The sequence below is a fragment of the Corynebacterium auriscanis genome (genome assembly GCF_030408435.1).
GTDB lineage: Bacteria > Actinomycetota > Actinomycetes > Mycobacteriales > Mycobacteriaceae > Corynebacterium > Corynebacterium auriscanis.
Window position 1 is genome coordinate 1,267,568 of sequence record NZ_CP047046.1, and the last position, 461,373, is coordinate 1,728,940.

374 protein-coding genes, 11 tRNA genes and 6 pseudogenes (2 of these 391 only partly in view) are annotated in these 461,373 nt (G+C 58.8%); 112 read left to right on the forward strand and 279 right to left on the reverse strand.

Going from position 1 to position 461,373, the window contains the following annotated elements:
- The 41 genes and pseudogenes from CAURIC_RS05280 to CAURIC_RS05480 form a co-directional block, all read right to left on the reverse strand.
- Positions 1–245 carry the 5' portion of a gluconeogenesis factor YvcK family protein gene (locus CAURIC_RS05280; RefSeq protein WP_035113152.1) on the reverse strand. It extends 742 nt beyond the left edge of the window, so only the first 245 of its 987 coding nucleotides appear in the window; its start codon is at positions 243–245; its stop codon lies beyond the left edge, outside the window.
- 103 nt (positions 246–348) lie between these two features.
- Positions 349–1,257, reverse strand: coding sequence for an RNase adapter RapZ (gene rapZ / locus CAURIC_RS05285; RefSeq protein ID WP_052094731.1), 909 nt, complete (start codon positions 1,255–1,257; stop codon positions 349–351).
- A 39-nt stretch (positions 1,258–1,296) separates the two neighbouring features.
- Entirely contained in the window at positions 1,297–3,357 is a 2,061-nt protein-coding gene (uvrC, locus tag CAURIC_RS05290) for an excinuclease ABC subunit UvrC (protein ID WP_035113151.1), read from the reverse strand.
- Between the two features lie 3 nt (positions 3,358–3,360).
- Positions 3,361–3,876: a PH domain-containing protein gene (locus CAURIC_RS05295; protein ID WP_084588067.1), complete on the reverse strand. Its 516-nt coding sequence runs from the start codon at positions 3,874–3,876 to the stop codon at positions 3,361–3,363.
- A gap of 122 nt (positions 3,877–3,998) precedes the next feature.
- Positions 3,999–4,478 carry a 6,7-dimethyl-8-ribityllumazine synthase gene (gene ribH / locus CAURIC_RS05300; protein WP_035113148.1) on the reverse strand — a complete coding sequence of 160 codons (480 nt, stop codon included), beginning with the start codon at positions 4,476–4,478 and terminating at the stop codon, positions 3,999–4,001.
- Positions 4,479–4,530: 52 nt separating this feature from the next.
- Positions 4,531–5,766: a bifunctional 3,4-dihydroxy-2-butanone-4-phosphate synthase/GTP cyclohydrolase II gene (locus CAURIC_RS05305; protein ID WP_052094746.1), complete on the reverse strand. Its 1,236-nt coding sequence runs from the start codon at positions 5,764–5,766 to the stop codon at positions 4,531–4,533.
- Between the two features lie 111 nt (positions 5,767–5,877).
- Positions 5,878–6,507 carry a riboflavin synthase gene (locus tag CAURIC_RS05310; protein WP_035113146.1) on the reverse strand — a complete coding sequence of 210 codons (630 nt, stop codon included), beginning with the start codon at positions 6,505–6,507 and terminating at the stop codon, positions 5,878–5,880.
- 169 nt (positions 6,508–6,676) lie between these two features.
- Entirely contained in the window at positions 6,677–7,729 is a 1,053-nt protein-coding gene (gene ribD, locus CAURIC_RS05315; protein ID WP_035113144.1) for a bifunctional diaminohydroxyphosphoribosylaminopyrimidine deaminase/5-amino-6-(5-phosphoribosylamino)uracil reductase RibD, read from the reverse strand.
- Positions 7,730–7,731: 2 nt separating this feature from the next.
- Positions 7,732–8,403, reverse strand: a complete 672-nt coding sequence (gene rpe / locus CAURIC_RS05320; RefSeq protein WP_035113143.1) for a ribulose-phosphate 3-epimerase — start codon at positions 8,401–8,403, stop codon at positions 7,732–7,734.
- Positions 8,404–8,522: 119 nt separating this feature from the next.
- Complete coding sequence (locus CAURIC_RS05325; RefSeq protein WP_035113142.1) at positions 8,523–10,187, reverse strand: RsmB/NOP family class I SAM-dependent RNA methyltransferase; 1,665 nt, start codon at positions 10,185–10,187, stop codon at positions 8,523–8,525.
- 237 nt (positions 10,188–10,424) lie between these two features.
- Positions 10,425–11,402 (reverse strand): annotated as a pseudogene (locus CAURIC_RS05330) (methionyl-tRNA formyltransferase); the annotation flags it as partial.
- A complete protein-coding gene (def, locus tag CAURIC_RS05335; RefSeq protein ID WP_035113140.1) occupies positions 11,399–11,905 on the reverse strand; it encodes a peptide deformylase in 507 nt (168 codons plus the stop codon). The pseudogene CAURIC_RS05330 and the gene def, both read right to left, overlap by 4 nt.
- 56 nt (positions 11,906–11,961) lie before the next feature.
- A complete protein-coding gene (locus tag CAURIC_RS05340; RefSeq protein ID WP_290183404.1) occupies positions 11,962–14,019 on the reverse strand; it encodes a primosomal protein N' in 2,058 nt (685 codons plus the stop codon).
- 19 nt (positions 14,020–14,038) lie between these two features.
- Positions 14,039–15,271, reverse strand: coding sequence for a methionine adenosyltransferase (gene metK, locus CAURIC_RS05345; RefSeq protein WP_290183405.1), 1,233 nt, complete (start codon positions 15,269–15,271; stop codon positions 14,039–14,041).
- Positions 15,272–15,479: 208 nt separating this feature from the next.
- Complete coding sequence (gene coaBC / locus CAURIC_RS05350) at positions 15,480–16,751, reverse strand: bifunctional phosphopantothenoylcysteine decarboxylase/phosphopantothenate--cysteine ligase CoaBC (RefSeq protein WP_035113139.1); 1,272 nt, start codon at positions 16,749–16,751, stop codon at positions 15,480–15,482.
- Between the two features lie 19 nt (positions 16,752–16,770).
- Positions 16,771–17,052, reverse strand: coding sequence for a DNA-directed RNA polymerase subunit omega (rpoZ, locus tag CAURIC_RS05355; protein ID WP_035113138.1), 282 nt, complete (start codon positions 17,050–17,052; stop codon positions 16,771–16,773).
- 79 nt (positions 17,053–17,131) lie between these two features.
- Positions 17,132–17,701: a guanylate kinase gene (gene gmk, locus CAURIC_RS05360; protein ID WP_035113137.1), complete on the reverse strand. Its 570-nt coding sequence runs from the start codon at positions 17,699–17,701 to the stop codon at positions 17,132–17,134.
- A 3-nt stretch (positions 17,702–17,704) separates the two neighbouring features.
- Entirely contained in the window at positions 17,705–18,025 is a 321-nt protein-coding gene (gene mihF / locus CAURIC_RS05365) for an integration host factor, actinobacterial type (RefSeq protein WP_035113136.1), read from the reverse strand.
- A gap of 395 nt (positions 18,026–18,420) precedes the next feature.
- Positions 18,421–19,326 (reverse strand): orotidine-5'-phosphate decarboxylase, encoded by a 906-nt coding sequence (pyrF, locus tag CAURIC_RS05370; protein WP_035113135.1) that lies wholly within the window; start codon positions 19,324–19,326, stop codon positions 18,421–18,423.
- Entirely contained in the window at positions 19,323–22,727 is a 3,405-nt protein-coding gene (gene carB / locus CAURIC_RS05375; protein ID WP_290183406.1) for a carbamoyl-phosphate synthase large subunit, read from the reverse strand. The genes pyrF and carB overlap by 4 nt, the downstream gene beginning before the upstream one ends.
- A gap of 98 nt (positions 22,728–22,825) precedes the next feature.
- Positions 22,826–23,962 (reverse strand): glutamine-hydrolyzing carbamoyl-phosphate synthase small subunit, encoded by a 1,137-nt coding sequence (gene carA, locus CAURIC_RS05380; RefSeq protein ID WP_035113134.1) that lies wholly within the window; start codon positions 23,960–23,962, stop codon positions 22,826–22,828.
- A 95-nt stretch (positions 23,963–24,057) separates the two neighbouring features.
- Positions 24,058–25,455, reverse strand: a complete 1,398-nt coding sequence (locus CAURIC_RS05385; RefSeq protein ID WP_035113192.1) for a dihydroorotase — start codon at positions 25,453–25,455, stop codon at positions 24,058–24,060.
- A 40-nt stretch (positions 25,456–25,495) separates the two neighbouring features.
- On the reverse strand, positions 25,496–26,473 hold the full coding sequence (locus tag CAURIC_RS05390; protein ID WP_052094730.1) for an aspartate carbamoyltransferase catalytic subunit: 978 nt from the start codon (positions 26,471–26,473) through the stop codon (positions 25,496–25,498).
- Positions 26,474–26,479: 6 nt separating this feature from the next.
- A complete protein-coding gene (pyrR, locus tag CAURIC_RS05395; protein ID WP_035113132.1) occupies positions 26,480–27,073 on the reverse strand; it encodes a bifunctional pyr operon transcriptional regulator/uracil phosphoribosyltransferase PyrR in 594 nt (197 codons plus the stop codon).
- A 282-nt stretch (positions 27,074–27,355) separates the two neighbouring features.
- Positions 27,356–27,883 (reverse strand): annotated as a pseudogene (gene nusB / locus CAURIC_RS05400) (transcription antitermination factor NusB); the annotation flags it as partial.
- Between the two features lie 108 nt (positions 27,884–27,991).
- Positions 27,992–28,555, reverse strand: a complete 564-nt coding sequence (efp, locus tag CAURIC_RS05405) for an elongation factor P (protein WP_035113131.1) — start codon at positions 28,553–28,555, stop codon at positions 27,992–27,994.
- Positions 28,556–28,678: 123 nt separating this feature from the next.
- Positions 28,679–29,770 carry a M24 family metallopeptidase gene (locus CAURIC_RS05410; protein WP_052094728.1) on the reverse strand — a complete coding sequence of 364 codons (1,092 nt, stop codon included), beginning with the start codon at positions 29,768–29,770 and terminating at the stop codon, positions 28,679–28,681.
- A gap of 33 nt (positions 29,771–29,803) precedes the next feature.
- Positions 29,804–30,241, reverse strand: coding sequence for a type II 3-dehydroquinate dehydratase (gene aroQ / locus CAURIC_RS05415; protein WP_035113130.1), 438 nt, complete (start codon positions 30,239–30,241; stop codon positions 29,804–29,806).
- 22 nt (positions 30,242–30,263) lie between these two features.
- Positions 30,264–31,337, reverse strand: a complete 1,074-nt coding sequence (gene aroB, locus CAURIC_RS05420; protein ID WP_290183408.1) for a 3-dehydroquinate synthase — start codon at positions 31,335–31,337, stop codon at positions 30,264–30,266.
- 24 nt (positions 31,338–31,361) lie between these two features.
- A complete protein-coding gene (locus CAURIC_RS05425; protein WP_035113129.1) occupies positions 31,362–31,898 on the reverse strand; it encodes a shikimate kinase in 537 nt (178 codons plus the stop codon).
- The gene (gene aroC, locus CAURIC_RS05430; RefSeq protein WP_084588072.1) at positions 31,895–33,121 is read right to left on the reverse strand and encodes a chorismate synthase; all 1,227 of its coding nucleotides are present in this window, start codon (positions 33,119–33,121) and stop codon (positions 31,895–31,897) included. Before aroC ends, CAURIC_RS05425 begins: the two co-directional genes overlap by 4 nt.
- A gap of 13 nt (positions 33,122–33,134) precedes the next feature.
- A complete protein-coding gene (locus CAURIC_RS05435) occupies positions 33,135–33,602 on the reverse strand; it encodes a prepilin peptidase (protein ID WP_172644027.1) in 468 nt (155 codons plus the stop codon).
- A 145-nt stretch (positions 33,603–33,747) separates the two neighbouring features.
- Entirely contained in the window at positions 33,748–34,815 is a 1,068-nt protein-coding gene (locus CAURIC_RS05440) for a shikimate dehydrogenase family protein (protein ID WP_035113125.1), read from the reverse strand.
- Positions 34,816–35,952 carry an endolytic transglycosylase MltG gene (gene mltG, locus CAURIC_RS05445; protein ID WP_290181983.1) on the reverse strand — a complete coding sequence of 379 codons (1,137 nt, stop codon included), beginning with the start codon at positions 35,950–35,952 and terminating at the stop codon, positions 34,816–34,818. It abuts the gene before it with no gap.
- Positions 35,953–36,044: 92 nt separating this feature from the next.
- Positions 36,045–36,590 carry a Holliday junction resolvase RuvX gene (gene ruvX, locus CAURIC_RS05450; protein WP_052094726.1) on the reverse strand — a complete coding sequence of 182 codons (546 nt, stop codon included), beginning with the start codon at positions 36,588–36,590 and terminating at the stop codon, positions 36,045–36,047.
- The gene (gene alaS, locus CAURIC_RS05455) at positions 36,583–39,246 is read right to left on the reverse strand and encodes an alanine--tRNA ligase (RefSeq protein WP_290181987.1); all 2,664 of its coding nucleotides are present in this window, start codon (positions 39,244–39,246) and stop codon (positions 36,583–36,585) included. Before alaS ends, ruvX begins: the two co-directional genes overlap by 8 nt.
- Before the next feature lie 90 nt (positions 39,247–39,336).
- Positions 39,337–40,791, reverse strand: coding sequence for a replication-associated recombination protein A (locus CAURIC_RS05460; protein ID WP_035113188.1), 1,455 nt, complete (start codon positions 40,789–40,791; stop codon positions 39,337–39,339).
- Positions 40,792–40,923: 132 nt separating this feature from the next.
- Entirely contained in the window at positions 40,924–42,186 is a 1,263-nt protein-coding gene (locus CAURIC_RS05465) for a phosphotransferase family protein (RefSeq protein ID WP_035113124.1), read from the reverse strand.
- A gap of 29 nt (positions 42,187–42,215) precedes the next feature.
- Complete coding sequence (gene aspS / locus CAURIC_RS05470; RefSeq protein ID WP_290181991.1) at positions 42,216–44,003, reverse strand: aspartate--tRNA ligase; 1,788 nt, start codon at positions 44,001–44,003, stop codon at positions 42,216–42,218.
- A 525-nt stretch (positions 44,004–44,528) separates the two neighbouring features.
- Positions 44,529–44,987: pseudogene (locus CAURIC_RS05475) on the reverse strand (IS30 family transposase); the annotation flags it as partial.
- 294 nt (positions 44,988–45,281) lie between these two features.
- Entirely contained in the window at positions 45,282–45,983 is a 702-nt protein-coding gene (locus CAURIC_RS05480) for a helix-turn-helix domain-containing protein (protein ID WP_235700636.1), read from the reverse strand.
- Positions 45,984–46,113: 130 nt separating this feature from the next.
- Between CAURIC_RS05480 and CAURIC_RS05485 the strand changes: the two genes are divergently transcribed.
- Entirely contained in the window at positions 46,114–46,473 is a 360-nt protein-coding gene (locus CAURIC_RS05485) for a hypothetical protein (RefSeq protein ID WP_156963330.1), read from the forward strand.
- Positions 46,463–47,389, forward strand: a complete 927-nt coding sequence (gene ypfJ, locus CAURIC_RS05490) for a KPN_02809 family neutral zinc metallopeptidase (RefSeq protein ID WP_035112987.1) — start codon at positions 46,463–46,465, stop codon at positions 47,387–47,389. The genes CAURIC_RS05485 and ypfJ overlap by 11 nt, the downstream gene beginning before the upstream one ends.
- A gap of 449 nt (positions 47,390–47,838) precedes the next feature.
- On the opposite strand, the gene CAURIC_RS05495 is transcribed toward ypfJ, so the two are convergent.
- The 4 genes from CAURIC_RS05495 to CAURIC_RS05510 form a co-directional block, all read right to left on the reverse strand.
- Positions 47,839–50,676 (reverse strand): ExeM/NucH family extracellular endonuclease, encoded by a 2,838-nt coding sequence (locus CAURIC_RS05495; protein WP_290181996.1) that lies wholly within the window; start codon positions 50,674–50,676, stop codon positions 47,839–47,841.
- Between the two features lie 96 nt (positions 50,677–50,772).
- Positions 50,773–52,917, reverse strand: coding sequence for a bifunctional metallophosphatase/5'-nucleotidase (locus CAURIC_RS05500; protein WP_052094692.1), 2,145 nt, complete (start codon positions 52,915–52,917; stop codon positions 50,773–50,775).
- A gap of 166 nt (positions 52,918–53,083) precedes the next feature.
- Positions 53,084–54,370 carry a histidine--tRNA ligase gene (hisS, locus tag CAURIC_RS05505; protein WP_035112983.1) on the reverse strand — a complete coding sequence of 429 codons (1,287 nt, stop codon included), beginning with the start codon at positions 54,368–54,370 and terminating at the stop codon, positions 53,084–53,086.
- Between the two features lie 49 nt (positions 54,371–54,419).
- On the reverse strand, positions 54,420–55,208 hold the full coding sequence (locus CAURIC_RS05510) for an MBL fold metallo-hydrolase (RefSeq protein WP_290181999.1): 789 nt from the start codon (positions 55,206–55,208) through the stop codon (positions 54,420–54,422).
- Between the two features lie 147 nt (positions 55,209–55,355).
- Between CAURIC_RS05510 and CAURIC_RS05515 the strand changes: the two genes are divergently transcribed.
- Complete coding sequence (locus tag CAURIC_RS05515; RefSeq protein ID WP_235700633.1) at positions 55,356–56,261, forward strand: peptidylprolyl isomerase; 906 nt, start codon at positions 55,356–55,358, stop codon at positions 56,259–56,261.
- Between the two features lie 36 nt (positions 56,262–56,297).
- Here CAURIC_RS05515 and CAURIC_RS05520 read toward each other — a convergent pair whose 3' ends face one another.
- From CAURIC_RS05520 to ruvC, 9 genes and pseudogenes are all read right to left on the reverse strand, one after another.
- Positions 56,298–58,568 carry a RelA/SpoT family protein gene (locus CAURIC_RS05520; RefSeq protein WP_035112981.1) on the reverse strand — a complete coding sequence of 757 codons (2,271 nt, stop codon included), beginning with the start codon at positions 58,566–58,568 and terminating at the stop codon, positions 56,298–56,300.
- Complete coding sequence (locus CAURIC_RS05525) at positions 58,561–59,199, reverse strand: adenine phosphoribosyltransferase (RefSeq protein WP_035112978.1); 639 nt, start codon at positions 59,197–59,199, stop codon at positions 58,561–58,563. Before CAURIC_RS05525 ends, CAURIC_RS05520 begins: the two co-directional genes overlap by 8 nt.
- 100 nt (positions 59,200–59,299) lie before the next feature.
- Positions 59,300–60,970, reverse strand: a complete 1,671-nt coding sequence (locus CAURIC_RS05530) for an ABC transporter substrate-binding protein (protein ID WP_290182003.1) — start codon at positions 60,968–60,970, stop codon at positions 59,300–59,302.
- A gap of 68 nt (positions 60,971–61,038) precedes the next feature.
- Complete coding sequence (gene secF, locus CAURIC_RS05535) at positions 61,039–62,520, reverse strand: protein translocase subunit SecF (protein WP_353959097.1); 1,482 nt, start codon at positions 62,518–62,520, stop codon at positions 61,039–61,041.
- Between the two features lie 18 nt (positions 62,521–62,538).
- Positions 62,539–64,308: pseudogene (gene secD / locus CAURIC_RS05540) on the reverse strand (protein translocase subunit SecD); the annotation flags it as partial.
- Between the two features lie 206 nt (positions 64,309–64,514).
- Positions 64,515–64,904 (reverse strand): preprotein translocase subunit YajC, encoded by a 390-nt coding sequence (gene yajC, locus CAURIC_RS05545; RefSeq protein ID WP_035112975.1) that lies wholly within the window; start codon positions 64,902–64,904, stop codon positions 64,515–64,517.
- A 128-nt stretch (positions 64,905–65,032) separates the two neighbouring features.
- On the reverse strand, positions 65,033–66,121 hold the full coding sequence (ruvB, locus tag CAURIC_RS05550; RefSeq protein WP_035112972.1) for a Holliday junction branch migration DNA helicase RuvB: 1,089 nt from the start codon (positions 66,119–66,121) through the stop codon (positions 65,033–65,035).
- A gap of 117 nt (positions 66,122–66,238) precedes the next feature.
- Positions 66,239–66,865: a Holliday junction branch migration protein RuvA gene (gene ruvA / locus CAURIC_RS05555; RefSeq protein ID WP_035112970.1), complete on the reverse strand. Its 627-nt coding sequence runs from the start codon at positions 66,863–66,865 to the stop codon at positions 66,239–66,241.
- Between the two features lie 82 nt (positions 66,866–66,947).
- A complete protein-coding gene (ruvC, locus tag CAURIC_RS05560) occupies positions 66,948–67,505 on the reverse strand; it encodes a crossover junction endodeoxyribonuclease RuvC (protein WP_052094687.1) in 558 nt (185 codons plus the stop codon).
- Positions 67,506–67,818: 313 nt separating this feature from the next.
- Here ruvC and CAURIC_RS05565 point away from each other — a divergent pair, with 313 nt between their 5' ends.
- Positions 67,819–68,292: a DUF3817 domain-containing protein gene (locus tag CAURIC_RS05565; protein ID WP_035112968.1), complete on the forward strand. Its 474-nt coding sequence runs from the start codon at positions 67,819–67,821 to the stop codon at positions 68,290–68,292.
- A gap of 27 nt (positions 68,293–68,319) precedes the next feature.
- Here the strand turns inward: CAURIC_RS05565 and CAURIC_RS05570 are convergent, their stop codons facing one another.
- The 16 genes from CAURIC_RS05570 to CAURIC_RS05645 all read right to left on the reverse strand — a co-directional run bounded on the left by CAURIC_RS05570 (position 68,320) and on the right by CAURIC_RS05645 (position 82,097).
- A complete protein-coding gene (locus CAURIC_RS05570; protein ID WP_035112966.1) occupies positions 68,320–69,072 on the reverse strand; it encodes a YebC/PmpR family DNA-binding transcriptional regulator in 753 nt (250 codons plus the stop codon).
- A gap of 142 nt (positions 69,073–69,214) precedes the next feature.
- Positions 69,215–69,838, reverse strand: coding sequence for a pyridoxal 5'-phosphate synthase glutaminase subunit PdxT (gene pdxT / locus CAURIC_RS05575; RefSeq protein WP_246815854.1), 624 nt, complete (start codon positions 69,836–69,838; stop codon positions 69,215–69,217).
- A gap of 2 nt (positions 69,839–69,840) precedes the next feature.
- Positions 69,841–70,725, reverse strand: coding sequence for an acyl-CoA thioesterase (locus tag CAURIC_RS05580; protein ID WP_035112963.1), 885 nt, complete (start codon positions 70,723–70,725; stop codon positions 69,841–69,843).
- Between the two features lie 12 nt (positions 70,726–70,737).
- Positions 70,738–71,634, reverse strand: a complete 897-nt coding sequence (gene pdxS / locus CAURIC_RS05585) for a pyridoxal 5'-phosphate synthase lyase subunit PdxS (RefSeq protein ID WP_035112961.1) — start codon at positions 71,632–71,634, stop codon at positions 70,738–70,740.
- A gap of 133 nt (positions 71,635–71,767) precedes the next feature.
- Complete coding sequence (locus CAURIC_RS05590) at positions 71,768–72,238, reverse strand: hypothetical protein (RefSeq protein WP_035113087.1); 471 nt, start codon at positions 72,236–72,238, stop codon at positions 71,768–71,770.
- Positions 72,239–72,243: 5 nt separating this feature from the next.
- Positions 72,244–73,398 (reverse strand): glycosyltransferase family 4 protein, encoded by a 1,155-nt coding sequence (locus tag CAURIC_RS05595; protein ID WP_035112959.1) that lies wholly within the window; start codon positions 73,396–73,398, stop codon positions 72,244–72,246.
- 6 nt (positions 73,399–73,404) lie between these two features.
- Entirely contained in the window at positions 73,405–74,415 is a 1,011-nt protein-coding gene (locus CAURIC_RS05600; protein WP_035113086.1) for a phosphatidylinositol mannoside acyltransferase, read from the reverse strand.
- A 48-nt stretch (positions 74,416–74,463) separates the two neighbouring features.
- Positions 74,464–75,129 carry a phosphatidylinositol phosphate synthase gene (gene pgsA / locus CAURIC_RS05605; RefSeq protein ID WP_035112956.1) on the reverse strand — a complete coding sequence of 222 codons (666 nt, stop codon included), beginning with the start codon at positions 75,127–75,129 and terminating at the stop codon, positions 74,464–74,466.
- Complete coding sequence (locus CAURIC_RS05610; protein ID WP_035112954.1) at positions 75,122–75,682, reverse strand: HIT family protein; 561 nt, start codon at positions 75,680–75,682, stop codon at positions 75,122–75,124. Before CAURIC_RS05610 ends, pgsA (CAURIC_RS05605) begins: the two co-directional genes overlap by 8 nt.
- Positions 75,683–75,837: 155 nt before the next feature.
- Positions 75,838–77,826, reverse strand: coding sequence for a threonine--tRNA ligase (gene thrS / locus CAURIC_RS05615; RefSeq protein WP_035113083.1), 1,989 nt, complete (start codon positions 77,824–77,826; stop codon positions 75,838–75,840).
- 201 nt (positions 77,827–78,027) lie between these two features.
- Entirely contained in the window at positions 78,028–79,323 is a 1,296-nt protein-coding gene (locus CAURIC_RS05620) for a Dyp-type peroxidase (protein WP_235700632.1), read from the reverse strand.
- A gap of 9 nt (positions 79,324–79,332) precedes the next feature.
- Positions 79,333–79,974, reverse strand: a complete 642-nt coding sequence (locus CAURIC_RS05625) for a copper chaperone PCu(A)C (RefSeq protein ID WP_035112950.1) — start codon at positions 79,972–79,974, stop codon at positions 79,333–79,335.
- A gap of 110 nt (positions 79,975–80,084) precedes the next feature.
- The gene (locus tag CAURIC_RS05630; RefSeq protein WP_070434267.1) at positions 80,085–80,426 is read right to left on the reverse strand and encodes a hypothetical protein; all 342 of its coding nucleotides are present in this window, start codon (positions 80,424–80,426) and stop codon (positions 80,085–80,087) included.
- 5 nt (positions 80,427–80,431) lie between these two features.
- Positions 80,432–80,977, reverse strand: a complete 546-nt coding sequence (locus CAURIC_RS05635; RefSeq protein ID WP_052094682.1) for a copper resistance CopC family protein — start codon at positions 80,975–80,977, stop codon at positions 80,432–80,434.
- A gap of 556 nt (positions 80,978–81,533) precedes the next feature.
- Complete coding sequence (locus tag CAURIC_RS05640; RefSeq protein WP_035112946.1) at positions 81,534–81,998, reverse strand: aminoacyl-tRNA deacylase; 465 nt, start codon at positions 81,996–81,998, stop codon at positions 81,534–81,536.
- 24 nt (positions 81,999–82,022) lie between these two features.
- Positions 82,023–82,097 (reverse strand) — tRNA-Val (locus CAURIC_RS05645).
- Positions 82,098–82,569: 472 nt separating this feature from the next.
- Here CAURIC_RS05645 and CAURIC_RS05650 point away from each other — a divergent pair.
- The 8 genes from CAURIC_RS05650 to msrB all read left to right on the forward strand — a co-directional run bounded on the left by CAURIC_RS05650 (position 82,570) and on the right by msrB (position 85,206).
- Positions 82,570–82,645 (forward strand) — tRNA-Gly (locus tag CAURIC_RS05650).
- 38 nt (positions 82,646–82,683) lie between these two features.
- Positions 82,684–82,758 (forward strand) — tRNA-Val (locus CAURIC_RS05655).
- A 26-nt stretch (positions 82,759–82,784) separates the two neighbouring features.
- Positions 82,785–82,860, forward strand: a tRNA-Gly gene (locus CAURIC_RS05660).
- A gap of 60 nt (positions 82,861–82,920) precedes the next feature.
- A tRNA-Cys gene (locus CAURIC_RS05665) sits at positions 82,921–82,992 on the forward strand.
- A 19-nt stretch (positions 82,993–83,011) separates the two neighbouring features.
- Positions 83,012–83,086 (forward strand) — tRNA-Val (locus CAURIC_RS05670).
- Between the two features lie 26 nt (positions 83,087–83,112).
- Positions 83,113–83,185: transfer RNA gene (locus tag CAURIC_RS05675), tRNA-Gly, on the forward strand.
- Positions 83,186–83,335: 150 nt separating this feature from the next.
- Positions 83,336–84,769: a glycosyltransferase family 87 protein gene (locus CAURIC_RS05680; RefSeq protein ID WP_084588059.1), complete on the forward strand. Its 1,434-nt coding sequence runs from the start codon at positions 83,336–83,338 to the stop codon at positions 84,767–84,769.
- Entirely contained in the window at positions 84,769–85,206 is a 438-nt protein-coding gene (msrB, locus tag CAURIC_RS05685; RefSeq protein ID WP_052094680.1) for a peptide-methionine (R)-S-oxide reductase MsrB, read from the forward strand. Before CAURIC_RS05680 ends, msrB begins: the two co-directional genes overlap by 1 nt.
- 46 nt (positions 85,207–85,252) lie before the next feature.
- Here msrB and hemG read toward each other — a convergent pair whose 3' ends face one another.
- Together hemG and hemE are read right to left on the reverse strand one after the other, a co-directional pair.
- Positions 85,253–86,734 (reverse strand): protoporphyrinogen oxidase, encoded by a 1,482-nt coding sequence (gene hemG / locus CAURIC_RS05690; RefSeq protein ID WP_084588058.1) that lies wholly within the window; start codon positions 86,732–86,734, stop codon positions 85,253–85,255.
- A complete protein-coding gene (gene hemE / locus CAURIC_RS05695) occupies positions 86,731–87,876 on the reverse strand; it encodes a uroporphyrinogen decarboxylase (protein WP_035112943.1) in 1,146 nt (381 codons plus the stop codon). Before hemE ends, hemG begins: the two co-directional genes overlap by 4 nt.
- Positions 87,877–87,975: 99 nt before the next feature.
- Between hemE and CAURIC_RS05700 the strand changes: the two genes are divergently transcribed.
- Together CAURIC_RS05700 and CAURIC_RS05705 are read left to right on the forward strand one after the other, a co-directional pair.
- The gene (locus CAURIC_RS05700; protein ID WP_035112941.1) at positions 87,976–88,623 is read left to right on the forward strand and encodes a DUF3000 domain-containing protein; all 648 of its coding nucleotides are present in this window, start codon (positions 87,976–87,978) and stop codon (positions 88,621–88,623) included.
- A 34-nt stretch (positions 88,624–88,657) separates the two neighbouring features.
- Entirely contained in the window at positions 88,658–89,965 is a 1,308-nt protein-coding gene (locus tag CAURIC_RS05705) for a ribonuclease D (RefSeq protein ID WP_265914298.1), read from the forward strand.
- 103 nt (positions 89,966–90,068) lie between these two features.
- Here CAURIC_RS05705 and dxs read toward each other — a convergent pair whose 3' ends face one another.
- From dxs to dut, 5 genes are all read right to left on the reverse strand, one after another.
- Positions 90,069–92,000 (reverse strand): 1-deoxy-D-xylulose-5-phosphate synthase, encoded by a 1,932-nt coding sequence (gene dxs, locus CAURIC_RS05710; protein ID WP_035112937.1) that lies wholly within the window; start codon positions 91,998–92,000, stop codon positions 90,069–90,071.
- A gap of 234 nt (positions 92,001–92,234) precedes the next feature.
- On the reverse strand, positions 92,235–93,551 hold the full coding sequence (locus CAURIC_RS05715) for a class I SAM-dependent RNA methyltransferase (RefSeq protein ID WP_035112935.1): 1,317 nt from the start codon (positions 93,549–93,551) through the stop codon (positions 92,235–92,237).
- Positions 93,548–94,120: a DUF3159 domain-containing protein gene (locus CAURIC_RS05720; protein WP_052094718.1), complete on the reverse strand. Its 573-nt coding sequence runs from the start codon at positions 94,118–94,120 to the stop codon at positions 93,548–93,550. The genes CAURIC_RS05715 and CAURIC_RS05720 overlap by 4 nt, the downstream gene beginning before the upstream one ends.
- Before the next feature lie 202 nt (positions 94,121–94,322).
- Positions 94,323–95,099, reverse strand: a complete 777-nt coding sequence (locus CAURIC_RS05725) for a DUF3710 domain-containing protein (RefSeq protein WP_035112933.1) — start codon at positions 95,097–95,099, stop codon at positions 94,323–94,325.
- Between the two features lie 80 nt (positions 95,100–95,179).
- Positions 95,180–95,641, reverse strand: coding sequence for a dUTP diphosphatase (dut, locus tag CAURIC_RS05730; protein ID WP_035112931.1), 462 nt, complete (start codon positions 95,639–95,641; stop codon positions 95,180–95,182).
- Positions 95,642–95,748: 107 nt separating this feature from the next.
- Between dut and CAURIC_RS05735 the strand changes: the two genes are divergently transcribed.
- Positions 95,749–96,243: a DUF3093 domain-containing protein gene (locus CAURIC_RS05735; RefSeq protein ID WP_083284140.1), complete on the forward strand. Its 495-nt coding sequence runs from the start codon at positions 95,749–95,751 to the stop codon at positions 96,241–96,243.
- A gap of 92 nt (positions 96,244–96,335) precedes the next feature.
- Here CAURIC_RS05735 and CAURIC_RS05740 read toward each other — a convergent pair whose 3' ends face one another.
- Together CAURIC_RS05740 and CAURIC_RS05745 are read right to left on the reverse strand one after the other, a co-directional pair.
- Positions 96,336–96,635, reverse strand: coding sequence for a DUF4193 domain-containing protein (locus CAURIC_RS05740; RefSeq protein WP_035112928.1), 300 nt, complete (start codon positions 96,633–96,635; stop codon positions 96,336–96,338).
- 110 nt (positions 96,636–96,745) lie between these two features.
- Entirely contained in the window at positions 96,746–97,723 is a 978-nt protein-coding gene (locus CAURIC_RS05745) for an inositol monophosphatase family protein (protein WP_265914301.1), read from the reverse strand.
- 195 nt (positions 97,724–97,918) lie between these two features.
- Between CAURIC_RS05745 and ppgK the strand changes: the two genes are divergently transcribed.
- Positions 97,919–98,683: a polyphosphate--glucose phosphotransferase gene (ppgK, locus tag CAURIC_RS05750; protein WP_035112926.1), complete on the forward strand. Its 765-nt coding sequence runs from the start codon at positions 97,919–97,921 to the stop codon at positions 98,681–98,683.
- Positions 98,684–98,923: 240 nt separating this feature from the next.
- Positions 98,924–100,651 (forward strand): RNA polymerase sigma factor, encoded by a 1,728-nt coding sequence (locus CAURIC_RS05755; RefSeq protein ID WP_035112924.1) that lies wholly within the window; start codon positions 98,924–98,926, stop codon positions 100,649–100,651.
- A gap of 339 nt (positions 100,652–100,990) precedes the next feature.
- Here the strand turns inward: CAURIC_RS05755 and CAURIC_RS05760 are convergent, their stop codons facing one another.
- The 3 genes from CAURIC_RS05760 to CAURIC_RS05770 all read right to left on the reverse strand — a co-directional run bounded on the left by CAURIC_RS05760 (position 100,991) and on the right by CAURIC_RS05770 (position 103,456).
- Entirely contained in the window at positions 100,991–101,362 is a 372-nt protein-coding gene (locus CAURIC_RS05760) for a hypothetical protein (RefSeq protein WP_070434257.1), read from the reverse strand.
- Between the two features lie 60 nt (positions 101,363–101,422).
- The gene (locus tag CAURIC_RS05765; RefSeq protein ID WP_265914303.1) at positions 101,423–103,147 is read right to left on the reverse strand and encodes a DEAD/DEAH box helicase; all 1,725 of its coding nucleotides are present in this window, start codon (positions 103,145–103,147) and stop codon (positions 101,423–101,425) included.
- Between the two features lie 66 nt (positions 103,148–103,213).
- A complete protein-coding gene (locus tag CAURIC_RS05770) occupies positions 103,214–103,456 on the reverse strand; it encodes a DUF3039 domain-containing protein (RefSeq protein ID WP_035113068.1) in 243 nt (80 codons plus the stop codon).
- A 171-nt stretch (positions 103,457–103,627) separates the two neighbouring features.
- On the opposite strand from CAURIC_RS05770, the gene CAURIC_RS05775 reads away from it, so the two are divergent.
- The 5 genes from CAURIC_RS05775 (at position 103,628) to CAURIC_RS05795 (ending at position 108,302) form a co-directional block, all read left to right on the forward strand.
- Complete coding sequence (locus tag CAURIC_RS05775; protein ID WP_052094668.1) at positions 103,628–104,083, forward strand: DUF3099 domain-containing protein; 456 nt, start codon at positions 103,628–103,630, stop codon at positions 104,081–104,083.
- Complete coding sequence (locus tag CAURIC_RS05780; protein ID WP_052094665.1) at positions 104,080–105,711, forward strand: N5-glutamine methyltransferase family protein; 1,632 nt, start codon at positions 104,080–104,082, stop codon at positions 105,709–105,711. Before CAURIC_RS05775 ends, CAURIC_RS05780 begins: the two co-directional genes overlap by 4 nt.
- A 135-nt stretch (positions 105,712–105,846) precedes the next feature.
- Positions 105,847–106,314, forward strand: coding sequence for a D-aminoacyl-tRNA deacylase (dtd, locus tag CAURIC_RS05785; RefSeq protein WP_035112923.1), 468 nt, complete (start codon positions 105,847–105,849; stop codon positions 106,312–106,314).
- 204 nt (positions 106,315–106,518) lie between these two features.
- Complete coding sequence (locus CAURIC_RS05790; protein WP_141739678.1) at positions 106,519–107,502, forward strand: sigma-70 family RNA polymerase sigma factor; 984 nt, start codon at positions 106,519–106,521, stop codon at positions 107,500–107,502.
- Positions 107,503–107,576: 74 nt separating this feature from the next.
- Complete coding sequence (locus tag CAURIC_RS05795) at positions 107,577–108,302, forward strand: metal-dependent transcriptional regulator (protein ID WP_265914305.1); 726 nt, start codon at positions 107,577–107,579, stop codon at positions 108,300–108,302.
- A 29-nt stretch (positions 108,303–108,331) separates the two neighbouring features.
- Here CAURIC_RS05795 and CAURIC_RS05800 read toward each other — a convergent pair whose 3' ends face one another.
- Positions 108,332–109,708, reverse strand: a complete 1,377-nt coding sequence (locus CAURIC_RS05800) for a DUF4192 family protein (protein ID WP_052094662.1) — start codon at positions 109,706–109,708, stop codon at positions 108,332–108,334.
- Positions 109,709–109,907: 199 nt separating this feature from the next.
- Here CAURIC_RS05800 and CAURIC_RS05805 point away from each other — a divergent pair, with 199 nt between their 5' ends.
- On the forward strand, positions 109,908–111,056 hold the full coding sequence (locus tag CAURIC_RS05805) for a PAC2 family protein (RefSeq protein ID WP_084588054.1): 1,149 nt from the start codon (positions 109,908–109,910) through the stop codon (positions 111,054–111,056).
- A gap of 56 nt (positions 111,057–111,112) precedes the next feature.
- Entirely contained in the window at positions 111,113–113,671 is a 2,559-nt protein-coding gene (locus CAURIC_RS05810; RefSeq protein WP_265914306.1) for a DEAD/DEAH box helicase, read from the forward strand.
- Between the two features lie 30 nt (positions 113,672–113,701).
- On the opposite strand, the gene CAURIC_RS05815 is transcribed toward CAURIC_RS05810, so the two are convergent.
- Positions 113,702–114,670, reverse strand: coding sequence for a hydrogen peroxide-inducible genes activator (locus tag CAURIC_RS05815; RefSeq protein ID WP_035112911.1), 969 nt, complete (start codon positions 114,668–114,670; stop codon positions 113,702–113,704).
- A 225-nt stretch (positions 114,671–114,895) separates the two neighbouring features.
- The gene (locus CAURIC_RS05820; RefSeq protein WP_322972976.1) at positions 114,896–116,947 is read right to left on the reverse strand and encodes a neutral/alkaline non-lysosomal ceramidase N-terminal domain-containing protein; all 2,052 of its coding nucleotides are present in this window, start codon (positions 116,945–116,947) and stop codon (positions 114,896–114,898) included.
- A 190-nt stretch (positions 116,948–117,137) separates the two neighbouring features.
- Here CAURIC_RS05820 and hrpA point away from each other — a divergent pair, with 190 nt between their 5' ends.
- Complete coding sequence (hrpA, locus tag CAURIC_RS05825; protein WP_035112909.1) at positions 117,138–121,220, forward strand: ATP-dependent RNA helicase HrpA; 4,083 nt, start codon at positions 117,138–117,140, stop codon at positions 121,218–121,220.
- A 47-nt stretch (positions 121,221–121,267) separates the two neighbouring features.
- Here hrpA and nrdR read toward each other — a convergent pair whose 3' ends face one another.
- Both nrdR and CAURIC_RS05835 read right to left on the reverse strand, forming a co-directional pair.
- Positions 121,268–121,729 carry a transcriptional regulator NrdR gene (nrdR, locus tag CAURIC_RS05830; protein ID WP_035112906.1) on the reverse strand — a complete coding sequence of 154 codons (462 nt, stop codon included), beginning with the start codon at positions 121,727–121,729 and terminating at the stop codon, positions 121,268–121,270.
- A 119-nt stretch (positions 121,730–121,848) separates the two neighbouring features.
- Positions 121,849–122,286, reverse strand: a complete 438-nt coding sequence (locus CAURIC_RS05835) for a hypothetical protein (RefSeq protein WP_035112904.1) — start codon at positions 122,284–122,286, stop codon at positions 121,849–121,851.
- A gap of 315 nt (positions 122,287–122,601) precedes the next feature.
- On the opposite strand from CAURIC_RS05835, the gene lexA reads away from it, so the two are divergent.
- Positions 122,602–123,426: a transcriptional repressor LexA gene (lexA, locus tag CAURIC_RS05840; RefSeq protein WP_084588053.1), complete on the forward strand. Its 825-nt coding sequence runs from the start codon at positions 122,602–122,604 to the stop codon at positions 123,424–123,426.
- A 110-nt stretch (positions 123,427–123,536) separates the two neighbouring features.
- Positions 123,537–124,439 carry a DeoR/GlpR family DNA-binding transcription regulator gene (locus tag CAURIC_RS05845; protein ID WP_035112902.1) on the forward strand — a complete coding sequence of 301 codons (903 nt, stop codon included), beginning with the start codon at positions 123,537–123,539 and terminating at the stop codon, positions 124,437–124,439.
- Here CAURIC_RS05845 and CAURIC_RS05850 read toward each other — a convergent pair.
- Positions 124,436–125,752 carry a uracil-xanthine permease family protein gene (locus tag CAURIC_RS05850; protein ID WP_035112900.1) on the reverse strand — a complete coding sequence of 439 codons (1,317 nt, stop codon included), beginning with the start codon at positions 125,750–125,752 and terminating at the stop codon, positions 124,436–124,438. The genes CAURIC_RS05845 and CAURIC_RS05850 overlap by 4 nt on opposite strands.
- 21 nt (positions 125,753–125,773) lie before the next feature.
- A complete protein-coding gene (hflX, locus tag CAURIC_RS05855) occupies positions 125,774–127,246 on the reverse strand; it encodes a GTPase HflX (protein WP_035112898.1) in 1,473 nt (490 codons plus the stop codon).
- A gap of 81 nt (positions 127,247–127,327) precedes the next feature.
- On the opposite strand from hflX, the gene CAURIC_RS05860 reads away from it, so the two are divergent.
- Complete coding sequence (locus tag CAURIC_RS05860; RefSeq protein ID WP_035113055.1) at positions 127,328–128,131, forward strand: hypothetical protein; 804 nt, start codon at positions 127,328–127,330, stop codon at positions 128,129–128,131.
- A gap of 91 nt (positions 128,132–128,222) precedes the next feature.
- On the opposite strand, the gene dapF is transcribed toward CAURIC_RS05860, so the two are convergent.
- Positions 128,223–129,173 carry a diaminopimelate epimerase gene (gene dapF / locus CAURIC_RS05865; RefSeq protein WP_084588052.1) on the reverse strand — a complete coding sequence of 317 codons (951 nt, stop codon included), beginning with the start codon at positions 129,171–129,173 and terminating at the stop codon, positions 128,223–128,225.
- 11 nt (positions 129,174–129,184) lie between these two features.
- Positions 129,185–130,117 (reverse strand): tRNA (adenosine(37)-N6)-dimethylallyltransferase MiaA, encoded by a 933-nt coding sequence (miaA, locus tag CAURIC_RS05870; protein WP_410170324.1) that lies wholly within the window; start codon positions 130,115–130,117, stop codon positions 129,185–129,187.
- Between the two features lie 253 nt (positions 130,118–130,370).
- On the opposite strand from miaA, the gene CAURIC_RS05875 reads away from it, so the two are divergent.
- Positions 130,371–131,756, forward strand: a complete 1,386-nt coding sequence (locus CAURIC_RS05875; protein WP_035112896.1) for a DUF349 domain-containing protein — start codon at positions 130,371–130,373, stop codon at positions 131,754–131,756.
- Here CAURIC_RS05875 and CAURIC_RS05880 read toward each other — a convergent pair.
- The gene (locus CAURIC_RS05880) at positions 131,753–132,511 is read right to left on the reverse strand and encodes an Rv2732c family membrane protein (RefSeq protein WP_035112894.1); all 759 of its coding nucleotides are present in this window, start codon (positions 132,509–132,511) and stop codon (positions 131,753–131,755) included. The two genes, CAURIC_RS05875 and CAURIC_RS05880, sit on opposite strands and share 4 nt — an antisense overlap.
- On the reverse strand, positions 132,504–134,027 hold the full coding sequence (gene miaB / locus CAURIC_RS05885; protein WP_035112892.1) for a tRNA (N6-isopentenyl adenosine(37)-C2)-methylthiotransferase MiaB: 1,524 nt from the start codon (positions 134,025–134,027) through the stop codon (positions 132,504–132,506). The genes CAURIC_RS05880 and miaB overlap by 8 nt, the downstream gene beginning before the upstream one ends.
- A 239-nt stretch (positions 134,028–134,266) precedes the next feature.
- On the opposite strand from miaB, the gene gluA reads away from it, so the two are divergent.
- Genes gluA through CAURIC_RS05905 form a run of 4 tightly spaced genes read left to right on the forward strand, consistent with a single transcriptional unit; the run spans position 134,267 to position 137,556 of the window.
- Complete coding sequence (gene gluA / locus CAURIC_RS05890; RefSeq protein WP_035112890.1) at positions 134,267–135,019, forward strand: glutamate ABC transporter ATP-binding protein GluA; 753 nt, start codon at positions 134,267–134,269, stop codon at positions 135,017–135,019.
- A gap of 15 nt (positions 135,020–135,034) precedes the next feature.
- The gene (locus CAURIC_RS05895; protein ID WP_035112888.1) at positions 135,035–135,916 is read left to right on the forward strand and encodes a glutamate ABC transporter substrate-binding protein; all 882 of its coding nucleotides are present in this window, start codon (positions 135,035–135,037) and stop codon (positions 135,914–135,916) included.
- 17 nt (positions 135,917–135,933) lie between these two features.
- A complete protein-coding gene (locus tag CAURIC_RS05900) occupies positions 135,934–136,620 on the forward strand; it encodes an amino acid ABC transporter permease (protein WP_035112885.1) in 687 nt (228 codons plus the stop codon).
- Positions 136,621–137,556: an amino acid ABC transporter permease gene (locus CAURIC_RS05905; protein WP_035112883.1), complete on the forward strand. Its 936-nt coding sequence runs from the start codon at positions 136,621–136,623 to the stop codon at positions 137,554–137,556.
- 58 nt (positions 137,557–137,614) lie between these two features.
- Here CAURIC_RS05905 and CAURIC_RS05910 read toward each other — a convergent pair whose 3' ends face one another.
- From CAURIC_RS05910 to CAURIC_RS05920, 3 genes are all read right to left on the reverse strand, one after another.
- Entirely contained in the window at positions 137,615–138,220 is a 606-nt protein-coding gene (locus tag CAURIC_RS05910; protein WP_035112880.1) for a regulatory protein RecX, read from the reverse strand.
- 32 nt (positions 138,221–138,252) lie between these two features.
- Positions 138,253–139,371 carry a recombinase RecA gene (gene recA, locus CAURIC_RS05915; RefSeq protein ID WP_035112878.1) on the reverse strand — a complete coding sequence of 373 codons (1,119 nt, stop codon included), beginning with the start codon at positions 139,369–139,371 and terminating at the stop codon, positions 138,253–138,255.
- 196 nt (positions 139,372–139,567) lie between these two features.
- Positions 139,568–139,774, reverse strand: coding sequence for a DUF3046 domain-containing protein (locus tag CAURIC_RS05920; protein WP_035112876.1), 207 nt, complete (start codon positions 139,772–139,774; stop codon positions 139,568–139,570).
- 63 nt (positions 139,775–139,837) lie between these two features.
- Between CAURIC_RS05920 and CAURIC_RS05925 the strand changes: the two genes are divergently transcribed.
- Genes CAURIC_RS05925 through CAURIC_RS05935 form a run of 3 tightly spaced genes read left to right on the forward strand, consistent with a single transcriptional unit; the run spans position 139,838 to position 141,842 of the window.
- Positions 139,838–140,473, forward strand: coding sequence for a biotin transporter BioY (locus CAURIC_RS05925; RefSeq protein ID WP_265914312.1), 636 nt, complete (start codon positions 139,838–139,840; stop codon positions 140,471–140,473).
- Between the two features lie 6 nt (positions 140,474–140,479).
- Entirely contained in the window at positions 140,480–141,229 is a 750-nt protein-coding gene (locus CAURIC_RS05930; RefSeq protein ID WP_035112874.1) for an energy-coupling factor ABC transporter ATP-binding protein, read from the forward strand.
- Positions 141,222–141,842, forward strand: a complete 621-nt coding sequence (locus CAURIC_RS05935) for an energy-coupling factor transporter transmembrane component T family protein (protein WP_052094660.1) — start codon at positions 141,222–141,224, stop codon at positions 141,840–141,842. Before CAURIC_RS05930 ends, CAURIC_RS05935 begins: the two co-directional genes overlap by 8 nt.
- Positions 141,843–141,871: 29 nt before the next feature.
- Here CAURIC_RS05935 and CAURIC_RS05940 read toward each other — a convergent pair whose 3' ends face one another.
- The 12 genes from CAURIC_RS05940 to CAURIC_RS05995 form a co-directional block, all read right to left on the reverse strand.
- Positions 141,872–142,714: a PspA/IM30 family protein gene (locus tag CAURIC_RS05940; protein ID WP_035112872.1), complete on the reverse strand. Its 843-nt coding sequence runs from the start codon at positions 142,712–142,714 to the stop codon at positions 141,872–141,874.
- A gap of 49 nt (positions 142,715–142,763) precedes the next feature.
- Positions 142,764–143,156 carry a helix-turn-helix domain-containing protein gene (locus CAURIC_RS05945; RefSeq protein ID WP_035112869.1) on the reverse strand — a complete coding sequence of 131 codons (393 nt, stop codon included), beginning with the start codon at positions 143,154–143,156 and terminating at the stop codon, positions 142,764–142,766.
- Between the two features lie 64 nt (positions 143,157–143,220).
- Positions 143,221–143,775 (reverse strand): CinA family protein, encoded by a 555-nt coding sequence (locus CAURIC_RS05950; RefSeq protein WP_084588050.1) that lies wholly within the window; start codon positions 143,773–143,775, stop codon positions 143,221–143,223.
- 12 nt (positions 143,776–143,787) lie between these two features.
- Positions 143,788–144,435: a CDP-diacylglycerol--glycerol-3-phosphate 3-phosphatidyltransferase gene (gene pgsA, locus CAURIC_RS05955; RefSeq protein ID WP_052094658.1), complete on the reverse strand. Its 648-nt coding sequence runs from the start codon at positions 144,433–144,435 to the stop codon at positions 143,788–143,790.
- Positions 144,436–144,439: 4 nt separating this feature from the next.
- Positions 144,440–145,477, reverse strand: coding sequence for a TerC family protein (locus CAURIC_RS05960; protein ID WP_035112863.1), 1,038 nt, complete (start codon positions 145,475–145,477; stop codon positions 144,440–144,442).
- A 239-nt stretch (positions 145,478–145,716) separates the two neighbouring features.
- The gene (locus CAURIC_RS05965) at positions 145,717–148,920 is read right to left on the reverse strand and encodes an FtsK/SpoIIIE family DNA translocase (RefSeq protein ID WP_084588049.1); all 3,204 of its coding nucleotides are present in this window, start codon (positions 148,918–148,920) and stop codon (positions 145,717–145,719) included.
- A 90-nt stretch (positions 148,921–149,010) separates the two neighbouring features.
- Complete coding sequence (locus CAURIC_RS05970) at positions 149,011–149,739, reverse strand: TIGR03085 family metal-binding protein (protein WP_084588048.1); 729 nt, start codon at positions 149,737–149,739, stop codon at positions 149,011–149,013.
- A 102-nt stretch (positions 149,740–149,841) separates the two neighbouring features.
- A complete protein-coding gene (locus CAURIC_RS05975) occupies positions 149,842–152,070 on the reverse strand; it encodes a ribonuclease J (RefSeq protein WP_282938408.1) in 2,229 nt (742 codons plus the stop codon).
- An 8-nt stretch (positions 152,071–152,078) separates the two neighbouring features.
- Positions 152,079–152,981 (reverse strand): 4-hydroxy-tetrahydrodipicolinate synthase, encoded by a 903-nt coding sequence (dapA, locus tag CAURIC_RS05980; protein WP_035112861.1) that lies wholly within the window; start codon positions 152,979–152,981, stop codon positions 152,079–152,081.
- A 127-nt stretch (positions 152,982–153,108) separates the two neighbouring features.
- Positions 153,109–153,894, reverse strand: a complete 786-nt coding sequence (gene thyX, locus CAURIC_RS05985; RefSeq protein WP_035112859.1) for an FAD-dependent thymidylate synthase — start codon at positions 153,892–153,894, stop codon at positions 153,109–153,111.
- 3 nt (positions 153,895–153,897) lie between these two features.
- Positions 153,898–154,647, reverse strand: coding sequence for a 4-hydroxy-tetrahydrodipicolinate reductase (gene dapB, locus CAURIC_RS05990; protein ID WP_035112857.1), 750 nt, complete (start codon positions 154,645–154,647; stop codon positions 153,898–153,900).
- A 74-nt stretch (positions 154,648–154,721) separates the two neighbouring features.
- Positions 154,722–157,085, reverse strand: coding sequence for a polyribonucleotide nucleotidyltransferase (locus CAURIC_RS05995; protein ID WP_235700631.1), 2,364 nt, complete (start codon positions 157,083–157,085; stop codon positions 154,722–154,724).
- A 194-nt stretch (positions 157,086–157,279) separates the two neighbouring features.
- Between CAURIC_RS05995 and CAURIC_RS06000 the strand changes: the two genes are divergently transcribed.
- Positions 157,280–157,813 (forward strand): GNAT family N-acetyltransferase, encoded by a 534-nt coding sequence (locus CAURIC_RS06000; RefSeq protein WP_290182083.1) that lies wholly within the window; start codon positions 157,280–157,282, stop codon positions 157,811–157,813.
- 83 nt (positions 157,814–157,896) lie between these two features.
- Here the strand turns inward: CAURIC_RS06000 and rpsO are convergent, their stop codons facing one another.
- Together rpsO and CAURIC_RS06010 are read right to left on the reverse strand one after the other, a co-directional pair.
- Positions 157,897–158,166, reverse strand: a complete 270-nt coding sequence (rpsO, locus tag CAURIC_RS06005; RefSeq protein WP_035112852.1) for a 30S ribosomal protein S15 — start codon at positions 158,164–158,166, stop codon at positions 157,897–157,899.
- Between the two features lie 152 nt (positions 158,167–158,318).
- The gene (locus tag CAURIC_RS06010) at positions 158,319–159,380 is read right to left on the reverse strand and encodes a bifunctional riboflavin kinase/FAD synthetase (RefSeq protein ID WP_083284117.1); all 1,062 of its coding nucleotides are present in this window, start codon (positions 159,378–159,380) and stop codon (positions 158,319–158,321) included.
- A 30-nt stretch (positions 159,381–159,410) separates the two neighbouring features.
- Between CAURIC_RS06010 and truB the strand changes: the two genes are divergently transcribed.
- Entirely contained in the window at positions 159,411–160,415 is a 1,005-nt protein-coding gene (gene truB / locus CAURIC_RS06015) for a tRNA pseudouridine(55) synthase TruB (RefSeq protein WP_052094656.1), read from the forward strand.
- A 9-nt stretch (positions 160,416–160,424) separates the two neighbouring features.
- Here the strand turns inward: truB and CAURIC_RS06020 are convergent, their stop codons facing one another.
- From CAURIC_RS06020 to rimP, 8 genes are all read right to left on the reverse strand, one after another.
- On the reverse strand, positions 160,425–161,060 hold the full coding sequence (locus CAURIC_RS06020; protein ID WP_172644025.1) for a 4'-phosphopantetheinyl transferase family protein: 636 nt from the start codon (positions 161,058–161,060) through the stop codon (positions 160,425–160,427).
- Between the two features lie 77 nt (positions 161,061–161,137).
- Complete coding sequence (locus CAURIC_RS06025; RefSeq protein ID WP_035112847.1) at positions 161,138–161,956, reverse strand: metallophosphoesterase family protein; 819 nt, start codon at positions 161,954–161,956, stop codon at positions 161,138–161,140.
- 204 nt (positions 161,957–162,160) lie between these two features.
- A complete protein-coding gene (locus CAURIC_RS06030) occupies positions 162,161–163,492 on the reverse strand; it encodes an MATE family efflux transporter (protein WP_235700630.1) in 1,332 nt (443 codons plus the stop codon).
- Positions 163,486–163,950 (reverse strand): 30S ribosome-binding factor RbfA, encoded by a 465-nt coding sequence (rbfA, locus tag CAURIC_RS06035; RefSeq protein WP_035112846.1) that lies wholly within the window; start codon positions 163,948–163,950, stop codon positions 163,486–163,488. Before rbfA ends, CAURIC_RS06030 begins: the two co-directional genes overlap by 7 nt.
- Positions 163,951–164,073: 123 nt before the next feature.
- Positions 164,074–166,938, reverse strand: a complete 2,865-nt coding sequence (gene infB / locus CAURIC_RS06040; RefSeq protein WP_070434223.1) for a translation initiation factor IF-2 — start codon at positions 166,936–166,938, stop codon at positions 164,074–164,076.
- Between the two features lie 160 nt (positions 166,939–167,098).
- Positions 167,099–167,407 carry a YlxR family protein gene (locus tag CAURIC_RS06045; protein ID WP_035112843.1) on the reverse strand — a complete coding sequence of 103 codons (309 nt, stop codon included), beginning with the start codon at positions 167,405–167,407 and terminating at the stop codon, positions 167,099–167,101.
- Positions 167,408–167,628: 221 nt separating this feature from the next.
- Positions 167,629–168,624, reverse strand: a complete 996-nt coding sequence (gene nusA / locus CAURIC_RS06050) for a transcription termination factor NusA (RefSeq protein ID WP_035112840.1) — start codon at positions 168,622–168,624, stop codon at positions 167,629–167,631.
- Positions 168,625–168,657: 33 nt separating this feature from the next.
- The gene (gene rimP / locus CAURIC_RS06055; protein WP_035112837.1) at positions 168,658–169,248 is read right to left on the reverse strand and encodes a ribosome maturation factor RimP; all 591 of its coding nucleotides are present in this window, start codon (positions 169,246–169,248) and stop codon (positions 168,658–168,660) included.
- Positions 169,249–169,366: 118 nt separating this feature from the next.
- Here rimP and CAURIC_RS06060 point away from each other — a divergent pair, with 118 nt between their 5' ends.
- A complete protein-coding gene (locus CAURIC_RS06060) occupies positions 169,367–170,263 on the forward strand; it encodes a DUF4439 domain-containing protein (RefSeq protein WP_035112835.1) in 897 nt (298 codons plus the stop codon).
- On the opposite strand, the gene CAURIC_RS06065 is transcribed toward CAURIC_RS06060, so the two are convergent.
- Positions 170,260–172,038, reverse strand: a complete 1,779-nt coding sequence (locus CAURIC_RS06065) for a proline--tRNA ligase (RefSeq protein WP_290182093.1) — start codon at positions 172,036–172,038, stop codon at positions 170,260–170,262. The genes CAURIC_RS06060 and CAURIC_RS06065 overlap by 4 nt on opposite strands.
- A gap of 65 nt (positions 172,039–172,103) precedes the next feature.
- On the opposite strand from CAURIC_RS06065, the gene yaaA reads away from it, so the two are divergent.
- Entirely contained in the window at positions 172,104–172,856 is a 753-nt protein-coding gene (gene yaaA / locus CAURIC_RS06070; RefSeq protein WP_035112833.1) for a peroxide stress protein YaaA, read from the forward strand.
- On the opposite strand, the gene cobA is transcribed toward yaaA, so the two are convergent.
- Both cobA and mqo read right to left on the reverse strand, forming a co-directional pair.
- The gene (cobA, locus tag CAURIC_RS06075; protein ID WP_052094652.1) at positions 172,853–173,611 is read right to left on the reverse strand and encodes a uroporphyrinogen-III C-methyltransferase; all 759 of its coding nucleotides are present in this window, start codon (positions 173,609–173,611) and stop codon (positions 172,853–172,855) included. The two genes, yaaA and cobA, sit on opposite strands and share 4 nt — an antisense overlap.
- A gap of 35 nt (positions 173,612–173,646) precedes the next feature.
- Positions 173,647–175,134 (reverse strand): malate dehydrogenase (quinone), encoded by a 1,488-nt coding sequence (mqo, locus tag CAURIC_RS06080; protein ID WP_035112832.1) that lies wholly within the window; start codon positions 175,132–175,134, stop codon positions 173,647–173,649.
- Positions 175,135–175,253: 119 nt separating this feature from the next.
- Here mqo and CAURIC_RS06085 point away from each other — a divergent pair, with 119 nt between their 5' ends.
- From CAURIC_RS06085 to CAURIC_RS06095, 3 genes are all read left to right on the forward strand, one after another.
- Entirely contained in the window at positions 175,254–176,354 is a 1,101-nt protein-coding gene (locus tag CAURIC_RS06085) for an alpha/beta hydrolase (RefSeq protein WP_235700629.1), read from the forward strand.
- A gap of 115 nt (positions 176,355–176,469) precedes the next feature.
- Complete coding sequence (gene mtr, locus CAURIC_RS06090; RefSeq protein ID WP_052094706.1) at positions 176,470–177,843, forward strand: mycothione reductase; 1,374 nt, start codon at positions 176,470–176,472, stop codon at positions 177,841–177,843.
- A gap of 68 nt (positions 177,844–177,911) precedes the next feature.
- A complete protein-coding gene (locus CAURIC_RS06095; protein WP_035112826.1) occupies positions 177,912–178,760 on the forward strand; it encodes an SDR family oxidoreductase in 849 nt (282 codons plus the stop codon).
- Positions 178,761–178,765: 5 nt separating this feature from the next.
- Here CAURIC_RS06095 and CAURIC_RS06100 read toward each other — a convergent pair whose 3' ends face one another.
- A complete protein-coding gene (locus CAURIC_RS06100; protein WP_290182098.1) occupies positions 178,766–179,593 on the reverse strand; it encodes a DUF5808 domain-containing protein in 828 nt (275 codons plus the stop codon).
- A gap of 304 nt (positions 179,594–179,897) precedes the next feature.
- Here CAURIC_RS06100 and CAURIC_RS06105 point away from each other — a divergent pair, with 304 nt between their 5' ends.
- Positions 179,898–181,160 (forward strand): HNH endonuclease signature motif containing protein, encoded by a 1,263-nt coding sequence (locus CAURIC_RS06105; protein WP_035112825.1) that lies wholly within the window; start codon positions 179,898–179,900, stop codon positions 181,158–181,160.
- On the opposite strand, the gene CAURIC_RS06110 is transcribed toward CAURIC_RS06105, so the two are convergent.
- Genes CAURIC_RS06110 through CAURIC_RS06130 form a run of 5 tightly spaced genes read right to left on the reverse strand, consistent with a single transcriptional unit; the run spans position 181,157 to position 186,383 of the window.
- Positions 181,157–181,711, reverse strand: a complete 555-nt coding sequence (locus CAURIC_RS06110) for a carboxymuconolactone decarboxylase family protein (RefSeq protein ID WP_035112823.1) — start codon at positions 181,709–181,711, stop codon at positions 181,157–181,159. The two genes, CAURIC_RS06105 and CAURIC_RS06110, sit on opposite strands and share 4 nt — an antisense overlap.
- A 26-nt stretch (positions 181,712–181,737) precedes the next feature.
- Positions 181,738–182,604, reverse strand: coding sequence for a type I methionyl aminopeptidase (gene map / locus CAURIC_RS06115; protein ID WP_035112822.1), 867 nt, complete (start codon positions 182,602–182,604; stop codon positions 181,738–181,740).
- 24 nt (positions 182,605–182,628) lie between these two features.
- Positions 182,629–184,464 (reverse strand): penicillin-binding transpeptidase domain-containing protein, encoded by a 1,836-nt coding sequence (locus CAURIC_RS06120; protein WP_290182103.1) that lies wholly within the window; start codon positions 184,462–184,464, stop codon positions 182,629–182,631.
- Positions 184,465–184,485: 21 nt separating this feature from the next.
- The gene (locus CAURIC_RS06125; RefSeq protein ID WP_035112820.1) at positions 184,486–185,154 is read right to left on the reverse strand and encodes a LuxR C-terminal-related transcriptional regulator; all 669 of its coding nucleotides are present in this window, start codon (positions 185,152–185,154) and stop codon (positions 184,486–184,488) included.
- 11 nt (positions 185,155–185,165) lie between these two features.
- The gene (locus tag CAURIC_RS06130) at positions 185,166–186,383 is read right to left on the reverse strand and encodes a sensor histidine kinase (RefSeq protein ID WP_035112818.1); all 1,218 of its coding nucleotides are present in this window, start codon (positions 186,381–186,383) and stop codon (positions 185,166–185,168) included.
- Positions 186,384–186,460: 77 nt separating this feature from the next.
- Here CAURIC_RS06130 and CAURIC_RS06135 point away from each other — a divergent pair, with 77 nt between their 5' ends.
- Positions 186,461–187,432 (forward strand): FtsX-like permease family protein, encoded by a 972-nt coding sequence (locus CAURIC_RS06135; RefSeq protein ID WP_035112816.1) that lies wholly within the window; start codon positions 186,461–186,463, stop codon positions 187,430–187,432.
- Between the two features lie 36 nt (positions 187,433–187,468).
- Complete coding sequence (locus CAURIC_RS06140; RefSeq protein WP_035112814.1) at positions 187,469–188,188, forward strand: ABC transporter ATP-binding protein; 720 nt, start codon at positions 187,469–187,471, stop codon at positions 188,186–188,188.
- Here the strand turns inward: CAURIC_RS06140 and ispG are convergent.
- The 3 genes from ispG to dxr form a co-directional block, all read right to left on the reverse strand.
- Complete coding sequence (ispG, locus tag CAURIC_RS06145) at positions 188,181–189,341, reverse strand: flavodoxin-dependent (E)-4-hydroxy-3-methylbut-2-enyl-diphosphate synthase (RefSeq protein WP_290182108.1); 1,161 nt, start codon at positions 189,339–189,341, stop codon at positions 188,181–188,183. The genes CAURIC_RS06140 and ispG overlap by 8 nt on opposite strands.
- A 64-nt stretch (positions 189,342–189,405) precedes the next feature.
- On the reverse strand, positions 189,406–190,668 hold the full coding sequence (locus tag CAURIC_RS06150; protein WP_035112812.1) for a M50 family metallopeptidase: 1,263 nt from the start codon (positions 190,666–190,668) through the stop codon (positions 189,406–189,408).
- The gene (gene dxr / locus CAURIC_RS06155; protein ID WP_035112809.1) at positions 190,653–191,843 is read right to left on the reverse strand and encodes a 1-deoxy-D-xylulose-5-phosphate reductoisomerase; all 1,191 of its coding nucleotides are present in this window, start codon (positions 191,841–191,843) and stop codon (positions 190,653–190,655) included. The genes CAURIC_RS06150 and dxr overlap by 16 nt, the downstream gene beginning before the upstream one ends.
- Positions 191,844–192,053: 210 nt before the next feature.
- Between dxr and CAURIC_RS06160 the strand changes: the two genes are divergently transcribed.
- A complete protein-coding gene (locus CAURIC_RS06160; RefSeq protein ID WP_035112807.1) occupies positions 192,054–192,557 on the forward strand; it encodes a DUF2631 domain-containing protein in 504 nt (167 codons plus the stop codon).
- A 70-nt stretch (positions 192,558–192,627) separates the two neighbouring features.
- On the opposite strand, the gene CAURIC_RS06165 is transcribed toward CAURIC_RS06160, so the two are convergent.
- From CAURIC_RS06165 to rlmN, 3 genes are all read right to left on the reverse strand, one after another.
- Positions 192,628–193,347: a VIT1/CCC1 transporter family protein gene (locus CAURIC_RS06165; protein ID WP_035112805.1), complete on the reverse strand. Its 720-nt coding sequence runs from the start codon at positions 193,345–193,347 to the stop codon at positions 192,628–192,630.
- 4 nt (positions 193,348–193,351) lie between these two features.
- Positions 193,352–193,516 (reverse strand): hypothetical protein, encoded by a 165-nt coding sequence (locus tag CAURIC_RS06170; protein WP_156963324.1) that lies wholly within the window; start codon positions 193,514–193,516, stop codon positions 193,352–193,354.
- 83 nt (positions 193,517–193,599) lie between these two features.
- Positions 193,600–194,712, reverse strand: coding sequence for a dual-specificity RNA methyltransferase RlmN (rlmN, locus tag CAURIC_RS06175; RefSeq protein WP_265914367.1), 1,113 nt, complete (start codon positions 194,710–194,712; stop codon positions 193,600–193,602).
- 61 nt (positions 194,713–194,773) lie between these two features.
- On the opposite strand from rlmN, the gene CAURIC_RS06180 reads away from it, so the two are divergent.
- Positions 194,774–195,118, forward strand: a complete 345-nt coding sequence (locus tag CAURIC_RS06180; protein ID WP_290182115.1) for a LapA family protein — start codon at positions 194,774–194,776, stop codon at positions 195,116–195,118.
- A 6-nt stretch (positions 195,119–195,124) separates the two neighbouring features.
- Here the strand turns inward: CAURIC_RS06180 and CAURIC_RS06185 are convergent, their stop codons facing one another.
- The 5 genes from CAURIC_RS06185 to rpsB all read right to left on the reverse strand — a co-directional run bounded on the left by CAURIC_RS06185 (position 195,125) and on the right by rpsB (position 199,305).
- Positions 195,125–195,988 (reverse strand): phosphatidate cytidylyltransferase, encoded by an 864-nt coding sequence (locus CAURIC_RS06185; protein WP_035112803.1) that lies wholly within the window; start codon positions 195,986–195,988, stop codon positions 195,125–195,127.
- A 51-nt stretch (positions 195,989–196,039) separates the two neighbouring features.
- Positions 196,040–196,597 carry a ribosome recycling factor gene (gene frr, locus CAURIC_RS06190; RefSeq protein ID WP_035112801.1) on the reverse strand — a complete coding sequence of 186 codons (558 nt, stop codon included), beginning with the start codon at positions 196,595–196,597 and terminating at the stop codon, positions 196,040–196,042.
- Positions 196,598–196,649: 52 nt separating this feature from the next.
- Positions 196,650–197,351, reverse strand: coding sequence for a UMP kinase (pyrH, locus tag CAURIC_RS06195; RefSeq protein WP_290183422.1), 702 nt, complete (start codon positions 197,349–197,351; stop codon positions 196,650–196,652).
- A 234-nt stretch (positions 197,352–197,585) separates the two neighbouring features.
- A complete protein-coding gene (tsf, locus tag CAURIC_RS06200) occupies positions 197,586–198,404 on the reverse strand; it encodes a translation elongation factor Ts (protein ID WP_035112799.1) in 819 nt (272 codons plus the stop codon).
- A gap of 94 nt (positions 198,405–198,498) precedes the next feature.
- Positions 198,499–199,305: a 30S ribosomal protein S2 gene (gene rpsB / locus CAURIC_RS06205; RefSeq protein WP_035112798.1), complete on the reverse strand. Its 807-nt coding sequence runs from the start codon at positions 199,303–199,305 to the stop codon at positions 198,499–198,501.
- A gap of 486 nt (positions 199,306–199,791) precedes the next feature.
- Here rpsB and CAURIC_RS06210 point away from each other — a divergent pair, with 486 nt between their 5' ends.
- Positions 199,792–200,373 carry a M23 family metallopeptidase gene (locus tag CAURIC_RS06210; protein ID WP_035112796.1) on the forward strand — a complete coding sequence of 194 codons (582 nt, stop codon included), beginning with the start codon at positions 199,792–199,794 and terminating at the stop codon, positions 200,371–200,373.
- Here CAURIC_RS06210 and CAURIC_RS06215 read toward each other — a convergent pair.
- The 11 genes from CAURIC_RS06215 to betT all read right to left on the reverse strand — a co-directional run bounded on the left by CAURIC_RS06215 (position 200,333) and on the right by betT (position 212,797).
- Positions 200,333–201,262, reverse strand: coding sequence for a tyrosine recombinase XerC (locus CAURIC_RS06215; RefSeq protein WP_035112794.1), 930 nt, complete (start codon positions 201,260–201,262; stop codon positions 200,333–200,335). The two genes, CAURIC_RS06210 and CAURIC_RS06215, sit on opposite strands and share 41 nt — an antisense overlap.
- A 19-nt stretch (positions 201,263–201,281) precedes the next feature.
- The gene (gene dprA / locus CAURIC_RS06220; protein WP_035112792.1) at positions 201,282–202,430 is read right to left on the reverse strand and encodes a DNA-processing protein DprA; all 1,149 of its coding nucleotides are present in this window, start codon (positions 202,428–202,430) and stop codon (positions 201,282–201,284) included.
- Positions 202,427–203,962, reverse strand: coding sequence for a YifB family Mg chelatase-like AAA ATPase (locus tag CAURIC_RS06225; protein WP_035112789.1), 1,536 nt, complete (start codon positions 203,960–203,962; stop codon positions 202,427–202,429). The genes dprA and CAURIC_RS06225 overlap by 4 nt, the downstream gene beginning before the upstream one ends.
- 1 nt (position 203,963) lies before the next feature.
- Positions 203,964–204,320 carry a YraN family protein gene (locus CAURIC_RS06230; RefSeq protein ID WP_035112787.1) on the reverse strand — a complete coding sequence of 119 codons (357 nt, stop codon included), beginning with the start codon at positions 204,318–204,320 and terminating at the stop codon, positions 203,964–203,966.
- A gap of 150 nt (positions 204,321–204,470) precedes the next feature.
- On the reverse strand, positions 204,471–204,776 hold the full coding sequence (locus CAURIC_RS06235) for a DUF2469 domain-containing protein (protein ID WP_013888641.1): 306 nt from the start codon (positions 204,774–204,776) through the stop codon (positions 204,471–204,473).
- Between the two features lie 44 nt (positions 204,777–204,820).
- Positions 204,821–205,438, reverse strand: a complete 618-nt coding sequence (locus CAURIC_RS06240) for a ribonuclease HII (RefSeq protein WP_035112786.1) — start codon at positions 205,436–205,438, stop codon at positions 204,821–204,823.
- A 29-nt stretch (positions 205,439–205,467) separates the two neighbouring features.
- The gene (lepB, locus tag CAURIC_RS06245) at positions 205,468–206,235 is read right to left on the reverse strand and encodes a signal peptidase I (protein WP_035112785.1); all 768 of its coding nucleotides are present in this window, start codon (positions 206,233–206,235) and stop codon (positions 205,468–205,470) included.
- Positions 206,236–206,322: 87 nt separating this feature from the next.
- On the reverse strand, positions 206,323–206,664 hold the full coding sequence (gene rplS / locus CAURIC_RS06250; RefSeq protein ID WP_035112784.1) for a 50S ribosomal protein L19: 342 nt from the start codon (positions 206,662–206,664) through the stop codon (positions 206,323–206,325).
- A gap of 117 nt (positions 206,665–206,781) precedes the next feature.
- Entirely contained in the window at positions 206,782–209,040 is a 2,259-nt protein-coding gene (locus CAURIC_RS06255) for a Tex family protein (RefSeq protein ID WP_035112783.1), read from the reverse strand.
- A 26-nt stretch (positions 209,041–209,066) separates the two neighbouring features.
- Positions 209,067–210,641 carry an aldehyde dehydrogenase family protein gene (locus CAURIC_RS06260; RefSeq protein ID WP_290182127.1) on the reverse strand — a complete coding sequence of 525 codons (1,575 nt, stop codon included), beginning with the start codon at positions 210,639–210,641 and terminating at the stop codon, positions 209,067–209,069.
- An 11-nt stretch (positions 210,642–210,652) separates the two neighbouring features.
- The gene (gene betT, locus CAURIC_RS06265) at positions 210,653–212,797 is read right to left on the reverse strand and encodes a choline BCCT transporter BetT (protein WP_052094644.1); all 2,145 of its coding nucleotides are present in this window, start codon (positions 212,795–212,797) and stop codon (positions 210,653–210,655) included.
- Positions 212,798–212,981: 184 nt separating this feature from the next.
- Between betT and betA the strand changes: the two genes are divergently transcribed.
- The gene (betA, locus tag CAURIC_RS06270) at positions 212,982–214,772 is read left to right on the forward strand and encodes a choline dehydrogenase (RefSeq protein ID WP_035112781.1); all 1,791 of its coding nucleotides are present in this window, start codon (positions 212,982–212,984) and stop codon (positions 214,770–214,772) included.
- Positions 214,773–214,781: 9 nt separating this feature from the next.
- Here the strand turns inward: betA and trmD are convergent, their stop codons facing one another.
- The 5 genes from trmD to rpsP form a co-directional block, all read right to left on the reverse strand.
- On the reverse strand, positions 214,782–215,612 hold the full coding sequence (trmD, locus tag CAURIC_RS06275) for a tRNA (guanosine(37)-N1)-methyltransferase TrmD (RefSeq protein ID WP_035112780.1): 831 nt from the start codon (positions 215,610–215,612) through the stop codon (positions 214,782–214,784).
- A gap of 32 nt (positions 215,613–215,644) precedes the next feature.
- Positions 215,645–216,232: a ribosome maturation factor RimM gene (gene rimM, locus CAURIC_RS06280; RefSeq protein WP_035112779.1), complete on the reverse strand. Its 588-nt coding sequence runs from the start codon at positions 216,230–216,232 to the stop codon at positions 215,645–215,647.
- A gap of 1 nt (position 216,233) precedes the next feature.
- Positions 216,234–217,577, reverse strand: coding sequence for an NADP-specific glutamate dehydrogenase (gdhA, locus tag CAURIC_RS06285; RefSeq protein ID WP_035112778.1), 1,344 nt, complete (start codon positions 217,575–217,577; stop codon positions 216,234–216,236).
- Between the two features lie 84 nt (positions 217,578–217,661).
- Positions 217,662–219,155 (reverse strand): HNH endonuclease signature motif containing protein, encoded by a 1,494-nt coding sequence (locus CAURIC_RS06290; RefSeq protein WP_290182131.1) that lies wholly within the window; start codon positions 219,153–219,155, stop codon positions 217,662–217,664.
- A 373-nt stretch (positions 219,156–219,528) separates the two neighbouring features.
- Positions 219,529–220,056, reverse strand: a complete 528-nt coding sequence (rpsP, locus tag CAURIC_RS06295; protein ID WP_035115047.1) for a 30S ribosomal protein S16 — start codon at positions 220,054–220,056, stop codon at positions 219,529–219,531.
- A 201-nt stretch (positions 220,057–220,257) separates the two neighbouring features.
- Here rpsP and CAURIC_RS06300 point away from each other — a divergent pair, with 201 nt between their 5' ends.
- Positions 220,258–221,487 (forward strand): protein adenylyltransferase SelO family protein, encoded by a 1,230-nt coding sequence (locus CAURIC_RS06300; RefSeq protein WP_035115045.1) that lies wholly within the window; start codon positions 220,258–220,260, stop codon positions 221,485–221,487.
- A gap of 21 nt (positions 221,488–221,508) precedes the next feature.
- Here the strand turns inward: CAURIC_RS06300 and ffh are convergent, their stop codons facing one another.
- From ffh to CAURIC_RS06335, 7 genes are all read right to left on the reverse strand, one after another.
- Positions 221,509–223,095 carry a signal recognition particle protein gene (gene ffh / locus CAURIC_RS06305; protein WP_290182133.1) on the reverse strand — a complete coding sequence of 529 codons (1,587 nt, stop codon included), beginning with the start codon at positions 223,093–223,095 and terminating at the stop codon, positions 221,509–221,511.
- 140 nt (positions 223,096–223,235) lie between these two features.
- On the reverse strand, positions 223,236–224,600 hold the full coding sequence (locus tag CAURIC_RS06310) for an ammonium transporter (protein WP_035115043.1): 1,365 nt from the start codon (positions 224,598–224,600) through the stop codon (positions 223,236–223,238).
- A 153-nt stretch (positions 224,601–224,753) separates the two neighbouring features.
- Positions 224,754–226,226, reverse strand: coding sequence for a signal recognition particle-docking protein FtsY (gene ftsY / locus CAURIC_RS06315; RefSeq protein WP_290182135.1), 1,473 nt, complete (start codon positions 226,224–226,226; stop codon positions 224,754–224,756).
- A gap of 60 nt (positions 226,227–226,286) precedes the next feature.
- Positions 226,287–229,799, reverse strand: coding sequence for a hypothetical protein (locus tag CAURIC_RS06320; protein WP_035115038.1), 3,513 nt, complete (start codon positions 229,797–229,799; stop codon positions 226,287–226,289).
- A gap of 53 nt (positions 229,800–229,852) precedes the next feature.
- A complete protein-coding gene (gene smc / locus CAURIC_RS06325; protein ID WP_290182138.1) occupies positions 229,853–233,341 on the reverse strand; it encodes a chromosome segregation protein SMC in 3,489 nt (1,162 codons plus the stop codon).
- A 92-nt stretch (positions 233,342–233,433) separates the two neighbouring features.
- Positions 233,434–234,900 (reverse strand): alanine/glycine:cation symporter family protein, encoded by a 1,467-nt coding sequence (locus CAURIC_RS06330; RefSeq protein ID WP_035115036.1) that lies wholly within the window; start codon positions 234,898–234,900, stop codon positions 233,434–233,436.
- A 60-nt stretch (positions 234,901–234,960) separates the two neighbouring features.
- A complete protein-coding gene (locus tag CAURIC_RS06335) occupies positions 234,961–235,986 on the reverse strand; it encodes an NAD(P)-binding domain-containing protein (protein WP_290182143.1) in 1,026 nt (341 codons plus the stop codon).
- A 51-nt stretch (positions 235,987–236,037) separates the two neighbouring features.
- Between CAURIC_RS06335 and arsB the strand changes: the two genes are divergently transcribed.
- A complete protein-coding gene (gene arsB, locus CAURIC_RS06340) occupies positions 236,038–237,090 on the forward strand; it encodes an ACR3 family arsenite efflux transporter (RefSeq protein WP_035115034.1) in 1,053 nt (350 codons plus the stop codon).
- 8 nt (positions 237,091–237,098) lie between these two features.
- Complete coding sequence (locus CAURIC_RS06345) at positions 237,099–237,521, forward strand: arsenate-mycothiol transferase ArsC (RefSeq protein ID WP_035115032.1); 423 nt, start codon at positions 237,099–237,101, stop codon at positions 237,519–237,521.
- Positions 237,522–237,572: 51 nt separating this feature from the next.
- Here the strand turns inward: CAURIC_RS06345 and mutM are convergent, their stop codons facing one another.
- The 11 genes from mutM to CAURIC_RS06400 form a co-directional block, all read right to left on the reverse strand.
- A complete protein-coding gene (gene mutM, locus CAURIC_RS06350; protein WP_035115030.1) occupies positions 237,573–238,469 on the reverse strand; it encodes a bifunctional DNA-formamidopyrimidine glycosylase/DNA-(apurinic or apyrimidinic site) lyase in 897 nt (298 codons plus the stop codon).
- A gap of 31 nt (positions 238,470–238,500) precedes the next feature.
- Entirely contained in the window at positions 238,501–239,295 is a 795-nt protein-coding gene (rnc, locus tag CAURIC_RS06355) for a ribonuclease III (protein ID WP_035115028.1), read from the reverse strand.
- Positions 239,295–239,834: a YceD family protein gene (locus CAURIC_RS06360; protein WP_035115026.1), complete on the reverse strand. Its 540-nt coding sequence runs from the start codon at positions 239,832–239,834 to the stop codon at positions 239,295–239,297. Before CAURIC_RS06360 ends, rnc begins: the two co-directional genes overlap by 1 nt.
- A 4-nt stretch (positions 239,835–239,838) precedes the next feature.
- Positions 239,839–240,561: a DivIVA domain-containing protein gene (locus tag CAURIC_RS06365; RefSeq protein ID WP_035115080.1), complete on the reverse strand. Its 723-nt coding sequence runs from the start codon at positions 240,559–240,561 to the stop codon at positions 239,839–239,841.
- A 75-nt stretch (positions 240,562–240,636) separates the two neighbouring features.
- Positions 240,637–241,119, reverse strand: a complete 483-nt coding sequence (gene coaD / locus CAURIC_RS06370; protein WP_035115024.1) for a pantetheine-phosphate adenylyltransferase — start codon at positions 241,117–241,119, stop codon at positions 240,637–240,639.
- A gap of 10 nt (positions 241,120–241,129) precedes the next feature.
- Positions 241,130–241,702 (reverse strand): 16S rRNA (guanine(966)-N(2))-methyltransferase RsmD, encoded by a 573-nt coding sequence (rsmD, locus tag CAURIC_RS06375; protein WP_035115022.1) that lies wholly within the window; start codon positions 241,700–241,702, stop codon positions 241,130–241,132.
- Positions 241,699–241,926: a biotin/lipoyl-containing protein gene (locus CAURIC_RS06380; RefSeq protein ID WP_035115020.1), complete on the reverse strand. Its 228-nt coding sequence runs from the start codon at positions 241,924–241,926 to the stop codon at positions 241,699–241,701. Before CAURIC_RS06380 ends, rsmD begins: the two co-directional genes overlap by 4 nt.
- A 24-nt stretch (positions 241,927–241,950) precedes the next feature.
- Positions 241,951–244,155 carry an ATP-dependent DNA helicase RecG gene (locus CAURIC_RS06385; RefSeq protein ID WP_035115018.1) on the reverse strand — a complete coding sequence of 735 codons (2,205 nt, stop codon included), beginning with the start codon at positions 244,153–244,155 and terminating at the stop codon, positions 241,951–241,953.
- Positions 244,156–245,673 carry a DAK2 domain-containing protein gene (locus CAURIC_RS06390; RefSeq protein WP_290182151.1) on the reverse strand — a complete coding sequence of 506 codons (1,518 nt, stop codon included), beginning with the start codon at positions 245,671–245,673 and terminating at the stop codon, positions 244,156–244,158.
- A 3-nt stretch (positions 245,674–245,676) separates the two neighbouring features.
- Positions 245,677–246,390: a uracil-DNA glycosylase gene (locus CAURIC_RS06395; RefSeq protein ID WP_052095089.1), complete on the reverse strand. Its 714-nt coding sequence runs from the start codon at positions 246,388–246,390 to the stop codon at positions 245,677–245,679.
- Positions 246,387–247,394: a thiamine-phosphate kinase gene (locus CAURIC_RS06400; protein WP_052095096.1), complete on the reverse strand. Its 1,008-nt coding sequence runs from the start codon at positions 247,392–247,394 to the stop codon at positions 246,387–246,389. Before CAURIC_RS06400 ends, CAURIC_RS06395 begins: the two co-directional genes overlap by 4 nt.
- 75 nt (positions 247,395–247,469) lie before the next feature.
- Between CAURIC_RS06400 and CAURIC_RS06405 the strand changes: the two genes are divergently transcribed.
- Entirely contained in the window at positions 247,470–248,483 is a 1,014-nt protein-coding gene (locus CAURIC_RS06405; RefSeq protein WP_052095088.1) for a DUF3515 domain-containing protein, read from the forward strand.
- Between the two features lie 171 nt (positions 248,484–248,654).
- Here the strand turns inward: CAURIC_RS06405 and CAURIC_RS06410 are convergent, their stop codons facing one another.
- Both CAURIC_RS06410 and CAURIC_RS06415 read right to left on the reverse strand, forming a co-directional pair.
- Positions 248,655–249,830 carry a D-alanine--D-alanine ligase family protein gene (locus tag CAURIC_RS06410; protein ID WP_290182152.1) on the reverse strand — a complete coding sequence of 392 codons (1,176 nt, stop codon included), beginning with the start codon at positions 249,828–249,830 and terminating at the stop codon, positions 248,655–248,657.
- Positions 249,831–249,857: 27 nt separating this feature from the next.
- Complete coding sequence (locus CAURIC_RS06415; RefSeq protein ID WP_035115014.1) at positions 249,858–250,856, reverse strand: NAD(P)H-dependent glycerol-3-phosphate dehydrogenase; 999 nt, start codon at positions 250,854–250,856, stop codon at positions 249,858–249,860.
- Between the two features lie 78 nt (positions 250,857–250,934).
- On the opposite strand from CAURIC_RS06415, the gene CAURIC_RS06420 reads away from it, so the two are divergent.
- Positions 250,935–251,960 carry an NUDIX hydrolase gene (locus CAURIC_RS06420; protein WP_035115012.1) on the forward strand — a complete coding sequence of 342 codons (1,026 nt, stop codon included), beginning with the start codon at positions 250,935–250,937 and terminating at the stop codon, positions 251,958–251,960.
- 411 nt (positions 251,961–252,371) lie between these two features.
- On the opposite strand, the gene CAURIC_RS06425 is transcribed toward CAURIC_RS06420, so the two are convergent.
- From CAURIC_RS06425 to leuC, 4 genes are all read right to left on the reverse strand, one after another.
- A complete protein-coding gene (locus CAURIC_RS06425) occupies positions 252,372–252,929 on the reverse strand; it encodes an IS30 family transposase (protein ID WP_290182153.1) in 558 nt (185 codons plus the stop codon).
- Positions 252,930–253,124: 195 nt separating this feature from the next.
- Positions 253,125–253,829 carry a helix-turn-helix domain-containing protein gene (locus CAURIC_RS06430; protein ID WP_290182154.1) on the reverse strand — a complete coding sequence of 235 codons (705 nt, stop codon included), beginning with the start codon at positions 253,827–253,829 and terminating at the stop codon, positions 253,125–253,127.
- 505 nt (positions 253,830–254,334) lie between these two features.
- A complete protein-coding gene (gene leuD / locus CAURIC_RS06435; RefSeq protein ID WP_070435098.1) occupies positions 254,335–254,925 on the reverse strand; it encodes a 3-isopropylmalate dehydratase small subunit in 591 nt (196 codons plus the stop codon).
- An 81-nt stretch (positions 254,926–255,006) separates the two neighbouring features.
- Complete coding sequence (gene leuC, locus CAURIC_RS06440; RefSeq protein ID WP_035115166.1) at positions 255,007–256,449, reverse strand: 3-isopropylmalate dehydratase large subunit; 1,443 nt, start codon at positions 256,447–256,449, stop codon at positions 255,007–255,009.
- 64 nt (positions 256,450–256,513) lie between these two features.
- Between leuC and CAURIC_RS06445 the strand changes: the two genes are divergently transcribed.
- Positions 256,514–257,233, forward strand: a complete 720-nt coding sequence (locus tag CAURIC_RS06445; protein ID WP_035115168.1) for an IclR family transcriptional regulator — start codon at positions 256,514–256,516, stop codon at positions 257,231–257,233.
- A gap of 103 nt (positions 257,234–257,336) precedes the next feature.
- Here CAURIC_RS06445 and CAURIC_RS06450 read toward each other — a convergent pair whose 3' ends face one another.
- Together CAURIC_RS06450 and CAURIC_RS06455 are read right to left on the reverse strand one after the other, a co-directional pair.
- Complete coding sequence (locus CAURIC_RS06450; RefSeq protein ID WP_035115170.1) at positions 257,337–258,554, reverse strand: multidrug effflux MFS transporter; 1,218 nt, start codon at positions 258,552–258,554, stop codon at positions 257,337–257,339.
- A gap of 230 nt (positions 258,555–258,784) precedes the next feature.
- Complete coding sequence (locus CAURIC_RS06455) at positions 258,785–259,171, reverse strand: carboxymuconolactone decarboxylase family protein (protein WP_035114157.1); 387 nt, start codon at positions 259,169–259,171, stop codon at positions 258,785–258,787.
- 487 nt (positions 259,172–259,658) lie between these two features.
- Here CAURIC_RS06455 and CAURIC_RS06460 point away from each other — a divergent pair, with 487 nt between their 5' ends.
- The 6 genes from CAURIC_RS06460 to CAURIC_RS06485 all read left to right on the forward strand — a co-directional run bounded on the left by CAURIC_RS06460 (position 259,659) and on the right by CAURIC_RS06485 (position 267,983).
- Positions 259,659–259,751, forward strand: a complete 93-nt coding sequence (locus tag CAURIC_RS06460) for a potassium-transporting ATPase subunit F (RefSeq protein WP_035114004.1) — start codon at positions 259,659–259,661, stop codon at positions 259,749–259,751.
- A complete protein-coding gene (gene kdpA, locus CAURIC_RS06465; protein WP_290182160.1) occupies positions 259,748–261,430 on the forward strand; it encodes a potassium-transporting ATPase subunit KdpA in 1,683 nt (560 codons plus the stop codon). The genes CAURIC_RS06460 and kdpA overlap by 4 nt, the downstream gene beginning before the upstream one ends.
- Positions 261,427–263,667, forward strand: a complete 2,241-nt coding sequence (kdpB, locus tag CAURIC_RS06470; RefSeq protein ID WP_035114006.1) for a potassium-transporting ATPase subunit KdpB — start codon at positions 261,427–261,429, stop codon at positions 263,665–263,667. Before kdpA ends, kdpB begins: the two co-directional genes overlap by 4 nt.
- Positions 263,668–263,794: 127 nt before the next feature.
- Positions 263,795–264,391, forward strand: a complete 597-nt coding sequence (kdpC, locus tag CAURIC_RS06475) for a K(+)-transporting ATPase subunit C (protein ID WP_290182161.1) — start codon at positions 263,795–263,797, stop codon at positions 264,389–264,391.
- Between the two features lie 119 nt (positions 264,392–264,510).
- Complete coding sequence (locus CAURIC_RS06480) at positions 264,511–267,297, forward strand: DUF4118 domain-containing protein (protein WP_084588148.1); 2,787 nt, start codon at positions 264,511–264,513, stop codon at positions 267,295–267,297.
- The gene (locus CAURIC_RS06485; protein WP_070435107.1) at positions 267,294–267,983 is read left to right on the forward strand and encodes a winged helix-turn-helix domain-containing protein; all 690 of its coding nucleotides are present in this window, start codon (positions 267,294–267,296) and stop codon (positions 267,981–267,983) included. The genes CAURIC_RS06480 and CAURIC_RS06485 overlap by 4 nt, the downstream gene beginning before the upstream one ends.
- A 302-nt stretch (positions 267,984–268,285) precedes the next feature.
- Here CAURIC_RS06485 and CAURIC_RS06490 read toward each other — a convergent pair whose 3' ends face one another.
- Together CAURIC_RS06490 and CAURIC_RS06495 are read right to left on the reverse strand one after the other, a co-directional pair.
- A complete protein-coding gene (locus CAURIC_RS06490; protein ID WP_052094984.1) occupies positions 268,286–268,726 on the reverse strand; it encodes a DoxX family protein in 441 nt (146 codons plus the stop codon).
- Positions 268,727–269,540: 814 nt separating this feature from the next.
- A tRNA-Glu gene (locus CAURIC_RS06495) sits at positions 269,541–269,616 on the reverse strand.
- A 380-nt stretch (positions 269,617–269,996) separates the two neighbouring features.
- On the opposite strand from CAURIC_RS06495, the gene CAURIC_RS06500 reads away from it, so the two are divergent.
- The 4 genes from CAURIC_RS06500 to CAURIC_RS06515 all read left to right on the forward strand — a co-directional run bounded on the left by CAURIC_RS06500 (position 269,997) and on the right by CAURIC_RS06515 (position 276,031).
- Positions 269,997–272,225 carry an OPT family oligopeptide transporter gene (locus CAURIC_RS06500; protein WP_084588149.1) on the forward strand — a complete coding sequence of 743 codons (2,229 nt, stop codon included), beginning with the start codon at positions 269,997–269,999 and terminating at the stop codon, positions 272,223–272,225.
- 46 nt (positions 272,226–272,271) lie between these two features.
- A complete protein-coding gene (locus CAURIC_RS06505) occupies positions 272,272–273,723 on the forward strand; it encodes a glycosyltransferase 87 family protein (RefSeq protein WP_290182167.1) in 1,452 nt (483 codons plus the stop codon).
- Positions 273,724–273,845: 122 nt separating this feature from the next.
- Positions 273,846–274,997, forward strand: a complete 1,152-nt coding sequence (locus tag CAURIC_RS06510) for a YihY/virulence factor BrkB family protein (protein ID WP_052094986.1) — start codon at positions 273,846–273,848, stop codon at positions 274,995–274,997.
- A gap of 74 nt (positions 274,998–275,071) precedes the next feature.
- Positions 275,072–276,031, forward strand: coding sequence for a restriction endonuclease (locus CAURIC_RS06515; protein WP_035114007.1), 960 nt, complete (start codon positions 275,072–275,074; stop codon positions 276,029–276,031).
- Between the two features lie 218 nt (positions 276,032–276,249).
- Here CAURIC_RS06515 and CAURIC_RS06520 read toward each other — a convergent pair whose 3' ends face one another.
- From CAURIC_RS06520 to CAURIC_RS06540, 6 genes are all read right to left on the reverse strand, one after another.
- On the reverse strand, positions 276,250–279,183 hold the full coding sequence (locus tag CAURIC_RS06520) for a restriction endonuclease (RefSeq protein WP_035114009.1): 2,934 nt from the start codon (positions 279,181–279,183) through the stop codon (positions 276,250–276,252).
- Positions 279,184–279,191: 8 nt separating this feature from the next.
- Complete coding sequence (locus CAURIC_RS06525) at positions 279,192–281,225, reverse strand: site-specific DNA-methyltransferase (RefSeq protein ID WP_216593965.1); 2,034 nt, start codon at positions 281,223–281,225, stop codon at positions 279,192–279,194.
- A gap of 12 nt (positions 281,226–281,237) precedes the next feature.
- Positions 281,238–284,174: an SNF2-related protein gene (locus CAURIC_RS06530; protein ID WP_052094988.1), complete on the reverse strand. Its 2,937-nt coding sequence runs from the start codon at positions 284,172–284,174 to the stop codon at positions 281,238–281,240.
- 319 nt (positions 284,175–284,493) lie between these two features.
- Positions 284,494–284,649: a hypothetical protein gene (locus CAURIC_RS06535; protein ID WP_156963435.1), complete on the reverse strand. Its 156-nt coding sequence runs from the start codon at positions 284,647–284,649 to the stop codon at positions 284,494–284,496.
- A 285-nt stretch (positions 284,650–284,934) separates the two neighbouring features.
- Positions 284,935–285,201, reverse strand: coding sequence for a Txe/YoeB family addiction module toxin (locus CAURIC_RS11045; protein WP_035114011.1), 267 nt, complete (start codon positions 285,199–285,201; stop codon positions 284,935–284,937).
- A gap of 14 nt (positions 285,202–285,215) precedes the next feature.
- Complete coding sequence (locus CAURIC_RS06540; protein WP_035114013.1) at positions 285,216–285,458, reverse strand: type II toxin-antitoxin system Phd/YefM family antitoxin; 243 nt, start codon at positions 285,456–285,458, stop codon at positions 285,216–285,218.
- A 288-nt stretch (positions 285,459–285,746) separates the two neighbouring features.
- On the opposite strand from CAURIC_RS06540, the gene CAURIC_RS06545 reads away from it, so the two are divergent.
- Positions 285,747–286,157: a DUF2220 domain-containing protein gene (locus CAURIC_RS06545; RefSeq protein ID WP_052094989.1), complete on the forward strand. Its 411-nt coding sequence runs from the start codon at positions 285,747–285,749 to the stop codon at positions 286,155–286,157.
- On the opposite strand, the gene CAURIC_RS06550 is transcribed toward CAURIC_RS06545, so the two are convergent.
- The 5 genes from CAURIC_RS06550 to CAURIC_RS06570 all read right to left on the reverse strand — a co-directional run bounded on the left by CAURIC_RS06550 (position 286,154) and on the right by CAURIC_RS06570 (position 288,049).
- Positions 286,154–286,456, reverse strand: coding sequence for a hypothetical protein (locus CAURIC_RS06550; protein ID WP_035114023.1), 303 nt, complete (start codon positions 286,454–286,456; stop codon positions 286,154–286,156). The genes CAURIC_RS06545 and CAURIC_RS06550 overlap by 4 nt on opposite strands.
- A 21-nt stretch (positions 286,457–286,477) precedes the next feature.
- Positions 286,478–286,678, reverse strand: a complete 201-nt coding sequence (locus tag CAURIC_RS06555) for a hypothetical protein (protein ID WP_035114026.1) — start codon at positions 286,676–286,678, stop codon at positions 286,478–286,480.
- Positions 286,678–286,995 (reverse strand): antitoxin VbhA family protein, encoded by a 318-nt coding sequence (locus CAURIC_RS06560; RefSeq protein WP_235700711.1) that lies wholly within the window; start codon positions 286,993–286,995, stop codon positions 286,678–286,680. The genes CAURIC_RS06555 and CAURIC_RS06560 overlap by 1 nt, the downstream gene beginning before the upstream one ends.
- A gap of 96 nt (positions 286,996–287,091) precedes the next feature.
- Positions 287,092–287,748: a Fic/DOC family protein gene (locus CAURIC_RS06565; protein ID WP_290182175.1), complete on the reverse strand. Its 657-nt coding sequence runs from the start codon at positions 287,746–287,748 to the stop codon at positions 287,092–287,094.
- Positions 287,749–287,821: 73 nt separating this feature from the next.
- Positions 287,822–288,049 carry an antitoxin VbhA family protein gene (locus CAURIC_RS06570; protein WP_035114028.1) on the reverse strand — a complete coding sequence of 76 codons (228 nt, stop codon included), beginning with the start codon at positions 288,047–288,049 and terminating at the stop codon, positions 287,822–287,824.
- Between the two features lie 586 nt (positions 288,050–288,635).
- Here CAURIC_RS06570 and CAURIC_RS06575 point away from each other — a divergent pair.
- From CAURIC_RS06575 to CAURIC_RS06595, 4 genes are all read left to right on the forward strand, one after another.
- On the forward strand, positions 288,636–288,869 hold the full coding sequence (locus CAURIC_RS06575) for a hypothetical protein (RefSeq protein WP_216593966.1): 234 nt from the start codon (positions 288,636–288,638) through the stop codon (positions 288,867–288,869).
- Between the two features lie 514 nt (positions 288,870–289,383).
- Positions 289,384–290,640 carry an MBL fold metallo-hydrolase gene (locus tag CAURIC_RS06585; RefSeq protein WP_235700712.1) on the forward strand — a complete coding sequence of 419 codons (1,257 nt, stop codon included), beginning with the start codon at positions 289,384–289,386 and terminating at the stop codon, positions 290,638–290,640.
- A 520-nt stretch (positions 290,641–291,160) separates the two neighbouring features.
- Positions 291,161–292,210 (forward strand): flavin reductase family protein, encoded by a 1,050-nt coding sequence (locus CAURIC_RS06590; protein WP_235700713.1) that lies wholly within the window; start codon positions 291,161–291,163, stop codon positions 292,208–292,210.
- Positions 292,211–292,445: 235 nt separating this feature from the next.
- The gene (locus CAURIC_RS06595) at positions 292,446–293,747 is read left to right on the forward strand and encodes a fatty acid desaturase family protein (protein WP_290182178.1); all 1,302 of its coding nucleotides are present in this window, start codon (positions 292,446–292,448) and stop codon (positions 293,745–293,747) included.
- Between the two features lie 372 nt (positions 293,748–294,119).
- Here CAURIC_RS06595 and CAURIC_RS06600 read toward each other — a convergent pair.
- From CAURIC_RS06600 to CAURIC_RS06625, 6 genes are all read right to left on the reverse strand, one after another.
- Positions 294,120–294,192 (reverse strand) — tRNA-Glu (locus CAURIC_RS06600).
- Between the two features lie 85 nt (positions 294,193–294,277).
- Positions 294,278–294,349: transfer RNA gene (locus CAURIC_RS06605), tRNA-Gln, on the reverse strand.
- Positions 294,350–294,640: 291 nt separating this feature from the next.
- Entirely contained in the window at positions 294,641–296,131 is a 1,491-nt protein-coding gene (gltX, locus tag CAURIC_RS06610; RefSeq protein WP_035114036.1) for a glutamate--tRNA ligase, read from the reverse strand.
- A gap of 222 nt (positions 296,132–296,353) precedes the next feature.
- Positions 296,354–297,529 (reverse strand): CE1 family esterase, encoded by a 1,176-nt coding sequence (locus CAURIC_RS06615; RefSeq protein ID WP_235700714.1) that lies wholly within the window; start codon positions 297,527–297,529, stop codon positions 296,354–296,356.
- Between the two features lie 79 nt (positions 297,530–297,608).
- Positions 297,609–298,922, reverse strand: coding sequence for a CE1 family esterase (locus CAURIC_RS06620; protein ID WP_290182183.1), 1,314 nt, complete (start codon positions 298,920–298,922; stop codon positions 297,609–297,611).
- 128 nt (positions 298,923–299,050) lie between these two features.
- A complete protein-coding gene (locus CAURIC_RS06625) occupies positions 299,051–300,445 on the reverse strand; it encodes a hypothetical protein (RefSeq protein ID WP_052094993.1) in 1,395 nt (464 codons plus the stop codon).
- Positions 300,446–300,599: 154 nt separating this feature from the next.
- Here CAURIC_RS06625 and CAURIC_RS06630 point away from each other — a divergent pair, with 154 nt between their 5' ends.
- The 4 genes from CAURIC_RS06630 (at position 300,600) to CAURIC_RS06645 (ending at position 307,113) form a co-directional block, all read left to right on the forward strand.
- Positions 300,600–301,952, forward strand: coding sequence for an IS256 family transposase (locus CAURIC_RS06630; protein ID WP_035114042.1), 1,353 nt, complete (start codon positions 300,600–300,602; stop codon positions 301,950–301,952).
- Positions 301,953–302,720: 768 nt separating this feature from the next.
- A complete protein-coding gene (locus CAURIC_RS06635) occupies positions 302,721–303,785 on the forward strand; it encodes an endonuclease domain-containing protein (protein WP_156963522.1) in 1,065 nt (354 codons plus the stop codon).
- 708 nt (positions 303,786–304,493) lie between these two features.
- Positions 304,494–305,531 carry an SDR family oxidoreductase gene (locus tag CAURIC_RS06640; protein WP_290182188.1) on the forward strand — a complete coding sequence of 346 codons (1,038 nt, stop codon included), beginning with the start codon at positions 304,494–304,496 and terminating at the stop codon, positions 305,529–305,531.
- A gap of 430 nt (positions 305,532–305,961) precedes the next feature.
- On the forward strand, positions 305,962–307,113 hold the full coding sequence (locus CAURIC_RS06645) for an isochorismate synthase (protein WP_035115366.1): 1,152 nt from the start codon (positions 305,962–305,964) through the stop codon (positions 307,111–307,113).
- 376 nt (positions 307,114–307,489) lie between these two features.
- Here the strand turns inward: CAURIC_RS06645 and CAURIC_RS06650 are convergent, their stop codons facing one another.
- The 5 genes from CAURIC_RS06650 to CAURIC_RS06670 form a co-directional block, all read right to left on the reverse strand.
- Positions 307,490–308,302 (reverse strand): fumarylacetoacetate hydrolase family protein, encoded by an 813-nt coding sequence (locus CAURIC_RS06650; RefSeq protein ID WP_035115336.1) that lies wholly within the window; start codon positions 308,300–308,302, stop codon positions 307,490–307,492.
- Positions 308,303–308,916: 614 nt separating this feature from the next.
- Positions 308,917–309,594, reverse strand: a complete 678-nt coding sequence (locus CAURIC_RS06655; RefSeq protein ID WP_035115333.1) for an exonuclease domain-containing protein — start codon at positions 309,592–309,594, stop codon at positions 308,917–308,919.
- 15 nt (positions 309,595–309,609) lie between these two features.
- Complete coding sequence (locus CAURIC_RS06660; RefSeq protein WP_035115364.1) at positions 309,610–311,466, reverse strand: DUF294 nucleotidyltransferase-like domain-containing protein; 1,857 nt, start codon at positions 311,464–311,466, stop codon at positions 309,610–309,612.
- 1,632 nt (positions 311,467–313,098) lie between these two features.
- Entirely contained in the window at positions 313,099–314,118 is a 1,020-nt protein-coding gene (locus tag CAURIC_RS06665; protein ID WP_035115327.1) for a 3-isopropylmalate dehydrogenase, read from the reverse strand.
- Positions 314,119–314,367: 249 nt separating this feature from the next.
- Positions 314,368–314,625 (reverse strand): hypothetical protein, encoded by a 258-nt coding sequence (locus CAURIC_RS06670; RefSeq protein ID WP_156963519.1) that lies wholly within the window; start codon positions 314,623–314,625, stop codon positions 314,368–314,370.
- 89 nt (positions 314,626–314,714) lie between these two features.
- On the opposite strand from CAURIC_RS06670, the gene CAURIC_RS06675 reads away from it, so the two are divergent.
- Positions 314,715–316,301 (forward strand): ABC-2 transporter permease, encoded by a 1,587-nt coding sequence (locus CAURIC_RS06675; protein WP_290182194.1) that lies wholly within the window; start codon positions 314,715–314,717, stop codon positions 316,299–316,301.
- Positions 316,302–316,420: 119 nt separating this feature from the next.
- Entirely contained in the window at positions 316,421–317,341 is a 921-nt protein-coding gene (locus CAURIC_RS06680) for an ABC transporter ATP-binding protein (protein ID WP_035115317.1), read from the forward strand.
- Between the two features lie 827 nt (positions 317,342–318,168).
- Here the strand turns inward: CAURIC_RS06680 and serA are convergent.
- The 3 genes from serA to CAURIC_RS06695 form a co-directional block, all read right to left on the reverse strand.
- Positions 318,169–319,761, reverse strand: a complete 1,593-nt coding sequence (gene serA / locus CAURIC_RS06685; RefSeq protein WP_290182197.1) for a phosphoglycerate dehydrogenase — start codon at positions 319,759–319,761, stop codon at positions 318,169–318,171.
- 309 nt (positions 319,762–320,070) lie between these two features.
- Positions 320,071–321,225 (reverse strand): GTP-binding protein, encoded by a 1,155-nt coding sequence (locus tag CAURIC_RS06690; RefSeq protein WP_052095123.1) that lies wholly within the window; start codon positions 321,223–321,225, stop codon positions 320,071–320,073.
- 243 nt (positions 321,226–321,468) lie between these two features.
- Entirely contained in the window at positions 321,469–321,612 is a 144-nt protein-coding gene (locus CAURIC_RS06695; RefSeq protein WP_156963517.1) for a hypothetical protein, read from the reverse strand.
- A 391-nt stretch (positions 321,613–322,003) separates the two neighbouring features.
- On the opposite strand from CAURIC_RS06695, the gene CAURIC_RS06700 reads away from it, so the two are divergent.
- Positions 322,004–323,206 carry an alpha/beta hydrolase gene (locus tag CAURIC_RS06700; RefSeq protein WP_052095120.1) on the forward strand — a complete coding sequence of 401 codons (1,203 nt, stop codon included), beginning with the start codon at positions 322,004–322,006 and terminating at the stop codon, positions 323,204–323,206.
- A gap of 352 nt (positions 323,207–323,558) precedes the next feature.
- Here the strand turns inward: CAURIC_RS06700 and CAURIC_RS06705 are convergent, their stop codons facing one another.
- Positions 323,559–325,118, reverse strand: a complete 1,560-nt coding sequence (locus CAURIC_RS06705) for an MFS transporter (protein WP_052095119.1) — start codon at positions 325,116–325,118, stop codon at positions 323,559–323,561.
- A gap of 324 nt (positions 325,119–325,442) precedes the next feature.
- On the opposite strand from CAURIC_RS06705, the gene CAURIC_RS06710 reads away from it, so the two are divergent.
- Positions 325,443–326,075 carry a hypothetical protein gene (locus CAURIC_RS06710; RefSeq protein ID WP_156963515.1) on the forward strand — a complete coding sequence of 211 codons (633 nt, stop codon included), beginning with the start codon at positions 325,443–325,445 and terminating at the stop codon, positions 326,073–326,075.
- A 268-nt stretch (positions 326,076–326,343) separates the two neighbouring features.
- On the opposite strand, the gene ilvC is transcribed toward CAURIC_RS06710, so the two are convergent.
- The 3 genes from ilvC to CAURIC_RS06725 form a co-directional block, all read right to left on the reverse strand.
- Positions 326,344–327,360, reverse strand: a complete 1,017-nt coding sequence (gene ilvC, locus CAURIC_RS06715; protein ID WP_290182202.1) for a ketol-acid reductoisomerase — start codon at positions 327,358–327,360, stop codon at positions 326,344–326,346.
- A gap of 211 nt (positions 327,361–327,571) precedes the next feature.
- Complete coding sequence (ilvN, locus tag CAURIC_RS06720; protein WP_035115313.1) at positions 327,572–328,078, reverse strand: acetolactate synthase small subunit; 507 nt, start codon at positions 328,076–328,078, stop codon at positions 327,572–327,574.
- Positions 328,078–329,952: an acetolactate synthase large subunit gene (locus CAURIC_RS06725; protein WP_035115312.1), complete on the reverse strand. Its 1,875-nt coding sequence runs from the start codon at positions 329,950–329,952 to the stop codon at positions 328,078–328,080. Before CAURIC_RS06725 ends, ilvN begins: the two co-directional genes overlap by 1 nt.
- Positions 329,953–330,580: 628 nt before the next feature.
- Between CAURIC_RS06725 and CAURIC_RS06730 the strand changes: the two genes are divergently transcribed.
- The 4 genes from CAURIC_RS06730 to CAURIC_RS06745 all read left to right on the forward strand — a co-directional run bounded on the left by CAURIC_RS06730 (position 330,581) and on the right by CAURIC_RS06745 (position 336,067).
- On the forward strand, positions 330,581–332,491 hold the full coding sequence (locus CAURIC_RS06730; RefSeq protein ID WP_035115353.1) for a mechanosensitive ion channel domain-containing protein: 1,911 nt from the start codon (positions 330,581–330,583) through the stop codon (positions 332,489–332,491).
- A gap of 80 nt (positions 332,492–332,571) precedes the next feature.
- Positions 332,572–333,120, forward strand: a complete 549-nt coding sequence (locus CAURIC_RS06735) for a PH domain-containing protein (protein ID WP_156963512.1) — start codon at positions 332,572–332,574, stop codon at positions 333,118–333,120.
- Between the two features lie 2 nt (positions 333,121–333,122).
- The gene (gene ilvD, locus CAURIC_RS06740) at positions 333,123–334,970 is read left to right on the forward strand and encodes a dihydroxy-acid dehydratase (RefSeq protein ID WP_035115310.1); all 1,848 of its coding nucleotides are present in this window, start codon (positions 333,123–333,125) and stop codon (positions 334,968–334,970) included.
- 53 nt (positions 334,971–335,023) lie between these two features.
- Positions 335,024–336,067, forward strand: coding sequence for a glutathione S-transferase C-terminal domain-containing protein (locus tag CAURIC_RS06745; protein WP_035115307.1), 1,044 nt, complete (start codon positions 335,024–335,026; stop codon positions 336,065–336,067).
- Here CAURIC_RS06745 and CAURIC_RS06750 read toward each other — a convergent pair.
- Positions 336,064–336,948, reverse strand: a complete 885-nt coding sequence (locus tag CAURIC_RS06750; RefSeq protein ID WP_412766420.1) for an ArgP/LysG family DNA-binding transcriptional regulator — start codon at positions 336,946–336,948, stop codon at positions 336,064–336,066. The genes CAURIC_RS06745 and CAURIC_RS06750 overlap by 4 nt on opposite strands.
- A gap of 121 nt (positions 336,949–337,069) precedes the next feature.
- Between CAURIC_RS06750 and CAURIC_RS06755 the strand changes: the two genes are divergently transcribed.
- Complete coding sequence (locus CAURIC_RS06755; protein ID WP_035115306.1) at positions 337,070–337,894, forward strand: LysE/ArgO family amino acid transporter; 825 nt, start codon at positions 337,070–337,072, stop codon at positions 337,892–337,894.
- A 162-nt stretch (positions 337,895–338,056) separates the two neighbouring features.
- On the opposite strand, the gene CAURIC_RS06760 is transcribed toward CAURIC_RS06755, so the two are convergent.
- The 4 genes from CAURIC_RS06760 to CAURIC_RS06775 all read right to left on the reverse strand — a co-directional run bounded on the left by CAURIC_RS06760 (position 338,057) and on the right by CAURIC_RS06775 (position 343,326).
- The gene (locus CAURIC_RS06760; protein WP_172644084.1) at positions 338,057–339,274 is read right to left on the reverse strand and encodes a DoxX family protein; all 1,218 of its coding nucleotides are present in this window, start codon (positions 339,272–339,274) and stop codon (positions 338,057–338,059) included.
- Between the two features lie 79 nt (positions 339,275–339,353).
- The gene (locus CAURIC_RS06765; RefSeq protein WP_290182210.1) at positions 339,354–341,195 is read right to left on the reverse strand and encodes a glycosyltransferase; all 1,842 of its coding nucleotides are present in this window, start codon (positions 341,193–341,195) and stop codon (positions 339,354–339,356) included.
- The gene (locus CAURIC_RS06770; RefSeq protein WP_052095116.1) at positions 341,192–342,295 is read right to left on the reverse strand and encodes a glycosyltransferase; all 1,104 of its coding nucleotides are present in this window, start codon (positions 342,293–342,295) and stop codon (positions 341,192–341,194) included. Before CAURIC_RS06770 ends, CAURIC_RS06765 begins: the two co-directional genes overlap by 4 nt.
- Entirely contained in the window at positions 342,292–343,326 is a 1,035-nt protein-coding gene (locus CAURIC_RS06775) for a glycosyltransferase (RefSeq protein ID WP_035115303.1), read from the reverse strand. The genes CAURIC_RS06770 and CAURIC_RS06775 overlap by 4 nt, the downstream gene beginning before the upstream one ends.
- A 197-nt stretch (positions 343,327–343,523) precedes the next feature.
- Here CAURIC_RS06775 and CAURIC_RS06780 point away from each other — a divergent pair, with 197 nt between their 5' ends.
- The 3 genes from CAURIC_RS06780 to CAURIC_RS06790 are packed head-to-tail and all read left to right on the forward strand — an operon-like array spanning position 343,524 to position 346,719.
- The gene (locus tag CAURIC_RS06780) at positions 343,524–344,510 is read left to right on the forward strand and encodes a WcbI family polysaccharide biosynthesis putative acetyltransferase (protein WP_035115300.1); all 987 of its coding nucleotides are present in this window, start codon (positions 343,524–343,526) and stop codon (positions 344,508–344,510) included.
- Positions 344,507–345,430 (forward strand): glycosyltransferase family protein, encoded by a 924-nt coding sequence (locus CAURIC_RS06785; RefSeq protein ID WP_035115297.1) that lies wholly within the window; start codon positions 344,507–344,509, stop codon positions 345,428–345,430. The genes CAURIC_RS06780 and CAURIC_RS06785 overlap by 4 nt, the downstream gene beginning before the upstream one ends.
- A complete protein-coding gene (locus CAURIC_RS06790) occupies positions 345,430–346,719 on the forward strand; it encodes a glycosyltransferase family 2 protein (protein WP_290182214.1) in 1,290 nt (429 codons plus the stop codon). The genes CAURIC_RS06785 and CAURIC_RS06790 overlap by 1 nt, the downstream gene beginning before the upstream one ends.
- 229 nt (positions 346,720–346,948) lie before the next feature.
- Here CAURIC_RS06790 and gatB read toward each other — a convergent pair whose 3' ends face one another.
- Positions 346,949–348,466, reverse strand: coding sequence for an Asp-tRNA(Asn)/Glu-tRNA(Gln) amidotransferase subunit GatB (gene gatB, locus CAURIC_RS06795; protein WP_172644083.1), 1,518 nt, complete (start codon positions 348,464–348,466; stop codon positions 346,949–346,951).
- Positions 348,467–348,544: 78 nt separating this feature from the next.
- Between gatB and CAURIC_RS06800 the strand changes: the two genes are divergently transcribed.
- A complete protein-coding gene (locus tag CAURIC_RS06800) occupies positions 348,545–349,468 on the forward strand; it encodes a DUF4261 domain-containing protein (protein ID WP_084588221.1) in 924 nt (307 codons plus the stop codon).
- Positions 349,469–349,553: 85 nt separating this feature from the next.
- On the opposite strand, the gene CAURIC_RS06805 is transcribed toward CAURIC_RS06800, so the two are convergent.
- From CAURIC_RS06805 to gatC, 4 genes are all read right to left on the reverse strand, one after another.
- Positions 349,554–350,582: an ATP-dependent 6-phosphofructokinase gene (locus tag CAURIC_RS06805; RefSeq protein ID WP_265913951.1), complete on the reverse strand. Its 1,029-nt coding sequence runs from the start codon at positions 350,580–350,582 to the stop codon at positions 349,554–349,556.
- Positions 350,583–350,734: 152 nt separating this feature from the next.
- Positions 350,735–351,409 (reverse strand): NUDIX domain-containing protein, encoded by a 675-nt coding sequence (locus CAURIC_RS06810; RefSeq protein WP_035115290.1) that lies wholly within the window; start codon positions 351,407–351,409, stop codon positions 350,735–350,737.
- An 89-nt stretch (positions 351,410–351,498) separates the two neighbouring features.
- Positions 351,499–353,016: an Asp-tRNA(Asn)/Glu-tRNA(Gln) amidotransferase subunit GatA gene (gatA, locus tag CAURIC_RS06815; protein ID WP_035115288.1), complete on the reverse strand. Its 1,518-nt coding sequence runs from the start codon at positions 353,014–353,016 to the stop codon at positions 351,499–351,501.
- A 64-nt stretch (positions 353,017–353,080) separates the two neighbouring features.
- Complete coding sequence (gene gatC, locus CAURIC_RS06820; RefSeq protein ID WP_035115286.1) at positions 353,081–353,386, reverse strand: Asp-tRNA(Asn)/Glu-tRNA(Gln) amidotransferase subunit GatC; 306 nt, start codon at positions 353,384–353,386, stop codon at positions 353,081–353,083.
- 62 nt (positions 353,387–353,448) lie between these two features.
- Between gatC and CAURIC_RS06825 the strand changes: the two genes are divergently transcribed.
- Positions 353,449–354,123 carry an ACT domain-containing protein gene (locus CAURIC_RS06825; protein WP_290182221.1) on the forward strand — a complete coding sequence of 225 codons (675 nt, stop codon included), beginning with the start codon at positions 353,449–353,451 and terminating at the stop codon, positions 354,121–354,123.
- Here the strand turns inward: CAURIC_RS06825 and ilvA are convergent.
- The 8 genes from ilvA to CAURIC_RS06865 form a co-directional block, all read right to left on the reverse strand.
- A complete protein-coding gene (gene ilvA, locus CAURIC_RS06830; protein ID WP_035115284.1) occupies positions 354,116–355,666 on the reverse strand; it encodes a threonine ammonia-lyase, biosynthetic in 1,551 nt (516 codons plus the stop codon). The genes CAURIC_RS06825 and ilvA overlap by 8 nt on opposite strands.
- Positions 355,667–355,795: 129 nt before the next feature.
- Complete coding sequence (locus CAURIC_RS06835; protein WP_035115283.1) at positions 355,796–357,319, reverse strand: cation:dicarboxylate symporter family transporter; 1,524 nt, start codon at positions 357,317–357,319, stop codon at positions 355,796–355,798.
- Between the two features lie 97 nt (positions 357,320–357,416).
- Positions 357,417–358,097, reverse strand: coding sequence for a 3'-5' exonuclease (locus CAURIC_RS06840; protein WP_172644082.1), 681 nt, complete (start codon positions 358,095–358,097; stop codon positions 357,417–357,419).
- Positions 358,098–358,369: 272 nt separating this feature from the next.
- The gene (locus CAURIC_RS06845; protein WP_256364842.1) at positions 358,370–358,504 is read right to left on the reverse strand and encodes a hypothetical protein; all 135 of its coding nucleotides are present in this window, start codon (positions 358,502–358,504) and stop codon (positions 358,370–358,372) included.
- A gap of 294 nt (positions 358,505–358,798) precedes the next feature.
- Positions 358,799–359,212: a holo-ACP synthase AcpS gene (gene acpS / locus CAURIC_RS06850; RefSeq protein WP_035115343.1), complete on the reverse strand. Its 414-nt coding sequence runs from the start codon at positions 359,210–359,212 to the stop codon at positions 358,799–358,801.
- Positions 359,213–359,282: 70 nt separating this feature from the next.
- Entirely contained in the window at positions 359,283–368,291 is a 9,009-nt protein-coding gene (locus tag CAURIC_RS06855) for a type I polyketide synthase (protein WP_035115278.1), read from the reverse strand.
- Positions 368,292–368,440: 149 nt separating this feature from the next.
- A complete protein-coding gene (locus CAURIC_RS06860; RefSeq protein WP_235700807.1) occupies positions 368,441–370,105 on the reverse strand; it encodes an acyl-CoA carboxylase subunit beta in 1,665 nt (554 codons plus the stop codon).
- Positions 370,106–371,869, reverse strand: coding sequence for an acetyl/propionyl/methylcrotonyl-CoA carboxylase subunit alpha (locus CAURIC_RS06865; RefSeq protein ID WP_035115277.1), 1,764 nt, complete (start codon positions 371,867–371,869; stop codon positions 370,106–370,108).
- Positions 371,870–372,409: 540 nt separating this feature from the next.
- On the opposite strand from CAURIC_RS06865, the gene ligA reads away from it, so the two are divergent.
- The gene (gene ligA / locus CAURIC_RS06870) at positions 372,410–374,455 is read left to right on the forward strand and encodes an NAD-dependent DNA ligase LigA (protein ID WP_290182229.1); all 2,046 of its coding nucleotides are present in this window, start codon (positions 372,410–372,412) and stop codon (positions 374,453–374,455) included.
- 225 nt (positions 374,456–374,680) lie between these two features.
- Here ligA and CAURIC_RS06875 read toward each other — a convergent pair whose 3' ends face one another.
- The 5 genes from CAURIC_RS06875 to CAURIC_RS06895 form a co-directional block, all read right to left on the reverse strand.
- Positions 374,681–374,899, reverse strand: a complete 219-nt coding sequence (locus tag CAURIC_RS06875; RefSeq protein ID WP_035115275.1) for a hypothetical protein — start codon at positions 374,897–374,899, stop codon at positions 374,681–374,683.
- A 179-nt stretch (positions 374,900–375,078) separates the two neighbouring features.
- Positions 375,079–376,074 carry a uroporphyrinogen decarboxylase/cobalamine-independent methonine synthase family protein gene (locus CAURIC_RS06880; protein ID WP_035115273.1) on the reverse strand — a complete coding sequence of 332 codons (996 nt, stop codon included), beginning with the start codon at positions 376,072–376,074 and terminating at the stop codon, positions 375,079–375,081.
- A 70-nt stretch (positions 376,075–376,144) separates the two neighbouring features.
- Complete coding sequence (gene mnmA, locus CAURIC_RS06885) at positions 376,145–377,287, reverse strand: tRNA 2-thiouridine(34) synthase MnmA (protein ID WP_035115271.1); 1,143 nt, start codon at positions 377,285–377,287, stop codon at positions 376,145–376,147.
- A gap of 18 nt (positions 377,288–377,305) precedes the next feature.
- Complete coding sequence (locus CAURIC_RS06890) at positions 377,306–377,728, reverse strand: DCC1-like thiol-disulfide oxidoreductase family protein (RefSeq protein ID WP_052095115.1); 423 nt, start codon at positions 377,726–377,728, stop codon at positions 377,306–377,308.
- 10 nt (positions 377,729–377,738) lie between these two features.
- The gene (locus CAURIC_RS06895; RefSeq protein ID WP_035115269.1) at positions 377,739–378,917 is read right to left on the reverse strand and encodes a cysteine desulfurase family protein; all 1,179 of its coding nucleotides are present in this window, start codon (positions 378,915–378,917) and stop codon (positions 377,739–377,741) included.
- A 302-nt stretch (positions 378,918–379,219) separates the two neighbouring features.
- Between CAURIC_RS06895 and CAURIC_RS06900 the strand changes: the two genes are divergently transcribed.
- Positions 379,220–380,377 (forward strand): ATP-binding protein, encoded by a 1,158-nt coding sequence (locus tag CAURIC_RS06900; protein WP_290182235.1) that lies wholly within the window; start codon positions 379,220–379,222, stop codon positions 380,375–380,377.
- A gap of 191 nt (positions 380,378–380,568) precedes the next feature.
- Here CAURIC_RS06900 and CAURIC_RS06905 read toward each other — a convergent pair whose 3' ends face one another.
- From CAURIC_RS06905 to CAURIC_RS06925, 5 genes are all read right to left on the reverse strand, one after another.
- A complete protein-coding gene (locus tag CAURIC_RS06905) occupies positions 380,569–381,519 on the reverse strand; it encodes an electron transfer flavoprotein subunit alpha/FixB family protein (protein ID WP_282939777.1) in 951 nt (316 codons plus the stop codon).
- 69 nt (positions 381,520–381,588) lie between these two features.
- Entirely contained in the window at positions 381,589–382,377 is a 789-nt protein-coding gene (locus CAURIC_RS06910) for an electron transfer flavoprotein subunit beta/FixA family protein (protein WP_035115265.1), read from the reverse strand.
- 101 nt (positions 382,378–382,478) lie between these two features.
- Positions 382,479–383,744 carry a THUMP-like domain-containing protein gene (locus CAURIC_RS06915; RefSeq protein ID WP_035115262.1) on the reverse strand — a complete coding sequence of 422 codons (1,266 nt, stop codon included), beginning with the start codon at positions 383,742–383,744 and terminating at the stop codon, positions 382,479–382,481.
- Positions 383,745–383,835: 91 nt separating this feature from the next.
- Positions 383,836–384,747: an NUDIX hydrolase gene (locus tag CAURIC_RS06920; protein WP_035115260.1), complete on the reverse strand. Its 912-nt coding sequence runs from the start codon at positions 384,745–384,747 to the stop codon at positions 383,836–383,838.
- Positions 384,748–384,915: 168 nt separating this feature from the next.
- Positions 384,916–385,809: an ABC transporter ATP-binding protein gene (locus CAURIC_RS06925; RefSeq protein WP_035115337.1), complete on the reverse strand. Its 894-nt coding sequence runs from the start codon at positions 385,807–385,809 to the stop codon at positions 384,916–384,918.
- 152 nt (positions 385,810–385,961) lie between these two features.
- Between CAURIC_RS06925 and CAURIC_RS06930 the strand changes: the two genes are divergently transcribed.
- The 3 genes from CAURIC_RS06930 (at position 385,962) to CAURIC_RS06940 (ending at position 391,668) form a co-directional block, all read left to right on the forward strand.
- A complete protein-coding gene (locus CAURIC_RS06930) occupies positions 385,962–387,986 on the forward strand; it encodes an alpha-1,4-glucan--maltose-1-phosphate maltosyltransferase (protein ID WP_070433842.1) in 2,025 nt (674 codons plus the stop codon).
- Between the two features lie 11 nt (positions 387,987–387,997).
- Complete coding sequence (gene glgB, locus CAURIC_RS06935) at positions 387,998–390,202, forward strand: 1,4-alpha-glucan branching protein GlgB (protein ID WP_070433843.1); 2,205 nt, start codon at positions 387,998–388,000, stop codon at positions 390,200–390,202.
- A 113-nt stretch (positions 390,203–390,315) separates the two neighbouring features.
- Positions 390,316–391,668: an IS256 family transposase gene (locus tag CAURIC_RS06940; protein ID WP_035114042.1), complete on the forward strand. Its 1,353-nt coding sequence runs from the start codon at positions 390,316–390,318 to the stop codon at positions 391,666–391,668.
- A gap of 1,184 nt (positions 391,669–392,852) precedes the next feature.
- On the opposite strand, the gene CAURIC_RS06945 is transcribed toward CAURIC_RS06940, so the two are convergent.
- The 12 genes from CAURIC_RS06945 to atpB all read right to left on the reverse strand — a co-directional run bounded on the left by CAURIC_RS06945 (position 392,853) and on the right by atpB (position 403,017).
- Complete coding sequence (locus tag CAURIC_RS06945; RefSeq protein ID WP_235700715.1) at positions 392,853–393,431, reverse strand: hypothetical protein; 579 nt, start codon at positions 393,429–393,431, stop codon at positions 392,853–392,855.
- Between the two features lie 5 nt (positions 393,432–393,436).
- Positions 393,437–394,219, reverse strand: a complete 783-nt coding sequence (locus CAURIC_RS06950; protein ID WP_035114045.1) for a tetratricopeptide repeat protein — start codon at positions 394,217–394,219, stop codon at positions 393,437–393,439.
- 268 nt (positions 394,220–394,487) lie between these two features.
- Positions 394,488–395,192 carry an endonuclease NucS gene (gene nucS, locus CAURIC_RS06955; protein WP_035114048.1) on the reverse strand — a complete coding sequence of 235 codons (705 nt, stop codon included), beginning with the start codon at positions 395,190–395,192 and terminating at the stop codon, positions 394,488–394,490.
- Between the two features lie 53 nt (positions 395,193–395,245).
- Positions 395,246–395,692: a DUF2550 domain-containing protein gene (locus CAURIC_RS06960; protein WP_035114051.1), complete on the reverse strand. Its 447-nt coding sequence runs from the start codon at positions 395,690–395,692 to the stop codon at positions 395,246–395,248.
- 150 nt (positions 395,693–395,842) lie between these two features.
- A complete protein-coding gene (locus CAURIC_RS06965) occupies positions 395,843–396,217 on the reverse strand; it encodes a F0F1 ATP synthase subunit epsilon (RefSeq protein ID WP_035114054.1) in 375 nt (124 codons plus the stop codon).
- A 12-nt stretch (positions 396,218–396,229) separates the two neighbouring features.
- A complete protein-coding gene (gene atpD / locus CAURIC_RS06970; RefSeq protein WP_035114056.1) occupies positions 396,230–397,678 on the reverse strand; it encodes a F0F1 ATP synthase subunit beta in 1,449 nt (482 codons plus the stop codon).
- A gap of 2 nt (positions 397,679–397,680) precedes the next feature.
- Positions 397,681–398,661: a F0F1 ATP synthase subunit gamma gene (locus CAURIC_RS06975; RefSeq protein WP_035114059.1), complete on the reverse strand. Its 981-nt coding sequence runs from the start codon at positions 398,659–398,661 to the stop codon at positions 397,681–397,683.
- A 61-nt stretch (positions 398,662–398,722) separates the two neighbouring features.
- Positions 398,723–400,363 (reverse strand): F0F1 ATP synthase subunit alpha, encoded by a 1,641-nt coding sequence (gene atpA / locus CAURIC_RS06980; RefSeq protein WP_035114208.1) that lies wholly within the window; start codon positions 400,361–400,363, stop codon positions 398,723–398,725.
- A 55-nt stretch (positions 400,364–400,418) separates the two neighbouring features.
- Positions 400,419–401,237 carry a F0F1 ATP synthase subunit delta gene (locus tag CAURIC_RS06985; RefSeq protein ID WP_035114062.1) on the reverse strand — a complete coding sequence of 273 codons (819 nt, stop codon included), beginning with the start codon at positions 401,235–401,237 and terminating at the stop codon, positions 400,419–400,421.
- Between the two features lie 5 nt (positions 401,238–401,242).
- Positions 401,243–401,803 carry a F0F1 ATP synthase subunit B gene (locus CAURIC_RS06990; protein WP_035114064.1) on the reverse strand — a complete coding sequence of 187 codons (561 nt, stop codon included), beginning with the start codon at positions 401,801–401,803 and terminating at the stop codon, positions 401,243–401,245.
- Positions 401,804–401,862: 59 nt separating this feature from the next.
- Complete coding sequence (locus tag CAURIC_RS06995) at positions 401,863–402,117, reverse strand: ATP synthase F0 subunit C (RefSeq protein WP_035114211.1); 255 nt, start codon at positions 402,115–402,117, stop codon at positions 401,863–401,865.
- Between the two features lie 99 nt (positions 402,118–402,216).
- Positions 402,217–403,017, reverse strand: a complete 801-nt coding sequence (gene atpB / locus CAURIC_RS07000; protein WP_035114068.1) for a F0F1 ATP synthase subunit A — start codon at positions 403,015–403,017, stop codon at positions 402,217–402,219.
- A 522-nt stretch (positions 403,018–403,539) separates the two neighbouring features.
- Here atpB and CAURIC_RS07005 point away from each other — a divergent pair.
- The gene (locus tag CAURIC_RS07005) at positions 403,540–404,181 is read left to right on the forward strand and encodes a DUF421 domain-containing protein (RefSeq protein WP_235700716.1); all 642 of its coding nucleotides are present in this window, start codon (positions 403,540–403,542) and stop codon (positions 404,179–404,181) included.
- Here CAURIC_RS07005 and CAURIC_RS07010 read toward each other — a convergent pair.
- The 6 genes from CAURIC_RS07010 to rho all read right to left on the reverse strand — a co-directional run bounded on the left by CAURIC_RS07010 (position 404,178) and on the right by rho (position 411,001).
- On the reverse strand, positions 404,178–404,624 hold the full coding sequence (locus CAURIC_RS07010) for a Cg1360 family ATP-synthase-associated protein (RefSeq protein WP_035114071.1): 447 nt from the start codon (positions 404,622–404,624) through the stop codon (positions 404,178–404,180). The two genes, CAURIC_RS07005 and CAURIC_RS07010, sit on opposite strands and share 4 nt — an antisense overlap.
- Positions 404,617–405,789: an MraY family glycosyltransferase gene (locus CAURIC_RS07015; protein ID WP_035114074.1), complete on the reverse strand. Its 1,173-nt coding sequence runs from the start codon at positions 405,787–405,789 to the stop codon at positions 404,617–404,619. Before CAURIC_RS07015 ends, CAURIC_RS07010 begins: the two co-directional genes overlap by 8 nt.
- Before the next feature lie 36 nt (positions 405,790–405,825).
- Positions 405,826–406,485 (reverse strand): L-threonylcarbamoyladenylate synthase, encoded by a 660-nt coding sequence (locus CAURIC_RS07020; RefSeq protein WP_035114077.1) that lies wholly within the window; start codon positions 406,483–406,485, stop codon positions 405,826–405,828.
- Between the two features lie 94 nt (positions 406,486–406,579).
- Positions 406,580–407,644 (reverse strand): N5-glutamine methyltransferase family protein, encoded by a 1,065-nt coding sequence (locus tag CAURIC_RS07025; protein WP_052094994.1) that lies wholly within the window; start codon positions 407,642–407,644, stop codon positions 406,580–406,582.
- A gap of 94 nt (positions 407,645–407,738) precedes the next feature.
- The gene (gene prfA / locus CAURIC_RS07030) at positions 407,739–408,818 is read right to left on the reverse strand and encodes a peptide chain release factor 1 (protein ID WP_035114079.1); all 1,080 of its coding nucleotides are present in this window, start codon (positions 408,816–408,818) and stop codon (positions 407,739–407,741) included.
- A gap of 50 nt (positions 408,819–408,868) precedes the next feature.
- Complete coding sequence (rho, locus tag CAURIC_RS07035; RefSeq protein ID WP_035114081.1) at positions 408,869–411,001, reverse strand: transcription termination factor Rho; 2,133 nt, start codon at positions 410,999–411,001, stop codon at positions 408,869–408,871.
- Between the two features lie 379 nt (positions 411,002–411,380).
- Here rho and CAURIC_RS07040 point away from each other — a divergent pair, with 379 nt between their 5' ends.
- Both CAURIC_RS07040 and CAURIC_RS07045 read left to right on the forward strand, forming a co-directional pair.
- Positions 411,381–413,351, forward strand: a complete 1,971-nt coding sequence (locus CAURIC_RS07040) for an AMP-binding protein (protein WP_052094995.1) — start codon at positions 411,381–411,383, stop codon at positions 413,349–413,351.
- A gap of 11 nt (positions 413,352–413,362) precedes the next feature.
- Entirely contained in the window at positions 413,363–414,019 is a 657-nt protein-coding gene (locus CAURIC_RS07045) for a VTT domain-containing protein (protein WP_035114084.1), read from the forward strand.
- Between the two features lie 228 nt (positions 414,020–414,247).
- Here CAURIC_RS07045 and thrB read toward each other — a convergent pair whose 3' ends face one another.
- The 5 genes from thrB to argS all read right to left on the reverse strand — a co-directional run bounded on the left by thrB (position 414,248) and on the right by argS (position 421,075).
- A complete protein-coding gene (gene thrB / locus CAURIC_RS07050) occupies positions 414,248–415,174 on the reverse strand; it encodes a homoserine kinase (RefSeq protein WP_035114087.1) in 927 nt (308 codons plus the stop codon).
- A gap of 3 nt (positions 415,175–415,177) precedes the next feature.
- Positions 415,178–416,515 (reverse strand): homoserine dehydrogenase, encoded by a 1,338-nt coding sequence (locus CAURIC_RS07055; protein WP_035114090.1) that lies wholly within the window; start codon positions 416,513–416,515, stop codon positions 415,178–415,180.
- Positions 416,516–416,775: 260 nt separating this feature from the next.
- Positions 416,776–417,774 carry an ABC-2 transporter permease gene (locus tag CAURIC_RS07060; protein WP_290182260.1) on the reverse strand — a complete coding sequence of 333 codons (999 nt, stop codon included), beginning with the start codon at positions 417,772–417,774 and terminating at the stop codon, positions 416,776–416,778.
- Between the two features lie 211 nt (positions 417,775–417,985).
- Positions 417,986–419,401, reverse strand: coding sequence for a diaminopimelate decarboxylase (gene lysA / locus CAURIC_RS07065; protein WP_035114092.1), 1,416 nt, complete (start codon positions 419,399–419,401; stop codon positions 417,986–417,988).
- Positions 419,402–419,410: 9 nt separating this feature from the next.
- Positions 419,411–421,075 carry an arginine--tRNA ligase gene (argS, locus tag CAURIC_RS07070; RefSeq protein WP_035114095.1) on the reverse strand — a complete coding sequence of 555 codons (1,665 nt, stop codon included), beginning with the start codon at positions 421,073–421,075 and terminating at the stop codon, positions 419,411–419,413.
- Between the two features lie 150 nt (positions 421,076–421,225).
- Between argS and CAURIC_RS07075 the strand changes: the two genes are divergently transcribed.
- A tRNA-Arg gene (locus tag CAURIC_RS07075) sits at positions 421,226–421,298 on the forward strand.
- 85 nt (positions 421,299–421,383) lie between these two features.
- Here the strand turns inward: CAURIC_RS07075 and CAURIC_RS07080 are convergent.
- The 4 genes from CAURIC_RS07080 to CAURIC_RS07095 all read right to left on the reverse strand — a co-directional run bounded on the left by CAURIC_RS07080 (position 421,384) and on the right by CAURIC_RS07095 (position 430,036).
- A complete protein-coding gene (locus tag CAURIC_RS07080) occupies positions 421,384–424,398 on the reverse strand; it encodes an AAA family ATPase (protein WP_084588154.1) in 3,015 nt (1,004 codons plus the stop codon).
- Positions 424,399–424,400: 2 nt separating this feature from the next.
- The gene (locus CAURIC_RS07085; RefSeq protein ID WP_052094997.1) at positions 424,401–425,699 is read right to left on the reverse strand and encodes a metallophosphoesterase family protein; all 1,299 of its coding nucleotides are present in this window, start codon (positions 425,697–425,699) and stop codon (positions 424,401–424,403) included.
- Positions 425,700–425,837: 138 nt separating this feature from the next.
- A complete protein-coding gene (locus CAURIC_RS07090) occupies positions 425,838–426,890 on the reverse strand; it encodes a hypothetical protein (RefSeq protein WP_035114100.1) in 1,053 nt (350 codons plus the stop codon).
- Positions 426,890–430,036 carry a DEAD/DEAH box helicase gene (locus CAURIC_RS07095; RefSeq protein WP_290182266.1) on the reverse strand — a complete coding sequence of 1,049 codons (3,147 nt, stop codon included), beginning with the start codon at positions 430,034–430,036 and terminating at the stop codon, positions 426,890–426,892. Before CAURIC_RS07095 ends, CAURIC_RS07090 begins: the two co-directional genes overlap by 1 nt.
- Positions 430,037–430,214: 178 nt before the next feature.
- On the opposite strand from CAURIC_RS07095, the gene putP reads away from it, so the two are divergent.
- The 3 genes from putP to CAURIC_RS07110 all read left to right on the forward strand — a co-directional run bounded on the left by putP (position 430,215) and on the right by CAURIC_RS07110 (position 433,183).
- Positions 430,215–431,801 (forward strand): sodium/proline symporter PutP, encoded by a 1,587-nt coding sequence (gene putP / locus CAURIC_RS07100; RefSeq protein WP_035114103.1) that lies wholly within the window; start codon positions 430,215–430,217, stop codon positions 431,799–431,801.
- A 193-nt stretch (positions 431,802–431,994) separates the two neighbouring features.
- Positions 431,995–432,636: an HNH endonuclease family protein gene (locus CAURIC_RS07105; protein ID WP_035114106.1), complete on the forward strand. Its 642-nt coding sequence runs from the start codon at positions 431,995–431,997 to the stop codon at positions 432,634–432,636.
- Positions 432,637–432,697: 61 nt separating this feature from the next.
- Positions 432,698–433,183 carry a hypothetical protein gene (locus tag CAURIC_RS07110; RefSeq protein ID WP_035114109.1) on the forward strand — a complete coding sequence of 162 codons (486 nt, stop codon included), beginning with the start codon at positions 432,698–432,700 and terminating at the stop codon, positions 433,181–433,183.
- Between the two features lie 195 nt (positions 433,184–433,378).
- Here CAURIC_RS07110 and CAURIC_RS07115 read toward each other — a convergent pair whose 3' ends face one another.
- Together CAURIC_RS07115 and CAURIC_RS07120 are read right to left on the reverse strand one after the other, a co-directional pair.
- On the reverse strand, positions 433,379–435,670 hold the full coding sequence (locus tag CAURIC_RS07115) for a DEAD/DEAH box helicase (protein WP_035114112.1): 2,292 nt from the start codon (positions 435,668–435,670) through the stop codon (positions 433,379–433,381).
- Positions 435,671–435,806: 136 nt separating this feature from the next.
- Entirely contained in the window at positions 435,807–437,114 is a 1,308-nt protein-coding gene (locus CAURIC_RS07120; RefSeq protein ID WP_035114116.1) for an FAD-dependent oxidoreductase, read from the reverse strand.
- Positions 437,115–437,402: 288 nt separating this feature from the next.
- Here CAURIC_RS07120 and CAURIC_RS07125 point away from each other — a divergent pair, with 288 nt between their 5' ends.
- A complete protein-coding gene (locus CAURIC_RS07125) occupies positions 437,403–437,942 on the forward strand; it encodes a hypothetical protein (protein WP_035114120.1) in 540 nt (179 codons plus the stop codon).
- A gap of 270 nt (positions 437,943–438,212) precedes the next feature.
- Here the strand turns inward: CAURIC_RS07125 and CAURIC_RS07130 are convergent, their stop codons facing one another.
- A complete protein-coding gene (locus CAURIC_RS07130) occupies positions 438,213–439,109 on the reverse strand; it encodes a hypothetical protein (protein ID WP_235700719.1) in 897 nt (298 codons plus the stop codon).
- Between the two features lie 148 nt (positions 439,110–439,257).
- On the reverse strand, positions 439,258–440,772 hold the full coding sequence (locus CAURIC_RS07135) for a carboxylesterase/lipase family protein (protein WP_035114122.1): 1,515 nt from the start codon (positions 440,770–440,772) through the stop codon (positions 439,258–439,260).
- Between the two features lie 58 nt (positions 440,773–440,830).
- Here CAURIC_RS07135 and CAURIC_RS07140 point away from each other — a divergent pair, with 58 nt between their 5' ends.
- The 3 genes from CAURIC_RS07140 to CAURIC_RS07150 all read left to right on the forward strand — a co-directional run bounded on the left by CAURIC_RS07140 (position 440,831) and on the right by CAURIC_RS07150 (position 447,389).
- A complete protein-coding gene (locus CAURIC_RS07140; RefSeq protein ID WP_035114125.1) occupies positions 440,831–441,604 on the forward strand; it encodes a hypothetical protein in 774 nt (257 codons plus the stop codon).
- A 228-nt stretch (positions 441,605–441,832) separates the two neighbouring features.
- Positions 441,833–445,531, forward strand: a complete 3,699-nt coding sequence (locus tag CAURIC_RS07145; RefSeq protein WP_035114126.1) for a multifunctional oxoglutarate decarboxylase/oxoglutarate dehydrogenase thiamine pyrophosphate-binding subunit/dihydrolipoyllysine-residue succinyltransferase subunit — start codon at positions 441,833–441,835, stop codon at positions 445,529–445,531.
- Positions 445,532–445,805: 274 nt separating this feature from the next.
- A complete protein-coding gene (locus CAURIC_RS07150) occupies positions 445,806–447,389 on the forward strand; it encodes an amino acid permease (RefSeq protein ID WP_290182275.1) in 1,584 nt (527 codons plus the stop codon).
- 127 nt (positions 447,390–447,516) lie between these two features.
- On the opposite strand, the gene CAURIC_RS07155 is transcribed toward CAURIC_RS07150, so the two are convergent.
- On the reverse strand, positions 447,517–448,227 hold the full coding sequence (locus CAURIC_RS07155) for a hypothetical protein (RefSeq protein ID WP_052095000.1): 711 nt from the start codon (positions 448,225–448,227) through the stop codon (positions 447,517–447,519).
- Between the two features lie 31 nt (positions 448,228–448,258).
- Complete coding sequence (locus CAURIC_RS07160; RefSeq protein ID WP_035114128.1) at positions 448,259–448,492, reverse strand: hypothetical protein; 234 nt, start codon at positions 448,490–448,492, stop codon at positions 448,259–448,261.
- A gap of 145 nt (positions 448,493–448,637) precedes the next feature.
- Here CAURIC_RS07160 and CAURIC_RS07165 point away from each other — a divergent pair, with 145 nt between their 5' ends.
- Entirely contained in the window at positions 448,638–449,768 is a 1,131-nt protein-coding gene (locus CAURIC_RS07165) for an Mrp/NBP35 family ATP-binding protein (protein WP_035114131.1), read from the forward strand.
- Between the two features lie 364 nt (positions 449,769–450,132).
- Here the strand turns inward: CAURIC_RS07165 and CAURIC_RS07170 are convergent.
- From CAURIC_RS07170 to sigE, 3 genes and pseudogenes are all read right to left on the reverse strand, one after another.
- Positions 450,133–450,684 (reverse strand): annotated as a pseudogene (locus CAURIC_RS07170) (twin-arginine translocase TatA/TatE family subunit); the annotation flags it as partial.
- An 84-nt stretch (positions 450,685–450,768) separates the two neighbouring features.
- Positions 450,769–451,152, reverse strand: a complete 384-nt coding sequence (locus CAURIC_RS07175) for a zf-HC2 domain-containing protein (protein WP_084588156.1) — start codon at positions 451,150–451,152, stop codon at positions 450,769–450,771.
- Positions 451,153–451,183: 31 nt separating this feature from the next.
- Positions 451,184–451,777: an RNA polymerase sigma factor SigE gene (sigE, locus tag CAURIC_RS07180; RefSeq protein ID WP_035114139.1), complete on the reverse strand. Its 594-nt coding sequence runs from the start codon at positions 451,775–451,777 to the stop codon at positions 451,184–451,186.
- Between the two features lie 187 nt (positions 451,778–451,964).
- Between sigE and CAURIC_RS07185 the strand changes: the two genes are divergently transcribed.
- Positions 451,965–452,645 (forward strand): O-methyltransferase, encoded by a 681-nt coding sequence (locus CAURIC_RS07185; protein ID WP_035114142.1) that lies wholly within the window; start codon positions 451,965–451,967, stop codon positions 452,643–452,645.
- 158 nt (positions 452,646–452,803) lie between these two features.
- Here the strand turns inward: CAURIC_RS07185 and glgC are convergent, their stop codons facing one another.
- Positions 452,804–454,021, reverse strand: coding sequence for a glucose-1-phosphate adenylyltransferase (gene glgC / locus CAURIC_RS07190; protein WP_035114231.1), 1,218 nt, complete (start codon positions 454,019–454,021; stop codon positions 452,804–452,806).
- Between the two features lie 146 nt (positions 454,022–454,167).
- On the opposite strand from glgC, the gene glgA reads away from it, so the two are divergent.
- Positions 454,168–455,361, forward strand: coding sequence for a glycogen synthase (gene glgA, locus CAURIC_RS07195; RefSeq protein ID WP_035114146.1), 1,194 nt, complete (start codon positions 454,168–454,170; stop codon positions 455,359–455,361).
- A gap of 99 nt (positions 455,362–455,460) precedes the next feature.
- The gene (locus tag CAURIC_RS07200) at positions 455,461–456,969 is read left to right on the forward strand and encodes a GH32 C-terminal domain-containing protein (RefSeq protein WP_035114149.1); all 1,509 of its coding nucleotides are present in this window, start codon (positions 455,461–455,463) and stop codon (positions 456,967–456,969) included.
- A 3-nt stretch (positions 456,970–456,972) separates the two neighbouring features.
- On the opposite strand, the gene CAURIC_RS07205 is transcribed toward CAURIC_RS07200, so the two are convergent.
- Entirely contained in the window at positions 456,973–457,362 is a 390-nt protein-coding gene (locus CAURIC_RS07205; protein WP_290182283.1) for a hypothetical protein, read from the reverse strand.
- A gap of 200 nt (positions 457,363–457,562) precedes the next feature.
- On the opposite strand from CAURIC_RS07205, the gene CAURIC_RS07210 reads away from it, so the two are divergent.
- The 3 genes and pseudogenes from CAURIC_RS07210 (at position 457,563) to CAURIC_RS07220 (ending at position 459,387) form a co-directional block, all read left to right on the forward strand.
- On the forward strand, positions 457,563–458,264 hold the full coding sequence (locus CAURIC_RS07210) for a helix-turn-helix domain-containing protein (protein WP_290182285.1): 702 nt from the start codon (positions 457,563–457,565) through the stop codon (positions 458,262–458,264).
- Between the two features lie 297 nt (positions 458,265–458,561).
- Positions 458,562–459,017: pseudogene (locus CAURIC_RS07215) on the forward strand (IS30 family transposase); the annotation flags it as partial.
- A gap of 244 nt (positions 459,018–459,261) precedes the next feature.
- Positions 459,262–459,387, forward strand: a complete 126-nt coding sequence (locus CAURIC_RS07220) for a hypothetical protein (protein WP_268871062.1) — start codon at positions 459,262–459,264, stop codon at positions 459,385–459,387.
- A gap of 188 nt (positions 459,388–459,575) precedes the next feature.
- Here CAURIC_RS07220 and CAURIC_RS07225 read toward each other — a convergent pair whose 3' ends face one another.
- Together CAURIC_RS07225 and CAURIC_RS07230 are read right to left on the reverse strand one after the other, a co-directional pair.
- Entirely contained in the window at positions 459,576–460,445 is an 870-nt protein-coding gene (locus tag CAURIC_RS07225) for a methyltransferase domain-containing protein (protein WP_035115096.1), read from the reverse strand.
- Between the two features lie 283 nt (positions 460,446–460,728).
- Positions 460,729–461,373: the 3' end of a leucyl aminopeptidase family protein gene (locus tag CAURIC_RS07230; protein ID WP_290182290.1), read on the reverse strand. Its footprint extends 834 nt past the window's final position; the window shows 645 of its 1,479 coding nt (coding positions 835–1,479); its start codon lies beyond the right edge, outside the window; the stop codon is at positions 460,729–460,731.

Consider the following 461,373-nt stretch of genomic DNA (forward strand, 5'->3'; position numbering starts at 1 on the left):
ACACCCCGGTCGGTGTTATCCATCAACGCGGCCAGAGCCATCCGCAGGTCCCCAGGCGGCAGGCAGTTGAATTCGCGGCGCATGCGCCCAGACGATCCACCATCGTCGGCAACGGTCACGATGGCGGAAACATAAGTTGCCTGTTGGCGCGCAGCGCGCAGAGTATTAAACAGGCCGTGGCCTCCCCCGAGACACGCGATTTTGTCGAATGCCGGCGGAAAAGAACTGTCTTGTGAGCGGGTCATAGAACTACTTAGTTTAGTGGGTAATATGCTGGCCGCTTAAGCGGTAAACACATTGGGGGTTGATAGATAGGTGACGTCGGTGCGGTTGTTGGCTGCCGTCAAATCAGCGATTGATATCGCGGTGGCTAGTTCGCACATCCATTCCGTCGCGGCGTAATCGTCTAGCGAGCTCCTCCACGACAGCCACGCTGCGGTGATGACCGCCGGTACACCCGACGGCCACTGCTACAAAGGCCTTACCTTCTTCACGGTATCCCTCGACCATGGCATGCAACAGTGCTTCGGCAGACCGTACGAACTCTTGGGCGTTTGGACCTTCCAGAACAAAGTCCCGAACGGGCGCATCGGTGCCACGGAACCCACGCAAGTCCTGTTCCCAATATGGATTCGGCAAAAAACGGGTATCCAGCATCACATCCACATCCTTAGGCTGGCCGTGCTTGAATCCAAAGGACTGGATATTCACCCGCACGCGGTTGCTTTCAACACCATCGAAGTAGTGTTCCAAGTCTCGGCGCAGATCGTGGACACTTCTATTGGACGTGTCCAAGATGATGTCCGCCCGCTGTTTAATATCGGCCAGCATCGCCCGCTCTTGATCGATGCCCGATTGCAACGTGCCGTCACCCTGTAGGGGGTGCGTTCGCCGCACAGTATCGTATCGGGTGATGAGTGCGCTGTCAGTGGCGTCGAGATAAAGAAGAATAGGGCGGCGACCGCGAGTGGCCAAGGTATCCAACACGTCCTTCAAGCTTCCGGCGAACGCGCGCGAACGAACATCGGTCACGACCGCAAGCTTTTCGATCGGCGAGGAATTGTCGAAGGACATCTCCACCATCCGCAAAATAAGCTCCGGAGGGAGGTTTTCAGCAACGTACCATCCGAGCTCCTCTAAAGCGGCTGCCGTAGCGCGTCGACCAGCCCCGGACATGCCTGTAATCAATACGAGCGATGGATCTTGCAGAGCCGCCGAGTGCGAAGAGTGCGGAGAGTGCGAGCGTGAAACTTCCATAGTTAAAAACTCTACTACCCCTTTACCTTGGGCAATAGATCAATTCTGCAACGCCTGGTGAATTGCCGTTGCCAATTGCGGACCGAACCCCGGTAGCTCGGCGATGTCCTCCACCGTCGCGGCCTTGACCTTGGCCACCGAACCGAACGCTTTCACTAACTGTGCCCTGCGTTTGGGGCCCAAACCTGGAATATCGTCCAGCACTGACCTGCGCATACGTGCACTACGTTGCTGGCGGTGGAAGGTGATCGCAAACCGGTGGGCTTCATCGCGCAGATATTGGACCAAGTACAGGGCATCCGAACCGCGCGGGATGATCACGGGGTAATCGTCTCCAGGCACCCACAGTTCCTCCAAACGCTTGGCAATGCCAACCACGGTCACATCGGTGATCCCCAGCTCGTCCAGCACCGCCTGCGCTGCATTAACCTGTGGCTGGCCACCGTCAACCACAAACAGTTGCGGTGGGTAGGCAAACCTCTTTTTTGACGCCCCGCTCTCCCCCTCCGGCGCAGTTAATTGATCCTCGCCTTCCAACAGTTCGCCGCCATCGTCCCCCATGGGCATGGCCGTTTTATCTTCCAAGTGGCGGCGGAAACGCCTGCGCACGACCTCCGCGATCGAGCCCACGTCGTCCGAACGGCCATCCCCGGCGGCTTCCTTGATCTTGTAGCGGCGGTAGTCCGATTTCTTGGGGATACCGTCTTCGAATACCACCAGGCTGGCTACCACATCGGTGCCTTGAATATGGGAAATATCCACACACTCGATGCGCAGTGGGCTGGTGTCCATGAACAGCGCTTCCTGCAGTTCTTGCAGGGCTGCCGATCGCGTGGTGAGGTCTCCGGAACGCTTCAGCTTGTGTTGTGCAAGGGCCTGCTTGGCATTCTGGTTCGCGGTTTCCAACAGCTGCTTTTTGTCACCGCGTTGCGGAACGCGGATGCCCACGTGGGAGCCCCGCAGTTCGCTGAGCCACGTGGTCAGTTGCTCCACGTCTTCCGGAATCGTGTGGACAAGGACTTCCTTTGGGACGGGCGTAATCTGCACATCACCAACCAGATCGCCAAGTTCGCTGACGGCGGCGGGGTTGATTGCCTTGGCCAATTCTAGGTCCACCTGGGAGCTAGAAGAGCCACCCACGGCGGTTTCGGTAGCTCGGGCCAGTTCAGCTTCCTCCCCGTAGAACTGGGTTATGAACTCCCGCAGGAGCGATTCGTCCGTGTTATCGCCCCGTTCCACTACCCAGCCGCGCTGGCCGTGAATGCGCCCGCCCCGGACGTGGAAGATCTGCACGGCAGATTCTAGTTCGTCGGATACGAAGGTGATCAGATCGGCATCCGTGGTATCGGAGAACACCACCGCCTGGCGCTCCACTACCTTGTTCATTGCCTGCAATTGATCCCGCAACGAAGCCGCGCGTTCGAAATCCAGATCTTCGCTGGCCGCCTCCATTTCCTGACGGACCCGTCGCATTACGTCATCCGTATTACCGGCGAGAAATCTAGAAAACTGGTCCACTAGCTCCCTGTGAGCTCCTGGAGTGATGTTGCCTACGCACGGCGCGCTGCATCGGTCGATGTAGCCCAGTAGGCACGGTCGATCCAGTGCCGCGTGACGCTTATACACTCCGGTCGTGCACGTGCGAATGGGGAAAACGCGAGTGAGCGATTCCAGGGTTTCGCGAATAGCCCATGCTTTGGGATAAGGACCGAAATAGCGCACCCCTTTGCGGCGGGGCCCGCGATACAGGAACGCTCGCGGGATCTGCTCCTTAATACTGATCGCTAGCATCGGGTAGGTCTTATCATCCCGATACATCACGTTGAATCGCGGGTTGAATCGCTTGATCCAGGTGTACTCCAGGTTGAGTGCCTCTAGCTCGCTGCTGACCACCGTCCACTGCACACGATTGGCGGTTTGCACCATCGCGCGGGTGCGCGGATGCAATTGGGAAAGGTCTTGGAAATAATTGGACAGGCGCGACCGCAGGCTTTTTGCCTTACCCACGTAGATCACGCGGTCATTCGCATCCCTAAACGTGTACACGCCCGGCTTATCCGGGATAGTTCCTGGGGCCGGGCGGTAAGAAACCGAATTCAATGATTAATCCTCATCGGGCATGTATTTGTCCTCGCGGCGCCGGAATTCCTCCACGCGCTGCGCGATAAGCTGCTTGTCGTAGACGTTGAGCGCCATCATGGGCACGAACTCGAAATCGGGCAATTCCAACCGTGCCCACTTCGAGCTGGCTGGGAAGGACAGACCGTAGATGATCTGCCAAGGGTAGAACTGTGCGTTGACTATGTTCCGTACTTCCACGCCGGCGCTATTAACGCGAACACGGGGGCGCAGCAGACCCAAAGCGGGGACGCAGAAGATTATTCCGATGCCGACAAAACCCAGCTGGTCGGCCAGAGTGACAGCCACACCTGTATCGCCCACAGAGACGATGAAGGCCATGAACACGTGGACTGCTAAGACAGCAACGACCAGAATCCACGCGAGGCGTCGCAAAAAAGGAGAGGTGTACGTTAACTCCCAGTGCCCAAAAACGCCCGAGTGACGATCCGCGGTGTTTGCGGCACCCTGGTCCGTCGGGAGGCCGGCAGAAGTGTTCATTTTATTCCCCTGAGCAGCTCGCTGTCCTGACTTCGCCTTATTCACGGTTTCAACCCTACCCCGCTGGTCGCGCAGAGCCGAAAACGACCCAGAAGCTGCGCGTGCTTCTCGATCGTAGGCGACTAGTGCTCGCCAATCTCTCGGATGACGAGAGCAGAATGGATTGCGGCGGTGGCTGCATCGGCCCCCTTATCCTCTTTGGCACCCTCACCACCTGCGCGGTCGATGGCCTGCTGGTAGTTCGAGACCGTTAGCACACCGTTTCCCACGGGCGTGCGCTGGTCGAGGGCAACCCGCGTTAAACCGTAGGTCACGGAGTCGCACACCACGCGGAAGTGATCGGTCTCCCCCTCGATGACGCAGCCGTTGGCAACCACGGCATCGAAGCTCTCGCACGCTTCTGCGACGGCCACCGGAAGCTCTAACGCGCCTGCCACGCGCCAGCTGGCGACCTGGGCTCCGGCTTCTTTAGCTACCGTGATGGAGCGCTCGTGCAGCTGGTCGGTAATCTCTGCATTCCACAGAGCACTAATAACGGCTACACGCATTCCCTCTGCGTCACCGGGTTCAAGCCTCAATTGGGCGACGCCATGTTGCGCCATGTCGGTAGTTCTCCTTCGTTCACGAGTGGTCAGTTGTGCTGGCTGCGGCGGGCTAAGTCAGCGAGTCCAGTTGATGGCCCATCCGGTCGCGCTTGGTGCGCAGATAGACGATGTTTTCTGGATTTGGCGGTAATTCTACGGGGATACGCCGGGAGACGGAGATTCCGTAGTCCGATAACTTGTCGGCCTTGTGCGGATTGTTAGACATCAGAGCGACGGACTTGACTTGGAGGTTGCTCAGGATTTGAGCTGCCGAACTGTATTCGCGCACGTCTACGGGCAAGCCCTGCTCGGTGTTTGCGTCTACGGTATCTAGGCCTTCATCCTGCAACACGTAGGCGCGTAGCTTGGGCATGAGGCCGATTCCGCGGCCTTCTTGCCCCCGCAGATAGATCAGAACACCTTTTCCTGCACGCGCGATCTCGCGCATTGCCAGGTGCAATTGCTCGCCGCAATCGCAACGCTTGGATCCGAATACGTCCCCGGTGAGGCACTCTGAATGAACACGGACGGGCACGTCATCGGCACCAGTGACATCGCCTGCAACGAGGGCCACGTGCTCCGTCCCGTCGACGATGTTGGTGTATCCAATGGCGCGGAATTCCCCATAGCTGGTGGGCATTCGGGTTTCTACTTGGCGCTCAACTACTGACGTGTTCTTACGCTTCCACTCCACCAGCTGCTCGATGCTGATGAGTTTCAAATCGTGCTTGTCGGCGAACCGGCGTAGCTCCGGCAAGCGGGCCATCGTGGTGGGATCTTCTTCACTCACGATTTCGCATAGGGCGCCCGCAGGGCGAAGATCCGCTGCCACTGCCAAATCAACACTGGCTTCGGTGTGCCCTTGACGCACCAAGACCCCGCCGTCGCGTGCCCGCAGCGGGACCACGTGGCCAGGGCGGTTGAATGTGCCGATGGTGGACTGTGGATCGGCCAAGAGCTTGATAGTCCGGGCTCGATCGGTGGCACTAATTCCCGTATCCACGCCCTCGGCAGCATCTACCGTGATGGTGTAAGCCGTGCCACGCACGTCTTCGTTGCGCGCCACCATGGGTGGTAACCCTAGGCGGTCACAGTCATTGTGTGGCATGCCCACACAGATGTAACCGGAGCTGTAGCGCACCATGAAGCTCACGAGCTCCGGCGTGGCTAGTTCTGCGGCGAAGATGAGGTCGCCTTCGTTTTCTCTGTCCTCATCATCTACAACAACAACGGCTTTGCCCGCTTTAATGTCAGCAATGGCTGCGCTGACATCGTCCAGAACAATGGGCTCTTCCGAAGTGTGCATGTCCATGCAGTGTCACCTTTACACTTTCCATTCTTGTGACAGTTGATTGTGGCCTGTCGTGGGGTGCGGATTATTCGTCGCCGTGAGTAATGCTGGGTTGAGCAGTGTTAACTAGTCGCCGGAGTTGCCAAAGCCCCTCTGTCGCTCGAGGTACTTGGCCAACACATCACATTCCACGTTGACTTTATCCCCTGGGCTCACGTCTCCCAGCATCGTGTCTGCCAAAGTGGTGGGAATGAGGGAAACTTCAAACCACTGGGCCGCGGATTCTAGGGCCACCGAGTCGGTGATTTCAGCCACGGTCAATGATGTGCCATTGATTGCGATGGATCCCTTTTTCGCTACGTAGCGGCCCAAATGCGGGTCATCGAGGGTAAAGCGAAAGACTTCCCAGTGCTCTGAGGGGGTTCGCGAGACCAACTGGGCCGTTCCATCGACATGCCCTTGAACAATGTGGCCACCTAAGCGCTGCCCGGTGGCGGTAGCGCGTTCCATATTCACCCGCTGTCCTACCTGAATCGAGCCCAAGGTTGTGTAGTCGAGCGTGACCTGCATGACGTCCGCGGTGAAGCTATCCTCGTCGAAGGCACAGACCGTCAAGCACACACCGTTGACGGCGATGGAATCTCCGTGTTTAGTGCCTTCTAACACGCGAGTGGCTGCGATACGGATCCGGATGGCATCGCCCTGCCTTTCGATCGCCTGGACCGTACCCGTTTCTTCGATAATTCCCGTGAACATTCTCCACCTTTTGTATTCATTGTCGTGTTTAGTTCTCGTGCTGTGTTTGTGCGATGCGCCCTGTCTTCGTCCAGCATTCCGCTAAGCTCAAGCGGCCTGTCCAACCCAAGCCCGTGTTTAACCCAGGCGTTCGTGATTGCCTCCCGCACGACTGCAGCGCGTTACCTACTCACGTTGTGTGGGAGGGTTTGGCGGTGAGGATCCACCCAATATCGTTGCCAAGACGGTGAACCTCTCGTGGCGTGAACCGCTGAATATGGGCGATGGTGTCACCCAAACCCATGCCGTGGCCATGGACAGCGTTAACCCCGGCGCCCAACAGCGCTGGCGCTCCGTAGAAGTTGATCTCGTCAACCATCCCAGCATCGAGGAACGCCGCCGCGAGGGTCGGCCCTCCCTCCACTAGAACGGTGACCACTTCTCTGTCGTGGAGATGCCGCAGCACCTCGCGGACGTCGCGGGTGGGCATTACTACTGTTTCGCCAGGTTGAGCCCAGAGTGTGGCGGTCTCGGGAATGGGTGTTTCTCCCACGACGACACGCAGGGGCTGGATGGCTGGTGGCAACGTATCTCCAGTGGCATTCCGCGCGGTTAACTTGGGGTCGTCTGACAACACCGTTCCGGTTCCCACCACAATGGCATCCACCTGTGCGCGCCTCGTGTGGGCGTGTTGGCGCGCCACATCACCGGTAATCCACTGGCTGGTACGATCGGCCGCGGCTACTCTCCCGTCTAGCGTCGCGGCCATCTTGAGGATCACGTACGGGCGCTTATTCTTGACGCCCCGCAGCCAGGCTTCCACAGCCTGCACCGGGGTCCAGCTATCCAGCTGGTCCGGGTGGGGTAAATATGGTCCGTGTACTTCGATCCCTGCTGCTCGCAGAGCATCTGCTCCGCCAGAAGCTGGCTCGAACGGGTCTGCGAACAGATAATCTACCCGAGCAATGCCTGCCGTGATAAGGGCGTGGGAGCACGGGCCGGTTCGACCGAAGTGGTTACAGGGCTCGAGCGTTACGATGGCTCTTCCACCACGGGCCCGTTCTCCCGCCTCAGCCAATGCTACGATCTCTGCGTGCCGGCCACCAGCAGGTTCGGTTGCTCCGCGTCCAACTACGTTGCCGGATGTGTCCTCTATGACCGCCCCGACTGGGGGATTTGGCGAGGTGCTACCAAAGGCGGACCAGCTGAGGCGCGTGGCGTCGGCAAAAAAATCAGGGAGCAAGGCTAGAGCCTCGAAGAAATGGCCGAGCGGATAGCGTTGATGCGTTCAATCGGGTCGGGCTTGCCGAATACGCTAGAGCCCGCGACGTAGGCATCCACCCCAGCGGCAGCGCTTTCTGCCGCGGTCTCAGGGCCGATGCCACCGTCGATCTCAATGATGGTGTGCAGGCCTTTGCGGTCGATGCGCTCCCGTAGTTCACGCACCTTATCCAGCACTTCGGGCATGAACTTTTGTCCACCGAATCCTGGTTCCACACTCATGATGAGGACGATGTCGAATGCCGCGAGGTGGTCAAGCAGTGGCCCCAGGTTAGTTCCCGGCTTGATGGCCACACCTGCCAGCGTGCCTTCAGCGCGCAGCGTCGCGGCGAGCTGCTTGGCGGCATCGACGGATTCCACGGCTTCCAGGTGGAAGGTTACGGAATCGAAATCGTGGGCGTAACCGGGGGCCCACCGAGCGGGGTCCTCGATCATGAGGTGCACATCGAGGTGCTTATCGGTTAACCCAACGATAGATTGTGCAACGGGCAGGCCGAAGGAGAGGTTGGGGACAAAGTGGCCATCCATCACATCGATGTGGATCCAGTCCGCGTTGGAGACCGTGCGAACTTCGTGGCCGAGACGCGAGAAATCAGCTGCCAAAATCGATGGCGCGATGATGGTTTTTTGAGGCATGCACCACATTCTAGTGGTTGGGAGTGGGTGAGTCTCAAGCAGCTGCGGCTAGGCCAGCGTTTCCGCCTGAGCCTGGCCTCGCCTACGAACGGTGACGGGTCAGCGGGAGGCGGCGCTAGTTAGGTGGAGCTAGGCCGCAGCGCCGCAATAAACATCGCGTCCGTACCGTGGCGGTGGGGCCACAACTGCACGAACCGCGGGTCGATCGTGCGCTCTGCATCGCTCAACCGCGCCGCAGCGTCGGTCCCCTCCAGTTCGGGCAGCAACGGGCGCACATCCATTATCTCCGCCCCGGTTTTCGCGGCGACAGCTCGCACAACATCCGTGGTCTCGGCCTGATGCGGGGAGCATGTGGAGTAGATCACCACTCCGCCCGGTGCGGTGACGCTCAAAGCGCTGGTCAGCAGTTCTTTCTGTAGGGCTACCAAGGTGGGCACGTCATCGGGTTGCTTGAACCAGCGAGCCTCCGGCCGACGGCGCAACGCTCCCAAACCAGTGCACGGTGCGTCCACAAGCACCCGGTCGAAGCCGGCTTCTGGCATGTCCAGTCCGGAAATCTCGCGTACCTTGCGACCATCACCCACGTGCACGGAAACAGGAAGGTTCTCCGTCGTGGTCTCCACAAGCTTTGCACGGTGCGGAGCAACCTCAATGGCATCTACCCGTGCATCGTCCGCCACAGCCCAGGATGCGATGAACGCGGTCTTGCCGCCAGGCCCAGAGCACAAATCTAACCAGCGGCCGTTATCCGCACGATCTGTGCCGAGGGTGCTACCTGTCTCCTCTGCTGCGCCCAGCTGGGCACGCACCAGCGCCAAAGCAATTAACTGTGAACCCTCGTCTTGCACGCTCGCCAGTCGGTCGCGCACTGGTTCAATTCCGCTGGGTGAGCCCTCGGACAGGTACACCGCGTACGGGCTGAACCTTCCTTCTTCGCCCCCGGTCACCAGCGCCAGCTCTTCGGCGGACATTTGACCTGGGCGCGCTGCGAGATGTACCTGGGGCCGTTCATCATCGGCAGCCAAAGCCTGGGCGAGGTCGTCGGCCTGTGTGGAGTCGGTTCCTCCGAGTGCAGCGTTGAATGCAGAAGCAATCCACCCTGGGTGGGCATGCCGCAGCCCCAAGTCCGCGATGGAATTCCCGTCGGTCACTTTGCGTAACCATTCGTCGGCGGGTGTGCGGGTAATCGTGCGTAGCACTCCATTGACGAAACCGCTGGCCTTGCCCTCGCCGTTGGCCTTTGCCAGCTCAACGGATGTATCAACCGCTGCATGATCATCCACCCGGGTGCGCAGAATCTGGTAGGCGCCCAACCGCAAAATGTCCAACACCACTGCGTCGATCTTGGACACTGGTCGACCCGCAGCCTTAGCAATCACCGCATCGAGCAGTCCCAGCGCGCGTAGGGTGCCGTAGGTCAATTCGGTGGCGAAGGCAGCATCTCGCCCTTGCAAGCCGTGGCGCTTTAGTGCTTTCGGCAGCACCAAGTTGGCAAAAGCCCCATCCTGGGTTACTTCCCGAATCACTTCCAGCACCACGTCGCGCACTGGCTCGCCACTTCCGCGTTGGTGGTGTGGCCGCTGCTTATGTTCCGGGCGGCGCTGGTGGTAGCCGCGGCTCACCGTTCCGCGGTGGTCGCCGTCTTTCTGGTCCCGACGCCCACGTTGGCCCTTACTCCCAGATCCCGTGGCACTCCTGCTGCCGGCGCCTCCCCGCACTGCGTGGGGGTTTTCCCGGGGAGCGTCTCCACGACGAGCAGATTCGGACCGCGAACGAAAACCCATGAGTTATTCCTTACCTTCGGTAGTGGAGCTAGATTGCGTTTGGCCGTTTTCCGCGGTGCCATTTATGGCGGACTCTTTCACGGCTGGCTCATTCGCTGCGGGCTTATGCGCCTCGGACTTGGCCTCCGCAGCTCTAATACCTGCGTGCCCAGAATCCGGGTATTGGGCGTAGGGAACCGTGGGCTCGGTGTCCACTGGGGAGGCGAATACCGGTTGCGTATCGAGTAATTGTTCTTGTCCGCGCGCCCAATCAACTGCGGCCATCATCTTTTTGCCCGGAGGCTGGATGGACATGATGCGCAACGCCTCAGTGGCCGTTCCCACCCAGATTTCCTTTCTCGTGGCGAGCAACTGCCCGGGCTGCAGTTGCTGTAGATCGGGAATAGTCACAGAGCTCGGGGAGCTACCGCCTACCTGGCTGGCTCCGGCTGCGGAGTCCGCCGGAAGCATGAGACCGATCTTGTAGCGCTGATCCTGCAACACGGTCCATGCTCCAGGGGCTGGCGTGTGGGCACGCGCAACCCGTTGAATGACCGCGCTGGGAAGGCGCCAGTCGATTTGGGCGTCTGCCGACGAAATCTTTGCGGCGTGGGTCGCGTGGGCGTCGTCCTGAGAAGCAAGCGATGCCGAACCTTCGCCCAAAGCCACCAATGCATCGGCTAGCAACTCTCGTCCAGAATAAGTCAGGCGCGTGAGCAAGTCGTCTGCCGTGTCCCCCACACCAATGGTCTCCTCGTTGGTTGCCATGACCGGCCCTGTATCTAGACCGCGCTCAATGCGGAAGATGGACGCGCCCGTGTGGGTATCGCCGGCAGCGATGGCTGCTTGAACCGGGGCAGCACCGCGCCACCGTGGCAGCAACGAGAAGTGGAGGTTAACCCAACCGTGTTGCACCACGTCCAGCAAATCCGCGGGAATGAGGTTGCCGTAGGCGACCACGGCGATCGCTTGCACCCCAGAATCGGCCAAATCGGCCAACTGGGTCCTCGCTTCTTGACCGTCTTTGGTTCCGTCCTTGAGGGTCGACCACTTGTATATCGGCAGATCGTGCTTAGCTGCGACCTCGGCCACGGCGCTGGGCCGGAGCATTCGCCCTCGCCCCTTTTTTGCATCGGGCTGGGTGATCACCGCAGTCACTTCCAAGCGCTCATCGGCCAGCAAGTGCTCTAGTGTGACCGCGGCTGGTTCAGGCGTTCCGGCAAAAATGATCTTCATGAATTGAACCACTCCGACTGACGGATCTCTTTCATCGCTTCCTTGCGCTCTTCCGAAGACAGGTGCTTCAGAAACATAACACCGTCCAGGTGATCGGTTTCGTGCTGCACACAGCGGGCGAGAAGCTCTGTAACCTCCCGATCCACAGGCTCCCCGTCCACGGTTACGCCTGTGACACGAACCCGCATAGCACGGGTGACCGTGCCCCCGATTCCGGGAACGGATAGGCAGCCCTCGGGACCGGTCTGGTCTTCCTCACCTACGCGCTCCCACATGGGGTTGATGATGTGACCGCGGTCCCCGTCGCAGTCGTAGACGAATACGCGTTTAGTTACTCCCACCTGGTTGGCCGCCAGCCCCACCCCACCATAGTGATCCATGGTCTCCAACATGTCGGTGACCAGGGTTCTCACGGCGGGATCGCCCACGTCTTCACTCCGAATTGGGTCAGCAACGGTGCGCAACACTGGGTCGCCAAAATAGCGCATGGGTAGGACTGTCATGTGCTCTAGCCTAACTGATGGGCACGACAGCTCCGCGGCTAGCGTGGCACCTAGATTTAGCCCACGCGCACCGGGTTCATCACGATCCTTAAAGGGCCATTGTTGCGCTGTGCCCCGCGAATCGATTGGGCAACTTTGAGGCTTCGGCCCAGCAACATGCCATCGCTCGCGGGGATGCGCACGATCAACCGGCGGCCTTCATCTGCATGGCTTGCCGTCAGGCCCGCGGGCAAGCGGATTCCGGGCGGCAGCTCTACCGGCCCCAGTAGTTCGGCACTCGCTGGTTGCTCCCAAGCAGCCTGTAGCTGATCGATGGTGTCCCGCGTCCCGTCGATCGCAGCCATCGTGACGGCCGGTGGAAAACCCGCTTCTTGCCGGGAGGCCAATTCCCTTCTGGCCGCCCCCGGAGCGTCCCACTTGATGAGGTCTTGGACGGGGCGCAGCCACGCTTCTGCGACGATGACAACCACGCCTCCATCGGCATGGGGCGCTACTAGAGCAGCCGCTTCCAGCCAGTGGCGTAGCGCCTTTTCTGTAGCTCGCAAATCCGCGCGGCCCAGCTGCATCCACGGGTCCATAATCACGGCCGCTCCGTATAAACCACCTGTGACATGTGGTTCCGCACCTGGAGTGGCTACGACAATGGCGGGGGAATTCGGGACCTCGGAGAGCACGTGGTCCCCCGCCGAAGAAATGATCCGGATTCCGGGGAATGCCCTTCCCAGCTCTTGGGCCGTGCGATCCTGGCCCACGATGTTCAGGCGTAAGCCTCGGTGACCGCACTCCGGGCAACTAAATACTCCCGCCGACGCCCCGCACCACCGGCACCTCGGTGTTTGTGGGGTACCGTCCTCCCCAGCCCCGGGCAACTCCAGGGGCCCATTGCACTTGCGGCACCTAGCCGGGGTACGGCAGTTTGAGCAGGAAATAGACGGTGCGTATCCACGGCGCGGAACGTGCACAAGTGCAGGTTTCCCCCCATCCAGGGCCGTGCGAATGGCCTCAAACCCCATCGTGGGCAAACGAGATCCGGGGGCATGGAGTTCGCGCTCAATCGTGTTGTCGGAATCCGCAAGAGCCCGGATCCACGGCCGGTGGGAGCGCATCTGTTCGGCCTCTGGCAAGACTGGGTGCATGAAACCTTCGTCAATCCACTGCTGAATCTCTGCACTGCGATGCACACCGATGACCATCATGGAGGCACCGGCCTGTTCCGCCTGCAAGCGTAAAACATCTCGTGCGTGCAGATACGGTGCCCGCGGATCCACGAGGTTATCGTCGGACTCTCCAAAAAGGACAATGAGTCCAAGATTGGTCACCGGGGCCAACATGGCCGACCGGGTGCCCACCACCACGCGCGCCTGTCCTGCCAGAATCGACAGATACCGGCGGTAGCGCGCACTGGGGCCAAGATCTGCGGTTAATTCCGTGATCTGGCTGCTGGACAGCCACGCGGACAGAGCCTTGGTGATGCGCCCAATTTCACGCGCATTCGGAGCGATGAGCAACACGCCCTGGCCGTGCATGGCCACGGCGGTTGCCACATCCGCGGCCAACTGATGGAGGTTGTGCCCAGGGATCCCCAGCACATGGGCATGGGCACAGCGCGAATCCAGCGCGGCGTCGAGAAAATTAGTGCCAAAGTGGTAGCGAGATAGAGCCTCCTGCGCGGCCTGAAGGGAATCGGCGCGAAGCTCCTCCCACGAGACCGATGCGTTACCCAATTGATCCCAGGGTTTGCCGCCACTGAACAGTCCGGCTTTTTCTGCACTGGCGTGTCGCGCTGGTAGAACCGAACGCAGTATGTCCGAGCGGGTGCCCGCGTAGCGCTCCGCGAGGGTGTTGACGGCATCCCACAGCTGGGGGGTAAGCAAACGCAGCGGTGAAATTACGCGCTCGATAGGGCGAAGGGTGCCTTCGTGGTCCGTGTGCGAACGCCGCTCGATCAGGAGCGCATCGACGAGCCGACCAGCAAAACGAACGCGCACCCGAACCCCCGGCTGCGCTTCTACTGCATACTTGGCGGGCACGGAATAGTCGAAGAGCCGGTCCAAATGTGGCATGCCCAGCAAAGGCAGTACTCGTGCAATCGGTTGATCCAGCTTTTCCTTCACAGTGCCGAGGATAAACCCTTTACCTCGCCTGCAGGGCGGCGACGACCGACTTCAGCTCGTCAATGCGGTTCAAACGCTCCCAAGGCACGTCTAAGTCCGTGCGACCAAAGTGACCATACGCACTGGTCTGGGCGTAAATCGGACGCTTCAGGTCGAGGTCGCGCAGGATGGCTGCGGGGCGCAGATCGAAGACCTCGCTGACTGCGGCCTGAATCAGTTCCACCGGAGCTTTTTCCGTACCGAACGTTTCCACGTACAGTCCCACCGGGCGGGCCTGACCGATGGCGTACGCGATCTGCACCTCGGCACGATCGGCAAGGCCAGCGCCCACGATGTTTTTGGCAACCCAGCGCATAGCGTACGCGCCGGAGCGGTCCACTTTCGAGGGGTCCTTGCCGGAAAACGCGCCGCCGCCGTGGCGTGCCATTCCTCCGTAGGTATCCACGATGATCTTGCGACCAGTTAGGCCCGCATCCCCAGCGGGACCGCCCAGAATGAAAGAGCCGGACGGGTTGACCAGCAGGTTCAGGTCATCGGAGACGAAGTGACCCAGGCCAGCTTCGCCAATGCAGTGATCGACAACGTGAGTCTTCAAGCTCGCACGCAGGCTGGCCTGTTGCGCCTCACCCTCCCAGCTGGGGTCATGTTGCGTGGAGATCACGATGGTTTCGATGGAGATGGGCTTGCCGGCATCGTCGTATTCGAACGTCACTTGAGTTTTGCCGTCTGGACGCAATCCCGGGATGATGTTGTTTTTGCGAACCTCCGTCAGGCGACGGGCCAGCCGGTGTGCCAGAGAGATCGGCAGTGGCATAAATTCCGGGGTCTCGTTTGTGGCGTAGCCGAACATCAGGCCCTGATCTCCTGCGCCCAGCTTGTCTTCTTCTTCCAACGAGGTGGGTTCGCCATTGCGGTGTTCGATTGCGGTATCCACGCCACGGGCGATTTCCTGGGACTGCTCGCCAACGGAGACGCTCACACCGCACGTGTGGCCATCAAAGCCCATCTCGGAACTAGTAAATCCGATCTCCAAGAGCTTGTTGCGCACAATCTGCGGAATTTCTACGTATGTGTTGGTACGAATCTCGCCAACGACGTGCACAAGACCAGTGGTCACGACCGTCTCTACTGCGACTCGGGCCTCCGGATCGCGTTCCAAAAGTGCGTCAAGGATGGAATCCGAGATCGCGTCGCAGATCTTGTCCGGGTGGCCTTCAGTCACGGATTCGCTGGTGAACAGTCGCAATGCCACGGTGTTTCCTATCGTGAGAATATTTTTAGCTTCATCTGTGCTCGGCGGGCGGGTAACCACCGGGCGGGTTCTTCGGTTATCACGCCATAGTAGACCAAGCTGTCTAGCGTTGGCCAATTACGCGGTCACAGGCGGGAACAACCCCCGCCTGTTGAAAAGCCTGTCCAATTTCTACGGACGGCGTATGAGTCTACCTACCCTCATCGCATCATTCGTCAAGGGACTCGATCTCATCCCACATCGTGGCGGCCACGCGCAGTTTAGAACTGTGGGGAACATCCGTCACCACAACGTCGTCACCTGCGGGATGTAATAGCCACCCTTGGCTGTCCCGCTGGCCGAAAACCTTCCCGTTTCCCACCTCGTTGCACATGAGCAAATCGCAGCCTTTGCGCAGCAACTTCGCTTTGCCATGGTCTAACGGGCTGTGGCTGGCATCTCCTGTTTCGGCAGCGAAGCCTACTATTTTCATTTCCGACGCCAGTTCGCCCGCACGACGTGCTTCCACCAGGCCAGCCAAAATATCCGGGTTTTCGGTAAGCGCGAGAGAGCTCAGGTCATCACCCCCACCCTTCTTCAGCTTGGCAGCCGCCACGTTGGCCGGGCGATAATCTGCCACCGCTGCAGCCATGATCACCACATCTGCATCGCGGGCCGCAGCGGTGACAGCCTGCTGCATGTCACGTGCCGAGGCCACTCGAATAACGTTTGCCCCCGAGGGCACGGGCAAATCTTCGGTAACACCAGCAATCAGGGTGACCTGTGCGCCACGCTGCACGGCCACATCTGCCAGCGCAAAGCCCTGTCGCCCTGAAGAGGCGTTCCCCAAATACCGCACCGGATCCAAAGCTTCATGCGTACCACCCGCGCTGATCACGACTTTCCGCGCAGTCAGCGATTGGCGGTACATGTCACGGTCGGCAACTACAGCCTCAGCCAATTGCCCGATGTGATCGGGCTCAGGCAACCGACCAGGGCCCGTGTCCTTGCCAGTCAACCGGCCGTGGGCTGGTTCCAACACGACGGTGCCGCGAGATCGCAGCAAAGCCACGTTGTCGCGGGTGGCGGGGTGTTGCCACATTTCGGTATGCATCGCTGGGGCCAGAACCACGGGGCAGGTTGCCACCAAACAGCTGGCAGTGAGCAGGTCATCTGCACGGCCTTGTGCTAACCGTGCCATGAGGTCGGCAGTGGCTGGGGCAATGACGATGAGGTCTGCTTCCTGTCCCAGACGCACGTGTTGCACCTCATCGACATTGTCGAAGACGTCGGTGGATACCGGATTCCCGGACAGTGCTTCGAACGTGGCAGCGCCCACAAATCGCAGCGCGGTGGACGTTGGAATCACGTTGACATGGTGACCCTTTTCCGTGAAGTACCGAACTAAGTGGGCGGCCTTAAACGCGGCAATGCCGCCCCCTACGCCGATAACGACGCGGAGCGGCATGTTGTCAGATTTCCCGGTTGAAGAATCATTCACACCGGATAGCCTAGTCTGTTTAACCTTCGGTGTGTTCCAGCAGATCCTTATTGATCTCGCGCAAGGCAATCGACAGTGGCTTTTCCTGAGCTTCTGGGGTTACCAATGGCCCCACGAACTCGAATACACCTTCGTCGACTGTCTGGAAGTAATCGTTGATCTGACGCGCGCGCTTGGCGGCGAAAATAACCAACGCATACTTGGAGGAGACCTTAGTCAGGAGCTCATCGATCGGCGGATTAGTGATGCCAACTGGCGGATCGAACACCGTCTCGTTCGAATTCACGTCCTGGTTTGCCACGGTATGCACCTTCTTTTAGTAGTTACTGCTGGAAAAATTGCGGGGAGCTACCACCCGCACTTGAGCCCTTATTAAGAGCTTAGCGGTTCAGAATCTCGCTGATCTCAGCGACTGCCTCGTTGACATCCTCGTTGATTACAACGTGATCGAATTCCGTCTGCGCTGCCATCTCGGTCTTCGCCGTGGACAGCCGGCGGTTGATTACGTCTTCAGTTTCGGTACCACGGTTCGTGAGGCGTTGAACCAAAACTTCCCACGATGGTGGTGCGAGGAATACTGTCCGTGATTCCGGAAGGAGCTTCTTGACGTTGCGGGCCCCCTCAAGATCCACCTCCACAAGCACCGGGCGGCCTTCTTCGAGGGCGCTCTCCACGGGCTGTCGTGGTGTTCCGGACAGCTGCAAACCACCGTGAATCTCGGCCCATTCGAGCATTTTCCCAGAATCAATATGATCTTGGAATTGCTCGCGGGTGACGTAGATATAATCCCTGCCGTCAACCTCTCCCGGGCGCGGATCGCGGGTGGTCATTGACACGCTGAAAAACAGGCCAGGTACTTCTTGGATCAACCGGGCCACCACGGTGGATTTGCCCACCGCAGAAGGCCCAGCGAGTACGACTATGCGTCGATTATTCAGGCCTGCGTTCAAGACCTACACCTCGTAGCCGAAGTGCTCCAGCAGGGCACGGCGCTGGCGGTCACCCAAGCCACGCAGGCGACGGGTCGGAGCGATCTCCAGCTGGTTCATGATCTCTTCTGCCTTGACCTTGCCAACCTTTGGCAGGGAAACCAGCAGGGAGTGGACCTTCATCTTGCCCAGGATTGGGTCGGTCTCGGCGTCCTTGAGCACCTGCTTCAGGTCGGTTGCGCCACGCTTGAGCTTCTCGCGAAGTTCTGCACGAACCTTGCGGGCCTCAGCGGCCTTCTTCAGTGCTTCTGCGCGCTGCTCCGGGGTCAACTGGGGAAGTGCCACGGGATCCTCCGTCTTTCTTGGTTTTCTCGTAATTGAACGGGTTGTTAAAGCTTCTTGTTGTGTGTGACTCCACGGCCGGAGCCACCAGTGCCGAACAGAGTACGACCGCACCCTCCGGCTTCTTCCGCACCACAGTCAGAACCGGCTTGCCCAAGCGGGCGATCAGCCTGCGCGGTCGAAGTTACCGTGTTCGAACCATCTCCGACGGTGAATTATCGGAAGCAGAGTTGGATACTAGGGTATCCCACTCGCCACTGCCAACCGACACACCTTAAATGACTGTAAATCACTCGCGGGCATTCGGGGGCCAGTTGCGTGCAACTAACCCGCCGATTCGCGAAAAATCAGAGCTGTATGCGAAACGACGAAGGTCAGTCTAGCACGGGTTTACCCAGCTAAACCAACATCTCGCTAGTGAGCTTAGCCACCGCTTCGCCAAGTTCGCCTACGTCTGGGCCATGTTTGAGAATTCCTCGGGAAACATTTGGGCTCACCAACGAGCCCGCTTGCCCCGCAATTCGCTTCACGTCGGCCATCGTGCCACCCTGCGCACCCACGCCAGGCATTAACACCATGCCACCCACCTCGTCTAGTCGTGGTGGATCGTTCACAGTCGCACCCACCACAACACCCACGTTGCCAGCCGCCGCGCCGTACTCCCGGTTGGCTGCCGCCACCCGGTTGACGATGTCTTGGGCCAGTGTCGCTGGGGCCTTCTCCCCCGCCACTAGCGGGTCTTTTTCCTTCGACGCCACGCTGGGCCCACCCTCGAATGGGCTGGTAACTACGGCGCTTTGAACTGAGGGGGCCTCGGGGTTGCTGGTGGCGGCGAGCACAATGACGCCAGCACCGTTGTCATCTGCGACCTCTTTCACAGGCTGGATCGAATCAAAACCCAACCACGGCGAAACCGTCATGGCATCCGAGCACAGCGGTGAATCAGGATGCACCCATGCCCTGGCGTACCCAGCCATGGTGCTGCCGATATCACCGCGCTTGGCATCGGCAATCACCAGTACCCCGTGTCGCCGCAACTCGAAGATTGCTTCTTCGAGCACCGCGAATCCTGTGGAGCCAAAGGCCTCGTAGAACGCCACTTGGGGCTTCACAACGCATGCGGTAGGTGCGAATGCCTCCACACAGATGCGGGTGAACTCACGAAGCCCCTCTGCGTTCACCCCAAGGCCCCAATCTTTCAGCAACTGTTCGTGGGGATCAATACCTACGCAAAGCTTTCCGTGGGACTGGGCACGTTCTAGAAATCGCTCGCCAAAGGTGGGGCGGGCGGGTGACTGGGTCATGAGTGCTTCACATCCTGAATGGCGTACACACCAGGCTCGGCGCGCAACAAAGCCTCAATGCCCTGGACAGCGGCCACGATGCCCTGCACGGTGGTCACACACGGCACGCTGTAATTAACGGTCGCAGAGCGGATCTCGTAACCATCGGTGCGGGAGTGATCGGAACCGGCCGGAGTGTTGATGACCAAATCGATTTCTCCATCGCGGATGTAATCGACCACGGTCCTTACATTGCTGGCGCCTTCGGCATTGACCGCGTGCTCTCCGCTAGAGGAGACGGCTGTCCCAGCAGCAGCGTTGACCCCCTTGCTTCCATCCACCTCGGTGACCTTGGCAATGGTCGTGCATTCCACACCATTTCGGCGCAGCATTTCTGCCGTGCCAGTAGTGGCCAAGATGTTGAAGCCCAGGGAGGACAAACGCAGGATTGGCAGCAACAGGGCTCGCTTGTCTCGGTTAGCGACAGAAACGAACACCGTGCCGGACGTTGGGAGTTCGCCAAACGCCGCTAATTGGCCCTTGGCGAAGGCAATGCCGAACTCGCGGTCCAAGCCCATGACCTCACCGGTGGACTTCATCTCGGGGCTCAGCAACGAATCCATGACTTGCCCGTTCGGGCTACGGAAACGGTTGAACGGCAACACCGCTTCCTTCACCGCAACGAGATGATCCATTGGCAGGGAGCCACCGTCGCGGTCGGACGGCAACATGCCCTCTTCCAATAGCTCGGGAATCGTGGCACCAAGCATGATGCGGGAGGCAGCTTTTGCCAGATATACACCGGTGGCCTTGGAAACGAATGGCACCGTACGAGAGGCTCGTGGGTTCGCCTCGATGACATACAAAATGTCATCTTTCAGGGCAAACTGCACGTTCATCAGGCCCTTCACACCAATCCCGTGGGCGAGAGCCTCCGTGGAGGCACGAACTTGGTCAATATCCTGCTTGCTCAAGGTCACCGGCGGCAGAGCACAGGAGGAGTCACCGGAGTGGATACCGGCTTCCTCGATGTGCTCCATAACACCTGCGAGGTAAACGTTTTCCCCATCGCAAAGGGCATCTACGTCAATCTCGATCGCGGAATCCAAGAAGCGGTCCACCAGCACGGGGTGATCGGCCGTGATCTCCGTGGCGCGGGAAATGTAGTCCTCCAGGTGCGCCTCGTCGTAGACGATCTCCATGCCACGGCCACCCAGCACATAGGAAGGGCGAACCAGAACGGGGTAACCGATGCGTGCTGCCACTTCGCGGGCTTCTTCGAAGCTGGTAGCTGTGCCGTATGCAGGCGCTGGCAGGCCAGCGCGCTCCAGCACCTTCCCGAATTCGCCACGGTCCTCGGCGAGGTTAATGGCCTCGGGGCTAGTACCCACAATCGGCACACCTGCATCTGCGAGCCGCTGTGCCAAGCCCAACGGGGTTTGACCACCCAATTGCACGATCACGCCGGCAATTTCTCCGGACTGAGCCTCGGCGTGGTAAACCTCCATAACATCCTCGAACGTCAGCGGCTCGAAGTACAGGCGGTCTGCAGTGTCGTAGTCGGTGGAAACGGTCTCTGGGTTGCAGTTGACCATGACGGTCTCGTATCCCACGCGGGACAGTTCCAACGCAGCGTGCACACAGGAGTAATCAAACTCGATTCCCTGACCAATGCGGTTCGGGCCGGAGCCCAGAATCAGAACCTTTTTCTTGTCCTTTTGCTCCACGACCTCGGATTCCGCAGCGGGATCCAGTTCGTAGGAAGAGTAGTGGTAAGGGGTCTTTGCCTCGAACTCCGCTGCACACGTATCCACCGTTTTGAATACTGGGCGGATTCCCAGGGACCAGCGCAGGGAACGCACCCCGTCTTCTCCGGCCAGCTCGGGGCGCAGTGCGGCGATCTGACGATCGGACAGGCCATAGTATTTGGCCTCGCGCAGCAGTTCTTCAGTGAGCACGGGGGCGTCGATAAGCTCCTGCCGGAAGTCCACCAAAGCCTTGACCTCGTGCAAGAACCAGGGGTCGATTCCGGAGGCCTGGTACACCTCGTCAATGGTGGCGCCCAATCGCAGTGCCAGCTCCACGTCGTACATACGCCCCTCGGTCGGGCGCTTCAGATCTTCCAGAACCGCAGCCTTATCGGTGGCGCGCTCGCCAGCGTAGTACTCGTCGGAGGTAGTCCAGAAACCGCTTTGCTTGGTCTCCAGGGAACGCATGACCTTGTTCAGGCCCGTGATGTAGTTGCGGCCCACGGCCATTGCTTCACCCACGGACTTCATGGTGGTCGTCAGCGTGTCGTCCGCACCGGGGAACTTCTCAAACGCAAAGCGTGGAGCCTTGACGATGACGTAGTCCAGGGTGGGCTCGAACGCAGCTGGGGTGACCTCGGTGATGTCGTTTCGTACCTCGTCCAGGGAGTATCCGATGGCCAGTTTGGCGGCCAGCTTCGCGATGGGGAAACCGGTCGCCTTGGAAGCCAGTGCGGAGGACCGGGATACACGCGGATTCATCTCGATAGTGATGATGCGGCCGTCCTTGGGATTGATGGCGAACTGAATGTTACAACCGCCGGTGTCCACACCAACTTCGCGCAGAATCGCGATGCCCTGATCCCGCATCGTCTGGAACTCGCGGTCCGTCAATGTCATGGATGGGGCGACGGTGACCGAGTCACCGGTGTGCACGCCCAGTGCATCGACGTTTTCAATGGAGCAGACAACCACCACGTTGTCCTTACCATCGCGCATAAGCTCCAGCTCGAATTCCTTCCAGCCCAAGATCGATTCTTCGATGAGCACATTGGCCTCGGGTGATGCAGCCAAACCGCCGCCGGCGATCCGCTCTAGGTCCTCAGTGGTGTACGCCAGGCCGGAACCCAGGCCACCCATGGTGAACGACGGACGAACGACGACGGGCAGGCCCAGCTCCGCCACGGTCGCGTGGACTTCCTCCATGTTGTGGCACACCCGGGAGCGAGCCGAAGACCCGCCGATCTTCTCCACAATGTCTTTGAACTTCTGCCGGTCCTCGCCGCGCTCAATGGCTTCGATATCCGCACCGATGAGTTCTACACCGTACTTTTCCAGGATGCCCAGGCGGTCCAGCTGGATGGCGGCGTTCAGTGCGGTCTGACCACCCAAGGTCGCCAGAACCGCGTCCACCTTGTGACCGGCTTCTTGCTCTGCTTTAAAGATCTTCTCGATGTACTCGGGCTGAATCGGCTCGATGTACGTGTGGTCGGCGAACTCCGGGTCGGTCATGATGGTGGCCGGATTAGAGTTGATCAAGGTGACCCGAAGGCCCTCCTCCTTCAACACACGGCAAGCCTGCGTTCCGGAGTAGTCAAACTCACAGGCTTGGCCGATCACGATAGGACCGGAACCGATAACGAGGACGTGGTTGATGTCTTCACGACGTGGCATGGGGTTTCCTCAGAAGCTTTCTCTGTTAACTGGGTTTATATGGTTATGGCTGGAAATATGAAAAGCAGTCAGCACAAAAAGGGGGCTGGCGCAATTCTTTAGGCCTTATCCAACATCTCGAAGAACTGGTCGAACAGTGGGTTTGCATCGTGGGGACCGGCAGCCGATTCGGGGTGGTACTGCACCGAAAACGCGGAGCCGTCCAGGAGGGCCACGCCCTCCACAACATCATCATTGAGGCACGTATGGGTGACTTGGGCTTCACCGAAGGGGGTGGAGAACTTCTCCCCTGGCTTACCCTTCAACGCGAATCCGTGGTTCTGGGCGGTGATGTCAATGCGTCCGGTCACGTGATTGATGACGGGTACGTTCACACCGCGGTGGCCGAACTTCAGCTTGTATGTCTCCATGCCCAGCGCACGCCCTAGGATCTGGTTACCGAAGCAGATGCCGAAGAACGGAATCTTTGCCTCCAAAACTTTCTTCACTTCTGCGATTGTGGCATCAGCTGTCGCGGGGTCACCAGGACCGTTGGAGACGAATACGCCCGTTGCGCCGTGCTCTTTCATCAGTTCCTGTACGCGCTCAAAGCTGGTGTTGTGTGGCACCACCACGGTCCGCACTCCGCGCTTGGAAAACTCGCGAGGTGTGTTCGTCTTGATACCCATGTCGTAGGCGATGACCGTGTACCGAGTTTCGCCCTCCGGCTCCACGATGTAAACCTCATCGGTGGATACGTCCCCGGCCAGATCTGCGCCCTCCATTGACGGCTGGCTTTTAACCTTCGCGATCATCTCATCGTCGCTGACCAGGGCGGCGTCGCCAGAAAAAATGCCGGCAGCAACCGAGCCTTTGTCGCGCAGGTGGCGCACGATAGCGCGAGTGTCCACGCCCTGAATGCCCACGATGTTCTGGGCGGTCATCTCGTCTTCTAGGCTGCGGTTGGCGCGCCAGTTACTCACTGTCCGAGACAAGTCGCGGATAACCAAACCGGCCACCCAGATCTTGTCGTTGCGGGATTCGCCGTCCTCGTCATTCCATCCGGTGTTGCCGATCTGGGGTGCGGTCGCCACAACGATCTGACGGTGGTAGCTGGGGTCCGTCATGGTCTCCTGGTAACCGGTCATGGCTGTGGTGAAGACCGCTTCGCCGAGAGTAGTGCCCTGTGCGCCGAAGGCACGGCCACGGAAGATACGGCCGTCGGCCAAAACCAGGGCTGCTGGGGTACGGGTCATTAGTGTCCTCTTTTCATTGTGCTTATCATGAAGCGTGTGTGGTGTGTACGCGGTTGGCGCCTTTTCTTTTTACCGACGCCGCCACGGAAATCCCTTTACTCGGTTACCGCTAGGCCCTCGCGACAAGTGACCTTGCCTCGCAGGATGGTGGTGCTAATTTTCACGGGCATGTCCATTCCCTCGTAGGGAGTGTTGCGGGATTTGGATGCCATTTTCTCGCCCTCGGCAACCCACGATGTGGTTGTATCGACCACACAGAGGTTGGCGGGCTCGCCCACTGCGATGGGGCGACCGTGACCTGGCAGCTTGGTGATCTGCGCTGGGCGCTCGGACATCACGCGGGCGACGAATCGCCAGTCCTGATCGCCGTTGAGTACGAAGATCTGTGCGATCAGCGCCAGTGAGGTCTCCAGACCCAACATGCCTGGTCGGGCCTTGTCGAACTCGCAGCACTTTTCTTCGGATCCGTGTGGTGCATGATCGGTAGCCACGCAGTCGATGATGCCATCGACGAGGGCTTGCCGCAGTGCGCGCGTGTCGCGCTCTTCGCGAAGTGGCGGGTTCACGCGGTTTACGCCATCGAAGGTTTCCAGTCGCTCATCCGTAAGAATCAGGTGGTGCGGGGTGACCTCAGCGGTCAGTGGGATGTTTTGGGCCTTCGCCCATTTCAGCAACTCCACGGTGCCCTCGGTGGATGCGTGGCAGATATGCACGCGCCCACCGTAATCGCGGGCCATGATGGCATCGCGCGCCACGATGGATTCCTCCGCCACGCGGGGCCAACCGCGCAAACCCAAGCGCGCTGCATGATCGCCCTCGTGCGCGACTGCGCCTTCGGTGAGGCGCGGTTCTTCGCAGTGCTGAGCCAGCAGCACATCTACACCGCGGGAGTACTCGATGGCACGGCGCATGAGGCGCGGATCATCTACACACTTTCCATCATCGGAGAACATGCGCACCTTGGCATCGGAATCGGCCATCATGCCGAACTCGGTTAGTTCCTTACCCTGCAAGCCCTTGGAGATGGAACCCACGGGGTGGACGTCGCACAGGTTGGTCTTCTGGCCCTTGTACCATACGGTTTCGGCGATCGTAGGGTTGTCCATCACCGGTGCGGTGTTGGCCATTGTGAAAACGGCCGTGAAACCGCCCTGAGCGGCCGCTGCCGAACCAGTCGCCACGGTCTCGGTATCCTCGCGGCCTGGTTCGCGAAGATGAACATGCATATCCACTAACCCCGGAAGTAGGATTTGGCCGTTGAGGTCCAGTACCTCAGCATTCGTCGCAGCAGTTTTACCGGCGGCCTGGCCGATTTCTGCGATCACGCCGTCGCGCAGGAGGACATCGGTGGGCTCTCCTTCACCGTAGATCAGCACCCCTTGCAGCAGGACCTCGGCCTCGGCCCCCGTCGGCACCGGGGCGAGGTCGCCGGTGGCGGGGTACGCACGATCATCGGGGTAGGTAGCCGAAGGTGATTTGTCGTTGTTGGTCATGGCAATAATCTCCTCGTTCATTGAAAGATTCCTACCCCACTCACGGGCGTGGTTCGCGGGACTGGGGGGCGTCGATAACCTGTGAAGAATCCGTGCCGACCAGCAAGGTAAACAGCACGGCCATGCGTACCTGCACACCCGCTGTTACCTGGTCGAGGACTACGGTGCGTGGGTCATCGGCCACGTCGTCGTTGATCTCCATGCCGCGCAGCATGGGGCCGGGGTGCATGACGATGGCATCGTCCTGCAGTTTCGCCAAGCGGGCCTTGCTCATGCCGTAACGGGTCGCATACTCCCGATGCGATGGGAAGAACCCGCCGTTCATGCGCTCAGCTTGTACGCGCAGCATCATGACGGCATCGGCGGTAGACAGTTGGGTATCCATATCGTGCGCCACGCGCACTTCACTGCCGTCCATCCCCCACTTTTCAACTCCAAAGGGAAGCAAGGTGGGAGGGGCCACGAACGTCACATCGGCGCCCAGGCGGGTCAGCAACTGTGCGTTGGAGCGCGCCACTCGCGAGTGCAAAATATCGCCCACGATCACCACGTGCTTGCCTTCGATTTCCCCCAGGTGGCGGCGCATCGTCACCGCGTCCAACAGGGCTTGTGTGGGGTGTTGGTTGGAGCCGTCACCGGCGTTGATGATCGCCGTTTCCCCCAACCAATTGGCCACTTGACGTGCCGCGCCAGATGACGGGTGCCGCATGACGATGGCATCGGCACCGACTGCTTTCAGCGTCAGTGCCGTGTCCTTGAGGGACTCGCCCTTTTTCACGCTGGATCCGGAAGCTGAGACGTTGATGACGTCCGCGCTCATCCACTTGCCTGCGGTCTCGAAAGAGGAACGGGTGCGGGTGGAGTTCTCGTAAAACATGGTGAAGATCGTGCGCCCCCGCAACGTCGGCAGCTTCTTCAGTTCACGCCCATCCAACACCTCGGCAAATCGATCCGCCTCATCCAACAGTCCCACAATCTCGTTGCGGCTCAGGTCCGCGATACTCAACAGGTGCTGCATTGGCTTCTACTCCCCTGCTTTCTCTTCATCCGACGCCCACGGCTTGTGCAGCTCCACCAAATCTTGGCCGTCGAGCTCCGTGAGGCTAACAGTGATGTCCTCCGTGGTGGAGGTGGGAATGTTCTTGCCCACGTAGTCCGCCCGGATGGGTAATTGGCGATGCCCGCGGTCTACCAGCACTGCAACCTGGACCATGTGAGCGCGACCAAGATCTCGCAGCGCGTCCAGGGCGGCCCGGATGGAACGCCCGGAGTACAACACATCGTCAACCAGTACTACAGTGGTGCCGTCGATTCCCTCACGGGGAATATGGGTGGGTTTCAGCGCGCGATGGGCTTTGGTACGCAAGTCATCCCGGTACAAGGTGATGTCTAATGAGCCGTGGAATACCTCTACCCCGGAAAAGGCGGTGATGCGCTCCGCGAGGCGCTCGGCCAGCGGAACACCCCCCGATGGAATTCCCAAAAGCACAACGCGGTTGCTGCCCTGGCTGTCGAGGGCAGTCTTCTCGATGATTTGGTGCGCGATTCTCGCGACAGTACGTGCCACGTCTGCCTCATTGAGTAGGACAGTCGTGTTCGATGCATCTGCCGTGTTCATCGTGACCTCCTTTCCCGCCTCTCTGTGCGGTCTGTTAAAGGATGTCTCTTTACGGTTGTAAACCTTAGCACGGCTGCGCTGAATAGAAACTGAGGTTACCCCTTAGGGCTGGGGTTGCTCCCCAGGCGAGTCAGTTCCGGGGCCGCTGGTAGTGCCAGCGGCCTCAGTGCCCTCTGTGGACGCTGTTTCCGCACCGGAGTCGGTAACGCCAGCCACCAAGTCGGAGCGCGCGGCCGCAGTGCCTTGGAGACCGTCGCCGGAGATAACGTTGCCGATGAGCGCATCCAGCTCCGCGTCCTCGGCTTCCTCCGGCCCGCGATCAGATTCGGTTGCTTTGGCCTCGGCGGCGTCGGCCAACTTCAAATCAGCCGCGCGTGCCACCCCGTCCAGTACCGCATTGACGTAGGAAGGTGCCTTGTCGTGGGAGTACTGCGCCGCCAACTCGATGCCCTCGGTCATGGCCACCTGGTTGGGAACATCACTGTTGAACAGCAATTCCCAAGTGGCCACGCGTAACACAGCCCTATCGACGGCAGGCAGGCGATCCAAGCGCCACTCGCTAGCCAGGTTCAAGGCGATCGCATCGTCGATGGCATCCAGGTGCGTAGCGGTTCCCTCCACGATGGTGGCGGTGTACTCCGGGACCGGCTTAACCGCATTGGCGGGATCGCGCGATAGGTCGCGGCGCTCTTCGACGATCTTTACGGGATCGAGATCACGGAACTCGGCTTCAAAGATGATGTCTACTGCACGACGGCGGGCCTTGAACCTGCTGCCGTGTCGCCTGTAGTTGTTCTTATTTCCGCTCACAGTGGGGATTAACCGCTTTCCGCTGATCGAAATGGAGGGGTGGAAAAATCGACCGCAACCGACCGTGAATATCGCGGCGGCTGCGGGTTGGGGATTAAAGTGCGCGACTTAGTTGCTGACGCGCGACAGGTAGGAGCCGTCACGGGTATCCACGCGGACCACGTTGCCGGTCTCCAAGAACAATGGCACCTGGATCTCCGCACCAGTTTCCAAAGTAGCGGGCTTGGTGCCACCGGTGGAACGGTCGCCCTGCAGGCCTGGATCAGTGTGTTCGATGCGCAGGTCAACAGAGACGGGCAGTTCGGCGAACAGTGCCTCGCCCTCGTGGAAGGAAACCTGCACGGTGGTGTTTTCCAGCAGGAAACGTGCGCCCTCACCCATGAGGTGCGGGGATAGTTCGATTTGCTCGTAGTCCTTCTCGTCCATGAGAACGAAATTGGTGCCGTCGTTGTAAAGGTAGGTCATATCGCGACGGTCCACGTTAGCGGTTTCTACCTTGACACCGGCGTTAAAAGTCTTGTCGATGGTTTTACCCGACAGGATTTCCTTCAGCTTCGTGCGAACGAATGCTGGGCCCTTGCCTGGCTTAACGTGCTGGAACTCGATGATCTGGACCAGTTTGTTGTCCAGCTTCAAAACCAGACCGTTCTTGAAATCCGCGGTAGTTGCCACGTGTCTATCTCCTCAATGGTTGCTATCTGGGTTTTATATCTGCGGTTGTTGCAGGCGATCGCGCTATCCTGGCGGCTCGCTTTAGTTGACCGGTGACGTATTCTATCACCTCGACGCCACGCTCTAGACGACCACCAATTCCGTGGGCGAGGCGTTGCAGCTGATGTGACCGTCCTTGGTCACCACGTAGGTGTTTTCAATCCGGAGCCCCGTTTTACCGGGAAGGTAAATCCCGGGCTCCACGGTAATGGTCATGCCCGGCTCCAAAATGGAAGTCTCGTCCACGCCCGCTGCGGCACGCGGGGATTCGTGAACGTCAAGTCCCACGCCGTGCCCGGTGGAGTGCACGAAGTACTCCCCGTAGCCGGCATCCGTGATCAGGTCACGGCAGGCTTCATCAACCGTGCGCAACCTGGTGCCGGGCTGCACTACTGCTTCTCCAGCCTTCTGGGCACGGTATACGGTGTCGTAAATCTCATAGGCCAATTCGTCGGGCTCTCCAACGCAAACGGCGCGCGTTTGATCGGAGGCGTATCCGTCTAAGTAAACACCGAAGTCAACCGTCACCAATCCTGGCACGATCTTGTCCTTAGACACACCAGCATGTGGTTTAGCACCGTTCGCCCCGCTGGCCAGGATGGTGTCGAAACTCAATGCTTGCGCCCCAGCCAGGCGAAGGCGGTTCTCCAAGTCCGCAGCAGCTTCAATTTCCGTGAGCCCTTCGCGGATACCACCTTCGGCGAGGAATTGGGTCCACACGGAATCGGCAAGCTCACCGGCGGCGAGCAGGGCGCGTACTTCCGCCTCGTCCTTCACCAAACGCTCAGATTCCACAGCTTGGGAAAGAACCGCTGGGTCGCCCAATTCGCGGGCACTACCGATGGGCATGCTAGGTTCCACCGCGAAACCCCGATCGCCGGCCACCTCCTTCATCATTGGCAGCAGGCGGTTTTCAATGCGAATGTCGATGTCTTCCGGCGCACCAGTCTCCAGGCGAATCTGCGTGTCGTACCGACCATCGGTACCGAGCACGGCAGTCCCGTCCGCGCGCAAGAGTAGGACGGCATTGGACCCTGCAAATCCTGTGAGGTATTGAATATTCTTCAAATCGGTGACGAGGAGCGCGTTTTCCCCTGCATCGTGAATCCTGCTGGCGACGCGGTGGCGTCGGGATTGGAAATTGGCAACGACGTCTTGTGAAATAGTCAGTGACATTTTGTTTCCTTCCATGAAAAAAGCAATATCTGCTTAAGCGAAATAGCGTAGTGCGGCTACGTAGCCATAGGTGCCCAAACCGGCAATAACCCCGGCAGCAATAGGGCTAAGGTAACTATGGTGCCGGAATTCCTCGCGGGCATGGACATTAGAAATGTGCACCTCAATAAAGCCTTGCGCGTCGGCAATTTCCGCCAGTGAGTCGCGTAAAGCTACCGAGGTATGCGTAAAACCGCCCGGGTTAATGATGACTGCGTGTCCGTCATCAGCGGCTCGGTGAATGCGCTCGATCAACTCACCTTCGATATTTGACTGGAAAAAGTCCACCGCAATGCCCAGCCGCTCGGCTTCCTTGGCCACCATGTTCTCAATATCCACGAGGGTCGTGGAACCATACACCTCCGGTTGGCGTTTGCCCAACCGGTTGAGGTTGGGACCATTGATGATGACGACACCGGGCGCGTGTGGCATGGGGTTTCTCCTCAATTTTTGACTAGCGGCTAGTACGTTCGTAGGCGGTTTCCAACAGCTCGTTACTGGGCCCTTCCAGCCTGGTTGGGCTGCCAATGCCATCCAGCACCACAAAACGGGTCACACCGGCTTTGTTCTTCTTATCGCGAGACATTGCTTCATTCAACGTCGGCAGATCCGCCCCGTCGTAACGAATGGGAAGACCCACCGACTGCAAGATTTGTCGGTGCAGTTTCACAGCCTCGCCGTCGAGGAGCCCTGCCGCGTGTGCGAGCTCGGCTTCGAACACCATTCCTACAGCCACTGCGTGACCGTGGGGCCACGTGTAGTTTTCGTGGTGTTCCACAGCATGACCGTATGTGTGCCCGTAATTCAGTATTTCGCGCAAGTGGCTTTCTTTAAGATCCTTGCCCACCACATCCGCTTTTACCTTAATAGCTTTTTCGATGAGCTCAGGCAAGGTTCCCCGGGGAGCAAGCGCCGCATCGGGATCATTGAGGTAGATATCCAAAATAGAGGTATCACGAATAAATCCGGCCTTGATGATCTCCGCGCTTCCCGCCACGATTTCCGCCAACGGCAAAGTTTCCAGCACGTCCAAATCCACTATAACGGTGGCTGGCTCATGGAACGCACCCACGAGGTTTTTCCCCGCTTCCGTGTTGATGCCGGTTTTTCCGCCCACCGCGGCGTCAACCATGGCCAGCAAAGTAGTTGGGCACTGGATAACGGCTACCCCACGCATCCAAGTGGCAGCGATGAAGCCCGCCACGTCCGTGGCAGCGCCTCCCCCCAAGCCGATAACGGCATCGTGCCGGGTGAGACCCGCATCAGCGCACGCGGCCCACAGTCGTGTGGCTTCGTCGATAGTCTTACCGCGCTCCGCATCGGCTAGCTCTACGAGGTGAACCGACCGGTCACTATCGCGAAGGATCTGCGCCAGAGCCGCAGCGCGCCCAGCCAGCGCCGGCTGATGAACGAGCAAATACGTCTGCGCGTTCTGCGTAGCCCGCATCGCCTGCTCAGCAACGAACTCTAGTCCGCGGTCAATATGAACCACGTAGGGGTTGACGGAATGTACGGGAATTTGGGTCATTGCTTTACTTCCAATAGTGGGCGGTTACGGGCGTTCTGGCCGCATCTGATCTGGGTAAATATCCTCCATAAAGGTGAGGATCTCGGTCACCACGCGCTGGGAGGATTTGTTACCACCAGTGATGGTGTAATCGGACACTTCCTCATACAACGGCCCACGCTGGGCAAGCAGCCTCTCATAGGCCGCCCGGGGATCGGCAACATTCAACAGCGGACGGCTACGATTACCTTCCAGCCGTTGCATGGCATCGTCAATGGGGATCTCTAGGCGCACGACCACCTGATCGTCCAATAGTTCCCGGGTACCGGGATGGACCACAGCTCCCCCGCCCAAGGCCAGAACTCCGTTTCCACCGAGCGCTTCAGCAACGACTTCATGCTCGATGCGCCGAAACTCCTCCTCACCAAAGGTCTCTAAAACCTTTCCACACGGCATGTCGTACTTTTCGGCGATGAGTTGATCACTATCGGTAAAGCTGGTTCCAAGTGCATGGGCCACGCGTTGGCCGATGGTGGTTTTCCCGCTGCCGGGCATGCCGACTAGCACAACGCGGGGACTCATGATTCCTGCCCTTCCCCCCAAGCCAGCCGCTGACGTACATAGGCCTGGTAATTATCGAAGTTGCGTCTCATTTCAGCCACGCTATCACCACCGAATTTCTCCACCACGGCCCGCGCTAATACAAGGGCGACCATGGTTTCGGCTACCACTCCCGCTGCGGGAACCGCGCACACATCGGAGCGCTGGTGGATGCCCGTCGCGGCTTCACCGTTATCCATGTCAACCGTTTTCAATGCGCGGGGCACGGTGCTGATGGGCTTCATGGCAGCGCGAACAATGAGGGTTTCCCCATTAGTCATTCCACCTTCGATGCCTCCCGCCCGGTTGGACAAGCGAGAAACACCCTCACCATTTTCTGCCCGCACAATTTCATCGTGGGCTTCCGATCCACGGCGACGGGCTTCCTCGAAGCCATCGCCGATTTCCACGCCCTTGATAGCTTGAATACCCATGAGCGCAGACGCGAGTTGTGCGTCCAGCCGAGCCTCACCGGAAGTGTGTGACCCTAATCCAATGGGCAAGCCCTTAACGACAACCTCGACGATGCCTCCTAGCGTGTCACCGGACTTCTTCGCGGCCTTGATCTCGTCAATCATTTCCTCGGCCGAGTCGGCATTGCACGCGCGGACCGGGGAGGCGTCGATGTCCTCCAATTGGTCGAAGTCCGGCACCGGGCCGGTGTAAGGGGTGGATCTACCGATTGACACAACGTGGCTGAACACTTCCACACCCAGCACCTCGCGCAGTAGCGCCCGCGCAAACGTGCCCGCAGCCACTCGAGCCGCGGTTTCGCGGGCACTGGAGCGCTCTAGGATCGGCCGAGCTTCCGTGTGGCCATATTTGATCATGCCGGAGAAATCCGCATGACCTGGGCGTGGGCGGGTCAAGCGGGCACCACGGCCACTGTCCATCTCCTTAACGATGCCCGGATCGGAGGTATCAATGGGATCGGCAGACATAATCGTGGTCCACTTGGGCCATTCGGTATTGCCAATCATCACCGCAACCGGACTGCCCAGTGTGAGACCATGGCGCACACCGGAAAGGAATGTCACCTCATCGGCTTCGAACTTCATGCGGGCACCGCGACCATAACCAAGACGGCGGCGGGCGAGCTGACGAGATACCTCTTCGCGGGTCACACTCAAACCTGCAGGGAGGTTTTCAATGAGAGAAATCAGGGCTTGGCCGTGCGATTCACCGGCAGTGGTCCATCTGAGCATGCCGTACATATTACTACGACCCGATCAGAACCATCCCCACTACCACAGCACTAGTCCCAAGGATCATCGCGGGACCGTGTGGTGTGTACGGATCCTTTCGGTTGGCTGTAACCACCATGCTTATTCCGACGCCCACCGCGCCCGTCACTGCCATTGCGATCCATAGGCCCCAAAACCCAAGGCTCATAGCCAATGTGCCCAAAGTAAAGGCGAGCTTCGCATCCCCTCCACCGACCGTCATCCGGCTGTTGAGGATCGGCGCGACCACGATAAATCCCGCCCATATCACTCCCCCGATGAGTTGCCAAGGATGCCAACCGGGCAAAACACACGTCAACACCGCGGTGACGACCGCCGGCGGCCCGGTGAGGTTGTTGGGTATCCGACGCGTGGTGGCGTCGAACCAAAAGATCCACCCAGCCCAGATTGCGTAAGCCACCCACACAACAGATTCCGTCCACGACGGCACGGTGCTGACCACAGCGTTTCCCCCAAAAAATTGACGCAACTTCCCCGGTCCGGAATCAAAAATCCACTAGCGTGCTGCAACGGCCCCACCATCATCGAGCGCACGGACAGACCCCCAAGCCGCGAATGTGCTAGCGCGCTGCAGAGCAAACCGACGGTTACTGCACTCTGAGGTGCAGCACGGTTTCTAGCATAAGACCGGCGGGGCTAGTGTGCCCGGTGAAAAGGCGAAACTGCTCCTCGGCTTGACCCGCCAGCATACGTAAGCCATCCGCGTGGGGCAGACCGGCATCGCGGGCGGCGCTGAGTAATGGTGTGGGATAGGGATCATAGATCACGTCCACGATGGCATGCGCCGTCAGCAGGGCGGGAACAAGGGGCTCGGCAGCCTCGGCGGGCACTGTGGAGATCACCACGCTGGAGCCGCGGACCGTGGCCTCTAGGGCTACATCATCAAAGCGTGCCCAAGTGAATTCCATCCCCAGGCCCTCGACGAGAGATTGCAAGTTCAGAGCACGCTCAGAACGCGCCAGGACGGTGATGCTGCGCACGCCCGCCGCCGCCAGGGCTGCTACTGCCGGGCGCGCGGTGCCACCATTGCCAATGACCACCGCAGAAGTTCCGGGCAGATCCGGGGCCCCGGTGGCGGTTACGTGTTCCAGACAGCGTGACACACCATCGACATCGGTGTTGTCCGCCAACCACTGCACGCGGGGTTCCGCGGAAGACGTCGTGGCGGATACAAGAGCCTGGGCCGGGGTCTGGTCGAACGGCTGGTCCGCGAACCCAATTGCCCCTTGGTCTAATACCTGGTCCCCCGCTAGGTTCGGCGGCTGGCCTGGTGCCTGCATTGCTGGCTGAACTGGCGCGCCATCAATTAAACGTGGAACCAGGGTGTTAGCGGAACCAATTCTCAAGGCCCGCTCGGTCGCCATATCGGCAAGTTCAAGCGCGGCTTGTTTGCCCGGCATAGTGACCGAAAACCCCCTAATCCCCGGCACATTCTGCGCTGCCTTCATCACACGGCGGATTTCCTTGGCTTCACCCGCTTCCACGCGGTAATAGGACATATCGTCCAACCCCACCGCACGGTAACCGGCGGTGTGCAACTGCGGGGACAGCGAATGGGCAATGGGGCGGCCCAGTACCGCGCACCGCGGGTTTGCCAACCCCAAGAATTCATCAACTGTGAGGAAGCCGCTATCCGGAAGCTCGTTCGTACTCATTTACCGTCCAGAGTCCAGAACACCGTTGGAGCGAGATTGTTCGATAGCCTTTTCGTGCTCACTGAATTCGCGGTTAAAGACGGTGGTGCCGTCCTTGTCGATCGTCACGAAATACAGCCAGTCGCCCATGGCTGGGTTCTCGATCGCATGCAGTGCCTTGAGACCCGGGGATGCGATCGGAGTATCGGGCAGGCCTTGCTTCGCGTAGGTATTCCATGGGGTAACGCGCTTACGGTCGCTGTCAGTCGTGGCGACCTCCTGCTCGGAAAGAGAGTAGTTAACCGTAGAGTCGAACTCCAGCTTCTGATCGATCTTCAGGCGGTTGAGGATGACACGCCCCACCTTGTCGAAGTCGTTAGCTGGGGCCTCGCGCTCAATCAAGGACGCGGCCGTGACCATCTCGTAGGGGGTCAGCCCAATCTTGCCCGCAGCAGAAACCAACCCGGTGTTCTCGTATTGCTCCGCTGAGGAATCCAACAGCGTGCGCATGATGGTAATTGGATCACTGGTGGGATTGAACAAGTGAATTCCCGGAGCAACGAGGCCTTCAATTCGTTTAGGATCATCACCTCGGCGGCTCACGGGCTCACGCGCCCACTCCGGAACCCCGAGGTCTGCGGGGGACGTCTGGGACACCGCCTCGCGCAGCTTTTCCTTACTAATGCAGGTGTTTTCATCCTGGCACGTCTGCTTAGAGACCAAGGTGTAGATGCCTTCGCGGGTTTTGCCACCGACGACGGTGACATCCTCGAGGGTCAAACCGGTTGGGATATCTACCACACCGCGTCGATTCTTGTCATCGGACAGCTTCTCCAAAGCGGACTTCGCCGACATTTCCTCTTGAAGAGGGTAGTAACCAGCTTGTAGTGTTGGAGCTTCCTTGGAGACTTCGGCCATCAAAGCGCGGCGGGAGCCAACGACGTTCTTTTCAACAAGCTCGGGAACCAATGACGCGACCGAGTCGCCTTCGTCCACGCGGACCATCACGATTCGCCCGTTTCCCGTACCCGCGTAGTCTCGGGTACCGACAACCTCACGCTGGTACCAGATGTATCCCAGTGTGCCGACAAGCAAGAGCACAAGCGCTATCGATAAGGCACCGGCCCATTGCCGACGGCGCCTGTACTTCGGTTGCATCCGTTGCTTCCCTTTCCTCGCAGTCAGGTCCTCTACCACGTCATAAGAATGGTAGAGCCTATTGTTACATGACAAACAGTCAAATTCGGCAATTACTCGCCCGAATACGGCGTGTTGAGTACACGCTTACGTCCATCCAGCCACCCCTGCAGAATGTGGACGGCCGCCGCTTGGTCGATGCGTTTGCGCCCCTTCTTTGTATTGACGCCAGAGGCATGCATGGCTGCTGTGGCTGCCACAGTAGACATTCTTTCATCGACCATTCGGATAGGTACGCGCTGGCCAAGACGCGAATCGAGTTCTTCGGCGAGGGCCGCCGCAAAGGCGGATGCCTTGTCTGTGCTTGCGGTGGAATTACCCCGCAGGGCTACGGGCAGGCCGATGATGACTTCGACTACGAAGTTCTCTTCGACTTCCGTTGCTACCTGGCGCACATCACCCCCGTCGTCGGTAGCACGAACGGTGCGTAGCGGGGATGCCAAGATGCCATCGGGATCGCTGAGAGCTAAACCGATTCTCACTGTGCCCACGTCGATGCCCAGCCGACGGCCCCGGCCGGGGTCGTCATCTGCTGCTGGGCGCTGCGGTTCATAGAAAGCGACGACCCGGTCCGAGCCGTCCAAAGACGGGTTAGCCATTGGACTGAACCAGCGCCTTCACTGCCTCTAGGCCAGAGGCAATGCCCGCTTGATCGGATCCGGAGCCTTGGGCCAAAGCAGGCTTTCCGCCGCCACGCCCGGCTACCTTGTCCCCGAAGGTCTTTACGAGGTCGCCGGCTTTCACGCCGCGATCCACTGCTGCATCGGTAACAGCGGCGACGAATGGGACCTTCCCCCCATCGGTGGATGCGAAGAATATGACGGCGGCTTCAGTACCGAATCGCGCTTTCGCATCGGTCACCATAGTGCGCACATCGCCTGCGCTCACACCATCCGGCAGCTGAGAGGCCACCACCTTGATGCCTGAGATCGTTTCTGCCTTCGCCACGATCTCGCCCACACCTGCTAGCAATTGCTGGTTGCGTAACTGTTGGATCTGCTTTTCCGCTGCCTTGAGCTTGGCAGTCAACGCGTCCACGCGCTCTGGCAGTTCCTCGGTAGGCGCCTTGAGGTTGGCGGATAGATCGGCCACGACGTTTTTTCCACCGGAGAGGAAGCGGAACGAGTCCATACCGGTGTAAGCCTCAATGCGGCGTACCCCAGAGCCAACGGAGGATTCACCAAGCACGGCAATGGGGCCAATCTGCGACGAGTGATCCACGTGGATACCGCCACACAACTCCATGGAGAAAGGTCCACCAATTTCCACGACTCGAACGTGGTCACCGTAGTTCTCACCGAATAGAGCCATTGCGCCCATGGCCTTGGCTTCTTCCAACGAGGTTTCAATGGTGTTGACCTTGTAGTCACTATCCACGGCGCCGTTGGCGATGTTTTCAATGCGGGTCATCTGATCAGCCGTCAACTGCTCGCCGTACTGGAAATCAAAACGCAGGTAGCCAGGGCGGTTCATGGAACCGGCCTGCACGGCTGTTGGCCCCAGCACGTCACGCAATGCAGCGTGAATCAGGTGAGTGCCGGAGTGTGCCTGGCGCGCCTGGTGCCGCCACGCATTGTCTACCGATGCGGTGAGCTTCTGGCCCACAGCAAGCTCGCCACCGGTAACGGTCGCGAAGTGTACCCAGACCTTCTTGCCCACCTTTTGTACGTCGTGAACGTCCGCCGCGCCGGACTGCCCGCGGAATTCACCGCGATCAGCCATCTGACCACCGGCCTCGGCGTAGAACGGGGTGCGATCCACAATCACTTGGGCTTGTTCGTTTTGCCCCACGCGGTCAACAAGTTGCCCATCCTTGATGATTGCTAGCACCGCCGACTCGTCTTCCAGCTGGGTGTATCCCGTGAACACGGTCGGGTGGTTGTCCACGAAAGGACGGTAAACAGATTCGTCCGCATGCCCCATCTTCTTGGCGTTGTTATCAGCCTTGGCACGGGCCTTTTGCTCGGCCATGAGGGAGTGGAAACCCTCCTCGTCCACGGAGAGGCCGGCTTCATTCGCCATTTCGAGGGTCAAATCGAAGGGGAAGCCGTGCGTATCGTGTAGCGAGAACGCGGTGGCGCCGTCCACGACGGTCTTGCCTTCGGCCTTAGCTTGGGCCGCCGCATTCTCGAACAACTGGGAGCCCGATTCCAACGTCTTGAGGAATGCCTTCTCCTCACCCACAGCCACGGAACGGATGCGCTCCCAGTTATTGGCGATCTCTGGATAGGAGGGGGTCATGGTCTGGCGCACAGTATCCATCAACCGCTCCATGGTCTCACCGGTCGCACCGAGCAAACGCGCAGAACGAATGATGCGGCGCAGCAATCGGCGCAGAATGTATCCACGCCCCTCGTTACCCGGGGTCACACCGTCCAGCATCAGCATCAATCCGGTGCGGCAGTGATCAGCGATCACGCGGAAACGAATATTGTCGACGTCGTTCACTCCATAGCCCGCACCCGTTAGCTTTTCTGCCTCATCAATCACTGGGCGCAGAAGGTCAGTTTCGTAGACGTTCTCCACATCTTGGAGAATGCAAGCCACTCGTTCGACGCCCATGCCGGTGTCGATGTTCTTCTTGGGCAGGGGCCCAATGATCTCGAAGTTGTCTTTGCCGATGCCCTCACCGCGCTCGTTTTCCATAAACACGAGATTCCAGATTTCGATGTATCGGGTATCGTCCACGACCGGTCCGCCCTCTTGGCCGTGCTCTGGACCGCGGTCATAGTAGATTTCCGAACAAGGCCCACAGGGACCAGGGATACCCATCGACCAGTAGTTATCAGCCATTCCCAAGCGCTGAATGCGTTCGGCGGGAACACCGACCTTCTTCTCCCAGATGTGTGCTGCTTCATCATCATCGGTGAATACAGTGACCCACAGGCGGTCTGGATCGAGACCAAATCCACCGTCTTCTAGAGAGTTCGTCAACAGGGCCCATGCGTGCTTAATGGCGCCTTCCTTGAAGTAGTCGCCAAAAGAAAAGTTGCCCGCCATCTGGAAGAACGTGTTGTGACGGGTAGTCACGCCAACTTCTTCAATGTCGAGAGTGCGAACGCATTTCTGAATGCTGGTGGCCGTGTTGAATGGTGGGTTTTGCTGGCCCAGGAAGTAGGGCTTGAAGGGAACCATGCCGGCGTTGACGAACAGCAGGTTTGGATCGTCGAGAATCAGCGAGGCGCTGGGGACCTCGGTGTGCCCAGCGTTGGTGAAGTGCTTGATAAAGCGCTCGCGAATTTCATGCGTTTGCACGTGACTAATCCCTCAAATCTCGGCGACGGGTAACTACAACGTTCCTATTCTAGACCGAGGATGAAACGTTGGGGTATTGAGGTGCAATGACTACTCGCCACGCACGATGCGGCGCACCTTTTCCATCCTCTGGTTTATCGTGCGTTCATTGCCGTGCATAGTGGGCTCGTAATAACGCGCGTCCTGCAAATCATCGGGCAAGTACTGCTGTTGCACCACTCCCCGTGGGTCATCATGGGGATAGTCATAACCCACGGCGTTGCCCATCTCACGCGCACCCTGATAGTGACCGTCGCGCAGATGCGGCGGCACGGTGGTCCCCTTGCCCGCGTCCACGTCCGCCAGAGCCTTGCCGATAGAGTTGATTACCGAGTTGGACTTGGGAGCGGTCGCCAAGTGCAATGTGGCCTGCGCCAGGGACAGGCGCCCCTCCGGCATACCAATGAAGCTAACTGCTTGGTGGGCAGCTACCGCCACCTGTATCGCAGTGGGATCGGCCATACCAATGTCCTCACTGGCATGGATGACCAGTCGTCGCGCAATGAACCGCGGATCCTCCCCTGCCGCGATCATGCGCGCTAAGTAGTGAAGCGCAGCATCGGGGTCCGAGCCACGGATGGACTTGATAAAAGCACTCGTAACGTCATAGTGCTGATCGCCATCGCGATCGTAACGAACCACGGCTTTATTGATGGATCGCTTAATATCGTCCAGTGTGATTTCCACTGGGGCATCTGGTACGCCGCTGCGTGCCCGTTCGTTCGCTGCAGCATCCGGTGCGCCGCTGCGTGCCCGTTCGTTCGCTGCAGCATCTGATGCGCCACTGTGTGCCCGTTCCGCCAGCACGGATTCGGAGGCGGCCTCCAGATACGTCAAGCTTCGGCGCGCATCCCCAGCTGACAGTGCAACCAGTTGGCCCAGGGCAGCGTCGGAAAGAGTCACTGCCCCAGCCAATCCACGCGGATCCGAGATGGCACGGGTGAGTACCTCGGCGATATTGGCATCCGACAGTGGCTGGAGCTGGACCAGCAAGGAACGGCTCAGTAGCGGGGAAACCACGGAAAAACTGGGGTTTTCCGTTGTCGCGGCGACGAGCAACACCGTGCGATTTTCAACGGCAGAAAGCAGTGCATCCTGCTGCGTTTTGGAAAAACGATGGACCTCGTCAATGAACAACACAGTGGAACGGCCGTGGACGAGACGCTGACGGGCAGACTCGATAACCGCGCGTACCTCTTTCACCCCGGAGTTGAGAGCACTGAGCGCTTCGAAGTGACGATCGGAGGCGGCCGAAATCAAGCTAGCGATCGTAGTTTTACCTGTGCCGGGTGGGCCGTAGAGAATCACCGAACTATCCCCGCGCCCCTCGATGAGCCGACGCAAGGGGGATCCCTCGCCTAGAACACTCTCCTGCCCTACGACCTCATCTAGACTACGCGGACGCATGCGCACCGCTAAGGGGGCATGCGAACCGGGGTGGAAATAGCGACGGGCAGCACTACTTGCACCACCGTAGGGAGACTGCTGGTGGTTAGAATGGTGCACGTCCGCGTCCGCTGGGGAGCTTTCGCTGAATCGGCCTGCGGTGAACTGGTTCGAATTGGGGTAGTCAGAACCGAACTGGCCGGCATCGGAAGCGGAATCCCAGCCTTGATTGAACAAGTCGTCCCCCAACAGTTACACCACCCGCGATTGCGGATGCGCCCCAAGGCGCGCAAGAATCCGCAGTAACTCTACGGTCCAATCCCGAACAGCAGAGAAATCCACCACGGTATAAATGCCGGCGACCCGTTTGATCGCATCGACAGTTGTGGCGAGGTCCTGCAGCTGAGCATCTGACAACTGGGCGAGATCCCGGCTGAGATCGGCGGCCTCAGCTGGATAGAATCCACGGCTGCGCTCCAGATTGAGCCGACCATAGTGCAGCATCATCAGGGACATAAAAGCCCAGCCAATGAGCGCGGTCATCAAACCTCGGGCAACGACCTCATCGTCTTTAGCTGCGGGCCACACCGACCATACTTCAGCGCGCCACGCGGAAATGAAGTCCCGAATTTCGCGGTCTTCCAACGCCGGCGTGGAGTTATCCTGAGGGAATCCCGCGATCACGCACGCCACGTCGAACGCTATGTCACGGAAACTCGCCCATTCGTAATCGAGGAAAACCACCTGGTTTGCCAACATAATGTTGTCTGGAGTGAGGTCGAAAGGCGTGAATGCTAGCAGGTCAGTACGCGACTGACGATCCGCGGACTCTTCAGCAAAGGCAACCACCTCATCAGGTATCACCACCTGATTTTCCCGAAGCAGCCCTAATCCTTGCCGGATTAGCTTGGCAATATCCACATCAGATTCAGCGATGAAACCGGAATCCATCCCGTGTTTTATACACTGGCGCTTCATCAAAGTTTCATAAGACGAATGCCCCCCAAACGTATTGGCGTGCATTTTGCCCAACCGTCGTCCCAGTTTACGCACCGCCACCAACCGTTCCTCGGGCTCATGAAGCGTGAGGATATCGGTGTAGTTCGGCCCGTCGCCGGCGTCAGAAAGAATAAGAATGCGTTGCTCGATGTCGTAAGCCAACAGCAAGGGGCCCGGGCGGCAAGCCTCAGGAAGGGTATTCGTGTATTGGTAGGCTACCACTTCCCTGATGAGGCTGAGGTTGTTCATCGCGACGGAGTCGATGCCACCGGCGTTCGTGCTTTCAGGCTCAGGTTGCCCGTCGACGACCGGCGCCGTGCCAGCATTGGCCGGGGGCAACTGTTTGATGACAACCGTGCGTTCGTGGAGGAAAGGGTTGGGCGTCACACGGCAACGGAGAACTAAAGCCGGGCCATCCCCTCCCAAATCCTCGGGCATAGAAAGCTCCGGGGTGCCACCAAAACGGGCCGCCAGCAGGTGGCGGGCCGCATCCATGGTGGCTTCTACCGATTGCACGTGGGTTGTACCTTTCCTCGCGGGACCTGCTACTGAGGCTTGCTCTTTGGCTTGAAATCGATGCCGGATTCCTTCCGCTGAGCTGCAGAAATCTCGCCTGGGGCATCGGTAAGCGGATCCACACCACCACCGGACTTAGGGAAGGCAATCACATCGCGGATGGAGGAGAACCCACCCAGCAGGCTCACGATACGGTCCCATCCGAATGCGATACCGCCGTGTGGTGGAGCACCGAACGCGAAGGCATCCAGCAGGAAGCCGAACTTCTCCTGCGCCTCCTCCTCAGAGATACCCATGACCTTGAATACACGCTCCTGGATATCGTGACGGTGAATACGAATAGAACCGCCCCCGATCTCATTGCCGTTACACACGATATCGTAAGCGTAAGCTAGTGCGGAGCCGGGATCCGTATCGAATGTGTCCAGAAATTCCGGCTTTGGGGAAGTAAATGCGTGGTGCACTGCCGTCCACGCGCTATTGCCCAGCGCCACGTCACCGGATGCAGTGGCATCAGCTGCGGGCTCGAACAGAGGAGCATCCACAACCCACGTGAAGGCCCAGTCCCCTTCCTTGATCAAGCCCAACTTGTTTGCGATCTCACCGCGAGCTGCACCGAGCAGAGCGCGAGAAGACTTGGTCTCGCCGGCGGCGAAGAAGATGCAGTCGCCTGGCTTTGCGCCCACGTGATCAGCGATGCCCGCGCGCTCTTCTTCGGTGATGTTCTTGGCCACAGGGCCGGACAGCTCACCGTCCTCGCCCACTAGGATGTATGCCAAGCCCTTGGCGCCACGCTGCTTAGCCCACTCCTGCCAAGCATCCAGCTGACGGCGAGGCTGTCCAGCGCCACCTTCCATGACTACTGCGCCCACGTATTCATTCTGGAACACGCGGAACGTCGTGTCCTTGAAAAAGTCGGTGCACTCGGTGATCTGAATGTCGAAGCGCAGGTCTGGCTTATCGGAACCGTACAGGCGCATCGCATCGGCGTACGTCATGCGTGGGATCGGCGTGGAGATTTCGTAACCGATTTCTTTCCAAATGGCCACCAAGATTTCCTCGGCCAGGGCGATGACATCTTCCTGATCCACGAAGCTCATCTCAACGTCCAGCTGAGTAAACTCCGGCTGGCGGTCGGCACGGAAATCCTCGTCGCGGTAGCAGCGGGCGATCTGGTAATAACGCTCCATACCCGCGACCATCAGTAGCTGCTTGAACAGCTGTGGAGACTGTGGCAATGCATAAAACGTGCCCGGCTTTAGACGCGCGGGAACTAGGAAGTCACGGGCGCCCTCAGGGGTGGAGCGGGTCAGCGTAGGGGTTTCGATCTCCGTGAAATCGTGACGTGCTAGCACACTACGGGCTGCCGCATTGACCTTGGAGCGCAAGCGCAGCGCATCACCCTGGGTCTTGCGGCGCAGATCCAGGTAGCGGTACTTCAGGCGGGTTTCCTCTCCCACTTCACCAGCAGAAGAAGGATCGTCAATCTGGAATGGTAGAGCGGCCGAAGCGTTGAGAACCTCAAGAGCCGAAACGTTAACCTCGACGCCGCCCGATGGAAGATTGGGGTTTTCTGACCCCTCAGGACGGGCCTCAACGATTCCGGTGACCTTGATGCAGTATTCGCTGCGGAGATCATGCGCGCGCTCGGCAACTTCCGACTCGCGGAAGACTACCTGTGCGATGCCGGAGCGATCGCGCATGTCGATAAAGATCACGCCACCGTGATCACGACGGCGCCCCACCCAACCGGTAAGGGTAACTTCTTGGCCAATGTTTTCTGGACGAAGTTCGCCCGCAAGATGCGTCCGCAACACGTTTACAACGTTCCTTTTCCTCTAAGTGTGCAATCGACCCCTCAGCTTACCGCATTTGCTCTGTAGCCCTCTCTCCGGCCCAGCCTCATCCCCTCAACCCGGTGGCTGGGATTCTCTCTCACAGCTGACAACCTTCCTGGCATTTTGCGGGCCAACCATTTGCCCCTTTTGTTCCTTGGGGCAGCGCTCGCTAATCCGCCGGCACGTTGTGAAGGCTCACGACTTTTTTCCGACGCCCCCCTCTCTCCCCAGCAACGAATAGCGTTGGCGGCTGGGTACCCACCACCCCACGCCCTAGCCCTAGTTCGAACCCGAGCTCGCACCCTAGCTCGCACCCCTCGGGTAGCAAACGAGGTTGGGGGGCTGGGTACCCACCACCCCACGCCCTAGCCCTAGTTCGAACCCTAGTTCGCACCCCTCGGGTAGCGAACGGGGTTGGGGGCTGAGTACCCACCACCCCACGCCCTACCCCACGCCCTCATTCCCACAATGTGCAGCAGAACTCTGACAAAATCACGGGAAGGGTCAGGCGGTGAATGCAACATCTTCGGATGGATCGAGGTTAAAGAATACTTCCCTCGGGGTCAGTCCATCTAGCACCACCCGTGGAGTGTCGTTGATGAGGTCTTCATATTCCTGGAGTTGCTCATGGGTCACCGTGGCAAGATCGGTGCCTTTCGGAATGAATCGGCGTAGCTCGGCATTAATATTCTCGTTACTCGGCCGCTGCCATGGGGAGTGCGGATCGCAGAAGTAGAGCTTCAACCCCTCAAAATGTTCGGCCAGCTGACCACTGGCAGCCATTTCCGCTCCCTGATCCCAGGTCAGGGTCTGGACACGACGGTCTGGGGCGATAGCCATCTGGTTGATCTGCCCGAGCATGTCTTTCAACGCGGTGACCACGGTCTGGGACGTGTGATCGGTGGTTAACAACCTGGCCATGAACAACCGGCTATGCCGTTCTATCAAGGTGATGATCGCGTGCTTTCCACCCTGAGCGCCTCACACGAGATCACCTTCCCAATGCCCTGGCACCGCCCGGTCAGCAGCGTGTGGTGGGCGGGTGGAGTATTGTCGCGCCATGAACCCATGGTTTCGCCCCGCGCCCGCGAGTCGGTAGCTTCGAGCGGGGTCGTCGTCCTGTGCGACCTGACCGAAAGGGCGTAGTCGACGGTTAACTCATGGCGTAGCCCACCAGCTGCTTGGACGTAGAGGGCTTGGTAAATCGTTTCGTGTGACAAGGTCAACTCCTGATGAATGCCGGATAAACGTTTCAGCCTAGCTACAATACGTTTCGGTGAGACCTGCCGGTTCAAGCAGTCGAATGACGATACGTCGTAACGTGGTATGAGCATCAAGTTTTCGCGGTTTCGGGCGTTTGGCTGCATCGATGCTGCGTTGCTGGGCTATCAGTGGGTGATACACCCCGTCGATACTGTTGCGGGTTACCTCGCGGCTGATCACGCTGGGATGCCTGCCGAGTTGTCGGGCGGTGCGGCGGATGGAATAACTCTGATCTAGGCAAAACTTGATGTAGACCCTGTCGAACGCGGTTAAGCGCATACCCCGGCCGACTTTGACTGTCGCTGGCTGATAATTCACCACCACGGGGTCTACTGACAACACAATGGGTTGATCACGGTTACTTGTCGACGATACCGACGGGCGGGACACAGGCATGACAGAATTATGTACCCACCGGTACACGGTAACTGGGTGGACACCAGTTCTGGCGGCAATATCGTGATCACTTCGCCCAGCACATGCTAAGAACATGACCATCATCTGGGTGGTTGTCTTGTGGGTGGCAAGACCACCACCACGTCCCCGCGCAAGGCGCGCACCTTGGCTTGTGATGTAGTCCCGCAACGCACGGTCGGTACAGCCAGTGGCTTGGGCTGCGTGCAGTGCGCTGTAGCGGTGGTTCGCGATCAGGTCGAAAGCAGCAACAACAGCAGGATCGGGAGTGTAGGACATCATCAACACCTCATGAACAAATCAGGGTGTTGCATTCACCACTAGACCCCACCCTCATTTTTGTTGGACTTCTGCTGCACATTCGTGGTTCAGCGCGAGATCATTGGTACCTGAGCATTCAGAAGAGGCCCCTATGCCCTCCACCCTGCACATCCTGTCGTTCCTCCTTAATCCCTTCCGCCTTGTCAAGCCCCCACTCTTTTACAAGCAGCCTCGGGCGCGTCAATTCCAATCGACCCTTCGCAATGCTAAAAACCACATCACCTATGCAAAGCAGCAGGACTCCTACACCCTTAACAACCTCGCCCGCAGAGTTGAAAACCCTTATCGAAATACCCATTTCACCTCCGCAGCGACCTCCCCTAGGGTGCAAGTAAAAGATGATCGCAACGTCCCGCGCCGTATCGGTTTGCAAGCACTTCCCTATAGGTTGCGCCTAGAAGATGACGCGGGAAATGCGGAAATGTGGCACGATTTAACGTGTGACTTTTAACAACAACCTTGGCGACTACAGCGACCGCGGAAGTTCTGCAGGTGGCGCTGGTTTTGGTGGCGGCATGCGTGGTGGCGGCGGTGGTGGTCCACTGATGTGGATCCTCGGCAGCGTCATCGGCCGAAAGTTCGGCATCCCCGGCATTCTGATCTTCGGCGCCATCCTTTTCTTTATGAACGGCGGCTTGGGCATGTTCGGTGGAGGTAGCAGCCAACAAGCTAGTCAACAGGGTGGCTCGGGTTCCTTCGCTCACTGCAAAACCGCCGAAGATGCCAACAACGACGATGATTGTCGCATGTTGGCCACGGCAAAGTCCCTGGATAAATTCTGGAGCAAGGCCGCTCCAGCTGAAATCGGCCAAGACTACTCTCAGCCGGGTTTGAAGCTGGGCAATGGCCAGGTCAACTCCGGTTGTGGCTCCGCGAATATGGCCCAAACGGGTCCGTTCTACTGCCCCTCCGATCAAACTGTGTACATCTCCACAAAGTTCTTCAGTGAGTTGAAGAAGCTCGGTGGTTCGGACGCACCGTTTTCCCAGGAGTACGTTGTAGCCCACGAGTTTGGCCACCACATTCAAAACATCGAGGGCAATTTGGGTCTTTCGGATTACAACCAGCCTGGTCCAGATTCCAACGCAGTAAAGATGGAACTGCAAGCCGATTGCTACGCGGGTGTTTGGGCACAGAACGCGGACAAGGGGCCAGATGCGGTGCTGGATCCGATCACCCAAAACCAGGTTGATGAGGCCGTTCGTTCCGCACAATCCATCGGAGACGATCATATCCAGGAAAGCTCCGGTGGCGGCGTTCAACCCGATAAGTGGACCCACGGATCTTCTAAGCAGCGCGTGGAATGGTTCATGCGGGGCTACCAAGGCGGCACGGTTGATAGCTGTCGCCAAAATTTCAGGCGCTAAACCGGAAAGAGGGCCGGCGGGTGATTTCTCACCGCCGCGCCCTTTTTCTATGCTTCTGGTGTTGCGCAGGACCTCGTCTTCCAGGTGCGCACAGCAGATGACGGGCGCCGCAGCACCCATGCAATGGACGCTGGTTCTAACTGTCGCAAACCCTCTCAGGTGCGCACAGCAGATAACGGGCGCCACAGCACCCATGCAATGGACGCTGGTTCTAACTGTCGCAAACCCTCTCAGGTGCGCACAGCAGATAACGGGCGCCACAGCACCCATGCAATGGACGCTGGTTCTAACTGTCGCAAACCCTGCCGGGTGCACTCCGTAAAACGGAATCCGCAATGGGAGTACATCAAGCACAAGTCACACAAGCACAAATCCAGCAAGCACAAGTCACGCAAGCATAAATCCATCAAGGACAAATCCAGCAAGCGCAAGCTTCTCTTGCAGGACCACTAACGCATAAGCCTCATGGGCTTGACCCAGCCCAGCAGCGCACCGATCCCATACAGAGCAGCAAACAGCGCACCTGCGCCAGCCACGCCGGCCAGCAACTTTAGGAACCATCCCTTGGATGATGAAGGAGCTGCATCGGAGCCACTGGTCCCGTCAGAGCCTGGCTTGTCTGGGTTACCAGGCTCGACCGGTGGTTGTGGGTCCCCAGTCTCAGGCTTTCCGCCTGGAGCTTTGAAACCGACCTTGATTGGGTCGTGATCGCTCGCGCGAAAGACGTCCGGGCTGTAGAAATCTACCGCGTTGTAGTTGCGCCGGGAGTATTCAAAGCTCGTGGCTTCGTCACTGTTGATATCCCAAACGTCGGCTCCAGTGACGAGCTTCAGCGCTGCGGCATTGGCCATCACGTGGTCCAGGGAACCCAGCCGACCACTGAATTGGTAAGACAAGCCCGCATCGAAGTGAGTATCGAGGTTGGTAAACCCGCTCTCCTCCAGAACGCGAATGGCATCCTCCTTCGCGTAGGCATTGAAGTCGCCCATCACGAATTGCGCCTTGTCCTGCCAATCCTCCTGCGTTCCCAACCACTCGTTGAGTTGCTTGGACATCTCTGTACGCAACCGGGCATTATTGCCTTGGCCATCGCCAGTATCAGCATCGCCACGGGCCACCGAACCCTTGGACTTGTAGTGGTTCACTACTGCCACAAAGCTCTGACCTTCCTCGTCCGTCCGAAACTCTTGGGCCAGAGGCTGGCGCGCAATTCCGTTGAAGGCTTCGTGGTCCAGAATGCGGGATTCCCCTACCGGGGTCACCTTGTCGGGGTTGTAGATGAATGCGGTACGGATTACGTCCTCATCGTCTGGCAAGGTCTTGGGGCTGGGTACGAACTTCCAATTGCCACCAGCAGCATTCAGCGCGTCGACCAGTCGCTTCAACGATTCATCCCGATCGTGACCGAACTTCGCGGAGTTCTCGATCTCTTCCAAACCGAGTACGCTCACGTCCAGCTGGTTGATCGCCGCGACGATCTTCGCCTGCTGATCGTTGAATGCCTCCTGGCTGTAAGCTCCACGCACCTTGCACCCATTCGCCGTCACCGCCTTGCCATCACGGTCCTTGTACGCGCCACAACCTGCTTCATCCGCACCCAGATCGGTGAAGTAGTTCAACACATTGAAGCTCGCGATGGACAGCTGGCCGCCAACTTCGCGGGGACCGTTCGCTTCTGCTGCCCGGGAGTCGTCCCACGCAATCGGCAGCTCTGCCCGCTTGGTATCACCAGTGACTTCGCCAGTGGGCTGCAAGCCCCACTTCTTGAAGTTGTAGCTCAGCACCACTGGGTTCTGGAAGGTCACCTTGTCACCGGTACGCAAGGAACGAATGCCCTCTTGCGTGGATAAGTATGGCAAAGGCACGTCCTTGGCCGCATCGTTGAGGAAGTAATTGCGTGTCGCAGCATCGTCGAGGGTGATCACCTGCTTGAGGTTGTTATCCTCATATTTCTGCGCATCTGCCCCGGGGGCCACCATCTGCGTTGCTTGGTACAGCGGCTTGTCTCCAGCCACTAAGTCCACACTGCCGAAGCTAGAGACCTCGTAGTTGTTGGTAACGGTGTATCCGCCTGTGGGCTTGAACAGCATGTGCTCGTTAGCTTCCCGCTGCGCCGGATCGGTTGGCACGTTATCGCCGATGGGCTTCGGCTTTTCACCGCAGTCTGCCGCTGGGTCGGTGGATTGTTTGGTCGACGCCGCCGTGATCTGCGTGGACGTGTTGAACTCGGACACGCTACCCGTGACAATGACACACTTATCGAGCTCACTGGGAGCGGTATTACCGGTGTATACGAACACGGCCTGAGAGGCCTCCCCTGCCTGGCGTGCCTTGCCTCCGGTGCCACCCATTTGAATCACGAAACCCTTGAGGCCTCCCGTTGGGTAGGACGCTGTAACCCAACCCACTGTGGTGACGGACTTGTCAACCAGGGGAGATTTTTCACCCGTGGACTGAATATCCGATATGGGGGTGGTCTTTTGCTGAGTGGACTCTGAATCGTTGCCGGGATCCGTGCCAGGGTTCGTATTGGGATCCGTACCGGGGTTCGTATCTGGATCCGTGCCAGGGTTCGTATTGGGATCCGTGCCAGGGTTCGTATTGGGATCCGTGCCAGGGTTCGACGAGTCGCCCGTCAGGGCATCCCCACCAGTGAACTGCGGGGTGGGATCGCCAGCCAGGAAGTCCTGCGCATTGTCGTCGGTATCCGCGCCGGCTTGCTTGCGCGAAGCCGAGGTGGTGTTGGACAGCGTGCTGGCCGGAGTTCCTTCCGCCACAGTGGTGGCACCAAATCCGACGATGTCTACTGCGCTATCCCCCTGAGACCACTGTGCGGAGGTTTTGGTGAGGACCACGGTGCCCCTGGATCCGGACATGGCGAGTTGATTGCTTTGGGCGTCAGAAGAAAAGGAAGTAGTGCCACCTGTTCCCTGAGCACCTTGGATGAGGTAGTACCCTCCGGGAGCGATCTCACCGGCCAGAGTCACGGTAGTGCTGGCGGTGGTCCCCTTGGAAGACAGATAGTGCACGGCCCAACCGTCAAGAGAAATGGGTTTAGAGGTGGGGTTGTACAGTTCGATGAAGTCGTGCGTGAGAGTGGCACCAGTGTTACCACCGCCACCGTAGACCTCGTTGATGATAACGTTGTCACCGCTGGTTGCAGCGCTTGCAACACCTGTTGATACTGACGCGCCGAATGCCCCAGGAACGACCAGCGTGCATAACGTCAAACCGGATACAGTGAGGGCCGAAGACAGCTTTCGCTGAGCAGAAAACAAGGAAATCAAGCCTTTCTTCAAGGTAAACCCCCGGAGCCGACTATCGAGGATGTCATTGGCGCTCCAGGGTGGGAACTAATGAAAGATTGAGTGAACGAGCCCCGGCTAGCGAGCTTGTGGCAGAATTCGCTTCGGCAGCTTCACCCAGTTAGGGATCATCCACTGTGGGATCATGCCGGTGTCATAAGCCCATGCCAGCAGACCTGCGCCAGCTAGGACGGACAACAGACCACCGAAGAGGAACGCCCAGAAGCCACGTTGCTGCTCCTTGGAGGATCCAGCGGAATCGGAAGAGCCGGGCTGGTCGGAGGAGCCGGGTACGTTATCGCCTGGGGTTGGCCCGGCCGGGAGTGTGGCGCCGTTGACCGGCATCATCTGGTCGGTGCCATTGTCGGTTTTCACTCGCAGTGCCACCGCGTTGGCCGGAACCATAACCTCGAGGGAGGTCTTACCGGTTTCGTTGTTGTCATTGGTGATGGTGTTGTCCAAATCCCCACTCACGGCCGGGGCCCACTTAATCTGCTCGCCCTCCTCATACGCGAAGGAAACCTCAACGGTCTTGGCCATTGGCTCACCCTTGGTGGTGTAGCTCAGAGACGATAGCTCAATCTTTACCTTCTGATCCGCCGTCAGCTCGGCTGGGTTTGCATCCACAAAGTGCACGCCCACGCTGGTCTGATCGGTACGTGCTGCCAAGTCCTTGCTTGATGCGAGGTACTTGTTGAAGGCATCCACGTCGACTAGGCCCGTGTCCTTAATCTTGTTCGAGCCACCCTCATGGGTATCGAAGCCGGTGAAGCCATCGCCTTCGGCGAGCAGGAAATTATTACCTGCAATGCGGTAAGTCTTGTTCTCGTCCAGAACCTTGCCATCAACCTTCACCGAGGTGATGCGAGAACCGATTGGAGCCGTAGGATCGTAGGTGTACTCCACATTCTTGGACAAGCCCAGTACCAAAACGGGGCGCTCGTCAGCTGCAGCGTTGCGCCACTGCTGCTCGAGAACCTTCTTGAACTGGGCACCCGTAACGTCCACGACACCCAGGGTGTTGTTGAAAGGCTGAACAGCGTATGCATCCGAGAAAGTGACCTCTCCAGACATCAAATCCTCGCGAACACCACCGGCATTCATGATGCCGATATCGGCCTTGAAATCGGTGGACTTGTTCACCGATTCCAAGGTGGCATCGGCGATCATGGAGTTCAACGTGGATTCGGTACCACGGTTGCTGCCGGAGTCCGCCCCAGAGTTCGACCCACGAAAGAAGTTGGTAGCCGTGGTCGCGACGACCTTCTGCCCCTCTTCCTTAGCAGCGGTGGCCGCGGCCTGCACGATCTTTTCGACTTCCGCATCCTTCTCACCGTTACAGGCCTTCACAACCTCATCGGAGGTGCGGTTGGTGGTCTTTACGCTGACCACGCGCTTTTCCTTCTTGTCGAAAACAACATCGATGTCACCAATCAGCATGCCGTAGTTCGCAGGCTGCACTACAGGAGGCTGGCCATCGAGATTACGGTTCTGGTGGGTATGGCCAGCGATGACGGCATCGACATCCTTGCTGAATCCCGCGGAGGTCACACCTTCGTGAACCAGTCCGATGACCACGTCGGCCTGTCCTTGCTGCTTCAAACGAGTGGCCTCAGCGTTCACAGCCTCGATAGGCTTAGAGAAGGTGATTCCGGGGATACCGGCAGGGCTTACCAGCTGATTCGTCGTATCGGTAATGGCGCCAATATAGGCGATTTTCACACCGCCTTTATTAACGATCGTGCTAGGTGCAACCTGAGCGCCCTTCATATTTGCCGCCAAGTATGGGAACTTGGCCAGCTTGCTGCCGTCAACACCCACGCGGCCGTTGAGGTCATCCCAACCCTTGTCCAGCTCGTGGTTACCAACTGCCGAAGCTTCCAGTTCCATGGCATTGAGAACCTCCACGGTCGGCTTGTCTTTCAGAATGGAGGACTCAAAAGGAGAACCACCGATGTTGTCACCAGCCGAAACAAAGCTAGTGTTCGGGTTGGTCTCGCGCTCCTTATCCAGGAAGCACGCCAGCGCGCCAGCGCCGATCTCGGTCACTGTGCCGCTTTTGGATGTCTTCTGCTGGATGTGACCGTGGAAGTCGGTCACGCCCAGGATGTTCAGGCTTACTTGGTCGGCCTCCGCTGCATATGCGGGAACAGACAGCGAAGTAAAGGCGACACTTGGGGTAACAACAAGCGCCAGCGCGGCACGCGAGAGCTTTCGCGACATAGGTAGGGCTCCTCTTCAGAGTATTGAAACGACAAGAGGAGCTAACCACCCGTTAGCTCCTCTTCGCTCGGCAACAATTCACGCGGTCTTGCGCCTTTGCCCTCGTGTCAGAAAGATTTAGCCCTGAGTTTACTTGGCTCGCCCCCGTTTTGGGGACGAACTTAACCTAATTCAAGACGGTCGCGAGTTCGGCGACCACCGAATCGACCGCCACGTCGCGCTGCTCGTGTGCAGCTAGGTCCTTCAGTGCTACCGTTCCTGCTTCCAGCTCTGCATCACCCATCACGAGGGCGAATGTGGCGCCTGCGCGATCGGCGCCCTTCATCGCACCCTTGAGCCCTCGATCTCCATAGGACATATCGGCGCTGAGCCCCGCAGCCCGCAGCTCGTCAATCAACCGAGCCATCTTGGCCTTGGCAGCACTTCCCAGGGCCACGCCGTAAACATCCACCCGTCGCCCCTCGGATGCCTGCGTGCCCTCTGCCCGCAACGCCAGCAAGGTGCGGTCTACACCCAACCCAAAACCGATGCCCGAGAGATCTTGTCCGCCCAGCTGAGCCATCAAACCGTCATAACGGCCACCGCCACCGATACCGGACTGCGCGCCCAATCCATCGTGGACGAACTCGAAACAGGTTTTGGTGTAGTAGTCCAACCCGCGCACCATACGGGGGTTGATAGCGTACTGCACGCCAAGATCGTCCAACATTCCAGTCACGGTCTCAAAGTGCTCGCGAGAACTATCACTCAGGTGGTCGAGCATCAGTGGAGCATCGGCCAGCATCTCCTGCATTTCCGGGCGCTTGTCGTCCAATACGCGCAGTGGATTGAGTTCGGCGCGCCGAGTCGTTTCCTCGTCCAAGGGCAGCTTGCGCAGGAATTCTTGCAACTTGGCACGGTATGCGGGGCGATCGGAATTATCGCCCAAGGAGGTCAGTTCCAAGCGCTGGCCGGTGAGCCCGACGCTGCGGTAGCAACGATCGGCCAGGGCAATCACCTCGGCATCGAGGTAAGGATCATCAACCCCCACGGCCTCCACGCCGACTTGCTGCAACTGGCGATAGCGGCCTGCTTGAGGCCGTTCATAACGGAAAAAGGGGCCCGCGTAGACCAGCTTGACGGGCAATTGTCCGCGATCCAAGTTGTTTTCAATGACTGAACGTATAACCCCAGCGGTACCCTCCGGGCGCAAGGTCACACTGCGGCCGCCGCGGTCTGCGAACGTATACATTTCCTTGCTCACCACGTCGGTTGATTCACCGACGCCCCGGGCAAACAGATTCGTGTCTTCAAAGATTGGCAGCTCGATGTGTTCGTAACCGGCTTGGCGGGCGGCATTCGTAAACGCCTCGCGGATCGCTAGGAACTCATGCGAGTTCGGCGGGAAGTACTCTTGCACGCCCTTGGGCGCGCTTAATGCCTGTAACTTTTTCTTCGCTGCGCTGTCATTCACAAGTACAAAGTTTAACCATTACCTTTTGACGCGCAGGGTGCAGGTAGTACTAACGAACCGCCTGCAGGTACCCGTTGGTGCGCTTTTCTTCACCAATGGTCGTAGCTTGGCCATGGCCGGTAACAACGACATCGTTGTCGTCGAACTCATGGGTGAGTTTTTTGAGGGACAACACCATATCCTCCGGTGAGCTACCCGGCAGATCAGTTCGGCCTACCCCGCCACGGAAGAGGACGTCACCGCCGATGATGAATCCCGGCACGCGGAACATCACATGGCCTGGAGAGTGCCCCGGCATGTGGTGGATATCGAATTGCACTCCCGCGATGTCGATGCTGTCTTCCGTCAACTCGCGCAGGTCGGCAACCGGTTTCATGGTGGCGACATCAAAAATTTGGGCAAAAGGGGAAGCTGATTGATCCATTTCCAAAAATGGACGGTCTAACGGGTGAACATAAACGGGTACGTTAAAGTCCGCAGCATCGCGGATGTGATCAATGTGACCGTGCGTGAGGACAACTTTTTCCACGTGGAAGTTCAGGTCACGGCCCAAGCTGGTGACCGTATCGAAAGCGCCCAGGCCAGGATCAATGACCACGGCCGGTGCGGGAGCGGATGTGTCGTGCCCCGATGTAGAGGCGGAGGAGCTGGATCCCGTGGCGGCGTCGGTAATAGAAGAACCCGCAGGGGTGCCGGCAGCAACAGAGCGATTGATGAGAACATAGCAATTGGTCTGGAAAGGACCGGCCGAAAACGTGAGGATCTCCACCGATGGTGAAACGGCATCCACAGTGACGGGCGCGCTGGGGCTGGTCGAGGGATTAAACAAGTCAGTCATGTATCCAACCTTAGCGAGCTGAGTGTTTTGGGTGCGTTACCTTAGGAACATTGGGAGCTCTAAGGCATAATGGCCTATTGATAGTTGCAAGCTGGATGGCGCGGAAACTATGCCGTCGTAACCGTTGTAGAAAGGTCGCTAATTAGCGTGTCCCAGAAGAACCTCGACCGCGATATGCCCAATAAGGGACGGCGCGATGAAGCTCTCAACGAGCTGGAAAAAACCCTTCGATCCCGCGAACGGCGCGCGAAGGCCGCGCCACTAGGCGTAATTTTCGCCACCCTCGCTGTATTGGTTTTGCTGGTCGGCGGTATTTACATGGCTGTTACGTGGAACAGCGACGAAAAATCGACTGAAGCGGCTGACCAAACTTCCTCCGAACAGCAAACGCCCGAAGCTGCGGCAATGCCGGACAAGCCACTGGAGCCTTACGGCCAGACCGTGAAATGTGAGTACAAGAAGGACGGGAAGGCTGCAAAGCCCGTGTCCGCGCCAAACGGTGATGGAATTGCAACCACCGGTACGCAGAAAGTCATCATCAAGACCAACGAGGGCGACATACCCCTCGAGGTTGATGCGGCGCAGTCCCCTTGTACCGTGAATTCCTTCGTTCACCTAGTGGAAGCGAAGTTCTTCGACAACACCGTATGCCACCGTTCGGTGAAATCCGATGGACTGACAATCTTGCAGTGTGGTGACCCCACCGCAAAGGGCAACGGTGGCCCTGGCTACCGATTTGCCAACGAGTTCCCGGAGAACGCCTTCGTGAAGAAGGGTGAAAAGGTAGATCCGATGAACCCACCAGAGGGCCTGCAAAAGCCAGTGAAGTACCCACGCGGCTCCCTAGCTATGGCCAACACCGGTCAGCCAGAGACCAATGGTTCCCAGTTCTTCCTGGTGGATCAGGATTCCACCCTGCCTCCGACCTACAACATGTTCGGCAAGATCACCGACGAGGGCCTAAAAACCCTGGACAAGATCTTGGAGAAGGCACCGCAAGACGATGGCAAGCCCAAGGACGAGGTGCGCATCACCTCGGCCACGAAAGCTTAATTAAAGGAGCAGCCCGCCCGGGCTGCTCCTCTTTCCTTAGCCACCCGTGGTCACGCGATAGACGTCAAAGACACCCTCAACGTTGCGCAACTGGTTCATGGTGTAGCCCAGCTGCTTGGTATCCGAAACCTCAAAGGTGAAGCGGATATTCGCCACCCGATCGTCCGCGGTGTGCGAACTGGTCGCCACGATGGGCACTTTCTGATCAGAGATCACACGGGTGACCTCCGAGAGTAAACCGTTGCGGTCCAACCCCTCAATTTGAATTGTCACCAAGAACACCGCGTTGTTAAACGAGCTGGCCCACTGCACCTCCACCAAACGGGCGGGTTCCGCGTGCAGCTTCGGAGCATTCGTACAGTCCGTACGGTGAACAGATACTCCCCCGCCTTTGGTGATGAAGCCGAACACTTCGTCCCCCGGCACCGGAGTGCAGCATTTCGCCAACTTCGCCGAAAAATCTGCCTGGCCCTGCACAAGGATTCCCGATCCATCGCCGCGGCCCTCTTGCGGAGTATTCGCGATTCTGGAAACTGCTGGGGTTCGCCGAACCAGTTCGTCCTCGGCCTCTTCGGGGCTGCCGAAAGTCTCGATGAGTAGCTTGACCACGTGGTCGGCGCCCACTTCAGAACGCCCGATCGCGGCGTATAGCGCATCAACATCGCTGTAACCCAACTGCGAGGCAATGGCCCGCATGGAATCTGCAGTGAACAACCGATGCAGTGGCAGGCCGCCGCGCTGAACTTCGGCCGCCAGCATATCGCGACCTTTCTCCGTAGCTTCCTCACGGCGCTCCTTGGCAAACCAAGCGCGGATTTTGTTCTTGGCCCGTGGGGATACAACGATGTCCAGCCAATCTCGATTGGGGCCGGCGGATTGGTCCTTCGAGGTGAAAATCTCGACCTTATCGCCGGTCTTGAGCTTAGATTCCAGCGCGACCAGCTTGCCGTTGACCTTGGCACCGATGCACCGGTGCCCCACTTCGGTGTGCACCGCGTAGGCAAAGTCCAGCGGGGTAGCCTCCGCCGGCAGAGTCACGGCATCACCCTTCGGCGTGAACACGAAGATCTGATTAGTCGATAGATCGTAACGTAGGTTGTCAAGGAACTCGTTCGGATCAGCGGCTTCTTTTTGCCAATCCAGGAGCTGGCGCATCCAGGCCATCTGGTCGACTTCACCACTATCGCCCTTGTGGCTACCCTTGGTTTCCTTGTAGCGCCAGTGCGCCGCGATACCGAACTCGGCCTTGTGATGCATTTCGTGCGTACGGATCTGCACTTCCAGTGGCTTGGCCTTGGGCCCGACCACGGTGGTGTGCAGCGATTGGTACACCCCAAAGCGTGGCGCGGAGATGTAGTCCTTAAACCGGCCTGGCATCGGATGGTATAAGGTGTGGATCGCGCCCACGGCGCCATAGCAATCGCGCACGGAATCAACCAAGATACGGATGCCTACGAGGTCGAAAATCTCATCAAAATCTCGCCCTCGCACGATCATCTTCTGATAGATCGACCAGTAGTGTTTAGGCCGTCCAACCACGGTGGCCTGAATGCCGGAACGTCGCAACGCTTCCTCGATCTCGCGCTTCACATCCGCGATGTACGAGTTTCGCTTGGGCGCGCGATCTGCGACCATCCGCACGATCTCGTCGTATTTCTTCGGATACAAAATGGCGAAGGATAGATCCTCCAGCTCCCACTTCACGGTCGCCATTCCCAGTCGGTGTGCCAGCGGGGCGATCACTTCGAGGGTTTGCCGGGCTTTCTTGGCCTGCTTTTCCGGTGGCAAAAAGCGCATGGTTCGCATGTTGTGCAACCGGTCGGCGACCTTAATTACCAGCACTCGGGGATCGTTGGCGATTGCTACAATCATCTTGCGAATGGTTTCGGCTTCCGCTGCGGACCCCAGCACCATCTTGTCTAACTTGGTTACTCCGTCGACTAGTCGCGCAACTTCCGCGCCAAAATCGGCCGTCAATTCATCGAGGGTATAGTCCGTGTCCTCGACAGTATCGTGCAACAGGGCGGCCACCAGCGTGGTCGTATCCATGCCGATCTCCGCAGCAATCGTGGCTACTGCCAGCGGATGGGTAATGTATGGTTCCCCCGATTTACGCGTCACGCCTCGGTGTAAACGTTCGGCGACCTCATAGGCCCGCCCCAGCGCGTCCACGTCGGCTTTCGGATGATACTTTCGGTGAATCGCCACAAGTGGTCCCAGCACGGGGTTCACGCGGGTGCGGCCACCGCCGGTCAGGCTGCGCGCTATTCGCGCTGCCATCCATAACGATCCCTTTTCGTTACTCATGACTGCTCACCGTTACACCACTGGCTGTTTCTTTTGGTTCGACGCCCAGCTGCGCCAGCGACCGCGAATCTCCTTTGGCGACGACGTATAGAGGCAGATCGCGCAGCTTGTCGCGACCGTGCAAGCCTTCAACCTCAAGGACAACGGCTAGGCCCACGACGTGAGCACCGGCCTTCTCGAGGAGTTCTTGGGAAGCTCGTAGTGTGCCACCGGTGGCCAACACATCGTCGATGAGGATGATGCGTTTGCCGTCGAGGGGAATGCCGCTAGCTGGGATCTCCAACGTGGCACTGCCATATTCCAAGTCGTAGTGCACTTGGTGGACCGGAGGCGGAAGCTTTCCCCCCTTGCGCACGGCCAGCACTCCCACACCTAATTCGTGGGCAACAGCGCTACCGAGCAGGAAGCCACGGGCATCTAGTCCACCTATCAGGTCCGCGCCTGCATCTCGGCACGCATCGGCCAAATCGTGCACCAGCACGCGGTAGCAATCGGGGTCGGCCAAAACGGGTGTGAGGTCCTCGAACACAATGCCGGGCTTGGGGAAATCTGGGACTATGCGCGTGAATTTCTCCAGCGCCTCCTTTGCCGTCTTGGGCTGCACGGTGGGTGGAGTAACGGGATTATGCACGGACTAAAACCTCTTGCGCGTCGGTCGTCAAAGATTCGATGGTGTTGCCTCGTACACGAGGCAACACTACGTGTCGCTTACTTTAGCGAACACGTGAGGATTAACTACCTTTTCCGGGGTTAGAGGTACCGCTCGCACCCGATTGGTTGGGATTGTTCGAGGGGGTTTTGGCATCCGGATCTGCAGCAGCGGGCGCATCATCAGGTACCGGCGTAGTACGGGTGATCCACCGATCCATGTTCCAGCTGACTCCCCCATCTGCCCCATTGTCCATGACGTTGTGCACGTGGCCCTCAAACGCAATCGTGCGGGCTTCGGTCACCAATGGAATCGAGTAGCTGGCGGCCTGCAGCTTCTTTTCCTCTCGCTGGATTTCCGTCAGGCGCCCGGAAACACCGTGGGCCACCGCCGCATTGCGCCCAAAAGTGGTGCGGGTATCCAACAACACGTCGTAATCAACTCCCAATACCCCGTAATCACTTATACCGCGGGGCACTGGCTCCACATTCACACCGGCAGCGCCACACGTCTGTTTAATCTTGTCCACGATGACTTTGTACCGGGACGTGGTTTCTAGGTATCCGATGCGGATCGTTTGGCCTGTCAACGCTGCCGCTTTATCCGGCGCGAAAACGGTATTCTCTTGGGATGTGCGGGTCAGTTGGCTGGAAAGTGGGTGTGATGGCCCAATCACGCGCAAACCAGTTGGTTTCACGCGTGCACCAGAGTGTTTAGTCACGGCATCGGCTAAGCCACGCTGATCGATGCAGTAGTTGAGAGCGCTTCGGGCTTCGGGGGTGCCCAGTGGGCCCAGATCGGAAATACGCAAGGTGTCTACCCGGGAAGACTGCACGCGCGTGACGCGCCAGTCCGGCTCCTTCAATCCCAGCTCTTCTAGGTTCTTACCCGCGTCAATATCCGCAACCTTTAGTTGGTTGTGCTCGCGGAGCGTGGCTAGGTCTGCCCGCCGTGGCCACACATGGATCGGCTCCTCGACGGGTTTCACACCCGACCACCCAGGGTTGGCAGTCAATTCGAGGTGCCCATCTTCCCCACGGGATGCGATCTTGTACGGACCCGACGTGGGCACGCTTGTCGGATCGGTTTTGCTAAGCAAAAAGGTCTCTTGCCACTGCTTCCCCATTTCGGTAAGCATGGCGTCGTCGCCCGATCGCAATGCCTGGGCTGCATCGGGCAGTTTCGCGCGCTCGGCAACCGTATGCATGGGCAGCACGCTGCCCGCGCTAAACAGCTCCCTGTACCGCTCGCCGAATCCCGCCTTGAAATTCACTACGAACCGTTTGGATCCGGGCTGGCAGTCCAGGCTCTGAACCTGCGAGAATAACGGCATATCTGAGCCGAATAAGTCCGGACGCTTGGAGGCCTCATACGTCAACAGGAAGTCGTCGCACACCACCGGTTTCCCGTCGGAATACTCGGCCTGGCTGTTGATCTGGTAATTGATGACCGCTTGGTTGCGTTTGCTGGGAAAGGCCTTCACAATGTCCGGATTTGGCAACAATTGCTCATCGGGACCTTCGATGAAAGCGCCTGGATACAGTCGCGCGCTGATTTTGCCGGCGTCCGTGGCTACACCCAACGAGGTGCCGGCGTTCGTCGTAACCAGTTCTTGTGGCAACGCGTACCCGAATTGCTCTTCGGGAGCAGCGCTGTCGCCGGGGCCTCGATCACCGGCGCAGGAAGCCACCGCAGCCGTGATCGCCACCGCCCCCGCGGTCGCCGCGAGTTTCTTGCCAACCGAGCCTTTCACAAACACCTTCCTACCTTGTCGCCCACCGCGAGCGGCGAACCAGATCCATGATCACTGAGTTCCCCGAGCTACATTCCCGGGCGCCACGTTTGCCCGGCTGCACCGGTCTCTGGCCCGTCATGGCGGGCTGAATCTTGCGTTGCTTCCCTACCTGTGCCTTCGGCCTGGTCATTTTTTGCTGGCTTAGTCACCCGGCTGGCATTACTGGGGAACTGAACCTTGCGGCCGCCATTTTTACTCGACGCCCCGCTGGAACCCACCGCCGAATTCAATGGGTTGCCATTATCAGCACCGACTTCGGTTGATGCACCGTGCCCGGTGGAGTCCGCTGCACGCGCACGGTTGATCGCGTCCTCACCTGCAGAGTCAAAGTCCCGCCCGCGATCCGCATCGGTATCGGGACTTGCGCTGTGCTGGATGTTGGCACTGTGCTGGGTGTCGGCGCTTCGCTGCGCCGCTGCCCCGCCGGCGTTGCGATCCAGGCCGGCCACATCGGAAGCGCTCGTAGCGCCAACTGCGGCGACACCTGCCATCTCATCAGCATGGCCGTTGTTGCCTTCACCACCTTCGCGTGCCTTGCGAACGCGCTCGTTGTGCTCCCGGTACTTGCGCTGACGGGACTTAATCGTGGCCAACAGTGGAGCCGCGAAGAATATGGAGTTAAACGTACCGACAATCACACCAATAAACTGCACCAGCGCCAAGTCCTTGAGCGTTCCTACGCCCATCAAACCTACCGCCACCACCAGCAACGACACGATAGGCACTGCCGAGAAGATGGAGGTGTTGATCGAGCGCATGATGGTCTGGTTCAACGCTAGGTTGGCTTGTTCATCGAAGGTAGAGCGGGTGGACCCAAACAGGCCCGAAGTGTTCTCGCGAATCTTGTCGAACACGACCACCACGTCGTAGAGGGAGAATGCCAAGATCGTGAGCAAACCAATCACCGTTGCTGGCGAGACCTCGAAACCAATGAGGGCATACAGGCCGGCCACCACGGCGAGATCCAGCAAAATTGTGACGATGGCAGCCAGGGCCATGTCCCGTTCCAAGCGGATGGTGATGTAGGTAAAGACGATCAGCAAGAATACGCCCAGCGACAGCAGCATGCGCTGCGTGATGGATTTACCCCACGATTCGGAGACCGTGGAATCCGTCACTGCGTTCTCGCTGACCTCGCCCGCGGCATTCTTTGGATGGAACTTCTCAAATAGAGCGGAACGAACCTGACGAATCTGATCTTCACTCAGGCGCTCAGAGGTCACCTCGATGACGCGCGAATCGCCACTACCCACAGTCTGGGCGGACTGAGGGGCAATGCCAATGGCATCCTCAAACGTCTCTTCCACCTGTGACTGCGTGACGTTTTGCGCCGGTGGCATGGCAATCCTTGTGCCTCCCTGGAAGTCAATGCCCAGTGTGAACCCACGAATCAGGATCGCACCGATGGCTACAACCAGCATCGCGGCCATGAGGGAGTACAACTTGCGGCGGTTCGGAATAATCCGGAACCCGCCCATGCCGTTATACATCTTGCCGAAGAATCCCATGGAAGAATCCTTGTCGCCCTCATCGTCGCGCTGAGACTTATTGGCCTCTGCCGCACGGAATGCCGATCCCAGGCCATTGAGCCGCGGTGCTGCAAACGCGGGGCGTCGAGATGCCAAAATAACCAGTGGAGCAGAGACCAAGAAAGCAATCAGAAGGTCGAAGATAGTGGTCAGGCCAAGGGTGAAGGCGAAGCCCTTGACCTCGCCAATGGCCAGGAAGTACAACACGAGCGCTCCGAACAAGCTCACGGCCTTACCCGTGACGATCGTGCGACGGGCGCGCTGCCATGCGCGTGGAACGGACGAGCGGAACGTAGACCCATCGCGGATTTCGTCCTTGATGCGTTCGAAATAGATAACGAACGAATCTGCCGTGGTGCCCAAACCAATGATTAGACCAGCGATACCTGCGAGGTCCAAGCTGTAGCCAATCCAGCGACCCAGCAACACGATCAGGCCATAGACCAGAGCGAACGCGGCCAACAGGGAGACAATCGCAATGACGCCCAAACCGCGGTAGTAGACCAAGGCGTAGATTGCGATGAGCGCCAAACCGACAGCGCCGGCGATCAGACCGGCCTTCAGGGAGGCCTCACCCAGAGTTGGGGAAATCGTGGTGGTTGTACCGCCGGGCTCACCATTTTCACCCACAAAGCTGATGGGCAAAGCGCCGTAGCGCAGGTTGTTGGCGATGTCCTGAGCTTCCTTCTCGCTGAACTCACCAGTAATCTGCGAGGTATTGCCCGGAGGGGTTGGCTCTTGGATCACCGGAGCGGAAATCACCTTCGAGTCCAGGGTGATGGCGACTTGCTGCTGCAGCATCTGTTGCCCAAATTTGTACCACGTCTCGCCACCGGGGGTCTGCTTACCGGTCTTGAACTTAAAGGAGATGGACATCTGGGCGGTCTGTGGGTTGAGACCACCTGTGATGGGTGCGTTCCCGTCGATCATTGCGCCAGTGAGGAACTTGGCATCGGGGCCCGGCTTCGAGCCCTCCAGTAGCGGCGCAGGGCCCAGCACTTGAACCTGGCCTTCGTTATCGCAGGTCACAAAGGGCTTCGATGGGTCATCAGCACCGGCCAACTTATCGCTGCCCTCACACGTCAAGAGGGCACGAGCAGCCTCCTGCTTATTAGCTTTGTCTGACTGGCGGTCTTCCAGCAAAACCTTAACCATCTTGTCACGGTTCTTCTGCTGCTCCACACTGGTTTTGCCTTCAGCGGGGGCCTTGGCGGTGACCTTTAGGTCCTTCGGCGCATCTGGCACTTTTTGTTGCTTGAGGAACTTCATGAGGTCGTCCAGCTTTTGCTGGCCGACCTCGGGCGTGATCGCCCCGACCTCTACCCAGCGGTTCGCCATTGCCTCGACTTCTTTAAACACGCCCTTGTCTGGCTGTGCGGGCTGCTGCACCACCGGGCGGAAAACAAGCTGTGACGTCTTGCCCAACGCACGGGCTTCCTCCACGTTTTCACCAGGAACGGTGATCACGAGGTTACTGCCGTCCGCACGTACTTCCGCGCCGGAAACACCCATGCCGTTGACGCGGTCGCTGAGGATGCGGCGCGCTTGGTCCAGCTGCTCCGAACTGGGCTTGGCACCCTGCGGGACAAGGGTGATGCGGGTGCCACCCTGCAAGTCGATGCCCAGTTTGGGCGAGAGCGACTTGCTGCCGGTGAAGAAAATCAAGCCAAAAACAATGACGAGGATAAGGGCGAAGAGCGCTAGTGCTCGCTTCGGCCATGCAAACGAGTTGTTTTTGGCAGCTCGTGTGGAGCGTTTCGTGGCCACAGTAAAAACTCCTGGGCGTATATCGGGAACTACTGACGTGAAATGAATACGGACTGCCTGTGCCGGATGCGAGAAGCGTGCGTTAACCGCACTCCACAAGCAGACCGAATCGTAACCTGATGATTCTAACCCTTAAGGGGCGATTACGTAAGAACCGCGCGGTGGGGAGTCTAGGAAACTCTCCATAAACCGCGCGGTCAGACACTTTAGCGACGATCCTCGGGCGAACCCTCCGGGTTGTCGTCCGTGGACGGGCCGTCGACCTCGTGCTGATCAACCGGGCTGGAAGCGCTGGGGTTGCTCTGCTGTAACGCATCCCCTTGCACCGAACCGGTATCGACGGAATCAACTGGGTTGAGCACCGCGGTGCGGTCCCAGGTGGTTACCACGCTAGGAGCGATTTCTAGGTCGATCGTCTTTTCACCCACGTTGTGAATGCGCCCCTGTAGTCCGGAGGTCATACGCACCACCATGCCGGGGCGCAGTTGTTCTTGGAAGGCGCGAATCTCCTTGAGCCTTTGGTTCTGCTTCCGCATTTGGAATAACGGGAGGGCAATGAAAACCAGTAGGACAAGAATAAGAATAAGAGGATCCATACCTGCCAGTGTGCCATATCCTTGCGGTCACCTAATTACCGAACCCCACCGTTCTTAACCACCGCTTTCGCTAAAGCTAACGCTTGTCCGGGTAGTCATGCGGGCGCCGCTACCGGCACAGCGAACAATTACAGACCAATGGTTCCCTCTGGAGGTTCCAGCCCCACGTGTCTCCATGCCATGGCCGTAGCCACTCTTCCGCGTGGCGTACGCGCTAACATGCCGGCTCGCACTAGGTAGGGCTCGCACACTTCTTCTACGGTGGAGGGTTCTTCACCCACGGCTATCGCTAGTGTATTGACGCCCACAGGCCCTCCGCCATGGCCTCTCACGAGGGCATCGAGCACTGCGCGGTCGAGGCGGTCCAAACCGGATTCGTCCACGTCAAACACCAGTAGCGCTGCTTTAGCCACTTCCAAGTTGACCTTGCCGTCCGCATTCACATCAGCGAAATCACGGACTCGACGCAGCAAACGGTTCGCAATACGCGGGGTGCCACGCGAACGCGAAGCGATTTCCCAGGCAGCATCGTGACTGATGTGTACACCCAGGATTCCCGCAGCGCGAGTGACCACGCGTGTGAGATCCTCTACGTCGTAAAACTCCATTTGGGCGGTGAAACCAAAGCGATCCCGCAATGGACCTGTCAGCATACCGGCGCGCGTAGTAGCACCGACCAACGTGAACGGGGCAACTTCAATGGGAATGGAAGTGGCTCCCGGCCCCTTTCCGACGATCACATCAATGCGAAAGTCCTCCATCGCCATGTACAGCATTTCTTCCGCCGGCCTGGCAATACGGTGGATCTCGTCAATGAACAGGACATCGCCTTCCATCAGGTTGGATAGCATAGCGGCGAGATCACCCGCCCGTTCCAGCGCCGGGCCACTAGTCATACGCAGTGACGTTCCCAGCTCCTGGGCAATAATCATGGCCATAGTGGTTTTACCCAAGCCCGGCGGCCCGGCCAACAAAACGTGATCCGGAACTACTCCACGCGCACGAGCGCCGCCCAAAACCAGATCAAGCTGAGTGCGGACCTTCGGCTGGCCGATAAACTCACCCAGAGATTTGGGGCGCAGCGAGCTTTCTACATCGGAATCCCCCGGCACCTGTCCACCGCTGAGGTCCGGGTTGATTCCGCCACCTGCGTCTGTGCCACTGAACTCGAGAGCACCCGAGGGTAACTCGAATTCAGTTTTTTCCACGTCACTCATGTTTGCCTACCTTACCTCTGCCCGCAGACACTCTTCGTCACTACGCATAGCCACTCCCATAAGACTGTGTCGAAGTGACTGAGCCTCGCGGCCATCTCCCGTCGGACTGCCACGCGCCTATTTACTACCACCGAGGTGCGACAGCGCCGCTCGCAGTAGGCTCGAAGCTTCCAAGAGTCCCGCACCCTCAGTCCGAGATGCGACCTGCGAGACAGTAGATGCCGCCTTTGCTTCCGTGAAGCCGAGGCCCACCAGGGCTTCTTCCACCTGTGCACGCACGGAATCACTTAACTCCTGTGGAGAACCGTTCGTGGCAGCGCTAGGCGTCGATAGCTCAGAAGACAACGCACCCAGCTTGCCCTTGAGGTCAACGACCATGCGTTCGGCCAGCCGTTTTCCCACACCTGGGGCGCGTTGCAGTGTCTTAGCATCGCCATCGGCCACCGCAGCGGCCAATTCAGCGGGGGTGAGCACACTCATAATCGCCAAAGCAACTCGGGCGCCCACCCCGGAAACCTTTTGTAGAGCCACGAAGGTTTGGCGCTGGTCGGAATCGGTGAACGCATACAACATCTGTGCGTCCTCGCGAACCACCAAGGTGGTGAGGACGAAGGCTTCGGAGCCACGCTCCAGCGATCCGACAATCGCCGGGGTGGTGTGGCAGTGATACCCAACGCCACCACATTCCACGACGACGTAATCGAGACCTTTATCAATAACGATTCCACGCAACGAGGCAATCATGACTGTCCTTTCTCAAGGGATTTTAACGAGGAGTACCGACTACCCATATCGGGTCCACACAACGAGATAAACATGGAACCAATCATGACTGTCCTTTCACAACATGGTTCAACGGTGCGCGCCAACAATGGCAGACGGCGAGGGCAAGCGCATCGGCGGCATCGGCGGGCTTAGGCGGCTCACCAAGACCAAGAATGCGAGTTACCATCGTGGTCATTTGCGGTTTATCGGCCCGCCCGTTGCCTGTGATCGCCTTCTTCACTTCACTGGGGGTGTACATGTGCACATCCAGCCCACGTTTGGCTGCCGCGAGCATCAATACACCGGAGGCGTGAGCAGTATTCATCACCGTCGACACATTCGATCGTTCGAAAACCCGCTCCAGAGCCACGACGTCCGGGCGATATTCGTCCATCCATTCTTCCACCGCATTCGACAAGCGCAACAAGCGAGAGGTGAGGCTATCACTGGCGGGCGTGCGGACTACCCCCACGGCTATTGGCAGTACAGAACGCCCGCGACCTGCTTGGACGACAGACAGCCCGCACCGCGTCAAACCCGGGTCAATCCCCATCACTCGCAGGCCGGCCAGGTTGCGGGTTCGTTGGCCGACGCCACGCGCCACCCCTCCCTCACCCATCCCTGCAAGCGCGCGGGAACCGGCTCCTGGGCGCGCATGGGGGGCAGGATGTGATGGCGATTTATTCATAGCGCTCACTAATTTAGCACACGTGTTCCAAAAATGGAGTGTGTTGTGCGCGGTCAGCGAAAACCTATCCACCTCGGGGGCGCACCTTCTCATCACCCCCACCCGACCTCCGGCCACCAGCTACAGTTGTCAACACTGGCCACCAGCTACGGTTGCCAACTCCAGCCCCCGGCTACGGTTGCCGACATCCTGCTACCGCGCCGTTACTTCGGACTTCAACCGAACCTACGGTATGTTTTCATACATGACACCAAAGAAGCTCTACTCCACCCTAGCGGTAGCCGAAACCATCACTTGGGCGCTGCTTATCGGGGGAATGATCCTGAAATACACGGACGTTACCCCACTTGGAGTGCGCATAGCCGGGGGAATCCACGGCTTTGTGTTCCTCACCTACTGCGTTGCCACTGTGCTGATTTGGATCAATAATCGCTGGAGCTTCGGCCGAGGAATTCTAGGCTTACTGTCCTCCGTGATCCCCTTTGCCACCATTCCATTCGAAAAGCAGGCAGATAAAGCAGGTGTGCTCAACGGCGCGTGGCGATTCACCGCTGATGCGCTCGATCCCCACGAACGCCCCAGTAACGTGGCTGAACGCGGACTGGCCTTTGCGGTAAGCAAACCAATTGTGACCTTAATCGTCGTACTGATCGCCGTGGCTCTGTTGTTCAGCGGCCTGCTGGCGCTGGGATCTCCACTGGAGTGGTTTAAAAACTAATCCGGGTTCACTTGAACCCGGATTCCTCTAACCTTCCAGTTCGGCCATAACGTCGGCTGGGATATCCATATTCGTGAAGATGTTCTGTACATCGTCACAGTCCTCTAGCACGTCAATGAGCTTGAGGTTCTTCCTAGCGGTTGTCGCGTCTACTGGTACTTCGGTAGACGCGCGGAAGTCCGGCTCCACGGAGTCGTATTCGATCCCGGCTTCCTGCAGCGCATCACGCACAGCGGAAAGATCCGTAGGTTCACTGACAACTTCGAACTTTTCGCCCAGGTCATTAACTTCCTCCGCACCGGCATCTAACACAGCCATGAGGATGTCATCTTCGGTGTGCTCGCCCTTATCGAGAATCACCACCCCCTTGCGGGTGAATTGGTAGGACACAGAACCGGCATCTGCCATGTTGCCGCCGTTCTTGCTCATAGCGGTGCGAACATCGGTAGCCGCGCGATTTCGGTTATCGGTAAGGCATTCAATGAGCATCGCCACGCCACCGGAGCCGTAGCCTTCGTACATGATGGTTTCCCAGTCAGCGCCACCGGCTTCTTCGCCTGAACCGCGCTTAACGGCACGATCGATGTTGTCGTTCGGGACAGAGGACTTCTTCGCTTTCGTAATGGCGTCCTGCAGCGTCGGGTTTGCGCTGGGATCGCCACCACCGGTACGAGCGGCTACTTCGATGTTTTTGATCAGCTTGGCAAATTCCTTGCCGCGCTTGGCATCGTTAGCTGCTTTCTTGTGCTTTGTGGTTGCCCATTTTGAGTGGCCTGCCATCGTCCTCTTCCATCATCTAACTAACTGGTACTTGTTCTACTTTACGCCGTGGGCTGCCCAAGCCCAATGAACCCACCCTAAAAACTTTGGTGAGTTGACGAGCCTTTGAGTTGGGACAGCGAGCGATACGTGTTGCCTCTTTCTACGCGGCCGGGACAACCAGCTCCCGTAAAAAGTACTCGTGTACCCCATCATCACTAGTGAGCTCTGGGTGAAAACTGCAGCCCATCACATGACCGCTGCGCACAGCTACGACGGTTCCGTCAGCCAGGGTGCTCAGGACAACTACGTCATCTCCCACGCGCTCGACCTGTGGTGCGCGGATAAACACGGCTTCTACTTGTCTGCCGCGATGTCCGAATTGCAAGGTGGTTTCAAAACTATCTTTTTGACGCCCGAAAGCATTCCGACGAACACTGATGTCTAGGCTATGAAGACTGTGCGCGTCCGCACGGGTGTCGAGAACCTCATCGGCTAGGAGAATCAACCCTGCACAGGTGCCGAACGCGGGCAGTCCGGCAGCGATGGCCTCTTGCAGTGGTTGCAACAATCCCCCGAGCTCCAGCAGTTTGCTCATCGTGGTGGATTCGCCGCCGGGCAGGATGATCCCGTCGAGCCCTTCTAGGTGGGCCGGTCGGCGCACTGCGACCACTTTCACCCCGAGTCGCTCCAGCGCGCGAGTGTGCTCCGCGAAGCCTCCCTGTAGCGAGAGTACTCCTACGGTGAATCCAGAGAATTCGTTGTTCATGGTGTTCGTTTGAACCATCCTTAGCCGCGATCCTGTTCCTGCTTGAAAGGCACGGCGATCTTTCCCTCGTGGAGCGTTCGGGTTAGCCCTTCCTGGGTCACCACAGCCACTAAGTCCCCCTGTTGGTTAAACAACCTCCCGTGGGTAAGTGCACGTCCTGCATGCGCCGATGGAGATATCTGGTCATACAATAGCCATTCGTCTGCGCGGAACGGACGGAGGAACCACATCGCGTGATCCAACGAGGCTTCCTGGACCTGCTCAGACTGGTGCGGAACCAACGCTGACGACAAAAGGGTCATATCCGACATATACGCCAATGTGCAGATGTGGAATGTTTCGTCATCGGGTAGCTGCTGCTTTGAACGGAACCACACTAGCTGCTGGCTAGCGGTGTACTTGTTGTGCTCAAAGTGCTCTGGGTTCACGTATCGGATATCCCAGTCACTCCACTCCTCCATGAGTTTGCGGCGCGTATCCGTCATCCGGTCGTGGTCCACCACGATGGAATCTGGGTCGGGAACCGCACGCATCGTGTCCGAGTGCTCTGGCCCCTCATCATCGCGCACGTGAAAACTCGCTTGCATGATGAAGATCGCCCGCCCGTTTTGCACGGCTTTTACACTGCGCGAGGCAAACGATCGCCCATCCCGTACGCGATCGACCAAATAGGTGGTGGGGGCGTCGGGATTACCCGGCGCCAAGAAGTAGGCGTGCAATGAGTGCACACCCTTCGTATCTTCGACTGTGTTGGTGGCCGCCACTAGAGCCTGTGCGGCCACCTGTCCTCCGAAGGTGCGCGCCAGCTTGGAGGGAATGACCTGGCCTCGATAAATGTCACGATCCACACGTTCTAGGTCGAGGACCTCGAGAATGCGCGGTGGTTGTGGTGTTGTCGAACTCATCGGTCCTAGTTTTTACCAGCCGCGTTCAGCCAAGCGGTGAGGCTGAGGAATCTCGTCCACGTTGATACCGACCATGGCCTCGCCCAAACCGCGGGAAACATTTGCAATGGTCTCGGGATCATCGTAGTTCTGGGTGGCCTGCACAATGGCGCGAGCACGCTTCTCAGGATCGCCAGACTTGAAGATGCCGGAACCGACGAACACGCCTTCGGCACCCAACTGCATCATCATCGCAGCATCGGCTGGGGTGGCGATACCGCCAGCGGTGAACAAGACGACCGGCAGCTTGCCCTTTTCGGCAACCTCGCGCACCAATTCGTACGGGGCCTGCAGCTCCTTGGCTGCAACGTACAGCTCGTCTTCAGCCATAGACTTCAAACGATTAATCTCTGCGCGGATGGTGCGCATGTGCGTCACAGCGTTGGATACATCACCCGTGCCGGCCTCGCCTTTAGAACGAATCATGGCAGCACCTTCATTGATGCGACGCAGGGCCTCACCAAGGTTGGTTGCACCACACACGAATGGAACAGTGAAATCGAACTTGTCGATGTGGTTCTTGTAGTCGGCCGGGGTCAGGACCTCGGACTCATCAATGAAGTCCACGCCGAGGGACTGCAGAACCTGAGCCTCAACGAAGTGGCCAATACGCGCCTTCGCCATGACTGGAATGGAAACGGACTCGATAATGCCCTGAATCATATCCGGATCGGACATCCGGGAAACGCCGCCCTCGGCACGAATGTCAGCAGGCACGCGCTCCAGCGCCATAACTGCCGTAGCGCCAGCATCTTCAGCGATCTTTGCTTGTTCCGGGGTAACAACGTCCATGATGACACCCCCCTTGAGCATGTCAGCCAAGCCACGCTTCACACGTGCTGTGCCGGTAGTTTCCTGTTGATTACTCACGTTCGCTCTTCCCGTCTCTAGCCATCTGAGCACGTCGCCCATCAGAAACGACCTGCCCCACATGATGGGTGGTTTAATGCTTCACTAGTCTAACCTGTCTAGTTTTGTGCTAGAGAAGCCGGGGGTGAAATTCTTACTCGTGGTGATTCGTTGTCGAGGCCTCGTAGAACTCCGGCATCGGTGCTCGTCCCGCCAACTTCAAAACCCGCACAATGGGACGAGCCCGCACGTTCCGAGTATCCGCCACGGCATCGTTATAGAACCGCGCCGCTAGGTCCACACGGGTTGACGCAGCGACGAAACTGCTATTGCCTAACACGCTTGGGCTGAGCTGGCGTGTAAGGGAGTTTTCCGCGTCGGAGCGCCTGCCCATGTTCGTCGCGCGCAATACTGTGCCGGATAGTCGATTGATCTCCTCCGCCATCTGCGGCTGCAGCGCTTCCACCACTGCAGCGCGAGCGTCCAGAGCCCCCTGCAAATTGAGCCTGGCGGCGTCGGTACGAATATGCAAACGGTTGAGCCGTTGCGCCAGACCAAAAGCCCAAATCCCCACTGCAATGGCAATGAAAAGGGCAATGAGAGCCAACAACGCCCAGACTGACATGGTGATCAACGCACGATCACCTTCCGCCCTGCTGCAGCGACGGCAGAATAAACTTCTTCGACTTTATCGGTGACCGTCTGCCAATCGAATTCTCTGCTCCGCTGCGATCCACGGGCCGCCAGCGCGCACCGCTTCTCAGGGTTGGCGAGAAGATCACTCACAGCAGCGGCCAATCCCGCAGAATCCCCGTTGGGAAAAAGCCTGGCCGAGTGGCCGTCTTGCCCCACTGCGGCGAAGGCAGGGATATCGCTGGCGACCACGGCAGCACCCGCGGCCATGGCCTCCACGAGGACAATGCCGAAACTTTCCCCGCCCGTATTCGGGGCAATGTAGATGTCACTGGCGGTGAGGGCACGGGCCTTATCCTCGTCCGACACCCGCCCCAAAACCCGTACATTGGCCTCCGAAGGGCCAAGCCCGACAGAGTGTGACAACCCAACCTTGTTTAACCGGGCGACCAGATTATCCACTGATCCTCCGCCGGCAATCACCAACTCCACTTCGGGCAACTGCCGCACGATGGCGGGCATGGCGTCCAGCAGAATGCTCAAGCCCTTGCGTGACTCCTCGAATCGGCCCAGAAACATAATTCGCGGCCGGGTGGGATCCACACCACTAATGGGTTCGGCGCGTCGATACATGCCCGTGGCAACCCCGTTGGGAATCAACACTGGATCCCCCGCCAAATTCTCCACCTGCCACCGTCGGGCTTCTTCCGAGACCGCAATGCCACCTTGAATCCGCTCCAAAAGCGGACGAAGGAAAGGTAGAGCTAGTTGCAACAAATGCGAAGAACTCGCCGACGCGTGATAGGTAGCCACGATCGGCCCCTCCGCACGACGCAGCGCCAACATGGAATACGACGGAGAGTTCGGCTCATGGATATGCAACACGTCAAAATTGTTATCGGCAATCCACCGATCGACATGGCGCGCGGTCTTTGGTCCAAAACTCAACCGGGCGACGGAACCGTTGTACCGAATGGGTATTGCCTTGCCGCCCAGTTCCACAAAATTCGGCACCCGTGAACGATCGCTGCCCGGACCTATAAGGCTGACCTCGTGGCCTCGCTTGATCAGCTCCGTGCACAGGTCAATCGCATGGATCTGCACCCCGCCTGGCTCGTCAAAGGAGTAGGGACAGATCATTCCAATACGCACTGGTCGCTACCCCTCCTGCTCTACTGAACCATCAAGGGCCGGCCGATTAACCCGCTGCTCCATCCCCATGGCCCGCAGCCGCCGCAGGGAAAGATCCGCCAACCAGACCGGTTGCAAGATGTGCCAATCAGCTGGATCACGCGCGATATTTGCGGCGAATTCATCGGCTTGTTGCTGAACGATGTCCTCCAACGGCCGATCGGTATCAATCGGTTCCCCAACGTGAATACGCCAACCTTCCTCCACGCGTGGCAACCCCCACCGACCGCGCGTCCGGTGTTCGGTGAAGCTCATTCCCGCGGTCATCAATACAGCACCAGTGCGCTGAGCTAACAGTGCGGGGCCCGGCGGCAAAGTAGCCTCTTCGCCGAAAAATCTAGTCAATACGCCTCGGCCAGTGAGATCACGTTCACCCATCAGGCACACCACACCCCCTTCGCGCAGCACCTCTTCCATTAACTCCATCGGAGGCCGCGCTGCCCCGGTCAAGGCAATAACCTTGAATCCCAGGCTCTCACGGTAGTCTACGAAAGCATCGAAAAGGCTCTCCGGCTTCAACCTTTCTGCCACGGTCGTAAACTCGCCATTCTTGGCCACCAGCCACACCCCGGCCATGTCCCAGTTCGCAGAGTGTGGCAACGTAACTACTACCCCCTTGCCACGGGCGATGGCCGCAAATACCCGCTCCACACTTCCCTGGGTAAATCCCGCGTCGATGCGGGCGACAAGCGAATCGCCCACCATTGTGGGCAGGCGGAAGGCTTCCCTCCAATACCGCATGTAACTTCGCATGGCATCCCGCACCAGCTGCTTGGTCACGTTCTCGGGCCCCACTACACGAGCGAGGTTGCGGCGCAGCTGTTCTGGGCCTTTTCCTTTTTTCGACGCCACATCGGCCATCGCCGTGAATAGCCATCGAGCGACTGGCTCGGGTGCGATAGCCGTGAGTTTCCAGCCAGCTTTGTACGCGAAAGCTGTCAAGGATTCGCGAAGTTCCTGTGCCGTGTTTGAACTCATAGTTCGTGCCAGTTTTTCTTCGTTGGTAGGAATAGGTGCCAAGAGACGTTATCCCTTGTTCTCGGGCGTGGAGAATTCACGCGCCCCTGTGGGCGCGGCAATTTTACCGGCAGCATTCTCGGCGGTCGCAGTGATCCACAGGCGTTCGATGACCGTGTACACGCTACCCGCTGCCAAAGCCCACAGGCCGATAGCCAAAATATAGGGCAGCCCAAGGCCGTGCAGACCGATTGAAACCAGCCCAATGATGAGGCGCTCCGGGCGCTCGATTAAGCCACCAATCACCTTAATACCGCTGGCCTCTGCCCGGGCTTTGACGTAGCTAGTGACTTGGCTGCAGACCAGGATCAACAAGACCGCGCACAACAAACCAACTTCGTGCGGTTCATGAAGAACAAAGTACACCGTCAGCGCTGCGAAAATCGCGCCATCGGAAAGGCGATCGCAGGTGGCGTCCAAAACAGCGCCAAAGTTCGTGCCGCCGCCTCGCATTCGGGCCATAGTTCCGTCCACCATGTCGGTGGCGACCGTCAGACCTATAAGTGCGGCGGCGATGAATAGGTGGCCAGCGGGGATCAGCCAGAGGGCGAAAACTACGGCTAGCACGGTCCCCGCGATCGTCACCATGTTGGGGGTTACTCCCCACGAGCTCAGCCGCCGCGCAATGGGTTCGATGACCACGGCAGCTGGCTTCCTGCCATGCACACTAAGCATTGCTCTCTCCTGGCTCGACCTCTGCCCATGCCCGCGCAAGCAAGTCACGGGTTTCACGCAATGTCTGTGGTAGGACTTTCGTGCCGGTCATAACGGTCATGAAGTTAGCATCTCCGGTCCATCGCGGCACGATGTGCTGATGTAGATGGGTGGGCACGCTGCCACCGGACGCTTTACCCAAATTCAATCCCACGTTGACTGCATCAGGGTTGGAACTGTGCCGGAGGGCCCTCAGCGCCGTTTTGGTAAAATGCGCGAGCTCAGCGGTTTCCTCATCCGTTAACTCCGTGTAGTCGGCTACCGCACGGTACGGGACAACCATCATGTGCCCAGGGTTGTATGGGAAAAGATTCAATACGCAGTACACCGTCTCGCCGCGGGCGATGATCAACGCGTCTTCATCCGGTTGCTTCGGCAATTCCACAAAAGGATCAGCCGATCGTGGGGACTTCGTTAGGTAGGTGGAGCGATATGGCGCCCACAGGCGCAGCAACCCGTCTGGGTTATTCGGGGTGTCTCCCACCCCAGAATCCACGTACGGGGTATCAGTCATCCCTCTCCAACTCCTTTCGATCGATATTCCGACTCTCCACGTCCGGCTATTAGATTACTCAGGCCCTGCTCACTGTTTTACCGAATAAACAGCCACTTCCACTGTCCATACACGGGGTACGCACAGGGAAACGGCTGTCTGTCACTGTCGGCGCGCTAACCGAGCAGCGCCTCTACCTCGGCCTTTGTCGGCTGAGTGTTCCGGCGCTCGCCAATCCAGTTCGTGATTAAATCGACTGCCTTTTCACGCGGAACACCATTGACCTGGGATCCATCGAGGAAGCGGAAGCTAATGGCGTCAGCCTCAACATCCCGGCCACCTACCAACAACATGAAAGGAACTTTGCCGGTAGTGTGCGTACGAATCTTCTTCTGCATACGATCGTCAGACGTATCGACCTCTGCGCGGATACCGCGGTTGCGCAGACTGGACGCCACACCGTCCAGGTATTCGTTGAATTCATCAGCAACCGGAATACCCACCACTTGGTGAGGCGCCAGCCACGCGGGGAACGCGCCGGCGTAGTGCTCTAGCAACACGCCAAAGAAGCGCTCGATGGACCCGAACAGCGCACGGTGGATCATGATAGGGCGCTGCTTAGAACCATCGGGGGCGGTGTATTCCAAGTTGAAGCGCTCGGGCAGGTTGAAGTCCAACTGTACCGTGGACATTTGCCACGTACGGCCAATGGCATCCCGTGCCTGAACGGAAATCTTTGGACCATAGAACGCCGCACCTGCTGGATCCGGAACCAGTTCCAGGCCGGATTTGGTAGCTACGCGCTGCAGGATCTCCGTAGAGCGCTCCCAGATTTCGTCCGAACCCACGAACTTCTTCGGGTCCTTGGTAGACAGCTCTAGGTAGAAATCATCCAAGCCATAATCACGCAGCAGCGAGATGATGAATTCCAAAACCGTGGTGAGCTCTTCTTCCAGCTGATCCTCGGTGCAGTAGATGTGGGCATCGTCCTGCGTGAAGCCACGCGCGCGGGTCAAACCGTGAACCACGCCCGACTTCTCATAACGATAGACCGTGCCGAACTCAAACAGGCGCAGGGGCAATTCGCGGTAAGAACGTCCACGAGAGGCGAAAATCAGGTTGTGCATCGGGCAATTCATCGGCTTGGCGTAATAATCCTGCGCCTGCTTGGTGACGTTGCCATCCGCATCGGTTTCGCCGTCCAACTGCATGGGAGGGAACATACCCTCAGCGTAGAAATCAAGGTGGCCCGACTTCTGGAACAGGTCGCCCTTCGTGATATGCGGGGTGTTGACGAAGGAGTAACCACTTTCGATGTGGCGACGGCGAGAGTGTTCCTCCATCTCCAAACGCACGATACCGCCGTTGGGGTGGAAAACGGGGAAGCCAGAACCAATCTCGTCGGGGAAGCTGAAAAGGTCCAGTTCTGCGCCTAGGCGGCGGTGATCGCGCTTTTCGGCCTCGGCCAGCATCTTTTGGTAAGTCTCTAACGCCTCCTTAGATTCCCACGCGGTGCCGTACACGCGCTGCAATCCCGCCTTAGACTGATCGCCGCGCCAGTACGCTGCAGAGGATCGGGTGATCGCGAAGGCGGGGATGTAACGGGTGGTGGGCACGTGCGGGCCGCGGCACAGGTCGTACCATTCCACGTCACCAGTGCGGGGGTTGACGTTGGAGTACGCGGTCAATTCGCCCGCGCCGACCTCGGTGGCCTCATCGGAATCGGGGTCCACATTGCCCTTGTCATCAATCAACTCAGTCTTGAAAGGCTCATGGGTGTATTCCGCACGTGCATCGTCCACTGAGGCATAGGCCTTGCGCTCGAACTTCTGGCCAGACTTGATGATCTTCTTCATCGTCTTTTCGATCTTGTTCAGATCTTCCGGCGTGAATGGCTCGGCCACATCAAAGTCGTAGTAGAAGCCGTTTTCGATGGCCGGACCAATACCCAGCTTGGTGCCGGGGAATTCCTTCTGCACAGCTTGGGCCAGCACGTGTGCTGCCGAGTGTCGGATGACGCCGCGACCTTCTTCCGTATCGGCAGCGATAGCCGCGACCTGTTGCTCCTGCTCAGGAGCCCAAGAAAGATCCCGAAGGTTGCCATCCGAATCCTTCACACACACGATTGCCTGCGGGCCCTTGTTCGGCAGTTCCAGGGGACGCATTGCTGCGCCCGCAGCCTCACCCGCGGAAACAGTGAAGGTGACCGGCTGGGTAGCCACTGTAGTTGCCTGTCCAGTGGGAGCACCGTGAGAGTGCTGGGTCTGGGGCGAGTTGTGTGGGCTGAGGTCACTCACAGCAGGGATGTCCTTTCGGGATAGCGGTGATCGCCACATACCTGGTGACGATCTTCAACTCACAAGATATTACCCCTCTAAGACCTTCTGACCCCAGTAGGCACCCGATTGTGTACCCGGTGGGCACCAGAATAGTGCGGATCCCACGTGTGTGATCCAGCGATTCAGGCGATCCTTGGCCGCCAACCGGCGTTGCAGTTCGCTAAACCCCTGTTCGGGATCATCTTGGAAGGAGATAAAAATCAACCCCGTGCTCCCGAGCGGGGAAATCTCGCCATCCCAGTTGTAGGCACGTCGGCGCATGCGTTTTCCGTTACCGGCAGCGATCCCCACGTGGCTGCGCGGATCGATGTAGGGCAGACCGGTCTGATCCACCTTGTTCAAGTCCACGGGATCGGTTTCTGCTACCCCGCCCAATGGAGCGCCTTCTTTAATCGTGCGACCGAAAACGACTTCACGGGAAGGACGATCGAGAGCTTCCCAATCGGGCATGTCGTACACGATACGGCGGACCACCATCGAAGTGCCGCCCTGGTCGTCCCAGATTGTATCGTCGTATTCGGCGTCGTTAGCGGGGTTGGCCGTACCGTCTTTAAAACCCAGCAAATTGCGAGGGGTTTGCCCCTGGGGCGAGTCTACAAATCCGCGCTGGATCCACCGCGGACGGCAATAGTCCTGCCCCCCGCGAGTCAGCACGCGAACAGCATGGCTCACCGCCGTGAGGTCATCCCCGCACACCTGCAACACCACATCGCCGTGACTGAAGTCTTCATTGAGCCGGTCGCCTTTAAATGGAGGTAATCCCTGCTGATGATTCTTAACCCAGGAAGGCGTTTTCGAATCCAGCTTGGCGTCGGCAATAAGTTTTGGGCTCCAACCCACGGTAACGGTGAGGTTTAGCGGCGCTGCAGTGAGCTCGCTTTCCAAGTCAGCGAGAGCGGTTTCACCTTGGGTCATGGAGCGGGCGTCGCCTGTCCAGATCACCATGAGACGCCGCAGGTTACGGCGTAATTCACGGGGACTCAGACCCTCGCGGTTCAGATCGAAAGCAACAACGACCGCATTGGCCTGACTGGGTGTTTGGATGCCTGCCTGGTGTGCCCCATCAAACGGAATCGTCGTGCGGTCGGTGGAGCGGGCCGAAAGAATTGGTGGCTGCTCACCCCCAGCGGTCGTAGCATCAGTGCTGTTGGTGGATGTGTCGGTATTGCAGGCTGCTAGGACACCTGCGGTGCCCACGAGCCCCAGACCGGCAAAAAATCCGCGACGGGATACATTGCCAGTGGACATTGCTAGTTCTACCTTCTTTTCGAAGATCTCGTTCGATGCGCAGAGCACGCTGCGAATGCGCGCTGCGCTTGACATGTCTAAAAACTAGTGGCCGTAGTGCTCGTGCTGGGAGTTCTGCACGCGCACCGGAATGTCCTTGAGCTCATAGCTGTTGCCCTCGGAATCTTTGAGGTTCAGCGTGAGGGTATCACCGGCTGCAATCTCGTCGGTGTTGTCCATGATCATCAAGTGGTTTCCACCCGGCTTGAGTTCGCTAGTCTGACCGGCGGCGATCTTCAGGCCACCCTTCATCTGGGACATCACACCGTTATTAGTCTCGTGGATTTCATAGCGACCCTTGAGAGAACCGCTGACCTCGGTGATGTTGATTTCTTTATCGGAGGTGTTCTTGAACGTGCCGAACACACCCGTCATCTTTTTCGATGCGGGCTTTGCAGTGATGTACGCATCCTCGAATGCAAGATCGCCAGACGTGATGGTCTTAGCGCCAGACATGTGGTCGTGGCCCTCGTGGTTCATACCGGATTCTTGCGCTGGGGTGCTGGACTGATCATTTGATGGAGCTTTGGCTGCATCGGATCCTTCGGTAACGGAGGAGTGTGCGGCCTCGGTGTTACCATCCTTTTCACCAGGTGCGGAGCAGCTGGCCAAGGCCAAGCTAGCGGAAGCGACGGTGGCTAGGGAGAGGGCGGCCAGGCGATTACGGCCAAAGGTGGAGGTACGCATTGCGATCCTGCTTTCTGTTTCTATGTTGTTGTTTTTTTGCTCGACGCCACAAGCGGCAGCGCCACTCGCAGCGACACAGGAAGTACATTCCTGCTGGAGCGTGGGACACCCTACTGGGCAGGCGCCTGAGCTGCACCATCGGCAGCAGTGCCCTGGGCTGGAGCCTGGGCGTTTTCAGTGAAAGGGTTGTTCGCCTCGGAAGAACGAGCCGGCTCGGTTGCAGCTGGCTCAGTGGTCTCCTGGGCGGATGGGTCTACGGAAGAGGTAGATGCGGTGGAGGGTTCGGAGGTGGGTTTGGTGACCTCAGCCAGGCTTGGCTGGGTTGGGCCTTGGGTTACTTCCCCGAATCCGCGATTGGAAGAATCATTCTCGTGCGGCGGGGAGCACGCGGCCATAGCCACGCCCGCGCAGAGAGCAACTGCTCCAACTGTCACCTTTTTAAAAACGCTCATTGTCGTCAACTCCTCTTATCGTCGTTGAGGTTTCGCCAGCGCGCGATCGCCATGACCAGCGCACCTCCGATAACGACGATACCGGCTAGAGGTAGTAACCACCCAAGTCCTCGCATGGGGTCATCCCCCTGTGAGGAGGACTCATTGGTTTCCCGGTCGTTCGAGGGGCTGTTGTCGCCCGCTTCAGATGAACCCTTGTTTCCACCAGCCAGCGTGAATTTCACGGAACCCCGGGTCGCGTGACCGTCGGAGCTAGTGATTTGGTAGCCAATTGTGTATTCACCCGGCTCGGCGTCCTTCTGCTCCGGCACGTCGATGGACAGGGTCTTGCCATCCTGTGTGGGTTTGCCCCGCGTGATGAGGTTGCCGTCCTTAGTCAAGGCGATGTTGTTGAATCCGTCCTGGGGAACACCAGAAAAGGTGAGCGAAATTTTTCCTGGAAGTTGTTCAACCGTACTACTGGCAGCCGGATTGGATTCCACAACGCCGTCGTGGGCTACTGCGGGAGCGGCGAAAATCGTGGCTGCCGTCAGCGCAGTTGCGCCTGTCATCGCGACGGGCCTACCCCACCTCGATAGCGAACCGGTAAGCCCTAAAGCCAACTTCTTCATCAATGTCCCTTCTGCTTCCTGGCATCCACTTCGAAAAGATCGCTGCAACCCCGCAAGCGGGATCGCTAACCTAACAACCTTCTCCAAAGAGGGGTCCAGCGTTCATTCTGTATGCGTCTCCATCTAACGCTAGTGCAGGCTCGGCACGCTTAAAACAGCGCAGAACCCACCAAGAACGACGCCCTAGGGTTGCTACTGGGAATTATTCTGGACCCGTCGAAGTAGTCGGTTATGCCACGCACAAAGTTCCCAAGTTGAAAACGATGTGCTGTTTATCACATATTCCCGATGGCGTGCGGAACGGGCGATGATGGCTGACAGCGGCAGGCCATGGTGGCGGACGGTGGCAAGCCATGATGGCGGACAGTGGCAAGCCATGATGGCTGACGGCGGTACGCAAGGGCGGTGGATTATCAGGCCGATGGGCCGTGCCCGGCAACACCGATCGATTACGACATCGCTTGTGGCGCTGGATCACCTATCCTGCGAGAAGCCGTCACCGAGTTGCTATAGGTGCAAGCCTTGCGCCGGAAAGATCTACGAGGTCCCGAGGAGCCATCCGCAAAGATAGTCCCCTCTGCCCGGCGGAAATAATAATCTGGGGCAGATCAGCCGCGCTCGCATCGATGAGTGTAGGTAGTGGATTCCGCGTTCCCAGCGGAGAGATTCCACCCACGACGTACCCCGTAATACGTTGTGCGTGTGCCGGACGTGCCATCTCGGCCCTCTTCCAGCCAAGGGCTTTGGCCGTGGCCTTCAGGGAAAGATGTCCCGCGACAGGCACACAGCACATAGCGAAATCCACACCAGAAACGACGACCAAGGTTTTGAAAACTTCTGCAGGATCCGCCCCGAGTTCCTGTACCGAGTGCTCCCCAAAATGATCCTTGCTTGGAACGTAGCTCAACACTTCGTGAGGCACACCGGCCACAGCGGCGATCGCGCGGGTTCTACTAGCCATGAAACCATGCTAACCGGCGCGGAATGGTGGTCCTAACTGGGATTGAACCAGTGACCTTTCCGGTGTGAACGGAACGCTCTCCCACTGAGCTATAGGACCGCAACGAATCTTGCGTGTGTCAACACGCGGTTTTCATCCGTGCTGTGGAGAAAATGTACCACCTGGGCGTTGCATACCCGCAAACGGCGTGCTCACGACCGATAAAAGTGAACGGCAGCGCAACACACTCAGCGTACTGTCACACCACTTGGCCATGACCGTTTCCCTGTTCCACCCTGGACGGTGTGGGGGCGGGTCTGTTTTATTTGGGCTGACACCACTTGGCCATGACCGTTTCCCTGTTCCACTGCCCACCACTTAACTGTCGTATCCCCCTCAAGGGACCAGCTTTAAAGCAACCGCGGTAGCCCCCGGCGTTAACTCGGCCACTGAATGTCACCGTTGTAATTCGAACTCCGCCTTGATCACATCTTCTCCCCTCATCGCAGCTAGCTATGACCTGCTGATTTGTGAAATAAACAACAATCGGGCTAATGTTCTGAGTCGCAACGATTCATTGCAGTGTTGCAACGCGGATGTAGCGCAGTTGGTAGCGCATCACCTTGCCAAGGTGAGGGTCGCGAGTTCGAGTCTCGTCATCCGCTCCACTTTTCTCCAGGGTCACCGGGTAGAAAAGAGAAGATAAGCGCGTTTAGCTCAGCGGGAGAGCGCTTCCCTGACACGGAAGAGGTCACTGGTTCGATCCCAGTATCGCGCACCAACCAACGAAGCAATCGTTGGGTGAATGCGGATGTAGCGCAGTTGGTAGCGCATCACCTTGCCAAGGTGAGGGTCGCGAGTTCGAGTCTCGTCATCCGCTCCAAGGTTCACCTTGTTGAACCGAGGTTCACTAAGGTGGGCCACATACGGCAAACACTGCCTTGGTGGAATGGCTGAGTGGCTTAGGCAACGGTCTGCAAAACCGTGTACACGGGTTCGATTCCCGTTTCCACCTCAAGAACAACTGAATTAAAGCGCGTTTAGCTCAGCGGGAGAGCGCTTCCCTGACACGGAAGAGGTCACTGGTTCGATCCCAGTATCGCGCACCAACCAACGAAGCAATCGTTGGGTGAATGCGGATGTAGCGCAGTTGGTAGCGCATCACCTTGCCAAGGTGAGGGTCGCGAGTTCGAGTCTCGTCATCCGCTCAACTAAAGCCCCAAGGCGTAAAGCCTCGGGGCTTTGCTGCGCGCCACCCACCCCGACGGTTTACTGCATCCACGCAGCCAGCGCATCTCACCCCTAGCTCGGAGCGCCTTGCCCCAAATCCCCCAGCTGCCGTCTAATCTCAATTGACGATGAAGCAGCATAATTCCCCATCCTCGGCACCTTCTGCCCCCTCGCAGTCCGTTTCGGCGTCTCCTGCCTCTACGCAACCTGACTCGATCAGACACACCCAGCACTCATCGGCCGAAAGCCCACATACCGAGATCCTCGCCGACCGATTCCAACGATCGCGCGTGGCCCTCGTTCTCACGTTCGTGATGTGGCCGCTGGCCATCATGACGTTCATTCACAAGACCTTCCTCTACCCCTACAACGACCACCCCACTGATGACTTCACCACGGTTATCAGCGCCCTGCGCCGTTTCCGGGAACACGTGCCGGTGTATTCCGAGGATTACAGCACTGTCGATCCCCACTACCTATACTCCCCCGGCGGCACGTTGCTGCTTAGCCCCTTGGCCTACCTCCCAGAGAATCTGGGTCGGCCAGCCTATATCGTGCTAAACGCGGTCGCGGTTGTACTCGCGGTAGCCGTGCTCACCAAGCTCTTCAAGTATTCCCTTCGCGGCCCCGTGGTCCCAGCTGCCACCTTCATCATTTTTTCCACCGAGGCCGTACAGAACACCCTGCTATTCTCCAACATCAATGGCATTTTGCTACTAGCCGAGGCCCTCTTTCTCTACCTGCTCCTCCACCGGCGAAATATACTCGCCGGCCTGGTCATCGGCTTGGCCATCGTGGTTAAGCCCCAGTTTGCGCCACTTTTGTTCCTACCTTTGGTCCGACGCCAACTTTCCACGATCACAGTCGGAATCGCGGTACCTGTCGTTTTGAATCTCGCCGCTATTCCTCTGATGGTTAGCCCCGGCGATTACCTCGATAAGCTCGTGCCGTATCTGGGCCAAGTCAGGGATTACGCCAATTCGTCAATTTCGGGCATTTTGACGTACTTTGGATTCTCCGATGCCAGCATCCTATTCTGGCGAACCGTGGCCGCACTATGCGTTGCTATCAGTGTTCTTCTGCTGCTGCGCTGGCGCGATCGCGACGAAATCATGTGGGCAACCACGACCTCAGGGGTTGTGCTGACCGGGGTTTTCCTGATCTCTTCACTGGGTCAGATGTACTACTCAATGTTGTTATTACCCATGTTCTTCACGGTTCTTCGCGCCCGTAGCGTCATGCATTCCCCAATCGCTTGGCTGGGCGTGTACTTCTGTATGAGTTTGGATGAGTGGATGTCCGATCGCTGGGTTTGGCCAGGGCGGGTGTTCGAATTCAGCCGGGGCACCATCGGTTGGTCCTTGCTGCTGGTCAGCATCGTTACCACCGTGGTGGTGTGGACTATGATGGAGCGGAGACTGGGCCACCATATTCTCGGGGATTTGCACGAGAACGGCTGGTGGCCAAAGAAGGGATCCGCGTGGGGGCGTCGGAATAATAAAATGGCCCGCACGTTGCAACAGGAAGACAACCCGACCAGCCCGAACCGAGAGGGACATTGATGAGCAACAGTAGCGACAACAAGCTGCAGCCAATCCAAGACTTCCGCAACCTGAGCGACGATGATTGGAAGCAGCGCTTGAGCCCCGAGGAGTACCACGTCCTACGCCAGGCAGGTACCGAAGCGCCATTTAAGGGCGAATACACCGATACCGAGACCGAGGGTGTGTACCGCTGTCGCGCCTGTGGGGCGGAGCTGTTCCGTTCGACTGAGAAGTTCCACTCCCACTGCGGTTGGCCCAGCTTCTTTGATCCGAAGGATTCCAGCGCAGTCATTACGCGCGAAGATAATTCGTTGGGCATGCGCCGCGTAGAGGTGTTGTGCGCGAATTGTGAAAGCCACTTGGGGCATGTTTTCGAAGGTGAGGGCTACGATACCCCGACCGATCTACGGTACTGCATCAACAGCATTTCGCTGACGCTGGACGCGGCGGAGTAAAACAGGCTGGGCTCGTCCTGCCTGATCAACGGGCAGAAGACCCCGTTTAGAGCATCTCCTGCAGAATTTCGTCAGCAGCACGGATGCCTGTCGCCGCTGCGGCCGGCACACCCACTCCATCCAGCATGGACCCGGCCAGCGCGATGCCACGGGTACGTTGAACCTCCTTGTATGCCACGGCCATGGACTCACGGTAGCCCACGCCGTACCGTGGGATGCCACCCCACCAGCGTTGGACGAAGAACTCCTCGGGGCGCTTGCGCTCGCCCGTCACCTTAGCTAGATCGTCGATAGCATACGTGAGCAGGGCGCGATCATCGGTCTCCAAGTACCACGGCTGGCTGAATGTGCCGAAGCTGGCACGAACGAATGCCCCGCCGCGCTCACCCAAGTGGGGCCATTTGCGGGAAGAGAAAGTAAACGCTTTGGCATCTGTGGGGGCATCGGCACCCAGCAGCACGCCAGAGCGCTCCGGGATGCCGTGTGCAGATGCCATACGCATGCCCACAACCACGGAGCTCGCTAACTCCACACTGTGCAAGACCTCCGCGGCTGTTGGTACCATATGCTCCAGCAAAACCGCTGCCGTTGGGGCCGGTGTGGCGATAACCAGCGCATCGAATTCACCCAGGGGTTCGACGTACCACCCATTGCGGGTGCGTCCGATGGATTCCACACCCGTATTGAGGAACACCTCGGGATTCGCCTGCTTCACCATTGCGTCGACGAGCCCGCGATAGCCACAGTTGAAGCTCTTGAAAACTGCCCCGGATCCATTTGAACGTTTGCGGCGTCCGTCCAAGATTTGCCCGACGGCGTCGGAAAGAAAGAAAGCCCGGCCGCCTTCGCCCAGTTCGTCCAGCTTGGCAGCCAAGTCTGGCATGGTCGCCCGCACACCCAAATCATAAGCAGTACAGGAGTAGACCCCGCCCAGCAAGGGGGAAACCAAGCGATCCACGACGGTGCGACCGAACCGTGCTTCCACAAGCTGGCCCACCGTAGTGTCCTGTTCCGGGGACCATGTCATGGGTTGGCCGGATTTTTCCTCGTCCACGCGACGGGCCTGGTCCTCCCCCACGATGTGGGCAATGGATGCGCCCTCGTGTGGGATACCCATGAGGGTGGTCCGTGGAATGTCGACCAACGCGCCTTCTGCGAACAATCCACTGGGCAGTCCTGACGGTTCCTCGAGGGCGTGCTCCAATCCCACGTCGCGCACTAAGTCGGTGAAATCCGATCGCAGGGACAGGTAGGCCTCCGCCCCCATGTCCACCGGACCACCAACGAAATCGACGGTCTTCAGCTTGCCGCCCAGCCGATCGTAGGCTTCGCAAATGAAGATACGAGCACTTTCTCCCAGTTGTCGGCGCAATCGCCACGCTGCACTTACACCAGCGATGCCACCACCAATGACCGCAATGCGGAGCCCCCGCAGCTTGGTCAGATCGTCCTGCCTCAGCTGAAGACCGGAGTGAATATCTACTGGCGCACCAGGTGCGTATCCGTTGGGGATGTGTGGGGAATTCATAGGTTATGAACCTCCTCGAAGGCTCGAGTGACAGCATCGGGTTCGGTGGATGGCAAAACTCCGTGACCAAGGTTGAAGATATGACCGCGCGCCAAGCCACGCTTGACGGCTCGGTCGGCCTCGGCGCAAATCCGGGTGACATGGGCGCGGATGGCATCGGGACCGGCGAACAGGACAGCTGGATCAAGATTTCCCTGCAGTGCCTTAGCACGCTCCGACGGGGCTAGACCTGGGTTCGCATCCGCCAGCGCCGCGGTTACACGCTCAGCGGCTAAGTCCATAGGCACGCGCCAGTCCACACCCACCACGTCTGGGCCAGCAATCGCCATGTCGCCCAACAGCTCACCGGTACCCACACCGAAGTGGATCATCGGCACGCCGTACGGGCGAACGGCATCGAAAATCTGCTTGGAGTATGGCCCGACGAACTCGCGGTAATCACGGGCCGTGAGGTAACCCGCCCAGGAATCGAACAACTGAATCGCATCCACGCCCGCTTCCAGCTGCATTTGTAAGAAGCGGGTAATGGTGGGGGTCAATTCGCGCATGAGAGCATGCCACATATCAGGCTGGGAGTACATCAAGGCCTTGGTAGTTTCATGGTTCTTCGATGGGCCTCCCTCTACGAGGTAGGAAGCCAACGTGAACGGCGCACCAGCGAAACCAATCAGGACCTGATCATCGCGCAATTCCTCCAGTACGTGCGAGATCCCTTGCGCGATCGGCTCCAGTTGCTCGCGCTGCACTTCCGGAAGCGCAGCAATCTGCTGCGGCGTGCGCACGGCCTCGGCCATAACTGGTCCACGACCGGGAACAATGTCGATATCCACACCAGCGGCCTTGAGAGGAACAACGATGTCCGAGAACAAGATGGCGGCATCTGCATCGTGGCGTCGAACCGGCTGCATAGTGATTTCGGCCAAAAGCTCGGGCATGAAGCAGGAGTCCAGCATGGGGATGCCCTCGCGCACCTTACGATACTCAGGCAGCGAACGACCGGCTTGGCGCATCATCCACACGGGTCGACGCGATGGCTTTTCACCCCTAGCGGCGGCCAAAAACGGGGCGTCATGGTTGGCGCGACGACGGGAGGCTGCGACGTCAATCTGGGGTTCAAAAGCCTTATTAGTCATAACCGCCATTATGCCAGCCGATGATGGGGGAAACGAAAGGCTAACAACACCAACCACTCCGGCGCGCCTAACCAACGATAAAAACCTTAAAGGCTAGGTTTAGACATCGTGAGCCAAGACACTGAGATCCCCCAGTACTTCCACGAAGCCGTCCGCTCCATGACGGAAGCGGAGGTACGAAGTGGCATTCAGATCACCGATATTCGCCCTCCCCGCAACTTGGCGCCGCTGAGCCACGCGGTTGGGTTGGAAGTTGTGCACACTATTGACAGCACCGGTGAGACCGCTATCGCTGCCGATTCCAGCGGGCACGATGCGTTCGGCCGCCTCATCCTGCTTCATGATCCTGCCTCCGAGGAACACTGGCGGGATCCCTCCACCACGGCCACATCGCCTAAGATGCGCATGGTCGCCTACATTCAGGCCGATATGGATGCCTCTGTTGCCGCGGATCCACTTTTGCCCGACGTGGCGTGGGATTGGCTGACCGAGCAGCTCGACGGCCCCGGCTGCACCTACACCGATCTGGGTGGCACTGTGACATCCACCGCTTCGGTTCGCTACGGCGAAATTGGTGGCCCGCCACGTGCGTTCCAGTTGGAAATGCGGGCGTCGTGGACCGCCGTGGGGGCTGACCTGTCGGCACATGTCACCGCATTTTCGCACGTGCTGGCGAATGTGGCTGGCTTGCCACCCGAAGGCGTGGCAGCCCCTCGCTTTGGTGTGGACCACGCGCGCGAAGCTGCGCACCGCTAACCTCCCCCTATCCCCCTTCCTCGGTATTCAGTGCATGAAAAAAATCACCCGCCCCTCCGGTGGCGTGCCTTCCGTACGTCGTACGCCCGCACAACTCGAGAGCACTCTGCGCGCCTTAAGCAACGGTACGGGGCCGATCGCCATTGATACCGAACGCGCCGCAATGTACCGCTTTGATGACCGCGCGTACCTGATTCAGTTGCGTCGGGACGGGGCGGGCAGTTTCATCATTGACCCCACGGAGCATCCCGAACAGCTTCGCGGGTGGCAGGACGAACTGATGGGCGAAGTGCCGTGGCTATTGCACGCCGCTCATACAGATCTACCCGCGCTGATGGCCTTGGGGTGGCGCCCTACACAGCTGCTAGACACGCAGATTGCCGCCAAATTGTTGGGCTGCCACAGGCTGGGCCTCTCGCCGCTCTTAGAAGAATTCCTATCCATCTCCATTCCTAAAGATAAGGGCAATGCCGATTGGTCTCGGCGACCACTGGCGAATTCATTGCTAGCCTATGCTGCCCTCGATGTGGAGTTCTTACTGGAAATGCACCAGCTGATGGTAGATGAGCTTTCCGACCTCGACCGGATGGATTGGTACGTCCAGGAATGCGAGCATGACCTAGTTCACGCCTCGCCGCTCAAGGATCCTGAATGGTTTGACATGAAGGGCGCCCGCTTCCTGCACCCACACAGTCGAGCTGCGTTCGTTGCCCGCCACCTTTTCGAGACACGCCAACAGATCGCACGGTCGGAAGACATCCCACCGGAAAGATTACTGTCCTCGAAACTCATCGTGGCGGTAGCCACTTTGCCTAAACGCGATGCCACTCGCGAGCTCCTGCAGGACTTTCGCCACGCTATTCACGGCCCCGGGGCCGATCGCGTGAACCCTCATCGCCACTCTGGCACTATGAATTCTTTCCTCGACGCCATGTCGCGCGCCTACGCCGAACACCGGGAAGCTAAGGCAACAGCTGGCTGGGGATCACGCGATGAACGCCACGATGATCCAGAATTGCAACGCCGTCGCCCCGACCCTAAAACGTGGAAAACGGATCACCCCATGGCGTGGGATGCGTTGGAGATCTTGCGTGAATCAAACGAGGAATTGTGCGAGGAGCTGGGTTTGGGCACAGACACCATAGTGGTCAGTCGCCAGTTGAAGTTCGTTGCGTGGGAGTTTGCCCAGAGAGTGGCAGATCAATCAGTAAACCTCACCGATGTGGACAGCACTGAAGATTGTCTTGGTCAGTTGCTCACACGGGCAGGATGCCGCCCGTGGCAGGTAGAGCTCATACTCAATGACGCCACGGCTTACCTCATGGATGAAGTTACACAATAGCTAGCGCGCGTCCTTCCTCAGCGCTACCCTCCCACGTAGCCACGGAGGCTTCACCGGGCACGGGCACAGCACTTTTGCACCGCAGACAGCGCACGCGTTAACGCTAAACCTCACCCAGCTGCTGGGCCCACTCCGCTACCGTCTTGGTGACGGATTCAACATCCAAACCGAGTTCTGAAAGCACCTGGCCACGGGAGGCATGAGCCAGGAATTTTTGCGGAATGCCGAGGTTGCGCACCGGGGTATCCACGTTCGCTTCATTCAACCGCATTTGCAGCGTGGAACCGGCGCCACCGTGCAGTCCACTGTCTTCGATGGTGACTACCAGATCCGCAGCCCTAGCCAGTTCCACTACAGAATCGGCAGTGGGCACTACCCAGTGCGGATCCACAACGGTGGTTTGGAATCCGGCGTTGTCGAGCGCTTCCGCCGCGGCCAGCGCCTGTGTGGCCAATGCGCCGAAGTTGACGATGAGCACCTTCGTGGGCGAAGAGTCACCGGGCGGCGCAGTCTTCTCAGCTCCAGCATGTGTGGATTCAAACAGCACGTCGTAATCGGTTTCTTCCCGAATCGCGCCAATCGGATCGGGCGCATTGCCCTTGGGGAAACGCACAACGGTCGGCCCATCCTCAAGATCCACGGAGCGCTGCAAAGCCAGCTTCAATCGCTCACCATCACGTGGGGCCGAGACATGAATCCCCGGCACAATGCCGGTGATGGATAGGTCCCACATGCCGTTGTGGCTGGGTCCATCGGATCCGGTGACGCCCGCGCGGTCCAACACCAATGTCACCGGTAGTTTCAATAAGGCAACATCCATCAGCAGCTGGTCAAAAGCACGGTTGAGGAACGTGGAGTATACGGCAACCACTGGGTGCATCCCGCCCAGAGCCAAACCGGCTGCACTGGTCACCGCGTGTTGTTCCGCAATACCGACGTCATAGGTACGGTCTGGGAAAACCTCCGCAAATTCAGCCAAGCCTGTAGGTCCGGCCATCGCCGCAGTGATCGCGACAATATCGTCTCGCTCCTTGGCCAAGTCGATCAACGTGGTGGAGAACACATTGGTCCACGTGGTCACACCCACGGCCTTCTTCTCCACTGGCTCGCCCGTGATGGGATCGATAACTCCCGTTGCGTGCATGAGGTCGGCCTCGTTGTTTTCCGCAGGCTCAAACCCCTTGCCCTTGGCGGTCACGGCGTGGACAATGACCGGCCCTCCGTAATCTTTAGCGTAGCGCAGCGCATTTTCCATCTGGCGGATATCATGCCCGTCAACTGGACCGATGTACTTCAGGCGCAAGTCGGTGAACATCTCCGTTGGCAACACCGTGTGTTTCACCCCGGCTTTGAGCCCGTGGATAACCTGGAACGCACGATCGCCGACCCAGCCCATGCGTCCCAAGGCGTTCTTCCCAGAGTCCATCACCTTGTCGTAGAAAGGCTGCAACCGCAGGGCCGCCAGATTCTCGGCCATGCCACCGATGGTTGGAGAATAAGAACGGCCGTTATCGTTGACCACGATCACCACACTGCGGTTTTTCGCAGCGGCGATGTTGTTCAGCGCCTCCCAACACATTCCACCGGTCAGGGCCCCATCGCCCACGAGGGCCACAACATGACGATGAATCTGACCGGACAACTCGAAGGCCTTGGCTAATCCGTCGGCGTAGGACAACGCAGCGGAAGCGTGCGAGGACTCAGTCCAGTCGTGTGGTGATTCTGCCCGTTCGGGGTACCCCGACAGCCCGTCTTTTTGCCGCAATGTCCCAAACAGATCCCGTCGCCCCGTCAGCATCTTGTGCACGTAAGACTGGTGCCCAGTATCGAAAATCAATGGGTCAGTCGGCGAGTCGAACACGCGATGCAGCGCCATCGTCAACTCAACCACTCCCAAGTTAGGTCCCAAGTGCCCACCAGTTGCCGAGACCTTTTGGATGAGAAACTCACGGATCTCAGCCGCGAGTGCTTCCAATTGATCTTCAGGCAGGCCTTTGAGTTCCGCTGGCGAAGAAATGTTGTCCAGAATACCCATTGAAGTTTGTCTCTTCTCCTCGGTCATTCTCGTGCGGTAGCGCTATACCGGCGTGGCCATTTTTAGGGAACCATCCCCGACAGTTTCCCGAATGGCGATGACCTAGGTTAACTATCGTGGCGAAAATTTATTGTTCAGCCTATCTTAGTCGCGTCCACGGACAGGTGTTGAAGCGCTCGCGGTTAACGGCCCGTATCCCGCGAAGCCGCCTGTTTTTCAGCCATAGTCTTACCGCTACGCCGTGGCCACGGGTTGCAAGTGCACAAGCACTTCAACGTGGTGGGTCAGCCCAAAGGCGTCGACAATCGCTACCTGTGAGATAGCGTAACCGGCGTCGATCCACCGTCGAACATCGCGCGCCGCCGCAGCCGGATCGCAACCCACGTGCACCACATGTTTTGGCTGGCGACTGGCCACGGCCGGGATCGTGTGCTTTCCCGCGCCCGTTCGTGGTGGATCAAGCACCACAGCATGCAAGTATTCCTGCGCGTGCCGATCGCTCCACCACGCGGGGACTCGGCGGTTGGTTTTCTTATCCGACGCCACCACGCGCTCCGCAACCCGGTCCACATTGGAGTCCCAAAACTCCACGGAATGGACCTTCGCCTGGGAAAACGCGCGTGACCCAGCCGAAGTTGCATCGCCAGCGATATCCACGCTGACCACCCGGTCGGCTTTATCGACCAGTGCGGAACTCAGCGATCCAGCGCCACCGTACAGATCCCAGGCCGTGGAACATTTTCCCAGCGCGGAGGGCACTGTGCGCTCAATCCACTGAGCGTAAAACTCAGTCGCGGCGTGGTGACCTTGCCAGAAAGCCTGTGCAGGAAGATCCCACGTGAGACCCCCTAACTGCTGGGTGATCGACCCATCGCCCACCAAAGCGGTCGTCTTCCGATGCCGCCGGTTTCCCGACAGCTCCACAATGCTTCGTACGCCGTCACTGCCGACAGCGATGATGAGTTCTGTGCGCGGACGAATACGCCCTTCGGCGGCTAGGTCACTGATCTGTTCGCACAGCCCGTCTTTCATTTCGGAAACCCATTGCGCACATAGGGTGTCTGGACTGAGGGGAACAACTTCGTGTGAATTCTTCTTCCGAATCCCCACTGTTCCTTGCGCATCAATCGCGACTCGGGCGCGGGTGCGCCACCCCACATAGGGTTCCAGCGAGTGCGTAGAAACCACATCGTCGGTGAGCTTGATCTTTCCAATTCGTTCGAACTGATCGACTACCACGGCTTTTTTGAATTCGAGAGAACCAGGGGCGTCGATAAAATCTAAATCGCAACAACCCGCCCCGGCCGCTGCAGCACCGCACTGCCCCCGTACGCGGTGCACAGATGGCGACCCCACGCGTACCACCTGACCAGTGCGAAAGGAACGCTTGGAAGATGACTTCGCAGCGGGGTCCAAGGCGACTTCAACATCGCGATCCCCCATCGCAGCTCCGGTGACAAAGGCAATCCGGCCGTCCTCGAGACGAGTAATGCAAGCTCCACCGTGCGCAGGTTTATCGAAGCTGGAAACAGTCACTACTTCGGGATTCATTTAATGCCCTCCGCTGCATTAGCTTTTTTCACGGCCACGACGGTGATGAGGACGACGATTGCCGTCAGTGGCCAGCCCATAGCAATGGAAACGTATCCCAGGGCATCGGTGGCATCTTTCACGTAGAAGAACCGCTTGACGAAGAACCGTGCCAGGAACACCACAGCCCACGCCGCGGTAGCCCAACTAAAGGCCCGAACAGCCCCACGGTTGGTACGCCACCTCTGGTCCTCGCCGTTGATGCCGCGCCAAATCACGCCAACGAGTGGCCACCGCACCGCAATCGAGATGATGAACGCGATTCCCGCGACCAGCGAATACCACATGCCGTAGGCAAAATAACCCTTGGCATCGCCCATGAACCAGGCAATCGCGGCACAGATGACCACACCCAGCAAGCCGGAGATGGCCGGCTGCAGGTTCTCCTTTCGGGCCAAGCGCCACACGAAGATACCCGCCGCCACAGCCAGTGCGGAAAGCAAAGCGGGCACCAACCCGTACTTGCTGTTGACGGGAACCAGTACCAACACTGGCAGAGTGGAGCTCACCAAGCCGGTGAGACCGCCCATTTGCTCCAGCAAGGTGGCGGGCTTTTCCTCGGTGGCCCGCCCACCGGAGGGCGCTAGCTTTTCAGAGTGGGTGGCCGACTGGTGGGTATCGCCAGTGATATGCGCGGGCCCGGTGCCCGATGTGGTGGGGTCAAAAGGCTCGTTGTTAGAGGACGGGTGTGTCACGGGGTCCTACGTTCTGGATCTATGAGGGGGCTGGAGACTACTGGTTTTGGTTATTATCGCGACCCAAGATGGGTTCGTTAAGGGGTTCGATTCCAGCTGCCTCTGCCTGCTCGCGCGCCATTTGCTCCGCCTGCGCCTGCATTTGCTTCTGCAGCTCCTCGGCCATGGCCTGTGGCATATGCACTGGCAATGGGTTACCCGCCGGAATTGGATCTTGGCCACGCATAACAAAAGTACGGGCCATTATCTGGTGGGCTAGCTCGGCCAATTCCTCGCCGTATTCCTTCGGCCCAGCCAACGTGAAACGCAGCATCCAACGGTGGCCGGTCACACCCATGATGCGCAGCATTCCGTCGCCGGCTTCTGCGAACACTTCTGGCCCCCATGGGCCTTGTGTCACGGTTGCTTCCAAACCGTCGCCGGACATGCCCTTAACGATCTCGGTCACCGATTCTTCCCAGAGGTCACCTTTTTTTGGAGCGGCGAACGCCACTGGGGTCACGCGCCCAAACTGTGTTCCGATATGGATCATCTGCGGACCTTCCGGGCCCACATCCACCTGCACGTCACCTTCCAGTGGCACGGGCACCATCATCGAACCTAGATCCAGCCCGCCCTTGGCGAAATCCGAGAAGTCGAAATTCCGGTAGTCCACCTGGTCTCCATCAAACGGCCCAAAGTCACCGTTTATTGGGTCGTAGACTCCCCCGGCTTGATTATCGGTGTCCGTTGTCGCCGCTACATTGTCTACGCGGGATTGCTCTGCTGCAGAGGTATTGGGATCCGCTGCGCTGTCTTTCTTACGTCCAAACATGGTGCGTCATCTCTCTTTCGGTAAGTTGTCGCGTAGTTGGTGTGCACTCCTGCGCGTTCGCGCTGGCGGGCTGGTGCAAATTATTGGCCCGTGGAACCGTATCCACCTGCACCGCGAACCGTTTCACCCAAGTGGGAAATATCGTCAACCTCATTGACCTCGCACAAACTCACCTGTTGAACAACTAGCTGTGCGATGCGGTCCCCGCGACGGATGGTCACCGACTGTTGCGGGTCTAGGTTAATGAGGCAGACTTTCACCTCACCGCGGTAATCCGCATCGATGGTGCCTGGGGTGTTCACGATGGATAATCCGTGTCGCAGTGCCAAACCGCTACGAGGGTGAATGAGGCCAACCATGCCTACAGGCAATCCTAGGGCGATTCCCGTCCCAACTAGTTGGCGCTGGCCCGGATCAATCTGCACATCCTCCGCGCTATAAAGGTCAATCCCCGCATCCGAGGGATGCGCTCGGGTAGGCAACGGCAGGTCCTTATCAAGCCTCACTAGGTTAAGTTTCGGCTCGTTGTGTGGGTTGGTCATGGTCTACCACTTTACAGTGGGACACCCTCGAATATCTGGTCGGGATACTCGGTGGCTACAATGAATTCACGCAAGCATTGTGCAGATGGACATTAAGGAGAACGTCAGTGGCTTCCACAGAGGTGCCAGCCCACGGGGATAATGTCCTCTATTCTGAGCGGCAGCGCGTACCACTGACGTGGTGGTTTTTTGCCGCGGGCGTGGTCTTTATCATCGCCTGGCAGGCGCAAATGGGGCGATCCGTTTGGTATGCCGTAGGGGCGGGAGTTTTCGCTGGTCTTTTCGCAGCGTGGATGCTGCTAAAGTTTTCCGCCACCGAGATTGCGGTGGTGCAACGCGCCGATGGTCAGCGCTGGTTGCACGCGGGTGAGGCGAAATTGCCAGCCGAACTCATCAGCCGCTCGCTAGTCATCCCACCCACGGCCAAGCAAGCAGCCATGGGGCGCCAGCTGGATCCCGCGGCCTTCGTAATTCACAAGGGTTGGATCCCTACGATGGCAATGATGGTGTTGGACGATCCGGAAGATCCCACCCCGTACTGGTTGATTTCGTCCAAGGAACCACAGGCGCTGTTGGAGGCGCTGGATCGCCCGATCTATTAACGATCGATCTATTAACAAACGCTTTGGGGGTTAGTACCCACGGTAGCTCCCCCCCCTTACACGAACCTCAGCCTAGAGCCGAGGACGACCGGTTAGGCACAGTCCACGCAGACGAATTCATCATCGCCGACCTTCTCGGCCATCCGACTGCGGTGCTGCACGAGGAAGCACACGCTGCACGTGAATTCATCGCTCTGGCGGGGGATGACCGTGCCGGACAGCTCTTCACCGGATAGGTCAGCTAGTGGAACATCAAATGGCTCCACGATCTCTCCATCATCGGTATCTGCAACCGCAGGCTCGGCCTTTTCAGCGGCCTTCAATCCCTCAAGGGAATCGGTTTCAATTTCATCCTCAGGACGGCGGCGAGGTGCATCATAGTCAGTAGCCACGGCGTTTCTCCTTGTTAGCACTTCCGACTTTTCGGGTGACAGTTCATGTGCGTCGACGCGCATAGTAAAGCAAATACCGCTGACCTGTCACCTTAGGGCCACCTTGCCTCTTATTTTGACGCCAACGCCACCCCCGCACCCACCTTTGCTAATGCTCCTATTAACTCCGGCAGGAGGTGTGCCGAACTACCAGCGACCAGTAGTTTTTGTTCTTTATCGCTGTCCAATGCGGGAAAAATCACATCCACCCCCGCCCGCGCGGCGATCAACGCGCCAGCCACGTAATCCCACGGTCCCAGCCCGTGTTCGTAATAAGCATCCACAGTGCCCTCAGCCAAGTGGCACAAATCCAATGCCGCCGAGCCTGCCCGTCGAATGTCTCGTACCTGGGGTAACAGTTCAGAGAGCACCCGTGCCTGCGCACGACGTTGTTCGGCAACATAGCCAAAGCCTGTAGCCACCAATGTCATCGCCAAACTGCCAGCCCCTGGGGCTTCGAGAGTGCGAGGTTGGTGGGAAGCATGCGCTTGCGAGGCGATAGTCGAATTGGCGTTCAGCGTCGCCGGACCGCCGACGTGCGCACAGTACTCTTTGCCAGAAGGTATTTGCACGACTGCCGCGGCAATGGGCACTCCACTAACGGTCGCAGCCACGCTGACGGCACAATCCGGTTGGCCGTACATAAAGTTCACGGTGCCGTCGATGGGGTCTACGACCCACACGACATCCGTAGTCCGCACGGATTCAACCCCAGCATTAGCCCCACCCAGATTCGACACCACGGCCCGCGACACCGACAGGGCCGGGTGCCCGGTATCCCACGTGCCCGAGTTCGCCAATTCCCGCTCGCTCACGATGTGCCCTTCTTCCTCCCCCAAGATGGTCGATCCGGGCAGAGCGGATAGTAAGAAATGTTGCAAGAACTTTTCGGACGCTACGTCCACCGCCGTGACGGGATCCACTTCTGAACTCTTATGGGCGCGGGCTGCCACTCGCCCTGAACTGTCGGCCAGCTCACCGCGCATGTGGCGTACTAAGTCAGCCGCTGCCGCGGCAGCGGCTCGGGAAATCTCACGGAGGTCAATCATGGACACATACCCATCCCCTCCCCCACGCTGCGACTTGACCCCAAGGGAATCGAGTGAGCGGGTAGCGCGGGGCGTCAAGTAGATATGGGTTGAAGGAACCGAAGGCACCGAATTCTGTGAAACCATGCCACCAGCAAACCACGGGGAGCATCCGCGCGCGGACGACGGGGGTTAAACCCGCTATCATCTGTACCCATGACTGAGCAGAACCCAGATTTGAGCTTTGGCGTAGACATCGGAGGCTCGGGCGTAAAGGCCGCAATCGTTGACCTCAAGACCGGTGAATTCGTTACCGAGAGGTTAAAGATCGCCACGCCCCAGCCTGCAGAACCAGATGCGGTGGCCGAGGTTGTTCTCCAGCTCATGCAGGAAGCTGCTTGGGATGGCCCAGTGGGAATTACTGTGCCAGCTGTAGTTAAAAATCAATTCACGCGCAGCGCAGCGAATATTGGCGGTGATTGGATTGGGACGGATTGCCAGGAACTCTTCCATCGGCACTTGGGTGATCGCGAGATTGCGGTGCTTAATGACGCCGATGCCGCGGGCCTGGCCGAAGTTGCCTACGGCGATGAAGCCGCTCGCAGTGGTGCCGTCATGTTGCTGACCTTTGGTACGGGTATCGGCTCTGCCCTGTTGATGGATGGCAACCTCTACCCAAACTCGGAACTTGGGCACCTACCTTTTGAGAACACGACCTGCGAGAAGTGGGCCAGCTCTGCAGTGAAGGAAAAAGAAGACCTCCCCTTCAAGGAGTGGGCTAAGCGCGTTGATCAGGTTATGCACCTGTACGGCAAACTGTTCAGCCCGCAGACTTTCGTGGTTGGCGGCGGAATTTCCCGTAAGGCCGATAAATGGGTTCCGCGCCTGACCGTTGAGCAAAAGGTTGTTCCCGCACAGTTACGAAACCAAGCTGGCATTGTGGGTGCGGCGATGGCTGTGCGAGACGGCTTCCGCCCCTAGCCGTGCACGCGAGGCAGATGAAATCTATTTGCTGGTAGAAACTACCACCGCCCAAACAACAGCGGGGGTAACACCCCTACCCCCTTGACAATCGCGGTTTCAGTTATAATTGGGGGTCGATTGTCGGGAACTACGACCCGAGGAATGCGATACACACGCATTTCATTAACGCGAGCAGCACTTTTGTCGCGGTACAGTGGCGACGAATGAAAACAGTAGCTGCAGTAATAATGCACGCAAATGAAAGGGCTTTTTGTGGTAGCGAATAACTCGGCCGAATCCAACGAAGGATCCGAGAACGCAGCAGTGCGCAAGGTAGCCAAAAAGTCCGCTGCTGCAAAAAGCACTCGCAAGGTAGCCAAGAAGTCCGCTACCGCCAAGAAGGCAGCAACCGCAAAGAAGGCCACCGCAGCGCGCAAGACTACAGCGGCCACTGTGGCAGCCGAGGCCAGCGCCAGCACTGCAGCCGCCGTGGCTACGGATACGACCACGCCTGACACAACCGCAAAGCAAACCGTTGCAAAAAAGACGGCGGTCAAGAAGGCCACGGCGAAAAAAACGGCTCCGAAGAAAACGGCCAAGAAGACCACCGCGAAGAAAACGGCAAAGAAGACAACCGCCCGCACGGCTGCAAAGAAGGCAGCTACCAAGAAGACCGCAGCGAAGGCCACTTCCAAGGCAGCTCAGGCACAAGACAGCGCGCAGCAGCTGGATGCAGGAGATCTGGATGCCACGTTGACCGCTGCCGGCACCGCTGGCACCCCGGGTGTGGATACCGCAGACATCAAACCGGATGATGTAGATCCCGACTTGGATCGTGAACTTGACGACGAGTTCGACGAGGATCTGGACGACGACTTAGAAGATGACCTCGAGGATGACCTCGTCGACGATCTCGACGAGGATCTTGAGGAAGGCGAAGAGGACGAAGAAGGCGAAGATTCCGCCAAGGACGGCAGCGCCGACGACGAAAAAGACGGTAGCTTCGTCTGGGACGAGGATGAATCCGCGGCGCTGCGCCAGGCCCGCAAGGATGCCGAGCTCACAGCTTCGGCGGACTCCGTGCGTGCGTACCTCAAGCAAATCGGCAAGGTTGCCTTGTTGAATGCAGAACAAGAGGTCAGCCTAGCCAAACGCATCGAGGCGGGCCTCTACGCCGGGTACCGCCTGCAGGAGATTAAGGAATCGGGCGAGAAGCTCTCCCCCATGCACCGTCGCGACCTGCGCGAGATTGAGCGCGACGGCCGCCGAGCCAAGAACCACTTGCTGGAGGCGAACCTTCGCCTGGTGGTTTCCTTGGCCAAGCGTTATACCGGCCGTGGCATGGCCTTCCTAGACCTCATCCAGGAAGGCAACTTGGGCCTAATCCGTGCGGTGGAGAAGTTCGACTATGTCAAGGGCTACAAGTTCTCCACTTACGCCACGTGGTGGATTCGCCAGGCGATTACCCGCGCAATGGCCGACCAAGCCCGTACCATTCGCATTCCGGTCCACATGGTGGAGGTCATCAACAAGCTCGGCCGTATTCAGCGTGAGCTGCTGCAGGACCTCGGTCGCGAACCTTCCCCCGAGGAACTCGCTCGCGAGATGGACATCACCGTCGATAAGGTGCTGGAGATCCAGCAGTACGCCCGCGAGCCGATTTCCCTCGACCAAACCATCGGCGACGAGGGCGATAGCCAGCTAGGCGATTTTATCGAGGATTCCGAGGCCGTGGTGGCAGTGGATGCTGTCTCCTTCACCCTGCTGCAGGATCAACTGCAGGATGTGCTGCACACGCTGTCGGAGCGCGAAGCTGGGGTGGTCAAACTACGGTTCGGCCTCACCGACGGCATGCCGCGCACTTTAGACGAAATCGGCCAAGTTTACGGCGTGACCCGCGAGCGCATCCGCCAGATCGAATCGAAGACGATGTCCAAGCTGCGCCACCCATCCCGGTCCCAGGTCCTCCGCGATTACTTGGACTAGCAGAGTGGCCCTCCTAGCGCCGTTTCGCCAGCTCTTCGGCTGCCGCAGGACGGCGCTCTCGCCTAGGTACACCCCATTTTCGGCTGCGTCTCGCCGGGATCTGACTTACCCTTCTTTTTTGGTCGACGCCACCCGCCATCTCGAGCGCGTTCCTACTGGGCCGAGATTGAACCCATTCCGCCGTTTTCACACGTTTTCCGTGTCCCTCAAGGCCCCCGGAACCCCGGAGGATTTCTACCATCTGGCCGAACGTTTACTTACCGGACAGGTCCACGACGCGGCAGGAGCGCCGCTGATCACGCGCGAGGGTTGCGGCACACCCCACGGCAAGAACCTTCCCTAGCTGTTCAGCCTCTGGCACAACTCGTGGGATGCGTGACCTTCTTCCTCACACTTCCGGGCGGCCTCGCTAGAAAAATTGGTGATGACGATGCTGGTGCACACAGCAATGATGGCCAGTAACACCCCGATGGCGGCATAGACTTTCTGCTGGTTACCACGAATGGCCACGAACAGGGCGATCAGAGCCACCGCCAAGGCGACAACGGCCGCGACGATACCAATAACCGGCATCATGGCCGCGGGAATCGACAGGATGCCGACGACCAATGCAGCGATGGAAAGACCGGTGACCTTCTGCTGCTGCACCTTGCGGCGCTTAATCTCCTTGGCATTGTTTTCGCTGAGGTCGGAATAGTCACGCGCTGCCATTGTGCCTTCGCTTCTCCTTGACGCATTAAAGATGCTCTAAATAAGGTGCGGTGGGATTCCTCACCAGTCCCGCAAATATGCAATTCTATCTCGCAGTTGCTGCGCTGTACACAGCGCGGTAGGTGGTCCCCCGCAATTTTTGCGGGCATCGTTGTGTATTTGCCCGTGCGGTTTGCCCGTGCGGGCGGACTTCATCGCCACCAGGGCGTTGAGTTCCTTACGCAGGGCCGGCAGTTCCTCGCTGGCTACGCGCTGGCTGTGCAGGTTGGCTCCCGACCCTTCGGGGGCATTGGCTATCGCTTCTTTGCGGCGCCGTTCTTCCTCTTCTCGCTGCTTGGCCCGTGCCTCCACTTGGTCGGCCTGGCGCTGTTTGAGCAACGTGCGCATCTGATCGGCGTCCAACAGACCGGGAAGGCCCAGGTAGGCCTGTTCTTCCTCGGAACCCGCCACGGTGGAGGTGCCGTAGGTGGAGCCGTCGTAAATCAAGCTGTCCAACTCGGCTTCGGCGCCGACAGATTCGTACCCGCGCTCATCGCCAGGTTCATTCTTTTCCTGGTTTGCATCCTGTAAGGCCTGGTCATCCCATCCCTCGTCGGGGCGGTCTGGCTTACCCAGCACGTGGTTACGCTGCCGTTCCATTTTCGACGCCAAGTCCAGCAGCACCGGGACACTCGGGAGGAAAACGGAGGCGGACTCGCCGGGGCGGCGGCTACGCACGAAACGACCGATGGCCTGTGCGAAGAACAATGGGGTGGATGAACTTGTGGCGTACACGCCCACCGCCAGGCGGGGCACGTCCACGCCCTCGGAAACCATGCGGACCGCGACCATCCACTCGTCCATGGAGTCCGAAAACTCTTTAATACGATCCGAGGCCCCCGCTTCGTCGGAGAGCACCACGGTCACGGGGGTAGAGCTAATGGTCCCGAGGATCTTGGCGTACGCGCGCGCCGTGGTTTTATCCGTGGCGATCACCAGGCCGCCGGCATCGGGGGTGTGTTGGCGCAACTGCAATAAACGTGTGTGTGCAGCTTGCAGGACGGCCGGGATCCAATCACCGCGGGGATCCAGGGCCGTTTTCCATGCCCGCGCGGTTTGTTCCTGATTGAGGATCTCGCCCAGTCGGGCCTCGAACTCCTCGCCCGCACTATTGCGCCAGCGGGCTTGGCCGGAGTACGCCAGGAACACAACGGGGCGCACGACCTTGTCTTTGAGGGCCTCCGCATACCCGTAGGTGTAATCGGCGCTGGACTGCAGCGCACCTTCTGCTCCATCCACGGATTCGTAGCGCACAAAAGGAATCTGCGCGTCGTCCGAACGGAATGGGGTACCGGTCAAAGCCAAGCGCCGTTCCGCATGGGCGTACGCCAAGCGCACCCCATCGCCCCAGCTTTTAGCATCACCTGCATGGTGGATCTCATCCAAGATCACCAGCGTCTTTTGGGCGGTTGCGACTTGGTAGTGCTTGGTGGGTTTCATTCCCACCTGGGCGTACGTGACGGCAACTCCCTGGTAGGACCTATTGAATGGTGAAGAATTCGTGAAATTAGCGTCGATCGCGATTCCCTGTGCCGCGGCAGAGTGAGACCACTGGACCTTGAGGTGTTCGGTCGGCACCACGATTACAAGTCGCTGAACCACACGGGTTTCCAGCAATAGCCGAGCCAAGGTCAACGCGAAGGTTGTCTTTCCCGCCCCTGGGGTAGCTACTGCTAGAAAATCTTTAGGTTGTTCAGCGATGTATTTATCGAGTGCCTCCTGCTGCCAGGCGCGGAGGTGTTTCATCGCTTCTTTCTCGTCGTTTGTGGTCGTTAATCGTGCAGCACTCGGGTACCGCCGGCGCTCAGGCCTCTAGCGCTTGCGCAGAGATTGATAAATCTGCTCACAATCCGGGCACACTGGGCTGCCGGGCTTCGCCTGTTTGCGTACCGGAAAGGTTTCCCCGCACAGTGCCACAACGACCTTTCCAGCCACGGCAGACTCAATAATCTCGTTCTTCTTCACGTAGTGGAAAAACTTCGGGGTATCGTCGTCTGTCGTTTGCTCGGTGCGCACATCGGGGCGCTCAATGGTGGTTGTACTTGGGTTACTCACAATGACCCATTGTGCCCCTGAACGCACCCATTTTCCAACTAGGGATGAAGAGCGCACGCGGCTGTGTTGGATCTCCCTCCCTGCCCCAGTAGCAGCCCGAGGTTGGGACCAGTCGCACCCGCTCTGCCCCTCAACGCATGCACTGGCCACTGAAGGACTAGCGTTGTTTGCATGGCAGCTCAGAACAAACGCAGTGCAGCTTCGGTGCCTCGCTTTACTCGGCGCGGCAAGTCTACTGCCACCCTTATTACCGACGCCAAACGCTCCCGCTTGGAAGGGTGGCACCATAGGCGCCGGGTATATGCGACTTTGCAGCTGCTGCGCTTGCCGGTTTTGGCAGGCGCAGGCATTGCCATGTGGCTTACCAACAATGTGGCTCTAGCGGTGGCCATCGCCTTAATTTCGCTGCCTCTCCCCTGGGCAGCTGTCTTGCTGGCCAATGAAACTGGCGAAGTAGATAAGCAAGAACGGAAAATCTACAAGCCCGCCGTTGTGCGTGCCAACCGCCAAGCACTGGAGGCCAACCGAGGGGTGCGCTCAGCAGCGGATCCCCAGCATGTCCTGGAGTCTTCTGAGAGCGCATCCAATCCCGGCAAGGAAATCATCACTGTGGAGGATGACGAGTGACCCACTCCATGTCCAACGACAACCACTTCTTCGAAACCCTCAACCGAGTTGTCGATCACGTCCAGCAATTGGGTTATGACTCGCAGCTTGTCTCCCAAGTCCTCGGGGAGCGAGGCCTGGCCGCCGCCCACGGCCATAATTACGCTGCCGCCAAATGGTATGCACAGCGCATGGAAAACGGGGAACGAAACAGCGAACGAAACCTCATTTTGGGCTGTTACCTGCGCGAACCACTGGACCGTTCCCAATGGGAATTGGTGCTGGGCCCAGGTATAACCGCAGATGCATTGGCCGCCGGCGTGATTGCCCACGGCCGTCTGCAGGTGGATATCCGGCCGGTCGTTGTCGCGTCCCACGGCACAACCGAGGTTCTCGTGGTCAGCGACCCCGATGCTGCCGCCGAGGTACAGACGGGAACCAGTGACCATGTTCCAGGGGCGGGAAACGCCAGCATGTCCCTGCTGAACGTCATACCGCCACAGACTCCAGATCCCGATTCAGAATCTCACGGGTCAGTGACGGATGTCCTTGACCTAGGGTGTGGATCAGGTGTGTTATCTACAGTCCTCGCAGCCAACTATCCGCACCTTCGGGTGACCGGCACGGATATTTCCAGCAGAGCGCTCGCCTTTGCCAGAGCGGGGCGAGAGGTGGCAGAGCGGGGCGTCGAGAATAAAAGTGGCGACAGCGCAACTACCGATCCGCAGGTGGAATGGCTGTGTGGCAATTGGTTTGAACCGGTACATGGGCGCGAATTCGACGTGATTGTCAGCAATCCGCCGTTCGTCATGGCCCCGCCGCACCGCGATCAGGCGAAGACGTACCGCGAGTCCGGTTTGGAATTAGACGGCGCCAGTGCGCTGGTGGTTGGTCAGGCGCCCGAATACTTGCGGGTCGGAGGCCGGGCGCACCTGTTGACGGGATGGGCGCTAGCGGACGGGGAATCTGCTGCCCAGCGAGTATCCGCGTGGTTACCCACCCACGGTGTGCGCGCATGGGTAGTGCAACGGGAACTGGTGAGCGTAGCAGACTATGTGACCACGTGGCTGGCCGATGAGGAAGTCGATACCCGAAGCAGCGAAGGTCGCGCGCGTGTGAATGAATGGCTGGACTACCTGGGCGCCCACAAAGTGGAACGCATCGGAATGGGTTACGTACACCTAGAACGGATTGCAGATTCCGAGCCGTCGGATATGACCTTTGAGGTCCTGGACCAACCTCTGCCGCCGGGCACGTTTTTAGGCTACGAGGTCCACGAGTGGTTTGCCCGTATGCAGTGGCTGGCCGCAACGGATCGCGAGGATTTGCTGGATTCCACGTTCGCCATACGCCCCGGGGTCGCTGTGGAGCACATCGAAGTGGCTGATGTGGAACAAGGCCAAGGCTTTACCCCATACGCGTTGCGACTGAGCCGGACAGAGGGGCCTGCGTGGTCGCACGAGATCGATGAGCACGTCCGCGCCGTGATCAGCGGATTAAACCCCCAAGGCCTGAAGTTGCGAGATGTTGCCGGACTATACTGCGCCGTGCACGGGTTGGACGAAGCAGCATTTACCGACGCCCTCATGCCCATCATCACCGACCTGATCAGGCACGGGTTCTTGCTGCCGGCGACGGAGAGTGCATAGCGCACCGGCGTGCGTGGCTAAGGGACGGGGACCCAGAATTTATGTGGAACCAGCGTGACTAGTGCTGATCAGGAACCAGCGTAGCTAGAGCTGATCAGGAACCAGCGTGACTAGAGCGAAAAGGAAAAAGGACAGATGAAGGCAATAATCTCAACGGTGAGCGAAGCGAGTGTCACAGTGGACGGCCAAACAATCGCGGAGGTCACAGGTCCCGCGCTGTTGGCGCTGATCGGTGCGGGTCGAGACGATGCTCCGGACAGCTGGGAGACGATGGCGCGGAAGATAGCGGAATTGCGCTTGTTTCCCGGCGATCCCGCGCAGACAGCAACCGATCACTGGGAGGGATCCCGGGACACCTCGGTGGAAGAAATCGGCGGCACCGTGTTGGTCGTCAGCCAGTTCACTCTTATGGGGCGAACCGCCAAAGGGCGACGACCGTCATGGTCCGATGCCGCCCCGGGCCCGGAGGCCGAACCCATTATCGAGAAGATAGTGGCCGAACTCCGCCGGCGAGGCATCTGCGTAGCCACGGGTCAGTTTGGGGCGAATATGGCGGTGCAATCCGTGAACCAGGGCCCGTTTACCGTTCTCGTAGAGACTTAAAAATTGCTGGTCACGGCCGACATACCCCATAAGGGGGTGCATCTGGGCGCAAGGTTTAACCTAAATCGGAACAATTCGCACCGCTTGTCCGTTGACGATGTAGAAACTAACGAAATATTAGAGACTTAACGAAGTCAATGTCTTCTTTTCACCGAGCTTCTCCAGGAGGAGATCAGCGTAATGAGCAACTCCATGTATGACGACATGGCGGGCGAAGCCGACGATCGCGACAACGAACGATCCGAGGATAAGGGTCGCCGTCGGGGAAATAACGAAAACCCCTCTGCCGATTTAGTGCGCGTCTACCTCAACGGCATCGGCAAGACTGCTCTGCTGACTGCAGAAGACGAGGTGGAGCTGTCTCAGCGCATTGAGGTCGGACTGTATGCAGAGCACCTTTTAAAGAACACGAAGGACCTCACCCGTGCCCGCAAGCGTGACCTGAAGATCCTGGCCCGTGAGGGTAAGGCTGCCCGCAGCCACCTCCTAGAAGCCAACCTACGCCTCGTTGTGTCCTTAGCGAAGCGCTACACGGGCCGTGGAATGCCACTGCTGGATCTCATCCAGGAAGGCAACCTCGGACTGATCCGCGCGATGGAGAAGTTCGATTACACCAAGGGCTTTAAGTTCTCTACCTACGCCACGTGGTGGATCCGTCAGGCCATTACCCGCGGTATGGCAGATCAGTCCCGTACGATCCGCCTGCCGGTACACCTGGTGGAGCAGGTCAACAAACTCTCTCGCATTAAGCGGGAGATGTACCAGCACCTAGGTCGCGAAGCCACCAATGAGGAGCTATCGGAGGAATCGGGCATTGAGGAATCCAAGATTGAGCTGCTGTTGAAACAATCCCGCGACCCAGTGAGCTTGGACATGCCGGTGGGTTCCGATGAAGAGGCGCCGCTGGGTGACTTCATCGAGGATTCCGATGCCACAGATGCCGAGGCGGCGGTTGTTGCATCGCTCCGCCACTCGGACGTCCGCGCCGTGCTTGGCACGTTGGAGGAACGCGAGCAGGACGTCATTAAACTGCGCTACGGCTTGGATGACGGCATGCCTCGCACCTTGGATCAGATTGGCCGTCGCTTCGGTCTTTCCCGCGAGCGTGTGCGCCAGATCGAGCGCGAGGTTATGGCCAAGCTGCGCGAGGGGCATCGCGCTGCCAAGCTCCGCGAGTACGCTATCTAGAGCAAGTGTTTGTGTATCTTAAATAGGTAGGTTAACTCCCCCTCTCTTCGAAGACTCGGAAAGGTATATCGCTAGTGCGAGATTTGGTTGATACCACTGAGATGTATCTGCGCACGATTTATGAATTGGAGGAAGAAGGCATTCCCCCACTGCGCGCGCGCATCGCAGAGCGTCTGGCCCAGTCTGGGCCAACAGTGAGCCAAACTGTTGCGCGTATGGAGCGCGACGGTCTGCTCAGCATCGCACGGGATCGCAGTTTGAAGCTCTCCGCTGAGGGTCGCGAGCTTGCCACTGCCGTCATGCGTAAACACCGTCTGGCAGAACGCCTGCTCACGGACGTAATCGGGCTACCGTGGGAGAAGGTCCACGATGAAGCCTGCCGCTGGGAACACGTCATGGGTGACGAGGTGGAACAGCGCCTCGTAGAGGTTCTGACCGAATACACCACCTCTCCTTTCGGTAACCCCATTCCAGGACTTCAAGCTCTCGTCCCCGATACCGAAGATGATCGCCTGGACCAACTCAACAACAGTGTGAAAGCACTACGGGAGCGAGAATCCGTTCGAGCTTCTGATATCGATACCGGCAAAGAAATCCGCGTGATCATCTTGGCCGTCAACGAAATCGTCCAAGTCGAGCACAAAATCATGGCCAAGATGGCAGCACTCAACATGTCGTTAGGCAGCGAAGTGACCTTGCAGTCCGCAGAGGACGGCAACCTTACGGTCACCAACGCCCAAGGCAGCCTCACGATTCCGGAAGATATTAGCCACGCTTTGCGGGTGCAGCCACTGGATTGATCGGCCGCTTTCCGCCGATCTCGGCTAGCTCAACTACCCGGTTGCTCATATCCTGCGCCCCGACGTTGTTCGGGGCGCAGGTCGTTGTTGTTCCCACCATGTCCGTCGAACGCCCCGGCTCCCTTCAGGAATTCGATGTCGAGGATATCTAGGCAGGCGTCGAAATCAGATAGGAATTCATCCACACTGGCGCCCAGATCCACCGCTAGGGTCAGCTCATCGTGACACGCGGCGAGCACGTGAGTTCCGCGTTCCAAAGCTAGGCGGAGCAGGTCACGGGTTTTTCCCCGATGGTGAGCACCAATCGCGCTGATGGTAAGGCCCACCGTGACGGCATCGTCCTCGCACACCGTGTCCAGTTCGTTCATCGTGCGCAATAACGTGGAAAAAGCAACGGTGCCCTCGTCATTTCCGCCCAAAACCACGGCCAGAAGCGCCATCAAACGCCAGCGCGGTGTGGCCTCCGTGCGCCGCGCAGCGGCGGCGAGTATTTCCCGCACGATGGGTGCGTTAACACCTGCGCCCGCCACAATGATGGTGGTGTGTAGGACTTCGCTAAGCGCCAGATATGTCACGCGGGTAAGCACATCAACGTCGTCGCACGCATCCTCCACAGAGCGCTTTCCTTCTTTCACTGCCGCAATCGTCTCGTAGAGCCTCACCACGTCGCCCACATCGCCAGGGCCCTGCGAACACAACCCGTGGCTTTCCGCTCTGCACTCCTCAGCCTCTTCTAATTGACACCCGAGCACGCATCGCTGCGCCAAGAGGTCCAGGGGATCTTCTCGCTGATCCAACCAATGTTCCATTTCATCGCGATTGTTCAAACGCAAGGCTCCAGCCAGGGTGGCGATGTTCTGCAGCGGATTATCATCAATGCTGCCCACATGGCCACTGGTGTTTGTGTTGCTCTCGCGCCAAATCGCCCCGGTCGCAAGTTGTTTCACAAGGAAATGGCCGTTGATCGTGAGGTAGTGTTCCTCCAGGATTCCGCGTGCCTGTGCCATCGCTCGACTGCGCTTCTTCCCAGGAGAGCCAATGCCGATCAAGATGGCTTCGCACGCTTCCAGCTCAATACCATCGTCAGATTGCATGGCCTCGATCAGCGTCTGCACGCCTTCGCGAACCGCCCCTTTATCAAAATCCACGCGGACCACGGGCCCCACTGTCATCCGCGCCGGCTCACCTGCCATTGTGGGTACCAAACCCACCACCACCAGAGACTGGGTTGGAACGAAGCCTAAGAGCGCCGGGAGAGATGCCAACAAAGCACCCGGATCCGAACCCAAGTTGACCGTCCGCGAGTGTGCGGACGACCCGGAAGAGTCATCTAATTGGCCAGCGGGAATACCTTCACGCTCCAGTCGGTTGTTGAGTATGTCTGCAAAATCTTTGAATGAAGTCATGCCAGCATTGTCGGTGAGGTCGTGGACCTAACTCCGGCACACAACAGAAGAATCACGGCATCCACCCTGCACCCTGTGGATAACAGCGGGGATGTGGATAAGAATTTTTCTTCTGCCATTGTGCAGGTCATGAATCCGCAGCTCTAACCACCTTGGTAGGCTGTAGCAAAGGTATCGCGTGTGAAGGGAGTGCTGCACGATGCCCGAGAATTTTCCGCAATCTGATGGCCAGCGGCGAGAGCTCTACGATTTGGCGTACCCAAATCCTTTAGGGGGTCCCACTCCTCAGCTCGAATCGCAGCTCAACACCTCGCTTTCCAACCCCACAGAACGTCCTCAGGTTGATCACGAGGCCACCGACACCACGGCCACTTTGCCGCTGATGATCGCCCTGCAGGGATATGCGGACGCCGGCCAGGCGGTGCATAATGCAGGCACCCACCTGCTGCAGGCACTAGATAGCCAGCCGCTGGCAAAGTTCCGCGTGGATGACCTAGTGGATTACCGCTCTCGTCGCCCAGGGGTGACCATGGATCACTCCCGGGTCGTTGACCGTGAGGAACTAGCGCTGACACTCGACGTGGTGACAGACACCGAGGGGCAGAAGTTCTTGCTTCTCAGCGGTCCGGAACCGGATCTGAAGTGGGGTGCATTTTCTGATGCGGTGCTGGAACTGGCGCGCAAATTCAACGTTGACAGGGTGGTTACGCTGTACGCGGCACCCATGACCGTTCCACACACCCGTCCTCTCGTGATCTCCGCCCACTCCACTAATTACCAGTTAACTGCGGATTACCACACCTGGGATTCCCGCATGATCTTGCCTGGGGCCGCGGCTCTCGACACGGAGCTCAAGCTGTCCCGCCACGGCTTTGAAACCATTGGATTCACCGCGCATGTGCCCCACTACATCGCTGCCAGTGACTACCCCGAAGCCACGCACAACCTGCTAGAAGCAGTAAGTAAAGTCACGGGGCGCAAGCTCCCGCTGACAGCGTTGGAAAGTGACATTGCGCGCGTGCAATCCCAGCTGACCGAACAAGTGGAGGAATCCGCCGAGATCGGGACCGTAGTACAGGCTCTTGAGCAGCAGTACGACGCAAACGCGGAGCGGATTCGTCGACGCAAGGAAAATACCCTGCTGCAACCTGGCCAAACAATGCCTACCGGTGACGAAATCGGCGCTGAGCTGGAGGCCTTCTTGGCCAATGTCGCACGCGGCGAGACGGATGGTTCATCCGACGCCCCTGAACAGCGTGGCGTCGACCCCCACAAGGGCGCTGGGGAACAACCGGAAGAAGGCCGCGATAGCCGTGAAGAAGACGACGGTGAGGACGGCAACGCCTAGCCGGATGGCCCGTGGCGTGCCGTGAACACCCAAACCAAAGGAAGCTTGAAGCCCCTGTGTCCATTGCATCTGATCTCGCTAGGCTTTTGCCCGACCTCGATGAAGTTCCCGAAAGCCTGGTCGATGATGCGATTCTCGCGTCCTTTCTGGGGTGGACAAGGGACCGCGGGATCACGCTGTACCCCGCGCAGGAAGAGGCCGCGACGGCGCTGGTCGCGGAGGACAACGTCATCCTCGCTACCCCCACGGGTTCCGGCAAATCGATGGTGGCTATCGCCGCGCACTTCATCGCAATGGCTCGGGGCCAGCGGAGTTTCTACACGGCTCCGATCAAAGCTCTCGTAAGCGAAAAGTTCTTCGACCTCTGCCAAACCTTCGGACCCGAAAACGTGGGCATGATGACCGGTGATGCTACAGTCAACGGCAAAGCGCCGATCATCTGCGCCACCGCCGAAATCGTGGCCAATATCGCGCTGCGCGAAGGTAAGAATGCGCACATCGATCAAGTAGTGATGGATGAGTTCCACTACTACAGCGAGCCCGACCGCGGTTGGGCGTGGCAAGTTCCCCTGTTGGAACTGCCCCAAGCCCAGTTTTTATTGATGAGCGCGACGTTGGGTGATACCGCGCCACTACAAGAGGACCTAACTGAGCGCACTGGACGCACCAGTACCCTCGTAACGGGCTCTACCCGCCCGGTCCCCTTGGACTTCCATTACGTCTACACCCCCGTGCACGAGACGATCGCCGAACTGGTCGCAGAAGGTAAAGCACCGATTTACGTGGTGCACTTCACGCAGCGTGAAGCGATTGAGCGCGCCCAAGCCCTCACCAGTATGTCCCTGCTGGATGATGCGGGGAAGAATGCTGTCGCCAACGGCATTGGTAACTTCCGGTTTACTACGACGTTTGGCAAAACCCTGTCCAAACTGCTTCGTAAAGGCATTGGTGTGCACCATGCTGGAATGCTGCCGAAGTACCGTCGCCTCGTTGAAAAGCTGTCCCAGGAAGGGTTGCTCAAAGTCATCTGTGGAACGGACACGCTGGGCGTGGGCATCAACGTGCCTATTCGCACGGTGCTGATGACGGAGTTGACGAAATACGACGGGATTCGCCACCGCGTCCTGAAATCCCGCGAATTTCACCAGATTGCCGGGCGCGCCGGGCGCGCGGGTTTCGACACTGAGGGCACGGTAGTCGTGCAAGCTCCGGAACACGAGATCGAGAACTTCCGTGCCCGGGAGCGCGCCGGTTCAGATCCGAAGAAAATCAAAAAGATCCGGAAGAAAGCCGCGCCTGAGGGGCGGGCGACGTGGAGCGAGAAAACGTTTGATCGCCTCAAGGTGGCGGAACCAGAGCAGCTAGTTAGCCAGTTCCGCATGTCTAACTCCATGCTGCTCAACCTTGTGGCTCGCCCAGAATGGACCTACGGTTCCCTGCGCCACATCCTGCGCGGCAATCATGACACGCGCGCGAAGCAAAATGCATCAATCATGCGGACGATTGAGCTATACCGCGGGCTAGTGAACGCAGGCATTGTGGAGGAGTTCAAAGCCAAAACACCCTCGGGTAAGGACGCACGGCTCACCCAGGATCTGCAACGCGACTTTGCCCTCAACCAGCCGCTGTCCCCCTTCGCGTTGGCGGCGTTGGAACTGCTGGATCCCGAGTCTTCCACGTTCACCTTGGATGTGATCAGCACTTTTGAGGCAGTGCTAGATGATCCGCGGGCCATCTTACTTGCTCAGCAAAAGCAGGCCCGTGGTGAAGAGATCGCCGCCTTGAAGTCCGAAGGTGTGGACTACACCGACCGGATGGCCATCGTGGAAGACATCACGTGGCCACAGCCACTGGTGGAAGAATTGGAAGCAGCCTTCGACACCTTCTGCGAGGGCAATCCGTGGGCCAAAGACTTCGAGCTCAGCCCCAAATCGGTTCTGCGCGACATGATTGAGAAGGCCATGACCTTCAGTGACATCGTGGCAACCTACGGCCTCGCCCGCGCCGAAGGGGTTGTGTTGCGTTACCTCACGGATGCGTGGCGGACCCTCGAGCATTCGGTTCCACAGCAGTACCGCACTGATGAACTCGCGGATATTTTGAATTGGCTCGGTGAGTTAATTCGTCAAATCGACTCTTCCCTCATCGACGAGTGGGCCCAGATGGGTGATGAGAACGCGGCACTGACCGAGGAACAGGTCCAAGAGCACGCATTTGGTGTGACGGATCCCAACCTCCTGTCCGCCAATCCCCGCGCCCTACGCCGCATGGTGCGCAACCACTTCTTCCGTCACGTGGAACTGTTCGCGTTCGAGCGGGAGGAGGCTCTCGAGCAGATGGATTCCTACTTAGACAACCCACCAGACTGGCCTGCTGCGATGGACGATTACTTTGATGAGTATGCCGATCTGGGGGTGGACGCCAATGCCCGCTCCGGCGATTTGATTTCCATCCGGCCGGGAACGGGCGAAGAATCGGGGCTGTGGTTCGTAAGGCAAATCTTTGACGATCCTGAGGGTGACCACGGTTGGTCGCTGCGTGGAACAGTGGATCTCAATGCGACCGACGAGGCCGGTGAAGTGCGTCTACGCGAGTTGGAGATCATCGCGGGTTAGGCACCGCCGAGGCGCCTAGATGGGCCAGCCCTACCGGCCCTGCATCGTGGATTCCAGCAACTCTCGCGATGCTTTCTCGGCCCTATCGAATGCGACGGTAATGATCTTGCCCAGCTCTGCATAATCACTGCCCCGCGCGCTACTCGTACGGAACACATAGCCCATTTGTCGACCAGCCACAGAGGCCCCACCCGCGAACGTGGCGAAATCCACTCCGGGGCGTCGATGTTCAGATGTGATTGAACTCAGCGGAATGAGGGTGATACCTTGCCCCGCGGCCACCAACTGGATCAGCGTATTCAAGCTAGTTGCCCGAGCTAGGTTTCGAACTTCGCCGCTGTTTTTCACAGTGCGGCATAGGTCTAGTACCTGGTCGCGCAAGCAGTGTCCGTCGTCCAGCAGCAACAGTTCGTCCTGGGGGATGTCAGAGACCTTCAAATTTCGCCGTCCGGCCAGCTGGTGACCCTGTGGAACCACAAGCACGAATTCTTCTAGGAAGAGACGCTCGAACTTCAGCCCCGTGGTGGTATCGGGGCTGGCAATAATCGCCAGGTCGAACTTCCCAAAACGCAGATTATCCAGCAGGGCTTCGGTTTTATCCTCCGTGACCACCGGTTGCAACGTAGGTAATTTAGCGCTGGCCTCGGATAAGAACTCGGGAAGGATATAGGGCGCCAAGGTTGGGATCATGCCGATAGAGATCCCTCCCTCCAAGCCGCCTTGTGCGCCATGCGCTTTGGTCACAAAGTCGTCGAGACTAGCCAACGTCGCCTTGGCCAAAGGCAGCAGCTCTTCACCGGTGGAGGTGACGATAACCTTACGAGTAGATCTTTCGATGAGCTGAACATCCAGACCGGTCTCCAAAGCTGCCAGTGCCTGCGACAACGACGGCTGGGAAATCCCTAGGTTGGATGCGGCCGTTCCGAAATGGCCGTACTCTGCAATGCTGACGAAAGTACGGAGCTGCGTGATTGTAGGGCGATATTCTCTGGTAGACACATGCTTTAGCTTACAATACAAATCCCCCTATTTGCTTAATCTGGGGAAACGATAGATTTGCAGCAGGGGAATTCAAAAGCATTCGTTATGCTTGGGCTAATTCTGTTCACCATTTTCGCATTTTGCGGGGCCACCGAGGCCACCATTGCACGGATCGCAACCTGCTGTGGCCACAGGAAACTGTGGGAACCAGTGCAATAGCCTGCCCCGGCACTCTCACCAGTACTAGGAAACAGTTACCTGAGCCACCCCCTCAAATGGCGTGACCTTGCCGAGGAACGCCCGCGAATCTCCTCGGTAGCGAATAGTGTACTCCCCTGGTTTCACCTCCGCGGTGTTCCATTCTACGGTCGCGGTTGTGGTGGAGAAGTTGTTGGCGAACGTGAGCAACGTGGATTCAGAAGAATCGTTGGCAATTACCTTTCCAGATGGATCTTCAATGGTGAGATAGCCTTCGCCGTGGCGTAGATTATTGTTTGGATTCGCGCCAACGAACTCCACTGAAAGGATTTCACCCGCCTTAACCACATCAGGTTTTTTCAACACCTCGCCAAATTTCTTGCCTGCAGGCGGGGTATCCAACCACGGATTCCCCTTCAAGGACTTAGGGATCAATCCAGTGAGGTCACCGGCTGGTCGACCTGCCTCCACGTCTTTTCCATTCTTCATCGCGACCGCCAGATCGTGGAAAACTTGCTGGAATGCGGGCAACTGGTTCACGCCGAAGATTGTCGCGCCACCTTCGTAGTTCTGGGTTTGATATTCCTCTGGTGTGGTGAGGTAGTGACCATAGGAGTTGGTGTACCCCTGCACGACCACTGCAGATGTATCGACGCCCAGAGCATCCGCCACCGTCCGGCGTAGGCGCAGGCCGGATGTGATGGTGGGTTCAAAGCCCAATGCGACCAGAACCAACCCGCCGATCCGGTGGATATAGAACGGGTGGGTCTGCTGAATCATTCCGGGCACGTAGCCCAGTGGAAGCAAAATCTCCTTGTTCCCGTGAATCTTGGCAACCCCCGGTGGGACGGTGACTTCATTCAGGGCTTTCACCCATGGGGTTCCGCCCCGCTCGCCCTCATTCAGACCCAACGCAGGTTCACCCCCGCCATCTTCCTGGGAAGAAGCCGCGAATGCCGCACCCAGAATCGCTGGACCTAATTCACCTGGCTCGCCATCGGGAGTCCATTTCCCATCCACAGTCAACGTGGTGCAATCGACCCAGCGATACCGGACATCGATGCCGCCCTTGCCCATCGCCGAACCCATTCCACCCTTGGCGACACCTTCCATCATTCGCTCACCGAGAATCTTCGCGGATTCACGTTCGTCCTTGCCAGGTCCCGATTTTGGCACCAGTCCGTGGTTTGGTGTGATGTCACCGGGTGTTGCGTTGGCAAAAGCAGCCACGAATTCGGCTTTGTCTGGATAGCGATGGTCAACGCCCACAGCCTCTTCCGTGGCCCATGCGGCATATCCCTTATTGTCCGAGGCGATGTGCTGATACTCACTAGAGAAGCTAGTGGGGTGAATGGAATACCAGTTGATCAAGCCCACCGGGCGATTGTTTTTGGAAACGTGCACGGTGACGCTGCGAGTATCCACCCCGGTCGGGTTCACCAGTTTGTCTTCAGCTGGATTCTTTTCCCACGCCGGACGTGAACGGTTGCGGCCTGCATCTTCGACGGTGGACTCGGCGATGGTGACATCCGCTGGTGAGACATCTTCGTGGGCTCGCTCGATGGCATCCACTACACCCTTGACGGTAGCTTCAAACGTGACTGGCCGGAATCCCGCGGTGGTGAGATCCACCATGAGGTGCTGTGACGTACCACCCGGCGCAACGTGGGTGTGCGTAGCGGTAATGAGCACATTGTGCTCCCCGTACAAGCTTCCGAAACGACCACGCAGACGGCGCAGCACTTCCAACTGGATCGATTGGAACATCAAACCGATGTCCGCAGTGACATGTACGACCCGGTTGTCCGGATTGGCTTCGTCGGCAAAAATGAACGCTCGAGCGTACTGACGGCGCTGAATACCCACTGCCGTTTGTTCCAATACGGCATAGCCGTTAAAACCCGCACCCCAAGGTTCGCCGGTGATATCAGCCATAGCCCGGCCCACGTGCAGGCCGGGAGCGGACGGGTTGGTTGCCCGCGGTTCGGCATTGGCAACACCCTGTTGACCTTCTGAAGAGCCAGCCCACAGGACCGTTCCGGAAACCGCTGCTAGCCCTCCGAAAAACTTACGGCGACTCAACTCGGATTCGAACACAGGGAAAACTGAGGGCGCTGAATCGGAAGAACAACGGTGGCTCACAGCAAGCTCCTTGGGGACTCGTAGAGAAGACATAGCTTCCCAAAAATACTTATGGATTGGAACACATATTAGAAAGTCAAAACCAGCCACGTGGTTAAATTGCCTAAGTTTTATTGACTTCACCCCAATTGATAGTGTTAAGCAGGTGAATCCCGCCAACCCTCAGGACCAAAACACCACTACAACCGGCCCTCGCTCTCGCAAAAAGGGTCATTCGCGGAGCCGGCGGAACAAACCCCTACGCCCCACCCCCGCCCTCACTTATCCTGCCGCTCTACCGGTTAGTGAACGGCACGACGATATCGTTGAGGCAATTCGCGACAACCAGGTAGTCATCATTGCGGGTGAAACTGGTTCCGGTAAGACCACACAGATCCCGAAGATGTGCTTGGAGCTCGGCCGTGGCCGACGCAAGTTGATCGGCCATACCCAACCTCGTCGTATCGCAGCCCGAAGTGTGGCAGAGCGCATCGCAGAAGAACTGGGCCACGATGTAGGAGACCCAGAATCGCCCGTGGGCTACAAAATCCGCTTTGATGATAGGACCGCGCCTGCGACCAGCGTGAAGCTAATGACCGATGGTGTGCTGCTCAATGAGATCCAGCACGATGCCATGTTGCGCCAATACGATACGATCATTGTGGATGAGGCCCATGAGCGCAGCCTGAACATCGATTTCCTGCTGGGTTTTCTCAAGCAACTATTGCCCCAGCGCCCCGATCTCAAGCTCATCATCACGTCGGCCACCATTGACCCTGAGAGTTTCGCAGAGCATTTCAGCTCGCCCGATGGATCCCCGGCCCCGATCATCGAAGTCAGTGGACGTACCTACCCAGTGGAAATCCGCTACCGACCTTTACGCACAGAGCACCTGGACGAACAGTCGGGTGAGCTTATCGCGCAGGAAACCGATCCGCTGGAAGGTCTAGTGGCAGCATGTAGAGAGCTTGTCAAGGAAGGTCCAGGAGACATCCTGTGCTTCTTTTCGGGCGAGCGAGAGATCCGCGATGCAGCTGACGCTCTGGAAACGGAATTCAACTCCAACGGTCCACGTCGCGTAGATATCCTTCCGCTTTTCGGGCGCCTATCCAATGCCGAACAACACCGTGTTTTTAATCCCGGCGGCCGCCGTCGCATTGTATTAGCCACAAATATAGCGGAAACCTCCCTCACCGTACCCGGAATACATTATGTCGTCGATACCGGATACGCACGTATTTCACGATATTCGCATCGAACGAAGGTACAGCGCCTGCCGGTTGAAGAAATTAGCCAAGCCAGCGCCAAACAGCGCTCTGGCCGTTGCGGCCGTACAGCTGATGGTATAGCAATACGGCTGTATTCTGAGGAGGATTTTCAAGCCCGTTCCGAATTCACTGACCCCGAAATTTTGCGCACCCACTTGGCTAGTGTCATTCTAGCCATGGCCGCGCTAGGGCTTGGCGATATTCAAGAATTTCCGTTTTTACAATCCCCCGATAGAAAATCGATCCGGGATGGTGTGAGCCTACTGCAGGAACTGGGCGCGCTAGAGCAAGGCGTCGATCTAAAATTAACGAACATTGGCCGGGACCTCGCGCGAATCCCTACTGACCCACGACTAGCCCGCATGCTAGAGGCAGCGCATCGAAACGATGTGCTTGAGCCTGTGGCGGTAATCGTTGCAGCCTTGAGTATTCAAGATGTCCGCGAGCGCCCATTGGAACAGCAAGCCAAAGCTGATCAAAGCCATGCCCGGTTTGCCGCGGATTCAGATTTTATCAGCATTCTAAAACTGTGGTCTCACCTGCAGGAGCAACGCCGAGAGCTATCTGGAAATCAATTCCGGAAGCTATGCCAAAATGAATTCATACACTACATGCGCGTGCGTGAATGGATGGATTTAGTGAGGCAATTACTCACGGTTATCCAGGACCTTTCCTGGAAGGTTCCAAATCTTCGTCATATGAGAGACCTAGCAATCGATCCCGCGACGCTCAATGAGGAATCTGTTCATCGCAGTGTGCTTGCTGGGTTGATCACACATATTGGAATGCGAGAAGGATCTAGTCGACAGTTTACGGGTGCGCGTAATTCGCATTTCGTAGTACATCCTTCTTCGCACGTAGCGAAGAAACCGCCGCAGTGGGTCATGGCTGCGGAACTGGTGGAAACATCGCAACTATTTGCCCGCACGGTGGGACCCGTTACACCAGAATGGATTGAAGACATCGCTCCACATATGGTGAAGTACAACCACAGCGAACCCTATTGGTCCAGTTCGCGGGGGGCCGCAATGGCCCACGAAAAGGTGTTGCTATTGGGCCTTCCCCTCGTTGCCGATAGACGCATCAATTTGGGGCGCATCGACCGTCCGCTGGCACGCGAATTGTTTATTCGCCACGCACTAGTGGAGGGTGATTGGTCCACACGCCACCACTTCTTCAAGCGTAATCAGAAGCTGTTGGAGGAAGCAGGCACGCTAGAGGACAAAGCTCGCCGCCGCGATATTATCGTCGACGATCAAACGCTTTTTGATTTTTACGACACTAAGCTTCCAGCCAACATCATTTCCGCGCGACATTTCGATTCTTGGTGGAAAAAGGCGCGGCATACCAATCCTGAGCTGTTGGATTTCACCTATGACAATCTGATTGATTCAGAGGAAGCTGCCGCTGCCGCCGATGCTTTCCCCGATACGTGGCGGCAGGGTTCACTGGAGTTCGAACTCCGCTATGTATTCCAGCCTGGCGATCCAGACGACGGTATAACAATGGTGGTCCCGTTACCCCTGTTGGTGAACGTCAGCCAGGAGGAAACGCAGTGGTTGGTAGCTGGATTGCGCCAGGAATTGTGCGTCGCGCTAATCAAGACCTTACCGAAGGCGCTGCGCAAGTCCGTGGTTCCGGCAACCAACTTTGCTGAACGGGCATTGGAGCGGATGATTCCTTTTGACGGACCCATCGATATTGCCCTTGCAGATGCCTTACGTAGCTTAGGCGGGAGTGGTATCAACGCGGATGATTTCGATTGGTCGCGTGTGCCCGATCACCTAAGGATGCAGTTCGCTGCAGTTGATCGGCGTGGGAAGGTCGTAGCCAAGGGTCGTCACCTGGAAGCGCTGCAACAGCGCCTGACCGGGCAGATTAACCAGGCTATTGCCCAAGCCACCGCTAGGGCGACCGGCCAGCGCAGTGGAAGCGCGCCCTCCCCGGTCGATGCATCCGCGCATAGCGTGCACTCGGGAAAGAAGCCCTCAAAAACTGGTGGCGGAAAGAGCAATTCTGGCGCCGACCGTGGCAGCAAGAATCTGGGAACCACCCGCTTCGGCGGTCAGAAGACCGGTCGCTCTGAGGGAACTGGTTCTGGAGGAACTGGCACCGGAGGGGTACTTGCCCGCGAAGATACCTGGACAATCGATGGTATTGGAACCATTCCGGAGACTATTGAAGCCATTATCGACGGGCACACGGTACACACTTATCCGGCACTGAAGCTGGAAAGCGACGGTACCGTCGTGCTAACGGCTCTACCCAGTGCAAATGGAGCGGCCGCCCAGCAGTTTTCTACGGTTCTGCACATGATGGTTGAAAAATGTAAGGTGGCACCAGCCGCCATGATTAAGGGATTGCCGTTGCGCCAGCGTGTAGCACTGGAATCGTCTCCCGGCGGATTGGAACCTCTGCTTGATTCGTTAGTTGCACTGGCCTGCAAGGAAATTCTCACGAAGGCTGGGTCCGTTATCCGTGATCCGGATAAGTGCGCGGAAGTACTAGCCGTCGCCAGTAAACAGGGCCCCTCTTTAGTACGGCAATATGTAGTGGCCGTGGCCCCTGCCCTTTTAGCTGTTGCCGATATGCGTACCGAGTTGGACGGTTGGAGCGGCGAAGCAATTGACGATATGAAGAAGCAACTGGATTTCTATGCTGGCCCGGGGGCTATCGCACGCGCCGGAATTAGTCAGATGAAACATGTCCCACGCTACGTCGCCGCAATGAGGGCGCGACTGGAGATGATGAATTCAGATCCTGATCGCGAGATGGACTTGGATGACGAGGTCCGCGCGGTCTTGGCGGATTACGAAGAAACAGTAAAGCGCCTGCCCTCAACCCGCGCGGCTTCCCCCCAGCTTAAAGACGTACGGTGGTTGATCGAGGAATTACGTGTCAGCCTGTTTGCCCAGCAGTTGGGGACTACGAAGAGCGTTTCGGCACAACGCATCAGAAAAGCCCTAGCCAAGATACGCTAGTGCTGTGCCGCGCTGCCCCTAGAGCTTAGGCGGGCCAAGCCTTGGCCTTACTGGCAGCCGTCGGTACGGTGCGCGCGGAGGGATTCAATTTCCCGTTCGAAGTCGTCTGCACTGGAAAACGACTTGTAGACGGAGGCGAAGCGCAGATAAGCAACCTCGTCCAGGGTTCGTAGCGGGTCCAGAATCGCCAAACCGATATCGTTAGCTTGAACTTGGGATCCGTGCTGGGCACGTATGGATTGTTCCACCTGTTGTGCCAACACCTTAAGGGCATCGTCGGACACTTCCCGACCTTGACAGGCCCGCCGGACGCCTTTGATGAGCTTGTCGCGGCTGAATTCCTCCGTCACCCCGTTGCGCTTGGTGACCAACAAGATGCTGCGTTCTAGTGTGGTGAAGCGGGTGGCACACTTGTTGCACTCACGGCGCCGGCGGATCGCCACGCCGTGATCGACGGTGCGGGAGTCGACCACTTTCGAGGATTGGGAACTACAAGACGGACACAACACGGCCTTAATGCTAGTCCCACACCCAAATCCCAGAACAGTGGGCCGGAAAAACGCGGAACCTTTGGCTGCTGAAAGCCCCCGCCCCGCGGTTTTCCTACTCTCTATGACTCGCCCCTGAATTACTTCATCTGTGCTATTTGCGCTGGAGCTGTTCCCGACAATTGCACGGGCTCTTCGGCTACCACCGGCGCCAAGGTAATGGAAAGGAAAATAGCCGAGGTGGAAATGATAACTCCGCCCGGAGATGACACTATAGCCAAGGTGCGGCGACGAATACGTTCGAGCAAACCCAATCGCTTCGAATGCGTTCGACAATGAGAGGTGGCTAAGATATGACCGCTCGCCACGCTACGGGGTGCCCGTTCCAATACTGGACCGGCGAAACGCGTGTTCGAACCTCCACGAGAATCCTCTTGCTCCCACTGGGGTTTAACGGTGTGAGGTCGCCGCACTCCTGCGGTGCGCGGTACGCGGCGACCTTCCACGATCGCATACCCCCGTTGCTGATTGTTCAGGTCTGCTAGGGGACGACGGGAAAAAATAACCGGAGTGGACATGTCATAACCTCTTTCTTAGTGTTCTTACTAGCCAAATAAACGGAAGCGCTCCGAAGAGTGCTCCGGTTGCCCATAGCCCGCCGGGTAACCCGGCTGAAAGCTTGCGATCGTCACATTACGAACCAGGGACGACAACCCAGCCTCGAACAACCACATTTTCGCTCTTCTGTTCTATTATGACGACAATTCACACGCTAGCACGGTTGTTCGATTGTTGTCGAGTGTTTTTTCGAACATTTTTCGAACACCTATGCCAAAACTGTCCGCAACTGCGGTAGTGTAAGAATCGATGAGTCATCAAAGTTAGGAGCCCCCATGTCGCCCGCCGGCAGCCAGAAACCCCGATCTGCGAACCCAAAGTCCACCGATAATTCACCCATTACGCCCCCCACCCCATTGCCCAACTCCAGCACGCCACCGCGTCGCGGACGGCCCAAAAAATCCGATGCCGATCGTAGGGCCGAAAAGGCTCAGGGGCGGAAGCAACCCACGGAGCGCCAGCGTCGCATTCTAGAGGTCATTCAAAATTCAAAGAGCTTGCGCGGATATCCCCCAAGTATTCGTGAAATCGCCGATGCAGTCGGCCTGCAGTCAACCTCGTCGGTCTCCTACCACCTCAATTTGCTTGAGGAAGCCGGTTACCTGCGACGTGAGGATAAGAAACCGCGCGCCGTAGACGTTCGTGAATATGAAAAGCGTGGCAAGAAGACCCCAGGGCGCAAACCCGGCCGTCAACCTCGCTCTGAAGGTGATGAAAACCTGCCTGAGGCGACCTACGTCCCCGTTGTCGGGCAGATTGCTGCTGGCAACCCCATCCTCGCGGAGCAAAACGTGGAAGCTCACTTTCCACTTCCGGGTGAGTTGGTGGGGGGCGGAGAACTCTTCCTGCTCCAGGTTGTCGGCGATTCCATGCGGGATGCGGGCATTCTCAACGGTGACTGGGTCGCTGTACGTTCCCAGTCCACCGCTGACTTTGGTGACTTCGTTGCAGCGATGATTGATGGCGAAGCGACCGTGAAGGAATTCCACAAAGATTCTGAGGGACTGTGGCTGCTCCCCCACAACGATCTGTTCGAGCCAATCCCAGCCGAGCACTCCCAAATACTTGGCAAAGTTGTCGCCGTGCTCCGCAAAATCTAACACTCGCCACCCCCGTTCCCCGGCACTCACGCCCGGGGTTCAACTACCTCGCTAGAATTTGTTCGACAGGCCAAAAGTAGTCGGCATATTCCCAGCAAGGAGCGACAGGAGTGCAATCCACCGAACGCAGACGACAGATTGTCTCCCTCGCCGCGGTGCAAGGTCGAGTCACAGTCAACGAACTTGCCGATCGTTTTCGCGTAACGGCCGAAACTATTCGTCGCGACCTCGCCGCCCTCAATGACAGCGGGCTGCTTTATCGCGTACACGGCGGGGCCGTACCCGTGCCTAAGTACCACACTGAATACACCAGTGTGGAAACCCGCTCGAAAGCTAGTATTCAGGCCAAACTGGCCATCGGCCGAGAAGCCGCACAGCATCTGCCTAAACCCGGTTCGACTATTTTTCTCGATGCCGGCACAACCACGGGCGTGCTGGCCGACTACCTAGCCGAACAGTCTGTCAGGGGCAACGCCCCCCATCTGATCGACGCAGACGGTGACGGAATCTCTCCCGGCCAGGCAGAGTCCCGCCGGGATCACTCATCGCCCACCCCCAACAGCGGGGCTACCACGCACTTTCCCCCACTGCGGGTGATCACCAACTCCCTCCACATTGCCTACCGATTGGCAAACACGCCCTCCATTGACATTTTGCTTATCGGCGGTGACGTGCGCCCTCAATCCCGTGCCGTCGTTGGTCCCATCGCCACCCGACAACTGGGTGTGCTTCACGCGGATGTCGCTTTCATCGGTACAAACGCACTCACCATGGCACATGGGCTTTCTACTCCCGACGCCGCGGAGGGAGCAATCAAGCGCTGCATGGTCACCAATGCCGACCGTGTCGTCGCCCTATGCGATTCCTCAAAGTTCGGCTTGGACTACCTGGTCAGTTTTGCCTCCATTGACGATTTATCAATGCTCGTGACTGATCCCGGGGCGCCCGATACTTACGTACAGGCGCTCAAAGATTCGGGAATCGACGTGGTCTTTGCCCAGCCTGGCACCTAGTCAAGCTGTCTACTTTGTTGCCCCTCACCCACATGGTCGTAGAGCCAACGCATCGCTGGGTAGGCCACGATGATCCCCACCGAACCCCATGCAATTCCCTCCAGCGCGATAGAGCCCACATTGAGGGTAAGGTTGCCGATGCCTGCAACGAGCGCTACAGCCGCTGCCGTCAGGTTCACGGGGTCAGTCAGCTTCACCTTGTTATCCTGCCAAATACGCACTCCCAGCAGACCGATCATGCCGTAGAGCACGATCGTTGCCCCGCCAAGAACTCCGGCTGGAATCGTCAGGATCACGGCGCCGAATTTAGGAATGAAGGCCAAGATGATTGCGAAGGTCGCCGCCACCCAATAGGCAGCAGAAGAATAAACACGGGTAGCGGCCATCACCCCGATGTTCTCCGCATACGTCGTAGTGCCACTTCCACCACACCCACCCGCGAGGACAGTGGCGGCACCATCAGCCATCAACGCGGGCCCCGCCAGGTCATCCAGGTTGCGCTGAGTCATGGTTGCTACGGCCTTCACATGCCCGACGTTTTCCGCAATGAGCACCACCACTACTGGCAAGGTCACTGCCACTGCTGCCAGGTGAAATTCGGGCTGGTGAAACTGTGGCAGTCCAACCCATCGGGCGGCGGCGATCGCTTCCCGGGACTCGCTACTAATGCCACCGGTGGTCCATGCGAACACCCAGCCAATAGTCACCCCCAGCAAAATCGCGAGGCGCCCCAGCATTCCCCGCCCCGCCACGGTGATCAATACGATCGCCAACAATGTGACCCCAGCAATAAGAGGCTGCTTCTCCACGTTGGCGGTGGCAGTTGGCGCCAAGTTCAATCCGATGAGCGCAACAATTGCGCCAGTCACGGCAGGCGGCATCACGGCGTCGATAACGCCTCGGCCCAAAGCAGTAACCACAATGCCTACAGCGATGAGGACCGCGCCCGCAGCAATGACACCGCCCAGCTGGGCGCCGATTCCCTGCGCTTGCGTCGCGGTCAATGGAGCGATAAATGCAAAAGAGCTACCCAAGTACGACGGCAGTCGATTTCGGGTGGCCAGCAGAAACAGGATGGTTCCCACACCAGAAAACAGCAAAGTGGTGTTCACAGGAAAACCGGTGAGGGTCGGCACCAACAACGTGGCACCAAACATTGCAATGACGTGCTGCATTCCGATTCCGATGGTGCGACCCCACGATAGGCGCTCTTCGGGCGCGACTACCTCGCCAAAACCGATAGTCTTGCCGTCACCGTGTAGGGCCCACCCAAACCAGGAGCCGTGTTCCGGGGATTTTAAATGGTTACTCACAGCCTCAAACTCTAAAGGCTGTTATTGCCGGATAGTGAATTGATCCAATTCCGCGGCAACCTGGGCGGGGAGACGGACCTCTAGTCGCGTTCCGTTTTCGTCATAGCTCTCAGACAAAACGGTGCCTAGTTCATGCACCCGGGCCACCACGTCCCCGCGGTCGAACGGCACATGCAGCACTACCTGGCAATCGAGCGAATTGAGGAACAGTTCCAATCGCGTTTCGAGCTCAGCCACACCTTCACCCGTGTGCGCGGAGACAAATACCACATCGCTCAAACGGTGACGTAATTCCGCGAGAACCAAGGGATCAGCTTTGTCGATTTTGTTGACCACCAAAATTTCGGGTGGAGCCTGCTCGCCGCTTTCTTCCACGATTTCACCGATGACTTTGTTTACAGCGGCGATCTGCTCCAGTGGGAATGGATCCGAACCGTCCACCACGTGCAGCACCACATCCGCGGCCATGACCTCTTCCAAGGTGGAACGGAAAGCCTCTACCAATTGCGTGGGCAGATGGCGCACGAATCCAACGGTATCGGTGAAGATGACTGCGCGGCCATCGGCCAATTCGGCACGACGCGTCGTGGGATCCAAGGTCGCGAACAACGCATCTTCGACTAGTACGCCGGCGCCGGTCAAGGCATTAATCAACGACGACTTACCGGCGTTGGTGTACCCTGCGATAGCGACCTGCGCAATCGCAGCAGAATCACGGCGTTCGCGCTTAATATCGCGCGACTTTTTCATTCCCGCAATCTCTTTTCGCAACCGTGCCATTTCGGCACGCAACCTGCGACGATCCGCCTCGATCTTCGTTTCACCCGGGCCACGCAGCCCCACACCGCCATTGGCTCCGGCACGTCCACCGGCCTGACGAGACAGCGCACCGCCCCACCCGCGCACGCGCGTAATGAGGTATTCCATCTGAGCCAAAGCAACCTGGGCTTTACCTTCCTTGGATTTCGCATGCTGGGCGAAGATATCCAAGATGAGCATGGTGCGGTCGATTACTTTTACGTCCAGAGCCTTCTCCAGAGCGATCATTTGTCCCGGGCTCAATTCGCCGTCGCAAATCACGGTATCCGAACCGGTTTCCACGACAACCTGCCGTAGCTCGTCCACCTTGCCTCTCCCGATGTACGTTCCAGCATCGGGCTTATCTCGCTTTTGATAGGTAATATCTGCGATTTCCGATCCAGCGGTTTCTGCCAGCGCGGCCAGTTCCTCGAGCCGCGCCTCAATTTGCTCCACGGTCCCTTCGGTCCACACACCTACCAGCACCACCTTTTCGAGGCGGAGTTTGCGGTACTCAACGTCATAACCGTCGGCTTGCTCATCGGTGTAAGTGCTGGTTCCGCGTGTGAGCCTGCGCAAGGAGGAACGTGCTTCCAAATCCAGCTCACCAATGGTTGGCGTGGTGGCGTCGATAAAAAAGTTTTCCCCTTCGGTAGCGCGCTCAGCGCCGGGGTAAAGCTTGCTTTCTTCAGTCATTAGCTACTATTTTTGCACGTTTACCTGCACGAAACCAATCCGATGCGGGTCATTCACACTGTGGGGTCTACAGTGGGATTCATGATTGCTGAGCTGACGAGTGTTGGTCTTCAATTCCCACAGTGGCAGGACGCGCTAGAGGCCGCTTATGCTTCTGGGCGTTTAGCCGTATCGGGCGAGGTCGAGGGTGGACAGGTCCTCCAATACGATGATCCCAGCGGAGCCCGGCTGGTGATTCTTACCGCCCCACCATATGGTTCTTTCGCTAGCTTTTCCGGCGGGGTGGGCACCAGCGCGCACATTTCCATGATCAACGAGGTTGTTGGCGTGCTGGACATCGTCGACGATAGCCCAGCGCTGCAAACAAGCAACCAAGATGCGCCGGTCGTTTCCTCCGTCACCGCGACCATTGCACAGGGCCCCATGCTGGCCGATATCACTAGCATGCAGTACCAACCGGTGGAAGTGACCGCTTTGGCCGTCGATGTTTCACTTTTTACCGACGCCACGTTCTTCGCCGCCGCCGGTGGCACCTCTGTGGGAACTGTGGAATCGATCGGGCTTTCCGAGATGAATTCGGGAGCTGCAGCGCCACACTCCAAAGCACACATCGCGGTGGAGACTACGGAGGTTGTGAAACGCACGTCGGACCTGACTGGACAGTCGTTCTGGGTGTGCACCGTACACTCGCCGTTCGAGTTTACGGTGGTACTGCCGGAAAGCGCCGGGGATCTTGCCGCATTAGCGACGAGCATTAACGGCCAGCCCCGTCCGCTCATTCTGTCAGGAGATGTCGCCTTCACCGCCACCGCCATCGAAGCCGCCAGCTGCGCCACCAGTGGAGGTTGCGGGTCCGGCAACTGTGGCTGCGGCGGGGCCCACTAGTACGGCATGGCCCCAGCAAGAGCTGAGGGCTCTAGCGTTGCCGGCGTCCAGTGAGACTGCAGCGCCCACCAGAGTTTCAACAGCTTAGTGGCTACACAACCATCTCGCCTCGAGCGACGATCTCCGCGGGTCCAGTGAGGATCGCGGCGTCTTCAGTAATGTCTACCATCACTTGGCCACCGGGGATGTTCACGGTGACCGTGCCGAATTCCTGTTCGGCGTCGGCCAACGCGGCCACCGCGGCTGCTACCGTTCCCGTGCCACAGCTGCGGGTTTCCCCCACACCTCGCTCATGTACGCGCATGTGAATAGCACCGTTCTCTAAGGGCGTGAGAATTTCCACATTCACCCCATTGGGGAAGAACGCATTATCCCACTCCACGGGCTGACCCACGGGCAAGGTTGCCAAGTCAGTCGCCGTGAGGTTGGGAATAACCGCAGCCAGGTGGGGATTCCCCATGTCCACGCCCAGCCCGGCCAGCTTGAACCCTCCCACCGTGGCAGTGGACATCCCCGTAACCTCCGGTTGGCCCATGTTCACGCTGACGTATGCGTGCACCTCATCAGCACTGTGAATGGTGACGAGCTTACGACCCGCACGCGTTCCTACTCCCACCTGCAGTGGGAATTCTGGTTTATCCCCGCCCACCAGATGTTCTGCGACCAGCACGTGAGCGAACGCGCGCACACCATTGCCGCACATCTCCGCGATTGAACCATCCGCATTGCGGTAATCCATAAACCACTCCTCCCCCTGGATGGCGGACGATGGGTCATCAGGGGCCGGGGCGAGAATGGATTCGTCGACGACGCGGGCGTCGATAAGAGAAGCAGCAGTCGCCACACGAATCACACCATCCCCGCCGATACCCGCACGGCGATCGGCAATTCGGCGCACCCGTTCGTCGGTCAGATCAACCGCGACGGATGGGTCGACGAGGAAGACGAAATCGTTCTCCGTGCCATGCGCCTTGATGAAGCGCGTGGCCGCCCCCTCCGGGAAGCTCACACCGGGCTCGTGGGCAGATTGTGTGTCAGTCATGGTGCCCCAGCCTACCGTGAGCGGACCAGTTGTAACGCACGTCCGATTGCATCGGGCTGATTGGCCGGTATCCATTGCACGCGAGGATCACGGCGGAACCAACTACGCTGCCTGCGGGCATAACGGCGAGTGCCAATCACCGTGGCCTCCCGCGCCTGTGCTTCCGTCATGTGCTCGTCTAAGTAGTCCAACACCTGGGCGTAACCAATCGCCTGACCAGCCGTGGAATCGCGGCGCAGTCCTGCAGCTTTCAACCGCTCGACTTCCGCTACGAGGCCACGCTCAAACATGATGTCCACGCGCTGTTCCAGTCGTGGATTCAACCATTCCGCATCCGCCTGCAAACCCAAGATGTCCATGTTCCACCGCGCCGGGCGGTCTTTGGGTGGCTGAGAGGCGGCAAACGGTTTGCCTGTGAGCTCAATGACCTCCAGAGCACGAACTGTGCGACGTGGATCCCGGGCTTCAATAATCGAGGCCGCCTGGGGATCAACCGTTGCTAAATGCGCGTGTAGTGCTTCCACCCCGATCTCTGCCAGTGTGCTTTCCCACTTCCCACGGACCGCAGGGTCGGTGGGAGGAAAGTCCCATTCATCGACCAAGGCCTGCACGTACATCATGGAGCCACCCACAAATATGGGTGTTTTACCGCGGGCCATTATTGCTTCGGCATCGGCAATCGCGCCCACGCGGTATTCGGCTACGGAAGCCGGTTTGGTCACCGGCCAGATATCCAGCTGGTGGTGCGGGATGCCCTCGCGTTCGGCCACGGTGAGCTTAGCGGTGCCAATATCCATGCCTTGATAAAGCTGCATGGAATCGATGTTGATAATTTCACCACCGAGTTCGTGCGCGAGCGCGAGAGACATTGCTGATTTCCCCGCGCCCGTCGGCCCCACCACCGCCACTGGGTTAATCCCATTGGTGGCGCTAATTCCATTCATGACTTGCCAGTCTAGCCCTCCACCCCCCAGGAGGCCTCACACAGTGGCGAGGAATAAGTGGGGAGTAATTCCACCCAAGAATGTAAGAATCTGCCATACTCGGCAGAAGAAGGAATCGCACCCGTTAGCTATTCCATAGCTGTTCTATAGCTATTCCACGGCAGCCGTGACGCGCGGCAAGAATGAAAGTCCCGCTCTGGAGAGCATTCACTCAGTTTCTAGCCCTCCAGGCGCGGGAGCAAGGAGTACCACGATGACCAACCGACCGCATGATCGGGCGAATGCTAACCAGCAGGACCCACAGTCCCAGCCAAAGCCTCAGCCAAGGCCTCAGCCAAAGCCTAGCCCTGCTGCTCTGGCCAACAACCGCACTGCAGTGAAAGGCGCGCAAGCACTGACGGGCAGCGTGCACATCCCGCACAACGATCCAGCCAAGTGGGGTCGCGTGGAGGACGACGGCACTGCATATGTCGTGACTTCTCACGGTGAAAGACACATCGGTGACTTTAAAGCCGGAACCCCCGAGGAGGGCCTAGCGCACTTCGGCGCCCGTTACGACGACGTCTCCACGGAGATTGCGTTGCTTGAAATGCGCCTGACCACCCACCCGGAAGAAGCGCGTCGCATCCGTTCAGATGCCGCGAAAATCCGCGAGGACCTCGATACCGCCGCCATCATCGGAGACATCGAAAGCCTGCAGACCCGTTTGGCTTCTATTGCCACGCAGTCAGTGGGGGTCGAGCAGCAGGTCGAGTCCTTGAAGGAGCGCCGTCGGTCAGAGGCCACCGAGCGCAAGGAAGCACTCGCAACCGAGGCTGAAAAACTGGCTGCGGATTCCACGGACTGGAAGGCAACGGGAGATCGCCTGCGCGCCATCGTCGACGAATGGAAATCTATCAAGGGCGTGGATCGCAAGACCGACGATCAATTGTGGAAACGCTACGCAGCGGCCCGCGATAATTTCCGCAAGCGGCGGGGAGCACACTTCGCCGAGCTAGATCGCAACCGTATGGCCGTGAAAAACGTCAAGGAAAACCTAGTTGAGCGCGCCGAAGCACTGCAGGATTCCACCGATTGGGCAGAGACCTCCCGCGCTTACCGCGAGCTTATGAAGGAATGGAAAGCCGCCGGCCGAGCACACCGCGACGTTGATGACAAGCTATGGCAACGCTTCCGCGCAGCGCAGGATAAGTTCTTCGATGCCCGCAAAGCCAACGATGCGAAGCGCGACGAGGAATTCTTAGCGAACGCCCAAGCCAAGCAGAAGCTCTTAGATGACTATGATGCCAAGGTCGACCCCTCCACCCACGGTGTGGAGAAGTCCCGCGAGGCTCTTCACGAGCTGCAGGAAAAGTGGGAAGACATCGGGTATGTCCCCCGTGGACAAGTGCGTGAATTTGAAGACAAAATCGCAGCTGTAGAGCGGCGTGTGTCCGAGGCCGCCGATGCTGAATGGCGCCGCACCGACCCAGAAGCGCAATCCAGAATTGCACAGTTTCAGGCCAAAGCCGACCAGTACAGCCAAGAAGCTGAGGCCGCCGAAGCTAAGGGCAATAGCAAAAAAGCCGCCACGCTCCGGGAGCAGGCGGCTCAGTGGCAGCAGTGGGCAGATACCGCTGCAGCAGCTATCGAGAGTTAGTCCTCTTTAGGCTGGTCCGCGGGTGCATCCTGCAGGGCGCGGCGCTGCCGGCGGCGCTCCGCGACAATCGCGCGACGGTCATCCACGAAATCATTGACCTGCTCGCGCTCCTGCAGCCCTGTGCGCAATCGCTGCTGCTTGAGACGGGATTTCTCGTCCCGGTGGGCCTCCTCGCGCCGAGCCTTAGCAAGGGCCCTTTGCAGCGGAGTTTTGCGGAACAAGAGGATCGACAACGTGACAAACAGGATCGTCAGGCATACGGCCGCGAAAATCAGGCCGTAAGCAGGTCCCTCACCGGGATCCGTCACCGGACGCGATTGGCGAATCCAGATCGCGAAAGCAGAATACCACCACGCCACTCCGACGAAGAACCAGTTCACCCACGCGACCAGCCACGACCGCGACACAATTGTTCCCGCGGTCAGTAGAACGCCGCCGGTTAGCGCCAGCCAGCTGAAAGCGCGCTCGGGTAACTTAGTATTGAACTGTTGGGCTACCGGGGAATTAAACAGCACATCGTAGCCCTTGACCTGCCCCGCGTGTGGCAGAAAGATCGCGAGCAGCACGCCGAAGATTCCAATCGCCAGGAAAGGCAGGAACGGCTGATAATTTACATCGCGCGCCGCCTTCTTTTCGGCAGATTCCAGATCACCGCGGTACTGTGCTAGGGCATCCGCCCGCTTCGGGTTAGCTGTCGCAGTTCGCTGCGCACTAGCTTCCTGCGGGTTTGTCTCTTGCGTGTCTCGATTACTCACAGCCGCATCCTCCTGTTGCACATCCCGTTTCTACCGGTTGCTGTTTTACACTTGCCGTGTGTCGGCTGAATCCTGGCATTCCAAGCCCGACGCCGACGGGCGCCGTGGTTGGAGTTTGTCCTGCCGCAGTCATGTCCCCTGCCTTGGTCCTGCGGTGGCTGAGCACGCCGGCGTCGGCGAAAAGAAAATAGGCCGCAGCACCGGTGACCTCAACCTCCACAATGTCGCCAGCGCGAATGCCCTCCACCGTGGGGTCAAAGTGGATGAGCCGGCCGTCCCGGGACCGCCCACTCATGCGCCGGGTTTCGTCGTTCTTGCGACCATCTGCCTGAACGAGCAGCTCTTGAGTAGTGCCGATAAGCTTTTCGTTCTCCTCGCGACTGATGCGTTCCTGCAGATCCAGCAGGCGCTCATAACGCTCCTGGACGATATGCTTAGGGATCTGGTTGTCCATTTCGGCCGCGGGAGTGCCCGGACGAGGAGAGTACTGGAAGGTATACGCGCTGGTAAACCGGGATTTCTCTACCACGTCCAGGGTGGCCTGGAAGTCTTCTTCCGTTTCACCGGGAAAGCCCACAATGATGTCCGTCGTAATGGACGCCTTCGGAATCCGCTGGCGCACCTTCTCCAAAATCTCCAAGAACTTCTTGGAACGGTAGGACCGGCGCATATCCTTAAGAACCTTGTCGCTACCCGATTGCAGCGGCATGTGCAGCTGCGGACACACAACGGGGGTTTCCGCCATAGCCTCAATCACATCGTCGGTGAATTCTGCCGGGTGCGGACTGGTAAAGCGCAACCGTTCCAAACCCTCGATCTCGCCACATGCACGCAACAACTTCGCGAACGCGCCGCGGTCACGCTCTAGGTGGGGATCGGAGAAGTTCACACCGTAGGCGTTGACGTTTTGCCCCAGCAACGTCACTTCGCTCACCCCCTGGTCCACGAGCGCTTTGACCTCTGCCAGGATCTCCCCCGGTCGGCGGTCTTGCTCCTTGCCACGCAACGAGGGCACGATGCAGAACGTACAAGTGTTGTTGCAGCCCACGGACACGGATACCCAGCCCGCGTAGGCCGATTCGCGCTTGGCCGGAAGAACCGAAGGAAACTCTTCCAAGCTGTCCACAATCTCCACTTCCGCGCGATCGTTATGGGCGGAACGGGCCAGCAGCGTGGGCAGACTACCCAGATTGTGCGTGCCAAAGACTACGTCGACCCACGGAGCCTTCTGTACAACCGTCTGCTTATCCTTCTGCGCCATGCATCCACCTACCGCGATTTGCATGCCCGGATGGTTTTCCTTGACCGCCTTCATCTGGCCAAGGGTTCCATACAGTCGATTATCGGCATTTTCACGCACAGCACAGGTGTTGAAAACCACGACATCCGGAGTCTGACCGTCACCAACAGGTATATATCCATTGTCTTCTAGGAGGCCGGAGAGCCGCTCGGAATCGTGAACATTCATCTGGCAGCCGAACGTGCGCACCTCATACGTGCGGGCCTGGGGGTTCATCGTCACTATTCACCTCGTGGGCGTCGGAATAAAAAAGAGCGTGCCGAGCCGGTCTACACTGCTTGCAAAAGTGAGAAAACACCACGTCAACGAACTATGAGCAGCGGGGGCACGCGGGGGTTATTACAGCCAGCCATCCTATCGCAGAGAGCACCAATAGCAGAAACTACCGTCAAATACCTGTAATTGGTGGCGCAAAGTTTCTTAAAAGTGAGCCCTCGTGCACTAACCTATCGCCTATGGCAGAAAACACATCTACTTCCGCAATCACGTTGCGGAATGTAAACAAGCATTTCGGCGACTACCACGCTCTGCGCGACATCAACCTGGAGATACCTTCTGGGCAAGTTGTCGTGCTTCTGGGCCCCTCGGGTTCAGGCAAATCCACGTTGTGCCGCACCATCAACCGGCTGGAAACGATTGACTCCGGCGAGATTCGGATCTACGGTGACCTACTTCCCGAAGAGGGCAAGAAGCTTGCAAAGCTACGCGCCGAAGTGGGCATGGTTTTCCAGTCCTTCAACCTGTTTAGCCACATGACGATTCTGGATAACGTCACACTGGCCCCGATGAAGGTTCGCGGTCTAGGCAAAGAAGAGGCCAAGAAGCTGGCGATGCAGCTGCTCGATCGAGTAGGCATTGCCGCGCAGGCCGAGAAATACCCTGCCCAACTATCGGGTGGTCAACAGCAGCGCGTGGCCATTGCCCGCGCTCTCGCAATGGAGCCCCGCGTCATGCTGTTCGACGAACCGACATCCGCGCTCGACCCTGAAATGATCAACGAGGTGCTGGACGTCATGGCTGGCCTAGCCGCCGATGGCATGACCATGGTTTGTGTGACCCACGAGATGGGATTCGCACGCAAAGCCGCCGATCGCGTGTTATTCATGGCCGATGGCAGCATCGTAGAGGACGCAGATCCCGAGAGCTTTTTCACCAATCCAACGTCTGATCGCGCCAAGGACTTCCTCGGCAAAATCCTGGGCCACTAGAGGAAGCGGGCGAATATGCGAACTCAATTGCTACCCAAACGGATCCTCGCGGCGATCGTTGCTCTATGTAGCGCAGCAGCTCTCGCGGCCTGCGGATCCAATGAAGCCCGCACGCTGTTGGAATCCATCAAGTCCGGTCACGTAATCCTGGGAACAAAGTTCGACCAGCCGGGACTGGGCGTGCGCACACCGTCCAAGGATTACGAGGGCGTGGATACCGATGTCTCTCGGTATGTCATCAAGCACATCGCGGAGAAGAACGGCTGGGCGCAGCCACAGATCACCTGGCGAGAGACCCCATCGGCCCAGCGCGAAACGCTGATCAAAAACGGTGAGGTGGACATGATCGCCGCCACCTATTCGATCAACAAGGGCCGGTATAAGTCCGTGGACTTCGGTGGTCCGTACCTGCTTACTCACCAGGCAATTCTGGTACGTAAGGACGACCCGATCCAGGGTCTTAGTGACATGGGCGCGCGCACCAAGGTGTGCTCGGTGACGGGATCCACTCCAGCGCAGAAGATCAAGAATGCGCTGCCAGAGGTTCAACTACAAGAATTCGACACCTATTCCGCCTGCGTGGAAGCGCTAGCGCGCGGCAAGGTGGATGCTCTTTCTACCGACGCCACGATCTTGGCTGGGTTCGCTGAGCAGTACCCCGGCAGGATGCGCGTGGTCGAGTTGAAAAAGGAAGACGGCTCTTATTGGACCAACGAGAATTACGGAATCGGTATGGCCAAGGGGCAACCGGACGCGGTAAAGGCTGTCAACGATGCCCTTAACGAAATGCATGATTCTGGCGAATACGAACGCATCATCAAGGACAACCTCGGTGATGCCATCCAACCTGGAGACAAGCCCAAGATCGGCGACCTCTCCTTCATCGATAAGAAGTAGGAAGGAGGGTAACACCGATGAATGCCGAACTATGGTCTGAAATGGGGCCGGAGCTTCTTCCGGCGTTTTGGACGACCGTGAAACTCACGTTCTGGTCGGCCCTGGGATCCATGATCCTAGGCACAATTTTGACGGCGATGCGTGTTTCCCCCATCGGGATTCTGCGTAGCCTCGCGACGTTCTATATCAACACCGTTCGTAATACACCCTTGACGTTGATTGTCCTGTTCGCCTCGCTGGGTCTCTATGTGAATCTGGACATTGCCCTGGCAGGACAGGGTGCTACTTTTACGACGACCAACAACTTCCGCCTCGCTGTGTTGGCGTTTGTGCTGTACACCTCATCTTTCGTGGCCGAGTCGCTGCGCTCTGGCATCAACACAGTGCCGTTTGGCCAGGCAGAGGCTGCCCGTTCATTGGGCCTGAGCTTCATGCAGAATTTCCGCCACATCATTTTCCCGCAGGCATTGCGCGGTGCGATTGTGCCCTTGGGTAACACCCTGATTGCATTGACGAAAAACACCACGATCGCGTCCGTGATCGGTGTGGCAGAGGCATCCCTACTGATGAAGTCCACCGTGGAGAATCACGCTAACCAGGTGTTTGTGATCTTCGGTGTTATCGCCCTCGGCTTCATCATCCTCACGCTGCCAATGGGCTTGATCTTCGGCGCAGCGGGTAAGCGATTGGCGGTGAAGCGATAAATGTCTACTCGTGCAACTGTTTTGTACGACGCCCCGGGTCCTCGGGGTCAACAAATCAACCGGCTGCTGACTGCAGCCACGATTATCATCACCGCGGCCGTGTTGCTGTGGGTCGGAATCCGGTTGAACAACAACGGCCAATTTGCAGCCGAGAATTGGCAGCCGTTCCTCACCGGCGACATGTGGACAACCTACATCCTGCCCGGGTTGTGGGGCACCCTGAAGGCAGCGGTGGCTTCCATCATCCTGGCTATCATCGTGGGCACGATCCTAGGTTTGGGCCGTCTGTCAGAGATCGCACCAGTTCGCTGGGTATGCACGGTCATCGTGGAGTTCTTCCGCTCCATCCCCGTGCTGCTGCTGATGATCTTTGCCTACCAGGTATTCGCTATCTATGGTCTGGTGCCAACGAAACACTTGGCATTTGCCGCGGTGATTTTCGGCCTGACCATGTACAACGGTTCGGTGATCGCCGAAATCCTGCGCTCTGGCATTCGGTCACTGCCGGCCGGTCAGGAAGAAGCCGCGATTGCCCTTGGATTGTCTCGACGCCAAACTATGTTCAAGATCCTTCTCCCCCAGGCTGTCGCTTCGATGCTGCCAGCGTTGGTGTCGCAGATGGTCATCGCCTTGAAGGATTCCGCGCTGGGTTACCTAATTGGCTACGTAGAGGTTGTGCGTTCCAGCCTGCAGGCCGCATCGTGGTACAAGAACTACCTGGCGGCGATGGTCGTGGTCGCGATCGTCATGATCCTGGTCAACTATCTGCTCTCCCGCCTGGCCGAACGTATGGAAACCCAGCTACGGGCCGGTCGTGCTCGCCGCAATATTGTGGCGAAGGTTCCACACCAAAAGGACGTGGGCGTGGTCACCAAGGACGAAACCAACGTGGACTGGCACAACCCTGACTATCGCGATTTGAAGCAAGATTACTAATCGCCAGTAGTTGCGCGACTGGGGGACGCGTGGCAAGGGGGGAACGCGCTGGTGGCGGCTACAGCTCCTCAATTCGCCTATTTAGCGCGATCTCGGCATATTCCTTCGCTTCGACTTCGGGGAAACCACGCCGGGCTGCTACGCCCATTAAACGACGTAGCTCACTGCGATACTGTTTCCAATCCGTCGGACGCCGCTTGACACTCCGGGCGCGCTTATCGATGAGCTGTCGCATAATCTCTTTTTGCTGATCCTCATCGATTGTTTCCAAGGCCTGTTCGATAAGACCGGCCTGCACACCCTTGCGCTGCAATTCCTGGCGCAGTACGGATGTTGATTTCTTGCAGTGCTGCGAACGCTGTCGCACCCACTCCGAAGCGAACTGCTCATCATCTAGCATCCCGTTATTTTGGCACCTAGAAATGGCTTCCTCGACCAACTCGGCAGCAAAATCCTCTTCTAGTAGGCGCGTCCGCAGCTCATGCTCCGACCTCGCGCGATGATTGATCAACCGAGTTGCTTTTGCCGCCACGGGGGCAAGCGCTTGCTCAAACTCCCGATCAACTATCTGGGAATCACGGTGTGCTTCCCCGCGGGCAATCTTTTCAATTGCATCCCGCAACCGCGCGATTCTGTCGTCGTGACTATGTCTTGTTTCATTCATGGCTGCGGGACCCCTGTCCTAGCGGGCACGGCCTATTCGTCGTCGTTGTCGTCATCGAAATTCGGCGCCAAGTCAATGGGTCGGTCTTCCGGTGCGATCTCCTCTTCTTGCTCCGGCTTCACGTTGGCGTACGGGCCTACCTTGAGCTCACGCATGATGCGGTCTTCCAATTCACTGGCCATCTCTGGATTGGCTTTCAGGAATTCACGCGCCTTTTCTTTACCCTGTCCCAGTTGATCACCATCGTAGGTGTACCACGCGCCGGATTTTTTGATGATTCCGGCTTCCACACCCAAATCGATGATGGAGCCCTCGCGCGAAATGCCCTCACCGTACAGAATGTCGAACTCTGCAATCTTGAACGGCGGCGAAACCTTGTTCTTTACAACCTTGAGTCGTGTGCGGTTACCAACTACATCCTGACCGTCCTTCAGCGCCTGGATACGGCGAATATCGCATCGCACGGAAGCGTAGAACTTTAACGCTTTACCACCTGTGGTGGTCTCGGGAGAACCGAACATCACTCCGATCTTTTCGCGCAGCTGATTAATGAAGATGGCGGTCGTGCCGGTCTGATACAGCGCACCAGTCAACTTACGCAACGCCTGACTCATCAAACGTGCCTGCAGACCCACGTGGGAATCACCCATATCACCATCGATTTCCGCCTTGGGTGTCAACGCAGCTACCGAGTCCACCACAATGATGTCGATAGCACCGGAGCGAATCAGCATATCCGTGATCTCCAGTGCCTGTTCCCCCGTATCCGGCTGGGATACCAGCAGTGCATCCGTATCCACACCCAACTTACGGGCGTAATCGGGATCCAGCGCGTGCTCCGCATCGATAAACGCCGCGATACCGCCCGCCCGCTGGGCCTCAGCAATGGCATGGAGCGCCACGGTGGTCTTACCCGAGGATTCCGGACCGTACACCTCAACCACGCGACCGCGCGGGAAGCCACCAATACCGAGCGCTACGTTAATGGCAATGTTGCCAGTAGAAATAGCTTGGATCGGAGGACGATTGTCATCACCCAGGCGCATCACGGCGCCCTTACCGAAGTCCTTCTCGATCTGTGCCATGGCCAAGTCCAGCGCCTTGGCACGATCGTTGCTCATCGCAGCCGTGGCCTTCTTCTTCGTCGCCATCTTCAATCTCCTCGCTTAATCTGTTCAGCTATCTGCAGCCAGCGCCACATGTCATCGCAGGCTCCGGCCTTGCGGGGGGCTAACCGTTTAGACACGGCAACTCCCCGAAAAAGTTCACTCGGAATCCTACGCTGCTACTTTCACACCACCACAGCGTACACGAACGGGTGTTCGAAATTCTACTATCGACACGACACTACAAATCTTCCCCTAAGCGTCGATCTTCAGGCACGTCAAAGTCATCACACAACGCTAGCCACACGTCCCGTAAATCGGCCCCGCGTTCGATAATCTCTTTTGGATACCCACCGAATCGCGATAGATAATGGGTATCCAGCACCCACGATGATCGGTCTGCACCGAACTCGCCTTCCATCAATCGATCGAATTCCGCCATTCTCATGTCGTCTAACCTAACACCTCCACGAATTTGAACGGCGTTCAATCCGTGCTCTAAAATGCTGTTGTGAAGGAAAACAATTCATCCCATTCCACCGGCTTCGGCGCGACGGATCTTGCCCTCATCGCCGTCTTCGCAGCGCTCATCATCGTGCTCGGCGCCGTATCCATCCCAGTGGGAACCGCGGGCGTTCCTATCGTTTTGCAAAACATGGGTATCCTCTTGGCCGCATTCATCCTAGGAGGCACCCGCGGTGGCCTAGCTGTCGCCCTCTTTCTCGGAGTTGGCCTGGTCGGTGTGCCGAACCTCGCCGGATGGCGCCCTACATTGGCGGCTTTGCCTGGGCCCACCGTTGGATACTTGGTCGGATACCTAGTCACGGCATTCCTGATCGGTTATGCAGCCGATCGCATTATCCGCTCCCACCGTCGCTCAGCCCGCTCTCCCATCGCGCTGCTGGTCACGCTGATCATCCTGGGTCTGGCGGGCATTGCCATTCAATACCTGTGTGGCACTATCGGGCTCATGGCGCGTACACCACTGGATTTCACCGCAGCCCTTGCCACAAACGCACCGTTCATCCCTGGCGACCTAGCCAAAGCAGTCGTTGCCGCCATCGTCGCGGCCGGAGCTATTCGCGCGGTTCCTGATCTAATTCCCACTGCAAAATTGCCAATCCGTCATACCGCCGCCAACGATTAAACAGCCATGGCACCCGCTGAAATCTCCCATGCCCCGATAACGTTCGACAACATCAACCTCGACGTCACCCAGTCCTCTCCCACCGGTGTCACAACCCGTCGGATCCTATCCAATATCTCTACTACTCTCACCGAGCACCGGGTGGCCATTATCGGCGCCAACGGCTCCGGCAAGTCCTCCTTGGTTCGCCTCATCAACGGCCTGAACTCCCCCACGACTGGCCACGTCCGTGTGGGCGAGCTGGATGTCGCCCGCCAAGCCAAACAGATCCGCCAGCGCGTGGGCTTCATTTTCTCGGACGCTGACAACCAAATCCTTATGCCCACCGTGGTAGAAGATGTTGCCTTTTCCCTCCGACGCCACAAGCTGCCCCGCGCCCAGCGCCATCAGCGTGCGCTGGCGCAGTTGGATGCGATGGGTATTGCCCACCTCGCAAACAACTCCCCCCACACCCTATCGGGAGGAGAAAAGCAGCTGCTTGCCCTTGCCAGCGTGTTGATTCTGAGCCCAGACATTATCATCGCTGATGAACCCACTACCTTGCTGGACTTACACAACCGCCGCCGGGTTGCCAGCGAGCTCGCAGCTCTGTCGCAACAAGTGATCGTAGTAACTCACGATCTAGATCTGATCCGCGATTTCGATCGCGTGCTGTGGATCGACAACGGAGGAATTGCCGGAGATTCCACTCGAAGTGGAAGCGGCGGGGCGCGGGGCGTCGTCCAACAATATGAGGAGGCCTACGGCGGTGTTTAATCCCCACGTGGTGCCGATGGGTGTCTATGTCCCAGGGCGGTCGGTAGTGCACACCGCACCCACGGGGCTGAAACTGTCGGTAGTTATTGTCACTGTGATCCTGACGGCGGTCTTGGGACGGTGGTGGCCGGTCGCACTCGGGGGATTGTTGCTGGTCGTGGTCTTGTATGTGCTGGCCCATATCCCCGCAGCGATAGCTGGGCGCCAAATGCTAGCGCCTGTGCCAGTCGTAGCGTTCATCGGAGTGGTGACATGGTGGCGCGAGAGCTGGGAGATCGCGCTATGCACTACCGCCACCTTGTTCACGGCTATTGCCATCGCTATCCTCCTCACGCTCACCACCACCGTGGAACAGCTGATGGATGCGTTGGAGCGACTGCTCCAACCCCTAGCCAGACGCGGGTTTCCGACAGAAAAAATCCTCATCGCCATGTCTTTGACGATGAGGTTAATCCCGCTGACTGCTGTGACCGCAGCCGAGATTTTGGAAGCGCGACGTGCGCGTGGGCTAGGGTTTTCCCCCACCGCATTCGGTGTGCCCCTGCTTGTTCGCAGCCTGCTGCGCGCACGAGCCTTTGGCGAAGCCCTGATCAGCCGCGGCGCCGGGGATTAAGTCATCGCCGGTGCGCGCTGCGGAATCAATTAGGAATCGTTGCGCAGCTGGCGCATCCGCTCCGCTACTGCGTCATCAGTGTAGTTCGAAGCCTGTGGCTGGGCCTGCTCGATAGATCGCTGCTGTGTACTAGCTCCCCCGGCAATGCCTTTATCGTGATTCATCTCCGCACGCAGCTGCTCCAAGCGGGAATGCCCCGCCATCTGGATCCCCGCCTGCTGAACTTCCATCATGCGGCCTTGGACAGAGTTCTGGGCTAGCTCAGATTGACCCAGCGCATTGGCATAGCGGCGCTCAATCTTTTCACGCACCTGATCCAAGTTCGGGGTGGATCCGGCGGCGACCTGGTTCATAGACTGCAGGGACTCCGCAACCTTTTCTTGCATCTTGGCCTGCTCCAGCTGGCTCAACAGTTTGGTGCGCTCTGCAGCCTTCTGCTGCAACTGCATTGCATTGCGCTCCACAGCCTGCTTGGCCTGAGCAGCTTGCTGCAGGGACTGGTCATGCAGTCCCTTGAGATCCTCTACCGACTGTTCGGCCGTAACCAACTGGGCAGCAAAAGCCTCAGCCGCATTTTCGTACTCCATTGCCTTCTGCTGGTCGCCATCAGCGCGTGCCTTATCAGCCAAGCCCAAGGCCTGCTTGGTATTGGCGTGCAGCTTTTCAACCTCGGCGAGTTGGCGGTTGAGCTTCATCTCCAGCTGACGCTGGTTGCCAATAACTGCAGCTGCCTGCTGGGATAGTGATTGGTGCTGGCGTTGCGCTTCGGCGATAGCCTGCTCAATCTGGATCTTAGGATCAGCGTTTTCCTCAATTTTGCTGTCGAACAGCGCCATCAAGTACTTCCAAGCCTTAACAAATGGGTTCGCCACCGCGAAACTCCTCTAAATTTATCTGACGTAAATGATCCGCTTCAGTGTATCAACGCTCGCGCGCGACGGCACCGGCATTGGGGCGTTTGTGCGACATGCTCGCAGCCAGTTCGGCAGCCGCGGCATCAAGGGCCATCATTGAAGCAGCTTCCACAATCACGCTAGCTACGCTGATACCCATTCCATGGCACACACTTGCCAAAAGCTCGCTAGAGACTTCCTTCCGGCCACGTTCGATCTCCGAGAGATACCCGGGACTCACACTGGCCAAGCTGGCTAACTCACGCAAACTAAAACCGGATTGGGAACGGTATTCGCGCAACGTTGCCCCCAACGCTTCACGCAACAGAGGTTCCTGATCGGGAGCCACCGGGCGCGTCGCGGTTTTCAGCGCCTCCGCCACGTTGTGGCGGGATTCCATAACAATAGTGTTTTGAGTCATCACTTGCTCTAACGAACGACGTCGGGAATTTGTTCCCTCCACCATAACGCGGTCACAGACAGCTTTATGAAAGCTCGGAATCTACGATCGACAATAGCGTCAGTGCCACACTCACCGCAGCCTGTCGGATGCTGGCTCTCACGTCGTCGGCCTGTGGATCCCACCAGCTGGCGGGCAGTTCCGCCACCACGGTGCCATTTCCTTCTTTTGTCCCGACGCCCACGTACACCTCACCCACTGGATGGCCTTCTTGGGGGTCGGGCCCCGCTACCCCGGTTAGCCCGATGCCGAGATCGGCATCGCATGCCGTTGCCGCGCCCCTCGCCAATGCGGCGGCCACACCGGGATCGATTGGCCCGTGGCGTCGAAGATAGCGCTGGTCCACCCCCGCCAACCTGGCCTTAAGATCGGTGGCATAAACGATCAACCCCCCGCGCAGGATAATAGAGGCCCCTGGAACCGTGGCAATGGTGGCAGACACCAGCCCCGCGGTAAGGGATTCCGCGGTGGCAATCGTACGGCCGGACGCGCGTAGCTGGGCGACCACCTGCTGCGGTTGTTGGGGTGGGCGGTTAATAGTGATCGGTGTGTAACCACAAGGGTTTTGCTGGGCGGGCATCGGAACGGTGTCCTAGTTGGCCGAAGCCCCACCGGAGCCAGCCGGGGCTTGTTCTCGAGAATCCAGCAAGTACTGCACACCGGTGACAACAGTGACCACGACAGCTAGACCCATCACGATGTGCGCGAGCCACGTCAGCGCACCGGCCACAGGCAGGATGTACAGAGCCATCGCCAGAGTTTGCAGGACGGTCTTGAGTTTGCCCCCCTTTGATGCGGGCACAACGCGACCACGGCGGGCCAGAACCACGCGCCACACCGTAATGCCAAGCTCGCGGAACACGATGACAGCGGTGACCCACCACCACAGTTCCCCGAGGATATTCAGGCTAACCAGCGCAGAAATCATCAGCGCCTTGTCAGCGATCGGATCAGCCAGCTTCCCGAAATCAGTGATGACCTGGTATTTGCGAGCCAAAAACCCGTCGAGCTGATCGGTGAACATCAGCAACACGAACACGATGAGAGCCCACCAGCGTGTGACCTTATCCGCGTGGCCAGCCTGGGCCCAATGGTCCGAGCTGAGGATTAGCCACAGGAAGAGCGGGATCAGCACAATGCGCACCGTCGTGAGGACATTGGGCAAGCTGAGCCGGTGCACAACCCGTCCAAACGACGACTGATTGGTGCGATTCATCGATGTCGTAGCCACATTTTTCATACTACTAGGAGCTCACCGAGGTATCAGTAGCTTCGTGGCCTTCTTCGTTGGCTGCGTTATGCCTCTTCCCCAGGGTGAGGCTGAGGACAGTGGTGATAACTAAGACGCTCACAATAACGATGAGCGACATTTCCACCGACACCTCAGGGGCGTGCACGTTTTGTCCACCGTTGATAAATGGCAGGTTGTTTTCGTGCAGAGCGTGTAGCACTAGCTTCACACCAATGAAGGCCAAGATCACACCTAAGCCGTAGGACAGGTACACCAGCTTGTCGAGCAAACCATCTAGCAGGAAATACAGCTGACGCAATCCCATCAGCGCCAGTGCGTTGGTCGTGAAGACGATGTACGGCTCGCTAGTAATGCCGTAAATGGCGGGAATCGAATCCAGCGCAAACAAAAGGTCGATGAAACCGATGGCTAGAAGCCCCACGAACAGTGGTGTGATGATCCACTTACCCTTGTCCTTGAAGGCCAATTTATCGCCGTTGTAATCGGGCGAAACGGGGATTACCTTGCGGATGGTGCGAACAATCCACATGTTTTCCGGGTCAGTTTCTTCCTTGTCGGAAACTTCATCAATGATCAGCTTGACGGCGGTCCACAACAGGAAGATACCGAAAAGGTAGAACACGTCCGACCAAGCGGAAATCACCGCTGCGCCCAGGGCAATGAAGATGCCGCGGAACACCAGAGCCATGGCGATACCCCACAACAGCACCTTTTGCTGGTACTTACGGGGGATCTGGAAAGAAGCCATGATGAGCGCAAAAATGAACAGGTTGTCCACACTGAGCGCCTTTTCGGTGACATAGCCAGCGAAGAACTCCACACCGTGTTGATGGGGATTACCGGGCTCCCCCCATGTCAGCCATAAAAAGCCACCGAAGAGGCAAGCCAGGCCAATGTAGAACAGCGACCACAGTGCGGATTCCTTCACGGTGGGCTCGTGTGGCGTGCGCACGTGGGCAAAAAAATCGAAGACGAAGAACGCAGCGACCACCGCAATGGTAATCCCCCACGTCAATGCATTAACTTCCATGATTAGATAAAACCTCCGGCTTTCAGTATGAGAGCGTGGTGAATGAGCCGGAGGTCTCCCCCGTCGGGTCCACGCAATGTGGTTAACCCGACCGGCACGACCGGGAGGTCAGTCTTCGACCGGGATATAGAATCTCGTATCTCACGACCTACCGTGTTGACGATCTGTGCCGTTGTTCACAGGCGGATTGGGGTACTCCCCTCCATGGTGTGCAAGCTTACACATAATCTCACGTGTGCTTAAAACGCACCCTTTGTCGGATCCGCCTGCACCACTCGTGGAATCTCCGCGGTGCTGTCCGCGCTGGGTCCTGCGCCTGGACCACTCGCAGCGTTATCACCCGTGCTGGGGATACTTTCCGCATCCGATGGTTCCTCGCGCAGTTCGTCTGGTGCATCCGCGGGGTTGGCACCTTTAATCATCCACAGAATCGTTTCTAGTTCTTCGGGTTTGACCAATACCTCGCGGGCCTTGGACCCCTCGGACGGGCCAACCACGCCGCGGGTTTCCATCAGGTCCATCAAGCGACCTGCCTTGGCAAACCCAATGCGCAACTTGCGTTGCAACATGGAGGTGGAACCGAACTGGCTAGTCACAACCAACTCGACTGCCTGCAGCAGATCCTCCAGGTCATTGCCGATATCGGGATCGATGTCCTTCTTGGCTTCAGCCGCCTTATCCTCGGTTACGCCTTCGGTGTAATCGGGCTCGGCCTGGTTCTTTGCCGAATCCACAACGGCCTGGATTTCCTCGTCCGTCACAAACGCGCCTTGGATACGCTGTGGCTTACCGGCACCCTGCGGAATGAACAAACCATCGCCCATTCCGATGAGCTTTTCCGCGCCACCCTGATCCAAAATCACTCGGGAGTCGGTTGACGACGACGTGGCGAAAGCCAAACGCGACGGCACGTTGGTTTTGATCAGACCGGTCACCACGTCCACCGATGGGCGCTGCGTAGCCAGCACTAGGTGAATACCGGCAGCGCGGGCCTTCTGTGTGATGCGGACAATCGAATCCTCGATTTCGCGTGGTGCGGTCATCATCAGATCCGCCAACTCGTCGACTACACACACGATGTATGGGTAGGGCCGGTACTCGCGTTCGCTACCCAGCGGCGTGGTGATCTCGCCGGACTTCACCTTTTTGTTGAAGTCCTTGATGTGACGCACGCGGGACGACTTCATGTCCATGTACCGCTGCTCCATCTCCTCCACCAGCCACGTCAATGCAGCCGCAGCCTTCTTTGGCTGGGTAATGATCGGCGTGATGAGGTGCGGGATTCCCTCGTATGGAGTGAGCTCCACCATTTTTGGATCAACCAAGATCATCCGCACGTCCTCGGGCGTCGCGCGCGTGAGCAGAGAAACCAGCAGCGAGTTGATGAAGGCCGACTTACCAGAACCTGTAGAACCAGCCACCAACAAGTGTGGCATCTTCTGGATGGAGTGGGCCACAAACTCACCCTCAATATCCTTGCCCAATCCCACCAGCATCGGATCCAGATCTGCCGAAACCTTCGGCGCGGTCAACACATCGCCCAAGCGGACCATCTCTCGATCGCTGTTGGGCACCTCGATACCCACGGCTGACTTACCTGGAATAGGTGTAAGCAGGCGGACGTTGTCTGTCGCTGCAGCGTAGGCCAGGTTGGACTGCAGGTTAGTGATCTTGGAAACCTTCACGCCCGGGCCCAGCTCAATCTCGTAGCGGGTGACTGTGGGGCCACGAGAGAATCCCGTCACCTGTGCATCTACGTTGAACTCATCAAATACATCGGTGATGGCCTCGATCATGCGATCGTTGGTTTCGCTCCTGGTTTTCGGTGCGTCGCCTTCAATCAACAGGTCCGCACTGGGCAACTGGTAGTCGCTTTCTGCGGCCGCCTTCTCCACTGCGGGCTTTTGTTGGTCGACGCCCCCTGCCTCAACCGTCTCCAACTCTGACTTGGGGACGGTGGCGGGGATAGCTGCGGCGTCAATACCAGACCGCGCCACGATGGCCTGACGGATGGACTCACGGGAAGCCGCCACAGCATCCTGCCGGCCATCCTCGGCACGAGAAGACTGCGTTGAATCTAGGCTCCTCTGCTGTGACTGACGTGCCGCTGACTTCCTCACCGGCTTGACTTCGGGTTCTACTGTGATGGGCTCGTCATCATCCAGTAGTTCGGCCACGTCATCCAACTGAGCGGCACCCACCCTCTTGCGCTGGGAACGACGGCGCGGCTTGTCCACGGGCTCGTCCCCGAGAATTGCAGTCTCTTCGCGCGCGGGAGCCTCTTCCGGCCCCGTGTGGTCCTCATCCCGGTAGTTATAGTTGGGTGCAGGGTGGCGCTCGCGAGAAGTTTTGCGCGCTGCCCTGGGTGCTCGTCCACCGGATACTGCGGCATCGAGTTCACGATCGACACCGCCATATAGATCGTCTTCGTCTCGATCGTCATAGACCGCGTCGTCGTCATCGGCATTATGTAAGGACCGTAGGCGATCCATCCCGAGGCCGAAGTAGTGCGCGACCTCGGATCCTACCTGGGAGAACGTCATCCCCGTCAGTTGCAGGGCACCATAGACAATTGCCAGCAACAGCAGCGGTACTGCTAAGTATTCGCTAAATCCCACGGCCATGGGGCTGCCGATCACCCGCCCCACCATGCCTCCCGCCGAGGCCCGTCCTTCACCGTCTGCGGGCAATCCTGCAAAAATGTGGATGCAAGCCAATGCACCCACCACGATCAGCATCACACCGGAGACTAAACGCAGCGGCGAGCGCTGTGTAGTCCGGGCACCAACCGCCAGCACCCACGCTGCATAACCCAAGGCGATGGGCACGACGAAAGCACCGGCTCCCACAACCCACTTCATGAGTGACGCCACGCCGTTACCCACTGCGCCGCCGACACCGAACCACATGGTTCCGGCGAGAATCACTGCCAAGGCCAACACACCCAGTGCGGCGCCATCGTGTCCACCGCCCACGCAGCGAGCCGAATGGGGATCGTAGTAGCCCTCGACGTAACCGTCCTCTCGCAGTTCCGCATCGCTTTCCCGCGTGAGATCCAACTTGGTAGTTGGCGCCTCAGCGTCATCGTAGCCGGTAGGTTTGGGGCGCTTCCGGCTGTGAGCGCGTGAGTTTCCTTGCGTACGCTGCGAACGCCGTGCGGATGCCATGTGTTGTGTATCTTCCTCCCACATCAAATCCTGCTCTTCGCTGTCCGACTTGTTAGAACCAGCGATTTTTCTCCCCACTCCACCAACTCCACGGGCAACCGTGGACAGGGCTGAACCCAGTCCGTGGCCGACTGCGCCGAAAGCACTCCCAGTACGTTCGAAATCGCTGTAATCGTACTCGTCGCCAGAGCTACGTTCGACCTCACCCAGTGCAGGGGCCGTGGAGCGTGAACGGGCAGAGCGGGATCCGTTGCGAGGGCGACTAGTGACAGACATGGGATTCACTTTAGCCCTTTAAGTCACATCAGTCACACACGAAACACCGAACATGCGCAAAAGCCAAGAAAGCGCCCTCAGAAACCTATTTTATAGCGACTGCAAACCCACGCGGTCCCTCGCGCCTGGCTCGGATTCCGTCACGGTCAAGTGTGTATACTTGCCTCGGCCGAAAACCCACAACAGGATCTCTGATGGTTTCCCTTCGATCTTCACTTCAGCAGCCGACGTGTTGCCTATCCGAAACACCTCCGGTGTAGCCGCAGGAGCGATGTCGGTAGAAGAAAACACGGGATGCAAGATGACATGAACATTCTTCGGGCGCACCATAAGGCGGGACACCTGGGTTGCAATCTTCCACAGTTCCCGCTCTACCGCAGCGGGGAGCTCACGCGGAGTAGTATCCCCTCCCCCGCGTCGAACGTCCTCATGATGAATGAAGTTCTCCGCAGCATTGAGGTACTTATCGCCCAAGCGCATGGGATTCCAGTGTGGCGGCCCCTGACGGAATTTTTCTACCAATTCCTCGTAAGGCAATTTCGCGGTTTCAGCCGAGACCTTCTCCAGGTGGTTGCCTAGGAAAGGAACAAACATACCCGCAGCGGCATCCGGCCGGTGCTCACGCACCACCAAGTGCACCGCTAAATCGCGGGTAGTCCAACCTTCGCACAGCGTTGGTGCGTCGGGCCCCTTCGCTAGCAGGAGATCTGCCAGTTGCCTGCGCTCCGTTTGCGAAACACTAGCGGATCCACCGGAAGCGAGGCTGGGTTCATTGACATCGTCGGGATTGCCATAGGGATTGTGGTGATGCTGTGTCATGCTTTACAAGTGTAGCTACGATGCAGACACGACCGCGCAAAAAACCCGCCGCCCCACGCTCCCACGGGCGGGAGGTGCAGCGACGGATTAAGCCTCAGAGCTTTACAGGGAAGGCAGGGATTCTCCTTCTTCCAGCTCCTCGACAATCTCGCTTGTCATCGGGACCACCGTTGGTACGATCAGTGGGCTGCGCTTCCACTTGTCGGAGATCAGCTTGCTTACTTTCCGACGGATGGACTGCGCCATACGGTAAGGATCGTTTTCACCGGCACCAGCCATGTCCATCATCGCGTTATCGACGGCCTCGCGAATTTCACCAACCATGTCACGCGCATCGTCGGAGAATCCCTTGGTCTGCACGCTCGGTGCCTCCAACGGGCGGCCAGTGCGGTTGTCGATGACGACGGTAATGGAAACCATGCCGCCCTCGGCCATTGCGGTTCGGTCTTCAAGAACCTCGCTGTCGATATCGCCCATACGTACACCGTCGACATAGAGGTTGCCCACATTCATCTGGCCCGTCACCTTTGCGTGTCCGTTAACCAAGTCCACGAACACACCGTTTTGGGCGATCGGGATGTTGTTGGCATTCACACCAGTAGAGATCGCTAGGTCGCGGTTAGCGCGCAGGTGGCGCCACTCGCCGTGCACGGGCATCGCGTTGCGTGGGCGGGCTGCGTTGTAGAGGAACAACAGCTCACCGGCATAACCGTGACCGGAGGTGTGCACCTTCGCATCGCGGCCGGTAACGACGGTCGCGCCTATCTGGCTCAGCATGTTGATGACGCCGAAGACGGCTTCCTCGTTACCCGGAACCAAGGAGGACGACAGGATAATCAAGTCACCATCGCGGACCGTAATCTGGCGGTGCTCACGGCGGGCCATACGCGATAGCGCTGCCATGGGTTCGCCCTGGGTACCGGTGGTCACCAGCACGACCTTATGGGGCGCCATCTTGGAAGCCTCGTCCATAGTGACGAAGGTTCCACGTGGGGCGGTCAAGTAACCCATCCGCTCGGCGATCTCCATGTTGCGAATCATGGAGCGCCCGTTGAACGCCACCTTACGGCCGGCAGCCACCGCGGCATCCACGGCGGACTGCACACGGGATACGTTGGATGCGAACGAAGCGATGATCACACGCTGCTTGGCATCGCGTACTAGGCGCTTCAGCGTCGGCGCAATGTCAGCCTCAGACCCGGATACCCCCGGGGTGGTGGCATTGGTGGAGTCGCACAGGAACAGATCAATGCCTTCATCGCCGAAACGAGATAGCGCGGGAAGATCGGTTGGGCGGCCGTCCAATGGGGTCTGGTCCAACTTGATGTCACCGGTGTGAACGACCAAGCCAGCGCCGGTCTTGAGGGCAATGCCCAAGCACTCCGGAATGGAGTGGTTGACGGCGAAGAAGCGTAGGTCAAACGGACCACGAGACTCGTGGGAATCCTCGTTAACCTCGATGAGCTTGGGGCGCTGCCGGTGCTCCTGGCACTTCGCGGAGATCAGTGCGCAGGTGAAGCGCGAAGCGATGATAGGGATATCTGCGCGCTGCTTCAGCAGCCATGGGATAGCACCAATGTGATCCTCGTGGCCGTGGGTGACAACCAGAGCCTCTACGCGATCCCACTTGTCTTCTAGGTAGGTGAAGTCCGGCAGAATCAAATCCACACCGGGCTCGCCGGAAGATGGGAACAGGACACCACAGTCGATGAGAAGCAGGCGGTTGTTGTATTCGAACACGGTCATATTGCGACCAATCTCCGAAATACCGCCCAGCGCAACGATGCGAAGACCGTTTTTCGGTGCCTTTGGAGGGCTAGGCAGGCGCTTGGTGAGGTCCGCTCCCTGCATGGCCTTGAGCGACCCTTTACGACGGTCATCCCCACGACGGTTGTTCCCGCCTCGGCTCCCTCGAGAGCCACGGTTGTTTGCACCGCGACCGCCCCGGTTGTTGTCCCCACCCTTGTTGGAGCTACCACCGTTGCCGCTGTTGTTGCCGCTGTTGTTGCCACTGTTATTCGAGCTGCCGCCGTTTCCACCGCGACGACGTGGCCGGCGGGAACGGTTACCACCGCGGGAGTTTCCTCCCTGGTCATTTCCGTCGTTGCCCAACTGGGCATCGGACGCGGGTGCTTGCCCACCGTCATTAAAGGTGGTCGCCACATCCGTGTGGGAATTATTATTCATATTTTGGTCCTTGTTTGAGGCATTCTTGGCATGCGCCTGTTCAGCTGCGCTGGTGTTGCCAGCCTCTGAAGTGGCGGCTGTTTCCGCGCTTGGGGGAGCCGCCTTACGTGTTACCTTGCGGCTCTGCGAACGCTGTTCAGTCATATCTTCCTTTAAACGCCTGCTTCCTGCAGGTCTTTTTCGAGCTGCTCCAGCTCTTCTTGATTAGGTTCCACAATGGGTAGACGCGGGCTTCCCACGTCCAATCCACGAAGTTTGAGTGCTGCCTTCGAAAACGCCACTCCCCCGAGCCGGTTCTGAGCGCGCTGCAAGGGCGCCAAAGAAACGGCAATCTGCCGAGCGCGTGCGAGGTCGCCGGCGTCGTAGCTATCCCTTAGCTCCTTGAGCTTGTCGGCCGCGACATGGCCGATAACCGAAATGAAACCGGTAGCGCCACTGGCCAACCACGGCAGGTTCAACGGATCATCGCCGGAGTACCACGCCAAGTCAGTGTTCTGCATCAGCTCCATCGCCGCGTACAAATCGCCCTTGGCATCTTTCACGGCTTGGATGTTCTGATGCTTAGCCAAACGCGCGATCGTCTCTGACTCGATGGGGATAACGGAACGGGAAGGAATATCGTAAAGGCAAATGGGCACATCCACCGCGTCGGCAACCGCGGTGAAGTGTTGATACACACCCTCCTGGCTCGGGCGCGAGTAGTACGGCGTAACAACCAATAGGCTGTCTGCCCCCGCAGCGGCCGAAGCCTTCGAAAACTCGATGGTGGCGGCGGTATCGTACGAGCCGGTTCCGGCGATCAGCTTCACCGCATCGCCAAGTTCGGAACGTACTGCTCTGAGCAGGTCCAACTTCTCCTCACCACGCACGGTTGGCGATTCGCCAGTCGTGCCGGCAAGGACGAGAGAGTCGCAGCCCTTAGAGGCCAAGTGTGTGGCAACTTCCACACCCCTGTTCACGTCGATGGAGCCGTCTGCATTAAACGGGGTAACCATCGCAACTGAAATCGTGCCGAAGACGTCAGCACCCTTGTTCGCTGCAATACCTGTACTCATGACTTCCCAGACTACCTTCTCTCTTGTGTTCTCGAAACATTGAGGTCACGCAAGTTGTGAACCCTATCACTTCCGTGATTTGTTATTGCCCTTGGTCGACCGACGCACGCTCTGTGCCGATGTACTTCTAGGTTTCGCTGACGTACGGACTTGTCGCCATGTTCCCACCGTCACGCAGCGTTGTAATGGAGAAATCGTCAAAAACCTCTGGCGCTATCTCTTTCAGTTGCCGTAGGCACGTGACCGCGATGCGGCGAATCTCCGGATCGGCATGCTCGGCCGCCCGCATGGCGATGAAGTGTCGCCAGCTGCGGAGATTACCTGTCATAACGAAGCGTGTTTCCGCACAATTGGGCAATACCGCCCGAGCCGCCTGCCTGGCCTGCTTGGCGCGCAACACGGCATTGGCACCGCTGGATCGGGTTTTTGTTGTTTCTTTATCGACGCCGACCTGCTCCCCGTCCATGCCTTCCAGTAGTTCCTCGTACACCTGGTGGGCGAGATCCGCCGAGCGTAGAAACAGGTCGGTGAGGTGACTGTCTTTCTTGATGTGCTCGGGCACAACCACGCGGGCTTCGTGGGTGGGCACGTATCGCTGTGAAAGTTGGGAAAACGAAAAGTGCCGGTGTCGCATGATTTCCGCAGCACAGGAACGAGAGACCCCGCGCAGGTACATGGTCGCGCTGGCGTGTTCCAACACTGTCAGGTGCCCCACGTCCAGAATATGGCGCACGTAGGCCGCGTTGGTCGCCGTGTGCGGATTTGGTTTATCCCACGTTTCGTAACACGCGCGACCGGCAAATTCCACCAGCTGGCTGGCTGGTGCGCCGTCCGTTTTCCACGGCACGTCTTCCGGGGAGGAAAACGCCGTGTGCCCAACGAGCTGCACGTGCAGCTCAGCAATCGTGGCCATGGACTAGTTCTCCAACCCCAGGAACTTCTCCAACCCGACGGTCAACCCTGGGAAGGTGGCGATCTTTTCCACACCCACCATCACTCCGGGAACAAAGGAATCCCGGTCATAAGAATCCTGCTTGATTGTGAGCGACTGCCCCTGGGTGCCGAAGATAACCTGCTCGTGTGCAACCATTCCGGTCATGCGTACTGCATGCACCGGCACGCCTTGCACGTCCGCCCCGCGGGCGCCGTCGAGGCTCTGCTCGGTGGCGTCGGGTTGAGTTCCCATCCCCGCAGCCCGTCGAGCCTTTGCGATGCCCTCCGCAGTGTGAACAGCGGTCCCGGAGGGAGCATCTTTCTTATTGGGGTGGTGCAGTTCGATGACTTCCGCGGACTCGAAAAATGGCGCGGCGATCTCCGCGAACCTCATGGTCAACACAGCTGAGATGGCGAAGTTGGGAGCGACCAGCGCACCGGTTTCTGGGGAGTTCTGCAACCACTCGCGAACCTGGTTGTAACGGTCCTCGGTCCAGCCAGTGGTGCCAACGACAACATGGATGCCGTGGCGTACGCAAAATTCAACGTTCTCCATCACGGCATCGGGCACGGTGAAGTCCACCACAACCTCTACCCCGGCATCCACCAACTGCTGCAGCTCATCGTCGTGATCTAAAGCGGCGGCCAGCTCGTGCTTCGAATCGGCCTCGACGGCAGCCACAATGGCACTACCTACACGACCTTTGGCTCCTAGAACACCAATCTTCGTCATCGTTTTCACTCCTAGCTTTTTCAATGGGAAAACCCCCAGTGGGCCGGCAGGGCACACAGGGGGTGAACGTCTACCTAGTTCTCATCCACCGGCACGAGGGAAATCTTTCCGCGGTTATCCACGTCAGCAATTTCCACTTCGATCTTATCGCCAACAGACACTTCGTCCTCGACACGCTCGATGCGGCGATCTCCACCCAAGTTCGAGATGTGAATCAAACCGTCACGGCCTGGGACTAGGGAGACGAATGCACCGAATGCGGTCGTCTTCACAACCGTGCCCAAGAAGCGGTCTCCGATCTTCGGCAGCTGTGGGTTCGCTATCGCATTGATCTTTTCCTCGGCCGCTGCGGCAGCCTGGCCACCGGTGGCAGAAATAAACACGGTGCCATCTTCCTCGATGGAGATATCTGCGCCCGTTTCCTCGGTGATCTGATTGATGGTCTTGCCCTTCGGGCCGATGACCTCACCGATCTTCGATGATGGAATGGAGATGGTCGTGATGCGGGGAGCGAACTCGCTCATATCATCGGGGGAATCGATTGCATCTTCCATGAGCTGCAGAATCTCCAAGCGAGCAGTGCGTGCTTGCCCCAAGGCCTCAGCCAGTACGTCGGAAGGAATGCCGTCCAACTTGGTATCCAGTTGCAGGGCAGTCACGAAGGATTCGGTACCGGCGACCTTGAAATCCATGTCGCCGAAGGCATCTTCGGCGCCCAAGATATCAGTCAAGGTCACGTACTTGTCCTTGTTGCCAACCTTGCCGGTCACCAAGCCCATGGCGATACCAGCCACCGGTGCCCTCAGTGGCACGCCGGCGTTGTAGAGGCTCAAGGTGGAAGCACACACAGAACCCATGGAGGTCGATCCGTTGGATCCCATGGCCTCGGAGACTTGGCGGATCGCGTACGGGAACTCATCGCGAGATGGGATCACAGGAACCAGCGCGCGCTCTGCCAAGGCACCGTGGCCTATCTCACGACGCTTCGGGCTACCCACCCGGCCGGTTTCACCAGTAGAGAACGGTGGGAAGTTGTAGTGGTGGATGTAGCGCTTGGAGCTCTCTGGGCCCAGCGAATCAATCTGCTGTTCCATCTTCAGTGTGTCGAGGGTGGTCACGCCCAGGATCTGGGTCTCACCGCGCTCGAACAACGCGGAACCGTGTGCACGTGGTACCAGCTGCACAACGATGCCCAGGTCACGAATCGTGGTGGAATCGCGGCCGTCGATGCGGAAGCCTTCTTCCAGAATCCGCTGGCGCACCAGCTGCTTGGTGACTTCGTTGTGGGCCGCGCGGATTTCGCTTTCGCGCTCGGGGAATTCCTCCGCCAGTTCGTCCACTGTTGCCTGCATGTTCTCAGCCAATGCCTCATCGCGTTCCTGCTTGTCGGCGATTGACATGATTTCACCCAGAGCCTCGGCGGTCTCCGCTTCGACCGAGGTGTACACGTCCTGATCGTATGGAGGGAACAGTTCGAACTCACGCGCCTCGCTGCCAATAGCGCGGGACAGCGCGTCCTGTGCATCGCACAGGGTGGCAATGAACGGCTTTGCCGCTTCGATACCCTCGGCAACGACCGCCTCAGTTGGGGCGGGCGCACCGTCGGCGATTCGCTCCACGGCGTTGGCGGTCGCGCCTGCTTCCACCATCATTACTGCCACGTTGGTCTCGTCAGTTTTGGGTCGACGCCCACGTCCACCCTTCACCGGCTCAGTCACTCGGCCCGCGACAACCAGCTCGAACACGGATGCCTCGATCTGCTCGCGCGTCGGGAATGCAACCCACTGGCCCTGGGGGTGATCCTCATCTACGACCAGTGCCATACGCACGCCACCCACGGCACTCGAGACCGGCAGCCCGGACAACTGCGTAGATGCCGAAGCTGCGTTGATCGCGAGCACGTCGTACATCTCTGCCGGATCAATCGACAAAACGGTAATGATGACTTGGACTTCGTTTCGCAACCCCTTGACGAAAGTGGGGCGCAACGGCCGGTCGATGAGGCGCGCCGCCAAAATGGCCTCGGTGCCTGGGCGTCCTTCGCGACGGAAGAAGCTTCCGGGAATGCGACCTGCGGCGTACATACGCTCTTCCACATCCACCGTCAGCGGGAAGAAGTCAATGCCCTCTCGGGGGTTGCGGGACGCGGTGGTCGTGGACAACAACATCGTGTCGTCATCGAGGTAGGCCGTGACTGCGCCATCGGCCTGCCGCGCCAGAAGTCCGCTTTCAAACCGAACGGTGCGTTTACCGAAATCTCCGTTGTCGATGGTGGCGGTGGCTTCCCACACTCCCGCCTCTGGATCAATAAGCTCGGCCTGAATTTGTGGCCGTGCCGGCTTGGTGCTGCGGGAACGGGAGTTCGTGGATTTTCCGCGGGACCCGGAACGGGTGGAATTACGACCGGACTTTGGTTGTTGAGTGCTACGTGGACTCATTGTGAATGCAATCGCCTTTCTGCTGCGTTTGCCTTTGATGCTCTACCGCTTGCAACGCTGATCGTCGGTGCCGCGCGCATAGGTGAGCTTGCAATCGTTTACAAATGTTCTAATTACCAGCAACAACGCTACCAGATTCTGACTTAACGGGAGAACTGATGAACGAAGTGGACACACCCACAACAAACACCCCAGTGAGTATCCGCCGTGCCACACCTGCGGACGCTCCTCAGATCGGCGCCCTGCTGCGCGCTGCGAAGAACGAAGACTTGTCAGCCGAAAAGCGCGCTGAAAAGGGATTCGTCCAGGGCAATATGAGTGATGACAATCTCCACACCTGGTTGGAAAGCCCCCAGCGTGGCGGCATGGTCGCCGTGCAGGCAAACGAAATTGTGGGTGTGTGCATGTTTTCCCCCGCCGGCCCCGCGCCGGCGGATCATCCCTCGGGTGGGCTGTATACAACCATCCAGCAGTCAGACCTCGATGCAGAACGGACGATGGTCTTCGGCCCTTTGGCCGTCACCCCCTCCGCAGCCGGTCAACGCCTCAGTGGCCGCCTCATCCACGCGGTCCAAGAAGAAAGCCGAAGACTGGGCACATCGGCAATTGTGTCCTTCGTTGACGATGCCAACCGGAAGAGCACACGCTTGCACCACAATCTCGGCTTCGACGTCCTCGGTACCTTTGAACACAAGGGCCGCCCCTTCACGGCTTTCGTGTTGCAATAACCCTTAATTCACACAGCAAAAACCCGCTGCGACCACTTCCCTTGTCTTCGGGAAAGGCGCAGCGGGTGCGTTGGGTTGCGGTCTTAGCGGCGCAGGCCCAGTCGTTCGATCAGGGAGCGGTAACGGGTGACGTCGTTTTCTGCCAGGTACTTCAGCAGACCCTTACGACGACCAACCATCAACAGCAGACCACGACGGGAGTGGTGATCGTGCTTGTGGAACTTCAGGTGCTCAGTCAGCTGACGGATACGAACGGTCAGCAGTGCGACCTGGGCTTCGGTGGAACCGGTGTCGGTCTCGTGAAGGCCGAACTCCTTGAGGGTCTCCGCCTTCTGCTCTTTAGTGAGAGCCATGGATTATCTCCTTTAAATCGTTATTTCAGTCTGCGCGAAAATATGGCCCGACCGCTCGGACCTTGTGTGACTACCGCAGACCACAGTCACAGACCGCCCAAGGTTACCACCAATGGCGCTAGCCACCAATTCGCCGTAGTTAGCGCAACCAATTAACGCAGGGCAGCCCTCGTTGACTCCACGTCCCGATTAATCGCGTTGATCAATTCGTCAAGATCCGAATAAGTCTCTTGACCTCGAATGCGTTCGACAAACTCCACGTCCACATTGAGACCGTATAGATCCGCCTCGCCATCTAGGATGAAGCTCTCCACACTGCGCGGTTCGTGCCCAAACGTAGGGTTTGTGCCCACGGAAATAGCGGCGGGCAGCTTTTGCCCCACCGGCATTGTCCCAACCTTCTGCCCGGCTTTCACAACGATCGGCGGTTCACCTGGCTGCTGCGCTTGCGCCTCCCTGTCTACCTGATCCGGCAGGATCGTCACATATCCGGCGTACACACCATCGGCCGGCAGCGCGTACTTATCGTGGAAATACAAGTTGGCGGTGGGAAACCCCAAGGCTCGTCCTCCCCTCCCCGCACCGTGTGTGACCTCGCCACGAACGCTGAAATTGCGCCCCAATGCACGGGCTGCAGCTGTAACCTCGCCCGCGGCCAGCTGCTCACGGATATACGTCGAACACACCACCCAGTCCCCAGGGGTACCGTCTACGGATTCCAGGGGGGCGTCGGAATCAGAAAGAAGGGACAGGACCTCCACGTCAATGCCGCGTTCGGCGCCCAACCGCTTCAGCATCGGCGCTGTACCCGCAGCCTTGTGGCCAAAGGTGAAGTTGTCGCCCACCACCACTGCTTTGGCGTGCAACAGCTCAACTAAGGCATGGTCAACGTATTCTGCGGGGCTCCACGAGGCAATCTCTGCGGTGAACCCCACCACCACGACGTGATCGATACCCATGTTGTGGGCCAGCTCCACGCGCTGTTCGAGGGTTCCCAACTGCGCAGGCACGCGCTCGGGGCTGAAAACAACTGTGGGGTGCGGGTCAAAAGTGAACATCACGCTGGGCACGTCCAGTTCGCGCGCCTTCTCGATGACCCGCTTCACCAGTTGCTGGTGCCCGCGGTGTACTCCGTCAAATACGCCGATAGTCACCGCGCTGCCTTCGCTCACCACGGAGGCTGGAATTCTGTCCAATCCGTACCAAATACTCACGATTGAAATGCTAGCCCATAGACTTGTGCCATGAATGCATCGCAGTCTCGTTCCGCCTCACGTTTGCCCGCCCCAACCGCCAGCGTGCTCACACGGTCCGGGCTGGTTGTCATCGACAAGCCGGCAGGAATGACCAGTCACGATGTGGTGTCCAAACTACGCCGAGTGATGCGCACCAAGCGCGTGGGCCATGCCGGCACGTTGGACCCGATGGCCACGGGAGTGTTGGTGGTCGGCGTGGAGCGAGGCACCAAGTTTTTGGCGCACGTGGTCACTCACGACAAACGTTACGAGGCCACGGTGCGTTTGGGGGCTGCGACCGTCACCGATGACATGGAAGGCGACGTGCTCAACAGTACTGCACCTGTTGCCGTGACCGAAGAGGGCATTCGCCGCGAGCTGGCCCGGCTAACTGGGGAGATCATGCAGCGACCAAGTTCCGTCTCCTCCATCAAAATCAATGGTCGCCGCGCCCACGAGCTAGTTCGCGAGGGTCACGACGTTGTCCTACCGGAGCGCCCCGTGACTATCTTTTCTTTGCACGTGGGTGCTATTCGCCCGCTGGACGCGGCGGGGCACGTTGTTTCTTTTGGTGACGCCGCCGTGGACCACATCGACGTGGATATCGCGGTCCACTGCTCCTCCGGTACGTATATCCGCTCGATTGCCCGCGACCTCGGCGAGGCGCTAAAGGTGGGCGGTCACCTCACGGCGTTGCGGCGGACATCCGTGGGTCCGTTTACCATTGCACAAGCGACGACGTTGGAGCGGCTCGCGAACGCTGCCGAGTCGGGGCAGCAACCAGAGGAACTACTGGCGCTGGATCTAGATGTCGCCATGACGACGTGCTTCCCCACCAGGGAAATCTCCACCCAGGAGGGCGAGGAGCTGGCACTCGGCAAATGGCTCGAGCCCGTGGGGAATTCCGGTATCCGCGCGGCGGTCACCCCGGAGGGGCGCGCCATTGCCCTAGTCAAGGAAAAGGGCAAACGGGCGGCTAGCGTGTTCGTGGCGCGACCGCAGGGTTTGGATTAGGGAGTGGGGTTAACGAGCAACCGCCGCGATTGTCACCACGACACCGTCACGCACCAGCCAGCGCCCCTGGATGAACGGCACCGGAACCGGACGAACCAGCAGGTAGGAGGTGAAAGTGCCATCCGCTCGCAAGTCGATATCGGCCTGGTCGAAGTCTAAGAACCGATGTGTCAGTGGGAACCACGCTTTGTATGTGGCCTCTTTAGCGGAAAACAGCACCGTATCGGCATAATCCACACCATAGTGAACTGCCAGTCCGCGCAGCCGGCGCCGCTCCCGCTGTGATGCGATGGCGTGCAGCACGCCCTCAGGGAGATCACGGGCGGGCTCGGCATCGATCCCCAGCGAACGCCACCGCTGGCTGCGGCCGACAATCGCTGCACGAAAACCTTCGGTGTGGGTTAGCGACCCAGAGACTCCCTCAGGGAACAGGGGCATACCGCGCACCCCCCGCATGATGGGCTGGTCTTCCACGATGGGGCGCATAGCCTCGTGCGCACACCACCGCGAATCACCAAAGTCCGCCTTCCGGCGGTCCACTGCATTCTCCACCAGCTGTTGCTCTTCGGAGGAAAGGGTGTGGAATCGCGACAAATCGTGCGACGAAGAATGCAACTCTACACAGCGGGTACCGGAGGGAAGCATCAGGTCTGGAATAATGGGGGCGACGTCTACACCTTTAAAGTCCACGGCACTAACACCGTTGGCGTAATCGACCTTCATCACTTCACCTCCTCGTCAACGAGCACTGGATAGGGCCAGGCTTTCTTACTTAATCGCAACGGCAAAGTCGCTTGCCACTCTCTGGGATAACCGAGTGAAACCTCTGTATGCGTTACACCTTCCACAGATATTTGTGTGGGGATGTGCAAGTGACCGTAGATTACGGTCTCGGCTTTGTACCTTTCGGGCCACGTTTGTGTATGTCGGGTTCCAGACCATAATCCAATGTCTGGGTACTTTAGTTGATCAATGGCTTGGCGCACTAGGGGCCAGTGGTTGACCAGTATCGTGGGCTCGTCGACAACGGCCAGCCGTTTAAGTGTATAGGCCAAGCGGTCGCGGCACCATAACCCCACGTCCTCATATGGTTCAATGGCCACGGAATCCGTGAGCACTATGCCACGTTCTTGCGCCCCAGCCAAGGCTTCATCCCGCGTTAACTCGGGATCCCGCCACGTGTGATCGTACAGCGTGAACATAGGTACGATAGTTCGTCCCGCGAAGGACTGGTACGTGTCCTCGGGCGTTACCACCCCCAATTCGCGGCAGAGTGCAATGAGAACGTCGTACTTGTCTCGGCCTTTAAGTTCATCTGCCTCCCGCGAATACATTTCGTGGTTACCTGGGGTGAAAATGACGGTATCGAAGCGCCGAGTGCATTCCTGCAAAACCTCAATGACCGTATCCAGATCCTCAGCTACATCTCCCGCTACGATCAACCAATCCGCTGGATTCTGGGTCCGTACATGTTTATCAAACAACTCCCAGTTGCCGGGGGCACGCACGTGAAGATCGCTAACGGCCCAGAGGGTTCGCATGACGATTCCTTTCTCGTGCGTAAACCTGACCAACAGCGGCGCACGGCAACATCCCCGATCACTTTAACACCAAAACTACTGTGACTGCCGGTATTAATGTTAATTACTGTGACACGCCGTCAATTACTGTGACAAGGCCAAAATTTTTTTGAGGGCGCTCACTTGCTGTTGGCTTCCCCACACTTGCCCAGTACGCAGGCAAACTCACGCCACCATCCACGCATTCCCGCGGAAGCGCACAGTCACCGCGACCATCCGAATAGAAATCATCGCCAGCAGGCCTAACCACACGCCAGTCAACCCCCAGCCGAAGGCGTAACTCAACCACACTAGCGGGAGGTATCCCAACAGAACAGAGGCGATTGACCAGGTACGCAGGAATGCCGCATCGCCCGCGCCCAGCAACACACCATCAAAGGCGAAGACCACACCTCCTAAGACGACCAGGGCTACCAAAATCCACCACGGCCACCGCATCTGTTCCAACACTCCCGGGTCCGACGTGAAGATACGAGGAATGAAGCCCGCGCCAAGAGTTAGTCCAATGGCCAACAACACAGCGGAGGCAATGGAAAAGCGCAACACGGTCACACCCACTGCACGGGCGCTTTCGAAGGCTTTCGCGCCCAGCGCCTTACCCACCAGCGCCTGCGCGGCAATCGCGACGGAATCCAACACCAAGGTGAGGAAGTTCCATAGCTGCAGCATTACCTGATGGCCAGCCAGTTGGTTGGCACCCATATGACCGGCCACCGCGGCTGCCGAAATAAAGGCGATCTGGAACGACAGTGACCGGGCCACCAAGTCGCGTCCCATCACCAATTGCTTCACAATCACGTCCCACCGTGGCCCCACTGGTCGGTCATCCCCTTCTGCACGCCAGTGCACGATGAGAGCACCGATGAAACAGAGCGCCACAATCGTCTCACCCAGCACGTTCGCGTAGGCTGAACCCACCAAGCCCCACCGGCCCACGGCAAAGGGCACGGTCACGGCCATGGGTAGTACTCCGGCCAAAGTGAAATACAACGGCAAGCGGGTATTGGAAATACCACGCAACCACCCGTTGCCGGCCATCACGACAAGGGCCGGAATCACGGACAAGCACGTCACGCGCATCCAACCGGTCGCGTGGGCAGCCACCGTTGGATCCGAACTCAACCATGACATGATCGACGGAGCGCTCACAAACACCGTGGTGGCCAAGATAGCCCCCACCACAATGGCCACCCACGTGGCCTGCAATCCTTCATAAATCGCCGCGCGCGTCTCCCCGGCCCCGAAATGCCGGGCAGCTCGCGCGGTAGTGCCGTAAGACAGGAATGTCAGCTGTGTGGTGATGGTACCCAACACAGTCGCTCCGGCTGCCAACGCAGCTAAGTCCGTAGCGCCCAGCCGCCCCACCACTGCGGTGTCGAAAAGAAGATACAGCGGTGTAGCTGCCAGCACCACGAGCGCGGGCCATGCCAGCCCAATAATCGCGCCAGGGGATGCGTCGATCTGCGGATCCCCCGCGCTTCTTTGGGTCTCTACCACTGCGAATCGATGTCGTCGGCAGTGGCCTCGGCCGGGTCGCGATAAGGGTTGGCCTCACCGGCGGGCTGTGCGCCCTCGGCTGCTTTACGAATGGCCTCATCTCGCGCGCGGGCCTTCGCCAACACCTCCTCCAAGTGTGCACTGGCCTCCGGCACCGTATCCACCTCAAAGGACAGCGTGGGGGTAAACCGCACGCCCAATTGTTCACCGACGATCTTGCGCAGCTGCCCCCGGGCCTTAGTCAGTGCCCGCTCGGCGGAATCCCAATCCGGTTCATCCTCTAGCCGCTGGCCACGCACGGTGTAAAACACGGTGGCATCGTGCAAATCACCGGTCATCCGAGCATCTGTCACCGTGACAAACTCTAAGCGCGGGTCCTTAATTTCCCGCTCGATAGCGGTAGCCACAATCTGCTGGATTCGCTTTGCCATACGAGCTGCGCGGGCGTGATCAACCATGAATCGGACTCCTCAAATCTCTTTCAATAACAACTTCAGTCCCAGATGCGGGTTGTAAACGGGCAAAGCTGGGCGTCGGTAATCAAAGTACCGACTGCCCAGCTTAGCGGAATGGGTCAGCGATTAGTCGCGGGGAACCTCAACCATTTCGTAGACCTCAATGCGGTCACCCACCTCAATATTCGGGTAGGACAAGACCATACCGCACTCGTAACCGTGTGCGACCTCGGTAACATCGTCCTTCTCGCGACGCAGGGACTCGATGGTGGTTTCTTCGGCTACAACCGAGCCATCCCGCACTAGGCGAGCCTTGGCATTGCGGCGCACCTTGCCGGTCTCCACCATGCAACCTGCGATGAGACCGACGGCGGAAGCCTTGAAGATTGCGCGGATCTCGGCGGTACCAATTTCACGCTCTTCGTAGATCGGCTTGAGCATGCCCTTCAGCGCCGCCTCGATCTCCTCGATCGCCTTGTAGATGATCGAGTAGTAACGAATGTCCACACCCTCGGTGTTAGCCACCTCGGTTGCCTTACCTTCGGCGCGCACGTTAAAGCCGATGATGACGGCATCAGATGCGGCAGCCAGGTTGACGTTCGTCTCGGTCACTGCGCCCACACCGCGGTCGATAATGTTGAGTTCAACCTCATCGTCGATCTCAATCTTCAGCAGTGCATCCTCAAGCGCCTCAACCGTACCGGCGTTATCACCCTTCAAGATCAAGTTGAGCGTGCTGGTCTCCTTCAGCACCTCATCCAGATCCTCCAGGCTCACCCGCTTGCGGTTCTTCGCTTGCATAGCATTTCGACGCCGTGCGTTGCGACGGTCAGCGATCTGACGAGCTGTGCGGTCTTCGTCGACCACGAGCAGGTTGTCGCCAGCACCACAGACACTGGTCAGACCCAGCACCTGGACTGGGCGGGACGGACCCGCCTCCTGGACGTCATTACCGTGCTCATCGATCATGCGACGCACACGACCGTGCGCATCGCCAACGACGATCGAATCACCCACGCGGAGGGTACCGCGCTGTACGAGAATCGTTGCCACTGGTCCACGACCGCGGTCCAGGTGTGCCTCAATTGCAACACCCTGCGCGTCCATCTCCGGATTAGCACGCAGATCCAACGAAGCGTCGGCGGTGAGCAATACGGCCTCGAGCAGAGCATCGATGTTAGTGTTCTGCTTTGCGGAGATGTCCACGAACATCGTGTCGCCACCGTACTCCTCTGGAATGAGGTCGTACTCGGTGAGCTGGCCACGGATCTTGTCAGGCTGAGCGCCTTCCTTATCGATCTTGTTGACAGCAACCACAACCGGCACGTCGGCAGCCTTGGCGTGGTTAATCGCTTCCACGGTCTGGGGCATCACGCCGTCATCGGCCGCAACAACGAGAATCGCGATATCCGTCGACTTGGCACCGCGAGCACGCATAGCCGTGAAAGCCTCGTGACCCGGAGTATCCAGGAACGTCACTAGTCGCTCGGAGCCCTCCATGTCCACGGAGACCTGGTAGGCGCCGATGTGCTGAGTAATGCCACCGGCCTCGCCACCACCGACGTTGGCCTGGCGGATGGTATCCAGCAATCGAGTCTTACCGTGGTCAACGTGACCCATGACGGTAACCACAGGAGGACGCTGGGCCAGATCCTCATCGTCACCTTCATCCTCACCGAACTGCAGATCGAAGCTTTCGAGCAGCTCGCGATCCTCATCCTCTGGAGAAACAACCTCGACCTTGTAGTCCATCTCCTCACCCAGCAGCTGCAGGGTTTCATCGGATACGGACTGGGTAGCAGTCACCATCTCGCCGAGGTTGAACAATGCCTGGACCAGCGCGGCAGCGTCGGCATTGATTTTCTCAGCGAAATCAGCCAGAGAAGCACCACGGGCAAGGCGAATCTTTTGGCCCTTGCCGTTTGGCAGCTTAACGCCACCGACCACGCTTGGCGCCTGCATTGCCTCGTACTCATTGCGCTTCTGTCGCTTCGACTTGCGCCCCTTACGAGGTGCGCCACCTGGACGACCGAAAGCACCAGCGGTGCCGCCACGGCGACCGCCACGACCACCGCGTGGGCCTCCTGGACCACCTGGACCTCCCGGTCCACCTGGGCCACCGGAGCCACCACGGCCTCCGCGCCCACCAAACCCGCCGGACTTGGCTGGCATCTGGCCCGGGCTCGGATGGCTCGGCATCATGGCTGGCGATGGACGACGGCCCCCGCCCTGACGCTCGGAACCTGCAGCACCGCCACTGCGTGGCGCGCCTGCACCTGGCTTCGCTCCCGGACGTCCGGCCCCCGGCTTACCGCCGGAACGTTGACCTGGACGTGGACCGCCCTGCCCGCCACGGGAACCACCGGGGCGCGGCATGTCGTTCGGACCTGCTTGCCCACCACGTGGGCGTGGTGCGGGTCGATCCGATCCGGAGGAAAATGGGTTGTTGGCAACGCGAGGTGCGCGACCACCGGGCTTCGGCCCCGGTTTTGGCCCACCTGGTTTTGGTGTACCCGGCTTCGGGGTACCGGGCTTCGGGGTGCCTGGCTTCGCACTCGTCGGCTTGGCACTGGTTGGCTTGGGTCCACCAGGCTTTGCGCTGGTTGGCTTCGGCGCGACTGCGCCAGGCTTAACACTGCTGCTTGGAGTTGTGGCCGCTTTCGCCACGGCTGGGCTTACTCCTGGCTTGGGTCCGGGCTTAGCAGCTCCAGCGCCGGGTTTAGGCCCAGGCTTTGCGGCTGGCTTCGGCGCGGTCCCCGCAGGGGTGCTAGCAGGTGCGCTTGTCTTGGTAGACGGGGTGGCGTCGCCCTCAGTCTTGGATCCAGAACCGTCCACACCGTAGTGTTTGCGCATTTTACGCACCACAGGTGCCTCGACGGTGGATGATGCCGTTTTAACGAACTCGCCCTGTTCTTTGAGCGTGGCGAGCAATTCCTTGCTGGTCACCCCAAGTTGTTTCGCTAGTTCGTGTACACGTAGCTTTCCGGCCACTACTCTCCTTCGTGTTTGTGGAGCCGCAGGCCGGAGTCAATCGTTATCGATCTCTGGCTACGTACGGCTCCCGTACTGTGTGGTACTCATCGCTGATGCAACTTCATTGGACGCTGCTTCATCGTGTGCTCATCAGTATTTGGGTACTTTCTCTGTTCTCTTAAGGGTTGGCTTCATTGCGAGGCAAACCCTCAATGTAGGTACGGACTGGGTCCACGTCGATCGCTTGCGCGGCCGACACCTTCAGAGCGCGAGCGAATGCCCGCCTCGTGTGCGCCGTATTCACGGCATCCAACGTTGGTTGGATCCATGCTCCCCTGCCACCCAACCGGCGGCGCGGGTCAGGCACAATCGCCACTGTCCCGGAGCTCTGTACGTGCGCCACTACCCTCAACAACTGAGGTACGGGAAGTATTTCCCGCGTGGCGATGCATGTCCGCTGCGGGACGTGGGCCTTGCTCGCGTTCATAGCTCGCCTTCCGCCTTCACGTCTCAACTTCATCGGGCATGCGTGCAGTCGTACTGAAAACCGCAGCAACATTCGCGATATGCACCTGTGCAGAGGGCGCACTTAACCAGCCAATGGCCACGGTTGTGGCCAAGACCATTGTTAAGTCTAACGCGAAACTCCCGTTGGACGGTAACCGCCACCCCTCGACCGTGGGAATGACGGTGGGAATGACCGTGGGTTTACTCCCCTGCCTCCGTCTCGGAGCGGATATCGATCTTCCATCCCGTCAAGCGAGCCGCCAAGCGCGCGTTCTGGCCCTCTTTACCGATGGCCAAACTCAGTTGATAATCCGGCACAATCGCGCGGGCGATCTGCTCGTCCGGATCGGTGACGTCCACGCGCACCACCTTCGACGGCGACAACGCATTGCCCACGTACACGGCAGGGTTCTCGGAGTAATCAATGATGTCAATCTTTTCTCCACCCAGTTCGCGCTGGATAGCAGCCACCCGCTGCCCACGCGGGCCGATGCAGGCGCCCTTGGCGTTCAAGCCCTTGATGGTGGAGCGCACGGCGATCTTCGTGCGGTGGCCCGCCTCACGCGCCACGGACACGATCTCAACGGAGCCATCGGCCACCTCGGGCACCTCGAGAGCGAACAATCCGCGAACCAATTCCGGGTGGGTGCGGGACATGATGATCTGCACAAAACGGGCGTTCTTGATCACGTCCGTGACGTACGCTTTCACACGCATGCCGTGTTCCAGCTTCTCCCCCGGCAGTTGCTCGGCCGGCAAAATCTCGCCGTCTTTGCCGTTGGCCTCGGTACCTAGGTGTACCACGACAACACCGCGGTCATTAGCCATGGCGTTGCGCGTCACCACGCCCGAGACCACGCGGTAGCGCAGGTCAGCGTACTGATCGTAGTCGCGTTGAACGCGAGCTTCCTTAATGCGAGAACGGATGGCATCGCGCACCGCCATGGCGCCAGCGCGCCCAAAGTCGCTGGGCGTGTCGTCGAACCGGCCGGTGATATCCCCTTCTTCATTGCGCTCAACTTGGTAGACAGTGACCGCGCCGCTGGCTTCGTCGATCTCGACTTCTACCCACCCCTGGTAGTGCGTGGCCTCTTTATAGGATTCCAGCAATCCGCGCTTGATCCCGTGGATGAGATCACGGAAATCCACACCCTCTTGAGCTTCCAACGCGCGCAGCGCAGCCATATCAATATTCACTTGTGTGCTCCTCGTTGAGTCTTCTACAGATTTTTAACGACGCTCGATCATTGCATCATAGGCGCTCGCCTGCAACCCAACCAAGTGCTGTTCCGCTTCGGGGACCTTTGAAAACTCGATTTCTACGCGGGCGCCGGAGACCTCATCCAATGTGTACCGAGAAACCCGCAGGTCCTTACCCTTGCGTATGGCTAGGATCACACCATCATCTGCGGCCTGCAGCACGCGCGCCTTCCCACCTTCTGGCAGCGTCACTTGGCGCCCAATGTTCTTCACCCAATGCCGGGGTTGTGTTATTGGTGCCGACGCCCCCGCAGATCCCACTTCGAGCGTATAACCGGGCCCAAAATTTACATCACCCCGGTCTTCCGCCTGATCAAACTGTTCCGATATATCCCGGCTGAGTTCTTCGACAGCGTCCAAATCCGGCCCCGTGAATTCGCCGGGGGTGACCGCCGGGGCGCTAGCCAAGGTCGCCGGAACCACGCTGGCGCTATCCACAAAAATCTTCACGCTGGACTTCGCACCGGCCTTTGCCACCTGAATATCCTCGATGACGAGGCCATATTGGCGAACGAGGGGTTCAAGTAAGGTCGTTAGCTGGGTATTACTCGGGAATGCCATGGACCGTAGATTACTATGACCTGTGATGTCGAAGCATGTTCCGCCCTCCTCTACAGTTCCCACACAACCCGCTGTTTTCCGAACGCTGAACCGCCGCAGGTTCCTGCTAGCTGGACTCATGACCGCCGGAACGCTCACCTTGCCAGCGTGTTCATCGGACGGATCCTCCCTGACGGAAGTGTTCGCTTCCTCCCCCCAGCCCGATGAACGACTAGTGAACTTCTACTGGGCGCTCAAGGATGCGGCCGAGGTGGCGTCGAATAGACAAGAAAAGGGTTTTCGCGCGCCAGCGAAAGTTTATGAACGGCATGCCGAGGCCGTGGCCAAGGAGCTCTCGCGGCAGTGCGGGCGCGATAACAAAGGTCGCGCCCCGGAAAACTGCCCGCCTCTGGAACCCCACCAAGCACGATCGGACGCAGCACGGTTGTCCTCGGATGCAGAGTTGCGCAAAGCTGCCCTGCAGCTGATCACCACCGGCTCCACTACCGTCGCGGGCCTAGTCACTAACGTGTATGCCATGTTGGCTGTGGTGGAAGACAGCGCAGAACTAGAGGGAGCGCAGCGCCTTGATGCCCGCACAGTTGCCGAGGGGTTCGCAGCGGGCTCGGGCATGAAAGCGCTCACAGACGCGATCGATATGACCTACGGCGCCATTTACGTGAGCGGATTGGCGCTTGCTGCCGACGGGGGCACCAATAGGGAAACGCTGCGCGCGGTTGCCGACCGGCTGCGTGATTTCCGTGAGGCCGCCCTCGGAGTAGTGGAGGCAGCGGACGCGCAGACTCCAGTTCCACAGGCCAGCTACGCCTCTCCCCAGGGAGCGCCGAAGGATTCCGACTCAGCTTTACGCAGCCAGCTGGAGAGCACACAACCAATCACGAGTCAGCTCAACTACCTCGTCACGCAAACCGAGAGCGCGGAATCACGCGAGTTCGCAGCCAGGTGGTGCGGCCTGATGGCCCGATTGGAAGGGGCCATCAAGCGAGCGCAGGGTACCGATCCCCTGGCTCGTTAGTTACCCAGCTGCTGCTGAACAGCGACGATAGCTTGGTCATAGTCGACTTCTACCTTCTCGCCACTCAGGCGGTTGCGCAGTTCTACCTTGCCATCGGCGAATCCGCGGCCCACGACCACAACTAGCGGCATACCCAGCAGCTCGGAATCCTTGAACTTCACGCCCGGGGAGACCTTCGGACGGTCGTCAATGAGGACATCCAATCCCTGCACGGATAACTGCTCCGTCAGTTTTTCGGCAGCCTCAGCCGCCGCGGCATCCTTGTTCGCGATGACCACGTGGACTTCATACGGAGCCACCGCCACAGGCCAACGCAAGCCATATTCATCGTGCATCTGCTCGGCTAGCACGGCTACCAGGCGGGATACGCCGATGCCGTAAGAACCCATGGTCGGCACCGCGCGCTTGCCGTTTTCATCCAGGATCTGCACATCGAAGGCTTCGGTGTATTTGCGACCCAGCTGGAAAATGTGGCCGATCTCGATACCGCGAGCGAGCGTGAGGGTGCCCTTGCCGTCCGGCGAAGGATCGCCCTCCTTCACCTCGGCAGCTTCAATGAACCCGTCGGGGGTGAAGTCGCGCCCAGCCACCATGTTGGTGAAGTGGTAATCGGCTTTGTCGGCACCGGTGATCCACTGCGTACCTTCGACCACACGAGGGTCGGCAAGGAGCTTAACACCGTTGGCAGCCAGCGCTTTCGGGCCAATAAAGCCCTTGACCAAGAACCCGTGTGTCTTGAAGTCCTCTTCCTCGGCCAAGGCCACCTCGGCTGGCTCCAGTGAGGCCTCGAGGCGCTTCATATCAACCTCGCGGTCACCGGGGATGAGCACGCCCGCCAGGTGGCTGCCCAGTGGTTTGCCTTCCTTATCCACCCCGTGCTCGGTGATCTTGACCAGGATGCACTTCAAGGTATCGGCGGCTTCTACCGACCTGCCTTCAACGGTTACGCCGGCTTCGTTCGCCCATGTCACCAGTGCGTCAATCGTAGTAGCACCGGGGGTCTCGTGCTCTTCGGCCTCCGCGAGCCCCTCAATGGCACGCGGTGCGGGCGCCCTCGTGACCACGGCTTCCACATTGGCCGCAAAGTCAGACTCGGTCGAGCGCACAAAAGTGTCCTCGCCATTGTCGGCCACGGCCAAGAATTCTTCTGAGGCCGAACCACCCATTGCACCGGACGTCGCGGCACAAATCGCGTACTGCACGCCCAAGGTGTCGAAAATCTTTTGGTAGGCACCGCGGTGCTTCTGGTAGCTGGCCTCCAACCCGGCATCGTCCATATCGAAGGAGTAGGAATCCTTCATGATGAACTCCCGCCCGCGCAGGATACCCGCACGTGGACGTTCCTCGTCGCGGTACTTGTTTTGGATTTGATACAGCGTGACGGGGAAATCTTTGTACGAGTTGTATTCGCCCTTCACCACGGAGGTGAACATTTCCTCGTGGGTAGGGCCCAGCAGGTAATCAGCACCCTTGCGATCCTGCAAACGCAGCAGGGCATCCCCGTACTCTGTCCAGCGGCCCGTCTTTTCATAGGGCTCGCGCGGCAGCAGCGCGGGGAAGCTCAGTTCCTGGGCGCCGATCGCATCCATCTCGTTCCGGACGACATTTTCCACCTTGCGCAGTGCGCGCAGTCCCAGTGGCAGCCACGAGTACACACCAGGGGCGGCCCGGCGAATGTATCCGGCACGGACAAGCAGCTTGTGGCTGGGTACTTCTGCATCCGCTGGGTCGTCACGCAGCGTGCGCAGGAATAGGGTAGACATGCGGGTGATCATGGTTGAAAACTCTACCTTGTGGCCCAGACAAAACATGCAGCGCCAGGGTATTAATCTTGGAAGTCATGTTGATCGTGCTTCCCCCTTCGGAAACCAAGTCTTTCGGTGGCGATGGTGCCGCCCTGGATCTTGCTTCCCTCAGCTTCCCCAGCCTTACGGCCACTCGCAGCGACATCGCCCATGATCTGGCTCGCATGGATGACGAACAAGCCATGAACGTACTTGGTCTCTCCGCAAAACTGCGCGACGAAGCCAGCCACAATCGGCAGCTGTTCTCCTCCCCTACTCAACCGGCCATCCTGCGGTACACGGGCGTGCTCTACGATGCACTGGATCCCGCCAGTCTGTCCCGCGAAGCCTGGCAACACTTGTCCATCGGGTCCGCTCTGTTCGGCGTGCTCATGGCCAACGACCACATCCCACACTATCGCCTATCGGGCTCGGTAAAGCTACCCCCAGCCCACCGCACCCTCAAGAGCCGGTGGGGAAGCCAAATCACGGATGAGCTGGCGTCGTACCAAGAAAAGCACAGCGGCCCTGTGATCGACCTGCGCAGCGGCACATACCAGCAGCTGGGTAAGTTGCCGGGCGCCATCACGATCCGGGTGGAAAGCGAGCGGCCCGACGGCACGCGCAAGGTGGTGAGCCACTTCAATAAACACTACAAGGGGTTGGTTGCTCGGCAGCTGGCGTCGCACGCCGATTCTTTTGACTCGACGCCCCTCGCCCTCCCCGCCATCGCCGATTGCCTAGGGGAAGCGGGTATGCGCGTGGAAATGCCCAGTGGGAAGTCCACTGAGCTCACGTTGGTGGTCTAAAGCCCCGCCACTTCACCGATCACATACACCGCGGGCGAGGCGATGCCTTCCGCATCGAAGGTTTCTGCCAGTGTCTCCAAACGGCAGCGGAACACTCGCTCGCGCTGGGTGCTGCCCTCTTGAATCACCGCGGCCGGAGTGTCTCCCGCGAGCCCACCGTCCATGAGGGCCGTAGCGATCGCCCGGGCATTCTTTACCCCCATGATCACGCTGATCGTGGCTCCACTGGCCGCCAGCGCCCGCCAATTCACCAGCGACTTGGGGTGCCCGGGCGGAAGATGCCCGGAGACAACGGTGAAAGCGTGAACTACCCCCCGCTGCGTGACGGGGATACCCGCCAATTCCGGCACACCAACGGCGCTGGTCACACCGGGGATTACTTCACAGGGAACACCTGCGGCTACACATGCTTGTACTTCTTCGAAACCCCGTCCGAATACGAAAGGGTCCCCACCTTTCAGACGAACCACGCGCTTTCCCTCGCGCGCGTGCTGCACCAGCAATTCGTTCGTCTTTTCTTGTGCGACCTGCTTGCCATACGGCAGCTTCGCCACATCGACTATTTCTTTCGACGCCACCTCGCACAGCTTGTCCAGTTCATCCGTAGGCCCCAAATGATCCGTGAGGATAACGTCCGCAGCTTGCAACGCATGCATGCCGCGCACGGTGATGAGGTCCCAAGCTCCAGGGCCTCCCCCTACGAGAACCACGCGACCCGCTGGGGCCTCCGACTGAGAAGTTAGCTGTGCGGTCATGGGTAAAGAGAGTACCGCAATCTAGACAGCTCGGTCTAGCCCTGCAGCTTGAGGGCCTTCTGCGAACGGTCCCATTGCTCACGGAACAGTTCGGGATCTTGGGAAAGACGGCCGCCGTAGGAGGGAATCATTTCCTTCAACTTAGGAGCCCACTCGCCCATGTACTGCCCGAAGCAGCGCTCGAGCACCTCGATCATGGCCGCTGGGGCGATGGACGCACCTGGAGAGGCACCCATGAGGCCCGCGATGGAGCCATCGGAGGAGTTCACCAGTGCCGTGCCGAACTCTAGGGACCCGAACTTGGGGGCACCGATTGGCTTGATGACCTGCACGCGCTGGCCGGCCACGACAATCTCCCAATCCTCATCCTTAGCAGTTGGCATGTACTCGCGCAGAGCTTCCATCTTGGCCTTGTGATCCTTGAGAACCTCTTCCACGAGGTACTTTGTCAAGCCCAATTCCTGGACACCCACGCCCAAGTAGGACGGCAGGTTGCCCGGACGGATGGATTTGAACAAGTCCAAGAAGGAGCCCTTCTTCAGGAACTTCGGGGTCCAGCCGGCGTAAGGGCCGAACAGAAGGCCCTTCTTGCCGTCGATGACGCGGGTATCCAAGTGTGGCACGGACATTGGAGGTGCCCCCACAGATGCCTTGCCGTACACCTTGGCCTGATGCTGCTCAACGAGCTCCTCATTAGTGCAGCGCAGCCACTGGCCGGAAACGGGGAAACCGCCATAGCCCTTGATCTCTGGAATCCCGGACTTCTGCAACAGTGGCAGGGCCATACCGCCTGCTCCCACGAAAACGAAATTCGCCGTGATCACGCTGGTATCACCGGTGTGCAGGTTCTTGGTGGAGACCTTCCACTTTGCACCGTCACGGGTAATGTTCTTCACCTCTGTGCCGTAGCGAACCTCGACGCCCTTGGAGGTGACCGCATCCAGGTACTGGCGGGTCAGCGCGCCATAGTTGATGTCGGTTCCGTCGTTGAACCAAGAAATCGCCACGGGATCGTTGAAGTCACGGCCCTTGGCCATCAGAGGCAGGGACTCACGGAACTTCTCCTCGCTGTCGGAGAACTGCATGTTCGGGAACAGCGGGTGATCCTTCAGTGCCTCGTAACGGGCCTTGAGGTAATCCACCTGCTGCAAACCGTGCGCGAAGGAGACGTGGGGAACACGGTTGATGAATTCACTGGGGTCACCCAGGATGCCGTTTTCCACCAGGTAGCTCCAGAACTGGCGGGATACCTGGAATTTTTCGTTCACGCCCACGGCCTTGGAAATATCGACCTTGCCGTTGACTTCGGGCGTGTAGTTCAATTCACACAGGGCGGAGTGGCCCGTACCCGCATTGTTCCACGGGTCGGAGGATTCCGCGCCTGGTACGTCCAAACGCTCCACAATGAGCTGGCTCCAGCTGGGCTGCAGCTCCTTGAGCATAACGGACAGTGTGCTGGAAATGACGCCGGCGCCTACAAGAAGGACGTCGACCGTATCGGTCTGTGTGTTGTTGGAAACCACGTTTCGTTCAATCCTTACGGGGAAGAGTCCTAAAACTCTTTCCAACCATACGCCTGCTCACCGGGGATCCGCACAATGCCCCGCGATGAATGTCCATCAGCACAGTTAGAGTAGAAACCGTGAACAACGACTCTGTTTCAGTTTTGACCGCCGACGAAGTGTTGGCCACCCCCCTTTCGCGTTCCGCAGCAGACCTTGTTTTCGCCCCTGATGAACTGGGAGAAGGCTTCGGCGTGCACTACGTGGAAATGGGTGCAGATCCGGATGGCGAGGCGCCTGTTCGGTGCGCTGTGGTGCGGTATCGACCCACTGACTCCGGGGATGACTTCTTCTCCCGCCCCGCCCTGTTATTCGTCCACGGAATGACCGATTATTTCTTCCAAGATCACGTGGCTCGGTATTTCCACTCGCAGGGTTACGCCGTCTACGGTCTCGACCTACGCAAGTGCGGTCGTGCTTGGCGCGATGGGCAGACCTGGCACCACGTCACCAGCCAGGCGTTGTACGACGAAGACATCACCATCACCACCGCCCTCCTCGCCGGCGCACATCGCCAGGTCGTACCCGTCGGACATTCCACCGGTGGCTTGAATGTCACCATGTGGGCAACTCGTTTGTTCGACGCCGCCACGCGCCATCCCAATTCAGGCTCCGCAGTGCTTCATCGCCACCTGGCCGCGATTGTGTGTAACTCCCCTTGGTACGGTTTGCAATTCGATGGGCCTACCCGCTTCATCATCAACCGCATATTCCCTGTCCTCGCGAAAATCGCTCCCCACATGCCCTTGCCGGGTGGGATTAATCCCAGCTACGGTTATTCCCTCCACTCCGAATATGCTGGAGAATGGAATTACAACCTGGAATTGAAACCGATTCTGCCCCGGAAGAAATACGTGCCGTGGCTCGTCAGCGTGGCCCAGGAGATCCGCAAGCTACGCTCCGGACAGCATTCCACGGGTCTGCCCACACTCATCCTCACTAGCGATGGGCACTACTTTGGCCGCGAACTATCGGATGAGACCTACGTGAACGATCCGATCCTCATGCCCCACCAAATGTGGGAAGTCGCACCCAAGGTTTCCCCTTACGCGCACATCGAAGTGATTCCCGGGGCTACCCACGATGTATTTCTTTCCCGTCAGCCGGTCCGTAATCGCGCTTTTCTTGCCACCACCAATTGGCTTCGGAATAAAACCACCACCCCCTCTGCTCTAACTTAAAGCGCACGCGGCCCCCTTACAACAACTTTTTAAGGCTTCAGCCTCTAAGGCTTCTTAAGAAAGGAATTCCATCTTGTTCCAGCAATTCTCTGAAGAGAGCATCCAAGATTTCGACATGGTCATTGTCGGCACCGGATCCGGCAACATGATTCCCGGTCGCACCACCAGAAACAAGACCGTGGCCATTGTCGAGAAGGGTGTCTTTGGTGGCACCTGCTCCAATGTGGGTTGCATTCCCACGAAAATGTTTGTCCACACCGCGGATGTCGCCCGCGAATTCAGCCATGCAGGCGCGTTAAGCCTTACCGGCGAATTGCAGAACGTGGATTGGAAGGACATTCAACGTCGCGTATTCGGCGAGCGCATCGATCCCATATCGAAGGCCGGAGCCGAATACCGTGCTGGTGATAAAACTCCCAATATCACCCTTTTTCACGGAGAAGCTGCTTCCTTCGTAGCACCGCGAACCCTGCGCATTGGCGATGGGCCCGAGGCGCCCATTATCCGTGGCAAGGATGTCATTCTCGCTACTGGTCGGCGCCCATGGATCCACCCAGTCATCAAGGAATCCGGTATACGTTACCGCACCAACGAGGACATCATGCGGTTGGAAAAACTCCCCGAGTCACTGATCATCCTCGGCGGTGGCATCGTCGCGGTGGAGTTTGCGGCAGTGTTTTCAGCCTTCGGCACCAAGGTGACCGTTGTGAATCGCTTTGAGCGTTTGCTTCGCATGGCCGATCACGACATTTCCGAGGCCTTTACCGAGCAGGCTAAAACGCAATGGACTAATCATTTGGGGCGCACCGTAGAGGCCGCCGAGGAAACCCACGACGGCCGAATCAAAATCACGTTGGATGACGGCACCCAGGTAGAAGCAGATGAAATCTTGGTCGCTCTAGGACGGGAAAACAACTCCGATACGTTGAATGTTGAAGCGGGGGGCGTCGAGGTTACAGCACGTGGAACCATCGTCGTCGATGAATATGGCCGCACGACGGCCGAGGGTGTGTGGGCACTGGGCGATGCCGCCAACGAGATTGAGCTCAAGCATGTAGCCAACCACGAATCTCGGGTAGTCAAACACAACATTGCCTTTCCCGATGACCTGCAAAAGGTCAATCATCGCTTCATCCCGGGCGGGATCTTTACACATCCGCAGATCGGTATCGTGGGAATGACAGAGGAAGAAGCAAGACTCACAGGCCGGCCACTAACCATCAAGGTTCAGCGTTACGCGGATATCGCCTACGGCTGGGCGATGGAGGATACTACTGGGTTCTGCAAAGTCATCGCCGATCGGTCCACGGGTGAGATTCTCGGCGCCCACATCATGGGACCGGAAGCCAGTACTCTCATCCAATCCTTCGTCAGCGCCATGTCCTTCGGCATCCATGCGCGCGATTTTGCTGAAAACCAGTTCTGGCCCCACCCGGCTTTGACAGAATTGGTAGAGAATGCCCTGCTGGGGTTGGAGTTCGATGCCTAGATAACAGCGGGCATCCCCTAGCTAACCAAACATCCCCTAGCTAACCAAAAAGTCAAGGAGCTTAGGCCATGTTCGCAGTCGTCACGGGAGCCGCCTCGGGAATCGGACGGGAGGTGGCTTTGCTCCTCGCGCAGCGCGGATACTCGCTCGCAATTAGTGACCGCGATGAAGCGGGCTTGGCCCACACCGCGAAGGCCATACGCTCCGCCGGTGGGACGGTAGCCGATAGCCGCGTGGTGGATGTGACTGATGTCCACGCCGTGAAAACTTGGGCCACGGACATTTGTGCCACACACGGAACGCCGGATCACGTGCACCACGTCGCCGGGGTTGCCATCTGGAGTGATGTGCGGTTCATGCCCCATGAGAAGTGGCAGCGCGTGATCGATATCAATCTCATGGGATCCGTGCACATGGTGGAGGCCTTCGCGCCACTACTCATGACGGCTGAGCCTGTGCGGCGCCTCCCATTCCAGCGCCACTATCAGCGGAAATTCGTCTTTGTCTCCTCTGCTGCCGGGATCATCGGGCTTCCGTGGCACGCGGCCTATTCCGCGTCCAAAGGTGGTGTGCTGGGTATGTGCGAAGTCCTGCGTTTCGATATGGCCCCCTACGGGGTTGACGTACACGCGGTGGTACCTGGGGCCGTAGATACTCCCCTCGTCCGGACGATCGATATTCACGGGGTGGACCGCAGCAAACCACGCATCGAGAAGGCGACAGCTTTGTTCCAGGGCCATGCAGTTTCCCCTACAGAGGCCGCCCAAAAAATTCTGAAGGGTGTGGACAAGGGTAAGTACCTGATCAACACCAGCGGTGACATTCCGGTGGCGCGCTGGGCTCAAGTCAACGCGCCGTGGGCCTACCGGGGCGCCATGCGGGCTCTCAATGCGGGGTTCCGTTGGGCGTCAAAGTAAAAAGGTCAAAGTAAAAAAGGCAGAGCGATGGAACCAATGAACACCAACGCAACGAAGACCATGAAGGCTTTGCCCTGCCAGTGCGCATAGTTGAAATCCACGCCTACCCCGTGACGCTTCTCCACGATGATCGCGGGATCATCCGGGTTGTAATAAAACATGTCCCACTTGTAGTACTTACTGTCGCGTGTGTTCTCTGGGACTTCCTGGGGGATTCGGTCTGGGTTTGACTGCGCGAGTGATTGGACTGTGGCTTCCACGGTAGGTTGCTTCATGACTAGGGCCACCACCATGCCGAGGGACGTACCTACAACCAAGACGAGCCCGCCCAGAATGGTGGCGGGCATCCAACCCATGAACGCAGGAATTCTGGTGCAAAGTTGGATACCCGCAAACAATAGGGCCAACGTCAGATTCATCACAGCCAGCCACATAGCAGTCGTGCGCAGGATAATGTGTTGGCGCAACTTGGAGCGCCACGCCGGGTTGGTGCGCGCGGGGATTTCTGACCGCAGCATCCCGTAGCTCAGCAGCGCGAAGCCGAGAGTTAGTACAAGGCCGAAAAATGTCGCAAAGAACACGCTGCCGACCGACTTATCGGCCCAACTGTCGGGTTCAAAATCGGAACCGCTGAAATGGGTTGCAAAGCGATCGGGGATGGTGTCCCAGTTCAGGGCTGTCACCCCGGCAGCAAGCAGGAAGACTACCAACGCAGCGACGGTCGCGACGAGAGAAATTGATCCCGCGCGGTGTGGGTAACCCTGGATTTCAGCTGGCGTAAAAATTTTTTCGGCGCGCGGTGGCTGGGTGGGTTCATCGTTATTCGTCATCATGCTAGTACCTCTAGGTCTGCTCCTGAGTCGGGGCGGTGCCTCAGCAAAAGCTTTGCGGGTTTGGCTATCCAGCTTACCTGGGTGGATCGCTACTGGCCGGGCGGTGCAGAAAACTATTCCCAGCTTATGTTCGATTTTGGAACGCCAAACGGGGGGTAGTGTCTGAGACCCTTTTTATACTGTTCCCGAACGTTAGAACAAGCACTAACACGCTTGTCAGCACCACGACCTGTGACCGAATATTCAATCGAGAGCACACCTGCTAATCAGACTCTGCATCATCCAGAATCACCAAGGGGAAACCATGCACAACAAATCCACCACACCGAACAAACTACCCAGCTGGCGCGTCACGGACCCACATGATCCATTGAGCGTCGCGATCTGCGACGTGAATCGGGGGCATATCAATCTGGCTTTAGCCTGTGCCCCAGCGATGGATGAGTGCGTTTCGGACATCACCACCCGCCTGTGTGTGCGGCTGGGTTTGACGGAATACCGTGCACTCACGTTGGTAGACCTCGGACACATGTTGCGAAGGTTCCCTAGCCTGATCGAATTAGGAAAATCGGGCGCATATTCACTTGACCTGTGGCGATGCGTAACGGAATGCCTATCGGCGGTCAGCGAAGAAGCCCCCGACATCATGGAGGAAAAAATTTTTCAGGCGCTGTCCCCTACTGTGCCCAATCAGGCAATGCTAGCCAGAGCGACCATCCGAAACCGGCTGGAGAAAATTGTCCACGATTACGATCCACTCGCGACCCCCATTGATTTGGATGACAACGATTCACTCACTGATGACGACGACCTGCTCCCACGCCACGACGATGACGATACGGGCCCAATCACCCGACTGGTGATTGATGACTACCTCGATGACGTCACTGAATTTCGCCTCACGCTCCCGAAACTCGAAGGGCTCGAGCTAATCCAAGCCCTCAACAGCGTACGTAAAGACAGCGTCTGCTCCCGGGCCGAAGCGCTGATGATGCTCGTGCGTGCAGAAACCAAAGCGGAAGTCACCCTGAACCTCTATCGCAGCGTGGATGAGCCGAATTCGCAGATCTGGGCTGCTGGCGGGTGGGTGAGCACGTTGGCCACCCCTGAATGGATGAAACGTGTCACCCACGTTCAAGCTCCGGGTGTGGCCAGCAACAACGGCTATGCCCCTACCCCGTTAGTGCGCGCCAGCGTTGAAGGGCGCGATGGCACGTGCCGTTTCCCAGGCTGCAGCGTACCCGCCCACAAATGCCAATTGGACCACGTCCAACGCTATAACCACGACAACCCTACGGAAGGAGGCCCGACGAGCACCCAGAATCTCCATGCATTATGTTCCAAGCACCACAACGTAAAGACCGCGGGCGCCTGGGATGTCACTATTCATCCCGATGGTAACGAGACCTGGACGAGCCTCGGTGACGGCCACACCGTGATGACCGCTCCGAACGGCCCGCTGGGCCGGCAGACCTTCCAACACCGCGCAGTTCGGCGCACGCTGGCCGTCCATGAATATAACCGGAGAAAGATGCAACAAAACCCGAACGACCAGCCACCGTTCTAGCGATTCTCGTCGACCGGGACCGCCATGATGTCCAGTGCGGTAGCAAGCCCGTCGTAGTTGCACACGAGCATCACGAACGCGACCTGCTCGCGCTCGCTGAGAAGCTCACGCAATCGCTGCGCCATTGTGGCGGTCAATCCCTGGTTGCGAACAATCTGCTCGGTCGCATCCAACAACAGGCCCCGGCGCCCGGTGATGCCGTGCTCGGGGAGGAAGAGGGCGTCGATATTAGAAGAAGAAACCCCGGCCCGCGCGGCGATGGCACGGTGTTGATCAGCCTCATACGCGCTGCCACGCAAGTAAGCAACGCGCAGAATGATCATTTCGGTTTCTTGGCGGGAAAGATAGCCAAAAGGCATCATCGAGGCGCCGTAGAGCAACCAGAATCGGAACAACCGTGGAGCGCGACCGATGGTGGCGAACACACCGAGGTTCTTTTTGCCCGTAACGCGCGCCCCAACGCGTGTAGCGAGAGTTCCGAACGGGCCGAGCTGGCGCAGATGCTGGCCGCGCGACACGGGGCCGGGGCCGAGAGTAGTTTTGTCCTCCATACCTCAGGAGATGCTAGTCGGTTTAACTACTCGTCGCCGGGAATCGTGAGAACTTCACACCCATCATCGGTGACGACCAACGTGTGCTCAAACTGGGCGGTCCACTGCTTGTCGCGAGTTTGCACGGTCCACCCGTCATCCCAAATGTCGTAAGCCAAGCTACCTAAATTGATCATGGGCTCGATGGTGAGGGTCATGCCCGGCTCCAGCAACGTGGTGTTCTGCGGGTTATCGTAGTGCAGCACTGCCAACCCGTTGTGGAAAGTAGTACCCACGCCGTGGCCGGTAAAATCCTCTACAACGTTATACCCGAAGCGCTTAGCGTAAGACTCGATCACACGGCCGATCACATTGATCTCGCGGCCCGGTTTGACGGCCTTGATGGCGCGGTCCAGGGAGTTCTTCGTGCGTTCCACCAACAAGCGGTGTTCCTCAGAGACATTGCCGGCGAGGAACGTGGCATTGGTATCACCGTGCACACCGTTTTTGTACGCGGTGACGTCAATATTGACGATATCGCCGTCCTCGATCACGGTCGTATCCGGAATGCCATGACAAATGATTTCATTCAAACTCACGCACGAGGACTTGGGGAAATGCCGATATCCCAGGGTGGATGGGTACGCACCGTGGTCACACATATACTCGTGGGCCACCCTGTCTACTTCATCTGTTGTGACGCCCGGAGCCACCGCGCGGCCAGCCTCCCGCAGGGCCTCGGCCGCAATTCGGCTCGCCTCGCGCATAGCCTCGATAGTTTCGGGAGTCTGAATCCACGGCTCACCGACGTTTTCCTGAACCTCGTCCTTCCACGCATATTCTGGCCGCTGGATGTGGGCGGGGACATCGCGGATGGGGGTTGGGTTACCGGGAATAAGTGGAGCTCTAGTCATGTATCCCGATGGTACTCGCCCCTCCTATTGCTCAGGCCGAGGAGCCTCCGGCTTTGCTCCATCTAGATTCTTGAAGAAGGTATCCGTCACCGCCACCGCATGCTCAGATCCCCCGCCCAGTACAACGAGGGTGGCAAAGGCCAGATCGCCTCTATAGCCAGCAAACCAAGCATGGGATCCTTCATTGATTTCGGCCTCACCGGTTTTGGCGTAAACCTCACCCGCGCCAGATATCGCCGAGCCCGATCCGTTGGTCACTACCGCGCGCATGAGTCGGCGTAACTCCTTGACCGTCTTCGGATTCAGGTCGTCCGTGGACTGATTTTTGCTGTCGGTCTTGTGGTCCTTGCCGGCAATGAGATACGGGGTGGGGCGCTTTCCAACCGCGGCCGTGGCAGCGACCATGGCCATACCGAATGGGCTGGCGAGATCGTGGCCCTGGCCGTAACCCGCCTCCGTGCGGTCAAGCATGACCTCGCCCTTCGGCACTGAACCCGTGATCGTATCCAATCCGTCGATCTGGAAGTCCACACCCAGCCCAAATTTTTTGGCGTAATCCTGCAATTCGCCGGGCTTGAGTTTGGTCGAGATATCCGCGAACGTGGTGTTGCAGGACTTCGCAAAGGCATTCTCCAAGGGCGTATCGCCTAAGGAGAACGAGTTGTAGTTCGTCACAATGCGCCCGCCAATATCCTGCGTGCCTGGGCAGCCCACGATGGAATCCGGATTGAGGCCTTGCTTATCCATCCCCGCGTAGGCCGTCAGCATCTTGAACGTGGACCCCGGTGGGTACTGCCCCATCAGGGCCACGTCGCCCTTCTCATCGGCCTTGGGGGTTTGGGCCACGGCTAGGATCTCGCCTGTAGATGGACGCATCACAACCATCATGGCCTGCGCATCCTTGCGGGTGTTCACGGCTTCTTGTGCGGCCTGCTGCACCTTGTGGGACAGGCTGATGTTCACGCTAGGTGCAGCGCTGGCCTCCTGGGTAGCCACGTCCCTCACCTCGGCCCCCTCCGCGGTAGCCACAACGACCTTCCACCCGTTCTTGCCCTGCAGGTCCTTTTCGACAAGTCCGGAGACCCGTGCCATGATGTCCGGCGCGAAGCCTGGGTCGGGGCGCACTAACGCGGCCTCTTCATTCATTCGTACGCCCTTGATATTGTTCAGCACGTCCTTGAGTTTGCTGCCCTGCTCTGCATTAAGGATGAGCGCGGAGAACTCTCCGTCCACTGCTTGGGCTTCCTTGGTTTTTTCGTCCACATCAAACTCGGGAACATCCGGCAACTGCCCGCGCACGCCGTCTAGTTCTGCACCAATACGACGCATCACGGCGCCCACATCGTCGGTGGTAGTAGTATCCACGAACACGCGCCACTTCGTGCCCGGCTTGAGTAAAACGGCCCCGTCCGAGCCGACTACGCTGGCTATTTTTGCAGGCACGGTACGCAATTCCAGGTGCTGATTCGTGCCGAGTTCGGGGTGCAATAGCGAAGGCTGCCACCGCACGCTCCACGCCTCACCCGACTTCGTCAACACCATCTGCGAGTCGTAATCAAGTTCACGATCCCCTGGGAGATCCCACTTCATGTGGTAGTTCGCCGTGGCCACATCGCCATTGGTGTGTACGTCTTGCAGTTGCGTCGACAACCCTTCGGCCTGCAACGAATCCCATGTTTTCTTGATAACATCTCCCGCTGCTGTCGGGTTGTCGGTCTGCGTTGCTGCATCCTGGTGCCCAGCTAGCGCTTCGAGGAACGACGCCGCGGCGGCATCGGCAACATCCGGGCGCGGGGTACAAGCACCCAGCGAAAACACCAAGCTAGAAATGGCAATGGCAGAAGTGAGGGCACGTCGCATGCGGTCATGCTAGCAAGCGTTTTAAAGAATTCCGCGCTCCCGCGCCACAGCAACTGCGGCAGTTCGATTGCTCACACCAAGTTTGGTGAAAACCCTGCCCATATGGGATTTGATAGTGGCCTCCGTCAAGATGAGCTCCCTGGCGATTTGCCGATTGGACCACCCCTGCCCCGCTAACTGCAGTACATCGATTTCACGGGCTGTAAGGGCTTCCATGGGACGGTTCATATTCTCCATGAGCTTGCCCATGACTGGCGAGCTCATCACGGATTGCCCACGGGCCGCTTTCCTGATCCCCTCAGTCAGCTCCGCAGGCGGGCAGTCTTTAAGTAAGTAACCCACGGCACCTGCGGACACCGCCCCAACGACTTCCCCGTCCGTGGAATAGTTGGTCACTACCAACACTTGTGGGGCGCCTGGTATGGACCGGATTTCCCTCGTGGCATAAACTCCCCCGGCCTCCCCAGCGCCGACTTGCTGTGCAAAGCGCAGATCCATGAGCACCACATCCACGCGAGGTTGCTCCCCGGCCAGCGAGGCGCGGACGTAATCGATCGCCCCCTGCGCGGTATCGACAGTAGCCACCACATCAATGTCCGGTGCCGTGGTTAACATCGCTTCCAAACCCGCCCGGATCACCGGGTGGTCGTCAGCGAGAATTACGCGCACAGGGGATTGTTGGTCGGCCATAGTGCTCCAGACTACTCGCGCCCACCCGTCGGGATCTGCACGGCAACACCGCACCCGCCACCCGGTTCGGCTTCTAGCGCCATCGTTCCCCCCACTGCTTTCACTCGGCGCAGCACACCCGCCAACCCCGTCGCATCCAGCTGCTGTCCGGGGTGTGCCGCATCCACCAATACGGTCCCCTCTCGGGAGCGGTGCGTACGCAACCCCAGTTCATGCATACTCGCCATATCGAAACCATCGCCGTTATCGACTACATCCAGCACCACTTGGTCTGGTTGGAAAGTCAGTGTCACCCGCCCTCGCGTGGCATTGGCATGAAGGGCGATGTTGCTGACCAGCGATTGCCCGATTCGCACCAATTCCTGCTCCACGGCCGCGCTGACACTACGCGGTTCCCCGTCCACGTCGAACGTGATGGCCTGCCCCATCGCGGTGGAGCTAGCGACGCGGGCCAACGCGACCGGCAGATCCGCCCCCATCATCGGACTCGGTTGCAAAGCCGCGATGATACGCCGGGTCTCCAGCAGGTTTTCCTGCGCGGTGGTCTGGGCCAGGCGGATTTGGCGCCCCAGCTGCTCTCGGGTTCCGGGATCCAACGTGGTGGCGTCGAGTAAAGAGATTTGCCCTTCAATCGAATGCAACAGCATGTTGATGGAGCTCAAGCCCTGCGCGATCGTGTCGTGAATGTCCCCGGCAATTCGCGCGCGTTCCTGCATTTCGCCCGCGCGGTGGGATTCTTCCTCGCGTGCTTGGGCCTCCACACGTAGCATCCGGAATCCTAAACCCAAGGCGATCGCGACCAGCGCGCCGATGATCGGACCGATGATCCCACCGACGGTCCACCCAACATTGCGTGCGATGCCGTAAACCGCCAAACCCGTCATCACGAATACTAACGGCACCGAAACACGCGGACGGAACACCCCCAGCACCACAAAGAACAACGCAAACACCAAGTAGACAGCCGACTCGCCCCGAACGAACAGCAGCACCCACGTAGCCAGAACCAGCGCGATCCACACCGACCGCTGCGGGATCATGCGCCCCGAGCTGTACGCCAACGCGAACGCCACGACCTGCCAAGACATCCCGTCGACCACGACTGTCACCACCAGCAGGATGAAAACCAGCAAGTGCAGCGAATGCCCCAGTGCCGTCCACACTCGGTCGAGTTGATCAACGCGCCTGCGCGCCGCCTCGTGCCTTCCTAGGGCCCTTCTACCGATCATTGTTCCAACTTTAGTAGGAACCAAAGTCCAGCCTTGCGCCCGATGTGTAAACGCGCACGTCAAACGATCATTGAAGTATGTTTCAGGGAATTAGAGAACTCCGGTCCGCCAAAGGCCGCACAGCGTTGATCACCATTACCGTCGGAATGATCACCATCATGGTCACCTTCCTTTCATCGCTGGCTGCTGGTTTGTCTTTCGAATCCGTCTCGGCGTTGCAGGCTCGTTTTAATTCCGACGCCACCCAGTCCAAGCAAGCACTGCTGCTACAAGATAGCGGCACCAGCTCCCTAGCTTCTTCGCGATTGACCCCGAACCAGCTGCAGGCTGTCGAGGCCGCTGGCGGCGAAGCGCTGTACATGTCCCGTGCCAAGGTGGGCACGTCCACCGTCGTGCTTCTCAGCGACGCGCAGGTCAAACCCGGCACTGTCGAGGTACCCGAGGTGCTGTACAACGATGCCCAGGCTGCGATGCCTGAGAAGTCCGCGGTCACAGTCTCCGATGAGGTCTACTTGGATCACCAACCAGTCCTGAGTGTGAACCCTCGCGACCTCAAAGATGACCCAGGCGCGTCCACCGCGGCTTTGGTGAGCGAGGATTTCGCAGCACCCAGTGGCACCGTCATGCTGAAGGGCAAGGAGCGGTGGAATGCTTCTGCCAGCTATCAGGGCGAACAGACCTCCCTGAACATGATGGTCGTACTGCTGTACGTGATCTCAGCACTTGTGCTGGGCGCATTTTTCACCGTCTGGACCATGCAACGCCTGCGTGGGGTGGCCATTTCTTCCGCCCTCGGAGCCTCGCGACGTGTGTTGATTGGCGACTCGTTGGGACAGGCCCTTGTCATCCTCGCCGGCGGGATCGTCGCAGGAGTTTTGATCACATTCATAGCGGGGTCCGCGTTGGCGTCGGCAATGCCAATCACCTTGAGCGCTACCACCTTGGCGCAGCCCGCAGTGATCTTGGCGGTTGCCGGGCTGCTGGGAGCCACGATTTCCATACGTCCCGTTTTGAAAGTCTCCCCGCGTACCGCGCTGGCGGCCGGGTAAAACCCATTTCCCTCCCCTCACGAAAGAAGGTTCAATATGTCTACACAAAACCCAGCCCTAGTGACCGAGGGGCTCACCCTCGATGTGCAAGATGGCACCACGACCCGCCGCATCCTCAGCAACGTGAGCTTCACCGTGGATGGAGGCGAAGTGGTCGGCATTACCGGCCCGTCGGGTTCCGGGAAGTCCACGCTGTTGGCGGTGGTGGGGTGTTTGCAAGAGCCCACCTCAGGTCGCGCGGTGCTCAATACGGCGCAAGGTTCGATAGACCTGGCTGCCGCCCGTGGTGCGCAGGCAGCTCGAATCCGGCGGGACAGCCTCGGAATCGTTTTCCAGCAGCCGAACTTGCTGCCCGCGCTCACCGCCGAAGAACAGTTGGTGATGATGCGCCATCTCGGGAAGTTATTCCGTGGGAACAAGAGCGAAGACAAGAGGAGGGCACGGGATTTACTGGAGGCCGTGGGCCTCGGGGATAAGGCTCGAGCCAAGACGGGCGAGCTGTCCGGTGGTCAACAGGCACGAGTGAATTTAGCCCGGGCATTTATGAATAATCCCGAGCTGTTGCTGGTCGATGAGCCCACCGCCGCGCTGGACACCAAAGCCGCCACCGAAGTGACGGCTTTGGTCAAGAACCTCGCCCACGATCGGAGCATTCCCGCGCTGTACGTCTCCCACGACCAAGAACAGCTGCAATCGCTGGATCGCACGGTGACGATTGTGGATGGAGCGACGATCGTAGATGGAGCTACTACTTAGTAACGCGAACCTCGGCCTTTTGGCCTTCGATCGCTTCCATGCCCTCTTCGTCGGCAATGCGCATTGCTTCCTCGATGAGGGTTTCCACAATCTGGTCTTCGGGCACAGTCTTAATGACCTCACCCTTCACGAAAATCTGACCCTTTCCATTGCCGGAGGCCACCCCGAGGTCTGCGTCGCGGGCCTCACCTGGACCATTCACGACACATCCCATGACGGCCACGCGCAATGGGAATTCCATCCCCTCCAAGCCGGCGGTCACTTCCTCGGCCAGCTTGTACACATCCACTTGTGCACGACCACACGATGGACAGGACACGATCTCTAGCTTGCGCGGACGGAGGTTCAGCGACTGCAGAATCTGGTCGCCGACCTTGATCTCTTCCACGGGGTCCGCTGACAGGGACACGCGGATGGTATCGCCGATGCCTTGGCTCAGCAGCGCACCGAAAGCCACAGAGGACTTAATGGTGCCCTGGAATGCTGGTCCGGCCTCGGTCACCCCTAGGTGCAGCGGATAATCAGACTTTTCCGCCAACTGACGGTAGGCCTCCACCATAATCACTGGGTCGTTGTGCTTCACGGAAATAGCGATGTCCCCAAAGTCGCAGTCTTCGAACAAACCGGCTTCCCACAGCGCGGATTCAACCAATGCCTCAGGCGTGGCTTTGCCGTACTTTTCCATGATGCGTTTATCCAGGGAACCGGCGTTCACTCCGATGCGAATTGGAACACCCGCATCACCGGCGGCCTTCGCGACTTCCTTGACTCGCCCATCGAATTCCTTGATGTTGCCCGGATTCACACGCACGGCCGCGCAACCCGCATCGATAGCTGCAAAAATGTACTTGGGCTGGAAGTGAATGTCTGCAATCACCGGGATCGGCGACTTGCGCGCAATCGCCGGAAGAGCTTCCGCATCCACGGTCTTAGGACACGCGACACGCACGATGTCACAGCCCGACGCAGTCAGCTGCGCGATCTGCTGCAAAGTGGCATTAACGTCGTGTGTTTTCGTGGTGGTCATGGACTGTACCGAAATTGGGTAATCACTACCCACGCCCACGTTCCCAACCATTAGCTGGCGGGTCTTGCGCCGTGGCGCCAGGGTGGGTGGTGGGCCGTCGGGGATCCCCAGTGAAATGCCAGTCATGAAGTTAGTCCTCAGCACCTTTCGAAGCAACGATAAATCTCTCGACCAGTCTACGCGCGAGAAACTAGAACAGGCGGATCGGGTTGACGACGTCCGCTACGATCACCGTCACACCGAATAACAGCAGTATCAATGACGCTGCGTAGGTCACCGGCATCAGGCGCGTGTAGTCCGCGGGACCGCCGGGGGCCAGCCCCTTTCGGCGTCGGAAAAAGTCCCGCACCTTTTCCCACAACACCACAGCTATATGTCCACCGTCCAGCGGTGGCAGCGGTACGAGGTTAAACGCAGCGAGGAAGAGGTTCAGGCTGGCCAACGCCATGAAGAAGCTGGCCCACTGGTCGTACTTGACCAATTCGCCACCAAGACGGGAGGCTCCCACCACGCTCATGGGGGAATCATCGGCGCGGTCGCCACCGAAAATGCTGGCCACCACGCCAGGAAAACGCTGCGGCAGCTCCGCGAGCCCCCTCGCGGTTTCCTTCACCGCCATCCCCGTGAAGCTCAGGGCGCCACCCACGGCCGTAGCCGGGTTGTAATGCTGTACTCGATACTCCGGGACTTTCGCTTTGACGCCCACCGCTCCAACCACCATCGTGTTCCCTGCGGAGTTGAGCCGCTCCACGATCTGGATTTTCAAGTCCACGGGCACGGCGGAGTCTCCGCGTTGGACTTCCGCGGGAACAGTGATGGTATCGCCCGGTTGCTTGCCCTGATTCGCGTTGGCATCTTTACCCAGTTGGGATACTTGCTTGGAAAACGCTGGGAAGTCGGCGACCTGTTCGCCGTTGATACTCACGAAGGTGTCCCCGGGTTGGATCCCTGACTCGGCCGCGGGCCCTGCGCCGGAACAGGCTGCCAGAGTGCCGTCCGGATTTTGTTGGGGAGCGGCACAGGCTGTAGATGCGACGGTTGGTGTGAATTGCACACTGCGGTCAGGCAGTCCCCATGCCAGCGCCACGGCGTAGATCAGGCCCAGCGCCAGAATGATGTTCATGATGATGCCGCCCAGCATGACGAATATACGTGCACGGGCGGGGCGGTCGTACATGGCGAAGGGCCGATCCTCCGCCGTCATCTCGTCGAGCTTGGTCATGCCGGCGATATCGCAGAAACCGCCGAGGGGGATGGCTTTGAGACCGTACTCGGTTTGCCCATGCTTCGCGCTGTGCTTGGTGGTGGACCACAAGGTCGGCCCAAAACCGATGAAGTAGCGGCGCACGCGCATCCCGGTCCACCGCGCGGCATACATATGGCCGGCTTCGTGCAAGGCAATGGAGATAGCGATTCCCAGCCCGAAGAGGATGATGCCTAGTGCGAAAGCCATTGAGCCATCCTCTCGTGAGCCTTATTGCGGGCTTCGCGTTCGGCGGCGAGAACTTCCTCGAGATCAACGGGTTCAGATTTGAGGTGCTCGCAATCTTCCATGACCGCAGCAACCGTATCGACGATGCGCGGGAATGACAGAGTGCCGGCCAGAAATTCCACAGCAGCTTCCTCGTTAGCCGCGTTGTAAACAGCAGGCATCGCCCCACCGGTAGCAACGGCTTGACGCGCGAGCTCCACTGCGGGGAAAACTGCTTCGTCCAGTGGTTCGAACTCCCACGTACCGGCCTTGGTGAAGTCGAGCTTGCGGTGTGCCCCTTCAATGCGGTCCGGCCATCCCAAAGCCAGGGAAATCGGCAAACGCATCGATGGAGGGGAGGCTTGGGCAATCGTCGAGCCATCCACGAACGTGACCATTGAGTGAACGATGGACTGCGGGTGCACGGTCACTTCGATGCGATCGGATGGGATGCCGAACAACAGGCTGGCCTCAATGAGCTCCAAGCCCTTGTTCACCATGGTGGCGGAATTCAAGGTGTTCATCTGCCCCATGGACCACGTTGGATGGGCCGCTGCCTGCAGGGGTGTGACCGGTTCCAGCTGGGCGCGGGTCCATCCACGAAAAGGACCACCGGAGGCAGTAAGAACCAGCGTATTGACTTCGTCCGCCTTACCAGCCCGCAGGCATTGGGCAATGGCCGAATGCTCCGAATCCACGGGAATGAGCTGCCCAGGGTTGGCGTTTTTCAGCACCAACTGTCCACCAGCGACGAGCGATTCCTTGTTGGCAAGGGCCAGCTTTGCAGGAGTTTCGAGACTCTTCAAAGTGGCATCCAGACCCAATGAACCAACCAACGCGTTGAGAATCACATCATCTTCGGTGAGTTCATCGGCAACGGCTTCGACCAATTCCCGTGCTGAATCTGTACCGCGAATGGTGTGCCCACCAATTTCGGCTTCGATGAAATCCGCGGCCACATCACTTGCCACTGCGACCCTATCGGCGGGCAGGTTAAACTTCTTGGCCTGCTCCAACAGTAATTCTGGTTTGCTGCCGTGGGCCGAGATACCAATCAACTGGAACCGGTCCGGGTTCTCCGAAATGATCTCCAGAGCCTGTGTGCCTATGGATCCAGTGCTTCCGAGTACTACAACACGAGTGTTCACAACGAACATTGTTCCATATGAATCAGACATCCCCGTTTGGCTCAGTCATTTCTGCGCACCCATGTGCCAAATGGTCACATTTAGGGGTGCAGGGCTCCAGTCAATGGCGTGTTTGTGGCAACAATATGCCAAAATGGTTTCAAGTTATATCTGCAGGTGCCAACTCGCGGTGCGTGAGCTCCTCGCAGAATGGTTTACCTTTGACATCAGGAGGAAACGGTGGGATCCCACGCTAAGGCAACTTCCGAAGCTGTTGCTATCGATCACGACGGCGCACACGACCACACGGGCGCTCACGCGGTCGCACACCCGCACGACAGCCACCCCGTAAAGCACGAAGTGTTCAACGGCGTTTCTACCAGGGATGTTCCATCCGCAGGCTGGGGCTGGAGTGAGCTATCTAAGCGCTCCATCATTCTTGCCGGTCTCATCGGTGGCCTGTTCCTACTGGGCATGCTCTTCGGCAACCACCGGGGTAATGTGGAGAACATCTGGCTGATTGGCCTAGCAATTCTCGTCTTCGCCGGTACCGCGAAGTGGGCAATGGGTTCCCGTGGCAAGGTGAAGAAGACCGTGACTGCTCGCAACAAGCCAGTCGGCCACATCGAGCCTGACTGGGCTGCCGATCAGCTCAACCGCACCGGAGTTTACGCAAACCTCACCCCTGAGCAGTCCGCAGCACTGAACCACAACTACAAAAGCACCGAAACGGTTCAGAACTAACTAGGCCTCCGGTTTACTCACCGGAAAGCCAAAGTCCCTCGCCTTCCTAGGCGAGGGACTTCTTGTTTGGTTAAGCAACTCCTGTACCGAACAGCAAACCAACTCCATAGGTGACGATCAGGCCTAAGGCACCGCCAATGAGCAGCCTCAGCATGGAGCGTCCCCTATTGGTATCGGAGATTCGCGCCGAAACGTAACCCGTGAGAACCAAAGTAGCTAGGGTCACGAAAGTAACCGTGAGCCCTCGGGACGAGGCGGGCGCCAAAATCACGGACATGATGGGAAGCAACGCACCCAAAGTAAACGCAACGGCCGACGACAACGCCGCAGCCCATGGGTTCGTAAGGTCCTCGCTATCGATACCCAGCTCCAACTTCAAGTGAGCTTTGAGTGGGTCTTTCGATTCGATGTCTGTCACAGCACGGTCGGCGATGTCATGGGATACGCCATACCCCTGCAGAATCTCCACTAATTCGCGGTGTTCTTCTACAGGGTAGTCCCGCAGTTCGGACTTCTCCAGATGAATGAAGTGGCGTTCAGAGTCGCGCTGTGCGGATACCGATACGTACTCGCCTAGCGCCATGGAGACAGCACCCGCCACAGCGGCTGCCACGCCGGCAATCATGATCGCGGAAGTACCACTGCCTGCCGCGATCACGCCGAGCAAGATGCAAGCAGTGGAGACGATGCCATCGTTGGCGCCGAGCACACCAGCGCGCAACCAATTCAGTTTGGAATTAATAGCCGAGTTGTGTGCTTCAGCAGCATGTGGTGAATCAGCGCTATGCATTTCTTTAGACTCCGACCTCACCAGGGTTTTCCTCAGACAAACCCAGCAGAGGAAGCATGGCCTCCCCGGAACTCCGAGCACATACGGTGCTGGCGGTGGTGGGCAGAAAGGCCACCGCTGCATGAACAAGAAGGGCGTGCGCAGGAATACCTGCGATGGTTTCAAGCATGATAGCGACTATATGGGTAGCGCACGCCTTCCCGCCAGCAAGGATAGGCGTAGCTGAAACCAGCTCAGGGTAGCCTAAGTCTCTTAATTCTCTTCAGCGGCGAGCTGCCCACAAGCCGCCGCAATTTCTTGGCCCTTCGTATCGCGCACGGTACACGGCACGCCCTGGGCTTCCACTCGGCGAACGAACTCGTCTTGCACTTCCTTTGGGGAGGCATCCCACTTAGAACCGGGGGTTGGGTTTAGAGGTATCACATTGACGTGCACCTTAGACCCCAGCGCCCCACGCAACTTCTTGCCCAGTAGCTCGGCCCGCCACGGTTGGTCATTCATATCGCGAATAAGGGCATATTCGATAGACACACGCCGACCGGAGGTATCCGCGTAGTATCGCGCGGCATCCAGCACCTCATCCACCGACCAGCGATTGTTCACCGGCACTAACTCATCGCGTAATTCATCATCGGGGGTGTGCAGTGAAACGGCCAAGCGCACCGTCATTCCTTCGTCAGCCAGCTTTCGAATGGCCGGAGCCAATCCGACTGTGGAGACAGTCACGTTACGCTGAGAAATACCAAATCCCAATGGCGGAGGAGAAGTAATCTTGCGGACCGTATCCACCACACGCTTGTAGTTGGCCAGCGGTTCGCCCATACCCATAAACACGATGTTGGACAGTCGCCCTTCCCCGCCTTCCACTTCCCCATCACGCATCGCGGCGGCGGCGAAACGAACCTGTTCCACCATTTCCCCCACCGAGAGGTTACGGTCCAATCCACCCTGCCCGGTAGCACAAAATGGGCAGGCCATACCGCACCCTGCCTGCGAAGAAATACACAAGGTAGCGCGGCCCGGGTAGCGCATCAAAACCGATTCCAACAACGTGCCGTCGAACAGTCGCCACAACGTTTTGCGCGTTTCCCCATCATCGGTATTCAGGTGACGCAATGGTGTCATCAACTCCGGGAAGAGCGCGTCTCGCACCGGCTTTCGCTTATTCTCCGGCAAGTCTGTCATATCCTCGGGATCCGCCAACAGGCGCCCGTAGTACTGCCGCGCCAACTGGTCCGCACGAAACTTGGGCAATCCCAATTCTTCAACTGCATTTTTGACTTCTTCGCGGCTCATATCCGCCAGGTGTACCGGCGGCTTTCCCCTGCGTGGAGCGGTAAACGTCAATTTCACTGGTTCAGCCATGATGCAGGTTATTATTGCACGCCGGTGGCACTTCGGTCACTTTTGCAGTTGAATAGGTGATATGTCGAATAACACCGCTCCCTTTAACGAGTCTCAGGACTTCAACTCCTACGACTCCCCCGTTGCCCCTAGCGAAACCGCCGATCGCGATCCCCAGCGTCGCGTCAAGGGCTCTACAGCGGGTGGTACCTGGGTAGCCCTGATCATCGGTGTGCTGCTCCTGATCGTTCTGCTGACCTTCATCTTGCAGAACCAAGAGAAGTTCGACTTGCAATTGTTCGCTTGGTCTATCCAATTGCCCATCGGCGTGGGCATGTTGCTCTCAGCTATCCTCGGCGCCCTGATCATGGCCCTCGTGGGTGGCGTGCGCATCCTGCAGCTTCGCCGCCAGGTTAAGCGCGCCTAGTTGCGGCTAGCTGCCACTGATCATATTGAGGACCACCCACGTGATCATCGCGGCTGGCAGCATGCCGTCTAGGCGATCCATCAGGCCTCCGTGCCCCGGCAACATGCCGGACATGTCCTTAATCCCCAGGTCCCGTTTGAACTGACTCTCGACCAAGTCCCCCAATGTGGCGCACACTGCTAGGCCCACGCCCAGTAGTACGCCCACCCAAAACGGTGCCCCCAGCATCAACGTCACAGTGGCAATACCCACCACGGTTGATAGCAGCACCGACCCGGCAAAACCCTCCCACGATTTCTTTGGACTCACCGCCGGCGCCATCGAATGACTGCCGAAGAACACCCCAAATATATACCCACCTACATCCGACGCCACCACGCAAGCCATGAACGTCAAGATGAAGGCCACGCCACTGGCGGTCTCGGTTTCCATCCGCGAGAGCATTGCCGCAAAGGAACCAAAGAGCGGAATCCACGTAAGAACGAACACGCCCACGGCCACATCGCGCACATAGTTGTGTGGCGGGGAATGCCTGCCGTGGTGGAAAAGCCGTGTGATCATCAATAACAGCACGCTGGTCACATAACCGGCGACCAAACCGGTGGTGCCGAACGGCCACGATAGCCACACCATGACCTGCGCGCCGATGCTTAGAACGATCAGGCTCAACACGTAGCCAGTTTCGTACAATCGGCGCCAGACCTCGTAGACCGCCAAGCCCAACGCAATCGCCACCAGGGGGTACCACAAGAACGGGTTCAGAAGTGCGCCGATGGCCAGTCCCCCTAGAAGAACTCCGACGGAGACCGCCTGGGTCAGGTTACGCCCAGCGTTATTCTTCGGCTTAGGTAAGGCCACGGCCTTTCTCATTCCCCTTCTATGCGTGTGCCTGGTGACGGCAGGTTAAAAACCAATGGAGGTTTACACCTCCATGAGCTCCTGTTCCTTGTGCTCTACCAGCCCGTCAACCTGCTCCACGTGGTTGTGGGTGACCTTCTCCAGCTCCTTCTCAGCAGCCTTGACTTCATCTTCACCGGCTTCGCCATCTTTCTGAATCCGGCTCAGGCCTTCCATGCCCTTGCGGCGAATGTTGCGGATGGCGATCTTGGCATCCTCGCCCTTGGACTTGGCAACCTTCACCAAATCTCGACGGCGCTCCTCGGTCAACTGCGGAACCGTAACGCGCAGGACCTGGCCGTCATTGGTGGGGTTCACGCCGAGGTCGGAGTTACGGATGGCGTTCTCGATGTCATTCATCGTGGATGCTTCGTAGGGCTTAATGATCAACATGCGCGGCTCAGGCACGCTGATCGTTGCCATCTGGGTAATAGGGGTTGGTACCCCGTAGTACTCGGCGATGATGCCGTTGAACATCGCCGGGTTGGCACGACCGGTACGGATAGTCGTGAGCTCTTCACGGGCGTGCTCAACGGAGCTTGCCATACGCTCTTCGGATTCAAGCAGAATGTCGTCGATCATAATTAAAATCTACCAGTTTCGGTTGTCGTAGGGTCCAGAGGACAGGCTGGGGTTAGCGGTCCGCGGCGTCGGAACCAACATAGGTACCAATACGCTCACCGGAAACGGCCCGTGCAATATTGCCCTCAGCGAGCAGGTTGAAAACCAAGATCGGCATGTTGTTGTCCATGCAGAGGGAGAACGCGGTGGCATCGGCGACGCGCAGCCCCTTCTCGATGACCTCGCGAGGGGTGATATTGGTAAACAGCTCCGCATCGGGGTTGGTGCGTGGGTCGTCGCTGTACACACCATCCACGGCCTTCGCCATCAACAGTACGTCGCAGCCGATCTCCAGAGCACGCTGAGCAGCTGTGGTATCCGTGGAGAAGTAGGGCATACCCATACCCGCGCCGAAAATGACCACGCGACCCTTTTCCAGGTGCCGATCCGCACGTAGTGGCAGGTATGGTTCCGCCACCTGCGTCATCTGAATCGCGGTCTGCACACGGCAGTCAACGCCCTCTTGCTCGAGGAAGTCCTGCAGCGCCAGGCAGTTCATCACGGTGCCCAACATACCCATGTAGTCGGAGCGAGACCGGTCCAGCCCGCGCTGCTGCAGCTGAGCCCCACGGAAGAAGTTTCCGCCACCAATAACGACGGCCACCTCCGTACCGTTCTTGGATACCTCCGCGATCTGGCGGGCCACGTTTTGCACGACGTCCGGGTCAATGCCGACATTGCCCCCACCGAACATCTCTCCACCCAACTTCAGCATTACACGTTTGAACCCGGTTGTTGTCTCGTCAGTGCTCACTATTCTCCTTAGATGGGGGATTTTACGAGGCTGCAAGCGCGCTTCGCCTATCGTCGTTTGTCGTTGATCGAGTTTATCAGCGCGCCTGCTCCACCTTCGTAACGACTAACCCCACGCACAACAAAACGCCCAGCCAGCCCCCGATATGGGGACGAGCTGGGCGTCGAGTTAAAAGAGCCAGAAGGTGGCGGCGGGTTACGCCTGGCCAACCTCGAAGCGCTCGAAGCCGGTCAGGGTGACGCCGGCCTCGTCCATAACCTGCTTCACGGTCTTCTTGGACTCGGTGACGGATGGCTGATCCAGCAAGCAAACGTCCTTGAAGTAGCCCTTCAGACGACCCTCAATGATGTTTGGCAGAGCCTTTTCCGGCTTACCCTCCTCGCGGGCGGTAGCCTCAGCAATCTCACGCTCCTTGGCCACGGTCTCGGCTGGAACCTCGTCAGAGTTCAGGTACTTAGCCTTCAACGCGGCAACCTGCATAGCAGCGGCACGTGCGGCGTCCGCGTTATCACCTTCGTAGGTGACCAGTACGCCAACTGCCGGTGGCAGGTCAGCGGAACGGTGGTGTAGGTAAACAGCAACCTTGTCACCTTCAACGGTAACGGCACGCTTCAGCTCCAGCTTCTCACCAATCTTGGCGGAGAGCTGCTGAAGAGCTTCAGCTGCGGACTGACCATCGACCTGAACCGCCTCTAGCTCCTCACGGGAGTTAGCCTTGGCCTCAGCCGCAGCCTCGGCGACCTTGTTGGCGAAGTCAATGAACTCTTGGTTCTTGGCCACGAAGTCGGTCTCAGCGTTGACCTCGATCATGGTGTTGCCAGAAACGGCAATCAGGCCCTCAGAAGCGGAGCGCTCAGCGCGCTTGCCCACGTCCTTAGCACCCTTGATGCGCAGAATCTCGATAGCCTTATCGAAGTCGCCACCGGCTTTTTCGAGAGCCTTCTTGCAGTCCATCATGCCTGCGCCGGTGAGCTCGCGGAGCTTCTTAACGTCTGCAGCGGTGTAGTTCGCCATGTTGGGCGATCCTCCTTCGGGTGGAAGTTTCTAATGCGTTTGTCATCTTATGCGACTGTTATTCAGCCTAGGTGACGATTAACGCCCATGCTTTTTAAGCGTTGTCGGTCTGCGCCTCGGCCTCAGCTGCCGGAGCCTCATCAGCTGCGGGAGCTTCTTCCGCAGCTGGGGCATCCCCCGCTGCTTCCTTAGCGGCTGCTTCCTGACGCTCAGCGCGAGCCTTGCGGCCTTCCTCAACTGCGGAGGAGATTACGCGAGTTAGCAAAGCAGCGGAACCGATGGAGTCATCGTTGCCTGGGATTGGGAAGTCAACAACATCTGGGTCACAGTTGGTGTCCAAGACAGCCACAACTGGGATACGCAGCTTCTGAGCCTCAGCAACCGCGATGTGCTCCTTGTTGGTGTCCACGATCCACAGAGCGGAAGGAACCTTGTTCATCTCTGCGATACCGCCGAGAACGCGCTCCAGCTTGTTGCGCTCGCGGGTCAGCATCAGGATTTCCTTCTTCGTACGACCCTTGTAGCCGTCCTCTGCGGCGTCCATAGCCTGCAGTTCCTTCAGGCGGTGCAGACGCTTAGCAACGGTCTGGAAGTTGGTCAGCATACCGCCGAGCCAGCGGTGGTTGACGTATGGCATACCGACGCGCTCAGCCTCGGTAGCAACGGCTTCCTGTGCCTGCTTCTTGGTACCGACGTAGAGGATGTTGCCACCGTGGGCAACGGTCTCCTTGACGAACTCGTAAGCCTCGTCGATGAAGGTTAGGGTTTGCTGCAGGTCGATGATGTAAATGCCGTTGCGGTCGGTGAAGATGAAGCGCTTCATCTTCGGGTTCCAACGACGGGTCTGGTGACCGAAGTGCACACCAGCGTCCAGCAGTTCGCGCATTGTAACAACAGCCATAGTGTTACAGGGACGGCTTTTGTGCTGTAGCTGCCGTCCCTTCCTCGCTTTCGAAAGTTTGGGTTTTGACGGTTTTCTTACGACGCACTCGACACGGATTGTACCCCGTGGCTTATGCCTCGTCCTGGCAGATTTCCCCGTTATAGCTGTGGCCAGCCTTGACACCCACACTCGTTGTTTTGGTGCGGGACCGTAGCAGGTTGAGCCGTGATGTGTCGGGGTGCGAACATCTACGCGTAGTCAGCAGCCCAGCGGCCGAACAGTGCCGTTCGCGTTGGCACCGGTTGTTGGAGTTTTAACCTCCTACAGCCCGTCGCCGGACATACTGCGCCCATCAGCTTACCGCCTGCCCCACGCAGGATACAACTCTCCGCACCGCAAATTTTTTCTTTTGTCTTGTGGACAATTGCGCCTATTTCCACAGCTTTTTCGTCTCGCCGCTTGTGTACCTATTTTATTCCGACGCCACGCTGAACCATGAGTCCTATGAGGACTCGTATCAGTGCCATTCTTTGTTCGCTTTTCCTCGCAGCGCATGCGGGGGTCGCAGAAACCGCGCCAGGCAGAACTGCCCCGCCACTGGTTCGGATTCACCGGGTGCCTGTGGCGGGTGTCCCGGTGAGCGCCGATCCAGCCACCTACGTGCTCAAACCCGCCGATATTCCAGAACAGAACTGGAGGCCGGGACACCGGGGCGTCGATATTAAGGCCCTGCCAGGCGACAAGGTGGTAGCCAGCGCGACCGGAATCGTTGCGTTCGCCGGTGTGGTGGCGGGAACGCCCGTGGTCAGCGTGGATCACCACAGTGGGGTGCGCACCACATATGAGCCAGTGCGGGCGGTTGTGCGCGCAGGAACCAAGGTTCGACGGGGCCAGGTGATTGGAATGCTGGCGGATACGAACAAGCTACCGCAGACGGCCCGGCGCGATCCGGGACTGTCCTGGGGAGCGAAAGTACCGGGCGGTGGGAGCGCGCAGTGGGTTTATGTGGATCCCATGGAGCTGCTGGGCCCAGCAGTGGTGCGACTTATTCCGGAGGGTTCCCAGCCCGCGGGTGTGCCTGATTGAACACTGCTTTGAGGCGCTCGGTACCCACGTGTGTGTAGATCTGGGTTGTTTGCATGCTGGCGTGGCCCAGCATCTCCTGGACCACACGCAGGTCAGCTCCGCCTTCGAGGACCGCGGTTGCCGTGGAGTGCCGCAAGCCGTGGGGGGACAGGCGGGGCACATCAGTGGAGTCCGTCATGTTGTTTATCACTGTGCGCACTTGGCGTTGGTTGATCCGTCCGCCGCGCGTGCCGAGGAAAAGTGCGCTCCTGTCGCGACTGATGTCACCCCGCCTGATTTCTCCCCGGCGGCTCAGCCACTGTTCGAGGGCTTTGCGCGCGGTGGGTCCGAATGGAACCACGCGTTGCTTGTTACCTTTACCCAGCACGCGCACAACGTTGTTAGTGAAGTCCACATCGTCCACGTCAGCGCCGGTTAGTTCGGATACACGCATGCCGGTGGCGAAAAGCACTTCAGCCATGGCCCAGTCCCGTGTGGCGATGGGATTATCGGGTTCACTGGTGGCGCGCTCCCGGGCCAGATCCAAAACCCGCGTGGCTTGATCGGCGCGCAATACCCGCGGCAGGGTGCGTTCCAGTTTGGGCGCGCGCAGTGCCGCTACCGGGTTGGCAGCCACCCAGCCTTTGTGGGCGAGGAATGCACCGAACCCCTTGAGGCTGGATACCATGCGGGCCATGCTGGCCCGGCTGTGACCTGCATCTAGCGACCAGCCCAACACATCGCGAGCGTGGTTGAGCGTGAACTCACTGATCTCCTCTAGCCCCTCGAGTGCCGCTGCGAGGTCCTTGCGATAGGCGGTAATGGTATTCGAGGAGCGCCCCACCACGTATTGCAGGTGTTCCTCATAGGCATCGAGAGCCTGTGACAGGGTGGGTGGTGTGGCGGTCATGCCTAGGAATTGTAGGGATCTATTCCACCCGCCTCCACTTAGCGCCCACCCGGGTGATGAGCCCGGCTGTTTCTAAGGCCCGCAGCGCCCGAATCACCGGTTGGGCGGCCAGCCCGGTGTTACCCACGATGTCCGCAAGTTCCCCGCCCCCTTCCCCGCACGCATCGAAGACTGCGGTTTGTTCCCAGCTCAGCATTTTCTCCGTGGTGGGCAAGCCCAGTTCCAGTTGGTCTCCAAGCGGGTCCAAGAGTACCAGGATGTCTTCGTACCGGCGCAGCAGCTCCGCGCGGTTTTGTTGTACACGGACCAGGCAGCCTTGCGCGTTCACGTTGGTGATCTGCCCCGGCACCACCAGGTTGGGTATAACCATGGCCTCGGCCCAGTTCATCGTGTTAATGGCACCGGAGCGCAGCGCGGCTTCCACCATCACCGCCACCTGTCCTAAGGAGGCCACCAGCCGGTTGCGGGTGAGAAATCGATGCCGCGCGGGCGCGGTTCCCGGTGCGTATTCACTCACGCGCAAGCCGGAGCGCTCAATGTGGCGAAACAGATGCGAATTTGCACGGGGATAATCCACGTCCAATCCGCATGCCATCACCGCGACGGTCGTGCCACCGGCATGCAGCGCCGCGGTATGTGCATACGTATCGATCCCCATTGCCCCGCCGGACACCACGGTTACATTGTCTTGCGCCAGCTGCGTGGCGATGCTTTTAGTCACTTCTTTTCCATAATTCGACGCCGCCCTGGTCCCCACGACAGTGACCGCCCGTTGCACACTGGTATCCAATCGATTGGGCCCTGCGACCCACAGTGCAAAAGGTGGAGCCGACTGGCCTCTGACGTTGGCCTCCATCTCCGCGCCGCTGTTACCCATTCGCCCAAAGGCCGCATCCATGGTGCTGGGCCATTCATCGTCGTCCGGCGTAACCAGGCGGTAGCCTCGTGCCTTAGCTAGTTCGGCATCCCGTTCGGGTGTGCAATCCCAGCGCTGTTCGGTGGTGGAAAGGAGCGTTTCGGGCAACGTGGCATCGCGCGTGCGTATGCGGTGGGCGAGCTTTTCGGGGTCGGGTGTATCAGCGCCGTCCCACAGCAGTTCGAGGACCTCTGTCCGGCTGGCTTCAATAACTCGGCGCAGATATATCCACGCCATCTGTCGGCTGGTCATGCGTGCACTTCCGCTCCATCGCGATACATGTCTACCGCATCGCAAACTTGTTCTAAGCCGGGTTTGGGGCAGCCGGACCAATCGGCCAGGGTCCAAGCCACCCGTAGAGCACGGTCCACACCCCGCTGAGTGAGGGTTTTCGTACGCAGCATGTCCTGTAACACCAGCATGGCCTCATCGGTGGCGGGGTGTTGCGCGCGCAGGAGTTTGCCGGGGACTGCGGCGTTCACTTGCCCCCAACGAGCAAGGGCCCGCTGCCGAGCCTCGGCCACGCGCTCAGCCACCGCACATGTGGTCTCCGGGGTTTCTGCAGTCAGCGTGGCGCTGGTGGTCGTGCGGGTCCGAGCAAAGATGTCGATGCGGTCGCGCAATGGACCCGAAAGTTTGGCCTGATAGCGTGCCCTGACCGCGCCTGGGCACGTGCATTCTGCAGCGAATTCCGCGCCACACGGGCAGGGGTTGGCAGCGAGGATCAATTGGAAGTGGGCTGGGTAGCGCACGATGTGGCGCTGGCGTACAAGCTCCACGGATCGAGTCTCCATCGGCACGCGCAAACCATCGAGGACACTGGCCTTGGCTTCGGCGACCTCGTCGATGAACAACACCCCGTGGTGGGCCAAAGAAACTGCACCCGGCCGTGGGGTATTGCCACCTCCGATCAAAGCGGCATGCGTCACCGTGTGGTGTGGAGCCACGAATGGTCGCTGCCCCGCCCAAATCGCACCGGGGTTTCCTTTCGAACCCGCCACAGAGTGCACTGCAGCAGCCTCGACCTGCTCCATGGTTGTCATGGGCGGCAGGATGCCTGGAATGCAGCCTGCCAGCATGGATTTTCCGGACCCTGGCGGCCCGGTGAACATGAGTGCATGACCGCCGGCGGCGGCGATTTCCACGGCGCGCTTGGCCTCCGGTTGGCCCACCACGTCCGCCAAGTCCACGCGCGAGTGCTTCATCTGCGTGTCCTGCAGAGGGGCCACCATGGCAGCGGCGGACAGTTGCGCCCCGTGCATCCATTCGATGGCATCTTTCAGGTGCTCCACACACACCACTTCCGTTGTCGCGGACATAGCCTGGCTCACGCGCGCGGCCTCCTCGGCATTCCCTTGTGGAATCACAATGGTGTCGAAGCCTTGCCTCATTGCGCTCAACACAATGGCCAGCACGCCATCGACGGGGCGGACATCGCCCTCCAGCCCTAACTCCCCCACAATCACCGCCGAGCCCAAGCGTTGCTTAGTCCCTGTCGTGCAACCTTTCGCAGCCAGCATTGCCAGAACCATCGCCAGGTCATACCCCGCGCCCGCCTTCGGCAGTGAAGCCGGGGACAAACTCATGACGGTTCGTGAACCCGGCCAGTTGATGCCAGAATTCCCCAACGCCGCGCGAATACGCTCTTTAGCCTGCAGCACCGCCGCATCGCCCAATCCAACCACGCTGATGCCCGGCAATCCGCGGCTCACGTCGCATTCCACCGTGACCAACCGTCCTTCCATGCCTTCCAGAGCCATGGAGTAACTGGTTCCCACACTCATGTCACCACACCCCCTGCATGTGCTCGCGTACCCCGTGAGGCCCTACATCGATGACATCGAAGCGCAGCCCAGTCGCCGCTTTTGTCCACTGGGGATTTTCCGCCATCCAATGCGTAGCGGCCACGCGCATACGCTGCAACTTCGCCCGGTTGACGGCAGCTAACCCACCCCCATCACACTCATGGGCGCGCCATTTGATTTCGATGAACACCACTTCCCCACCGGGTGCTCTGGCAATCGCATCCAACTCCCCAACGCGACAGTGGTAATTGCGCTGCAACAGTTGATATCCCTGTTTCTCCAAGTAGTGCACCGCTTGCTGTTCCCCCGCGGCCCCCACTGCTCGTGAGTGTGCCATCTTTCCCCCTTGCGCGTTACTAGTGTTTCCATCAATAACGTAGCGGGGCACAGCGTGGCGTCGAGATAAAAAAGGCACCCACGGCCGCAAACACCCACGAGGTTGTGAATAAGCTACAACCTGTGGACAACGAAAAACCTGTAAATTTACCTACTCAGGGAAGTTCAGCTCGGGCTTGTCCAGCTCCTCGATGTTGACATCCTTGTAGGTAATAACCCGCACGTAGCGTACGAAACGAGCGGGGCGGTACATGTCCCACACCCACGCATCGGACATCCGCACCTCGTAGTAAACCTCCCCGCCGGAATTGCGGGGGATCAGCTCCACAGCATTGGCGAGGTAAAACCGGCGTTCGGTTTCCACCACATAGGAAAATTGGCTCACCACGTCGCGATACTCGCGGTACATGGACAGCTCAACATTAGCTTCGTAGTCGTCCAGTTCCTCAGCGCTCACGCTCAGATCAGCCCTTCCTCGCCTCGATGTTTAACCACCAGTATTTAACCACCATTGTTCAGCCACACCGCCTGTGCTGCGGCCACATTGGAGTAAGTGTAGCGGTGATATGGGGTGCCACCGTGTAGACTCACCGCGTCCATGTGAGCCTTCGTGCCATAACCTTTGTGACCTGCTAAACCATAACCGGGATACTGCTGATCAATCTCCCTCATTAACCGGTCGCGACTAACTTTGGCCAGCACACTCGCAGCACTAATGCACCGCGCCATCTGATCGCCCTTCAGTACCGGCAAATGCGGCTGAGCTAGCCCTGGCACGCGCATCGCGTCCGTCAGCACATACCCCGGAATCACATCCAGCTTCGCCACTGCCCGCCGCATACCGGACACATTGGCGTGCTGAATGCCCAGCTTGTCGATTTCTTCTGCCGGAATGTGCACGATGGCGTAGGCCGTGGCTACTTTTTTAATGACGCCAAAAAGTTCCTCACGTCGCTTTTCCGTGAGCTTTTTGGAATCCGTGAGTCGCGTCAGCTCGGGCAAGTCCCCCTCCGGCAGGATGCACGCCGCAATGCTGATGGGACCGCAACACGCGCCCCGACCAGCTTCATCCACGCCCGCTACGGGCCCCAGGCCGGCAGCGGTGAGCTCCGCCTCCATATCCATGGTGATATTACCGGTGGGGTGGTCTACTGCTGGATGGGCAGACTATCCACGCCACCGATCCGGCTGAACGGTAAGACGATAGATTCCACTCGGCCCACGACGTTATCCACCGGAATCGTGCCCTGGTACTGATCCCCAATGTGACCGCGGGAATCGAAGGAGTTCGTGCGGTTGTCCCCCATCATCCACAGGGAGTTATCCGGAATGGTGATGGGGCCAAAGTAGTTGCCCTGGCATTCGCGGGAACCCCGAGTGGTATCAATCGGGTTGACCGGCGGGTTCATAGTGTAGGAATCGTCGATCTTTTTGCCATTGACCATAATCCCCGGGTCACCCTTGCGGCACTGCACGGTCTGCCCCTCCGTGGCGATCACGCGCTTGACTAGAGTGTTTTCATCTGGAGCCAGCAGGCCGATCTTTTCCCCAGCAGTCTGCAGTCCACCCACCACGGCATTGGAGCTGCGCTTGGAGGTATAAGTCTCGTTCCACGAATCCGTCCCCACGAACACGATCACGTCACCGGCCTCGGGTTGCTTATCGCCACGGTAGGCCAGCTTATTCACGAAGATACGGTCAGGCGTGCAACCTGCGCAGCCATGCAAGGTGGGTTCCATCGATTCCGACGGGATGAGGTACATACGCCCGACAAAGGTGTTAAAGGCGCCTAGTAACAGCATCGTCACGACGATGATGATCGGCATTTCTACCCACCATGGGTAGGTCTTTTTTTGCTTCTCGGGCTTCGCTGGGGCAGCTTCAGATTCATGTGACACGATTGTTGAGGATACCATTCACAGCAAAAACCCCAGCCCTTGGCTCCCGGCGTGGGGAGCAACAGTGGGCTGGGGTTGCATTCAAGCGAATTAAGCGATGATTGTTTAGCGCTTTTCCTTGATCTTGGCTGCCTTGCCGCGCAGGTTGCGCAGGTAGTACAGCTTCGCACGGCGAACCTTACCGCGGGATAGAACGTCGATGTGATCGATGTTCGGAGAGTGCACTGGGAAGGTGCGCTCCACGGCGATGCCGAAGGAGATCTTGCGAACAGTGAAGGTCTCACGTACACCGGAGTTCTGGCGACGGATAACTACACCGCGGAAGACCTGGACACGAGACTTGGAGCCCTCGATAACCTTGACGTGCACGTCAAGGGTGTCACCGGCGCGGAATTCTGGGATGTCGTCGCGCAGGAATGCTGCATCGACCTTGTCAAGAATATTCATGGATGTGTAATCCTTACGTTCGTCTGGATAGAGGACCCACGCGGCTTTTCACTCCTATTGGTGCGCCTACGGGTTCGTACCCACAACAGGTTTAACCCGAATAGTATGGCATCGTTTCTAGGATCCACCAAATCCCGCGCGCTTGAGCGCTGCAGCCATACCGCCGCGGGGCGCCGGGGCTGGCGTGGGGGCCTTTTTCTTGTGACGCCCACCCGGTTCATCATCCAAGCGTAGCGATAGGCCCACGCGCTGCCGAGCTTCGTCGACCTCCATTACTTTCACCTTGACCACTTGGCCGGAGCGAACGACGTCATGCGGATCGCGCACGAATTTGTGGCTCATGGCAGAGACGTGCACCAGCCCGTCCTGATGTACACCAATATCCACGAACGCACCGAATGCCGCCACATTGGTGACCGTGCCCTCCAGCACCATGCCCACCTTGAGGTCGCTGATCTTTTCCACACCATCTGCGAGGTTGGCTGTTTTGAAGGTCGGACGCGGATCGCGACCGGGCTTAAGGAGTTCCGCTAGTACATCGGTAACTGTTGGCACTCCGTATTGCTCGGTCGCCAGATCCACTGGCTTCAGCTTCGACAGCACCGTCGAGTTGCCCACCAAGTCCTCGATGGCCACTCCCGTGCGTTCCACGATGTCGCGCACCAGCGGGTAAGCCTCGGGGTGCACGGCGGAGGCATCCAGTGGGTCCGCGCCACCCCTGATGCGCAAGAATCCCGCAGCCTGTTCAAACGCCTTTGGCCCCAACCGAGGCACTTTGAGCAATTCCTTGCGGGACGTAAACGCGCCGTTTTCGTCACGATATGCCACGATATTGTCCGCCACGGTGCTGCTCACACCGGCCACGCGGCCGAGCAGCTGGGCGCTGGCGGAGTTCAGGTCCACGCCTACGGAGTTCACGGCTGATTCCACCACGGAATCCAGTCCCTGGGCCAGCAGCGTTTGGTTTACATCGTGTTGGTACTGGCCCACTCCGATGGATTTGGGGTCGATTTTGACCAACTCTGCCAGCGGATCCTGCAACCGTCGCGCGATAGAGACCGCACCACGAAGTGATACATCCATGTCGGGGAATTCCCTCGCGGCCACCTCGCTAGCGGAGTACACACTGGCGCCAGATTCACTCACGATGACGGCCTGTGGTTTTTCACCACCAGCTTGGGCAATGAGGTCCGAGACCTCGCGCGCCAGTTTCTCCGTCTCGCGGCTGGCGGTTCCATTGCCGACCGCCAGCAGTTCCACCTTGTGCTTGGCCACCAGTTGGGCCAGCGCTGCGCGGGATTCATCCCATGTGCCCGCGCCGGTGTGCGGGTACACCACGATCGTATCCAGCACCTTGCCCGTCGCATCAACCACCGCGCACTTCACACCGTTGCGGTACCCCGGGTCCAAACCCAAAGTGGCTCGCTGACCAGCGGGCGCGGCCAGCAGCAAGTCGCGTAGGTTCCGGGAAAACACGTCCACGGCTGCTTGGTCGGCCCTCTCCTTTAACCGCATCCGCACATCCACCGCGGAACTCACTGCCAGCTTGGTACGCCACCCAAAGCGGGCGCACTCGGCGCGGAACTTATCGGCGGCATCTCCTTGTGGTTGCAAACCAGCCCGTTCCGCGATGAGCCCCTCGTAGAAGCTATCGTCGTCACCTGCGGCGAAGTTCACCCGCAAAACCCCTTCGGATTCCCCGCGCAGCAGGGCCAGAATCCGGTGGCTCGGCAGCTTCTCAAAGGGCTCGTCGAATTCGAAGTAATCGCGATATTTTGCCCCCGCGCTCTCCTGCCCTTCCACGACGGCTGATTCCACGCGCCCCCGCTTGAAGTACTCTTCGCGGATCTCCCCGACCAGATCGGCGTTCGTCGCTAGGTTTTCCACCACAATGGCTCGGGCCCCCGCGAGAACCGCTTTAGCGTCGTCAAATCCTTCCGTGACGTAACCGGCTGCCAACTCCGCCGGAGCGGTATCGGTACCACTCAGCAGTTGCTCCGCCAGCGGCTCCAGCCCGGCCTCGCGCGCAATCGTGGCCTTGGTGCGTCTCGTTGTTTTGTAGGGAAGGTATAGGTCTTCTAGGCGTGCTTTTGTCTCGACGCCTAGAATCCGCTGTTTTAGCTCCTCTGTGAGTTTGCCCTGATCTTCAATGGCCGCGAGCACAACTTGCTTCCGCTCCGCCAATTCCCGCAGGTAGTTCAGGCGGGTTTCTAGCGTGCGCAGTTGGCTGTCATCGAGTCCGCCCGTGATTTCCTTACGGTAGCGGGCGATAAAGGGAACTGTGTTGCCTTCGTCGAGCAAGGCAATGGTGGCCTCCACACGGGAGGTCTCCACCCCAAGTTCACGGGCAATGATGCTAGCGATGCTATCGGTCATTCCCCATATTGTAGAGCTGGCCTCTATTACCCCTTGAACCACCCAGTAACCGCCGGGGCAATGTTGGTGTAGACGTGCTTGAATTCCTGGTATTCAGCCAAACCAGTGGGCCCCAGCTCGCGCCCGTTACCCGACTGCTTCATACCTCCCCATTCCGCTTGGGGCAGGTAGGGGTGGAAGTCATTGATCCAGATGGTTCCGTGTCGGAGCTTCGCAGCGATCCGCTCTGCCTTTCCGGCGTCGGTGGTCCACACCGCGCCAGCTAAGCCATACTCGGTGTCGTTACCGATCGCAATGGCTTCTTCTTCGGTACGGAACGTCTCCACGGTGACAGTGGGCCCGAAGGCCTCGTCGTGAACGCAGTCCATGGATTGATCGCAGCCATCTAGGATGGTCGGCAGGTAAAACATGCCCGCGGTCAGATCAGTCTGCCCGGTCGCGTGATCCGATTCGTTGTCCTCTGCGGTAGGAATGCGACCACCGCTGAGAACCTTTGCCCCCTGTTGCTTTGCCTTTTCCACATACGACGCCACCTTTTCCCGGTGCTCCGCGCTGATCAGCGGGCCGGTCTCCGCGGCATCGTCTTGCGGGCCACCCAGCTTGATCAGCTTGGCGCGGCGGGCCAGTTCCTCGACGAACTTGTCGTGGATGGATTCTTCCACAACCAGGCGCGCGCCAGCGGAACATACCTGACCGGAGTGGACGAACGCTGCATTGAGTGCGTTATCCACCGCAGCGTCGAAGTCCGCATCGGCGAAGATCACATTGGGGTTCTTGCCGCCGAGTTCCAAAGCAACGCGCTTGACCGTTTCTGCTGCGTTCTTGGCAATGATTTTACCGGTGACCAATCCACCGGTGAAGCTCACCATATCCACGTCTGGGTTGGTGGACAGTGGGTTACCACAGTCAGCGCCGGCGCCGGTGATGAGGTTGGCTACACCGTTGGGCAGACCGGCCTCGGCCAGAACGCCCATGAGCATCATCGCGGTGTGAGGTGTGAGCTCTGCTTGTTTGAGCACGAACGTATTCCCCGCGGCGAGGGCCGGGGCGACCTTCCATGCGACTTGCAGCAGCGGGTAGTTCCACGGTGTGATGAGTCCGCACACTCCCACGGGCTCGGCCTCGATGCGGGAGCGAACGTTCGCGTCCCCTGGATCCACGACCCGGCCTGCGGCATGCTGGGACAAGGTGCCGAAGTATTCAAAAGAGTTGGCGATGTCATCCATGTCCAACTCGGACTCGACGATGCGCTTGCCTGTATCCGCGGATTCGGCGCGGGCGAATTCGTCTTTGTTCTCCCGGATCAGTTCGGCCACGCGCAGCAACAGCTTGCCACGCTCCACGGCGGGCACGTTGGACCATACGCCGGAGTCAAAGGCCTTCCGAGCCGCGGCGATCGCACGGTTGGTGTCTTCTTCACTGGCCTCGGAGACCTTACCCACTTCGGTACCGTCCGCAGGGCAGATGATGGTGCGTGTGTTGCCGTTGGCGGCTGGTTGCCACTTCCCGTCGATGTAGCAGGTGGCGGGGTGATCGGTGCCGTTGGTGAATGCACCGTCAAGGAATTTGGCTGTGGTTGGATCGAAAAACTTCTGGGTCATGTTTTCCCTTTCTACTCGACTTCCCAGGTGCGTATCGGATCTGCACCGCCGGACATATCGGAGGTGCCGGGCAGATCACGTTGCATGTGGATGAATTCCAAGTGCCGCTCATACAGGTCGATGACGTTGTTGATCAGCTGCTCCTGGGTGTATCCGTACACGTCGTAACCCATCGATCCGGTGAGGTCATAGATCTCCATCCGATAGTATTTCTCCCCTCCGGCGGTGTTCTTTGTGAAGGAAGGCACGGGGCACTCCGTGGGGTAGATCTGGTACCGGAAGTCCTGCTCCTCCCCCAGCTTGACCGTGAGGTCGATCTGACCAACTTCCTGATCGGGAACATCGGCGATGACCAGGGAGGCGTCGAAACCCTCAGATTGCAACTCGTTCGCGACCTTTTCCAATGCCGGCTTAGCCACCGAAGTGAGGAACTGGTTGGCAGAGCGAGCACTTGGCCACGTGGATGCCCGGCTAAGGCGCTTGCGCCAACCCATATTGGACACCGGAGTTGAAGTATCGGTACGCCCAGACATGGCGGAGTGGATGGAGACGGCCCGGGCGTCGGCCTGGTAGACCTCTAGGCGCAACGATCGGATCAATCCCATCATGATCATGTACATCACGATCGTGAATGGCAAGCCCATCACGATGGTCGCGGCTTGTACGGTCGCTACGCCATCGATGCGAAGCATCACGATGGTGAGGATCGCGATAAGTACTGACCAGAACACGCGCGCCCACACGGGCCCGTCCTGTTGGCTATCCGTGATTCGCGAAGTGAAGTTGGCGGTCACCAGCGCACCGGAATCAGCCGAGGTGATGTACAGCAACAGGCCCACGAGGGTGGCCAGGCCAACCAGGAAGGTACCGCCGGGGTTCTGGGCCAACAGCTCGTAGAATCCTTGCTCGGGTTTAGCCATGACTGCTTCGCCGAAGGCCGTATCGCCACCACGCAGGCGATCCAACGCGGTGTTGCCGAAGAAACTCATCCAGGCCAGGATGAACAAGAACGGAATAGTAAGCGTGCCGAAAACGAACTGCCGCAGGGTACGGCCACGGGAGATGCGCGCCAGGAACAGGCCCACGAATGGTGCCCAAGCCACCCACCATGCCCAGAAAAACAGCGTCCATGCGCCCATCCATTCGGAAACCGCTGCGGAATCCTCGGCGAAGGCGAAAGTGTTCATGGTCATGCCTGGGAACTGGGACACGTAGTCGCCGATGTTCATGACAAAACCATTGAACAGGTAGGCCGTTTTTCCAGTCACGACGATGTACGCCACCAGGCCGATGGCGAGCAACACGTTGAGCTCACTCAGCCTTTTAATTCCTTTGTCGACGCCAGATACAGCCGACAAGGTGGCGACCAGGACACTGACGATGACTAGGACAATCTGCCCGATGGGCCCTTCTTCCACTCCGAACACGAGGTGGATACCGTAGTTCAGCTGAACCACGCCGATACCCAAGGACGCCGCGATACCGAAGACGGTGCCCAGCACCGCGGCGATATCAACTGCATCCCCCACCGGGCCGTGCACGCGCTTACCGATGAGCGGGTACAGGGCACTGCGGATGGCCAACGGCATGTTCAAGCGATAGGCGTAGTAGCCAAAAGCCATGCCCATGAGCGCATACATTGCCCAGCCAGTGAAGCCGTAGTGGAACAGGGCCCACACAACGGCATCCTTGGCAGCCTGCAGGGATTCGGGCTCCACCTCTGGTGGGGCCAGGTACTGTTGCACGGGTTCCGCCACGGCGAAAAACATGAGGTCCACGCCGATACCAGCGGCGAAGAGCATGGCGGACCAAGAAAACAAACGGAACTGAGGCTTAGAGTGATCGGGCCCCATGCGCACACCACCGGCCTTGGACAGCGCAACAACCAACACGAATACCACCACGACGGTGGCTGTGAGGATGTAGAACCAGCCGAGGTTGGTAGAGATCCAGCCCGTTACTGCCCCCAGTTGTTCGGCTGCACCTTCGCGGGCGATGAGAGCCCACCCGGCGACCAAGAGGATGATGAGGGCCGATATAGAAAAGACCGGAATATTCGCTCGTGGTGGTGTTATTTCTTTGCCGTGATAGGCATCTTTTTCTTGAGTATTGAATGATCCCACCAATACTTCGAGTTTATCTCCTGTTTCACTCATTCGACCCTCGTACTCGCTCTGTTTCACTTCTCGTCACTTATTAGGCAAATACAGATAGTACACATAGATGAGACATATGCCACATTATCGTTTACCTTATAAAGCCACTTTGCACACCCTATGCTACCTATGTCAAAATATAGGCATCCGCCGATCGGCTTTTTTGTTTTGCAGAGAGGGATAAATGGGTTTTTTTAATTTCAAGAAGAATGACACAACCGGCGAAATCGTCGAAGACCGCAAGCGCGACTACGTCATCGTTGGTGGCGGTTCCGCTGGCTCCGTTATGGCGAACCGCCTGACCGAATCCGGCAGTGAAGACGTCATGGTTTTGGAGGCAGGCCGCCCCGATTCGTTGTGGGATTTGTTCATCCACATGCCCGCCGCCTTCTCCTTTCCCATCGGTAACAAGTACTACGACTGGGCCTACGAGTCCGAGCCAGAACCAGAGATGAACGGTCGCCGCATCTACCACGCCCGCGGCAAGGTGTTGGGTGGATCCAGTTCCGTCAACGGCATGATCTTCCAACGGGGTAACCCGATGGACTACGAGAAGTGGGGCAAGCTTCCAGGATTGGAGAAGTGGGATTACGCCCACGTATTGCCGTACTTCAACAAGATGGAAACCGCACTCGCCGCTGATCCAAACGATCCACGCCGCGGCCACAACGGTCCCCTAAAGCTGACGCGCGGCCCCGCGACCAGCCCACTATTTCAGGCATTCTTCCGCTCCGCACAACAGGCGGGCTACAACCTGACTAACGATGTGAACGGCTACCGCCAGGAGGGCTTCGCTCCTTTCGACCGCAACATCTTCCACGGCAAGCGCATGTCTGCGGCCCGCGCCTACCTGCACCCCATCTTGAACCGCAAGAATCTGGACGTCCGCACGCGTGCTTTCGTCACCAAGGTTCTCGTCGAGACCAACGCTGCCACCGGTGCCGCTAAAGCCACAGGCGTGGAGTACGAGTGGAAGGGCAAGAAGCACCGCGTCTACGCCGACAAGATCATCCTCAGCGGTGGTGCCTTCAATACCCCACAGCTACTGCAGCTGTCCGGCATCGGCGACCGAGCCGTGCTGGAGCGGGCCGGCGTCGAGGTAAAGAAGCACCTGCCAGGCGTGGGCGCCAACCTTCAGGACCACCTTGAGGTGTACGTGCAGTACAACTGCACCCAACCTGTGAGCTCCCAGCCGTACTACAAGATGATCAATCGCCCAAAGATCGGCTTGCAGTGGCTGCTAACGAAGAAGGGACCGGTAGCATCCTCGCACTTCGAGGCCGGTGGCTTCGCGCGTTCCAACGAGAAAGAGGCCTACCCGAACCTCATGTTCCACTTCCTGCCAATGGCGATCCGCTACGACGGTTCCCAACCGGAAGGTGAGCACGGATTCCAGTTCCACGTGGGCCCGATGTACTCCGATACGCAGGGACACGTGCACATCAAGTCCGCTGATCCGAAGGAAAAGCCGGAGATCATCTTCAACTACCTCGCAACCGACCAAGATCGTCGCGAGTGGGTAGAGGCCGTGCGCGTATCCCGTCGCTTGCTGGATACCCCAGCCATGAAGGAATACACAGACGGCGAGATCTCCCCCGGCCCATCCGTGGAGACCGACGAGGAGATTCTGGAGTGGGTCCGCAACGATGCCGAAACCGCTCTGCACCCTTCCTGCACCGCAAAGATGGGCGCAGCCGATGACGACATGGCGGTTGTCGACCCCGAGACGATGCAGGTCCACGGTGTTGAAGGGCTGCACGTGGTGGATGCCTCCGCTATGCCAATCATCACCAACGGCAATATCTACGCGCCAGTGATGATGCTCGCCGAGAAGGCCGCCGATCTGATTCAGGGCAAGCAACCACTGGATCCGATTAACGTGCCGTTTTACCAGGCGGGTAAGGATATGCCTTTGTACGCCGAAGGTGAGGCCGTCCGCGATCACATTCAAGCAATCCCCGGGGCTGACCACTAGAATGCGGGGTTAATCCCAGCCCAAGACTTGGCGATCGGATGTGCTGAGCTCCACTTGTTCCAGCAACTCCGGTCGCCTTTGCCGTGTCCGCAGCAGGGACTGCTCCCGGCGCCACTGCTCGATCTTGGCGTGGTTTCCACTGAACAGGACCTCTGGGACCTCCAGCCCCCGCCACTCTCGGGGCCGGGTGTAACTAGGGCCTTCCAGCAGACCGTCTTGGAAGCTGTCTTCCTCGTGGCTGGCGCGGTTGCCCAGCACTCCGGGAATGAGTCGCACCATCGCCTCAGCCATCACCAGCACAGCGACTTCTCCCCCGATCAGCACGTAATCGCCGATACTCACTTCCTCCACCCGGTAGCGGTTTTCCGCATCCTCCACCACGCGCTGGTCGATCCCCTCGTAGCGACCGCACGCAAAAACCACGTGACGCTCCTGAGACCATCGCGCCGCCATCTCCTGTGTGAACTGCGCCCCGGCCGGTGTGGGTACGACAAGCAGGGGTTTATCGCCTTGTGGGGCTTCTGGCCTTTTTAATTCGACGCCCCCCGCTGTCACCGCACCCTTATGCGGCGTGGCACTCACGAGGTCTGCAGTCGCGGCCGCTGGGCCCGTCCCCGCGGCAACGTCGTCCAGCGCTGGCCCCCACACATCCGGCTTCATGACCATGCCGGGGCCCCCGCCACAGGGAGTGGAGTCCACTGCTTGATGCACATCATGGGTCCACTGGCGCAGGTTATGCACGCCGACTTGCAAGATCCCGTTTTCTATTGCTTTGCCGAGGAGGGCATGGCGGAAGGGATCGAGGTATTCGGGGAAGATCGTTACAACATCGATTCGCATGGTCGGTTTTACCTGCGAGGCGGGACCAGTTGTCACATTAGCTCCAAGAGGCCGTCGGGTGGGGTGATGACGAGGGCGTCGTTTTCCAAATCAACGATGGGCACGATAGCGTGGCGGAAGGGGACGAGTACCGTAAGCCCAGCAGTCGGCAATGGGGTGTCCGCGTCGATGGTTACTTCCAATGTGGTGCCTGCAGGTGTGTGGAGCACGCCTGTGACCTCGCCGATATCCAGGGGTTCCGGTTGCGCGCCTTCGTAGGCGCGGGCGTTGGCGGTCTCCGCGTCCACGTTGCCACAGTTCAGCACGCGGAGGCCCTCTAGTTGGTGGTCGTAAAAGGCCTCCTCGTCAAGATCTTCCACTGGGTCTGCGAAGAATCGCAGGCCGCGGAGGGTTTCCGCTTCGGTGCGATCGGCGATCTCCTCAAAAGTCACCAGCAGGCGACCCTGGTGTGGGCGCACCTTGGCGATGGTAAGAATTCGGGTTTTCCCCGCTTGCTTTCCCGTCAGCTCGGTGCCAACTGCGAAACGCAACTCGGGGTGGTCCGTCGTTGCTTCTACCACCAATTCGCCACGAACGCCGTGGGGCTTGATAACGCGCCCGATCTGCAACTGGGTATCGATGTTAGATCACGCCCTGAGCCAGCATCGCATCCGCTACCTTGCGGAAACCGGCGATGTTCGCGCCCGCCACGTAGTTACCTGGCTGGTCGAACTCTTCTGCGGTCTCGGCTGTGACTTTGAAGATGTTGCGCATGATGTTGCGCAGACGCTTGTCGGTGTACTCAAAGCTCCAAGAATCGCGGGATGCATTCTGCTGCATTTCCAGTGCAGACGTGGCCACGCCACCGGCGTTGGCGGCTTTACCTGGGGCGAAGCTCATCTTGCGTTTACGGAAGACTTCAATAGCCTCTGGAGTGCAAGGCATGTTGGCGCCCTCGGCGACGAACATGCAACCGTTGTCGGCGAGCATCTTGGCGGATTCACCGTCCAGTTCGTTCTGGGTGGCACATGGGAGGGCCACCTCGGCCTCCACTTCCCAGATGTTGCCGTTTTCGCGGAACTCTGCGTGGTCGATGGCGTTCGCGTAATCCGATACGCGGCCACGCTGAACTTCCTTGACCTCGCGCAGCAAGTCCACGTCCACCCCCTCAGGGCAGTAAACATATCCCGAGGAATCCGAGAACGCCACGACCGTGGCACCCAGTTCCTGGGCTTTTTCAATGGCGTAGATGGCCACGTTGCCGGAACCGGAAACGATCACGCGAGCGCCATCCAGTCGCTTGCCACGGGCAGCCATCATCTCCTGGGTGAAGTAAACGCAACCGTAGCCTGTGGCCTCGGTACGCACGAGGGAGCCACCCCAGTTGAGGCCCTTGCCCGTAAGGACACCGTTTTCGTGACGACCGTTGATGCGTCGGTATTGCCCGAACAGGAAGCCGATCTCCCGAGAGCCAACGCCGATATCGCCAGCCGGGACGTCCACCTTGTCGCCAATGTGTCGCTGCAACTCGGTCATGAAGGATTGGCAGAACGCCATAATTTCCCGGTCCGACTTACCTTTGGGGTCGAAGTCGGAGCCACCCTTGCCGCCGCCGATGGGCAGGCCTGTTAGTGAGTTCTTGAAGATTTGCTCGAAACCCAGAAACTTGATGATGCCAAGGTTCACGCTGGGATGGAAACGCAGACCACCCTTGTATGGGCCCAGTACAGAGTTGAACTGCACGCGGAAACCGCGGTTAACGCGGACGTTTCCTTGGTCATCGATCCACGGCACACGGAAGATGATCTGGCGCTCGGGCTCACACATGCGCTCGATGAGGCCGTACTCCCCGTATGTGCTGTCCTTGTGGAGGACATACTTCAAACTTTGAAGCACTTCTGCGACAGCCTGATGAAACTCAGGCTCGCCCGCGTTTCGCTGCAGAATCTGGTCGTAGTATTCCTTGACTGTTTGATCAACGTTCACGGGGATCCCTTTCCAGGATGGGCTGTGGTTCAGAGAACAATTCTATTCCCTCGTGCCGAAGCACACAGAAATAGGTCTACTCAACTAGAAGGGTGGGTCTTCGTGCCGTTCGCTCTCCTGCCTTCTTATCCGTTCCCGTTCTAGTCTTTCCTCGTTGTAGCTCCTCACCACCGCCACCCTTCGTGTGGCTTTGTGTTGGAATGTTTCGCGGCCGAGGGGGCCGTCGCTGGTGGTGGTGATGGTGTGGCCGTCTCCGTGGCTGGTCCAGGTTTCTGTGCCGTCGGGGTGGAGGGTTACATCCCAGTTTCCGGCGGTTTTCAACCGGTGGTGCTTAGCGCACAGCAGATGCAAATTGTCGGTGGACGTCGGCCCCGACGTGGTGGGGTTGGTGTGGTCGTAGCGGTGGACGTGGTCGATTTGGCATCGGTGGGCGGGGATGGTGCAGCCGGGGAATCGGCAGTGCCCGTCTCGTCCGGCGACCATGGCAGCGGTGCGAGCGGATGGTTGGTAGCCGTTGTTGTCGCTGGTGCCGGCGCCGGCGAGGTGGGTGATGCGGTCGAGCCAGGCAGCGGAGGCGGCGGTGGTGAGCCAGTGACCTTCGCCGAAGACGTCGTCCAGTGGCAGGCCGAAGGTGTTTTTGTAGAGGTTGAGTGTGATCGATGCGGTGGTCTGGCCGCGTAGCAGCCCGAGGAAGGCTTGGCCTTGGGTGGTGTTATTGGTGGTGGCGGCGTTGTTGATGGCTTTGAGTAGTTCGACGCCGGTGATGGCATCGACGGTGAGAGTGAAGGTGGTGTAGTTCGGGTCGCGGTTGTCGTAGCTAAAGGAGCTCACACCATCGTGGTAGGTATCCTCATCCATGGGTGGGACGTCATCGGGGTTGATGCCGTCGTTATCACTGTCAGCATTAGCGCTATCCTCCGGCATCGGTACAGCAATTGGGTCAAGGAACTGTAGTAATTGGGTGACCGTGTTATTGACCCATGTGACAGTTCGCATGGCTTGGTTGCGCACTGTTGGTTGTAGCAGCCGAACCATGGCGTGATCGATCAATTCATCCTTGGAAGTATCAGCGGCTTCAAGCTGCTCACACAGTCGGTGCACCAACTGAAAGTTCAGTAGGCCATCCATTGCAATCTCAGACAACCGAGGAAAACGTGGCAAGATCAACCCGACCATCGCGACTTGTTCGGCCTTCCACTCCGTCATACCAGTGCGGGCACCAATACGGCTGGCGTGATCCTGAATGCGATCGTTCCACTGTGGCTGAGTCAAGTACGCCATGAACACGTTCAAAGAATTCACCGACTTCGCTGCCAAACTCACTGGATCGTTCGGATCATCAATTCGCCATGATGCATCGGGCGCGCGCCATGGAGGCAACAACCTGGTCAGGATCGGTTCCAACTCGGCTGGAGGCTCGCCCCATTTCTCCTCTGGGCTTGAGGTTGCAGCTGTGGTCTCGCTGGGCAGAATTGATTGGCCGGGCAAATGTGGCTGGCTAAGTTGGCCTGGCTGGTCAGGTTGGGCTGGCTGGTCCGGTTGGTCGCTAGATCTGTTGTCTGCCGTCGGTGCGGTCATCGTTTTCCCCTAAATCCCTTAAAACTCTTAACCCAATCCTAGAACACCCTTTCTAACGCCGTCAATACCCCACCAGGTTTCAAACCATCATCACCGCCGCTTCGGAACAATTCACCTTGTTCCTCGCAGGTAAAATGCATTTTTTACCGAAAGCCCTGAAGATACTCCCCTAACCCCTTCCATCCGCTCTCCAGATATACGAACAGATGAACTAAAACCTTATGAACACGCCAGCCGACGACAGCTAGAGCCAATAAACCCACGCAGGTAAGGGCGGCGAGGGGGCGTCGAATAAAAAAAGAACCGCACCCCCCCGGCCCAGCAAACGGGACGCGGCGAAAGTGCGGAATAAAGAGAAGCAGAAGCCTGCAGATTACTCTGCGGAAGCCTCGGCCTCCTCGGAAGACTCAGCAGCCTCTGCGGAATCGGAAGACTCAGCAGCCTCAGCCTCCTTAGCAGCAGCTTCCTCAGCAGCCTTGGCCTCTTCAGCAGCCTTAGCCTCGGCCTCTTCCTTAGCCTTGCGCTTCTTCTCAGTGATAGCCTCAGCGGTTGGGCCGTCAGCGGCCTCGGCCAGAGCCTCGTTGAACAGATCCAGCTTGGACTTCTTCTCTGGCTGAGCCTTCAGGGTACCCTCGGCGCCCTCGATGCCCTTGAACTTCTGCCAGTCGCCGGTCACCTTCAGCAGAGCGAGAACTGGCTCGGTTGGCTGAGCACCAACACCCAACCAGTACTGTGCACGCTCAGAATCGATGCGGATGACAGATGGTTCGTAAGCTGGCTGGTAGATGCCAAGATTCTCGATAACCTTGCCGGATCGACGGGTACGGGCGTCGGCAACAACAACACGGTACTCAGGGGTACGGATCTTACCCATACGCTGTAGCTTGATCTTTACGGCCATAATTGGCTCCTTCACTCGGTCACTGGGCAGTTCAGACACCCGCGCCCTGTTGCGCGGGCCGGTTCAACCCTTGATGTTTTACCTGCGCGTGACCACCGGCCGACCGGAGTCGGATGCGGTGTTACGCAGACAACCTCACATAGTCTACTGGAGCCGATACGCAGATCAAAGTCACATACGTTGCTCTGTAAGCTCGTCACCATGCAACACTTCCCTACCACGCCTTTCCCCACCGCATTACCGGAACTCTCACAGCCATGGCGTTCCGCTTCTTTTCCCGACGCCACCCTGGCCATCGCCAACGACGACCCGTGGGCCCTAGTCGCTGAGCGCGATTGGGACTTCGCAGGCGGAATGGAGGGGTGGGCCACCGCCTACTCGGGCCACCAATTTGGGCACTTCAATCCCGTCCTCGGCGACGGGCGCGCGCTACTTCTTGGGGAAACCGCTGATGGGCGCGAGGTGCAATTGAAGGGTTCGGGCCCCACTCCCTTCTCGCGTGGCGGTGACGGGTTAGGCACCCTGGGGTCCATGGTGCGCGAATTCGTCGTCAGCGAGGTCATGCACGCCGCCGGCATTCCGACCACCCGCATCGCCGCCGTGTTCCGCACAGGAGAGGAGATTGCCCGTAACGGACGACGCGAACCGGGTGGCATTGCGGTGCGGGTGGCGACGTCCCACATCCGCGTAGGAACATTTCAATTCGCCCGACTGCTGGACGAGCACCGGGGCGAGCATGCGGTTCTGCCCGCACTGGCCCAGTACACCCTTCAGCGAATCGTGGGCGCCCCCGGCGGGCGCGACGCGGAAATTCTGCGCCACGCAGTACAGACGCAAGCCGCTCTGGTAGCCAAATGGATGCGGGTGGGGTTCGTCCACGGAGTGATGAACACCGACAACATGTCGTTAGCCGGTGAAACCATCGACTACGGCCCCTGCGCATTCGTGGATACCTTCGACCCCACCGCCAAGTTCAGCAGCATCGATACCGCCGGGAGATATGCCTTCGGTCAGCAGCCCTCCATCGCGATGTGGAACCTGGCGCGGTTGGCCGAAGCGCTGTGCGGAACCAGCTTGGACGTGGAAGTGGATGAAGCTAACGCAATCGTGCAGACTTTCCCGGATCTCTACCACGACGCACTCACTCAGGAATTCGGCGGACCCTTGCCACCAGACGGCGTGGATCTGCGCCGTTGGTGGAGGGAAAACGCAGCAGAGCGCAGTACCGAGGACGCACCATGTAACCCGCCCCGGATCCCGCGGAACTACGAGATTGAAAACGCGGTCGAGGCTGCCACTCATGGCGATGTGAACGTGGCTGCGGAGCTTGTGGCGTCGGTAAAAGAAAAAGCGACAGACGACCAAAAGTGGCAAGACCCCGGCCCGCCGGAAGAAGGAACGGGGCCGTATGTCACCTACTGCGGGACCTGAAGCACGGGTGCCGGGCTAGGGTTACTTGCCCTTGGGGAACTTCATCTTGGACAAATCGATGTTCTCGAAGCCCGGTGGTAGCTGCTCCTGCATCTTTTCAAGCTCTGCCATGGAGGGCATTCCTCCACCCATCCCTGGCATCCCGGGCATTCCTGGCATCCCGGGCATCCCGCCCATTCCTGGACGCCGGTTGTTGCGTGGTTTGCCCTTCTTGCCCTTTTTACCCTTGCGGTGATTCTTGACCTTCTTGGTGGCCGAGCGCCCGCCCATGCCGAACTGCCCGGCCATCTGGCCCATCATCTTCTTCGCGTCAAAGAAACGGTCCACCAGCTGGTTGACCTCGGCGACAGTGACGCCCGAACCGTTGGCGATACGCTTGCGTCGCGAGGCATTAAGGATTTTGGGGTCATTGCGCTCGGCGGGGGTCATACCCCGGATGATGGCCTGGATACGATCAAGCTGCTTTTCATCGACCATGTCCGCCATCTGGGACATTTGCGAACCACCGGGCAACATCTTGAGAATACTCCCCAAGGGCCCCATCTTGCGGATCATCATCATCTGCTCGAGGAAATCCTCGAGAGTCAGTTCACCCGAGGCCATACGCTCGGCAGACGTCATGGCCTTTTCCTGGTCCATGACCTGCTCGGCTTGCTCAATCAAGGTGAGCACATCGCCCATGCCGAGGATGCGGTTGGCCATACGGTCGGGATGGAAGATGTCGAAATCTTCCAGCTTCTCGCCCGTAGAGGCGTACAGGATAGGCTTGCCCGTGACCTCACGGATGGACAGCGCCGCACCACCGCGGGCATCGCCGTCGAGCTTGGTGAGGACAACACCCGTGAAATCCACGCCGTCGCGGAACGCTTCGGCTGTGGTGACGGCATCCTGGCCGATCATGGCATCGATAACGAAGAGCACTTCGTCCGGTTCGACAGCATCGCGGATGTCGCGGGCCTGCTTCATCAGGACCTCGTCGATGCCCAAGCGGCCCGCGGTATCGATGATGACAATATCGTGATGAGTACGATAGGCCTCTTCCACACCCCGCTGCGCGACTTCAATGGGATCACCATGACTGGTGCCCATTTCATGATCGTGGGAATCGAGGCTAGTACCCGGGTTTGGCGCAAACACCGGCACGCCTGCGCGCTCACCGACGATCTGCAGCTGCTGCACCGCGCCAGGGCGCTGCAGGTCACAGGCCACGAGCATAGGGGTATGCCCTTGCTTGGCCAAGTGCTTGGAAAGCTTTCCGGCCAAGGTTGTCTTACCCGCACCCTGCAGGCCGGCGAGCATGATGATCGTCGGAGGATGCTTGGCGAGGTTCAGCCGGCGGGTCTCACCACCGAGGATGTTCTGCAGCTCCTCGTTGACGATCTTGATAACCTGCTGCGCCGGGTTGAGCGCCTCCGACACAGCTGCGCCGCGGGCGCGCTCCTTGATGCGGTTGATGAACCCGCGCACGACCGGGAGGGAGACGTCGGCTTCCAATAACGCAAGACGGATCTCGCGAGCGGTAGCGTTGATGTCCTCTTCGGTCAGGCGGCCCTTACCGCGCAGACCTTTGAGAGCACCAGTAAGGCGATCAGAAAGCGACTCAAACACGCTAGTCGTTGCTCCCTTAGGTTGTCGTGGGTGGTCAAGAAAATGAATCTCTCCCACTTTAGCGCGGTGGGTCGACTTTTCCTCAACCACGGTGGCCTAGCGGGCTGAGTAATACAGCCTAACTGGCTGAGTAATACAGCCTAGTGGGTTGATTCATCCTCCAGCATCGAGTGCTTCGTATCCGGCTCAGTGAATTCGTAGTGATAGGCCGTCTCCCCGTGGTGACTGGTATCGATGCCCAAGTCCTCCTCCGCGCGCGTAATCCTCCAACCCAACGTGAACTTCAGCAACAGGCCAATGGCGGTGGTTACCAGCGCGCAGTACAGGGCAGCCACCGCCGCAATTCCGATCTGCACAGCCACCAGCTTCAGACCATCCATGCCGCCGCCCGTGAACAACCCACGTTCCCGGGCGAGTAAACCGCAGGCGATCGTTCCCCAGACTCCCGCCACAAGGTGCAACCCCACAACATCCAGGGAATCGTCGAACTTGAATCGGAACTTCAACCCCACGCCCACGGCAGCAAGACCACCGCCCACGAAACCGATGATCAGGGACGCCATCGGCGTGAAATCCCCGGCGGCCGGTGTGATAGTAACCAGACCCGCAACCACGCCGGAGGCAACACCCAGCGAAGTCACACGGCCATCGCGCATGCGCTCCACGAGAATCCAGCCCAGCATTCCCGTGCAGGTAGCGGCGGTGGTGTTGATCCACGCCAGTGCCGCCAGCCCATCGGCGGCGAAGGCCGAACCGCCATTGAACCCGAACCAACCGAACCACAGCAGGGCTGCTCCCAGCATTACCAAAGGCATATTGTGCGGACGGTCCGGAGTCTTCATGAACGTGGCTGACTTACCGATAATCAGCGCGAGTACCAACCCCGCAACTCCCGCATTGATATGGACCACCGTGCCACCGGCAAAATCAATGGGAGCAATTGCGGCGACCGTCTCGCCATTTTCTGTAACCGTGCCAAAAACCTTAGCGGCCAACCCTTCTGCGGAGTGGCTCAGTAGGCCCCCGCCCCACACCATGTGCGCCATGGGGAAGTACGCGAATGTCACCCACAGCGCGCTAAATACAAGCCACGTACGAATTTTGACTCGGTTCGCCAGCGAACCCGAAATGATAGCGACGGCGATCATGGCGAATGTGACTTGGAAACAAATATCGATGACATTCGCATAGCCATTCGCACCCGCGACGTAAGTGTTGTCCGCGGTGAGAATCGAATCGCGCAACCCAAAGAATTCCAAGGGGTTCGACAAGATCCCGGCGAGCGACTGGCTTCCGTAGGACATGGACCATCCCCACAGGATGTAGCACACCCCCACGACCGCCATCGATGCGAAAGACATCAGCATCATATTGATCGCGGATTTTTGTCTGGACATTCCGCCATAAAACAGCGCAAGCGCCGGTGTCATTAGCAACACCAGCGCGGCACTCATCAACATCCATGCGGAATTACCACTGGCCACGGACAGTTGTTCGGTAGTCATCATCTCTCCTTATACGTCGAAGTGCCTTTTTATTCGACGCCCCCAATTGTCATCGCTAGTTGTTTCACAATTGGTTAAAGAGAGTTTCACTTATGTGAACATTCCCAATGTCCGTGTTTCAATTGTGTTTCCGGACGAGGAAACGACGGTGGATTAGCCCAGCAGGGCGTCCACAAAGCTTTCAACCTCAAACGGTGCCAGGTGATCTGCACCTTCACCCAACCCGACGAGCTTCACGGGCACCCCGAGTTCTTCCTGCACCTGGAAGACGATGCCACCCTTGGCGGTACCGTCGAGCTTGGTGAGGACGACACCCGTGATGTCCACGACCTCGCGGAACACGCGGGCCTGCATCAGACCGTTTTGGCCGACCGTGGCGTCGAGAACCAAAAGGACCTCGTCCACCTTGGCCTTTTTCTCTACAACGCGCTTGACCTTACCGAGCTGATCCATCAGGCCAACAGAGGTGTGCAGACGGCCCGCGGTATCGATGACGACGACGTCCACACCCTCGTCGGTTCCCTGCGCCACGGCATCGAAGGCGACTGACGCAGGATCCGCACCTTCCTTGCCACGCACGGTTTTAGCACCAACGCGGCGGCCCCACGTTTCCAACTGGTCAGCGGCAGCGGCACGGAAAGTATCCGCGGCGCCCAGTAGGACCTTGTGGCCCATGCCTACGAGAACGCGGGAGAGCTTGCCCGTAGTCGTGGTCTTTCCCGTGCCATTGACACCCACGACCATGATCACCGCCGGCTTGCCTTCATAGGGCATGGCCTTGATGGAACGGTCTAGCTCGGGCTTGCAGGCATCGATGAGCGCGGCACGGAGCATGGCGCGGGCTTCCGCTTCGCTGGAAACGCCGTTGACGGCGATGCGCTCGCGGAGGTCCTCGACGACCGCAAGCGTTGTCTTGGTGCCGAGGTCCGCCATCAGGAGGGTATCTTCGATTTCCTCCCACGCGTCCTCATCGAGATCGCCCGCAGAGAGGATGCCCAGCACGCCGCGGCCGATGACGTTCTGAGATTTGGACATACGTCCGCGGAGTTTCCCCAGGCGGCCCTGAACAGGTGCGATGTCCTCGGTTTGGGTGGGTGCGGGGGATGGCTCTGCTGGTTTGGCAGGCTCAGCTGGTTTGGGCTGGACTGACTCTGCTGGCTCAGCTGGTTTTGCTGGCTCTGCTGGTTTTGCAGGCTCAGCGGGTTTGGCTGGCTCAGCGGGTTTGGGCTGGGCTGGCTCAGCGGGTTTGGGCTGAGCTGGCTCAGCTGGTTTTGCAGGCTCAGCGGGTTTTGCTGGCTCTGCTGGTTTGGCTGGCTCTGCTGGCGCTGCGGGTTTGGGCTTGGGCGCGGGCTCTGGCTTGGGCTGCGTTGGCTCGGCTGGCTCTGCTGGTTTTGCTGGCTCAGCAACCTTCGTAGCGACTCCAGCCCCGCCCCCCGCGGTGAAGTTGAAGCCACCCTGCGCTTGGTAATTGCCGCTATCGGGTTTCTTCTGTTCGATCTGCTCCTTCTTCTCGAAAGAGACCTGTTTGGCCTTATTACGCTTCAGACCAATGGCAATAATGATCGCCGCAATGACGATCAACGCCACTACGCCGACAAGGATCCACACAAGAGTTGAACTGTACATGCCTACCAGTGTTTCAGAACTTATGTGAATGCGCTGCAAACAGTCCGACGACCGGGGGTCCTACTCCTTAACCCGGGGGCCAAAGATACCCAGCACCATGGCATCAGCCGAGACGATATCGCCAGTGACAAGATCCGGAACCAATCGAGCCATATCCGCCCACCCGGCATACGCCTGTGGCAACTGCCCCAGCGAGGACAAGTGGCCGTGCGCATGCATGCGAGTAGCCAACGCGAAAATCATACTGACCACCGGTGCCAGCGCCCACCGGTTGGCCGGCGTGTCGGTATCCACGCCCGACAGTCGATCAAAACGCACACGCGCAGACAAGTACAGCTGGCGGTTCGCCGACTTCACCCGGCGCAACACCGCCACCGCCGTCTTCATCAGCTGCGGGTCACCCAGCAAGTCGGACAGCTCCTGGCGTTTCTTGAACGTATCGAACACCGCGATCAAACGGCTGTTCTCCTCGCTCAACGCTCCCGGTACCACCCCCGCACCACCGAAGAACATGTCCAGCACCGCCTTCTGCTGCGCTGGATCCATGTGCGCGATCTGCACCGTCGTGTTATCAATGCAGGCGGTATCTAGGGAAACGTCGCGCCCGGTCTCAACCGTCTGCACCAGAGGGGCACCGGCAACTTCGCCCAATTCCGCACGCAGCTTGCGGGCTTCAGCGGACTCATCGTCAATGCGGGACAGCTCGTCCAAAATCTCCAGCGCCGCAATCCACGGGGTATCGCCGTGGCGTTCAACATCGCCAGTGGCCTGTTCCGCCTCGCCCACAGCACGCGCCATCGGCGTATGCACCAACCCGGACGCAATGAACTGCGCAGGCCGGTCACCGGCCGGAACCAGGGACCGTGACATGGCCCCAATCGATGCGCGTGGATCGTGTGTTAAGGCCTCACGCAGCTTATCCATCACCTCAAAGCGCCCAGCCAGCCAACCCGCCTGTACGTCCCACAACGTCGACAACACGGACGGGTCTGTAGGAATGTCCTCGCGCTCCCCCGCTAGGAAGGCGGAAAGGTGAGCCCAGGGGGAATCGGCGTCGTCCCCGACAAAGTAACCAGGGGCATCCACCTTGACCGACCGTGTCCCGGCGACCACTGGTGGCCGCAGGTGGCTGAAACGATCCTGGTGGAAAAGCTGCACACTCAACGGGCCCGCGTCGGTGAGATCCGCAGGCAGCTGCCCGTCGTAATCCACAAAACGGGCGGATTCCCACGGCGCGGTCAGCGGCCACACCCACGCACCCATGGTTTCCAGCTGGCCGGGGACCTCGCTGTGGATCTTCAGGCGGCCATTTTCAATCTCGACGCCCCACTCCCCATCCGAGACCAAATTCGCCAGGCGAACGCTTACCCGACGGGCGGCGATGGGATCTACGAATTCGAACTCGATGCTGCCCTGGCTCAGCAGCGCAATACTGCTGGCGATCGTGGAAAGCCCCACGAACCACGTCACGTTATCCACCGTGGTCAGCGCTAGCGTACGCACGGGGTTGCCGTGCCGATCGCGGACCACAAAGCGCGGGTCGTCCATGGGCGCGCCCGGGCGCACGCGGAAACGCGAATCGGTGTTCAACCACGCCTTCGCCATGTTGATCGGTTCGGTGCGCCACATGGGGTCCTCCCCGTGCAACGTCAGCTGGTAACGGATCCATGGGGGGCGAACCACGATGGGCAGTGCGTCACCGGCGTCGGTTTCCACTGAGGCCAGCGCATAACTGTCTTCCGCAGTGAGTGTGATCGGCTTGACCCGCAGGAACGGTTTCTCACCCGGGCGCAGGCGAACCGTTGCTGGGCTGAGGCCACCGCGCATAGGCAGACGGGTCTGCGAGCTGGGGCCTTCGATCTCCACTTCCACGGACATGCCCTCCACCAGCGCATATTCGTGGCGGAACGACTCGTTACGCGGCCCGCGCAAGCGCACGAGGTATTCACCCGCCCACGGGGAATCGTAGGCCTCGGGGTCGAATACATCGAATGCTCCACCCTCGGCGGGAACCTCGAGAGGCTGTTCTTCGGAGACCTCCTCGCCGATCTCACCCGGCCCCGCGTACGCGGATACGGACAAGTACCACTCTTCGGTCGCTCCCGAAATGGTCGGCGGGAACTCCACCATCAGAGACTCAGAGTGGATGGCCTTACCCGCAAGCGTGCGCACCGCGGGCAGTGGCTCGTCGGGTTCGATGAACCGCACGCGCTGGCGGGGGTCAATCGCGCGCACGCCCAGCATTGACGGCTGCGGCTCGCCCGGGCGCTCTACGTGCAACGCCAGCGATTCGGATAGGTCCAATTGACGGATAACCCAGCCGTCCCACGTTTTCATGCCGTGCTCTGCCAGAACCGGAACAATCTGGTCACGCACAGGATCCTTGGCCACCGAGTCCTGCGGGCACACCACGAAAACCTCGCTGTGGTGCAAACACACGTGGTCGGTGACGTCGTGGCCGCGGACGGTAAACAGCAGCACCGGGTCGGTAGCCGAGTTCACCATCGGCAAATGCCAGTGGTGGTCGCTGTACTTGTTGCGCACCCGCACCTCGCGCAGTGGGTGGCGCACCGGTACATCTACGATTTCGGATTCCACGCGGGCCGGGTTGTCGCTGCGCATCGCGCGGAACGCCCCCGGCCTGCCATCGAAATCCACGCGCCAGCGCGTTTCCGCACCGTCTTCCTCCCCCAATGGCTGGGCCGGCAAGCGCAGCAGCACGCGTTGGCGTTCTACATCCAAGTGGAACCGCGGTTGGTCTTCTTTCCGAGCGACGCCCACGCTATGCCGCCGCTCAAGGGTCCCGGCAGGTCGTTCGCGCAATTCCTCTACGACGTCCTCACGGATCAGCGCAGGGAACTTCTCTGTACCCTCGACTTCCCCAGCCAACAGCGCATACTCCCAGCCTTCGGAATTATCCGCCGCATAACGAACCGTCGCCACGACCGGGCGCAACAAGGTGGCAGCCGTTTCGGGCAACGTGGCACACAAGGGCCCCACCTGGCGGGGCTGTTCTGCCAGGATCGCAACCAGTGCCTGAGCTTCCGCCGCGAGCTCCCCCTGGGCGGACCCGTCGAGGCGTCGAGAATCAATCAGCTCAATGAGCTCGGGCACCCAGTCAGTAGCCACACCCACGTGGGCGAACAATCGACCAAGTTCGCCGTCCGGACCGCCCGTGACTTCATCGAACGTGTTCAACCCCGCGGCCGCGAGGATGTCCCGGTAACGGCCGTCGATGAGCTTGCGGCGCGCGGGTGTGGGTTCCAGGCCCAAACCGGACCAGTACTCCGAGGACAGCTCACCCACTTGGTGAAACCGCGCCGCGCGCGAAAGCAAGGTGGCCGCGGTGAGTGCCGGGCAGGCCTCCAGCAGTGCGCTTTCCGAGGAACCAGCCTCAACTTGTCGCGATATGAATGTGCCGAAGAAGCGGGTCATCCGCTCCAATTCGTCACCGTTGATGTCCAACTCCACGAACAGCTGGGTCTCAGCAAATTCGGATTCCAAACGGGCCTCAGTAGTCGAGGCCCATGGAAGAAGAGTGTCCTGCAGGTCTGCAATCGGGCTGTAAGTCACGCGACCATTCTAACCACGCCCGCCGACACTCCAGCCACGAGGTGCCCCCGGGTTTAAGAGCTGGTCGCGGGCGACATTCGCTGGGAAATGACGCGCGTCACACCGTCGCCCCGCATGGTCACACCATACAAAACGTTCGCCACATCCATGGTTGGTTTTTGGTGGGTGATGACGATCAACTGCGAATCATTCCGCAGCTCTTCAAACAGTGCAATAAGGCGGCGCAGGTTCACATCGTCCAGTGCCGCTTCCACCTCGTCCATGACATAGAACGGGCTAGGGCGAGCCCGGAAGATCGCCACCAGCATGGCCAGCGCCGTCAGCGATTTCTCACCGCCCGATAGCAGTGACAGCCGCTTGACCTTCTTACCCGGTGGTCGCGCTTCCACCTCAATGCCCGTGGTCAGCATGTCCTCCGGATCTGTCAGAACCAAACGGCCCGCACCACCTGGGAACAGCGTGGCGAACACTCGGGGGAACTCTGCTTCCACGTCCTGCCACGCATCGGTGAACAGGGCGAGGATCGTATCGTCGACTTCTTGGATAACGCTATGCAGATCCCGCCGCGCCTGTTCCACGTCCTCCAACTGTTGCGCCAAGAAATTGTAGCGTTCCTCCAGAGCTTTGAATTCCTCCAAGGCGAGAGGGTTCACTTTGCCCAGCGAGTTCAGGGACTTCTCCGCCTTCTTCAGCTCGCTGCGGGTAGCGGTGGGATCAAAGTCGTCCGGCAATTCTTCCGCCAGCAGCTGCTCGGCTGTGAGCCCCAGCTGCTCCAGCGCGGATTGCACCGCCTGCTCGATCTTCACCTGGGCTTGGGCACGGGCCACCTCCGCGGAGTGCGCGTTATCCGTCAACCGGCCTAACTGCGCAGACAAGGCTGAGACCTTGTCCTTTTGCTGGCTCATAGTGGATTGCCACTGCTTATAGGACTGCTCGGTCACCGTGCGGTTATCATCGGCGCGCTCTAGCGCTTCGGCAATACGCTGGCCCACCCGCGAAGCCTGTTCCTGCACCGCCTGAGCCATTACCCGGGCCGCTTGGCGCGCAGCCTGCGCTTTCTCGTGCTGGGCCCGCGCTTGTTCTTCATGGCGAGCTTGGCGGCGCAGGGCCTCCGCCTTCCCCCGTGCCGATTCCGCGCGCTCTTGGGCTGACCGCAGCGCCAGCTTGGCCTCCATCTCCATAGCACGAACTTGCTGCAATTGGCTGGCTGCCGCATCGCGACCGGCGGTGGAGGGTTCTTGCTCGTGATCCTCATTGTCCACCCGGCTCACACGATCGGCCAGTTCCTCAACCTGAGCCTCAACTTCCTTTTGGCGTTGTTCCGCCTGATCGCGGTTGGCCACAGCGCGCTCCAGTTGGTTACGCGCGGCATCGAAAGATTTTTGCGTGGCCGCCACCCGTTGCTCGGCTGCGCGCCTGCCGGCCCTGTATTCCTGATCCGCCGCACGCGCAGTCGCCGCCGCTGTTCGCATGTCACTGGCGGTTTCCAGTGCTCCATCGAGAGATGCCTGCTGGTCCGCCAGTTGCTTCTTTTTCTTTTCGACGCCCTGCTTTTCCGCAGCCACCTTCTCTGCTAACTCCACGGGTGTGGATCCGCCATGGCCGCTGGCAGCCCAACCGGCACCGAAAACCTGGCCGGTCGGGGTCACCGCGCGCAGGCGGGGATCCTCCGCAACCACACGGCGCGCGTCCGCCGCAGAGTCCACTGCCACCACGTCGACGAGCAAAGAGTTAATTGGGCCTTGTGCGACCTCGGAGCATTCCACGTGGTCGAGCAACCACGTTCCCACTAACGGTGAAGTATCCAACCGCCATGGTTTGGTGGATTGCGGCTGCAGCACAACCGCCCGCCCCTGGGCAGCATCGTGGAGCGCGGTCAGCAGGGCGTCGGCCGAAGAATCATCAGTGGAATCGATGACCAAGCCAGCAACGGCGGCCTCCCCCAATACGGCGGACAGTGCTACGGACCAACCGTCAGTGGTTGTGATGTGCTCCGTGAGCGCGGTGATATCCACGCCTTCAGCCTCCGCGGCACGCACGGCAACGACAGCGCCATCGGACGGTCGCAGGCGCTCCTCCCACGCGGCGATAGTGGCCTCCGCCGTGGCGATCGCGCGTTCGGTGGCAAGTTGAGCGGCGCGCAACTCCTCGGCGCGAGATTCGGCGTCGTAGACTTCCTTTTCCGCGCGTTCGGTGCGCTCGGCCAGCCCGGCACCGCTGGATTCGACCGTCTTGAGCTCATCGGTGGCTTCCGCTAGTTCCTCGGCCACGGCGTCCAGGGCTTCCTGCAAATGCTCCACAGCCTCGCCCGCCCGCTGTGCTTCAGCGGTCACGGATTCCAGCTGCTTGGTGGCCGATTCGTGGCTGGCCAGCAGGCGGACCACGCCTTCGCGGCGATCTGCGATGGCCCGCACTTGGGCGAAGTGTTCCTTTTCCGCGATACGCGCGGCTTCTTCCTTCTCCGCGACTTCCTCGGCGATGGACTCTAGGCGCTCCGCGGCCATTTCGACGGCTTCGTCGAGGTCGAATTGTTCTTCCTCGGCTTGCTCGGCCCGCAGCAACAGCTGCTCGGGATCCGAGCCGGACCAAGAGACGACGTTGTGCTGCTGGGCACGGTCCGCGGCGATGCGCAAGGTAGCGGAGTTCTTCTCGGCCACTGCGGACAACCGGTACCACAGGTGCTTGGCCGCTTCGGCCTGCTCCAGGGCAGTGCGCAGTTCCTCTTCGGTCGTCGTGAGCGTGGCCGAATGGGTTTCTAGAGCGTCCTGAATCTCCTCCACCTGCTCGGCGGCCAATTCCGCGCGGGTGGAGGCCTCCGCGAGCTCCGCGGACAGGGTTTTCACTTGGTGCGCCGCTAGTTGCACCTTTGTTTCACGGATGGTGGCCTGCACCGTGGAGGCCTTCTGCGCAGCATCCGCTTGCCGTGCGAGTGGGCCCAGCTGCTTGTGCAACTCGTCGGTGAGGTCGTGCAGGCGGTCCAGGTTAGCCTGCATATTCACCAGTTTGCGCTGGGCTTTTTCCTTTCGACGCCGGTGTTTCAGCACCCCCGCTGCTTCCTCAATGAACGCGCGGCGCTCTTCAGGCCGGGATTCCAAGATCTGCGATAGGCGCCCCTGCCCCACGATGACGTGCATTTCGCGGCCTATGCCCGAGTCGCTGAGCAGCTCCTGGATATCCATAAGGCGGGCTTTGGAGCCGTTGATTTCATATTCGCTGGCGCCGTCGCGGAACATGCGGCGCGTAACGGAGACTTCCGTGTACTCAATGGGCAGCGCGCCATCGGAATTGTCGATGGTCAGCGTGACTTCGGCTCGCCCCAGAGGCTTGCGGTCGCCGGCGCCGGCGAAAATGACGTCTTCCATCTTCCCGCCACGCAGGGTTTTGGCGCTGTGTTCGCCCATCACCCACGCCAAGGCATCGACGACGTTTGATTTACCGGAGCCGTTAGGACCAACCACGGCGCAAATGCCCGGCTCCAGTTTTAGGGTCGTCGAAGACGCGAAGGACTTAAAGCCTTTGAGGGTCAACGACTTGAGATACATCGTGGCGATTTTAGCACTGCATCTACGCCGGGCTGTGCGGTGCGTTGCGGTGCGTTGCGGTGTGGTGCGGTGTGGTGTTGTGTGGTGCTGGCCTAGCTGACGGCGGTATCCGCTTGCCGGTGCTGGTCGGTGCGCTGCAGCTCCGGCGCGTCTCCATCCCAGCACTCGATGTTCTTCACACCCGGCAAGTCTTCCCTGTGGAAGATCGGATCCAAGCCGTGTGCCTTTTGCGCGGAGTAGTTGGCCAGCAGCTTGAAGGCCAAACCACCCAGCGGAACGATCGCAATGAGGTTGATAACCACCATGGTCGCGGCAAACGTATCGGCCAGGGCCCACACCAGCGGAACGGTGCCGATGGCGCCACCGAATACACATAGGACAACCAGTACGCGGAAAACGGTCATCACACCCTTGCTCTGCGTAAAGTACTGCACGTTGGCCTGTGCGAGGTAGTAGTTACCCAAGACGGAAGAAAACGCCAAGAAGAACAAAATGAACGTGATGAAGTGGGTGCCCCACGCACCAACCTCGGAACTCAATGCGTGCTGGGTGAGGTTGGCAGTCTGAACTCCTTCGCCATAGGCAGGGTTAGAAAGCAGGATAATCAGCGCGGTGATCGTACAAACGACCAGAGTGTCAAAATATACGCCCAAGGTTTGGACCAGACCCTGCTTCACGGGGTGGGATACCGCGGCGGTCGCAGCTGCGTTGGGTGCGGAACCTTGGCCAGCCTCGTTGGAGAACAAACCACGGCGCATACCGTTCATGAAAGCCGCGCCCATTGCTGCTCCGGCAACCTCCTTGAATCCCAGTGCATGGCCTACGATGAGGGAAATAATGCCTGGGACTTCCGTGATGTTGATAGCGACGACGAAGATGCCGATCAGCAGGTACGCAACAGCCATGAAGGGCACTATCACCTGGGTAGCCGAAGCGATGCGTTGCACACCGCCGAAGATCACCACGGCGGTGAGGGCGGCCATACACAGGCCCACTATGACCTTTGCGGTCAGCGATTCCAGGCCGAAGGAGGTGTTGATGGCATCCACCACAGAGTTAGTTTGCACGGCGTTGTAGACAAAACCGTAGGTGATCGTGATGGCCACGCCGAAGATGACAGCCAACCAGCGAGCATTCATACCTCGGGTCATGTAATAGGCCGGGCCACCAACGTAGCCACCTTTGCCGTCACGGGATTTGAACAATTGCGCCAAGGTTGATTCCACGAAGGCCGTGGCGCCACCGACCAGCGCGATCATCCACATCCAGAACACCGCACCGGGGCCACCTAGCGTGATGGCGATGGCCACGCCCACGATGTTGCCGGTACCCACGCGGGAGGCTGCGGAGATGGTGAAGGCTTGGAAGGCAGAGATAGACTCCCCGGACTTGCTCTTGGGCTTTTCACCCACCATTTTGAACATGTCCGGCAACAGACGAATCTGCACCAGCAGGGTACGAATACCGAAGTAGGCGCCCGCTAACAGCAGCAGCCATGGAATGACCATCCAGTAGTTGTCGTTAATGACGTTAACGACAAAGTCCTCAATTTGTTGCATGGGGAAAAACTTACAGCACCAGTGCCCTATTCCATAGGCTTTCTACGGGGTGGCCGAGTTTTACGCATTTTTAATGGCTTGCGCAGCTTGTCGTGCAAACGGTGCCACCCCGGTGATGGTCGCCGCACCCGGTCCCACCCAGTTTCCGTATCCCACGAAAAAGAAACCCTTATGCAATGGGTCTCGCCCACTCAGCACGTGCCGGAATGGGCGCAGCGCCGGCCGGAACCCCGTGCACCAGATGAGGTGATCGGTTGAGAGTTCATTGAGGCTGCTGAACATGGACGTCGAGTAGAGGTCTCCCGCATCCCGCAAACGCTGCAGGTGCGGCAAAGCCACAATGTCCCCCAGTTGGGAATCCGGCCCCGGATCGGGTTCCCCGCGCTGGATCGCTAGGAGGCGCTCCCGGCTGCGGCGAAACAACACGCGCCCGTCCACATCGTCGGGCATCCAGCGAGGTTCGTGCCTCGTGAACCACGTGACGGGCCCGACGTTGGGATCCGCGACGAGGTCCCCGGCAATCTGCGCGCCGGAATTCGCGGCCCCCACCACGGCCACACTCGCACCCTGGAAAGGTACAGGGCCGGGATAGTTCGCCGAATGCCACTGTTGCCCCGCATAGCTGCCCGGCAACGTGGGAATGAAAGGCTGCGACCATGTGCCCGTGGCAGCCACGATGTTGTGTGCATACCAGCGCCGTCCGTCGGAGGCGGTGACGACGTAGGTGGGACGGTCCGAAGTTTCGGCCAGTGTGCCAACGGGGAGGAACTCGACATCGGTGACTGTCACGCTTCGCTCCACGTTCAGTCCGTAGCGCCGTTCGTATTCCGCCAGATAATCGATAACGTGACTTGCCGGCGGAAACCCCGGATACCCCGGCATCGGTTTCCCCGGCAAGTTGGAAGAAGCCGCGTTGGAGAACAACGTCATCGTCGGCCACACATGCAGCCACGCACCGCCGGGCTTATCTTGGTCATCGAGGATTAAGTATTCAATCCCGAAACGCCGCAGATAGTAAGCCGTTGCCAATCCTGACTGGCCCCCACCGATAACGAGGGCGGGGTAAATGTGGGGCGTCGATTCCATACGCGTAACCTTAAGCCGATTCCACACAATGATGAAAGGGATTTTCTTAACGTGTCTTTCCTCGATCGTTTCTTGCCCCTGTGGATCGGTTTGGCCATGGCAGCGGGATTGTTGCTGGGGCGAGCCGTTCCGGGGTTGAGCGAATGGTTGAGTTCCATGGAGGTGGGCAGTATATCGATCCCCATTGCCATTGGTTTGTTGGTGATGATGTACCCGCCACTGGCCAAGGTGCGTTATGACAAGGTCCGTGGGATCGTGGCCGACAAGCGCCTCATGGCGGTCTCTCTTGTTTTGAACTGGCTGGTGGGTCCGGCCCTCATGTTCGCTTTGGCATGGATCTTCCTGCCCGATGAACCCGAGCTGCGCACCGGGCTCATTATCGTGGGCCTCGCCCGCTGCATCGCCATGGTGCTCGTGTGGTCCGATCTGGCATGCGCCAACCGAGAGACCACAGCCGTCCTCGTGGCCATTAACTCCGTGTTCCAAGTTCTCATGTTCGGCGTGTTGGGCTGGTTTTACCTGCAGGTTCTGCCCGGTTGGCTGGGGTTGGATACCACGAAAGCTGGTTTCTCGTTCTGGGCCATCGTCACCTCAGTGGTCGTGTTCTTGGGCATCCCTTTGATCGCGGGGGCCCTGTCGCGGATCATTGGAGAACGAACCCGCGGGCGCGATTGGTACGAATCCACCTTCCTGCCTGTGGTTTCCCCGCTGGCTCTGATCGGCTTGCTATACACCATCGTATTGCTGTTCGCCCTGCAAGGCGAGCACATCACCTCCCGCCCCGGCACCGTCGCCCGGTTGGCGCTACCACTGTTGGGGTACTTCGTGGTGATGTTCTTCGTCGGTATCTTTGCCTCCCGGGCTGCCGGTTTAGATTACGAAAGGTCGTCGTCGGTGGCCTTCACTGCCGCGGGCAATAATTTTGAGTTGGCCATCGCGGTGGCCATTGGCACCTTTGGCGTAACCTCGGGACAGGCACTCGCAGGTACGATTGGTCCCCTCATTGAGGTGCCGGTGTTGGTCGCATTGGTTTACGTTGCCCTGTGGTTGCGGCCGCGCCTTTTTAGTTCCGACGCCCCCTCCTCCCCGACTCACAGCAATTAAGGACACTTATGTCTACCCCTTCCGTACTATTTGTATGCAAGTCCAACGGCGGGAAGTCTCAAATGGCCGAGGCACTCACTCGCTTCCGCGCAACCGGAGAAATAGAAATCCACTCTGCTGGCACCCACCCCGGAACGAAACTAAACAGCGAATCCGTGGCTGCACTCAAGGAAACGGGTGCGGACATGTCCGACGGCACCCCAAAGGGAGTGGATCCCGAACTCCTCGCGCGCGTAGACCGTGTCATCATCTTGGGCAAGGATGCCCAGCTGGAATTGCCCGAAGGAGCCCAAGGAACGCTAGAGCGCTGGGTCACTGACGAGCCTTCGTCTCGCGGTATCGAGGGCATGGAGCGCATGCGTTTGGTTCGTGATGATATAGATTCCCGCGTGCAAAACCTGCTGGAAGAGCTGCTGGAAGAGCAGTCATAACCTGCCGGAAAGGCTGCTGAAGCTGGGCGCGCTCGGCGCTGGATCCCGGGGTTACTTCTGGCACACCGGGCAATAGTGCGACGATCGCCCAGCGAACTGAATGCGCTTGATAGGCGTGCCGCACACGCGGCAGAGTTGTCCTGCCCTCCCGTAGACCTGCAGCGAACGCGCGAAGTACCCCGAGTTCCCGTTCACATTCACATACAGCGAATCAAAGCTGGTGCCACCTTCAGCCAACGCGCGCACCATCACGGCCCTGGCTTGTTCCACGATCCGCCGGATGGTGGGACGGCTCAGGCTACTAGCGCGCCGACGTGGTCGCACCCCGGCGGCGAACAGGGCTTCATCCGCATAAATATTGCCAATGCCCGCAATCACGGTCTGATCCAACAACACCCGCTTGATCTCAGAATTCTTGGACTTAATCCGTGCGACGGCTGCCTCGAGGTCAAACCCAGGTTCCAAGGGATCCATCGCAATGTGGGCAACAGCCGCGGGAATCTTAAGCACCTTTGGTAGACCTGCACTTGCTGTATCTGCACTTGCTGTACCGTGCGGATCAGGCACCAAGTCCATCACCGCCCAGCGGCCAAAGGTTCGTTGATCCACGAAAGACAGCACGGTGCCATCCACGAAAGTCGCGCGAATTCTCTCATGCTTGGCTACCGGTGCGTTCTCCCGGTTCACCAGCATCTGGCCACTCATGCCTAGGTGAACGAACAGTGCCCTATCGGGCACGTCACCTTCGGATTCCAGCACCATCCACAAGTATTTTCCGCGGCGGGCGATATCGCGGATGCGCGTGGCGTCAAGTAAAAAAGAAAAAGTGGCGGGGTCAAACCCGCGTACAGCCCGGGGATGGCGTACCTCGACGGCGGCGAAGCGACGGCCTAGGAGATGGGATTCTAGGCCGCGGCGGACCACTTCAACTTCGGGTAATTCCGGCATAGGGATCAGCAGTTGAGCGAATCAACGGGCGCTAGCGCTTATTGAGCTGGGCGACCGCGGCCTTCGCAGCAGCGTGCTCGGCCTCCTTTTTCGTGTGTCCCTCGCCCGTCGTGCGCAAGTACACCAGTTCGCTGGGAACGGATTCCGGTGTGACGGTATCGGCCTCGGCCTGCAGCCGTTTAGACGTGACCACCAGTCGCGCGTGGAAGGTCTGGTTGTGCTCCGGCCCCTCACCGCGCGATGCGTACACCGGGTCACCCAGGCCGAGATCCGACAGCTTCTCCACCAAGACCGTCTTCCAGTCCATGGTCAGGCCGACCGTTGGAGCCGCCGTGATGCGCTGCTCGAAGATGCGTAAGACGGTCTCGCGGGCGGTTTGGAAACCGTGTTCCAAGTAGATGGCGCCCAGAATGGCCTCCACCGTATCGGAGAGAATCGAGTGCTTGTCATCGCCACCCGTTCGCATCTCACCGCGCCCCAGCAGCACGTTTGGCCCCACACCCAATTCGCGGGCCACGTCCGCGAGAGCGTACATGTTGACCACACCCGCACGCATTTTAGAGATTTCCGATTCAGTACGGTCCGGAAACTGCCGGTATAACTGCTCGGCCACCGCCAACCCCAGCACGGCATCGCCCAAAAACTCTAGGCGCTCGTTGTTCGGCAGGTTGTCGTTCTCGTTGGCGAAACTGCGGTGGGTTAAGGCTAGGCGCAGGTAGTCGTCACTTATATCGACGCCCCACGCCTTCCGCAGCGGGGTGTGATCGGTTTTCGTGTAAGCCGCATTGAGGGCTGCCTCTCCTGTGAGGCGACGTTTACGAGCCACTAATTACCCTCCCCCAACTTGAATTTTTCCAATCCGGCCCAGCGGGGGTCCGGCTTCTCCTCCTGCTCCAGTTCCTCTACAACACCATCGGGCTCTGGCGTTTCCTCGTTGCAGTCGAGGTCATAGAACTCGCAGGTAGGGTTAAACGGAACGTTGAGGCCCGCCTCGTCCAATACCAACTGGGTGATATCTACGCTGTTATCTTCCACCAGCATCGGCTCGTCTTCTTCGTCATCGACTGCATCTCCCCGGATGAATTCCGGAGAGAATCCGAAAACTTCACTGATGTCGTAATTGAATTCAGTGTTGATCTCCTGCAGGCAGCGACCACATTTGCCGCGCGCTTCACCCGTCACGGTGGCACGCACCATAACGGCTTCGCCCAAGTTGGACAGGGTGCCGTGGACTTCCACTGGCTGCCCTTCTTCCACGGCAAGCATGTTGCCACCCCAGCGCACGGGCGATGGGCCGGAAGTATCGACGGGCTCGGTCAGCCCGGTGGGGATGTCCTGTACATCAAGGATGAAAGGGTTGCTCATACCCTCAATTTCTACCCGCATCACGGTCAGAACGGTAACCGGCTGCGCCAGCGCCCTTGCGCAGCGCTGCGCGGTCCCGGCCCACGGTGCGCAGAGTGTTGGATAGCGATTCTTCGAACGTGGCCAGGGTGGAGTCCACGTAACGGTCGCACTCGGTGCGCAGACGATCGGAATCCGCGTGGGCGGATTCCACGATGCGCTTAGCCTCGGCTTCCGCGCTACGCACAACCTCGGAATCGCTGACGAGGCGCTGCTGCTCGGCGATGCCTTCATCCACCGAGCGCTGGTAGGAGGCGTTGCCTTCTGCCACCAGTCGATCGGCTTCTGCAGCAGCGCGGGACGTGGTCTGCTCGTATTCTCGCCGGGCATCCGTGACGAGGCGGTCCGCTTGATCCTCGGCCTGGGCTACCGTGGTGTTAGCGCGATCTTCGGCATCGCGCAGCATTTCATCGGCGCGAGCGCGCGCATCAGCCAAGATGGCGTCGCGGTCTGCCTCCGCCTCACTGATGGTATTGTCGGCGCGATCCTGCGCCTCGCCGATGATGTCATCACGGTGGTCTAGTACGTCCTGGGCATCGTCGAGTTCGATGGGGATTGCGTTGCGCATCTCATCGAGGATGTCCAGCACCTCGCGTCGCGGCACCATGCAGTTGGAGGTCATGGGCACACCATAGGCCTGCTCCACCATCTGCTGGAGGTCGTCCATACCCTGGAAAGTTTTGTACATGGTGTCCATCATGCACCACTAGTCACACCCGTTGCATCGTGACACACCAGAAACAGGTCAGAATTTGGCCGAAGTCTACGCGTACTTGGCCCGAACCGCGTCTACCACCGTGGCAGGCAACAAACCGGAAATATCGCCACCGTACTTCGCGACTTCCTTGCACAACGTGGAAGAAATGTAGCCGTACTCCGGTTTCGTCAACAGAAAGAACGTATCCGCCCCAGACAAGCGGTGATTCATCTGCGCCATGGGCAATTCGTATTCGTAATCCAGCGAACTACGCAACCCCTTAACCATCGCCTTGATACCGTGAGCATTCAAGTAGTCCACCAGCAACCTATCCCACACATCCACCGTGATGTTCTGAGGCGCATCGGGAAGATCGGCAATAGACCGCTCGATCAACTCCACGCGCTCCTCCGCCGTGAATAACCCCTTCTTATTGGGGTTGTACGTGACCAACACTGTCACCTCGTCCCATTGGGCGGCGGCACGCGTGAAGATATCCAAGTGGCCTAGAGTGATCGGATCAAAAGAACCTGGGCAAACTGCTCGCATGACATCCAACCTAATCGCGACCTCGCCAGATCGCCATATCAAACCGAGCGATGCCAAAGGTGCGCTTCTTTAATTTCTGCCCCGTCGTTTCAAATCCAGCCGGCCATGCGGTTTCCGCCGAATCGCTGTGGCGCTCTACAACCACAACGGCATCCTGGGTCAGCAGCGGAATGAATGCTTCAACCATGTGCGCGACGGCGTCATCCGAAAGATCATATGGCGGGTCCGCCAGCACCATGGTGTAGTGGTTGCGTTGTGCGCCGGCCACGAAGACCGACGCCTTGGCTTCAACCACACGGATCCGCGGGTGTTCGTGCACAACCTTGGCGTTATCGAGGATAGTTTTGACCGCGCGAGGATTGTTATCCACCAGGGTGACCTCCGCCGCTCCACGGGACGCGGCCTCCAACCCCAGTGCGCCCGAGCCGGCGAAGAGATCCAGCACAACCTCGTCTGCCACACCAAAGCGCGCCTCGAGGGAACTGAACAGCCCTTCGCGGGCACGGTCGCTGGTGGGGCGGGTGCCTTCACTGGGAACAGAAATGCGGCGGCCTCGAGCGGTGCCTGCGATGATTCGGGTCATGCACGATCCTCCTGGATAGGTTCTAGCTGCATCAACACATCCCCGCCGGAGACATCGACGAAGTCTTCATGAATGGTTCGCACCACCACCCCGGGCCCAGGGGCGAGCACGGGAGCTTCGAGCTTCACTGCCTCCACAATGGCCAGCTCTTGCCCGGTAGCCACGGACGTGCCATCGGCCACCAAGAAGCGCACGATGCCGGCGAAGGGAGCATGGATGTTCATACGGCACACTTTAATCGTCAGCCACTAGTGGCGTTCAATGTAGTCCTGCTCTTCAACTTCGATATCCACCACGAGGGCGCGCGCCAGCGGCTCATCGTATCGCACTAGGGCCTCGGCATACTCGCGTGCTTGGTTGATGAGGAACTCGTCTTCAGTGAGGTCCAACAAGGTGGAGCGGCGCACCCGCGAGCCCGATTGATCCGCGCCCAGCACATCACCCTCGGTGCGCTGTTTTAAGTCCAATTCCGCCAATTCGAATCCATCGGTGGTGCTGGCCACCGCATGCAATCGCTCCATGGTGGCCGGTGGTAGGGACTGGTCCGAAGGCAGCAGCAAGCACACACCCCCGTGTTCGCCACGCCCCACGCGCCCGCGCAACTGATGCAGCTGGCTCACACCAAAGGCATCCGCACCCAGGATGATCATCATCGTCGCATTGGGGATATCCACCCCCACTTCCACAATGGTGGTGGCGACCAGGGCATCGATCTCACCAGCAGCGAAAGCACTCATCACCTCGTCTTTTTCATCAGCGGGCATCTTGCCGTGCAGCACCCCCACACGGTAGTCGTGCAATTCCGTCTGCGACAGCCACTCGACCGTCTGCAACACCCCACCGAAACCCTCGATCCTCGGTGTGACGATGAATGCCTGCCGCCCCGCATCCAGCTCCTCCCGGCAGCGCTGCCACACTCGCGCCACCCAGTGGGGCTTCTCCAACGCCACAACTGTGGTGGACACCCCCTGGCGCGCCGTGCCCCCTGCCCGTTTAGGCAAACCGGGCAAACGCACCGGGGTGAGGTCACCAAACATCGTCATCGCCACAGTGCGCGGGATGGGCGTGGCGGTCATCACCATCATGTGCGGTGTGCGATCCACCGGTGAGTTATCGCGCAGCTTATCGCGCTGACGCACACCGAACCGGTGCTGCTCATCGACGATCACCAGACCTAGATTGAAAAACTCCACCGTCTCCTGAATCACGGCATGTGTGCCCACGACAATCGATGCCTGGCCACTAACCACATCCAACAGCGCGGCTTTGCGGTCGGCTGTCTTTTGCGATCCCGTAAGCACGGTCACCCCGACGGCACTGCCGGCGGTGCTGCGCCCCAGTAATTCCACCAGCGTGCGCGCATGCTGCACAGCCAGCACTTCCGTTGGTGCTACAAACGCGCACTGATACCCAGCTTCGATAGCCTGCAACATCGCCAGTAGTGCAACGACCGTCTTACCCGAGCCGACCTCGCCCTGCAGCAGCAGCGAGGCCGGCGTGGTGGAATCCAGCGCCGCGGAGATCTCTGCTGAGGCATCTATTTGGCCCTCGCTGAGCTCAAAAGGCAGGCTATCCACCACAGCCTGCCGCAGGGAACCCTCAGCCCCCAGGGCCATCGGCATCGAACTGCGCTGGGTGGCGTCGGCCCGCCGAAGTGCCATAACCAACTGCAACTCCAAGGCCTCGTTGAACTTCAAGCGAGCGCGCGCGGGCTCCGGCCCCTCAACGGGTGGCTGGTGAATCTGGCGCAAGGCAGTGGCGAAATCCAGCAGGGGCGCACCATATTGGTCCACCGGCCAGGTGGGGGCATCGCGGCCGGCGCGGGGGCTGGGCAGCATCTCGGTGGGATCCCCCATGCTGGACAGCACGTGTTCCATCACTCCCAGCATCTCGGCGGTGGTCGTCCCCACCCGGCGAGGATAAAACGGCAGCCACGGCCGGTTGAGGATCTCCATGGCCTTGCGGTCACTACCGGCAATATCCACGACGGTTTTCAAAGGGCCGAATGCGCCGAACTGCGATTCGTCTTTCACGAACACACTGACGTAAGACACGTTCTTAAGCTCCCACTGCTGCCGGAACAGCGCCAATTTGCCGTAGAACATCAAAACGTTGCCCGGCTGCAAACATGTGCGGTGCAGATGGACGTTGCCGAACATTGCGAACGACAGTCTGGTACTACCTGTGACGATCTGCACCCGCATGTACCTCCGCGCACCGCGCCCAGAGGTGTTGGAGCGCTCCTCCACCTTTTCCACGCGGGCAATGCACGTGAACATCTCCCCTTCGAACATCAGGTCTTGCGCATCGGGAAAGCTGGCGCGCACATAGCGGTTGGGGAAGAACATCACCGCATCTGTGAGGGTCTTTAACTTGGGTTTATCGGCGAGTTTGCGCGCGCGATCAGGGGTAATGGCTAGCGATAGTGGTCGCGCGTCGAGCCAACCCAGCATCTATTCCACTCCGATCTGAAAGTCCTGCCCCATGTCGTCGGCCTGGTGCAAGTCGAATTCGGCATCGGGGAAACGCTCCCGTAGGCGCGCAATCATCTGCTGCGCCGACTGCTCCGTTACGTCCGGCCCGCTGTACAAAACAGTGACCAGTTCCCCACCCTCGTGCAGCAGATCGGCGATGCTTTCTTCCGCGTTAGTCGCCGCACAGCTGAGCCACCGTTGCACGGAGACCGCGTCCACCATTTCCTCCACGCAATCGTCCCAATCCGCGCTGGGATCGAAAACTGCCAGCGCGGCCAGCCCACCCACGAGGGCTTCGGTATTGATCACGTCGATTTCGGTACCGCTGGTCATCAACGCCGTCGTATCGCGGCCGTTAGCCAGCACTATGACAGGTTCGCGGCCGACTTGCTGCAGGGCTTTTTTCACTGCTTCTTTGTTACTCGACGCCAAACTCACCGCGCCCGCAGCCTCAAACATAGCGGCGGCTCCGCCCGGAGGGGTCAGGGCGATGATGGGTGCCGACGACGTGGATTCACCACCTGACGGGGCTGGCGCCTCGGCGGGTAGGGCCTCAATGCGCAAGTCACTAACGGTTCCCAGCGTATAAGCCTTTTCGATGATTGCCCCCGCCTGTTGTGAGTGCACGTGCACGGTCATGCTGCGCTCATCGAGAGCTCCGATGATAACGCTATTGCCGTGGGTATCGAGGAATGCGCGGAGTTCTGTGGCTTCAGGATCGGATTCGGTGGACTCGAAGAAGAACATGACTTCCAGCTCGGAAGCGACAGCGACATGGGGAGATGGGTTGTGAGCGGCAGCGTGGGATACCGCGCTGCGAGCGGGCTGCGCCGATGGCAGCGTAGCCAACAAGCTGTGTTCGTTCTTACCGCCCAATACGTCCAACAGAGCCTGGGCAATCACCACAAATCCACGGCCGCCGGCATCCACGACCCCGGCTTCCGCCAACACCGGCAACTGCTCCGGCGTGCGGACCAGCGCTTCTTCCGCGGATGTCACCACTGCGCTCACCACGTCAAGCAATTCCGCAGCTGGGGAATCCTCAACAACGCGCCACGCGCCCTTGGCGGCAGCATCCAGCACGCTGATAATCGTGCCCTCCACTGGGGCCGAGATTGCTTCGCGGACGTAGTCCGCGGACTGCTGCAGCATTTTCGCCACTGCAGTGGCATCGACCGGTCCGGTGGCAGCAATCTGGGACAGTGAGCGCAGGACTTGGCTGATCACCAGCCCCGAATTACCGCGCGCGTTGCGAACGGCCCCGGAGGCCAGGGCGCTGGCGACGGCGCTGACATCGTGGGCGTCGACAAAAGAGGTAGCTTCGGCGGCCTTGGTCATCGTGTGGGCCATGTTGGACCCCGTATCGGAATCCGGGATCGGAAATACGTTAATGGTGTTGATTTCCGCCTGGGCTTCCTGCAAGCCGCGGGCCGCCCGGTGGGCCCAGTCCACGAGCAGGCGACCGTTCAGGTGGTCAGGACGATTATCAGCTGCCATTGACTACCTTTCGTCCCTCGTCGTGTGTGCCCGCGTGTCGGTAAGATCCCAATCGACGGGCTGCCCTCCTTGGGCAATCAGAATCTCATTGACCTTACTAAATGGACGGGAGCCGAAAAAACCCCGGTAGGCCGAAAGCGGCGACGGGTGCGCAGACTTCACGCACCGGTCTTCCCCAATGAGCGGCGCTAGTTGTTGCGCGGGTTTGCCCCACAAAATCGCCGCGAAGTGCTGGTTTTGCGCGACCTGTCGAACGGCGGCCTCCGTAACCTGTTCCCACCCCATTCGGGCGTGACTGTGGGCCTGGCCAGCAGCCACGGTCAACACGCGGTTGAGCAGCAAGACGCCCTGATCCACCCATGGCTGCAACGTGGCTGCATGGGAGTTCGTAGGGTATGGCAGACCGAGGTCCTCAGCGTACTCCTTAAAGATATTGACCAAGGACTTCGGCAGCTTGCCACCCACGTGTAGTGGATCCACCGCGAAACTCAAACCGACCGCGTGCCCGGGTGTGGGATACGGATCCTGTCCCACAATCAGCACCCGGACATCCCGCGGATCCATTTCGAAGGCGCGCAAAATGTTGTCTTGCGCGGGAAGAATCTGCTCAGCGGGAGTTGCTTGGAAAGCCCTGGCGAGCGCTCCGTCTAACCCGGGCAGATCCCACGCGGGGTGCACGCGGGGCGTCGAGTGAAAAGAAGCAGGTGCATTCGTCACAGGGACTGCCAGCCTTCAGTGAACTTCGGGCGAGCACCATCTACGAGAACGGCCGGTTCATCGGTGTACTCGCCGAAAACGTCCACAGCTACCTTGCTGGTGAGGCTGCGAACGCGGCCGATCGCGTTGAATCCGGAGGGCACGCGGGTATCGGTGGTGCCCAGCAACGTGTGATCTTCCCCGCCGGTCAGCACCCACTTCCAAGCGTCCCCGCCCACGCATTCAGCGGCGTGCAGAAGCTTGTGATCAGGTGCGATAGCGGCGGATTCGATGTCCAGGCACACCGCAGAACGGTCCGCAATCAGCCCTAGGTCGCGGATCAGCCCATCGGAATTGTCGGTCATCGAGGCCGCCCCGGCTGCCCTCGCCACCGAACCGCGCGCGACGGGCAAGCACGGTGCACAGTGCCATTGCACCAGTTCTTGCAGGATCGGATCATCGTGGGGAATCGCGCGCCGGGATCCAAAGTGCTCTAGGATCGCCAACCCGGCCGCGGAATAACCGATGTGACCGGAGGCGATAACTTGGTGGCCCACACCCGCTCCATCCAACGTCAGCGCGGGGGCGGGACCGGCAAGTTCCCCCAGCGCGGTGAGGGAAATAACCAGGTCCTTGGATTTCACCACGTCGCCGCCCACCAACTCCGCGGCCCAAGGCGAGGCGGCCTCGTGGATACCGCGGGCGATGTCCGCCACCGTCTGCAACGACAGGTCGCCCGGGGTAGCAATGGCCAGCAGTACCGCAGTTGGGCGTGCCCCCATCGCCTGAATATCGGCGAAGGACTGCGTGACCGCCTTGATGCCGACCTCGCGTGGCAATGAATACTGAAAATCGAAATGACGACTTTGCACCAGGATGTCCGTCGAGCACACGTGACGAGAGTTCGGGGCAGTAACCTCCAAAACCGCAGCATCGTCGCCATTGAGCGAACTGGGTGCCGCTGTGCGAATCGCCGCGATGGTGCGGGCCTCCCCGGCTTGGGAGACGGTGAGTGACTCTCGCATCATTTCCTTTGCTTCGGTAGTTGCTGTAGGAACGTGATTAGCCAGTGTCCGTGACGGTTTCTACAATGAACTCTCATGAGCACGCAGGCATCCACCGCTTCACCGGCTGGCACATCGGATAACAACTCGGCTAATCCAACCTCCGACAACACTACCCCGAGGTTCTTCATCTTTCTGGCGTTAGCGTTGGGCGTAATCTTCGTTGCGGGAGTTTTGGCCGGCGCGAAGGTCCTCAACGATCGCAACACGTACTCCCCAGTCACCATGGGTCCCGTCGATGCCCCGCAGGCAGATTCCGCGCAGTGCCGGGATCTTACTGGAGCTTTGCCGCAGCGGACCGCTGGTTTCCGCATAGTGGATGTGCACGCACCCGCGCCTGCCGGAACCGCGGCCTACCGCAACGAGCAGGGAACGGAGTTGACCATTCGTTGTGGTGTGAACGCGCCCGATCAGTACACGCAGGCCAGCCTCACCGAGCAGCACGCCGGCACGCAGTGGTTGCCCATCACGGATGCCACCCCCGGATCCAACCTGCGCACGTATTACACGGTGGGCGCAGGCCCAGTGATTGCCGTGACCTCGGAAGCAGATTTTTCCGGGGCGCTGGATGACTTTGGGTCCGTTGTTTCTTCTTATACCGACGCCGCTACGGCCCCAGCGCGCAAGCCTTACCCCTTGTCGACACAAAAGCCCGCGGCCACGGTCAACGCGAAGGTCTGCGCCACATTTCTCGATGCCCTGCCGGGCAAACTCGGTGATTACACCCGCGTGGGCGGGGATGATCCGGCGGCATCCAAGGCTCCGGAGCACTCGGCAACGTTCCGCGCGGATCGTCGCGAACCAATCGTCGTGCGCTGCGGCTTGGATATGCCGAAGGGGTACAAAGCCGGTGAACGCCTGAGCTCCGTCAATGACGTGCCGTGGTTCGCAGAGCCCGGCCTAGCCCAAGGCTCCACCAGCGGAAATTGGTTTGGCTTGGGTCGCGAGGAGATCGTGGGGATCTCCATGCCAGGTGCCCAGCAGGATAATGCGGTGATCACCGAAGTCAGCAAGGCCATGACCGCGACGATGAAGAAAACTGAAAACTAGTCGTGCGCCAGCGTTGGGGTGCTAGTCGTGCGCCAGCGGTGGGGAGCTAGTCGTGCGCCAGCGGTGGGGTGCTAGTCGTGCGCCAGCGTTGGGGTGCTAGTCGTGCGCCAGCGGTGGGGAGCTAGTCGTGCGCCAGCGGTGGGGAGCTAGTCGTGCGCCAGCGGTGGGGTGCTAGTCGTTCACCAGCGCACGGGCGATGAGAATATCCAATAGCTGGGAGTATTTCATCCCACCCGCGATGAACATCTGAGGGTACATCGAGATCGGGGTGAATCCCGGGAGGGTGTTGATCTCATTGAGGATGACCTGCCCGCTGTCAGTGACAAAGAAGTCCACGCGAGCCAGGCCCTCACAGTTCAGAGCCTCAAAGGTACGGACGGCCAAGCGACGGACCTCCGCGGTGGCTTCCTCGCCGATGGGGGCGGGAATGCTAGGGGTGACGTTGTTATCGACATACTTGGCGTCGAAACCATAAAAGCCCTCGTTGCTGTCTTCAGTGCCCTCTAACATCGCGGGGGCAGAAGCAACTACGGAACCCTCGGGGTATTGGAGCACGCCACATTCCACCTCTCGGCCGTGAATCATGGATTCCACGATCACCTTGCCGTCGTGGTCAAAGGCGATCTCCACCGCCTGGGGGAAGTCCTCCCACTCGTCGACCTTGGAAATGCCGATGGAGGAGCCACCGCGGGCGGGCTTGACGAAGACGGGCAAGCCCAGGCGCTGCTGTTCGTCAGCAGTGAGTTCGCGGTTTTCAGTAAGGATGAGCTCCTCGCCACACGGCACACCGGCCTGGGAGGCCAAGCGCTTGGTGTACTCCTTGTCCATACCCGCAGCCGATGCCAGCACGCCATTGCCTACATACGGAACGCCCGCCAGCTCGAATAGCCCCTGGATAGTGCCGTCCTCGCCGTTTTGACCGTGCAGAACAGGGAAGATCACGTCAATGGTGGCGAAAGTTTCACCGGCGCGTTCGCCCGAAATGTATCGCAACTCCCCTCGCTGGGCGCCCAGGACCAGTTGGACGTGCTCCCCACGATCGCGAACCGTGGGCATTTCGCGACCGTTGGCGCGCAGCTCGGTGGTGTCCGTCGCACCGGGAACCCACGCCCCTTGCGGGGTAATGCCCACCGGAATGACCTCGTAGCGCGTGGAATCCAAGTGGTCCATGATCGCGCCTGCGGAGATGCAGGAAACAGAGTGCTCGGTGGACTGTCCGCCGTAGAGAACGGCGACCCGGGCGCGGTGCTCAACGCGGTTCTGGGCGCGGTTCTCGGCGCGGTGTTCAACGCGGTTCTGGGCGCGGTTCTGGGAGGAAGAATCGTAGTCAGCTGCAGGTGTATTCATCGCTTCACAGTGTAGCGCTTGGGCGAGTCATTCCGACTTACGGCTGCGGCCCAACAGACGCTGCAGCATCTCTTCCACGGGTGCGCCGCGGTGGCAAACGTCCACCATCGCATCGGCGATGGGAACCTCTACCCCATTCTTTTCGGCCAGCTCAGCGATGGACTGGCAAGAAACCACTCCCTCTGCGACTTGCCCCTTGTTCGCCTTCGCAGCTTCTTCCGGAGTGGCGCCCTCACCCAGACGCACCCCAAAGCGACGATTGCGCGACAGCGGGGAGGTACACGTGGCCACCAGATCCCCCATCCCCGCCAAACCGGCCATGGTGCGGGCATCGGCTCCAAGGGAAAGGGCCAGGCGAGTGCTTTCTGCCAACCCGCGGGTGATGACCGTGGCAGCGGTATTATCACCGAATCCCATTCCGTGGGCAATGCCAGCCGCGAGTGCGATCACGTTCTTGGATGTGCCCGCCACTTCGCAACCCACCACATCAGTATTGGTGTACGGACGGAAGTATGGGGCAGCCGCCGCCGCTTGGATCAACTGCGCGCGGGACATGTCCTCGCAGGCCACCACGGTGGCTGCAGGCTGGCCCAGCGCGACTTCCTTAGCAAGGTTCGGGCCGGTCAGCACGGCCACCCGATCTGATTCAATGCCTGCAACCTCGCTAATAACCTGGCTCATGCGCATGCCGGTGGAATGCTCGATGCCCTTAGCCAGGCTCACCACGGCCGCGTCACTACCGATGAATCCCTTCCACTGGGTGAGGTTATCGCGCAGCGTCTGGGAAGGCACACCCAGCACCACGATTTCTGCGCTATCAATCGCAGCTTCCGGATCGGGGGTGGCCGTCAGTGCCTGAGGCAATTCGATATCGCCAAGGTAGGCGGAGTTTGTGCGCTTGGCATTGATCTCCTCTGCTACCTCAGCTCGCCTGGCCCACAAACGCACTTCGTTGCCGGCATCTGCAAAAACTTTCGCGACGGTGGTTCCCCAGGAACCCGCGCCCATTACTGCTACCCGCACCATGCGCTACACAACCCCTCAACGTTCGTTATACGATGTGCTTTGTTTATTGAGAACCTTATCGGAAGGCAGCTTCAACTCGTGATCTCCCACACCGGAACTGGTGACCTCTCTACGTCGCTGGCTATGAGCCACCACGGCGAAGGGCACATCTGCCGCATCGGCTCCCGCCCTGCTGAGGAATTCGCACGCCCAACTTTCGCCGCGGGCGCGATGGTGTGGCGTCGAGGTAAAGACGGCATCCGTATCGCGGTCATCCACCGCCCCCGCTACGATGACTGGTCCTTGCCCAAGGGCAAGGTCGATCCTGGGGAGAACCTGGCTGGTACGGCCATTCGCGAGATCGGCGAGGAAACCGGCATCACCGCCCGGCTGGGCTGGTTGCTGGGATACGTGCACTACCCCGTGGGAAGTCGCACGAAGGTGGTCTACTACTGGACGGCGGAATCCCTCGAGGAGAACTTCGAGCCCAACGAAGAGTCCGATGAGCTGCGGTGGGTGACGTTTGAAGAGGCCAAAGGCCTGCTCAGCTATGAGATCGACTTGGACGTGGTCGCCGCTGGCGAGGCAATGGTGAACCTGGGCGTGAACCGCCGTGTTCTGTACGTTCGCCACGCTAAGGCGCACGCGCGCGAAGGGTGGGCAGGTAACGATGATCTGCGCCCATTGGCGAAGAAGGGGCGCAGACAGTCGGAGATGCTCATCACGCAACTTTCGGGATACCGACCCGAAGTGTTGTTCTCGGCCGCCCCAGAGCGCTGTGTAGATACCCTTACTCCCCTGTCGCAGGACCTCACGCTACAAATTCAGGTCGACGCCGAGCTGGGCGACCACGGTTGGGAGCAGGGCGAAGATGTCGCCATGAACGCGTTCCGCCGGGTAGCCTTCGACCGCGACGGAGTCAGCGACAACGGCGGAGAGGCCCCCGTGAAGGTGATCTGTGGTCAGGGCGCGGTCATCCCGGGCGTGCTGGCGCGACTTGCTGCGGAAGCCGATATCGAGATCGACGACATGCGTGTGAAGAAATCCTCCGCTTGGGTTTTACACTTCCGCGATGACAAGCTGCTGGGTATTGACTACTTGGCGAGCCCGCTACCGGTGAAGTAACCGGCAGCGTCGCCGGTGCCATGGCCGCGCCGAGATGCGCCGAGGTGGGCAGGAACGATGCCAGAGTGCGCGGCTTGGAGCTGGGTCGCGCCGAAAACGGGCCGCCGAGGTGAGCTGACAAGCTGCGCAGGAACTACGCCAGCGTACGCGGCATGGAGCTGGGTCGCGCGAAGATGCGCTGAGGCGAGCTGACAAGCTGCGCCCCGGCGCCGAGAGTGGGCCGCGGCAGTGTTGGCAAAGATTCTATGCCTACCGGTAGCCCTCCCGTTCACCCCGGCGCCGAGAGTGGGCCGCGGCAATAGTGGCGAAGATTCTATGCCTACCAGTAGCCCTCCCGTTCACCCCGGCGCCGGCACCCTCCAAACGAAATACAAATGTGCAGCAGAAGTCGAACAAAAACGCGCGGAAGGGTCAGGCGGTGAATGCAACATCTTCGGATGGGTCGAGGTTAAAGAATACTTCCCTCGGGGTCAGTCCATCTAGCACCACCCGTGGAGTGTCGTTGATGAGGTCTTCATATTCCTGGAGTTGCTCATGGGTCACCGTGGCAAGATCGGTGCCTTTCGGAATGAATCGGCGTAGCTCGGCATTAATATTCTCGTTACTCGGCCGCTGCCATGGGGAGTGCGGATCGCAGAAGTAGAGCTTCAACCCCTCAAAATGTTCGGCCAGCTGACCACTGGCAGCCATTTCCGCTCCCTGATCCCAGGTCAGGGTCTGGACGCGACGGTCCGGGGCGATAGCCATCTGGTTGATCTGCCCGAGCATGTCTTTCAACGCGGTGACCACGGTCTGGGACGTGTGATCGGTGGTTAACAACCTAGCCATGAACAACCGGCTATGCCGTTCTATCAAGGTGATGATCGCGTGCTTTCCACCCTGAGCGCCTAACACGAGATCACCTTCCCAATGCCCTGGCACTGCCCGGTCAGCAGCCTGTGGTGGGCGGGTGGAGTATTGTCGCGCCATGAACCCATGGTTTCGCCCCGCGTCCGCGAGTCGGTAGCTTCGAGCGGGGTCGTCGTCCTGTGCGACCTGACCGAAAGGGCGTAGTCGACGGTTAACTCATGGCGTAGCCCACCAGCTGCTTGGACGTAGAGGGCTTGGTACATCGTTTCGTGTGACAAGGTCAACTCCTGATGAATGCCGGATAAACGTTTCAGCCTAGCTACGATACGTTTCGGTGAGACCTGCCGGTTCAAGCAGTCGAATGACGATACGTCGTAACGTGGTATGAGCATCAAGTTTTCGCGGTTTCGGGCGTTTGGCCGCATCGATGCTGCGTTGCTGGGCTATCAGTGGGTGATACACCCCGTCGATACTGTTGCGGGTTACCTCGCGGCTGATCACGCTGGGATGCCTGCCGAGTTGTCGGGCGGTGCGGCGGATGGAATAACTCTGATCTAGGCAAAACTTGATGTAGACCCTGTCGAACGCGGTTAAGCGCATACCCCGGCCGACTTTGACTGTCGCTGGCTGATAATTCACCACCACGGGGTCTACTGACAACACAATGGGTTGATCACGGTTACTTGTCGACGATACCGACGGGCGGGACACAGGCATGACAGAATTATGTACCCACCGGTACACGGTAACCGGATGGACACCAGTTCTGGCGGCAATATCGTGATCACTTCGCCCAGCACATGCTAAGAACATGACCATCATCTGGGTGGTTGTCTTGTGGGTGGCAAGACCACCACCACCACGTCCCCGCGCAAGGCGCGCACCTTGGCTTGTGATGTAGTCCCGCAACGCACGGTCGGTACAGCCAGTGGCTTGGGCTGCGTGCAGTGCGCTGTAGCGGTGGTTCGCGATCAGGTCGAAAGCAGCAACAACAGCAGGATCGGGAGTGTAGGACATCATCAACACCTCATGAACAAATCAGGGTGTTGCATTCACCACTAGACCCCACCCGCCATTTTGTCAGAGTTCTGCTGCACATCGTGCGAACCGACGCGCGAACGGCGGGTGCCACGCCGAAACGGGCCGCCGAGCCGCGCAGGAACTATGCCAGCGTACGCGGCTTGAAGCTGGGTCGCGCGAAGATGCGCTGAGGCGAGCTGACAAGCTGCGCAGGAACTATGCCAGAGTGCGCGGCTTGGAGCTGGGTCGCGCCGAAAACGGGCCGCCGAGGTGAGCTGACAAGCTGCGCCCCGGCGCCGGCACCCTCCAAACGAAATACAAATGTGCAGCAGAAGTCGAACAAAAACGCGCCATTTTGTCAGAGTTCTGCTGCACATCGTGCGAACCGACGCACGAACGGCGGGTGCCACGCCGAGAGGGGCCGCCGAGCCGCGCAGGAACTACGCCAGAGTACGTGGCTTGAAGCTGGGTCGCGACGAAAACGGGCCGCCGAGCCGCGCAAGTGCTACGCCAGAGTGCGTGGCTTGAAGCTGGGCCGCCCCGCCTCATAATCCTCAATGGCTTGCTCGTTGCGCAAGGTCAGACCAATGTCATCCAGCCCCTCCATCAGGCGCCAGCGAGTGTAGTCGTCCACCTCGATGGTGAAGGTGTGCGTGCCCAGCTGCGCTGTGCGGTCCTCTAGGTTCACAGTCATCTGCGCACCGGGTTCTTGCTCCAGCAGCTTCCAGATCAGCTCGATATCCGATTGCTCCAGCGTGGCCGCCAGCAATCCCGCCTTACCGGAGTTCCCGCGGAAAATATCGGCGAAACGGCTGCTGAGGACAACCCGGAATCCGTAGTCCATCAATGCCCACACCGCGTGCTCACGCGAGGATCCCGTTCCGAAATCGGGGCCCGCCACCAGCACGGAGGCGCCTTCATAGGCCGGCTGGTTGAGGATAAACTGTGGGTCTTTGCGCCAGCCGGCGAAAAGGCCGTCTTCGAATCCCGTGCGCGTTACTCGCTTGAGGTACACCGCTGGGATGATCTGGTCGGTATCTACATTGGAGCGCGTCAGCGGCGCTGCCACTCCTTCGTGCGTATGGAACTTCTCCATGTCGGTTGCTCTTTTCTTTCGCGTGGGTGCTGATTTTTTGGTTACTCGACGCCAAACTCTTCAGTGGAACGGCGCAGGGCGTCATACCAAATCGGCAGGTGAAGACAAGAAACCGCGAACTGCCGTGGCGGCGGCGACCGGGGGCGAGACAAGGTGCGTGCGCCCACCTTTGCCCTGGCGACCCTCAAAATTGCGGTTGGATGTGGAGGCGCTGCGCTCCCCCGGCTTGAGCTGATCCGGGTTCATGCCCAGGCACATGGAACAACCCGGCAGGCGCCACTCGGCACCGGCGGCTAGGAAAATCTTGTCCAGGCCCTCCTCTTCGGCCTGCGCTTTCACGCGTGCAGACGATGGGACCACCAGCATCTGGACATGGTCACTGACCTGGCGGCCCTCGAGGACCTCAGCAGCGGCGCGCAGGTCTTCGATGCGGGAGTTTGTGCAGGAACCGAGGAAAACGGTATCGATCTTGACCTCGCGCAGTGGCATGCCGGGCTGCAGATCCATGTACTCCAGGGCGCGTTCTGCGGCGGCGCGGTCGGCGTCGTTGGTGAAGTCCTCTAGGTGCGGGATGGCCTCATGCAACGGTAGGCCCTGACCTGGGTTGGTACCCCAGGTGACGAATGGCGTGATCGCGCTGCCGTCGATGTGGACGACGGTATCGAAGGTGGCATCGTCATCGGTACGCAGGGAGCGCCAGTAGTCCACGGCCGCATCCCAATCGTCGCCGGTGGGTGCGTGCGGGCGACCCTTCAGGTATTCGAAGGTGATGTCATCCGGGGCAATCATTCCGGCGCGGGCGCCCGCCTCGATGGACATGTTGCACATGGTCATGCGGGCTTCCATAGACAGCTTTTCGATGGCCTCGCCACGGTATTCGATGATGTGACCCTGCCCGCCGCCGGTGCCGATCTTGGCGATGATGGCCAGGATCAGGTCCTTGGACGTCACGCCGGGTTGCAATTCGCCCGAGACCTCGATGCCCATGGTTTTGAAGGGCTTCAGCGGCAGGGTTTGGGTAGCCAGGACGTGTTCGACCTCTGAGGTGCCGATGCCCATCGCAATGGAGCCGAAAGCGCCGTGCGTGGACGTGTGCGAGTCACCGCACACCACGGTCATCCCCGGTTGAGTGAGGCCCAGCTGGGGGCCGACAGTGTGGACGATGCCCTGGTCGATGTCGCCCATAGAGTGCAGGCGAATGCCGAATTCCTTGGCGTTATCGCGCAGGGTGGATACTTGCAGGCGGGAAGTCTTGTCTTCGATTTCCAGCAAGTTCCCGCTAGCTACGCCGATGGTGGGGACGTTGTGGTCCTCGGTGGCGATGGTTAGGTCCGGCCGGCGGACGGGGCGGCCGGCTTGACGCAGCCCGTCGAATGCCTGCGGCGAGGTAACCTCGTGGACGAGGTGCAAGTCGATGTAGAGCAGGTCGGGGCCACCATCGGTGCCGGGGGCGACGACGTGATCGCGCCAAACTTTCTCCGCTAGGGTCAGCGGTTTATTCGCGTGCTCAGCTGTTGTGGACACTGCTTACCTCTTTTCTGGTTATCACTACCACCATTCCACGGTGTGGGATGTACAATATCAAACTATGGGAAACGATGTAGAAGTTCCAAACACAAGCGGCATTCAAGTTTTGGATAGAGCCGTTTATCTGTTGAACGTCATCGCCGCTCGCCCCAGCAACCTAACCCAGCTGTGCGAGCTCACCGGCCTCCCGCGTGCAACCACCCACCGTATTGCGGTCGCACTGGAGAAGCATCGCCTCATCCAGCGCGATGAAGAAGGCCGTTGGCGAATTGGCCAGGGCGTGATTGAATTGGCCCCGCGTAGCAGCAACCGTCTGCTGGAGGCTGCCGATGAGGTTTTGCCCGAACTGGTCAAGGAAGTCGGCGAGGCCGTGCAAGTGTATCGCCGTAGCGGTTTTGAACGCGTGTGCGTAGCCGCGATCAGCCCTTCTGCGGGCCTGCACGATATTGTGCCCGCTGGACATCGAATGACCTTGGCCGCTGGATCAGCCGCCAAGGTCTTGGTGGCCTATGGCACGGAGGATCTGCGCCGGGAGGTCTTGCCCACTGCGGCTTACGATCGTGCAGAGCTAGACCAGATCAGGACGCAAGGGTGGGCGGAATCGGTCGCCGAGCGCGACGTATCGCTGGCCAGCTGTTCCGTTCCTATTTTGGATGCTGGCGGTGGCTTGGTCGCGGTATTGTCCACATCTGGCCCTGTGGATCGATTGCGCCCATCGCCGGCAGATCGCTACAAGGACACTCTGTTGGCAGGTGCCAAACGGATTGGTGAGTTGCTGTAGTTTGTACCGGTGCTGGTGAGCGCTGTTCGACCGCAACCAACGGCAATACAGCCGCAACCGCCGGCACCGCAGCCGCAACCACCGGCAACGCAGTCAGTGAACCCTAATCCTTCTGCGCGTTGGATGTTACTGCGCGCAACCCGGTCACCCCACCCGCTAGGATTGCCGCTCCAACTGTCATCACCAGCGCCATCGGCAGAGCCGACGAACCATCGCCCACACCTGTCAAAGGTGCGATTCCTGCCGCGAAGGTGAATTGGAATGCCCCTAGCAGCGCCGAGCCGGAGCCCGTGCGCCCCTCGGAAGCCTGCATCGCCAGCGCCACGGTATTCGGGAACAAGAAACCATTCGACCCCACGAGGATAAAGAACCCAATCATGAGAGGAATGGCGGCGGCATCGAATACAAGGACCGTCACCAGGATCCACAGCACCGCTGCGCCCATGACCCCCGTCACGATGCTCACCCACTTCAACACGGGCACCTTGGTCACAATCCGGGAATTCAGCAAGTTTGCAATCACCAGCGTTGCGGAATTAATGGTGAACATAACCGAGTACTGAGCCGTACTAAAGCCATTGAGGCGAATCATAATGAACGAACTACCGGCGATATAGGAAAACATCACAGCGAAGGCCGATACGAACATCAGCAGAGTAAATAGGAAGGAAGGTTCAGTAAGCAGCTTGCCCATGGACCCGAAAATTTTTCGGAACCCATTGGTATTCCTAGCCTCTTCCGGCAATGTTTCCGGAACCATCCAATAAGCTCCAACCAGTGTCCCGAAAGCCAAAAGCGCTAGGAATACAAATACCGAACGCCAGCCAAACGCGGGCACCAAGAAGCCACCAATGGCTGGGGCAATGACGGGAGCGATGGATTGCACGGCCATCAACGTGGAAAACGCTTTGGCCACACCCACTCCCCGGCCTAAATCGGCAATGATCGCTTTAGATAGCACCACTCCCGCGGCGCCAAAGAATCCTTGTAGCATGCGGGCGATGATAAGCACCAAGATCGAAGGTGCCATAGCTGCCACAATTGAGGCAATAACGGATCCACCCAGCCCTATCAGGAGCAACCGGCGCCTGCCCCGTTGATCCGACAATGGACCAATCAGCAGCTGCGCCAACCCCATCGTCACCAAGAAACCGGTCAGGCTCAACTGAGCGACCGATGCGCTCACATCGAATTCGTGAGCAATTTGATCCAACCCCGGCACGTAGGCATCGATCGCGAAAGGCGCGAAACCCCCGCCCAAAGCTAAGACGACAATGGTCCCGCGACTCAGTCCCGCCCTTTGATTTTCTCCATTAGACATGCGGAAAATACTACTCCGCCCGCCCGGTAGTTGTCATATCAACTAACTGAAAGCTTGGACAGGTCAACGGGGGCTCGTGCCGGCCCCCACCTCAGCCGGACCGGCTCCCACCTCAACTGTGCTAACACTTGCTCAGCCGGACCGGCCCCCACCTCAACCGCGCTAACACTTGCTCAGCCGCACCGGCCCCCACCCCAACCGCACCAGCCCCACCCCAGCCACACCAGTACTTACTCCCGCGGCCCCAATTCCTTTTCCAGAACCTCCTGGACCACCTTCATCGCGCTCAAAGCCGCCGGAGCGCCACAGTAACCCGAGGCATGGATCACCGCTTCGGTGATCTCCTCCCGCGTCAGACCATTTTCTAAGCCACCACGTACATGTCCGCGCAACTCCTCGGTCGCCCGCAGCGCCACCAGCATGCCAATGTTCAACAAACTACGATCGCGCTTCGCCAATCCCGGCCGGTTCCACACAGCTCCCCACACGGTCGCAGTCACATGCTTTTGCAGTTCCTCCCCGTCCTTGCCCGCATTCCGTAGCAATGCCGCATCCACAAACTCGTCCCCCATGACCTCCCGGCGCGTTGCAATCCCCGCCTCGAAGGCCGTTGTCATGGCATCGCTCAAACCGGTGGCACCGTCTAACTCGGCTGCGTTGTCCCCCTGTTGGCCGACGCCCCCCGCCGCCCCACCGTTCATATTCCGTTGGTCATTCGCTGTCATCTCAGTCATCCTCCAATGCTTCTTGCGCGGCCTGCACTATTCATTTAACCCTAGGGAGGAACGTGACCCCGAAGAAGAAACGTGCCCCTCCGAAGTAGATACGTGACCCTGAAGAAGAAACGTGCCCCTCCGAAGAAGGAACGTGAACCCGAAGAAGAAACGTGACCGAGAGTGGCGACACACTAACGGAGAACGAGGATGAAGGGTGCGAGGGGCGTCGGTTAGAAAGGGGCGGGTCGTTAAGAAAGCGTCAAAAAACGTTGGGATGCGGCGGGCGCGGTGCTGAGATCATCAGCATGCTTTATGACGTTTTAATGGTCGCAGTGACCTGTGCCCTCTTCGGCGCAATGGGTGCCGCTGTCAAGGCGGTGGACAAGCTATGAGTTGGGAATTGGTTGTCGGGGCGATTCTGGGAATCCTCGCCATCATCTACCTACTGATCGCGTTGCTGAACCCGGAGAAGTTCTCATGACCGGCACGATCACAGGGTGGATCCCTGTCATCATCGTTCTGATTGCCCTGGCGGGTGTGTACGTACCTTTGGGCAATTACATGGCCAGGGTGTTTACGGGTCCCGGGCAAGCGGGTCCCGGGCAATCGGGCTCTGCACATACGGGTTTCGAGAAGCTGGTGTATCGGCTCACGGGTGTGAATCCCGACGGGCAACAAAAGTGGACGCGTTACGCGGCCAGCGTATTGGCGTTTTCCACTATCAGCCTGGTGTTCCTGTACCTGCTGCAGCGCGTGCAGCAATGGTTGCCACTGAACCACGGCAAGGAGCCGGTGACGTGGGATCAGGCGTGGAACACCGCGGTCTCGTTCACCACAAACACAAACTGGCAGTCCTATTCCGGTGAAGTGGCCATGAGCATCCTCACGCAGATGGCCGGCCTGGCCGTGCAGAATTTTGTGTCTGCAGCTGTGGGTATCACCGTGGCTATTGCACTGATCCGCGGGTTGGCCAATCGGCTGGGTAATGGGGAGATCGGCAACTTCTGGGTGGACCTCACCCGTGCCGTTTTCCGCGTGCTGCTGCCGATGGCGGTCATTGGTGCGGTCCTGTTAATTTCGCAAGGTGCGATCCAGAACTTCCATGCCCCCACGACGGTGCAAACGATCACCGGTGGTCAGCAGACCATTCCGGGTGGTGCGGTGGCGTCCCAGGAAGTCATCAAGGAACTGGGCACGAACGGCGGTGGTTACTTCAACGCGAACTCCGCCCACCCGTATGAAAACCCGAACGCATGGACCAACATGCTGGAGATCTTCTTGATCCTGGTAATCCCCGTGAGCCTCACCCGGACCTTCGGGAAAATGATTGGTGATACCCGTCAGGGCTGGGCCGTTCTGGCTGCAATGGCCGTGTTGTACTTCGGCTCTCTGGCTGTGGTGATGTCCAGCGAGACCTCCTTGGCCGCATTCCAAGGTGGCGGTATGGAGGGCAAGGAATACCGCCTAGGTGTACTGCCATCGTCGTTCTTTGCCGTGACCACAACGATGACCTCCACGGGTGCGGTTGATTCGTTCCATTCCAGCTACCACCCACTGGCCGGTGGCATGTTGATTCTGGACATGATGTTGGGCGAGATTTCTCCAGGCGGAGTGGGCACCGGCCTATACGGCATGTTGATGATCGCACTGTTGAGTGTGTTCGTAGCCGGGCTGATGGTGGGCCGTACCCCGGAGTACTTGGGCAAGCGAATTGGTGTTTCGGAGATCACCAAGGTGAGCCTGTACATCCTCGTGATGCCGGCGTTGGTGTTGGCGGGTGTGGGTGTTTCAGCCATGCTTCCATCCACCCGCGATGCCGTTTCCGCATCGGGTCCACACGGGTTTAGCGACCTGGTGTATGCCTACACCTCGGCCTCCAACAACAACGGTTCTGCGTTTGCTGGCTTCGGCGCGGATACCCCGTGGTTCAACATCACTTTGGGCTTGTGCATGCTGCTTGGTCGGTTCCTGCCCATCATTATGGCGCTGGCGCTGGCCGGTGACTTCGCCACGCAAAAACCGGCTGCGGAAACTGCCGGAACTCTACCTACTCACCATCCGCAATTCGTGGGCGTGATGGTCGGCATCGCCATCATTGTTGGCGCCCTGACCTTCCTGCCTACCTTGGTCCTCGGCCCATTGACGGAGGCTTTGTCATGACAACCGCACATCTTTCTACTTCCGGCGATGCTGTTCGCCTTAATCCCGACGCCCCGCGCTCCCCGAACCGATCATCACACGGCGGGAAAAAGCCCGGCGGTACGTTTTCTGTGGCGCAACTGAAAGCAGCTTTGCCGCTGGCCATCAAGAAGATGGACCCGCGTGTGCTGTACAAAACCCCCGTGATGTTCCTGGTGGAAGTGGGCGCGCTGTTCACGCTGGTGCTGGCGATTGCGCACCCTTCCCTGTTCACGTGGTCGATCACGGTGTGGCTGTGGCTGACAGTTCTGTTCGCCACGCTGGCGGAATCCGTGGCCGAGGGGCGCGGTAAGGCGCAAGCCGATGCATTGCGTGCGACCCGCACGTCCTCGAACGCTTTGAAGTTCACGGGTGCCGATATCGCGGATGCCGCCTTGGCCCCGGCCCTGGAGAACTCCGGTGCGGGTGTGCGGGACGTGGCCGAAGAGGTCTCCAGCGAGTCCCTGGTTCCTGGCGATATTGTGCTGGTCAGCGCTGGGGACGTGATCCCCGCCGATGGTGACGTGGTCATGGGTGCCGCCAGCGTGGATGAATCTGCTGTCACGGGTGAATCCGCGCCCGTGATCCGCGAGTCCGGTGGTGATCGCTCCGCGGTCACCGGCGGTACGCGCGTGCTCTCCGATGCCATCGCGGTGCGAGTGACCAGCAAGGCCGGGGAATCCTTCATGGACCGCATGATCGGCCTGGTGGAAGGCGCGGAACGCAAGAAGACTCCCAACGAGGTCGCGCTGGGCACTTTACTCATCGTGCTAACGATCATCTTCATGATCGTGGTGCTGGCACTGGCCCCGATGGCAGCCTTTAACGGCGCCGAGCAATCCCCGGTTGTGCTGGTGGCATTGCTAGTGTGCTTGATCCCCACCACCATTGGTGCGCTGCTGTCCGCAATTGGTATTGCGGGCATGGACCGGTTGGTTCAGCACAACGTGCTGGCCATGTCCGGTCGCGCGGTGGAAGCCGCCGGTGACGTGGCCACGTTGCTGTTGGATAAGACCGGCACCATCACCATTGGTGACCGCCAAGCCAGCGAGTTCGTGGCCGTGGGCGATACCACCAAGGAAGAACTGACCTACGCGTGCCAGCTTTCCTCCCTTGCCGATGAAACCCCCGAGGGGCGCTCTATCGTCCTGTTGGCCCAGAAGGAATCCGGCCGGGCCATTCCGGACGTGACCTTCCGCGAAGCCGAGTTCATCCCCTTCACTGCGCAAACCCGCATGAGTGGCATCACGTTGCCCGCCGGTGCCGGGGAGTACACCGAATGGGTCGGGGCCACCGGCCAGGCTCGCGCACGCAAGATCGTCAAGGGCGCGGCATCGGAAGTGACCAAATTGGTGGCGACGCTGGGCGGCGAGGTCCCCACCGCGACCACGGACGTGGTTAACGACATTTCCAATAACGGTGGAACTGCACTGGTCGTAGCCGAGATCGCATTAGATCCCCAAGGTGAAGACCGCGCCGGGCGCGTCCTGGGCGTCATCCACCTCAAGGACGTAGTCAAGCCGGGCATGACTGAACGTTTCGAACAACTACGCAAAATGGGCATTCGTACCGTCATGGTCACGGGCGATAATGCCCTGACCGCCAAGGCCATCGCCGCGGAGGCCGGAGTGGACGACGTGCTGGCCGAGGCCACCCCTGAGCAGAAGCTGGAGCTAATCCGCAAGGAACAAGCCAAGGGCCGCTTGGTTGCCATGACCGGTGACGGCACCAACGATGCCCCTGCCCTCGCGCAGGCCGACGTGGGTGTGGCCATGAACACCGGTACCACCGCGGCCAAGGAGGCCGGCAACATGGTGGATCTGGATTCGGATCCCACCAAGTTGATCGACGTGGTGGCCATCGGAAAGCAGCTGCTGATTACCCGCGGGGCGCTGACCACGTTCAGTATTGCCAACGATATTGCCAAGTACTTCGCCATCATTCCCGCAATGTTCGTCGTAGCTTTCCCCGGCCTGTCCGCGTTGAACATCATGCGCCTGCATTCTCCGGAGTCAGCCATTCTCTCCGCAGTCATCTTCAACGCGCTGATCATCATCGCGTTGATCCCGCTGGCGCTGAAAGGTGTGAAGTACCGCGCAGGTTCGGCGGCCGCATTACTGTCCCGCAACCTCATGATCTTCGGCTTGGGTGGAGTAATCGTGCCGTTCATCGGCATCAAGATCATCGACCTCATTATCTCCGGGGTATTCGGGTTATAGGCCGGGCGGGTATATCTGCTGGTTCTGCCCCTGCTACAACCCCGCAGCTCCTGCTGCCACCCCACAGCCCCTGCTACCACCCCATAACCCCTGCTGCCACCCCACAGCCCTCCAGAAAGGAAAAACAATGGCTAAAGCTCCATCCGGCAACGGCCTGCGCCTAGCCTCCACTACGGTGCGCATCTTCTTCTTGCTCACCCTGATCCTGGGCATCGTCTACCCCATCGCGATGGTGGGTGTAGGCCGCATCATGCCGGCCAAGACCGATGGCTCTATGATCACCAACTCACAGGGCGAACCAGCGGGTTCCACCCTGATTGCCCAAGAGGTCACCGCTCCGGGTTTCTTCTACCCTCGACCCTCTGCCGCTGGGGATGATGGTTTCGACGCCATGAGCTCCTCCGCCACGAACCTCTCCCCCTCTAGCAAGGACCTGCAAGCGGCCATTGCAAAGCAGCGTGATGAGGTCGCTGCACGCGAAAACGTCTCCCCCAACGACGTTCCGGTAGATGCCGTGACGTCCTCGGGCTCTGGCCTGGACCCACACATCTCCACCCGGTATGCGCAGCTGCAGGCCCCGCGTGTGGCGAAGGAACGCGGGATCGACAAGGCCCGCGTGGACCAGTTGATCGCCGATGCCACGGAAGGCAACTTCACCGGCAACCGGGATGGCGCCCCGGTGAATGTCGTGAAGTTGAACAAGGCCCTCAGCGACATGAGCTAAGTGGGCAACCCCTGCTCCCCGTTGTGATTCGAGGTTCGGTCGCGGCGGGGGGCGTCGGTGTAAAAAGGCACTACGAAGGCCGGCGCGGCCGTGACAACAACGAGGAGACAACAGCGACCATGGGACAGCGGGGCAAGCTTAAGGTCTATCTGGGATTTGCGCCGGGTGTGGGTAAGACGTGCGCGATGCTCAGTGAGGCGCATGACCTGGTTGATCGCGGGCACGATGTGCTGGTCGGCATCGTGGAAGACCATGGGCGCGAGCGCACGCGGGCGCTAACCGAGGGCTTGCCGATTCTGCCACGCAAAATGGTGGCGCACCGCGGTGGCGAGTACGACGAGATGGACCTTGAGGCCGCGCTGGCCGCGCACCCGCAGGTGGTGCTGGTCGACGAGTTGGCGCACACCATCGTGGGCGCGCAGGATTCCGATGGAGACCGGCCGGCGGAGGGCGCAAAGCGTTGGCACGATGTGTATGCCCTGCTGGACGCCGGAATCGACGTGATCTCCACGATGAATATCCAGCATGTGGAATCGCTCAACGATGTGGTCTCCGCCGTGACGGGAACGCGACAGCGCGAGACCGTGCCGGATCAGGTACTGCGCGATGCCGATGAGATCGAGCTGGTGGACCTCTCCCCCGATGCTCTGCGCATTCGCCTGGCGCGCGGTGAGGTGTATCGACAACAGCAGGCTGAAACCGCACTGAACAGCTACTTCCGGGTCGGCAACCTGACAGCCCTGCGCGAGCTGAGCCTGCTGTGGCTGGCCGACAAGGTCGACGAGGTACTGGAGAAGTACCGTGAGGACGAAAAGATCCAGGACAACTGGCCCGCCCGCGAGCGTGTGGTCGTAGCAGTTCAAGGCGATGATGTCTCCGAGGCCCTGATCCGCCGTGGTGCGCGCATCACCGAGCGTGTGGCCGGGCGCGAAATGCTCGTGGTGTTCGTCTCAGGTGCCGATGGGGCCCTGGAGGGCGACGTGCCACGGCGGTTGCGCCGATTGCAGGAGCTGACGGAATCCCTCGACGGCCAGTGGCGCGTCATCGAGGGCGACGATGTGGCCAAGACGTTGCTGGAGTTCGCGCGCACGGTCAATGCGTCGCAGTTGGTGATCGGCCTGGGCACGCGCATGAGCCGCCTGTTTAGTTCCACGGCCCACAAGATTATCGATGGGTCCGGGCGCATTGACGTGCACATTGTGTCCACGGTGGGCTCGGCGGTGAAGAACGGGCGCAGTTCAACCGTTCGGTCGCTGCTGCGACGGGCGAAAACCTACGTGGTGGGGCGTTCGCGCCGGCACACTGGAGCGCTGGATACGACTCCACAGTTAAGCCCCGCCCGGCGCGGAGCTGGCTGGGCGTTGGCGATCCTGGGGCCGATCCTGTTAACCCTGTTCATGACGCCCTTCGATCACCAGGAAGGTGCACTGGGTTCCATCCTGCTGGGGTATTTGACCATCGCGGTGTTCGCGGCGCTAGCGGGTGGTTTTGGTCCAGCGATTGTGGCTGTGGCCTTGGGTTCTGTGCTAGCAAACTGGTTTTTCACCCACCCCTATCGCACACTCACGGTGACCGAGCCTGCCAACCTGGTGCAGATCATCTTGTTTTTTGTTATTTCGGTGGCCGTCGCGGTGGTGGTGGATATTGCGGAACGACGCCGCGCTGAGTCCAACCGACGGCTAGGCCAGGCGGTGGTGCTGTCCGACCTCGCGCGTGGCGCGCTGGATGAGGGCGATGATATCCACAGTTTGCTATCGCGGTTGCGGGAGACGTTCAACCTGCGGCGCGTGGATTTGCAGCAGTATTCGAAGGAGCGGAAAAAGTGGGTGACGATGGCGACCACCGATCCCGGTGGGATCGGTGTGCCATGGCCCGGTAAGAAGACCCCCGCGCACGTGGGTGCGGGCGACGGCATGCGGTTCGTGTTGGGCGGGCGGGAGCTGTCACCGGCGGAAAGTGCCATGATCGAGGCTCACGGTGCGCGGATCACCGCCATTATCGACCGCGAGCAGCTGCACGCGATGCGCCGGGCGACGGCCGCGTTGGAGGCGGGAAACCGTGTGGGTACGGCCCTGTTGACGGCCGTGTCTCACGACTTGCGCACCCCGCTGGCGGGGATCAAGGCGGCGATCACGGGGCTGACGATGGACGACGTGGAGCTGGACGAGGATTCCCGCGCGCTGTTGATGGACACGATTGCCTCCAGCACCGACCGGCTGGAGACGGTCATTGGGAATCTGTTGGATATGAGCCGCGTGAACTCCAACACCGTCACCGTCCATCACGCCCCGGTGAATTACGCCGACGTGGTGGATGCTGTTATCGCGGAGCTGCCCGAGGCTGCCCAGTACATCGAATCGCACGTGGATGCCTCGGTGGCACCCGCGGTAGGTGATACGGGCTTAGTGCAGCGCATTGTCGCCAACATTGTGATCAACGCGCGGACGTACGCGCCGAATTCGCCCATTGAGATCCGCGCGCAAGAGGGTGTTAGTGCAAACACGGCTTCCCCCAGCACCGTGCAACTCATCATCAGCGACCACGGCCCTGGGTTTCCACCAGAGAAGCTCAACGACGTGTTCACTCCCTTCCAGCGCCTTGGCGATCAATCTGCCAACCAGAATGGACTGGGCCTGGGCCTGGCAGTCGCCCGCGGATTCGCCGAGGCCATGGGCGGTAGCTTGGAAGCACACAACACGCCCGGCGGAGGCGCGACGCTGGTGCTCACACTCCCCCGCGCTGGAGCTGCGCCCACTGATCTCACATCCGCCGCGGATCACACACCCACTGCCGCCCCACACCCCACCTCCACGGACCGCCACCGTACGGGGACGGCAGGGGTGGGGATGAGGGTGGCGTCGGATAAAAAAGAAACCAACAACGCCAACCCCAAGGAACCAGAATGAACAGTGAAAAGATTTTGATGGTTGAGGACGACGCCCCCTTGGCCAATGCGGTGCTCGTCACCCTTCGGGCGCGGGGGTATGACGTGAAGGTGGCGAAGACCGCCAGCGCGGCGATCAAGCTGGCCGCCGAGTGGCACCCGCACGCGCTGCTGCTGGACCTGGGGCTACCGGATATGAGCGGCCTAGACGTTCTGCGTGCCCTACGGAGCTGGAGCGATGTGCCCGTTCTAGTGGTCTCGGCGCGGCACGACGAGGCCGGGAAAATTAACGCGCTGGATGAGGGCGCCGATGATTACGTGACCAAGCCGTTTGCCGTGGGGGAGCTGCTGGCGAGGCTGCGGGCGGCGTTACGCAGGGCCCCCAGTGAGGAGGCGGAGCAACCGGTGGTGTGGACCTCCGATGGGCGCGTGGCGTTCGATTTGCCGGAAAAGCGCGTGACAGTGGATGGTGCGGAGGTGCATCTCACGCCCCGCGAATGGGGAATCGCGGAGTACCTGATTCGCCATCAGGGGCGGTTGGTGACGAAGCTGGAGCTGCTACAGGCGGTATGGGGCGAATCATATAAGAAGGAGACGAACTACCTGCGGGTGTATATGTCTCAGCTGCGCGCGAAGCTGGAGCGCGATCCCGCGAATCCGCAGTACTTCACGACGGAGCTGGGGGTTGGGTATCGGCTGGTGCTGTAAGCGGGCGTCGTAGGCGCAGGCCGTCAGCCGGAGTTGGGTAGCGACCAGCGTTCCAAGCAGCGTCGTAGGCGCAGGCCGTCAGCCGGAGTTGGGTAGCGACTGGTGCTGTAAGCGGGCGTTGTAGGCGCAGGCCGTCAGCCGGAGTTGGGCGGTCTGCGCATAAAAGCACCCACCATCCGCATGATGCGGAAATGGTAGGTGCTGGGTTTGTGGGTGGTGGCGAGTGTGCGCTGGGTTAATTGGCGATGGCTTACCAGCCTTGGCACGTGGGCCTGCCTAACGTGCGGCCACCACGGTCCCGTTTAGTGCTTGTTGTCGCGAGTAGCCAGGTACAGCAGGCCACCGATGACGGCGAGGTTCTTAACGAACTGCAGCTGCTGCTGGCCCTTGTCTTCCTCGGTTTCCTGATCCCAGAAAGCGTGGCCAACCAAGGTGGTTGGAATGAGGGAACCGACCAAGCCCAGTGCGCTGAGCTGTGGGAAGATACCCAAGGCCAGTGCGGAACCCAGTCCCATCTGAGCGTACGCATTGATGGTGGCCATGTGCTTGCCCTCGACGGGCAGGTTGTTCAGGCCGACCTTCTTCGCTGCAGAATCGGCCATTCCGCCAACGCCCTCGATGTTTTTCAGCGCGTTCTGTGCGCCGATGATGAACAGTGGCATAACGGCAGCGCGGCCTAAGACGGAGCCAGCCTTCGAGATAAAGGATCGTTCTGGCTGGGTTTTCAACAGGTTGTTCAACATAGTGGTGACCCTCCTACGGGTATTGAGTGTTGGGCTGTGGTCTTGCCCTAATGGTCAGTCTAATTACGTTCATTGGCTGTATCACCCACCATGTAGGTGACAGTTCAGCATTTTATCGTTCACATCACCCACCATGTAGGTGATACGTCAACCATCATAGCGGAGGGTGTTGGTGTTCGCAATAGCCAAGCGGACACCGACCCAAAAAAAATTTCGGCAACCGCCAAACCCCGCGCCTCTCGCCAAAAAGAGTTTTCACCAACCGCCACACCCCGCGCCTCTCGCCCAAAAAATTTTCGGCAACCGCCACCTATGCACTTCTCCCCCATATAGCTTTCCCCACCCGCCACGTCCGCATCCCTCCCTAAAACTCTTTCAGGCTGCCCGTTTCACCCCCCTTCTGCGAATATCTTCACTCCCCGAGATTTTTACCCCCAGCGAACAGCCGGAAAAAGCTTTTCTCATACCTGATCCCGTTTCACCCCAAATGCCTCCACCCCTGCGGCGCCGATGATCCATTTCATGGACATGATCCTCCCTCACCCCTCAATTCCACGCACTCCCGCACAACTACGTTCAACAAACAGAACGAAACAACACAAAAACCGACCCAACGACGCATCTCATTCTGCAAACCCAACCGGCGCGAAGAAAACAGGAACGAATATCAAGCAACACAGAAACACGCCACCCAACACGCCCTAAAACACGCTGCCCAACACCCCCCAAAAAAGCAGAGCTAAGGGTCAAAAAGCAGAAAGAAGCGACACGAAAAAACGCCTCCACCTCGAATCAAGGTGGGGGCGCTGAGATTTGGTACCCCGTACGGGATTTGAACCCGTGTTACCGGCGTGAGAGGCCAGCGTCCTAGGCCGCTAGACGAACGGGGCAGGACATCACAGTTGCGACTGAAATCAGTGTGCAAGCGACGGAACAGAACTTTACACGTCACGGGAAATATTTACCTAATCCGCAGGTCACTCGATGATTTACACCAAATCGATGCCAATTCCCACTGAAAAGAAGTCCGAGTAGGCCCCCACCCTGCCCATAACCTCGCCATCCCCGCCATCCCACTCGCCACCCTTCCGCAAAAAATGCGCATAACCGATTGGGCAACTGCACCTCTCGAGGCCTAAAATCCCCAAGTAAATCAGTTCTGTGTTAGCTGGCCGATCATCGCGGACGAGCCGTAACCCTCGTCACACGCCCCGACGCGCTGGCCTACACACCCGATTTCAAACCCATAGCAGCTAGAAAGAGCTCCCAAATGACCAGCTCATCTGATTCAGCAGGCTCGGCCCAACCGGCCGACCTGCGAGATAAAGCAAAGCCCACCTCTCCGGTGCGAGAGTTCACTCTCCGCGCGGTCATCCTCGGTGGCATTATCACTCTGATTTTCACCGCGGCCAACGTGTACTTGGGCCTCCGCGTGGGCCTCACGTTCGCCACGTCCATCCCCGCCGCCGTGATCTCCATGGCGATCCTGCGTAACTTCAAGGATCACTCCATCCAGGAGAACAACATCGTACAGACCATCGCGTCTGCCGCGGGCACCCTCTCGGCGATCATCTTCGTCCTCCCCGGCCTCATCATGGTCGGCTGGTGGCAAGGCTTCCCGTACTGGACGACAGCCGCGGTCTGCGCGATCGGCGGCATCCTCGGCGTGATGTTCTCCATCCCGCTGCGCCGCGCGCTCGTCACCGGCTCTGACCTGCCGTTCCCAGAAGGCGTGGCCGCTGCGGAGGTCCTCAAGGTCGGTGACACTCAAGGTGAACAAAACGCGCAAGCCGCCAACGCTGCCGCCACTGCTGGAACGAACCCAGCCAGCACCCCCGCTGCCGACGCCACGGGCACGACGGGCGCCGGCACCGTCATTGCTGAATCCGCGGGCGACAGCACCGGCAGCACCAGCAGCACCGGCAACACTGACAACACTGGCAACGCCAGCAACACCCTCAGCACCAGCAGCACCTCCACCGATGCCCACGAGGAGAACAAGCAAGGCCTCCGAATGATCATCGTCGGCGCCCTGGCCTCCGCGGCCATGGCCATCCTCGGTGCGATGAAGGTCGCCGCCACGGAGATCGCCACGTTCTTCCGCGTCGGCTCCGGCGGCACGATGATTGGCGGTTCCCTCTCCCTCGCACTGATCGGTGTGGGGCACCTGGTCGGTCTTTCTGTCGGAATCGCGATGATCATCGGCCTCGCCATCTCCTACGGAGTGCTGCTCCCACTGCGCACGTCCGGTCTCATTCCAGCGGAAGGCGATATCTCTGACATCGTGTCCTCCACCTTCGCCTCCGACGTCCGTTTCATCGGCGCCGGTGCGATGGCGATCGCTGCGGTTTGGACTCTGCTGAAGATCATCGGACCAATCATCAAGGGAATCAAAGACAGCATGGCGTCGTCCCGCGCCCGTAACGCCGGCCAACAAGTAGCCCTCACCGAAAAAGACATCCCCTTCCCCGTGGTCGCAGGTGTGACTTTGGCCTCGATGATCCCCGTGGGTGTGCTGCTGTGGCTGTTCGTCAAGGATTCCGCCATCACCCACCACATGACCGGCCTGATTATCTTGTCGATCGTCTACACCCTCCTGGTCGGCCTGATCGTGGCTTCCATCTGTGGTTACATGGCCGGCCTGATCGGCGCGTCGAACTCCCCGATCTCTGGCGTGGGCATCATCGTGGTGTTGTCGGCTGCTTTGCTGATCAAGGTGGTTGTTGGGGGTGAGGCCGACGCCGACGCGCTGGTCGCCTACACCCTCTTCACGGCCGCGGTGGTATTCGGCATCGCGACGATCTCGAACGATAACCTGCAGGACTTGAAGACCGGCCAACTGGTGGGCGCGACCCCGTGGAAGCAGCAGGCCGCCCTCGTCTTCGGTGTGATCTTCGGCTCGATTGTCATCCCGCCAATTCTGGAACTGATGCTGAAGGGCTTCGGTTTCGCCGGCGCTCCCGGGGCTGGTGCGGATGCGCTGCCTGCGCCTCAGGCGGCCCTGCTGAGCTCCGTGGCTAAGGGCATTTTCGGTAACTCCCTGGACTGGGGCCTGATTGGCTTGGGTGCGGCGATCGGCGCCGTGGTGATTGTCATCAACGAGGTCCTGTCCAAAACCGGTGAGTTTTCCCTGCCTCCACTGGCCGTGGGCATGGGCATGTACCTGCCGGCTTCCCTGACCTTGGTCATTCCTATCGGTGCCCTGCTGGGTTACCTGTACAACAAGTGGGCCGATAAGCAGGCGAATGCGGAGCGCACCAAGCGCATGGGTGTGCTGATGGCCACCGGTTTGATCGTGGGTGAATCGCTGTTCGGTGTGCTCAACGCGGGCATCATCGCGGCGACCTCTGATAGCTCCGCGCTGGCCGTGGTTGGCGAGGACTTCGCGAAGACCGCCCAGTGGATTGGCCTGGCGCTGTTCGTTGTCCTGGTGGGCATGGTGTACAACTACCTGAAGAAGTCCCAGGCAAAGACCGGGGTGAAGACCGCGGCGAAGTAGTTGCTGGGGTCTCCCGCCGCGGAGAACCAGACAAAGGCAGCATATTTTGTCCCTAGCTACAGAATCCCTAGCTACAGAAACTGTGAAGCGCATCCACCTGCGCCCCAGCCACAAAATCGTGTTGGGTGTGGTGGGTGCGCTTTCGGCGTTGGTCGCACTGTTTAACCCACGGGCTTCCCTGGAGCGCGGCAGCCTGGTCCTCCAGTACCGGTTGGATCTGGACGTATACCGCGTGGGTGCACAGCGCGTGCTGGATGGGTTGGAGCTGTACAGCGGGCACTTCCCCATCATCGGCGATATCGAATTGCCGTTTACGTACCCACCGATTTCCGCGTTGTTGTTCACGCCTTTGACGGTGCTGCCGTACACGGCCAGTTCTGTGTTGTTGACGTTCGCGACCGTGGCGGTGACCTGGTGGGTTGTGGCGCACACGGTGCATTCAGCCGCACGCGTAGAGCGGAATTTCGCCGGCTGGGTGGCCGTGGCCCTGACCGCGGTGCTGATCCACCTGAGCCCTATCCATACCTCCATCACGTACGGTCAGATCAACGTGCTGTTGATGGCGATGGTGTTCGCGGATGCCTTCGTGGTCCCCCGCCGTTTCCGTGGCCTGTTGACGGGGTTTGCCGTTGCTATCAAATTGACGCCCGCCGTATTCGGATTGTGGTTCTTGCTTCGCAAAGATTGGGGCTCCGTGGTCCGGATGGGCGCGGGCACGGTGGGTGCCACCGCGCTGGCGTGGTTGATTCTGCCGCGGGATTCCATGCGGTATTGGACACAGACTCTGCGCGAAACTGGGCGGATCGGCGGCGAGGAATACGCGTTGAATCAGAGCCTGAACGGATTGCTCTACCGCATGGGTCTGCGTGCGAAGGCGGCTGACGGCGGCGGTGTGGGCGAACAGGTTGGGGAGGCGCTGAACACTGCACAGGGCGCAAGTGGTTCGCACAGCGCGTATGGGGCGCAGCTGTGGCTGATGCTGGTTGTCCTGGCGCTCATTGTGGTGAGTTTCGTGATGGTGCGGTTGCTCCGCGCGGGAGCACCCATTGCGGCGCTGTGTGTTAATGCGCTGTTCGCGCTGCTGGCTAGTCCGATTTCGTGGTCGCACCACTGGTCTTGGGCGCCGGTGTTGTTAGTGGCGATTGGTTGCTACGCGTTGGCTAGTCCCCGCGGATCGAGCGGTGGGCAAATTTACCGGCAGGGAGCGAATTGGCACGAAGCCAGCCGACGCGAGGTGCCCCCTGCTTCCCCCGGTTCGGGCCTAGATGCCCGCCCCCTCGCGGGCCCGCGCTGGATGTGGGTGGCCCTGCTCGTCGCGGGCTTCGCCGCTTTCGCACTGGAACCGACCCTCTACGTGCCATTCAACGATCACCGAGAGTTGCACTGGAACCTCTGGCAGCAATTCGTGGGCAACGCCTACCTGTGGTGGACCCTCATTGCGCTCGCATTGCTGGGCACCTTCGCCCGTACTCCCCGACCTACCTGCCCACGCGCCTGACTGCCCCTTGGGAGCGCCTTGCCCTACCCATGCCACCTCCAACGGGATCTTGTGGTCCCAAACCCGAACCCTTCGGCACGGCGTCGAAAATTAAGGCCCCCAAGCAGGTACGTTAGGTAGCGATGAGCAAGAAGATCGAGCTGCAAGGTGCCCACCGGATTGAGCAACCCGAATTCGTGGTGCCGGTAAACGGGCATCCAGCTGTGGAGGTACTGAGTCCCCGTGAGTACCACCGGACGGTGAGCCGGCCTGAGTTCTGGCTCCGCGGCACGGCCTGGCGGCACATCGCTAGGCGGTTGTATATCGAGTACTTTTTCCGGGGCCTGATGGACCGCGGAGCGATTCTGAGCTTCTTCACGCTGCTGACGATGGTGCCCACACTGATGGCGTTCTATGCGATCACCACGTTGATTCTGGATAAGAATCGCACGCGCGTGAAGGAGATCACCGACCAGTTCATCACGGAGAACGTCCCCGGGCGTTTCGCGGACGAGGCCCGCCAGATCGTGGAGCAGATCATCGGTTCGACGGATAAGTCGGTGCGGACCTTGGTTATTTCCGTTGTGTTCGCGCTGTTTTCCTCGTCGGCGTATGTTCGCGCGTTTTCCCGCAGTGCGAATGCGCTGTATGGGCGGCAGGAGGGCCGCACGCTCGCCCGCACGTGGCTGACGATGTGGGGTCTAACGATCGCGCTAGTATTCGGCCTGGTACTGATCGCTGTGGCGTTCTTCCTGCGGGCGGATCTGCTGCAGCCGGTCTTGAACACCATCGCGGAGCCGCTGAACTGGGAAGGCGCCGCGGACTTTGTGCTCAACGAGTTCCTGCCAGTGTGGGGGTACCTGCGCTGGCCGGTGGTGTTCGGGCTGTCAATCATGCTGATCGCAGTGTTGTATCACGTGGCGCCGAACGTCCGGTATGGGCGGGTGCGCTGGCTGACGACGGGTTCGGTATTCGCACTGGTCACCATGACGTTGGTGGGGCTGGGCGTGCGCACCTACCTGAACCATTTCCTAGAGTTCGGCACCTACGGGGCCCTAGGTGGTCTTATCGCACTGTTTTTAGGCCTGGTCATTGCTAACACGTTGTTGCTGATGGGCTTGAAACTCGACGCCGAGGTCGCCCGATTCCGCGAACTCCAGGCGGGCATGTCCAGCGAGGACGTGATCCAGGTCCCTCCCCGCTCGAGCGTGGCGGCCTTCGGCCAGGACGAGATCGACGACAGGCTGCGGGCGGATGCGCGGAGTTACAAAGAGCGGGACCACAAAGACGAATAAGACTCCGAACGAATAATCGTGACTTAAATGAAGTAATTTACGTTCATCACTATCACTTGGAAAGATACGCTCCCATGACCGAACAAGTGCCCGCGATGGCCGAACAAATGCCCACCATCGATCAGTTTCGCCCCGCTGTGCTCAATATTCTTTCGGATGGGCACGAACGTTCTATGAACGACATTCGCCGGCGGGTCGCCGACAGCCTAGATATGTCCCAAGAACTTCGCAACGAGCGGATTTCGTCAGGACAATTGCGGTATGGCAACAGGATAAATTGGGCATGTTCGGCCCTCACATTGGCCGGTCTTTTGGAACGCCCTCGTAGAGGCCATTACCGCATTACGGAGAACGGCCGAAGCGTCGCGCAGCGGTCACTCTCCGAGTATTCCGAAAAAGACATGCTGGAATGGGCCGATTGGCGAACCTACCAGACTGAAATCTCTCAGCGTAAGCAATCGGATTCTTTGGAATCTTCACGGGACGGGGACCGCGAAGATACTGCGGATCCCGTCGAGCGCCTATCCGCTGGCGAACGAGATTTCAACGCACAGACCGAAACCGCCTTGCGAAGTCGGCTCCAAAAGGCCTCTCCTGAATTCTTTGAGAAAGCCGTGATCGAGCTGCTCTGGGCTATGGGGTACGGCGGCGCTTACGGTGAAAAACAGCATGTGGGCCGTTCTGGTGACGGTGGTATTGACGGCGTGATCCGGCAGGATGCACTGGGGTTGACGAATGTCTACATCCAAGCAAAACGTTACGCGGACCACAATAAAGTTGGCGACCCTGAGATTCGCAATTTCATTGGTGCTCTAGATTCACATGGGGCGAACCTTGGTGTATTCATCACAACCTCGTCATTCCAAGACAGGGCCAAGACTACGGCGGCCAATTACCGACATGGAAGAATCGTCCTCATCGATGGCCTTAAGCTGACGTCCCTGATGCTGTCGTACGGAGTGGCCGTCCACAAAACTCGAGAGTTTGTGCTCTACAAAATTGACGATGATTTCTTCGAGGATGATTTGGCCTAGCTTCGGGTTGACCAAGCCCCTGCTGCCCAGCTTCCATTCTACAGCCGAGCTCGGGGGATCCCGTGTCTGGCCCCTCTGCGCGTGGTTAAGAAATGCGGTCAGGTATTCACCCAGATTGTTGGCACTGATACGAATCGGTACAACGATTCAAATCCACAATTCCTCAAAGCGGCCAACGGGTTATTTGCCGAAGCGGCACAACCGTACACGAATCACTCTTAAATATTCCACTTCCCTGGCGCGGCTTTTGCGTAGTCCACTCCAATGGTCTTGAAGTGTTCTGTCGCAGCATCGATCTTGGCTTGTTCGGTGGCACGCAGCAGGTGCTCGCTCATTGTGCTCTTGGTTTCACGAATCATGTACAGCCTGTCCTCGCCATCCACATGCTTCACGATTGCCCAGTCCGGGTTATACGGCCCAACCGGTGTATCGATCTTGAATTTAGGCGGTAGTTTCAGAAACAGCTTGATGTCTTCTCGCTCATCGAGAAGTTCGGCGAACTGGCGCTCCGTCTCCGAGTCGTAGACAACGAAGTCATAGTCAGTCTTGTCTTTGTTTTTAACCTTGTAAAGGTTGTCCAAGAAGTACTGCTTCTCCTCCAGCCCATCTTTTTGGAGTTCGGTAAGCGAATACACACTGCCGCCGATCCGCTCGTACTGAACGCCTTCAGTCACAATCGCTGCTAGTTCGGCTTCAACGATTCCCCTGACCATTTTGATGTAATCGTTCGGATTTAAAATAAACTCATCAAGGCGGCCGCTCTGAATGAGAATGTCGATAATCGTCCTGCGGGTCAGCGACGTCGCCTCCTGGAGTTCCGACACGATATCCGGCAACTTATACCCACCCCGAAGGTCAGTGGTACGGCTGCTGGTTTCCGCTCCTTTAGTGCCGCCACGAGCGATGGTCAGCTTTGCCTTTTTCACCTCGATTCGAAGTGGATCGATGTCCTCGGCCTTCTCGATCTTACGTACTGCATTTTTGATCAACACATCGCTATCAACCGAGACACTGTAGGTGGTGCGCTGGCTAATCTTCTCCCAGAACTCTTCAAACTCACGCGACGTAAAATAGAGCTGCTTGTTTAGCTTGCGGGTCGTTCGTGCTCGTTTCGGTTTAACGTAATGGGCGATGTTAGCCCGTCGCAGAACTTCAACAATTGCGGCCTCGACCGGGCTGAACTCTGCCTCTAAGTCAAGAGAGAAGTTATCAGAATCTGGAGTGAACGCTTCTGTGACGTAGCCGTCCTGATTGAGGAATCCCCTATCCTTGAGCTGGTCCCAAATCTTTACCGAAGTGTTGTATCCCAGATTCTCTTGACCTTCGGATTCTGGCTTTGGAAGTTTGGCAAAATCGCCCTTGCGAATGTAACCGATCGCCACACCCGCTTTCTTGTATTCTTTCTGCAGGTTGGTGGCGAACTCTTGGTATGACTCATTAGCGACAACAGTCAGCTGGGCCACTGAACGATCAGCGACACGTTCACCGTCCCGGTTGACTGGAAGGCGCAACCCTCGTCCGATTGTCTGACGACGCTCAGTTTCAGAACCCATTTCGCGCAACGTACAAATCTGGAACACGTTCGGGTTGTCCCAACCCTCCCGCAAAGCGGAGTGAGAGAAAATAAACCGAACCGGTTCCTCTTCGCTCAGCAAACGCGCCTTGTCTTTCATAATTAAGTCATATGAGTCATCATCCTTAGCGGTCTCCCCCGAAGTGTCCCCGTACACGCCCTTTTTGATCTGGGAGAAGTATGCGCGCCTGAGTTCGATCGGATCTTGTGGCAATAGCTCCTTGTACTCTGAGAATCGCTCCCTCTCCTCAAGGAATAGTTGATCGAACCACTGTGCAAACTTCCCGTTAGCAGTTGCGTTATCTGCGCCCTCTCCTAAATAACTTGCAACCTTATCGACGAAGAACAGACTCAGCACCTTGATGCCGTGCCTACGCAGCAGCGACTCTTTGCGGAAGTGCTCACGAATGGTCTCACGGATCATCTCACGATAGACCGCCTCGTCATTACTGCCAATAGATTCTCCGACCTGCAGAATGCCGTGGTGGGTGAGTTCGATAAACCCAGGACCATCGAGGTTAATTTCATTGATGCGCCAATTGTTGTCGTACGCAGAGTTGCCGGTCACCTTCGCCAGGTCCTGGTTCTGCTTGACCTTCTTGACTTGGCGATCAAGCGACCCGTCCTTCTTACGGCACACCAACTCCAGACTAGCCTGCCACGGATTGCTGTCAACGCTCAAGAGCTTAATGTACGGCTTGGCGTCTCCACCGTGCTCCGTCGCCTCTGCCACGACAATTTGCTTCACCAGCCCGAGTTCATGAGCATCCACTGGATCCAGCCGGTAAGTCACGTTGCGCGTTTCACGGTGTGTCGCACTGTAGCGAAGGATGAAAGCGGGGTCCATCCCCGCCAGCGCTGTCTTCGACAGTTCCGACTCCATATTTTGTGGCTCGTCCATGATCAGGACAGGTCGGGTAGCGCGCAGAAAATCAATTGGACGCAAACCGTTAAGCTTGTCTCGCGTCTGATTCATGATCAAGTTATTACCCCGACCACGCACCGAACCAATCGTCATAATCATGATCTGGATGCTCGTCGACGTAGCAAACGACTGCACTTCTTCAGCGTTCTTACCGCTGTAGACCATGGAATCGAATGGCAGCGCCGGGTACAGCTGACGGAAGTGATCATGCATCAACTCAATGCTGGTCTTCACACCTTCACGAATCGCCACACTGGGCACTAGGATGACAAACTTGGTGAAATTGTATTTCTCTGCCAGCTCGAAAATGGTCCGGAGGTAAACGTAGGTCTTCCCGGTACCGGTTTCCATCTCGATATCGAACTGCAGCCCGTCGATAAGCTCCCGCGCAGGTTTAAGCCCCTGACGGTTTTGCACAACCCGGAGGTTTTCAAGCACAGTCTCTTCATCTAGCAGGAAGTTATTGCCAACTGCGCCGATTTCCTCGCTCAAATCAATGTCGAGGGCTTGGTTGCTCGTTTCCGGCAGCGCTTTTGTGGTGTGAAACGTAGTGAGAAAATCACCGGCGTCGTTGGGCTGGCCATCGAACAGATCAGTAACCGAGTTGATCGACTGGAGCTGGTATTCCTGTTTGGCATCAAACTTGAATTTCATACTCATCCCTACGCCGTCCAGAGCTCAATGCCGTTAGTCTTGCAGATCTGAGCGAGGTTGGTCTTTAACTCGTCGTCCCCCTTGAAAGCATCCTCGAGGATGATGAACTGGGCGGGCTTTACATCCACTGCTGCACGCAGCTGCGGCAGCGTCGGCTTAGTGTGTTCATCAAGGTAAGCCAGCACCAACGTTTCTTCCTTGTCGGCTTCGTCATCGACTTCGACGACCGCCTTGAACGACAAGCCGTCGATCTCACGATCGCGAATTTGTTCCACCAGCGAGTGCCCCTGCTTAATCAAGATCTCGGTGAGAAGGTCATCCGGCGTGGCGTTATCGTCAGGACTTTCGCCAAGGTCGAGCAGATGCTGCTCCAGCTGTGTCACATCAGTGTCAGATTCGGTACGCCACTTAGAGAAATTAGTATCAGCGAGTTTATAGGCCCGGAAACCAATGTCGAGCGGTTTGTTTCGATCTGTCAGCTCATCACCATAATCCTCGAAAACTCTCTTTCCAGCGAGCTGGATTCTTGCTCTCGAAATCTCTGAAATAGTCTCGTATTTAGCCTGTCTTGCGACAGACTTCTCGGATGTAGGCTCCGGCAGCTGCACCATAATAAACTTTCGATTCGCTCCTTGCTCTGCGTTGGATTGCATAACGGCATGTGCGGTTGAGGAGGAGCCTGCGAAGAAGTCTAGAACCGTCATCTCATCATCATTGAGTAAATCGATTAGGCCAGAAAGAATATATTCGTCTTTCGGAAAGTCGAAAACCTTCTTCTCCCCAAAAAGGCTCTTAACTCGCTTCGTCGCAGCCCTACCGTCTTGATAGAGAACCGAGTAAGGGGCTTCATATTCAGTTTCGTTTAAGTACCTCTTATACGTGGGCACCTTGCTTTCGTCAGCACCAAAAAGTACGCGACCTTCAAGAATCTTTTGCTCCATCACGGGCCTCTGGAAGAGCCAACCTCGGCTCGGAATCTTCACCGGCCTATTGGTTACTGGGTGAAGGACGTCATATACAGGACCGCCGCCTCCTGGCCAAGAAATATTATCGGCAAAAAACACCCCATTCTCGTCAATCCTGTTGTAATGTCTATTTCTCCGAGATGGGTCGTTTGGAGGCAGTCCTTCGTACCAAGACTTTAGATCACCGCTCGCTGCAGCAAAGTTTCCACCGTTTTTTCTAACGGCACGCTCGGCGAACTGATAAATCTGATCGAGCCCGGCTTTTCGGGTCTTCCAGTTGAGACCATTCTCCTTCAAGTAACTAAAGTTTCGAGCGAAACACAAAACATATTCATGTGAAGTGGAGATGAATTTGGAGTCGTTCTTTCTTCCACCGCTCCAAATAAAAGACCCTACAAAATTATTCTCACCAAACACCTCGTTCAACATGCGTTTTAAGTTTTCCAACTCAGAGTCATCAATCGACACGAAAATCGCGCCGTCACGAGTCAAAAGATTTCTAGCCAGCTTCAGCCGTGGGTACATCATGTTGAGCCAGTTCGAATGATACCGGCCTTCTGACTCCGAGTTGGACGAAAGCTTCTTGCCTTCTTCGTTAACCTGTTTCGACCACTCGAGGTAGGTTTCCAGACCCTCTTTAAAGTTATCGGGATAGACAAAATCCTTGCCGGTGTTGTAGGGAGGATCGATGTAGATCATCTTGATCTTGCCGTGGTAGTGCTTCTGCAGAACCTTTAAGACTTCAAGATTGTCGCCCTCGATGAACACGTTCTGTGTAGTGTCCCAGTCTTTTGAGTTTTCTTTGTCGGGGCGAAGTGTCGCAGTTGTTGGCGTCTGGGCTGCGCGCATGGCGCGTTTCTTCCCTGGCCAAAACAACCCGAAGCGTTCGCTGGTGTCGGATGCGTCTCCCTGCAAAAGCTCCTTGAGCTTTTCGACGTCAATCTTTCCATCAGCAATTGCCTCAGGGGCCAGCTCGGCCAATTGCTCGGCCAGCTCCGTGCGGAAATCAGGGCTGCCGTTCGCTACCTCGTTAATTATTTCTAGCTCTTCTTTCACAGTTTTCTGTCCTTCATTCACTACTGGCTTTGTTTACGCTGTGATACGCCACCGGATGGCGAACAGCTCATTTTCCACCCGTGCACCTTGCAACGACTGCTTAATCAGGATAAGCAGTTCGTCGACATTGTCCCGCAGATCTCGCTTCTCTTTTCGATATCTGTCTTCGATCGAATCGATGTCATCATCGAGGTTTCGGGCTTTCTTTTTAAACCTGAGCTGCTCCATCGGATCGTCAGCCTGGTTCGCTTGCGCCCGCAGATCCTTGCGCTTCTTCTCTAATTCTCGAACAGCCTTTCTACGCTCCACATCAAGGTCGAGAATCTGACCCTGCAGTAGTTCTTCTTGCTGGTTGTAATAGCTTGAGTTACGGTGCTGGACTTCCTTCTCCAACAAGTCTTGCTGGGCCTTAAGTGCCCCCTCGAAGAGTGTGCTGTCAATCGGCGTGCCATCATCAGCCTGGTCGGTCACCCTAAGGTCCATCATCTCGACGACATCTTCCTGGTTCAGAAACTCGCCGCCATCAGTCACGCCTGCAGACAACAAGTAACTCTCAGAAATATCACGGTCATGGGCCTTCATCCTAAAAGTCAGGCTGCGAACCGTCAGTGATCCGGATTGGCCGACCAGGTCTTTCATCCGGGAGCTGACACGATCTGACTTATTGATATCGAAAACAAGAGTCTGCTGCGGCGTATCAGCAGTCATCGCGCCCTCGATGACATACTTCGCCAGATCACTGCTATAGCGATACTGCCTGGAATGTTCGCTTGGCGACGACTTGAAATGGTATCGCCCAGTTGCGATCCCCTCGGCTGGCGCGGTGTGCAGAACGAAGTTACGGCCATCCCCATCAAACTCGGCCAGACTCTGCAGACGGTTGATCGTCAACAAAAGCAACAGTTGTTCGAACTTGTTTAACACATCACCGGACTGCTCGTCATATGATTTGAGCCGGTCACGAACAGTTGGATCGAGATTGTCAAAAACCTTCGCCCTAGCCTCAGCCATATCCTTACTGACCGTGTCGGCGTACTTTTCCTCCAGTTCTTTAAAAGCTTGATTGATTTCATCGGCAGTCCGGTAGCTGTCATAGATCTGGGCGATCTCTTGGGCGAAATCGAAGCCACTTTCAATCCGCCCAAGAACCTCATCACTGGCACCAAACACACTGTCGAAGAGGTGGAACTTGTTCTCGAGCAACTCCAGGATCCGAGCTTCAGCCGCATTACCTTCATTTAAGAAGTTGACAATCACAACGTCATATTTCTGACCGAAACGGTGAATACGACCAATGCGTTGCTCAACCCGCTGCGGATTCCATGGCAGATCGTAATTAATCAACATAGAACAAAACTGCAGGTTAATACCTTCAGAGGCTGCTTCCGTGGCGATCATGATCGAACCCGAGTCGCGGAAATAATCCGCTAGTGCTTTACGGCGGTCAGCGGAAGGGTTGCCAGTAATGACGTCACTACCGGCATTCTTGTCCAGCCATTCCCCATAAATTTTGGTCGCCTCTGGCGAATCGTTCTGACCGTTAAAAAGTACTAACCCGTCGCCATACCCCGCTTGACGAAGTGTTTCTGCCAAGAAATTCTGGGTATCGGTGTACTCCGTGAAAATGATGGCCTTTTCAGGAGCTCCGATCTCGCGAAGGCGGGTAAATCCCCGCTCAATGGCTTCGCCAAACTTTAACGATTTTTGGTTCTGATGGATAGACTCAGCCAGAGCAGCAAAACCATTTAGTTCATCAATCTCCAGCTGTATTTGTTCCCGGATTGCTGGATCAGACCAGTCATCGTTTGGTTCCAGACTATTGCCAAACGACTCGTAAGCTGCTTGCTCCTCGTCCAAAATGTCGCTGTCGAAGTCGAACAATGACAGATGATCGTTGCGTCGCCCTCCCATGGCCAACTCCTCGGCTAGACGGTTTGCCGTTTTCCTGAGAGTGATTCCAACGGCGTAGGTGGACGAACCAAGCCGTTTGCGAATCACCTGCGAGGAAAGGGCCCGTTGGGAATTGTTAAAAGCGTAAAGAGTTTCGCGTTGAAGGTAGCTATTGACTAGGTCATACAGCTCCAATTCGGCCCTTGACGGCTGGAATTTGACCGTCAGCGGGTCTCGCTTGGTGAAGCGAATGTACTTTTCGGCGTCCCGGCGCAACGTCCTTTTGGTTAAGTGCCCGGCACGTTCAGCGAGATCATTAGGGCTAAACCCGTCACCACCAGACTTCACATACCGTTCCCGAAAAACATCAAGCGACCGGAAATACTCCGAATCGAAGATAGAAACCAGACCATAGATTTCTTCGAGCCGGTTCTGAAGAGGAGTCGCGGTCAGCAGAACAATCTTGCTAGCACCATCAAACACGTCGCCAACTGACGAAGCCACTTTGGCTTGAGCTTGTCCCTTATAGAAGTTTCGCAATCGGTGCGCTTCGTCGGCAACCACCAAATCCCAAGAACGCACCAAGTCAGCTTTGTTCTGCTGGACAAACTCGTACGAGGCGATCAAAACCTGCCCTGCCCCTTGACCGGCAAGTAATGACACTTTGGACTTAGAATCCAGCAACTCCGACGGAATCAAAAACTTTTCATAGAGTTCTTGCTTCCACTGCTGGCGAAGGCTGGCAGGAGCAATAATCAGGATTCGACGCTTGCGTTCCGCCCAATACTGAGTAATGACAATGCCCGCCTCAATCGTCTTACCGAGACCAACCTCGTCCGCCAAAATGACGCCGCGAGTGGCGTTTCCCTTTAGTGCAAATAAGGCCGCATCAATCTGATGTGGCTTTGGCTCCACCTGAGCATCAAAGAGAAGCCCCGCCAGTTTGCCGACATGGTCGTTGGCATAGCTTCGCTCCAGTTGATACGCAAAATATTTGGCCTGGTAAGAAGTCAGATGCGCCACAAAATCGATGTTTGGGTCAACGCTAAGCCCGTCAACCCGGTTGATTCTATCTGCCATACATCCCTCATCAAGACCAGCTCGACCTAATTACAATAGCGTTATTTTATCGCACGGGACTACTTCACAGGGGCCAAAACAGTCAATGAGCAACTGGTAACCCTATGTTGAGATGATGTGCACCCGACTCGTTCAGGGAAGCCTCTAGGTTCTGCCCCACAAGGCAACCGCTCTTCCCCAGACGCGTTTTCACTCACGACCGTGGTTAATAGTCCTTCTCGGAATATTGGCTTCCAGCACGTTCTAGTCCGGTGGTTCTATAGACCTCCGCGGTTGTTAGCGGTTCCCATCTGCTCGCCCTCCCCGGGGCGTGCGGAACCTACGCGGTGCCACCCTCCGCCCCCAAAAAGTCGTTGCCCGTTGAGCCTTCCGCGATCAAGCCATACGAGTGGCGCCAGTGATTGTTGTTGCGCTCGCCGTTGAGCTCGTGAATGTCGTCATATTCTTTGTGGGCGCGGCGCACACGCGCCGGCATGCGGGGTGCCCCTCCCCCTGCATTGCGAGCCCGGAAGCCACGGGGGCGTCGGGTAGAAGAGGGATCATCAGGATTGGGGAAAGTGACCCGGGTAAGTGGTGCACGCCGTGGGGCACGGCTGGCCAGCCTCTAGCATGGAGCGAGTTGCGGGGGAGTTGAGCACAATTGGCTTCTAGGACTAAAAAAGAGCTATAAGACCACCGAGGCACCGCCTGGAAACTCTGTTGCGACTAGACCCGCCCACTCTCGTCGACCACCCCTTCCGCGTGCATCGCATTCTGAGGTTTATTCGTGGTGAGTCCACATTCGCAATACGTGGACGATTTCGCGCTCTGGATCCACCTCATAGACAAGCCGGTGCTGAATATTTATCCGGCGGGAATAGCACCCCGAAAGGTCACCCACCAGCTTTTCGAACCTCGGTGGTGATGTAAACGGGTCATCTTGTACGATCGCCAGGAGCTTTTGCGTCTTGGGCTTCAAGCCCGAATCGCGCAGTTTTCTGGCATCTTTTTGCACCGCCTTCGAAAATACAAGTTTCCAATCCCCCACTGGTCACCCACCATTCACCAGTCGAGTTCCGAGGATGCAGCATCTGCCCCCTCTTCGCGCGCTTCGCGAATCGATGCCGTCATATTTGGAACGGACATGAGGTATAGCGTCTCCTGAATGGACCGCCAATCTTCTTCCCCAACCAGCACAGCATTCCCGCGCTGGCCAGTGATTGTAATCTCCTCAGACTCCTCATTGACCTGATCGATGAGCCGGTAAAGGTTCGCGCGGGCATTAGTTGCGCTAAGTGCGGTCATGGCAAAACACCTCCACGAAGGATCGTACGCGATAACGTACGTTCCAACAAGTGGCCCGCCCTAGGGTTTAGATGGATTCATTGAAAATAGGACAGATTAGGGTCAGTCCATGTGGCGCAACCACCGTGCCTGGTTAAGTGGCCAGTTTTCAGGACTTGCAATCAACCTTGAGCCACCGACGGGAAAGCTCGCAGAGCGTGACGATGGCCTCGCGGTCCGCTCTTGGTTAGACGAGTGGAACCGCAGCACCATACCCGCGCAGCGAGAGGATAAAAAGCTGAGTCACTTGTGATCGAAAATCACCACACTTTCCTTGCTTTACCCAATCTGCCAGGTACCGTGGCGGTCTTCGGTGGCGGGCTACGAGCGCACACTCTTGCCACGCAGATTCCCGGCCTCAGTGACAAAACTGTGCTGTACTGGAGAGATCTCGACTCGCACGGCTTTTACATCCTTGAACTCGTTCGCCGACATCTGCCTCAGGCAACGTCAGTCCTAATGGACCTAGACACCGCTCGCGCGCATATGCAATTAGCTGTGGAAGAACCCCAGCCCAGTAGGTTTGTGCCACAATGGCTCACTCCGCAAGAAACCTTCGCCCTGGAGTTTTTACGCAGCCATGCGGTTGGCGGATGCCTACGCATCGAGCAGGAACGAATCGTGTACGACTACGCGGTGGAGGCTCTCAAAGGGGCTTAGGAAGTCGTTGCCCGAGGAGGCGGTGCGGGAATCAGCGGTGCGGAACTCCAGGTGTGCGCAGAAGACCGCGCATCGTTGCCTTCACTCCCCGATTGCATCGTCTCACCATCCCCGCTGGCAGCACCGCGCTCCGTCATATCGGCCTCCCGCCCCACCTGGTCAGCCGCGAAAACACCGGGGCGCAGGGCGTCGGTAAGAAAACGAGAATCCGTCGTGGCCGCAGCGATGTACCGCGCAGCATGCACTTCCTCGGCATTGATCCGGGTCCAATCCAGCGCCCACCCGGCACTCCGCATCATCTGGTCGAAGAAGAACCGCTGCTAGCGCGAATTGCCATCCCGGAACGGACGCACGATGGTCATCTCACCCCAGTGGTCTGCCGCGGTGAAGCTGCTGAGGGGTTCGGCGTTTTCCAGCTCAGCAAGCCGCTGAGTGGCGAATTGCCCGGCAAGCTCATCAAGGACTGTGAGGTCGGTTTCGTTGAAGTGGTTCCGGGGAGCCTCGTCTGTTTTGTGTGCCATTACTCCGCGCCTTTCGTCCGGGTCTTCACGCTCTTCGTCCTGGCCTTGACATCCTTCGTCTCAAACGGAGCATCCTTAGTTCCGTTCTTCGCACCCGTGGTCTTAGCAATGCGCTGGCGAAGAAACTCGGCACGTTCGCAATCGCCATAACCCTGGGCCTCCATCACTTCCAGTGCAACCTGGTCACCGGTGATTTCGCCACGCAGGATACGGCGGCCGCGGGCTTCATCATCGGGAGTGATGTCGTATCCGGCCATTCTCATTGAAGCGCGCACGGCCGCGACTTTCTGGTCTTCGGTGCGGTAGTCGATGGTCATAGTCTTATCCCTTCTTGACGGCGGTGTGGTCGCTCTCTCATTAGTCGTCCGGTGGAATGGTCGTCAGTAGCTGGTGCCCAATCAGCAGCTGGGACGCTAATGGTTGGGTCGTTGAGCATGCGACGAAACCTCTCCCGGTTGCTTTGGCATTGCGATTGACTTGTACACGTCGAGCATTGGTTCGTAGTTCAGGTGGAGCCCGTAGGGATCCATAAACGAATCGCGGCTTGCTTGGTTCCACGTATTGGCATCCACCTCACAGAATGCCAGCTCAACGCCGTGTTGACGGGCTAAATCTGTCATAAAGATTTTGGTTGCTCGCCCATTTCCCTCGCGGAACGGGTGCGCAAAGTTCAGATCGGTATGGATCTTGGCGAGGTAGCGCAACGTGCCATTGAAATCGGTTGATTCCCACTCGAAGTTCTCAATCGCCCTACCGATGTGGCGCAGGTACATGCCCATACTGGCGTGATCTCCAAAGTGATGGCCACCTTTTTGAATGTTCACTTTCCGCAGTGCACCCGCCCATTCATAGAGGGCACCAAATGCCAGATTATGTGCAGAGCACAGCCGCGAGCCAGCATCGCCTCCTTCGAGGGAAGACTCCCCGGTTGAGTTGGATAACTCCGCTGAGGCTCCATTGAGGTACTCCACGGCCTGAAGTGTGTCTTGGTCTTGAATATCGGGTTTATTCCGGAGTACTTGCGTGCCCGGGTAGAAGTAGCTCGTCCAAACGTCTGCGGGCTTGGCCATATTTAGCTCCTAGCTCCTAGCTTTTGGCTTCTAGTATGCGAAGGTTCTGGGCGTGAAAACTCATGCTGTGGTGTTAGTACAAGACCATCAGCTCATCGATCGTCAGCTGTGGTCGCGAGCCAGCAACTTGATCTGCGAGTAGTTGCACCTCGGCTTCCGTGGGTTCCCACCCCTCGTGAGCACCATTCGCCAGCGCATTGGCAAGCAACCGGCGCTGGGGCTGGGCCAATGGTTCAAACTGTTCAGGGAAAACCGAAACCCACTGTTCGAGCCCCTTAATCGAGCTGAAATCTATGGTCATGTTCTTCACTCCTTCACACTGCCGGAGCGTGGCAGTCACTCCTCATGTGTGCCTGCGGCGCGCCCCAAGTTGTCGGTGCGGTTATAAGTTTAAGGAGTAGACCAGACAGTCCCCGGGCGTAAGGACGATTACCCTCCCCTGAGTGAAATGCTTGTTCGATTCCAAGGAATCTATCCCCCTTCAATAATGCTCTTCGATCTAAAAATACGACAATCATCCTTTGACTGCCGACTTCTCGATTTTAATCAGGAGAAACAACGCGCTTCTAAGCAAAAATTTACCCAACAACACATACCGCGCAGGCAGCAAGCACACCTAACAACTCCACCCAAGTAGCCGAACAACCATGCGACGTGACCTAACGAATTGCTCACCCCACAGTTTAAAGTGGCAAGCACAAGACCCAGTCGCAAGGAGTAATATTTCACTGTTCTAATCCGAAATGTACGCTATCGCCGACGGCTTGATCCGCATTGTCGGCTAGTATCCGCGCCGAAACAGCGACGCAGTGACTCTTGGCAGAGACTGTGGCGAGACCACTGAAGAAATCGCCAAGACCGAGCATTGGTGTCAGGACAATGGCTACATGACCCTCGACACTGAAGGTACCTACTGGATAGTTGAAGGCAAGGCTGACGACGAGACTGTTATTTGCGGGCGCGAAGCTACCGAGTGTCTACTGCGCTCTCTGATAGCTCACCCTGCCTACCAATATCAGACATGGACATACTTGATTGCATTCGAAAGTGACATTCGCAAGAGCGACTCGTTCGCGGAACCGGCCAGCCTAGGCGGTGTGAAAAGGACGCTGCCGAGCTAGGAGGCGAGTTGTTTAGACACCTTCCTTGCCATTCAAGGCCAATTTCGGCGGTTACACAGCGGGGTGCTAGTTCCCCCTCACATTCTCATCAAATCAGGAAAACCGGTCCGAAAAACTCAACCCACACCAACATTCACTGGTACAACCGCAAACGCATACAAAACGGCTCAAAGGCCTGGCGCCGGGGCACTATCACAACCAGACCTGTGAGCCCCTAACCGCCTAGAACTAAACCAGTCCAGCTTTCGGGGGCCAGTTCGGCCCTACATGGCAACTGTGCCCACCCCCGTCGATAACCTTCCCCGTAGCGATCTAGTCTCCGATGTAGGCGGCTACCCACCCCCGTTGCCTAGGTACCGCGCTCCGGCGACTCAGTTTTCCACCGAGCGAACTCTCCAAAACTTTATTGAGCCAAACCGCCAACAATCCTAACCTACACCGCTATCGTGTGGTTGAGACAGTATTTTCATCGCGAATGAAAACTTATTCGCTCAGGAAAGGACTCCCTTCCCCAATGACCACCTTGGATCCCTCCACTATGCAAAATTCCACCGACCAGAATGCGTCCGCCGGTCGCGCCGACCAATGGAGCAGCAGCCCGCATCAGCCCTACAGCAACGACCCGAACATCACGGTGAGCCGCAATCTCACCGATCCACCAACTTTCCGGCCCATCCCGGAATTCGAAGGCGTACACAACATTTGGCCACGTGGCGATCGCCTCCAAGCAGTCCGCGAAGCCGCTGAGAAATACCGCGATCGTTTCCTGAACCAGGGCACTGTCCTGGGCGTGCGCTCCTTTGATATCGCAGCTGCACCCTACCCATCCCAGTACGCTTTCCAGAACTACTCCCTGCACATTAACCCCATCATCAGCATCATTAACCGTATGCTGGTCATCCAATACGAGGACTTTAATGGTATCCCCCGAACCCTCGTGTGGGAGCCCACTGTGGCCGAGGGGTCTAAGAAGTCCGGGTTCTACGGCAGTCTCATCGGCAACGGCAAGGGCCCTAAGTGGCTAAACCGCACCTTCTCAACGATGCAGAAGCTAGGAGCCGAACGCATCCTCGCGGGGTACTTCAACGATCCCGACACGATTCTGCCCTCAATCGGCATGACAAACGCGGATGTCGATTACATATCCTTCGACCACCTGCACGTGCAGGATCCACGCATGATCATGGGCTCCACCGCCAATCCACCAGCCGGTGAGTCCTCCTACGAGCCCCTGTTCCCACGAGCCCGCCTGCTTACGCATCAAGCCGAACTGGGCACCTTCGAATCCCCGCACCCCATGCAGTACGCTTGGTACGTCAAGGATGGTCTCGAAGGGGTAGACCGCGAAGTGATCTCTTCCTTCGAGGGCGATGTAGAGCTCGGCGTAGGCATCTCTCTGTTGTGGACACCAGGTCATACCGACGGCAATCACTCCTTGTGCATTAACACGCCCGACGGGGTGTGGATTTCCTCGGAAAACGGAATGGCGGCTGACTCTTGGCAGCCCGAATTGTCGAAGATTCCGGGTGTTCGCCAATTCGCGCAATTCTACGATCGGGAAGTGGTCTTGAACGCTAATACCTTGGAGGATTCGTTAGATCAGTACGACTCTATGATCAAGGAGAAGACGATGGCCTCCTACTCCCCCAAGCATCCGGAGTGGAAACAAATCCTGCCGTCTTCGGAATGTGCTCCATGGAAGCGCCAGTGGCCACTGAACCCCACCGTTGAGCATGGTGGCATCAATTACGGAGAGCTGAAGCGACGGTAGAAGTCGGTTGCCAATTTCCGAGAATGCGGGGTTCCGGAGTTCTCGGCGACCTGACCCCTCCATGGCCGCAGCGACTGCAACTCCGTTACCCTCCCCCGTGCAGCAATGGTCACTCAAGATGGTACGTTAATTAACGAAACAAACCACTTTCACTGCAGAAAAATCATTTTTCGGATAGTTCATCCGGCAAGCCGAAAGTAGGATCACCATTAACACCTCACAATTCTCCGGCCCGTCTCGTCCGCGGGTTGGCCACAGTAGCTCGCTGCCTGGAGCCGATCGGAATGTCAGCAATACCTCTCAATCCGGCGCCACCCCACTCGCCGCCTTCCACCGTTGGACCCGCGAGGCTGCCCGCAGCGCCACACGAACCCTTGCCACCGCCTTCACTACCCCGCTACTCCCCGCGGATTACGCGGGTATCTTTGATCCTCTCCGCGGCCGCGAAGTCCGCGGCAGAATCCAATCAATCACCCATCACGGTGATCTCATCGACCTCACCCTGACACCCGGCCCCGGCATGACCACCACCTTCCGACCCGGCCAGTTCATCGGTCTTGGTGTACTAGCCAACGGTCGTTGGCAGTGGCGTTGTTTTTCTATTACCGACGCCCCCCGCTCCCAACTCCGCACCCTCTCCTTGGGGATCAAGCCGGTTCCTGACGGAGCTTTATCTACTCATGTAGCCACCACAGCGAAACCTGGTGACATTGTCCGGTTATCTGCACCGGGTGGAGATTTCTTCCTCCCTCGGCCGGTTCCCGACAAACTCCTGTTTGTGACAGCGGGATCGGGCATCACCCCGGTGATGTCGATGCTGCGCTGGTTGCGACAAGAGTACGGGGTGGGCAAGAACACCGGCACGACCAAAATAGCGGGACTGGATTCCTGCCACGCGCATGACCCAGTTCATTTACGCCCCACCTGGAAGCCAGTTGGGGACACAGGTGCTGCAGCGTTTCCCAATGTCATCCACATTCATAGCCAGCGTTCGGAGGATCTTCCCGCACCTTACAACCCGGAGCTACACGCGCTGGCGGCGGAAAACCCCTCGTACCAGCTCGTGCATTGGAATTCGATAACCCGTGGTCGGCTCGACCCACAAATCATCACCGAACTTGTACCGGACATTCAAGACAGAGAGCGCTACGTTTGTGGCCCAGCGGAGCTCCTCAACGCTATGACAACAGCATTCCCCGGGACCCATGTCGAGCACTTCCACGCTGCCACAGGGGGCTCCGCGATGGGCGGAACAATTCGATTCCTTACCACTTCGAACGACGCGGGCAAAAATGTGCGCGCAGACAAGCAAGGTGGTGCAGGCACCCAAAACCTTGGGGGCCATACAGAAACCGCGTGCGACGGATCCACTACTATCCTCGAAGCGGCGGAAGCCTGCGGGGTGCAGCTCACTCACGGGTGTCGCATGGGTATCTGCCACACCTGCTCCGCAACCATTACTTCCGGCCAAGCCGTGGACATCCGCACGGGCACCACCCACCGTGAAGGTGAACGAGTACGCACATGCTCCGCGATCCCCGACGGGGATATTGCGATCGAGCAGACCTGATGCACACCCAAGCGGTTTTAGTCAAAGGCTGCAGTCCGTACAACCCCCGCAGCCGCACCGACCCAAGGCCCCGCAATCTAGCTGCCCGGACTTTTGGTACCCGCCACCTGAAGTTACGCACTCCTGGATCACGCAATCCGGCCACGGCTGGATAACCCGATTTTCGTCAAGACCAGGCACGAACAGTGCGTACCCGCCACCACATAACACCAACCACCAACCCAAGGAGAACCCCATGGCCATCAAAGATATCGCAGCATACGCCCACCTGAGTGCCGAAGACGTGGAAGAAATTGGACGTCGGTTCGACGCCATCGAAGCTCATCACCGAGAAACCTTAGGGGCAAAGGACGCTGCATACATACGAAATCTGATCCGCACCCAACGCGGGGTGGACCTATTGTCTCGAGTAGCGACCGTGTTCGCACCCTCCTTGGCAGGCCCCACGGCGGCAACGATGGGCCTAGCAAAGATTCTGGAGAACTTGGAGATCGGACACAACGTCATGCACGGTCAATGGGACTGGATGAATGATCCCGAGATCCACTCCGGTATGTGGGAATGGGACAACACAGGGCCAGCATCTGGCTGGAAGCACTCCCACAACTTCAGCCACCACACCTTCACCAACATTATTGGGATGGATAACGACATCGGATATGGCGTGATCCGTATCACCCGCGACAAGAAATGGAAGCCCACGACCGCGCTGCAGCCACTGACGAACGTCATCCTGGCAGCATTGTTCGAATACGCGGTGGCGTTCTACGATGTGGAGCTTGGCCGTTACTTTACAGGCCGACAGAGTTGGGAAGAGACCAAACCCCGTCTGCTGGAGACCTTGCGGAAAGTTCGAGCACAAGTGGTCAAAGACTACGTGGCGTTTCCAGCCGTCGCCGGCGCCGTGGGATTTGTGTTAGCGGGGAGTATGGGGCGCCGAAATAAAAAAGCGAAAACGCGGTTCCAGGCTGGGGTCGGTGGTGCCAAACACCACGTAAAGAGAGCTGCTCAAGCGGCGCTAGGGGCGAACCTAATTCGAAATGTATGGGCATACGCAGTTATCTTCTGCGGGCACTTCCCCGATGACGTAGAAACCTTCACCAAACGCACTCTGGATGAAGAGACCAAGGCAGAATGGTACCTGCGGCAAATGCTGGGGTCAGCGAATTTCCGCGGTGGGAAAGTACTGACGATATTGTCCGGGAATCTAAATTACCAGGTTGAGCATCACCTATTCCCCGATATGCCAAGCAACCGGCTGGCACCAATTGCGCGCGAGGTGGAACAGATCGCGAAAGAATTTGGGCTACCGTATAACACCGCCAGCTTCCCGCGACAGTTGTGGGAAGTACAGCGCACGATTTTGAAATTGACCCTGCCCAATAAGTTTCTGCGCGCCCCTAGATGGAACGCGCCAGAAGTGCGCGCGGATGAAGTGTTCTCACACTACCCCGAAGTGGACGCGTCAACGGGGCCACGCCAACTGGCGGCGGGGCTGGCGAAGCTGAAAAAACTGCGGCCACGGGTACTTGCCTAAGCGTTCGAGAGGGGTGCTGCCCCCGCTGCCGGATGCACCTAGATCCTCGTGTCAAGGTAACGAAAAAGCGAAAAGGGATGACCACAAAAGCCCAGCCGGCGAAATTGTGGGCCTTACTTTGCTAATTCGACCTAGGCGAGGAAAAGAAGGGAAACATAACCGGGGCGCGCCCGCTATCGCAAGTCGACGACGACGGTTGCTCAGGACACGCAGCTCACACTCTTAGATAGCACGACTCAATAATCAACGCGCAGTTTTAGGGTGCAGGCGCGGCTCAAAACGAACATGCAACGCAAGAACTCAGGTGACAGAGTTAGCACTACATGCAGGAACGCCCCCACTATAATCCGAGGCGGGAGCGCTGCAATTTTGTACCCCGTACGGGATTTGAACCCGTGTTACCGGCGTGAGAGGCCGGCGTCCTAGGCCGCTAGACGAACGGGGCATAAGGACTGTGAAACGTGCATCCAGAGAACAACTAGCAAGTTGCATGTCGAACGAAACGACAAACTAGGAAGCAATTTTCACTGCTGGCCTACCAGGACTCGAACCTAGAATGACGGTACCAGAAACCGTAGTGTTGCCAATTACACCATAGGCCAATCGTAGACACTAGAAACTTCTGATTCGATGATGTAAATACCACCGGACTGTTCCCCGTGCAACGAGACATAATATAACCAGACCTTCACAGCGGAATCAAATCCGCTGGTCAGGTGGCGTTTCCATCAGGAGAGAACTGCTACTCCTGCGGCAAAGCCCCGAAGCCGGAGCGACTGGAGAGCGCAGATTGCCCGCGATCCGCGCGACGGGCGGGATGGGTTACTACGCTCCCCTCATATTAAGAACCGCGGGGTGCACCGGGCGGGGCAGGCGCAAGACCGCGGGGAGGGTTACTGCGCTGCGGGGAACGGGGTGACGGACTGCGCCTTGCGCAGGCGCGCCAGCGTCGAGGCCTTGCCCAGCAACTCCATGGACTCGAACAGTGGAGGGCTCACCGCCGCGCCCGAGACCGCCACGCGTAGCGCCCCATACGCCTTGCGGGGCTTCAGCTCCATCTCCTCAATGAGCTTGCCCTGCAGAGCCTTCTCAATAACCTCGGTCTTGAAGTCCTCGTCCGAGATAGCCTCCAGCTGCTCGAAGGATACCTGCAGGACCTCGACCGCGTCTTCCTTCAAGTTCTTGCGGGCGGCCTTTTCGTCGAGCTCGAGGGCGTCGTCCCCCGTGACAAGGAAGCGAAGCAAACCGTCAGCATCGGAGAGAACCTTGATGCGTGTCTGCACCAACTCGGCCGCGAACGCGAACTTGTAAGCTGGGTAGTCCGCGGGGAAGCCCTTGTACTCCTCTAGGTACGCGCGCAGGCGAGCGGTGAAGTCGTCGAGGTCCAGCAGGCGGATGTGATCGGCGTTGATGGCCTCGAGCTTCTTCTGGTCGAAGCGGGCAGGGTTGGGCTTGACGTCCGCGATGTCGAAGTTGTCGATGAGCTGCTGCATCGTGAAGATGTCCTCGTTCGCAGACAGCGACCAGCCCAGCAGCGACAGGTAATTCAGCATGCCCTCGGGGATGATGCCGTTATCGCGGTGGTTGAACAGGTTGGACTCGGGGTCGCGCTTAGAGAGCTTCTTGTTGCCCTCCCCCATCACGAACGGCAGGTGGCCGAAGGTGGGCACGGCTTCTGCGACACCCACGCGGACCAGCGCCTCGTACAGTGCGATCTGACGCGGGGTGGAAGGTAGCAGGTCCTCGCCACGCAGGACGTGGGTGATGCGCATGAGGGCATCGTCCACGGGGTTTACCAGGGTGTACAGTGGCTGGCCGTTGGAGCGTGCGACCACGAAGTCTGGGACGGTCTTGCCATCGACGGTCATCTCGCCACGCACGAGATCGTTCCACTGGTACACGCGATCATCGGGCATGCGCAGGCGCCAGACCGGCTCGCGCCCCTCGGCCTTGAATGCCTCGATCTGCTCGTCCGTGAGGGTGCGATCGTAATTGTCGTAGCCCAGCTTGGGATCGCGGCCAGCGGCCTTGTGGCGCTCCTCAACTTCCTCCGCAGTGGAGTATGCGGGGTAGACGTCGCCGGAGGCCTTCAGCTTCTCGAGGACTTCCGCGTAAATGTCCATGCGCTGGGACTGGCGGTATGGCTCGTGAGGCCCGCCGACCTCAATGCCTTCGTCCCAGCCCAGATTCAGCCACTTCAGCGAATCAATGATTGCCTGGTAGCTTTCCTCGCTATCGCGCTTGGCATCCGTATCCTCGATACGGAAAACCAGCTTGCCACCGGTGTGGCGAGCATATGCCCAGTTGAACAGGGCTGTGCGCACCATTCCGACGTGGGGTGTGCCGGTGGGCGATGGGCAGAAACGAACGCGTACTTCACTCATGGATAAATAGTTTACCCACGGGCCCAGACATGGACTGGGTGGGGCGCGCTAGGAAAAGCGTGCGGTGAGGTTCGGAGGGCGCAGTCGTGGGTGCGGGCTCCAAGTGCAGTCGTGGGTGCGGGCGCCAGACGTGCCCGCCAGCAAAACAGTGGCAAGGTGTGGGGCACGGAACGGTGCGCTAGGGAATGCGTGCGCCTGCTTCCCCCGCCCCACCAGCAGCAGCTACTTGCTCTGCTTGGACAGGAAGGACCAGGATTCCCGCGCCGCGCTTGGGTTCACCGGGTACCACGTATGGGTGCCGCCAGACACCTTCTTGACGTGGGTCTCTGCGGAGCAACCACTGAACGTGTACGTTGTCACACTACCGCTGATGCTTTCCTGAGGCGCCCCGAAAGCCAAGCAGCCGTTACGGGTACCAACCAGCTGGTGCATCTGCTCGATCGAACGATACGGCGCGCCATGGCGAGTGCCACCTTCGTAGGCAACGGTCGCATCATTCGTGCCGTGGATGATCAACGCAGGCACCTTGCCGGAGCCACAATTCGACCACACCGGGTTATAGTACGCACCGGAAACTCCAACCACACCCGCCATCAGATCAGGCGCCTGGCACGCCAGAGCCAAGGCCATGCCACCACCATTAGACAAACCAGTTGCGTACACACGAGAGCGGTCGACCTTGCCCTCATTGGCCAGGGTGCGGACAATTTCACGCACGAACGCCACGTCCTCACCGCGGGACGTCGTCGCATATGGCGCACCCTCCCACGCGTTGCTGCGGCCCTGCGGGTACACAATGATCGCATCGGAGCCAGCGCCGGTGCCCTCCAAAGCCGCGTAGCCACGGGCCTGCGCAGCGGTGTGCTGCCAACCGGAGAACATAAAGAGCACGGGCAGGTTCTTCGTTTTTCCGGACGATGGCATCTTGACGATCGCAGTGCGGGAAGCACCGTTGACGTTGAAGGTGCGCGTTTGAGCGTCAGCCCCCGGGGCCGATGGGCCATTCGGGATATTCGGCAGAGGGCCGCCCCCGCCGTTGAAGATCTGCAGCAGACCGTTGATAAATTCCAGAATCTGGCGCAGCTGAACCATGAAGTTTCCGCCGCCACCGAGACTGCCAGTGGCACTGCTAGAACCCGGCAGAGTTTGCGCCTGCGCCGAAGGGGTGACGTTGGCGAGGGGGCTGGGGGCGTCGTTGGCAGGAACCACAGTGAGCGCTAACGCGGTAGAAGCCGCCATGAAACCTGTGACGAAGCGGCGGCCGGTGGCGGAACGAAGGGCGGAACGAGAGGTGGAACGAGAGGTGGAACGAGGGGCCTCGACGATCGCATCGGAGGCGAGGGGCGCGCAGTGGCGGGAAGTCGCGATATCGCGCCGAGATTTAGAAGTATTTTGCACAGAAAGAACTTACCCCATGATTAGGATAAATACGCAACGCTTCCATGCAAACCTATTTCATAAAAGCCACTCCTGCGGATTACTTATGCTGACGGGCGAGGAAATTCCAGACCTCATTGGCGACATCCGGGGTGAAATACCAGTTGTGGCCTTGGTCGTTGATACGCCAGAAGACGGCCTCCTTCGCGCAGCCTGGGTAGCCGAACTGAGTCACATTTTCGGGCTTTTGTTCAACTACCGGGTGGGGCGCGCAGAGGTTGCGCTTCGCCGCACTGTCAGCCACCGCCGGCGCGGAGAGGTAGGGAGCGCGGTGCAGGTGACCGCCTTCGAAGCGGGTGAGCTGATCCTGAACGCCATGAATGATGAACGTCGCCACTGGCCCGGGCGCACAATTTTCGAGGACCGGATTGTAGAACGCCCCCGAGACCGACACCACCCCCGCCACCAAATCCGGAGCCTGGCACGCGAAGCTCACCGCGAAACCTCCACCGTTGGACATTCCGGCAGCGTAGATGCGCTTGCGGTCCACGTTGAAGTGCGCATCGAGCTCGTCCACAATCTGCCGTGCGAAGGCTACATCACCGCCACGTGGGGTGACTGCGTACGGGGCTCCCTCCCATGCATACTCGACGCCCGCCGGATACACCACGATCGCTTCCCGTGCGGCGCCGGTGTTTGCGAAGCGGGAGTAGTTGCGGAAGTTTTCCGGACTGTCGTGCCAGCCGCCAAAGCCGAAGAGGACCGGAGTTGGGTGTGCGGGATTGTAGTCCGCGGTGACGCTCACAATCGCCCGGCGCTTGTGCCCGTTGGGGAGCGTGAATTCAACGTTGACTGCCTCACCGGGCTTGGCTTTGGTCACGTTGGAAGCTGGGTGTGTGGCTAGGTGGTGTGGGAGTGGTGCGGGTGCGGGCTTGTGTGCAGGTGCTGGTGCTGGCTTGTGGGCGGGTGCCGGCGCTGGTGCGGGCTTGGGATCGGGCACTGACTTGGGGGCGGATGCAGGCGCTGGCTCGCGGACAGGCGCGGGCATGTGTGCAGGTGCAGGTGCGGGCTTGTGTGCAGGTGCTGGTGCGGGTGCTGGCGCTGACTCGCGGACGGGTGCGGGCTTGTGTGCATGTGCTGGTGCCGGCTTGTGGGCGGGTGCTGGCGCAGAATGCTGCCGCGGCGCGTGGGCCGGCCCCGGTACAGTTTCGGCGGACGCATGTGGGTAGGGAAAGATTGGCGTCGTTAAACCGGCAACAACAAGCCCCACTAAGGCCAGGCCAGTGAAGAAGGCGCGGAGCATCGTGGCCGACGGGCGCACCGCGATTGCCGCGCGCGACGGCCCGGCGGTGGAGAGGCGAAGAAGGGCGCAGGTTGCCGTGCGGACGGCTTTAACAACATCCTCAAGAATCACTTAAGTAACATTAGTAACGGTTGTCACAAAAGTAGCGCCAGTGTGGCGGCGTGTCGGGAGATACGCCCGCTATGCACCCCCCTTGCGACGTCGCGCTTGTTCGCGAATCCGCATTCAGCGACTCGACTCTAATCGGAGCTAGGCAGCCACTCCCCTACGATGTCCAGCACAACGGGCCCGCCAACTCTATTGGCCCGAGGGCTCAGTCCGTTCAGGATCGAGAGAATCTGATAGTCGTCGGATCGCGGCTCGCAACGATCGGGCCACGTGGCGACCTGCACGTGGGAGACTTCGTGACTGAAGCCCATGCAGCCCGCGAAGTAGAAGAGAGAGTTACCTATTTCTCCCGGGCCGACATCGCGAGTGGCGCAGTGGGCGGAACCTTCGTCGTTTTCGCCGGTCTCGTCGCTTTCGCCGCTTTCGCCGGCCTCGCCGGTCTCGTCGCCTTCGCCGCTTTCGTCGCTTTCGCCGGCCTCGCCGGTTTCGTCGCTTTCGTCGGCCTCGCCGGTTTCGTCGCTTTCGTCGACCCTTTCGCTTTCGTCATCTTCATCACCAAGGCGCCCCGCCGCACCATCAGTGGGTTCATGCTCGTCGTTAAAGCTAACGGAGTGCCCGTACTCCGCCCCAGTGGCAACCCCTAGATGGTGCGAACAAAATCCGTCCCACGGGTCATTCGTCTCGATCCCCGCCTCCCAGTTGGTCAGGAAGTGATAGATATCGAGCAGCACGCCCACGCCTTCCGACTCCACCTGCTCAATCGAATCGTCATCAACCCAATCGAAGCCGCTCTCGTCGCGAGCGCGGTCATCCAGAAAGCTAGAAACCTTCCACGTCAACTCGAACGCCTCTCGCACGCGCTTAATCGGATAATCCTCGATGCCACTCATGTTTTCGACCAGCACCTTTCCCCCGGTCGCGCGGTACACATCCACCACAGCTCGGGCAAAGCGCTCGCATTGGACTTGCCACGAGTCCGCATCCTCCCCGCGCCGCCCCACCAGCAGGTTAAACTTCGACACCCCGGTGAGGTCATGGATGCGGGCGACGGCGTCGATATGAGAAGCAGGCAGCGGTTCGCGATGCAGCACTCCCCGCTCCCCCGCTGCCATGTCGCCAGCCCAGAGGTTCATCGCGATGAGCTGCAAATTGTTGCTCGTGAGGAAGCTCGTCAAGCGGGCAATCTCGCGCTCCGTGGGGTCCGGGCGGTCGAATGGCCACCACATTTCTACACGCAGGGGCGAACTTGGGGTGGGCCGGTGCTTTTCTTTCGCCTCGACGCCCCTACGCCACCCCGCCTCCGTTGTGTGTGGGTAGCCGATCGAGATGTTGTGGGCGGTGATGAGGTCGTGCACGATGCAGTGGGGGTCGGTGGGATCGAGGTCATGCACGCTGAGGTTAGGGTCGGCGGGATCGAGATCGCGCACGCTGAGATTAGGGTCGAAGGGATCGAGGTCGACGGGTTGGGCCGCATCGTCGTGCATGTTGGAGTTCGGTTCGTAAAGAGGGTTGCCATCGTGCATCATGTCGTAAGTGTGGCACAGGGAGGGCCTCCTGAGGTGGCAGTTGGATGTTTGTTTTTACGCATTGAGGAGCTCCCGCCGCGCTCATGCCCGTGCCCGAGGGTGTCAGATGGTTTGTGTGGGGGGTTCCACCACATAGTCTGAAGGATGAACCATTATGACAACTATGTCTCCGAAGAAACATCAGAACGCTGATCAGGTTAAGGCTGTTTCCAACAGGATCATGGCGAGCCCGGAATTATCGAAACTGATAGGTGAGCTAGCCCAGGCTGCCGATGGCGACATCAACGCGCTTGTCCGCGGGGTGCTGCAGTCATCGATCAACAGCGGCCTGGCCGCTGAAATGGAGGCGCACCTGGGTTATGAATCCGGTGACCGTACGGCAAAGGCCGCTGCGGGGCAGACAAACCATCGCAATGGTAGTTATTCAAAAACAGTCGATACGAACTACGGGCCGATCGAGATTGACATTCCCCGTGATCGTGATGGTTCGTTTATCCCGCGAATGGTTCCCAAAGGCGCCCGTCGGATTACAGAGCTGGATGACATGATCGTGTCCTTGTATGCCGGCGGCATGACGATTAGGGATATCCAGCACCATATTCACACCTCCTATGGGGTGGATATGTCCCATGAGACGATCAGCAACGTCACCGATTCGGTGCTGGATGCCGTCATGCAGTGGCAGCACCGCAAGCTGGATGCGTTTTATCCCATCATGTTTTTGGATGCCATCCGCATCAACGTCCGCGACGGTGGCAGAGTCGTCAACAAAGCGGCCCACATTGCTGTAGGCATTGACCTCGACGGAATCAAACACATCCTCGGCATCTGGGTTGCCGCCAATGAGGGTGCATCGTTTTGGTCAGGGGTATGCGCAGAACTAGCCAACCGCGGAATCGAAGACGTCTTCATCGTTGCCTGTGACGGACTTAAAGGTCTGCCGGAAGCCATTGAAGCAACCTGGCCGCATTCACTCGTGCAGACCTGTGTGGTGCATCTGATCCGTAACGCCAACAAATACGTCGCTTACGGTGACCGCAAAGCCGTCTCCGCCGCGCTAAAAGAGGTCTACACGGCAGTCAATGAGACCGAAGCACGCAGCGCGCTTAACCGGTTTGCTGACAGTGAACTCGGTAAGAAATACCCACAATCTGTCTTGGTATGGGAACGCGCCTGGGAGAGGTTTGTACCGTTTCTGCAGTTCACCCCGCAGGTGCGGAAAATGGTCTACACGACCAACGCGATCGAATCACTCAATAGTGAACTGCGTAAAGCCACCCGCAATCGCATCCAGTTCCCCAACGATATCGCTGCAGTAAAAGCACTGTGGTTGACGATCTGCACGATCGAAGACAAGCGAGCACTCAAGCGTGCAAAGAAAGCGAAAGGGGCACCGAAACCAGATAAATCAGGACGCATAATCGAAGGGAGAACAACCGTCGGCTGGATGGAAGCACTCAACCAAATGATCGTCGCCTACCCCGACCGATTCGCCCCATACATCTAGAAAACAAACCTCCACACACAAAAAACTTGACACGCCCCCGTGCCCGCGTCCGTGCCCCGCCAGCACCAGCACCATCACCACCACTAGCACCATCACGATCGCCAGCACTAGCACCAGCATCATCAACACGATCAGTATCACGATCACCAGCACCTGGCAGCATTAGCAGAACGAAAAGACCACAACACACACTCGCACGCGCATCTCATTCTGCTTTGCGCACATTGAGGAGTCCCCGCCGCGCCCACACCCGCGCCCCGCCAGCACCACCACCAGCACCATCACGATCGCCAGCACCTGGCCGCATTAGCAGAACGAAAAGACCACAACACACACTCACACGCGCATCTCATTCTGCTTTGCGCACATTGAGGAGCCCCCGCCGCGCCCACACCCGCGCCCATGCCCTTTCCACGCCCCCTCACAGCACGTCCGCAGTCAAGTTTTCCACGCCCCTTCACAGCACGTCCGCAGTCAAGTTTTCCACGCCGCTTCACAGCACGTCCGCAGTCAAGTTTTTCTCCGCCCCCATGTGGAAAACCCGCTGTAAAGCAGGAGTTATCCACATGTCACGTCTTTGGCCCTCCCCTGCCCAGGTTCCACATGGTTAATTCAATAGCGGGGGTCGGGGCGCTCCAGAGGGGGTTACAGGAGCGCCCCACGACCACCCGGGGTGAGATTCGTGAGGGGAGAAAGGGGGCGTCGATGAGAAAAGAACCGTGGCCCGAGGCATGGCCGAGGGGACGGCGGCAATCAAGAATGGTGCGCGTGACTAGGAGTTTTGGGGTGGAGCGCCTACCGGAGGCGCACCGCGACGGGTCGATTCTGCCGATGACGATCCGGTTGCGTGCGCATGCAATGGAGCATCCCACGTTGGTGCTGACCGGCTGGGCCGCGCTGCATGTGCTGGGGTTGCCTGCGTTTTGCAATGACATGCCCGTGGAGGTGGTGAGCCGCACGAACAAGCGGGCGAGTTCCGTGCGCGCGGTGCAGCATGTGAAATACGACGGGGCCGTGCCGCTGGCGGACCAAACGCTGTTCGATTCAGCACATTTCGAATTACCCGGCGATGTGCAGGCCGTCTGCGCGGAGGAGGCGCTCGTGCGCTGTCTAATTTCCGTGCTGAAGGGACGGAACGCGTGGAAGCTGCCGGGGATGCCCGATTTGTGCGGGGCGTGCCACCTCAGCGCCCACGAAATCCGCGCAGTCCAGCTCATCGACGCCGTTCGCCGGCACATTCCGCTCGATTCTGGCGTGATCGCCGAGCGCGCGCGTGGGCGCGTGAGCAGGCGCAGGTTAAAGCGACTGTGGGCGCTGTCGGTGCAGAACGCGGATTCGCCGCCCGAGACCGTTCTCCGCCTGCTGGTGCGGGACCTGCTGCCCGACGTGGCACCACAGGTGCCAGTGTACGAGACGGTGGCGGGGCGCGCGGAACCCTTCGCGCCGGCGTCTGCGCTTCCTTTCTCGTCGGCTGATTGCTCGGCGGGTATTCCGGACGACTCGGCGGGTATTTTGGACGACTTTTCTTTGGACGACGCCACATTCTCCCAACTCGCAGAGTCGGAGGAATTACCGATGTCCTCGGGCGGGCAAGCGCGTCCATGGCGGAGCAAGATTCTGACACGAATCGATTTGGCATCGAGAAAGTACTGGCTGGCGCTGTTTTACGACGGTTCTCACCATAACGATCCCGCGCAGCGCGAACACGATGCGATGGTGGACCGTGTGCTGCAAGCGCGCGGGGCGACAGTGCTGCGGTTCACGGCTTCGAGCATGCGCGATCCCTTTATGGTTAGGCGGCATGTGCAGCAAGTAATTGCACGGGCTCGGTAGGGTTTGCGCCGCAGGGATGGCGGCGCAAACCTCGCGGCCGTTGGTTTCTGTATTTCCGCTCTTTAATTCTCAAGCTGATACCCCCACCACGCACCGCACCATCCACAAAAAGCAGAACGAAATAACACCCCCACGCAACGCCCGCAACATCTCACTCTGCAAACCCAACAAGCCACTCGCTCCACCCAGAGCAGTGCCCCACCACGCACCGCACCATCCCCGAAAAGCAGAACGAAACAACACCCCCACACAACGCCCGCAACATCTCACTCTGCAAACCCAACAGGCCACCCGTTCCACCCAGAGCAGTGCCCCACCACACACCGCACCATCCACAAAAAGCAGAACGAAACAACACCCCCACGCAACACCCGCAACATCTCACTCTGCAAACCCAACAGGCCACCCGTTCCACCCAGAGCAGTGCCCCACCACACACCGCACCATCCACAAAAAGCAGAACGAAACAACACCCCCACGCAACACCCGCAACATCTCACTCTGCAAACCCAACAGGACGGGAACAGGGCACGAGGTTTTTCATCACGTCTGGAACGCGGTAAGCATCGATTACCCGTGGAGAGCTGGAAACGGGAGTAGATGAGCACCGCGAGCAGTAGAGTCATCCAAAAGCAACAAATTCACTGATTGGGACGGCAGGAAGGGCGGAAGTTGTCAGATCCGCGGGAAGCTCAGGAAAAGCACGCCATGGAAAAACCGCAGAAGCCGTGGAACGAGTACGAATCAACAGAGAATCGCGCGGGGCATACAGAGCTGGGACAGCACGGACTGCGGGATGAGGGCGAGCGGCGAGATCGCTCGGACCGGAAAGTGGCCGTCATTACCGGCGCTGGGTCTGGACTGGGACGGCTGTTCGCGCAAGAACTGGCTAGGAAAGGATGGTCGATCGTTGCGGTAGGGCGCACACGCTCTTCGTTGGAGGAAACCATTGCGTCACTGGAAAAATCGCTGAGTGACGGGTTCAACGAGGAAAACTCGACCGGACAAAACGAAACGAACACGCAAACCCAACAGCCCACCACCGGAGCACACCCCACCGGACAAAACGACGTGAACGCGCAAACCCGACAGCCCACCACCGGAACACACCCCACCGGACAAAACGACGTGAACGCGCAGGTCGAACCGGGCACCCCCGCCTCGCCCCACGAGGCCCACGCGCATCGGCATCTTGCCGTGACGTGCGATGTTGGGGATGAGGTTGGCGTCGAGAAAATGTTTGAAGAAGCAACCGCAACCTTCGGACGCCTAGATCTCCTGGTCAACAACGCCGGCGCCCCCGGCCCCACCGGTGAAATCGACACGATCAACATCGAGGACTTCGACCGGACCGTGCGCACCAACCTGCGCGGGGCGTTTCTGTGCACGCAGGGGGCGTTCGCGTGGATGAAGGCACACGGCGGCGGGCGAATCATCAACAACGGTTCGATCGCCGCGACTCGCCCGCGCCCGGCAGCCGCCACGTACGCGGCGACGAAAGCCGCGATCGCGAGCCTCACGGTCAGCACCAACCTCGACGGCCGCCCGTACGCGATTCGCGCCACGGAGCTGGACATCGGCAACGCTCGCACGGACCTTTTGGGAAGTTTTACGTCCTCTGAACCCATGTTCGACGCCACCCGCGCCGCCCAACTTCTCGCCTCCGTGGCGGACTTGCCGCTGGATGTGTGCGTGGATCAGGTGACGGTGACCGCGGCGGGGATGCCTTACTTGGGGCGGGGGTGAGTGGGCGGAGGTGAGCGGACGGTGGTTGCACATGATCGTTACGGGGAGCCCATAACGGGATCGGGGTGAGTGGGCGGTGGTGACGGTGACCGCGGCGGAGATGCCTTACTTGGGGCGGGGGTGAGTGGGCGGAGGTGACGGTGACCGCGGCGGAGATGCCTTACTTGGGGCGGGACCTGGGTCAGGGGTGAGTGGGCGGTGGTTGCAAATGAACGTTACGGGGAACCCATGACGGTATCGGGGTGAGTGGGCGGGAATGCACACCGAGGAGACTGCGGCGTAAGCGCGGCCGGGGAGCGCCGAAAATGCGCCCGGCGAGGCATGCCTATGTAAGGCACGGCGAGTGCTGCGGGGCGTAAAGGGGTTAGCGCGTGTGGGCGGCACCGCCCTCGAATCGGTTTTGTCCGACGCGCTTAGTAGACTTAAGCGCATGACTGCAGAGCACCAGAGACCGGCCACCGCCCCGGATTTTTTGCTCTCGCGTCCCCATAGCAGCATCCGGACGCAGGGTCGAAAAGCCTCGTACCCGGATCCTTTCGAAGCTGCCCAAGCGCTGCACGACGGGCACGTGGATCTGCTCGTGGGCGCTATTCCATTCAAGACCAGTTTCCGCGCCGCGCTAGTACAACCCGAATCGGTTGTGGTCAGCGAAGGGCCGCTAGAGCCACCCGCGTTTTTCCGGGGACAGAACGCGGCGGAATCGTTGCGGGTTTCATCCATCATCCCGGTGACCAGTCTGAATGAACACAAGGCCGCGGTTGCCGCCGCCATTGCCACGATCCAGCAGACACGTTTGGAAAAGGTGGTGCTGGCGCGCGCCGTCGATGTCACGTTCGAAAACGAGCCGGACCCGCTGTTGGTGGCTGCGCGCCTCATTGACCTTTCCGCAAACCGCGACGGGTTTGCCGTGGACTTGTCTGCGACTGGCCGCGATGAAGACGAGGGGGCTACTTTCGTAGGCTCTTCGCCAGAGATGCTGGTGCGCCGGGAAAACCGCATTGTGACGGCCTTCCCTTTGGCGGGTTCCGCGCCACGCACGGGCGTGGCCAGCATCGATGATCAGGCGGCGCGTGACCTGTTGATGTCGGATAAAAACCAAAGCGAGCACAAGTTGGTTGTGGATCATTACCGCAATGTCCTCGAGCCGCTATGCCAGAACCTCGACATTCCGACCGAGCCGGACATTCACGAGACCACCGAGGTCATTCACCTAGGCACGGCCATTCGCGGCGAGCTGAAGGAAGAATACGCACATTATTCGGCCCTCGATCTTGCGCTAATGCTTCACCCCACGCCTGCCATCGGGGGTACTCCTATCGATGACGCCATCGGCATCATCGAAGAGGTTGAACAACCGCGGGAGTTTTATGCCGGTGCGGTTGGGTGGTGCGATGCCGCTGGTGATGGTGAGTATATGGTTGCGATCCGCTGCTGTGTCATGGAGGGGGTGATGGCCCGTGCTTGGGCCGGCGGTGGAATTGTGGCTGATTCGGATCCTGAGGAAGAGGCCACAGAGACTACGGCCAAGCTGCAGACGGCGCTGCGGGCACTGAACGTGCCCGCAGCGATGCGCCAGGTGTAGCGGGCCGGAGCCGCCACACCTGCCCGGGCAGTGCGCACATTGCGTTATGAGGTGCGCCTGCCCCGCTTTCGCTCCCCTACCTGCGCACATTTCGTGCTCGCCCATCCCCCCCAACTGCAAGAAGTGCTAGTTGCCCTCGTAGGTGCATTCAAGGTTCCGCATCTCGTGCTCACCCAACCCCCCCCAACTGCAAGAAGTGCTAGTTGCCCTCGTAGGTGCGTCCAAGGTTCCGCATCTCGTGCTCGCCCAACCCCCCCAACTGCAAGAAGTGCTGGTTGCTCTCGTGGGTGCGTCCAAGGTTCCGCATCTCATGCTCGCCCATCCCCCAACTGCGAAGAAGTGGGGCACCACCGGTGGTGCCCCACTTTCGTGTCAGCTACTGCTCGTAAGCCTGAACCGGGTTGGACAGTCGGCCCAGCCCCGGGATTTCGATCTCGATGGTATCCCCCGGCACCATTTCTGCCGTGCCCGCCGGTGAGCCAGTGCAAATCACATCACCTGGCATCAGCGTGAACGCGCTGGAAACCCATTCGACGATTTCAGGGATGGACTTGATCATCTGGTTAGAATTCGAGTCCTGCTTTGTCTGTGTTTCACCCTCGTGGGTGAGGTGCGCTTTAATCGGAAGATTGTCGATTTCAATGCTGTCAACGTTGGTTTCGATGAACGGCCCCAGGGGGCAGAAGCTATCCAGCCCCTTCGCACGTGCCCACTGGCCATCCGCGAACTGAAGATCACGCGAAGACACATCGTTGACAATTGTGAAGCCCATGACAACCGACTTCCAATCCTCGCGTTTCACGTCCTTACAAGGACGACCGATAACGATAGCCAACTCGCCCTCGAACTCGACATTCGTTGCCCATTCGGGGATGCGAATTGGAGCCTCAGGTCCCACAACTGCTGTTGGTGGCTTCAGGAAGATCGTGGGTGGCAAGTGCTCCGCACCCTTTTTGAAAACTTCCTTGACGTGGTCGGCGTAGTTGCGCCCGACAGCTACGATCTTGGAAGGCAGAATAGGCGCTAGGAGGCGCACGTCCTCAATCGGCCAGCTTTTATTGGTGAGTTCGACTTTTCCGAATGGCACTCCGCTGATCTCGCGGCAAGTGGCACCAGTCCCGTCGGGCTGGCCACCTTCCAACGCAGCGAAGGCGAGACCTTCATTGTGGGCAATTCGAGCAATACGCATGTTTCCATACTGTACCGGAGAGCGGTTGACCTCACAGAAGAGCATCGGCATTCAGCGCAGATGTCGTCACGTCAACCTTTCACCTAGTCCACTATCCCGGCAATTAACCCCGCCCCGCAACAACACCGCACAACAACCCAGCAACAACACCGCCCGCACCAACACCACACTGCAACAATCCCGCCCGCACCAACACCACACTGCAACAATCCCGCCCGCACCAACACCGCCCGGCACCACCGCAACAACCCCGCACAATGTGCAGCAGAACTCCGACAGAATAACGCGTTTTTGTTCGACTTCTGCTGCACATTCGTCTTACTGCGCGCAAATAACGGCGCGGAGTGCTCAGCCGCACATATTTCTACCCTCGCGGAGTGCTCAGCCGCACATCTCTGCCCTAAGGAGCTGTGCGGGTCGCCCGCGCCCTAGTTATTCCTCGCTGACACAGCATCATCAACGGTCAACCACCCATCGCGCACCCTAAATCACACAATGTGCAGCAGAACTCCGACAGAATAACGCGTTTTTGTTGGAGTTCTGCTGCACATTCATCCTACTGCGCGGGAAACCGGCGCCGGAGCGTTCACCAGAGCCACCAGCGCCACCACCCCTTACAGCAGCGCACCCAACGTCATGCCACGGTTCCGCGCCACCAGAGCCAAATACACTTCCGCACACGCTAACGCATCCGTCAGCGCATTGTGATTGTGATAATTCGGTAAATTCAACCGCTCTCGCACACGGGCCAGCCTCAGGTCGTCGCCTTTGGGGTGCCCACCACCGTCCTCAATGAAACGCCTCGCCAGCTCGAAAGTATCCACATAATGAGTCTTCAGGCCGGTCCCGAAATAGTCCTGGCAGGCGTCGGAAATAAAAGAAGATTCCACCTTCTTGAAGTGAACCAACATCGCCCGACCCCGCAGTGCCTCAAGCAAGCGGGCGAGAACCGCGGGGGCCGCCTCGCCTTCCCGATCCACGTGATCGTCCGTGAGGCCGTGAATGGTTGCGGACTCGCCAACAGTTTCGTGCGATTCTTGCTCAATCACGCCATAGCCAGCGCCTGAGAGATCAATTTCATGCCCATTAACCGGCACCCAGCCAATAGAAAGCAGGCGGTCCTTCCGATAGTCCAGACCCGTTGTCTCCACATCCACGGCCAACAGCGGCAACTTCGCCACCGGCGTGCGACGGCTGGGCGCGGGGGTTCGATAATACTCAGCCAAAGCACCCGTGGCCGCCCGCTCATCCACGGAATCACCGCCAAAAAGCCTGTTCAGTGCGTTAAGCATGCTCAACTCCGCCCATTAGACATTGCGAATCGGGTAGCGCACAGCCAACCCGCTTTGAACAGTTTTCAGGATTTGGAACGCATCGCGTAGATTCTCGCGCTCCATCTTCGCCAAGCGGGACGGCTTGATCTGGTAACTCAACTCCTCACCGTTGCGGAACTGTTGCGCCTGATTGCGCAACGAAACCGCGTTGAGGAAATCGAACGCATCCCGCAGATCGCGTGCGTTCTTGCGCGGAAAGCTAACCCCCGCAGCCTGGTCCAGGCGCGTGCGCGTGGGAAGCACAGCTTTGTTCGCCTCGATCGCCACCAGCCGCGCGATCTGCACACATGCCGCCACGCCTCCCTTCTTCACGTTCAGGGTGTGTGCATACTTGCCCTTGCGGTCTACAGCCAGGCCGCGGAAAATTCCCAACGGCGGCTCCCAGCGCGAGGCTAAGGCCGCTAGGTGCGCATGCAGTCTCGTAGCACCGTGTGCCGATTCCACCGCCTGGGCGTGCACAGCATCGGCTAAGTCCGTCTCGCCGTACACCCCGCGCATGTCGAAAAAGGTCATCGCCCACAGCAGCGCATCGGGTTCCGGCGCAGTGATCCAGTAGTGGAACGATGACTGCCACTGCGAAACCGTCATCCGCCACTTCGGGTTGCTGGCCATCATGTCCCCGGGGCACAGTGGCTGGCCCGCGGTCGCCAAACCGTTGCACACATAGTCCGCGAGCTGCGCAAAGTATTCCTCATGCAGTGCTTCGTTGTAGGTGTCATCCAAGATCAGCGCATTATCTTGGTCGGAAGCGAATCCCATTTCTCGTCGCCCCTGCGATCCCAGCACCACAAATGCATACGGTACGGGCGGTGGTCCCAGTTTTTCTTCTGCCAGATGCAGCAACCGGCGGGCCAAAGCATCGGCAGATACTGTAAGCAGGGCTTGTACTTCTTGTGCAGCGACGCCACGCTCTACATACTTCACCGCCATTTCCTGGGCGGCAGTGTAAATCGGGGCCATGTCCTCCGGGGTTGCCGCGCTGGAGAGTTCACCGGTGACATAGATAGGGTCCTGCTTCAGCAGCCGCATGATGTCCGCTGCAGTGACGATCCCTGTCACTCTGCCGTCATCGACAACGGGAAGGTGGTGAATATCGCGTTCCGCCATCAGCACCATAGCCTCAATGACAACGGTATCCGAGCTTCGCGTGACCAATTTTGTGGGCATCACTTCGCCCACTGTGGTGGACACCGGGGTGTTGTGGGCGACGACCTTACGCATGTCACGGTCGGTGATGATCCCCACGAGGTTGTCGTTATCGATGATGAGCAGCGAACTCACGCGCAGCTCGTTCATGATTCTCGCGGCGTCTTGCAAGGTGGTGGTGGTGGAGACTGTGTTGGCGGGATTCTCTATCGCGAATTGCCCCAGTTTGGTCCGCAGAACGGCAGAATCTGGGGAGCTGTTTTCCTGCTCCACGTTGGCGCGGCGCACGCGGTCGGAAACGCCAGCGTAGTAGCGCTTGACTTCGGGGTAATCCTCAACGAGTTTTTGGAAGAATTCCCGATCCAGCGTGAGAATTAAGCAGTCCTCCACGGTGATGACGGTGAACTGCGATACACGGTCGCCGATGAGCGTGGAATGGCCAAAGCTCTGCCCTACATCGCGGCGGTCTAGCAGGAGCCCGTTGGCATCGATGACATCGATAGCGCCGCTGCGAAGAACATGCAGGTTATCGTTGGGTTCCCCTATGTCGAGGAGGTGTTCGCCTCGGCGTACGTATCTGATTTTCCAGCAAAAACTGAGGCGGTCGAGTTCGTCAGGGGCGAGGTGGCGGAAGGGCTCATATTTCCCAAGGAAGTCACGGATTTCTTCGATCTCAACGCTCATACTTTCCACAGTATTTTCCTGAGCAAACAATTGCCAACGATTCGCGGAACTGCCGGGTGCGATCTGGGGCGGGCTAGGTGCGATCTGGGCGGCGAGGACAGACATGGCGGGCCCGGCGGTACTCTTGCCCGCTTGGCCTCGCGCTCCGCGCGCCACCTTCAGTCCCATACACATCAGTTTCTCTACCAGACCCACACGCACCATCCTCCACAACAGTGCACACCACTCCCACACACGAAGCCGCACGACCCTGCCGAAAGCACCCGATCAGGACAAAATGGCACCATTCCCACGCGCGAAGCCGCACGGCAATCCATGCACCAATCCACGCACGCAAAGCAGAACGTTCCCACACTTCGGGGCTGTGATCCGCTTGTAGGCACGAACCCACACACAAAAAGCAGAACGAAACGACCACAACACGTGCCCCGCGGTCATCTCATTCTGCAAACCCAGCAATGCGCCCACATTCCCACCACCCAAGCACACCCCACCAGACCCACACGCACCACCCTTCACAACAGTGCACACCGCTCCCACACACGAAGCCGCGCGACCCTGGCGAAAGCACCCGATCAGGACAAAATGGCACCACTCCCACGCGCGAAGCCGCGCGGCAATCCATGCACCAATCCACACACGCAAAGCAGAACGTTCCCACACTTCGGGGCTGTGATCCGCTTGTAGGCACGAACCCACACACGCAAAGCAGAACGAAACGACCACAACACGTGCCCCCGCGGTCATCTCATTCTGCAAACCCAGCAATGCGCCCACATTCCCACCACCCAAGCACACCCCACCAGACCCACACGCACCACCCTTCACAACAGTGCACACCGCTCCCACACACGAAGCCGCGCGGCAATCCATGCACGAACCCACACACGCAAAGCAGAACGTTCCCACACTTCGGGGCTGTGATCCGCTTGTAGGCACGAACCCACACACGCAAAGCAGAACGAAACGACCACAACACGTGCCCCCGCGGTCATCTCATTCTGCGAATCCAGCAATGAAGGCCAGTAAAGGTGAGGAGGCGCCCTGTTGGGGTTTTGTTTGACTGGTTGGGAGTGAAGGCAGTAAGCGTGTGAAAGCGGCCCGAGAACTATTCCCGGACAACTCCGAGGTTTAAGTTAAGGCAGTAAGCGTGTGGAAGCGGCTCCACGGGAAATAAGCACGGGAATGCGCTTGGAGAAGTCGTTAGGTCTGCGCGACGACCCTACTGATTTCACCACGCACCCCACCAGCACCTGCGCGGGCATTTTGATTGTTGGTTACAAAACTGTTTGATTGTTACGTATAACCCTGTGTCCGCTCACGGCGCCGGACTCTTTTCTTTTCTGGCACTGGACTCTCACCCCACCCTAGGAATTATGCTAGGCAGGAGAGCTGGGACACGGGAGACTTTAACCATCTTCGCACCCTCCCGCCCACGGACCACAGCCACCCCACCACGGACCACAGCCACCCCACCGCGGACCACACCCAAACCGCCGCCACAATGCGATCATTGCATGACAGGGAAACCCTCGCCATCAGCTAAAGAACCACGAACCACACCCAAACCGCCGCCACAATGCGATCATTGCATGACAGGGAAACCCTCGTCATCAGCTAAAGAACCAAGACCTACCCCCGGACCGCCGCCACAATACGGTCGCCCACCTCCGCGGTCTTTACCTGAGAGCCGTCGCGGCTGGAGGCTTCCTCCAAGACAGCTGCCTCGATGGCTTCGGCGTTGGCGTCGTCCCCCAAATGGCGAAGCATTAAGGCAACCGACAAGATAGCCGCACATGGATCAGCAATGCCCTGGCCAGCAATATCAGGCGCGGAGCCGTGCACGGGCTCGAACATCGAGGGGTACCGGCGCGACGGATCGATGTTGCCACTAGCCGCCAAGCCAATCCCGCCCGTCACGGCTCCCGCCAGGTCCGTGAGAATATCGCCGAACAAGTTGTCCGTGCAAATGACATCGAATCGGCCAGGGTCGGTGACCATGTAGATGGTTGCGGCATCGATGTGGCAGTAATCCACCGCCACACCGGGATACTCTGCACCCACGGTTTCGATGGCGCGCTGCCATAGAGAACCTGCGTTGACCAGCACATTCGTCTTATGTACCCAAGTCAACTTGTTACGCCGTGTCGTCGCGCGCTCGAACGCATCACGAACCACGCGCTCGACCCCGTAGTACGTATTCTGACTGACCTCGCAGGCAACTTCCTGATCCGTCCCCTCGCGCAGGGTGCCGCCGTTGCCCGCGTACAACCCCTCGGTCCCCTCACGCACGACGACAAAATCAATCTCACCCGGGTTCTTCAGCGGCGAACTCGCACCGGGGTACAGCTTCGACGGCCGCAGATTAACTGCGTGGTCCAACTTGAAACGCAGTGGCAGCAGCAGCCCGCGCTCCAACACACCGGCCGGCACACTGCGAGGGTCGCCGATCGCACCCAGCAGGATTGCATCGTGTTCTTTAATCGACGCCAAATCCTCCTCAGTCAAGGTCTCCCCTGTAGCGAGGTAGCGGCGCGCGCCGAGGTCATATTCGGTGATGTCGACGTCGTCACGCAATGCGTGTAGAACCTTCAGCGCCTCGGCAGTAACTTCAGTGCCGATACCGTCGCCAGCAATCACAGCGAGTTTCATTATGTGGACTCCTAATTCTCACTAAGTGGTATTCGTTACGATAGTCAGGGTGAGAGAAAGTCGCAAGGATTCGCAGCATCCCGCAGAAACTGACACGGTGAGAGGTTGCTCCAAGGCTGACAGGAGCGGGAAATAAAGGGCTGACAGGAGCGGGAAATAAAGGGCTGACAGGAGCGAGAAATAAAATGGCCGACAAGAGCAGGAGATATAAAGCCCTCGCCCTGTTACGGCTCCATAACAATTGCACTCTCACCCAAGCCCCCGATACGTAGCTGCGTTAGCGTGAAAATGTGAATGAAAGCGGAGGAAGACCACAACAGAGTTCAGGCGCAGCAAAACCAGATCCAAGCGCGCGACAACTAGGGCCAGGCGCACAACGGCGAGATCTAGGCGCACCGCAACCAGGGTCAGGCGCAGTAAAACCAGACCCAAGCGCGCAACGGCGAGACCTAGGCACACAGCAACAAGGGCGAGGCGCGCAACGGCGAGATCCAGGCGAGCGGCCACCAGACCCATCCAGGGCGCGCGCGGCTCGGCCCGCCAGCACCACCAAGACCATCATCGCGCTACACAGCAAGCTCTGGTGGCGCAGCTTCATGGAGAACAAGGCCGCCATGGTCACGACCACGATCATGGCCATCATGATCGTGACGACCACAGCGGGAATGGCAGCCGGGGCACATTTCGACATCGTCGAGCTGAACCAGCCTGCAATGCTCGTGATGACGATGGCACTGGGATCTTTCCTGTATTTCTTCTCCTCCGTCGTGCTCTCGGGGACGGAAAACCCCATCGAACCAGAGCACTTCGGCGCCCTCCCCTTGCGCTTCAAGGACATCCTGCCGGGCATGCTGATTTCTACGCTCGTCACCTCGCGAGGGGTCATCAGCGCGCTGAACACTCTAATCATGATGGTGGCCGGCACTTCAGCTTTCGCCACCACCAACAATATGGCAGCCTCCATCGCCTGGCCTTTCGCCTGCCTGGCCCAATTGCTCGTGACGATCGTAATCGGCGAAGCCTGCTACTCCATGATCGCCCGCATCATGCACCACCGTGGTTGGCGCGAACTCATCACGACCATCACCTCTATGCTCTTCATCCTGGGTTTCATCGGGATGGCCCTCCTCGCCAACGCATTCAATGCATTCCCCTCCTACCTGCTGACCACCCTCAGCCGGTGGTCCCCGTTCGGCGCAGCAGCAGGCGCTGCCGCCGAACTTTCACACACCCCAGATTGGAACAGCATCCCACGCGCCTTGGCGTGCGTAGTCATTTGGGCTGTCGCCGTCGTGATCTTCATCGCCCTGTGGACTCGCGCCATCGAGGCAGGCTTCCGCAACCCCATTCACACCGAAGGCGGGTCCCAGCGTGGCGTCGCCACCCAAAAAACAACTAGCGACGGCCGGCCACCTCTGATGAACCGCTTCGCCCCGAACACGCAATGGGGTGCGATCTTCTCCCGCGGATTGCTGTACTGGGTGCGCGACAATCGCCTGTTTTATTCCACCCTGACGTTCCCGATGCTGTGCGTGGTGTACCTGGTCATGGGCTTCACCGGCAACGATTCGATGCTATGGATTGGCCTGTGGATGCCAGCGTTCAGCGCCGTGCAGTTGTTGTCGAACGTTTATGGCTACGACGGCCCATCGAATTGGTTACACATCGTCGCTGGAGTCCGTGGCAAAACCATGGTGACTGCGCGCATGGTAGTTGGGCTCCTGCTCGCATCGGGCCTGTGGGTTATCGTCGCGATTGCGGTAGGTATTCACGAACACTTTTCCGCCCAATGGTTCGTCATGGGGCTCGTGAGCTTCGGAGCGATCCTGGGCGCTATGGCCCTCGGCGCTTTCATGAGCGTGGTGAACCCCTACCCCACCTCGCCGCCTGGGATCAACCCTATGCGGGATCGCTCCGGCGGAGGTGGAGCCGCGTTCGCCTCGATCTTCGGTGGAACGGTTTTGCTGGGCATCGCATCCATCCCCGGTCTCGTAATGACTGTGATGGGTACGGTCGACCTCCCCACGAACTCCATCACCGAGATACGCCTCATTGGATGGGTCGGCTTGGTCGTTCACTTCCTGATTATGGCAAGCATCTTGTGGTTGGCAGTTCGCAAGGCTTCTTCTCGTCTAGACGCCGGCTGGCCCAAGATCTTCTACATCGTAAAGGCATGGAAGTGATTGCGCTGGTTGCCCATGCTTTTCCTGCCGGAGCGCCGAAAGCAACCGTCCTGGTGTGATGGAACTCCGAATCTAATTGACCACCACTCGCCCACTATTTCCTTCGAAAGCGAACAGACATGATCCACCCCAATGATCCACTTAACACCGCCGGCGCCGAGTCGAACGGCGCCGATGCTTCCGGCGCCGAACAATCCCGTACTTCCCTCCCCGCTTACCCCTCTTACCCCACGAGTCTCACTTCCCAGGACCCACACTCTCCCGTCCCCGCGGTTAGAATGCATGGCCTGACCAAGGATTTCAGCGGGCATGTCGCAGTCAACAACCTCACGCTCGACATCCCCCGCGGCAGTTTCTACGGATTCGTTGGACCCAACGGCGCGGGCAAGACCACCGCAATCACCATGGCCACGGGGTTGCTCGAGCCAACTTCGGGCAACGCTTGGATCGCGGGCCACCCAATGTGGGGCGACGCCTCGCCCTCCGATGTTTACGCCGCCAAACAGTCTTACGGCCTGCTCGCCGACGGTTTGCCAGTGTTCGATAGGCTCACCGCCGCGGAATACCTGCAGTACATGGGCGCACTTCGCAAGCTGCCACAGGAGGACATCTCCCAGCGCAGCTCTGAACTTCTCGCTGCCCTCGATCTGACGGGCACGGGCAAGAAGAAGATCGTGGATTTCTCGGCGGGCATGACGAAGAAGATCCTGCTGGCGGGAGCACTCGTCCACAGCCCACAGGTTTTGCTGTTAGATGAGCCTTTCGAAGCAGTCGACCCCGTCTCCGCCCAGGTGATTAAGGAAATCCTGAAGCAGTTCGTTGCCGTAGGCGGTACGGTGGTGATTAGCTCGCACGTCATGGAGCTTGTAGAGGGGTTGTGCTCCCATGTGGCGATCATTGCGCAGGGGCAGGTCCGTGCAGCAGGTACGCTCGACGAGGTTCGTGGCGGAATCCCCCTGGTCGATCGTTTCGTCGAGCTCGTTGGTGCTCGCCACTTGCAGGAGGGCTCACTGCAGTGGCTGCGCGGAGAGCCACAATAGACGCAGGAAAAGATGCTGGTGAGGGCTGAGGGAGTTCCGCACGAGGGCGTGCAAACTTCGACGCCGCTCGCGGCCTTTCCTGTTGTTCGTGACCCGCTCGTCACGGCTCGCCCCGGTGCATCTCATTCTGCTTTACCGAACAACTCCCCGGCCCACGGTGACGAAGCAGAACGAAAAGCACCACAACCACGCATTCCCAGGCATCTCATTCTGCTTTCCCGAACATTCCCCCACCCCACGTTGACGAAGCAGAACGACAAACACCACAACCACGCATTCCCAGGCATCTCACTCTGCTTTCCCGAACAACTCCCCATCCCACACCGACGAAGCAGAACGAAAACCACCCCAACCACGCTCTGCCAAGCATCTCACTCTGCTTTCCGAACAACTCCCCGGCCCGTGTGCATCTCATTCTGCTTTCCCGAACAACTCTCCAGCCCACACCGACGAAGCAGAACGAAAAGCACCACAACCGCGCATTCCCAGGCATCTCACTCTGCTTTCCCAAACAACTCCCGGCCCGTGTGCATCTCATTCTGCTCGCCCGAACATCCCCCGGCCCGTGTGCATCTCATTCTGCTTTCCCGAACAACTCCCCACCCCACACCGACGAAGCAGAACCAAAAACACCACAATCACGCTCTCCCGGGCATCTCATTCTGCTTTTCCAACGCACGATGCATCGCAAGCCCACAACACCCACGCACCCACGCACCCACGCACCCACAACACCTGCGCACGAAAAAGCGGGGACCCACGCTATTCGCGTGGGCCCCCGCCCAAAATCTAGGAGTTCCGCGGAATCTACATCCGCAATCTACCCCTTAGAAATCCAACTGGAACGCAGCGGTCGTAGAGAGGTCCGACTTGATCGTCTCCAACAGCTCCGCTGGTACTTCGCGGTCCACGCGCAGCACGAGAGTTGCAGAGCCGTCGCCCTCATTCGGGGAAAGTGCAGCAGCATCAATGTTGATACCTTCGTTACCCAACGCCACACCAACACGGCCCAGCGCACCCGGCTGATCCTTGTAGACCAAGAACAGGTTGGAACCGGTGGCACGCAGATCCAAGCCACGGTCGTTGATTCGAACAATCTTGTCCACGCGCTCCAAACCAGTCAGCGCACCTGTCACGGTCGCGGTAGTTCCATCTGGAGCCACTACCTGCACCTCCAGCACCGAGCGGTGGGTGACAGACTCGTCGTGCGTGCTAACTTCCAGCTGCACACCGCGTTCTTCGGCGATGGTAGGGGTGTTAACGAAGGTCACTTGCTCGTCGATGAAACCGGTGAATACACCGCGCAGGGCCGCAAGGCCCAGCGCATCCACGGATTCAGACGACAACTCACCCTTTGCGGTCACGTTCACTGCGGTTGGAGCTGCCCCCAACAGCTCACCCGCAACGCGCCCCAAGTTGGTAGCGAGGTTTAACCACAGGGCAACCTCCTCGCTGACCTTGCCACCAGACACGTTCACAGCATCCGGTACGAAGTCCCCCGCGAGGGCGCGCAGAACAGAAGCCGCAACGTCGGTACCAGCGCGGTCCTGAGCCTCAACCGTGGATGCGCCTAGGTGTGGCGTCACGACAACTTCGTCCAACTCGAACAGCGGAGAATCGGTGCATGGTTCGGAATCGTAAACGTCGAATCCCGCACCACGGATGTGCCCGGACTTGATGGCATCTGCTAGGGCCTGCTCGTCCACCAGGCCACCGCGAGCAGCATTGATGATGATCTGCCCCTTCTTTGCCTTGCCCAACAACTCGGCATTGAACATGCCGGCGGTTTCCTTAGTCTTGGGCAGGTGGATAGTGACGAAGTCGGAACGACCCATCAACTCATCCAGCTCAACGAGCTCCACACCCAGCTGTGCAGCGCGAGCAGGGTTAGCGTAAGGATCGTAAGCGATGATCTCGGTCTCGAACGCAGCCAAACGCTGTGCGAACAGCTGACCGATGTGACCGAAGCCTACGATACCGATGGTCTTACCAAGGATCTCAACACCCTTGAAAGCGCTACGTTTCCACTCTCCATCGCGCAGGGTCTTGTCTGCGGCAGGAATCTGGCGAGCAGTAGAGAGCAGCAATGAAATAGCGTGCTCACATGCGGAGTGGATGTTAGAGGTTGGCGCATTTGCAACCATCACGCCTTTGGCGGTGGCGGTGCTGATATCAACGTTGTCGAGACCGACTCCGGCGCGACCGACGATCTGCAGCTTCGGAGCTGCCTCGAGCACCTCGGCATCGACGGTGGTTGCGGAACGCACCAGCAAAGCATCGGCATCTGCTACTGCCTTGAGAAGTTCTGGGCGGTTGGGTCCATCAACCCAGCGCACCTCAACGGAATCTCCCAGCGCATCAACGGTGGACTGCGCTAACTTGTCGGCAATGAGGACAACTGGACGGGTGTTCTGGCTCACGAATGACTCCTGCGAAAATTGGCTTCCCGCTCCTCGACACGACCGCGCCGAGCAACAGGGCCCACGCCTTCCCGGGGAATTGATTCCCACCCGCGACGTGCGACAAGTTCACATCTTAGATGGTGCCTGCGACAGTGGCTCGGCTTCCCCCAGTTTTATCAATGTGTTACCGATCACATAGGCGCCGCAGCCATCACTTCCTGGCCCTACTCCACCAGCGCCGCAGCCACCACTTCCTGGCCCTACTCCACCAGCGCCGCAGCCACCACTTCCTGGTCCTACCGGCGCCGCAGCCACCACTTCCTGGTCCTACTCCACCAGCGCCGCAGCCTCCTCATCCGTGAGCATTGCCGCCTCAAATCGCTTCAGCGCCGCTTCCGCATCAAATCCCACACCAATCAATACGACCTCATTGCCCGGTGTCATCCCACTCCCCTTCCACAAGGTCGCCGGCTGAATTCGCAGATCTGGCCCGGCCTGGTGCCACACCTGCACATGCTCCAAACTGTCAGCAATCCAGCAGTAACCCTTAGATCTCACCAATCCCTTAGTTGCCCGCAGCGCCTGGATCAAGCGTGTGCGATCCAACGGGCGCGCCCCGCGGAAAATGATGGAACTAATGCCATACTCTTCCGTTTCCGGAGTATGCGGATTTGCTAATTCATCCATGTATCCCTGGAAAGCTCGCGCGGTATCTTCGTCGTATAGATTCGCCCCAAGGATGTCACGGGTCGCTGGTCGACTGTTTCCTTTTTCGTCGATTACTTGTCCTTCTACAAGTTTTTCGACGCCGCAACGCGGATTCATACGGTGAACCAATTCGGCTGTCGCCGCATATTGTTTGGGTGATACGAGGTCCGACTTGGTCACGTAGATTTTGTCAGCAAATTCCACCTGGTCAACGAGTAGGTCCGCAATGGTGCGTTCGTCGCCTTCCACGGCCCCTAATTCACGGTCCGTGAGCTTGGCCTTAGTAGCTATCATGGAAAGAAATTGGCTAGCATCCACCAAGGTCACCATGGTGTCGATGGGCGCTATATCCGCCAGACGAGTGCCATCCTCCCACTGCCATTCAAACGTTGCAGCGACGGGCATGGGTTCAGAAATACCGGTGGATTCGATAATGATTTGATCAAACTCCTCCGATCGCGCGAGTTTTCCAACAGATTCCACCAGGTCTTCGCGCAGCGTGCAGCAGATGCAACCATTTGTGAGCTCGATAAAGCGATCTTCGCCTCGTTCAACGTGACCTTCATTGGCGATGAGGGCGGCGTCGATATTAATTTCCGAAAAGTCGTTAACAACAACGGCTACTCGGCGATCGGCGAGCCCTGCGACATCGGCAAGGAGCTCGTTAAGCAGCGTAGTTTTACCAGAACCCAGAAATCCCGAAAGAATGGTGACAGGGGTCTGGCGGGGCTCTCCCGACTGTGCCTGTAGGTGCGACTCCGCCGTCGTATTCATGGTCATGTGGTGCGAACCTCCTCGCGTTTCCAACTATCGAGGTTCCCACACTACACTAACGACAATGCTTGTCGATATGGATTCTAATTGAGAGGACTCCGAACCGCCGCACCCCAAAACGCGCTGGGTTGAGTCACCCCAAATTACCCAAGCACAACCCGAGGGGCAGTCCCCCGGTTAGAGCGAACCAGTGGCCGTCATCGAACCAGCCACCGTAGCGGAACTCAAGCAGCAGTCCCCCGGTTAGAGCGAACCAGTGGCCGTCATCGAGCCAGCCACAACCGGGCCAAAGAACTGAGCAATCGGCCCCAGCACATTAGTGATCGCAATGATAATTGGGTCCCAAATTTTGGGGTCAAAGAATGGGATGAGAGCTTCAAATTCCATTGAACACTTCTTTCATTTAATTGCGGTGTTGAACAATTTACTGCGACATGCTACCCCAGCGGGGGCCTACCAGAATGGTGGCATCATCACTTCATGTTAGAGTAACACCCGAAATAGAATTCGGATTTCTAACTGCGCGTTTGGCGAAGGCGCCCACCACCTCACGCGTTACACAGCCTGCCGTTCGACTCTCTTGTCAACGGGTTTCCGCCAGAGAACTCAGAAGCACAGTAGCTAGGGACCGATTTTTAGATCCCCCCATCCACGCGCGCGTTCCGTCGTTGGATAACCCAGCCCCCAGTTGTCTTTAGATGACCCCACCAAGAGTTGTCTATAGGTAGCTCTGCCATAAGTTGTTGTTGGATAACCCAGCCACCAGTGAAGGAAGATCGTGAAACACCTCTCTGCATCCCACCGACGGGCGATGACACTCGCACTGACTGCTGCGACCACGTTTTCGTCTACTGCCGCCGTAGCCTCCGCGCAGGAGATACCATCGAATGCGAACGAACCCACGGGTTCCGCACTTTTAAGTTCCGGGAACAACGGTGGCCTGAGCTTCCTGCCAGGTGGAAAACTCTATGAAGCACCAGAGGAGATTCCGGCCGCACAGCCCGCAACCATCAAGCTGGACAACCGTACGCCAGGTTATTCCGATCAAGAATCATTCCGGCAAATTGCAGCCCGCCATGAAAATGTTATTGAGGTAACCGCGCACTCCGAAGCGATGGGAGTGGACGTTCCCCTGTTGGTCCTACGACCCAAAGATCCAGCCAAGCGCGATAACGCACCTACGATCTACGCTCTCAACGGGCTAGATGGTGGTGACGGTTGGTTCGCGAACACCAACGCGATTGAGTTCTATGGCGAGCGGAATGTCAATGTTGTTATGCCGATCACGGGCGGATTCACCTACTACACGGACTGGCAACGTGGTGAAGGAACCAACCCGGAATTCGCTAAGCAGCAATGGGAGACATTCCTCACCCGCGAGCTGCCCGACCCGCTCGAAACGGCCCTCAACGCGAATAAGAAACGCGCCATTATGGGCGTTTCGATGTCCGCGACATCGGTTCTCCTTGCAGCGCAACACAATCCCGGCCTTTACGACGCCGTCGGGTCGTTCTCCGGTTGCGCGTCTACCACCAGCTTGCTGGGGCGGTTTGTTGTCAGCACCGTGCTTGATCGTCGTGAAGACGGTGCTTCACCCACCGATATGTGGGGCGAGACCTCAAGCGATTACGCAAAATATAACGACCCATATTTGAACGCTCGCAAGCTGCGCGCGGATTACCAAGGTAAAGATCTTGCTGTATATATCTCCTCGGCGTCTGGATTGGCCGGGGCAGATGACCTCACGCTGACTAACCCGTTGGCGCCAGGTGATAGAGATTTTGCAGCCAATCTAGTGATCGCTGGAGGACCTATCGACATGGGAGCTAACTTGTGCACCCACGCGTTCAACAGCCGGCTTCGTGCCGAGGGCGTGCCGGTGACCTCGAAGTTCTACCCCACCGGTACGCACCAGTGGGGAGTATTCCGGCGCAGTTTGGCCGATTCTTGGCCAACGTTCGAAAAAGCCCTGTTCAAATAGGTGGATTGCCCCATAGTCATCATTGGTTATCCCGTTTTCCGTAACTGAGCCACCCCGATCGTGCTGCTATGCCGACTACCGCGGTGATCGCTACTAGCACGGTTACCCCCACCACCGCGGTAATCCCGACAAGCACGGTTGCACCGACCACCGCGGTAATCCCGGCAAGCAGGGTTACACCGCCTCAGGCGGTAATCCCGGCAAGCACGGTTGCACCGCCAAGCACGGTTGCACCGACTACCGCGGTTATCCCGCCAAGCACGGTTGCACCGCCTAAGGCAGTAATACCGACAAGCACGGTTGCACCGACTACCTCGGTAATTCAAGCTACGCGGTGATCACGAGTACCACCCTAATTCCGGTTACCGCGGTGATTCCGGTTGACTCGGCCATGTGTGCGCTTCCACGTGTTGTGGTGATGACGGCTCTCGCGCAAGATCTCTTCGATCTCACTTTCATCATCCACCTGAAGCTTGGACCCCTCCAGTGGTTGCAATGCACTCTCACCTACAAAGCGCAGGCAGATGAGGCACAAGATAGACGCGCCGATCAGCATGAAAGCGGGAATCATCATCGAGATGTTGTCCGGCACCTTGCCTTTCAGCCCGGTAAAGGTAGCATCCGCCACCAGTGGGATAGTGCCGCAGAAAATGCAGATACCGATGTTGAAAGCGATGGAAAGAGCACTGAAACGGACATTGGTGGGAAACAGTGCTGGCAACGACGCAGCCTGTTGCGCAGCGAAACATGCCAAGATTACTCCGAGAATCGTCACCCCAACTATCTGTGCGAGCAGGTTATCCATCCGGAACAGTAAGAACACAGGATACGCGAGCACTAACTGCGCAATTGCTGCGGCCAGAATCAGCACGCGACGGCCGACTCGATCGGACAGTCGACCGAACATATTGATGCAAACAACAATCAAAACACATCCGTACAGCACCAGCATATTGGCACGGTTCGCGCTGAAGTCGGTTACGCCAGTGAAGTAGCTGGGAAGGTAACTGGTGAGAACATAGACCAAAACGTTGAAGCTGACTACCAGCCCGAGGCACACAAGAAATGCACGACGGTGAGTGCTAAAGATTTCCTTGAACCGCGAGCGTGAATCGTCGGCCTTCTGGCGATTCTCGGACTTCTGCTGCTCCTCCTTGAAAGCCGGACTATCTTCCAGCTTAGAGCGGATATACAAGCCAACCATGCCCATGGGCAACGCGATCAGGAATGGGATTCGCCAGCCCCAATCCACCATTGTCTCGGTTCCCAGGACAGCGGTGAGAAGCGTAACCGTTCCCGAACCAATCGCGAATCCAGCATAGGTACCGAAGTCCAGCCAGCTGCCTAAGAACGCGCGTTTCCTATCAGGGGCATATTCGGCAATGAAAGTAGTCGCACCGGCATACTCGCCACCGGTGGAGAAGCTCTGCAAGAAACGGCATGCCAGCAGACCCACGGCAGCCCAAATGCCGATCGAATTGTAGCTCGGCAGGCAACCGATAAGGAAAGTTCCCAGGGACATCAGCAGCATCGTTAGCGCCAACACCTTCTGGCGGCCGATCTTATCTCCGAGGAATCCGAAGAAGATTCCACCGAATGGGCGGATGACAAACCCCAGCGCCAGGGTGCCGAAGACACCCACTCGGGCCCAGTCGCTCTCACCATAAAAGACTTGTTCGGTCACACCCGCGGCGAGGAATCCGAACACGCCCATGTCATACCACTCCATGCAATTGCCCAATGACGCTGCGGTCACGGCTTTCTTTACCAGTGGCTTATCGACAACGGTGACGTCATCCTGCTCGAGAGGCTTCTCACGCGATCGCTCCGCGATCTGCTTACTACGTTCCTCCTCTACGTGGTTTGGACCATACCCATAGGAATCATCGGCATCTGCTACATCGCTCGACACAGCTATAGCCGTTCCTATTGGCTGATCTTTTTCAGAATCATCTGGGGAGAAAATAGACACGTGTTCAACAAATAGCGCAGAAGCCCTATCGATTTCAACATCTGTATCGGTAACTTAATGAAATCTTGATGCCCAATAGGTCAAAAACTTACGAGAACCTATGCTCACCCAGATCCCTCGCCTAAAGACTGCCCGTCCTGCGAAACGGAAGACTGCCCGGAACCACCGTGTCCGTAGAGGCACACTTTGCACCCTCACGTTGAGTGGCACCCTGCAGAATAATGGATGCCGATTTGCTCAGATGATTACCGGTACCCTGTACTCATGCGACGAAAGATGCTCCTTGCTTCCATTCTGTTAACCTCCGGATTGGCGATCACCGGTTGTGGCTCCAATGCCGATGATGGCGAAGGTGGGCCGAGCGGGGCGTCGGATAAAGAAACCCCCGTCAACCAGGAAGGCAGCCAGCCTGAGGCACTTAGTTCGGAGCTGGCGCCTGAGATCACGGAAAAGTGGCCGACGCCGAAGGAAGCGCAGCTAAATCAGCCCATTCCAGTGTACTCGAATGGCAAGGTCGTTCCTGGTGCGGAAGCGACCGTTGACACGCTGAGCGCTGGGCACAAATGCGAGTTCGGGTTCGATGATCACGGTGATTCGAATGTGGGGAAACTCCAGGAGGACCAGAAACTTGTGCAGGTCAAAGCCACTTTTGACGTGCAGGCCGTGCCCGGCCAAGGCAATGAGCCTGTACTTCTGGATGACCCCACAATCGTCGACGATGCGGGCAAGAGCCGGCAGATTATCAGTTCGTCGTACTGCATGGTCGACGGCTCGGGCTACCAGGATTGGATTATGGGGGCCGAGCCGGGAAAGGTCACGAAGCTGTACGGATCGTGGATTGTGCCGGCGAACACGAAGGGAATCGTCATCGCGGGGCAAGCGTTCAGGGTGGATTAATGGAGGCTACAGCGAGGGCGGCTTGTTAGAGCTGGGGCACGCCGGATTCGCAGAACGAAACGACTGAAAAACCGCGCGCGGGACGCATCTCATTCTGCTTTACGAGTATGTGGAGGGCCCTGGGCGCTCGGAGCATTCCAAGTACGCGGAGGCCCCCGGGCGCTCGGAGCATTCCGAGCACTTAGAGGTCTCGAATTCCGCAGGGGTTTAATCCAACGTCACGGGCAAATATCGGGCTAGGAATCCCCCCCAACCCCCTGACCTGTGGTTATGCGGTTTCTGCGCGTGCGTCTACTTTGACCCAGCTCATCAGATCGCGCAGCTTTTCGCCGGTCTTCTCGATCTGGTGGTCATTGTAGGAAGCACGCAGATCCTCGAGCTCCTTGTTGCCGCCCTCAACGTTGGCCACGAGGCGCTTGGTGAAGGTGCCGACCTGGATATCCTTGAGGATATCCTTCATGCGCTCCTTGGTGCCCGCATCGATAACGCGAGGACCGGACAGGTAGCCACCGAACTCCGCCGTGTCAGACACGGAGTAATTCATGTTCTTGATACCACCCTCGAACATCAGGTCCACAATCAGCTTTAGCTCGTGCAAGCACTCGAAGTAAGCCATCTCAGGCTCGTATCCAGCCTCGACCAGCACCTCAAAACCAGTCTTGACCAGCTCTTCCGTACCACCACACAGCACGGCTTGCTCACCAAACAGGTCGGTAACGGTCTCTGCTTCGAAGGTCGTTGGGATGACGCCCGCACGGCCACCGCCAATTGCAGATGCGTAGGCCAATGCTACGTCACGGCCTTCGCCCTTCGGGTCCTGCTCAATAGCGATCAAGCAGGGAACACCCTTGCCGTCCACAAACTGGCGACGCACCAAGTGGCCTGGCCCCTTAGGAGCAACCATGCCGATGGTGATGTTCTCAGCTGGCTTGATCAGGCCAAAGTGGATGTTCAGGCCGTGGCCAAAGAACAGCGCATCACCATCCTTCAAGTTGGGCTCGATTTCCTCGGTGAAGACCTTGGCCTGGGAAGTATCGGGAACCAGCAGCATAATCACATCTGCCCACTCGGCCGCCTCGGCGTTGGACTTTACAGTGAAGCCCGCTTCCTCAGCCTTTGCACGGGACTTGGAGCCTTCGCGCAAGCCAATGACGACCTCGACTCCGGAATCGCGGAGGTTCTGGGCGTGTGCGTGCCCCTGGGAACCGTAACCGATGATCGCTACCTTGCGATTCTGAATCAGGGACAAGTCAGCATCAGAGTCGTAGAAAACGTCGATAGCCATAATTTAGGGATCCTTTCGTCGAAATGTGCGTTCACCCCGGATCTCACACGACCGTGAGTGACGCATTCACGTAACTAGTTATATCACAGTTCATTCCACGGTATGGGATGACTTTGTTCACAATGTGGAATTTTTAGGCAGAGTGGAGGTGGTGGCACTTACGCTCCGTCGAATGTAGAGAGTCAGCACCTAAGCCGTCAGCCCGGCCACGTTAGAGCCTGGCAGGATACATCGCCTTCGGACCACGGCCAATCGCGGTCAAGCTGGATTCCACGAGCTCCCGGATACCAAATGGTTCCAGCACGTCCAGCAGAGCTTGCAGCTTAGACGGAGTACCCGTGCACTCAACAATGAGGGATTCAGGACCAACATCAACCACATGAGCACGGAAGAGTTTCGCCGCCTCCACGACCTGGGTGCGGTTGGAGTTATCCGCGGATACCTTCACCATCAGCAAACCACGAGAGACGATCGCCTTTGGGTCGTGGCGCGTCACCTTCAACACGGGGATCAGCTTATTGAGTTGTTTCGTAATCTGCTCAATGATGTGATCTTCACCCTCCACCACGATGGTGATCCGGTTAACACCTTCTACCTCCGTGCGGCCCGAACTGATGGAGATGATGTTGAAAGCGCGGCGCGTGAACATCCCCGAAATACGGGAAATAATGCCTTCCACGTCCTCGCACAGGACTGAAAGAGTATGAACTTCGGACATTAGTTCTGCTCCCCTTCTTGGGTAACCTCGTGGATATCCGCTGGGTTTTCAGCAGCGGAGTTTTCGTCGTCAAACAGTGGGCGAAGGTCACGCGCATACTGGATCTCCTCGTTGGAGGTACCCGCCGCAACCATGGGCCACACTTGAGCATCCTCGCCGACGATGAAGTCGATGACGACCGGGCGGTCGTTGATTTCCTGGGCCTTGCGGATCGTGGGTTCAACGTCCTCAGCCTTTGTCACGCGGAAAGCCGCGCATCCCATGGATTCTGCCAACATGAGGAAGTCTGGCAGGTAGTTTTCCTTCGGCTTGAGGTTCGTATGTGAATAGCGCTTGTCGTAGAACAAGGTCTGCCACTGTCGAACCATACCCAGGTTGCCGTTATTAATGAGCGCAACCTTGATAGGTAGGTTCTCCACCGCGCAGGTCACTAATTCCTGGTTCGTCATTTGGAAGCAACCATCCCCGTCGATGGCCCACACTTCCCTATCGGGAGCGCCGGCTTTCGCGCCCATCGCGGCTGGAACGGAATAACCCATCGTTCCGAGTCCACCGGAGTTGAGCCATGTGCGTGGTTTTTCATAATCCACGAATTGCGCAGCCCACATTTGGTGCTGACCCACGCCAGCAGCATAAATGGCCTCGGGGCCCGCCAACTTAGACAGTGTCTCGATAACAAACTGTGGTGCCAGCTTGCCGTCTGGCTGCTCTTCATAACCGCGCGGGAATTCATCAACCAGATTGCCCAGATACTGCAACCAATTGTCAGTCTGAGGCTTAGGTAAGCCCAGTGCATCGATTGCATCGTGCAGCGCAGCCAGTACCTCACGCGCATCGCCCACGATCGGCACGTCGGCGGCCCGGATCTTGCCAATCTCCGCTGGATCAATATCGGCGTGAATGACCTTTGCGTTCGGTGCGAAGCTTTCCACGTGACCCGTCACACGGTCATCGAAACGCGCGCCAATCGTAATCAGCAGGTCGGAGCGCTGCAAAGCAGCCACCGCCGGTACGCTGCCGTGCATGCCCGGCATTCCCATGTGCAGCGGGTGCGAATCTGGGAACGAACCCAGAGCCATCAACGTGGTCACTACCGGAATGCTGTTCGCTTCCGCAAAAGCCTTGAGCTCCGCATGCGCATCGGCCTTGATCACACCGCCGCCGATGTACAGCACGGGCTTAGACGCCTGGCTAATTAAACGCACGGCTTCTTCAATCTGGCGACTATGCGGCGTGGTCACCGGGCGATACCCCGGAAGCTCGTACGCTGGGGGCCAGACGAAATCCAGCTCTGCATTCTGGACGTCCTTGGGAATGTCCACCAGCACCGCACCTGGGCGACCGGTGCTGGCTACGTGGAACGCCTCGGCGATCGCGGCCGGAATATCCTCTGGACGCGTCACCATGAAGTTATGCTTGGTGATCGGCATGGTCACACCCCGAATATCCGCTTCCTGGAAGGCGTCGGTGCCCAGTAGGTTCGCGCCCACCTGGCCGGTGATCGCCACAATCGGAACCGAGTCCATGTTGGCATCGGCAATGGGGGTCACCAGGTTGGTTGCACCCGGCCCGGATGTTGCGATACATACACCCACTCGACCAGTGACCTGAGCGTAACCGGTGGCAGCGTGCCCCGCCCCCTGCTCGTGTCGCACCAGAATGTGATTCAGCCGAGTTGAGTCATACAAGGCCTCATACAGTGGCAGAACCGCGCCACCAGGGAGGCCGAATACGACGTCTGTACCGAGTTCCTCTAGCGAACGCACAATCGCTTGCGCGCCATTAATTCGCTCTGGCTGCACCGTGGCCGCTTTACCGGCGCTGCGGTTTGCCAACATGGCTGGACTTGGTTGAGAGCGTGATGTGTCTGTCACGTTGCTCGCTCCTTGCTTAGGGTGCGTTGTCGCCTCCGTACGCTCCACGGCGCCTGACGAGTGACAACAGTTCACTGGGCAGTTGAGGGCATGTCATCCAATGAAAAACGCCCCCGAGTTACCGGTGGTCTCCGGGTCGGGGGCGCCTTAATTCGAGTTCGTGAGGTCGAGGGTGCTGGGCGCCCCTACGCTACGAGTACTCGAATAATCTCTTTGGAAGTCATGCCAGCAGCTTATACCAGCACAACCAAACCGTCAAACTTTTCACCCCCCTTGACCATAGTTTTCCCAAAATACGGCACAACTATCCCAACAGGTGAACACCAAAACCGCCCTGCGAACTGCATTTAATCCACGGTTTATGCACCCACTCACCCTCATACGCCCGAGTACTCAGAATCAGGTGGCAACCCGCGAGCCATTAATAACCACTCACCCTCACGTGCGCTGGGTACTCAAGCACCGGCCCACACGACGCGTACTCGGTGACGGCGCCCAACCCGCACCCGCCCAACCAGCAACCACTCACCCTCACACGCCTGGGAACTCAAGCCACACAAGCTGGGAAGTAGTTGGGACACTCATGCTTCGCATTGGAGTGTCGCACTACTCACGTAACGTGGCACTCATGGTGGATTTGAAATTTTTCCTATTTCAGTTGTGGGAGTGGTTCGTCAACCACGGCATCCCCCTCACCGCGTTGCTCCTGTGCGCCATCCTGTTACCGAGGCTGGGGCGCTTGGCAGTGCGCGTCATTGCCCGTCGCTTCAGTAAGGGTGAAGAGGCCACGAAGACACGGCTTGCACTCATTGGTGCCTTGGTCTATGTCATTCAAGCCATCGGCTTCTTCATCATCATCATGTTGGCGCTCACGAACTTGGGTGTGCCACCAATCGGAGCTGCTCTCCCAGCCACCGTCCTTACCGCTGCCATCGGTTTTGGTTCGCAGAAGATCATTGGCGACTTCCTCGCCGGATTCTTCATTATCTCTGAGCGACAATTCGGTGTGGGCGACTTCGTGTCTTTCGACGGCACAGCCAGCGACATTTCAGGCACCGTCGTGGCGCTGACCTTGCGCGCCACCAAGGTGCGCACCCCTTCGGGCGAATTGGTTACGGTTCCGAATGGCTCGGCGGGCGTCATCACAAACTATTCGCAGGAATGGTCGCGTGCGGTGGTCAACTTGGCCATCCCATTGCTCCCCGGTGAAGCCATGGATGACCTAATCTCCACGGTCGAAACCACGGTTCACCAGGCACTCAAGGACCCGTCCATCGTCAGTGACGTGCGCGGGCAAATCGAAATCCTCCCTGCCACCGAGATCATCGCCCCTGTCGCCGCCGGCCAACCGTGGTCGGTGAACTTCCGCATCAACGCCGAGGTCAACCCCGCCATGCAGTGGGCTGTTGAACGCGTGATTCGCTCTGCGCTTCTAAACGTTTTCTGGGATCGCTACGATCTGCCAGGCGCCCCCATCGGCACTGGCGCATCACGCCCGCCGCAGGTCGCAGGCACTCCTTCTTCTTCTCGCTCCGACGCCGACACGGCCCCCACCGAAGCCTTCACCTCGCCCAATCGTTCTACCGAGGGCGTTACTGCGCCCACATCCACATGGTCGCGCCGCACTGTTGACGGTCATCCCGCGCATGCGCGGGATGAGGAAGGTTCCGCTGCAGCGACTAATGCTGGCCCCACAGCTGTGTTCCCGGCCGCTGGTGTTGCGGGTGCGGCAGCAGTAGGGAACGACGCAAGCGCTGCACACGCCGCAAACCCAGATGGAAACACACGTACCACTAGTGTTGCGGGTGCTGCCGGGGCAGCTGACGGCACGGATGCTGGCGCAAGCCAGACCGCGCCCGTATCAGCCCGCGCCGACGGGGAGACCGGCACCAAACTCATCCCAGAGAACCAGTCTCCCACCGATGACGACGCCGAAGCCGCCGCCCCGATCGCGCCGAGCGACCACGGGCCAGGCAAGGGCCTCGACGCAGATAGATTTAGCGAGGACGATCTACAGGAATTCGAGCCACAGCGGCAGGAATACGACACAAGGATTAAGAATATCCTCAGCTTGGGTGGCCGCGTGCGCTGGTCGACCACAGCACTCATGATCGCGCTTCTTTTCGTAGGACTGCTAGCGATATTCTCCAGCAATCCAGAGGGTGGCAATGCGGGTGTCCTCTCCCCCGACAAATGGCGGGTAACCAAAACTAGCGAACCCACTGCATCCGAAACAGAACCCAGCCCCAACCAGTCGGAGCAGCCATCCTCTTCCGTGGAAGAAACCACCACGAACACCGACGATGGCAACCAAGCACCTACGTCACAGACCAACCCACCGACAGATACGGACCAAGGTCCCAACCCAGGTGGCGCGGCAACCACCAACCAATCCCCCGGCGCACCGACGGCGCAGCGGGGAACTGACCCAACCGGCAATCCCCAGAGTGGGAACAACCCCGGCACCGATAGCGCCACTGACCGTGGAGCGGGTGGCGCCAACGGGGCCTCAGAAAACGCACCCGACGCAACCCGATAGAGAGTTTTCCCCGCTGCAACCTCAATGGGATGGGGCGGGGTGGCGTCGGACTAAGAAGAAAAGCTGATTAAGATAGCACCATGAGCTCAAGCCCAGCATCCCCCAGCCCAGAGCGAAACACCGTTTTTCGACCGAGCCGTGAGCATGTGTTGGCAGCGTTTGTGATGTTCCTCATCTGCCTTATGTTCACCGGTTACAACGTTAAGTGGTTTTTCTGGGTACCGATTCTCCCGCTTCTGCTTATGGTGTGGGTGCTGCGCGTCCGCACCGTGGTGGGGCCGCAAGGGATTTCCACGCGCTACCTCCTGAAAAAGTCAGGTCAGATGGAATGGGAGAATTTCAAATCCATCCGCTTCAACAAAGCGGGCAAGGGTTTTGCCACCAGCCACAATGACGACATGATGTGGCTGCCTGGTGTGAGCTTCAACTCGCTCGCCACCCTGAGCGAGGCAACCGACGGCCGAATTCCAGACCCGGTGACAGCTGGCCGTCGTGCGACGCAGGAAAAGGTTCAAGTCGTACACAAGGACGGATACGCAGTCCTCATGGATCAAGACGAGTACGCGGACTACGAAACGAAGCGCCGCGCGGAATACGAATCCAATAACACAAAGTCCGGAGAAGAATAACGATGAACGCAATCCCCTTTCGTTCCGCTGTCACCACCCAGGGTCGCAATGCGGCAGGCGCCCGTGCGCTCTGGCGCGCCACGGGAATGACCGATAGCGATTTCGACAAGCCCATTATCGCCATCGCCAACTCTTACACTCAGTTCGTGCCAGGCCACGTGCACCTAAAAAACGTAGGTGACATTGTGGCCGATGCCATCCGCGAGGCTGGTGGTGTGCCCCGCGAATTCAATACCATCGCCGTCGACGATGGTATCGCCATGGGCCACGCGGGCATGCTGTACTCCTTGCCGTCGCGCGAAGTTATTTCCGACGCCGTGGAATACATGGTTAACGGACACGCAGCTGATGCGCTGGTATGTATCTCCAATTGCGACAAGATCACCCCCGGTATGTTGAACGCCGCGATGCGGTTGAACATCCCAGTGGTGTTCGTTTCCGGTGGTCCGATGGAAGCCGGTAAGGCCGTGGTGGAAGATGGTGTAGCCCATGCTCCGACGGACCTCATCACCGCCATCTCGGCTTCAGCATCGGATGCAGTGTCCGCACAATCCTTGCTCAACGTGGAGCAGGCAGCCTGCCCAACGTGCGGATCGTGCTCCGGGATGTTTACCGCGAACTCGATGAACTGCCTGACCGAGGCCTTGGGATTGTCATTGCCGGGCAATGGCTCCACACTCGCCACTCACGAAGCTCGTCGCGCTCTGTTCACGCAGGCCGGCACCACCATCGTGGACCTGTGCAAACGCTACTACGGTGAAGGCGACGATTCCGTGCTGCCTCGCAGCATTGCCACACGCGAGGCTTTTGAAAACGCAATGGCACTGGACATGGCAATGGGTGGGTCCACCAACACCGTCCTGCACATCTTGGCTGCAGCCCAAGAGGGCGAGGTTGATTTCGATCTGCACGATATCGATGAGCTGTCCACAAAGGTCCCGTGCCTGTCGAAGGTTTCCCCCAACTCCGACTACCACATGGAAGACGTGCACCGTGGTGGTGGCATTCCGGCCATTCTGGGCGAGCTGTGGCGTGGCGGGAAGTTGAACGAGAACGTCCACACCGTCCACGCATCGTCTCTCAAAGAATGGTTGCTGCCCTGGGATATCCGCAGCGGCGAAGCCAGTGATGAAGCAATTGAGTTGTTCCACGCAGCCCCCGGCGGGACCCGCACCACCGAGGCATTCTCCCAAGCCAACCGCTGGTCTAGCCTGGATACAGATGCCGAAGGCGGTGTGATTAGGGATATTGATCACGCCTACACTGCCGACGGCGGGCTGGCGATCCTGCGCGGAAACATCGCTCCCGATGGAGCTGTGATCAAGGCAGCGGGTGTGGACGAAAGCCTCTGGCACTTCGAGGGCACCGCCCTGGTTGTGGAGAGTCAAGAGGATGCCGTACGCGTGATCTTGGACAAGAAGGTCCAACCCGGCCACGTTGTTGTGGTTCGTTACGAAGGCCCCTCCGGTGGCCCCGGTATGCAGGAGATGCTGCACCCGACAGCATTCCTCAAGGGTGCAGGCCTGGGCAAGAAGTGCGCGTTGATCACCGACGGTCGCTTCTCCGGTGGTTCTTCGGGAATCTCCGTAGGTCACATCTCCCCCGAAGCTGCGCATGGTGGCCTCATCGGTTTGATCCAAGACGGAGACAAGATCGTGATTGACGTTCATGAGCGCCGCCTGGAACTGGACGTACCGGACGAGGAAATCACGAAACGCCGTGAGGCGATGGAAGCGAGCGACAAGCCGTGGACCCCTACGACGCGCTCCCGCAAGGTGACCAAGGCACTGCGTGCCTACGCAGCCATGGCTACCAGCGCAGACAAGGGTGCGGTTCGGGAAGTGAAATAACCCCCAGGCCCCAGCACCACACAGAATTTAGATGACGAGTACACTAAGTTGGTATGAGCTACGTTGAAGGCAATTCCTACAAACGAGATACCAACTACATCGACGACCGCATCCTCGCTGACCCCACCGGCTTCGATTCCTCCACCACACGGTCCGGCCAGGGTGAAGCGTGGAAGGCCGAGCCTGGTAAATACCGACTGATTGCAGCGCGCGCCTGCCCTTGGGCTCACCGCGCCGTCATCACCCGTCGCCTCATGGGACTGGAAGATGCCATCAGTCAAGGACTGACGGGCCCCACCCACGATTGGAAGTCGTGGACTTTCGACCTATACGAAGACTCGGTCGATCCAGTGCTTGGCATTGGTAAGCTACGCGACGCCTACATGCACCGCTTCCCCGATTACCCACGAGGCATCACCGTGCCCGCCATCGTGGACATCGAGTCGAAGGCCGTTGTCACCAATGACTTCCCCACCATCATCCCCGATTTGGCGACCCAGTGGGGAGAGTTCGCCCGCGAGGGTGCTCCCGACCTCTACCCAGAGGACATGCGCGAGGACATTGATGCCCTTGCCGATGAGATCTTCCACAACGTCAACAACGGTGTGTACAAGTGCGGGTTCACCCGTAATCAGAAGTCGTACGAAGAGGCCTTCGCTAACCTTTTCGGAACCCTAGACAAATTGGAAGAGCGCCTTACGGGGCGTCGATACCTGATGGGAGACCACATCACGCTGGTCGACATCTTCTTGTACGCCACCCTCATTCGCTTTGACATGGTGTACCACAACCACTTCCGGTGCAACCGGAACAAGATCTCCGAGATGCCAGCGTTGTGGGGTTACCTGCGCGATCTGTTCCAGACACCAGGGTTCGGTGATACCACCAACTTCCACCAGATCAAGGATCACTACTTCCTCGTTCACCAGGACATCAACCCCACCGGTGTTGTTCCCATCGGGCCGGATCCAAAAATTTTCTACACCGAACACGGTCGCGAAGCGCTGGGTGGCAGCCCATTCGGCGAAGGCACCGCACCGGGCCCAGTGCGCGAAGAGGACAAGACCGAGGGTGACGAAGCGGGAGCGTTTGCCTAATCCAAGCTGCTGGCCGCCGCCGCATGAATGCTGTCGGTGAGCCGGTCCAGCATCACCGATTCCACCTTCCACCGTTGCCAATACAACGGGATTTCTAGACTGGCTGGATGCAATTGCACCAGCCGGTTTTCTTCTATGAGCGGCCACACCGTCGACTCGGGCACCATAGCCCACCCCAGTCCGGCCAACACCGCATCCAGAATGCCCTCGTACGATGGGATGTGGAATTCACGGCGCTCGGGTGAGGGGCTGAAGTCTCCCAGCTCCTGCCGCAGGAAGGCCGCCTCCATGCGATCCTTGGCCCCAAATCGGGCCACCGGCAACGTCTGCCACGTAAAGTCGCCGCTACTAAACCACCGGGCCAGCCTTGGTTGGCACACGGGCAGATATCGATGACGACCTAGGTAGTCCACCTCACACCCAGCCATGGCCACCGATTCCGTTGTCACCACCGCCATGCAATCGCCTCGGCGCAGCATTCGCAACGAGTGGCGCTCGTCCTCGATGCTGATATTCAATCCAGCACCGGGCCACGTTGCGGCATCGATCAGCACTTGGCGGAACCACGTGGCCAAACTATCGGCATTAATCACCACGCTCAGGGGAACCGAATTCAATCGCCCCTCCAGCTGCAATTCAGCTTCCTTCTCCAAAAGCTCCATGCGCCGCGCAGTTTGCACCAGGATCTCCCCCGCCGGCGTGGCGGTCGCAGGGGAGGTCCTGCGTACCAAAATCCGCCCCATCCCACTTTCTAGTGTCTTGATGCGTTGCGATACTGCTGATGCACTAATCCCCAGCGACGCCGCAGCGGCGTCGAAACTCCCGGTGTCCACCACGGCCAACAGCGTGTTGAGTTGCCGAGAATCCAGTTTGCCTGCCACAGTATTTACCTCTCTACCAGGGTGATTAAGCGGTTCTAATGATGGATAAGAAGCGTTAGATTGCCTTCATCATGCCGTCATCTTAGTCTATGTCTCGGACAGAGAGGAGCTAATAAGGATCATGGGACACATCTTCACCTCGGCAGGTTTACATGTCATGCTGCAGGGATTTCTACTATGGATTTCTCTCATCGTGGCCCTTGGTCCACAAAACGCCCTCATCATCAAACAAGGCCTGCGCCGCCATGCCTTGGGTCCGGTCATCGCGGTTTGCATGCTTTCGGATTGCCTACTCGTCATTGGTGGCATCGCCGGTGTGGACTTCATCGTCGGCCGGGTTCCTTGGCTGTTGCAGGTGCTGCGCTGGGCGGGCGTGGCCTTCCTCCTGTGGTTCGCCTTCGTCAATTTCAAAGAGGCCCGCACCCCTCGCGGCATCATGGCCGCTGACGCGCCGAACGGGGATTCTTTTACCGACGCCACGCTGTCCCCAACCTCACACACCCCTCAAGCAGTGGATACGCTCGGCAGCGCGGACACACCCGTGGATGGCGGATCGTCGCAGGTAGCGACCCTCACGCGTACATCTACTGCGGTTTCCATGGAGCATGCCCCGGCTCAAAACCAGCTTCCCACTCAAAACCAGCTTCCCAACCGCGAATCCATCCGCAAACCCGTACTCGCCGCCATCGCGATGAGCTGGCTCAATCCTGGGGCATTCGTCGACGGCTTTGTGATGCTGGGCGGTGTGGCGCACCAGTACGGCGATCTGGCATGGGCGTTGGGAATCGGTGCGCTAGTTGCGACCCTGACGTGGTTCCCGGCGCTCGGTTTCGGCGCCCGCGCGATGTCTCGACATCTGGCTAAGCCGAGCGTGTGGCAGAAAATCAATGTGGGCATCGGAATCATGATGGTAATCATTGCCGCCCGATTGGCGATGGGCGTGTAGCTCACCCCAGTAACCGAGCACCCCAGCACCGAGTTCGCGCGCATTCCACTGCTCTCGCATTATCTGACCAAAGAAGAAGTCCCCCAGCCGAAAGCTGGGGGACTTTTCCTTAACCAATCGCAGCGTGCGTGCGCATGTGCGAACGCCGTAACAACCTCTGCATTAACGAACCGGGTTCCCACCGCCGACGACGATCCACAATGCCGCAGCTGCGCCGATGGCGATGATCGCAAAAATCCAGGCGGAGGCCAGCGGGCGGCGAGCCCAACCCCGGTTGCGGTCCACGGAGATCCGCCCCGGACCCGTGAAAATCAAAGCCAAGCAGATCAACGCCAACAGACTCCACAGTTGGGTTTGTGGGCTTAAGGCATAGGGCCACAGGTTTCCACCGGACATACCCATGTAGTGCCCCGCCAAGAATGCGCTGACGATCGCACCCACTGCCGCTCCCACGGGTGTAAGTAGCCCCAGAATCAACAGGCCACCCGCAGCCACTTGTCCAATGGACAGACCCACGGCAAGGAGGTCAGCGTACTTGTACTGGGTCAGCAATCCCTCGAAGGCATTGAGGCCGGGGTTTCCTCCGAACGCAAACAGTGTCTGCAGTCCGTACACCAGCAGTAACACACCGGCTACGAGGCGCAATAGGAAGAGTCCGAAACCGGTGGTGCCCCGCTTGTCGTGCACATGCACGTCAGTGGCTGGATCCCCTTCCACAACGGTGGCATCCGTACCCACCGCTGCTGCCTGCGGCTCAGCTGGCGCCAGTGCGCTCTCAGCGGGATGCACGTCACCCCGGTGAGGGTTAGCGTTGGCTTCTGGGAACACCACCGTGTCGTCGCTACCCTGGGGTTGCGTGGTTGCAGACTGACCAGTTGGACCTGCACCAACACCAACTGCCTTCGCGGGCCCCTCGCCCGCGCTGTTGTGGCCACGGTTCCCGTTATCTTGGCCACGGCTCTCGTTATCTTGGCCACGCCTATCACTATCCTGGCCACGGCTCCCGTTATCTTGGCCACGGCCCGCCGTGGGGATGACAGTCGTAGGCTGCTCATCTGCCCCTGACACTGGGGTCGCAGGCTCCTCCGTCCGCCCCTCGGGTTGAGCATTCGGCGCGGGCTGATCGCTCGACTTCGACTCCACGGTAGGTGGTGTAATCCGCTGTGGACGCGCGCGCCCCAACACGTCGTAGATATCACGACGAGACTTAGGCGCGGCGCCCCCCTCTACGGCACCCTCTTTGCGATCCCTGCGGTACACAGGAACGTCAATATCAGCGGTGTCATCTGCGAAGAGGTCGTCCGCTGCCATGCGGCCGGCGGGCTTCGCTACACCCGGATCGGTCTTTCGGTTGCGGTTGCGCTTAGTCTCATCAGTCACATCGCCCATCTTAGAACGTGAAGTGCACAATATTGGGGACGTTTCCCGGCGCGTAATGCGCCTTCCTCACAGAAAACGGTTACTTGTCGCACTTCGTACGGCGCCACCGACCACCGGTAAACTCCACCGCCCCGGCCTCAGCAAACTCGCGTAACCAACCCTCCATCGGCCAGCGCCCCCACTTGTTGTGGAAATAGGTGGCATTGGTCACAATGTCATCTTCATGTTCCCACGGTGGCGAAGAAACGGGATGCCACTGGTGAAAGGCGTGTGCTCCCCCGACCCACCACAGTTCGATGTTGTGTTTCTGCAGGTTGGAGGCAAAATCTGTATCTTCACCACCGTACCCTTGATATCCCTCATCGAATCCACCAAAACTATCGACGATGCGTTCCCATGTTGCTGCCTCAAGTGCAAACGACAGTGACCAGAACAGGTCGTAGTTATCCGCCTTCACCAGTTCACCTACTTGGGGGTTCGGCCGTGCGGGATGTGGCTGGGGATTAGTGGTCCGCAGCTCTCCCGGTTTCATGTACGTCACCGGCCCGGCCACCACGGCGTGGGGCTTGCGCTGTAGGGCTTGCTGGTAGCTGTTTATTAATTGGTTCGACGCCACGCAGTCCGCATCCAAGAAAATCAATCGGCGGGCACCCCGTTTGATTGCCTGGCGTGCTCCACAGTTTCGCGCAGCAGCGAGATTATCGCTCGGAGCGGCTACCACCGTCGAGGTTGGTAGTGCTCGTCGCACCCGCTCAACGTCAGAAAGTGCGATGGTGATGTGATCCACCCCGAGGGGCAATAGATTCACCTGGTTTTGCACGTGATGGACGCGCTGATGGTCGGTCAAAGTGAGGACCGCCGTCCGCGGTTCTGCTGCGGATTCATCCTGGACTGCAGGGTGTGCCACATTCGCAATGATGTCAGCTGCGCGGCCAGCTGCTCCGTCGGTCTCCCACCGTTCCCACCGTGGCGTGGAATTGGCAGCTTCTTCCAAGATCGCAGGCCATTCGTTCGCAGCGGGAAACTCTTCCATGACCGTTGCTAGGCCCGCTGTGGCGAGCACCTTGGCCGTCACGTTTTGTTCCGCGAATGGGCGGGGTTGCGGCAACACGATGGCTGGGGTACCCAGAACTGCGAGGTCCGCGATGGAATTCTGGCCGCCCGCAATCACCGCGACCGCTGCCCCTGCCAGAAGTTCACTGGGATCTGCAACACGGTTGCGCCCGCTCAAGTGGATGAACTCCCAGTCGGGGCATGCTCTCTGCACCTGGACCCAGTCCGCAGGGTCCCAGGTAGAACCGCCCTCGCCGGTCATGACTACCACGCGCCTGGGATGGTGCGTAACCGCGTTGATGGGTTCAAGCCGAGAGATCCCACCGATAGCGTGGAAGCGGGAAGCGTGGGGCGTCAAATAAAAAGGCAGTGGGACCCAGTGTGGCCAGGCAGCGATAATGGCATCAGCCTGAGCGTAGGCGGTCTGATGGGGTTGGTCATCGCGCACGCCGGGCATGGCAATAGTGGCCACAGGAATGCCCATAAGACGCACGAAGGATACGACTTCCGCGGAAACATCAACGTAGAACGCCGCCGGTTTGTGTTCCGCGATCCACTGCGCGAGGCGGGCAAACCGTTGCTGCAGGCCAGCGTTCTGCGGAGGTGCATAGTGGGCCGTGCCTGCGGCCGTCGTCGCGCGCCAGGCGGGCACCTGGCCGTCTGCGGGGGAATCGTCGGGGAGTGTGATGTCCGCGCCGGCCGCGCTAGAAAATATAGTCACCGCAAAACCACGTTGACGCAGTTGGCGAGCAATTTCGCGGCATCGGTGCAGGTGCCCGGATCCGTGGTGGTGGGCGTAAATCCCAATGCACGGCGCAGTCGTCGCACCATCATCGTGGGGCGAGGCGGAAGGAATGGGTGAAATCATCGCACCATAACCTCCCGGTACAGCTGAATATATCGCTGAGCCGTTTGCGTCAGGGAGTGACGGGCTACCACCCAGTTGCGAACCTCGCGCCGATCAAATGTGCGGGCGCGATCGATGGCATCCGCAAGTGCCGGAACTGAATCCGATGCCGCCAGGCATGCGGGTGCCTCCGCAAGGAGCTCAGCCAATCCCCCGCGGGCGAACGCCGCAACAGGTGTGCCACACGCCATGGATTCGAATGCAACCAATCCGAAGGGTTCCTCCCAGCGGGGTGTTACTACGGTCAATGCACAGTTACCGACCAACTGGCGTAACTTGTCATGGGGCAATTCCCCAATCCACCGGACCTCCGGGTACTTCAATCGCGGAGCGATTTCCTCCTTGAAATACGCATGATCGCCCTTACGACCAGCCAGAATGAGGGGGAGCTGACGCTCGCGGCACGCATCGATTGCCAGGTGTGCCCCTTTTTCTGGAACCAAGCGGCCAAACCACACTGCCGATTTCCCGCCGGGACCCAGCGCCCACTGGCGCACATTCACGCCATTGGGAACCACCTCGACCGGAGTGGGGGTGATCCAATCCGCGCCCGTAGTGTGGCTCACAGCCGCGAATGCGCCGCTGGCGCGACCGGCGTTCGTGATGGCCTCTTGCATCTCCGGGAGCTGAGGGGTGTGCAAGGTGGTGACCATCGGTAGATATTCCTGAGACTGAGCAGAAGGAAACATCCACGCATTCAGCGAATTGTTGTGCACGACATCGTAATCTTGGTCGACCAAGTGGTTGCGCAGGGCGATGAAGGCGCAGTCTTCCTTTTCACGTTCTCCGGCCGGGTATTCGGTATCGACGGCATTTTCGGGAGCATCACCCCAATCCACCCCGGGTAGTTGAATGTCTAGCTGATGGCCTTGCGAACCGACGGCCGCATACATGTCAACCTGGTGGCCCTGTTCCCGAAGGGCCCGGACCATCGTGCCACAGAATGCTTCCAGCCCTCCTGCATACGGTTCCTTGATGGGATAGCGCGATGGGGCCACGAACGCGATACGCAACGGGCGCAGGTGGTCACTTGCTCTGCGCAAGGGCAATGTGGAAGTCATGGCGTGACCAACCTTTCGTAGAGTCGTTCGTGGAAACCGTGAATAAAATGAAGCTGTCGCTCCCGGTTGCCGCGGTACGGCACAGTACCGCGTTCTAATTGCCTGTTCAGCGCGTCGGCGGCCGCGTGTGCGTCCCCTGCGTCATAGACCCGAACCGTGCCCGGGCTATCGGCTTGGCCTTCGTAGCACCCAACGTCGGGAGCCACAACGGTGGTGCCCACGTCACGGCACATTTCCAGCCAACCGGAATGGGTTCCCCGGACGTATGGCAACAGGCAAGTCGTGACCGATGCGACTTCTTGGTGTAGCTCGTCATCGCTGAACGGGGCGTGGACGCGCAGATCAACCTTCCCAGTGAGGGCTTCTCGAAGGGGCCGTGTGGGGGCGTCGGAATGAATAAAGACCCGCAACGGAGTTTCGGCTGCGATGGCGAGGTAAAAGCTGGGGTCGGAGATGACATTATTGCGCAGCGATTTCAGGAACACTCCAGCGACTGGATCGCGGGGCGGATTGGGAACATCCCGGGTGATTGCAGGGTGCGGAACCACGTCCACGCGTTGGGCGGAAAACTCTTCGCGCAGTCGCTGGGCAGCCGGCTGGGTCAACGTGATCACACTGGCAGCGGCACGGATGAGGATACGCAGGCGCTCATGGTGTTCCTGCTGTTGGGCGGCCGTGACCAGATGCGGGTTGTCGAGGTCATGCACAGTCACCACAAGTGGGATGGGCAATGCATCAACGAATTCCTGGATCTGTTGGGGGGTGCGGTGCTCAAAACCGAAATGCAGATGCACCAGATCGATGCCCCCTAGCGAATAATGCAGGTGCGAGAAAGCTGTACCGAAGCCCCCCGCCGCTGCGGGCTCCTCCTCAGTCGGTGCGCTCGACCAAAAGTTGGCCTCCAGAGCGGGATGCGGCCACCAGTTTCCATTGATATCGGGATCGGGAAAGTAGACCGCGTTAGCTGGTTTGATGGCCTGAGTGTATGGATGCTGGGCGGGAATGGATAGCACCCGTACACTACGCTTCACTCTTCACGCCCCTTATCGGGAATAGACCACGATCGGCACGCGACCGCACCGAAAATACTTCACGAGAATTCCAATTTACTTAAGTTTCGGATTGTTTGCAGATTGCCTGTGCGGTGTACGAAAACGTTGCGAACCGGGATTGTCGTTAATGCTCGTCCCCGTCGTGTGTCAGTCGGCTTGTGGTTAGATTGGAACCCATGCCTACCCTCACCGTCATCGGAAACTGCCAAGCAGAATCGCTACGCAAACTCCTGATGAGCACGGGCCATTTTGAATCGCACCGCATCCCTCCCGTGCACGAATTGACCACAGCAGACATGCCTTGGTTTGGAGAACTGTTGAAGGGCTCCGATGTTGTGGTCGCCCAACCCATCCGTGACGATTACCGCGGACTGCCCGTAGGCACCGCACAGGCATTCGCCACCGCACCCCCGCACGCGCAGCAAGTGGTTGTGCCCGTGCTGCGTTTTGATGGCCTGATGCCGTATCAAGCCATCATTCGCGATCCCGATGACAGCTCACTAAACCCGCCCGTGGTTCCCTATCACGACCTGCGCATATTGGTGGCGGCAGCTGCCTCCAGCGGGGAATCGGTAGCAGCTGGGGCATCCAACGTGCTCGGCCGCGCCGTGACCCCTGCGGCCCTGCGCTGCAATGTGGAACCTGCGGCCCTGCGCTGCAATGTGGAACCTGCGGCCCTGCGCTGCAATGTGGAAGCCCTGCGCCGCAATGTGGGACCTGCGGCCCTGCGCCACGCCGCTGCAATGTCGGTACAGCAGATTCGCAATCGGGAAAAGCGCCACGATACGGTAGTCATATCGAACTTCCTCGAAACCAATCCCGTATGGCACACCGTCAACCATCCCAACAATGAAACCCTCTGCGTACTAGCCCGCGGAGTATTGCGCACATTGGGTTTGCCAACCGAATCGATCACTGCTCCGGATTACGAAATGCTAGGGGAACTCGACGCCCCAATTGAGCCCGAATCGGTGGATGCGTTGGGCGTCGACCCAACCGCAGTTGCGGGACGAGAATCGTGGAAGACACGAAATGGCGGTGTACTCGACGAAGAGCAGATCGTGCGGGAACAATTGGAGTTTTATCGTCAGCGCCCGCGGTTGGTCGCCCACGGATTGCAACGGCATGCCGATCGGATTGAAAACCTGGGATTACTGGCATGAAGCACCTAGTAGTGGGCCCCGAGGGTCACGGCGTGACCGTGTACGCGCAACAGCTCGCCACTGCGGTAGGTGCGGATGTAATCCGCGAGACGACGTTTGGCGATGCTCACGCGCCTGACAAGGTAAACGCAGACTCCGACGAACCCATCCATGTCACTTTCACGGACCACCTTTTCGGTTCTTCACCCGCCGAGGCCGCTGAGAACGTTTTGCGCCGCGTGGCCGGCCGGCCTTTTTCGCTGTCCTTGCACGACATACCGCAGGCCCAGGAGGGGCACGAACGGTTTGAACGTCGCCGCCCGGCCTATGAAAAACTCGCCGCAGCCGCAACGCTGACGGTGGTCAACTCCCACAGCGAGGGCGCCTTCTTCCGTGATACCCCCACCACCCCGGTTGTCATTCGCCTGCCTATCCCCCGTGTTGATTCCCCATACCAGCCGCAACCGGGCACAGTCGGAGTCCTGGGATTCATTTACCCTGGCAAGGGCCACGAGGACGTGATCGCCGCGTTGGTTGGGTCGGATTACAACCTGCGCTTTCTTGGTGGTGTCTCTGCCGGTCACGAGGATTGGGCAGAGGCGCTCACCGCAAACGCGGAGATCACTGGGTGGCTCTCCGATGCGGAGCTCGCCTTGGAAGCCGGGAAGATTGCGGTTCCCGTGTGCGCGCACAGGCACTATTCGGCCTCGGGCTCGCTCATGACGTGGCTGGGAGCCGGCCGCACAGTACTGGCTAGCGATTCCCCATACACGCGCGAAATCGCCGAGTGGCTACCTGGGCGTATTACGCTGGTGCGCCCAGGTCAGCTGCGCGCGGCCATCGACAACTTCACACCAGAGCACATCGACCCGCCGGACTACGGTTGGGATCGTGTCGCGCAGCAGTGGCAAGAGCAGTGGTGTAAGGCGGGATTGATGTAATGAATCCAAGCAATACCGATCACCGGCGCCCTGCCGACCCCCATCCCTCACCTCAACCGGGCAACGCCCGCTCCGCGTTTCCCGCAGTCAGCGTGATTATCCCCTATTACAACGCCCCCGACCAGCTGCTGCGGGTCCTCACTGCAGTCGTAAACCAGGACTACCCCGGTCCGGTGCAGATCATCGTTGCTGATGATGGTTCCACTCCTCCGGCACACGAAGATCCTCAGCTCCAGCCGACCTTGCACCGGCTGGGCGCCACCGTCGTCTGGCAACCCGATCAGGGTTTCCGCGCAGCTGCCGCCCGCAACCTCGGCGCCACCCGAGCCACCGGTGAGGTGCTGGCGTTTTTCGACGGTGACACATGCCCCGAACCCGGGTTCCTCCGCGCCACCGTCCCACACATCACCGCGAATCCCCGCGCGCTCGTCGTCGGCAGCCGACTCACCGGCCCCAGCGCCGAAGAACCCGAATGGCTGCGCCACGCATGGCACCACACAGACCACCTCCGCGCCGCCGACGATACCTCGTGGCGTTTCATCATCTCCGCCGCCATGGTGTGCTCGCGGTCTTTCTTCACTTTTCTTTCGGGGTTCGACGCCACCCTGGTCCGCTACGGCGGTGAGGACTGGGAGTTCGCATGGCGCGCTTGGAATCATGGTGCGCAGTTCGTCCACGAACCGGCCGCTATTGCTATTCACCCGCAGGACGACTTTGGACAGCGCTTCGGCGACCCCGACGAAGCCATTCGTCGAAAAAATTTCGAAACGACCGCTCTGGCCACACGCATCACCCATCCCATGTGCCGGCCGCAGTTCGGGTTGTTCGAAGTGGCTGACATTGGCGTCGTCCTACCAAAAGAAAAAGCCCCCACCACCGCTACCGCCTGGCAACGCCCCGGAGTTTCGGAGGCCGTGATCGCAAGCTGGCTGCAGGCAGATGTGCAGGTGTATATGGATGGGGAGGTGCCCGCGCTGTTTGCGGCTGATCCACGAGTCCGACAATTGGATGGCAGTGAGGGCCAGGGCCACGCCGGCAAGAAGAGAGCCACGGAGGCGCCAGATTCGCGGATCCAGGTCCGAATGGCCGAGCCGCTAGCGTTGGAGAATGTGGAGACGTTCTATGCGGCTGTGACGGATCGGATGGTGCAGCTACCCGATGGGTCCGACATCACCACTGCGCGTGGGGTTGCACTGGAGTTGGCAGTACAGCACACAACGCCCGAGCAGGCTGGATTGCGGCCGGTGGGCGGCCCCCAACAGCTGGAGCGTTTGTTTGCTGGGTGGTGACATACTTAACCGCAACACGTTCACCCCGCCACGCGGTAAGCGTCCAATAAACGTCATCGCGCGGCAGGTGCGACACACGAGACGAAGCGAGTGCAGCGCGCGCAACCCAAGTTGTGCACCGTGCAGCCAGCGTTGCGCGGTAATCGTCCAGTAAGCGTCATCGCGCGGCGGGTGCCACACACGAGGCGAAGCGAGCGCAGCCTCTTGCGCGAAGGGAGCTAGTGCTGGGTTACTGCAGCTTCTTTGCAATCAGCTGGTTGACCTGTGCCGGGTCAGCTTTGCCCTTAGTGGCCTTCATGACGGCACCGACGATCGCGCCGGTGACCTTCTTGTTGCCAGCCTTGTACTTTTCCACGATGTCGGGGTTCGCGGCCAAAGCCTCGTCAACCGCGGCTTCGATAGCACCGTCGTCACGGACGACCTCTAAACCACGGTCCTTAACGACCTCGTCAACATCGCCTTCGCCAGCCAGCACGCCGTCAACTGCCTGGCGAGCCAGCTTATTGGTCAGCTTGCCTTCGGATACCAAAGCAGCCACGCGCGCCACCTGCTGTGGGGTGATGTGCAGAGCTTCCAGCTCCACCCCCTGTTCGTTGGCCTTCTGCGCCAGGTAGGAGACCCACCAGGAGCGCGCCTCGGCAGGCTTCGCGCCCGCTTCCACGGTATCCACAATGAGGTCCAACGCACCGGCGTTGACCAGGTCCCGCATTTCCTCATCCTTAAGCTGCCACTCTTCCTGGATACGCGCCCGGCGAATCCATGGCATCTCCGGCAACGTAGCGCGGATTTCCTCGACCCACTCCGCGGGGGCCAGAACCGGTGGCAGGTCAGGATCGTTGAAGTAACGGTAGTCCGCCATCGTCTCCTTCGGGCGCCCCTTAGAGGTCGTGCCATCAAGTTCCTGGTAGTGGCGGGTTTCCTGCACAATCTCTACACCGTTGACTAGGCACGCTGCTTGGCGCTGCATCTCGAAGCGCACAGCCTGCTCCACGGATTTCAGGGAGTTGATGTTCTTAGTCTCGGTGCGGGTGCCGTACTCCGTGGCGCCCTTCTGCATGAGCGACAGGTTGGAATCCACACGCATCGAGCCCTGATCCATACGCGCATCCGAGACGCCGAGGGCCTTCACTAGATCGCGCAGTGCGGAAACGTAAGCCTTCGCTACCTCCGGTGCGCGCTTTCCCGCCCCCTCGATCGGCTTGGTCACGATCTCAATGAGCGGCACGCCGGCGCGGTTGCAGTCAACGAGGGAGGACGTAGCGCCGTGGATGCGACCGCGCTCGCCACCCAGGTGGGTCAGCTTGCCGGTATCTTCTTCCATGTGCGCGCGCTCGATCTCTACGCGCCACTCGGTGCCATCTTCCAACACGACATCCAAGTAGCCGTCGTGCGCAATTGGCTCATCGTACTGGGAGATCTGGTAGTTCTTCGGCTGGTCTGGGTAGAAGTAATTCTTTCGCGCGAAGCGGGAGTAAGGTGCAATCTCACAGTTCAGCGCCAGACCAATCTTGATGGCCCATTCCACACCCTGCTTGTTCACCACGGGCAACGCGCCGGGCAGCCCCAAGCTGCAGGGGTCCACGTTGGTGTTCGGTGCATCGCCGAATTCCGCCGAGGAGGTGGAGAACATCTTCGTCTTGGTGGACAGCTCGACGTGGACTTCCATACCCATAACCGGGTCGAAGCGCTCCAGCACTTCATCGAAATCCATCACATCATCGGAGTAGTCATACACAGGCGCAGTCATGGTGACCATCTTAGTACGACGGAAATTCTTTATTCGGCAACGGCCATGGCTGAGCCTCGGTAAGGTTGGTGGCCCCACATGTCATCGACGGAAAGAACCTTCATGTTCGGACGCAAATCTCGCGCATCTCGCACCTCGCGGGAACAAACATCGGCGCAATCTGCACCGATTCCCGCACAGGGGGAGCACACTTCCCATCCAGAAGGCACCCCGCACATTCTGGATATCCGTACAGTTTCAGCACCTCTTGTGAACATTGTGCTATTCGATCGCACGCCCGGTCCCGAGGAGATCGTTGAGCAGCTGCAACAACAGTTCGAAAACGAACTCGGCGAATTCCAGATCAACCCCGAAACAAACTCGGTAGCGGTGGAAGTATGGGGTGATCACCTCATTCACGTCACCACCGTCGAGGCGGTACCTGACGGTGAGTACTTCCACATGCGCTACCACCCCGTTTTGTCGGGCGAGGAAAGCGCCGTCGATAACGTCACAGCCCAGGTTGTGGTCGCCCTCCTTCCCAGCGAGGGTCGAATGCAGCTGAACAAGCAATTCATCGAACCACGGATGAACAGTGCTTTCACGCACGCCGCGGTGACCGAAGCCGTAGCTGCCGTCGATGGCGCGTTGCTGGTGCACTCCACCCTGGCCGAGGTCACGTTCAATGCGGGTTACTACCGTGGCTTCGTTCAAGAGGGCCGAGTGGAAGAGGCCTTGGTTTCGGTGTGGATTGTGCAGTCGGAAAACGGCGGTAGTAACGCATACACGTGCGGCTTAGCACCCCTGGGGCACCCCGAATTGATATTCGTGGACTCTCCCATTCCACCCGAGGAGCTCTACGCCAAGCTCATGAACCTTGCCAACTACATCCTGAACGGCGCCGTCTTGCGCCCCGAGGACACATTGGGATTCGCCGATGATCAGATCCTGCGTGTCTCTGAGGGAACCCACCCCTACTTCGCCGACGTCGCCTGCTTGGAGTTGCAGATCACCGAGGCGTAACGCGCGGCGCAGGTAGCGGACGTAGCGCAGGCATTGCGGGCCGTACAAAAGCGCAGGCCGTCACCAATTTCTTTTGATTCGACGCCTAGCCGAACAGCGCCTGCGCCGTTTCGTAGAACTTCAGTGGAACCTCCTTGAGTTGGCCCACAGCTTGCTCAAAGGTAATCAATTCAATGTGGGACGCGTTGAGCGCCACGACCTTGCCGAAGTCTCCCGCCAAACAAGCCTGGGTGGCGTTCACACCAAACCGAGTGGCCAAAACACGGTCGAAAGCGGTGGGAGTACCACCGCGCTGAATGTGCCCCAGCACCGTTGTGCGCACATCCGTATCGAGCCGGTTTTCCAATTCCTTGGCGATGAGACCAGAGATGTCATCAAACTTCTCATGGCCAAACTGGTCAACCTCGCGCTCACCGACATCCAGCGTGCCTTCCTTTGGCAGCGCCCCTTCAGCGACCACGATGATTCCGTACTTCTCCCCCAGCTGGAAACGGCGAGCCATGCGCTTGCATACTTCGTCGATATCGAACGGGGCTTCTGGAATGAGGATCTCATGAGCACCACCAGCCATGCCCGCGTGCATTGCAATCCAGCCAACGTGGCGGCCCATGACCTCTACGATCATCACACGGTTGTGGGATTCAGCGGTGGTGTGCAACCGGTCAATTGCATCCGTAGCTACGGCGACCGCGGTATCGAAGCCGAAAGTGTAGTCGGTGCCGTCAACGTCGTTGTCGATAGTCTTTGGCACGCCCACAACCGGAACGCCATGCTCGTGCAAAAACTTTGCCCCCTTGAGGGTTCCTTCCCCGCCGATCGCGATCAAGGCATCAATGTGGGCGTCGGCCAAGTTCTCCTTAACCCGATCGATACCTGCCATAAAGTCATCAGGGTGCAGACGACCGGTGCCCAAGATGGTGCCACCCTGTCGCAGGATCCGATCGATAAACGCATCGTCGTATAACTGCACGCGACGATCTTCCAGCAGGCCTTGCCAGCCATCTTCAAAGCCCACGACTGTGGAGCCTTCTTGAGCAGCCGTGCGCACGACGGCGCGGATAACGGCATTGAGTCCGGGGCAGTCACCACCACTGGTGAGGGTCGCAATACGCATAGTGCCTGATTGTAGCGATCGGCTCCGACACTCGCTGTGTAAGGGCACTCGCGCGGGTCAGGCGGGCTGGTTTACATACACCCGAGGACAACCGTGCGGTGTAGAGATCGGCCACGCTCAATGCGATTCGACTTCACAATGCCCCGCCCGAACTAGCGCAGTCCCAACTCACCGATCTTCTCGCGTAACGCGGGCAAGCTGTGGGAGAACTCCGGCATGAGGTCCAGTTGCTCAAGGTCATCGAGGGGCTGCCATTTCAGGTCCGTCGACTCTGCCGTTGGATTCAATTCCAGCACAGTGTCACAGGTCCCCAGAACGACGGTATAGCACCACTCGCTCACCGAGCTATCCGGAATCTCCCACCAAAAACGACCGCCTAAACCAAACACCAAGTGACCTCCGTGGCCGGGGTGTTCTATCCGGTTGTCGTTCATCAGTTCCTGGACACGGGGGTCACGGGGATCCCCGATACCCTCGACCTCATCACGGAAGCTATCCACTAACTCCATATCCTCGGAGGCCAGCGGCTGGCGCGTGAGAACGTGACTCAGCTCGATCCGTGAGGTCACCAGTTCCCCACGCACCGTGACCAATTCGGGTAGAACTCCGGTTTCTTCCCAGGTTTCCCGCAGCGCGGCATCCGCACACGATTCTCCCGTATCAATCGCCCCACCCGGCAAGGCCCAGGTGCCACCGCGATTAGTCCACTTGGCGCGGTGTTGCATGAGGACCTCCCCCGCCGAAGTGAGCAGCATCAACCCAGCGGCGCCCAGCGTGCCCCATCGCCGAGACCCGTCTGTTCCTACAGCCCAGCCGTCACCCGTCATGGTCTCGCTCCTCACACCGTTGAAATACGGTCTTGTGGTGAAATCTCACAAACCTCGCGTCATGCTCGCGATGCTACTCGTGCGCTTTATTACTTGCGCCCAGCCTCAAAGGCTGCGCCCACCCGGTACAAGTTGTCGTCCCGGTGCGCGCCGGCCATGATCTGCAAGCCGGTTGGCAGATTGGTGTCCGCTGCAAAGCCACCGGGCACGCTCATTCCGCACACACCGGCAAGGTTCAGGGGCAGCGTGAACAAGTCGAACATGTACATAGCCAATGGGTCATCGACTTTCTCGCCCAACTTGAATGCAGTGGTTGGGGTTACCGGGGAAACAATCGCATCCACCTTGTCGAAGGCAGCGGCAAAATCCTGCGCGATGAGGTTACGCACGCGCTGGGCCTGCAGGTAGTAAGCGTCGTAGTAACCGACGGACAGGGCATATGTTCCCAGCATGATACGGCGCTTCACTTCGTCACCAAAGCCCTCAGCGCGCGTCAAGCTCATGACTTGGTCAGCGCTGTTGGTACCGTCATCACCCTTGCGCTGGCCATACCGCATCCCGTCGAAACGGGCGAGGTTGGAGGAAACCTCGCACGGCAGGATCAAGTAGTAGGCGTTCATGGCGTGATCGAAATTCGGGCAATCGACCTCCACCAACTCCGCGCCTTGGGACTTCAGCTGTTCCAAGTTGGCGTGGTACGCATCCAGCACGCCCTGCTGGAATGCCTCCGGGCGCTCGAATTGCTTGACCACGCCCAACTTGACCCCACTGAGGTCACCGTTCGCGCCAGCCGTGGCGGCGTCGACAACAGGTGCCACAGGGCGGGAAGAAGAGGTGGCATCGTTGGCATCGTGACCCGCGATAACCTCGTGCAGCAAAGCGGTATCCAAAACCGTGCGTGCAGTTGGGCCGCCCTGGTCCAAAGAAGACGCACACGCTACTAGGCCGTAGCGGGACACGGTGCCGTAAGTGGGCTTCACGCCGACGGTGTTGGTCAGTGCAGCAGGTTGGCGGATAGAACCACCGGTATCCGTACCGATGGCTAGCGGAGCCATACCCGCGGCAAGGGCGGCAGAAGAACCACCGCCGGATCCGCCGGGAGTGCGATCCAAGTCATACGGATTCTTCGTTGGCCCGTAAGCGGAATTCTCCGTGGAAGAACCCATGGCGAACTCATCCATGTTCGTCTTGCCAAGGATCGGGATGCCAGCGGCGCGCAGACGCAGCGTAACGGTGGCATCGTAAGGGCTCATGTAGCCCTCGAGCATCTTAGATGCGCAAGTCGTGGGAGCATCGGTCGTAGTGAAAACATCCTTCAGCGCCAGTGGCACACCAGCCAGCTTGGACGTCGGCTGATCACCAGCTGCTAGCGCGTCATCGACAGTGGCCGCCGCCGCCAGGGCACTATCGGTGCCAACGTGGAGAAACGCGTTGATATCACCATCAAGGTCTTGAATGCGATCGAGGTGCGCCTGCGTTACCTCGACAGCGGAAATTTCGCGAGAATGAATCTTCTGGGCCAGATCGGCGGCGCTCCACGTGGTGAAATCTGAATCATTGCGCTCGGCAACGACGTACTTGGAGGACGCGGAAGAATTATCGGTCATTGGTGCCATCCTGTGGGAATCAGTTATGTGACGAAGCTGGTCAATACGGGTGCTAGCTGGGGAACTATTCGCCCAGAATCTGTGGAACCACGAAGCGCTGGTCTTCTGCGGCCGGGGCCTGGTCCAACGCTTGTTCGGCAGTCAGGCTGGGAATCACTACGTCCTCACGCATAACGGATTCGGTGCCGTCGACATTCTGGGTGGGGTGGCTCAGAGGCTCCACGCCCTCCGTATCGACCTCGCGGATAGCTGCCACATGATCGACGATCCCATCGATCTGAGCGGCGAAGTGATCGAGCTCCTCATCGGTGAGCTTCAGGCGGGCCAACTTGGCCAAATGGGCTACATCATCACGCGAAATTTCTGACATGCCTACTACTCTAGTCACCCTTTAGACACCAAGTGCGGACAGGTGTAGCTAGACTCGGACGCATGTCCTACTTAATGCGCGTCCGTATGCCCGATGTTCCAGGCGTTCTCGGCAAACTAGCCGTAGCCATTGGTACCGTCGGTGGCGACATCCGCGGCGTGGACATCGTAGGCAACGCCGATTCCTCGGAGGACATTGGAACCGTTGTCGATGACATTGTGGTCAACCTGCCCACCGGTTCCCTACCTGACTCCCTCATCACTGCGGCACAAGAAGTCGACGGGGTTTACGTCGACTCGATCCGGCCGTTTTCAGGAACGGTAGATCGCCGCGGACAGGTAAAGATGCTGGCCGATGTAGCCGATAAGCGGAAAAACCTCACCGAAGCCTTAGACCTCATGATGAACAGCCTACCGCAGTCGATGACCGCTGGCTGGTCAATCGTATTGGACACCGTGCCACGCACGCATCGCGTTGCCGCGTCGTCCGCCGCGCCCGCAGACAACGGCAAGGAGCTGGAGGCCGCCCCCGTCGTAGAAGCCCGTGTGCTCAACTCCGAACGCGAGGATTGGATCCCCGAAAACTGGGCGGTCATGGATTCCGCGCTGGCTGCAACTCCAATTCAAGGCACGTCCCTCTTATTGGTCATTGGTCGCCCCGGCGGGCCCGATTTCCTCCTATCCGAGGTAGAACACCTGCGGCAGATGGGCACCATCGTTGGGGCTTTCTTCAGCTAGCGCCCTCGCCGTTCGAACGCAGGAAGAACGCGTAGCTATCCGAGTCGGATACCTCGGTGGAGTGGTAGCCGAGCTTAGCCAGGTGCCGCTCGAAATCCCCATCGTTCGCAACGTTTTCGAAGGCGGTGAGGATGCGACCGTAGTCCATTCCGAAGCTGCGGTAGTGGAACATCGAGATATTCCACCGCGTGCCCAGCACTTCGAGGAAGTGCTGCAGCGCGCCCGGTCGTTCCGGAAATTCAAAGCTGTACACCCGTTCGCTGATGTGATGCGGCGGGTGGCCGCCAATCATGTAACGCACGTGCTCTTTCGCAATCTCATCATCGGATAGATCGACCACCCCGTAGCCCTGCCCCTCTAGGTCGCGCACAATAGCGGCGCGTTCCCGCTTACCTTCGGTGACCCGCACACCCACGAAGATGCGGGCCTGAGGGGCGTCGGCCTGCCTTTCACCCACCCGGTAGGAGAATTCCGTAACCGACCGGCCACCAAGCACCTTGCAGAAGTCCAAGAAGGCACCTTCGACCTCGGGGATCGTAACTCCGAAGATTCCTTCGGTACCCTCGCCGAGCTCCGCCCGCTCACTGACGTAGCGCAGCGAGTGGAAGTTCATATTCGCGCCAGATAGCACGCATACTAGCTTTTCTTTTTCGACGCCATGCTCCCCGACGTACGCTTTCAGCCCCGCCAGCGCGACTGCCCCGGCGGGCTCTGCGATCGCGCGCGTGTCATCGTAGATATCCTTCGTTGCCGCCGCGATTTCGTCCGAGGTAACCGTGATGCAATCGTCGAGGTATTCCTTACAGAGACGAAAGGTTTCGGCACCGATTTGTTTGACGGCCACGCCCTCGGCGAACAAACTGACGTGGTCGAGCGTGACGGGTTTATCAGCCTGTAGTGCGGCACCAAGGCACGCAGATTCCTCTGGTTCCACGCCAATGACCTGGATCTCAGGGCGCAGTTGCTTGAGCAGGACGGCGATACCCGCCGCGATACCGCCACCACCGACGGGAACAAATACGCGGTCAGCATCGGAACAAGACTGGAAGATTTCCAAACCGATGGTTCCCTGGCCGGCAATAACGGCCTCGTCATCGAAGGGCGCTACCCAGACCATGCCTTTGGTTTCCGATAGTTCCATGGCCTTGGTCTTGGCCTCATCGAAGTTCGCGCCGTGCAGCAACACTTCCCCTCCGAAGCTACGGACGGCATCGACCTTGATCGAAGGGGTGGGTTCAGGCATCACGATAATCGAGCGGATCCCCAGTTTCTGGCCGGACAGCGCCACCCCTTGCGCATGGTTGCCTGCTGAGGCAGCCACCACGCCTCGTGCCTTTTCCTCTTCCGTGAGCTGTGCCATTTTGTTGAAGGCACCACGGATCTTGAAGCTGTGGACCGGCTGCAGATCTTCGCGCTTAACCAAGACTGTATTACCAATGCGTTCACTGAGTGAGGGCATGTTATCCAAGGGGGTGTGGATCGCCGCTTGGTACACGGGTGCAGCCACAATGTTTCGCAAATAATCAGCGCCAGTCATCACCATGGAGAACCATGTTATCTGTGATGACTGGCGCTGTGCAGTCGGGGTTGGGGCTTGATGTGCGGGGTTGGGGGTTTGTTTCGATCGCTAACCCCAGCCGGTATTCCGGCTACACCACCCGCAGGTCGTGCCTTATTTGTCCAGCGGCCCCTTGGAGGTGGACAGATCCGGGCGGACGTTGCCTTGTGGGTGAGCCGAACCCGTCACGCCTGGCTGATCAGTGCTCGCGTTGTGGTAGGCATTCACGTCCAGCTGTGGGGTGGGCTGCAGGGTTTCGGTGGCGGGATTCTTCACCGAAGGGTAGCGCAGATCGACATCAGCATCGTCCTCGGCAGCCACGTATGGATCCTTGCCGTCGAGTACGCGATGAACTTGTTCCTTATCGATGGTCTTGGTCCACGTTCCGACCAGCAAGGTTGCCACGGAGTTACCTGCGAAGTTGGTTAGCGCACGGGCCTCGGACATGAAGCGGTCGATTCCGACGATCACACCCACACCGTCTAGCAAATCTGGGCGGTGGGACTGCAATCCGGCGGCGAGGGTTGCGATGCCTGCGCCGGTCACACCAGCTGCGCCCTTAGACGCAATGATCATGAACACCAGCAAGCTGATCTGTTCAGCGATGTTCATGGGCTTACCCATGGCGTCTGCCACAAAGATCGAAGCCATCGTGAGGTAGATAGCGGTGCCGTCGAGGTTGAAGGAGTAACCGGTAGGAACCACGATGCCCACGGTGGACTTATCCACACCGATGTGCTCCATCTTGCGCATGAGGTTCGGCAAAGCGGACTCGGAAGAGGAGGTCGCAAAGATCAGCAAGAATTCCTTGCCTAGGTACTTGACCAATTTGAAGATGTTGAACCCCGTAAAGACCTTCAGGATGGTTCCGAGAATGCCGAAGATAAAGATGACACAGGTGAGGTAGAAGGCCAACATAAGCACGCCCAGCTGCACCACAGCCTGCACCCCGGTAGCGCCGACAACAGCAGCAATAGCGCCGAAAGCGCCGATTGGTGCCAGCCATAGAATCCAACCCAGAATTTTGAACACCAGTTTTTGCAGGTGGGCTACAAAACCTAGGATTGGCTCACCGGCTTTGCCCATGGACTGAATGGCGAAGCCAACCAGCAGGGCAATCATAAGAACCTGCAGAACAGATCCACTGGTGAAGGCGGAGAAGAATGTCTCCGGAATGATCGACTGGATGAAGCCGATAAGGCCGTGAGGCTGTTCCGCGTTCTTACTCAAGGCCTCTTCGACGGCCTTGGAGTTCCCGTGAATATCTAAACCCTCGCCCGGTTGGATAAGGTTACCGACAACCAACCCTGCTGCCAGAGCGAAGGTGGACATCGTGATGAAGTACGCCAAGGCAATACCACCGGCTTTACCCACAGACGCAGCCGCGCGTACGGAACCGATACCCAAGACAATGGTGCAGAAGATCACCGGAGGGATGATCATCTTGATGATATTGACGAATGTGGTGCCCAGAGGCTTAAGCCCCTGGGCCACATCTGGAGCCACGAGCCCCAAAACAATGCCCCCAATAACGGCGATAATCACCGCAATGTAGAGCCAGTGGGTATTGTCTTTCTTCTCCCGCTTGCTGGGGGCAATGCTTGGCCCCTTGTGCGAGGTGATATCTGTGTAAGCCATGAGATTATCCGCTTCTAAAACGTCAGGGTAAACCGGCGACTATCGTCCCCTAGGCGGTATTCTTGACCTTCCTTAGCGAATAAACAAGTTGGGTCCCCTACGGTTGAACAGGCCAACTGGTTCCAACTTTGATGTCCCGCCCTTTAGACTCGAACCATTGTTGCAGTTTAGTTTGTGATTCGTAGAACCATTGGGCCTGTTGGACCATCAATTCCTCGCCACTATCCTGTACCAATCGGGGGTACTTTTTGGCCAACTTCCACGCCACACGGGCTGCAGCGACAGCATCGGCCGTGGCCTCGTGCGCATTCGTTAATTCGATTCCGTAATGCTCACAGACATTTTCTAACCTGCGCTTGCCCTTGCGGTACGGATCCATCGCGCGGTCTACAACCAAGGGATCAAAGACCAAGCCGTCAATGGTAAAGCTGGGCTCGAGTGCATGAAGAACACTCAGGTCATAAGGAGCGTTGTACACCACCAAGGTGGCGCCGCGCCGCCAAGCCTCACGGATCATCTCAATGGTCTGTGCCAGCACCTCATCGTGCGGGCGACCGTTCTCACGGGCGTACTCAGTAGTAATTCCGTGCACAGCGGTGGCCTGCTCTGGGATTTCGATCCCCGGGTCGGCAAGCAGTTCCAGATCGTCCCGTTCGCGCCCTGTTATTGAGATCATGGCGCTGGTAACGATGCGGCAGGTCTTGGGGTTAGTTCCGGTAGTTTCTAGGTCGAAGCTGAGCATGTTGGCGGGTTCAAAGTGCGGGATCGGTGCGTTCATGCGACCTACTTTATAGTCCGCGTGCGACAACCCCATCGATACAAGGGACCAGGGAGCAGGCCATGCCCCTGTGGGTGTGGGGACTGCGACAACCCCATCGATACCAGGAACCAGGTTTCTATGCCGCATCCCGGTTCCCTGGGTGCCTTGACTATGCCCACATAAAAACCCAAGCAAAAAACCGCTACGATGCTGCGCGGATTGCTTGGGAAAGAGGTTGGTTATAGGACTGAGTTAAACCAACATGTCGGGGTTAAACCGGCGTGTCGGTTTTAGACCAGCATGTCGTCGGCAATGCGGGCACTGTTGTCCGCTTCGATGAACAGCCCGCCATCGTCACCGAAAACAAATGCGTTTGCCTCGTCGGCGATGTTGAAGTCCTTGTTGAAGATATCTGGGAAAGCCATAGCGGGTATCCTTTCGTTGCGTGGTGTGGACGGTGGTTGGAGCTTGTCCGTCCGTGTGCTTTACACGCTATGGCCAGCCCCCGTGCCCGATCGAGCTTTGTGACGCCAGTTACATCCTTATTCACCCCGCTAAAATCATAGACTTTCCAGCGTTTGCGCAGGCAACAGAGTTTCTCGCACTGAAAGCACTTATATTTCCGATAGACTGCCCACCCCCTACCTCCACCTGGAAGTATGTGCCTAAGTATCACTACAGGCGGTTTTACTATCGATAAAGTTGTGCCCAACTCGCCGTCACACCTGCTCTCCAATCACCGTCGCAATGGCATAGTCACCATCGTGGCTTAGCGAAACGTGCCACCGGATGTCTCCCAAACTTGCCACCACGATCGCAGCCAAAGGTTCGTGCAGCCGTAGCGCGGGCCTGGACCAGTGATCCTGCACTACCTCAATGTGCTGCCACACCAATTGCTCCGCTGTCACGGGGTTCGGACGACCATAAAGCCCCGCAGACCACGCTTTGATGAAAGCTTCCTTCACCGCCCACCGCCCGGCGAGGTGTTGGGCCTGATTCCCGGTCACCTCAGCTCGGCGCTGGGCTGCTCTCCACTCGGCAGCGGTGAAAGCTTCGCCAAAACTCGTGCCGGGTTCGCTCAGGAGCTCTGCAAACTGCGGCACGTTCACTAGGTCAGTCCCGATGCCCAGGATCACGATTGCCTATCCCGGCGCATCAGAGCCTTCACGGCACGGTCTGGGTGCTTCCTACGTAACCGAATGATCACGATTCGTCTCCCAGGAGCATCGCCGCTTCCTCGTCATCCGTCTCATAGATGCGCCCAGCAGGACGTTCGAACAACGGCGCATGCCCCAGCATGCCGGCTTCCCGTCGGCGCACGCCTTGGCGCAAACGCTGAGTAGCGCGTTCCTGCCACTGGGCGGCACTGTCCTCTCCCAGCTCCGTGGCCACCACGGCCTGGAAAGCCGCAGGATGAACCAGTACCACAACGGCGGAGACGTGTCCGAAGCCCAACGAGGTCAAAATGCCCGCTTTGATGGTCCGGTCCAGCTGCAGTGGCGAACGCGGCCACACGAGGAACAGCGAATCCTCCATCGCGGGATCCAAACAATCGAGCGCGCGGTTACCCGGTATCCGTCCCGTGCGGAACATGTCGGTAATACCCGCGACCTGAAATACCGCTGCACCACCTTTGGCATGACCGGTGAGTGTCTTTTGGGAAACCACGAACATTGGATTGCCCGGGGTGCGCCCCAGCGCCTTGGCCATTCGCGTATGCAGGTTGGCTTCGTTCGGATCGTTCGCATTCGTCGACGTATCGTGCTTGGACACCACGGCGATGTCATCTGCAGTTACACCAAGCGCTTCCAGGTTCCCGCGTATCTGCGAGCTCTTCCTTACCGATGCCAACGCGCCGATTCCGGGAGCTGGAATGGAGGTGTGGATACCGTCGGCGTACGACTGTGCGAACCCAACCACGCCATAGACCGGCAGCCCCATGCGGGCCGCGACTGCACCGCGGGCCAGCAATACGGTACCGCCACCTTGTGCTTCCACGAACCCACCGCGTCGGCGATCACCAGCGCGGGAATAGAAGCGCTCGCTAATCCCTTTAGCCGCCATGGCCTCCGAGTTCGCGGTCGCATTCATGTTGGCGAAACCGGAAATGGACTCGACCGAAATGTCATCCACCGCACCAGCCACCACAAAGTCCGCCTTTCCGCAGCGGATCTTATCCATGCCTTCTTCAATCGAGACCGCGGCGGTGGCACACGCACCGACCGGATGGATCATGGAACCGTAACCGCCCACGAAGGATTGCATGGTGTGGGCTGCCACAACATTTGGCAAGGTCTCCTGCAGAATGTCCGATGGGATATCCTCCCCTAGGAATCGGTCCACAAAGAGCTTGCGCATGGAGGTCATGCCACCAAAGCCCGTGCCCTGCGTCATCGCCACCTCGGCCGGGTGCACGGCCTCCAGCAGCTCGGACGGGCTAAAGCCGGCGGAAAGGAAAGCATCCACGGTCGCAACCAGGTTCCACACAGCCATCCTGTCGAGGGATTCCACCATGTCCTGCGGCACACCCCAGCGGGTGGGATCGAAATCCGTGGGAAACTGCCCGCCCACGCGCCGGGCCAACGTCGCGCGACGGGGAACTCGCGAACGCGCCCCAGCCAACCGCGTGACCTGCCATTCACCGTCAACGTCAACGGCACGGGTGAATTGCGGGTCGGCCTCCACGAACGCTTTAGCATCGGCTTTGCTATCCACGCTAAAGGTCACATCGCGATCGAGGAACATTTCCACGGCTTTTGGACTGTGGGGCCCTTCACCGTCGTTGGCAATCGCAGAATCCGTCACGAATGTGCGTACGCCGGAACGCGCCACAACCTCGTCTCGGTAGCGATCGAAAATCTCCGCCTCGTCAACGATCTGATCCTCTTGGTCGTACCACCCCGCCTTTGGGGTATCTTTCCAGGTCAACAGCCCAGTCATCCATGCCAGCTCCAGCACACCAGCTGCGGTGAGGTCCACGGTGCCATCGGATTGAATGCCATATTCCGCTTCAAAACGGGTGCGACCGGAACCCCACGGGCTGACCTCGCCAAGGCCAACAATCACCACAGTCTCATCCAGCCTCGCAGTGGTCGTACCCCACGTCCCTGCAGGTTGGGTGGGTTGGTAAGGGGTCGGTAGGGCATCGACGGTTGCCGGTTGTTCTTCCTCTTTGACCTTTTTATCCGACGCCACTTCCTCGAGCTCCCCGATATTTATTTCGCTTAGGCCGCCGGTCAGGTCGGCTTCGATGGGACACTTTCGTGCCTGGTGACGTGCCTGGGAGGTACACAGGGCCAGCAGTTCTTCGGAGATTTCCGCCGGGGTGAATACACGAACACCCGCGCGCTGTGCGGCCTCGACCAGTGGATCATTTCCTCCCATTAGCCCGGTGCCAGCGACCCAGCCGATGCGAGGATGCGCAATGGTGATCCGCTCCGCCCACGGTTCCACCTTCCACTTGTTCACGATGGCATCGAACGCGGCCTTGGTTTCGCCATATGCCCCATCGCCGCCGAACGTGCCCCGGTTTGGACTACCCGGCAAGACGACGTGCAGGCGGTGGGCGACGTTGGATTCCACGCCGATCCGGCCCAAGGCGGTCATGGAACGTTCCACGCTCCACAGCAGCAGGCGGGCCTGGTTTTCCGCGGCTGCGCCGGCATCTTCAACAGAGCCCATGACCGGTGGTGCGGCGAAGGGGAAATACAGGCCCGGGGTCAGTGCCGGCTTAGTGACCTTTACATCAGAGCCAACGGTTTCGGTCTGCTCATTGCCAATCCATTCCACGAGCGCATCCACGTCACGGTAGCTGGCTAGGTTCGCAGGTACCAGCCACAACGCCGCACCTGCCCGCGCGTGGCGGCGGTACAAGTTTTTGACAAAGGAGAGCCGGCTGGAGGTGATTCGCGATGCGGTTGCCACCACTGTTGCGCCGCCTTCAAGCAATCGGGCGACCACGCCACCGGCGATCGAATCGGGAGTCATACCGGTAACGACTGCCACCTGGCTGTGATATTCCCCAGGGTCTGTGGAAGTGGCCGCGCTCGCAATGGAACGTAGCAGTTCAGAGGCTTCGGATCGTTCCGCCCACCACAGTGCTTGATCCGCCACGGCCTGCCCGGTGCCGATGAAGGAATTGAGGTTGACGTCGAGTGCCTCACCTGTGCCCAGCCGCGCTACGTCCTCACGGGCTGTGGCCCAACGGTCATCGAAGAGGATAGCCCGGCGAGAGTCAAAACACGGAGAGACGAGTTGCGGCCAGGTGCTGCCCAACTCTGCTTCGACGGCCTCCATCACCGTGGCTGCGTCGTTATCCTCTGCAAAATCTGTGGACTCGGTGCTACCCAAACCCAGAGAATCAAGTAGATGGCGGGCGGTGGAAGCAAGAGAGCCCGTTATCTGTTCGCTGAAAGCATCCAGCGCGGCGGAGTCCACCGCTACCCCGTCGGCGCCAGAGGAAGCCGGCTTGGCTACAGAGATACCGTGAGCGGAACCGACCTGGGTAACGGCCTCGTCGATAAGGTCTTTTACTGCACTCATAGAGGCGACCTCCGTAGGCAACGTCGCGAGGTCGCCACCGCGGGCGGAAGCACCATCACGGGTACCCAACACGATGGCTGCGGTGGTGTGCGCGGCCCACCCATCGCCCAAGCCCCATTCAGTGGTGAGGTATTCACCGATGAAGGATTGCTTGGCACCAGAGGCACCGAAGAGCTTGCGTACGCGGTCCTTGACGGCCTCGCCCAGGATGGGTCCGAATGCTGTGTAGTTGAATGCGGCTTTGTCCACGGTGCCGGACAATGTGGCGACATCGGCTTCTGCCGCGCCTTCCACACTGGACAGGCCGAGTTCTGCGGACATGTCCATGAGCAACTGGTTCAGGCGGGAGGACACACCATTGGTCAAGGTGCCCGTCGTATCCGCATCACCTATCTGGTCGGCGCGGACCTTGTTGGAGTACGCAAGGAGAGTCTTGATGGCATCCGAGGCCCTGTAAGGCAGGGTCGGGATTTCCGCAGCCGGTGCAGCGGGCGCAGTGGGCGTAGCAGACGCGGCCTGTGCAGTAGCCGCGGATGGGGAGGTTTGCCCGGCTTCCGCGGCTAACCCAGGTGATGCGGCTGGTGCAGTTGGTGTGGCTGGTGCCTGGCCTGTAGCTGCTTGGTTCGCCGCTGGCCGATTAGTTGATGGAGCCGAGTTTCCCTGGTTTGCAACTGCTTGGTTTGCAGCTGCTTTGTTTGCAACTGGTTTGTTTGCCGCTGGCTTGTTCGTCGCAGGCTCGGTGGGGGCCTCCTCTCGCGGATCCTCGATCGTGTGAACGTCCTGCTGGTACACCAACTTCTCATCGCGCTGCACGTTCAGCACGCGCACCGTGAGATCCGCAAATTGTGGCAACGCCAACGTCTTGGAGGCCAAGTTCGCCAACGTCGGGGCTGCGCCCAAACCGACCTCGATGTAATCCTCAACCTGCTTGTCACGCAGCAGCAGTTTTTGGGTTTCGATCCAGCGCACCGGGGAAGCAAATTGCCAGCACAGGAGCTCGATGAGCAGCATGCGACCCAGCTCATTGCGGTCTTGCACATCCCAATTCTCCAGGGCCTCCTTGATCGGCTCGGAAGGAACAACCTGCAGGATGGCCTCAGCGAACTCGCGAGTCAGTTCAAACGGGATGGCTACGAGGTTCGGAACGTAGTGTCCTTCTAGTGCTGAAATCTCAATGTGCTGTGGCAACAACTCAGTGAGGCGATCCCGGAATTCCCCCACGCCTCCGCGCAGTACTTGGGAGTGGAAAGGCACATCAATGCCCGGAACCAGCATAAATGCACCCTTGCCACCAGCTGCGGCGGCACGCTCGTTGGCGTCGAGTTCCAAAGCTTCGATGCCAGCGATAGTTCCGGCAACAGCGTACTGTTGGCCGGCCAAGTTGTAGTTGACGATCTCTAGGAACTCGCCGGTGCCGCGAGAGACCTCGGCGACGTATTGCTTGACGGCCTCATCGGTTGTGACCCCAAATTGGTTCGGACGAAGCGCGCCCATGCGGTAATTGGAGCGCCCTTGAGGATCCCGCTCCACCAAGTTGTGCATGGTGGAGCCACGGTGAAATACCAGTTCCAATACGGTTTCTAGATCAATGACCTGAGCGTAAGCGGATAGCGCGTTGTACTCACCCAGGGAGTGCCCAGCGAAGAACGCCCCGTCTGCTACTCCCCCGGCTTCGCGAAGGCGCGCCGTCTGGGCGAAAGCCAGCGTGGCCAGCGCCACCTGGGTAAATTGCGTGAGGTTGAGCACGCCCTCGGGATGCCGGTAGACGGTCTGCCCCGCGGTGAGTTCCGTGGGGTTATCGCGCACGACGGTGAGAATAGAAAAGCCCAGTGCACTGCGCGTGTGCGCATCGGCGCGCTCCCACACCTCCGCGGTGGCGCGGGAGTTGGCGCGTTCATTCAGACCCATGCCCTTGGACTGGATGCCTTGGCCTGGGTAGACGTATGCGGATCGTGGAATGTCCGTGGCGACGGTGGCCTGTGAGACCAGCTCCCCGTCGATAGAACACGTCACTTCCAGTACCAAACCACCCTGGGGTCGACGGCCGATACGTTCGACCTTTATCTCCACTTCGGCGTCCAGCGCAACCATGTTAAACATGCGGTAGGTCCACCCAGTAATGCGGTAACCAGATTTGGCCACAGCGTGTTGGGCAGTAGCGGATAGCCACATTCCGTGCACCAGTGGCGCTTCGAGTCCAGCAACAGTGGCTGCGGCGCAGCTGGTGTGGATCGGATTGAAATCACCGGAAACCCACGCGAACGGTGTCATGTTGCTCGGTGCTGTCACCACCTCGCGCAGCAACGTGGATCGCGGAGTGTCCTCCACCTTGTCCACGCCCCCGGCGAATGCTGGGTCACTGGGCTTATCCGTACCGAATGCACGGCCACGAATCGCGAAACGCTCGGTGAAAGTGCCCAATAGTTCACCTTCGATGCGAAGCTCCAGGTTGACCTGCACGACACGTCCAGAAGACGATTCCTGTACAGATTCTGCCCAGCTAGTCACGTCCACCCGGGCGTTCTCCAGTCCGTCGACGGGGCGTGAGAAACTGACAGTGTGGTCCAGGTGCACCGCGTTGAGCAACCCCTCGATAACTGGGTAATCGTTCACGCGGGCAGACCCCAGTGCGGCATAAATCGCTGGCCAGCATGGCCCCAATAGCGCGTCGGGAACAATGCGAGCGGTGGCCATGTCCGCGCCCGTCACAGCCGTGTGATCAGGGCCGAGGTTGTCGGTGAGATGGAAGGCGTAGTGTGCCTCCCCGTACGGAGAACGTTCGGACGGCACCATCGCAGGCATGGCCGTGATCTCATCGTGAGTAACGGACCTGTTGCCCACACCCGCAGTGCCTGCGAGCAATGCATACATGGATTCCGGCAAGCGATCTTCATCCACAATCGGCAGCCCGCCATCGACAACGGAAGTCGGCAGCAACAGTGGCACCACCAGTTCACGCACGGCGTGCACATCGGCTTGTGATCCGTCCCAGTACGTATCCAGTTTCACAGTGAGGGTTGCAGAGACAGTAGCCCGTCCGATGTCTTCGGGGTTATCAATCACCAAGTCATAGCAACTCAGGTTGTGTGCTGGGTTATCCATGACGTGCCCGGTCCAGGAGATGAATGGGGCAGCTTGAATGAGTTCCTCGGCCGTGGTGGCCGAAGCCAAACGGGAGACTACCGGGGTCGACTTGCCAAGACGTGCCCGCACCGCCTGTTCGAACCGATGCAAAATTGTGCCAATGGGTTCATTCTTCGTCGTAATGCCACGCACAGAAACTGGCCCAGGAATCACACGGACCGCGGAGGCCTCGTAACGGTCATCTTGCGACTGCCACAGACAATCCTGTCCCCACGCACGCAGCAGATCGTCATCCAGCACGGGCACGAAGCCCATCGGCTTTGGGTATTTACGGCACAGTGATACGAACCAGGCAGCATCTAGACTTGTGAGGGTAAGTTTCTCCGCGTGAGGATAGGCCGCGATGAGCTTGTCGGCGGCGCTGAAGGCCTGGTCGGCGTCGTCCACAAAAGGAAAAAGAGTTGTCACCGGGCCGTGATCCGCCGGCGATAAACGAGCCTCAACCCTTTGCAGCAATTCCCAGTAGCGCTGGGACCAGGAGGGATCGACCCATGGGTAGGACAGTTCAGCGAAGCGCCGGACCACCTGCGCGTAAGTCATCTCAGGTAGATCGCCGAAGTATGGCTTCGCGGTCTTGTTAAGTGCTTCAATGATCTCATCGCGACGGGCATTGATGCGGTCCATATCGCCTTCGACCTCAGCGATAAGGCGAGCGCAGGCGGCGGCATCGTTATCGATCTCGTACATGTCCGCGCGCAAGTGGGAAAGGCCAGAGCGGACACCGCCTCCCTCCCACTCATTGCCTGCGACACCAGGGGTGGCCACCAACAAGTCCTTGACCGGCTCAGTAGTTCGGGCTTCTTTGGCCGTCATGGCCGCGGTGCCGATGAGTACCCCGTCAACCGGCATTTTCTGCATGTTGTGATCTAAGGACCATTCACCGGAGATGAAATCCGCAGCACGATCCGGGGTGCCAATTCCACCGCCCACGCACAGGATGACGTTATCGTGGCGCCGGATCTCCGCGTATGTGTTCAGCAGCAGGTCATCGAGGCTTTCCCACGAGTGGTGACCACCGGCATGGCCATCTTCCACATGCAAAATGACCGTGGTTGGGACGGTTTCGGCGATGGCCAGGCATTGACGAATCTGGGCCTTAGTGCCGGGTTTAAAGCACACATACCGGAAACCTTGGGATTGCAGTTCCTCGATCAGCTGAGGAGCCTCGTCCAACTCCGGGATACCGGCCGAAACAACCACACCGTCGATGGGTGCACCGGATTCGCGCGCCTTGCCCACGATCCGCTGAGCACCGAACTGCAGGTTCCACAAGTAACGGTCCATAAACATCGCGTTGAATTTGGCTGTACGACCGGGATCTAACTGCTCCTTTAGGTCCGCGAGGTTCCTAGCGAAAACCTCTGCGGTGACCTGTCCACCACCGGCCAACTCTGCCCAGAACCCTGCATTGGCCGCGGCAGAGACGATCTCCGGATCAACCGTGGTCGGGGTCATCCCCGCGAGGATGATAGGCGAGTTGCCGGTAAGGCGGCTGAAGGCAGTTTCAACGGCTTCACCGGTGGGCAGCTGCACCGCGCGCGGAGCATAACGAGACCAATCGGTGGTGCGCGGTGGTAGATTCCCAACGGTGGCCAGGCGGTCGATCTCATCAAGGGTGTGCGCGCGGGCAATGCCCACACCGGTTCCCTCCACGTTGTCTTCCGTGAGGCGGCTGCGCCCAGGGCCTAACTCGATCAGCCATTGCGCGCCGGCCACGCCACGGAGCTCCGCGGGCCAGTCAATGTGGTCCGTCATGACGGTGCGGGCGTAGGTTTCTGCCAGTTCAAGAGGCAGATCACATGCCTTGGCCCAAGTGATGACCTGCTCCACACCGTCGCTGAGCATGGAGTGATGGAACGGTGCTGCGACTTCTAAATACTCCGCGTTCACGTCAGCATTCAGTGTGCGCTTCACCAGTTCCAGATCAGATGGCTTTCCGGAAACCACGTGACGGGTCCGGCCGTTCACTAGGGCCAGCTCCACACCAGTACCGTCAATGATCGCACGGACTTCCGCAGTACCCAGCCCTTCAATCGCCAGCATGGGCGGGGTGGATAGGCCGCGGGAGGCGCGGGAGGTTGCAGCGCCGATGAGGCGCGCGATGGCGAGTACTTCCGCGGGATTGTCCGATTGCACCATGCCCACTCCCAACACACCCTGGGAATGTCCCAGTACGGCAATGGGCTGGTTGGCCGCAACATCCAAACCGGCATTGATAAGGGCCCGGTACTGCAGGTACTGGGTAACGGTGATTCCGGGGACGGATAGTGCCGCGTTCACCCCATTGGGGTCGTGGGCTAGGCGCTGCCCGCTCAGTGTGCCGGCGCTCACGGCAACAAGCTGCGGGGCGACGGGTGCAAGCAGGTCATCGGAGGCGCGCAGCAGCCCGCCGAAGATAGAACACAATTGTGGGTCTGCGATCTGGGAGCGTAACAGCTCCTGCCATGGGCTAGATTGCCCGGCCATAACGATCGCGTACTTATCACCTGAGGTGTTCAGGTGAGCGAGGAAACTAGTGGGTGCCATAGAGGTGAAGTCCTAAGAATGTGTGGTTGGGAAGGGGGATGTACCGCAAAGATGTAACGCGGTTGAGCAGGGGTTAACGCCGCAGGAAACCAGGTGGGAAAACGCAATGGGTCTTGCTCCACGAGAAGCCAACTGGTTGAAAACGAGGTTCACAACGGGCCGTTGTTATGGCGCTTGAGGCCACTGTGAGTGCGGTCTTTGGTCCGCAACACTTCGAGTGATTCGGCAATGGCTTGGCGGGTGCCTTCTGGCGAAATGATTCCGTCCAGCTCGCCGGTGGCCACGGACAGGTTTGGGTTGATGTTCTGGGCCGCATATTCCTCTGCCAATTCCTTGGCTTTGGCTGCCATTGCGGCGGGGGCTGGGCCCGCAGCCTTGATCTCCCGACGGTTCAAAATACTCACTGCCCCATCGGCGCCCATCACGGCGATTTCTGCATCGGGCCAGGCATAGGCGAAATCGGCGCCGATGGACTTGGACCCCATGACGATATAAGCCCCACCGTATGCCTTGCGCAGAGTGATGGTCACTAACGGTACGGTCGCGTTAGCGTAAGCGAAGATCAATTTGGCACCGCGACGAATGATGCCGGCCTGTTCTTGATCGGCTCCCGGGCGGTAGCCCGGCACGTCAACGAGAGTCACTACCGGCAAGCCAAAGGCATCGCAGCAACGCACAAACCGCGCAGCCTTTTCGGACGAATCCACGTCCAACGTACCGGCATTGTGCATCGGCTGGTCGGCAACGATACCCACGGACTCACCGTTAATGCAGGCAAAGCCAATGATGATAGATGGGGCGAAATGTTCTTGGACCTGTACAAATTCCCCGTGATCCACGAGGGATTCCACCACGTCCACCATGTTGTAGGGCTGACGGGAGTTATCGGGCACCAAATCCTTCACGGCCGCTGCGGCTTTTTCGTCGGCAGCAGAAGGTTTGTATGTGTAGCTCGGTGGCATCTCGTCACAGTGGCTGGGCAAATATGTCAACAAGCTGCGGACGTACCCGAACGCGTCTTCTTCGTCCTCACCCAGGTAATGGGCAACACCGGATTGCACGTTGTGCAGCTCGGCACCACCAAGGTCCGCGGAGCTAACGTCCTCCCCTGTGACTGCGCGCACGACATCGGGGCCGGTGACGAACATGTGAGAGTTCTCTCGAGTCATGATGACAAAGTCGGTCAGCGCTGGTGAATACACCGCGCCGCCGGCACTGGGGCCCAAGATCAAGGAAATCTGCGGGATCATTCCGGAGGCTTTGCAGGAGCGCCGGAAGATGCGACCGTATTCAGACAACCCCTGTACACCTTCCTGGATACGCGCCCCGCCAGAATCCAGAATGGAAATGACGGGTATCCGCATGGCCATTGCCTTATCCAGGAGAGAGCAGATCTTCACACCCTCGACTTTCCCCAGCGTGCCACCCTGGATAGAAAAATCCTGGACGTAGAGCGCAACCTTGCGGCCGTCGATCTCCCCGAATCCAGTAATAACCGCAGCGCCCAAAAAACCTTGCGTGACGTCGCCGCCATGGAACCGTCCAAACTCCACAAAGGAATCCTCGTCCAACAAGCTGGCAATGCGCTCGCGTGCGGTTTTCTTGCCTTTTGCATGCTGAGTTTTCTTCGCTTTGCGCTCGGCTGCGGCCGAGGCCGAAGCGTAGTCAATGCGGTTTTTACTACCGACGGGTGGATGTGCGTGCCCTTCAGAATCCGCGGACATGCCTGGGTCAACGGTCGGTGGCAGGTTCAGTGGGGCTTTCTTGCGGCCCAGAACCCGGCTGACTTGCAGACGCAGTGATTGAATCCCCATTTATGCCTCCTTCTCGGTAGCGATCTTGAGCAGCGGGGTGCCTGCGGGAACGTTTTGGGACACATCCACGAGGATTTCCTCGACTACCCCAGTGGCTGTGGAATGGATGTATTTCTCCATCTTCATGGCCTCAATCACGATGAGGACATCCCCTTTTACGACCCTCTGACCTGGCTCAACGGGCACGCGCACGACGATGGCCTGCATCGGGGAAGCAACCACGCCATCTGCACCAACGGCCCCATCACCCCCCGCGGTGGCACCGTTCCTCTTGGAGGAACCCCGACGGGGTTGCTGCGGTTTATCCTCTCCCCCTCCGGTACGGAGTAACCCTGCTGGCAAGGTAAGCGTGTGTCGACGTCCGTCGATTTCTATAGGCAGGTGAAGGGTTTCTTGTTCTTCTATTTCGACGCCACTTTCAGCGAAAGGAGCCGGCAGCTCACACTGTGGCAAAAATTCTTCTTCGAGCCACTTCGTGCCCACGGCGAAGTCTTCGGCAAAGTCGGGGTGGGCTAGGATTCGTTCTAACAGTGGCGCTGGCGTGGCCACGCCCTCAATGGTCAGCTCGGTGAGAGCGCGCAAGCAGCGTTTAATAGTGGTAGGACGATCTGGTCCAGTGACGATGAGTTTGGCGATCATGGAATCGAAATCCGGCGTGACACTATCTCCTTCGCGAACACCGGTCTCGATACGTATGCCGTGCCCCATGGGCCAATTCAATGTGGTGATTGTGCCTGCCGTGGGGGTGAGATCGGCGCCCGGGTCTTCAGAGGTGATGCGCAATTCCACGGAATGCCCGCGGGGCTCGGGAACCTGGGGGAGCTGTTTTCCGTCGGCAATGCGAATTTGCTGGGTGACGAGGTCAAGGCCAGTGATTTCTTCGGAAACAGTGTGTTCCACCTGGAGGCGTGGGTTGACCTCGAGGAAATAGACTTCGTCTCCCTTAACCAAGAATTCGCAGGTGCCGAGGCCTTGGTATTCCGTGTAGCGAAAAAGCTTACGGGACCAATCACGGACGGTTCTTTCGGCAGTTTCGGTGAGAAATGGGGCGGGAGCTTCTTCGATGAGCTTTTGATTTCGGCGCTGTACTGAACAGTCGCGGGTAGTCACCACGGCGAAGTCACCATGAGCGTCTGCCATACATTGGGTCTCCACGTGGCGCCCGTTTTCCACGAATTTTTCCAGGAAGAACGCATCCATGTCAGAGCCGTCGTGGCGGACGCCGAATTCTTCGACGTCCGTTGGTGTGCGCATGATTTCAATACCGCGTCCGCCTCCGCCATCGGAGCGTTTGGCCACGATAGGCAGGCCGTGGGTATCGATGAAGCTGCGGAGCGTTGCCATGCTATCCACGGGATCGTTAGTCCCCGGCACAGGTTGTACTCCCGCGATGAGTGCTGTGCGGCGGGCCGAGATCTTGTCTCCAAGTTGATTGATTGTGTTGGCCGAAGGGCCGATCCACACCAATCCGGCATCGGTGACCGCGTGGGCGACATCGGCGATTTCAGAGAGGAATCCGTAACCGGGATGCAACGCATCGGCGTTACTTCGGCGGGCGATCTCCAAGATTTTGCCCAAATTCAGGTAGGTCTCCCCTACGGTACCGCCGCCTAGAGAATATGCCTCATCCGCGAGTTGCACCGCGGGAGAATCCCTGTCTGCATCTGCGTATACAGCGATTGCTTTCAACCCCAGGTCGTGGACTGTGCGGATGATTCGTGCCGCGATTTCGCCGCGGTTGGCCACTAAAATCCGTGTGATCATCTATTGCCCTTCCGGATTAGTGATTTCGGTGGTTGGTTTGTCCTCAAGACCTCCGCGGCCCCTACAGGAGGTCGCGGAGGTGCGTTGAGGAATGGGCAAAACTCTAGGAACGCTTGCGACAACTCCCCACCTAGCAATACAACTCTTGCCCCCGCTGTTGTGGCCTGCACAACCGGGGCGGCGTGCATATTTGTGGGATTCATATATATAGATCTGGGAGCCAAAAACACACCCATGAGATTTGCCTCGCTACGGCCAAATGTGTGCTGGCTCACTTTCGGTGTGCCAAAGTCGGGCTATTAAAAAACGTGTAATTCTATACAGGCGCAGCAACCGCCACCCCGCCCGCAACCATCAGCAATGGCAGCACCAAGCGGCGTCGGTAAAAAGAAGCGAGATAAGACAAAGTGCAACCACCACACCGCCCGCAACCATCAGCAATGGCAGCACCAAGCGGCGTCGGTAAAAAGAAGCGAGATAAGACAAAGTGCAACCACCACACCGCCTTCACACTTTGCCCCGTGACTAAGCTTGGAACCTGTGACCACACAGCCAGAACTAACGGAGCAGTGGCGCCAGTTGGCAGAGCAGGTGCGTACGCACCGCGAACGCTATTACTACGGCGATCCTACGATCAGCGATGAGGAGTTCGACACGCTCCTCGCACAGCTCAAGGAGCTCGAAAGGGCGCACCCTGAAGCTGTCACCGGGACCAGCCCCACCCAGGAAGTCGCCCCAGCCCCGCCGAGTGCATTCAACAACGTGGACCACCGCGAGAGGATGCTGTCCTTGGACAATGTCTTCAATGCTGGCGACTTAGAGGCGTGGCTGACGCGCACCCCGGCGGAGACTTACCTCACGGAACTGAAGATTGATGGCGCATCGATCAACCTGCTGTATATCGACGGGAAGCTGGAACTGGCCCTTACACGTGGCGATGGCACCACCGGTGAGGACATTACTCACAATGCACGCACCCTCGATGACATCCCGGATACCCTCACGGGCACCGAGGAGTTTCCCGTTCCGGAGCTCGTAGAGATCCGCGGTGAGGTGTTCATCCAAGTTGAGGACTTCGCAACAATGAACGCCCAACGGCAGGCGGAAGGGCTGAAGCTGTTCGCTAATCCTCGTAACGCTGCTGCTGGTGCGATGCGTCAGAAAAACGCAGCAGACACAGCAAAGCGCCCACTTCGCCTGATCTGCCACGGCATCGGGGCTCGGGAGGGCTTTAATGTCTCCAGCCAACACGAGGCCTACCGTGCGATCGAGGCGTGGGGCCTGCCCGTCAGCCCGTACACTAAGCAGTTGCACTCCCCCAAGCAAGTCCTCAAGGAAGTTGCGTATTGGGGGGATCATCGCCACGATGCAGCACACGAGATGGACGGCCTTGTAGTTAAAGTCGATTCCCTCGATGAACAACTCAGCTTAGGTACCACCAGCCGCGCCCCGCGCTGGGCCATCGCATATAAGTATCCGCCCGAAGAAGCCATGACGCGCCTGCGCAACATCCGCATCGGCATCGGTCGCACGGGCCGCGCCACTCCGTATGCCGTGATGGAGCCGAAGTATGTGGCAGGGTCCACCGTCACCATGGCCACGTTGCACAATCCCACGGAAGCTCACCGCAAAGGTGTGCTACTGGGAGATACCATCATGATCCGCAAAGCCGGTGAGGTCATCCCAGAGGTTTTGGGACCGGTCGAGGATCTACGCGATGGAACACAGCGGGAATACCTCTTCTCAAGCGTGTGCCCAGAATGTGGCACCCCCCTGGCTCCATCTAAGGAGGGCGACGCCGATTGGCGCTGCCCCAATACCCGCAGCTGCCCCGGCCAACTACACACGCGCCTCACGTACTTGGCGGGGCGCGGGGCATTCGATATTGATGCGTTAGGCGAGCGCGCCGCCTATGACCTCATTAACTCGGGCGTGCTGCCAGATGAATCAGAGTTGTTCGACCTTGGTGAGGAGGATCTGAAGAAGACCACTGCCTATTCCACCAAGGCGGGGGTGCTCAACAAGGCCGGTGAAACACTGCTGGAGAAGCTAGAAGGCGCCAAGCAGGTAGAACTATGGCGCGTGATCGTTGCTTTGTCTATACGCCATGCTGGCCCAACTGCCGCAAAAGCTTTAGCTGCGCACTACCACAGCATCCCCGCAATCAGCGGGGCGAGCGTGGCAGAGATGTCCACCATCGATGGGGTTGGGGAAATCATCGCCAAATCCGTCGCTGATTGGTTCACCGTTGCATGGCACCGCAATATTGTCGACAAGTGGGCGGCAGCGGGTGTGACGATGGAAGAACAAGCCCCTGAACAAACCGAGGAGGATCTGGCCCAATCGTCCCTTCTGGAAGGCCTGACCATTGTGGTGACGGGCACGTTGGAAAACTTCGATCGCGATAGCGCAAAACAAGCTATTGAATCCCGTGGCGCCAAGGCGGCAGGCAGCGTATCGAAGAAGACCAGCTACCTGGTCGCGGGTGAAAAGGCCGGGTCCAAGCTCACCAAGGCCGAGGATCTGGGTGTGCCCATCCTGAACGAGGCACAGTTTATGAAGCTGTTGGATGACGGTTCGGTGTAGAACGAGCTCAGTTGTGGGGCGGTTTCTAGGTAGTGCCCCGATCATTGCTCCCGCTAGTGCTCGCTCGGGCCGCAGGGAATAGCAGCAACACATTGAGGCTACCGCAGTGCCCCCCAGAAAATAATAAAGCCCAGCATCCACATCACATGTGGAGCTGGGCTTTCAAACGATTCACACCAGTGCGAATTCTCGCAGCGGGAACTGCGATGCAGTCGCGCTAACGATTTACTCTGCAGCCTCGGTAGCTGCGGAGTCGCTCAGGGAACCCAGAGCCTCGGAAGCGGAACCTGCGGTCTCAGCGGAATCGGTGCCGCCGGACAGCTGAGAAGAACCTGCGTCGGACAGTGCAGCGCCGAAGTCGTTGCCCTCGAACAGCTGGCCGAAGAAGTCCTTAACGAACTTGATGAGGTCGAAGTTGTCGAAAATCTGCTCTACGGAACCCATTGTGTTTCACCTTTCGAAGTGGAGGTGGCTTGAAGCCCTTGCTTTGTTGAACAATATCGTTGTTGTTCACCGACGACACTATGGGCCACACCCACCCTCCGCAATGGGTTTAAACAAATTCACCCCCAGGTAAGGGGGTAAAGATTTCATTAAGGCCACGTAAGCACAATTGGCTAATATTAGCCTTTCACCAGCGAAGATACTGCAATTCTCGCCGCCGCAGCCGCTTCTGAAGCCTCCCCCTTGGTTCGCACCCCTTCCGGAACCACCACATCAACCATACGTGGCAACATCGCCTCCTCAAACGACCATTGTCTCCATTGGTTCAACATATTGACAGCGGCCGATTCGCCACCCTCGATTCCCGCCGTGACCTCCGCAGAGCTCAACGCCCATCCAATGCGCTGCCCCGTCCCGATTAACTGGCCAATCCGGTCCTTCGCCGCAGACGACTGCAGTTGCTCCGGTGCCACTACCACTGCTTCCCATTCCGACGCCCCCACGGCATCCACCACCCCGTCATCCAAGGGGCCATGTGTGTTCAACACCATCGGGCGTTGCACCTGGGAGGCGAACCGCTCCCACACGCCCGCGAGGATCTGGCGATCAACGGGGTCGAAGGTGTCAAAATCGGTGGATCCGCTCAGGCCACTGGCGACTTCTGCAACCCGGGGTTCATGAACGGCAATAATCACTTCTGCAGGGTTACCTGCACTGCCCATGGCCTCGGACCACCACTGTGCTGCCTCCGCCACTGCCTCTCCCAGCGTGACAGCGCAATCTCGGAAAGCCGGGCGATCGCGCAGCAGGGCGTGCCCACGGTATTCCACGTTCGCCCCGAAACTCCACGGGCCTTCCACGTGCACCATCAACCGCTGAGTACGCCCAATCACCAGCTCTTCTGCGAGGTCACGGATTTCGCGCCACGCACCGTCAACACGGCGAGATTCCAAGCTGGGATGTGCCGTGAGCTCCCAGCCCCTGGCATTACTGCGCACGGGGATCTGCGCTATCGACGCAGTAGCGGCGGTGGTATCACCCATGCGCACCACACTCAAAGCAGGTTCACAGCCGATGTCCTCCTCCACATCCACCGTCCTGCGCATGGCAGCCGCCCATGCCTCTCGGTAGTCGAGATTCCGGACCACAGTGTTTTCCCACCAACCGAACCGCATATCTGTCCTTCGCACGTAGATGGCTGTTTTCGGCGTTCCCCGCTGAGTACTCCCTGAATCTAGCGCGGGCCTATACGCCATCCCACGGGCTCGTCGCACGAATCGTGCCCGACCCCAGTAGAATATCCCCGTCATCCTCGGGTTTGTAAACAACCGCTGCCTGGCCCCTCGCCACTCCCTCCAAGGGTTCACGCAGTTCCAATTCCAAGCGCCAGGGGGCTTCATCATCGCGCTTCTCGCGACCTGCCGGAGTGACCGGATCGGGATCATCAACCAATCGCGCCAGAGCCGGAACCACACCTCCGTGGGCCCGCACCTGGACCTCGCACTCGAACTCCCGTCCATGAACCTCAGGATTCAATCGCTTCAGCCGATCTGCAACGATTCCGCCGATACGTAAGTCCCTACGGTGCCCCACAGTCACGGTGCCCGTGGCGGCGTCAATATCAGTGACATAGCGAGGTTGTCCGTCGAGCCCCTCCCGCGGCAACCCCAAACCCTTACGCTGGCCGACGGTGAAACCGTACACACCTTCGTGCTCCGCTAGTTTTTCCCCGGCCGTGGACTGCACCATGCCGGGGCGCAGACCGATCTTGTTGCCCAAAAAGGCCTGGGTACGGCCGTCGGGGATGAAGCAGATATCGTGCGAGTCTGGCTTAGACGCCACGCCGAACCCGTGTCCCGCCGCCTCTTCACGAATATCGGGTTTGATCGTATCGCCAACGGGGAACATGCAGTGCGCCAACTGTTCGTCAGTCAGCACGCCCAACACGTAGGACTGATCCTTATTGGCATCGATACCACGACGTAAAACACCGTCGTGCAACCGTGCATAGTGCCCCGTCGCCACGGCATCGAATCCCAGCGCAATGGAACGGTCCAGGAGCGCCTCAAACTTAATCTTCTCGTTGCAGCGCAAACATGGATTGGGGGTTTCACCAATTGCGTACGAATCCACGAAATCATCGATCACATCCGCTTTGAAGCGATCGGAGAAATCCCACACGTAAAACGGTATGCCCAACTTGTCAGCCACGCGCCGGGCATCGGCGGAATCCTCGAGGGAGCAACAACCACGTGAGCCCGCCCGCACAGCTTCCGGAGATTGGGATAGGGCAAGGTGCACGCCGACCACATCGTGCCCCGCCTCCAGCGCGCGGGAGGCCGCGACCGCCGAATCCACTCCACCACTCATTGCTGCTACAACACGCATAGTGGGCAGGTTACTCGTTCACCGTGGCGAAAATCCATTTCGCGGCAACGCGCAGGCCTGCACACCCACCAAGGGCCCCAGCTTGTGCCGGTAACGGGATACCCCTCGGTAGACCAATCCCGCCATAAGCGATATAACCGGCGCGTTCAGTGCCCGCCCTGTTAGTCGAACCGCCGTGGTGTGCCCGTGATCCGCCAGAGCCATACCGATCGCGTGATGGCCTCCGAACAGCTCGGGCTCTCCCCCAGCGCCACCCCGCCAGTACACCGCCTCTGTCGCAATTCTCTTCTGCACCCTTCGTTCCACCGCTGTTGGCACAGGTGTTTGCGAGCGACCCACCCACGCTGGGCGTACATCCAGTTCCCCGTTGGTCAACCCACGCAGCCTCTCGGCCGACCATTGACAGAATCCGCAATCGCCGTCGTAAAAGAAGGTGCTCATACCCATCACCTTAGTAGGCCATTCCGGCAGCTCGGGCTCGCTCAATGATCTGTGGCAGCGTATGTGCGAGATCTCCAATAGCCTCTGCGTCAGCATCGGGCCCAATAGTCAATCGCAACGCGCCACGCGCGATGGCCACATCCACCCCCATCGCCGTAAGCACCGTCGACGCTCGATTAACCCCCGCGCTGCACGCCGATCCCGTTGAGGCATCCACCCCGGCTGCATCCAGCAACATAATGAGACTATCGCCCTCCGCCCCCGGCACGCTGATGTGCAGATGGCCCGCAAGTGCAGGCTCATTCGTCCACACACGTACCCCGTCGATGCCCTCCACTGCTCCCCGCAGCTGATCGCGGTAGGTGGCCATCGTTCGATTTTCTTCTTCCATCTTTTTTACCGACGCCCCCAGCGCCGCAGCCGCCCCGACCGCACCTTGCACGTTCACTGTCCCCGACCGCAATTTCCGTTCTTGTCCCCCTCCCCGTACGGGGCTCAAGATATCGGCATCGCGACGGGCCAGCAGAATCCCCACTGACTTCGGCCCGCCAAATTTATGCGCGCTGGCCGCCAAGGTGGTGGCGCCAAGCTCGTGGAAGTTAACCTCAACATGACCTACGGCTTGCACGGCATCGGTATGAAATGGGATGTTCCGTTCGCGCGCGAACTCTGCAAGTTGCTTCACGGGTTGAATATTGCCCGTTTCGTTGTTCGCCCACATGCAGGTCAACACGGCCACGTCTCCTGCCTCATCCAGCTGGCGGTCTAATTCGGGCACGTCTACCACCACTCGACCGCTCGGATCGACGGGCAATCGAAAGCGATCGAAACCGAAGTCAATCGGGCCCGCGGTGAGCCAGTCCACGGATTCGGCCACCGCTGGGTGTTCAATATCTGCGCTAGCAATAACCCGAGCCGCTCGGCGTGCCAGTGATCCAAACGCCAATCCTTGAATGGCGATATTGTCCGCTTCCGTCCCCGAACCGGTAAAAATCACCTCCGCAGAGTCCGCCCCTAAAAGCTCCGCAATCTGCTCGCGCGCATCCTCGACCATACTGCGGGCCGCACGGCCAGAAGCGTACTGTCCTGCGGGATTGAGTTCTCGGGCAGCCTGCACCATCGCTTCGTGAGCTTCGGGGCGAAGCCGCTGTGTGGCTGCATTATCAAGATAAAGTCGAGAGGAATTCACGCTAGCTAGCCTAGTCCGCACGCCAAGGCGGTTTGAAAATCGGGCAGACCTGCGGGTTCGCTAAGTATCCCCTCGGAGGCACACACCCCGGGGTCTTGTTAACTCGCCCGTCAGCCCTGCAAGATCTGGCAAAACCACTCGCTGCGCCTTATATCGATCAAATCTATTCAGGCGGGTCACCACTGCACGATCTATCAAATCTATCCAAGCCGGACATCTCTACACGATCTATCAAATCTATCCAAGACATCCTTATCTATGAGATCTATCAAGTGTCCACGTGCGTCGCTATGCTCGTATCCATGGCACCATCACGTCGCAGTTTCACACCTCAGCCCGCGAACCCACCACGCAATCCTTTCCGGCCCAGCTTCGGCGCGTCGCCCTATTACCTCGCCGGTCGGGAAGCCCTGCTGCGGCAATTCCAGCTCAGCCTCATGGAAGGCCCCGGCTCACCCCACCGTGCACTACTTGTCAGTGGCGTCCGCGGTGTGGGCAAAACCGTCCTACTTAATGAACTCGAAGATGCTGCCCAGGCTCAAGGTTGGATGACCCTACGGTGCTATCCGCACGGATCGATGATCGACGAGCTGGTCAATACAACCATTCCCCGCGCCATTACATCCATCAACCCGCCCTCCCAGCGCAAAATTTCTGGCGGCTCAATCCCCGGTGTTGGTGGCATTCGCACCGACCGCAACCCTGAAGCCACCGCCTTAGAGTCCTCGCCCACACTCATCACGCGACTCAACGAACTCATGGACAGCCTCACAGGTTCCGGGATCCTGCTGACTCTCGATGAACTACAAGCCGCCAACGTCAATCAATTGCATACGCTGGCCACCGCCGTCCAAGACCTCGTTCGCGATGACAAGGACATTGCCATCGCCTGCGCCGGGCTCCCGCATGGAGTGGAGGAACTCCTGCAGCACGAAGGCACAACATTCATGCGCCGAGCCACCCGTGTGGACCTGCACTCCATCTCCGATGAAGACGTAGCTACAACCCTCCAAACCACGATTGAGGACGCCGGCAAGCACATCAGTCCTGAAGCCCTCACGCGCGCGACCGATCTCTGCCGGGGTTATCCCTACCTCATCCAGGTGGTCGGTTCGCTATGTTGGGCTGCCTCAAACCTAGACCACGCCACCGCGATCTCCCCCGCCCACGTTTCCCAGATTGCCGATGACGCAATCGGGCGGATGAAGCACCAAGTCCACAAGCCAGCGCTCACCAAGGTCCCAACCGGAGAATTAGCATTCCTGCGTGCCATGGCGGCGTCGAGGGAAGAAAAAGTGCCCACCGCGGCCATTGCTCAGACACTTGGAGTACCACCAAACGGGATTTCCGCGCGACGGCAACGGCTCATCGACCGGGACCTGATCGAGCCCGCGGGGTTCGGCGCGGTGAGGTTCACCCTGCCATATTTGGGGGACTATCTGCGGGAATCTGAGCGGTAGCAACGAAGACTAGGTTTGATTCAGGGTGTGATTCTGGCACATCGGCCGGCAATCAATTGTGCGCACCCCGACCAGCCGGCGCCCATTGTGCGCACCCCGACCCCAAACAAACCAAAACCGGCGCCCACCCCAAAACATGGGGTCAGCGCCGGTAGAAAAGGGAATCCCGAAAGGCCGAGATGAGAACCCCTTTAGCGGTTCTTGAGCTCCTCAGTGGCCTGTGGAGCAACCTGGAACAGGTCGCCTACGATACCGAGGTCGGCGATCTCGAAAATGGAAGCCTCTTCGTCCTTGTTCACAGCAACAATGGTCTTAGAGGTCTGCATACCAGCCTTGTGCTGAATAGCACCGGAGATACCGAGGGCGATGTACAGGTTTGGAGACACGGTAACGCCGGTCTGACCAACCTGGAACTTACCTGGGTAGAAGTCTGCGTCAACAGCTGCACGGGAAGCACCAACTGCGCCGCCCAGTTGGTCAGCCAGTGGCTCGACCACGTCAGCGAAGCCTTCAGCACCGCCGACACCGCGACCACCGGAAACGACGATCTTAGCCTCGGTCAGCTCTGGGCGATCGCCCTTCTCAGCTGGAGCGAAGGAGTTGATCTTCACAGCGGTTGGACCTGGCTGTGGCAGCTCAACCTGCTGCACGTTACCAGCAGCAGCCTGCGGCTGTGGCTCAACGGAGCCTGGGCGCAGTGCGAACACTGGGCTTGCGCCAGCAGCAGCGGTATCGACGGTGTATTCGCCACCGAAGATAGACTTGGTTGCTTTACCGTCGGCCTCAACGGCAACCGCATCGTAGATCACACCGGAGGAAACGCGGGCGCCCACGCGACCTGCGATCTCCATACCAGCTGCGGAAGCGGCCACGAACACGGGAACCTGCAGGTGAGCTGCCAAGCCGGAAACGGCATCGACGGATGGGGTGATGATGTAGTCATCAGCGAAGTCAGCCTCAGCGGAGTAGATCTCCTCGGCACCGGCCTCGGCCAGAGCGGCCTGAAGCTTATCGGTGGTGCCTGGAGTGCCGACGACGATTGCGCCTACAGAACCGTAGACGCGAGCTGCGGTGATGAGCTCGGTGGTTACGCCACGCAGCTCACCTTCACCGTGCTCTACCAGTACTAGTGCATTAGCCATGGTGACAAAATCCTTACGTAGAGATACTCGTCAAATATTTGACAGTTGGTAGTGGTTAGCGCAAATGGCTTAGATGAGCTTTTCCTTGACCAGGAATTCAACAAGCTTCTTGCCGCCGTCGCCCTCGTCGGTGATGATCTCACCGGCAGACTTTGGTGGCTTAGGAGTAACGCCAGCGACGGACGTGGTGGCGTTGTTCAGACCAACGTTGGCAGCATCCACGCCGATGTCAGACAGGGACAGCTCCTTGATGGTCTTCTTCTTTGCGGCCATGATGCCCTTGAACGCAGCGAAGCGTGGGGTGGGAGCCTTTTCCATAATGGAAACAATGGCTGGTGCTGGGGCTTCGAGCTCGAAGCGACCCTCGTCAACCAGGCGGGTGCCCTTGACGGTATCGCCCTCGAGGGAAACCTCAGACAGGTGGGTCAAAGCTGGAATCTGGCGGTACTCAGCCAGCAGACCTGCCATGGAGCCGGATCCACCATCGGTAGATGCGTTACCCGTGACGATCAGCTTGACATCTTCGATCTGGTTAAGCGCATTGGTCAAAGCCCATGCGGTACCCAACGTGTCAGAGCCAGCCAAGGCATCGTCGGTGACCAGAATTGCCTCGTCGCAACCCAAGGATAGAGCCTTGCGCAGTGCCTCGGTAGAGCTTGCTGGCCCCACGGAGAGCACGATGACGTTGAGGGAATCGTCCGCTTCCTTCAGACGAAGAGCGGATTCCACAGCAAATTCGTTAATCTCGTCCAGCACCTTGTCCGCAGAATCGCGATCCAAAGTGAAGTCGTCTTCCTTCAGCTTGCGCTCGGAGTAGGTGTCCGGCACCTGCTTGACCAGAACAACGATGTTCGACATTCGTTGGCCTTCCTGATTGATTTTTGTGATTCGTAACCATGCTACCCATAGGAACGTGACAATCGCCACAAGTTACAGATATTTTTTTATCTATACCCCACCTATCCTCGTTCTACCTCACAAATAAACGCAGTTGCGGCAGAACCTACCCGCGTCAGTACCACCGTTGCCTGCTGCGCACCCTTGAGCTTGAGCTTCTTTCGCAGCACATCAGGATCCACGTCCACACCCCTCACCAAAATTTCTAATGTGCCGACGCCCCTCGCCGCCAACGCCCCACGCAACTGCTTTGGGGGCACTTCCTCCAGCACCCGGAATCCGCGTTCACCCGCGGGAACCACATCCCCGGTCAAGTAGGCGATCCGGTGATCGAGTTGCCAAAGCCCATGCTGAGCTGCGTAATGCCGTACTAACCCGGCGCGCACAATGGCTCCATCGGGATCAATGATGTACTTACCCGGTGCCCCCTCCCCAACGTTATCGTCCATGGTCGACGTCACGATCTGTGGCGCGGCCTCTGCACGCAGTACAACGGCACGCATCAGCAACTTGTTGCCCTCGCGGAATACTCCGCCTTCAGCCCCTGGTCCGACCGCTGCACACGCAGTCGCCGACAGGTCCCCAACTACCGGACCAAACCGACCGCCTCCTGCCCCTGCCATCAGTCCAGGGGTGTACACGCATGCCTCTTTGACCTGTCGATCCACACTCACCACATCGACCATGCCGGCCCATTCACGCACGTCGTTGAAGTCGATACCCGGGGCGCACTTGATCGCGAATTCAGTCCGGGCAGGATACGCCGCCAATAAATCCTCTACTGAGGGGACAACATCCGCCAACGAGCTAATCCGTCCGGAAGAATTCCTACGCGCAGGATCGGCCACCACTACTGGGGCGCTGGTTGCTGGGCGCGTGGCGTCGGCACAAAAGACCCCAACCGGCGCCACGTTGCGCTTGGCCATCCGCAGACGAGTGACATCCACGTCAGAACCCACCGCGTCCACGCCCTCCGCATGCAGGATGCGCAGTTCCGTGCCCACACTGCAGGTCACGTCGTGCACCCAGCCCACTCCCAGCGAAGCCAGATGCTTTGCCCGCCACTCAGCTACGCCTTCGGGGGTGGCCTGTTGTACCGCGTCGCTATCAGCCCACCAGTTGTGTGCCACTGCGGGATCCATTTTTTTCGACGCCGCGCGCCGCGCTAACACAATCTCCACCAGCGCCCGGGCGTGATTACCGGCGGTTTTTCGCAGCGTTGCTATGTCGGCGAGCATGGACTTTTTACTTAGCGTCAATTGCTCGGCGCTGGTGATCAATTCGGGGTGCGCAAAGAGGAAATCAAGTTCGGAATGGGAAAACGACATGGTGGCGGTTCAAAAGAGTTTCTGTAGGAAGCTACCGGAGCGGAAAAGTCGAGTGCAGAGCAGGTGAACGGCACACCCGTGGTCCCGAAAGCTACTGCAGGAAGCTACCGGGACTGTGCTCGAATGGGTGTTCTGGCAAGTCCGCAGGATCCACTGCAAATTTCATTCCCGGCGCGAAGTGGCGCTTCGGAGAGCCGTACATCTGGGTTTCCATGAGGTAATACTCCGCCATGTAAGGCTCGTCCACCGGCTCCACCAACACTGGGTCCACGGAGATGTTGGCCGAGAAATCGAGGATCTCCTGAACAGTACGGAATGTGTCCAGCAGTTTGAGCTGTGCCCAAGTAGGTGGCATCAGGCCGATTTTGCGAGCGCGCCAGCCGTCCAACAAAGTGGAGGGGCGGAACCAGCCGGTGGAAGTGGCTTCACGTGTATCGCCGCACGTTTGCTGACCTTCGGGAAGGGCGGCGACGAAGAACGCTGTGTCGTAGCGAATGGGTTGTTCCTTGGGGGTAACCCAGTTAGCCCATGGTCGGATGAGGTCACTGCGTAACACCAGTGTGTTGTTGTGCATGAAGTCGGTGAAACTGAGCTGGTGGTTTTCTAGTTGGTGCCGTTCGTCTTGGAACGGGGTGGTATCCCCCACAATGGTGCCGTCGAGGCGACCGGCTAGAAGCGTTCCCGACTCTTCGAAAGTTTCTCGGACGGCGGCGCACACGAGGGCGCGGGCGATGGCAGGAGATTTCTGGAGACGCTCTGCCCACCACGCAACTTCGGGGCCCTGCCACTGCACTTCTGGTGAATCTTGGCCATCGCCATCCACGTCACCTGGCATATCGCGCGAATCCACACCGCCACCTGGGAAAACCGTCATTTGCGGGCAGAACGACATGGTGGACGCGCGCTCCTGGACATATACCTCTGGACCCGACAACGTGTCGCGCAACAGAATCACTGTGGATGCGTGTCGGGGCTCAACGGGTCCAAGACGGTGCGGGCTCATAATTGTTCATCTTAGTCATGAGTCGCGACACGAGTTGCGCGATCGGTAGCTGCCACCCCGACGCACCCGACGAGCACACCACCGGCCCCGACACTAACCCCGACCCGAGCTACCCGAACGGTGACTACCACCCCGACGCACCCGACGAGCACACCACCGGCCCCGACACTAACCCCGACCCGAGCTACCCGAACGGTGACTACCACCCCGACGCACCCGACGAGCAAACCACCGGCCCCGATCGTGATGAACCTCAATCGGCTGGTGGTAGGCGCGGGTGAGGTTCTCGCTTGTCATGACATCCTCCAGCAGCCCTTGGGCGACAACCTGGCCCTCGTCCAAAAGCATCGCATGCGTAAACCCCGGCGGTATTTCTTCCACATGGTGGGTGATCATGACGATCGCCGGGGAGTCCGGATCTGCGGCCAATTCACTGAGCAGTTGGATGAGGTCCTCGCGACCTCCGAGGTCCAGGCCAGCACCGGGTTCATCCAACAGCAGTAGCTCTGGATCGGTCATGAGCGCGCGGGCGATGAGGGTCCGCTTACGCTCGCCTTCGGACAGTGTTCCCCACTTTCGGTTGGCAAGGTGGATGGCCCCGACGGATTCCAAGATCTCGACCGCCCGATCCTCATCCATTGCTTCGTAGTCTTCGCGCCAACGGCCCAACACGTCGTAGCCAGCCGAAATAACAAGGTCCGCTACACGCTCATCATTGGGAATGCGTTGTGCCAGCGCTGAGGAACTCATGCCGATAGCAGTACGGATCTCGCGCAAGTCCACCTTGCCCATTTGTTCGCCCACTAGTCGAACAATGCCCGTGCTAGGAAACATTTGCGCACTAGCTACTCGCATTAGTGTGGTTTTACCGGCACCGTTAGGCCCAATGATGATCCAGCGTTCATCGAGCTCAACCTGCCAGTTGAGGGGCGAGAGGATCGCATTTCCCTCACGTACCACCGACACTCCGCGCATGTCGATCATGATGTCTTCATCCACAGCGGCTTCCTTCGCCGGGCTGGAAATCAGAGGGGACGTAGATGGAGTGCGCTCAACAGTCATGCCTCTAATGGTGCCCGAAACCTCGGCCAACCGAAACAACAACCACCGAATAGACACCCCAAAAACTCACCCAGCCGAAACAACAACCACCGAATAGACACCCCAAAAACTCACCCAGCCGAAACAACAACCACCGATTAGGCTTTAAAGGTATGCACACATTCCCCCGGTTAGGCGTGGACAATATCCACCCCGTCATCATGGAAGGTTCCGTTCCAGCCAAAGCGCTTGTCGGTCAAGTAATGCCTATTAGGGCAACCGTGTGGCGCGAAGGACACGATGCGATCTCTGCCACCTTGGTAGTGCGCCGTCCCGCAGGCGCGGAGGGCGGGCGCACCAAGGTCACGATGTTGCCCGATCCGGATAACCCGGATCACCGCCACGCGGTCATCATCCCCGACGTTCCCGGTTTGTGGACATTCCGGATCGACGCGTGGTCCGATCCAATTGCCACATGGAATAACGCGGTCCAGAAAAAGGTAGCGGCGGGGCAAGACGCCGAAGCCCTGGCCAACGACTTGGAAGTTGGGGCCCAGTTATTCGAGCGCGCCGAGGGGAAAGTCTCCCGATCCGCGGTGAGCACCATCAAACAAGTTGTTGTGGCTTTACGTGATACGAACCTCCCACTGGACCACCGCATCGCGCCAGCCTTCACCGATGAGGTAAAGCGGGCTCTGAATCGGCGTCCTGTGCGTGACCTGCTCACGAAGGGCCGTGAGTTCGAGATTTTGGTTGAGCCGCTGGAAAGTGGCGTCGGTGCTTGGTATGAGTTTTTCCCCCGCTCGACCGGCGGCGTTGATGAAACGGGCCAACCAGTACACGGCACTTTTGCAACCGCGGAAAAAGACTTGCCGCGTATCGCAGGAATGGGGTTCGACACGATCTACCTGCCCCCCATTCACCCGATCGGTACGATCAACCGAAAAGGTAAAAACAACACACTGACCCCGACGGCGCAGGACGTGGGTTCCCCGTGGGCGATCGGTAGCGCCGAAGGTGGGCATGAAGCAATCCATCCCCAGCTAGGAACAGTCGAAGATTTCACACATTTCGTAGCCGTAGCTCACGAAAATGGTTTGCGGGTGGCACTCGATCTGGCGTTGCAGTGCGCTCCCGACCACCCTTGGGCAAAGTCCCACCCCGAGTGGTTCACGGTGCTGCCCGATGGGCACATCGCATATGCCGAAAACCCACCGAAGAAGTACCAAGACATCTACCCTCTCAACTTCGATAACGACCCAGAGGGCATTTACCACGCGGTGCTGGACGTTGTTCGGTTGTGGATCGAGCGCGGAGTTCGCGTATTCCGCGTGGACAACCCCCACACTAAGCCCACCGCATTCTGGCACTGGCTGATCGGCCAAATCCACGCAGAATTCCCTGATGTGGTGTTCCTTGCCGAGGCATTCACCCGCCCACCGCGCCTGTATGGGCTCGCCAAGGCCGGATTCACGCAGTCCTACAGCTACTTCACGTGGAAAACCACAAAGGAGGAGCTCACTGAGTTCGCGACCGATGTGGCCGAAGGCGCGGATGTATTCCGCCCCAACTTGTTCGTCAATACCCCGGACATTCTCCACGAATCGCTGCAAACCGGTGGCCGAGCGATGTTCGCTATCCGCGCTGCACTGGCGGCAACCATGAGCCCGCTGTGGGGTGTGTATTCCGGTTATGAACTGTACGAATCCACACCTGTTCATGAAGGTAGCGAGGAGTATCTCAACAGCGAGAAGTACGAACTACGCCCACGTGACTTCGACGTGGAAGATTCCCTAGCGCCGTGGCTCACCCGTTTGAACGAGATCCGCCGCGCTAACCCAGCCCTTCTGCAGCAACGAAATCTGCACATTCACGAGACATCGAGCGACCACTTGTTGGCCTATTCGCGTGTGGACGCAATCACCGGCAATGCCGTGTTGGTGGTAGTGACGCTAGATTCCCACCAGATCCAAGAAGGCACTGTAACCCTGGACCTAGAGGCCTTGGGACTTGCTGACCAAGAATCTTTCGAAGTGACGGATCTGGTAACCCAGCAAACGTGGGATTGGTCGAGAGAAAACTACGTGCGCCTGGACCCAGACTTCGAGGTCGCTCACATCGTACAGTTACCGCAGATTCCGGAGCACCTGCGCATGGCCACCACATTCCGCCAAGACGAATGGGACCCTCGCAGGTAAACTTGGTCGTTATGACAAGTCAAACCCCCGTACAGCTCATCGACGACGACGACCGGACGCGTTTGGTTCAACGTCGGCACCACGCACCGCATGATGTGCTGGGGGTTCATAGCTTGCACGACGGCCGTGGCGTTCTCCGTACCGTGCAATGCGGGGCCAGTGCCGTCACGGCCCGCTTGGCCCCTTCAGGCGATGAGATTCAACTCGAGCACATTGGTGACGACATCTTCGCTGCCGCCCTCACGGTCCCCGCCAGTGAGGTTGCTACCTACGAGCTCGATATCACGTGGGCCGATGGCTCCTCCAGCACCATCAGCCAAGATCCCTACCGGCAGCCCCCCACAGTGGGCGACGTTGATCAGCACCTTATCGGCGAGGGACGCCACGAGCGCCTGTGGGAAGTACTCGGTGCTCACCTCTTCGATGACGAGCTGTGCTCCTTCGCCGTGTGGGCACCTCATGCCGCAGGTGTATCCATTATCGGTGACTTCAATGGCTGGAACCCCCGCCAACACCCCATGCGAGCGCTGGGCAGCTCGGGGATTTGGGAAATCAGCCTGCCCGGAGTCTCCGCTGGATCCGTTTACAAGTTCCACATCACCACCGGCGACGGCGTGCACATGGATAAAGCTGACCCCATGGCTCGATTAGCCGAACGCTCCCCTGCCACTGGCAGCATCGTTGTAGCGCCATCCCGCTACGAGTGGAACGATGGCGCATGGCTGGCCAAGCGCGCCACCGCAGCCCACGATCTCAACCCCATGAGCATCTACGAGGTGCACTTCGGCAGCTGGCGCAAAGGTCTGAGCTACCAAGATATGGCCACGGAACTGGTTGACTACGTCCGCGAGAAAGGCTTCACGCACGTAGAGCTCATGGGTATTTCAGAGCACCCCTTCGAGCCGTCATGGGGGTATCAGGTCACCAGCTACTACGCTCCCAATAACCGCTTCGGTTCACCGGATGATTTGCGTGCGCTGATCGATGCTTTCCACCAAGCGGGCATTGGCGTGATCATGGACTGGGTCCCCGGTCACTTCCCCAAGGACGAATGGGCTCTGGGCAAGTTCGACGGCCAAGCCTGCTATGAACACCCCGATCCGCGCCGCGGTGAGCAACCTGATTGGGGCACCTATGTTTTCGACTTCGGCCGGGCGGAAGTAAAGAACTTCCTCGTTGCCAACGCCTTGTACTGGTGCCGTGAGTTCCACATCGATGGCCTGCGCGTGGATGCCGTGGCGTCGATTCTGTATTTGGATTACTCCCGCGAAGAGGGCGAGTGGCTACCGAACATCTATGGTGGCCGGGAAAACCTCGATGCCGTGAGCTTCCTGCAAGAAATGAATGCGACCGTGCACCGCGACAGCCCCGGTGTGCTGACCATCGCAGAAGAGTCGACCTCCTGGCCCGGTGTAACCGCCCCCACCAGCGACAATGGTTTGGGTTTCAGCTTGAAGTGGAACATGGGCTGGATGCACGACACGCTGGAGTATGTTCAACGAGATCCCATCCACCGCAGCCACCACCACGGAGAAATCACGTTTTCCATGGTGTATGCCTACTCCGAGAAGTACGTGCTACCTATCAGCCACGACGAGGTCGTCCACGGCAAGGGCACGCTGTGGTCGCGTATGCCTGCGGGCCACAGTTGGGATCGCGCAGCGATGGTCCGCGCGTTGCTTGCATACATGTGGACTCACCCGGGCAAGAAACTGCTGTTCCAAGGCCAGGAATGGGGTCAGCCTGCCGAATGGAACGAAGCAAAAGGCTTGGACTGGGCCGATTTGGAAGGCTGGGAGGGCGAATTCCACCGTGGAATCTCGGGATTGGTAAGCCAACTCAACCAGCTGTACACTTCCCTGCCTGCTTTGAGCAGCAGCGATCACGATCCGCGCGGTTTCCGTTGGATTGCCGCCGATGATGCGGCAAACAACGTGCTTTCTTACCTTCGACGCCACAAGCTGCCCGACGGAAGCGACCAATGGGTAGCCTGTGTGGTCAACTTTTCGGGTTCTTCGTATTCCAACTACCGGATTGGATTGCCGGTGGCGGGGACGTGGCGCGAGGTACTGAATACGGACGCCACTGAGTTCGAGGGCGCGGGCCGCGCGGTCGGTCTGGATTTGGACGCCCAAACCCCTGGGTCCCACGGCTTGTCATTCAGCGCGCACTTGGATGTGCCGGCGCACAGCGCGCGAGTGTTCTTGCTGAGTTAGGGTCGTACTTGCTGGGTTAAATCGGTTTTAGCTGGGCTCACGCGCACCCGCCAGGAGGGTGTCAGATGGTTTGTGTGGGGGGTTCCACCACATAGTCTGAAGGATGAACCATTATGACAACTATGTCTCCGAAGAAACATCAGAACGCTGATCAGGTTAAGGCTGTTTCCAACAGGATCATGGCGAGCCCGGAATTATCGAAACTGATAGGTGAGCTAGCCCAGGCTGCCGATGGCGACATCAACGCGCTTGTCCGCGGGGTGCTGCAGTCATCGATCAACAGCGGCCTGGCCGCTGAAATGGAGGCGCACCTGGGTTATGAATCCGGTGACCGTACGGCAAAGGCCGCTGCGGGGCAGACAAACCATCGCAATGGTAGTTATTCAAAAACAGTCGATACGAACTACGGGCCGATCGAGATTGACATTCCCCGTGATCGTGATGGTTCGTTTATCCCGCGAATGGTTCCCAAAGGCGCCCGTCGGATTACAGAGCTGGATGACATGATCGTGTCCTTGTATGCCGGCGGCATGACGATTAGGGATATCCAGCACCATATTCACACCTCCTATGGGGTGGATATGTCCCATGAGACGATCAGCAACGTCACCGATTCGGTGCTGGATGCCGTCATGCAGTGGCAGCACCGCAAGCTGGATGCGTTTTATCCCATCATGTTTTTGGATGCCATCCGCATCAACGTCCGCGACGGTGGCAGAGTCGTCAACAAAGCGGCCCACATTGCTGTAGGCATTGACCTCGACGGAATCAAACACATCCTCGGCATCTGGGTTGCCGCCAATGAGGGTGCATCGTTTTGGTCAGGGGTATGCGCAGAACTAGCCAACCGCGGAATCGAAGACGTCTTCATCGTTGCCTGTGACGGACTTAAAGGTCTGCCGGAAGCCATTGAAGCAACCTGGCCGCATTCACTCGTGCAGACCTGTGTGGTGCATCTGATCCGTAACGCCAACAAATACGTCGCTTACGGTGACCGCAAAGCCGTCTCCGCCGCGCTAAAAGAGGTCTACACGGCAGTCAATGAGACCGAAGCACGCAGCGCGCTTAACCGGTTTGCTGACAGTGAACTCGGTAAGAAATACCCACAATCTGTCTTGGTATGGGAACGCGCCTGGGAGAGGTTTGTACCGTTTCTGCAGTTCACCCCGCAGGTGCGGAAAATGGTCTACACGACCAACGCGATCGAATCACTCAATAGTGAACTGCGTAAAGCCACCCGCAATCGCATCCAGTTCCCCAACGATATCGCTGCAGTAAAAGCACTGTGGTTGACGATCTGCACGATCGAAGACAAGCGAGCACTCAAGCGTGCAAAGAAAGCGAAAGGGGCACCGAAACCAGATAAATCAGGACGCATAATCGAAGGGAGAACAACCGTCGGCTGGATGGAAGCACTCAACCAAATGATCGTCGCCTACCCCGACCGATTCGCCCCATACATCTAGAAAACAAACCTCCACACACAAAAAACTTGACACGCCCCCCGCCAGCCAAAACTATTCCCACTGGGCTCACATACACCCACCAGCCAAAACTATTCCCACTGGGCTCACACACCCGCCAGCCAAAACTATTCCCACTGGGCTGGGGCGCTGCGGGTGGCTCACTGGCGGCCCCGATACACACCGCTTTCCGGTGTCCTCTTTCCCTCTCGGAGTCCTCACGCTTACCCAGCCTGCGAAAAGCAGACCGAGAAGCACAAAAACACCTCCATTCATGTCATCTCATTCTGCTCAGCAAGCACCCCACACCCCGCCAACACGCATCCCCAGCCTGCGAAAAGCAGAACGAGAAGCACAAGCCCCCATCCGCCCGCAAAAAGCAGAACGAAATGTCCCCCCATCTACGAAAAGCAGACCGAAATGCACAAAAACACCTCCATTCATGTCATCTCATTCTGCTCAGCAAGCACCCCACACCCCGCCAACACGCATCCCCAGCCTGCGAAAAGCAGAACGAGAAGCACAAGCCCCCATCCGCCCGCAAAAAGCAGAACGAGATGTCCCCCCCATCTACGAAAAGCAGACCGAGATGCACAAAAACACCTCCATTCATGTCATCTCATTCTGCTCAGCGAGCACCCCACACCCCGCCAACACGCATCCCACGATACAAAACCAACAACTAAAGAGGCACGCAAGTGTTGATGTGCAAAGGCGGGCAGCGTTCGAAGAAGCGGAAGGGGCGGTACACAAACAAGGGTCTCACCTTGATGTCGTGGGCAACGTTCTTCCGTTGAGCAAACCGCCTGCCATTCAGTAGGGTCTCACCTTGACGAAGTGGGCAGCGTTCTTCCGTTGAGCAAACCGCCTGCCATTCAGTAGGGTCTCACCTTGACGAAGTGGGCAGCGTCGGCATGAGAAACCAACCAGCAAAAACGCACTCGTGCGGGTTCGAACGCAGACTCGTAGAGCGGGGCGGTCTTCACACCACCGCGCTCGTCTCTCGCCTCCCTAGTACTTGATTGCACCCCATCCCAGCATCAGATTGCGCCCCACCCCCACGCGGTCGATGCCGTTGCCGAAGCCCTTCACCCAGACACACACGACCACGCTTGTCTCCCCTACCCCCCCCAAAAAAAAGGCCGAGGACCGCGCTGCTCCCTTAAAGAGAAGATAATCCGCCAGGATTAGATACGGATGCCGAAGCCCTTCAGCCAGTTGCGAACCATCTCCCACAGGTTCGGTACCTTTACGTCACCCAGATTTGGAACGTGAATGGTCTGAGCAACCGGTGCTCCAGGGACGATCTCGTAGACCCGCTTAGCAGGCTTCTTCGAGGGTTTCTTAGCAGTGGGCTTCTTCGCAGCGGGGCGCGCTTGCTGGTTGTGAACCGGGCGCCCTGGCTGGTTGTGTGCCGGCCGTGGCGCTGGCTTGTTGGATGGATTTACCGGAGTCGTTGGGCGTACACCACCCTTCAGCCCACATCGATTCGCGGCCTCATCAACCCGCGCCAAAGCTGCTAGGATCTGCGGACCACGCGGATCCACTGCTGCCAGCGCCCGAGCCTGCGCGACCTTGCGGTTGTAATCGGCAGTATTCGTCCAATACTTGGTTGCCTGCGCACAGGAAATCTGGCCCTTTGGCAAGGCAGTCAAGGCACGGTCGACAACGTCTGCTTGAGCGGCTCCCGAGGTGACGGTGACAATCAGACCAGCCAACGCCACGGAGGTAGTGGCACGCTTAAAACGAGGAGTGAGAATGTTCATGTCCGTTAGAATAGCGCGCTCGCCATCTTAGTGCGTGCAGAAATCACTTCTTCATCGCCCGTATCGAACAAGGCAAACAATTCCAACAGATGCTTCTTAGCTGCCTCACGCTCGTCACCAGACGTGTTGCGAATGGTCTCAATGAGCTGCTCGAACGCCTCCGCCTTGCGGCCTTTAAGTACCAGACCGTCCACCGGATCATCCTCACGACCCGCGAGCTTTTCACGAGCCAACGAGTATGAATCGTCATCGGATTCCTCGTCGGCGTCGAGAACAGAAGAATCCCCAGCGGTCGGCAAACCCGCCAGCTTTCCTTCCACAGCACTCACCACGGCGGCGATGAACTGCTCCACCTGCTCACGGGGTTGTCCACCCTCAAACTGCGTGAGTGGACGGCCGGCGGCCAGCGCGATAACTGTAGGGACAGCCTGAACGCGAAATGCTTGGGCGATCTCGGGCGTGGCATCAACGTCGATGTAGCGGAAAAGCCACTGCACGCCCTCGGACTGAGTCTCCTGGGCAGCAGCCAGCTCCTCGAGATCCTTTTTCAGCTGCTCGGAAGTTTCAGCACGAGCGGTGCCCAACAGGGTGATCACCGGTGCCTGAGTTGATCGAACCACAAGGTCCGCCTCAAAGCTCTCCACCGTGACGGTCGCAGTGGTAGCGACAGCCTCTCCGTTTGCTGCCTGTTCTTGGGCCTTCGCGCGCTGATCCGCCTGGGCCTTCACTGCACCCAGATCGACCGCTCCGGAGATAAAGCGGTTTGGTGGTGTGTTGGGGTTAGTCATCTGTAATGCACTACCTTTCTAATGCTCGTGCGGTACTGTCTCTCTAACGTTTGTGCGACGCTGTTTCTCTAATGCTCGTGCGGTACTGTCTCTCTAACGTTCGTGCGACGCTGTTGCCGTGGCGCAGTTCCTCAAACACCATTGCCCTGATGCAGGCGAACCAGTGGTCGAATGCATAACACAGCCTCGCTCACCGGTACCCAGCAGGTGCTCGCCTCGCCACGCTCCAGCTCTCACAGCCCCGCCCGCACGCGTTCTTCACTCAACTTTAGAACAATCTCAGCTCAGAGCTATCGGTGCCGCGCATCGCATCGTAATCCAAGGTCACACATCGAATACCGCGATCCTCGGCCAACGTACGCGCCTGGGGTTTTATCTCCTGTGCAGCAAACACTCCCGTCACCGGCGCAAGTAACTCATCGCGATTCAACAACTCCATATACCGGGTCAGCTGTTCCACGCCATCGATACCGCCGCGACGTTTGATCTCTACCGCCACTGTCGTACCACCGGCATCGCGCGACAGAATATCCACCGGACCAATCGGTGTGGGATATTCGCGGCGAATCAGGGAAAACCCCTCCCCCAGGATTTCGATCTGGTCGGCCAGCAGCTCCTGCAGGTGGGCCTCCACACCATCCTTCACCAGGCCGGGATCCTCACCTAAGTCATGATCCTGATCGGTGAAAACCTCAAAAATCCGGATGCGCAGCTGCTCGCCCTTAGGGTTAGATACAACCCAAAGCTCTGCAACCCCCGGTTCCTCCAATTCGGGAGCCAGTTCGCCTGCCTCATCATAGCTTGTGAGGGTGCAAGGGGGCGTCATCCAATTAAGTGGTTTATAAGCGCGATCATCAGCGTGAATAGAGACTGAATCGTCACGTTTGATCATGATTAAGCGCGTGGCCTCGGGAAGGTGGGCCTCCAATCGGCCAACGTAATCCACGCTGCATCGGGCAATGACTAGTCGCATGGGATTCAACGCTAGCAGACGGCCGTTGCACCGCGATGAGCTGCCACAGCGGGCTACATAGGCTGCGGATTGTTGAATGCGCTGTGGCGGTCGCGGCGCGCCGAGGGGGCGGATTCCAGCCAGGAAACCATTGCGGTATCGCCCTCGCTATCCAGCGCAACTTCCCACCGCTCTTTGCTGCCGTGTCGCAGCTCCAGGACATGCATGTTTGGTTCCATGATTACTCGCTCCCGATCGGTTATTTCCCGACGCCCGACAACGTCCGTGGCCAAGCGAGTCAAGACGAGGTTGGAATCCGGTTTAATAGATCGCAATTTGTAGAACTTCACCGAAATTCCGTTGAAAACCAAAACCCCGTGGCGCCAGTGCCTGCCATCTTCACTGGGCAAGCGTCTCACGACCACGGGGTACCCCTTGCTACGGAGGGTAAAAAAGCGCCACAGACACGCAGCTAGAACAGCGAGCACGAATACAACTAAGAGCCACCCGAGTAACTGCATAATGACCTTGACGCCTTTCCTAAGACCAAACTGCCATCAGGATTGTTTCCCCAGCATACCCCCCGGACAGGGAAAACGAGGAATGCATGAAAAGGCCCCCACCAGTTGGTGGGGGCCTCGCAGAGAGCGATTCTCAATCGAAATCCGAATCTACTTCTCCTGAAGACGCTTTACAGCGCGCAACTCAGACTCGGCGGTTGCCTTCTCGTGCTCGTTCTCCCCGCGGGAAACGCGAGCTTCGGCATCTGCCACGTCGACATCGTGTGCCCACGTCGCAGAGTCAGCCAGGATGGTGATTTTCTGTGGAGAGACAGACAGGAAACCGCCCTGCACCGCTGCTACCAACTTTTCACCATCAGTTGTCCGGATGGTCACCACGCCATTCTCGACCAGCTGTCCGAGAAGGGGCTCGTGACCTGGGAGCACGCCGATCTCGCCCTCAGTGGTCTGCGCGGTAATCGACGTTGCGGTACCAGTCCACAACGCACGCTCCACGGAGACCAGTTGTGCGGCAATCTCAGCCATGGGGTGTCTCCCTTACTTCTCGGTCATCTTCTTGTAGGCTGCCTCGACATCGTCCAAGCCACCCAGGCCGTTGAAGGCCTGCTCCGGGTAGGCATCGAACTCGCCGTTGCAGATACGCTCGAACGCATCGATCGTATCCTTCAGCGGCACGTAAGAGCCTGGGATACCAGTGAACTTCTCCGCGACGAAGAAGTTCTGACCCAAGAAGCGCTCCAGACGACGTGCGCGCTGAACAGTGATCTTGTCCTCTTCGGACAGCTCGTCCATACCGAGGATGGCGATGATGTCCTGCAGTTCCTTGTTCTTCTGCAAGATGTGGATCACGCGCTGCGCAACCTCGTAGTGACGCTCACCGACAATACCTGGCTCGAGGATACGAGAGGTTGAGGTCAATGGGTTCACGGCTGGGTAAATACCCTTGGAGGCGATGCTACGGTCCAGCTCGGTCGTTGCGTCCAGGTGGGCGAACGTCGTGGCTGGTGCTGGGTCGGTGTAGTCATCGGCTGGCACGTAAACAGCCTGCAGAGACGTAATGGAACGACCCTTCGTAGAGGTAATGCGCTCCTGCAGAACACCCATCTCGTCAGCCAAGGTTGGCTGGTAACCCACGGCCGAAGGCATACGACCCAGCAGGGTGGACACCTCGGAACCGGCCTGGGTGAAACGGAAGATGTTGTCGATGAACAGCAGAACGTCCTGGTGCTGAACATCGCGGAAGTACTCCGCCATGGTCAGTCCGGACAGGGCCACGCGCATACGAACTCCCGGTGGCTCGTCCATCTGACCGAACACGAGAGCGGTATCTTGCAACACGCCCATTTCTTCCATTTCCAGGAAGAGGTCGGTGCCCTCACGGGTACGCTCACCAACACCTGCAAATACAGAGGTACCGGAGAACTCGCGAGCAATACGGGTAATCATTTCCTGAATCAGAACGGTCTTACCCACACCTGCACCACCGAACAGGCCGATCTTACCACCCTTAACATAAGGGGTCAGCAGGTCAATAACCTTGATGCCGGTTTCGAGGATCTCGGTCTTACCCTCAAGCTGGTCGAATGCTGGTGGCTCGCGGTGGATACCCCACTGCTCGCCGTCGCGCCCCAGACCTGGCTGATCGAGGCAGTCGCCGAGGGCGTTGAATACGTGGCCCTTGACAACATCGCCAACGGGTACGGAAATTGGCTTGCCAGTGTCCTTAACCTCAGCACCGCGGACGAGGCCGTCGGTGGGGGCCATGGACACGGTGCGCACCAAGTTGTCGCCGAGGTGCTGAGCAACCTCGAGCGTGATGGTCTTCGCAACTGCTTCGAGGGATACCTCGACGTGCAGCGCGTTAAACAGTGCCGGCTGCTCGCCGCGTGGGAACTCCACGTCGACGACGGGGCCGATGACTCGCACGACACGGCCCGCAGCAGTCGGTGCAGCGTTGTTAGGCTGCTCCTGAATTGCTGTAGTCATAATTAGTCACTTTCTCCGCTATCGGCGAGCGCAGAAGCGCCACCGACGATCTCTGTGATTTCCTGGGTAATCTGTGCCTGGCGAGCCTGGTTAGCAACGCGTGAAAGCTGCTTGACCAGGTCGGTCGCGTTGTCGGTCGCAGCGCTCATTGCGGTACGACGGGCAGCGGACTCAGAGGCTGCGGACTCGAGCATGGCAGCAAAAATGCCACGGGATACGTACTGCGGCAGCAGAGCGTCCAGCAGGGTATCCGGATCCGGCTCGAAGTCGACCTCGGCGGAAACATTGTCAGCCTTGTCGCTAACCATATCCTCGCCCAGCTCGAGCTTCTCTTCCTCAATAACTGTCTCAATTGGCAGCAGGCGGTGGGCCTTAGCAGTCTGGGAAAGCATGGACTCGAACTCGGTGTACACAATGTGTACTTCGTCGAATCCCTGCACCTGGTTACCCTGATCTGCGTTGACGCCTTCACGGGGTTCAACGGCAGAACCGGAACCAGCGAGGAAGCCTTCGATCAGGTGATGACGCAGGTCATGGATCGCACGGTACTCAGGATCCTGGGAGTATCCAGACCAAGTACCGGCCACCTTTTCGCCACGGAAGCTGTAGTAGGAAATGCCCTTATTGCCAGAGACGTAAAGGACAACTTCCTTGCCTTCGTTCTCAAGACGCTTGCGAAGCTCCGCAGTCTTCTTGAAAACGTTGTTGTTGTATCCACCGCACATGCCACGGTCACTCGAAACCACGAGGATGGCAGCACGATCCGCGTTCTGCGGCTCCTGCAGCATCTTGTGATCCAAGCTCGACGCAGAAGCCAGACGCTGCACCACGCGAGTGATTTCATCAGCGTAGGGCTGAGCTGCGTCTACGCGAGCCTGGGCCTTCGTGATCCTCGAGGTGGCGATAAGCTCCTGAGCTTTAGTGATCTTCTTAGTTGAGTTCACGGACTTAATGCGTGTCCTCAGTTCGCGAAGATTAGCCATCGCTATCGCCTCCCTTCTTGTCCGTTAATGGTCATTGTGCTTTTCACTTACCTTCCGCGGCCTACTTAGCGGCTTTGCGGGAAACGGTGATCTGCGACTTGGAGACCTCGTGGTCATCCAGGGCGCGAGCCTCAGGCTCACGGATGACAGGGGTGCCATCGGTGGTCTGGAACGTGCGCTTGAAGTCGTGAACGCGAGCGCTCAAAGTTTCCTTAGACGCATCATCGAACGGCGCGCCGCCCTGAATCTGGTCGTACACGGAACCGGCCTCAGCGTGCAGGAACTCGGTCAACTCAGCCTCGAAGCGTCGCACGTCCTCGACTGGGACGTCGTCGAATTCGCCCTCACCGGCCAAGTAAATGGAAACCATCTGATCCTCGACGGACTGTGGCTTAGTCTCCGTCTGCTTCAGCAGCTCCACGAGACGCTTACCACGCTCCAGCTGTGCCTTGGACGCAGGATCCAAATCGGACGCGAAGGCGGCGAAAGCCTCGAGGTCGCGGTAGGCAGCCAAGTCCAGACGCAGGGAACCAGAAACCTTCTTCATGCCCTTAGTCTGTGCGGCACCACCCACACGGGAAACGGAAACACCAACGTTAATAGCTGGTCGGACGCCCTGGTTGAACAGGTCGGACTCCAGGAACACCTGACCGTCGGTAATGGAAATAACGTTGGTTGGAATGAAGGCAGAAACGTCGTTGGCCTTGGTCTCAATGATCGGCAGCGCGGTCAATGAACCGCCACCGAGATCGTCGTGCAGCTTCGCAGCGCGCTCCAGCAGGCGAGAGTGCAGGTAGAAGACGTCACCTGGGTAAGCCTCACGGCCCGGTGGACGACGCAGCAGCAGGGAGATCGCACGGTAGGCCTCAGCCTGCTTGGTCAGATCATCGTAGATAACCAAGACGTGCTTGCCCTGGTACATCCAGTGCTGACCCAGTGCGGCACCAGCGAATGGAGCCAACCACTTGAAGCCTGCAGAGTCAGATGCGGGAGCAGCCACGATAGTGGTGTACTCCAAAGCACCGTTGTCCTCCAAGGTCTTACGGATGGAGGCAATGGTCGAACCCTTCTGACCAATAGCGACGTAGATGCAGCGTACCTGCTTCTTGGGATCGCCAGATGCCCAGTTTTCACGCTGGTTCAGAATGGTGTCGATGCAGACCGAGGTCTTACCGGTCTTACGGTCGCCAATGATCAGCTGACGCTGACCACGACCAATTGGGGTCATTGCGTCGATAGCCTTAATGCCGGTCTGCATTGGCTCTTCGACTGGTTGACGCATCAGAACGGATGGGGCCTGCAGCTCGAGAACGCGTTCCTCGTCTGCCTCAATGTTGCCCAAGCCGTCAATGGCCTGACCCAGTGGGTTGATAACGCGGCCGAGGAATTTCTCCCCAACCGGAATGGAAAGGACCTCGCCGGTCCGCTTGACCTCGTCGCCCTCCTTGAGGGACTCGTAGTTACCCAGGACCACAACACCGACGGTATCGGTGTCGAGGTTCTGTGCGACGCCAATAAGGCCGCCTGGGAACTCGAGCAGCTCGTTGGCCATCACAGAAGGCATACCACTGACCTGGGCAATGCCGTCTGCTGCCGTAGTGACCACGCCGACCTCCTCACGGGAGGCCTCCGGGGAGTAGCTCGAGGTGTAGTTCGCAATCGCGCTACGGATCTCGTCGGAGGAGATCGTCAGCTCCGCCATGTTCTTCCTGCTCTCGGTTTCGTCTTCCAGCATGCTTACTTTTGGTCTGGTCTGCCTAGGCGAGGGACCGGCGGAGGCGCTGCAGCTTACCTGCGGTGCTTCCGTCAATCACTTCGTTACCCACGCGAATCACAGCACCACCGAGGAGGCTGGAATCAACCTCGGTATGTACCGCAATCTTGCGACCGTAAATCGTTTCGAGCTTCTGCTCCAGAAGGGTCTGCTGCTGTTCAGACAACTTGGCTGCGCTGCGAACTCGTGCGACCTCACGGCCGGTGAGCTCTGCAACCTCGCTGCACAGCGTATCGAGCTCCTCCACTGGGCGCTGGCGCAAACGGCCAACGGCCTGCAGTGCCAGGGCTTCGGTAGTGGACGTAACCTTGCCATAAAGGACCTTTGCTAGAAGATCGCGGCGAGCATCTACGGATGCAGCGCGATCGGCCAACAGGAGTTCCAGTTGTGGCTCGGTTTCCACGATACGTGCGAGTTGGAACAGTTCGTCCTCCACGCGATCCAACTGTCCCTGGGCTTCAGCAGAACGCAGAAGGGCGCGACGGCCCAGCTGCACAAGTCCTGCGCGGAAGTCACGGGTGTTGGACCACGTCTGGGACACAGCAGCGCTGACGAGCTCTTCAGTAGAGCTCGACACCTTGCCGGAAAGCAGATCCTTAACCAAGCTCACGCGCTTTTCGGCTGGCGATGCGGAGTCAATGAGCGCAATTCGAAGGCTGCGCTCGGTATCGAGCAAATCGACGAAGTCGAACAGCTCACTACCCGTATTGGCTCCAGTTCCTACCGTTTCTGCGGATTCACTCAGTCCCTTATCTAGGGCTCCAAGAAGTCGCTCCAGTGCCTCGCGGCTCGCTGCGTGCATACCGATCACTTCCTTGCAGTGCCGACGCTGTCGAGGTCAGCGAGGAAGTTATCGATAGTGCCCGAGCGCTTCACATCGTCAGACAGCTGCTCACCCAGCAGACGCTCAGCAAGGGAGATGGAGTTTTCGCCCATTTCCTTGCGCAGGTCGGAAACAACAGCGGCACGCTGTGCTTCGAGCTGCTTGTTGCCGGACTCCACGATGCGTGCGGACTCGTCCGTAGCTTGGGCCTTCATATCTGCGATGATCTTCTGACCCTGGTTACGGGCATCGTCGCGAATTTGAGCGGCTTCGGTGCGAGCCTCGGCGAGCTGAGCGTTGTACTTCTCAAGCGCAGCCTGAGCTTCAGCCTGAGCAGCCTCTGCACGCTGGATGCCGCCTTCAATCTGGTCCTCGCGCTGATTCAGCACTTCCTGGAATTTTGGAAGAACGAGCTTCCAAAAGACCAGCAGGATGATCACGAATGGGATGATGGACCAGACGACGTCGTACAGGGGAGGAAGCAACGGGTTAACCGGCTTCTCCAGTGGCTGCTGTTCTGCTGCCAACAAAAAGATGTTCGTCATAGTCTCCAGCTTTCGCTTTGGTGCGGTTTTTTACTTTGAATGTGTAAAAGGGGCCGCGATTAAGCGAACAGGAAGCCGGCGACCAGACCGATCAGAGCCAGGGCCTCGGTGAAGGCGATACCCAGGAACATGGTGGTACGCAGCTGGCCGGCCATCTCTGGCTGACGAGCCATCGCCTCAGCGGTCTTACCAGCGACCATGCCAACGCCGATGCCAGGGCCGATTGCAGCCAGGCCGTAGCCGATGGCACCCAGACCCTTGAGGGTCGTCTCGGTAGCAGCAGCGTCCTGTGCGAGTGTGAGGATGTCGTTCATTTTTTCCATTACCTTTCTGGGGTCGACCACATGACTCTTTATGTCCGATTTGAAGTTGTGGCCGAGGTTTTTGTTGATTGTTGTGCAGGTACCCGGAGGCTAGTGCTCATCTGCGTGCAGAGACAACTCGATGTACACGGCGGTCAGCAGGGCAAAAATGTATGCCTGCAGGAAGATCACCATGATCTCGAAGAATGAAAATGCAACACCGAACAGCAGCGTGCCGCCAGCCAGCAGAGACCAGCCATTTAGCTGCCAGAAGAAGAAGTTCGTAGCGCTAAACAGCATGACAAGAATGAGGTGTCCAGCCAGCATGTTGGCCATCAAACGGATGGTCAACGTAAGCGGGCGCAGAACGAAGGTGGAGACGAACTCGATGGGAACCACAATCAAGTGCAGAAATGGTGGTAGCCCAGGAATCACGAGCGAAGACTTCACGAACTTGCCGAAACCGTAACGTTTCACACCTGCGTAAATGAATACGACGTATGCGACGAGGGCCAGCACCAATGGCAGACCGATACGTGCAGACGGCGAGATATTCAGCAGTGGAATGATCGTCGGAAGGTTAACGGCTAGAACAGTGAAGAAGATCGCTGCGATGATTGGAAGGAACCTGCGTCCTTCCTTCTTCCCCAAAATGTCCTCCGCAATATGGATCCTCACGAAGTCGAGCGCGAGTTCAGCGAAGTTCTGAACGCCGCGTGGGATCAACTTTGGCTTGCGCATCGCAAAGAAGAAGAACGCTGCAATAAGCAGGATCATCAGGATGCGAATGAGCATCAGACGGTCGAGCGTGAAAGCTCCACCGGCAAAATCCTCAAGCCAAAGGTTTTCTGGATGGCCGTGCCCCGGGAAGAATTCGTGTTCCAACGAAGGCGCGTGAAATTCGCCCTTCATTGCCAAGGTTGTTACGCTCAGCGTTCTCTCCCGTGATAGGGCCGCGTGAAAAATCATGCGGTGCGATGGAGGCTTGTTTGTTGGTAACCGTCGCTCCTGGGACTCCGTCGCACGTCCCGTGGAGGTCGGCGGTGCCGATTAAGTGCTACCGGCACAATCCGACCGATAGCATTATGGCCCGTGGAAACATTATCAGTTCCTAGGGACAACGGGCTAAGCGAAATTCCACCAAGTCCCCCCGCAAGCTGACAGGCAACTGACAGCTTTTTAGTGCCTACCCCAATTAAGCCCCAGTTTCCCCCGCTAACAACGATATTTTCTGCTCCCAACTCTGCTTTCTCCCCACGGGCCCCCACCCCCGATTTACCCCCACCTCCCTGGGCGTAGGGTGATAGCACTGGGCACGTGACTGCCGTAGCGTCGGTTAACCCCCACCTCCCTGGGCGTAGAGTTATAGCACCGGGCACGTAACTGCCTTAGCGTCGGCTAACCCCCAACCTCCCTGGGCGTAGGGTGATAACTATGTTCACTCCTCCCCGCGCCGATACCGGAATGACACACCTCGCGGCGGATTCCTCCCTCGTTTCATCCCTATTCCCAGAGGACTTCAGCGCACGCGCTGCCGCCTCCTTGGGAATCGAAGCGTGGCGCATCCCCATCGTCATCGCCTCAGCGGCCGGCATTTACATTGCATTCCTCATTCTGGTACGCGTTTTCGGTGTTCGTATCTTGGGGTCACTGAGTAGTTTCGACGCCGTCGTGATCATTATGTTCGGTGCTGTTGCCGGTCGTGTGATAATCGGGCACCCGCCAACCGTGGCCGCTGGCGCTATCGGTCTTGCCACCCTTATGTGTTTGGAAGCGGTTTTCGGGGCGGCGCAGAATCTGCGCGGCGTGCGCCGCACCCTCGCCGCCCCACCGGTAGTAGTTTTTGCCCATGGCTCTCCCCTATATGAGGCCATGCATGCGACCCACATTTCCGAGGAGAATCTGCATTCCGCCATCCGCGCCGCGGGAATTGCTAAGCGCGAACAGGTCCAATGCATCATCCTCGAACCCACCGGTTCCCTCTCCGTGATTCGAGAGGGACAAGAAATAGAACCGGCCCTCCTCGACGGGGTCGAAGGGGCCGAACACGTTGTGCGAGTGCGGGAAGGTCGCTAGTTTCCCACAAACAGACGTTGCGCGCGGGTCACCGCAATCGTCTCCGTGGTGAGGACCGCGATGAGCGTGAGTAAAACGGTGATGCCGAGCGCGGTGGCGTCGTAAAAATCCTGTCCCTTAAGCCACACCATGAGCAGCAATAAAACGGCGGCCTTAACCAACCAGCTACCTAGGACCACTCCCATGGTCATCGCGGGCGAGGTGCGGGCGGTAAACAGCACACTCACGACAGTGGCCAGCATGAAGCCACCACCGATGGCGATGCCGATAAGTGCCCCGTAAATTCCGGGCAAGTCGCGCAATGCCCCCCACAGCGACAGGGAGGCCACCCCAATCACAGCTAGGGCAATAGCGCCGTTACGAAGGGCGCGTTGCAGAGGCCATTGGTGATCGTCGGCTTTGGATATGTCGTTGAGTTCGGGCAGGTCCTGATTATCAGTCACGGCTGCTAACACTATCGGACGGCGCCTGAGCACGCCAAAGAGGAATGACCGTCCAGATAATGACGGCAATGATGCCAACCCCAACCAGTATGGCCGTCAGACCCGTGGGCAAGACAGTTGAGCCCACAGCGGCCACAGCAACCAACCCCACCCAGCTGTACAGCACGAGGACCACGCGCTTTTGCGAATGCCCCAAGCGAAGTAGCCGGTGGTGCAGGTGCTGTTTATCGGGCGCGAAGGGGCTCTTGCCCTGCCCCACGCGACGTACAACCGCCAAGATCAGATCCAGCAGCGGGATGCTGAGCGCAGCGATCACCACGATCAGCGGCGACAGCAGCGCGAACATATCCGCCGCGCCGAAAAGGGCCATGTTGATGCGGCCGGACGTGGACACGCACGCTGCAGACAGCATCAGCCCAATCAGCATGGCACCGCTATCGCCCATGAAGATCCGGGCCGGAGAGAAGTTGTGAGGCAAAAACCCAATACACACGCCGGCCAGCGACGCGGAAATAATAGCCGGCGGGTAAGCCGATACTGCGCCACCTTGGTCGTACAGGATAGTCAGGGAGTAGATCAGGATCGTGCCCGCCGCGATCATCCCCAACCCTGCAGCCAGCCCGTCCAAGCCATCGACGAAATTCATCGCGTTGATCACGGTAACCGTCAAGACAGCGGTCAAGATCGTGGACTGGACTTGGTCGAGGATCAGCGTGGTTCCATCACCCACCGGCACGTAGAGCAGGTACCAGGACAACCCCATCACACTCATGACGATCGCCCCCACCAGCTGGCCGCCGAGTTTGAGGTACCACGCAATGTCGTAGAGATCGTCCAGGATGCCCACGATCACGATGATGAACGCGGCTGCGATCACCGCAAACATATCGGGTGTGACCGGCGGGAATCCGCGGTTCAAGGCCGGCAGTTGGCTGGCGAAAAAGATCGCGAGGATCACTCCCGTGAACATCGCTACCCCGCCCAACCGCGGGATGGGCACCGTATGTACATCGCGTTCTCGCGGAGCGGCGACGCGCCCAAAGCGCAGCATAATCGAGCGGACGCATCCTGTAGACAGGAAGGTCACCGCCGCGCCAACCAGTACAACCAGCGCCAACTCGCGCAAGGGTACGCCAGCACCCCCGATCGCAGCCTCCGCCGCCATTACGTGAGTCTGGGTGGGTGGTACCACGTCGCTGTCCTAAATCTCGCCCCGCAGCTCGGCGGGGCTCATCCCCAGGACCTCACCAATGCGCTCTGCGGGAATCGCGCCCTCGCGCAGGATGCGTGGCCGGCCCGAGGACAGGTCCACAATCGTTGAGGCCACCCCGAGGGTCGCGTTGCCGCCGTCGATATACACGGCCACATCCGCGCCCAGCTGGTCTTCTGCCATCTGCACATTGGTTGCAGGGGGCTGCCCGGAAATATTCGCACTGGATACTGCCATGGGGCCGGTCTGGTTCAGCAACTCGATCGCCACGGGATGCTCGGGCATCCGCAGCATCACGGTGCCGCGGGTATCCCCCAGATTCCACGGCAGGCTGGGGGCTTGGTGCACCACCATGGACAGGCCGCCGGGCCAGAAGGCCTCCACCAGGAGTCGCATGTTGTAGGTGTAATCGCGGACTAACCCTTGGATAGTGTCCCAGCTGCCTACCAGTACTGGCACGGGCATATCGGGGCCGCGCCCTTTAGCGCGAAGCAGGGCCTCTACGGCTTGATTGTCGAAGGCATCGCAGCCAATGCCATAAACCGTATCTGTAGGCAACACAACCAGGCGCCCGCCTTCTACGGCGCTGGACGCGATCTCTATGGCGAGCTCGCGATCGTGTGGATCGGTTGCGTCTACCGTTTGGCTCATGGGATTGGCCTCGTTTCCATATGCGTTAAGAACTTGTCATTCCACGTTAGTACTTGGCGCGCCCAATCGCTGCAATCAGCTGGCCCCAAGAGACTCAATCGGTGTGTTGCCCATTCAACTGGGCCGTGACAAAGCGGTCGCGCCCCGCAATATCACGATGTTGCTGTACGTTTGCCGCGCCCGCTTGCTGTAGTGATTGGGCAGTTGCTGGCCCATTGGCGTCGTCATGTTCTATTCCGACGCCCACCTGTTCCCCACCCGCAATGACCCTCAGGGCCTGGATCAATCCCGGCAGGAATTCCATGCCATCCGCGCCGGCGAACACGGCATCGGTGGGGTCGTGCAACACTTCGGCGCTGACAGAAGCTGTGGTGGGAACGTACGGGGGGTTGGATACGATGAGGTCCGGTGCCGCGATGCGCTGAGCACGCAACTGATCGATGTCACGGATGTCCGCGCGGTGAAAGCGCACCTCGACCTGATCCCCGATCAGCCCGCGGTGTCGCAATTGCCTTTCATTCAGGCGCGCTACCTGCAGGGCGCCGTCATGTAATTCCACGCCGGTAACGGTGGCTGCGAGGTCGGCGTCGGTAAAACGGCACGCCAAAGCCAAAGCAATGGAGCCAGGTCCGGTGCACAGGTCCACTACTGAGACGGCCTCCGAGGTGGGATTACAAGAGGTGTCAGCCACTAGAGTTGGGGGTGCTTGCGTATGGGCGCGATCGCGAGACCGGCGTAGTGCTTCCTGGAAGGCCCATTCCACGAGTAATTCGGTTTCGGGCCGTGGAATAAACGCACCGGGCTGGCTGAAGAAGTCCACGCCATCGAAAGTGGCGGCGTTGACGATGTGTTGCACCGGGGTGCGCTCACATCGTTGTGTGATCCACTCTTGGAACACGGCCGGGACAGGTTGGTCGTGGGCAAAGAACAATTCAGTGGGGGACGCGGGGCGGCGCGGTATGGCGGGCACGCGCGAGGCGCCCAGAGTGGTTGTACCGGCCAGCTCTAGACTCTCACCCGGGCCCAGCGCATACGCCATCAACAAGCGACTATCCACCCCAGGGGTTTCAACGCCCGCGCGCTGGAGCTCAGCGGCACCCCAGCGAATCGCAGCACCAACCGTCGACGGGGTGACCTGCGCAGAAGAACCATCCGACATCCGATCACCACCCAATCAGTGCACACATTAGGGCAACGCGCGCCACGTCGCTGGCCCGCCTACGCGTTCATTGCCACGCGTTATTGCCTACCCGTTAATTGCTGTCAGCCTCGAGGCGCCGGGCACGGTCGGCCTCCTGCAGCGCAGCGAACAGGGATTCCAAGTCCCCACCCAGCACGGCATCCAAGTTGTTGGCCTTGTAACCAATGCGGTGATCAGACACGCGCGATTCGGGGAAATTGTAGGTGCGGATGCGCTCGGAACGGTCCATTGTACGGATCTGTGCTGCACGGCCTTCCGCTGCCTCGGCCTCAGCCTTCTCCTCCTCCATCTGCTGCAGACGAGCAGCCAGAACCTGCATAGCGCGAGCCTTGTTCTGAATCTGGGAGCGCTCCTTCTGACAGGTCACCACTACTCCAGTTGGCAGGTGCGTAATACGCACTGCGGAGTCGGTGGTGTTCACGCCCTGGCCACCCTTACCCGAGGATCGGTACACGTCAATGCGCAGATCTTTTTCATCGATTTGCACATCTTCCACTTCGTCGGGCTCTGGGTACACCAGCACACCAGCGGCTGACGTTTGGATGCGCCCCTGAGATTCTGTGACGGGGATGCGCTGTACGCGGTGCACGCCACCTTCGAACTTGAATTCGCTCCACGCGCCATCACGGCTGGGCTGTTTGGAACGAATAGACATGGTCATGTCTTTCACTCCGCCCAAGTCTGTCTCGTTGAGGTCCAGAACTTCGGTGGCGAAACCGTGGCGCTCTGCGTATCGCTGGTACATGCGGGCCAACTCACCGGCGAACAGGGCCGCTTCTTCTCCACCGGCACCGGACTTGATTTCCATGACGATGTCATCGCCGTCGTGGGGGTCACGAGGTGCCAACAGGTCGGTCAGTTTCTCTTCGAGTTCGGCTATCTCCGCTTCCAAGCGCTTGGCCTCTTCGGCGAACTCAGCATCTTCGCTAGCCATTTCGGCTGCGGCCTCGTGGTCATCGCGAGCCTGCTCCAGCTTCTCGTACGTCTGGATGATCGGCTGCAACTCGGAAAAGCGCTTGCCGACTTTGCGCGCGGCCGCCGGGTCATTGTGCAACTCGGGGTCACCCAGCTGGGCCTCCAACCCCTGGTACTCGGCCAGGATGTCGTCGACCATTGAAGGGGAATTACTCATGGATGAAATCTTATACTCCTTGCGCGGACGGGCTGCTTTTTACCCGACGCCTACTCGTCGTCTTCGTCGGCCAATGGCGCAGAACTTGCTACTTGCAGCATGAAATCGCGGTTGGTCTTGGACTTACGCAACTGCTTGATGAGCAGGTCGATGGCCGCTTGGGAATCGAGAGCGGAAAGAATGCGACGCAGTTTATGCATGATGCGTGCTTCCTCTGGCCCCAGCAACAGTTCGTCCTTGCGTGTGCCCGACGGGTTAACATCCACGGCGGGGAATACGCGACGCTCGGCAATCCGGCGATCCAGTTTCAGCTCCGCATTGCCCGTGCCCTTGAATTCCTCGAAAATCACGGTATCTCCGGCAGACCCCGTCTCCACCATGGCGGTGGCGATGATCGTCAACGATCCTCCGTTTTCGATGTTGCGGGCAGCACCCAAGAAACGCTTCGGCGGGTACAGCGCGTTGGAATCCACACCACCGGAAAGGATGCGGCCGGAAGCTGGCGAGGAGTTGTTGTAGGCGCGACCCAGTCGAGTGATCGAGTCCAGCAGAAGCACAACATCCTTGCCTTGTTCCACCAGGCGCTTCGCACGCTCCACCGCCAGTTCGGCCACGTTGGTGTGCTCTCCTGGAGGTCGGTCGAACGTGGATGCGATGACCTCGCCCTTAACGCTACGCTGCATATCGGTGACTTCCTCAGGGCGCTCATCAACCAGCACCACCATGAGGTAGCACTCAGGATTGTTCGTCGCGATAGCGTTTGCAATGTCCTGCAGAATCGTAGTCTTACCGGCCTTTGGGGGCGAGACGATCAGCGCACGCTGTCCCTTACCGATAGGCATGATCAAGTCGATCACGCGGGTAGTTAGCACCTTAGGCTCGGTCTCCAAACGCAGTCGCTGGTTGGGATAGAGCGGGGTGAGCTTGGAGAAGTGCGGCCGGGCCGCAGCTTCCTCCGGAGTCAACCCATTGACAGTTTCCACCTGGTGGATAGGCGTGTACTTTTGACGGTTGCGCCCACGACCGCTCTGGTTGTTGTTCTGGTTTTTGTTGCGGATGAACCCCGTGATCGCATCGCCATGGCGCATGCCGTGTTTGCGCGCGGTGTTCATCGGCACGTAAACGTCCGTTGGGCCGGCATGGTATCCGGTGGTGCGCAGAAATGCCGTGTTCGCATCGACGAAATCGAGGATGCCAGCAACGGGCATGAGGTTGTCCGGTTCAGCATTGCCACCGTTATTACCATTGTTGCCGTCGCGGTCGCCGCCACGACTGCGGTCATTGCGGTTTCCGCGCCCGCCACGGCCTTCATCATTGCCGTCGTTATCGCGGTAATTATCGTTTCCGCCATCGCGGTCTCCCCCGCGGTCATTCCCCCCGTCACGGTTCCGGCGATTCCTCCGGTTACGACGGTTGCGACGGTTATCGCGCCCCCCGCGGCGGTGGCGATTGCCGCGGCGGTCGTCATCATCGTCTGAGTTGTTGTCTCGATCATCCCGTTGGTTGGAATCATCGTTATTGTCTTGGTCGCGATCATCGCGATCGCGATTGCGGTCACCCCGACGGCGACGATCATCGCGTCCCCCGCGCTGATCACGATCACCGCGGTCGGCGCGATCAGTGCGGTCGGTGCGATCAGTGCGCTCGGCGCGATCAGTGCGCTCGTCCTGTTCTGCGCTGTCTCCGCGCCCATCCCGGTCCACGTTATTGCCACGTCCGTCCTGGTCTGAACCATCGCCAAAGTTTGTGTTCTCACCGCGGTCGGCCCCGGGCACCCCGCCGTCGCGACGATCATTCCGGCTATTCTCACCACCGCGACGATTTGCCTCTACGCTCTGACCGTCATCCCCGGCCGGTTGTTCAGCCACATCGCTATCGGAGGACAGGGAAACATCGCGACGAACTACCCGGCGACGGGGACGGCGCGTAGCTGCGCCACTCGTGGCGTCGGGATCAAAACCATCACCAGAAGTGGAAACGGTATCCCCTTGTGGTGCGGCCGAAGAGTTAGCGGCAGAAGGCCCCCTGCCTCCTGCAGTTTCGATAGCGGCGATGAGATCGCCCTTGCGCAAGGCAGAAGTGCGCTTGAGCCCCTGGGCAGCAGCAATCTGGCGCAATTCGGTCAGCTTCAAAGTCGCCAAACCGTTGGCCTCGGCCCGGGAAAGAATGTCGGACAGGCTCACGTAGGTCCTTTCACACTGCGGTCTACAAACGAACGGGCGGGCGTTCACAAAACACGAACCCAAAGGTCGCCACGTGCAGACAGCATGGAATTTTCGATATACAACGTGTGGAAATGTTGGGGGATGGTCGAATAAGTATCGTTGGCCGATCAAACGGGGCTGCTTTCACCGATGCACAATCAGCTAAATCGAACCCAAGGCCGAAAAACCATCCGGGACGATCCGCGCATTTCGCCGGCGTGTGTTGTTGGAGCCGGTGGGAAAATGTAGCGAAATCACAATCATGTTAACACCCCAAAGCGATTTTTCCAGAAATGGGCCACCTATTCGGGGATTTGGCTAGCCGGGACCGAGTCAGCGCACGCTAGGCTTAGGAAGTATGAAAACGGCAGCAATGGAATCGACGATGCAGGAAATCCCCCTGCTGATCAGCCGGATCGTGGAATACGGACGATCGGCGCACCGCAATGTGGCGATTTCCACCTATTTCAATGCCGAACCCGAGGTGACCACATTCGGTGAACTTGGAAATCGCGCCGCTGCCTTGGCCCACGCGCTATCGGATGTTTTCGACGTTAAGGTCGGAGATCGTGTGGCCACCTTGATGTCGAACTGCGCCGAACACCTCGAAACCATGTTGGCCACCATGTCGATGGGGGCTATCTTCCACCCGCTCAATCGCTACCTTATGGGCGCGCAGATCCAGCACATCATCGCGCACGCGCAGGACAAGGTTATTGTCTGTGATCCCACATACGCCGAACTCCTTATTCCACTGTTGGACACCTGCCCAACCGTCGAAGGCGTGATTGTTCTAGATGCCGCTGGCATTGATTCCGACGCCGCGCGCCCCCTCGCCGACGTGTCCGCTTTGGCGCGGGAGCATGTGACAAGGCCGATGACCATCATGGGTTACGAAGCTGTACTGGACGGACGACCCAGCGACTACGACTGGCCGGTCTTCGAGGAGACGACGGCAGCAGCCGTGTGCTACTCAACAGGCACGGAGGGGCAGCCGAAGGCGGTTGTGTACTCCCACCGCAGTTTGTGGCTGCACTCAATGAGTTTGCAATCCACCGATAGCTTCTCTGTTCGCAATGGCACAACTTTCCTGTGTTGTGTGCCGATTTATCACGTTCTCAGCTGGGGTGTGCCGCTGACGGCATTCATGGTGGGGGCGCCCATGGTGTTTGTGGGACGAACTGCCACGCCCGCGCATTTGGCCCACGTCATCGCCGATGCCATGCCTCGGCAAGCTCACGGTGCACCGACAGTGTGGACAGGGTTGATGGTCCACTACAACACGCATCCCCCAGAGAAGATGAGTCTGCAGGAGATTTATGCCGGTGGCTCGCAGGTCTCCCCCGCGATCATCGCCAGCTGGGAGGAACGATTTGGTGTGGATGTCATTCACGCTTGGGGTATGACAGAAACGGGTCCCGTCGGTTCCGTGGCGCACCCGCCAGCGGGCGTGGCCGGGGAGGCTCGCCAGCGCTATCGCGATTCGCAGGGGCGCTTTCCCGTGGGCATCGAATACCGCATTGTGGATGACAACGGGCAGGTCCTTCCCAATCACGACCGCAACGCTGGAGAGCTGCAGGTTCGGGGCAATACGGTCACAGGATCGTACTACAACCCCGACAACAGCGCGGATGGCGGTCACGTTGAAGGCGAGCATGCGGGGGGCAAGCATGCAGAAGGCACACAGCCGGAAGCCAAGCATGCGGAAGGCACACAGCCGGAAGCCGCACATACAGAAGGCACACAGCCGGAAGCCAAGCATGCGGAAGGCACACAGCCGGAAGCCGCACATACAGAAGGCACACAGCCGGAAGCCACGCATACGGAAGCCGCACATGCAGGGGGCAAGCATGCTCCATCGATGATGTCCACCTCAGAGGCACCGACAGACGAGCGCTTCACTGCCGATGGTTGGTTACGCACCGGTGATATCGGCACGGTGAATAAAGATGGTTACCTCACAATTCACGACCGCAAGAACGATCTTATCCGTTCGGGCGGCGAATGGATTTACTCTGCAGCGTTGGAGAACTACCTGATGGAGGCCACGGAAGTTATCGAAGCTGCCGTCATCGGCATTCCAGATGAGCGCTGGGGACAACGCCCGCTAGCTGTGGTGAATCTCACACCGGAGACTCCGCAAGGGCGCGAAACCGCGGAATCACTGGCCGAATTCATCAGCCGACAGGTTCCCGGGTGGATGGTGCCAGAAAACTGGACATTCGTTGACAGTATTTTCAAAACCAGCGTGGACAAGTTTGACAAGAAAGACTTGCGTGAGGCGTACCGGCGTGGGTCGTTTGACGTAATTACGCTTCCCAAGGCGTAAAGTTTTCGCTTATGTTGACCACCACCCTCGCACTCGGGCCAGCTTGGCTGGACCCAATGCAGCTTTTGAGCGGATCGGGCCCTTTCGGCTCCGCGATCCTTCCGGCCCTGCTGGTAATCGTATTTATCGAATCGGGTCTACTTTTCCCCTTCCTGCCAGGCGATTCCCTCCTGTTTACCGCAGGGCTTCTGGCTAACCAACCCGACCCTTTTGCCCCGCTGTGGCTCGTCATGGTGCTTTCTCCCGTAGCCGCCATTTTGGGCGACCAGGTGGGCTATTACATTGGCCACCGGTTCCAACCGCACATCGCTAACCGCCCTGACGGAAGAGTCTTCAAGCAGGCCTACCTGCATCAAACCGAAGAATTCTTTGCCAAGCACGGACCCATCACGGTTATCCTCTGCCGGTTCGTTCCCATCGTGCGCACATACGCCCCATTGGTTGCAGGTATGGCCAACATGAATTACCGCACCTTCATTACTTACAACGTGATAGGCGGAGTGGTGTGGGGCGCTGGCGTTGTGGGCTTGGGTGCAATGCTGGGTGAGATCCCATTCGTACGCAACAACATCGAGGCCATCTTCTTGGGTATCGTGGCACTGTCTGTACTCCCGGGCGTTTTCGGGATCCTGAAGTCGTGGAGTTCCAACCGCAAGACCGCCCGCTAAGCACTAAGGGACCAGCCATGTGGCCGCACTCGGCCAACGGGCGCAGCTTCCCCATACGCGAAAAGCAGAACGAAAAGACCAAGAACCACGACTCTGTGGGCATCTCATTCTGCTAACTCAGTGTTCAAGACCACGACCCGCCATTCGCCCCAAACCACGACTCGCCATTCGCCCCAAACCACGACCGACCATCGGCCCCAGACCGAGGACTCACCCCCCGGAGTGCGACTATCCAGTCACGTCGACCTGGACGGGACCAGCCACGTCGAGCTCTAGAACCCGCATACCGCGCTCAATTGCTTCATCCTTGAGCTTCTGATCCACCTCGTCGGTCGACAGCACCATGATCGTCGGGCCAGCACCCGAAAGGAATGCGGGATATCCCAGGTTCCGTAGCCTGTTCACCCATTCGGCAGTGATAGGCAGGACCTCGGCTCGGTACGTCTGGTGCAACCGGTCGCGGGTGCCCTCCCACAGCAGTGACGGATCCCTTTGCAGCGCCACAGTCATCACAGCCACGCGGGATACATTGAAACGCGCGTCCAGATGGGAAACATCACTGGGTAACACGCGCCTCACGGCCTCGGTAGAGGCATGGAAATCCGGAACAAACGCCGTGACCTTGATTTCCTCATGAGTCTGCAGTCCCACCGCGTAGTGCCGAGGTTCACTGCGCCCATCAATTGGCACGTTCGTCCACGAGACCACGGCAGAACCCAAAATGGAGGCCGCTGCGTTATCGGGGTGACCCTCGAACGACGATGCCAGTTGCACCAGCTGTGCATTGTCCAGAGGGAATCCCGCCAATCCGTTGGCAGCGCTCACACCGGCTACAGCGGCGGAGGCCGAGGAGCCCAAGCCACGCGACTGTGGAATGGAGTTGTGGCACGTAACCTTTAAGCCCCGCACCGAAACATCAGCGGCTTTCAGGCCAGCTCGAATCGCGCGGACAACCAGGTGGGACTCGTCCAGTGGAACTTCCCCCTGCCCCTCACCCGTTACTTCGACGACCAGTGGGGCGTCGGTCACTTCAACCGTGACGTGATCATAGAGCCCAACAGCCAACCCCAAGGTATCGAAACCTGGGCCCAGGTTCGCCGAAGACGCCGGTACTTTAACGGTGGCTTTCCGGCCGACGGGAATTTCGGTTGTCACGGCTTAACCCTCCATACGGATGACGGAAGTCACGGTCTTCACTGCGTCGAGTGCCTGCAGCGCCTTCACGGTTGCCTCGAGATCGTGTTCCTTAGCGTGGTGCGTGATGACTACAAGGCGAGCGCCGTCTTCCAGGCCCTCTTGACGCACTGTTTTTAGGCTGACGCCCCGCTCAGAAAACGCATTGGCCACCTCTGCAAGCACGCCGATCTTGTCGATGACTTCCATGTCAACGTGGTAGCGCGTGGAGATTTCGCCAAAGTCTGCGATAGGCAGTTCTGCGTAAGTGGAATCGCCCGGGCCCTTGCCACCGTGAATGATGTTGCGGGCTGCGGCGACTGTATCACCCAAGACGGCCGAAGCGGTTGGACCACCGCCAGCACCGTTGCCGTAAAACATCAACCGCCCGGCAGACTCGGACTCAACGAAAACCGCGTTGTATGATTCGGACACGCTGGCGAGTGGATGACTGAGAGGAACTAGGGCAGGGTAAACGCGAGCAGACACGGTTTCTTGTCCTTCATCGGTGGTGAGGCGCTCGCAAATTGCGAGCAGTTTGATGGTTGAATCCGCCGCCTTGGCTGCCTCAATATCCTTAGTGGTGATGCTCCGGATACCCTCGGTGTGAACATCGGTTCCTGCAACCCGGGTGTGAAATGCTAAGGAGGCAAGGATGGCGGCCTTGCTAGCTGCATCGAATCCATCGACGTCCGCACTGGGATCAGCTTCCGCATATCCCAAATCGGTAGCTTCTTGCAGCATCTCGTCGTAGCTAGCTCCCCGATCGTACATGGCGTCGAGGATAAAGTTGGTCGTGCCGTTGACGATACCCATCACTGCGTTGACCTTGTCGCCTGCAAGGGAGCGAAGCAACGGGCCGACCACGGGGATAGCAGCGGCCACGGCAGCTTCAAAGAACAAGTCCTTGCCGGCTTGCTCGGCAGCTTCGGACAACTCATCGGCGTGAGCGGCGATGAGGGCCTTGTTCGCAGTAACCACGGCCTTGCCCTCGGTGAGAGCGGCGAGAACGACTTCCCGTGGGTAGTCGATGCCACCGATTACCTCGATGACCAGGTCCACATCCTCGCGCTTCACCAGGGCGAGGGCATCATCGGTGAGAAGCTCGGGTTCCACCCCGTCACGAGGTTTGCTCACATCCGAGACCGCGACACCTCGCACTTCCAGGGGTCCACCGATACGCGCAGCGAACTCGTCGCTGCGCTCGCGCATTAACCGCAAAACCTCCGCGCCAACGGTTCCCAAGCCCAGCAACGCCACGCCTACTGTGGCGCCGGCGCCCTTGCCTGGTTTAAAAGTGGGCTGCGAGGTGGTGTCGGTCATGATGGACGACTCTCCTTGACGGTTCGGGGACTAGTAATTTTCTGCCATCTTAGCGTAGATGAAGAACGAATAAACCGCTCTGTCTATTTTTCCCTCATTACCCCTGTTCACCATATTTTTAAAAAATGAACAGATCAGTCTGCCCAATCGGGCCCAGCTGAATCAATTCCTGCCATCCCTGAACGTCAAGCAACCACATCCTCTTCGAGTTGCGCTTGCTCATAGGTGAGAACTTTGTACTTGAGGTGATTGGCACGCTCCTACACCCCGCCGATCACCAGCATCAGAACCGCCGCCACAGCCCACCCGGTTAGAATGCCAAAGCCATTCCCCGTTTCTGATCCCGGGAAATAGAGTATGTGCCGTATCGACTGAACGAAGCCCGATCCCACCCAAAACTGGTGGAGCCAACCAAAGAATGCAGGCTGTAACACTGGCTCAAATACGCCCCCACTGGATGTGAAATTAAGCCCCACGAACATGGCGGAATAGACAAACCCGCTCCATCGCCCCACTATCGGGTGCAATCCAACAGTCACCGCAAGCACGATCAGGAAGTACCCCATCGCCAACGCCCACACTGCCCAGCCATGACCTTCGAACATGTGCATCGCCCAGCGGGCAAAAGCAAACTCCACCGTCACTACGAATAGAGCCGCAGGCAAGATGAGGGCCACTCTTTTGCGATACGAGTATGTGGCACCCGCTACAGACATCGCGATGCCCAGTGCATATCCCGACACACTCAGGACGACTAGGAAGAAAAAGCTATTCTGACCAGCTGCGTCATGTGAATCCAGCGGCACCACCTCTTGCACTGTCATCGGCTGGTGCGCCTTGGAAGCCACTGGATAGAACATCCTCAACACAACGTTGTTGAGGGTCTCCGAATAGGCGGGCGCTGTCATTAGTTTCATCTCATCCCCACCCGGAACAAACGCACCGGCAACCTCGGCTCGCTTGAGGGCAGCTTCAGCTAGCCCCTCGGTCGGATAGGTTCTCACGTCAGCTTTGTCGCCAAACGCGTCTTGCAGTTTTTCTGCGACCTGCGCAGACTCCGGCCCCTGCCCCACAATCCCCACCGGCACGTGATGTGGTTGGGGTTGATGAAAACCCACCAAATACGCAACCGTCATGACAAACCCCATAAACACGGTGGGAAGTAGGTGATTAACAAACCTCCTCATCGGCAGTTCTCGAGGGTAATCCGTTTTCTTCTTTACGGTCGAAGCTGTCCGTTCTATACGGTGAGAAGCCATGTAAATTACATTAGCAACCTATGCATTTCTAGATGGAGATAACCCCGAATTTGAGACCGCGGTCTCCTTAATCGGTACTGTCATAACTTGAGCCCCGACCATCAGGCGATTGCGCAATCGATTTCAGCCCCCCCCCAACTCAACGAATCCGGCCAGATTAATCACTGGATTAGCATCCCGCTGTGACGCGCCAAGCCGGGCCGCCTACCCCTTACTCCACCTCGAGGGCGAGCACGTCCTCGATCGTTTCGCGACGAATCATCACCCGGTGCTCACCCTCAGACACCGTAACCACCGGCGGACGCGTCATCATGTTGTAGCGAGAAGCCATCGCGAAGCAGTACGCCCCGGTCGCTCCCAACATGATCAGGTCACCAGCCTGCACGTCGTCGGGCACCAACACATCGTTAACCAAGATATCGCCCGATTCGCAGTGCGATCCCACAATACGGGTGGGAATGAGCTCCCCACTCACCTCCCGGTTCACCACGCGGCAGTCGTACTCCGCCTCATAGAGCGCAGGGCGAATGTTATCACTCATCCCGCCATCCACAGAGAGGTAGCGTCGCGACGAATGTTCAGAAACCTCAACATCCTTCACAGTGCCCACGCGGTACACCGTAACCATCGACGGGCCCACGATCGCGCGCCCAGGCTCGACGTTGAGGATCGGCCGTGGCACACCCGCCTCATCAGCTGCCTTCGCCACCTTGCTTTTTAGATCCGACGCCACCTCGTCCACATCGAGAGCCTCCTGATCAGGCATGTAGGCAATGCCGTACCCGCCACCTAGGTCCAGCACGTTGAAGTTGGCCAGCGAGGCGTCGTCAAAAGTGTCAAGGGTAGGTAGTTCCTCCAGCAAGCGAGCCCACAGCCCCAGAAGGCGCTCGGCCGCGAGGGCAAAGCCGGCGGCTTCGAACACCTGCGAACCCACGTGGCAGTGCAATCCCCGCAAGCGCAGGCCCGGGGTCGTGGCGGCAATGGTCGCCGCCTTGAACGCTGTGCCGGAAGACAGCGAGAAGCCGAATTTTTGATCTTCGTGACTCGTGGCGATGAACTCGTGGGTATCAACGTGCACCCCTGGGGTTACGCGAATCAGGACATCCTGCGTGCGCCCCAGCGCCTCGCATGCCTCGGAAAGACGATCAATCTCTTGGAAGGAATCGATCACGATCAATTCCACACCGGATTGCACGGCTAAGCGCAGAAACTCCCGAGATTTGTTATTGCCGTGCACCGTAATGCGGTCAGCAGGGAAACCTGCTGCTAGGGCTACCTGAAGCTCACCGTGGCTGGCGATGTCGATTGCCAACCCCTCTTCCGCTACCCAGCGAGCAACGGTCTTAGTAAGGAAAGCCTTGGACGCATAGTGCACACGTTCGCCACCGTCGAAGGCCGTCGCCAAGGCGCGGCACCGTGCGCGGAAATCATCCTCGTTAAGGACAAATGCAGGAGTGCCATATTCCTCAGCAATCGTCTTGAGGTCCACTCCCGCGATGGAGACCACGCCGTCTTCATCACGAGCGGTTCCCTGCGGGTACACGTGCGCGGGGATGTGGTTGAACTCCACCGTGGTTTGCGTACGGCGGCGCAGCGGGACGTTCGGCAGTTTCGTCTCCGGATCCATGTGGTCCTCCTACATGCGTTCTGGTGCGGAAACACCGACCAGGGAAAGAGCGTTGGCCAATGTCTGGCGGGTAGCGGCTGCCAGGGCAAGGCGGGAGCGGAATACCCCGTCGGCGTCGTCACCCGAAGGCTGATCGCCCTTCGGCAGGATCTGGCAAGCATCGTAGAACCGGTGGAAAGTACCGGCCAGCTGCTCCGCGTAGCGCGCGATGCGGTGAGGTTCGCGCAGTTCTGCGGCAGTTGCGACAATGTCCGGGAATTCGCCGAGCGTACGGATGAGGTCACCTTCGCGCTCGTGGGTGAGCAAGGACATGTCCGCGCCCTCGTAAGTCACACCGGCTTCGGCGGCCTTTCGCGCGATCGAGCTCAGGCGAGCGTGAGCGTACTGGACATAGAACACGGGGTTGTCATTGGACTGGGATGCCCACAGATTCATGTCGATATCCAAGGAAGAATCTACGCTGGAGCGGATGAGCGCATAGCGGGCTGCATCCACACCAATGAGCTCCACGAGGTCATCCAAGGTGATGACCGTACCTGCACGCTTGGACATGCGCACGGCCTTGCCGTCCTTGACGAGGTTGACCATCTGGCCAATCATGACCTCCACCTGGGCGGGATCGTAGCCCAGCGCTGCGGCAGCCGCCTTGAGGCGGGCAATGTAACCGTGGTGGTCTGCACCCAGCATGTAAATGCACAGGTTGTGGCCGCGGTCGATCTTGTCCGCGATGTACGCAATGTCACCGGCAATGTAGGCGGCGTCGCCGTCGGACTTGATGACCACGCGGTCCTTGTCGTCCCCGAAGTTAGACGCACGCAGCCACCACGCACCCTCGGATTCGTAGAGGTTGCCGTTATCCTTCAGGGTCTGGACGGCTTTGTCGACGGCGCCGGATTCGAAGAGAGAGTTCTCGTGGAAGTACACGTCAAACTCCGTACCGAATTCCGCGAGGGTGCGCTTGATGTGCGCGAACATGAGCTCCACGCCCTCCGAACGGAACAGTTCATGCAGCTCATCGCCGGACTTTTCGTCCCAGTTGGGGTTGGCCGATGTGATCTGTTGGGCGATGTCCTCGATGTAGTCACCGCCATAACCGTCTTCCGGCGTGGGTTGGCCTTGAGCGGCAGCCACCAACGAGCGGGCAAAGCGGTCGATCTGCGTGCCGTGATCGTTGAAGTAGTACTCGCGGGTTACCTCTGCACCGCGTTTGGTGAGGATACGCCCCAACGAATCACCGACCGCGGCCCACCGCGTGCCACCGAGGTGGACGGGTCCAGTGGGGTTGGCGGAGACGAACTCCAAGTTGATCTTCTTACCGGAGTACTCGTCCCCCTTGCCGTAATCATCGGCCGCTTTCAGGATGTCCTGCACGATCTTGCCCTGAGCATCCGCGGCCAAGCGAATGTTGATGAAGCCAGGCCCGGCTACGGATGCTTCGTCGATGCCATCCGCAGTAGCGAGGGATTCTGCCAGCCACGTACCGAATTCGCGCGGGTTCGTGCCCGCCTTTTTAGCGACCTGCATCGCGATGTTGGTCGCGTAGTCACCGTGCTCCGGGTTGCGCGGGCGTTCCACGGTAGCGGTTTCTGGCACCACGGAAGCATCGAGGTCATGCGCGCTCAACACGGTGCGTGCGTGTTCGGTAATTAGGGAGGAAAGATCAGTTGGAGTCACAAGGCTAAACTTTATCAGTCGTGGTGGCGGGGTCAGTTGTAAGGTCTTCGCGTGCTGGTGCTAGACTACCGACTTGTACTTGCAGCACTGTCATCCGACAGGAACTGTCCGTGCGTTCCTGTAGTTTTACAGTGTTCGCATGCGGTACGCGCCTCCGTAGCTCAGGGGATAGAGCACTGGTTTCCGGTACCAGGGGTCGTGAGTTCGAATCTCGCCGGGGGCACACATTTTATTGAACGGGGCTTCAACAGCCCCGTTTTTTACTTTTTCGGGTTGCTGGTTCCCCTGGGTTTCTCCGCGTGCACCAGCTAGCTCTCCCCTCCATCTCGCTTGGCCTCGGACATCGATAGGACCTTGGCGCGCGCAACTCCTTGGAACCGCTCCGGCGCACACGTGAACACGATGATCTGGTGATCGCGCCCCACGGTGCTTAGTGCACTACGCATGCCCTCTGCACGGTCATCATCGGTGAAGCCCAACACATCGTCCAAGATGATTGGTACTCCCCCGCCCTGCCCCACTAGCGTGGCCACGGTCAGGCGCGTCAATAATCCGATCTGCTCCTGTGCACCACCGGACAGCAATTCGCGCTCTAGGGCCAACCCGCCGCGCATTCGCGTTGCCACTCGTAAATCCTGGTCAAAGTCAAACTCAGACTCGAAACCAAACGTGTACCTGGCCAACGCTTCGAATTGTTCCTTAAACGGTGCCTGGTACTTCGCCTGTTTCTCGTCGCGCGCTGCCGTCAGCTCTTCCATGAGCAGTTTCGCCGCAGCCGCATTCCTTTCCATTTCCGCCAACTTTGCAGCCGCCTTCTCGGCCGCCATAGCCGCGTCCACGGCGTCATCGCGCGCCGTTGCGGAGTTATTCAGCTCTGTGCTGAAAGCCACGATATCCTCGCTCAGTTTCCGCTCTCGCAGTTCGAGGTTATTCTTGGTCGTGTTCGCGGATTCCAACTTCAGTTGTGCGTCCTCAACACTATCGGTGCCTTGGAAACTCTCGCGCAGCTCCTGTTCCGCGTTCTCGGCCCGCCGAACTGCGTCTTTGGCTTCTTGCATTGCCGACGCCACATCGTCATCACCGACCTTCTTCCGCTGATTCTCGAGCTGTTCGGCCACAGCCTCCATGCGCTCTGTGTACACATCGAGTTCAGATTTCGTCCGCTCGACCGCGATCGCGTACGGGGTGCCTGCCAATTCCTCACGTTGGTTTTGCACTTCGTGAACTGCGGATTCGGCTTGGCTTTGCAGTTTCTTCAATGCAGCCAATGCTGCCGCGGCCCCGGAAAGCTCCTGGTCAATGTTCTCTGCACCATCCGCATTCTCCGCAACCGCATTGTCCGTAGCTGCGTTATCCGCAACCGCATTGTCCGTATCAGCATTCTCCGCAACCACGTTGTCCGGATCGGTATCCCTGTGCTCTGTTGACGCGGATTCCACAAACCTTTCCAACACGTCGCGTCCGGAGAATTCCACGTGCTCGTCTGATTCGGTTGCCTTCGCAACCTGGAAGTATTCCTGAGCCTCGGAGCGCGTGGCGTCGACGGAAGAGAGCAAAGAAGCAATGGAGGTCTGTACCTCAGCACTAGAACGACCGGCTGCTTTGGTGGCAATGGCCGCTTCCACCGAACGCAGCCTTGCCTCAGAATCTTCGCGCTCCGAATCCTTCGCATCAACCTGCTGCAGCAGGTTATCAAGGGCCGCTGAAACGCCCTGCCGATCAGTGGGTGTTTCCTTCGGAAGATCCAACGTCAACCCAGCCTTGGTGACGGCAGTTTTGAGCTTAGTGAGAGCGCGGGCCACACTTTCTTGGGCATCGCTGCGATCGTCGTGAGGGTGCACCTCAACGGCAAATTCTCCGAAGGTGAATGCCCGCGATGTCGTCAGGTTAGTGGTGTACTGTTTTCCATCCAGTTGGACCTCACGGTCTGCCTCAACAAACGTAAGCCCCTTAGGGCCCGAGACCTGAACCTGGGTGGATACAGATTCCAGCACACGCAGTTCCGCCCGGTATGTCGCCACGGCATCGCGGACCATCTGTCCAGCCTTGGGTTTCATCGCTTTAGACAGCAGATCAGATTCTTTCTGTTTCTGCTTCTCAAGCTCCCCTAGTTCGGCTATCAACCGCTGCTCTGTCGCGAGACGGCAACTGAATTCCAATGCGTTCTGAACAGCTTCCGCAACATCCGTCCATCCTCGGACGGAATCTAACCGTGCCCGAGCCCTGGACACCTTCGCCAACACTGCCGACAGGTTCGCTTCTTCCTCACGGGCAGCTTCCATGGCTTGCTGATGCGCCTGGGTGAGTTTTTGAACTCTGCTTGAGGTCTTGGCGTGCTCATCAATGAGCTCTCTCCGTTTATCCACTGTGGCCTGCAGGTTATCGTGGTTGAGGGTCGCCACTTCCACACGCGATTGCGCTTGTTTCATTTGAGCATCGCGCGATTCTGCCTTTTTGAGGTTGTCCACCGCCATTTCCACCGCAGCCTCGGCCCCCGGCTGATCCAGCCGGACTTTCTTGCGTTCTCGCCGTGCAGATTCCAGAGCTGTGATGACGTCCTGGGCTTTCGTCAACCGCTGCTCGGCATCAATCTGTTCCGTGTACGCCTGTTGCGCCTTATCTTCCAGATCTTTTATCTGTTTGGTGGCTCGCCCAGTTTTCGTGAAGTACTTGTCATATTCTTCACGCGCTGCGGCGTAAATCCGCTCGTCGAAATCATCGGCGAAAAGGGCGCTGGCCTGTGCGGAGGCTTCGACACCATCGACTTCCGTGGTGGCTTCATTGGCCATTGCGCCGCTGAGCGAAGTAACGTCCGCCGGCACCAGATTGCCAAGATCATCCCCTTGATTGACCGTGAGCGCTTGGCGCAGGCCCAAGTCCACCTTTTCGGCGAGTAATTCGTGAAAACGATCTTCCGCCTCATTACCACTAAAATTTTCGAGTCGTGGCTTGGTGATAGTCAAGATTGATTGACCACCCCGCTCTTTAAATTCCTTGCGGATCGTGAGTTCGTAATCACCTAAGCGAAGATCTGCCTCCACGACAAACGCTGCATCCTTGCCCCGGGTCTTAAACTTCGTGACGTTCTTATCCGCCGTCGAGCGGCGGTATTTCGGATTAAGCAGCAATTGGAAGGCCGCAACAAACGTTGATTTTCCGCTTTCATTCGGGCCATGAATCACTGTGACACCCGGGGTTTGGGGCTCGATCTTCGCGTGCTCCACTCCCGCGAAGTTCCGTACCTCAAGGCGCCTGATTTGCAAGGCAGGGGCAAGTCCAGGCTCTCGGTGCCAGCCGGTGTTCTTTGACGTTGTAGCAGTCATTTTTACTCCCCCTGTCCTGCCTGGGCAGTGTGAATTCTGAACAGTAACTTCAAGGCATCATTCGCAACGTCGTCGGATTCCGAACGTGTTGCCAGCTGCTGGGCTACTTGACCGACGAAACCCGAACCGAATGAATCCTCACCCACCTGATCCAGTTCAACCAAGGTCTTTAAATCCATCCGTCGCTCGCGTGGATATAGCGCAGCAAAACCATCGGACATGGTTTCCAGCTTGTCCTCCAGCAGCGCGTTATCACTCAACGAAAGTGCCCCCGTGAGCCCGTATTTCACCGCCGTTTGCCGCTTGTTAGTCATTCGCTCTAATTGCTCAACGAATGCCTGCACATCCTCGTGGGAGTTCACCACGGCGTCCAATGCTTGAAAACGCCACTGCCCAACCTCTACTTCGTGGACCGCTAACCGCGCGGGTTCGTGGGGACGAACCGCGTTGACGGCAATATCAACAATCAGAACCTTTCCCGAATTGTTTTCACCTCCTCCGTTGGGCTCCATGTAATCGGTAACCTCGGGCGCGCCGGAGTACCACACAGTGGAATCGGGGTGCAGTTGGATTGCGGAATGTGTATCACCCAGCGCCACATAATCCATCACGCGGTCACGACATGCTTCCGCCGCTGCACTGACATCGATCAACGATGGATCAAAGGCGCGCCCAAAGCCTTCCACGGCCCCGTGGCCGACCACAACATTGATCCGAGCCTCCCAGTTTTTGCACTCCACTTCCGGAGGCCCGACCTGACGCAGCTTTTCGGCAGTCGCATAAACCAAGTCTTCGCTCGCCTGCTTGGACGTCAGCGGAGCCCCCACGATAAACGCAGGCGCCAAAGGATCTGAACGACCGGGAATCTCCCGTGGCTCACTATCGTCGAGGACAATCACCGGCGCGCGGTCGCGAGCGGCGAGGGAGCGAAACTCGTCTTTTGCATAGATACTCGCGGCATCCAGTGGATCATGGTTGCCCGGCAACAGATACACCGGGCACGGAGCCTCCGCCAGTACATCCATGGCTCGGCGATAAACCTGACGATCCAACAAGTTATCGTCGAAAACATCGCCGGCAACGACGATCGCATCACATTGTTCCTGCGCCGCCACCTGAAACAATCTCTCGACCGCAGCGAGGCGGGCTTCGTAAAACCGGGCTTGTCCGTCCTTGCCGAGGAATTTCCGTTTCATACCCAACTGCCAATCAGAGGTATGCAGGATACGAACGGTGTTATCCGTATTGGAGCTCTCTAATCGGTTAATCGCGGTCGCTTTTTCTGTCGAGGATGAATTCATGCGGGTTTTCTCCTGTCAGTGATGGACGCGGGGCGCCACGCGGGCAGTGCGCTGTTTTACGTCCGAAAAATTCTCGGTTTCGTGCAGTTGTCTAATTCGTGGTAGGTGAGCGTCAAGGCAGTTACTTCCTCGGTTCAGCTAATCTTTACCATCGTCGTCAGACAGCGCCTCGCCCCACGCGTGTCCATAATCGAACACGGGCTCGGACTCACTCAGCGATTCATAGCATCGTTCCAGCTCAGACATCGTATTGAGCTGATCCACAGTATTCCAAGTCACTGTTCGAACAGCCTTCTCCAGTTGCTCGCGCTCACCGCTATCCAGCCCCCATTCCGTTTGAGGTACCTGCCACCGCACGCGGTGCTCCGGCGCACCCCAGAACTCTTTCGGGTCAACAATATCGGGCTGCTCGTGGCCTGCATCGTCCCCACCCGTGCCGGCACCGCGCCACCGTTCTGTTCCTGATCCTTCCCCATCCAGTGGTGTCACCGTTGCCGGCACCTGCATGTACTGCATCAACCGAGTCACCGGCTCCGTATCAATCCCCCGCCAACTCAAAATCCGCAATGGCACTTCGGAAAGGTACTCACACACCGCCAGCCCCACGGCGACAACGTGCTTACATACATCCTCTCGGTCTGGACAATCGCACCACGTTCGCAGCCCGGCAAATTGCTCGTCCCCGGTGCTGTGACCTAGTAACCCGGCGACTACCGCTTCTCCGGGTCGATTACCTGTAGCCAGCGCATGAACCTCCGTGCTCTCGCGAAGCACTTCACCCAATACACCCGCGCGTTGCTTCTCGCTCAGCGGCGAAAGCACCAATTGCACATCAAACGGCTGTAACTGACTTCCCGCCACCAAGGCTGCGGCACTATCGGTATCAAACGCCAAATCGTGGACCTTCCCGGCGCGAAAGTACTCTCGTCCGCGCGCCACCCGTCCACTATCGGTTTTGTTGACGAGTTGCTGCATCAAAACACGCGCCACCCAACTCTCGCGGAATCCATGTTCCTGCTGCCCACGAGCACCGGCTACACCCGTTTTGCCGCCTTTGGGCCGAGCATTGCTTGCCGAATCGCTCGGCTGCGTTCCCGCCACCTCTGCCCGTGATTGCTTCCGGCGCCGCCACCCTGCGAAATCGGCAATAATGACGTTGTCTCCCCACCGCGTGGTCTTGTCTTCTGTCATCACTTACCGTCCTTTGTGCGCGGTTGTTTGGTGTGCACTCGGTGCCTCTTTTTTGTTTCCGCCGACGCCCCTCGCGCTTCCTCCGTCGCCGTCCGCAAGCGCCACAGCTCCTTGAGTTCATCATCTCCGAGGTTAGCGATCCAGCCTTCACCGGTGCCGATGATTCCTCCGGCTAGCTCTCGCTTGCCCGAAATGATGTCGTTGATCCGTTCATCCAAGGTGCCTTCGACTACGAGTTTGTACACGGTCACATCCCTGTTTTGTCCGATACGATAGGCGCGATCTGTAGCTTGGTCTTCCACCGCTGGATTCCACCAGCGGTCGATGTGCACAACCACGCTAGCCTCGGTCAATGTGATGCCCGTGCCTCCGGCGCGAACGGAAAGGACCATTGCCGGCGGTCCGTCACTGTTGGGTGACTGGAATTGCTGCACCATCTGGGCACGTTTTTTTCGTGGCACCCCGCCGTGCAGCATGGGGATGGGTTGACCATACATCCGCTCCAACTCGGGCAATAGCATCGCGCCGAAACTGGGGAATTGGGTGAAGATCAGCGCTTTGCGGCCGTCTTGACGTGCCTGCTCTAAAATTTCGAAGGCCTTTTGAACTTTTCCGGACCGATGTTTGCCGTCATACATCAGCGCCGAGCCATCGCCTGCGAAATGCGCTGGGTGGTTACATATCTGCTTGATGCGCACCAATGCACCGAGGATGTTTCCGCGGCGGTCCCCAGTGCGGTCACGCAGGCGTTGTTCAATATCGTCGATATAGGCTTTATACAGCGTGGCCTGTTCCGGAGATAACGGAACCTTCTGAACGATTTCGGTCTTCTGGGGCAAGTCCAGGCCGATTTCCGTATCTGTTTTCAACCGGCGCAATAAGAATGGGGAAACCAGTCGTCGCAGCCTTTCCCGAGCCTCTTCATCTCCATAACGTTCGATGGGGATGGCAACTCTGTTTTGGAATGCGGCGGCACTGCCTAATAACCCAGGATTGACGAAATCCAGCAAAGAATACAAGTCGGCCAATCGGTTTTCCACGGGTGTGCCCGTCAGCGCGATGCGGTGATGTGCCCGAAGCGATTTTACAGCCTGGGTTTGTTTTGCCACAGGGTTCTTGATCGCCTGCGCCTCGTCCGCAACCACGCGCCCCCATTCCACTTGTGCATACCGCTCCGTGTTGCGTTGCACACGACCGTAGGTGGTCACCACCACGTCATGCTGTGGGGCGCTAGCCGTGAAGGACTCATCATCCGTCACTCGCCCATGGTCGACTAAGACCCGCAGGCTCGGCACGTGACGGTGGGCCTCGGACTTCCACGCTTCCACCACGCTGGTGGGAGCAACAACCAAAGTGGGCGAGCCCACGGGCTCAACCGGCACAGCACCAGCCAGGCCGGACTCAACCGGCACAGCACCAGCCAGGGCGCCTTCTTCAACCGGGGAATTTGTCGGCCCATCCAGCGTCCCCTGCGCTTTCTCCCACGCCACTAGGGCCAAGATCTGCAATGTCTTTCCCAACCCCATGTCATCTGCCAGGACTGCCCCCACCCCGTGCTGAGCCATCCACGCCAGCCAGTTCACACCGCGGCGTTGATGATCCCGCAGCGGTGTAATTACGGTTTGCGGAATGTCCACTGCCTGCATGGGCGCCACTTCAGCCTGCCCACGGAGCAACCGAGATACCCAGCCCTCGGCCTCAATAGTCAACACGTGTTCTGCGGCGTTGTCGCTGGGGTCCAAGGCATCGGCGGCCAACACATCGCGCAACGTCACTGTGGTGGGCCCATCGATGAGACTTTCGTCCTCATCCGTCCCGGTGACCGCTCCGATCCACTGCTGTGCGCGCTGCAAAGCTGTGCGGTCCAGGTATACGTAATGCCCGCCCAGCTGCACGATGGTGGAGGCCGATTCCATCAGGGTCCGTTGCTCTTCCTCGGTGAGCTCATACCCACCCAGCGATACGTCAACGGAAAAATCGAGCAGCTGGTCCAACCCCACTTTTCCACTTCCTGGCCCCTGCCCCACGGGAATGACCTTGGTTCGCACATTGGGCTGCACCCGCGTCCACCCTCGTGGAACCATCACGTCAACCCCCACCGACTTGAGGGCATCAACACCATGGGTCAGCAGGTCCACAACCTCCTCGGACTGTAATGTCATCCCCAGTGTGCGGTCGCGGGTGTAATCTCCGGTCAGCAGGTCGGCCGTCGGCATCCAAATACCGGTCTGCAGCCACGTCGCCACCGCCACAGCAGCCCCAGTGAGAGGCTCCCACGCCGCTTGTGCGCGTTTGAACTGAACTCGGAAGGCCGTCTTGAGGCTGTCGGGGACTTCCGCGGCTACCGCCGGTTGCACCGGGGAGTTGCTGAGGCTGTACCCAATGTCCAACCGCCACGTGGGTTCATCGAGGTCGGCCTGCGCGACGGCGTCGGGGTCAGAAAGAATGAGCACCAACTTGAAGGCGTCCCGCAAGGCTGAAGCTCGCCACTGCCCTAGGTGGGTGACGGTCGCCCCGGCAACACGCTTAGCTGCCTTACCTGTCACCAAACCGCGCACGAAATCGTTGGCCAGCTCACCGGTTAAATGCCGGTCACGTTGCAAATAACTCAAGGCAATCCAGTGCGCTATTCCCTCGGCGAACTGGGCTGCAGGCCCGCTGCTGCCGTCCGGGTCGGCTGGGGTGTTTTTTGTGATGACGCCCGGCGCCGCCCGATCGAATGCCGCAATCGTTTCTTGATGGTCCCCGGGTGCGATGGTCCACCGGGGATACCATGCGTCGTCGACCTTTTCGACCCCGATGAGTAGGCGTCCGGACCGCACGAGGGCGTCGGTAAAGGCAAAAAGGTCACAAATATATACAGACTCTGGGGCGACCCCGGGGCAAAGCCCGCCAGCACCCCCTGAATGTTCATTCACATACTCGCATAAAATCTGCAGAAACCGCACCGCCCGTTCAGGCTCCAAAGCCGCCACCGGAACCCCCACCCGGCGCAGTCGTCCCTTGGGGGTCGCAAGCCACAAATTCTTAGTCTGACGGTAATGAAATCTACGTAGTTCTTTCAGCAAAACCCAAGGTAGATCGTCAGGTGTGAGCTCCGAAAGATCGTTGATGATGCGGTGGCCCGCCACACGTTCAATCCACACCCAAAGCTCGCCTTGCGGACGCGACACAAGGTGGATTTGGTGGGTGAAAACCTCCGTCAAAGTATTTACCTAACTAACGAAAAACAAGGCCAGATGAACCGAACAACAGTGGCAATTACTCTACTCCGATAACGTGAAGACAGATGTTGACGTCAATTTAACGAGGAGATTTCTGACCGTGTCAGAACACACATGGTTCCTGATAGCCATGGTGGCCTACCTCATCGCGATGCTCGCGATCGGCCTCTTTAGCTTCAGGAAGAATGACGAATACGAAGACTACATGCTCGGTGGGCGCGGGCTACACCCCTTTGTTGCGGCCATGTCCGCCGGAGCTTCCGATATGTCCGGCTGGCTTCTGTTGGGTCTGCCCGGCGCACTGTACATGTCCGGTTTCTCTGAGCTGTGGATTGCTATCGGACTGCTGATCGGCGCCGCGGTTAACTGGAAGATTACCGCTCCCCGCTTGCGCGCCTACACAGAAATGGCCAACAACTCTATTACGGTGCCCAGCTTCTTCGAGAACCGTTTCCAAGATCGTAGCCGCGTTTTACGCGTGGCAGCCAGCTTGGTCATTCTGGTTTTCTTCACCTTCTACGTGGCATCCGGAATGGTCGCAGGTGGCAAGTACTTCCAGTCCACCTTCGAGTCGGGCTACCTCACCGGTATTATCATCATCGCCGGCGTGACCGTCATCTACACCTTTGTCGGTGGCTTCTTGGCAGTTTCCCTGACGGATACTGTCCAGGGCGTGATCATGTTCTTCTCCCTGTTGCTGGTTCCAGTCATGGCGCTAATCACCATGGACGATCCCGGCGCGATCTTCTCCTACCAGCTAGAGAACGCGTACGGTCTGGGAACGATCGATCCAAACCAGCACTGGTTCTCCCTATTCACCGGGGTATCCTTCATCACGATCATCTCTAACCTGGCATGGGGCTTGGGCTACTTCGGCCAGCCACACATCATCGTGCGTTTCATGGCGCTGCGTTCCACCTCGGATGCCCGCTCCGGCATGATCTACGGTGTGGGTTGGATGTTCCTGTGCATGGTTGGCGCTGTATTCGTGGCGATCATTGGTCCGGCATTCTTCGGGATGGATCCAAGCATCGCCATCACGGACCAGACCAGCTTTGAAACGATCTTCCTGGACATGGGCCGTATCCTGTTCCACCCATTGATCGCCGGTTTGGTTCTCACTGCAGTGCTGGCCGCGATCATGTCCACCATTTCCTCACAACTGCTGGTCGTCTCATCTGCATTGATCGAGGACATCTACAAGGGCCTGATCAACAAGTCCGCTTCGGACAACACGCTGAAGATGCTCTCCCGGCTGTCGGTTCTGGTTGTTGCTCTAATCGCCTTCGCACTGTCTCAGGATCCGGATTCCGCAGTGCTCAAGCTTGTGGAGTTCGCGTGGGCGGGCTTCGGTGCCTCCTTCGGCCCCGTTGTCATTGGCGCGCTGTACTGGCGCCGTCTGAATGCCGCTGGCGCAACGGCTGGCCTCATTACCGGTGCCGTGGTTGCCTTCATTTGGGGCGGTCTGCCTTCCTTCGGCGTCATGGAGAAGCCATTCGGTCTCTACGAGATGATCCCTGGCGTACTGTGCAACATCATCGCCATGGTCATCGTAACCAACATGACCAAGGCACCAAGCAAGGAAGTTACCGATACCTTCGACGCAGTTGCGAAGCTGTCCAAGGTAGCAGAGCGTAATCCAGACCAGGATATCGAGCGCGCTGCGGAGGCAATGTCCAAGAACTAGTTGTTCGCCCCACCGGGGACTGAACTTTTACACGGCCATCGCTGTCTAATAGGACATGCGGTGGCCCTTTTCGTTCCCGACCCCCCTCTCAGCCCGTCCCCCTGTTCAACGTCCTGTTCGACTTCCTACTCACTTTCCACCTCACACCCCAGTTCTCACCGCCCTTTCATCGCGGCCACGGCTCCAGCTGTTGATGTCAGCCGTCATTGCCATCGCCGTGGGGTGTACCGTCCCCTTACCCTCGCGCTATTCCTCAGCGCCCTCCTCCCACGACCAACAAACCCTCGTGACAGCCCTTGAATCCGTTCACACAATCCCCACCCGGCCCCGAATCTTGGGATACTCCCGCGAGCGGTTCGGCCATGGCTGGGGAACGCACGTCACCGCCAGCGGACAATTCTGTACTACTCGGCAGATTCTGATGCAGGCTACTTTTTCCACCGACGCCCCCACGCCCTCCCCCGCTCCCATCACGTGCGGGGTTAAATACCCTCGGGGCGTCGGCCCACCAGATCCCTATACCGGCAAGCTACTCCAAGCCAGCCATGTGGACGTCGACCACATCGTGCCGCTGAGCGCCGCGTGGGATCTCGGGGCCTATCAGTGGGATGAGCAAAAACGTGTGCGATTCGCAAACGATATGCAGTGGAATCTGGTGGTCGTCGATTCGACTGTGAACAGGGACAAATCCGATGCCACCCTGAGCGAATGGATGCCACCCGCTATTACCGCGCACTGCTCGTATGCAGCGCGCTTCGTGGCAGTCGTCGCACGCTATGAGCTAGCACTACCGGAGGCGGACATCGCTACAGCACGTAAGGCGTGCGCACTGTAACCGGGTGCCCCGCATAGCGCGTGCTATGACTTTCCCCAATCAATCTGGTTGAGTGTTAAGCATGAATACAGTCATTGTTGCTCTCCACATCCTCACTGCGATCTTGCTCATCGGACCAGTTGCTGTTTCCTCATCGGCCTACGCCCCCACCTTCCGCAAGGCCGCAGCCGGTGATGCCGGAGCCACGGGCGCCCTGCGGTTCATCTTCCGCACCACGCGCACCTACGGTCTAGCTTCGTTGATCGTTCCTACCTTGGGTCTGATCGCGTTCCTCACCAGTGAAGCCGCTCGCGAGAACTACGCTTTTCACGCGGCAATCCTCATCGCCGTCATCGCGTGGGGCTTCCTGTTGGCTGTCGTGATCCCAACGCAACGCAAGGGCCTAATTAAGTTGGGTGCTCTAGATCCATCCGATAACCCAGCCTCCGACAAGGAAGCCGCTGCGGTTCAGAAGCTGAGTACCGAGAAGGTGCCAGGTAAGGCCGCGATGTTCGGCGGAATCTTCAACCTGCTGTGGATCATCACTGCGATCCTGATGTTCGTCTAAAGTCGCCGGGCCCCGGCCCCCGAACCCCGGGGGTCCCTCCCTTATCAAACGGCAGGGCTAGCAAACCTCCAACGGTGGGGTTCGCAAACCACCAACTGCAGGGCACGCAAACCACCAACGGTGGGGCCTTGTGGTAAGACAACAAAAAGACCCGGGTCAGCTCCTTGCCAGGAGGTGACCCGGGTTCCGCGCTATTTAGCGGCGTCCGCGGAAGCGATCACCGCGCCCACCGCGATCATCGCGGTTGAAACCGCCACGGCCTCCGCGATCTCCGCGATCCCCGCGTTCGCCGTGCCCGCGGCGGTCACCGCCACGGAAGTCATCGCGATCACGGTTACCCCGTCCGCGGCCGCCAAAGCCGCGATCGCGAGATTCGTTCCAATCCCCACGGCCGCCACGACGATCATCACCGCGTCGGTCATCACCGCGGAAGCGATCACCACGACCACCACGACTACCACGATCGCCACGACCACCGCGATCCCTATCGCCACGGCCATCACCGCGACGATGGCTGGCGGGGCGACCGTCTGGTGCTCCTGGATCCGGCTCAATATTGATCAACTGGCCCGATACGCGGGTTTTATCCAGCTGCTCAAAAACCTCGCGTGGTAGGTCCGCTGGAAGCTCGATGAGAGAGTGCTCGGAGAAAATGTTGATGCGGCCAAAATCGCGAGAGTTCAGACCACCCTCGTTGGCAATCGCACCTACGATGGCGCCTGGGCGCACGCGCTGGCGATGACCCACGGACAAGCGGTACACCGCCATCTCGTTGCCGTTGCGGTCCGTAACCCGCGGAGCTTCCTTATTAAAGCGTTCATTGAAGCTGCGGTAGCTACCGCCACCGGAGCGACCTTCATCGCCGTAACGATCTTCGCGACGACGCCGAGCTGGGCGCTCGTCCTTTGGCATTTCCTTCATCAGGAAATCTTCGCCGGCTTGGATCTGTGCAGCGAGAGCCGCAGCAATGTCCTCCATTGGAGTTTCAGTGGACGCTGCGAATTCGGTCACCAACTCGCGGAATACAGGCAGTTGAGTATCGCCCAAGCTGTCCTGCAGCGCCTCACGGAACTTGTCCTTGCGTGCGTCATTCACCGCGTCAACGGAAGGCAGTTCAATCTCGTTCAGCGTGGACTTCGTGGCCCGCTCGATAGCCTTCAGCAAGCGCCGCTCACGGGGCGTCACAAACAAAATTGCCCGACCGGAGCGACCGGCACGTCCCGTACGGCCAATGCGGTGCACATAGCTCTCGGTATCGTGAGGAATATCGTAGTTGAACACGTGAGTAATGCGGTCCACGTCCAAACCACGCGCAGCCACGTCCGTGGCGACCAGGATATCCAGACGTCCGTCCTTCAGCTGATCGACAGTGCGCTCACGCTGTGCCTGGGCGATGTCGCCGTTGATGGCAGCAGCGTTGAACCCGCGGGCACGCAAGCGCTCGGCCAACTCCTCAGTCTCGTTCTTGGTGCGAACGAACATGATCATGGCCTCGAACTCGGTGACCTCAAGAATCCGAGTCAGGGCATCCAGCTTGTTACGATGATTGACGAACAAGTAATCCTGCTCGATATTCTCGCTGGTCCGCTGAGTGGACTTGACCGTGATTTCCTGCGGGTTGTTCAGGTACTGCTTGGACAACCGACGAATACCCGCTGGCATCGTGGCGGAGAACAACGCAACCTGCTTGTCCTCTGGAGTGTCCTCAAGGATGCGCTCCACATCTTCCTGGAAACCCATGTTGAGCATTTCATCGGCTTCATCCAGCACCATGAATCGCAGCTCAGAGATATCCAAGCTGCCCTTATTCAAGTGGTCAATGACACGCCCCGGGGTTCCCACGACGATGTGGGCACCGCGACGCAAGCCGGAAAGCTGAATGCCGTAGGCTTGGCCACCGTAAATGGGCAGAACATGGATTCCACCCAGATGAGTAGCGAAGGACTCGAAGCTTTCGGCTACCTGCAGCGCGAGCTCACGGGTGGGAGCTAGCACCAAAGCCTGCGGGTGGCGCTTGGATGGATCAATACGGGCCAAGATTGGCAGCGCAAAAGCCGCCGTCTTACCTGTACCGGTTTGTGCCAGTCCAACAACATCTTTGCCGTCCATCAGGACAGGGATGGTTTGTTCCTGAATTGGCGAAGGCGCTTCGAACCCAACCTTCTTCACGGCTTCCAGTACTTCACTGGTCAGCCCCAGGTTGTCGAAGGACGGGCCCTCAGTTACTTGTTCTTTATCATCTGCGGCCGCTTCAACCACTGGTTCAGTGTGGTTCTCTTGGCCGGAATTTACATCTTGCTCTTGTTCTTGCACGTTCTCGGCCTTCTCAGAATCCACTGCCTCACCAGTCGCGTCAGGTTCAATTCCCAACACATCAGACACATCTAGGGGCGAATTGTCCGCCCCTTCACGCAGTTCTTTCTGAGATACCGACTCGTCCGTAACCGGCTTTTGCACGTCGCCGGTGACGTTTTCAGTATCACTCATTGGGGTCAACCTTACGCCTTCGTGGCGGATTAAGCGATTCTGCGTGCTCGCCGTGGCACAAACGCGGCTTGAAGTGCGGGTAGATTTCACCCGTTGCACCGGAAACGTTCGCGATGATTCGCCGATACGATCCAGGCTATGCCTCGATACAATCCAGCAAGTTTTTGGCCGCCAGCTGCCCACTTCGCACCGCGCCATCCAAAGTCGGGGTGGCATGATGGGTTCCCGCCAGGAAAATCCGCTGTTGAATGTCCTGACGTACCTGACTGTCCTTAATCGCATGGGTGGGGGCAATGATCGGCTTGGCATTGGGCTGGTCCTGACGCTTCACCAACTCCCACTTGCTGGAATCCACTCCGAATAAAACCCCCAAGTCCTGCTGGATCCTACGATCACTAGGCAGTGGTTCGGAGGAGTGCACGACGTTACACGCCACGAGGTGCCGATCGGGCGCGTAGCTCGGCGCAGCCGCCGTCAATTCCGCAGCCCCCGCAATGGGCGATTTCCCTGTGCCGTCCACGGTAAATAGCGGGCGCTGGGCAATCGGCTCGTCAGAGACAAACCACCAACTGGAAATACCCACGATTTTGGGCATGGGGGTTCCTACTAGCGCGTTTTCATCCTTCGGCCGTACGGCCAGCACGACGCGTTCGTACTCTTCCACCCGCAGCTCTCCTGTGAGTGCGTTGCGGATATGCAGCTTCACACCCCCGGCACCTCGCTCATCAATCTCGATGGACTCTATCGGTGAATTCATTTCGAAACGGCACCCCGGGATTCTCGCCATAGTGGCCGAAATCTCACCCATGCCGTTATCGGGGACCGCCAGATTGCCGCGCATGAGGGACATCAATAGCCACTTAGCAAACGTCGCACTGGAAGCACCTTCCTTGTCGTACAGGAAAGCCTCCACCAACGGGTCCAGCGCAACCTTGCGCAGTGCGCGTTTCACCCCACTTTTATCCAGCGATTCGGCGACTTCCATATCGCGGACTTTGTCGCTTTTACGCAGACTGCGCAGTTCCAGACTTGACCGGTGTGGCATCTCTTTACTGATCCATCGTTGCAACCCCCAAAGGTCACGCAACGAGAACGCCGAATCGAAGGATGAGCGCAAGAAAGCGGGAATCAGCGCCGGTGCGCGTACTGGATCCATGATTAGCGCGTGGCCTTGGTCGGTCAGGGTCTGAATACCGGGTTGGAAAGTTCTAATTCCCAGGGCCGCGTATTCGCCCGGGCGCAGAATCTCTTTCAGTGCGGGGTACCACGAATTGAACAGCTGGAAGCCGTGATCAATGGTCATGTCATCGATGCGCTCTGATCGCACGTGACCGCCGAGCATATCCCTCGACTCAATCACCACACAGCGCTTACCCGCGTTTCGCAACGTTCGGGCAGCAGCAAGACCAGCGATGCCGCCTCCAATGACTGCTATTTCACCCATATCGACTAACCGTCTTTGGCCTTTCCATGAACGTCTTCGTTTCGCGTTGCCTAGTTCCCAGCAATTATTCCCTAATCGTATCTAACCAGCCTATGAACTGCGGGATGGCCTGAGCTCCACAAGTGAGGCGAACACCTGTTCTATTTTTTTCGACGCCCTGCGGCCCTTGTCCGATACCCTCCCTAGGCTGACGATCACATCGAAAGCGAGACCCAGAACACAACCAGCAGCACACACCAACCAATCGACCACAAAGCACCAATGCGCTTCAATGGAAGGACGATCCCCATGATCGAATCGAACAAAAGCATCAAGAACACGATCCCCCTAGTTCCAGCGCATTCCACGGAACTGGCTGCGCAACGGATTGCCGGTCTCCTCGCACACCCGCGCAGCTTGATCCGCATCGCACCTTCGTGGGCCGCGCCGCAAACAACGCTGGAGGCTTCCCGGGAACACGGAACCCAAACTACCGTTCGCGCCTATCGGCGGCGCATTTCGGCCACCGCGTGGCGTCGGATAATCGGAGAAAACCCACCCGTAAGTTCAACCCCCGAAGGCCGAGCACCCGATCTGTATGTTGTGACTCTCCACGCGATCGTCAGCGGAGATACGATCGCTGTGGATTCGAGCTTGCGCAGCCATACGGCGACAATCCATTCACTATTCCGACTAGTAATCGGCACGGCCGTGCACGACGTGGAAAGAATTGCAGAAGCCCAAGGCGATGGCTCCCGGGCGTGGACCTGGCATGCACTGATGACCGGACAGCAACTGCGCCAGCGGGGTTCCGCACTGGCGGAATCACCTCATGGCCGCGCGGCCTAGGCAAACCGCCCGGCGCGGTGCACCCCCCCTAAACGCACCCCGCAGCTGCACACACTGGAAAACCTTGCCTTCTGTGCGCACCCCGCAGCTGCACACACTGAATAACCTTGCCTTCTGTGCGCACCCCGCAGCTGCACACACTGAATAACCTAGCCTTCTGTGCGCACCCCGCAGCTGCACACACTGAATAACCTAGCCTTCTGTGCGCACCCCGCAGCTGCACTCAGTGCATAACCTAGCTTTCTGCGCACACCGAGAAGCAAGACGAACTTAACCGAGTTCGCCGTTAACAAAACCGCCATCAAAGGCATCCACGGATCCGTCATCGAGCGGAGCCAACAGAGATTCCCACTCGCGGGCTTGGACCTCAGCCACTGCCAAAGCATTGAACAGTAGATCGAAATCGGTGAACGTTCCCAGCTCCAGCACTTCCTTAGTGAGTTCACCTATGTCCGCGACCGTGGCTTGGTACAGCTCGTACCGTTCGTCGTCATCGAGATCCAAGTCCTCACTGAAAAGCTCCGATTCTGCCTGCTCGATGAGGATGTCGAAATCCTCACCGAAGGCCACAAAGCGCACCAAAGCCTGCGCGCCCTCGTCACCATCTGACAGCTGAACGTGAAGGAGCGAACCGTCACCGACCTCGGCGCTGACAGCTAGCGCGTCGCGGGAATCCTGCACGAACTCCAAATTGGATATACGATCGTCAGTCCCCTCCAGCAGGTCGTGAAGCACAGTGACCAGCTGATCGGTTGTCATGTGCTTATTGACTTCTTCAACCGCACCCTCGACGGAGAACACAACGCTCACAAGGGCAGCTTCGAACCGTTCCTCATTTACACCGTCTTCGTCCTCGATACCAGCTTCTTCCGCACCCCCGTCGGCATCTCCGTCAGATTCACTGTCGAGTTCATCGGTTTCGAATTCATCGTCTACGGCCGCTGCGAGTTCAGAATTCTCCACGTCGCTGCCGTCGGCGCCGTCTTCATCCGTGCGCGCCACAAAAACATTGGCGGCATCGATGGTGGAAAGTCCCCCCTCAACTTCGATGTGCTGGAACTGAATCTCCAGTTCTGGCGCAATCGGTACCAGGAGCAACCCGTCAACCACCCGGGATTCAATGCCCACTTCGTCCAAAGCCTCGGCGATCCTGCTGTAGAAACTCACGCTCACAAGCCTCCTTGGGGAGTAAACCCCATGTAAAAGTCTGGGTCAGTACCCCTGTACACACCGACTTGCGTCAGCGTTAGCACCATCGTAACCCCAGCTGTGCACGATGTCAGTCCCATCAGTAAACAAAACATGGGGGATCACCCTATCGGCCTGGGCGGGGCATTGCCACGGAGCTCTCATCACCGGACCAACCATCCATGCGGAAATGCTGCCATGCCCGCCGGACGTCCGCGCGAGGATCGTGCACCGTGAATGATTCGCGCTCCATAATCCTGGTTGCACGATTCGATAACTCGTACCTTTCCCACCCCGGATCGTCACCCCAAATGAAACGACCCCAAGCCTCCTGCATCTGCTCGGTCAACACCGACTGCTCTTGACCCAGTAATAATTTGGCCTTCGATGCACCCGTATCACCAAAGAGCGCCGATAACTCCATGGAGTGCATAGCACCAATACCCAACCTCCTCAGCATCGCCGGCGCGTAGTCGTACCGATACATCCACACATCGTGGTCATGTTGACTATGCAATTCCGCCAGCCGAACCGACTGGGCCCAAAACACCGCATCCGTCAACAAGTGAGCGAAGTTCGATCGCTTCCCTAAATCGCCATACGCATTTGAGATCTCATCAAAGCCCACCGGATCATGAGCCTGCAGCATTCGACGAGCTGCGTCCGCCCGGGAACCCTTGGAGAAATAGAGCAGCTGGGCCACCGAGAGCTCATCATTGTTGGTACCAATCAGCATAGGTGTGGGGGCCTGCCGGCCCTCCTTAAACTGTTGCAGAGGATGGCGCGGCATTAACTCTCCCCCGATCGACGTGCCGAAACATGGATTGAGCTCCTTGAGCCCTCCCCCGCGCCACAGCATTTGCTGTCCAGCCCGGACGACATCCGCCACCGGCACCGCCCTCAGCTCCTTTGCCGTTGCCGTGCGTGGCACAAGACCCGAATACTGCACAAGCTTGCGCGCCCACACCCGTGCCTGTACCGCTGTGTGAACCCCCATCACAGGGGCAGACTGCATGATTACTCGGTCGTACAGACCGTGTGATGCGGGACTGGACATCAACGCTGCGATCGCCGCGCCACCCGCGGATTCCCCCATGAGCGTGACCCGGGCGGGGTCACCTCCGAACGCTGCAATATGCCGGTGCACCCACCGCAATGCTGCAATCTGATCACTCAAGGCGGGATTTGGTTCCCAGTGCTCCGTCCCCTCCCACCCGAGCGACGTAAGATCCACGTACCCCAGTGTGCCCAGCCGGAAATTCACCCCCACGTAGACGCAATCAATCTCCTTAGAAAAATTGAACCCCCTCAGCACTGCCGTGTGGGATGCACCCGAGAAAAACCCGCCCCCATGGAAGTACACGACCACGGGCAGCTGGGCGTCGGAATAAGGGCGCACCACATCCAAATTCAAACAGCATTCATCGCCGACCACACGGTCGCCCCACCCGTATGTCGTTTGAGGTGCCACCGGGCCATACTCTGTACCGTCCCACACCCCGTTCCACGTGGCTGGACGTGGCGGCTCCCAGCGCGCGGCCGTGCCATAGGGAATGCCCCGCCACGTACAAACCCCCTCAATAACCATGCCCGCAATCGGACCGGAGGCAGTTTCAACGATGGGACGGTTTGCGAACTTCACATTTCCAACATAATTGCTACCTCGCCCCCATGGACGAAAAATCTGTAGCCTAAACGCTATGAATTCACCACTAAAGAAATTTCTACCCTTCGGTCGGAAGAGCGATCAATCCAATACCTCCACCACATCCCAACGGGGTAGCCAGGGAAATAACTCCAACGGCTACCCCAACGGTCTGATCGCCACCCGATTCTTTGCCGCAATTGACCGAAGCGCACAGATTCAAGCGCCCGCTATTCGGTCTTACGTGCAAAAGCTGACAGAGAAGAACGCGGATAAGTCGCTGGACGAAAAGCAAGCGATTCTCGACAAGCACTTCATGAACTTGCTGACTGGCACCGGTGCAGGCACCGGTGGTATTGCCGCCGTTCCGGGCCTGGGTACCCTGCTTTCCATCGGTGCCGTCGGTGGTGAATCCCTGTTAGTACTCGAGGCATGCGGACTGTACTCCCTAGCATCTGCCCACTTACACGGCATTAACATTGATGACGAGGAAAAGCGTCGCGCGATCGTACTCCTGACCGTGTCCGGCGCTGATGACAATGAACTGGTTAGCGCATTGTCTCAGGGGTCCACGATGGCCTCAGTCAAGTCCCTGCGCGGTGTAACCAAGGCTCCCCAAAAAGACTTGCCCATGATCAACGGAGTGCTGGGCAAGTTGGCCTTGCGACAGATACGCAAGGCCTTCGCCAAGGGAATGTTCCGCAAGATCATGCCGTTCGGCATTGGCCTGGTTTTAGGGGTCACCGCCAACCGCGCCATCGCGAAGACCATGATCGAGCAGGTGCACCGTTTCGTGGCGGAAGCCGGCCAGCAAACCTCGGTGGAGTAGCCGTAGCCACCTTGCTACCCAGTAAGAGATGACAGCTGAACACGGACGTCAGACCGGCTTCCTCTGCCAGCGACATCGCACACCTTTATGGGGGCATAATAAAGCGCGTTTCAACTGCATATATCTCAATAACAGCCCAACCCCCTACGCCGTAGGCTATAGAGCGAATTGTAGTAGGGTGGTTGGACGGGACTTTAAAGTCATAAAAGAAAGAGGCGAGGACCTGCTGTGAGCAGCGCAAATTTCGGTCAGAACGAATGGCTGGTAGACGAAATGTACCAGCAGTACAAGCAGAACCCGCAGTCGGTTGATGCCGACTGGCGCGAATTTTTCGAGAAGAACGGTTCGGCGGGTGCTTCTGACAATAAGGCATCCACCCAGCAGCAGAATGCTGCGGGCAGCGCCTCCACCCAGTCAGTTCAGCCATCCCCAGAGAGCAACACCAAAGCTCCCACGGCCAAGGCTAAAGAGACTCAGGTGGACAGTACCCGTCATAAGGTCGCACGGCCCATACCAACACGTGTAGCTCCGCCAGCTCCGAAACAGCCCGTTGAGGCACCGGAGCCAGGCGAGACGGTGCTGCGTGGCCCGGCCAAAGCCGTTGCCAAGAATATGGACATTTCCCTGGAACTCCCGACGGCTACCTCCGTCCGGGATATGCCAGCGAAGCTCATGTTCGAAAACCGAGCAGTGCTTAATGAAACTCTGATTGCCCGCGGTGGCGGCAAGATCAGCTTTACGCACATCATTGGTTACGCCCTGATCCAGGCTGTCAAGGCGCACCCAGACATGAACAATAGTTACGCGGTGGTGGATGGGAAGCCCACCCTGGTTACCCCAGAGCACATTAACTTGGGCTTGGCTATCGACATGCAAGCCAAGAACGGCTCCCGTTCCCTCGTGGTCGCCGCAATTAAGGAAGCCGAGACGCTGGGCTTCAATGAGTTCGTAGAGAAGTACGAAGACATTGTTGTTCGCGCACGCAAGGGCAAGCTGACGATGGATGACTTCAGCGGAGTTACCATCTCGCTGACCAACCCAGGTGGAATCGGCACCCGCCACTCCGTGCCACGCCTGACCAAGGGGCAGGGCGCCATTATCGGTGTGGGATCCATGGATTACCCAGCTGAATTCGCCGGCGCATCCGAGGACCGTTTGGGCGAGATGGGCATCGGCAAGCTGGTCACGATGACCTCCACTTACGACCACCGCATCATCCAGGGCGCCGAGTCCGGCGAGTTCCTGCGCACTATGAGCCGTTTGCTTGTTGACGATGCGTTCTGGGATAGCATTTTCGAGTCCATGCGCGTGCCTTACGCCCCTGTGCGCTGGAGCCAGGACCTGCCGAACATCGGAGTGGATAAGTCCACCCGTGTTATGCAGCTGATCGAGGCCTACCGCGCTCGCGGCCACCTCAAGGCGGACATCAACCCACTGCAGTGGACCCACCCTGGCCTGCCCATGCCAGACAAGTCCGACTTGGATATTGAATCTCACGGATTGACCCTGTGGGACTTCGACCGCACCTTCAACGTAGGTGGCTTTGCAGGTCGCGAAACCATGACCCTCCGCGAGGTCCTCGCAACACTGCGTAAGGCCTACACCCTTAAGGTTGGTTCTGAGTACACCCACATCATGGACGCCTCCGAGCGCCAGTGGCTGCAGGACCGCATCGAAGAGGGCCAGGCTTCCTTCTCCCCTGCTGAACAAAAGTACATTCTGCAGAAGCTCAATTCCGCTGAGGCGTTTGAGAACTTCCTGCAGACCAAGTACGTGGGCCAAAAGCGCTTCTCCCTAGAGGGTGCCGAAACCCTAATCCCAATGATGGATGCAGCCATCGACCGTGCAGCTGGGGCCGACCTCGACGAGGTCGTTATCGCAATGCCGCACCGTGGTCGCCTGAACGTGCTTGCCAACATCGTTGGCAAGCCCTATTCCAAGATCTTCACCGAGTTCGAAGGCAACATCGACCCAGCTGCTGCTGGTGGTTCCGGAGACGTGAAGTACCACTTAGGCGACAAGGGCCACTACCACCAGATGTTCGGCGACGGCGAAATCGACGTCTCGTTGGCAGCTAACCCTTCCCACCTCGAGGCTGTTAACCCAGTCATGGAGGGCATCGCGCGCGCGAAGGAAGATCTGCTGGATCGTGGCAAGGATATGCACACCGTAATGCCAGTTCTATTACACGGTGATGCCGCCTTCGCCGGTCTGGGTGTGGTTCAGGAAACCATCAACCTGTTCAAGCTGGATGCGTACAGCGTCGGTGGTACTGTTCACATCGTTGTAAACAACCAGATCGGTTTCACCACCACCCCAGATGCAGGCCGTTCCACCCACTACGCCACCGACCTGGCCAAGGGCTTTGACTGCCCGGTATTCCACGTCAATGGTGATGACCCAGAGGCCTGCGTATGGGTAGCCCAATTGGCTGTCGATTACCGCAACCGCTTCGGTAAAGATGTCTTCATCGACCTGGTTACTTACCGTCGCCGTGGTCACAACGAGGCAGACGACCCATCGATGACCCAGCCATTGATGTACGACATCATCGGCGACCTGGCCACTTCTCGTGCGCAGTACACTGAGGCCCTCATTGGCCGTGGCGACCTGTCCGAAGAGGATGCGGAGAAGGTGCAGCGCGACTTCCACGATCAGTTGGAGACCGTGTTCAACGAGGTTCGCAAGGCCGAAAAGGGCGCCAAGGCCAAGGAGCAGCTGGGTATCACCCGATCCCAGGAGTTGCCCCACGGCCTGGATACCTCCGTCCCGCGCGAGCTGGTTGAAAAGATCGGTGACCTGTTCTACGACGTTCCTGAGGGCTTTGAGCCACACCCACGTGTTAAGCCAGTCATCAAGCGCCGTAAGCAGATGTCTCGCGAGGGCAAGATCGACTGGGGATTCGGTGAGCTATTGGCCTTCGGTTCCTTGGTTGAGGGTGGCAAGCTGGTTCGTTTGGTCGGTGAGGACACGCTCCGTGGTACTTTCACCCAGCGCCACTGTGTCCTGTTCGACCACGAAGATCACGACCGTTACAACCCACTGCAGGTGCTCGGAGAGGAAGCCGGAAACGGTGGCCGTTTTGAGGCATACAACTCCGCACTGACGGAATTCGCCGGAATGGGCTTCGAGTACGGCTACTCCGTAGGTAACCCAGACGCGCTGGTTGCATGGGAGGCTCAGTTCGGTGACTTCGCCAACGGTGCGCAAACCATCATCGATGAGTACGTATCTTCCGGTGAAGCCAAGTGGGGTCAAATTTCCAGCCTCGTGCTGTTGCTGCCTCACGGTTACGAGGGCCAGGGCCCTGACCACTCCTCCGCCCGCATCGAGCGTTTCCTGCAGATGTCCGCAGAAGGCACATGGACCATTGCCCAGCCTTCCACACCGGCCAACTACTTCCACCTGCTGCGTCGCCACGCATTGGGCAGCCTGAAGCGTCCTTTGGTTGTGTTTACGCCAAAGTCCATGCTGCGTAACAAGGCAGCTGTGTCCAGCGTGGAGGACTTCACCGAGGTAAAGAAGTTCCAGTCCGTCATCGACGATCCAAATCAGAACGGTAAGAACGAAAAGGTTCGCTATGTTCTGATGTGCTCGGGCAAGGTTTACTACGACTTGGAGAAGAAGCGCCAAGAGGACAACCGCGACGATGTCGCCATCGTCCGTGTAGAAATGCTGCACCCCGTCCCATACAACCGGATTAAGGCTGCACTGGAAAACTACCCGAACGCCGAAGTTCGCTGGGTCCAGGATGAGCCTGCTAACCAGGGTCCTTGGCCATTCCTGGCTCTGGAATTGCCGGAGTACCTGCCAGGCCTGAAGCTCAAGCGCGTTTCCCGTCGCGCACAAGCTTCGACTGCTACTGGCGTTGCAAAGGTGCACCAGCTGGAGCAGAAGCAACTCATCGAAGAAGCGTTCCGCGACTAGACCAAACCTAGCCTCGTTGCGCCATTGGAGAAACGTAACTCCTTCCCGGGGCTAGCCAAAAGCTAGTCGCATCACGCACCGCCCGCCCCCACCCTGGGGTCGGGCGGTGTTTTTCATTCATAGTTACCCCTATTGGCTCCCCATCGCCCTATTCTCATAAGGTTGCAATATCCCCAATGGAAAGCCTCATTTCACTGTGCGCACCCACTTCAGCGTTCAACTACAGAGATGAAGCCACCGTGCGATGACCGCCTGAAGAGAAAGGGCAATAATCATGGCCAATCCGGAAACCGGCGCCTCACGCAATAAGAATGACAGCGCCACTTCACACGATTCTTCCAATCCCACTGCCTCCAGTAGCAACACCGGAAACGCTACCCCTCATGGTGGCGAGACTGCAGCTGACGCAACCACGCATTCAGCCAATACGAGCGCAACCAACCAAACGGGTGGTGTGGCCACACTTGACCCGACTCACACAGACCCCCCAGGCCGCCCCGCACATCGCACAGGCGGTCTGAAACACCGCCACCTGCACTTCATTGCTCTAGGGTCAGCCATTGGCACGGGTTTGTTCTACGGTTCCTCGTCAGCCATCCAAGCAGCGGGGCCATCGGTACTGTTCATGTACATCATCGGCGGCGCGGTCGTTTACTTCATGCTGCGTGGTCTTGGCGAACTCGTACTGCGTAACCCACATTCCGGTTCCTTTGCCGAATACGCCACACGCTACTTGGGCAACTGGGCCGGATTCATCACTGGCTGGATGTTCGCTCTTGAAATGATCATCGTTTGTCTAGCGGACCTTTCTGCCATCGGCATCTACATGAGGTTCTGGTTCCCTGATGTAGACGCCTGGGTGTGGGTCGCCGCCACACTGTTGCTCGTGGGCGCTGCGAACATCGCCAGCACCAAGATGTTCGGTGAACTAGAGTTCGGACTCACGCTGGTTAAGGTGGGCGCCGTCGTAGCCATGATCCTAGGTGGGGCGGCCGTAATCATATTTGGGTTGTCTGATTCTCATTCGACGGGCCCCGACAATTTGGTGAATGATGGCGGATTCTTCCCCAACGGTTTCGGGGGCTTCCTTGGGGCATACATTCTTGTACTCTTCGCCTTCGGTGGTACGGAGATCATCGGTGTGGCCGGCGCCTCGACCGATGATCCACGAAAGGCAGTGCCCAAAGCTATCAACACCGTTCCGTTCCGTATTCTGCTGTTCTACGTGTTGTCCATCTTGATCATCTTGTTGATCAACCCTTGGCGCACGATTGATGGCGAGCAATCGCCGTTTGTTCAGATCTTTAGTTCGCTGGGCATCACGTGGGCCGCCGCCCTGCTCAACGTCGTGGTGATAACCGCCGCAGTTTCGGCTATCAACGCGGATATCTTCGGCGCTGGTCGCGTTCTCACGGGCCTAGCGAAACAGCGGCTTGCACCGCAATTCATGAAGAGAACCTCCGGCGATGTGCCCGTCATCACCACCGCCGTGCTCCTCCTCATCCTCGTTGTGGGCGTTGTCCTCAATGCCATGATTCCGGAGAAGATCTTCACCATCTTCGCCTCATTGGCCACGTTTGCGACCGTGTTCGTCTGGTTGATGATCCTTCTCTCCCACGTGGCTTCCCGTCGCGGACTCAACGCAGAGCAAGTATCTGCGATCCAGTACCGCGTACCCCTGTGGCCCATCGGCCAATACTTCGCAATCGCCATGATCATGGTGGCCTTCGGTGTGCTGGCATGGATCGAGGAGTTCCGCGTTTCCTTGGCAACCGGTGCCGGATTCATCGTTATTATGAGCGTTTTTTACTTCTTAATGAAGCCAGGTAAGGCTCAGGGCGAGCTCGCGCCCGCCTGACCATTCCCCCGGCCGCACCATTCCTCCGGCCGCACCACGCCTCCCCGCCCGCACCCGCACCAAGCCCCTTAAGCCAACCGCACCACCCCGGGCGCCCATACACTCCACCCCCGCACCTGCGAATTAGTCATTCGTTTTCCTGCGCCTTCGAATCAGTTTCCTCCTCGTTACCGGGCTCCGTTGCCTGCAGTGCGGGCTCCGAACGCCCCAGCATCTCGGTGCTCACACCGCCGGCCACATTGTTCAATTGCCGCCGGTCGAACCGTTTGAGTACCTCGTTGTCATACAGCGCCACAATGTTTTGCGGCAGGCTTTCATCGAAGCAAATACTTGCAATCCCCGGATCCGAAGCAGCCACCCCAGCCGGCAGGGCCGCCATCATTGTGCTGTGGGTAATGTCGCGCCACTTCGCCAAATCGGGCTTTTCTTCTTTCCTATACAATTCACGAAGCTGCTGGGCCTTGTGGGCGTCGAGTAAATCCAACAGTTCCCCCACGCAACCGAAAGTCACCCCGACCTTTCCGGTGCGAAGATCCGTTATCCGCTCCTTGGGGTCGACAACTACCCGATCAACCTTGAATTGAGTTTCGGTCTCGGGATCCGTCTTCTCCAGCGCGTGCAGGTAGTACAACCCCAGGGAATCGACCTCCCGCTGCTCCATCTTCGCCGGCGCTACACCCCCTTGTGGCACGCCCAAACGGAGGATCACATCACTATTATTGTGGCAACTACTTGCTCCGACGCCCATCGCCGCGATCATCAACATCGCTGCACAGGTCTTGGCTTGGCGCGCGATAGTGGATGCGATTGGTCCACGAACTGGGGCGCTGGCGTTCATAGTATTCCCTATCTGGCTTTCGAGGCGGAGCTTAAAACCACGTCAGGTAGTAGGCAACAGCAAATGCGATGACGGGCAGGATATTCCACAGCGAGCGGAGCCGAAAACCCTCTCCTGCTACGGGAGCACGGCCGGCAAGAACCACAGCAATCAATGCCACTGCGGCTGCAACGGTATACACGCCTACGAAGGAATGGCCAACAAGGAGGAAAAAGATGGCCACACCAACCAATCCACCGCAGAACAATCGCCCGATAAGGTGCACTAAAATCTGCCTTCCAACACAATCTATAGTCGTCGTCTACTTTACTCCCCACCCCAGACTGGTCTTCACTCGACTGTTTATGCAGTTGCTGTTGCACCCCGTGGAATTAGCCCAGTACACAGGGTGCGTTAGACTGACAATCATCATGTCTCAAGTAACTGAATCCGCTGTCCGCAGCGCGCTATCCCGCGTAGAGGATCCCGAGCTTAATAAGCCGATAACCGAGCTCGGTATGGTGAAGTCAATCGAGATCAACGGTTCCGATGTAGCCGTAGAAATCTACCTCACCATCGCCGGTTGCCCGATGAAAAACCACCTGGTTGAGAGAACTCAGCAGGCTACCGAATCCGTCGATGGCGTGGAAAAGGCCACCGTCACCACCGACGTGATGAACGATGACCAGCGCCGCGAACTGCGCATGAAGGTTCGCGGAGATTCCGCCGATCCGGTTATTCCCTTCGCTCAACCAGATTCCACCACCCGCGTGTACGCCATTGCCTCCGGTAAGGGCGGCGTGGGTAAGTCCAGTGTGACGGTCAACCTCGCCGTGGGCTTGGCCAAGCGTGGGCTGAAGGTCGGCATCATTGATGCCGATATTTACGGCCACTCCATCCCTCACCTGATGGGCAGTACAGATAAGCCACACCAGGTTGATGAGATGATCATGCCGTTGCAGGCCCACGGTGTGAAGTTGATTTCCATTGGGCACTTCTTGGGCGATAACTCCCCGGTCGTGTGGCGTGGCCCTATGCTGCACCGTGCGATTCAACAGTTCCTAGGTGACGTGTTCTGGGGCGACTTGGACATTCTATTGCTCGACTTGCCACCGGGAACCGGAGACGTGGCGATTTCCGTGGCGCAGCTGGTCCCGAATGCGGAGTTGCTGATTGTTACCACCCCACAGGCTGCCGCCGCCGAGGTCGCCGAGCGCGCCGGTTCCATTTCCCAGCAGACTCGTCAGCGCATCGGTGGTGTGATCGAGAACATGAGCTGGATGAACATGCCGGATGGTTCCAAGATGGAGGTCTTCGGCTCCGGCGGCGGTCAGTTTGTCGCCGATCGACTGTCGAAGATTGCCGGCACCAAGGTTCCCCTGCTCGGTCAAATCCCATTGGATCCCAACCTCCGTATCGGTGGCGATTTGGGTAACCCCATCGTCATCTCAGAACCCGAAAGTGAAGCCGCCATCGCCTTCGGTGGGATCGCCGATCACTTGTCGATGCGACGCTCGTCGTTGGCTGGTAAGTCGCTCAACCTTGGGGTCACGCGCAAGTAGGCCCCTGGGAAGGTTTCTTTCTGCGGGGTTCGCCCCTCTTGAGGGTTATATCCCGTCGCGGGGTTACATCCCGTCGCGGGGTTAAAACCAGCCGCCCGAGTGTGACCTTTCACCTTGGGGTGGGTTGCCCCACAGAAACGACGTTGTTTTAGATCACATCGTCCCAACCGCTAGCATTAGCGGTTTGCCCGCCACCGGTAGCCGCCTGGGGTGGTTGGGATTTGGTGTTTTCCGATACTGGTACAGCTGACCCCGCGGTCTGCGCGGACCCCGTGGCCTGGGCAGCATTAGTCTGCACGCCCGCGCCCTGCTCTCCCCTGCTTTGAGCACCCGCACTGTGGTCGCCACCGATGTTCCCAGCAATACCAGGGCCCGCCCCACCTGCACGAGCCTCCATGGCGAGGTGATCCGCCGCCTGTTGTACTGGGCTTTCACCACCCGTGCGGACTTGCTCTCGCGATTCTCCTGCGGTTGCTTGCTGTGTTATCTCGACGCCACCCTGAGCCGCGGTTCCCTGTTGTCCACTTGCACTAGCGTTGGTTCCTGCCCCCGCTCCGCGTAGGGTATCCCGCAAGTTGGGCTGTCGAATCGTTTCGACGGTATCGCGGAACTGGTTTTTCGTGTCGTCGAGGGACGTCAGGTAGCTTTCGTCGCCGTCAAAAAGTGTCTTGGTGATGAATCCGCGTGCGCCCATCTGTCGCACGCTGTTCAATTCCGCGAGAGGCTTGGAGAACTCGCGAATCTCCTCACCGAATTCGCCATCCAATTGTTGCCGGGCTTCGCCAACGGCATTCCGAATCGCCAGCATGATTGCTCGGAGCTCTTTGATCAATCCTGGCAGTCGCTCTGGGCCGATAACCAATAGAGCGACCACGAAAATTATCGCAAGCTCTACCCATCCAACACTTGAAAACACGCTCTATACCTTAACTCACAGCCACTGCGACTCGCTCGATCAAAACTGTTCACTGTTTCCAGCGTATACCCCGGGCGGGCCCCACTAGCGCTGTGCTAGCCTCCGCAGAAGCAATCCCACCCGATCGGAAAGAGTCTCCGGTCGCCGGCATCCGTCAGCGGCGAAAGTCCGTTTGCCATGAGCGACTGCGGGTTGTGCACTGCCTACGGTCGCAGCTTCGGGAATTTTCGCTAGTTTCTCGCGCAAGGTTCCGCTGGCCCGGACCGGAACTTCATGCTCTCGAAGTCGCTCAGCGGCCACCCGCTGCGCATTGACTTCTTCTCGGCACTGCTCGCAGTGCACCAAATGCACCTTGGCACGATGCTCTGCTTTCGGGCTGAGCTCGTTGTCGACGAGCGCCGCGATGGCCTCGAGGGAGAGGTGGTCCACGGACAGTTCACGATTGAAATCGTCCAAGAAAGATGCCACGACTACTCCTTTCTGGTGGCCAACCGCTGACTTAGCTTTTCACCGCTTCCGCTGGCACGAACGTTAGCTGCCCAGCTTCGCGCTGCAGGTGACTGCGAAGCTGCGTACGGGCGCGGTGAATACGGGAACGAACTGTTCCCAATTTTAGACCCAATGTACGGGAAATCTCGTCGTAGGTCATTCCCATGCCATCACACAGTACAACTGCAACACGGAATTCGGGCGACAGCTGGTCCAGCGCTTGCTCTAATGCTGGATCGATATTATTCATCTCGTACGCCACGTCAGGAGCAGCGATCGTACCCTCTACTCTGTCGTAATCCTCGGGCAACTCCTCCATGCGGATGGTGGAACGTCGCCGGACCATATCGAGGAACAAGTTGGTGGTAATGCGATGCAACCAGCCTTCAAAAGTCCCCGGTTGGTAATTCTTCAGACTGCGAAATACCCGCATGAATGTGTCTTGGGTGAGGTCTTCGGCATCCTGCTGGTTGCCCGAGAGCCTGTACGCCAAGCGATACACACTATCGGCGTGTTCGTTAACCAACTGCTCCCACGTTGGCATCTTTCCGATTCCGGCATCAAAATCCGCGGTACTAGCTCCGGCCGCAATCGAGTCACTCATGTCTCTTATTGTGACTTATTTCCCTCCCAAAAATCTAATCTTGACCTGTTTCTTACCTGTGAATCTCAAACCTCGCCGGTCACAGCAGTCACGGCAGTTCACTCGCTTTTCTTTTTTCGACGCCACACGCAGACATGCCGCGTACCCAGCGCAATGTACCCGTATTCCTCCCCTAGGCTTGTCCCTTGTGAATGCCTCATCTGCTACCCCCGAACAAGCCATCGTCGCTCACGTCAACCGCACGGCGAACCACGATGAAGCGCTCCTCGTCGCAATAGAAGCCGCCGAGGAATTTGGGCTGATGTACCCAGACACGATTACGGGCGAATTTCTTACACTCCTAGCCGCGCATGCTGGGAGCTCCGCGACTCTCGCTGGACACACCCCCACTGCAATCGTGATGAGCAGCGCATCCGGTGTGGTTGGATCCTACTTATTCGCCGGCATGTCCGACGGTCACCTCACGTGCATTGAACCGGAGGTGCAATACCAACAGTTGGCGAAGGAAGCCTTTGCGGCATCCGGAAAGCGACCCAACAGCTTCCGCTTTCTCCCTAGCTCCCCACTCGATGTTGTGAGCCGCCTCGCGCAGGAAAGCTACGATCTCGCCGTAGCTGAAGCCCATGAGGAAGACCTCATTCCACTGGTGAAAGCCACGCTACCCGCGCTCCGACCGGGTGGCTTGATCATCCTCATGGACACGCTGGTTGATGGCCTCATTGGCGATGAGTCCCGCACGGACCGGCAAACCACGGCGGCTCGGGAAGCAGACGAGTTCTTCCGCGAGCTGCAGGACGTTCAGGTTTCGCGCCTACCCTTGGGCGCGGGGCTAACGTTGCTAACAAAGGTCAGCGCCCCGCAGAACTAACGCAGCCAATCAGCGCCCCGCAGAGCTAACGCAGCCAATCAGCGCACCGCAGAGCTAACGCAGCTGATCAGCTCACCGCGCAACAAGCTGAGCGAGGTGAATCTTCACGGCGCTGAGCTTCAGCCTGCTGCGTCTACCCCCAGTTCGAGAACCCGAGGCTAAACCCGCTGGTTCTTTCCAATACAGACCACGCCGTCATCAGAGACCTTGAACCGTTGCTCATCCAACGAGCGGTCCACGCCGACAATCTGACCGTCGGAGATGACAACGTTTTTGTCGATGATTGCGTGACGTACAACCGCACCCTTACCGATACGCACGCCAGGCATGATCACACAGCCTTCCACTGTTGCGCCCTCATCCACAATCACATTCTCGCTCAGCACGGAGTTACGAACGGTACCGGCGGAAATGATGCAACCCGCCGAAACCATGGACGACTGCGCGATACCGCCCTTGACGAACTTGGCCGGTGGCAAGTTACCGGTCTCCGCAGTGTGAATTGGCCACTGCTGGTTATACAGGTTGAAGATTGGGTGAACGCTAATGAGGTCCATGTGCGCTTCGTAGAAAGCATCCACCGTACCCACGTCACGCCAGTATCCCTTGTCGCGGTCGGTTTCACCTGGCACGTAGTTCGAGGAGAAGTCGTAGACCTGCGCCTGTCCCTTATCGACGAGCATAGGGATGATGTCGCCACCCATATCGTGATTGGAAGCTTCATTCTCGGAATCTTCCAACAGCGCTTCAATCAGCGCTTGAGCAGTGAACACATAGTTACCCATCGAGGCGAATGAGACTTCCGAATCATCCGGCACGCTCGGAGGATCCGCCGGCTTCTCCAAGAATCGCTCGATCCGACCGTCATCACCGGCCTGAATCACGCCGAACGCGGTGGCGTCGTACCTAGGCACCCGAAGGCCTGCGACCGTAACCCCAGCACCGGACTCTATGTGCTCCTTGACCATTTGCGCAGGGTCCATGCGGTACACGTGATCCGCACCGAAGACGATGATGTAATCCGGCTGCTCATCGTAAACCAAGTTAAGGGACTGCAAGATCGCGTCGGCACTACCGGTAAACCAGCGCTTGCCAAGACGTTGCTGTGCCGGGACTGGAGTGATGTATTGTCCGGCGAGACCCGACAACTGCCACGATTGGGAAATGTGGCGGTCAAGGGAGTGGGATTTGTACTGGGTCAGCACACAGATCTTGTAGTAGCCGGCGTTGACCAAGTTGGACAGTACAAAGTCGATCAAGCGGTAGTTGCCACCGAAGGGAACTGCCGGCTTCGCGCGGTCAGCGGTAAAGGGGAAAAGGCGCTTACCTTCACCACCCGCCAGAACGATGGACAAGACGTTCGGAGTGTTCTTCACACCTCCCACCGTAATGGCGCGCGCGGAGTTTTGCTTGGCGAAATCGATCACATCACTTTTGCGGGGGAACCCTTTGACTTCCGGCCTACCCAAACAGGGTGGCTTACGACGGGAAACTTGTTCAAGCGTGGCTTAAAGTCATAGGTATGCGTATCGCGATGCTGACCAAAGAATACCCACCGGAGATTTACGGCGGAGCCGGCGTGCACGTTACCGAATTGGTACGGCACATGCGTGAATTGGAGACTGTCGACGTCCACTGCATGGGTGGTCCTCGCCAAGAAGAAAACGTCTACGTTCATGGCGTGGACCCAGAATTGAAAAACGCCAATGCTTCCGTGCAGACCCTCTCCACGGGTCTGCGCATGGCAAACCAGCTCAATGCAGGTGGGCCCGTAGATGTGGTGCATTCTCACACGTGGTACACCGGCCTCGGTGGCCATGTTGGCGCGCTGCTTAATGAGATCCCGCACGTAGCCACCGCGCACTCCCTAGAGCCACACCGCCCGTGGAAGCGCGAACAGCTCGGGGGAGGCTACCTAGTGTCCTCGTGGTCGGAAAAGAACGCAATGGAAAAAGCCGATGCAGTAATCGCGGTCTCAGCCAAGATGAAAGAGGCGATTCTAGATGCCTACCCAGCCATCGATCCGGATCGCATTCACGTAGTACTCAACGGCATTGATTCGCAGTTGTGGCAGCCCCGCCCCATTTTCGCCGAGGCCGCAGAGACCACGGGCCGCTCCGTCTTGCAGGAAATTGGTGTTGACCCCTCCCGCCCCATCGTCAGCTTCGTCGGTCGCATCACGCGCCAAAAGGGTGTACCACACCTATTGCGTGCGATACGCCACATGGATAGCGAGATCCAGGTTGTCTTATGTGCAGGCGCACCGGACACCCCGGAAATCGAGGCGGAGGTTACCGGCTTGGTCGAAGAGCTGCAGTCCAGCCGCGATGGCGTGTTCTGGGTCAAGGAAATGCTACCCAAGGAAAACTTGCAGGAAATCCTCACGGCGTCCGATGTATTCCTCTGCCCTTCCATCTATGAACCCCTCGGCATCGTGAACTTGGAGGCCATGGCCTGCGGAACGGCAGTTGTCGCATCGGATGTGGGTGGCATTCCCGAGGTTGTGGTGGATGGCTCCACCGGCACTTTGGTTCATTACGACGCCCACGAGGCCGAAGCCTTCGAGCAGGACTTGGCTCGCGCTACCAATGACCTGGTTGCCGACCGCCACAAAGTACGCGCTTTTGGGCAGGCTGGGCGTGACCGCGCTGTGGATACTTTCAGTTGGGCCACGATCGCTCAACAAACTGTGGACGTATACCGTTCGTTGCTGTAGCGGATACGCCCACCCCTCCCCTAATAACCACCTCAGATAGTTGTTTGGGGGTTCTAAGGACCCCGACCCGCGTCAGCGTTCACTGGTATACATGGGGACATGGAAAACTCCCTCCGCTTAAACCGCCCGGAGTTGCACATCACTGCAGAAACCGGTGTGCTCGAAGCTCCGGCTGGCGCCATCTTCGCCGATGGCGCCATTCACGTGTTCCACCAGTTTCGGCCCACCCCGACTTCCGGGGCGAAGTGGGCGCACCAGGTAGCTTCCTCCGTGGCCTACGACTGGGACGTTTGCGATGATGTTCTGGCCCCCGAAGGCGATGAAATCGATATCCTAGCCGGATCGTCGGTAGGCACGGACGAGGGCGTCGAACTATTTTTTGTTAGCACCACTGCCGACCAGAGTGAGGCAACCGGTCGCGGTGAGCTTCTAGGGTCAGAGATTGACCACGGGGATAAAGGGGCGCGCCAATTCCAGATCCAGCGTGCAGCGATCGACAACATCTCAGAAATGATTGATGTTTCGGACGATCCGTCCACAATCGACCCGCACGTCCGCCGCTTAGGCCCCATCTCGATTGACGATTCAGCCTACGCAGTACGCAATCTAGTGACACCGTGTGTGATCCCCCATGAGCAATTCGGTGGCTGGGTCATGGTGGCGTTGGCTCTGGAGGGTGAAACCGAAGCACGTATCGTGGTGTTGAGCTCTACTGATCGCCAGAACTGGAAGGTTGAGGGGCCATTGCAGCTTGAAGGGAACGCAAAGCTGCCCACGAGCCGACCATTCGCACCGCGCATCGTCCGAATGGACGATGTTGTAACCGGTGAGGCCAAGGATGTCGTTGTGGTGACCTTCCCCAACGAATCTACGCCGTCGCGCGAGACCGCTGGCTATCTAGTGGGAACACTGCAGGGCAACACCCTGCACGTCTCCACCGATTTCCGACCGCTCGATTTCGGTCCGGATTTCACTCGACCTCGCATAATCCAAGGCGAAAGCACCGTTATGTTTGGTCTAGTAGGAACGCATCCGCAAGCTGTGGGTGTGGACTCGTGGGCCAACTGCCTATCGGCGCCCCGTCATCTGACATTGGCCGATGGCAAGCTCTACCAAGACATCGTGGGTGCTCCCGCTGCCGTTCGCGGGTTCTCCGACTACGGAATCATCTACACCGCGCAACTGGATGCTAGCCAGGGCAAGGTCGTGGCCGATCTAGTTAACCAAGACGGGAAGGTAGTGCTGACGATCACCTACGCGGCAAACGAAATTAGTATTGCCCGTAACGGGGTGAACACAGTCAGTGCGCCTTTGGACGACGCGGACAGCGATACCTTGGCGATCTTCGTTGACGGGCCGGTGTGTGAAGTATTCGCTGATGGCGGGTCTGCCACGTTGACCAGCACGGTACTCTCCGAGCAACCCGCTAGTGCCATTGAAGTCAAAGCGCACGATGGCGCAAAGGTCATCGCCAGCATGCGCACTAAGGGCAAGGAAATCCAGCGACGCAACGCTGGACTAACTTCGCCAGAGGAGCAAGAGCGCTTTATGCGCGAAGCTCTGCTCGCGGACCGCGAGCTCGCAACGGGCGTGGACGAGGAACTGTAGTGTTCACTCAGCTGCTGCCCCATTGCGGTTGGTAGCAGTTCCGCCCTGGGGCACCCCGGTGTTGGTAGCAGTTCCGCCCTCGGGCATCCCGATATTGGTAACAGTTCCACCCTCGGGCACCCCGATATTGGTAACAGTTCCACCCTCGGGCACCCCGATGTTGGTAGCAATTCCACCCTCGGGCACCCCGATATTGGTAACAGTTCCACCCTCGGGCACCCCGATATTGGTAACAGTTCCACCCTCGGGCACCCCGATATTGGTAACAGTTCCACCCTCGGGCACCCCGATATTGGTAACAGTTCCACCCTCGGGCACCCCGATATTGGTAGCAGTTCCACCCTCGGGCACCCCGATAACGAACGATATGGGGACGGGGTGTCCACCGCCCATCTCACCGAAGCACCCACCGCCCACATCCCACCGAAGCACCCACCGCCCACATCCCACCGAAGCACCCACCGCCCACATCCCACCGAAGCACCCACCGCCCACTCGCTAGTACGCAAAATGTGCAGCAGAACTCTGACAAAATGCGGCGGTGGGGTCTAGTGGTGAATGCAACACCCTGATTTGTTCATGAGGTGTTGATTATGTCCTACACTCCCGATCCTGCTGTTGTTGCTGCTTTCGACCTGATCGCGAACCACCGCTACAGCGCACTGCACGCAGCCCAAGCCACTGGCTGTACCGACCGTGCGTTGCGGGACTACATCACAAGCCAAGGTGCGCGCCTTGCGCGGGGACGTGGTGGTGGTGGTCTTGCCACCCACAAGACAACCACCCAGATGATGGTCATGTTCTTAGCATGTGCTGGGCGAAGTGATCACGATATTGCCGCCAGAACTGGTGTCCACCCAGTTACCGTGTACCGGTGGGTACATAATTCTGTCATGCCTGTGCCCCGCCCGTCGGTATCGTCGACAAGTAACCGTGATCAACCCATTGTGTTGTCAGTAGACCCCGTGGTGGTGAATTATCAGCCAGCGACAGTCAAAGTCGGCCGGGGTATGCGCTTAACCGCGTTCGACAGGGTCTACATCAAGTTTTGCCTAGATCAGAGTTATTCCATCCGCCGCACCGCCCGACAACTCGGCAGGCATCCCAGCGTGATCAGCCGCGAGGTCACCCGCAACAGTATCGACGGGGTGTATCACCCACTGATAGCCCAGCAACGCAGCATCGATGCAGCCAAACGCCCGAAACCGCGAAAACTTGATGCTCATACCACGTTACGACGTATCGTCATTCGACTGCTTGAACCGGCAGGTCTCACCGAAACGTATCGTAGCTAGGCTGAAACGTTTATCCGGCATTCATCAGGAGTTGACCTTGTCACACGAAACGATGTACCAAGCCCTCTACGTCCAAGCAGCTGGTGGGCTACGCCATGAGTTAACCGTCGACTACGCCCTTTCGATCAGGTCGCACAGGACGACGACCCCGCTCGAAGCTACCGACTCGCGGGCGCGGGGCGAAACCATGGGTTCATGGCGCGACAATACTCCACCCGCCCACCACACGCTGCTGACCGGGCAGTGCCAGGACATTGGGAAGGTGACCTCGTGTGAGGCGCTCAGGGTGGAAAGCACGCGATCATCACCTTGATAGAACGGCATAGCCGGTTGTTCATGGCTAGGTTGTTAACCACCGATCACACGTCCCAGACCGTGGTCACCGCGTTGAAAGACATGCTCGGGCAGATCAACCAGATGGCTATCGCCCCAGACCGTCGCGTCCAGACCCTGACCTGGGATCAGGGCGCGGAAATGGATGCCAGTGGTCAGCTGGCCGAACATTTTGAGGGGTTGAAGCTCTACTTCTGCGATCCGCACTCCCCATGGCAGCGGCCGAGTAACGAGAATATTAATGCCGAGCTACGCCGATTCATTCCGAAAGGCACCGATCTTGCCACGGTGACCCATGAGCAACTCCAGGAATATGAAGACCTCATCAACGACACTCCACGGGTGGTGCTAGATGGACTGACCCCGAGGGAAGTATTCTTTAACCTCGATCCATCCGAAGATGTTGCATTCACCGCCTGACCCTTCCCGGCAGTTTTGTTGGACTTCTGCTGCACATTCATTGGTCAACGTGAGAATACCGGCACCGGGACGTTCGAAAGAACCTCCTATACCCTTCCCGAATTCGCCTCCTGCAACCCGAACAATCTCACCCGCGGAGTTGACAACCTCTATGGGGACCCCTGGTTCCACAGTGGTCACGGACCCGGGCTTCGCAGTTGCTGTAGGCTCCGCTGCCTAGTTGTGCATCGATATGTTGGCCCACTTGTTTGCACCCGACAAAGCTATTGCCGACAGCACCACCAACGCAGTTCCCACCGACAAAGCTGCTGCCGACAGCAACACCAACGCGGTTGCGGTCAACGTCGCCGTTCCGGATATACCACGTTAAGCAATTAAAATGTGCCCTCGGGGCTCCTTCATGGGGGCGCCGAGGGCACATTTCTCCTTCCAAGACGAGGCAAACACCACACTTACCTCATCCACCACAGCGAGGGCTCGAGCAACCAACCACCTTCACATGATGCGAGCCCTCACCGTTGACTCTAACGCACTCCGCGTAAGTTTCTAAGCTGAAACCTAAGATTTCTTTAAACGAGTAATGAGCGCACGGGCGGTCACTTCCATGACATGGGGAAGAGCCTCAATCCTCTGCTGCAAAACATCTGGATGAATGTGGCGGGCCGACGGGCTCATACCGATCTGCGCGGCAATGGAGGCCTGGTCCAAACGCATGGTGAATTCCACGGGCTGGGATGGCCCGACAGGCGTGAGGTGCCCCGAAGCTTGCGAAATCATGCGCTGTACCTTACCGTCCTCCACGTCCAGGATGCCCAAGGGCTCGCGTAGCTCCGATAGGTGCCCACGGTCCGCGGTGAGTACCACTACCTCGCCCTGAGGCTTTAGGATACGGGCGAATTCAGCCGCATTGCGGGGTGCGAAAATAACGGTGATGGCATCCACGCTAGCGTCGCGGATAGGAAGGCGAGACCACGCGTCCGCCACCACGGCCCCCACGCGCGGGTGTGCGTGCGCGAGGCGCTTAGCCGCAGCCGTGGACACATCAACACCAATTCCTCGGGCACCCTCCACGGTGTCGAGCAAGTGCGCCAAATAGTAACCGGTGCCAGCACCGATCTCCACGATGCCCGGCTTGGCATCCGTTGATACTCCGGCCTCGTCAAGGACTTCCTCAACGGAGTGCGTGACCGCTTCCACAAAGGGTGCAAAGTGGCCACCGGAAAGGAATGTCTCGCGGGCGTCGATCATGGAAGCATCGTCGCCTGAATACCGCAGGCCAGAGCCCCCGGCTAGGGTGACATAACCTTGGCGAGCAATGTCATAACTATGACCCGATTCAGAGACCAACGTCTTCCACTTGTCGTCCCCCGCGGCTAAGGCGGTGCCATCGACGGGATCCGCCAGCAGGTCAATGACGTCTTCCAGCACTGACTATTCCTTCCAGCAAAATTGATTCCGTTATTTATAACACTATCTTCGGCTGGGCAGGTAGACGACTCCCCAGCAAACTAACCCGAATGGATTTTATAGTGCCCCCACGAGCATGGGCACTCCATCTCATGGGCCACCACATTCCCAGCGACTGAAAATGTGAAGCCCCGCGACCTCGCGACCGAGGCTTTGCAACGCTGCCACTGATCACCTACTCGCTCATTCACCACATTCCTAGCGGCTCAACCACCACATTTTTAGCGGCTCATCCACCACATTCCTAGCGGCTCAACCACTGAATGAGCGTACGGGCGCCGAAACCGGTACCCAGCGGGGTGATCTCATCGTAAATGCCCTCCGCACGCCCGGGTCCGGCAATATCCAGGTGGACATGGGCCACGCCCCGGGTAAAGCGGCGCACGAACATTGCCGCAGTAGTTGCTCCTGGTCCCGGCGGGCACTGACGCACGTCTGCAATTTTGGAATCCACATCGTCTTCTACGTACTCCGGCGTGGGCATCGGCCACCATCGCTCGCCAACTGAAGCACCCCGGCGCGACAACTTCACACCCACACCCCAATCGGGTGCAAACACGGCACCGGTTCGCAAGCCCAGCGCAACCTTGGCTGCGCCAGTCAATGTAGCGATGGAAACCACTGCTGCCGGCTTGTGCTTACGTGCGCCGTAATTCACGGCATCCGCCAACAACAAACGACCTTCTGCATCTGTGTTGGTGATTTCGCTGGTCAGACCACCGTAGTGCTCGATCACGTCCCCGGGACGGAAGGCCGATGCGCTGGGCATGTTTTCTGCCATTGGAATCAGTGCCACGACCTTGCGGGGTACCTGCATCTCGGCAAGCGCTTGGAAGGCGCTCAGTACACTGGCTCCTCCAGTCATGTCCGTGCGCATGGAATCCATGTT

What these genes read in the sequence shown, in the direction of transcription:
- rapZ (WP_052094731.1), bottom strand. Translation starts at nt 1,257, where the DNA reads ATGGAAGTTTCACGCTCGCACTCTCCGCACTCTTCGCACTCGGCGGCT.
- CAURIC_RS05295 (WP_084588067.1), bottom strand. Translation starts at nt 3,876, where the DNA reads ATGAACACTTCTGCCGGCCTCCCGACGGACCAGGGTGCCGCAAACACC.
- ribH (WP_035113148.1), bottom strand. Translation starts at nt 4,478, where the DNA reads ATGGCGCAACATGGCGTCGCCCAATTGAGGCTTGAACCCGGTGACGCA.
- CAURIC_RS05305 (WP_052094746.1), bottom strand. Translation starts at nt 5,766, where the DNA reads ATGCACACTTCGGAAGAGCCCATTGTTCTGGACGATGTCAGCGCAGCC.
- CAURIC_RS05310 (WP_035113146.1), bottom strand. Translation starts at nt 6,507, where the DNA reads ATGTTCACGGGAATTATCGAAGAAACGGGTACGGTCCAGGCGATCGAA.
- rpe (WP_035113143.1), bottom strand. Translation starts at nt 8,403, where the DNA reads ATGCCTCAAAAAACCATCATCGCGCCATCGATTTTGGCAGCTGATTTC.
- CAURIC_RS05325 (WP_035113142.1), bottom strand. Translation starts at nt 10,187, where the DNA reads ATGGGTTTTCGTTCGCGGTCCGAATCTGCTCGTCGTGGAGACGCTCCC.
- def (WP_035113140.1), bottom strand. Translation starts at nt 11,905, where the DNA reads ATGACAGTCCTACCCATGCGCTATTTTGGCGACCCAGTGTTGCGCACC.
- pyrF (WP_035113135.1), bottom strand. Translation starts at nt 19,326, where the DNA reads ATGACCCAGTCACCCGCCCGCCCCACCTTTGGCGAGCGATTTCTAGAA.
- carB (WP_290183406.1), bottom strand. Translation starts at nt 22,727, where the DNA reads ATGCCACGTCGTGAAGACATCAACCACGTCCTCGTTATCGGTTCCGGT.
- carA (WP_035113134.1), bottom strand. Translation starts at nt 23,962, where the DNA reads ATGACCCGTACCCCAGCAGCCCTGGTTTTGGCCGACGGCCGTATCTTC.
- CAURIC_RS05385 (WP_035113192.1), bottom strand. Translation starts at nt 25,455, where the DNA reads ATGACCAACAACGACAAATCACCTTCGGCTACCTACCCCGATGATCGT.
- CAURIC_RS05390 (WP_052094730.1), bottom strand. Translation starts at nt 26,473, where the DNA reads ATGCAGCACCTGTTGAGTATCGCGGACCTGAGCCGCAACGAGATTGTG.
- pyrR (WP_035113132.1), bottom strand. Translation starts at nt 27,073, where the DNA reads ATGAACACGGCAGATGCATCGAACACGACTGTCCTACTCAATGAGGCA.
- CAURIC_RS05410 (WP_052094728.1), bottom strand. Translation starts at nt 29,770, where the DNA reads ATGTCACTGACTATTTCACAAGACGTCGTTGCCAATTTCCAATCCCGA.
- aroQ (WP_035113130.1), bottom strand. Translation starts at nt 30,241, where the DNA reads ATGCCACACGCGCCCGGTGTCGTCATCATCAATGGTCCCAACCTCAAC.
- aroB (WP_290183408.1), bottom strand. Translation starts at nt 31,337, where the DNA reads ATGACCCAAATTCCCGTACATTCCGTCAACCCCTACGTGGTTCATATT.
- CAURIC_RS05425 (WP_035113129.1), bottom strand. Translation starts at nt 31,898, where the DNA reads ATGAGTCCCCGCGTTGTGCTAGTCGGCATGCCCGGCAGCGGGAAAACC.
- aroC (WP_084588072.1), bottom strand. Translation starts at nt 33,121, where the DNA reads ATGCTCAGATGGACCACTGCCGGTGAATCGCACGGCCAAGCCCTGATT.
- CAURIC_RS05440 (WP_035113125.1), bottom strand. Translation starts at nt 34,815, where the DNA reads ATGAGTACGAACGAGCTTCCGGATAGCGGCTTCCTCACAGTTGATGAA.
- mltG (WP_290181983.1), bottom strand. Translation starts at nt 35,952, where the DNA reads ATGCAACCGAAGTACAGGCGCCGTCGGCAATGGGCCGGTGCCTTATCG.
- ruvX (WP_052094726.1), bottom strand. Translation starts at nt 36,590, where the DNA reads ATGGCTAACCCGTCTTTGGACGGCTCGGACCGGGTCGTCGCTTTCTAT.
- CAURIC_RS05480 (WP_235700636.1), bottom strand. Translation starts at nt 45,983, where the DNA reads ATGATGTCCTACACTCCCGATCCTGCTGTTGTTGCTGCTTTCGACCTG.
- CAURIC_RS05485 (WP_156963330.1), top strand. Translation starts at nt 46,114, where the DNA reads ATGCCCTCCACCCTGCACATCCTGTCGTTCCTCCTTAATCCCTTCCGC.
- CAURIC_RS05500 (WP_052094692.1), bottom strand. Translation starts at nt 52,917, where the DNA reads ATGTCGCGAAAGCTCTCGCGTGCCGCGCTGGCGCTTGTTGTTACCCCA.
- CAURIC_RS05510 (WP_290181999.1), bottom strand. Translation starts at nt 55,208, where the DNA reads ATGACTGACTTGTTTAATCCCTCGACCAGCCCCAGCGCGCCCGTCACT.
- CAURIC_RS05520 (WP_035112981.1), bottom strand. Translation starts at nt 58,568, where the DNA reads ATGAGTAACGAAAAGGGATCGTTATGGATGGCAGCGCGAATAGCGCGC.
- secF (WP_353959097.1), bottom strand. Translation starts at nt 62,520, where the DNA reads ATGGGATTCTTCGGCAAGATGTATAACGGCATGGGCGGGTTCCGGATT.
- yajC (WP_035112975.1), bottom strand. Translation starts at nt 64,904, where the DNA reads ATGGATCCTCTTATTCTTATTCTTGTCCTACTGGTTTTCATTGCCCTC.
- ruvB (WP_035112972.1), bottom strand. Translation starts at nt 66,121, where the DNA reads ATGAGTGACGTGGAAAAAACTGAATTCGAGTTACCCTCGGGTGCTCTC.
- ruvA (WP_035112970.1), bottom strand. Translation starts at nt 66,865, where the DNA reads ATGATTGCCTCGTTGCGTGGAATCGTTATTGATAAAGGTCTCGATTAC.
- ruvC (WP_052094687.1), bottom strand. Translation starts at nt 67,505, where the DNA reads ATGGGTGAGGGAGGGGTGGCGCGTGGCGTCGGCCAACGAACCCGCAAC.
- CAURIC_RS05565 (WP_035112968.1), top strand. Translation starts at nt 67,819, where the DNA reads ATGACACCAAAGAAGCTCTACTCCACCCTAGCGGTAGCCGAAACCATC.
- CAURIC_RS05570 (WP_035112966.1), bottom strand. Translation starts at nt 69,072, where the DNA reads ATGGCAGGCCACTCAAAATGGGCAACCACAAAGCACAAGAAAGCAGCT.
- pdxT (WP_246815854.1), bottom strand. Translation starts at nt 69,838, where the DNA reads ATGGTTCAAACGAACACCATGAACAACGAATTCTCTGGATTCACCGTA.
- CAURIC_RS05580 (WP_035112963.1), bottom strand. Translation starts at nt 70,725, where the DNA reads ATGAGTTCGACAACACCACAACCACCGCGCATTCTCGAGGTCCTCGAC.
- CAURIC_RS05590 (WP_035113087.1), bottom strand. Translation starts at nt 72,238, where the DNA reads ATGTCAGTCTGGGCGTTGTTGGCTCTCATTGCCCTTTTCATTGCCATT.
- CAURIC_RS05600 (WP_035113086.1), bottom strand. Translation starts at nt 74,415, where the DNA reads ATGAGTTCAAACACGGCACAGGAACTTCGCGAATCCTTGACAGCTTTC.
- pgsA (WP_035112956.1), bottom strand. Translation starts at nt 75,129, where the DNA reads ATGCTTAGTGTGCATGGCAGGAAGCCAGCTGCCGTGGTCATCGAACCC.
- CAURIC_RS05610 (WP_035112954.1), bottom strand. Translation starts at nt 75,682, where the DNA reads ATGACTGATACCCCGTACGTGGATTCTGGGGTGGGAGACACCCCGAAT.
- thrS (WP_035113083.1), bottom strand. Translation starts at nt 77,826, where the DNA reads ATGCGTCCCCTGGAACTGCCGAACAAGGGCCCGCAGGCAATCGTGTGT.
- CAURIC_RS05620 (WP_235700632.1), bottom strand. Translation starts at nt 79,323, where the DNA reads ATGTCAAGCGCAGCGCGCATTCGCAGCGTGCTCTGCGCATCGAACGAG.
- CAURIC_RS05625 (WP_035112950.1), bottom strand. Translation starts at nt 79,974, where the DNA reads ATGCGTACCTCCACCTTTGGCCGTAATCGCCTGGCCGCCCTCTCCCTA.
- CAURIC_RS05630 (WP_070434267.1), bottom strand. Translation starts at nt 80,426, where the DNA reads ATGAGCGTTTTTAAAAAGGTGACAGTTGGAGCAGTTGCTCTCTGCGCG.
- CAURIC_RS05635 (WP_052094682.1), bottom strand. Translation starts at nt 80,977, where the DNA reads ATGACAGGCGCAACTGCGCTGACGGCAGCCACGATTTTCGCCGCTCCC.
- CAURIC_RS05640 (WP_035112946.1), bottom strand. Translation starts at nt 81,998, where the DNA reads ATGGCTAGTAGAACCCGCGCGATCGCCGCTGTGGCCGGTGTGCCTCAC.
- CAURIC_RS05680 (WP_084588059.1), top strand. Translation starts at nt 83,336, where the DNA reads ATGAAGCAGCATAATTCCCCATCCTCGGCACCTTCTGCCCCCTCGCAG.
- msrB (WP_052094680.1), top strand. Translation starts at nt 84,769, where the DNA reads ATGAGCAACAGTAGCGACAACAAGCTGCAGCCAATCCAAGACTTCCGC.
- hemG (WP_084588058.1), bottom strand. Translation starts at nt 86,734, where the DNA reads ATGAATTCCCCACACATCCCCAACGGATACGCACCTGGTGCGCCAGTA.
- hemE (WP_035112943.1), bottom strand. Translation starts at nt 87,876, where the DNA reads ATGGCGGTTATGACTAATAAGGCTTTTGAACCCCAGATTGACGTCGCA.
- CAURIC_RS05705 (WP_265914298.1), top strand. Translation starts at nt 88,658, where the DNA reads ATGAAAAAAATCACCCGCCCCTCCGGTGGCGTGCCTTCCGTACGTCGT.
- dxs (WP_035112937.1), bottom strand. Translation starts at nt 92,000, where the DNA reads ATGGGTATTCTGGACAACATTTCTTCGCCAGCGGAACTCAAAGGCCTG.
- CAURIC_RS05715 (WP_035112935.1), bottom strand. Translation starts at nt 93,551, where the DNA reads ATGAATCCCGAAGTAGTGACTGTTTCCAGCTTCGATAAACCTGCGCAC.
- CAURIC_RS05720 (WP_052094718.1), bottom strand. Translation starts at nt 94,120, where the DNA reads ATGGGCGGTCTCACCGGCTTGGTGAGCTCCACTCTGCCAGTGTTGGTA.
- CAURIC_RS05725 (WP_035112933.1), bottom strand. Translation starts at nt 95,099, where the DNA reads ATGTTTGGACGTAAGAAAGACAGCGCAGCGGATCCCAATACCTCTGCA.
- dut (WP_035112931.1), bottom strand. Translation starts at nt 95,641, where the DNA reads ATGACCAACCCACACAACGAGCCGAAACTTAACCTAGTGAGGCTTGAT.
- CAURIC_RS05745 (WP_265914301.1), bottom strand. Translation starts at nt 97,723, where the DNA reads ATGATTGACCTCCGTGAGATTTCCCGAGCCGCTGCCGCGGCAGCGGCT.
- ppgK (WP_035112926.1), top strand. Translation starts at nt 97,919, where the DNA reads ATGACTGAGCAGAACCCAGATTTGAGCTTTGGCGTAGACATCGGAGGC.
- CAURIC_RS05755 (WP_035112924.1), top strand. Translation starts at nt 98,924, where the DNA reads ATGAAAGGGCTTTTTGTGGTAGCGAATAACTCGGCCGAATCCAACGAA.
- CAURIC_RS05760 (WP_070434257.1), bottom strand. Translation starts at nt 101,362, where the DNA reads ATGGCAGCGCGTGACTATTCCGACCTCAGCGAAAACAATGCCAAGGAG.
- CAURIC_RS05765 (WP_265914303.1), bottom strand. Translation starts at nt 103,147, where the DNA reads ATGAAACACCTCCGCGCCTGGCAGCAGGAGGCACTCGATAAATACATC.
- CAURIC_RS05775 (WP_052094668.1), top strand. Translation starts at nt 103,628, where the DNA reads ATGGCAGCTCAGAACAAACGCAGTGCAGCTTCGGTGCCTCGCTTTACT.
- dtd (WP_035112923.1), top strand. Translation starts at nt 105,847, where the DNA reads ATGAAGGCAATAATCTCAACGGTGAGCGAAGCGAGTGTCACAGTGGAC.
- CAURIC_RS05790 (WP_141739678.1), top strand. Translation starts at nt 106,519, where the DNA reads ATGGCGGGCGAAGCCGACGATCGCGACAACGAACGATCCGAGGATAAG.
- CAURIC_RS05800 (WP_052094662.1), bottom strand. Translation starts at nt 109,708, where the DNA reads ATGACTTCATTCAAAGATTTTGCAGACATACTCAACAACCGACTGGAG.
- CAURIC_RS05805 (WP_084588054.1), top strand. Translation starts at nt 109,908, where the DNA reads ATGCCCGAGAATTTTCCGCAATCTGATGGCCAGCGGCGAGAGCTCTAC.
- CAURIC_RS05835 (WP_035112904.1), bottom strand. Translation starts at nt 122,286, where the DNA reads ATGTCCACTCCGGTTATTTTTTCCCGTCGTCCCCTAGCAGACCTGAAC.
- lexA (WP_084588053.1), top strand. Translation starts at nt 122,602, where the DNA reads ATGTCGCCCGCCGGCAGCCAGAAACCCCGATCTGCGAACCCAAAGTCC.
- hflX (WP_035112898.1), bottom strand. Translation starts at nt 127,246, where the DNA reads ATGACTGAAGAAAGCAAGCTTTACCCCGGCGCTGAGCGCGCTACCGAA.
- CAURIC_RS05860 (WP_035113055.1), top strand. Translation starts at nt 127,328, where the DNA reads ATGATTGCTGAGCTGACGAGTGTTGGTCTTCAATTCCCACAGTGGCAG.
- dapF (WP_084588052.1), bottom strand. Translation starts at nt 129,173, where the DNA reads ATGACTGACACACAATCTGCCCACGAGCCCGGTGTGAGCTTCCCGGAG.
- miaA (WP_410170324.1), bottom strand. Translation starts at nt 130,117, where the DNA reads ATGAATGGAATTAGCGCCACCAATGGGATTAACCCAGTGGCGGTGGTG.
- CAURIC_RS05875 (WP_035112896.1), top strand. Translation starts at nt 130,371, where the DNA reads ATGACCAACCGACCGCATGATCGGGCGAATGCTAACCAGCAGGACCCA.
- miaB (WP_035112892.1), bottom strand. Translation starts at nt 134,027, where the DNA reads ATGAACCCCCAGGCCCGCACGTATGAGGTGCGCACGTTCGGCTGCCAG.
- gluA (WP_035112890.1), top strand. Translation starts at nt 134,267, where the DNA reads ATGGCAGAAAACACATCTACTTCCGCAATCACGTTGCGGAATGTAAAC.
- CAURIC_RS05895 (WP_035112888.1), top strand. Translation starts at nt 135,035, where the DNA reads ATGCGAACTCAATTGCTACCCAAACGGATCCTCGCGGCGATCGTTGCT.
- CAURIC_RS05900 (WP_035112885.1), top strand. Translation starts at nt 135,934, where the DNA reads ATGAATGCCGAACTATGGTCTGAAATGGGGCCGGAGCTTCTTCCGGCG.
- CAURIC_RS05905 (WP_035112883.1), top strand. Translation starts at nt 136,621, where the DNA reads ATGTCTACTCGTGCAACTGTTTTGTACGACGCCCCGGGTCCTCGGGGT.
- CAURIC_RS05910 (WP_035112880.1), bottom strand. Translation starts at nt 138,220, where the DNA reads ATGAATGAAACAAGACATAGTCACGACGACAGAATCGCGCGGTTGCGG.
- recA (WP_035112878.1), bottom strand. Translation starts at nt 139,371, where the DNA reads ATGGCGACGAAGAAGAAGGCCACGGCTGCGATGAGCAACGATCGTGCC.
- CAURIC_RS05920 (WP_035112876.1), bottom strand. Translation starts at nt 139,774, where the DNA reads ATGAGAATGGCGGAATTCGATCGATTGATGGAAGGCGAGTTCGGTGCA.
- CAURIC_RS05930 (WP_035112874.1), top strand. Translation starts at nt 140,480, where the DNA reads ATGGCACCCGCTGAAATCTCCCATGCCCCGATAACGTTCGACAACATC.
- CAURIC_RS05945 (WP_035112869.1), bottom strand. Translation starts at nt 143,156, where the DNA reads ATGACTCAAAACACTATTGTTATGGAATCCCGCCACAACGTGGCGGAG.
- CAURIC_RS05950 (WP_084588050.1), bottom strand. Translation starts at nt 143,775, where the DNA reads ATGCCCGCCCAGCAAAACCCTTGTGGTTACACACCGATCACTATTAAC.
- pgsA (WP_052094658.1), bottom strand. Translation starts at nt 144,435, where the DNA reads ATGAAAAATGTGGCTACGACATCGATGAATCGCACCAATCAGTCGTCG.
- CAURIC_RS05960 (WP_035112863.1), bottom strand. Translation starts at nt 145,477, where the DNA reads ATGGAAGTTAATGCATTGACGTGGGGGATTACCATTGCGGTGGTCGCT.
- CAURIC_RS05965 (WP_084588049.1), bottom strand. Translation starts at nt 148,920, where the DNA reads ATGTCTGTCACTAGTCGCCCTCGCAACGGATCCCGCTCTGCCCGTTCA.
- CAURIC_RS05970 (WP_084588048.1), bottom strand. Translation starts at nt 149,739, where the DNA reads ATGACACAGCATCACCACAATCCCTATGGCAATCCCGACGATGTCAAT.
- CAURIC_RS05975 (WP_282938408.1), bottom strand. Translation starts at nt 152,070, where the DNA reads ATGACTGAACAGCGTTCGCAGAGCCGCAAGGTAACACGTAAGGCGGCT.
- dapA (WP_035112861.1), bottom strand. Translation starts at nt 152,981, where the DNA reads ATGAGTACAGGTATTGCAGCGAACAAGGGTGCTGACGTCTTCGGCACG.
- thyX (WP_035112859.1), bottom strand. Translation starts at nt 153,894, where the DNA reads ATGGCCACGATTGCTGAGCTGCACGTGCAGCTCGTTGGGCACACGGCG.
- dapB (WP_035112857.1), bottom strand. Translation starts at nt 154,647, where the DNA reads ATGACGAAGATTGGTGTTCTAGGAGCCAAAGGTCGTGTAGGTAGTGCC.
- CAURIC_RS05995 (WP_235700631.1), bottom strand. Translation starts at nt 157,085, where the DNA reads ATGAGTCCACGTAGCACTCAACAACCAAAGTCCGGTCGTAATTCCACC.
- rpsO (WP_035112852.1), bottom strand. Translation starts at nt 158,166, where the DNA reads ATGGCTCTCACTAAAGAGCAGAAGGCGGAGACCCTCAAGGAGTTCGGC.
- truB (WP_052094656.1), top strand. Translation starts at nt 159,411, where the DNA reads ATGAATGCATCGCAGTCTCGTTCCGCCTCACGTTTGCCCGCCCCAACC.
- CAURIC_RS06020 (WP_172644025.1), bottom strand. Translation starts at nt 161,060, where the DNA reads ATGCTTCCCTCCGGTACCCGCTGTGTAGAGTTGCATTCTTCGTCGCAC.
- CAURIC_RS06025 (WP_035112847.1), bottom strand. Translation starts at nt 161,956, where the DNA reads ATGCGAACCCTCTGGGCCGTTAGCGATCTTCACGTGCGTGCCCCCGGC.
- rbfA (WP_035112846.1), bottom strand. Translation starts at nt 163,950, where the DNA reads ATGGTTGATCACGCCCGCGCAGCTCGTATGGCAAAGCGAATCCAGCAG.
- CAURIC_RS06045 (WP_035112843.1), bottom strand. Translation starts at nt 167,407, where the DNA reads ATGAACGCGAGCAAGGCCCACGTCCCGCAGCGGACATGCATCGCCACG.
- rimP (WP_035112837.1), bottom strand. Translation starts at nt 169,248, where the DNA reads ATGGCATTCCCGAGTAATACCCAGCTAACGACCTTACTTGAACCCCTC.
- CAURIC_RS06060 (WP_035112835.1), top strand. Translation starts at nt 169,367, where the DNA reads ATGACCGCCGGAACGCTCACCTTGCCAGCGTGTTCATCGGACGGATCC.
- CAURIC_RS06065 (WP_290182093.1), bottom strand. Translation starts at nt 172,038, where the DNA reads ATGATCACCCGCATGTCTACCCTATTCCTGCGCACGCTGCGTGACGAC.
- yaaA (WP_035112833.1), top strand. Translation starts at nt 172,104, where the DNA reads ATGTTGATCGTGCTTCCCCCTTCGGAAACCAAGTCTTTCGGTGGCGAT.
- cobA (WP_052094652.1), bottom strand. Translation starts at nt 173,611, where the DNA reads ATGACCGCACAGCTAACTTCTCAGTCGGAGGCCCCAGCGGGTCGCGTG.
- mtr (WP_052094706.1), top strand. Translation starts at nt 176,470, where the DNA reads ATGGTCATTGTCGGCACCGGATCCGGCAACATGATTCCCGGTCGCACC.
- CAURIC_RS06095 (WP_035112826.1), top strand. Translation starts at nt 177,912, where the DNA reads ATGTTCGCAGTCGTCACGGGAGCCGCCTCGGGAATCGGACGGGAGGTG.
- CAURIC_RS06100 (WP_290182098.1), bottom strand. Translation starts at nt 179,593, where the DNA reads ATGATGACGAATAACGATGAACCCACCCAGCCACCGCGCGCCGAAAAA.
- CAURIC_RS06105 (WP_035112825.1), top strand. Translation starts at nt 179,898, where the DNA reads ATGCACAACAAATCCACCACACCGAACAAACTACCCAGCTGGCGCGTC.
- CAURIC_RS06110 (WP_035112823.1), bottom strand. Translation starts at nt 181,711, where the DNA reads ATGGAGGACAAAACTACTCTCGGCCCCGGCCCCGTGTCGCGCGGCCAG.
- map (WP_035112822.1), bottom strand. Translation starts at nt 182,604, where the DNA reads ATGACTAGAGCTCCACTTATTCCCGGTAACCCAACCCCCATCCGCGAT.
- CAURIC_RS06120 (WP_290182103.1), bottom strand. Translation starts at nt 184,464, where the DNA reads ATGCGACGTGCCCTCACTTCTGCCATTGCCATTTCTAGCTTGGTGTTT.
- CAURIC_RS06125 (WP_035112820.1), bottom strand. Translation starts at nt 185,154, where the DNA reads ATGGCCGACCAACAATCCCCTGTGCGCGTAATTCTCGCTGACGACCAC.
- CAURIC_RS06130 (WP_035112818.1), bottom strand. Translation starts at nt 186,383, where the DNA reads ATGATCGGTAGAAGGGCCCTAGGAAGGCACGAGGCGGCGCGCAGGCGC.
- CAURIC_RS06135 (WP_035112816.1), top strand. Translation starts at nt 186,461, where the DNA reads ATGTTTCAGGGAATTAGAGAACTCCGGTCCGCCAAAGGCCGCACAGCG.
- CAURIC_RS06140 (WP_035112814.1), top strand. Translation starts at nt 187,469, where the DNA reads ATGTCTACACAAAACCCAGCCCTAGTGACCGAGGGGCTCACCCTCGAT.
- ispG (WP_290182108.1), bottom strand. Translation starts at nt 189,341, where the DNA reads ATGACTGGCATTTCACTGGGGATCCCCGACGGCCCACCACCCACCCTG.
- CAURIC_RS06150 (WP_035112812.1), bottom strand. Translation starts at nt 190,668, where the DNA reads ATGGCTTTCGCACTAGGCATCATCCTCTTCGGGCTGGGAATCGCTATC.
- dxr (WP_035112809.1), bottom strand. Translation starts at nt 191,843, where the DNA reads ATGTTCGTTGTGAACACTCGTGTTGTAGTACTCGGAAGCACTGGATCC.
- CAURIC_RS06165 (WP_035112805.1), bottom strand. Translation starts at nt 193,347, where the DNA reads ATGCATAGCGCTGATTCACCACATGCTGCTGAAGCACACAACTCGGCT.
- CAURIC_RS06170 (WP_156963324.1), bottom strand. Translation starts at nt 193,516, where the DNA reads ATGCTTGAAACCATCGCAGGTATTCCTGCGCACGCCCTTCTTGTTCAT.
- rlmN (WP_265914367.1), bottom strand. Translation starts at nt 194,712, where the DNA reads ATGGCTGAACCAGTGAAATTGACGTTTACCGCTCCACGCAGGGGAAAG.
- CAURIC_RS06180 (WP_290182115.1), top strand. Translation starts at nt 194,774, where the DNA reads ATGTCGAATAACACCGCTCCCTTTAACGAGTCTCAGGACTTCAACTCC.
- CAURIC_RS06185 (WP_035112803.1), bottom strand. Translation starts at nt 195,988, where the DNA reads ATGAGAAAGGCCGTGGCCTTACCTAAGCCGAAGAATAACGCTGGGCGT.
- frr (WP_035112801.1), bottom strand. Translation starts at nt 196,597, where the DNA reads ATGATCGACGACATTCTGCTTGAATCCGAAGAGCGTATGGCAAGCTCC.
- pyrH (WP_290183422.1), bottom strand. Translation starts at nt 197,351, where the DNA reads ATGCTGAAGTTGGGTGGAGAGATGTTCGGTGGGGGCAATGTCGGCATT.
- tsf (WP_035112799.1), bottom strand. Translation starts at nt 198,404, where the DNA reads ATGGCGAACTACACCGCTGCAGACGTTAAGAAGCTCCGCGAGCTCACC.
- rpsB (WP_035112798.1), bottom strand. Translation starts at nt 199,305, where the DNA reads ATGGCTGTTGTTACAATGCGCGAACTGCTGGACGCTGGTGTGCACTTC.
- CAURIC_RS06210 (WP_035112796.1), top strand. Translation starts at nt 199,792, where the DNA reads ATGAGGACTCGTATCAGTGCCATTCTTTGTTCGCTTTTCCTCGCAGCG.
- CAURIC_RS06215 (WP_035112794.1), bottom strand. Translation starts at nt 201,262, where the DNA reads ATGACCGCCACACCACCCACCCTGTCACAGGCTCTCGATGCCTATGAG.
- dprA (WP_035112792.1), bottom strand. Translation starts at nt 202,430, where the DNA reads ATGACCAGCCGACAGATGGCGTGGATATATCTGCGCCGAGTTATTGAA.
- CAURIC_RS06225 (WP_035112789.1), bottom strand. Translation starts at nt 203,962, where the DNA reads ATGAGTGTGGGAACCAGTTACTCCATGGCTCTGGAAGGCATGGAAGGA.
- CAURIC_RS06230 (WP_035112787.1), bottom strand. Translation starts at nt 204,320, where the DNA reads ATGGCACACTCACGAGCAGTGGGGGCCGCGGGGGAACAGCAAGCGGTG.
- CAURIC_RS06240 (WP_035112786.1), bottom strand. Translation starts at nt 205,438, where the DNA reads ATGGAGGCGGAGCTCACCGCTGCCGGCCTGGGGCCCGTAGCGGGCGTG.
- lepB (WP_035112785.1), bottom strand. Translation starts at nt 206,235, where the DNA reads ATGGTATCCTCAACAATCGTGTCACATGAATCTGAAGCTGCCCCAGCG.
- rplS (WP_035112784.1), bottom strand. Translation starts at nt 206,664, where the DNA reads ATGAATATTCTTGACAAGGTCGATGCAGCATTCCTGCGCGACGACATC.
- CAURIC_RS06255 (WP_035112783.1), bottom strand. Translation starts at nt 209,040, where the DNA reads ATGACCGATAGCATCGCTAGCATCATTGCCCGTGAACTTGGGGTGGAG.
- CAURIC_RS06260 (WP_290182127.1), bottom strand. Translation starts at nt 210,641, where the DNA reads ATGACCCAGAAGTTTTTCGATCCAACCACAGCCAAATTCCTTGACGGT.
- betT (WP_052094644.1), bottom strand. Translation starts at nt 212,797, where the DNA reads ATGAGTGAAACAGGAGATAAACTCGAAGTATTGGTGGGATCATTCAAT.
- betA (WP_035112781.1), top strand. Translation starts at nt 212,982, where the DNA reads ATGGGTTTTTTTAATTTCAAGAAGAATGACACAACCGGCGAAATCGTC.
- trmD (WP_035112780.1), bottom strand. Translation starts at nt 215,612, where the DNA reads ATGCGAATCGATGTTGTAACGATCTTCCCCGAATACCTCGATCCCTTC.
- CAURIC_RS06290 (WP_290182131.1), bottom strand. Translation starts at nt 219,155, where the DNA reads ATGACCGCACCGACGGCAGACAACAGATCTAGCGACCAACCGGACCAG.
- rpsP (WP_035115047.1), bottom strand. Translation starts at nt 220,056, where the DNA reads ATGGCCGTAAAGATCAAGCTACAGCGTATGGGTAAGATCCGTACCCCT.
- CAURIC_RS06300 (WP_035115045.1), top strand. Translation starts at nt 220,258, where the DNA reads ATGCAACACTTCCCTACCACGCCTTTCCCCACCGCATTACCGGAACTC.
- CAURIC_RS06310 (WP_035115043.1), bottom strand. Translation starts at nt 224,600, where the DNA reads ATGACTACCGAACAACTGTCCGTGGCCAGTGGTAATTCCGCATGGATG.
- ftsY (WP_290182135.1), bottom strand. Translation starts at nt 226,226, where the DNA reads ATGTACAGTTCAACTCTTGTGTGGATCCTTGTCGGCGTAGTGGCGTTG.
- smc (WP_290182138.1), bottom strand. Translation starts at nt 233,341, where the DNA reads ATGTATCTCAAGTCGTTGACCCTCAAAGGCTTTAAGTCCTTCGCGTCT.
- CAURIC_RS06330 (WP_035115036.1), bottom strand. Translation starts at nt 234,900, where the DNA reads ATGCAACAAATTGAGGACTTTGTCGTTAACGTCATTAACGACAACTAC.
- CAURIC_RS06335 (WP_290182143.1), bottom strand. Translation starts at nt 235,986, where the DNA reads ATGGAATCGACGCCCCACATTTACCCCGCCCTCGTTATCGGTGGGGGC.
- CAURIC_RS06345 (WP_035115032.1), top strand. Translation starts at nt 237,099, where the DNA reads ATGTCTACCCCTTCCGTACTATTTGTATGCAAGTCCAACGGCGGGAAG.
- mutM (WP_035115030.1), bottom strand. Translation starts at nt 238,469, where the DNA reads ATGCCGGAATTACCCGAAGTTGAAGTGGTCCGCCGCGGCCTAGAATCC.
- CAURIC_RS06360 (WP_035115026.1), bottom strand. Translation starts at nt 239,834, where the DNA reads ATGAGCAACCCTTTCATCCTTGATGTACAGGACATCCCCACCGGGCTG.
- CAURIC_RS06365 (WP_035115080.1), bottom strand. Translation starts at nt 240,561, where the DNA reads ATGTACAAAACTTTCCAGGGTATGGACGACCTCCAGCAGATGGTGGAG.
- coaD (WP_035115024.1), bottom strand. Translation starts at nt 241,119, where the DNA reads ATGCGAGCAGTTTGCCCAGGTTCTTTTGATCCGATCACTCTAGGCCAC.
- rsmD (WP_035115022.1), bottom strand. Translation starts at nt 241,702, where the DNA reads ATGACCCGAATCATCGCAGGCACCGCTCGAGGCCGCCGCATTTCTGTT.
- CAURIC_RS06380 (WP_035115020.1), bottom strand. Translation starts at nt 241,926, where the DNA reads ATGAACATCCATGCTCCCTTCGCCGGCATCGTGCGCTTCTTGGTGGCC.
- CAURIC_RS06385 (WP_035115018.1), bottom strand. Translation starts at nt 244,155, where the DNA reads ATGCTGGGTTGGCTCGACGCGCGACCACTATCGCTAGCCATTACCCCT.
- CAURIC_RS06390 (WP_290182151.1), bottom strand. Translation starts at nt 245,673, where the DNA reads ATGGCAGCTGATAATCGTCCTGACCACCTGAACGGTCGCCTGCTCGTG.
- CAURIC_RS06400 (WP_052095096.1), bottom strand. Translation starts at nt 247,394, where the DNA reads ATGCGAGAGTCACTCACCGTCTCCCAAGCCGGGGAGGCCCGCACCATC.
- CAURIC_RS06405 (WP_052095088.1), top strand. Translation starts at nt 247,470, where the DNA reads ATGAGCACGCAGGCATCCACCGCTTCACCGGCTGGCACATCGGATAAC.
- CAURIC_RS06410 (WP_290182152.1), bottom strand. Translation starts at nt 249,830, where the DNA reads ATGAATACACCTGCAGCTGACTACGATTCTTCCTCCCAGAACCGCGCC.
- CAURIC_RS06415 (WP_035115014.1), bottom strand. Translation starts at nt 250,856, where the DNA reads ATGGTGCGGGTAGCAGTAATGGGCGCGGGTTCCTGGGGAACCACCGTC.
- CAURIC_RS06425 (WP_290182153.1), bottom strand. Translation starts at nt 252,929, where the DNA reads ATGGCGCGACAATACTCCACCCGCCCACCACAGGCTGCTGACCGGGCA.
- CAURIC_RS06430 (WP_290182154.1), bottom strand. Translation starts at nt 253,829, where the DNA reads ATGATGTCCTACACTCCCGATCCTGCTGTTGTTGCTGCTTTCGACCTG.
- leuD (WP_070435098.1), bottom strand. Translation starts at nt 254,925, where the DNA reads ATGGAGAAGTTCCATACGCACGAAGGAGTGGCAGCGCCGCTGACGCGC.
- CAURIC_RS06445 (WP_035115168.1), top strand. Translation starts at nt 256,514, where the DNA reads ATGGGAAACGATGTAGAAGTTCCAAACACAAGCGGCATTCAAGTTTTG.
- CAURIC_RS06450 (WP_035115170.1), bottom strand. Translation starts at nt 258,554, where the DNA reads ATGTCTAATGGAGAAAATCAAAGGGCGGGACTGAGTCGCGGGACCATT.
- CAURIC_RS06455 (WP_035114157.1), bottom strand. Translation starts at nt 259,171, where the DNA reads ATGACAACGGCCTTCGAGGCGGGGATTGCAACGCGCCGGGAGGTCATG.
- CAURIC_RS06460 (WP_035114004.1), top strand. Translation starts at nt 259,659, where the DNA reads ATGAGTTGGGAATTGGTTGTCGGGGCGATTCTGGGAATCCTCGCCATC.
- kdpA (WP_290182160.1), top strand. Translation starts at nt 259,748, where the DNA reads ATGACCGGCACGATCACAGGGTGGATCCCTGTCATCATCGTTCTGATT.
- kdpB (WP_035114006.1), top strand. Translation starts at nt 261,427, where the DNA reads ATGACAACCGCACATCTTTCTACTTCCGGCGATGCTGTTCGCCTTAAT.
- kdpC (WP_290182161.1), top strand. Translation starts at nt 263,795, where the DNA reads ATGGCTAAAGCTCCATCCGGCAACGGCCTGCGCCTAGCCTCCACTACG.
- CAURIC_RS06480 (WP_084588148.1), top strand. Translation starts at nt 264,511, where the DNA reads ATGGGACAGCGGGGCAAGCTTAAGGTCTATCTGGGATTTGCGCCGGGT.
- CAURIC_RS06485 (WP_070435107.1), top strand. Translation starts at nt 267,294, where the DNA reads ATGAACAGTGAAAAGATTTTGATGGTTGAGGACGACGCCCCCTTGGCC.
- CAURIC_RS06490 (WP_052094984.1), bottom strand. Translation starts at nt 268,726, where the DNA reads ATGTTGAACAACCTGTTGAAAACCCAGCCAGAACGATCCTTTATCTCG.
- CAURIC_RS06500 (WP_084588149.1), top strand. Translation starts at nt 269,997, where the DNA reads ATGACCAGCTCATCTGATTCAGCAGGCTCGGCCCAACCGGCCGACCTG.
- CAURIC_RS06510 (WP_052094986.1), top strand. Translation starts at nt 273,846, where the DNA reads ATGAGCAAGAAGATCGAGCTGCAAGGTGCCCACCGGATTGAGCAACCC.
- CAURIC_RS06515 (WP_035114007.1), top strand. Translation starts at nt 275,072, where the DNA reads ATGACCGAACAAGTGCCCGCGATGGCCGAACAAATGCCCACCATCGAT.
- CAURIC_RS06520 (WP_035114009.1), bottom strand. Translation starts at nt 279,183, where the DNA reads ATGAAATTCAAGTTTGATGCCAAACAGGAATACCAGCTCCAGTCGATC.
- CAURIC_RS06530 (WP_052094988.1), bottom strand. Translation starts at nt 284,174, where the DNA reads ATGGCAGATAGAATCAACCGGGTTGACGGGCTTAGCGTTGACCCAAAC.
- CAURIC_RS06535 (WP_156963435.1), bottom strand. Translation starts at nt 284,649, where the DNA reads ATGCCGGCGCGTGTGCGCCGCGCCCACAAAGAATATGACGACATTCAC.
- CAURIC_RS06540 (WP_035114013.1), bottom strand. Translation starts at nt 285,458, where the DNA reads ATGACCGCACTTAGCGCAACTAATGCCCGCGCGAACCTTTACCGGCTC.
- CAURIC_RS06550 (WP_035114023.1), bottom strand. Translation starts at nt 286,456, where the DNA reads ATGATGCGGAGTGCCGGGTGGGCGCTGGATTGGACCCGGATCAATGCC.
- CAURIC_RS06555 (WP_035114026.1), bottom strand. Translation starts at nt 286,678, where the DNA reads ATGGCACACAAAACAGACGAGGCTCCCCGGAACCACTTCAACGAAACC.
- CAURIC_RS06560 (WP_235700711.1), bottom strand. Translation starts at nt 286,995, where the DNA reads ATGACCATCGACTACCGCACCGAAGACCAGAAAGTCGCGGCCGTGCGC.
- CAURIC_RS06565 (WP_290182175.1), bottom strand. Translation starts at nt 287,748, where the DNA reads ATGGCCAAGCCCGCAGACGTTTGGACGAGCTACTTCTACCCGGGCACG.
- CAURIC_RS06570 (WP_035114028.1), bottom strand. Translation starts at nt 288,049, where the DNA reads ATGACCATAGATTTCAGCTCGATTAAGGGGCTCGAACAGTGGGTTTCG.
- CAURIC_RS06575 (WP_216593966.1), top strand. Translation starts at nt 288,636, where the DNA reads ATGACCCTCGACACTGAAGGTACCTACTGGATAGTTGAAGGCAAGGCT.
- CAURIC_RS06585 (WP_235700712.1), top strand. Translation starts at nt 289,384, where the DNA reads ATGACCACCTTGGATCCCTCCACTATGCAAAATTCCACCGACCAGAAT.
- CAURIC_RS06590 (WP_235700713.1), top strand. Translation starts at nt 291,161, where the DNA reads ATGACCACCACCTTCCGACCCGGCCAGTTCATCGGTCTTGGTGTACTA.
- CAURIC_RS06595 (WP_290182178.1), top strand. Translation starts at nt 292,446, where the DNA reads ATGGCCATCAAAGATATCGCAGCATACGCCCACCTGAGTGCCGAAGAC.
- gltX (WP_035114036.1), bottom strand. Translation starts at nt 296,131, where the DNA reads ATGAGTGAAGTACGCGTTCGTTTCTGCCCATCGCCCACCGGCACACCC.
- CAURIC_RS06625 (WP_052094993.1), bottom strand. Translation starts at nt 300,445, where the DNA reads ATGATGCACGATGGCAACCCTCTTTACGAACCGAACTCCAACATGCAC.
- CAURIC_RS06630 (WP_035114042.1), top strand. Translation starts at nt 300,600, where the DNA reads ATGACAACTATGTCTCCGAAGAAACATCAGAACGCTGATCAGGTTAAG.
- CAURIC_RS06640 (WP_290182188.1), top strand. Translation starts at nt 304,494, where the DNA reads ATGGAAAAACCGCAGAAGCCGTGGAACGAGTACGAATCAACAGAGAAT.
- CAURIC_RS06645 (WP_035115366.1), top strand. Translation starts at nt 305,962, where the DNA reads ATGACTGCAGAGCACCAGAGACCGGCCACCGCCCCGGATTTTTTGCTC.
- CAURIC_RS06650 (WP_035115336.1), bottom strand. Translation starts at nt 308,302, where the DNA reads ATGCGTATTGCTCGAATTGCCCACAATGAAGGTCTCGCCTTCGCTGCG.
- CAURIC_RS06655 (WP_035115333.1), bottom strand. Translation starts at nt 309,594, where the DNA reads ATGCTTAACGCACTGAACAGGCTTTTTGGCGGTGATTCCGTGGATGAG.
- CAURIC_RS06660 (WP_035115364.1), bottom strand. Translation starts at nt 311,466, where the DNA reads ATGAGCGTTGAGATCGAAGAAATCCGTGACTTCCTTGGGAAATATGAG.
- CAURIC_RS06665 (WP_035115327.1), bottom strand. Translation starts at nt 314,118, where the DNA reads ATGAAACTCGCTGTGATTGCTGGCGACGGTATCGGCACTGAAGTTACT.
- CAURIC_RS06675 (WP_290182194.1), top strand. Translation starts at nt 314,715, where the DNA reads ATGGAGAACAAGGCCGCCATGGTCACGACCACGATCATGGCCATCATG.
- CAURIC_RS06680 (WP_035115317.1), top strand. Translation starts at nt 316,421, where the DNA reads ATGATCCACCCCAATGATCCACTTAACACCGCCGGCGCCGAGTCGAAC.
- CAURIC_RS06690 (WP_052095123.1), bottom strand. Translation starts at nt 321,225, where the DNA reads ATGAATACGACGGCGGAGTCGCACCTACAGGCACAGTCGGGAGAGCCC.
- CAURIC_RS06695 (WP_156963517.1), bottom strand. Translation starts at nt 321,612, where the DNA reads ATGGAATTTGAAGCTCTCATCCCATTCTTTGACCCCAAAATTTGGGAC.
- CAURIC_RS06710 (WP_156963515.1), top strand. Translation starts at nt 325,443, where the DNA reads ATGCGACGAAAGATGCTCCTTGCTTCCATTCTGTTAACCTCCGGATTG.
- ilvC (WP_290182202.1), bottom strand. Translation starts at nt 327,360, where the DNA reads ATGGCTATCGACGTTTTCTACGACTCTGATGCTGACTTGTCCCTGATT.
- ilvN (WP_035115313.1), bottom strand. Translation starts at nt 328,078, where the DNA reads ATGTCCGAAGTTCATACTCTTTCAGTCCTGTGCGAGGACGTGGAAGGC.
- CAURIC_RS06730 (WP_035115353.1), top strand. Translation starts at nt 330,581, where the DNA reads ATGGTGGATTTGAAATTTTTCCTATTTCAGTTGTGGGAGTGGTTCGTC.
- CAURIC_RS06735 (WP_156963512.1), top strand. Translation starts at nt 332,572, where the DNA reads ATGAGCTCAAGCCCAGCATCCCCCAGCCCAGAGCGAAACACCGTTTTT.
- ilvD (WP_035115310.1), top strand. Translation starts at nt 333,123, where the DNA reads ATGAACGCAATCCCCTTTCGTTCCGCTGTCACCACCCAGGGTCGCAAT.
- CAURIC_RS06745 (WP_035115307.1), top strand. Translation starts at nt 335,024, where the DNA reads ATGAGCTACGTTGAAGGCAATTCCTACAAACGAGATACCAACTACATC.
- CAURIC_RS06755 (WP_035115306.1), top strand. Translation starts at nt 337,070, where the DNA reads ATGGGACACATCTTCACCTCGGCAGGTTTACATGTCATGCTGCAGGGA.
- CAURIC_RS06765 (WP_290182210.1), bottom strand. Translation starts at nt 341,195, where the DNA reads ATGATTTCACCCATTCCTTCCGCCTCGCCCCACGATGATGGTGCGACG.
- CAURIC_RS06770 (WP_052095116.1), bottom strand. Translation starts at nt 342,295, where the DNA reads ATGACTTCCACATTGCCCTTGCGCAGAGCAAGTGACCACCTGCGCCCG.
- CAURIC_RS06780 (WP_035115300.1), top strand. Translation starts at nt 343,524, where the DNA reads ATGCCTACCCTCACCGTCATCGGAAACTGCCAAGCAGAATCGCTACGC.
- CAURIC_RS06785 (WP_035115297.1), top strand. Translation starts at nt 344,507, where the DNA reads ATGAAGCACCTAGTAGTGGGCCCCGAGGGTCACGGCGTGACCGTGTAC.
- CAURIC_RS06790 (WP_290182214.1), top strand. Translation starts at nt 345,430, where the DNA reads ATGAATCCAAGCAATACCGATCACCGGCGCCCTGCCGACCCCCATCCC.
- gatB (WP_172644083.1), bottom strand. Translation starts at nt 348,466, where the DNA reads ATGACTGCGCCTGTGTATGACTACTCCGATGATGTGATGGATTTCGAT.
- CAURIC_RS06800 (WP_084588221.1), top strand. Translation starts at nt 348,545, where the DNA reads ATGTCATCGACGGAAAGAACCTTCATGTTCGGACGCAAATCTCGCGCA.
- CAURIC_RS06805 (WP_265913951.1), bottom strand. Translation starts at nt 350,582, where the DNA reads ATGCGTATTGCGACCCTCACCAGTGGTGGTGACTGCCCCGGACTCAAT.
- CAURIC_RS06810 (WP_035115290.1), bottom strand. Translation starts at nt 351,409, where the DNA reads ATGACGGGTGACGGCTGGGCTGTAGGAACAGACGGGTCTCGGCGATGG.
- gatA (WP_035115288.1), bottom strand. Translation starts at nt 353,016, where the DNA reads ATGACCGATAATTCTTCCGCGTCCTCCAAGTACGTCGTTGCCGAGCGC.
- gatC (WP_035115286.1), bottom strand. Translation starts at nt 353,386, where the DNA reads ATGTCAGAAATTTCGCGTGATGATGTAGCCCATTTGGCCAAGTTGGCC.
- CAURIC_RS06825 (WP_290182221.1), top strand. Translation starts at nt 353,449, where the DNA reads ATGTCCTACTTAATGCGCGTCCGTATGCCCGATGTTCCAGGCGTTCTC.
- ilvA (WP_035115284.1), bottom strand. Translation starts at nt 355,666, where the DNA reads ATGGTGATGACTGGCGCTGATTATTTGCGAAACATTGTGGCTGCACCC.
- CAURIC_RS06835 (WP_035115283.1), bottom strand. Translation starts at nt 357,319, where the DNA reads ATGGCTTACACAGATATCACCTCGCACAAGGGGCCAAGCATTGCCCCC.
- CAURIC_RS06840 (WP_172644082.1), bottom strand. Translation starts at nt 358,097, where the DNA reads ATGAACGCACCGATCCCGCACTTTGAACCCGCCAACATGCTCAGCTTC.
- CAURIC_RS06845 (WP_256364842.1), bottom strand. Translation starts at nt 358,504, where the DNA reads ATGGCTTTCCCAGATATCTTCAACAAGGACTTCAACATCGCCGACGAG.
- CAURIC_RS06855 (WP_035115278.1), bottom strand. Translation starts at nt 368,291, where the DNA reads ATGGCACCCACTAGTTTCCTCGCTCACCTGAACACCTCAGGTGATAAG.
- CAURIC_RS06860 (WP_235700807.1), bottom strand. Translation starts at nt 370,105, where the DNA reads ATGGGGATTCAATCACTGCGTCTGCAAGTCAGCCGGGTTCTGGGCCGC.
- CAURIC_RS06865 (WP_035115277.1), bottom strand. Translation starts at nt 371,869, where the DNA reads ATGATCACACGGATTTTAGTGGCCAACCGCGGCGAAATCGCGGCACGA.
- CAURIC_RS06875 (WP_035115275.1), bottom strand. Translation starts at nt 374,899, where the DNA reads ATGGGTTCCGTAGAGCAGATTTTCGACAACTTCGACCTCATCAAGTTC.
- CAURIC_RS06880 (WP_035115273.1), bottom strand. Translation starts at nt 376,074, where the DNA reads ATGCGGTTCGGTTGGTGGGAAAACACTGTGGTCCGGAATCTCGACTAC.
- mnmA (WP_035115271.1), bottom strand. Translation starts at nt 377,287, where the DNA reads ATGCGTGTTGTAGCAGCAATGAGTGGTGGAGTGGATTCGGCGGTCGCG.
- CAURIC_RS06890 (WP_052095115.1), bottom strand. Translation starts at nt 377,728, where the DNA reads ATGAGCACCTTCTTTTACGACGGCGATTGCGGATTCTGTCAATGGTCG.
- CAURIC_RS06900 (WP_290182235.1), top strand. Translation starts at nt 379,220, where the DNA reads ATGGCACCATCACGTCGCAGTTTCACACCTCAGCCCGCGAACCCACCA.
- CAURIC_RS06905 (WP_282939777.1), bottom strand. Translation starts at nt 381,519, where the DNA reads ATGGCTAATGCACTAGTACTGGTAGAGCACGGTGAAGGTGAGCTGCGT.
- CAURIC_RS06910 (WP_035115265.1), bottom strand. Translation starts at nt 382,377, where the DNA reads ATGTCGAACATCGTTGTTCTGGTCAAGCAGGTGCCGGACACCTACTCC.
- CAURIC_RS06915 (WP_035115262.1), bottom strand. Translation starts at nt 383,744, where the DNA reads ATGTCGTTTTCCCATTCCGAACTTGATTTCCTCTTTGCGCACCCCGAA.
- CAURIC_RS06920 (WP_035115260.1), bottom strand. Translation starts at nt 384,747, where the DNA reads ATGAGCCCGCACCGTCTTGGACCCGTTGAGCCCCGACACGCATCCACA.
- CAURIC_RS06925 (WP_035115337.1), bottom strand. Translation starts at nt 385,809, where the DNA reads ATGACTGTTGAGCGCACTCCATCTACGTCCCCTCTGATTTCCAGCCCG.
- CAURIC_RS06930 (WP_070433842.1), top strand. Translation starts at nt 385,962, where the DNA reads ATGCACACATTCCCCCGGTTAGGCGTGGACAATATCCACCCCGTCATC.
- glgB (WP_070433843.1), top strand. Translation starts at nt 387,998, where the DNA reads ATGACAAGTCAAACCCCCGTACAGCTCATCGACGACGACGACCGGACG.
- CAURIC_RS06940 (WP_035114042.1), top strand. Translation starts at nt 390,316, where the DNA reads ATGACAACTATGTCTCCGAAGAAACATCAGAACGCTGATCAGGTTAAG.
- CAURIC_RS06945 (WP_235700715.1), bottom strand. Translation starts at nt 393,431, where the DNA reads ATGAACATTCTCACTCCTCGTTTTAAGCGTGCCACTACCTCCGTGGCG.
- CAURIC_RS06950 (WP_035114045.1), bottom strand. Translation starts at nt 394,219, where the DNA reads ATGACTAACCCCAACACACCACCAAACCGCTTTATCTCCGGAGCGGTC.
- nucS (WP_035114048.1), bottom strand. Translation starts at nt 395,192, where the DNA reads ATGCGACTAGTCATTGCCCGATGCAGCGTGGATTACGTTGGCCGATTG.
- CAURIC_RS06960 (WP_035114051.1), bottom strand. Translation starts at nt 395,692, where the DNA reads ATGCAGTTACTCGGGTGGCTCTTAGTTGTATTCGTGCTCGCTGTTCTA.
- CAURIC_RS06965 (WP_035114054.1), bottom strand. Translation starts at nt 396,217, where the DNA reads ATGGCTGAGATTGCCGCACAACTGGTCTCCGTGGAGCGTGCGTTGTGG.
- atpD (WP_035114056.1), bottom strand. Translation starts at nt 397,678, where the DNA reads ATGACTACAGCAATTCAGGAGCAGCCTAACAACGCTGCACCGACTGCT.
- CAURIC_RS06975 (WP_035114059.1), bottom strand. Translation starts at nt 398,661, where the DNA reads ATGGCTAATCTTCGCGAACTGAGGACACGCATTAAGTCCGTGAACTCA.
- atpA (WP_035114208.1), bottom strand. Translation starts at nt 400,363, where the DNA reads ATGGCGGAGCTGACGATCTCCTCCGACGAGATCCGTAGCGCGATTGCG.
- CAURIC_RS06985 (WP_035114062.1), bottom strand. Translation starts at nt 401,237, where the DNA reads ATGCACGCAGCGAGCCGCGAGGCACTGGAGCGACTTCTTGGAGCCCTA.
- CAURIC_RS06990 (WP_035114064.1), bottom strand. Translation starts at nt 401,803, where the DNA reads ATGACGAACATCTTTTTGTTGGCAGCAGAACAGCAGCCACTGGAGAAG.
- CAURIC_RS06995 (WP_035114211.1), bottom strand. Translation starts at nt 402,117, where the DNA reads ATGAACGACATCCTCACACTCGCACAGGACGCTGCTGCTACCGAGACG.
- atpB (WP_035114068.1), bottom strand. Translation starts at nt 403,017, where the DNA reads ATGAAGGGCGAATTTCACGCGCCTTCGTTGGAACACGAATTCTTCCCG.
- CAURIC_RS07005 (WP_235700716.1), top strand. Translation starts at nt 403,540, where the DNA reads ATGTTCACTCCTCCCCGCGCCGATACCGGAATGACACACCTCGCGGCG.
- CAURIC_RS07015 (WP_035114074.1), bottom strand. Translation starts at nt 405,789, where the DNA reads ATGGCGGCGGAGGCTGCGATCGGGGGTGCTGGCGTACCCTTGCGCGAG.
- CAURIC_RS07020 (WP_035114077.1), bottom strand. Translation starts at nt 406,485, where the DNA reads ATGAGCCAAACGGTAGACGCAACCGATCCACACGATCGCGAGCTCGCC.
- CAURIC_RS07025 (WP_052094994.1), bottom strand. Translation starts at nt 407,644, where the DNA reads ATGTCGGATGGTTCTTCTGCGCAGGTCACCCCGTCGACGGTTGGTGCT.
- prfA (WP_035114079.1), bottom strand. Translation starts at nt 408,818, where the DNA reads ATGAGTAATTCCCCTTCAATGGTCGACGACATCCTGGCCGAGTACCAG.
- CAURIC_RS07040 (WP_052094995.1), top strand. Translation starts at nt 411,381, where the DNA reads ATGAAAACGGCAGCAATGGAATCGACGATGCAGGAAATCCCCCTGCTG.
- CAURIC_RS07045 (WP_035114084.1), top strand. Translation starts at nt 413,363, where the DNA reads ATGTTGACCACCACCCTCGCACTCGGGCCAGCTTGGCTGGACCCAATG.
- CAURIC_RS07055 (WP_035114090.1), bottom strand. Translation starts at nt 416,515, where the DNA reads ATGACCGACACCACCTCGCAGCCCACTTTTAAACCAGGCAAGGGCGCC.
- CAURIC_RS07060 (WP_290182260.1), bottom strand. Translation starts at nt 417,774, where the DNA reads ATGGCTTCTCACCGTATAGAACGGACAGCTTCGACCGTAAAGAAGAAA.
- lysA (WP_035114092.1), bottom strand. Translation starts at nt 419,401, where the DNA reads ATGGATCCGGAGACGAAACTGCCGAACGTCCCGCTGCGCCGCCGTACG.
- CAURIC_RS07080 (WP_084588154.1), bottom strand. Translation starts at nt 424,398, where the DNA reads ATGACTGCTACAACGTCAAAGAACACCGGCTGGCACCGAGAGCCTGGA.
- CAURIC_RS07085 (WP_052094997.1), bottom strand. Translation starts at nt 425,699, where the DNA reads ATGAATTCATCCTCGACAGAAAAAGCGACCGCGATTAACCGATTAGAG.
- CAURIC_RS07090 (WP_035114100.1), bottom strand. Translation starts at nt 426,890, where the DNA reads ATGACAGAAGACAAGACCACGCGGTGGGGAGACAACGTCATTATTGCC.
- CAURIC_RS07105 (WP_035114106.1), top strand. Translation starts at nt 431,995, where the DNA reads ATGTCAGCCGTCATTGCCATCGCCGTGGGGTGTACCGTCCCCTTACCC.
- CAURIC_RS07110 (WP_035114109.1), top strand. Translation starts at nt 432,698, where the DNA reads ATGAATACAGTCATTGTTGCTCTCCACATCCTCACTGCGATCTTGCTC.
- CAURIC_RS07115 (WP_035114112.1), bottom strand. Translation starts at nt 435,670, where the DNA reads ATGAGTGATACTGAAAACGTCACCGGCGACGTGCAAAAGCCGGTTACG.
- CAURIC_RS07120 (WP_035114116.1), bottom strand. Translation starts at nt 437,114, where the DNA reads ATGGGTGAAATAGCAGTCATTGGAGGCGGCATCGCTGGTCTTGCTGCT.
- CAURIC_RS07125 (WP_035114120.1), top strand. Translation starts at nt 437,403, where the DNA reads ATGATCGAATCGAACAAAAGCATCAAGAACACGATCCCCCTAGTTCCA.
- CAURIC_RS07140 (WP_035114125.1), top strand. Translation starts at nt 440,831, where the DNA reads ATGAATTCACCACTAAAGAAATTTCTACCCTTCGGTCGGAAGAGCGAT.
- CAURIC_RS07150 (WP_290182275.1), top strand. Translation starts at nt 445,806, where the DNA reads ATGGCCAATCCGGAAACCGGCGCCTCACGCAATAAGAATGACAGCGCC.
- CAURIC_RS07155 (WP_052095000.1), bottom strand. Translation starts at nt 448,227, where the DNA reads ATGAACGCCAGCGCCCCAGTTCGTGGACCAATCGCATCCACTATCGCG.
- CAURIC_RS07165 (WP_035114131.1), top strand. Translation starts at nt 448,638, where the DNA reads ATGTCTCAAGTAACTGAATCCGCTGTCCGCAGCGCGCTATCCCGCGTA.
- sigE (WP_035114139.1), bottom strand. Translation starts at nt 451,777, where the DNA reads ATGAGTGACTCGATTGCGGCCGGAGCTAGTACCGCGGATTTTGATGCC.
- glgA (WP_035114146.1), top strand. Translation starts at nt 454,168, where the DNA reads ATGCGTATCGCGATGCTGACCAAAGAATACCCACCGGAGATTTACGGC.
- CAURIC_RS07200 (WP_035114149.1), top strand. Translation starts at nt 455,461, where the DNA reads ATGGAAAACTCCCTCCGCTTAAACCGCCCGGAGTTGCACATCACTGCA.
- CAURIC_RS07205 (WP_290182283.1), bottom strand. Translation starts at nt 457,362, where the DNA reads ATGGGCGGTGGACACCCCGTCCCCATATCGTTCGTTATCGGGGTGCCC.
- CAURIC_RS07210 (WP_290182285.1), top strand. Translation starts at nt 457,563, where the DNA reads ATGTCCTACACTCCCGATCCTGCTGTTGTTGCTGCTTTCGACCTGATC.